This is a genomic window from Actinophytocola glycyrrhizae (genome assembly GCF_042653545.1).
Taxonomy (GTDB): domain Bacteria; phylum Actinomycetota; class Actinomycetes; order Mycobacteriales; family Pseudonocardiaceae; genus Actinophytocola; species Actinophytocola glycyrrhizae.
This window is the reverse complement of record NZ_JBHSIS010000006.1, coordinates 57,312-516,689: the sequence shown is the minus strand read 5'-3', so window position 1 is coordinate 516,689 and position 459,378 is coordinate 57,312. Positions and strand designations below refer to the sequence as shown.

At 70.3% G+C, this 459,378-nt stretch carries 422 protein-coding genes, 5 tRNA genes, 1 pseudogene and 2 riboswitches (2 of these 430 running past the window's edge); of the genes and pseudogenes, 234 read left to right on the top strand and 194 right to left on the bottom strand.

Features of this window, described 5'->3' with window-relative positions; translation table 11 throughout:
- The 5 genes from ACFPCV_RS13185 to ACFPCV_RS13165 all read left to right on the top strand — a co-directional run.
- Positions 1-152: the end of a type II secretion system F family protein gene (locus ACFPCV_RS13185; protein ID WP_378056404.1), read on the top strand. 553 nt of this gene lie to the left of the window's left edge; 152 of the gene's 705 nt are visible here — the last part of the coding sequence; its start codon lies beyond the left edge, outside the window; the stop codon is at positions 150-152.
- A gap of 27 nt (positions 153-179) precedes the next feature.
- Entirely contained in the window at positions 180-359 is a 180-nt protein-coding gene (locus ACFPCV_RS13180) for a DUF4244 domain-containing protein (protein ID WP_378056403.1), read from the top strand.
- The gene (locus ACFPCV_RS13175) at positions 359-721 is read left to right on the top strand and encodes a TadE family type IV pilus minor pilin (RefSeq protein ID WP_378056402.1); all 363 of its coding nucleotides are present in this window, start codon (positions 359-361) and stop codon (positions 719-721) included. Before ACFPCV_RS13180 ends, ACFPCV_RS13175 begins: the two co-directional genes overlap by 1 nt.
- Before the next feature lie 329 nt (positions 722-1,050).
- Complete coding sequence (locus tag ACFPCV_RS13170) at positions 1,051-1,386, top strand: Rv3654c family TadE-like protein (RefSeq protein WP_378056401.1); 336 nt, start codon at positions 1,051-1,053, stop codon at positions 1,384-1,386.
- Positions 1,387-1,627: 241 nt separating this feature from the next.
- Positions 1,628-2,257 (top strand): bifunctional DNA primase/polymerase, encoded by a 630-nt coding sequence (locus ACFPCV_RS13165; RefSeq protein ID WP_378056400.1) that lies wholly within the window; start codon positions 1,628-1,630, stop codon positions 2,255-2,257.
- Between the two features lie 487 nt (positions 2,258-2,744).
- Here the strand turns inward: ACFPCV_RS13165 and ACFPCV_RS13160 are convergent, their stop codons facing one another.
- Positions 2,745-5,063: a DEAD/DEAH box helicase gene (locus ACFPCV_RS13160; RefSeq protein WP_378056399.1), complete on the bottom strand. Its 2,319-nt coding sequence runs from the start codon at positions 5,061-5,063 to the stop codon at positions 2,745-2,747.
- A 256-nt stretch (positions 5,064-5,319) separates the two neighbouring features.
- Between ACFPCV_RS13160 and ACFPCV_RS13155 the strand changes: the two genes are divergently transcribed.
- From ACFPCV_RS13155 to ACFPCV_RS13125, 7 genes are all read left to right on the top strand, one after another.
- On the top strand, positions 5,320-7,617 hold the full coding sequence (locus ACFPCV_RS13155) for a sodium-translocating pyrophosphatase (protein WP_378056398.1): 2,298 nt from the start codon (positions 5,320-5,322) through the stop codon (positions 7,615-7,617).
- A gap of 161 nt (positions 7,618-7,778) precedes the next feature.
- A complete protein-coding gene (locus tag ACFPCV_RS13150) occupies positions 7,779-8,378 on the top strand; it encodes a hypothetical protein (RefSeq protein WP_378056397.1) in 600 nt (199 codons plus the stop codon).
- 164 nt (positions 8,379-8,542) lie between these two features.
- Complete coding sequence (gene topA, locus ACFPCV_RS13145) at positions 8,543-11,341, top strand: type I DNA topoisomerase (protein ID WP_378056396.1); 2,799 nt, start codon at positions 8,543-8,545, stop codon at positions 11,339-11,341.
- A 42-nt stretch (positions 11,342-11,383) separates the two neighbouring features.
- Positions 11,384-12,592 carry a hypothetical protein gene (locus ACFPCV_RS13140; protein WP_378056395.1) on the top strand — a complete coding sequence of 403 codons (1,209 nt, stop codon included), beginning with the start codon at positions 11,384-11,386 and terminating at the stop codon, positions 12,590-12,592.
- A gap of 52 nt (positions 12,593-12,644) precedes the next feature.
- The gene (locus ACFPCV_RS13135) at positions 12,645-13,181 is read left to right on the top strand and encodes a hypothetical protein (protein ID WP_378056394.1); all 537 of its coding nucleotides are present in this window, start codon (positions 12,645-12,647) and stop codon (positions 13,179-13,181) included.
- 106 nt (positions 13,182-13,287) lie between these two features.
- The gene (locus ACFPCV_RS13130; protein ID WP_378056393.1) at positions 13,288-15,414 is read left to right on the top strand and encodes a bifunctional MFS transporter/dTMP kinase; all 2,127 of its coding nucleotides are present in this window, start codon (positions 13,288-13,290) and stop codon (positions 15,412-15,414) included.
- A gap of 39 nt (positions 15,415-15,453) precedes the next feature.
- Positions 15,454-16,650 carry a DNA polymerase III subunit delta' gene (locus ACFPCV_RS13125; protein ID WP_378056392.1) on the top strand — a complete coding sequence of 399 codons (1,197 nt, stop codon included), beginning with the start codon at positions 15,454-15,456 and terminating at the stop codon, positions 16,648-16,650.
- Between the two features lie 277 nt (positions 16,651-16,927).
- Here ACFPCV_RS13125 and ACFPCV_RS13120 read toward each other — a convergent pair whose 3' ends face one another.
- A complete protein-coding gene (locus ACFPCV_RS13120; protein WP_378056391.1) occupies positions 16,928-18,859 on the bottom strand; it encodes a hypothetical protein in 1,932 nt (643 codons plus the stop codon).
- A 102-nt stretch (positions 18,860-18,961) separates the two neighbouring features.
- Here ACFPCV_RS13120 and ACFPCV_RS13115 point away from each other — a divergent pair.
- The 6 genes from ACFPCV_RS13115 (at position 18,962) to ACFPCV_RS13090 (ending at position 23,381) form a co-directional block, all read left to right on the top strand.
- Positions 18,962-19,038 (top strand) — tRNA-Thr (locus ACFPCV_RS13115).
- A gap of 257 nt (positions 19,039-19,295) precedes the next feature.
- Complete coding sequence (locus ACFPCV_RS13110) at positions 19,296-19,565, top strand: helix-turn-helix domain-containing protein (protein WP_378056390.1); 270 nt, start codon at positions 19,296-19,298, stop codon at positions 19,563-19,565.
- 58 nt (positions 19,566-19,623) lie between these two features.
- A complete protein-coding gene (locus tag ACFPCV_RS13105) occupies positions 19,624-20,727 on the top strand; it encodes a hypothetical protein (protein ID WP_378056389.1) in 1,104 nt (367 codons plus the stop codon).
- Positions 20,728-20,798: 71 nt separating this feature from the next.
- Positions 20,799-22,022, top strand: coding sequence for a hypothetical protein (locus ACFPCV_RS13100; protein WP_378056388.1), 1,224 nt, complete (start codon positions 20,799-20,801; stop codon positions 22,020-22,022).
- A 48-nt stretch (positions 22,023-22,070) separates the two neighbouring features.
- Positions 22,071-22,814 (top strand): hypothetical protein, encoded by a 744-nt coding sequence (locus ACFPCV_RS13095; protein ID WP_378056387.1) that lies wholly within the window; start codon positions 22,071-22,073, stop codon positions 22,812-22,814.
- Between the two features lie 48 nt (positions 22,815-22,862).
- Positions 22,863-23,381: a gamma carbonic anhydrase family protein gene (locus ACFPCV_RS13090; RefSeq protein WP_378056386.1), complete on the top strand. Its 519-nt coding sequence runs from the start codon at positions 22,863-22,865 to the stop codon at positions 23,379-23,381.
- On the opposite strand, the gene ACFPCV_RS13085 is transcribed toward ACFPCV_RS13090, so the two are convergent.
- Both ACFPCV_RS13085 and ACFPCV_RS13080 read right to left on the bottom strand, forming a co-directional pair.
- Entirely contained in the window at positions 23,378-24,145 is a 768-nt protein-coding gene (locus ACFPCV_RS13085; protein WP_378056385.1) for a GNAT family N-acetyltransferase, read from the bottom strand. The two genes, ACFPCV_RS13090 and ACFPCV_RS13085, sit on opposite strands and share 4 nt — an antisense overlap.
- 42 nt (positions 24,146-24,187) lie before the next feature.
- Positions 24,188-24,955, bottom strand: a complete 768-nt coding sequence (locus ACFPCV_RS13080; protein WP_378056384.1) for a class I SAM-dependent methyltransferase — start codon at positions 24,953-24,955, stop codon at positions 24,188-24,190.
- A gap of 74 nt (positions 24,956-25,029) precedes the next feature.
- Between ACFPCV_RS13080 and ACFPCV_RS13075 the strand changes: the two genes are divergently transcribed.
- The 4 genes from ACFPCV_RS13075 to ACFPCV_RS13060 all read left to right on the top strand — a co-directional run bounded on the left by ACFPCV_RS13075 (position 25,030) and on the right by ACFPCV_RS13060 (position 27,803).
- On the top strand, positions 25,030-25,455 hold the full coding sequence (locus tag ACFPCV_RS13075) for an uL11 family ribosomal protein (RefSeq protein ID WP_378056383.1): 426 nt from the start codon (positions 25,030-25,032) through the stop codon (positions 25,453-25,455).
- The gene (locus ACFPCV_RS13070; RefSeq protein ID WP_378056382.1) at positions 25,452-25,823 is read left to right on the top strand and encodes a CGNR zinc finger domain-containing protein; all 372 of its coding nucleotides are present in this window, start codon (positions 25,452-25,454) and stop codon (positions 25,821-25,823) included. Before ACFPCV_RS13075 ends, ACFPCV_RS13070 begins: the two co-directional genes overlap by 4 nt.
- 247 nt (positions 25,824-26,070) lie before the next feature.
- Entirely contained in the window at positions 26,071-26,505 is a 435-nt protein-coding gene (locus ACFPCV_RS13065; RefSeq protein WP_378056381.1) for an HIT family protein, read from the top strand.
- 35 nt (positions 26,506-26,540) lie between these two features.
- Entirely contained in the window at positions 26,541-27,803 is a 1,263-nt protein-coding gene (locus ACFPCV_RS13060; protein WP_378056380.1) for a serine hydroxymethyltransferase, read from the top strand.
- Between the two features lie 61 nt (positions 27,804-27,864).
- Here the strand turns inward: ACFPCV_RS13060 and ACFPCV_RS13055 are convergent, their stop codons facing one another.
- Positions 27,865-29,427 (bottom strand): glycoside hydrolase family 10-like protein, encoded by a 1,563-nt coding sequence (locus tag ACFPCV_RS13055; RefSeq protein ID WP_378056379.1) that lies wholly within the window; start codon positions 29,425-29,427, stop codon positions 27,865-27,867.
- A 243-nt stretch (positions 29,428-29,670) separates the two neighbouring features.
- Between ACFPCV_RS13055 and ACFPCV_RS13050 the strand changes: the two genes are divergently transcribed.
- Together ACFPCV_RS13050 and ACFPCV_RS13045 are read left to right on the top strand one after the other, a co-directional pair.
- Positions 29,671-30,201, top strand: a complete 531-nt coding sequence (locus ACFPCV_RS13050; protein ID WP_378056378.1) for a MarR family winged helix-turn-helix transcriptional regulator — start codon at positions 29,671-29,673, stop codon at positions 30,199-30,201.
- The gene (locus ACFPCV_RS13045) at positions 30,202-31,863 is read left to right on the top strand and encodes an MDR family MFS transporter (protein ID WP_378056377.1); all 1,662 of its coding nucleotides are present in this window, start codon (positions 30,202-30,204) and stop codon (positions 31,861-31,863) included. It begins immediately after the preceding gene.
- Positions 31,864-32,178: 315 nt separating this feature from the next.
- On the opposite strand, the gene ACFPCV_RS13040 is transcribed toward ACFPCV_RS13045, so the two are convergent.
- Positions 32,179-32,682, bottom strand: coding sequence for an inorganic diphosphatase (locus ACFPCV_RS13040; RefSeq protein ID WP_378056926.1), 504 nt, complete (start codon positions 32,680-32,682; stop codon positions 32,179-32,181).
- Positions 32,683-32,760: 78 nt separating this feature from the next.
- Here ACFPCV_RS13040 and dacB point away from each other — a divergent pair, with 78 nt between their 5' ends.
- The 14 genes from dacB to folK all read left to right on the top strand — a co-directional run bounded on the left by dacB (position 32,761) and on the right by folK (position 47,155).
- Positions 32,761-35,658: a D-alanyl-D-alanine carboxypeptidase/D-alanyl-D-alanine endopeptidase gene (gene dacB / locus ACFPCV_RS13035; protein WP_378056376.1), complete on the top strand. Its 2,898-nt coding sequence runs from the start codon at positions 32,761-32,763 to the stop codon at positions 35,656-35,658.
- Between the two features lie 47 nt (positions 35,659-35,705).
- On the top strand, positions 35,706-36,788 hold the full coding sequence (locus tag ACFPCV_RS13030) for a zinc-dependent metalloprotease (protein WP_378056375.1): 1,083 nt from the start codon (positions 35,706-35,708) through the stop codon (positions 36,786-36,788).
- Positions 36,785-37,783, top strand: a complete 999-nt coding sequence (gene tilS, locus ACFPCV_RS13025; protein WP_378056374.1) for a tRNA lysidine(34) synthetase TilS — start codon at positions 36,785-36,787, stop codon at positions 37,781-37,783. Before ACFPCV_RS13030 ends, tilS begins: the two co-directional genes overlap by 4 nt.
- The gene (hpt, locus tag ACFPCV_RS13020) at positions 37,753-38,307 is read left to right on the top strand and encodes a hypoxanthine phosphoribosyltransferase (protein ID WP_378056373.1); all 555 of its coding nucleotides are present in this window, start codon (positions 37,753-37,755) and stop codon (positions 38,305-38,307) included. The genes tilS and hpt overlap by 31 nt, the downstream gene beginning before the upstream one ends.
- Positions 38,304-39,032, top strand: a complete 729-nt coding sequence (locus ACFPCV_RS13015) for an ESX secretion-associated protein EspG (RefSeq protein WP_378056372.1) — start codon at positions 38,304-38,306, stop codon at positions 39,030-39,032. The genes hpt and ACFPCV_RS13015 overlap by 4 nt, the downstream gene beginning before the upstream one ends.
- Positions 39,033-39,251: 219 nt before the next feature.
- Positions 39,252-39,614, top strand: coding sequence for a hypothetical protein (locus ACFPCV_RS13010; protein ID WP_378056371.1), 363 nt, complete (start codon positions 39,252-39,254; stop codon positions 39,612-39,614).
- Between the two features lie 23 nt (positions 39,615-39,637).
- Positions 39,638-40,189, top strand: a complete 552-nt coding sequence (locus ACFPCV_RS13005; RefSeq protein ID WP_378056370.1) for a DUF3558 domain-containing protein — start codon at positions 39,638-39,640, stop codon at positions 40,187-40,189.
- Positions 40,190-40,202: 13 nt separating this feature from the next.
- Positions 40,203-41,552 (top strand): hypothetical protein, encoded by a 1,350-nt coding sequence (locus tag ACFPCV_RS13000; protein WP_378056369.1) that lies wholly within the window; start codon positions 40,203-40,205, stop codon positions 41,550-41,552.
- A 1-nt stretch (position 41,553) separates the two neighbouring features.
- A complete protein-coding gene (locus tag ACFPCV_RS12995; protein WP_378056368.1) occupies positions 41,554-42,294 on the top strand; it encodes an ESX secretion-associated protein EspG in 741 nt (246 codons plus the stop codon).
- Positions 42,295-42,478: 184 nt separating this feature from the next.
- A complete protein-coding gene (gene ftsH, locus ACFPCV_RS12990) occupies positions 42,479-44,806 on the top strand; it encodes an ATP-dependent zinc metalloprotease FtsH (protein WP_378056367.1) in 2,328 nt (775 codons plus the stop codon).
- A 43-nt stretch (positions 44,807-44,849) separates the two neighbouring features.
- Positions 44,850-45,470: a GTP cyclohydrolase I FolE gene (gene folE / locus ACFPCV_RS12985; protein WP_378056366.1), complete on the top strand. Its 621-nt coding sequence runs from the start codon at positions 44,850-44,852 to the stop codon at positions 45,468-45,470.
- Positions 45,470-46,294 (top strand): dihydropteroate synthase, encoded by an 825-nt coding sequence (gene folP / locus ACFPCV_RS12980; protein ID WP_465251560.1) that lies wholly within the window; start codon positions 45,470-45,472, stop codon positions 46,292-46,294. Before folE ends, folP begins: the two co-directional genes overlap by 1 nt.
- Positions 46,287-46,661: a dihydroneopterin aldolase gene (gene folB, locus ACFPCV_RS12975; RefSeq protein ID WP_378056365.1), complete on the top strand. Its 375-nt coding sequence runs from the start codon at positions 46,287-46,289 to the stop codon at positions 46,659-46,661. The genes folP and folB overlap by 8 nt, the downstream gene beginning before the upstream one ends.
- A complete protein-coding gene (folK, locus tag ACFPCV_RS12970) occupies positions 46,658-47,155 on the top strand; it encodes a 2-amino-4-hydroxy-6-hydroxymethyldihydropteridine diphosphokinase (RefSeq protein ID WP_378056364.1) in 498 nt (165 codons plus the stop codon). Before folB ends, folK begins: the two co-directional genes overlap by 4 nt.
- Positions 47,156-47,260: 105 nt before the next feature.
- Here the strand turns inward: folK and ACFPCV_RS12965 are convergent, their stop codons facing one another.
- Positions 47,261-48,172: a MerR family transcriptional regulator gene (locus ACFPCV_RS12965; RefSeq protein ID WP_378056363.1), complete on the bottom strand. Its 912-nt coding sequence runs from the start codon at positions 48,170-48,172 to the stop codon at positions 47,261-47,263.
- Positions 48,173-48,223: 51 nt separating this feature from the next.
- Here ACFPCV_RS12965 and ACFPCV_RS12960 point away from each other — a divergent pair, with 51 nt between their 5' ends.
- The 8 genes from ACFPCV_RS12960 to ACFPCV_RS12925 all read left to right on the top strand — a co-directional run bounded on the left by ACFPCV_RS12960 (position 48,224) and on the right by ACFPCV_RS12925 (position 55,760).
- The gene (locus ACFPCV_RS12960; RefSeq protein ID WP_378056362.1) at positions 48,224-48,703 is read left to right on the top strand and encodes a DUF3180 domain-containing protein; all 480 of its coding nucleotides are present in this window, start codon (positions 48,224-48,226) and stop codon (positions 48,701-48,703) included.
- Between the two features lie 57 nt (positions 48,704-48,760).
- Positions 48,761-50,284 (top strand): DUF6779 domain-containing protein, encoded by a 1,524-nt coding sequence (locus ACFPCV_RS12955; protein ID WP_378056361.1) that lies wholly within the window; start codon positions 48,761-48,763, stop codon positions 50,282-50,284.
- An 825-nt stretch (positions 50,285-51,109) separates the two neighbouring features.
- The gene (locus ACFPCV_RS12950; RefSeq protein ID WP_378056360.1) at positions 51,110-52,216 is read left to right on the top strand and encodes a PrsW family intramembrane metalloprotease; all 1,107 of its coding nucleotides are present in this window, start codon (positions 51,110-51,112) and stop codon (positions 52,214-52,216) included.
- Positions 52,217-52,253: 37 nt separating this feature from the next.
- Positions 52,254-53,147 (top strand): Rossmann-like and DUF2520 domain-containing protein, encoded by an 894-nt coding sequence (locus ACFPCV_RS12945; protein WP_378056359.1) that lies wholly within the window; start codon positions 52,254-52,256, stop codon positions 53,145-53,147.
- Positions 53,144-54,019 (top strand): pantoate--beta-alanine ligase, encoded by an 876-nt coding sequence (panC, locus tag ACFPCV_RS12940; RefSeq protein WP_378056358.1) that lies wholly within the window; start codon positions 53,144-53,146, stop codon positions 54,017-54,019. Before ACFPCV_RS12945 ends, panC begins: the two co-directional genes overlap by 4 nt.
- A gap of 1 nt (position 54,020) precedes the next feature.
- A complete protein-coding gene (gene panD / locus ACFPCV_RS12935; protein WP_378056357.1) occupies positions 54,021-54,494 on the top strand; it encodes an aspartate 1-decarboxylase in 474 nt (157 codons plus the stop codon).
- A 4-nt stretch (positions 54,495-54,498) separates the two neighbouring features.
- Positions 54,499-55,275 carry a type III pantothenate kinase gene (locus ACFPCV_RS12930; RefSeq protein ID WP_378056356.1) on the top strand — a complete coding sequence of 259 codons (777 nt, stop codon included), beginning with the start codon at positions 54,499-54,501 and terminating at the stop codon, positions 55,273-55,275.
- Positions 55,272-55,760, top strand: coding sequence for a GNAT family N-acetyltransferase (locus ACFPCV_RS12925; protein ID WP_378056355.1), 489 nt, complete (start codon positions 55,272-55,274; stop codon positions 55,758-55,760). The genes ACFPCV_RS12930 and ACFPCV_RS12925 overlap by 4 nt, the downstream gene beginning before the upstream one ends.
- Before the next feature lie 194 nt (positions 55,761-55,954).
- Here ACFPCV_RS12925 and ACFPCV_RS12920 read toward each other — a convergent pair whose 3' ends face one another.
- Positions 55,955-56,695 carry a class I SAM-dependent methyltransferase gene (locus ACFPCV_RS12920; RefSeq protein ID WP_378056354.1) on the bottom strand — a complete coding sequence of 247 codons (741 nt, stop codon included), beginning with the start codon at positions 56,693-56,695 and terminating at the stop codon, positions 55,955-55,957.
- A gap of 44 nt (positions 56,696-56,739) precedes the next feature.
- On the opposite strand from ACFPCV_RS12920, the gene lysS reads away from it, so the two are divergent.
- Complete coding sequence (gene lysS / locus ACFPCV_RS12915) at positions 56,740-58,242, top strand: lysine--tRNA ligase (RefSeq protein ID WP_378056924.1); 1,503 nt, start codon at positions 56,740-56,742, stop codon at positions 58,240-58,242.
- Positions 58,243-58,369: 127 nt separating this feature from the next.
- Entirely contained in the window at positions 58,370-58,720 is a 351-nt protein-coding gene (locus ACFPCV_RS12910; protein ID WP_378056353.1) for a histone-like nucleoid-structuring protein Lsr2, read from the top strand.
- A gap of 3 nt (positions 58,721-58,723) precedes the next feature.
- Here the strand turns inward: ACFPCV_RS12910 and ACFPCV_RS12905 are convergent, their stop codons facing one another.
- A complete protein-coding gene (locus ACFPCV_RS12905; protein ID WP_378056352.1) occupies positions 58,724-59,968 on the bottom strand; it encodes an MFS transporter in 1,245 nt (414 codons plus the stop codon).
- 67 nt (positions 59,969-60,035) lie between these two features.
- Here ACFPCV_RS12905 and ACFPCV_RS12900 point away from each other — a divergent pair, with 67 nt between their 5' ends.
- Positions 60,036-61,016, top strand: coding sequence for an ArsR/SmtB family transcription factor (locus ACFPCV_RS12900; RefSeq protein ID WP_378056351.1), 981 nt, complete (start codon positions 60,036-60,038; stop codon positions 61,014-61,016).
- 27 nt (positions 61,017-61,043) lie between these two features.
- Here the strand turns inward: ACFPCV_RS12900 and ACFPCV_RS12895 are convergent, their stop codons facing one another.
- Positions 61,044-61,622 carry a (2Fe-2S)-binding protein gene (locus ACFPCV_RS12895; protein ID WP_378056350.1) on the bottom strand — a complete coding sequence of 193 codons (579 nt, stop codon included), beginning with the start codon at positions 61,620-61,622 and terminating at the stop codon, positions 61,044-61,046.
- Between the two features lie 537 nt (positions 61,623-62,159).
- Between ACFPCV_RS12895 and ACFPCV_RS12890 the strand changes: the two genes are divergently transcribed.
- The 3 genes from ACFPCV_RS12890 to ACFPCV_RS12880 all read left to right on the top strand — a co-directional run bounded on the left by ACFPCV_RS12890 (position 62,160) and on the right by ACFPCV_RS12880 (position 66,428).
- Positions 62,160-64,712 (top strand): ATP-dependent Clp protease ATP-binding subunit, encoded by a 2,553-nt coding sequence (locus ACFPCV_RS12890; RefSeq protein ID WP_378056348.1) that lies wholly within the window; start codon positions 62,160-62,162, stop codon positions 64,710-64,712.
- A gap of 500 nt (positions 64,713-65,212) precedes the next feature.
- Positions 65,213-65,422, top strand: a complete 210-nt coding sequence (locus ACFPCV_RS12885) for a hypothetical protein (RefSeq protein WP_378056347.1) — start codon at positions 65,213-65,215, stop codon at positions 65,420-65,422.
- On the top strand, positions 65,415-66,428 hold the full coding sequence (locus ACFPCV_RS12880; RefSeq protein ID WP_378056346.1) for an endonuclease/exonuclease/phosphatase family protein: 1,014 nt from the start codon (positions 65,415-65,417) through the stop codon (positions 66,426-66,428). Before ACFPCV_RS12885 ends, ACFPCV_RS12880 begins: the two co-directional genes overlap by 8 nt.
- Here the strand turns inward: ACFPCV_RS12880 and ACFPCV_RS12875 are convergent.
- Positions 66,403-66,636 (bottom strand): hypothetical protein, encoded by a 234-nt coding sequence (locus tag ACFPCV_RS12875; RefSeq protein WP_378056345.1) that lies wholly within the window; start codon positions 66,634-66,636, stop codon positions 66,403-66,405. The genes ACFPCV_RS12880 and ACFPCV_RS12875 overlap by 26 nt on opposite strands.
- 188 nt (positions 66,637-66,824) lie before the next feature.
- Positions 66,825-68,276: a M1 family metallopeptidase gene (locus tag ACFPCV_RS12870; RefSeq protein ID WP_378056344.1), complete on the bottom strand. Its 1,452-nt coding sequence runs from the start codon at positions 68,274-68,276 to the stop codon at positions 66,825-66,827.
- A gap of 86 nt (positions 68,277-68,362) precedes the next feature.
- On the opposite strand from ACFPCV_RS12870, the gene ACFPCV_RS12865 reads away from it, so the two are divergent.
- On the top strand, positions 68,363-69,115 hold the full coding sequence (locus ACFPCV_RS12865) for an alpha/beta fold hydrolase (RefSeq protein ID WP_378056343.1): 753 nt from the start codon (positions 68,363-68,365) through the stop codon (positions 69,113-69,115).
- A 91-nt stretch (positions 69,116-69,206) separates the two neighbouring features.
- Here ACFPCV_RS12865 and ACFPCV_RS12860 read toward each other — a convergent pair whose 3' ends face one another.
- The 4 genes from ACFPCV_RS12860 to ACFPCV_RS12845 form a co-directional block, all read right to left on the bottom strand.
- A complete protein-coding gene (locus ACFPCV_RS12860; RefSeq protein ID WP_378056342.1) occupies positions 69,207-69,731 on the bottom strand; it encodes a 2'-5' RNA ligase family protein in 525 nt (174 codons plus the stop codon).
- A 19-nt stretch (positions 69,732-69,750) separates the two neighbouring features.
- The gene (locus ACFPCV_RS12855) at positions 69,751-70,743 is read right to left on the bottom strand and encodes a peptidoglycan recognition protein family protein (RefSeq protein ID WP_378056341.1); all 993 of its coding nucleotides are present in this window, start codon (positions 70,741-70,743) and stop codon (positions 69,751-69,753) included.
- Between the two features lie 223 nt (positions 70,744-70,966).
- Entirely contained in the window at positions 70,967-71,842 is an 876-nt protein-coding gene (locus tag ACFPCV_RS12850) for an HhH-GPD family protein (protein ID WP_378056340.1), read from the bottom strand.
- Positions 71,843-71,854: 12 nt separating this feature from the next.
- Entirely contained in the window at positions 71,855-72,346 is a 492-nt protein-coding gene (locus ACFPCV_RS12845; protein ID WP_378056339.1) for a beta-class carbonic anhydrase, read from the bottom strand.
- A 202-nt stretch (positions 72,347-72,548) separates the two neighbouring features.
- Between ACFPCV_RS12845 and ACFPCV_RS12840 the strand changes: the two genes are divergently transcribed.
- Positions 72,549-73,304: a hypothetical protein gene (locus ACFPCV_RS12840; protein ID WP_378056338.1), complete on the top strand. Its 756-nt coding sequence runs from the start codon at positions 72,549-72,551 to the stop codon at positions 73,302-73,304.
- Positions 73,305-73,766: 462 nt separating this feature from the next.
- Here the strand turns inward: ACFPCV_RS12840 and ACFPCV_RS12835 are convergent, their stop codons facing one another.
- A complete protein-coding gene (locus ACFPCV_RS12835) occupies positions 73,767-74,867 on the bottom strand; it encodes a LacI family DNA-binding transcriptional regulator (protein WP_378056337.1) in 1,101 nt (366 codons plus the stop codon).
- Positions 74,868-75,059: 192 nt separating this feature from the next.
- On the opposite strand from ACFPCV_RS12835, the gene ACFPCV_RS12830 reads away from it, so the two are divergent.
- The 4 genes from ACFPCV_RS12830 to ACFPCV_RS12815 all read left to right on the top strand — a co-directional run bounded on the left by ACFPCV_RS12830 (position 75,060) and on the right by ACFPCV_RS12815 (position 78,899).
- Positions 75,060-75,932, top strand: a complete 873-nt coding sequence (locus tag ACFPCV_RS12830; RefSeq protein ID WP_378056336.1) for a metal ABC transporter solute-binding protein, Zn/Mn family — start codon at positions 75,060-75,062, stop codon at positions 75,930-75,932.
- Positions 75,932-76,747 (top strand): metal ABC transporter ATP-binding protein, encoded by an 816-nt coding sequence (locus ACFPCV_RS12825; RefSeq protein ID WP_378056335.1) that lies wholly within the window; start codon positions 75,932-75,934, stop codon positions 76,745-76,747. Before ACFPCV_RS12830 ends, ACFPCV_RS12825 begins: the two co-directional genes overlap by 1 nt.
- Positions 76,747-77,622 (top strand): metal ABC transporter permease, encoded by an 876-nt coding sequence (locus ACFPCV_RS12820; RefSeq protein WP_378056334.1) that lies wholly within the window; start codon positions 76,747-76,749, stop codon positions 77,620-77,622. Before ACFPCV_RS12825 ends, ACFPCV_RS12820 begins: the two co-directional genes overlap by 1 nt.
- A 65-nt stretch (positions 77,623-77,687) precedes the next feature.
- Positions 77,688-78,899: a DUF445 domain-containing protein gene (locus tag ACFPCV_RS12815; protein ID WP_378056333.1), complete on the top strand. Its 1,212-nt coding sequence runs from the start codon at positions 77,688-77,690 to the stop codon at positions 78,897-78,899.
- 63 nt (positions 78,900-78,962) lie between these two features.
- On the opposite strand, the gene ACFPCV_RS12810 is transcribed toward ACFPCV_RS12815, so the two are convergent.
- The 10 genes from ACFPCV_RS12810 to ACFPCV_RS12765 all read right to left on the bottom strand — a co-directional run bounded on the left by ACFPCV_RS12810 (position 78,963) and on the right by ACFPCV_RS12765 (position 88,180).
- Positions 78,963-79,538 (bottom strand): dihydrofolate reductase family protein, encoded by a 576-nt coding sequence (locus tag ACFPCV_RS12810; protein ID WP_378056332.1) that lies wholly within the window; start codon positions 79,536-79,538, stop codon positions 78,963-78,965.
- Between the two features lie 123 nt (positions 79,539-79,661).
- Positions 79,662-79,928: a hypothetical protein gene (locus ACFPCV_RS12805; RefSeq protein ID WP_378056331.1), complete on the bottom strand. Its 267-nt coding sequence runs from the start codon at positions 79,926-79,928 to the stop codon at positions 79,662-79,664.
- Between the two features lie 71 nt (positions 79,929-79,999).
- Positions 80,000-81,097 carry a ParA family protein gene (locus tag ACFPCV_RS12800; protein ID WP_378056330.1) on the bottom strand — a complete coding sequence of 366 codons (1,098 nt, stop codon included), beginning with the start codon at positions 81,095-81,097 and terminating at the stop codon, positions 80,000-80,002.
- Positions 81,067-82,245 (bottom strand): ATP-binding protein, encoded by a 1,179-nt coding sequence (locus ACFPCV_RS12795; RefSeq protein ID WP_378056329.1) that lies wholly within the window; start codon positions 82,243-82,245, stop codon positions 81,067-81,069. Before ACFPCV_RS12795 ends, ACFPCV_RS12800 begins: the two co-directional genes overlap by 31 nt.
- A 387-nt stretch (positions 82,246-82,632) precedes the next feature.
- Complete coding sequence (locus tag ACFPCV_RS12790; RefSeq protein ID WP_378056328.1) at positions 82,633-84,066, bottom strand: MBOAT family O-acyltransferase; 1,434 nt, start codon at positions 84,064-84,066, stop codon at positions 82,633-82,635.
- A gap of 42 nt (positions 84,067-84,108) precedes the next feature.
- Positions 84,109-85,071 (bottom strand): 23S rRNA (guanosine(2251)-2'-O)-methyltransferase RlmB, encoded by a 963-nt coding sequence (gene rlmB / locus ACFPCV_RS12785; protein ID WP_378056327.1) that lies wholly within the window; start codon positions 85,069-85,071, stop codon positions 84,109-84,111.
- A gap of 4 nt (positions 85,072-85,075) precedes the next feature.
- Positions 85,076-86,458, bottom strand: coding sequence for a cysteine--tRNA ligase (cysS, locus tag ACFPCV_RS12780; protein ID WP_378056326.1), 1,383 nt, complete (start codon positions 86,456-86,458; stop codon positions 85,076-85,078).
- 45 nt (positions 86,459-86,503) lie between these two features.
- Positions 86,504-86,971 carry a 2-C-methyl-D-erythritol 2,4-cyclodiphosphate synthase gene (ispF, locus tag ACFPCV_RS12775; RefSeq protein ID WP_378056325.1) on the bottom strand — a complete coding sequence of 156 codons (468 nt, stop codon included), beginning with the start codon at positions 86,969-86,971 and terminating at the stop codon, positions 86,504-86,506.
- A complete protein-coding gene (ispD, locus tag ACFPCV_RS12770) occupies positions 86,968-87,648 on the bottom strand; it encodes a 2-C-methyl-D-erythritol 4-phosphate cytidylyltransferase (protein ID WP_378056323.1) in 681 nt (226 codons plus the stop codon). The genes ispF and ispD overlap by 4 nt, the downstream gene beginning before the upstream one ends.
- A 40-nt stretch (positions 87,649-87,688) precedes the next feature.
- Positions 87,689-88,180 (bottom strand): CarD family transcriptional regulator, encoded by a 492-nt coding sequence (locus tag ACFPCV_RS12765; RefSeq protein ID WP_075129788.1) that lies wholly within the window; start codon positions 88,178-88,180, stop codon positions 87,689-87,691.
- 289 nt (positions 88,181-88,469) lie between these two features.
- Here ACFPCV_RS12765 and ACFPCV_RS12760 point away from each other — a divergent pair, with 289 nt between their 5' ends.
- Positions 88,470-89,186, top strand: a complete 717-nt coding sequence (locus tag ACFPCV_RS12760) for a hypothetical protein (protein WP_378056322.1) — start codon at positions 88,470-88,472, stop codon at positions 89,184-89,186.
- Between the two features lie 45 nt (positions 89,187-89,231).
- Positions 89,232-90,617 carry a DNA repair protein RadA gene (radA, locus tag ACFPCV_RS12755; RefSeq protein WP_378056321.1) on the top strand — a complete coding sequence of 462 codons (1,386 nt, stop codon included), beginning with the start codon at positions 89,232-89,234 and terminating at the stop codon, positions 90,615-90,617.
- A 25-nt stretch (positions 90,618-90,642) separates the two neighbouring features.
- On the opposite strand, the gene ACFPCV_RS12750 is transcribed toward radA, so the two are convergent.
- From ACFPCV_RS12750 to ACFPCV_RS12730, 5 genes are all read right to left on the bottom strand, one after another.
- Positions 90,643-91,734: a CU044_5270 family protein gene (locus ACFPCV_RS12750; RefSeq protein WP_378056320.1), complete on the bottom strand. Its 1,092-nt coding sequence runs from the start codon at positions 91,732-91,734 to the stop codon at positions 90,643-90,645.
- Positions 91,727-92,347 (bottom strand): RNA polymerase sigma factor, encoded by a 621-nt coding sequence (locus ACFPCV_RS12745; protein ID WP_378056319.1) that lies wholly within the window; start codon positions 92,345-92,347, stop codon positions 91,727-91,729. The genes ACFPCV_RS12750 and ACFPCV_RS12745 overlap by 8 nt, the downstream gene beginning before the upstream one ends.
- 63 nt (positions 92,348-92,410) lie before the next feature.
- Complete coding sequence (otsB, locus tag ACFPCV_RS12740) at positions 92,411-94,939, bottom strand: trehalose-phosphatase (protein WP_378056318.1); 2,529 nt, start codon at positions 94,937-94,939, stop codon at positions 92,411-92,413.
- Positions 94,940-95,333: 394 nt separating this feature from the next.
- Complete coding sequence (locus tag ACFPCV_RS12735; RefSeq protein ID WP_378056317.1) at positions 95,334-96,791, bottom strand: alpha,alpha-trehalose-phosphate synthase (UDP-forming); 1,458 nt, start codon at positions 96,789-96,791, stop codon at positions 95,334-95,336.
- Positions 96,792-96,893: 102 nt separating this feature from the next.
- Entirely contained in the window at positions 96,894-97,307 is a 414-nt protein-coding gene (locus ACFPCV_RS12730; RefSeq protein ID WP_378056316.1) for an OsmC family protein, read from the bottom strand.
- 79 nt (positions 97,308-97,386) lie between these two features.
- Between ACFPCV_RS12730 and ACFPCV_RS12725 the strand changes: the two genes are divergently transcribed.
- The 5 genes from ACFPCV_RS12725 to ACFPCV_RS12705 all read left to right on the top strand — a co-directional run bounded on the left by ACFPCV_RS12725 (position 97,387) and on the right by ACFPCV_RS12705 (position 102,387).
- A complete protein-coding gene (locus ACFPCV_RS12725; protein WP_378056315.1) occupies positions 97,387-98,829 on the top strand; it encodes a threonine/serine exporter family protein in 1,443 nt (480 codons plus the stop codon).
- A gap of 37 nt (positions 98,830-98,866) precedes the next feature.
- Positions 98,867-98,939 (top strand) — tRNA-Thr (locus ACFPCV_RS12720).
- A 457-nt stretch (positions 98,940-99,396) separates the two neighbouring features.
- Positions 99,397-99,762, top strand: a complete 366-nt coding sequence (locus ACFPCV_RS12715; RefSeq protein ID WP_378056314.1) for a YciI family protein — start codon at positions 99,397-99,399, stop codon at positions 99,760-99,762.
- The gene (locus ACFPCV_RS12710; protein ID WP_378056313.1) at positions 99,759-100,943 is read left to right on the top strand and encodes an RNA polymerase sigma factor; all 1,185 of its coding nucleotides are present in this window, start codon (positions 99,759-99,761) and stop codon (positions 100,941-100,943) included. The genes ACFPCV_RS12715 and ACFPCV_RS12710 overlap by 4 nt, the downstream gene beginning before the upstream one ends.
- 193 nt (positions 100,944-101,136) lie before the next feature.
- Positions 101,137-102,387, top strand: a complete 1,251-nt coding sequence (locus ACFPCV_RS12705; RefSeq protein ID WP_378056312.1) for a cytochrome P450 — start codon at positions 101,137-101,139, stop codon at positions 102,385-102,387.
- Between the two features lie 68 nt (positions 102,388-102,455).
- Here ACFPCV_RS12705 and ACFPCV_RS12700 read toward each other — a convergent pair whose 3' ends face one another.
- Positions 102,456-102,842, bottom strand: coding sequence for an ArsR/SmtB family transcription factor (locus ACFPCV_RS12700; RefSeq protein ID WP_378056311.1), 387 nt, complete (start codon positions 102,840-102,842; stop codon positions 102,456-102,458).
- Positions 102,843-102,866: 24 nt separating this feature from the next.
- On the opposite strand from ACFPCV_RS12700, the gene ACFPCV_RS12695 reads away from it, so the two are divergent.
- Positions 102,867-103,364 carry a metallophosphoesterase family protein gene (locus tag ACFPCV_RS12695; RefSeq protein ID WP_378056310.1) on the top strand — a complete coding sequence of 166 codons (498 nt, stop codon included), beginning with the start codon at positions 102,867-102,869 and terminating at the stop codon, positions 103,362-103,364.
- Positions 103,365-103,376: 12 nt separating this feature from the next.
- On the opposite strand, the gene ACFPCV_RS12690 is transcribed toward ACFPCV_RS12695, so the two are convergent.
- Positions 103,377-103,760 carry an SSI family serine proteinase inhibitor gene (locus ACFPCV_RS12690; RefSeq protein ID WP_378056309.1) on the bottom strand — a complete coding sequence of 128 codons (384 nt, stop codon included), beginning with the start codon at positions 103,758-103,760 and terminating at the stop codon, positions 103,377-103,379.
- A gap of 100 nt (positions 103,761-103,860) precedes the next feature.
- Between ACFPCV_RS12690 and ACFPCV_RS12685 the strand changes: the two genes are divergently transcribed.
- Both ACFPCV_RS12685 and ACFPCV_RS12680 read left to right on the top strand, forming a co-directional pair.
- The gene (locus tag ACFPCV_RS12685) at positions 103,861-104,355 is read left to right on the top strand and encodes a GNAT family N-acetyltransferase (RefSeq protein ID WP_378056308.1); all 495 of its coding nucleotides are present in this window, start codon (positions 103,861-103,863) and stop codon (positions 104,353-104,355) included.
- Positions 104,352-104,789 carry an RpiB/LacA/LacB family sugar-phosphate isomerase gene (locus ACFPCV_RS12680; RefSeq protein ID WP_378056307.1) on the top strand — a complete coding sequence of 146 codons (438 nt, stop codon included), beginning with the start codon at positions 104,352-104,354 and terminating at the stop codon, positions 104,787-104,789. The genes ACFPCV_RS12685 and ACFPCV_RS12680 overlap by 4 nt, the downstream gene beginning before the upstream one ends.
- Positions 104,790-104,814: 25 nt before the next feature.
- Here ACFPCV_RS12680 and ACFPCV_RS12675 read toward each other — a convergent pair whose 3' ends face one another.
- Both ACFPCV_RS12675 and ACFPCV_RS12670 read right to left on the bottom strand, forming a co-directional pair.
- Positions 104,815-105,402: a DJ-1/PfpI family protein gene (locus ACFPCV_RS12675; protein ID WP_378056306.1), complete on the bottom strand. Its 588-nt coding sequence runs from the start codon at positions 105,400-105,402 to the stop codon at positions 104,815-104,817.
- 4 nt (positions 105,403-105,406) lie between these two features.
- Positions 105,407-105,967 carry a TetR/AcrR family transcriptional regulator gene (locus ACFPCV_RS12670; RefSeq protein WP_378056305.1) on the bottom strand — a complete coding sequence of 187 codons (561 nt, stop codon included), beginning with the start codon at positions 105,965-105,967 and terminating at the stop codon, positions 105,407-105,409.
- A 37-nt stretch (positions 105,968-106,004) separates the two neighbouring features.
- On the opposite strand from ACFPCV_RS12670, the gene ACFPCV_RS12665 reads away from it, so the two are divergent.
- Genes ACFPCV_RS12665 through ACFPCV_RS12655 form a run of 3 tightly spaced genes read left to right on the top strand, consistent with a single transcriptional unit; the run spans position 106,005 to position 108,048 of the window.
- Positions 106,005-106,946, top strand: coding sequence for a DMT family transporter (locus ACFPCV_RS12665; protein WP_378056304.1), 942 nt, complete (start codon positions 106,005-106,007; stop codon positions 106,944-106,946).
- A complete protein-coding gene (locus tag ACFPCV_RS12660; protein ID WP_378056303.1) occupies positions 106,865-107,632 on the top strand; it encodes a 2-keto-4-pentenoate hydratase in 768 nt (255 codons plus the stop codon). The genes ACFPCV_RS12665 and ACFPCV_RS12660 overlap by 82 nt, the downstream gene beginning before the upstream one ends.
- Complete coding sequence (locus ACFPCV_RS12655) at positions 107,629-108,048, top strand: hypothetical protein (RefSeq protein WP_378056302.1); 420 nt, start codon at positions 107,629-107,631, stop codon at positions 108,046-108,048. Before ACFPCV_RS12660 ends, ACFPCV_RS12655 begins: the two co-directional genes overlap by 4 nt.
- A gap of 339 nt (positions 108,049-108,387) precedes the next feature.
- Here ACFPCV_RS12655 and ACFPCV_RS12650 read toward each other — a convergent pair whose 3' ends face one another.
- A complete protein-coding gene (locus ACFPCV_RS12650) occupies positions 108,388-108,783 on the bottom strand; it encodes a pyridoxamine 5'-phosphate oxidase family protein (protein ID WP_378056301.1) in 396 nt (131 codons plus the stop codon).
- Positions 108,784-109,118: 335 nt separating this feature from the next.
- Between ACFPCV_RS12650 and ACFPCV_RS12645 the strand changes: the two genes are divergently transcribed.
- Positions 109,119-110,756, top strand: coding sequence for a sensor histidine kinase (locus tag ACFPCV_RS12645; RefSeq protein WP_378056300.1), 1,638 nt, complete (start codon positions 109,119-109,121; stop codon positions 110,754-110,756).
- A 21-nt stretch (positions 110,757-110,777) separates the two neighbouring features.
- Here ACFPCV_RS12645 and ACFPCV_RS12640 read toward each other — a convergent pair whose 3' ends face one another.
- A complete protein-coding gene (locus tag ACFPCV_RS12640; protein WP_378056299.1) occupies positions 110,778-111,425 on the bottom strand; it encodes a response regulator in 648 nt (215 codons plus the stop codon).
- Positions 111,426-111,570: 145 nt separating this feature from the next.
- Between ACFPCV_RS12640 and ectA the strand changes: the two genes are divergently transcribed.
- The 5 genes from ectA (at position 111,571) to ACFPCV_RS12615 (ending at position 116,934) form a co-directional block, all read left to right on the top strand.
- Positions 111,571-112,059 (top strand): diaminobutyrate acetyltransferase, encoded by a 489-nt coding sequence (ectA, locus tag ACFPCV_RS12635; protein ID WP_378056298.1) that lies wholly within the window; start codon positions 111,571-111,573, stop codon positions 112,057-112,059.
- Between the two features lie 48 nt (positions 112,060-112,107).
- On the top strand, positions 112,108-113,358 hold the full coding sequence (gene ectB / locus ACFPCV_RS12630; RefSeq protein WP_378056297.1) for a diaminobutyrate--2-oxoglutarate transaminase: 1,251 nt from the start codon (positions 112,108-112,110) through the stop codon (positions 113,356-113,358).
- 16 nt (positions 113,359-113,374) lie between these two features.
- A complete protein-coding gene (locus ACFPCV_RS12625; protein WP_378056296.1) occupies positions 113,375-113,773 on the top strand; it encodes an ectoine synthase in 399 nt (132 codons plus the stop codon).
- Positions 113,770-114,627: a phytanoyl-CoA dioxygenase family protein gene (locus tag ACFPCV_RS12620; RefSeq protein WP_378056295.1), complete on the top strand. Its 858-nt coding sequence runs from the start codon at positions 113,770-113,772 to the stop codon at positions 114,625-114,627. Before ACFPCV_RS12625 ends, ACFPCV_RS12620 begins: the two co-directional genes overlap by 4 nt.
- A gap of 186 nt (positions 114,628-114,813) precedes the next feature.
- A complete protein-coding gene (locus ACFPCV_RS12615; protein WP_378056294.1) occupies positions 114,814-116,934 on the top strand; it encodes an AfsR/SARP family transcriptional regulator in 2,121 nt (706 codons plus the stop codon).
- A gap of 185 nt (positions 116,935-117,119) precedes the next feature.
- Here the strand turns inward: ACFPCV_RS12615 and ACFPCV_RS12610 are convergent, their stop codons facing one another.
- The 3 genes from ACFPCV_RS12610 to ACFPCV_RS12600 all read right to left on the bottom strand — a co-directional run bounded on the left by ACFPCV_RS12610 (position 117,120) and on the right by ACFPCV_RS12600 (position 119,833).
- Positions 117,120-117,926 (bottom strand): SGNH/GDSL hydrolase family protein, encoded by an 807-nt coding sequence (locus tag ACFPCV_RS12610; RefSeq protein ID WP_378056923.1) that lies wholly within the window; start codon positions 117,924-117,926, stop codon positions 117,120-117,122.
- Between the two features lie 130 nt (positions 117,927-118,056).
- Positions 118,057-119,307: a serine hydrolase gene (locus tag ACFPCV_RS12605; RefSeq protein WP_378056293.1), complete on the bottom strand. Its 1,251-nt coding sequence runs from the start codon at positions 119,305-119,307 to the stop codon at positions 118,057-118,059.
- 22 nt (positions 119,308-119,329) lie between these two features.
- Positions 119,330-119,833, bottom strand: a complete 504-nt coding sequence (locus ACFPCV_RS12600; protein ID WP_378056292.1) for a DUF3887 domain-containing protein — start codon at positions 119,831-119,833, stop codon at positions 119,330-119,332.
- 288 nt (positions 119,834-120,121) lie between these two features.
- Here ACFPCV_RS12600 and ACFPCV_RS12595 point away from each other — a divergent pair, with 288 nt between their 5' ends.
- Entirely contained in the window at positions 120,122-120,769 is a 648-nt protein-coding gene (locus ACFPCV_RS12595) for a DUF3159 domain-containing protein (RefSeq protein WP_378056291.1), read from the top strand.
- A gap of 7 nt (positions 120,770-120,776) precedes the next feature.
- Here the strand turns inward: ACFPCV_RS12595 and ACFPCV_RS12590 are convergent, their stop codons facing one another.
- From ACFPCV_RS12590 to ACFPCV_RS12580, 3 genes are read right to left on the bottom strand one after another with little or no spacing between them, the layout of a single operon-like run.
- Positions 120,777-121,724 carry an N-acetylglucosamine kinase gene (locus ACFPCV_RS12590; protein WP_378056290.1) on the bottom strand — a complete coding sequence of 316 codons (948 nt, stop codon included), beginning with the start codon at positions 121,722-121,724 and terminating at the stop codon, positions 120,777-120,779.
- On the bottom strand, positions 121,721-122,170 hold the full coding sequence (locus tag ACFPCV_RS12585) for a winged helix-turn-helix transcriptional regulator (RefSeq protein WP_378056289.1): 450 nt from the start codon (positions 122,168-122,170) through the stop codon (positions 121,721-121,723). Before ACFPCV_RS12585 ends, ACFPCV_RS12590 begins: the two co-directional genes overlap by 4 nt.
- A 31-nt stretch (positions 122,171-122,201) precedes the next feature.
- The gene (locus ACFPCV_RS12580) at positions 122,202-123,209 is read right to left on the bottom strand and encodes an SIS domain-containing protein (RefSeq protein ID WP_378056288.1); all 1,008 of its coding nucleotides are present in this window, start codon (positions 123,207-123,209) and stop codon (positions 122,202-122,204) included.
- Between the two features lie 180 nt (positions 123,210-123,389).
- Here ACFPCV_RS12580 and ACFPCV_RS12575 point away from each other — a divergent pair, with 180 nt between their 5' ends.
- Together ACFPCV_RS12575 and ACFPCV_RS12570 are read left to right on the top strand one after the other, a co-directional pair.
- Positions 123,390-124,145 carry a GntR family transcriptional regulator gene (locus ACFPCV_RS12575; protein ID WP_378056287.1) on the top strand — a complete coding sequence of 252 codons (756 nt, stop codon included), beginning with the start codon at positions 123,390-123,392 and terminating at the stop codon, positions 124,143-124,145.
- Positions 124,142-125,665: an MFS transporter gene (locus ACFPCV_RS12570; RefSeq protein WP_378056286.1), complete on the top strand. Its 1,524-nt coding sequence runs from the start codon at positions 124,142-124,144 to the stop codon at positions 125,663-125,665. The genes ACFPCV_RS12575 and ACFPCV_RS12570 overlap by 4 nt, the downstream gene beginning before the upstream one ends.
- Before the next feature lie 61 nt (positions 125,666-125,726).
- On the opposite strand, the gene ACFPCV_RS12565 is transcribed toward ACFPCV_RS12570, so the two are convergent.
- Positions 125,727-126,722, bottom strand: coding sequence for a threonine ammonia-lyase (locus ACFPCV_RS12565; RefSeq protein ID WP_378056285.1), 996 nt, complete (start codon positions 126,720-126,722; stop codon positions 125,727-125,729).
- A gap of 96 nt (positions 126,723-126,818) precedes the next feature.
- Between ACFPCV_RS12565 and ACFPCV_RS12560 the strand changes: the two genes are divergently transcribed.
- Complete coding sequence (locus ACFPCV_RS12560; RefSeq protein ID WP_378056284.1) at positions 126,819-127,568, top strand: hypothetical protein; 750 nt, start codon at positions 126,819-126,821, stop codon at positions 127,566-127,568.
- 196 nt (positions 127,569-127,764) lie between these two features.
- Complete coding sequence (locus ACFPCV_RS12555; RefSeq protein ID WP_378056283.1) at positions 127,765-128,910, top strand: S1 family peptidase; 1,146 nt, start codon at positions 127,765-127,767, stop codon at positions 128,908-128,910.
- Between the two features lie 115 nt (positions 128,911-129,025).
- Here ACFPCV_RS12555 and thiE read toward each other — a convergent pair whose 3' ends face one another.
- Positions 129,026-129,685 carry a thiamine phosphate synthase gene (gene thiE, locus ACFPCV_RS12550; RefSeq protein ID WP_378056282.1) on the bottom strand — a complete coding sequence of 220 codons (660 nt, stop codon included), beginning with the start codon at positions 129,683-129,685 and terminating at the stop codon, positions 129,026-129,028.
- Positions 129,686-129,706: 21 nt separating this feature from the next.
- A riboswitch (TPP riboswitch) is annotated at positions 129,707-129,815 on the top strand.
- Between thiE and thiO the strand changes: the two genes are divergently transcribed.
- The 3 genes from thiO (at position 129,812) to thiG (ending at position 131,853) form a co-directional block, all read left to right on the top strand.
- Positions 129,812-130,891, top strand: coding sequence for a glycine oxidase ThiO (gene thiO, locus ACFPCV_RS12545; protein ID WP_378056281.1), 1,080 nt, complete (start codon positions 129,812-129,814; stop codon positions 130,889-130,891). Its footprint overlaps the riboswitch before it by 4 nt.
- Before the next feature lie 4 nt (positions 130,892-130,895).
- Positions 130,896-131,096: a sulfur carrier protein ThiS gene (gene thiS, locus ACFPCV_RS12540; RefSeq protein WP_378056280.1), complete on the top strand. Its 201-nt coding sequence runs from the start codon at positions 130,896-130,898 to the stop codon at positions 131,094-131,096.
- 1 nt (position 131,097) lies between these two features.
- Entirely contained in the window at positions 131,098-131,853 is a 756-nt protein-coding gene (thiG, locus tag ACFPCV_RS12535; protein ID WP_378056279.1) for a thiazole synthase, read from the top strand.
- Positions 131,854-131,859: 6 nt separating this feature from the next.
- On the opposite strand, the gene ACFPCV_RS12530 is transcribed toward thiG, so the two are convergent.
- The 5 genes from ACFPCV_RS12530 to thiC all read right to left on the bottom strand — a co-directional run bounded on the left by ACFPCV_RS12530 (position 131,860) and on the right by thiC (position 137,038).
- The gene (locus ACFPCV_RS12530) at positions 131,860-132,675 is read right to left on the bottom strand and encodes a phosphoribosyltransferase (protein WP_378056278.1); all 816 of its coding nucleotides are present in this window, start codon (positions 132,673-132,675) and stop codon (positions 131,860-131,862) included.
- The gene (locus ACFPCV_RS12525; RefSeq protein WP_378056277.1) at positions 132,672-133,673 is read right to left on the bottom strand and encodes a DNA-processing protein DprA; all 1,002 of its coding nucleotides are present in this window, start codon (positions 133,671-133,673) and stop codon (positions 132,672-132,674) included. Before ACFPCV_RS12525 ends, ACFPCV_RS12530 begins: the two co-directional genes overlap by 4 nt.
- Before the next feature lie 68 nt (positions 133,674-133,741).
- Positions 133,742-134,551 (bottom strand): ion transporter, encoded by an 810-nt coding sequence (locus ACFPCV_RS12520; RefSeq protein ID WP_378056276.1) that lies wholly within the window; start codon positions 134,549-134,551, stop codon positions 133,742-133,744.
- A gap of 1 nt (position 134,552) precedes the next feature.
- Positions 134,553-135,392 carry a bifunctional hydroxymethylpyrimidine kinase/phosphomethylpyrimidine kinase gene (gene thiD, locus ACFPCV_RS12515; RefSeq protein WP_378056275.1) on the bottom strand — a complete coding sequence of 280 codons (840 nt, stop codon included), beginning with the start codon at positions 135,390-135,392 and terminating at the stop codon, positions 134,553-134,555.
- Positions 135,389-137,038 (bottom strand): phosphomethylpyrimidine synthase ThiC, encoded by a 1,650-nt coding sequence (gene thiC / locus ACFPCV_RS12510; protein ID WP_378056274.1) that lies wholly within the window; start codon positions 137,036-137,038, stop codon positions 135,389-135,391. Before thiC ends, thiD begins: the two co-directional genes overlap by 4 nt.
- A 204-nt stretch (positions 137,039-137,242) precedes the next feature.
- Here thiC and ACFPCV_RS12505 point away from each other — a divergent pair, with 204 nt between their 5' ends.
- Positions 137,243-137,797, top strand: coding sequence for a hypothetical protein (locus ACFPCV_RS12505; protein WP_378056273.1), 555 nt, complete (start codon positions 137,243-137,245; stop codon positions 137,795-137,797).
- Between the two features lie 87 nt (positions 137,798-137,884).
- Here ACFPCV_RS12505 and ACFPCV_RS12500 read toward each other — a convergent pair whose 3' ends face one another.
- Both ACFPCV_RS12500 and ACFPCV_RS12495 read right to left on the bottom strand, forming a co-directional pair.
- On the bottom strand, positions 137,885-138,958 hold the full coding sequence (locus ACFPCV_RS12500) for a sensor histidine kinase (protein WP_378056272.1): 1,074 nt from the start codon (positions 138,956-138,958) through the stop codon (positions 137,885-137,887).
- Positions 138,959-138,962: 4 nt separating this feature from the next.
- Entirely contained in the window at positions 138,963-139,622 is a 660-nt protein-coding gene (locus ACFPCV_RS12495) for a response regulator transcription factor (RefSeq protein ID WP_378056271.1), read from the bottom strand.
- A gap of 108 nt (positions 139,623-139,730) precedes the next feature.
- Here ACFPCV_RS12495 and ACFPCV_RS12490 point away from each other — a divergent pair, with 108 nt between their 5' ends.
- Entirely contained in the window at positions 139,731-140,891 is a 1,161-nt protein-coding gene (locus ACFPCV_RS12490; RefSeq protein ID WP_378056270.1) for a glycosyltransferase 87 family protein, read from the top strand.
- Here the strand turns inward: ACFPCV_RS12490 and ACFPCV_RS12485 are convergent.
- Together ACFPCV_RS12485 and ACFPCV_RS12480 are read right to left on the bottom strand one after the other, a co-directional pair.
- Positions 140,832-141,743 (bottom strand): S1C family serine protease, encoded by a 912-nt coding sequence (locus ACFPCV_RS12485; RefSeq protein ID WP_378056269.1) that lies wholly within the window; start codon positions 141,741-141,743, stop codon positions 140,832-140,834. The genes ACFPCV_RS12490 and ACFPCV_RS12485 overlap by 60 nt on opposite strands.
- Before the next feature lie 169 nt (positions 141,744-141,912).
- Positions 141,913-142,482: a peptide deformylase gene (locus ACFPCV_RS12480; RefSeq protein ID WP_378056268.1), complete on the bottom strand. Its 570-nt coding sequence runs from the start codon at positions 142,480-142,482 to the stop codon at positions 141,913-141,915.
- Between the two features lie 126 nt (positions 142,483-142,608).
- Between ACFPCV_RS12480 and ACFPCV_RS12475 the strand changes: the two genes are divergently transcribed.
- Together ACFPCV_RS12475 and ACFPCV_RS12470 are read left to right on the top strand one after the other, a co-directional pair.
- On the top strand, positions 142,609-142,911 hold the full coding sequence (locus ACFPCV_RS12475) for a DUF3263 domain-containing protein (RefSeq protein WP_378056267.1): 303 nt from the start codon (positions 142,609-142,611) through the stop codon (positions 142,909-142,911).
- The gene (locus ACFPCV_RS12470) at positions 142,911-143,549 is read left to right on the top strand and encodes a LytR C-terminal domain-containing protein (RefSeq protein WP_378056266.1); all 639 of its coding nucleotides are present in this window, start codon (positions 142,911-142,913) and stop codon (positions 143,547-143,549) included. Before ACFPCV_RS12475 ends, ACFPCV_RS12470 begins: the two co-directional genes overlap by 1 nt.
- Before the next feature lie 305 nt (positions 143,550-143,854).
- On the opposite strand, the gene ACFPCV_RS12465 is transcribed toward ACFPCV_RS12470, so the two are convergent.
- The 5 genes from ACFPCV_RS12465 to moeA all read right to left on the bottom strand — a co-directional run bounded on the left by ACFPCV_RS12465 (position 143,855) and on the right by moeA (position 149,576).
- On the bottom strand, positions 143,855-146,071 hold the full coding sequence (locus ACFPCV_RS12465) for an AAA family ATPase (RefSeq protein WP_378056265.1): 2,217 nt from the start codon (positions 146,069-146,071) through the stop codon (positions 143,855-143,857).
- A 41-nt stretch (positions 146,072-146,112) separates the two neighbouring features.
- The gene (gene pssA / locus ACFPCV_RS12460; protein ID WP_378056264.1) at positions 146,113-147,054 is read right to left on the bottom strand and encodes a CDP-diacylglycerol--serine O-phosphatidyltransferase; all 942 of its coding nucleotides are present in this window, start codon (positions 147,052-147,054) and stop codon (positions 146,113-146,115) included.
- A 72-nt stretch (positions 147,055-147,126) separates the two neighbouring features.
- Positions 147,127-147,840: a phosphatidylserine decarboxylase gene (locus ACFPCV_RS12455; protein WP_378056263.1), complete on the bottom strand. Its 714-nt coding sequence runs from the start codon at positions 147,838-147,840 to the stop codon at positions 147,127-147,129.
- Between the two features lie 215 nt (positions 147,841-148,055).
- Positions 148,056-148,343 (bottom strand): GlsB/YeaQ/YmgE family stress response membrane protein, encoded by a 288-nt coding sequence (locus tag ACFPCV_RS12450; RefSeq protein WP_378056262.1) that lies wholly within the window; start codon positions 148,341-148,343, stop codon positions 148,056-148,058.
- A 9-nt stretch (positions 148,344-148,352) separates the two neighbouring features.
- Positions 148,353-149,576 carry a molybdopterin molybdotransferase MoeA gene (moeA, locus tag ACFPCV_RS12445; protein WP_378056261.1) on the bottom strand — a complete coding sequence of 408 codons (1,224 nt, stop codon included), beginning with the start codon at positions 149,574-149,576 and terminating at the stop codon, positions 148,353-148,355.
- Between the two features lie 73 nt (positions 149,577-149,649).
- On the opposite strand from moeA, the gene ACFPCV_RS12440 reads away from it, so the two are divergent.
- From ACFPCV_RS12440 to groL, 3 genes are all read left to right on the top strand, one after another.
- Positions 149,650-150,297, top strand: coding sequence for a TIGR00266 family protein (locus tag ACFPCV_RS12440; protein ID WP_378056260.1), 648 nt, complete (start codon positions 149,650-149,652; stop codon positions 150,295-150,297).
- A 76-nt stretch (positions 150,298-150,373) separates the two neighbouring features.
- Positions 150,374-151,612 (top strand): serine/threonine-protein kinase, encoded by a 1,239-nt coding sequence (locus ACFPCV_RS12435; RefSeq protein WP_378056259.1) that lies wholly within the window; start codon positions 150,374-150,376, stop codon positions 151,610-151,612.
- Between the two features lie 171 nt (positions 151,613-151,783).
- The gene (gene groL, locus ACFPCV_RS12430) at positions 151,784-153,409 is read left to right on the top strand and encodes a chaperonin GroEL (protein ID WP_378056258.1); all 1,626 of its coding nucleotides are present in this window, start codon (positions 151,784-151,786) and stop codon (positions 153,407-153,409) included.
- Between the two features lie 344 nt (positions 153,410-153,753).
- On the opposite strand, the gene ACFPCV_RS12425 is transcribed toward groL, so the two are convergent.
- The 8 genes from ACFPCV_RS12425 to ACFPCV_RS12390 all read right to left on the bottom strand — a co-directional run bounded on the left by ACFPCV_RS12425 (position 153,754) and on the right by ACFPCV_RS12390 (position 160,587).
- A complete protein-coding gene (locus ACFPCV_RS12425; RefSeq protein ID WP_378056257.1) occupies positions 153,754-154,458 on the bottom strand; it encodes a DUF4393 domain-containing protein in 705 nt (234 codons plus the stop codon).
- 1 nt (position 154,459) lies between these two features.
- Entirely contained in the window at positions 154,460-155,755 is a 1,296-nt protein-coding gene (locus ACFPCV_RS12420; protein ID WP_378056256.1) for a DUF445 domain-containing protein, read from the bottom strand.
- Between the two features lie 59 nt (positions 155,756-155,814).
- Positions 155,815-158,523, bottom strand: coding sequence for a CHAT domain-containing protein (locus tag ACFPCV_RS12415; RefSeq protein ID WP_378056255.1), 2,709 nt, complete (start codon positions 158,521-158,523; stop codon positions 155,815-155,817).
- 55 nt (positions 158,524-158,578) lie between these two features.
- Positions 158,579-158,734, bottom strand: a complete 156-nt coding sequence (locus ACFPCV_RS12410; RefSeq protein ID WP_378056254.1) for a hypothetical protein — start codon at positions 158,732-158,734, stop codon at positions 158,579-158,581.
- Between the two features lie 111 nt (positions 158,735-158,845).
- The gene (locus ACFPCV_RS12405; RefSeq protein WP_378056253.1) at positions 158,846-159,310 is read right to left on the bottom strand and encodes a carboxypeptidase regulatory-like domain-containing protein; all 465 of its coding nucleotides are present in this window, start codon (positions 159,308-159,310) and stop codon (positions 158,846-158,848) included.
- Positions 159,307-159,909 carry an RNA polymerase sigma factor gene (locus tag ACFPCV_RS12400; RefSeq protein ID WP_378056252.1) on the bottom strand — a complete coding sequence of 201 codons (603 nt, stop codon included), beginning with the start codon at positions 159,907-159,909 and terminating at the stop codon, positions 159,307-159,309. Before ACFPCV_RS12400 ends, ACFPCV_RS12405 begins: the two co-directional genes overlap by 4 nt.
- 141 nt (positions 159,910-160,050) lie before the next feature.
- Entirely contained in the window at positions 160,051-160,383 is a 333-nt protein-coding gene (locus ACFPCV_RS12395; RefSeq protein ID WP_378056251.1) for a hypothetical protein, read from the bottom strand.
- Between the two features lie 9 nt (positions 160,384-160,392).
- Positions 160,393-160,587 (bottom strand): PspC domain-containing protein, encoded by a 195-nt coding sequence (locus ACFPCV_RS12390; protein ID WP_378056250.1) that lies wholly within the window; start codon positions 160,585-160,587, stop codon positions 160,393-160,395.
- Between the two features lie 78 nt (positions 160,588-160,665).
- Here ACFPCV_RS12390 and ACFPCV_RS12385 point away from each other — a divergent pair, with 78 nt between their 5' ends.
- A complete protein-coding gene (locus tag ACFPCV_RS12385; protein ID WP_378056249.1) occupies positions 160,666-161,541 on the top strand; it encodes an AAA family ATPase in 876 nt (291 codons plus the stop codon).
- Positions 161,542-162,022: 481 nt separating this feature from the next.
- Here ACFPCV_RS12385 and ACFPCV_RS12380 read toward each other — a convergent pair whose 3' ends face one another.
- On the bottom strand, positions 162,023-162,508 hold the full coding sequence (locus ACFPCV_RS12380; protein WP_378056248.1) for a GNAT family N-acetyltransferase: 486 nt from the start codon (positions 162,506-162,508) through the stop codon (positions 162,023-162,025).
- On the opposite strand from ACFPCV_RS12380, the gene ACFPCV_RS12375 reads away from it, so the two are divergent.
- From ACFPCV_RS12375 to ACFPCV_RS12365, 3 genes are read left to right on the top strand one after another with little or no spacing between them, the layout of a single operon-like run.
- Positions 162,507-163,073, top strand: coding sequence for a helix-turn-helix domain-containing protein (locus ACFPCV_RS12375; RefSeq protein ID WP_378056247.1), 567 nt, complete (start codon positions 162,507-162,509; stop codon positions 163,071-163,073). The genes ACFPCV_RS12380 and ACFPCV_RS12375 overlap by 2 nt on opposite strands.
- 22 nt (positions 163,074-163,095) lie before the next feature.
- Positions 163,096-164,214: a vWA domain-containing protein gene (locus tag ACFPCV_RS12370; RefSeq protein WP_378056246.1), complete on the top strand. Its 1,119-nt coding sequence runs from the start codon at positions 163,096-163,098 to the stop codon at positions 164,212-164,214.
- Positions 164,198-165,316: an XdhC family protein gene (locus ACFPCV_RS12365; RefSeq protein WP_378056245.1), complete on the top strand. Its 1,119-nt coding sequence runs from the start codon at positions 164,198-164,200 to the stop codon at positions 165,314-165,316. The genes ACFPCV_RS12370 and ACFPCV_RS12365 overlap by 17 nt, the downstream gene beginning before the upstream one ends.
- Positions 165,317-165,376: 60 nt before the next feature.
- On the opposite strand, the gene rarD is transcribed toward ACFPCV_RS12365, so the two are convergent.
- Positions 165,377-166,318: an EamA family transporter RarD gene (rarD, locus tag ACFPCV_RS12360; RefSeq protein WP_378056244.1), complete on the bottom strand. Its 942-nt coding sequence runs from the start codon at positions 166,316-166,318 to the stop codon at positions 165,377-165,379.
- A gap of 186 nt (positions 166,319-166,504) precedes the next feature.
- Here rarD and ACFPCV_RS12355 point away from each other — a divergent pair, with 186 nt between their 5' ends.
- The 7 genes from ACFPCV_RS12355 to ACFPCV_RS12325 all read left to right on the top strand — a co-directional run bounded on the left by ACFPCV_RS12355 (position 166,505) and on the right by ACFPCV_RS12325 (position 173,861).
- On the top strand, positions 166,505-167,023 hold the full coding sequence (locus ACFPCV_RS12355) for a (2Fe-2S)-binding protein (RefSeq protein ID WP_378056243.1): 519 nt from the start codon (positions 166,505-166,507) through the stop codon (positions 167,021-167,023).
- Entirely contained in the window at positions 167,020-169,464 is a 2,445-nt protein-coding gene (locus ACFPCV_RS12350) for a xanthine dehydrogenase family protein molybdopterin-binding subunit (protein WP_378056242.1), read from the top strand. The genes ACFPCV_RS12355 and ACFPCV_RS12350 overlap by 4 nt, the downstream gene beginning before the upstream one ends.
- Positions 169,461-170,315, top strand: a complete 855-nt coding sequence (locus ACFPCV_RS12345; RefSeq protein WP_378056241.1) for an FAD binding domain-containing protein — start codon at positions 169,461-169,463, stop codon at positions 170,313-170,315. Before ACFPCV_RS12350 ends, ACFPCV_RS12345 begins: the two co-directional genes overlap by 4 nt.
- 68 nt (positions 170,316-170,383) lie before the next feature.
- Positions 170,384-171,205, top strand: coding sequence for an SRPBCC family protein (locus tag ACFPCV_RS12340; protein WP_378056240.1), 822 nt, complete (start codon positions 170,384-170,386; stop codon positions 171,203-171,205).
- 242 nt (positions 171,206-171,447) lie between these two features.
- On the top strand, positions 171,448-172,581 hold the full coding sequence (locus tag ACFPCV_RS12335; RefSeq protein WP_378056239.1) for a CapA family protein: 1,134 nt from the start codon (positions 171,448-171,450) through the stop codon (positions 172,579-172,581).
- Positions 172,582-172,600: 19 nt separating this feature from the next.
- On the top strand, positions 172,601-173,410 hold the full coding sequence (locus ACFPCV_RS12330) for a serine hydrolase domain-containing protein (protein ID WP_378056238.1): 810 nt from the start codon (positions 172,601-172,603) through the stop codon (positions 173,408-173,410).
- 13 nt (positions 173,411-173,423) lie between these two features.
- On the top strand, positions 173,424-173,861 hold the full coding sequence (locus ACFPCV_RS12325) for a PPOX class F420-dependent oxidoreductase (protein WP_378056237.1): 438 nt from the start codon (positions 173,424-173,426) through the stop codon (positions 173,859-173,861).
- A gap of 559 nt (positions 173,862-174,420) precedes the next feature.
- Here ACFPCV_RS12325 and ACFPCV_RS12320 read toward each other — a convergent pair.
- Positions 174,421-176,082: a DNA repair helicase XPB gene (locus ACFPCV_RS12320; protein ID WP_378056236.1), complete on the bottom strand. Its 1,662-nt coding sequence runs from the start codon at positions 176,080-176,082 to the stop codon at positions 174,421-174,423.
- A gap of 89 nt (positions 176,083-176,171) precedes the next feature.
- Here ACFPCV_RS12320 and ACFPCV_RS12315 point away from each other — a divergent pair, with 89 nt between their 5' ends.
- Together ACFPCV_RS12315 and ACFPCV_RS12310 are read left to right on the top strand one after the other, a co-directional pair.
- Positions 176,172-177,053 carry an LppU/SCO3897 family protein gene (locus ACFPCV_RS12315; protein WP_378056235.1) on the top strand — a complete coding sequence of 294 codons (882 nt, stop codon included), beginning with the start codon at positions 176,172-176,174 and terminating at the stop codon, positions 177,051-177,053.
- Positions 177,054-177,214: 161 nt separating this feature from the next.
- Positions 177,215-178,003, top strand: a complete 789-nt coding sequence (locus ACFPCV_RS12310; RefSeq protein WP_378056234.1) for an LppU/SCO3897 family protein — start codon at positions 177,215-177,217, stop codon at positions 178,001-178,003.
- Between the two features lie 57 nt (positions 178,004-178,060).
- On the opposite strand, the gene ACFPCV_RS12305 is transcribed toward ACFPCV_RS12310, so the two are convergent.
- Genes ACFPCV_RS12305 through ACFPCV_RS12280 form a run of 6 tightly spaced genes read right to left on the bottom strand, consistent with a single transcriptional unit; the run spans position 178,061 to position 183,639 of the window.
- Positions 178,061-179,545: a UbiD family decarboxylase gene (locus tag ACFPCV_RS12305; protein WP_378056233.1), complete on the bottom strand. Its 1,485-nt coding sequence runs from the start codon at positions 179,543-179,545 to the stop codon at positions 178,061-178,063.
- A 2-nt stretch (positions 179,546-179,547) separates the two neighbouring features.
- Positions 179,548-180,120, bottom strand: coding sequence for a UbiX family flavin prenyltransferase (locus tag ACFPCV_RS12300; RefSeq protein WP_378056232.1), 573 nt, complete (start codon positions 180,118-180,120; stop codon positions 179,548-179,550).
- A gap of 3 nt (positions 180,121-180,123) precedes the next feature.
- A complete protein-coding gene (locus ACFPCV_RS12295; protein ID WP_378056231.1) occupies positions 180,124-180,948 on the bottom strand; it encodes an ABC transporter ATP-binding protein in 825 nt (274 codons plus the stop codon).
- 9 nt (positions 180,949-180,957) lie between these two features.
- Positions 180,958-181,812 (bottom strand): ABC transporter permease, encoded by an 855-nt coding sequence (locus ACFPCV_RS12290; RefSeq protein ID WP_378056230.1) that lies wholly within the window; start codon positions 181,810-181,812, stop codon positions 180,958-180,960.
- A complete protein-coding gene (locus ACFPCV_RS12285) occupies positions 181,809-182,573 on the bottom strand; it encodes an ABC transporter permease (RefSeq protein ID WP_378056229.1) in 765 nt (254 codons plus the stop codon). Before ACFPCV_RS12285 ends, ACFPCV_RS12290 begins: the two co-directional genes overlap by 4 nt.
- A 10-nt stretch (positions 182,574-182,583) precedes the next feature.
- Positions 182,584-183,639, bottom strand: coding sequence for an ABC transporter substrate-binding protein (locus ACFPCV_RS12280; protein ID WP_378056228.1), 1,056 nt, complete (start codon positions 183,637-183,639; stop codon positions 182,584-182,586).
- 594 nt (positions 183,640-184,233) lie between these two features.
- Here ACFPCV_RS12280 and ACFPCV_RS12275 point away from each other — a divergent pair.
- The 4 genes from ACFPCV_RS12275 to ACFPCV_RS12260 are packed head-to-tail and all read left to right on the top strand — an operon-like array spanning position 184,234 to position 189,038.
- Complete coding sequence (locus tag ACFPCV_RS12275) at positions 184,234-187,230, top strand: nitrate- and nitrite sensing domain-containing protein (protein ID WP_378056227.1); 2,997 nt, start codon at positions 184,234-184,236, stop codon at positions 187,228-187,230.
- Positions 187,227-187,652, top strand: a complete 426-nt coding sequence (locus ACFPCV_RS12270) for a roadblock/LC7 domain-containing protein (protein ID WP_133907638.1) — start codon at positions 187,227-187,229, stop codon at positions 187,650-187,652. Before ACFPCV_RS12275 ends, ACFPCV_RS12270 begins: the two co-directional genes overlap by 4 nt.
- Positions 187,653-187,690: 38 nt before the next feature.
- Positions 187,691-188,446, top strand: coding sequence for a DUF742 domain-containing protein (locus ACFPCV_RS12265; RefSeq protein WP_378056226.1), 756 nt, complete (start codon positions 187,691-187,693; stop codon positions 188,444-188,446).
- On the top strand, positions 188,427-189,038 hold the full coding sequence (locus tag ACFPCV_RS12260) for a GTP-binding protein (RefSeq protein ID WP_378056225.1): 612 nt from the start codon (positions 188,427-188,429) through the stop codon (positions 189,036-189,038). The genes ACFPCV_RS12265 and ACFPCV_RS12260 overlap by 20 nt, the downstream gene beginning before the upstream one ends.
- A gap of 109 nt (positions 189,039-189,147) precedes the next feature.
- Here ACFPCV_RS12260 and ACFPCV_RS12255 read toward each other — a convergent pair whose 3' ends face one another.
- Entirely contained in the window at positions 189,148-191,424 is a 2,277-nt protein-coding gene (locus tag ACFPCV_RS12255; RefSeq protein WP_378056224.1) for a helicase-associated domain-containing protein, read from the bottom strand.
- A 75-nt stretch (positions 191,425-191,499) separates the two neighbouring features.
- Between ACFPCV_RS12255 and ACFPCV_RS12250 the strand changes: the two genes are divergently transcribed.
- From ACFPCV_RS12250 to ACFPCV_RS12235, 4 genes are read left to right on the top strand one after another with little or no spacing between them, the layout of a single operon-like run.
- Positions 191,500-191,685, top strand: a complete 186-nt coding sequence (locus tag ACFPCV_RS12250) for a hypothetical protein (RefSeq protein ID WP_378056223.1) — start codon at positions 191,500-191,502, stop codon at positions 191,683-191,685.
- Between the two features lie 9 nt (positions 191,686-191,694).
- Positions 191,695-193,077 carry an NAD-dependent malic enzyme gene (locus tag ACFPCV_RS12245; RefSeq protein WP_378056222.1) on the top strand — a complete coding sequence of 461 codons (1,383 nt, stop codon included), beginning with the start codon at positions 191,695-191,697 and terminating at the stop codon, positions 193,075-193,077.
- A 10-nt stretch (positions 193,078-193,087) separates the two neighbouring features.
- Complete coding sequence (gene moaC, locus ACFPCV_RS12240; RefSeq protein ID WP_378056221.1) at positions 193,088-193,567, top strand: cyclic pyranopterin monophosphate synthase MoaC; 480 nt, start codon at positions 193,088-193,090, stop codon at positions 193,565-193,567.
- Positions 193,564-194,472, top strand: coding sequence for a molybdenum cofactor biosynthesis protein MoaE (locus ACFPCV_RS12235; RefSeq protein WP_378056220.1), 909 nt, complete (start codon positions 193,564-193,566; stop codon positions 194,470-194,472). Before moaC ends, ACFPCV_RS12235 begins: the two co-directional genes overlap by 4 nt.
- A gap of 138 nt (positions 194,473-194,610) precedes the next feature.
- Here the strand turns inward: ACFPCV_RS12235 and ACFPCV_RS12230 are convergent, their stop codons facing one another.
- The 5 genes from ACFPCV_RS12230 to ACFPCV_RS12210 all read right to left on the bottom strand — a co-directional run bounded on the left by ACFPCV_RS12230 (position 194,611) and on the right by ACFPCV_RS12210 (position 198,081).
- Complete coding sequence (locus tag ACFPCV_RS12230; protein ID WP_378056219.1) at positions 194,611-194,967, bottom strand: VOC family protein; 357 nt, start codon at positions 194,965-194,967, stop codon at positions 194,611-194,613.
- Positions 194,968-195,034: 67 nt separating this feature from the next.
- Positions 195,035-195,727 (bottom strand): helix-turn-helix transcriptional regulator, encoded by a 693-nt coding sequence (locus tag ACFPCV_RS12225; RefSeq protein ID WP_378056218.1) that lies wholly within the window; start codon positions 195,725-195,727, stop codon positions 195,035-195,037.
- A gap of 89 nt (positions 195,728-195,816) precedes the next feature.
- Positions 195,817-196,470 carry a transglycosylase family protein gene (locus tag ACFPCV_RS12220; RefSeq protein ID WP_378056217.1) on the bottom strand — a complete coding sequence of 218 codons (654 nt, stop codon included), beginning with the start codon at positions 196,468-196,470 and terminating at the stop codon, positions 195,817-195,819.
- Positions 196,471-196,802: 332 nt separating this feature from the next.
- Positions 196,803-197,777, bottom strand: coding sequence for a helix-turn-helix transcriptional regulator (locus ACFPCV_RS12215; protein ID WP_378056216.1), 975 nt, complete (start codon positions 197,775-197,777; stop codon positions 196,803-196,805).
- A 49-nt stretch (positions 197,778-197,826) separates the two neighbouring features.
- Positions 197,827-198,081 carry a MoaD/ThiS family protein gene (locus ACFPCV_RS12210; RefSeq protein ID WP_378056215.1) on the bottom strand — a complete coding sequence of 85 codons (255 nt, stop codon included), beginning with the start codon at positions 198,079-198,081 and terminating at the stop codon, positions 197,827-197,829.
- A gap of 99 nt (positions 198,082-198,180) precedes the next feature.
- Here ACFPCV_RS12210 and ACFPCV_RS12205 point away from each other — a divergent pair, with 99 nt between their 5' ends.
- Both ACFPCV_RS12205 and ACFPCV_RS12200 read left to right on the top strand, forming a co-directional pair.
- Positions 198,181-198,975 carry an HAD-IIA family hydrolase gene (locus ACFPCV_RS12205; protein ID WP_378056214.1) on the top strand — a complete coding sequence of 265 codons (795 nt, stop codon included), beginning with the start codon at positions 198,181-198,183 and terminating at the stop codon, positions 198,973-198,975.
- Between the two features lie 60 nt (positions 198,976-199,035).
- Complete coding sequence (locus ACFPCV_RS12200; protein ID WP_378056213.1) at positions 199,036-199,863, top strand: metallophosphoesterase; 828 nt, start codon at positions 199,036-199,038, stop codon at positions 199,861-199,863.
- A gap of 95 nt (positions 199,864-199,958) precedes the next feature.
- Here the strand turns inward: ACFPCV_RS12200 and ACFPCV_RS12195 are convergent, their stop codons facing one another.
- The gene (locus tag ACFPCV_RS12195) at positions 199,959-200,261 is read right to left on the bottom strand and encodes a hypothetical protein (protein ID WP_378056212.1); all 303 of its coding nucleotides are present in this window, start codon (positions 200,259-200,261) and stop codon (positions 199,959-199,961) included.
- Between the two features lie 177 nt (positions 200,262-200,438).
- Positions 200,439-200,741, bottom strand: a complete 303-nt coding sequence (locus ACFPCV_RS12190; RefSeq protein WP_378056211.1) for an STAS domain-containing protein — start codon at positions 200,739-200,741, stop codon at positions 200,439-200,441.
- A gap of 107 nt (positions 200,742-200,848) precedes the next feature.
- Here ACFPCV_RS12190 and ACFPCV_RS12185 point away from each other — a divergent pair, with 107 nt between their 5' ends.
- A complete protein-coding gene (locus ACFPCV_RS12185) occupies positions 200,849-202,504 on the top strand; it encodes an AMP-binding protein (RefSeq protein WP_378056210.1) in 1,656 nt (551 codons plus the stop codon).
- On the opposite strand, the gene ACFPCV_RS12180 is transcribed toward ACFPCV_RS12185, so the two are convergent.
- Positions 202,491-202,688, bottom strand: coding sequence for a hypothetical protein (locus ACFPCV_RS12180; RefSeq protein WP_378056209.1), 198 nt, complete (start codon positions 202,686-202,688; stop codon positions 202,491-202,493). The two genes, ACFPCV_RS12185 and ACFPCV_RS12180, sit on opposite strands and share 14 nt — an antisense overlap.
- Before the next feature lie 118 nt (positions 202,689-202,806).
- On the opposite strand from ACFPCV_RS12180, the gene ACFPCV_RS12175 reads away from it, so the two are divergent.
- From ACFPCV_RS12175 to ACFPCV_RS12160, 4 genes are all read left to right on the top strand, one after another.
- Positions 202,807-203,640: a helix-turn-helix domain-containing protein gene (locus ACFPCV_RS12175; RefSeq protein WP_378056208.1), complete on the top strand. Its 834-nt coding sequence runs from the start codon at positions 202,807-202,809 to the stop codon at positions 203,638-203,640.
- A complete protein-coding gene (locus ACFPCV_RS12170; protein WP_378056207.1) occupies positions 203,637-203,798 on the top strand; it encodes a DUF397 domain-containing protein in 162 nt (53 codons plus the stop codon). Before ACFPCV_RS12175 ends, ACFPCV_RS12170 begins: the two co-directional genes overlap by 4 nt.
- 11 nt (positions 203,799-203,809) lie before the next feature.
- On the top strand, positions 203,810-204,352 hold the full coding sequence (locus ACFPCV_RS12165; RefSeq protein WP_378056206.1) for a 3'-5' exonuclease: 543 nt from the start codon (positions 203,810-203,812) through the stop codon (positions 204,350-204,352).
- A 100-nt stretch (positions 204,353-204,452) separates the two neighbouring features.
- The gene (locus ACFPCV_RS12160; protein WP_378056205.1) at positions 204,453-204,839 is read left to right on the top strand and encodes a cold-shock protein; all 387 of its coding nucleotides are present in this window, start codon (positions 204,453-204,455) and stop codon (positions 204,837-204,839) included.
- On the opposite strand, the gene ACFPCV_RS12155 is transcribed toward ACFPCV_RS12160, so the two are convergent.
- From ACFPCV_RS12155 to ACFPCV_RS12145, 3 genes are all read right to left on the bottom strand, one after another.
- Positions 204,836-205,321 (bottom strand): DUF2771 family protein, encoded by a 486-nt coding sequence (locus tag ACFPCV_RS12155; RefSeq protein ID WP_378056204.1) that lies wholly within the window; start codon positions 205,319-205,321, stop codon positions 204,836-204,838. The two genes, ACFPCV_RS12160 and ACFPCV_RS12155, sit on opposite strands and share 4 nt — an antisense overlap.
- 9 nt (positions 205,322-205,330) lie before the next feature.
- Positions 205,331-207,280, bottom strand: a complete 1,950-nt coding sequence (locus tag ACFPCV_RS12150; RefSeq protein WP_378056203.1) for an MFS transporter — start codon at positions 207,278-207,280, stop codon at positions 205,331-205,333.
- A gap of 67 nt (positions 207,281-207,347) precedes the next feature.
- A complete protein-coding gene (locus ACFPCV_RS12145; RefSeq protein WP_378056202.1) occupies positions 207,348-208,145 on the bottom strand; it encodes a glutaminyl-peptide cyclotransferase in 798 nt (265 codons plus the stop codon).
- Positions 208,146-208,199: 54 nt separating this feature from the next.
- On the opposite strand from ACFPCV_RS12145, the gene ACFPCV_RS12140 reads away from it, so the two are divergent.
- Together ACFPCV_RS12140 and ACFPCV_RS12135 are read left to right on the top strand one after the other, a co-directional pair.
- Positions 208,200-209,963 (top strand): DUF3027 domain-containing protein, encoded by a 1,764-nt coding sequence (locus ACFPCV_RS12140; RefSeq protein WP_378056201.1) that lies wholly within the window; start codon positions 208,200-208,202, stop codon positions 209,961-209,963.
- On the top strand, positions 209,960-212,734 hold the full coding sequence (locus tag ACFPCV_RS12135; protein ID WP_378056200.1) for a sacsin N-terminal ATP-binding-like domain-containing protein: 2,775 nt from the start codon (positions 209,960-209,962) through the stop codon (positions 212,732-212,734). Before ACFPCV_RS12140 ends, ACFPCV_RS12135 begins: the two co-directional genes overlap by 4 nt.
- 455 nt (positions 212,735-213,189) lie before the next feature.
- On the opposite strand, the gene ACFPCV_RS12130 is transcribed toward ACFPCV_RS12135, so the two are convergent.
- Positions 213,190-213,477, bottom strand: coding sequence for a DUF2530 domain-containing protein (locus ACFPCV_RS12130; protein ID WP_378056199.1), 288 nt, complete (start codon positions 213,475-213,477; stop codon positions 213,190-213,192).
- A gap of 20 nt (positions 213,478-213,497) precedes the next feature.
- On the opposite strand from ACFPCV_RS12130, the gene ACFPCV_RS12125 reads away from it, so the two are divergent.
- The 3 genes from ACFPCV_RS12125 (at position 213,498) to ACFPCV_RS12115 (ending at position 216,794) form a co-directional block, all read left to right on the top strand.
- Positions 213,498-214,943 carry an NCS2 family permease gene (locus ACFPCV_RS12125; RefSeq protein WP_378056198.1) on the top strand — a complete coding sequence of 482 codons (1,446 nt, stop codon included), beginning with the start codon at positions 213,498-213,500 and terminating at the stop codon, positions 214,941-214,943.
- Positions 214,944-214,983: 40 nt separating this feature from the next.
- A complete protein-coding gene (locus ACFPCV_RS12120) occupies positions 214,984-215,430 on the top strand; it encodes a MarR family winged helix-turn-helix transcriptional regulator (RefSeq protein WP_378056197.1) in 447 nt (148 codons plus the stop codon).
- Between the two features lie 89 nt (positions 215,431-215,519).
- Entirely contained in the window at positions 215,520-216,794 is a 1,275-nt protein-coding gene (locus ACFPCV_RS12115; RefSeq protein ID WP_378056196.1) for an MFS transporter, read from the top strand.
- Between the two features lie 280 nt (positions 216,795-217,074).
- On the opposite strand, the gene ACFPCV_RS12110 is transcribed toward ACFPCV_RS12115, so the two are convergent.
- Positions 217,075-218,571 (bottom strand): glutamate-cysteine ligase family protein, encoded by a 1,497-nt coding sequence (locus ACFPCV_RS12110; RefSeq protein WP_378056195.1) that lies wholly within the window; start codon positions 218,569-218,571, stop codon positions 217,075-217,077.
- Positions 218,572-218,728: 157 nt separating this feature from the next.
- Between ACFPCV_RS12110 and ACFPCV_RS12105 the strand changes: the two genes are divergently transcribed.
- Together ACFPCV_RS12105 and ACFPCV_RS12100 are read left to right on the top strand one after the other, a co-directional pair.
- Positions 218,729-219,508, top strand: coding sequence for a TrmH family RNA methyltransferase (locus ACFPCV_RS12105; RefSeq protein WP_378056194.1), 780 nt, complete (start codon positions 218,729-218,731; stop codon positions 219,506-219,508).
- Positions 219,509-219,532: 24 nt separating this feature from the next.
- On the top strand, positions 219,533-220,105 hold the full coding sequence (locus tag ACFPCV_RS12100) for a DUF2537 domain-containing protein (protein ID WP_378056922.1): 573 nt from the start codon (positions 219,533-219,535) through the stop codon (positions 220,103-220,105).
- A gap of 410 nt (positions 220,106-220,515) precedes the next feature.
- On the opposite strand, the gene ACFPCV_RS12095 is transcribed toward ACFPCV_RS12100, so the two are convergent.
- Genes ACFPCV_RS12095 through ACFPCV_RS12085 form a run of 3 tightly spaced genes read right to left on the bottom strand, consistent with a single transcriptional unit; the run spans position 220,516 to position 224,416 of the window.
- On the bottom strand, positions 220,516-220,821 hold the full coding sequence (locus ACFPCV_RS12095) for a hypothetical protein (protein WP_378056193.1): 306 nt from the start codon (positions 220,819-220,821) through the stop codon (positions 220,516-220,518).
- Complete coding sequence (locus ACFPCV_RS12090) at positions 220,800-222,635, bottom strand: ABC transporter ATP-binding protein (protein ID WP_378056192.1); 1,836 nt, start codon at positions 222,633-222,635, stop codon at positions 220,800-220,802. Before ACFPCV_RS12090 ends, ACFPCV_RS12095 begins: the two co-directional genes overlap by 22 nt.
- Entirely contained in the window at positions 222,632-224,416 is a 1,785-nt protein-coding gene (locus ACFPCV_RS12085) for an ABC transporter ATP-binding protein (protein ID WP_378056191.1), read from the bottom strand. The genes ACFPCV_RS12090 and ACFPCV_RS12085 overlap by 4 nt, the downstream gene beginning before the upstream one ends.
- Positions 224,417-224,536: 120 nt before the next feature.
- On the opposite strand from ACFPCV_RS12085, the gene ACFPCV_RS12080 reads away from it, so the two are divergent.
- A complete protein-coding gene (locus tag ACFPCV_RS12080) occupies positions 224,537-224,782 on the top strand; it encodes a hypothetical protein (protein WP_378056190.1) in 246 nt (81 codons plus the stop codon).
- An 82-nt stretch (positions 224,783-224,864) separates the two neighbouring features.
- Here ACFPCV_RS12080 and sepH read toward each other — a convergent pair whose 3' ends face one another.
- The 10 genes from sepH to ACFPCV_RS12030 form a co-directional block, all read right to left on the bottom strand.
- Positions 224,865-226,514, bottom strand: a complete 1,650-nt coding sequence (gene sepH, locus ACFPCV_RS12075) for a septation protein SepH (protein WP_378056189.1) — start codon at positions 226,512-226,514, stop codon at positions 224,865-224,867.
- 130 nt (positions 226,515-226,644) lie between these two features.
- Positions 226,645-227,481, bottom strand: coding sequence for a phosphoribosylaminoimidazolesuccinocarboxamide synthase (locus ACFPCV_RS12070; protein ID WP_378056188.1), 837 nt, complete (start codon positions 227,479-227,481; stop codon positions 226,645-226,647).
- Entirely contained in the window at positions 227,482-228,606 is a 1,125-nt protein-coding gene (gene serC, locus ACFPCV_RS12065) for a phosphoserine transaminase (RefSeq protein ID WP_378056187.1), read from the bottom strand.
- A gap of 224 nt (positions 228,607-228,830) precedes the next feature.
- On the bottom strand, positions 228,831-230,003 hold the full coding sequence (locus ACFPCV_RS12060; RefSeq protein ID WP_378056186.1) for a Cys-Gln thioester bond-forming surface protein: 1,173 nt from the start codon (positions 230,001-230,003) through the stop codon (positions 228,831-228,833).
- Between the two features lie 83 nt (positions 230,004-230,086).
- Positions 230,087-231,445, bottom strand: coding sequence for a serine hydrolase domain-containing protein (locus tag ACFPCV_RS12055; protein WP_378056185.1), 1,359 nt, complete (start codon positions 231,443-231,445; stop codon positions 230,087-230,089).
- An 81-nt stretch (positions 231,446-231,526) separates the two neighbouring features.
- Entirely contained in the window at positions 231,527-232,147 is a 621-nt protein-coding gene (locus ACFPCV_RS12050) for a response regulator (protein ID WP_378056184.1), read from the bottom strand.
- Entirely contained in the window at positions 232,144-233,307 is a 1,164-nt protein-coding gene (locus ACFPCV_RS12045) for a sensor histidine kinase (RefSeq protein ID WP_378056183.1), read from the bottom strand. The genes ACFPCV_RS12050 and ACFPCV_RS12045 overlap by 4 nt, the downstream gene beginning before the upstream one ends.
- Entirely contained in the window at positions 233,304-234,116 is an 813-nt protein-coding gene (locus ACFPCV_RS12040) for an ABC transporter permease (protein WP_378056182.1), read from the bottom strand. Before ACFPCV_RS12040 ends, ACFPCV_RS12045 begins: the two co-directional genes overlap by 4 nt.
- Positions 234,113-234,946 carry an ABC transporter ATP-binding protein gene (locus ACFPCV_RS12035; protein WP_378056181.1) on the bottom strand — a complete coding sequence of 278 codons (834 nt, stop codon included), beginning with the start codon at positions 234,944-234,946 and terminating at the stop codon, positions 234,113-234,115. The genes ACFPCV_RS12040 and ACFPCV_RS12035 overlap by 4 nt, the downstream gene beginning before the upstream one ends.
- Before the next feature lie 310 nt (positions 234,947-235,256).
- The gene (locus ACFPCV_RS12030; protein WP_378056180.1) at positions 235,257-236,411 is read right to left on the bottom strand and encodes a citrate synthase 2; all 1,155 of its coding nucleotides are present in this window, start codon (positions 236,409-236,411) and stop codon (positions 235,257-235,259) included.
- A 244-nt stretch (positions 236,412-236,655) separates the two neighbouring features.
- Between ACFPCV_RS12030 and ACFPCV_RS12025 the strand changes: the two genes are divergently transcribed.
- The 12 genes from ACFPCV_RS12025 to ACFPCV_RS11970 all read left to right on the top strand — a co-directional run bounded on the left by ACFPCV_RS12025 (position 236,656) and on the right by ACFPCV_RS11970 (position 247,887).
- On the top strand, positions 236,656-236,958 hold the full coding sequence (locus tag ACFPCV_RS12025) for an urease subunit gamma (protein WP_378056179.1): 303 nt from the start codon (positions 236,656-236,658) through the stop codon (positions 236,956-236,958).
- A 12-nt stretch (positions 236,959-236,970) separates the two neighbouring features.
- A complete protein-coding gene (locus tag ACFPCV_RS12020; protein WP_378056178.1) occupies positions 236,971-237,255 on the top strand; it encodes an urease subunit beta in 285 nt (94 codons plus the stop codon).
- Entirely contained in the window at positions 237,252-238,961 is a 1,710-nt protein-coding gene (locus ACFPCV_RS12015) for an urease subunit alpha (protein WP_378056177.1), read from the top strand. Before ACFPCV_RS12020 ends, ACFPCV_RS12015 begins: the two co-directional genes overlap by 4 nt.
- On the top strand, positions 238,961-239,614 hold the full coding sequence (locus ACFPCV_RS12010) for an urease accessory protein UreF (RefSeq protein WP_378056176.1): 654 nt from the start codon (positions 238,961-238,963) through the stop codon (positions 239,612-239,614). The genes ACFPCV_RS12015 and ACFPCV_RS12010 overlap by 1 nt, the downstream gene beginning before the upstream one ends.
- A complete protein-coding gene (gene ureG, locus ACFPCV_RS12005) occupies positions 239,604-240,296 on the top strand; it encodes an urease accessory protein UreG (protein WP_378056175.1) in 693 nt (230 codons plus the stop codon). The genes ACFPCV_RS12010 and ureG overlap by 11 nt, the downstream gene beginning before the upstream one ends.
- A complete protein-coding gene (locus ACFPCV_RS12000; protein WP_378056174.1) occupies positions 240,293-240,985 on the top strand; it encodes an urease accessory protein UreD in 693 nt (230 codons plus the stop codon). The genes ureG and ACFPCV_RS12000 overlap by 4 nt, the downstream gene beginning before the upstream one ends.
- A gap of 473 nt (positions 240,986-241,458) precedes the next feature.
- The gene (locus tag ACFPCV_RS11995; protein ID WP_378056173.1) at positions 241,459-242,058 is read left to right on the top strand and encodes a TetR/AcrR family transcriptional regulator; all 600 of its coding nucleotides are present in this window, start codon (positions 241,459-241,461) and stop codon (positions 242,056-242,058) included.
- A 163-nt stretch (positions 242,059-242,221) separates the two neighbouring features.
- Positions 242,222-242,896 carry a pyridoxamine 5'-phosphate oxidase gene (pdxH, locus tag ACFPCV_RS11990; RefSeq protein ID WP_378056172.1) on the top strand — a complete coding sequence of 225 codons (675 nt, stop codon included), beginning with the start codon at positions 242,222-242,224 and terminating at the stop codon, positions 242,894-242,896.
- A gap of 118 nt (positions 242,897-243,014) precedes the next feature.
- Complete coding sequence (locus ACFPCV_RS11985) at positions 243,015-244,283, top strand: MFS transporter (protein ID WP_378056171.1); 1,269 nt, start codon at positions 243,015-243,017, stop codon at positions 244,281-244,283.
- A gap of 102 nt (positions 244,284-244,385) precedes the next feature.
- Positions 244,386-245,738 carry an APC family permease gene (locus tag ACFPCV_RS11980; RefSeq protein WP_378056921.1) on the top strand — a complete coding sequence of 451 codons (1,353 nt, stop codon included), beginning with the start codon at positions 244,386-244,388 and terminating at the stop codon, positions 245,736-245,738.
- Between the two features lie 20 nt (positions 245,739-245,758).
- Complete coding sequence (locus ACFPCV_RS11975; protein ID WP_378056170.1) at positions 245,759-246,658, top strand: aldose 1-epimerase family protein; 900 nt, start codon at positions 245,759-245,761, stop codon at positions 246,656-246,658.
- A gap of 11 nt (positions 246,659-246,669) precedes the next feature.
- The gene (locus tag ACFPCV_RS11970; RefSeq protein ID WP_378056169.1) at positions 246,670-247,887 is read left to right on the top strand and encodes an amidohydrolase; all 1,218 of its coding nucleotides are present in this window, start codon (positions 246,670-246,672) and stop codon (positions 247,885-247,887) included.
- A 271-nt stretch (positions 247,888-248,158) separates the two neighbouring features.
- Here the strand turns inward: ACFPCV_RS11970 and ACFPCV_RS11965 are convergent, their stop codons facing one another.
- A complete protein-coding gene (locus tag ACFPCV_RS11965; RefSeq protein WP_378056168.1) occupies positions 248,159-249,304 on the bottom strand; it encodes an acyl-CoA dehydrogenase family protein in 1,146 nt (381 codons plus the stop codon).
- Positions 249,305-249,387: 83 nt separating this feature from the next.
- On the opposite strand from ACFPCV_RS11965, the gene ACFPCV_RS11960 reads away from it, so the two are divergent.
- Together ACFPCV_RS11960 and ACFPCV_RS11955 are read left to right on the top strand one after the other, a co-directional pair.
- Positions 249,388-250,326 carry a carbohydrate kinase family protein gene (locus ACFPCV_RS11960; protein WP_378056167.1) on the top strand — a complete coding sequence of 313 codons (939 nt, stop codon included), beginning with the start codon at positions 249,388-249,390 and terminating at the stop codon, positions 250,324-250,326.
- A gap of 91 nt (positions 250,327-250,417) precedes the next feature.
- Positions 250,418-251,731, top strand: a complete 1,314-nt coding sequence (locus tag ACFPCV_RS11955) for a citrate synthase (protein WP_378056166.1) — start codon at positions 250,418-250,420, stop codon at positions 251,729-251,731.
- A gap of 73 nt (positions 251,732-251,804) precedes the next feature.
- Here the strand turns inward: ACFPCV_RS11955 and ACFPCV_RS11950 are convergent, their stop codons facing one another.
- Both ACFPCV_RS11950 and ACFPCV_RS11945 read right to left on the bottom strand, forming a co-directional pair.
- The gene (locus ACFPCV_RS11950) at positions 251,805-253,004 is read right to left on the bottom strand and encodes an ABC transporter permease (protein WP_378056165.1); all 1,200 of its coding nucleotides are present in this window, start codon (positions 253,002-253,004) and stop codon (positions 251,805-251,807) included.
- Complete coding sequence (locus ACFPCV_RS11945; RefSeq protein ID WP_378056164.1) at positions 253,001-253,858, bottom strand: ABC transporter ATP-binding protein; 858 nt, start codon at positions 253,856-253,858, stop codon at positions 253,001-253,003. The genes ACFPCV_RS11950 and ACFPCV_RS11945 overlap by 4 nt, the downstream gene beginning before the upstream one ends.
- 188 nt (positions 253,859-254,046) lie before the next feature.
- Between ACFPCV_RS11945 and ACFPCV_RS11940 the strand changes: the two genes are divergently transcribed.
- From ACFPCV_RS11940 to ACFPCV_RS11930, 3 genes are read left to right on the top strand one after another with little or no spacing between them, the layout of a single operon-like run.
- Positions 254,047-254,484, top strand: a complete 438-nt coding sequence (locus ACFPCV_RS11940; protein ID WP_378056163.1) for a YbaB/EbfC family nucleoid-associated protein — start codon at positions 254,047-254,049, stop codon at positions 254,482-254,484.
- A gap of 29 nt (positions 254,485-254,513) precedes the next feature.
- Entirely contained in the window at positions 254,514-254,831 is a 318-nt protein-coding gene (locus ACFPCV_RS11935; RefSeq protein ID WP_378056162.1) for a type VII secretion target, read from the top strand.
- On the top strand, positions 254,828-256,252 hold the full coding sequence (locus ACFPCV_RS11930; RefSeq protein ID WP_378056161.1) for a M15 family metallopeptidase: 1,425 nt from the start codon (positions 254,828-254,830) through the stop codon (positions 256,250-256,252). The genes ACFPCV_RS11935 and ACFPCV_RS11930 overlap by 4 nt, the downstream gene beginning before the upstream one ends.
- A gap of 54 nt (positions 256,253-256,306) precedes the next feature.
- Here the strand turns inward: ACFPCV_RS11930 and ACFPCV_RS11925 are convergent, their stop codons facing one another.
- Complete coding sequence (locus ACFPCV_RS11925; RefSeq protein ID WP_378056160.1) at positions 256,307-257,818, bottom strand: glycerol-3-phosphate dehydrogenase/oxidase; 1,512 nt, start codon at positions 257,816-257,818, stop codon at positions 256,307-256,309.
- On the bottom strand, positions 257,815-258,414 hold the full coding sequence (locus ACFPCV_RS11920) for a TetR/AcrR family transcriptional regulator (protein WP_378056159.1): 600 nt from the start codon (positions 258,412-258,414) through the stop codon (positions 257,815-257,817). The genes ACFPCV_RS11925 and ACFPCV_RS11920 overlap by 4 nt, the downstream gene beginning before the upstream one ends.
- Positions 258,415-258,430: 16 nt before the next feature.
- Between ACFPCV_RS11920 and ACFPCV_RS11915 the strand changes: the two genes are divergently transcribed.
- The gene (locus tag ACFPCV_RS11915) at positions 258,431-260,071 is read left to right on the top strand and encodes an FAD-binding oxidoreductase (RefSeq protein WP_378056158.1); all 1,641 of its coding nucleotides are present in this window, start codon (positions 258,431-258,433) and stop codon (positions 260,069-260,071) included.
- Here the strand turns inward: ACFPCV_RS11915 and ACFPCV_RS11910 are convergent.
- The 6 genes from ACFPCV_RS11910 to ACFPCV_RS11885 form a co-directional block, all read right to left on the bottom strand.
- A complete protein-coding gene (locus ACFPCV_RS11910) occupies positions 260,046-260,489 on the bottom strand; it encodes a hypothetical protein (RefSeq protein WP_378056157.1) in 444 nt (147 codons plus the stop codon). The genes ACFPCV_RS11915 and ACFPCV_RS11910 overlap by 26 nt on opposite strands.
- 62 nt (positions 260,490-260,551) lie before the next feature.
- Positions 260,552-261,193: a DUF4232 domain-containing protein gene (locus ACFPCV_RS11905; protein ID WP_378056156.1), complete on the bottom strand. Its 642-nt coding sequence runs from the start codon at positions 261,191-261,193 to the stop codon at positions 260,552-260,554.
- Between the two features lie 4 nt (positions 261,194-261,197).
- The gene (locus ACFPCV_RS11900; RefSeq protein ID WP_378056155.1) at positions 261,198-262,274 is read right to left on the bottom strand and encodes a gamma-glutamylcyclotransferase; all 1,077 of its coding nucleotides are present in this window, start codon (positions 262,272-262,274) and stop codon (positions 261,198-261,200) included.
- Positions 262,275-262,286: 12 nt separating this feature from the next.
- Entirely contained in the window at positions 262,287-263,576 is a 1,290-nt protein-coding gene (locus ACFPCV_RS11895) for a C39 family peptidase (RefSeq protein ID WP_378056154.1), read from the bottom strand.
- 93 nt (positions 263,577-263,669) lie between these two features.
- On the bottom strand, positions 263,670-264,197 hold the full coding sequence (locus tag ACFPCV_RS11890; RefSeq protein ID WP_378056153.1) for a PadR family transcriptional regulator: 528 nt from the start codon (positions 264,195-264,197) through the stop codon (positions 263,670-263,672).
- A 187-nt stretch (positions 264,198-264,384) separates the two neighbouring features.
- A complete protein-coding gene (locus ACFPCV_RS11885) occupies positions 264,385-266,022 on the bottom strand; it encodes a long-chain fatty acid--CoA ligase (RefSeq protein ID WP_378056152.1) in 1,638 nt (545 codons plus the stop codon).
- A 269-nt stretch (positions 266,023-266,291) separates the two neighbouring features.
- On the opposite strand from ACFPCV_RS11885, the gene mihF reads away from it, so the two are divergent.
- Positions 266,292-266,603: an integration host factor, actinobacterial type gene (mihF, locus tag ACFPCV_RS11880; protein WP_184816564.1), complete on the top strand. Its 312-nt coding sequence runs from the start codon at positions 266,292-266,294 to the stop codon at positions 266,601-266,603.
- Between the two features lie 108 nt (positions 266,604-266,711).
- The gene (locus ACFPCV_RS11875) at positions 266,712-267,842 is read left to right on the top strand and encodes an isochorismate synthase (RefSeq protein ID WP_378056151.1); all 1,131 of its coding nucleotides are present in this window, start codon (positions 266,712-266,714) and stop codon (positions 267,840-267,842) included.
- Between the two features lie 30 nt (positions 267,843-267,872).
- Here ACFPCV_RS11875 and ACFPCV_RS11870 read toward each other — a convergent pair whose 3' ends face one another.
- The 7 genes from ACFPCV_RS11870 to ACFPCV_RS11840 form a co-directional block, all read right to left on the bottom strand.
- Entirely contained in the window at positions 267,873-268,571 is a 699-nt protein-coding gene (locus ACFPCV_RS11870) for a 4'-phosphopantetheinyl transferase family protein (protein WP_378056150.1), read from the bottom strand.
- A gap of 75 nt (positions 268,572-268,646) precedes the next feature.
- On the bottom strand, positions 268,647-270,287 hold the full coding sequence (locus ACFPCV_RS11865; protein ID WP_378056149.1) for a substrate-binding and VWA domain-containing protein: 1,641 nt from the start codon (positions 270,285-270,287) through the stop codon (positions 268,647-268,649).
- A 138-nt stretch (positions 270,288-270,425) separates the two neighbouring features.
- Positions 270,426-272,225 carry an AMP-dependent synthetase/ligase gene (locus ACFPCV_RS11860; protein WP_378056148.1) on the bottom strand — a complete coding sequence of 600 codons (1,800 nt, stop codon included), beginning with the start codon at positions 272,223-272,225 and terminating at the stop codon, positions 270,426-270,428.
- Positions 272,226-272,381: 156 nt separating this feature from the next.
- Entirely contained in the window at positions 272,382-274,028 is a 1,647-nt protein-coding gene (locus ACFPCV_RS11855; RefSeq protein ID WP_378056147.1) for a M14 family zinc carboxypeptidase, read from the bottom strand.
- A gap of 211 nt (positions 274,029-274,239) precedes the next feature.
- Complete coding sequence (locus ACFPCV_RS11850) at positions 274,240-275,793, bottom strand: succinic semialdehyde dehydrogenase (protein WP_378056146.1); 1,554 nt, start codon at positions 275,791-275,793, stop codon at positions 274,240-274,242.
- Positions 275,790-276,656, bottom strand: coding sequence for an SDR family oxidoreductase (locus ACFPCV_RS11845; RefSeq protein WP_378056145.1), 867 nt, complete (start codon positions 276,654-276,656; stop codon positions 275,790-275,792). Before ACFPCV_RS11845 ends, ACFPCV_RS11850 begins: the two co-directional genes overlap by 4 nt.
- Before the next feature lie 104 nt (positions 276,657-276,760).
- Entirely contained in the window at positions 276,761-276,919 is a 159-nt protein-coding gene (locus ACFPCV_RS11840) for a hypothetical protein (RefSeq protein ID WP_378056144.1), read from the bottom strand.
- Positions 276,920-277,005: 86 nt separating this feature from the next.
- Between ACFPCV_RS11840 and ACFPCV_RS11835 the strand changes: the two genes are divergently transcribed.
- Both ACFPCV_RS11835 and ACFPCV_RS11830 read left to right on the top strand, forming a co-directional pair.
- Positions 277,006-277,971 carry a helix-turn-helix domain-containing protein gene (locus ACFPCV_RS11835; RefSeq protein WP_378056143.1) on the top strand — a complete coding sequence of 322 codons (966 nt, stop codon included), beginning with the start codon at positions 277,006-277,008 and terminating at the stop codon, positions 277,969-277,971.
- Positions 277,972-278,128: 157 nt separating this feature from the next.
- Positions 278,129-278,782, top strand: coding sequence for a ScbR family autoregulator-binding transcription factor (locus ACFPCV_RS11830; RefSeq protein WP_378056142.1), 654 nt, complete (start codon positions 278,129-278,131; stop codon positions 278,780-278,782).
- A gap of 57 nt (positions 278,783-278,839) precedes the next feature.
- Here the strand turns inward: ACFPCV_RS11830 and ACFPCV_RS11825 are convergent, their stop codons facing one another.
- The 5 genes from ACFPCV_RS11825 to ACFPCV_RS11805 form a co-directional block, all read right to left on the bottom strand.
- Positions 278,840-279,502: an O-methyltransferase gene (locus tag ACFPCV_RS11825; protein ID WP_378056141.1), complete on the bottom strand. Its 663-nt coding sequence runs from the start codon at positions 279,500-279,502 to the stop codon at positions 278,840-278,842.
- Between the two features lie 108 nt (positions 279,503-279,610).
- Positions 279,611-280,048, bottom strand: a complete 438-nt coding sequence (locus ACFPCV_RS11820; RefSeq protein WP_378056140.1) for a nitroreductase family deazaflavin-dependent oxidoreductase — start codon at positions 280,046-280,048, stop codon at positions 279,611-279,613.
- A 39-nt stretch (positions 280,049-280,087) separates the two neighbouring features.
- A complete protein-coding gene (locus ACFPCV_RS11815; RefSeq protein WP_378056139.1) occupies positions 280,088-281,110 on the bottom strand; it encodes a glycoside hydrolase family 5 protein in 1,023 nt (340 codons plus the stop codon).
- A 375-nt stretch (positions 281,111-281,485) separates the two neighbouring features.
- Positions 281,486-282,595, bottom strand: a complete 1,110-nt coding sequence (locus ACFPCV_RS11810) for an ROK family transcriptional regulator (RefSeq protein WP_378056138.1) — start codon at positions 282,593-282,595, stop codon at positions 281,486-281,488.
- 113 nt (positions 282,596-282,708) lie between these two features.
- Positions 282,709-283,191, bottom strand: coding sequence for a MarR family winged helix-turn-helix transcriptional regulator (locus tag ACFPCV_RS11805; RefSeq protein ID WP_378056137.1), 483 nt, complete (start codon positions 283,189-283,191; stop codon positions 282,709-282,711).
- A 63-nt stretch (positions 283,192-283,254) separates the two neighbouring features.
- On the opposite strand from ACFPCV_RS11805, the gene ACFPCV_RS11800 reads away from it, so the two are divergent.
- The gene (locus ACFPCV_RS11800; RefSeq protein WP_378056136.1) at positions 283,255-284,802 is read left to right on the top strand and encodes an LLM class flavin-dependent oxidoreductase; all 1,548 of its coding nucleotides are present in this window, start codon (positions 283,255-283,257) and stop codon (positions 284,800-284,802) included.
- 347 nt (positions 284,803-285,149) lie between these two features.
- Complete coding sequence (locus ACFPCV_RS11795; protein ID WP_378056135.1) at positions 285,150-286,433, top strand: diguanylate cyclase; 1,284 nt, start codon at positions 285,150-285,152, stop codon at positions 286,431-286,433.
- A gap of 20 nt (positions 286,434-286,453) precedes the next feature.
- Here the strand turns inward: ACFPCV_RS11795 and ACFPCV_RS11790 are convergent, their stop codons facing one another.
- Positions 286,454-287,689 carry an MFS transporter gene (locus ACFPCV_RS11790; protein WP_378056134.1) on the bottom strand — a complete coding sequence of 412 codons (1,236 nt, stop codon included), beginning with the start codon at positions 287,687-287,689 and terminating at the stop codon, positions 286,454-286,456.
- Positions 287,690-287,813: 124 nt separating this feature from the next.
- On the opposite strand from ACFPCV_RS11790, the gene ACFPCV_RS11785 reads away from it, so the two are divergent.
- From ACFPCV_RS11785 to ACFPCV_RS11770, 4 genes are all read left to right on the top strand, one after another.
- Positions 287,814-288,152, top strand: coding sequence for a YciI family protein (locus tag ACFPCV_RS11785; protein ID WP_378056133.1), 339 nt, complete (start codon positions 287,814-287,816; stop codon positions 288,150-288,152).
- On the top strand, positions 288,149-289,369 hold the full coding sequence (locus tag ACFPCV_RS11780; RefSeq protein WP_378056132.1) for an RNA polymerase sigma factor: 1,221 nt from the start codon (positions 288,149-288,151) through the stop codon (positions 289,367-289,369). The genes ACFPCV_RS11785 and ACFPCV_RS11780 overlap by 4 nt, the downstream gene beginning before the upstream one ends.
- A gap of 64 nt (positions 289,370-289,433) precedes the next feature.
- Positions 289,434-289,937 carry a TIGR03086 family metal-binding protein gene (locus tag ACFPCV_RS11775; RefSeq protein WP_378056131.1) on the top strand — a complete coding sequence of 168 codons (504 nt, stop codon included), beginning with the start codon at positions 289,434-289,436 and terminating at the stop codon, positions 289,935-289,937.
- Positions 289,934-290,716, top strand: coding sequence for an alpha/beta fold hydrolase (locus tag ACFPCV_RS11770; protein ID WP_378056130.1), 783 nt, complete (start codon positions 289,934-289,936; stop codon positions 290,714-290,716). The genes ACFPCV_RS11775 and ACFPCV_RS11770 overlap by 4 nt, the downstream gene beginning before the upstream one ends.
- Positions 290,717-290,735: 19 nt before the next feature.
- Here the strand turns inward: ACFPCV_RS11770 and ACFPCV_RS11765 are convergent, their stop codons facing one another.
- From ACFPCV_RS11765 to ybaK, 4 genes are read right to left on the bottom strand one after another with little or no spacing between them, the layout of a single operon-like run.
- The gene (locus ACFPCV_RS11765; RefSeq protein ID WP_378056129.1) at positions 290,736-292,031 is read right to left on the bottom strand and encodes a cryptochrome/photolyase family protein; all 1,296 of its coding nucleotides are present in this window, start codon (positions 292,029-292,031) and stop codon (positions 290,736-290,738) included.
- Complete coding sequence (locus ACFPCV_RS11760) at positions 292,028-292,384, bottom strand: hypothetical protein (protein WP_378056128.1); 357 nt, start codon at positions 292,382-292,384, stop codon at positions 292,028-292,030. The genes ACFPCV_RS11765 and ACFPCV_RS11760 overlap by 4 nt, the downstream gene beginning before the upstream one ends.
- Positions 292,381-293,838, bottom strand: coding sequence for an SDR family oxidoreductase (locus ACFPCV_RS11755; protein WP_378056127.1), 1,458 nt, complete (start codon positions 293,836-293,838; stop codon positions 292,381-292,383). Before ACFPCV_RS11755 ends, ACFPCV_RS11760 begins: the two co-directional genes overlap by 4 nt.
- 37 nt (positions 293,839-293,875) lie before the next feature.
- Positions 293,876-294,352: a Cys-tRNA(Pro) deacylase gene (ybaK, locus tag ACFPCV_RS11750; RefSeq protein ID WP_378056126.1), complete on the bottom strand. Its 477-nt coding sequence runs from the start codon at positions 294,350-294,352 to the stop codon at positions 293,876-293,878.
- Positions 294,353-294,417: 65 nt separating this feature from the next.
- Between ybaK and ACFPCV_RS11745 the strand changes: the two genes are divergently transcribed.
- The 4 genes from ACFPCV_RS11745 to ACFPCV_RS11730 are packed head-to-tail and all read left to right on the top strand — an operon-like array spanning position 294,418 to position 296,895.
- Complete coding sequence (locus tag ACFPCV_RS11745) at positions 294,418-294,738, top strand: YciI family protein (protein ID WP_378056125.1); 321 nt, start codon at positions 294,418-294,420, stop codon at positions 294,736-294,738.
- 56 nt (positions 294,739-294,794) lie between these two features.
- Positions 294,795-295,382, top strand: coding sequence for an ArsR/SmtB family transcription factor (locus ACFPCV_RS11740; RefSeq protein ID WP_378056124.1), 588 nt, complete (start codon positions 294,795-294,797; stop codon positions 295,380-295,382).
- A complete protein-coding gene (locus ACFPCV_RS11735) occupies positions 295,382-296,107 on the top strand; it encodes an SRPBCC family protein (protein ID WP_378056123.1) in 726 nt (241 codons plus the stop codon). Before ACFPCV_RS11740 ends, ACFPCV_RS11735 begins: the two co-directional genes overlap by 1 nt.
- Positions 296,104-296,895, top strand: a complete 792-nt coding sequence (locus tag ACFPCV_RS11730; RefSeq protein ID WP_378056122.1) for an alpha/beta fold hydrolase — start codon at positions 296,104-296,106, stop codon at positions 296,893-296,895. Before ACFPCV_RS11735 ends, ACFPCV_RS11730 begins: the two co-directional genes overlap by 4 nt.
- A 337-nt stretch (positions 296,896-297,232) precedes the next feature.
- Here ACFPCV_RS11730 and ACFPCV_RS11725 read toward each other — a convergent pair whose 3' ends face one another.
- The gene (locus tag ACFPCV_RS11725; protein WP_378056121.1) at positions 297,233-299,986 is read right to left on the bottom strand and encodes an alpha-amylase family glycosyl hydrolase; all 2,754 of its coding nucleotides are present in this window, start codon (positions 299,984-299,986) and stop codon (positions 297,233-297,235) included.
- A 271-nt stretch (positions 299,987-300,257) separates the two neighbouring features.
- Between ACFPCV_RS11725 and ACFPCV_RS11720 the strand changes: the two genes are divergently transcribed.
- The 3 genes from ACFPCV_RS11720 (at position 300,258) to ACFPCV_RS11710 (ending at position 303,077) form a co-directional block, all read left to right on the top strand.
- Positions 300,258-301,238 carry an LLM class flavin-dependent oxidoreductase gene (locus ACFPCV_RS11720; RefSeq protein ID WP_378056120.1) on the top strand — a complete coding sequence of 327 codons (981 nt, stop codon included), beginning with the start codon at positions 300,258-300,260 and terminating at the stop codon, positions 301,236-301,238.
- Positions 301,239-301,457: 219 nt separating this feature from the next.
- Complete coding sequence (locus ACFPCV_RS11715; RefSeq protein WP_378056119.1) at positions 301,458-302,309, top strand: aldo/keto reductase; 852 nt, start codon at positions 301,458-301,460, stop codon at positions 302,307-302,309.
- A gap of 342 nt (positions 302,310-302,651) precedes the next feature.
- Positions 302,652-303,077, top strand: coding sequence for a winged helix-turn-helix transcriptional regulator (locus ACFPCV_RS11710; protein WP_378056118.1), 426 nt, complete (start codon positions 302,652-302,654; stop codon positions 303,075-303,077).
- A 30-nt stretch (positions 303,078-303,107) separates the two neighbouring features.
- Here the strand turns inward: ACFPCV_RS11710 and ACFPCV_RS11705 are convergent, their stop codons facing one another.
- A complete protein-coding gene (locus tag ACFPCV_RS11705; RefSeq protein ID WP_378056117.1) occupies positions 303,108-305,819 on the bottom strand; it encodes an MFS transporter in 2,712 nt (903 codons plus the stop codon).
- A gap of 242 nt (positions 305,820-306,061) precedes the next feature.
- On the bottom strand, positions 306,062-307,003 hold the full coding sequence (locus ACFPCV_RS11700; protein ID WP_378056116.1) for a helix-turn-helix domain-containing protein: 942 nt from the start codon (positions 307,001-307,003) through the stop codon (positions 306,062-306,064).
- Between the two features lie 70 nt (positions 307,004-307,073).
- Here ACFPCV_RS11700 and ACFPCV_RS11695 point away from each other — a divergent pair, with 70 nt between their 5' ends.
- Genes ACFPCV_RS11695 through ACFPCV_RS11685 form a run of 3 tightly spaced genes read left to right on the top strand, consistent with a single transcriptional unit; the run spans position 307,074 to position 309,671 of the window.
- A complete protein-coding gene (locus tag ACFPCV_RS11695; protein ID WP_378056115.1) occupies positions 307,074-308,012 on the top strand; it encodes a saccharopine dehydrogenase family protein in 939 nt (312 codons plus the stop codon).
- A gap of 5 nt (positions 308,013-308,017) precedes the next feature.
- Positions 308,018-308,932, top strand: coding sequence for an SDR family oxidoreductase (locus ACFPCV_RS11690; RefSeq protein ID WP_378056114.1), 915 nt, complete (start codon positions 308,018-308,020; stop codon positions 308,930-308,932).
- A 16-nt stretch (positions 308,933-308,948) separates the two neighbouring features.
- Positions 308,949-309,671, top strand: a complete 723-nt coding sequence (locus ACFPCV_RS11685) for a GTP pyrophosphokinase (RefSeq protein ID WP_378056113.1) — start codon at positions 308,949-308,951, stop codon at positions 309,669-309,671.
- Positions 309,672-309,719: 48 nt separating this feature from the next.
- On the opposite strand, the gene ACFPCV_RS11680 is transcribed toward ACFPCV_RS11685, so the two are convergent.
- The 14 genes from ACFPCV_RS11680 to ACFPCV_RS11615 form a co-directional block, all read right to left on the bottom strand.
- On the bottom strand, positions 309,720-310,724 hold the full coding sequence (locus tag ACFPCV_RS11680) for a helix-turn-helix transcriptional regulator (protein ID WP_378056112.1): 1,005 nt from the start codon (positions 310,722-310,724) through the stop codon (positions 309,720-309,722).
- Positions 310,714-311,724 carry a methyltransferase family protein gene (locus tag ACFPCV_RS11675; protein ID WP_378056111.1) on the bottom strand — a complete coding sequence of 337 codons (1,011 nt, stop codon included), beginning with the start codon at positions 311,722-311,724 and terminating at the stop codon, positions 310,714-310,716. The genes ACFPCV_RS11680 and ACFPCV_RS11675 overlap by 11 nt, the downstream gene beginning before the upstream one ends.
- Positions 311,705-316,042 (bottom strand): non-ribosomal peptide synthetase, encoded by a 4,338-nt coding sequence (locus tag ACFPCV_RS11670; RefSeq protein WP_378056110.1) that lies wholly within the window; start codon positions 316,040-316,042, stop codon positions 311,705-311,707. Before ACFPCV_RS11670 ends, ACFPCV_RS11675 begins: the two co-directional genes overlap by 20 nt.
- Positions 316,039-317,361 (bottom strand): MFS transporter, encoded by a 1,323-nt coding sequence (locus tag ACFPCV_RS11665; RefSeq protein WP_378056109.1) that lies wholly within the window; start codon positions 317,359-317,361, stop codon positions 316,039-316,041. Before ACFPCV_RS11665 ends, ACFPCV_RS11670 begins: the two co-directional genes overlap by 4 nt.
- Positions 317,362-317,387: 26 nt before the next feature.
- Entirely contained in the window at positions 317,388-320,552 is a 3,165-nt protein-coding gene (locus tag ACFPCV_RS11660) for an amino acid adenylation domain-containing protein (RefSeq protein ID WP_378056108.1), read from the bottom strand.
- Positions 320,549-321,226 (bottom strand): DUF6875 domain-containing protein, encoded by a 678-nt coding sequence (locus tag ACFPCV_RS11655; RefSeq protein ID WP_378056107.1) that lies wholly within the window; start codon positions 321,224-321,226, stop codon positions 320,549-320,551. The genes ACFPCV_RS11660 and ACFPCV_RS11655 overlap by 4 nt, the downstream gene beginning before the upstream one ends.
- A 2-nt stretch (positions 321,227-321,228) precedes the next feature.
- Positions 321,229-322,554 carry an FAD-dependent oxidoreductase gene (locus ACFPCV_RS11650; protein WP_378056106.1) on the bottom strand — a complete coding sequence of 442 codons (1,326 nt, stop codon included), beginning with the start codon at positions 322,552-322,554 and terminating at the stop codon, positions 321,229-321,231.
- Positions 322,551-325,628: an amino acid adenylation domain-containing protein gene (locus ACFPCV_RS11645; RefSeq protein ID WP_378056105.1), complete on the bottom strand. Its 3,078-nt coding sequence runs from the start codon at positions 325,626-325,628 to the stop codon at positions 322,551-322,553. Before ACFPCV_RS11645 ends, ACFPCV_RS11650 begins: the two co-directional genes overlap by 4 nt.
- A complete protein-coding gene (locus ACFPCV_RS11640) occupies positions 325,625-331,237 on the bottom strand; it encodes an amino acid adenylation domain-containing protein (RefSeq protein WP_378056104.1) in 5,613 nt (1,870 codons plus the stop codon). The genes ACFPCV_RS11645 and ACFPCV_RS11640 overlap by 4 nt, the downstream gene beginning before the upstream one ends.
- A gap of 213 nt (positions 331,238-331,450) precedes the next feature.
- Entirely contained in the window at positions 331,451-331,651 is a 201-nt protein-coding gene (locus ACFPCV_RS11635) for an MbtH family protein (protein WP_378056103.1), read from the bottom strand.
- A gap of 193 nt (positions 331,652-331,844) precedes the next feature.
- Positions 331,845-332,270, bottom strand: coding sequence for an ATP-binding protein (locus ACFPCV_RS11630; RefSeq protein ID WP_378056102.1), 426 nt, complete (start codon positions 332,268-332,270; stop codon positions 331,845-331,847).
- A gap of 72 nt (positions 332,271-332,342) precedes the next feature.
- A complete protein-coding gene (locus ACFPCV_RS11625) occupies positions 332,343-332,690 on the bottom strand; it encodes an STAS domain-containing protein (protein ID WP_378056101.1) in 348 nt (115 codons plus the stop codon).
- A gap of 380 nt (positions 332,691-333,070) precedes the next feature.
- Complete coding sequence (locus tag ACFPCV_RS11620) at positions 333,071-335,044, bottom strand: ABC1 kinase family protein (RefSeq protein ID WP_378056100.1); 1,974 nt, start codon at positions 335,042-335,044, stop codon at positions 333,071-333,073.
- 156 nt (positions 335,045-335,200) lie between these two features.
- Complete coding sequence (locus tag ACFPCV_RS11615; RefSeq protein ID WP_378056099.1) at positions 335,201-335,860, bottom strand: type 1 glutamine amidotransferase domain-containing protein; 660 nt, start codon at positions 335,858-335,860, stop codon at positions 335,201-335,203.
- Positions 335,861-335,929: 69 nt separating this feature from the next.
- On the opposite strand from ACFPCV_RS11615, the gene ACFPCV_RS11610 reads away from it, so the two are divergent.
- The 3 genes from ACFPCV_RS11610 to ACFPCV_RS11600 all read left to right on the top strand — a co-directional run bounded on the left by ACFPCV_RS11610 (position 335,930) and on the right by ACFPCV_RS11600 (position 338,643).
- Complete coding sequence (locus ACFPCV_RS11610; protein WP_378056098.1) at positions 335,930-336,793, top strand: LysR family transcriptional regulator; 864 nt, start codon at positions 335,930-335,932, stop codon at positions 336,791-336,793.
- Between the two features lie 34 nt (positions 336,794-336,827).
- On the top strand, positions 336,828-337,370 hold the full coding sequence (gene mug, locus ACFPCV_RS11605; protein ID WP_378056097.1) for a G/U mismatch-specific DNA glycosylase: 543 nt from the start codon (positions 336,828-336,830) through the stop codon (positions 337,368-337,370).
- A 100-nt stretch (positions 337,371-337,470) separates the two neighbouring features.
- The gene (locus tag ACFPCV_RS11600) at positions 337,471-338,643 is read left to right on the top strand and encodes an acyl-CoA dehydrogenase family protein (protein ID WP_378056096.1); all 1,173 of its coding nucleotides are present in this window, start codon (positions 337,471-337,473) and stop codon (positions 338,641-338,643) included.
- Between the two features lie 437 nt (positions 338,644-339,080).
- Here ACFPCV_RS11600 and ACFPCV_RS11595 read toward each other — a convergent pair whose 3' ends face one another.
- On the bottom strand, positions 339,081-339,221 hold the full coding sequence (locus tag ACFPCV_RS11595) for a hypothetical protein (protein WP_378056095.1): 141 nt from the start codon (positions 339,219-339,221) through the stop codon (positions 339,081-339,083).
- A gap of 32 nt (positions 339,222-339,253) precedes the next feature.
- On the opposite strand from ACFPCV_RS11595, the gene ACFPCV_RS11590 reads away from it, so the two are divergent.
- The 3 genes from ACFPCV_RS11590 (at position 339,254) to pglX (ending at position 344,075) form a co-directional block, all read left to right on the top strand.
- Positions 339,254-339,673 carry a DUF222 domain-containing protein gene (locus tag ACFPCV_RS11590; protein WP_378056920.1) on the top strand — a complete coding sequence of 140 codons (420 nt, stop codon included), beginning with the start codon at positions 339,254-339,256 and terminating at the stop codon, positions 339,671-339,673.
- Positions 339,673-340,395: an HNH endonuclease signature motif containing protein gene (locus ACFPCV_RS11585; RefSeq protein ID WP_378056919.1), complete on the top strand. Its 723-nt coding sequence runs from the start codon at positions 339,673-339,675 to the stop codon at positions 340,393-340,395. Before ACFPCV_RS11590 ends, ACFPCV_RS11585 begins: the two co-directional genes overlap by 1 nt.
- A gap of 101 nt (positions 340,396-340,496) precedes the next feature.
- Entirely contained in the window at positions 340,497-344,075 is a 3,579-nt protein-coding gene (pglX, locus tag ACFPCV_RS11580; protein WP_378056094.1) for a BREX-2 system adenine-specific DNA-methyltransferase PglX, read from the top strand.
- A 42-nt stretch (positions 344,076-344,117) separates the two neighbouring features.
- Here pglX and ACFPCV_RS11575 read toward each other — a convergent pair whose 3' ends face one another.
- Positions 344,118-344,696: a Uma2 family endonuclease gene (locus ACFPCV_RS11575; RefSeq protein ID WP_378056093.1), complete on the bottom strand. Its 579-nt coding sequence runs from the start codon at positions 344,694-344,696 to the stop codon at positions 344,118-344,120.
- Between the two features lie 108 nt (positions 344,697-344,804).
- On the bottom strand, positions 344,805-345,164 hold the full coding sequence (locus ACFPCV_RS11570; protein ID WP_378056092.1) for a hypothetical protein: 360 nt from the start codon (positions 345,162-345,164) through the stop codon (positions 344,805-344,807).
- Between the two features lie 225 nt (positions 345,165-345,389).
- On the opposite strand from ACFPCV_RS11570, the gene ACFPCV_RS11565 reads away from it, so the two are divergent.
- The 4 genes from ACFPCV_RS11565 to ACFPCV_RS11550 all read left to right on the top strand — a co-directional run bounded on the left by ACFPCV_RS11565 (position 345,390) and on the right by ACFPCV_RS11550 (position 348,128).
- Positions 345,390-346,268 carry a helix-turn-helix domain-containing protein gene (locus ACFPCV_RS11565; RefSeq protein ID WP_378056091.1) on the top strand — a complete coding sequence of 293 codons (879 nt, stop codon included), beginning with the start codon at positions 345,390-345,392 and terminating at the stop codon, positions 346,266-346,268.
- Positions 346,269-346,286: 18 nt separating this feature from the next.
- Positions 346,287-346,487 (top strand): DUF397 domain-containing protein, encoded by a 201-nt coding sequence (locus tag ACFPCV_RS11560; RefSeq protein ID WP_378056090.1) that lies wholly within the window; start codon positions 346,287-346,289, stop codon positions 346,485-346,487.
- Positions 346,488-346,549: 62 nt separating this feature from the next.
- Entirely contained in the window at positions 346,550-347,296 is a 747-nt protein-coding gene (locus ACFPCV_RS11555; RefSeq protein ID WP_378056089.1) for a nuclease-related domain-containing protein, read from the top strand.
- 58 nt (positions 347,297-347,354) lie between these two features.
- A complete protein-coding gene (locus ACFPCV_RS11550) occupies positions 347,355-348,128 on the top strand; it encodes a hypothetical protein (protein ID WP_378056088.1) in 774 nt (257 codons plus the stop codon).
- A gap of 194 nt (positions 348,129-348,322) precedes the next feature.
- Here ACFPCV_RS11550 and ACFPCV_RS11545 read toward each other — a convergent pair whose 3' ends face one another.
- The gene (locus tag ACFPCV_RS11545) at positions 348,323-348,613 is read right to left on the bottom strand and encodes a WhiB family transcriptional regulator (RefSeq protein ID WP_378056087.1); all 291 of its coding nucleotides are present in this window, start codon (positions 348,611-348,613) and stop codon (positions 348,323-348,325) included.
- A 152-nt stretch (positions 348,614-348,765) separates the two neighbouring features.
- Here ACFPCV_RS11545 and ACFPCV_RS11540 point away from each other — a divergent pair, with 152 nt between their 5' ends.
- Positions 348,766-349,074 carry a hypothetical protein gene (locus ACFPCV_RS11540; RefSeq protein WP_378056086.1) on the top strand — a complete coding sequence of 103 codons (309 nt, stop codon included), beginning with the start codon at positions 348,766-348,768 and terminating at the stop codon, positions 349,072-349,074.
- Positions 349,075-349,665: 591 nt separating this feature from the next.
- On the opposite strand, the gene ACFPCV_RS11535 is transcribed toward ACFPCV_RS11540, so the two are convergent.
- From ACFPCV_RS11535 to ACFPCV_RS11520, 4 genes are all read right to left on the bottom strand, one after another.
- Positions 349,666-352,899: a type I restriction endonuclease subunit R gene (locus ACFPCV_RS11535; protein WP_378056085.1), complete on the bottom strand. Its 3,234-nt coding sequence runs from the start codon at positions 352,897-352,899 to the stop codon at positions 349,666-349,668.
- A 5-nt stretch (positions 352,900-352,904) separates the two neighbouring features.
- Positions 352,905-354,110 (bottom strand): restriction endonuclease subunit S, encoded by a 1,206-nt coding sequence (locus ACFPCV_RS11530; protein ID WP_378056084.1) that lies wholly within the window; start codon positions 354,108-354,110, stop codon positions 352,905-352,907.
- Positions 354,107-356,113 (bottom strand): type I restriction-modification system subunit M, encoded by a 2,007-nt coding sequence (locus ACFPCV_RS11525; RefSeq protein WP_378056083.1) that lies wholly within the window; start codon positions 356,111-356,113, stop codon positions 354,107-354,109. Before ACFPCV_RS11525 ends, ACFPCV_RS11530 begins: the two co-directional genes overlap by 4 nt.
- A 787-nt stretch (positions 356,114-356,900) precedes the next feature.
- Positions 356,901-356,976 (bottom strand) — tRNA-Arg (locus ACFPCV_RS11520).
- A gap of 325 nt (positions 356,977-357,301) precedes the next feature.
- Between ACFPCV_RS11520 and ACFPCV_RS11515 the strand changes: the two genes are divergently transcribed.
- The 7 genes from ACFPCV_RS11515 to ACFPCV_RS11485 all read left to right on the top strand — a co-directional run bounded on the left by ACFPCV_RS11515 (position 357,302) and on the right by ACFPCV_RS11485 (position 362,938).
- Positions 357,302-357,634 carry an ArsR/SmtB family transcription factor gene (locus ACFPCV_RS11515; RefSeq protein WP_378056082.1) on the top strand — a complete coding sequence of 111 codons (333 nt, stop codon included), beginning with the start codon at positions 357,302-357,304 and terminating at the stop codon, positions 357,632-357,634.
- Positions 357,631-358,350 (top strand): DUF4440 domain-containing protein, encoded by a 720-nt coding sequence (locus ACFPCV_RS11510; RefSeq protein ID WP_378056081.1) that lies wholly within the window; start codon positions 357,631-357,633, stop codon positions 358,348-358,350. Before ACFPCV_RS11515 ends, ACFPCV_RS11510 begins: the two co-directional genes overlap by 4 nt.
- Positions 358,351-358,360: 10 nt before the next feature.
- Positions 358,361-359,008 (top strand): VOC family protein, encoded by a 648-nt coding sequence (locus tag ACFPCV_RS11505; protein WP_378056080.1) that lies wholly within the window; start codon positions 358,361-358,363, stop codon positions 359,006-359,008.
- A gap of 51 nt (positions 359,009-359,059) precedes the next feature.
- The gene (locus ACFPCV_RS11500) at positions 359,060-360,016 is read left to right on the top strand and encodes an ABC transporter ATP-binding protein (protein ID WP_378056079.1); all 957 of its coding nucleotides are present in this window, start codon (positions 359,060-359,062) and stop codon (positions 360,014-360,016) included.
- Positions 360,013-361,215, top strand: coding sequence for an ABC transporter permease (locus ACFPCV_RS11495; protein ID WP_378056078.1), 1,203 nt, complete (start codon positions 360,013-360,015; stop codon positions 361,213-361,215). The genes ACFPCV_RS11500 and ACFPCV_RS11495 overlap by 4 nt, the downstream gene beginning before the upstream one ends.
- Before the next feature lie 82 nt (positions 361,216-361,297).
- The gene (locus ACFPCV_RS11490) at positions 361,298-361,945 is read left to right on the top strand and encodes a response regulator (protein WP_378056077.1); all 648 of its coding nucleotides are present in this window, start codon (positions 361,298-361,300) and stop codon (positions 361,943-361,945) included.
- Between the two features lie 33 nt (positions 361,946-361,978).
- Complete coding sequence (locus ACFPCV_RS11485) at positions 361,979-362,938, top strand: zinc-binding dehydrogenase (protein WP_378056076.1); 960 nt, start codon at positions 361,979-361,981, stop codon at positions 362,936-362,938.
- 38 nt (positions 362,939-362,976) lie between these two features.
- Here the strand turns inward: ACFPCV_RS11485 and ACFPCV_RS11480 are convergent, their stop codons facing one another.
- Positions 362,977-363,633 (bottom strand): histidine phosphatase family protein, encoded by a 657-nt coding sequence (locus tag ACFPCV_RS11480; protein ID WP_378056075.1) that lies wholly within the window; start codon positions 363,631-363,633, stop codon positions 362,977-362,979.
- Between the two features lie 64 nt (positions 363,634-363,697).
- Here ACFPCV_RS11480 and ACFPCV_RS11475 point away from each other — a divergent pair, with 64 nt between their 5' ends.
- From ACFPCV_RS11475 to ACFPCV_RS11450, 6 genes are read left to right on the top strand one after another with little or no spacing between them, the layout of a single operon-like run.
- Positions 363,698-364,015: an EthD family reductase gene (locus ACFPCV_RS11475; RefSeq protein WP_378056074.1), complete on the top strand. Its 318-nt coding sequence runs from the start codon at positions 363,698-363,700 to the stop codon at positions 364,013-364,015.
- Entirely contained in the window at positions 364,012-364,836 is an 825-nt protein-coding gene (locus ACFPCV_RS11470) for a 3-hydroxyacyl-CoA dehydrogenase family protein (RefSeq protein ID WP_378056073.1), read from the top strand. The genes ACFPCV_RS11475 and ACFPCV_RS11470 overlap by 4 nt, the downstream gene beginning before the upstream one ends.
- Positions 364,837-364,848: 12 nt before the next feature.
- On the top strand, positions 364,849-366,033 hold the full coding sequence (locus ACFPCV_RS11465) for a GNAT family N-acetyltransferase (protein WP_378056072.1): 1,185 nt from the start codon (positions 364,849-364,851) through the stop codon (positions 366,031-366,033).
- 42 nt (positions 366,034-366,075) lie between these two features.
- Positions 366,076-366,765 carry a response regulator transcription factor gene (locus tag ACFPCV_RS11460; protein WP_378056071.1) on the top strand — a complete coding sequence of 230 codons (690 nt, stop codon included), beginning with the start codon at positions 366,076-366,078 and terminating at the stop codon, positions 366,763-366,765.
- Positions 366,762-368,156, top strand: a complete 1,395-nt coding sequence (locus ACFPCV_RS11455) for a HAMP domain-containing sensor histidine kinase (RefSeq protein ID WP_378056070.1) — start codon at positions 366,762-366,764, stop codon at positions 368,154-368,156. Before ACFPCV_RS11460 ends, ACFPCV_RS11455 begins: the two co-directional genes overlap by 4 nt.
- Positions 368,157-368,210: 54 nt before the next feature.
- Positions 368,211-369,734: a S1C family serine protease gene (locus tag ACFPCV_RS11450; RefSeq protein WP_378056069.1), complete on the top strand. Its 1,524-nt coding sequence runs from the start codon at positions 368,211-368,213 to the stop codon at positions 369,732-369,734.
- Between the two features lie 178 nt (positions 369,735-369,912).
- On the opposite strand, the gene ACFPCV_RS11445 is transcribed toward ACFPCV_RS11450, so the two are convergent.
- From ACFPCV_RS11445 to ACFPCV_RS11425, 5 genes are all read right to left on the bottom strand, one after another.
- Positions 369,913-370,356 (bottom strand): hypothetical protein, encoded by a 444-nt coding sequence (locus ACFPCV_RS11445; protein WP_378056068.1) that lies wholly within the window; start codon positions 370,354-370,356, stop codon positions 369,913-369,915.
- Positions 370,356-371,381, bottom strand: a complete 1,026-nt coding sequence (locus ACFPCV_RS11440) for a molybdopterin-dependent oxidoreductase (protein ID WP_378056918.1) — start codon at positions 371,379-371,381, stop codon at positions 370,356-370,358. Before ACFPCV_RS11440 ends, ACFPCV_RS11445 begins: the two co-directional genes overlap by 1 nt.
- Positions 371,382-371,701: 320 nt before the next feature.
- Positions 371,702-372,325, bottom strand: a complete 624-nt coding sequence (locus ACFPCV_RS11435) for a methyltransferase domain-containing protein (protein ID WP_378056067.1) — start codon at positions 372,323-372,325, stop codon at positions 371,702-371,704.
- Positions 372,325-372,981 (bottom strand): TIGR04282 family arsenosugar biosynthesis glycosyltransferase, encoded by a 657-nt coding sequence (locus tag ACFPCV_RS11430; protein WP_378056066.1) that lies wholly within the window; start codon positions 372,979-372,981, stop codon positions 372,325-372,327. Before ACFPCV_RS11430 ends, ACFPCV_RS11435 begins: the two co-directional genes overlap by 1 nt.
- Positions 372,978-373,640 (bottom strand): glycosyltransferase family 2 protein, encoded by a 663-nt coding sequence (locus ACFPCV_RS11425; RefSeq protein ID WP_378056065.1) that lies wholly within the window; start codon positions 373,638-373,640, stop codon positions 372,978-372,980. Before ACFPCV_RS11425 ends, ACFPCV_RS11430 begins: the two co-directional genes overlap by 4 nt.
- A gap of 142 nt (positions 373,641-373,782) precedes the next feature.
- Between ACFPCV_RS11425 and ACFPCV_RS11420 the strand changes: the two genes are divergently transcribed.
- The 5 genes from ACFPCV_RS11420 to ACFPCV_RS11400 all read left to right on the top strand — a co-directional run bounded on the left by ACFPCV_RS11420 (position 373,783) and on the right by ACFPCV_RS11400 (position 378,944).
- Positions 373,783-375,126, top strand: a complete 1,344-nt coding sequence (locus ACFPCV_RS11420) for a hypothetical protein (RefSeq protein ID WP_378056064.1) — start codon at positions 373,783-373,785, stop codon at positions 375,124-375,126.
- A gap of 7 nt (positions 375,127-375,133) precedes the next feature.
- Positions 375,134-375,832, top strand: a complete 699-nt coding sequence (locus ACFPCV_RS11415; protein ID WP_378056063.1) for a response regulator transcription factor — start codon at positions 375,134-375,136, stop codon at positions 375,830-375,832.
- Positions 375,833-375,845: 13 nt separating this feature from the next.
- Positions 375,846-376,898 (top strand): sensor histidine kinase, encoded by a 1,053-nt coding sequence (locus ACFPCV_RS11410; RefSeq protein ID WP_378056917.1) that lies wholly within the window; start codon positions 375,846-375,848, stop codon positions 376,896-376,898.
- 265 nt (positions 376,899-377,163) lie between these two features.
- A complete protein-coding gene (locus tag ACFPCV_RS11405; RefSeq protein WP_378056062.1) occupies positions 377,164-378,051 on the top strand; it encodes a recombinase family protein in 888 nt (295 codons plus the stop codon).
- Positions 378,052-378,206: 155 nt separating this feature from the next.
- Positions 378,207-378,944, top strand: a complete 738-nt coding sequence (locus ACFPCV_RS11400; protein ID WP_378056061.1) for a helix-turn-helix domain-containing protein — start codon at positions 378,207-378,209, stop codon at positions 378,942-378,944.
- 293 nt (positions 378,945-379,237) lie between these two features.
- On the opposite strand, the gene ACFPCV_RS11395 is transcribed toward ACFPCV_RS11400, so the two are convergent.
- From ACFPCV_RS11395 to ACFPCV_RS11375, 5 genes are all read right to left on the bottom strand, one after another.
- Positions 379,238-381,325 carry a P-loop NTPase family protein gene (locus ACFPCV_RS11395; protein ID WP_378056060.1) on the bottom strand — a complete coding sequence of 696 codons (2,088 nt, stop codon included), beginning with the start codon at positions 381,323-381,325 and terminating at the stop codon, positions 379,238-379,240.
- Positions 381,326-381,699: 374 nt separating this feature from the next.
- A complete protein-coding gene (locus ACFPCV_RS11390) occupies positions 381,700-382,560 on the bottom strand; it encodes a hypothetical protein (protein WP_378056059.1) in 861 nt (286 codons plus the stop codon).
- Positions 382,561-382,655: 95 nt separating this feature from the next.
- Positions 382,656-382,988, bottom strand: a complete 333-nt coding sequence (locus tag ACFPCV_RS11385; protein WP_378056058.1) for a hypothetical protein — start codon at positions 382,986-382,988, stop codon at positions 382,656-382,658.
- Positions 382,985-383,389: a WhiB family transcriptional regulator gene (locus tag ACFPCV_RS11380; RefSeq protein WP_378056057.1), complete on the bottom strand. Its 405-nt coding sequence runs from the start codon at positions 383,387-383,389 to the stop codon at positions 382,985-382,987. The genes ACFPCV_RS11385 and ACFPCV_RS11380 overlap by 4 nt, the downstream gene beginning before the upstream one ends.
- A 450-nt stretch (positions 383,390-383,839) precedes the next feature.
- Positions 383,840-385,339, bottom strand: a complete 1,500-nt coding sequence (locus ACFPCV_RS11375; protein ID WP_378056056.1) for a helix-turn-helix domain-containing protein — start codon at positions 385,337-385,339, stop codon at positions 383,840-383,842.
- Positions 385,340-385,613: 274 nt separating this feature from the next.
- On the opposite strand from ACFPCV_RS11375, the gene ACFPCV_RS11370 reads away from it, so the two are divergent.
- The 4 genes from ACFPCV_RS11370 to ACFPCV_RS11355 are packed head-to-tail and all read left to right on the top strand — an operon-like array spanning position 385,614 to position 387,176.
- A complete protein-coding gene (locus ACFPCV_RS11370; protein WP_378056055.1) occupies positions 385,614-386,069 on the top strand; it encodes an Imm1 family immunity protein in 456 nt (151 codons plus the stop codon).
- Between the two features lie 50 nt (positions 386,070-386,119).
- A complete protein-coding gene (locus tag ACFPCV_RS11365) occupies positions 386,120-386,413 on the top strand; it encodes a hypothetical protein (RefSeq protein ID WP_378056054.1) in 294 nt (97 codons plus the stop codon).
- 29 nt (positions 386,414-386,442) lie between these two features.
- Positions 386,443-386,661 (top strand): AMED_5909 family protein, encoded by a 219-nt coding sequence (locus ACFPCV_RS11360; protein WP_378056053.1) that lies wholly within the window; start codon positions 386,443-386,445, stop codon positions 386,659-386,661.
- Positions 386,658-387,176 carry a helix-turn-helix domain-containing protein gene (locus ACFPCV_RS11355; RefSeq protein ID WP_378056052.1) on the top strand — a complete coding sequence of 173 codons (519 nt, stop codon included), beginning with the start codon at positions 386,658-386,660 and terminating at the stop codon, positions 387,174-387,176. The genes ACFPCV_RS11360 and ACFPCV_RS11355 overlap by 4 nt, the downstream gene beginning before the upstream one ends.
- Before the next feature lie 57 nt (positions 387,177-387,233).
- Here ACFPCV_RS11355 and ACFPCV_RS11350 read toward each other — a convergent pair whose 3' ends face one another.
- Positions 387,234-388,139 (bottom strand): hypothetical protein, encoded by a 906-nt coding sequence (locus ACFPCV_RS11350; RefSeq protein WP_378056051.1) that lies wholly within the window; start codon positions 388,137-388,139, stop codon positions 387,234-387,236.
- 598 nt (positions 388,140-388,737) lie between these two features.
- Between ACFPCV_RS11350 and ACFPCV_RS11345 the strand changes: the two genes are divergently transcribed.
- Positions 388,738-389,448 carry a hypothetical protein gene (locus ACFPCV_RS11345; RefSeq protein ID WP_378056050.1) on the top strand — a complete coding sequence of 237 codons (711 nt, stop codon included), beginning with the start codon at positions 388,738-388,740 and terminating at the stop codon, positions 389,446-389,448.
- A gap of 16 nt (positions 389,449-389,464) precedes the next feature.
- On the opposite strand, the gene ACFPCV_RS11340 is transcribed toward ACFPCV_RS11345, so the two are convergent.
- A complete protein-coding gene (locus tag ACFPCV_RS11340) occupies positions 389,465-390,553 on the bottom strand; it encodes a hypothetical protein (RefSeq protein ID WP_378056049.1) in 1,089 nt (362 codons plus the stop codon).
- A gap of 380 nt (positions 390,554-390,933) precedes the next feature.
- Complete coding sequence (locus ACFPCV_RS11335; protein ID WP_378056048.1) at positions 390,934-391,989, bottom strand: NAD-dependent epimerase/dehydratase family protein; 1,056 nt, start codon at positions 391,987-391,989, stop codon at positions 390,934-390,936.
- Between the two features lie 164 nt (positions 391,990-392,153).
- On the opposite strand from ACFPCV_RS11335, the gene ACFPCV_RS11330 reads away from it, so the two are divergent.
- Positions 392,154-392,648: a MogA/MoaB family molybdenum cofactor biosynthesis protein gene (locus tag ACFPCV_RS11330; protein ID WP_378056047.1), complete on the top strand. Its 495-nt coding sequence runs from the start codon at positions 392,154-392,156 to the stop codon at positions 392,646-392,648.
- Positions 392,648-392,797 carry a hypothetical protein gene (locus tag ACFPCV_RS11325; RefSeq protein WP_378056046.1) on the top strand — a complete coding sequence of 50 codons (150 nt, stop codon included), beginning with the start codon at positions 392,648-392,650 and terminating at the stop codon, positions 392,795-392,797. The genes ACFPCV_RS11330 and ACFPCV_RS11325 overlap by 1 nt, the downstream gene beginning before the upstream one ends.
- Positions 392,798-392,901: 104 nt before the next feature.
- Here ACFPCV_RS11325 and mscL read toward each other — a convergent pair whose 3' ends face one another.
- From mscL to ACFPCV_RS11305, 4 genes are all read right to left on the bottom strand, one after another.
- Positions 392,902-393,378 carry a large-conductance mechanosensitive channel protein MscL gene (gene mscL / locus ACFPCV_RS11320; protein ID WP_378056045.1) on the bottom strand — a complete coding sequence of 159 codons (477 nt, stop codon included), beginning with the start codon at positions 393,376-393,378 and terminating at the stop codon, positions 392,902-392,904.
- 79 nt (positions 393,379-393,457) lie between these two features.
- Entirely contained in the window at positions 393,458-394,066 is a 609-nt protein-coding gene (locus ACFPCV_RS11315; RefSeq protein ID WP_378056044.1) for an SAF domain-containing protein, read from the bottom strand.
- An 85-nt stretch (positions 394,067-394,151) separates the two neighbouring features.
- Positions 394,152-394,505 (bottom strand): FmdB family zinc ribbon protein, encoded by a 354-nt coding sequence (locus tag ACFPCV_RS11310; RefSeq protein ID WP_378056043.1) that lies wholly within the window; start codon positions 394,503-394,505, stop codon positions 394,152-394,154.
- Positions 394,506-394,607: 102 nt separating this feature from the next.
- Positions 394,608-395,216, bottom strand: a complete 609-nt coding sequence (locus ACFPCV_RS11305) for a 5-formyltetrahydrofolate cyclo-ligase (protein ID WP_378056042.1) — start codon at positions 395,214-395,216, stop codon at positions 394,608-394,610.
- A 24-nt stretch (positions 395,217-395,240) separates the two neighbouring features.
- Here ACFPCV_RS11305 and ACFPCV_RS11300 point away from each other — a divergent pair, with 24 nt between their 5' ends.
- The 7 genes from ACFPCV_RS11300 (at position 395,241) to ACFPCV_RS11270 (ending at position 403,104) form a co-directional block, all read left to right on the top strand.
- Complete coding sequence (locus ACFPCV_RS11300) at positions 395,241-396,167, top strand: UTP--glucose-1-phosphate uridylyltransferase (RefSeq protein ID WP_378056041.1); 927 nt, start codon at positions 395,241-395,243, stop codon at positions 396,165-396,167.
- 23 nt (positions 396,168-396,190) lie between these two features.
- Entirely contained in the window at positions 396,191-397,414 is a 1,224-nt protein-coding gene (gene glp, locus ACFPCV_RS11295; protein ID WP_378056040.1) for a molybdotransferase-like divisome protein Glp, read from the top strand.
- A complete protein-coding gene (locus ACFPCV_RS11290) occupies positions 397,407-398,075 on the top strand; it encodes a GNAT family N-acetyltransferase (protein ID WP_378056039.1) in 669 nt (222 codons plus the stop codon). The genes glp and ACFPCV_RS11290 overlap by 8 nt, the downstream gene beginning before the upstream one ends.
- Positions 398,076-398,188: 113 nt before the next feature.
- Positions 398,189-399,043, top strand: a complete 855-nt coding sequence (sepX, locus tag ACFPCV_RS11285) for a divisome protein SepX/GlpR (RefSeq protein ID WP_378056038.1) — start codon at positions 398,189-398,191, stop codon at positions 399,041-399,043.
- A gap of 32 nt (positions 399,044-399,075) precedes the next feature.
- Positions 399,076-399,148 (top strand) — tRNA-Ala (locus tag ACFPCV_RS11280).
- 819 nt (positions 399,149-399,967) lie between these two features.
- The gene (gene pabB, locus ACFPCV_RS11275) at positions 399,968-402,070 is read left to right on the top strand and encodes an aminodeoxychorismate synthase component I (RefSeq protein WP_378056037.1); all 2,103 of its coding nucleotides are present in this window, start codon (positions 399,968-399,970) and stop codon (positions 402,068-402,070) included.
- Between the two features lie 2 nt (positions 402,071-402,072).
- Entirely contained in the window at positions 402,073-403,104 is a 1,032-nt protein-coding gene (locus ACFPCV_RS11270; RefSeq protein WP_378056916.1) for an NAD(P)H-dependent flavin oxidoreductase, read from the top strand.
- Positions 403,105-403,171: 67 nt separating this feature from the next.
- Here the strand turns inward: ACFPCV_RS11270 and ACFPCV_RS11265 are convergent.
- Positions 403,172-404,161, bottom strand: a pseudogene (locus tag ACFPCV_RS11265) (bifunctional lysylphosphatidylglycerol flippase/synthetase MprF); the annotation flags it as partial.
- A 627-nt stretch (positions 404,162-404,788) separates the two neighbouring features.
- Here ACFPCV_RS11265 and ACFPCV_RS11260 point away from each other — a divergent pair.
- From ACFPCV_RS11260 to ACFPCV_RS11240, 5 genes are all read left to right on the top strand, one after another.
- On the top strand, positions 404,789-405,508 hold the full coding sequence (locus ACFPCV_RS11260; protein ID WP_378056036.1) for an LPXTG cell wall anchor domain-containing protein: 720 nt from the start codon (positions 404,789-404,791) through the stop codon (positions 405,506-405,508).
- An 80-nt stretch (positions 405,509-405,588) separates the two neighbouring features.
- Complete coding sequence (locus ACFPCV_RS11255; protein ID WP_378056035.1) at positions 405,589-406,950, top strand: pyridoxal phosphate-dependent decarboxylase family protein; 1,362 nt, start codon at positions 405,589-405,591, stop codon at positions 406,948-406,950.
- Entirely contained in the window at positions 406,940-407,761 is an 822-nt protein-coding gene (locus ACFPCV_RS11250) for a putative RNA methyltransferase (protein WP_378056034.1), read from the top strand. The genes ACFPCV_RS11255 and ACFPCV_RS11250 overlap by 11 nt, the downstream gene beginning before the upstream one ends.
- Positions 407,761-409,023 (top strand): Gfo/Idh/MocA family protein, encoded by a 1,263-nt coding sequence (locus ACFPCV_RS11245; RefSeq protein WP_378056033.1) that lies wholly within the window; start codon positions 407,761-407,763, stop codon positions 409,021-409,023. The genes ACFPCV_RS11250 and ACFPCV_RS11245 overlap by 1 nt, the downstream gene beginning before the upstream one ends.
- Before the next feature lie 70 nt (positions 409,024-409,093).
- On the top strand, positions 409,094-409,474 hold the full coding sequence (locus ACFPCV_RS11240; protein WP_378056032.1) for a hypothetical protein: 381 nt from the start codon (positions 409,094-409,096) through the stop codon (positions 409,472-409,474).
- 18 nt (positions 409,475-409,492) lie between these two features.
- Here ACFPCV_RS11240 and ACFPCV_RS11235 read toward each other — a convergent pair whose 3' ends face one another.
- From ACFPCV_RS11235 to ACFPCV_RS11220, 4 genes are all read right to left on the bottom strand, one after another.
- Complete coding sequence (locus ACFPCV_RS11235) at positions 409,493-411,031, bottom strand: beta-N-acetylhexosaminidase (protein ID WP_378056915.1); 1,539 nt, start codon at positions 411,029-411,031, stop codon at positions 409,493-409,495.
- Positions 411,032-411,121: 90 nt separating this feature from the next.
- Positions 411,122-411,952 carry a carbohydrate ABC transporter permease gene (locus ACFPCV_RS11230; RefSeq protein WP_378056031.1) on the bottom strand — a complete coding sequence of 277 codons (831 nt, stop codon included), beginning with the start codon at positions 411,950-411,952 and terminating at the stop codon, positions 411,122-411,124.
- On the bottom strand, positions 411,949-412,938 hold the full coding sequence (locus ACFPCV_RS11225; protein WP_378056030.1) for a carbohydrate ABC transporter permease: 990 nt from the start codon (positions 412,936-412,938) through the stop codon (positions 411,949-411,951). The genes ACFPCV_RS11230 and ACFPCV_RS11225 overlap by 4 nt, the downstream gene beginning before the upstream one ends.
- Positions 412,938-414,227 (bottom strand): sugar ABC transporter substrate-binding protein, encoded by a 1,290-nt coding sequence (locus ACFPCV_RS11220; protein WP_378056029.1) that lies wholly within the window; start codon positions 414,225-414,227, stop codon positions 412,938-412,940. Before ACFPCV_RS11220 ends, ACFPCV_RS11225 begins: the two co-directional genes overlap by 1 nt.
- A gap of 336 nt (positions 414,228-414,563) precedes the next feature.
- Between ACFPCV_RS11220 and lpdA the strand changes: the two genes are divergently transcribed.
- Positions 414,564-415,949 carry a dihydrolipoyl dehydrogenase gene (lpdA, locus tag ACFPCV_RS11215; protein WP_378056028.1) on the top strand — a complete coding sequence of 462 codons (1,386 nt, stop codon included), beginning with the start codon at positions 414,564-414,566 and terminating at the stop codon, positions 415,947-415,949.
- 85 nt (positions 415,950-416,034) lie between these two features.
- Here the strand turns inward: lpdA and ACFPCV_RS11210 are convergent, their stop codons facing one another.
- Both ACFPCV_RS11210 and ACFPCV_RS11205 read right to left on the bottom strand, forming a co-directional pair.
- Positions 416,035-416,259 (bottom strand): protein-arginine deiminase family protein, encoded by a 225-nt coding sequence (locus tag ACFPCV_RS11210; RefSeq protein ID WP_378056027.1) that lies wholly within the window; start codon positions 416,257-416,259, stop codon positions 416,035-416,037.
- A gap of 83 nt (positions 416,260-416,342) precedes the next feature.
- Positions 416,343-418,235: a propionyl-CoA synthetase gene (locus ACFPCV_RS11205; protein ID WP_378056026.1), complete on the bottom strand. Its 1,893-nt coding sequence runs from the start codon at positions 418,233-418,235 to the stop codon at positions 416,343-416,345.
- A 126-nt stretch (positions 418,236-418,361) separates the two neighbouring features.
- Between ACFPCV_RS11205 and ACFPCV_RS11200 the strand changes: the two genes are divergently transcribed.
- Positions 418,362-420,239 carry a serine/threonine-protein kinase gene (locus tag ACFPCV_RS11200; RefSeq protein ID WP_378056025.1) on the top strand — a complete coding sequence of 626 codons (1,878 nt, stop codon included), beginning with the start codon at positions 418,362-418,364 and terminating at the stop codon, positions 420,237-420,239.
- 363 nt (positions 420,240-420,602) lie between these two features.
- On the opposite strand, the gene ACFPCV_RS11195 is transcribed toward ACFPCV_RS11200, so the two are convergent.
- Positions 420,603-422,174 (bottom strand): dolichyl-phosphate-mannose--protein mannosyltransferase, encoded by a 1,572-nt coding sequence (locus ACFPCV_RS11195; RefSeq protein ID WP_378056024.1) that lies wholly within the window; start codon positions 422,172-422,174, stop codon positions 420,603-420,605.
- Positions 422,175-422,248: 74 nt separating this feature from the next.
- Between ACFPCV_RS11195 and rsmI the strand changes: the two genes are divergently transcribed.
- Together rsmI and ACFPCV_RS11185 are read left to right on the top strand one after the other, a co-directional pair.
- The gene (gene rsmI / locus ACFPCV_RS11190; RefSeq protein WP_378056023.1) at positions 422,249-423,085 is read left to right on the top strand and encodes a 16S rRNA (cytidine(1402)-2'-O)-methyltransferase; all 837 of its coding nucleotides are present in this window, start codon (positions 422,249-422,251) and stop codon (positions 423,083-423,085) included.
- Between the two features lie 64 nt (positions 423,086-423,149).
- Positions 423,150-424,130: an aldo/keto reductase gene (locus tag ACFPCV_RS11185; RefSeq protein WP_378056022.1), complete on the top strand. Its 981-nt coding sequence runs from the start codon at positions 423,150-423,152 to the stop codon at positions 424,128-424,130.
- 84 nt (positions 424,131-424,214) lie between these two features.
- Here the strand turns inward: ACFPCV_RS11185 and ACFPCV_RS11180 are convergent, their stop codons facing one another.
- The 3 genes from ACFPCV_RS11180 to ACFPCV_RS11170 all read right to left on the bottom strand — a co-directional run bounded on the left by ACFPCV_RS11180 (position 424,215) and on the right by ACFPCV_RS11170 (position 426,616).
- Positions 424,215-424,982 carry an ABC transporter permease gene (locus tag ACFPCV_RS11180; RefSeq protein ID WP_378056021.1) on the bottom strand — a complete coding sequence of 256 codons (768 nt, stop codon included), beginning with the start codon at positions 424,980-424,982 and terminating at the stop codon, positions 424,215-424,217.
- On the bottom strand, positions 424,972-425,949 hold the full coding sequence (locus ACFPCV_RS11175; RefSeq protein WP_378056020.1) for an ATP-binding cassette domain-containing protein: 978 nt from the start codon (positions 425,947-425,949) through the stop codon (positions 424,972-424,974). Before ACFPCV_RS11175 ends, ACFPCV_RS11180 begins: the two co-directional genes overlap by 11 nt.
- A 64-nt stretch (positions 425,950-426,013) precedes the next feature.
- Positions 426,014-426,616: a PadR family transcriptional regulator gene (locus ACFPCV_RS11170; protein ID WP_378056019.1), complete on the bottom strand. Its 603-nt coding sequence runs from the start codon at positions 426,614-426,616 to the stop codon at positions 426,014-426,016.
- Positions 426,617-426,672: 56 nt separating this feature from the next.
- Here ACFPCV_RS11170 and metG point away from each other — a divergent pair, with 56 nt between their 5' ends.
- The 8 genes from metG to ACFPCV_RS11130 all read left to right on the top strand — a co-directional run bounded on the left by metG (position 426,673) and on the right by ACFPCV_RS11130 (position 438,230).
- Positions 426,673-428,466, top strand: coding sequence for a methionine--tRNA ligase (gene metG / locus ACFPCV_RS11165; protein WP_378056018.1), 1,794 nt, complete (start codon positions 426,673-426,675; stop codon positions 428,464-428,466).
- On the top strand, positions 428,466-429,323 hold the full coding sequence (locus ACFPCV_RS11160; RefSeq protein ID WP_378056017.1) for a TatD family hydrolase: 858 nt from the start codon (positions 428,466-428,468) through the stop codon (positions 429,321-429,323). Before metG ends, ACFPCV_RS11160 begins: the two co-directional genes overlap by 1 nt.
- Before the next feature lie 263 nt (positions 429,324-429,586).
- Positions 429,587-431,101 (top strand): transglycosylase family protein, encoded by a 1,515-nt coding sequence (locus ACFPCV_RS11155; RefSeq protein WP_378056016.1) that lies wholly within the window; start codon positions 429,587-429,589, stop codon positions 431,099-431,101.
- 336 nt (positions 431,102-431,437) lie between these two features.
- On the top strand, positions 431,438-432,301 hold the full coding sequence (gene rsmA, locus ACFPCV_RS11150) for a 16S rRNA (adenine(1518)-N(6)/adenine(1519)-N(6))-dimethyltransferase RsmA (RefSeq protein ID WP_378056015.1): 864 nt from the start codon (positions 431,438-431,440) through the stop codon (positions 432,299-432,301).
- 86 nt (positions 432,302-432,387) lie between these two features.
- A riboswitch (SAM riboswitch) is annotated at positions 432,388-432,477 on the top strand.
- Between the two features lie 194 nt (positions 432,478-432,671).
- Entirely contained in the window at positions 432,672-433,667 is a 996-nt protein-coding gene (locus ACFPCV_RS11145) for a methionine ABC transporter ATP-binding protein (protein WP_378056014.1), read from the top strand.
- 34 nt (positions 433,668-433,701) lie between these two features.
- Positions 433,702-434,667: a 4-(cytidine 5'-diphospho)-2-C-methyl-D-erythritol kinase gene (locus tag ACFPCV_RS11140; RefSeq protein WP_378056013.1), complete on the top strand. Its 966-nt coding sequence runs from the start codon at positions 433,702-433,704 to the stop codon at positions 434,665-434,667.
- 100 nt (positions 434,668-434,767) lie between these two features.
- Positions 434,768-436,534, top strand: coding sequence for an ABC-F family ATP-binding cassette domain-containing protein (locus ACFPCV_RS11135; RefSeq protein WP_378056012.1), 1,767 nt, complete (start codon positions 434,768-434,770; stop codon positions 436,532-436,534).
- Positions 436,535-436,553: 19 nt separating this feature from the next.
- Complete coding sequence (locus tag ACFPCV_RS11130) at positions 436,554-438,230, top strand: fatty acyl-AMP ligase (protein WP_378056011.1); 1,677 nt, start codon at positions 436,554-436,556, stop codon at positions 438,228-438,230.
- Here ACFPCV_RS11130 and ACFPCV_RS11125 read toward each other — a convergent pair.
- From ACFPCV_RS11125 to ACFPCV_RS11095, 7 genes are all read right to left on the bottom strand, one after another.
- Complete coding sequence (locus tag ACFPCV_RS11125) at positions 438,214-439,401, bottom strand: DivIVA domain-containing protein (RefSeq protein WP_378056010.1); 1,188 nt, start codon at positions 439,399-439,401, stop codon at positions 438,214-438,216. The genes ACFPCV_RS11130 and ACFPCV_RS11125 overlap by 17 nt on opposite strands.
- A 9-nt stretch (positions 439,402-439,410) precedes the next feature.
- Positions 439,411-439,998: an aminoacyl-tRNA hydrolase gene (gene pth / locus ACFPCV_RS11120; protein WP_378056009.1), complete on the bottom strand. Its 588-nt coding sequence runs from the start codon at positions 439,996-439,998 to the stop codon at positions 439,411-439,413.
- 55 nt (positions 439,999-440,053) lie between these two features.
- Positions 440,054-440,677, bottom strand: a complete 624-nt coding sequence (locus ACFPCV_RS11115; RefSeq protein ID WP_378056008.1) for a 50S ribosomal protein L25/general stress protein Ctc — start codon at positions 440,675-440,677, stop codon at positions 440,054-440,056.
- Between the two features lie 236 nt (positions 440,678-440,913).
- The gene (locus ACFPCV_RS11110) at positions 440,914-441,894 is read right to left on the bottom strand and encodes a ribose-phosphate diphosphokinase (protein ID WP_378056007.1); all 981 of its coding nucleotides are present in this window, start codon (positions 441,892-441,894) and stop codon (positions 440,914-440,916) included.
- Between the two features lie 100 nt (positions 441,895-441,994).
- Positions 441,995-443,476, bottom strand: coding sequence for a bifunctional UDP-N-acetylglucosamine diphosphorylase/glucosamine-1-phosphate N-acetyltransferase GlmU (gene glmU, locus ACFPCV_RS11105; RefSeq protein ID WP_378056914.1), 1,482 nt, complete (start codon positions 443,474-443,476; stop codon positions 441,995-441,997).
- A gap of 65 nt (positions 443,477-443,541) precedes the next feature.
- Positions 443,542-445,245: a GGDEF domain-containing protein gene (locus ACFPCV_RS11100; RefSeq protein ID WP_378056006.1), complete on the bottom strand. Its 1,704-nt coding sequence runs from the start codon at positions 445,243-445,245 to the stop codon at positions 443,542-443,544.
- A 103-nt stretch (positions 445,246-445,348) separates the two neighbouring features.
- A tRNA-Gln gene (locus ACFPCV_RS11095) sits at positions 445,349-445,419 on the bottom strand.
- Between the two features lie 216 nt (positions 445,420-445,635).
- Between ACFPCV_RS11095 and ACFPCV_RS11090 the strand changes: the two genes are divergently transcribed.
- Positions 445,636-446,601, top strand: coding sequence for an acyl-CoA desaturase (locus ACFPCV_RS11090; RefSeq protein WP_378056005.1), 966 nt, complete (start codon positions 445,636-445,638; stop codon positions 446,599-446,601).
- Positions 446,602-446,716: 115 nt separating this feature from the next.
- On the top strand, positions 446,717-447,319 hold the full coding sequence (locus ACFPCV_RS11085) for a TetR/AcrR family transcriptional regulator (RefSeq protein WP_378056913.1): 603 nt from the start codon (positions 446,717-446,719) through the stop codon (positions 447,317-447,319).
- A gap of 34 nt (positions 447,320-447,353) precedes the next feature.
- On the opposite strand, the gene ACFPCV_RS11080 is transcribed toward ACFPCV_RS11085, so the two are convergent.
- A complete protein-coding gene (locus ACFPCV_RS11080) occupies positions 447,354-448,577 on the bottom strand; it encodes a PQQ-dependent sugar dehydrogenase (RefSeq protein ID WP_378056004.1) in 1,224 nt (407 codons plus the stop codon).
- Positions 448,578-448,642: 65 nt separating this feature from the next.
- Here ACFPCV_RS11080 and ACFPCV_RS11075 point away from each other — a divergent pair, with 65 nt between their 5' ends.
- The 6 genes from ACFPCV_RS11075 to ACFPCV_RS11050 all read left to right on the top strand — a co-directional run.
- Positions 448,643-450,142: a hypothetical protein gene (locus ACFPCV_RS11075; protein ID WP_378056003.1), complete on the top strand. Its 1,500-nt coding sequence runs from the start codon at positions 448,643-448,645 to the stop codon at positions 450,140-450,142.
- Positions 450,143-450,154: 12 nt separating this feature from the next.
- Positions 450,155-450,907: an enoyl-CoA hydratase/isomerase family protein gene (locus tag ACFPCV_RS11070; protein WP_378056002.1), complete on the top strand. Its 753-nt coding sequence runs from the start codon at positions 450,155-450,157 to the stop codon at positions 450,905-450,907.
- A gap of 272 nt (positions 450,908-451,179) precedes the next feature.
- Entirely contained in the window at positions 451,180-454,743 is a 3,564-nt protein-coding gene (gene mfd, locus ACFPCV_RS11065) for a transcription-repair coupling factor (protein ID WP_378056912.1), read from the top strand.
- Between the two features lie 24 nt (positions 454,744-454,767).
- A complete protein-coding gene (locus ACFPCV_RS11060; RefSeq protein WP_378056001.1) occupies positions 454,768-455,733 on the top strand; it encodes a hypothetical protein in 966 nt (321 codons plus the stop codon).
- Entirely contained in the window at positions 455,730-456,665 is a 936-nt protein-coding gene (locus ACFPCV_RS11055) for a nucleoside triphosphate pyrophosphohydrolase (RefSeq protein ID WP_378056000.1), read from the top strand. The genes ACFPCV_RS11060 and ACFPCV_RS11055 overlap by 4 nt, the downstream gene beginning before the upstream one ends.
- A gap of 279 nt (positions 456,666-456,944) precedes the next feature.
- Positions 456,945-459,378, top strand: the 5' portion of a protein-coding gene (locus ACFPCV_RS11050) for a S41 family peptidase (RefSeq protein ID WP_378055999.1). The gene runs 764 nt beyond the window's last position; only the first 2,434 of its 3,198 coding nucleotides appear in the window; its start codon is at positions 456,945-456,947; the stop codon falls past the right edge of the window.

The window sequence follows — 459,378 nt, the reverse complement described above, 5'->3', positions numbered from 1 at the left end:
CACGGGCAGCCGTGGCCGACAACGCGGAGGCGACAGCCCAGCGGGCGGGTGTCCTGATCACCGCGCCGCTCGGGCTGTGCTTCCTGCCCGCCTTCGTCTGCCTCGGCGTGGCACCGGTGGTCGCCGGCCTCGCCGAACAGATCTCCCTGTGAACACCCACATAGAAAGAAGGAGAAACGATGTTCCCCCGACCCCGATACGTCTTCCTCGACGACCGCGGCATGTCGACGGTGGAGTACGCGCTCGGCCTGCTCTCCGCGGCGGTGCTGGCGATGATCCTTTTCGGCATCGTCAAGAGCGGCACCGTGGCGGAAGGTCTCACCGGCCTGATCGAGCGCGCCATCAACGTCGCGGGCTGATGCCCGCCCACCGCCTGGCCCGTCGGCGGCACCGGGACCGGGGCGGCGTCACCGTCGAGGCCGCGATCGCGATGTCGGCGTTCGCACTGGTCCTGGCCATGACACTGGGCGGCGCGATGGCGGTGGCCGACCAGGTGCGCTGCCTGGACGCGGCCAGAGAAGCCGCCCGCCTGACCGCGAGAGGGGAACAGGACCGGGCCCTCGCCGCGGCGAAACGCATAGCTCCCCAGAACGCGGAGGTGACGATCACCATGAACGGCGAACACATCGAGGTACACGTCAGCGCGGCCCCGGCAGGCGGACTACTGCCCGGCGTCCACCTGCACGCGGAAGCCTTCGCGGTCCGCGAGCCGGGCGGATGAGCCACCACCGCCCCCGGCCACCCCGCCGACGGCACCTGGTCCGCCTGCTGAGCAGAGCCGCGCAGCGGCTCCTGCCCGCAAGGCAGGCGAACCACCCCCGCCTGCCGCCTCCGGCCGCACAGCCGGGACAACCGGGACAAGCGGCAGCGCGGGTCCGCTCGCGACACCAGGCGACAGCGCTGCCGGTCGGGCCGCGACGGCGGCTGGCGGCGTGGCTTGGGCAGGTGTTGCCGCCAAAGCGAGCGGCGCCGATCCGGCCGCGACGCCGGATGACGGCGTCGTTCCGGCAGCCGGGCCGTCCGTCGTCGGTGGGGTGCGACGAACGGTCTGTGGATCGCGGAGCGGCGACTGTCTGGGTGGTCGGCGGCATCGCCGTCCTGATGGTGGTCATGACCGCGGTGCTGTGGTTCGGTGCCGCGGTGGTGGCCCGGCACCGGGGGGAAGCGGCCGCTGACCTGGCCGCACTGGCTGCAGCGAGTGTGGCTGTCGGCGGTGAGCTGCAGGCGTGCGAGGAAGCCCGGTGGGTGGTGGAGCGGATGGACGCCGTGCTGCGGTCGTGTCGTCTGTCCGGTTGGGACGCGCTGGTGGAGGTGGAGGTGGCGTTCCGACCGTTCGGTTCAGCGGCAGCCCGCGCTCGTGCCGGACCGGTCGTGCCGGACCGCTGACGCAAGTTCAACGGTCGTCCACGCACGGTAAGCGGCATTACCAGCCCGCGAAGAGTGGTCTGGACCGCCGATGAACGAGCCGACGGCGTTCAGCCGCTCGTCACACGCCGTTCGTTTCACCGTGCGTGGACGACCAGTTGTCGACTGCGAGTTCCTTTCGGTCGCCACCGTGCCGTTAAGTAATCCGTAGGGCACCTGCCGCACCAGGCGCCCAGAAACCAGGAGAGGCAAAGAGCGCGTCATGTTGGACATGGATACGTCAGATAGCTGGCGCAGGGCCTTCCGCGTCGAACTCCGTGCGCAGGCCATCGGCCTCGCATGGCGCGGTTGGCCGGTGCTGCCGGGCACCTATCTGGCGGGCTCGCAGTGGGCAGGCCGTGAAGGCGTCGAGAGCATCGGGCCCGTGCCGGTGCACGCTGACTGGCAGGAGCGCATCGGCACCAAGCCGGAGCAGGTCGCGACCTGGTGGACCGGTCGGCCCTACAGCGTGCTGCTGGCCACCGGCGTGACGCTCGACGCGATCGAGGTGCCCGGTCACCTCGGCCGTGGCGCGGCTCGGGTGCTGCGCGCGGTCGGGCTGCCTGCGCCGATCATCGCGACGCCGGACGACCGCTGGACCTTCCTGGTCCGCTCCGGGCAGAAGCTGGCCCGGCCACTGGTCGAGCAGGGCGACGTCGTTCTGCACGCGGCGGGCAGCTTCGTGCCGCTGCCGCCGACACCCGTGCAGCACGGTGTCGTGCACTGGCGTGTCCGTCCCGAGGTCTGTGGCTGGCAGATGCCTGCCGCGAGCCTGGTGCAGGACGCGCTCATGGACGCGATCGTCGACGCGGCGACCTACGCCCGCGGCGGTCGGCTCGTCGTCGCGGACTGAGTTCCGCGACCGGGGTCCGAACCCCCGAAAGGCCATGCCGGAGACGCACCCCTCCGGCATACCAGCGGTGGCATTGCGCATCCGCGCGGCACCACCGCACCCAACCCGCCCCGACTCGGCGCTGCTCCCGCACCTACAGCGGCCGAACGGGACGGGCAGCATGCCGGGCGCCCGCTGGAGGAGCTAGGTCTCCCGCGTCGCGACCGACACCGGGAAGGCGGTAACCCGCACCGCCGTCGGCAACACCTGGCCCGAAGGGTGACCGGCACTCGTGGAGGCAACTGCCTCCCCGTACCTCCACGAGGTGGCCGGAAACCCTGCCGACACCCCGAAAGTCGCGCGACGACCCGAGCGGTCGCAGACCGCTCCTCGCGCGCCCGGCTAACTCAGAGCGCCGGGGCTGGCATTGGCCGCCCCGGCGCTCTGTCATGTGTGGACCGTCCAATCGGGACGATCCGTCGGCGGGCGTCGGGAACCGGCTCGCCGGTCAGGACGCTTTCGACTTCGGGGCCGACGTCGCGATGGTGTCGAGGACCGTGGCCAGCACGCGGATCGCGCCGTCCTTGTGCAGGGGTTCGTTTCCGTTGCCGCACTTGGGAGATTGCACGCAGGACGGGCAGCCGGCCGGGCATTCGCAGGCCGCGATGGCGTCTCGGGTGGCGGTCAGCCACGGGATCAGGGCGGCGTGGGCCCGGTCGGCGAACCCGGCGCCGCCAGGATGTCCGTCGTGGACGAAGACCGTCGGTTCGCCGGTGTCCGGGTGCAGGGCTGTCGACACGCCGCCGATGTCCCAGCGGTCGCAGGTCGCGAACAGGGGGAGCAGGCCGATCGCCGCGTGTTCCGCCGCGTGCAGGGCGCCCGGGATCTCGTGTTTGGTCAGGCCCGCGTCCGCGAGCAGGTCGTCGGTCAGCGTGTACCAGACCGCTCTCGTGTGGAGGGTTTGTTCCGGCAGGTCCAGCGGGACCTGGTCCAGCACCTGCCCGGACGGCAGCTTTCTCAGGTAGGCCACCACGTGCGACGTCACGGCCACCTCGCCCAGGTTGACCGTCACACCGTTGTGCCGGGACTGCTCCTCGACCGACAGGACAGTGATGTCGACCTGTTCCCTCGGCGACGTGGACCACTCCGGGTCCTCCCGGTGCACCATCGCCAGCCCGGTCTCCAGGTCCAGGTCGTCCACCACATAGGACGTGCCCTGGTGCAGGTACACCGCGCCGGGGTGGACCGTCGTGAACGCGGCGCCCGGGTCGACGGTCCCCAGCATCCGGCCGGAGTCCGCCTCCACCACCGCCACCTGCTCGCCGCCCGAGCCGCGGATGTCGACCGACGCGTGCGGGCGTTCGCGGGACGTCCAGAACCAGCCGGTCGGGCGTTTCCGCAGTACGCCGTCCTTCGTCAGGTCCTCGACGACCCGCTTCGCCGTCTGGCCGCCGAACGCGGCAAGGCACTTCTCGGTGAGCGGCAGCTCCATCGCGGCGCACGCCAGCTGCGGGGCCAGCACATAGGGGTTGGCCGGGTCGATGACCGTCGCCTCGACCGGCTTGTCCAGCATCGCCGCCGGGTTGTGCACCAGATAGGTGTCCAGCGGGTTGTCCTGCGCCACGAACACCACCAGCGCGCCGTCCCCCGCGCGCCCGGCACGGCCGGCCTGCTGCCAGAACGACGCCAGCGTGCCCGGGTAACCCGCCACCACCACCGCGTCCAGGCCCGCGATGTCGACACCCAGCTCCAGCGCGTTCGTGCTCGCCACCCCGAGCAGCGTGCCGTCGGCCAGCGACTTCTCCAGGGCCCGCCGCTCCTCCGGCAGGAACCCCGCCCGGTAGGCGGCCACCCGCGCCGGCAGCGACGGGTCGACCTCGGACAACGCGTGCCGCGCGGACAGGGCCGTCAGCTCCGCGCCCCGCCGCGAACGCACGAACGCCAGCGTGCGGGCGCCCTCCACGACCAGGTCGGTCATGATCCGCGCGGTCTCCGCGCCTGCCGAGCGGCGGACGGGGGCGCCGTTCTCGCCGGACAGCTCCGGCAGCAGCGGCGGCTCCCACAGCGCGACCGTGCGCGCGCCCCGCGGTGACGCGTCCTCCGTGACCGCGACGCAGGGCACCCCGGACAGCCGCGAAGCGGACGCCGCCGGTTCGGACACGGTCGCCGACGCCAGCACGAACACCGGGTCGGCGCCGTACTTCGCCGCCACCCGCCGCAACCTGCGCAGCAGCAGCGCGACGTGCGAACCGAACACGCCCCGGTAGCCGTGGCACTCGTCGACCACCACGTGGGTCAGCCGCCGGAAGAACGACGCCCAGCGGGCGTGCGCTGGCAGGATCCCGCGGTGCAGCATGTCCGGGTTCGTGAACACCCACCGCGCGTGTGCCCGGACCCAGTCGCGTTCCGGCATCGGGGTGTCCCCGTCGTAGGACGCGGGCCGCACGTCCTCGACGTCCAGGTCCCGCACCGATCGCAGCTGGTCGGCGCCGAGCGCCTTGGTCGGCGACAGGTACAGCGCGGTCGCGCGGCGGTTCTCGGACAGTGCGCTCAGCACGGGCAGCTGGTAGGCGAGGGACTTGCCGGACGCGGTGCCGGTCGCGATCACCACGTGCCTGCCCTCCCTGGCGTGCGTCGCGGCGGCCACCTGGTGGGTCCACGGCCGTTCCACACCGCACCTCGCGAGGGCGGTGCGCAGGTCGGAGGGCACCCACGACGGCCAGTCGGCGAACGCGGCGGACCGTTCCGGCAGCTCACGGACGTGCCGCAGCGGGGTCTCGCCGTGCGGAACGCCCGCCAGGACGCGGTCGAGCAGGAGGCGACTCACGAAGCTAGGGAAGCACACGGCACCGACAACGAATCACGGAGATATTCGGCGGAATTCTGGATCGATGCTCTTGATCGATCATGGATCCGGAGAATCCGCAGTTGGGAGGCCGCCTCGCGGAGGCGGTGAGTACAACCAATAGACTCCGCCGGTCCCATCAAATACCCCTGGTGGCGCACCCGTCCCACATGGACGGATGCGGCGGTCCCAGTCGATCGCGGATACCGCGCCACATCGGGCAGACCCAGGAGGACAGATGTCCTGGCAGTACCTAGCGGCGGAAGGCGGTCCAACGCTGACCGGCGGTGATCGCGGCGTCGTCGTCGTGATCGCCGTGATCGCTCTCGCCGCCCTAGCCGTCGGTTACGTGCTGCTGAAGGAGGTGCTGGCCGCCGGCCAGGGCACCGCCAAGATGCAGGACATCGCCAAGGCGGTGCAGGAGGGCGCAGGCGCGTACCTGAAGCGGCAGCGCAACACGCTGATGATCTTCGGCGCGATCGTGTTCGTGCTCCTCTTCTTCCTCCCCGCGGAGGGTTGGGGAGAACGTATCGGCCGCTCGCTGTTCTTCATCATCGGCGCGGTGTTCTCGTTCTCCATCGGCTACCTCGGCATGTGGCTCGCCACGCAGGCGAACCTGCGCGTCGCCGCCGCGGCCCGCGAGAAGGGTGGTCGCGAGACCGCCATGCGCGTGGCGTTCCGCACCGGTGGCGTGGTCGGCATGTCGACCGTCGGCCTCGGCCTGTTCGGTGCCGCGATCGTGGTGCTGGTCTACGCGGGTGACGCACCGAAGGTGCTCGAGGGCTTCGGCTTCGGCGCCGCGCTGATCGCGATGTTCATGCGTGTCGGTGGCGGCATCTTCACCAAGGCCGCCGACGTGGGCGCGGACCTGGTCGGCAAGGTCGAGCAGGGCATCCCGGAGGACGACCCCCGCAACGCCGCCACCATCGCCGACAACGTCGGCGACAACGTGGGTGACTGCGCGGGCATGGCCGCCGACCTGTTCGAGTCCTACGCCGTGACCCTGGTCGCCGCCCTGATCCTCGGCTCCACCGCGTTCGGCGCGCAGGGCCTGCTGTTCCCGCTGATCGTCCCGGCGCTGGGCATCATCACCGCCGTCATCGGCGTGTACATCACCCGGGCCAAGGTGGGCGAGAACGGCCTGACCACGATCAACCGCTCGTTCTACATCTCGGCGCTGATCTCCGCGGTGCTGTGCACGGTCGCCGCGTTCGTCTTCCTGCCCGGCTCGTTCTCCGACCTCGACGGGGCGGCGAACCCCGACGAGGCGGGCAGCCCGGCCATGATCGCGGCCGTCGCGGTGCTCATCGGCATCGTGCTCGCCGGTGTCATCCTCTGGCTGACCGGCTACTTCACCGGCACCGAGTACAAGCCGGTCAAGGACGTCGGCAAGTCCTCGCTGACCGGTGCGGCCACGGTGATCCTGTCCGGCATCTCGGTCGGCTTCGAGTCGGCCGTGTACACGGCACTGGTCATCGGCGCCTCGGTGTACGGCGCGTTCCTGCTGTCCGGTTCGCTGTTCGTGGCCCTGTTCGCGGTGGCCCTGGCAGGCTGCGGTCTGCTCACCACCGTCGGCGTCATCGTCGCGATGGACACCTTCGGCCCGGTCTCGGACAACGCGCAGGGCATCGCCGAGATGTCCGGTGACGTCGACGCCGACGGCGCGGCGATCCTGACCGAGCTCGACGCGGTGGGCAACACCACCAAGGCGATCACCAAGGGCATCGCGATCGCGACCGCCGTGCTCGCGGCGACCGCGTTGTTCGGCTCCTACCTCACCGCGATCACCGACGCGCTGGTCGAGGCCGCGTCCGACCTGGACCTGAGCGACTTCATCGTGTTCAGCCCGGACGTCCTCGTCGGCATCCTGATCGGCGCGGCCGTCGTGTTCATGTTCTCGGGGCTCGCGGTCAACGCGGTGTCCCGTGCGGCGGGCGCGGTCGTGTTCGAGGTGCGCCGCCAGTTCCACGCCAACCCCGGCATCATGGACGGCACGGTCCGCCCGGAGTACGGCCGCGTGGTGGACATCTGCACCCGTGACTCGCTGCGTGAGCTGGCGACCCCGGGTCTGATGGCGGTGCTGGCCCCGATCGCGGTCGGTTTCGGTCTCGGTGTCGGCCCGCTGGCCGGCTACCTCGCCGGCGCCATCGCGACGGGCACCCTGATGGCGGTCTTCCTGGCCAACTCCGGTGGCGCGTGGGACAACGCCAAGAAGCTGGTCGAGGACGGCAACCACGGCGGCAAGGGTTCCGAGGCGCACGCGGCCACGGTCATCGGCGACACCGTCGGTGACCCGTTCAAGGACACCGCTGGCCCGGCGATCAACCCGCTGATCAAGGTGATGAACCTGGTCTCGCTGCTGATCGCGCCCGCCATCGTCGGCTTCACGGTCGGCCCGGACGAGAACGCCGGTGTGCGCATCGCCATCGCCGTCGTGGCGACGGTGCTGATCGCGGCGGCGATCTTCATCTCGAAGCGGCGCGGCACCGCGATCGCGGAGAACCCGGCGGAGAGCGTCACCAACGGCGCTTCCTGATCCGCCTCTGCGAGTGGCCCGCCTCCGGCACGATCCGGGGGCGGGCCATTTCGCGTTCCCGGGCACCCGCTGCGCTCGTCGCCGTGCGTGATGGCGCTGCGCACCGGCTCGGTCACCGTTCACCCTTCCCGAGATCGAACGGGTGTTCTATCCTTGGCCGGGTGGCGCAGCTCTCGTTCTACTCCGCGGAGGCCAACCGGCCGCATGCCGGTGACCTCGCCGGGCTGTTGTGCTGCCAGGCCCAGCTCGCCGAGTTCGCCAGGACGGCGGCGCGCCTGACCCTCCGGGTGGCCGAGCCGTGGCGGGCGCGGCTGGTGGTGCGCGCGCTGGGCGAACGGGGGATCGACGGCACGCACACGGTGACCGAGGACGGCGAGCACGGGGTGCGCACCGCCTTCCGGTCCGACCTGCTGCCGCTGGCCGAGGAGTGGACGAAGGAAGGCGAGAAGTTCGCGCCGAACGGGCTGACGCTCGACGGCGGCGCGTTACGCCTGTGGGTGCTCGCCGCGGGCACGTGGGTCGCGGGGAGCTACCTGCTCGGGCTGGACCCCCAAGCGCCACGCACGTATGACACTGTGAGAGGGGCGCTGAGCGCAGCCGGACTGCCCGCTACCCTGCATGGTGGCGGGGACGAGGGCCCGGGCCTGCGGATTTCCGGTCGGCGACGGCTGGGCAGGCTCGCCGAACTGGTCGGCAGGCCACCCTCCGCGACGGCCGGGAACCACTGGCCTGCGGTATCCAGGGTGCGTGAGAGCGCCTAGGCGTGCTACCCAGGTAACGGTTCGTGTCTCACGGCCGAAGGGGTCTGATGTTCGCTCCGCGATCTGCGCGAAGTGTGCTGCTAGGCACCTGGGGGTAGGTATCACCGTGTGCAACGTGCACACTAGCGAGCTGAGAACAAGCTCGGACTAGAGAGCGGGACGGCGTGGCAGGTTCTAACGGGACGAAGAAGAACGGGTCGGCGGGGGCCGAGCCGCGGCGGCTGGTGATCGTCGAGTCGCCGGCCAAGGCGCGGAAGATCGCTTCCTACCTCGGCCGGAACTTCGTCGTGGAGTCCTCTCGCGGGCACATCCGGGACCTGCCGCGCAAGGCGGCCGAGGTGCCCGCGAAGTACAAGGGCGAGTCGTGGTCGAACCTCGGCGTCAACGTCGACAACGGCTTCGAGCCGATCTACATCGTCACGCCGGACAAGAAGGCCACGGTCACCGAGCTGAAGGAAGCGCTGAAGACCGTCGACGAGCTCTACCTCGCGACAGACGGTGACCGCGAGGGCGAGGCCATCGCGTGGCACCTGCTGGAGGCGCTCAAGCCGAAGGTGCCGGTCAGCCGGATGGTCTTCCACGAGATCACCGAGTCGGCGATCCGTGCCGCGGCGCAGAACACCCGCCCGCTCGACCAGGACCTGGTCGACGCGCAGGAGACCCGCCGCATCCTCGACCGCCTGTACGGCTACGAGGTCAGCCCGGTCCTGTGGAAGAAGATCACGCGCGGGCTGTCCGCCGGCCGCGTGCAGTCGGTCGCGACCCGCATCGTCGTGGACCGCGAGCGGGAGCGGATGAAGTTCGTCACCGCCTCGTACTGGGACATCTCCGCGAAGCTCAGTGTCGACGAGCCGACGGGCGAGGAGGCCGAGCCGCGCAACTTCGGCGCGCGCCTGATCTCCGTCGACGGCGACAAGCTCGCCACCGGCCGCGACTTCGGCCCGGACGGCCGCCTCAAGAACAAGGTGCTGCGTCTCGACGAGGCCGACGCCAGGCGCATCGCCGACGCGCTGACCGGCTCGGAGATGCGGGTCTCCTCGGTCGAGGAGAAGCCGTACACGCGCCGCCCGTACCCGCCGTTCATGACGTCCACGCTGCAGCAGGAGGCGGGCCGCAAGCTGCGCTTCGGCTCCGACCGCACCATGCGGGTGGCGCAGCGCCTGTACGAGAACGGCTACATCACCTACATGCGTACCGACTCCACGACGCTGTCCGAGACGGCGATCGCGGCGGCCCGTGCGCAGGCCCGTGAGCTGTACGGCGAAGCGTACGTCTCGCCGCAGCCGCGCCAGTACACCCGCAAGGTGAAGAACGCGCAGGAGGCGCACGAGGCGATCCGCCCAGCGGGCGAGGTGTTCCGCACGCCGGGCCAGGTCGCCGGTGAGCTGGAGTCCGACGAGTTCCGCCTGTACGAGCTGATCTGGCAGCGCACGGTCGCCTCCCAGATGGCCGACGCCCGCGGCACCACCATGAGCGTGCGCATCACCGGCACCGCCGCGTCCGGCGAGGAGTGCACGTTCGCCGCGTCCGGCCGCACGATCACGTTCCCCGGATTCCTCCGCGCGTACGTCGAGACGGTGGACACCGAGGAGGGCGGCGAGGCCGACGACGCCGAGCGCAGGCTGCCGCGGCTGGTCAAGGACCAGGGCGTCACCGCGACCGAGCTGAACCCGGACGGCCACTCGACGAGCCCGCCGCCCCGCTACACCGAGCCGAGCCTGGTCAAGGCCCTCGAGGAGCTGGGCATCGGCCGCCCCTCGACGTACGCGTCGATCATCAACACCATCCAGGACCGCGGCTACGTGTGGAAGAAGGGTTCCGCGCTGGTGCCGTCCTGGATCGCGTTCTCCGTGGTCGGGTTGCTGGAGCGGCACTTCGGCCGGCTCGTGGACTACGACTTCACGGCCGCGATGGAGGACGAGCTGGACCGCATCGCCGCCGGTGAGCAGCAGCGCACCACGTGGCTCTCCGGGTTCTACTTCGGCGGCGACGTCGGCCCGGAGGGCTCGGTCGGGCGCGACGGCGGCCTCAAGAAGCTGGTCGGTTCCGGTGTCGACACCATCGACGCCCGCGAGATCAACTCGATCCCGCTGTTCGACGACGAGCAGAAGCGCCCGGTCGTCGTCCGTGTCGGCCGCTACGGCCCCTACCTGGAGCGGGACGGTGACGGCCCGGGCGGCGCGGAGAACCCGCAGCGCGCGAACCTGCCCGAGGACCTGCCGCCGGACGAGCTGACGCTGGAGATCGCCGAGAAGCTGTTCTCGACGCCGGTCGAGGGCCGCTCGCTTGGCACCGACCCGGTGACCGGGCACGAGATCGTCGCGAAGGAGGGCCGGTTCGGCCCGTACGTGACCGAGGTGCTGCCGGAGCCGGCGGAAGGCGCGTCGGCCAAGGCGAAGAAGGCCAAGCCGCGCACCGGTTCGCTGTTCAAGACGATGTCGATCGAGTCGATCACGATCGACGACGCGTTGAAGCTGCTGTCGCTGCCGCGGGTGGTCGGCAAGGACCCGGCGAGCGGTGAGGAGATCACCGCGCAGAACGGCCGCTACGGCCCGTACCTGAAGAAGGGCACGGACTCCAGGTCGCTCGCCCACGAGGACGACATCTTCACGGTGACGCTCGACGAGGCGCTGAAGCTGTACGCGGAACCGAAGCGCCGTGGCCGTCAGGCCGCCGCGTCCGCGCCGCCGCTGAAGGAGATGGGCAACGACCCGGTGTCGGGCAAGCCGATGGTGGTCAAGGACGGCCGGTTCGGCCCGTACGTCACCGACGGCGAGTACAACGCGTCGCTGCGCAAGTCCGACAGCGTCGAGACGCTCACCGACGAACGGGCGGCCGAATTGCTCGCGGAGAAGCGCGCGAAGGGCCCCGCGCCCAAGCGCACGACCCGCAAGACCGGCACGACCAAGTCGACCGCGAAGAAGGCACCGGCCAAGAAGGCACCCGCCAAGTCCAAGTCGTAGTTGGCTACCGTTCCCGAGCACCGAGAGGTGAGGGGGAACGGGATGGGTGAGGCGAGCGGCGTGGACGGGTTCGACCGCCGGGCCGTCGAGGCGTGGTTCCGGTGGCGCGGGCTGCCGCTGGTGGTGCGGCGCGACGAACGCGGTTCCCGGCTGCTGCAACGCGCCGTGCCCGCGCTCGTGTTCGTGATCGTCATCGACCCGCTGATCACGGTCGTCACCCGGCTGCTTGACGTGCCCGACGCCGAGCTGGAACGACGGATGGCCAACACCGCGTACGTGTTCCTGCTGCTCGCGGTCATCGCCACGGCGCTGGTCGTGCCGCTGCTCGCGGGCTGGGGCTCGTCGCGGTGGATGCGGGTGCTCTCGCCGCGCGGCCGGTGGGTGCTGGCCAGGATCGTGTTGCTGCTCAACGTGGTCGTGCTGCCGCTCACCGCGTGGTGGACCGGTCTGCGGTCGCCGCTGTGGCTGTCGCTCGCGATCAACATCGGCGTGACGTCGCTCATGTTGTTCGCCGTCTGGGTGGGCGCGGGCTCGATCCTCGCGTGGGGGCTCCGCAAGGCCGTCGCCGAGCTGGGCACGGTCGGCAGGATGGCGACGAAAGCGTTGCCGCTGCTGGTGTTGGTCGTCATCTTCGCGTTCTTCTCGGCCGAGATGTGGCAGGTCGCCGACGGTTTGCCGCGCTGGCGGCTGTGGCTCGTCGTGGCGTTGTTCGCGGTGCTCGCGGTCCTGTTCATGGCGGCCAGGCTCGACGAGGAGCTCCGCGCCATGATCGACAAGGTCGCGGGTGACAGGCTCGACGACCTCGCTGGTCTGCTGCGGAGCACGCCGCTCGCCGGTGCCGTCGACGGGCCCGCGATCGAGCCGCTTCCGTTGGGCCGCAGGGAACGGGCGAACATCACGCTGGTGCTGTTCGTCGCGCAGCTGCTGCAGATCCTCGTGCTCAGCGTGCTCGTGTTCTGCCTGCTCGTCGCGCTCGGCGCGCTCGCCATCAACGGGACGGTGATCGACTCCTGGCTCGGCGCGGGCTTCTCGAAGATCCAGGGCACGCTGTTCGGGGTCGCGCTGCCGCTGCCACGCGCGCTCGTGCACGTCTCGCTGTTCCTCGCCGCGTTCTCCGGCCTGTACTTCGCCGCGACCGCCGCCACCGACCAGCACTACCGCGACGCGTTCTTCGAGCCGCTCTTGGCCGACGTTCGTGTCTCCCTCGCGGCGCGACAGGTTTATCTCGCCCGGCGCGGTGCAGACTCCTAGTCTGGTAGTGGATGCGGTACGTCACCGACAGGTAGCTCAGGGAGTGGACGACATGGCGAGCTGGAATCACGACGGCACCCAGGACCCCGGGCCGCCGCCGCTGATGTCCGATCCGCTGTCCGGCCAGGTCACCGGCGGAAAGCACGAGGCGGAGGCGGTGCGGGTACGGGTGGTCGAGCCGTCGATGCCCGACATCGAGCAGGTCCGCGAGGCGATGGCGTCGGTGCTCGACGAGGATTCCGAGCTGATGATGGGGATGCCCGCGGCCGCGACCAGGCCGGCGCCCGCCGGGGACCGGGGTGCGAACGACCCGGACGCCGGGGACGGTGGTGAGGGCGTGGGTGCCGTGGCAGCAGCCCCCGCACCGGCACCGGCACCGCCGCCGCCGACGCCACCGGCGGGGATTCCCGCGGCCACCCTTTCCGCCGGGCGCATCCCCCTTCAGCGCGTGCGGCCCCCTCGCCCGATCAGGCGAGGGACGTTTTCACCCGGAATCGCAGCCATCGGGCTGCTACTCCTCGTGATCGGTGTGCTCGTGATCGTGATGCTGGCGAACCTGATCGACACGATCTCGTCCCTGTTCAGCTGAACCCTCAGCGCTCTCAGCTTGGCCGCGTTACCTTACGCGCGCGGCCGAGTGGGCGGCCGTTCGCGCGTCCCGGTTACTCTGGAGACGCGGGCGGGTTGGAGATGGGGTGGCTGGCATCATCGGGGGCGCGAGCACGGAACCGGACGGTGGCGCCAGGTCGTCGGCCGGGTCGAACGCTTCCATCACGCACCGTGCGCGGAGCGTGCTCGCCATCAGAGGCTTTCGCAGGCTCTGGGGCGTCACCTACCTGTGTAGTGTCGGTGACTGGCTGTCACTGCTTGCGCTGACCAGCCTGGTCACCAAGATGACCAACGGCTACTCGGCGCAGAGCTTCGCGTTCGCCGCCGTCGTCCTCACCCAGCTGCTGCCCGGCCTGCTGTTCGCCCCGCTCGGCGGCCTGCTCGCGGACCGGTTCGACCGCCGCAAGGTCATGATCGTCTGCGACGTGCTGCGCTGCGGGTTGTTCGTGTCGATCGCGGTCGTCGGCGCGCCGCTGTGGCTGTTCGTCGCGAACTTCCTCATCGGCTGCTGCTCGATGATGTGGATCCCGTCGAAGGACGCGGCGGTGCCGAACCTGCTGCGCCGCTCCGACCAGGTCGAGACCGCGGCACAGCTCGGCCTCGTGATGACCTACGGCATCGCCGCCATCACCGGCGCCGGCATGTACGCGATCATCACCGGCATCACCACGAACCTCAACCTCCAGCCGGATCCCGAGGGTCTCGGCATGGCGAAGATCATCGTGGTCGTCATCGGGCTGCTGTACCTGACCAGCGCGATCCTCATCGCGACCCGCATTCCCGAGCTGTCCACCCGCGACACCCCGCTCGCACAGGCACGCAAGGCGGAGAAGAAGGCCGCCCAGGAGTCGGGCGAGAAGCTGGGCTTCGGCGCGATGGTCCGCGACGCGGCCCGGTTCGTGCGCACCACCCCGCTCGTCCGCGGCCTGCTCATCGGCATGATCGGTGCGTTCGCCGCCGCCGGTGCGCTGATCGGGTCGGCGAACCTGTACGCGAGCAGCCTCCGAGGTGGTGCGTCGACGTTCGGCCTGCTGATCGTGGCCATGTTCATCGGCCTCGCCACCGGCATGGCCGGGTCGCCGAAGCTCGCGCGGCGGCTGCCGCACAACCGCCTGTTCGGCATCGCGATCGTGCTGGCGGGCGTCACCCTGACCCTCGTGGCCCTGTCGCCGCACCTGGTCGTCTCGCTGCTCACCGTGGTGATCGTCGGCGCGTGCGCCGGTGCCGCGTTCCTGACCGGCGTGACGATCATCGGCACGCAGGTCGAGGACGCGATCCGCGGTCGCATCAACGCCATCTACCAGTCACTGATGAAGGTCATCCTGGCCGGCACGCTGGCGCTGACGCCGCTGCTGGTCGGCCTTGTGCGGCCGCACCCCATCGAGGTGTGGGGCCGTCCGATGACGATCGACGGCACCCGGCCGGTGCTGCTGGGGGCCGGCCTGCTCGCCGCGCTGGTCGGCGTGATCGCCTACCGGCAGATGGACGACCGCCGCACCGAGCCGATCCTCGCCGACCTGCTGAACGTGATCCGCCGAAAGCCGCGCCGGTCGACCGGGCTGCTGATCGCGGTGGAGGGCGACATCGCGTCCGACACCTCGATGCAGGCCCGCCTGCTCGCCGACTGGCTGGAGCGGCCGGGCGCCAAGGAGGTGCTGCTCGCCACCGACCCCACGCTGGACGACGAGCGGCTGCGGTCGGTGCTGACGGGAGCGCAGCTGGCCGGGGCGCGGGCGCACGCGCTGGTCGCGGCCGCCGTGCGCGCGGACATCGTGGAACGGCAGATCCGGCCCGCGCTCGACCGCGGCGCGCTGGTCGTCATGGAGCGGTTCGTCGACAGCCCGCTCGCGCACCTGTCCGCGGCCGCCGACCTCGACCCGGCCGAGCTGGAGGGCCTCGCCGACTGGGCGACGGCCCGGCTGCGCCCGGACGTCACGATCCTGCTGGACCGCGACCCGAGCACGCTCGACCCGGCGCAGCGGCGGTCCTCGTCGACCGACCACTGGCAGGTGCAGCGGGTGCTGACCGAGATGGCGTCGGCCGACCCGGACCGGTATGTGGTGGTGGACGCCGACGGCAGCCCGGAGGAGGTGGCGGTGCGGGTGCGGATCGCGGTGCAGACCGCACTGACCGGGCGCAGGCTCGGGAGTCTCGTGCCGAGCGATAGCCTCGCTCCGGTGGAGGTCCGGACCACCGAGGTCCGGGCCACGTAATCGGTCGTTCTAGTCGGTCGTTCTAGTCGGAGGTCCGCTGTGGGCACCGTGTGGTCGCAGGTGGTCGGCCAGCCGGAGGCCGTCGAGGTGCTGACGGCGTCGGCGACCATGGCGGCGTCGATCGTGGACGGCACGTTCCAGGGCGGTTCGACGTCGGCGGTGGCCCACGCGTGGCTGTTCACCGGCCCGCCCGGCTCCGGCCGCTCGGTGGCGGCGAGAGCGTTCGCCGCCGCGTTGCAGTGTGAGACGGGCAAGGGCTGCGGCGAGTGCGCAGGCTGCCGGACGACGATGGCTGGCACCCACGCCGACGTGCACGTGGTCGTGCCGGAAGGCCTGTCGATCTCGGTGTCGGAGATGCGGTCGCTGGTCCAGATCGCGGCCCGCCGCCCCACCGGCGCCCGCTGGCAGGTCGTGATCATCACCGACGCCGACCGCCTCACCGAGGGCGCGGCGAACGCGCTGCTGAAGGCCGTGGAGGAGCCGCCGGAGCGCACGGTCTTCCTGCTGGCCGCGCCGTCGGACCACCCGGAGGACGTCCCGGTGACCATCCGGTCGCGGTGCCGCCACCTCGGCCTGCGCACCCCGGCGCCGAAGGCGATCGCGGACGTGCTGGAGTCCCGCGACGGCGTCCCGGCCGACATGGCGCGGTGGGCGGCGTCGGTGTGCGGGGGCCACGTGGGCCGCGCCCGCAGGCTGGCGAGGGACGAGGCGGCCCGCAGCAGGCGCGAGTCGGTGCTGCGGATCCCGCTGAACCTGCGCCGTCTCGCGGACGTCTTCGACTGCGCGGACGTCCTGGTGAAGGCGGCGGAAGCGGACGCGAACCAGGTCAGCGGCACCCGCGACGAGGCAGAGAAGGAAGCGCTGAAGACGGCCATGGGCCACGGCGGCACCGGCAAGGGCGCCGCCTCCGCGACCAGGGGCAGCGCGGGGGCCATCAAGGAGCTGGAGCGCCGCCAGAAGAGCCGGGCCACGAGAACCCAGCGCGACGCGATCGACCTGGCACTGGTCGACCTGGCCGCGTTCTACCGGGACGTGCTGGTCGTGTCGTCCGGCAGCGACGCGACCCTGAACCACCCGGACCGCGAACGCGACGCGCGGCAGGCAGCGGCTTCGTGGCCGCCGGAGTCGACGCTGAGGCGCCTGGAGGCGGTGCTCGCGTGCCGCGAGGCGATGGAGCTGAACGTGAAGCCGAGGATCGCGATAGAGGCGATGCTGACGGCGCTGCATCACGGCTGAGGGTGGCCTCCGGCCCCCGGTTTCCAGCGTACCGGCGACCCCCGACAATCCCGGGGAGTTGTCCACAGGCTGGGGTGCGGCCGACCGTGCAGCGGGTGAGCGGCACCTACTGATCAGCAGGTAAACCCGGGTAGGACGGTGTGGACGGGGCCTGTGGACAACCTCGCCGCCTGTGGACAACTCGCGATCAACCGGCCGCCGCTGTCGTACCCATGCCGTAGCGTGGTTCGAGGGGGCCGGAGGCCAAGCCGACCCCGGCGGGGCCGGCTCAGCCGGGTCACGTGTCGGTCTTGTCGGTCCAGTCCTCGGGTTCGGCGTCGCCCTCGTCAGCTTCCTCGTCAGCCGCCCCGGACGCCTCGGAGTTCGCCTGCGACGACTCACCATCGCCCGTCTCCGCGTCGACGTCCTCGGCCGCCACCGCGGGAGCCTCGCTGTCGTCGTCCGTACCAGCGGGCTCCGCCTGCCCGGTCTCGCCGTCGGCGGCTTCGGTCGACGCGGCGTCGGCAGGCTCCGTCTCGCCGGTCTCCTGGTCGGCGGCTTCGGTGTCCGGCGGCGTTGCCGCCTTCTCGTCAACGTCCGCCGGTCCGCCCGGGACCAGATCCGTCGTGCGTGGGCCACCGTGCACGAGCCGCAGCGAGCGCAGCGTAGGCAGCGCCGCCACCAGGACCACGCCGATCAGCAGCATGGCCGTCCCCGCCCAGAACATCGGGATCGTCTTGTACGCCATCGTCGTGTAGGCCAGCTCCACCGGAGCCCGGCCCTGCGGCTGCGGCGTCGGCGGCGGCGCGGGCTGCTCGGAGGTCCGGCACACCACCCCGCCCGTCGGCGCGTACGCGCGCGCGACCTGCTCACCCAGCGCGACCTGCGCCAGCGCCGAGGGCAGGTTCGGCAGCCCGAGCGCCTGCGTCGGCAGCACCTGCACGTCCAGCATCCGCGCCGTCGCACCGAGCTGGAAACCCTCGAACGGCGTCGTCATCGCCGTGCCGCGCTGGTCGAGCTGCGCGACGCCGAGCCGGATGACACCGAGGTCGAGGCGCTGCAGTGCCTGCGTCGCCTTCTGCCCGTTCGCGAGCAGGTCACCGATGATCGGCAGCGACGGCGCGTCCGGCGCGAGCGGGATGCCCACCGGGATGTCGAACTTCGGGTTGGCCGCGTCGAGCTGGCCCAGCACCTTGCCGCCCTGCTCGACCGCCAGCACCGGTGCGGTGTACTTCACCGTCGACGTCTTCTCGTCACCGGTCGACGTGACCTGCAGCGTCGGCTGGCTGACCACGCGGATCGTCACCTCGAACGGCGTGCCCGCGAGCAGCTTCAGCGCCGCGACCTGCATCGTCGACGTCGACTGCACCGCCTTGTTCGGCGAGCCGGGGATGTCGACCAGCCGCACCGTCGACCGCGCTGACAGCGTGTTCGGCAGGCTGACCAGCGACCCGGCGCCGTCCGCCGTCGGCTTCGCACCGCCGGACAGCGCGCCACCCAGCGTGGACAGCGGGCCGGCGAGCCTCTTGAGCCCGTCGATCACGGCCTGGTCGGCGTTCGCGTCGAGCTCGGGGGCGTCGAACACCCCGGTCAGGTCGGGTGTCGACGGCAGCGTGGGGATCGCGTTGAGCAGCGAGAGGCTGGCGATCTCGGTGGTGGCGTCGGCGATCGTCTCGACACACGGGCCCGTCGTGTCGCTCCACCTGGCGTGCACCTGCCCCTGGAGCGCGCCCGCGCGGACCAGGGTGTCGAGCGGCGTCGGCGGCAGCGTCAGCCCGTTGTGGATGGGCTTCGGGTTGTCCGGCGACGCGGTCTGCGACAGCGCGCCGGGGGCCTGCGGACTGCTGCCCTGGACCGCGAGCCCACCGGGCGCGGCCTGCGCGACCGACCGCTCGAACGACAGGTACGCCTCGGAGTTGACCTGCGCGGACGCGAGCCCGAACCCGAGCTCCGCGGCCGACTGCTTGGGCAGCTTGTCCTCCATGCCGGGCACGATCGCCTTGGTCGGCGTCGAGTTCGGCAGGATCCGCACGATCCCCAGCCCGGTCCCTGAGTCACCCACGACGTGCCACGGCGGCGCCGCCCCGACCTGCGACGACATCCCCGGCGACGCCGGGTTCGCCGGCGTGGGGATCGGCGTGGTGGGCTGAGCCGCGGCGGGCGCGGCGACCAGTCCAAGGACCAGCGCGGCAAGCCCAGCCGCCGTCGCGAGTTGCGCCCCTCCGCGCATCGCCATCCTCCTCGACTCCGACCAGGCCCCGACCAGCACCTACGTAACGACGGAGGTGGTGTGCAGGTGACGCTCCGGCGCCAGTTACACTATGAGCACCTCGCCGCCTTAGCTCAGTCGGCCAGAGCGGCTCACTCGTAATGAGCAGGTCAAGGGTTCGATTCCCTTAGGCGGCTCCAGGCGAACGCAGGTCAGGCCCCGGTCCACGTTGAGTGGACGGGGCCTGACTCGCGTCTGGGTGACCAACTGAGTGACCAGGACGCGTCGGTGCGGAAGATGCGGTTCATGGCCCGGCTCCATCCCCGACGGCCTGACAAAACCTGACCAGTTGTGGTGCTGCCATGTGGGCATGACACAAATCACCGTCACCGAGCGATTTCACTCGGGTACTCTGAGTATGGTTGCGCCATGGCGGTTGACTTGCTGGGGAGGATGCGTGGCCGACGACCACGACAGACCGGTACCGCTCACAAGCATTACTGGTCGGGAGCAGGATGTGCTCATGTTGGTCGCAGAAGGCGCGGCCAATGTCGAAATTGCGGATCGGCTGGTAATCTCGGTACGCACCGTCAAGTTTCACTTGAGTAATCTGCTCCACAAACTCGGTGCGCGCGACCGGGCGCATCTGATCGCCCTGTCTTTTCGAACAGGTTTGTTGACCGCAACTGTACCCAGGGACGGGTCGCTCCGTCGCCGGACCAACTAGCGTTTGACGCGTGTCACCTCGACACGCGAAGAGTTGGTTCCTGGAACGGGGGCAACAAATGCGAAGACTGAGACGGTCGGCCGCCATTGCTGTGGGTGTCGTTGCGGCGATCGGACTGGGGGGCTTTCCCGCGGCTGCTGATCCGGCCGTTCCCGAGCCGGGCGAGGTGCGCATAGCGCGCTTCGACGAGTCGGCACTGAAGAAGGCAGCCCAACCTTTCTCGGCGCTGAAGGCCACCGCTTCGGTGGCACGCGAGCGGGTACGGCAGCACCTCGACGAGGCGGCTCGTAACGGCAGGCTTGTCGATGAAAGTCGCATGATGGTCGCCGAACTTCCCGACCCGCACACGCCAGGTGAGGAGATCACCCTCGTCTGGGACAGCCCGAAGCCGCCAACCGAGGTGCTCTATTCCACCAAGGCGGGTTCGTCCGGCGGTGGCGACCACAGGGCCGCGATCGGTGTGCAGATGGGGGGCGGTGACACCACCGGAATGCCGACGGAGCGGGCCGGTCAGTCCCGCGCGGGTTCCGGCTATTCGGCCGTGTTCGAGATCGACAACATGTATCTCGAGGACAATGGCTGCTCGACAGGCTGGTTCGCGCCAACCTATTACGCCAGCGATTACGATCACAAAATCGTCTCGTGTTACGAGGTCTGGGGAGTGAACAACACCCCGATCTTCACCTACAACCGATGGGCGTTGTGGACGCCGGCTGAGGCGTATTTCCCTCTCATCTTCGTTGAGACCGAGGACATGGAGGTGTCCGCCCGCCCGTGGGCGGGGCACGAGTCGAAGATCCATCAGCTGGCTGACTGGGCGCCTCGGAGTGGTGACACGGTGGGCAGCTGCGACAGCAACCGGAACTTCACGATGGGCGGTTCGTGGGGTGGCTTCACCGGTTCCGTGACGATGCCGATCAACGTGTGCGAAGAGTACTGGCTGAACGTCACCGCGGGACCAGGCAGCCAGAACCGCATGACGATCGACTTCGACGGCGAGCGGGGCGGTCAGATGTACATGGACATCGCGGGCAAGTATGACGCGGTGGACCAGTATGTCCTTCCGTACTGGGCCGACCGCAACTACATGCAGCTCGAAGTGTGCGGTCCGGACTTCATCTGTGAGAACGAAGCCTGGGCGAAGGCGGACAGCGGGTGGTGACAGTTCCTCGGGCGAGGGCTGGGCACAAGGCGCGAGCGCTGCGGCTGGGCCGCAGCGCTCGCGCTGTCCTCGTGATCATCATGTCGTTGGTCGCTACCGGCGTTCTCGCGTGTACGGCGAAGCAGGAGGCGCCATCTCCTTCGCGCGGAGACGGTAACGCGAAAACAAGCGTGACCTGCGAGTCGCAGAAGACCAGAGAGCCGTGTAGTGACATCGTGATGGATGGGCGCACCTGGCGATACGCCTACTTTCCGGCGGCCGGGAACACGGCCGAGACGGTCGTGCTCGACTTCGGCGGCCCGGGGAGCTCTGTTCTTTCAGGTGAAGCAGGGCTCAGCGCTTTCCTGTCGGCGTTCCCGAGCATTGGTCGTCGATACAATGTCATCGCGATCGAGGAGCCGTGGGTCACCGAGCCGCAGTCGCCCGAATGCCGGCAGGCGCAGGCAACCTATTACGCGGCGGTGCGTGCGGTGTCCGCGACGCTCGTCGACGCGGCCACCGGGATGGTGGAGCGGTGCGGGTTGGCGGACAATTCGCAACGATGGGGCTTCGACGCGTCGACCTACCACTCTCTTGTGAAGGCGATCAGTGCTCGGCATCAACTCGCGGTCACCGGCTTCATCGGGCATTCCTGGGGGTCGGTGCGCCTCAGTTACCTTGATGCCGCAACACTGGATTGGGCGATTCTGGTGCGGCCGTTCCCGACCGGCACTGATCGCAACTCGCTGATTGCCGCACGAGCAGAAGCCATGGCTGGTTTGGTGGCGGACATGCAGCCCATCGACGCGGCCGGCGTGCCGGGCAGATCCTTGCCGGTGACGGCATTCGATCACTATTCTGCCGTGGTCGACCTCGGCTACCTGGGAAGCAAGTCCTTCGATGACACGTCGCAAGGCGTCCTCGACGGGACTGACCTGGCGCAGATCGGCCGCTTGTCGGACAGTCTGTGGAAGCGGTTCGGACGTGAATCGCTCTCGCCGGGTGCTCTGGCTCAACTTCAGGAGACGTGCGCCAATATCGGCGGGGTTCCGGGAGTGGTCGACGACATCGGTTCGGTTGCCGACGTGTTGACCGCTATGCAGGTGCCGTGCCAAGCGATTCCGGTTGCGCAGGCGGCGCCGGAGTTCGCCACCTCGACGTGTATAGTCGCGTCGCAGTTGGATACGGTGACTCCTGTCGACCTGGTCCGTTCAACATGGGGTTCCGCCGCTGCGGAACTCCATTTCGTTGAGTCAGCACAGCGCTCGCATTCGTCGTTCGATGGTTTGGAAAAGTGCTTAGCAAAATATGTTTGACCGCACCGGTATCTGAAATCGTACCGGCGATTCTCCCGCGGAGGTGCAGTGCCGTCTGACTACTCGGCCTTGGTTCCGTGGGGATTGGTCACGTTGATCCTGGCCGTGGGCACCGTCCTTTCGGTGCTTGCGACAAGGCGTCTCGAAAGACCTGTGGCATGGTTGTGTGCCGCAGGGTGTTTCCTTCTCCTCGGTGTGCATCTTGTGCGGTTTCTCAGTGCCGCTGATGTCGTCGCTCCGGCGCGGGGACGGGTGTTGGACCAGGTGTTCGGACTCGGGTTGCAGTTCTCGCCGTTCGTCGAAGCCGTGGGTTTGGTACTGGTGATCACCGCTGCTCTTCGGGGGTGGCGGACAGCCGAGAGCCCGATGCCGGTCGAACCTCGTCCCGGACGATCGCGCGGATCGTTTCTCCGGAGCCGTGTTTCCTGTCCGGTCTGGGTGTTCGGGACGGCTGTCGTCCTGGTCGTCGGTGCGCTGGTGACGGTGGCGGCCGTCGTGCCGACCGATGATGCCGTGCCTCGGCTTGTCAGGGGCGCGGTCGTCGAACATGTCGGTGCGGGGTTCAGGTTCGTGGCCGACGACGACCCGGACGATCCGGAGGTGTACTGGCCGAACAGCCGGTTCTGGGTCGATGACCGGGGTGCGCAACGAAACGGGGGCACGCCGACGTGCCTTCGGGCCGACGCCGTGCTGCCGACGCGGGTCGAACTCGCGTTCCTCGACGTCAAGGGTGGCAGGACGCACACCTTTGGCGACTTTCCGTATCTCCTGTCGGTTCGCTGCCTCGACTGAGGTGCCGGATGGACCTGGCGGTGGGGAGGCGCGCGTTACGGTAGCCGGGTGCCACTGTTCTCGTTCGAAGGCAAGTCACCCGTCGTGCACCCGGACGCGTGGATCGCGCCGACCGCCACCCTCGTCGGTGACGTGACGGTCGAGGCTGAGGCGTCCGTCTGGTACGGCGTGGTGATCCGCGCGGACTTCGGCGCGATCGTGATCCGCGCGGGCGCGAACGTGCAGGACAACTCGGTCATCCACGTCGGCACCGGCGTGTGCGAGGTGGGGCCCGGCGCCACCATCGGGCACCTGTGCCTGGTGCACGACTGCACCATCGGCGCGGAAGCGTTGGTCGGCAACGGTTCGACCGTGCTCGACGGTGCCGTGGTCGGCCCCCGCGCGCTGATCGCGGCCGGGTCGACCGTCACGCCCGGAACCGAGGTGCCCGGCGAGACGGTCGCCGTCGGGTCGCCCGCCAAGCGGTTCGTCCCGCTCACGGGCACGGCCAAGGCGTGGGTGGACCACAACCCGGAGATCTACCGCGAGCTGGCGCGCAGGCACCGGGACGGCGTCGAACCCGTTTAGGGCCGGGTGTACGGGACCGTGGTCGTGAGGCGCACGAAGCCGAGTCTCTCCAGGATCGGGCGGCTCGTCGGCAGCGCGTCCGTGCGCAGGTAGCGGTAGCCGCGTCCGGCCGCGAGCTTCGCCCGGTGACTCACCAGCGCGCGGTAGATGCCGCGGCCGCGCCACTCCGGGAGCGTGCCGCCACCCCACAGGCTCGCGAAGTCGGTGCCGACGTGGAAGTCCACCCTGGCCGCGCACACCGCTTCGGCACCGGCGAACGCGAGCACCGGCGCCACCGCACCCGAGGGCATCCGCTCCCGGATGCTGTCGACCACCGGGCCGTGGTCGCCGCCGAACACCCTGTCGTGCAACGCTTTCACCTGCCGTAGACCGTCCTCGTCGGACACCGTGACGACACGGATGCCTTCCGGCGCCGGGATGTCGGGCACGTCGGCGACGTCGGCGACCATCAGCGCCTCCTCCGCGCCCGCCACGAGCCCGGCTTCGAGCAGACGCTCCGGCAGGTCGTCGGGCCGGTCGTAGGCGTAGTACTTCCACTCGAAGGCGCGGTTCAGCTCGGTGAAGTACCGGACCTGCTCGGCGATCACGGTGTCCGCGGTCGACTCGTCCAGATCGGACCACTCGACACCGGACCAGCCGTCCGGTTCGGCGCTCACGCAACGGATGACGGGCCCGACGCGTTCGAACCGCCCGCCGTCCAGGGGCGGCCGGACGACGTTGCGCAGCTGGGCGTCGAAGGCCGCGAGCGCGGCCGCCTGTTCCATGGCGCGTAGTGGAACACCGGCGATCGCACGCGGGCAACCCGGTTACCGGCGGGCGATGACCAGCAGATGTGCCGTGGCACCGAGGAGCGCGGGTTCGCGTTCGGTGCGCTCGAGCAGTTCGAGGAGAAGTGCTCGCTTGTCCGGGTCGGCGAGGCGGCCGGGAAGGTCGGGGATCCACTCCGCCATGCCCTCGACGGGGAGGAGGTCGACGAGCGTGAGGCCTGCGTCCGCCACCTCGGTCTCGAGTTCCTCGGGGCGGTGGAAGTAGCAGGTCGTGAAGCCGAACGGGTGGTGCTGGGTGCCCCGGCGGGTGCCGGAGGCGAGGTCCTCGCGCAGCATCGGGGTGAAACCGGGGACGTCGACCAGGCCGCGCAGCATGCCCTCGAACATCGGCGACCAGCGGCTGATGGCGGCCGCGATGACCAGGTCCTTGCTGACCCGGCCTGCCTCGGTGAGCGCTCGCACGCGCTCCGCGCGGTCGAGGAGGTGGTAGAGCGGGCCGAGCAGCAGCACCGCGTCGCGGCTGGCGTCGGGTTCCGCCAGTGCACGGGCGTCACCCTCGACGGCGTCGATGCCCTTCGCCCTTGCGGTGGCCACGTGCCGCGGCACCGGATCGACCAGCCGGACGCGATGGCCTTCCTCGGCGAGCCAGGTGGCGTGGACCCCGGAGCCGCCGCCGACGTCGAGGACACTCGCGTGCTCCGGCAGGTGGCGCCGCAGCAGGACCCTGGTGCGCAACAGTTCAACGGAGTCGACGAGGCGAGTGTCCTCGCCGCCGCGTTCGTAGTACTCGAGAATGTCGGCGTCCATGCCGGGACGGTAGCCAGGCACGCGGGAAATCGCACTTGAGTTTCACGTAACGTCAATTCCTAGCGTTGCCTGTCATGGCACCGAAGAAGAAACAGACGTTCCAGGTGACGCTGGAGCTGCCCGCGGGCGACGCGCCGATGGTGGACCTCGGCAAGATGCTGGGGCAGACCGGCGTGAACCTGGTGGAGGTCAAGCGTTCCTACGACGCGAGCACGGCCGCGCAGCGCGGCGAGGTGGTGCCGGTCGTGGTCACGGTCTTCGAGGACCGGTCGTTCGAGCTGCGCACGAAGACCCCGCCGACGTCGTTCCTCATCAAGAAAGCGTTGAACGGCAAGGGATCCGCGCGGCCGGGGCACGACGGAGCCGGTGCGCTGACCCGCGACCAGCTGCGCGCGATCGCGGAACGCAAGCTGCCCGACCTGAACACGACCGACCTCGAAGCGGCGATGCGCACCATCGCCGGGACGGCCCGGTCGATGGGGGTGTCCGTAGTGGAATGAGAGTCGTGCCCCCGTTCCGCACGCTCGATCCGGCGCTGTCGGTGGCGGAACGGATGCTGCCGGACCCACGACTGTCCACTGTGGCCGACCTGCTGCCGGACGAGCACGCGGCGGCGGCCAGGTTGAACGAACTGCTGGCCGGGTCGCGGCCACGGTTGCGGGCCTGCGGCGGCGGGTGGCGCGTGGTGTACGTGGCCGCCACCCGCCGCGACACGGACCTGGTCGTCGCGGCGGGCGGCCTCGCGACCCTCGTCGCGGTCGCCGGGTGGCGACGGCTGAAGCACTGCGACACGTGCGGCACCCCGTTCGTCGACCGCACGAACGGCTGCACCCGCCGATGGTGCACCCCGCACCGACCACACGCGTAGTTGTCCACAGGTGCCCCGGTTATCCACAGTTCGGCCCGCGCGCCCGTTTTCGTCGGTGGGTACCGGTAAACTGGCATGGCGGGACGCCCCCGGGTTCGGGTGGGGGTTGCGTTCCGGCTGGTTCGCTGAATTTCGCAGGTCGACGCGGGTTTGCGTGGTCCGATCCCGACCCGTTGAGGTGGAGGCGTGGCTGCCGTAGGGCCATTGGTGCGCGATCCCGACCAGTGTTCACGCGGTACCGTTTCCGGTGGCCTGCTACATCTGCGACAAGCACCAGGCCGGTGACGGGGTCGTCGCCGGGGACGACCTCATGGTGCTCGCGCACGTGTTGCCGGATGCCTCCGGAGGCGGTCCCGTCTACCTCGGCCACCTCGTCGTCGAACCGCGTCGGCACGTCCCCGGTCTCGCCGACCTCACCCCAGCCGAAGCCGCCGCGCTCGGGAAGTGGGCCGCCCGTGGTGCCAGGGCGCTGCGGGCCGAACACGTCTACTCGTCGGTCGTCGGCCATCGGATCGACCACCTGCACCTGCATCTCTTCCCGCGCTACCCGGGGACGCCGCGCGACTACTGGTGGCCCCGGCTCGAAGAGTGGCCGGACGCGCCGCTCGGCGGGAACGTCGAGGTCACCCAGCTGGTGGGAGAGATACGGGCGCGCCTCGATGTGGCCGGTGCGGGCAGATAGTGTCTTTGCGGCACCGACATCATGGAGGCACGACCATGCACCAGCCGGCGATTCCGCACCTTGCCGCCGCCGATCCCGAACTCGCCCAGCTCGTCGAGGGCGAGGCTGCGCGACAGTTCGAGAAGGTGCGCCTCATCGCGTCGGAGAACTACGTCTCCACCGCCGTGCTCGAGGCCACCGGCTCGGTCCTGACCAACAAGTACTCCGAGGGTTACGCCGGCAAGCGTTACTACGAGGGCCAGCAGTTCATCGACCAGGTCGAGACGCTCGCCATCGAGCGGGCCAAGGCCGTCTTCGGCGTCGACCACGCCAACGTGCAGCCCTACTCCGGCTCACCGGCGAACCTCGCGGTCTACCTCGCGCTCGCCGCACCCGGCGACACCGTCATGGGCATGGCGCTTCCCGCGGGTGGGCACCTCACGCACGGCTGGTCGGTCTCGGCCACCGGCAAGTGGTTCCGTGCCGTGCAGTACGGCGTGCGCAAGGACACCGGCCGGGTCGACATGGACGAGGTACGTGACCTCGCGCGCGCGGAGCGGCCAAAGCTGATCTTCTGTGGTGGCACGGCGATCCCGCGCACCATCGACTTCCCGGCGTTCGCGGAGATCGCCAAGGAGGTCGGCGCGGTCCTGGTCGCCGACATCGCGCACATCGCGGGGCTCGTCGCCGGTGGCGCGCACCCGTCGCCGGTCGGGCACGCGCAGATCATCTCCACCACCACGCACAAGACGCTGCGTGGCCCGCGTGGCGCGATGCTGATGTCGGACGCCGAGTACGCCAAGGCACTCGACAAGGCCGTCTTCCCCGGCCTGCAGGGCGGCCCGCACAACCACACGACCGCGGGTATCGCGGTCGCGCTCGGCGAGGCCGCGCGGCCGGACTTCCGCGAGTACGCCGCCGCCGTCGTCGCCAACGCCAGGGCGCTCGCCGACGCGCTGCTGGCCCGCGGGTTCGAGCTGGTGTCCGGTGGCACCGACAACCACCTGATCCTGATGGACGTCACCGGCAAGGGCACCGCGGGCAAGCCGCTCGCGAAGGCGCTCGACCGGGCCGGGATCGAGCTGAACTACAACACCGTGCCGTTCGACCCGCGCAAGCCGTTCGACCCGTCGGGCCTGCGCCTGGGCACCGGCGCCGTCACCACCCGCGGTCTGGGCACCGAGCAGATGCCGCGCATCGCCGAGTGGATCGACCGGACGGTGACGGCCGCGAACGACAGCGACGAGGCCGCGCTCGCGGCCATCGCCGCCGAGGTCAAGGAACTGCTGGCCGCCTACCCGATGCCGGGCTGGTCCTAGCGGCAATGCCCTGAAAGGCGCTTTCGGGACGTGGAGCGTCCCGAAAGCGCCTTTCGGGGCGTCAGGCCTTCGCGAACCGTGGCCGGCTGGGCGTGCTCTCGTTGTGCGAGCGGTCCAGCGCTGTCACGACGTAGGTGTACCGCTTGCCCGGCACCGCCGTCGTGTCCGTGAACGACTGCAACGTGCCCCGCACCGCGCGGACCGACCCGACCAGGTGCGTGGCGTCCGCGACGTCACAGCGCCCGACGAAGTCGTACCCGTCGAGCCGGTAGACCGCGTACGACGTCGCCCCGTTCGCCACCCAGCGCACCCGCACCCCGGACGACGTCCGCGACGCGTCCGCGACCAGCGGCGCACCAGGACCGCGGGCCACCAGCCGGTCGGCGGTCGGCGGGAACGCGGGCCGCTGGTAGTGGTCGTCCCGCACGATCGTCATGTGCTGCAACCGGTTCGCGCGCACCTGCACGGCCGAGAAGTAGATGTCGCCTTCCACCTCGGGGTGGTCCTGGTTGAACGTGAGCTGGCGGCTCATCTCGTTCGGGTCCTGCCACGCGGCAGGCTGCGCCGGGTTCGCGACCTTGTAGTTGGCGTGCCCGATGTACAGGTTCACGTCCGTGCCCGCCACGATGTCCGACCACCACGGCACGAGCTTCGCGTAGTTGGCGACCTGGAAGTCGATGTTCCAGTACACCTGCGGCGTGATGTAGTCGATCCACTCCTCGCGCACCCACTTCACGGTGTCCGCGTACAGGTCGTCGTAGGTCTGCACGCCGCCCTGCGTGGGTGAGCCGGCCGGGTCCGTCGACGCGTTGCGCCAGATCGCGAACGGGCTGATGCCGAACTGGACCCACGGCTTCACCGACCGGATCTGGGCCGACAGCTCGGAGACGAGCAGGTCGACGTTGCGCCGCCGCCAGTCGGCGAGCGAGAGCCCGGCACCGTGCTCGGCGTAGGCCGCCGCGTCGTCGAAGACCTGGCCCGCGACCGGGTACGGGTAGAAGTAGTCGTCGAAGTGGACCGCGTCCATGTCGTACCTGCGGACCGCGTCCATGATCGCGTCGATGGTGAACTTCCGGACCTCGGGGATGCCCGGGTTGTAGTACAGCTTGCCGCCGTAGGGCAGCACCCACTCCGGGTGCACGCGGGCGGGGTGCGTCGGCACGAGCGCGTTGATGTCGGTGCCCATGGACACGCGGTACGGGTTGAACCAGCCGTGGAACTCGAGGTTGCGCTTGTGCGCCTCCTCGACGGCGAACGCGAGCGGGTCGTAGCCGGGGTCCTGGCCCTGTGTGCCGGTGAGCCAGTGCGACCACGGCTCGTAAGGCGACGGCCAGAACGCGTCGGCGGTCGGCCGGACCTGCACGACCACCGTGTTGAGGCCCAGTGCGACGGCCTCGTCGTACCAGCGGATCAGTTCGGCCTTCTGCTGGTCCGCGGGGAGCCCGCGGGCGGAGGGCCAGTCGATGTTGGCGACGCTGGCGATCCACTCGGCTCGCAGCTGCTGTTTGGGTGCCGCCGGGTTCGGCGCGCACTCGGTCGTGGGCTCGGCGGTCGCGGCAGGCGCCGCGGCGGCGAGCGAGAAGGCGGTGGCGGCGGCGAGGACCACGCTCATAAGTCGACGCATTGGAGCAGTGTGTCGGCTGCGCCACACCTCTGCCAATGGTGAGAAGGTAACGAGTCGTACTCGCTGGCCGCCGGATTCTTACCGCCGGATGTGTCCGACCTGTCCGTTTGTGGCAGTTCGTGCAGGTCAGGGCGTTGTTGTGGGATGGGCGTCACAACTTGTCGGCTTGCTCGAAGGGGCGATCCGAGTGCATGCTTGTATCGACCAACTAATTGGGTGATGCAAGCAACAGGAGGACGGGTCGTGGTCGCTCCGGGGATCGACTCCGAGCCGGACGAGCTGACGGAAGTGCAGGTCGAGGCAGGACGACGCCTCGCGAGCGCGATCTTCGGCATCGGCAAGCAGCAGGCGGCGCTCGGCCACCGGATGAGCAAGGCCGGGGTGGACCGGTCGACGATCGTGCTGCTGAAGACCCTCGTGCACCAGGGACCGAGCCGGTCGAGCGCGCTGGCGGCGGCGATCCACTCGGACCCGTCGACGGTCAGCAGGCAGATCGCCGCGATGGTGCGGGACGGTCTGGTGGAACGGATGGCCGACCCCGAGGACGGCAGGGCCAGCGTGCTCGCCGCGACCGAGGCCGGGAAGGCACTCCTCGAAGAGCAGCGCAGACGGCTGGGGCTGGCGCTGGCTCGCGTAGTACAGCAGTGGGCGCCCGAGGACGTGGACAGGTTCCTCGACCTCCTCGAACGGTTCGTCACCGACCACGAGCGCCACCTGCCCACGATGATCGACGAATGCGCGGCGTTCGCCGCGCGTTCCGAAGGGGAGAAGTAGATGTCCGAGTCGACCTCGCGCACTGTGCCCGAGGTGCAGGGGGAGCGGGGCGCGCTGTCGCACCGCCAGATCATGACGATTCTCGCCGGGCTGATGCTCGGCATGCTGCTGGCCGCGCTCGACATGACGATCATGGGCTCGGCGACGAAGACGATCGCGGACCAGCTCCACGGCCAGACCATCCAGGCGTGGGTGACCACCTCGTACCTGATCACGTCGACGATCTCGACGCCGCTGTACGGCAAGCTGTCCGACATCCTCGGCCGCAAGCCGATGTACCTGGCGGCGATCACGCTGTTCCTGGCCGGTTCGGTGCTGTCGTCGATGGCGGGCTCGATGTACGAGCTGGCCGCGTTCCGCGCGGTCCAGGGCCTCGGCGCCGGTGGTCTGATGTCGCTGGCGCTCGCGATCCTCGCCGACCTCGTGTCGCCGAGGAAACGCAGCAAGTACCAGGGCTACTTCATGGCCGTGTGGGGCACCTCCAGTGTGCTGGGCCCGGTGGTCGGGGGGTTCTTCGCGGGCGCGGGCACCATCTTCGGCGTCGACGGCTGGCGCTGGGTGTTCCTCGTGAACGTGCCGGTCGGCATCGTGGCGCTGGTCGTGGTCGCGCGGTTCCTGAACGTTCCGCACACCAAGGTGAAGCACCGCGTCGACTACTGGGGCGCGGCCGCGCTCACCGTCGCGCTGGTGCCGCTGCTGATCGTCGCCGAGCAGGGCCGCGTGTGGGGCTGGGACTCCGGCCTGGCGTTCACGATGTACGGCATCGGCGTCTTCGGCCTGGTCGCGTTCGTGTTCGTTGAGCGGCTGATGGGCGACGAGGCACTGCTGCCGCTGCGGTTGTTCCGCAGGCCGGTGTTCTCGCTGACCAACGTCATCAACTTCGTGATGGGCATCGGCATGTTCGGCATGATGATGTCGCTGCCGCTGTACCTGCAGATCGTGAAGGGCGCGACGCCGACCGAGTCCGGTCTGCAGACCCTGCCGATGACCGCGGGCATCCTCGTGGGGTCGATGGGTTCTGGCATCCTGATCTCGAAGACGGGACGGTACAAGCGGTTCCCGATCACCGGCCTGGGCATCGTGTCGTTGTCGATGTTCCTGTTCGCGCAGATCGGCGTGGACACCCCGCTCGTCTCGACGATGCTGATCATGGCCCTGGCCGGGTTCGGCCTCGGCCTGTGCATGCAGACGCTGATCCTGGCCATCCAGAACGACGTGCCCGCCAGGGACATGGGGGTCGCGACCTCGTCGGCGACGTTCTTCCGGTCCATCGGTGGCACGGTCGGCACCGCGGTGTTCCTGTCGATCCTGTTCGGCCTGGTCGGCGAGAAGATCGCGAACGCGTTCGCGGCGGTGCGGACCGATCAGGCGTTCCTCGCCGCGGCGGGCCAGAACCCGGAGTTCGCGAAGATGCTCCAGGACGGTGGCCTGGACCTGAACAACACGGAGTTCCTGGAAGGGCTCGACCCGACGCTGGCACGGCCGATCCTGACCGGTTTCGCCGAGTCCATCGACACGGTGTTCATGGTCGGCGGGTTCGTGACGCTGGTGGCCTTCGTGCTGATGTGGTTCCTCAAGGAGGTCCCGCTGTCCGACAAGTCGGGCATCCAGCGAGTCGCCGACGACGAGGCAACCGCGGCCGCACCCGCGATCGCGCACTGACCCGGGGAGGTGAGGGCCCCGCGCGCTCAGGGGGTGCGCGGGGCCTGCCTTTCGTGCAGCGAACGTCCAGGACGGCGACCGGCAGGCGAGACGCGTTCCCAAGGACCGCTGCCCTGCCCGCACAAACCGCCACGACCTGCGAAACTCGCGAACCGGCCGGAACGCAACCCCCACCCGATCCCGGGGGCGTCCCGCCATGCCAGTTTACCAGTACCCCCCGTCAGGCAGGGGTATGTCGATCTTGCTTGTGGACAACTGGTGCGGCTGTGGACAACTCGCCGAGCACACCCCGGTCTCGGGACGATCAAGCTGACGCTAGTGGTGCGGGTAGACGCCGCCCGCTTCCTTGAGCCGTTCGTAGGAGCGGACGATCTCCTTCTCCGCCTCGTCGCGGCCGACCCAGGTGGCGCCCTCGACGCTCTTGCCCGGCTCCAGGTCCTTGTAGACCTCGAAGAAGTGCTGGATCTCCAGCCGGTGGTACTCGGCAAGGTGGTGGATGTCGCGCAGGTGCTCGGTGCGCGGGTCCTCAGCGGGCACGCACAGGACCTTGTCGTCGCCGCCCTTCTCGTCGGTCATCCGGAACATGCCGATCGCACGGGCCTTGATCAGGCATCCCGGGAACGTCGGCTCCTGGACGAGCACCAGCGCGTCGAGCGGGTCGCCGTCCTCGCCGAGGGTGTTCTCCACGAAGCCGTAGTCGGCCGGGTACTGGGTGGCCGTGAACAGCGTCCGGTCCAGGCGGATCCGGCCGGTGGCGTGGTCCAGCTCGTACTTGTTGCGCACACCTTTGGGGATTTCGATCGTGACGTCGAACTCCACTGTTTCCTCGCTCAAATCGGCTCGTGTCGGGGTGCCATCTAGTGTGGACCACTGCTGGTTACCGATTGGGGAGGGCACGTGCCGAAGTCCGGGGATGGGGACCTCTGGCCGACAACCGACGACGACACCTCGTCGGCACCGGCCAAGGACTCGGCAACCCACGAGTTGCCCGTCCCTGACCAGCAGAAACAGCCCGAAAGGCCAGAGCGCCCCGCCGCCAGGGACGACGCCCCCGACAGCCCTCCCCACGAGGAGCCGTCGGCGCCGGTCACCGGGCAGCGTGATGAACCGCACGCCGAACCCGAGCGGCAGATCACCCGGCAGGTGTCGTCGTCGGCGGCCCAGGAGAGACAGATCAAGGCGGACGACCCGGCCAAGGCCGACTCCCGCCCCCACCCCGACCCCGCCTGGCCCGCCGCCGAGAACGAGCCCCGGCCGGGCAACACCCCCGACCAGGCGAACGGCGCGGCCAGACAGCCCGGCCGCCAGGAGCCTGGAACAGGCCAGCACTCGGACAGCGCCGACGGCGGTGCCCGTCCCGAGGGCACGCAGCCCACCAGCGCCGAGAGCACCAGCCGCCAGGAGGACTCCCGGCCCGGCGAGGTCCGGCAGCCCGCGAAGCCGCAGGGCAGCGCCCGCCAGGAGCCCGGCGACGCGCGGCAGTCCGCCGATCGCGAACACGGCGGCCAGCAGGAGGCCCCGCGGCGTGACCCGATCCGGCAGCCTGAGAGCCCTGGCCGCCAGGAGTCCGGCGCAGTGGCCAGGCCTGAGAACGGCGATTCCCAGCGTGGCCCGGCCCGGCGGCCAGGGAGCCTCGGTCGCCAGGAGCCCGGCGCAGCCGCCAGACCTGAGAACGGCGATTCGCAGCGTGGCCCGGCCCGGCAGCCGGGGAGCCTCGGTCGCCAGGAGCCGGGGGCAGCGGCGAGGCCCGAGAACGGCACCCGTCAGCAGGGCTCGCGGCCCGGCGCGGCGTGGCAGCCGGAGGACAGCGGCCGCCAGGAGCCCGGCCCGGCCCGGCAGCCCGCCGACCGCGACGACAACCGCCGTCAGGAGTCCTCGCAGCCGAGCCAGGCCCGGCGGCCCGAGAGCCCGGGCCGCCAGGAGCCCGGCGCACCGGGAAGGCCCGAGTACGGCACCCGGAAGGAGGGCGCGCGGCCCGGCACGGTCTGGCCCGAGCACGGCGCCCGCCAGGAAGACCCACGGTCCGGCGCACCCCGGCAGGGCCCCTTCACCCGCGGCGACCAGAACTCCGCACGCGCCCCCCAGACCCCGGAAAACGCCCCGACAAGCTTCATCCGCCCGGTCAAGGACCCCCGCGACGACGACGCGCCACCAAGCTTCACCAAGCCAGGACACGGCGCCGCCTTCCGCCGCCCCGGCGGTCCCGACAACGCCGCGACCACGTTCATCCGCCGCGACGACCCACCCGGCCGCACCCGCAACACCGACAGCGCGACGGTCGACCTCGCCCGCCCCGAACCGGACCGCGGCACCGACTGGCCACCGCCGGAACCGCCCCGCGCCGCCCCCGAGCGCATCGGCGGGCAACCGGGACCACCCGCCGAGCCGGACGAGGAGAAGAAACCCAGGAAACCACTGCTGATCGCGGCCATCGCGGTCGTGGCGGTCATCGCGCTGGCGGCGGGTGTCGTCTTCGGCGTTCCCGGCCTGTCCGACAAGCTCGGCCTCACCGGCGAGGACCCGGTCGCGATCGATCCGCCACCGGCGCCGGTCTCCTACAGCCCCGCGCTCCATGGCCCGGACACCGCGGCTCCCGGCCCCACCCGGCAGGGCGTCGAGCAGGCACTGACCGGCCCCATGGCCGACCCGGCACTTGGCAACGTCAACGGCATCGTCATCGACCCGACCACCGGCGAGACGCTGTACGAGAAGAACCCGGACGCCGCGATCACGCCCGCGTCCACCGGCAAGATCCTGACCGCCGCCGCGGCGCTGCTCAGCCTCGACCCGACAGAACAGCTGGTCACCAAGGTCGTCGAGGGCGAAGGGCCCGGCGAGGTGATCATCGTGGGCGGTGGTGATCCGACGATCTCGTCGCTCGAGGTCGGCGAGGAGTCGATCTACCCCGGTGCCGCGCACCTGTCCGAGCTCGTCGACCAGGTCAAGGCCGGCGGCACGCAGGTCCAGACCGTCTACATCGACCAGAGCCGGTACGCGCCGCCGGGCCTGGCGCCGAGCTGGCTGCCCGCCGACGTCGGCGCCGGCTACATCGCGCCGATCGTGCCCGCCATGCTCGACGGCGACCGGCAGGGGGACGCGACGGAGAACTACTCGCCCCGCACCACCGACCCCGGCCGCACGCTGGTCGAGGCGTTCGCCGACCGCGTCGGCGCGGCGCCTGCCGACTCGATCGAGAAGAAGGCGCCGGCGGACGCGAAGGTGCTCGGCGAGATCCGCTCCGCGCCGGTGACGCAGCTCGTCGACAACATGCTGAACCGCTCGGAGAACACGCTCGCCGACACGCTCGCCCACGAGGTCGCGATCAGGGCGGGTGCGGAGCCGTCGTTCGAGGGTGGAAGCAAGGCGATGCTGGATGTCCTGCGCCAGAACGGCTTCGACGTCGAGGGCACCGTGCTGCGGGACGGCAGCGGCATGTCCGAGGAGAACAAGATGACCGCCCGGCTGCTCGGCGAGGTGCTCGCGGTCGCGGCCGGCCCGGACGGCAAGGACCCGCGCACCGCGAAGCTGCGCCCGTTGCTCGGTGGCCTGCCCGTCGCGGGCGGCAGCGGCACCCTCGCCGACCGGTACACCGAGGCGGACGCGGTCGCAGGCAAGGGCTGGGTGCGGGCCAAGACCGGCTCGCTGACCGGCATCAACTCGCTGGCGGGCATCGTGCTGGACGAGGACGACCGGCCGCTGGTGTTCGCGTTCCTGACGAGCGGCACGGTGGCGACATCGGCGCGGCCCGCGCTGGACGGCGTGACCGCGGTGTTGCGTGGTTGTGGCTGTCGGTAGTGCCGTCGACACGGACGTTTCACACCCCGTCGGGTAGCGTCGGTGGCATGAGTGCGGCGGCCGCTGACCAGCAGGACGGGACCAGATCCCCGGTGGACTGGGGCATCGCCGTGGCCACCGCGCAGAAGCTGATCAAGCCGGGGCCCGCCGTGCCGATGGAGGACGCGGAACTGGCCGTCGCGCAGCTGCGTGGCGCCACCGACGCCGCCGAGACGCACGTGCGCGAGCTGACCGGTCTCGGCCTGGACCTGCCGCTGCACCCCGGTGACGTCGTCGACCGGCGCCGCTGGGTCGAGGCCGCCGCCGAGGGCCTGGCCGCGCTGACCGACGGCGCACTGCCCGCCGGGCAGAGCCGCTCGATGAGTGGCGTGCTCGCGGGCAGCGCAGGCGTGCAGGCAGGCATGGTGCTGGCGTTCCTCGGTGGCCGGGTGCTCGGCCAGTACGACCCGTTCGGCGGTGACCAGCAGGGCGGGCGGCTGCTGCTGGTGGCGCCGAACATCATGGCCGCGCAGCGGGCGCTCGACGTGCCTGCCGAGGACTTCCAGATGTGGGTGTGCCTGCACGAGTGCACGCACCGGCTGCAGTTCACGGCGGTGCCGTGGCTGCGTGACTACTTCTCCGGCGAGGTCGCGTCGTTCCTGTCCGGGCTGGACGAGACGGCGACCGGCGCGTTCACGCGGCTGCCCGAGATCATCAAGCAGATCCGCAGCCGTGCCGGCGACTCCGACGCGGGCAGCCCCGGCCCGATCGGCCTGATGGAGGTCCTGCAGTCGCCGCGGCAACGCGCGGTGTTCGACCGGCTGATCGCGCTGTCGACGCTGCTGGAGGGGCACGCCGACCACGTGATGGACGCGGTCGGCCCGTCCGTCGTGCCGAGCGTGTCGACGATCCGCGCCCGCTTCACCGCGCGGCGCCGGGGCGGCGGGGTGCTCGACCGGCTGCTGCGGTCGCTGCTCGGTGTGGACGCGAAGATCAAGCAGTACGCGGCGGGCGCGGCGTTCACCAGGTACGTCGTCGACGAGGTCGGCATGACCGGCTTCAACCGGGTGTGGGAGTCGCCCGAGACGGTGCCGCTGCGGGCGGAGATCGCCGACCCCGCGGCCTGGGTGCGGCGCGTCCACGGCCGGTGAGCCGGTTCGCGCCGGTCGCCCGCACGCGGCAGGCGGTGCGGCAGCTGCTCGACAAGGCAGGCCCGGTCCGGGACGTCGCCGTCGCGGTGTCGGGTGGCGCGGACTCGCTGGCGCTCGCGGCCGCCACGTCCTACGTCGCGTCCCGAAGTGACCGCACGGTCCACGGCCTGGTCGTCGACCACCAGCTGCAGGAGGGCTCCGCGGCGGTGGCGGCGGCCGCGGCGAAACAGCTGCTCGGCCTGGGGATCGAGGACGTGCAGGTGCTGACCGTGTCCGTGACCGGGCGCGGCGGTCAGGAGGCCGCGGCCCGCTCGGCGCGGTACCTGGCACTGCGTTCGGCCGGGTTTCCGTTGGTACTACTGGGACACACGCAGGACGACCAGGCCGAGACAGTCCTGCTCGGACTCGGCCGCGGCTCGGGCCCGCGCTCGATCGCGGGCATGCGTGACCTCGACCTCCCCTGGGGACGCCCGTTTCTGTCGGTGCCCCGTGCTACCACTGTCGCAGCGTGCGCGGAACTGGGTCTGACCGTGTGGGATGACCCCCACAACGTCGATCCGGCCTACACGAGGGTCCGGCTGAGGAGGGAGGTGCTGCCGCTGCTGGAGAACGTGCTGCAGGGTGGGGTGGCGCCCGCGCTGGCACGGACCGTGGCGCAGCTGCGTGACGACGCTGAGGCATTGGACACACTCGCGGCCCGGCTCCTGGAGTCGGCACGCACCGAAGGGGAGCTGGCGGTGCCGGTTCTGGCGGCGGAACCGGCGGCGCTGCGGCGCAGGGCGCTGCGCCGGTGGCTCCTCGACGTCGGCGTGCCCGAATTGACCGATGCGCACCTGCGGTCGGCGGACGCGCTGATCGGTGAGTGGCGGGGTCAGGGCGCCGTGTGGTTGCCGGGCAACTTTGCGGTGAGCCGAGCCCGTGGCAGGCTTCGGGTAACCGCGTGGGAGCCAGGAGAGGGGACCGGGTGTACGGCGACGACATCGCCTCCGTCTTGATCACCGAGCAGCAGATCCAGGACAAGATCAAAGAACTCGCGAAGCAGGTCGCCGACGAGTACCCGGAGCGCGGTGACCGGGGTGACCTGTTGCTGGTCGGCGTGCTCAAGGGTGCCGTCATGTTCATGACCGACTTCGCCCGCGCACTGCAGGTGCCGGTGCAGATGGAGTTCATGGCGGTCAGTTCCTACGGTTCGGCGACCTCGTCGTCCGGCGTGGTCCGCATCCTGAAGGACCTGGACCGCGACATCGCGAACCGGCACGTGCTGATCGTCGAGGACATCATCGACTCCGGCCTGACGCTGAGCTGGCTGCTGAAGAACCTGGCGTCCCGCAACCCGGCGTCGCTGGAGGTGTGCACACTGCTCCGCAAGCCGGACGCGGTGAAGGTCGAGGTGCCGGTCAAGTACGTGGGCTTCGAGATCCCGAACGAGTTCGTGGTCGGCTACGGCCTGGACTACGCGGAGCGCTACCGGGACCTGCCCTACATCGGCACGCTGGACCCCAAGGTCTATTCGTCGTGACGCGGTTCCTCACGCCGGTGGCCCTGGACTTCCTGTGGGAGTCCCTGTCCGCAGGCGAACTGCCGTACCCACTGGCAGCGAAGTCCCACGGCGAGACGATGGACCAGCGAAGCATGCTGCGCCACCGCGTCTTCGAAGACCTGCGCAACCAGCGGCTGATGGACGCCCATGGCCGCCCGTCACCGGACATAGAGGACTGGCTGACGCTGCTGGTGCACGGCACCCACAGCGTGGACGCCGTCTTCGAGGACAGGTCCGCCTTGTCCACAGGCGACGGCCACCAGGCCATACTGGCGACGCAGACCGAAGAAGGCCTGACCCTGCGGCGAATCGACCCGAGCTCGGTGGTGTCCTCCATAGTGGCGCTGCTGCCGCCGTGCCGCCGCGGCACGGAGCAGTCGATCACCATCCCGGCGGCCGACCTGACCGCGATGTCCCATGGCAAACCGGCGGGCCGCACGACCACCGACCGCCAGGTCCTGAAAGCACTGTCCGAACAACCCAAACTGCGCGTGGGCCAGTTGGCGGTCAACACCCGCAACCGGATGGGCGGCCGCAAACGCTCCCCGGTCCTGTCCTGGTTCGACACAGAGACCGGCCGCTACCTGACCTACACGAAGAAGGGCCAGGACGGCACGGACTGGGTGACGATCGCCCCGGCCGACCCCGCGACCCTCCGCCACCACCTCGGCGAACTACTGACCAAGGTCAACCAGACCAGGTGAAAGCCGCCAGAAGGGCAACGCCCTGAACGACGGCCACACCCCAGCTGTCCCGCCCGAGCCGACCGGTAGCCGTTCCAGTGACGGTGGGTGCTCGTCGCAGGTAGCGGGTGGCCCTTTGTGCTGATTGCGTCCCCGTGTGTGATCCCGTGCGTTAATCTCGACAACGGTCACGCGCCGCACAAGAGGGGTGTGCGCGCCGAGTAACCAGGGGAGCGCAGGGTGTACGAGGCAATCGGAGGCGCGGTAAGCGCCTTCAGCAACGCCGCGATGAGCGGCCAGGTCTCCATCGAAGCAGAAGCCGCCGCCGACGCGCTGACGAAGCTCGGCAAGGTCAAGGACCAACTCACTGAGCTGCTCCAGAGCGAGCACGGCAAGACGGACGTTGAGATCGGTGCGAACCCCGTCGGGGTGGCCATGGCTCGCAAGTCGGTGGGCCGGTACGACGGTGACGACTCCTTCATCGCCGCCCTGAAGATCCTCTTGGATCAGACGGCCAAGGCCGAGACCGCGTTGAACCAGTGCATCAACAACTACGTGGACACCGACGACCTCCACGCCGCCACGTACAACAGGACCCAGTAGTGGTTTCTGCCCGCGTGCGACCCGTGGCGGCTGTGCTCAGCGCCGCCATGCTCGTTGCCCTCGCCGCCTGCAACAGCGCGACAGCGGGGGAGCCGAAGCCGACCGGGAGTGAGTCGCAATCGTCCGAGGACGCCACGACGAACGCCAGTTCGGAGTCGGAGGAACCGGACTACTCACTGGCCCGGTTGTGCGAGTTGATCTCCCCAGAGGAGGCTCAACAGTTCGGCGGGTCGGCGGAAGGCGAGAAGGGCAACAGCCTCAACGACGGCCACGCCATCTGCAAGTGGTCGGATGCGATGAGTCTGATCGTCGGGTTCCAGGAGGGTGTCAGCGCGACCGATCCGGACACGGGCCCTGACATCACGAACACGCCGACGACGATCGACGGATTGCCCGCGATGCAGTCACTGAAGACGGACCCCGCGGTTATTTGCGAGGTCATGGTCGATCTGCCCAGCGGGAAGATGTTCACCTCAAGTGCCGCGGTGCTGTCCGCTGGCGAGGGTAAATACGACGCATGTCAGGTGGCGACCCAGCTCGCGAACCTGATCATTCCGCGGGTGAAGGACCAGTAAGGGGGAGCTCCGAATGGCACCGAACAACGAGCAGCAACCGCACTTCGACACTCACCGGTACTCGGGTGACCAGGCGGTCGACACGCGCCGGGTCATGAACCACATGCCGGACGAGGACAGGTCGACGACGCAGGAGATCGAGCAGTCGATCAACGAGCGCCGGACCGCCGAGCTGGCGCCCGAGGTGCGGATGGGGGACGACCGGGTCATCGGGGACACCCCGTTCTGGGACAGCTACGACAGCAACGCGCTGTACGCGATGGCGACCGAGAGCAACACGCCGTCGACGGCCGACAACCTCGGTCGCGCGTTCAACGACGGTGGCAACAGCCTCGCCGAGGCGGCCAACGCGCTCTTCGAGGCCGTCAACGCGCTCGACGGTGCCTGGTCCGGCGTCGCGGCCGACTCCGCCAAGAGTGCGCTCTCGCCGCTCGCGCAGGCGGCTGGTGTCGCCGGGCAGACCGCGCAGCTGATGGGTGTCCAGATGTCCCAGCAGTCGGTCGCGGCTACCGAGGTGAAGAAGCTGCCGCCGCCCAAGGAGTTCAACCAGCAGCAGTCCCTGGACGCCATGGTCGCGGGTGGGCCGCTCGCGATGCAGGCGGACCTGAAGGCGCAGAAGGACGCCGCCGACGCGGTCAAGCGTGAGCAGATCTCCTACCTGAACGCCTACACGCAGGCGCTGAGCGCGGTCGACGAGCAGACCCCGTCGTTCGTGCCGCCGAAGGAGCGGATCGGCGGTGGCGGCGGGGACGCGGGCGGCTACTCCGGCGGCACCGTCTCGATCCCGGGCACGAACGACCCGTCGCTGTACAACCGGGGCACGCACACCGGGGCGCCGACCGGGGCGTACGTGGGTGGGGCGGGCCCCAACGGGGAGCAGGGCGGCTTCTTCGGCAACGACGGCCAGACCGACCAGAGCGGCTACGCCCCGGTGCCCAGCGGCCTGGGCACCGGCTCCTCCGGCTACAACCCGGGCCCGACGGCACCACCGACGTCCTTCGGGCCGGGTGGTGGGCCGGGCGGCGTTCCGTCCAGCTCCGTGCCCGGTGCGGGTGCCGGTGGCTTCGGTGCCGGGTTCGGCAGCTTCGGCGGCGGTGCCGGTGGCGCCGGTGCGGGCGCGGGTGCCGGTGCCGGCAACACCGGTGCGACCGGGCCGAAGGGCGCGGGTCCCGGCGGCATGACGACCGCTCCTGGCGGGCGTGGCGGCGCGGGTGGCATGGCCGGTGCGCCGCGTGGCAAGGGCGAGCGCGAGGACGACCAGGAACACGACCGGCCCGCCTACCTCGTCGAGGGCGACCCGGAGAGCACCTTCGGCAACGACCAGCTGACCGCCCCGGCGGTCATCGGCGGGGACGACGAGTGACGTGCGGCAGGAACGGCTGATCAGCCCCATCGCACTGGACTTCGTCTGGGAAGCGCTCGGCGCGGGTGAACCGCCCTACCCGCTGGAGATCCACGCGCATGGCGCGACGGTGGACAGTCGCGCCATGCTGCGGCGGCGGATCAGGGAGGACCTGGTCGCGGACCGGCTGCTGGACAGCTCGGGCAGGCTGGCGCCGCAGCTGGAGGACTGGCTGCTGGCGCTCGCGAACCCGGAGCTGAGCGTCGACTCCGTCTTCCTGCCGGACACCGGCGCCGAGCCGGTGCTCGCGCTCGCCGCGAGTGGCCGTGGCTCCGCGGTGCTGGCGGTCCAGCAGAAGGACGGCCTGCGGCTGCGGCCCATCCCGAGGGACGGGCTGGTGTCGGCGATCGTCGGCATGCTGCCGCCCGCCAGGCGCGGCACCGAGACCTCCATCTCGCTGCCGTCGAACGAGCTGGCGACCGTCGGCGGGAAGGCGGCACCCGGTGGCCGGGCCAGCGACCAGGAGACCCGCAAGGCGCTCGCGAAGCTGACCGCCATGCCCAACCGGCGGGGCGGGCAGATCGCGGCGAACAGCCGCAGCGACATGCGTGGCCGCCGCCGCAGCCAGGTCCTGTCGTGGTTCGACAACGAGTCGGGCCGCTACCTGACCCAGACGAAGAACGACTGGGTCACGATCGCGCCGGCGGACGCGGCGAACCTGAGACACCGCATCGGGGAGATGGTCGCGTCCGTCACAGCCTGACCTGCGCTTTCGCCGCGGGAACCGATTCGGCCTCCGCACCGTTGGACCTAGGTGGGTATCTCTCACGCACTTCGCGGCGAGGGTGCCCAGCCATGGGCGGTACCCTGGGTGAACCGGAGTGCCTCGTCCGGCCAGGTATCACATGCTGTCAGGGAGGGTCGGGCCGCGCCGCGGCCGTAAGTTGATGGACCGCAAGCGTCTGCTTCGCAACCCGCTGGTGTGGATCCTGGTGGTGTTGCTGCTCTACTTCTTGATCAGCATGCTGTTCGACGACACCCGCGGTTACACCGAGGTGCCAACGTCGAAGGCGACGTCGCAGATCACCGGCGGCAACGTCGAGAAGGCGGAGCTCGAGGACAAGGAACAGCGTCTCAAGCTGACTCTGAAGGACCCGATCGACCAGGACGGTCAGAAGGTCACCCAGATCATCACGCAGTTCCCCGCCGCCGCGACGGGCGACATCTACCGGCAGCTCGAGGACCAGGTCGACAACAGGACCGAGTTCGACACGACTGTCACGCAGGAGTCGTTCCTCACCCAGATCCTGATCTTCCTGATCCCGCTCGGACTGTTGCTCCTCCTGCTGATGTGGATGATGAACAACGTCCAGGGCGGCGGGAACCGCGTCATGAACTTCGGCAAGTCCAAGGCCAAGCAGCTGCCGAAGGACATGCCGAAGACCACGTTCTCCGACGTCGCGGGTGTCGACGAGGCCGTCGAAGAGCTGTACGAGATCAAGGACTTCCTGCAGAGCCCCGGCCGCTACCAGGCGCTGGGCGCGAAGATCCCGAAGGGCGTGCTGCTGTACGGCCCGCCGGGCACCGGCAAGACGCTGCTGGCCCGCGCGGTCGCGGGTGAGGCAGGCGTGCCGTTCTACTCGATCTCCGGTTCGGACTTCGTCGAGATGTTCGTCGGTGTCGGCGCCTCGCGTGTCCGCGACCTGTTCGAACAGGCCAAGCAGAACGCGCCGTGCATCATCTTCGTCGACGAGATCGACGCGGTCGGCCGCCAGCGCGGCGCGGGCCTCGGCGGTGGGCACGACGAGCGTGAGCAGACGCTGAACCAGCTGCTCGTCGAGATGGACGGCTTCGACGCGCGTGGCGGAATCATCCTGATCGCCGCGACCAACCGGCCCGACATCCTCGACCCCGCGCTGCTGCGTCCCGGCCGCTTCGACCGGCAGATCCCGGTGTCCGCGCCGGACCTGATGGGCCGCAAGCAGATCCTCGAGGTGCACTCGAAGGGCAAGCCGTTCGACACCGACGTCGACTTCCACAGCCTGGCCAAGCGCACCGTCGGCATGTCCGGCGCCGACCTCGCCAACGTGATCAACGAGGCCGCGCTGCTCACGGCCCGCCAGAACGGCACCGCGATCAACGGTGCCGCGCTGGAGGAGTCGGTCGACCGCGTGATCGGCGGCCCGGCACGCAAGAGCCGGATCATCTCCGAGAAGGAGAAGAAGATCACGGCCTACCACGAGGGCGGGCACGCGCTCGCCGCGTGGGCCATGCCGGACCTGGAGCCGGTGTACAAGCTGACGATCCTGCCGCGCGGCAGAACGGGCGGGCACGCGCTCGTCGTCCCCGAGGACGACAAGCAGCTCATGACCCGCTCCGAGATGATCGCCCGGCTGGTGTTCGCGCTCGGCGGCCGCTCCGCGGAGGAGCTGGTGTTCCACGAGCCGACGACCGGCGCGTCGTCGGACATCGAGCAGGCCACCAAGATCGCGAAGGCGATGGTCACCGAGTACGGCATGTCGGCCCGGCTCGGCGCGGTCAAGTACGGCAAGGACGAGGGCGACCCGTTCCTCGGCCGCTCGATGGGCCACGCCCCGGACTACTCGCTCGAGGTCGCGCACGAGATCGACGAGGAGGTGCGCAAGCTCATCGAGGCCGCGCACACCGAGGCGTGGGACGTGCTCAACACCTACCGCGACATCCTCGACAGCCTCGTGATGGAGCTGCTGGAGAAGGAGACGCTGCAGCGCAGGGACCTGGAGCGGATCTTCGCCGGCGTCGAGAAGCGCCCGAGGATCACCGCGTTCAACGAGTTCGGCGGCCGCACGCCGTCGGACAAGCCGCCGATCAAGACCCCCGGCGAGCTGGCGAAGGAACGCGGCGAGCCGTGGCCGCCGGTGCAGGAGGAGGCACCGACGCCGGTGCGCACCGCACCGGGTGGCGGCGAGCTGCCGGGCGGTCCGCCGCGGCAGAACCCGGAGCCCCCTGGTGGCAGTGGCAACGGCGCGGGGCCGAACGGTCAGCCGCCGCGGCCCGGTGGCTACGGCCAGCCGTACCCGCCCGCCGGTGGCTACCCGCCGCCGAACGGTCCCGGTAACAACTCGGGCCCGCCGAACTACGGCGCCCCGCCCGGGTGGACGCCGGCCACGCAGCCTCCCGGCAACAACCAGCCGTGGCGTCCGTCGTGGGATCAGCCACAGCCAGGACCGTCCGACCAGGATCGACGCGACGGCTCCGACCGTCGTGACGGTCCCGAATGGGATAGTGGTCGCTGAGAACGGTCCTACCAGGACCTGAACGGCGACCGGAGGCGAAGCTGTGACGGCTAACGGGTCCCACCGGGGCCCGCTGTACACCGGCGGGTCGGTGTTCGACCAGGAGCGGGCCGAGAAGGCGGTCCGGGAACTGCTGCTCGCATGCGGCGAGGACCCGGACCGCGACGGGCTCCAGGACACCCCCGCGCGGGTGGCCAGGGCGTACCTCGAGATGTTCGCCGGCCTGTACACGAACCCGGACTCGGTGCTCGACAGGACGTTCGACGAGTGCCACGACGAGCTCGTGCTGGTCACCGACATCCCGATGTACTCGACGTGCGAGCACCACCTGGTGCCGTTCCACGGCGTCGCCCACGTCGGCTACATCCCCAACGAGCAGGGCAAGGTCACCGGCCTGTCGAAGCTGGCGCGGCTCGTCGACCTGTACGCGAAACGCCCGCAGGTGCAGGAGCGCCTCACCTCGCAGATCGCCGACGCGATCGAGGGCAAGCTCGACCCGCGCGGCGTGATCGTCGTCGTCGAGGCAGAGCACCTGTGCATGGCGATGCGCGGCATCCGCAAGCCCGGCGCCCGCACCACGACGTCCGCGGTGCGCGGCATGCTCCGGTCCTCGTCGACGTCCCGTTCCGAGGCGCTCGCACTGATCAACGGGCGCAGCCGGTGATCACCGCGCTGCCGCGTCCCGGCCGCTGCGCGGTGATGGGCGTCCTGAACGTCACGCCGGACTCGTTCTCCGACGGCGGGCGCTACCTGCACCTGGACGACGCGCTCGCCCACGGCGTCGAGCTGTGGACCGACGGCGCCGACCTGGTGGACGTGGGTGGCGAGTCGACCCGGCCCGGCGCGGACCGCGTGGCGCCGGACGTGGAGATCGCGCGGGTCGTGCCGGTGGTCCGGAGTCTGTCCTCGGCCGGTGTCGCGGTGTCGGTGGACACGACCCGCGCCCACGTCGCCGCCGCGGCGATCGAGGCGGGCGCCGCGATCGTGAACGACGTGTCCGGCGGCCTGGCCGACCCCGACATGGCCCGCGTGGTCGCGGAGGCGGGCGTGCCGTGGATCCTGATGCACTGGCGCGGCAGCTCCAGGGACATGGAGTTGCTCGCCAGCTACGACGACGTGGTCACCGACGTGCGTGACGAGCTGTCGGCCAGGGTCGACGCGGCGCTCGCGGCCGGGGTGTCCTCGGACGCGCTGGTGCTGGACCCCGGCCTGGGCTTCGCGAAGAAAGGCGACCACAACTGGGCGCTGCTGCGCAGGCTGGACGTGCTGCAGGCCCTGGGTTTCCCGGTGCTGGTGGGAGCGTCACGCAAACGTTTCCTCGGCACCCTGCTGGCGGACAAGGAAGGCGTGCCCCGCCCACCCGACGGCCGGGAGGACGCGACCGCGGCGATCTCGGCGCTGGTGGCGCGGGCCGGCGCGTGGGGCGTGCGGGTGCACGACGTGCGCCGGTCGCTGGACGCGGTGAAGGTGGTGGAGGCGTTTGGCTGACCGCATCACGCTGACGGGCCTGCGGGTGCGCGGGCACCACGGCGTCTTCGACCACGAGAAACGCGACGGCCAGGACTTCGTGGTCGACGTGACCGGGTGGCTGGAACTGACCAGGGCGGCGGCGACGGACGCGCTGGAGGACACCCTGGACTACGGCGCGCTGGCGTCGAGGGTCGCGAAGATCGTCGGCGGTCCGCCCCGCGACCTGATCGAGACGGTCGCGACGGAAACCGCGGAGGACATCATGCGCTGGGACGAGCGTCTGCACGCGGTGGAAGTCACCATCCACAAGCCGGACGCCCCGATCCCGCTGACGTTCGCCGACGTCGCGGTGACGGTCCGCCGGTCCAGGAAGCGCTTGGGATGACGACAGCGGTCCTGTCACTCGGCTCGAACCAGGGCGACCGGCTCGCGTTCCTGCGCCTGGCGGTCGACGGCTTCCGGGACGTGTTGGCGAAGGTGTCGCCGGTGTACGAGACCGCGCCGTGGGGCGTGACCGACCAGCCGGACTTCCTCAACGCGGTGCTGGTGGTGTCGTCCCAGGAGATCGACGAGTGGGGCTGGCTGCGGCGCGGCCAGGCACTGGAGGCGGCGGCCGGCCGGGTCCGCGAGCGGCGGTGGGGCCCCCGCACGCTGGACGTCGACGTGGTGACGGTGGCCGGGGTGACCAGCGACCACCCCGACCTCCTGCTGCCCCACCCCGGCACCCCGGCCCGCGCGACGGTGCTGATCCCGTGGTTGGCGGTGGACCCGGCCGCCGAGCTACCCGGCCACGGCCGGGTGACCGACCTGCTGGCAGCCCTCCCGGCCGAGGACCGCGAAGCGGTCCACGAACGCAGGGACCTGCTCCTGGTGCCGTAACGGCCCGCGGGATTGGCCGCGGCTGCCATGCCCTGAAAGGCGCGTTCAGGGCGTTGAGCGCCCTGAACGCGCCTTTCAGGGCATGCTCCTCCGAGCGGAGGTCGGTCAGCAGCGCAGTGCCGCCACCAGCCATTCCGCGTTCGGGACCTGCGTCGGCCACTGGGGCCACTCGTTGATCGTCGCCATCAGTTGCCAGTAGCGCTCGGCGCGGGTGTCGGTGCCCAGCTCGATCCGCTCCGCCGCCTCCGCGCGGGACATCCCGAACACCGCCACGATCTCCGCCGCCAGTGCCTGACCGGTCGCCGCCCCGGGGTCCTCGCCGGCCTCCCGCGCCGCCGCGGCCCTCGCAGTCCATTCCATGAACTGCTTCTTCGCCTCCTCGGACGGCTCCTCGATCGTCTCGCCCGCCGCCCGCGCCGCGGAGTGGCCTTCGCTCATCGCGCGGATCCTGGCGCGGAAGTCCTTGTCCCGCACCAGCTCCGCCAGCTCGATCCACGCCGCCAGCTGTTCGGGGCTCGGGTCGTCCGGCAGCACCGGCTTCGCGGAGCGCATGAAGGTGTCGAAGTCCGGGTTGATGTCGAGGCCCGCGTTCACCTCGTCCCAGAACTCGTCGATCAGCGCCGCCCGTTCCGCGTCGGTCATCGTCGCCAGGTTCTTCATCAGTCGCACCTCATCCAGTTCGGCCTCGGTTCTCGCGATCGCCCGCAGCACGGCCCGCCGCAGCCGCAGCACCCGGATCTGCTCGTCGAGCAGCTCCACGTGCCTGCGGGCCAGATCGGCGACGGACGACCGGCCAGCCAGCGCCGCCGACGCCTCCGGCAGGCCAAGCCCCAGCTCGCGCAGCGTGCGCAGCAGCTCGAGCCGCGCCAGCGACTCGCCGTCGTACAGCCGGTAGCCCGCGTGCGTGCGGTCGGCGGGTGGCAGCAGCCCCTCGTCCGAGTAGAAGCGGATCGTGCGCGTGGTCAGGCCGGTACGCCTGGCCAGCTCGCCGATCGTCAGGAACCCCATGGGCGACATGCTGGACCTTCCAGTAACTGGAGAGTCAATTCTCGCCGGTACCGTGGCGGCATGCACTTCACCCGGGCCCGCGATCTCGTCCTCGTCGGGCTCGTCACCGCGGCGCTGGTCCACCTGCTGGTGCGTGTCCTCTATGGACAGCTGCCGCCGCTGCCGACGTTCGCCGGTGTCACGCTGCTGGTGCTCGCCGTCGTGGAGACCGTGCTCGGGTTCTCGATCCGCACCCGCATCCGCAACCCGCGCGAGGGCAGGCCGCTGCAGCCGCTCACCGCGGCGCGGGCCGTGGCGCTCGCGAAGGCGTCGTCACTGCTCGGCGCGATCATGTCCGGCGCGTGGCTCGGGGTGCTCGCCTATGTGCTGCCGAGACGGTCGGAGATCACGGCAGCGGCCGACGATCTGCCCAGCGCACTGGTCGGTGTGATGTGTTCCGCGCTCCTGATCGCCGCCGCTCTGTGGCTGGAATGGTGCTGCCGGACACCGGATGACCAGGACAATCACCCGCCCGAGCCGCATTCCGGATCAGCGGCCTGACATCCTTTGCGAATCGTAATGGTCTCGTCCTTATAACGGACCGGTACGGTGTGTCCCATGAACGCCCGCCGCGACTCCTCCGACGAGCCTGAGGTCGGCTCGGCCGTCGGGCGCGTGCTCCTCGCGGGCGCTGTGCTCTTCGCTCTCGGGGCCACGGCTCTGCTGGTGCTGACCGATGAGCAGAAATGGCTGCGCATCGGCATCGTCGCCGCACTGTGGGCCGCACTCGGCGGCGCGTTCCTCGCCGCGAAGTACCGCAGGCAGGTGGCCGACCAGCGGGAGGCGGCCGCCGAGCGGCAGAAGGTCTACGAACTGGAGCTCGAACGCGAGGTCGCCGCCCGCCGCGAGTACGAGCTCGAGGTCGCCGCCGAGGCGAAACGGCAGGCGGAGGAGGACGCGCGCGACGACCTGGCGGTACTGCGCGACGAGCTGTCGAAGATGCGGCAGACGCTGGAAAGCCTGCTGGGCGGCGAGTTCCTCGTCGAGCGGTACGCGCTGCGCGCCGAGTCGACCCGCATGCGCTCGCTCGGTGACGACCGCTCGCTCGCGATGCCCGGCGACGTCAAGCGCCTGCCCGCCGCACGTTCCGAGCAGCCGGACATCGTCGTCCCGCCGGTCGTGCGCGAGGCGGAGACCGAGCTGATCGAGCGAATCCGCGAGGTGCACCACAAGCCGCGCCGCGAGCCCCACCGCGAGCAGCCGCAGCACCGCCCGGAGCCCAAGGCCGCGGGCGCCGGCCCGCCGCCTGCGCCCCGTCGCCCGGAGCGCCCGGCCCGCACCGATTGGCCGACCCCCGAACCGGTGAAGCCGGCGAAACAGCGTGAACCGGCGAAGCCGACGAAGCAGGCGAAGCCGACGAAGCCACGCGAGCCGGTGAAGCCCGCGAAGCGGCCGGAGCAGGCCCCGCCCGCCGCGGCGCGGCAGCAGGAGCAGCCGACGCGGTTCGTGGAGCACCCGGCTGAGATGTCCGACCGCTGGTTCGTGTCGGAGGGCCTCACCGACTCCGGCTCCACGCCGGTCCAGGCACCCGCGCCGCGCGGCCAGGAACCGAAGCGCCGTGCGGAGCAGCCGCGCAGGGCTGAGCAGCAGCGCCCCGCCGACCCGCCGCCGCAGCGCAGGCCCGCGCCGGGGTGGGACGACAACGACCCGGAGTGGGCCCCGTCGTGGCAGGCGCGGCGCGAGGAGAAGGACATGCATTTCGCGAGCCAGGCGGAGCGCACCAGCTGGCTCGCGCAGTACAACAAGCCACAGCCCAACGGGGAGCCGACGTACTCGAGCCGCGCGTACGTGCCACCGGTCCCGCCGGAGCCGGAGAGCACCCCGGACCCGGTGCTGAACGACCGGCCGAGCAGGCGCGGCGCGGAGCACCGGTCGGAGGAGGCCCCGGGCCGCAGGCACCGGGCCGAGCCGGTGGAGGAGTCCGGCGGCGGACGCAGGCGCCGAGCCGAGGGCCAGCCGTCGTGGCAGGAAGCGGTGGGCGAGTCGTCCGGTTCCCACTCGGCGGGCCGCTCGGTGAGCGAACTGCTCGCCAACCACGGCATCGACTCGAGCCCCCGCCGCAGACGCCGCCGCGAGGAATGACCACGAGCTGGACGGCACCGCACTCGCGTCGCCGACAGCCCGAAGCAACCCGTAGGCCATGGCGCCCGCGCGCCCGCACAGCGCGGCGGCGCCGGACGCGCAGCGCCCCTGCGGGGCCGCCCGCAGGAGGCGAACCGGTGCCGTGAAAGGCGCGTTCACGGCACAACCGGTGCCGTCAATGGGCCATTCACGGCGCTCAGCGCCGTCAATGCGCCTTTCACGGCACTGCCAACGCCGTCAACGCGCCTTTCACAGCACCAAACCCAGGGCGCTCCGCGCCCGGCCCGCGCAGCGGAAAGTAGCGGGAAACCTGCCCGCGCAGCGGGCCCGCAACCCCAACGGTGGCGCAAGCCCACCACAAAGGGGCTCCCTGCCATCCCGTCGACCTGGCAGCGCCCGATCACGCCGTGTCAAGGGGGGCCAAACACCCGAATCACAACACGCGGAAAGGCCCCCCTTGGCGCGGTGTGATAGCCCGTAGGGAGGTCGACGGGATGGCAGGCAGACCCGCTTAAACCGCCGCCGACATGCCCCTCCGCCACCCCCGAGACCTGCCGTCCGGCGAGGACAAACCACCCGCCAAACCGAACACCGACCTGCGAAACAAGCAAACCGCCCGGAACGCAACCCCCACCCGAACCCGGGGGCGTCCCGCCATGCCAGTCTACCGGCCCCCACCGACAAAACAAGGGGCAGGAGCCAACCTGTGGATAACCACGTCGGCTGTGGACAACGGCACCGCACTCGTGCAAAACGGGCAGGCCTTAGGGTGACCCCGTGCACCCTGCCCGGCCGCCGCATCGGCACACACCGCGTCGGCAGACCGTGTTGTTGCCCGTTGCAGGGCTCGTGCTTCTCGCCGGTTGCGGGCTCACCCTCCTCGCGATGTCGACCGCTCGGGTCGGGCTGGTCGCGGAGCTGGTCGGGATCGTCGCCGCGCTCGTTCCGGTCGGGTCGATCGTGGCCGCGTTGCTGTGGATCGACCGTTGGGAACCCGAGCCGGCGCGCATGCTGTGGCTCGCGTTCGGGTGGGGTGCGAGTGTCGCCGCGATCACCGCGCTGCTGGTCAACAACACCGCGGCGGCCGTCGGTGACGCGTTGCTCGGGTACGGCGGTGGCGACAAGGTCAGCGCGATCATCTCCGCGCCGCTGTTCGAGGAAGCGCTCAAGGGCGTGTTCGTCCTCGGCATCATGTACTTCCTGCGGGACGAGTTCGACGGTGTGGTCGACGGTGTGGTCTACGCGGGTTTCGTCGCAGCCGGGTTCGCGTTCACCGAGAACATCTACTACTTCGGCCGCGCGTTCGCCGACCACGGGTTCGGCGATCCCGGCACCGGCGGCGTGGTCACCGCGTTCATCCTGCGCGGTGTGCTCTCGCCGTTCACGCACCCGCTGTTCACCGCCATGATCGGCATCGGGGTCGGCATCGCCGTGCGCACGTCCAGCCGCTGGCTGCGCGTTGTCGCGCCGCTCGCGGGCTACCTCGTCGCGGTCCTGCTGCACGCGTTGTGGAACGCGGCCGCGACGCTCGGCACGCCGCAGACGTTCCTGAACGTGTACTTCCTCGTCATGGTCCCGATCTTCATCTCGGGTGTGTTCCTCGTCAGCTGGCACCGCCGCCGCGAGCAGCGGATCGTCGCGAGCGCGCTGCCCGCGATGGTCGACCGCGGCTGGGTCGACCCCGTGAACGTCAAGCGGCTCGTCACGCTCACCGCCCGCCGCAACTGGCGGGTCCGCGCCGGACGCAGGCAGGGCAGGGCCGCCTCCCGCGCGGTCGGCGCGTACCAGGCGGCGGTCACCGAGCTGGCCTTCCTGTGGCACGCCGTCCATCTCGGACTCGCGGGTTCGGACGCCGCCGACCGTGAGGCACGGCTCGTCATGGTCCTGCACGCCGCCAAGGCCGACCTGCCCGCCAGAACCCCGTCCAGGTGAAGTTACGCTTTCGTCGGGAGATGTTCAGGGAGGCGGAATGAACCGGCCCGCGCGCCTTGCCGTCGGTGTGGTCTCCACCGGACGCGTCGGGGCGGTGCTCGGAGCGGCCCTCGCACGCGCCGGGCACACGGTGGTCGCCGCCTCCGGCGTTTCCCGCGAGTCCGTCGAGCGCGCCGAGGAACTGCTGCCCGGCGTCCCGCTGATCGCCCCCGACGACGTCGTCCGCGCCGCCGACCTGGTGGTCCTCGCGCTGCCGGACGACGCGCTGCCCGGCATGGTCCGCGGGCTCGCCGCCGCGGACGCGCTGCGGCCGGGGCAGATCGTCGTCCACACCTGCGGCGCGCACGGCGTCGACGTCCTCGCACCGGCGCAGGAACAGGGTGCGCTGCCCCTCGCGCTGCACCCGGTGATGACGTTCACCGGCCGCGCCGAGGACCTCGAACGCCTCCCGACCTGCTGTTTCGGCATCACCGCAGGCGACTCCGACGAGGCGGCGTGGAGTGTCGGCGAGGCGCTCGTGGTGGAGATGGGCGCCGAGCCGGTCCGCATCCCGGACTCGGCCCGCCCGCTGTACCACACCGCGCTGGCCCACGGCGCGAACCACCTGGTCACGCTGGTCGCGGAGGCCGCGGACCTGCTGCGCGGCACCGGTGTGGACAACCCGGAGCGGATGCTCGGCCCGCTGCTGTCCGCCGCGCTCGACAACGCGCTGCGGCACGGCGACCGCGCGCTCACCGGTCCCGTCGCCCGCGGCGACGCCGGCACCGTGCGGGCCCACCTGCGGGTGCTTGGCGAGCACGCCCCGGACATGTTGCCCACCTACCGCGCGCTCGCCGCGCGGACCGCGGAACGGGCGCGGGAGAGCGGGCTGCTGCGCGCCGACCTGGCCCCCGACGTCTTCGCCGCGCTGGAGCGAGAGGATCGCCGATGACGCCGAGGTTCACCCCCGGCCAGCTACACGTCCACAGTGGACTGGACGACATGGTGGCCACCGCGCGCGCGTTGCGTGCCGTCGGGCGCAAGATCGCCCTGGTGCCCACGATGGGTGCGCTGCACGACGGGCACCGCAGGCTCATGAGCACCGCGCGCAGGCTGCCGGGCACGGTGCTCGCCGCGTCGATCTTCGTCAACCCGCTGCAGTTCGGGCCGGACGAGGACTACGACCGCTACCCGCGCCCGCTCGAGGACGACCTGAGGATCTGCGAGGAAGAACGCGTCGAGCTGGCGTTCACGCCCGCACGCGAGCAGATGTACCCGGGCGGTCCCGAGATCACGGTCGACCCCGGCCGGCTGGGCCGCGAGCTGGAGGGCGCGTCCCGGCCCGGTCACTTCGCGGGAGTGCTGACCGTGGTGACGAAGCTGTTCACGATCATCCAGCCGCACTACGCGGTGTTCGGTGAGAAGGACTACCAGCAGCTCACGCTCGTCAGGAAGCTGGTGCGCGACCTCAACCTCGACGTCAAGGTCATCGGGGTGCCGATCGTGCGGGACGCCGACGGGCTCGCCCGCTCCTCCCGCAACGCCTACCTGTCCGGCGACCAGCGCAGCGCCGCGGTCACGCTGTCCGCCGCGCTCGCCGCGGGTGCCAGGGTCAGCGCGGGCGGCGCCGAGGTCGTGCTGGAGTCCGCGCGGGCGGTGCTCGACAAGGAGCCGCTCGTGACCGTCGACTACCTGGAGCTGCGCGGCGCCGACCTCGGTCCGGCGCCTGCGCACGGGGAGGCCCGGCTGCTGGTCGCGGCGCGGGTCGGCGCGACGCGGCTCATCGACAACACCCAGGTGTTCCTTGGTCAGGGGGAGGACTGACATGTTCCGCACGATGCTGAAGTCCAAGATCCACCGGGCGACCGTGACGCGGGCCGACCTGCACTACGTCGGTTCGGTGACCGTCGACGAGGACCTCATGGAGGCCGCCGACCTGCTGGCGGGCGAGCAGGTGACGATCGTCGACGTCACCAACGGCGCCCGGCTCGAGACGTACGTGATCACCGGTGAGCGGGGCAGCGGCGTCATCGGCGTCAACGGCGCGGCCGCGCACCTGGTGCACCCCGGCGACATCGTCATCCTCATCGCGTACGGCGTGATGGACAACGCGGAGGCGGCCGCGTTCCGGCCGCGCGTGGTGTTCGTCGACGAGACGAACTCGATCGTCGACAAGGGCTCGGTGCCAGGGCACGTGCCGGACGGGCACGGCCTGGTCAGCGGCGCGGAGCCCGCGACGACACCGGCGGAGACCGCCGACGCCGCGATGCTCGACGCGCTGCTGCAGTCCGAGAGCTGACCCGGTGCTGCTCGCGATCGACGTCGGCAACACCAACATCGCGCTCGGCCTGTACGCGGACAAGGAGCTGGTCCGCGACTGGCGGATGCGCACCGACCCGCAGATGACGGCCGACGAGCTGGCGCTGACCATGCGCGGGCTGCTCGGTGAGCACGCGGACGGGATCACCGGTGTCTCGGCGCTGTCGACGGTGCCCGCGGTGCTGCGTGAGCTGCGGGTCATGCTGGGCCGCTACTACCGCGTGGTGCCGCGCGTGATCGTCGAGCCGGGCGTGAAGACCGGGGTGCCGCTGCTGGTCGACAACCCGAAGGAGGTCGGCGCCGACCGCGTGATCAACACGCTGGCCGCCCACCACCTGCACCAGACGACGTGCGTGGTCGTCGACTTCGGCACGTCGACCAACATCGATGTGATCTCCGCGCGCGGCGAGTTCCTCGGCGGCGTGTTCGCGCCCGGCATCGAGATCTCGGTGGACGCGCTCGCGTCCCGGGCCGCCGCGCTGCGCAAGGTGGAGCTGGTGCGGCCGAAGTCGGTGATCGGCAAGAACACCGTCGAGTGCCTGCAGTCGGGCATCATGTACGGCTTCACCGCCCAGGTCGACGGGCTCGTGCGGCGCATCGTCGACGAGCTGCACCGCACCGCCCATCCCGGCGAGGTCACGGTGATCGCGACCGGCGGCCTCGCCCCGCTGGTGGTCGACGACTCGGAGACGATCACCGACCACCGCCCCGACCTGACGCTGCTCGGGCTGCGCCTGGTCTTCGAACGGAACACGAGGTGACCGTGGACATCCGCAGGGCCCGCGAGGACGACGACGCCCGCCTGCTGGAGATCGACTTCGCGACGTGGACGACGTCGGTGTCGCCGGCGCCGCCACCGGCCCGCGAGGAACGCACGTCGTTCTTCGACGACCGCAGGAACGCCGGGGACTACCTGGTGGCCGAGGTCGACGGCAAGGTCAGCGGGTTCGTGCTGGTGCGCCAGGCCATCCCGATCGAGTCGCACGAGCACGTGCTGAGCATCAACGAGCTGGCCGTCGACCCGGCCGTGCAGGGCCGGGGGATCGGCGGGGCGCTGATCGAGGCCGCGGCGGCGGACGCGGCCCGGCGTGGGGCCAGGAAGCTGACGCTGCGGGTGCTCGGCGGGAACGCGGGTGCGCGGCGGCTGTACGAGCGCCGCGGGTTCGTCGTCGAGGGTGTGCTGCGCGGCGAGTTCCTGCTGAACGGCGAGCTGGTCGACGACGTGCTGATGGCGCGACACCTCTGAGGCGCGGTCACCCCGGGCGGCCTCCGGCCCCCGGATTCCACGCTACCGGCGACCACCGACGCCGGACGCCCCCGGAGCGGAGCACTGTGGACAACCGGCCCACCTGTGGACAACCACCGTCCTGACGAGCCGCAACGGCACGGAACTGTCGGTGCCATGCCGTAGCGTGGTTCGAGGGGGCCGGCGGCAACACCTCACCGCCGCTTCGCGCGCACCACCTTCGTCACCAGCGGCGCGTCGAACTCCCCGTGTGCCGTCTCCGGCCGCGTCGACAGGTACTCCCGGATCCGGCCCAGCACCAGCTCCCGCTCCCGCTCGGCGATCACGATCATCCGGGAGTGCGTCGCGAACGTCGCGGCCAGCGAGTCGGCGGTCCGCCGCTGCGTGTGCGGGAACCACGCCACCTCGGGCGGGCAGAACGACGGGTGCCCGGGCATGGTGGACCGCGCAGGCGCGGAGTTCCCCACGCTCGTCCCGGCCACCGCCAGCAGCCCGGCCATCCACTCGACGCTCGAGTCCTCCCCGTTCCACAACAGACCGACGGTCCCGCCCGGCCGCAGCACCCGCCCGATCTCGTCGAGCGCCGCCTCCTGGTCGAACCAGTGGAACGCCTGCCCGACCAGCACGGCGTCCACCGAACCGGCGGCGAGCGGAATCGCCTCCGCCGTCCCGGCGAGCGCCTCGACCGTCGGGAGGCGGCGCGTCAGTTCGGCACGCATCTCCTCGTCCGGCTCCACCGCCGTCACCTCGAGCCCCAGGGGCAGCAGCCCGTCGGTGAGCTTCCCCGTGCCGGCCGCGAGGTCCAGCACCGACCGGGCCGCGCCGCCAAGGGCCCAGCGGATTCCATCCGCCGGGTAGTCCGGCCGGTGCGCGGCGTAGTCGGCCGCACGCGAACCGAAGGAACGTGCCCTTGACAGGTACTCCTCGTCCGCCATGGCACCAAACTAACGCGAAGACGCAGGCCGTACCCTGTTCTACCGTGACCGACGAAACGCAGGAACCGCAGTCCGACGACCTTCCTGAGCAGCTTCGGGTCCGTCGCGAGAAGCGGGCCCGGCTGCTTGCCGAAGGCGTCGATCCATATCCCGTCGAACTGCCGCGCACGCACACGCTCGGGCAGATTCGTGAGACGTATTCGGACCTCGCTACCGACACCGCCACCGGCGATGTGGTGGGCGTCACGGGCCGGGTCATCTTTCTGCGCAATACCGGCAAGCTCTGTTTCGCGACCCTGCAGGAAGGTGACGGCACCGAACTGCAGGCGATGCTGAGCCTGAACAACGTCGGGGCGGACGCGCTTTCGGACTGGAAGAGCACCGTCGACATCGGTGATCACGTTTTCGTCCACGGCGAGGTAATCACCTCCCGCCGCGGCGAGCTGTCCGTTCTCGCCGACGAGTGGCGAATGGCCGCCAAGGCGCTGCGGCCGTTGCCGGTCGCGCACAAGGACCTGAACGAGGAAACCCGGATTCGGCAGCGGTATGTCGACCTGATCCTGCGCCCGCAGGCCAGGGAAACGGTGCGCACCCGCGCCGGCGTGGTCCGCGCATTGCGGGAGAGTTTCCACGGCCGTGGATTCACCGAGGTCGAGACCCCGATGCTGCAGACGCAGCACGGTGGTGCCACCGCGCGCCCGTTTGTCACACACTCGAACGCGATGAGCATGGACCTCTACCTGCGTATCGCGCCGGAGCTGTTCCTGAAGCGCTGCGTGGTCGGCGGTATCGACAAGGTCTTCGAGATCAACCGCAACTTCCGGAACGAGGGCAGCGATTCATCGCATTCCCCCGAGTTCGCGATGCTCGAGTTCTACGCGGCCTACGAGACCTACGACTCGATGGCCGTGCTGACCCGCGAACTCGTCCAGGAGTCCGCGCAGGCAGCGCTCGGTACGCAGGTCGTCACGCTCGCGAACGGCGAGGAGTACGACCTGTCCGGGGAGTGGGAGACGCTGTCGATGTACCCGTCGCTGTCCTCGGCGCTGGGCACCGAGGTCACCCCGGAAACCCCAGCGGAGCTGCTGCACAAGCACGCCGACGACCTCGGGCTCGAGGTGGACCCGAAACTCGGCCACGGCAAGATGGTCGAGGAACTGTGGGAGCACCTGGTCGGCGACAAGCTGTACGCGCCCACGTTCGTGCGTGATTTCCCGGTCGAGACCTCGCCGCTCACCCGGCAGCACCGGAGTATCGCCGGTGTCGCCGAGAAATGGGATCTCTACGTCCGGGGGTTCGAGCTCGCCACCGGATATTCCGAGCTTGTCGACCCCGTCGTCGAACGCGAGCGGCTCACCGAACAGGCCGGTCTGCGTGCGGGCGGTGACGACGAGGCGATGCGGCTCGACGAGGACTTCCTGCGTGCGCTCGAGTACGGAATGCCCCCCAGTGGCGGTGTCGGAATGGGTATCGACCGGTTGCTCATGGCGCTCACCGGTCTGGGCATACGGGAGACGATCCTGTTTCCGCTGGTGCGCCCAGAATGAGCAACTCGGGGCCCGGGAACCACTAACCTAATCACGGATTTGCGTTAAGCTGGTTAGTGGGAGTATTTGTTATGTGCTCACGCACGTTCGCTCGGTCCCCCGTGTCGCAAACCTGAGGAGGGCGCAGATGGCGCAGAAGGTCACGGTTAGCCTGGTCGATGACCTCGATGGTTCAGAGGCGGAGGAGACCGTCGAGTTCGGATTGGACGGCGCGTTCTACGAGATCGACCTCTCCGAGGACAATGCGGAGCGGTTGCGGGAAGCACTCGCCGAATACGTCGAGCACGCGCGCCGGTCCGGTGGCCGTAAGCGCGCCGGTGGCCGGGTGGCCGTCGCGGGTCGTGCGCCGCGCACCGCGTCCGCGGATCGGGAACAGAACCAGGCAATGCGTGAGTGGGCCCGTAAGCAGGGCATGACCATCTCCGATCGCGGCCGAATCCCGAAGGAAGTAGCCGAGGCGTACAACGCGCAGGCCTGAGAATCACACAATCGTGGGTCGCCGGTTCCTGGATCGGGCGGGAACCGGCGTATTCGCTCCGGCCGGGCGCACCGCCACCGCGATCCACGCGGCGGCACCGAGCGTCGCCACGCCGGAGAGCGCCATCGCGACACCGACCGGCACGACCTCGGTGAGCCCGCCGAACACCAGCGGGCCGACGCCCTGGAACGTCATCAGGCCGGTCGAGAGCAACCCGAACGCCTGTCCGCGCGCGTCGTCGGGCAAGGCGTCCCGGAACCGTCCCTGCAACCCGACCCCGAACGCGAACCCGCAGCCAAGAAGCACCATCAACAGGCCGGCGGTCACCGCGTCGACGTCGAACGCGAACGGGACCAGCGGCAACCCGAGCAGTGCCACCAGCAGCGGCACGGCCCGCTCCCGGTTCCTCGGCGTGAACACCCTTGTCACCAGCAGGTTGCCCGCGAACATGCCGACCGGAACGCACGCGAGCACCAATCCCGCCGCGCCGTCGGGGAAGCCCGTCAGCGCGGCGTAGGGGATCAGCAGGCTCTCCCCGCCGATCACCAGCGCGGGCGGCAGCCAGTTCGCGAACAGCAGCCGTCGCACCACCGGGTCGACGAGCAGCTCACGCGCGCCGTGGAAGCTCTGCCGCACCAGTGACCGCTCGCTCTGCCGCCCGGGTGCGGGCAGGTCGGGCAGCGCGAGCCAGGCCCACAGCGCCGCGACGGCGTGACACCCGGCGGTCATCAGCAACGCGGTCTCCGGTCCCATGAACGCGACCGCGAGCCCGCCACCGGCCATCCCGATGATCTGCGCCGCCGACGAGGCGAGCTGGAACAACCCGCGGCCGACGACGAACGCGTCGCCGGACAGCACGTCGGCCGTGAGCCTGCCCGCGGTCCCGTTGAACACCGGCGCGAGACACCCGATGCCGGCGACCAGCAGCAGGCCCGCCCACACGGGCATGCCGCCGACCGCCAGCAGCAGGGCGGCGGCCGCCTCCAGCGTGTAGCCGGTGACGATCAGCAGCCGCGGCCGGACCAGGTCGGGCAGCGCGCCGATGACGAGCCCGCCGACGACCTGGGGGAGGAACGACGCACCGAACGTCACCGCGCCGAGCAGCGCCGACCCGGTGGCCGTGAAGACCAGCACGGACAGGGCGACCGTGCGCAGGGTGTCGGCACCGATCGCGAGGGCCCTGGTGAGGAACACCGTGCGGAAGACCGGCACGGCGAGGACCTGACGGAAGGTTGCGCGTTCACTCACGGGCCACAGCCTCCGTCGCGGCCCGCGCCCGCCACCACTGTTTCGTGCAGCAGCGTAAGGTTGAGGCGTGCTGAGGTTCGTGGCCGACCGGGACGACCTGTTGAACAGCCGTTTCGCGCTGTCCCCGGTGACGGAGTTGGAGAACCTGCTGCGCAAGCTGACCGGCCGCAGGCGCGCGGCGCTGCCACCCGCGTGGTCGGCCCGCCTGACCCCCGCCTTCCAGCGGCTGCGCGCGGAGACGGCGCTGGACGCGGTGCTGGCGCTGCAGAGCGACCGCTACGGCGCGGCGTTCGTGGTGCAGCCGCCGGCGAGCATGGCGCAGACCATCGACGGCGACCTGGCCGCGCTGCGGGCGACACCGCTGGCGCAGGCACGCAAGGAGATCGCCGACTGCCTCGCCCGCAGCCCCACGACCGACCGGAAGGTGCTGGCGGTCCTGAACGACGAGCACGCGCCGAAGATCATGGCGGAGGCGATGGCCGCCGCGTGGCACGAACTGGTCGCCCCGGACTGGCCCGCGCTGCGCGCGGTGCTGGAACGCGACGTCGTGTACCGGGGCGGCCTGCTCAGCACCGGCGGCTGGCAGGCGGCGTTCGCGGGACTGCACAAACGCCTGGCCTGGCGCGACGGCGCACTGGAGCTGGCCAGGCTGGAGGACGGCACGCACCACCTGGAAGGGGCGGGCATGCTGCTGGTGCCCTCGGTGTTCGTGTGGCCGCACATCGGCGCGTACACGGATCCGCCGTGGCCGAGGACGCTGGTCTACCCGGCCCGCGGCACGGCGGCGCTGTGGGACCCGGGCCCGGCCACACCACCGGACGCGCTGGCGTCGCTGCTGGGCCGCTCACGGGCCCGCCTGCTGGTGTCACTGTCGGACCCGGCGAGCACCACCCAGCTGGCGACGTCACTGGGCATGGCCACGGGCGCGGTCGGCGACCACCTGGCGGTCCTGCGCAACGCGGGCCTGGTCACAAGAGCCCGCTCAGGCCGCTCTGTCCTGTACCGGAGAACCCCACTGGGTGACGCCCTGACCGGCGACACCCCCTGACCACCGGTTCCGCGCCGGGTGGTGCGGTCAGCTCCTGCCGCACGCTCGGGGGCAGGTCTCGCACACGCCCTGCCCGGCCTCCATCAGGTAGTGGAAGCAGCAGGCCTCCCGCCGCCGGGTCCACCCCGTCCTGCCTTCCTCGTCGATCACCGGCCGCAGCGTCGACGCCGAGGTCAGCGGTGTGAAGCGGTCCGGCAGCAGCAGGTTCGCGTCCAGCACCCCGGCCGTCTCGTTGCCCGCGTACCGGCCGACGAGCCACATCGAGTGGTCGAGCGCGTCGGTCGCGGCCGCCCACAGCGTGTGCCTGCCGAACCGCACGGTTCCGCTGAAAGCGGACACGAACCGGGCCGCGTGGGCGGTGAACCGGCCCCGCAGGACCGCCGCGAGCGCCTTCTCCGACGGGACGACGGTCGCGTTGGGGGTGCCCGCCGCCGGGTCGTCGGGCAGGCACACGAAACTCTCGTCAAGAATCGCGATCGAGTCCGGGTGGGGTCTCGGTCGAGCCTTGTGGAACGCGAGGTGCTCCGGGCGCAGCGACGGCACCCGCCGCTCGTGGTGGAACAGCAGTGCCGCGAGGTACCCGGGGACGCCCAGGTACCACGACATAACGTAACCGGCTGTAGTCCGTTCGGGGGCCTCGCTGTACCGGTCGTGCAGCCAACCTGCGAGTTCCTGCCGCCACAGGGTAAAACCGTCGGGTGCGGAGAGTAGTTCCGCACAGTTCACCCAGCCGGTGGAATCAGATGGCAGGCCGACCCGGACCCCGGTCCTGACCTGGCGTGCGGCGGCCCGTGTGACGGACTCGACAAGCGAGGGCACGCGCGCCTCAGTCACAAGCCGTAGGCTTGGACTGGTCCGCACGGGCGCCTCCCTGGGTCCTGTTAGGTGAGCCTGACCTAACTTTAGCTCATAGTGAAGATCATCGCGAACCGGTGCCGGCGTGTTCGCGTTCAGCGGACAGGGTGCCTCTGGCGGAATCCACCCCGGTTGTCGCACGTTGTTCCCTGTGAAGCTCACGGATAGCCGCAAGTGGTACTGAGAGCGACAGGCTGGACGACTACAGTGGTCTTCACGGTGCTGAACCCACCGCAACGGGTATGAGCGGTGGAGTAAGGGCCGCCGGCGCAGCAGTCAGGAGTGCAGATGTTTGAGAGGTTCACCGACCGCGCGAGGCGGGTGGTTGTCCTGGCCCAGGAAGAGGCCAGGATGCTCAACCACAACTACATCGGCACCGAGCACATCCTCCTGGGCTTGATCCACGAGGGTGAGGGTGTCGCCGCCAAGGCGCTCGAGTCGCTGGGAATCGCCCTCGAGGGCGTGCGGCAGCAGGTCGAGGAGATCATCGGCCAGGGCCAGCACGCGCCGAGCGGGCACATCCCCTTCACCCCACGGGCCAAGAAGGTCCTCGAGCTGTCGCTGCGGGAGGCGCTCCAGCTCGGTCACAACTACATCGGCACCGAGCACATCCTCCTCGGCCTGATCCGGGAGGGCGAGGGCGTCGCCGCACAGGTGCTCGTCAAGCTCGGCGCCGACCTCAACCGCGTACGCCAGCAGGTGCTGCAGCTGCTGTCGGGCTACCAGGGCAAGGAGCCCGCGGAGACCGGCGGCCGCGGCGAGGGGACCCCGTCCTCCTCGCTGGTGCTCGACCAGTTCGGTCGCAACCTGACCGCGTCCGCGCGGGAGGGCAAGCTCGACCCGGTGATCGGGCGGGCCAAGGAGATCGAGCGGGTCATGCAGGTGCTGTCCCGCCGCACCAAGAACAACCCCGTGCTCATCGGCGAGCCCGGCGTCGGCAAGACCGCCGTCGTCGAGGGCCTCGCGCAGATGGTCGTCAAGGGCGAGGTGCCGGAGACGCTGAAGGACAAGCAGCTCTACACGCTTGACCTCGGCTCCCTGGTCGCCGGTTCGCGTTACCGCGGCGACTTCGAGGAGCGCCTGAAGAAGGTGCTCAAGGAGATCCGCACGCGCGGCGACATCATCCTGTTCATCGACGAGATCCACACGCTCGTCGGTGCGGGTGCCGCCGAGGGCGCGATCGACGCCGCGTCGATCCTGAAGCCGATGCTCGCCCGTGGTGAGCTGCAGACGATCGGCGCGACCACGCTCGACGAGTACCGCAAGTACGTCGAGAAGGACCCCGCGCTGGAGCGCCGCTTCCAGCCGATCCAGGTCGGCGAGCCGACGCTCGAGCACACGATCGAGATCCTCAAGGGCCTGCGGGACCGGTACGAGGCGCATCACCGCGTCACGATCACCGACCCGGCGCTGGTGGCCGCGGCGACGCTCGCCGACCGGTACATCAACGACCGGTTCCTGCCGGACAAGGCGATCGACCTGATCGACGAGGCGGGCGCCCGCATGCGCATCCGCCGCATGACCGCGCCGCCGGACCTGCGTGAGTTCGACGAGAAGATCGCCGACGTGCGCCGTGAGAAGGAAAGCGCCATAGACGCGCAGGACTTCGAGCGTGCCGCGAAGCTGCGGGACTCGGAGAAGACGCTGCTCGGCCAGAAGGCGGAGCGGGAGAAGCAGTGGAAGGACGGTGACCTGGACGTCGTCGCAGAGGTCGACGACGAGCAGATCGCCGAGGTCCTCGCCAACTGGACCGGCATCCCGGTGTTCAAGCTCACCGAGGAGGAGACCACGCGTCTGCTCCGCATGGAGGACGAGCTGCACAAGCGGATCATCGGCCAGGAGGACGCGGTCAAGGCCGTGTCCCAGGCGATCCGCCGCACCCGTGCCGGCCTGAAGGACCCGAGGCGCCCGTCCGGCTCGTTCATCTTCGCCGGCCCGTCCGGTGTCGGTAAGACCGAGCTGTCCAAGGCGCTGGCGAACTTCCTGTTCGGCGAGGACGACGCGCTCATCCAGATCGACATGGGTGAGTTCCACGACCGGTACACCGCCTCGCGGCTCTTCGGTGCCCCTCCCGGGTACGTTGGCTACGAGGAGGGCGGCCAGCTGACCGAGAAGGTCCGCCGCAAGCCGTTCTCGGTGGTCCTGTTCGACGAGATCGAGAAGGCGCACCAGGAGATCTACAACACGCTCCTGCAGGTGCTGGAGGACGGTCGGCTGACCGACGGCCAGGGCCGCACGGTCGACTTCAAGAACACCGTCATCATCTTCACGTCGAACCTGGGCACCCAGGACATCTCGAAGGCCGTGAACCTCGGCTTCTCGAGCGGTGGCGAGGGCCAGACCTACGACCGGATGAAGCAGCGCGTCGACGACGAGCTGAAGAAGCACTTCCGGCCGGAGTTCCTCAACCGTATCGACGACATCATCGTGTTCCACCAGCTCACCGAAGAGCAGATCGTCAAGATGGTGGACCTGATGATCACCCGCGTCGAGACGCAGCTGAAGAACAAGGACATGGCCATCGAGCTCACGTCGATCGCCAAGAAGCTCCTGGCCACGCGTGGTTTCGACAAGGTGCTTGGGGCCCGCCCGCTGCGCCGCACGATTCAGCGCGAGATCGAGGACCAGCTGTCGGAGAAGATCCTGTTCGGCGAGATCCAGGCCGGCGAGATCATCATCGTCGACGTCGAGGGCTGGGACGGCGAGGAAGGCACGTCCACGGACAAGGCGAAGTTCACCTTCCGCGGTGAGCCCAAGCCGGCCAACGTGCCCGACGCCCCGCCGGTCGACATGGCCGCCTCGAGCGGCTCGGACAGCGGCGAGGACACCGAGTCAGCCTGATCCGACAACACGAACAGAAGGCCGCGCTCCCTCGGGGGCGCGGCCTTCTGCGTTGTCCCGGCCCACGGCGTGCCCCCGGTTGTCCACAGCCGAGGCAGTTGTCCACAGCTCTGCCCACAGCCCGTCGTGACCGTCGGTGCCCACCCGTAAGCTGGCAACCGGGGGCCGGAGGCCACCCCCGCCGCGGACGCACCCGCGTGCCGCGCCTCCCCGGAAACCCAAGCCACACAAGGCATCGAGTCCACCTGCCGACGTCCGGTCGCGGCGGGCGGTTGGCCTCCGGCCCCCTCGAACCACGCTACGGCATGGCACCGACACGACCGGTCGTGCCAACGCTCGGTGACCCGGGTTGTCCACAGGTGACACGGTTGTCCACAGGCGCCTTGGGGACAACCTGGAACCGTCACCCCACCCCGATACGCTGGATTCCGGGGGGCCGCGGCCGCGACACGGCCGCAAACCAGCGGCGCGTCCCGGCCCACCTCGGGCAAGCTGTACTCATGGGGCTTGAGGACGACCCGTTCGACTGGCGGGTCACCAAGGACGGGCAGCTGCTCGTCTCGCGTGGTGGGCGGGTCGTCACCACCATCCGCGGTGGCACCGCCGCCAAGCTCCTCGGCCGCCTCGAACGCGCCGCCGACGACGAGGCCCAGCACCTGCTCGCCCGCGCCACCGGCAACTACAAACGCGGCAACGAACGTCATGGGTAGGCGGAACCAGACCGCCGAGAAGGCCGGCTACGAACCCGCCGACGACGTCGCGCAACCCGGTCCGCGCCGCCGCCGCACGGTCACGTTCCTGCTCGCCGTCCTCGCGCTGGCGCTCATCGGGTACGGGGTCGTCCGCGTCCTCAGCCTCGAGAACAACGCGTTCCTCGTCGGCGCCATGGCACTCACGCCGTACGTGGTCGCCTTCGCCGTCCTCCTCACGTTCGTCACGCTCCTGCTGCGGCGCTGGGTGATCGGCCTCGCGGTCCTCGTCGTCACGCTGTCGATGTCGTCGTTGCTCGGCCCCCGGTACCTGGCGGAGGAACAGCCGCTCGCGGAGGGCCCGCACCTGCGGATCATGGCCGCCAACCTGTACCGCGGCCAGGCCGACGCCCGCGCGCTCGTCGACCTGGTCCGGCGCAACGAGGTCGACATCCTCACGATGCCCGAACTGACCCCCACCGCGGTGTCCGCTCTGGACGGTGCGGGGCTGGCGAACCTGTTGCCGTACCGCGTGTTCGACGAGCGACCAGGCGGCGACGGCTCCGGCATCGCGTCGAGGCTGCCGCTGCGCCAGATAGTCCTGGTCGAGGAGAGCACGCTGTCGCAGCCGTCGGCGGTCGTGGACCTGCCGGGCAACGACGACATCGAGGTGACCGCCGTGCACGTCCGGCCACCGCTGACCGACTCCACCACCCGGACGTGGCGCGCGGAACTGGCCGACCTCCCGGAGTCCACCCCGGACAAGCGCCCCCGGATCCTGGCGGGCGACTTCAACGCGACCTTCGACCACGTGGCGTTCCGCGACCTGGTCGACCGCGGCTACGCCGACGCGGGGGAGGAGACCGGCGAGGGCCTGCTCGCGACGTGGTCGTCTTGGCCGACCGGCCCGCCGCTGACGCTCGACCACATCGTCACCGACACCCGCTGCGCGATCAGCAGCTACGCCGTCTTCGACCTGCCCAACAGCGACCACCGGGCGGTCATGGCCGAGGTGATCCTCCCGTAGGGACGGTCAGCCCAAGCGCCTGAAGCCGGGGTACCACGTTCTTGAGGCACGCCGCCGCCGAGGCGGCGTCGGTTCGCACGAAGTCGTCGCCGAGCACCTTGCCGGAGGCCACGAACGTCCACCTGTCGTGCTGCCGCTCGCCGTCGGCCTTCAGAATCGCGACGACCCCCTGTTCGGCCAGTGCGTCGAGGATCTCGACGACGTCCATCGGCAGCCCTCCCTCGGCCTCCGGCCCCCGAATTCCAGCCTAGCCGGGAGGGGGGACGGTGCCGGGCCTTGGCGGCGTGGGCTGTGGACAGCTCCGGTCACTGTGGACAACCCGGGTGGGGACGATCTTCGGACGCCCGGAGTGTCGGTGCCTTGCCGTAGCGTGGTTCGAGGGGGCCGCGGGCCAGGTCACTTCCGCAGCGGGCCCGGGTACAGGAACTCGTCCGCGGGCTGTGTGTCGTCCCGGAACCAGGCCTCGAAGAAGCCCGACAGGTCGCGGCCCGCGATGTCGGACACGAACTTCTCGAAGTCCGGCCACGAGGCGTTGTCGTCGCGGTACTTCGTCGGCCAGTCCTTCAGCACCCGGTTGAACGCGTCCTCGCCGATCTCCCGACGCAGTGCGTGCAGGGCGAGCGGACCCTTCTCGTACACGGCGCCGAACTCGTTGCCCGCGCCCATGTCGTACAGCTTTCCCGACCACAGGCGGTCGGTGCTCCGCGCGACCTCGGTGCGGTACTGCTCGTCCAGGTCGGCGCCGTACTTCGCCTCGTCCCACAGCCACTGGGCGTAGCTCGCGAAGCACTCGTTCAGGCAGATGTCCTTCCACTCGGCCACCGACACCGAGTTGCCGTACCACTGGTGCGCCTGCTCGTGCACCACGACGCCTTCCTCCGCCCACGCCGCGTAGATGGGCCTGCCCTGCGTCTCCAGCGAGAAGCCGATGTTCTCGTTGATGTAGATCCCGCCCGCCGCGGACTGCGGGTACGGGCCGAACTTCGTCTCCAGGAACGTCAGGATCTCGGGAAGGCGCGCCTCGATCGACTTCTTGTCCTCCGCGCCGGGTGCGTACGCGCTCACCACCGGCGTCCCGTCGGCCAGTGTGGACCGTTCGAACGTCCACTTGTCGATGCCGACCGTCGTCAGGTACGTCGCGATGCGGGTGGGCTCGTTCCAGTGGAACGTGGTCCAGCCGTCGTTGCCGGGCGTGGCGGGGGACTCCACACCGTTCGAGACCACGCTCCACCCGTTCGGCACCCGCGCGTCCAGCTTGAACGTCGCCTTGTCCTTCGGGGTGTCGTTCGCCGGGTACCAGGACGTCGCCGAGTGGGGCTCGCCGGCCGCGAACGCGCCGCCGGACGACGACAGCTGCCAGCCGTTCTCGCCGAGCGAGCCCTGCTGGGCGGCCTCCGGGATGCCGCTGTACTGAACGCGCGTCGCGAACTCGTCGCCCGCCGCCACCGGTGCCGGCGGGGTGATCACCAGCTCGTGGTCACCCTCTCGGCTGAACTCGGCCTCGGCGCCACCGACGGTCACCGCCGTGACCTCCAGGCCCTGCAGGTCCAGGTTGAACTCCGGCAGCGTCGCGCTCGCCTTCGCCGTGACCAGCGTGTCGCCCTGCAGCGTCTTCTTGCCCGGGTCGTAGCTGATCCGCACGTGGTAGGCGGTCACGTCGTAGCCCGGGTTGCCGTCCTCCGGGTAGTACGGGTCGCCAGCGCCGTCACCGGTGGGGGCCTCGGCCGCGGGCGCCTCGTCGGGGGCGGAAGCCGGTTCCGGCTCGTTCGTCCGCGAGACCGAGCAGGACACGAGACCCGCCGCGGCCAGCGTGAGGCAGACAGCGCGCACGGCCGTGCGGTGGTGCATGGCGAACAGCTCCCGATCGTCGGTGACCCGGACATCATGACCGACCGGATGTGATGCGTGGGTTGGATCGGTGTATCACATCAGGGGTGCACATCGTCGAGTTCGGCGGACAAGGCCCCGGCATCCTGCTGCTCCACGGCCTCATGGGCCGCGCGACCACCTGGTGGCCGGTCGCGAAGTGGCTGACCACCTACGGCCGGGTCGTCGGCCTCGACGCGCGGGGCCACGGCCGCAGCCCGCACCGGGGCGGCGGCTGGCGCACCGAGGACTTCGTCGACGACGCCGCCGAGGTGCTTGCCGACCTCGGCCCGTCGGTCGTCGTCGGGCACTCGATGGGCGGGCTGCACGCGTGGTGCCTCGCCGCCACCCACCCGGACCTGGTCCGCGCGGTCGTCGTCGAGGACATCGCCCCCGACCAGCGCGGTAAGACCGTCGACCCGTGGAAGGCGTACTTCGAGTCGTGGCCGGTGCCGTTCCGATCACTGGCGCACGTGCGGGAGTTCTTCGGCGACCTCGGCGACTGGTTCACCGAATGCGTCGAGGAGCGCGCCGACGGCTACCACCTGATCGCCGACCTCGATGACCTGTACGAGATCGCGAACGAGTGGGGCCGCCGCGACTACTGGCCGTTCGTCGAGAAGGTCCGCTGCCCGATGCTGGCGATCGAGGCCGAGCACAGCGCCATGCCGCCAGGGCAGATGGCCGACCTTCCGCAGCGGGCAGGCGGCGAGGTGTGTCACCTGGTGGTCGACGGCGCCGGGCACGTCGTGCACCACGACCAGCCCGCCGTGTACCGGGGCGCGGTCGAGGCTTTCCTGTCCGGCGTGCTCGGGCGTTAGCGGCGGCGCAGGGAACGCGGCAGGTCGGGCGGGGTGTCGCGGTGGCCGGGGAGGTTCGGCTGCGTCGAGGTGGGCCGGACCAGTTCCTCGCTCACGACCTGTCCTCCAGATCGCGCAGGACGTCGGTCTCGCCCGTGTGGGTGTCGACGACCACGATCTCGGTGATCCTTGCCTTGATGGACCCTGTCGGGTGAAGCGCGGCGAAGGCCGCCGTCATCCGAGCCGGGTCGAGGTCGCGGGCGAGCACGCAGTGCGGCATCCACGAACCGGGCAGATACCGCGCGACCGGCTGTTTCACCCGTTTCGCCAGCACGTCGTGGACCGCGGAGTGGACGGCGAGCAGTTCGGTGTCGACGACCGCGGTCAGTGCCAGCTCGTCGTCGGCGGCGGTCAGGAACGACAGCCACAGCGACGGGATCGACAGCAGCCGCAGGTCCTCGCGCAGCGCGGCGCGGGTGGCGGCGGGGATCGTGCCCGCGGCCGCGAAGGTGACGTGCGGTGCCGTGGCGGGGCTGGGGACGGCGTCGGGAACGCCGTTGTCCGCCAGCCTCCGCCACAGTCCTCGGACGGCGGCGTCCGCGTCGCCGTCGAAGTGGAACTCCAGCGCCTGCGCCATGCACGCAGGGTGCCAGGTGTCAGGCCAGGAGCCGCTGCCAGGTCGGGGTGTCGACGGTGGCGAACCGCTGCCCGCGCGCGGACATCAGCACCCGCGCCGCCTTCGCGGCCTCACCGCTGTCCCCGGCCTGCACGGTGCGGACCAGCAGCGGCCACGTGGTGACGCCGAGGTAGCCGCTCTCGTCCGCGGTCCGGCTGGCGTAGCAGGGTTCGTACGCCACCCCGTTCTCGGTCGCGAGCCGCGCCACCGCGGCGAAGGTCGCGTCACCGAACACGCCGTCCGCCCTGAGGTCCACGCCACGGGCCCGCAGGAGGTGTTGCGCGGCAAGGACTTTGTCGCTCTGCTCGCCCGGCTTGAGCAGGGGCCAGGAAAGCCGGGCCCCTGCCGGCGACACGGGTGCGGTGCCGAGCATGGCCCGGACGGCGGAGATCAGCTCGGGCAGGCGCTGGTACAGCACCTGGCCGGGGCATTCGGTGGCGTTGAAGTCGCGGTGTCCCCGGATCATGTCCGGCGAGATCCCGTACGACTGCGCGATGTAGGCCACCAACCGCACCAGCGAGGTCCACAGCTGCGGCGTGACGTCCACAGTGGAGTACAGGCCCTCGTTCTCGATGCCGATGACCTCGCTGTTGTGGTTGCCCACGTTCGCGCCCTGCACGTGCCGGGTGCCGCCGTCGAGGATCTCGACGCTGCGGTGGCGGCCCTCGGTGACGTGGCCGCCCCGGCTGTTGGTCAGCTGCTGGCCGGAGTCCACCCAGCCACGGCCGTCCACGTGGAAGTTCTGGATGCTCCGCGAGATCTGGTAGGCGTGCGCCAGCGACAGGTCGGACGAGTTACCGCCCGCGGTGTGGTGGACGACGATGTAGGTCGGTTTGCGGTTCAGGACGGTGATGGTGCCGTTCGGTGGTCGCGCGCCCCACTCGGTGCAGGTGTGGATGCGCGGCCGCTCCACGGCTTTCGCGTCGACCGCACCGACGGCGATCGGTGCTGTCGACGCGCCGAGAACGCCCATGGCTGTGACGGTGAAGCCGCCCCTCAACAAGGCACGGCGGGATACGGCCATCTCGATCTCCCTCGACTAGGGGCCGTTCGGCCCAGATCGGTGACTGGCATTTCGAACGTAGCGCCGCCGTTACCTGAAGACAAGAGTTCCCCAATTGCCAGAGAATTTGGTTGGCGATTGTCGGCAGAGATGTCGGCTCCGCCAGTAGCGATGCTCGCTCCGCAAGCTCCGCTCAGTGCTCTCCGGGTAACGCGAACAAGCCGTCGGCGGTCTGTTCGACCAGGCCGTCCACCAGCAGCGAGTCGAGACATCGGTCCCGCTGCCCGGCGTCGGACCAGACGATGTCCAGTCGGGTCTTGGGGACCGGGGTCGAGGTGTCCCGCAGGACGTCCAGCAGCAGACCGCGCACCTGGCGGTCCGTGCCTGCGAACTTCTGCACGGGTTTGGCCGGCCCGTTGTACGCCGGTTTCCCGGCCAGCTGCCACGCGCACGTGTCGTACACCGGGCAGTCGGCGCAGCGCGGGTTGCGTGCCGTGCACACGATCGCGCCCAGCTCCATCAGCGCGGCGGACATCCGCGCCGCCTGCTCGTCGTCGGCGGGCAGCAGCTTCTCCGCGTCGGCCATGTCACGCGTGTTCGACGCGGGCCCCGCGTCGCCCGCGCCGTGCACGGCGCGGGCGATGACGCGCCGTACGTTGGTGTCCACGACCGGGCAGCGCCTGCGGTAGGCGAACGCGGCGACCGCACGCGCGGTGTACGCGCCGATGCCGGGCAGCGCCAGCAGGGTGTCCACGTCGGACGGCACGACGTCGCCGTGCTCCGCGGCGATCACCGTCGCCGCGTCCCGCAACCGCAGCGCGCGACGCGGGTAGCCGAGCTTGCCCCACGCGCGGAGCACGTCGGCCGGGGTGGCGGCGGCGAGCGCGGAGGGCAGCGGCCAGCGCGCCATCCACTCGTGCCACGACGGTTCGACACGCGCCACCGGGGTCTGCTGCAACATGATCTCGCTGACCAGCACACCCCACGCCGAGCAGTCCGGCTCGCGCCAGGGCAGGTCCCTTGCCTGCTCGGCGAACCAGTCGGTCAGCACACGCACGTCGAGGCTCATTGCCTCACGATGCTAAATGACCTCGGTCAGCTCCGCGTTCCGCACGTCGTAGACGAACCCGCGGACGTGCTCGCGGTACGGCACGAACGGGCTGCGCCGCACCCGCTCCACCGACTGCCGCACACTGTCCTTGACCTCGCGGAACGCCTCGATCGCCCACGGCGGCCGCAGCTTCGTGTCCTGCTCCAGCTCGTCCTTGAACTCGTCCTCGGTGATCATCGAAAGGCCGCACGAGGTGTGCTGCATGACGATGACCTCGCGGGTCTCGAGCTTGCGCTGGCTGATCGCGAGCGACCGGATCACGTCGTCGGTGACCACCCCGCCCGCGTTGCGCATGATGTGCACCTCGCCGTGGCGCAGCCCGAACACGTCGAACACCTTGATGCGCGCGTCCATGCAGGTCACGACGGCCAGGTGCAGCGAAGGTACCGGCGTGGGGACCTCGGGCGCACCGATGTCGGCGCCGGTCGCGTGCCGGTGCAGGAGATCGTCGATAGCGGTCATTCGTCAACTCCCGTGTCTCACCGTGCCACTTTGCGGTCACGCACTGGAACCCAACTCGATCACCAATTGGAGCAAGGGTCGCGGGCCGGGGCAAGGTGTCGTCGCCAACAACTCTCCGTGCGCACTACCTGCGAAAATATCCCACTATCGGGGCCATGGAAGATCCAAGCACCTACGGTAATGCGGGGTTACCGTCAGGGTCATGATCGAGCCGACCGGTCCGCTGCCCCAGTCCGTGTACTGGCGCCGCCGCGCGTTCGCGGCCGTCGTCTGCGCGCTCGCTGTGGTGCTGCTGGCCTGGCTCATCGGCGGCCTGGTCGAAGCCGACGACCAGAACCCGGTGCAGGGCACGGCGAACACGGCGGACCTGGGCGGCTCGGCGGCGACGAGCACCGTGGGAAGCACGTCGGACCGGCCGTCCGCGCCCCCGTCGAGCCCCGGCCAGGACGATCCACGCGGTTCGGTCACCGCGAGCCCCGGCAGCGAAGGACCGACGTCGGCCGCAGAGGCGCCGCAACCCACCACACCCCCGGTCGTCACCACCACCACGGCCCCACCCGCCCCGCCGACCGCGTGCCCCGATCCGGTGATGAAGGTGCTCGCGACACCGGCCGTGGCGTCGTACCCGGTCGGCACGCGTCCGCTGCTGAAGCTGCGGATCGTCAACACGGGCCCGGTCCCGTGCACCAGGGACGTGAGCCACAAACTGCGGGAGATTCTGGTCCTCGGCGCGGACGGCACCCGACTGTGGTCGAGCAACGACTGCTATGGCCCACCGGACCAGGACGTGCGGCTGCTGTCACCGAACAAGCCGGTGGAGTTCTCGGTCAACTGGGCGGGCCGGACCTCCGAGCCCGGCTGCCCGGTGGACCGCGAGACGGTGCCAGCGGGGACGTACCAGGTGGTCGGCAAGCTGGGCACGTTGACAGGCACACCGACACAGCTGGTGCTGACGTAAGACCCCCGCAGGGGTGATGCCTGGCCTCGCGAAGCGAGGCACCACGTCCACCCACCGGTGTCCCGAAAGGCGCGTGCACGGCACAAGTGCCGTCAATGGGCCGTTCAGGACGCCCAGCGCCCTGAACGCGCCTTTCAGGGCATTGCCACGCCGTCAACGCGCCTTCCACGGCACCAAAGCCAGGGCGCTCCGCGCCCGACCCCGCGAAGCGGGAACCTGTCCACGCAACCCCGACGGGATGGCAGGCAGACCCGAACCCAACCGCGCCAACCAGCCCCCCGCCACCCCCGAGACCTGCCGTCCGGCGAGGACAAACCCACAACGAAAGCCGCGAACCGCCCGGAACGCAACCCCCACCCGAACCCGGGGGCGTCCCGCCATGCCAGTCTACCGGGCCCCACCGACAAGACAAGGCCCGCAAGCCCAACTGTGGATAACCAGGACGGCTGTGGACAACTGCGGTTACGGGCCGAACCAGCGTTCTTCGGTGGTCCGGGGTGGCGCCGACGTGGTGCCGACGACCAGTTCCGTGTCCAGCGTGATGTGCCTCGGCTTGCTGTGTTCCGCTGCGGCGAGCAGCAGCTTCCCGGCCGCGCGGCCTTTCTCCAGCACCGGCTGCCGGATCGTCGTCAGGCCGACCCGTTCCGCCTCGACGATCCCGTCGAAACCGGTCACCGTGAGGTCCTGCGGCACGCGCAGACCGCGGCGCTTGGCTTCGTTCAGTGCGCCGAGCGCCAGGATGTCCGACGTGCAGATCAGTGCCGTGACCTCGGGGTTCGCGTCCAGTAGTTGTGCGGCCGCCGACTCGCCGCTGCCGATCGAGTGGTCGAAGCGTTCCACGACCGGGACCCGCGCCCAGTCCACGCCCACCGTCTCGAACGACTCGGCCAGTGCCGTCAGCCTGGCCCGCTGCACGTGGAAGTGCGCGGTCCGCTGCCGTGAGACGGCCGCGAAGCCGTCGTTGCGGTCGCGTGCCAGCCGCATGCACAGCACGCCGATGTTGCGGTGGCCGATGCTGATGAGCCGCCCGGCGAGTTGCGCGATGGCCGCGTGGTCGTCGATGCCGACGAGGTCGACGCCCTCGACCCTCGGCTGGTCGCACACCACCGTCGGCACCGGGCGGGACAGCACCGCGGCGAGGTGCGGGTCGTCGTCGGGCACGGAGTACACGACGAAACCGTCCACACCGGCACTGTGGACGGCGGTGACGTCCTCGCGTTCCGGGTTCACCGGCACCAGGTGCAGGCCCTGGCCGGCGCCTTCGCACGCCAGCGCGAGGCCCTCGAGGAAACCGAGTGCCGCCGGGTCGCGGAACGCGTAGGACAGGTTCTCGGTCAGCAGGAGTCCGACCGCGCCCGCCTTGCGCGTGCGCAACGACCGCGCGACCGGGTCCGGGCCGGGGTAACCCAGCCGGCGTGCGGTCTCCAGTACCCGTCTGCGCAGCTCCGGCGAGAGCTGGTCAGGCCGGTTGTAGGCGTTCGACACGGTGGTCCGCGAAACGCCGAGTTCCGCGGCCAGCGACGCCAGTGTCGCCGGCCGACGAACGTGCATAGGCCTCGCCATGTGCTGACCGTAACGGTTCAGAAGCACAAGCAGAAGTCCGGCGGCGCACGTCGCCTTCACCGCATCTGGTGGCACTTCTCACCCGGTCGGCTGACGCGCCCGGAATTTCCAGTCGTATAGTCGACTTGCAGTAGTCGAAAACGGTTTCCATTACCTATAGCGTGATGTGCATGAGTAGTTCGGAGGAACGCCATGAGAAGCGCCCTACCACTCGCGGTCACCGCGGTCGCCCTGGTGGCCGCGGGCTGCGGCGGCGGGACCAGCGACGCGACGGCGGACGGGAAGATCGCCGTCGTCGCGTCGACCAACGTGTGGGGCAGCGTGGCCGCGGCCGTCGGCGGTGACGACGTCAGCGTCCGCTCCCTCATCGACGACCCGTCCGCCGACCCGCATTCCTACGCGGACAAGCCCGAGGACGCGACGCTGCTCACCGACGCCGACGTCGTCGTCTACAACGGCGGCGGCTACGACGACTTCTTCACCAAGCTCGTCGACGCGGCGGGCGCGGACGCCAAGCAGGTCGTCGCCTACGACGAGTCCGGGCTGCCGGAGGGTGAGAACGAGCACGTCTGGTACGACCTCGACACCGTCAGGAAGGTCGCCGACAGGGTCGCGGCCGAACTGGGCGCGGTCGACCCGGACAACAAGGACACCTACGCCGCCAACGCCGACGCGTTCGACGCCAGGCTCGACGAGGTTGCCACGAAGGCCGACGCCATCACCGACGGCAAGGTCGTCGCGACCGAGCCCGTCGCGAAGTACCTGCTCGACGCCGCCGGCCTGACCGACGTGACCCCGCCGGAGTTCGCGGAGGCCATCGAGGAGGAGACCGACCCGCCGATCGCCGCCGTCGCCGACACCATGGACCTGGTGTCGGGCAAGCAGGTCGTGGCGCTGGTCAACAACGACCAGACCGAGACGAACGTGACCGGCCAGCTCAACGACGCGGCGAAGACCGCCGGGGTACCGATCGTGAACGTGAGTGAGACGCTGCCACCCGGCGTGACCGACTACGTTGAGTGGATGACCAACCAGGTGGACGCCCTGGCAACCGCGGTGGCCTGATGGACGGACACGCACCCGCGGTCTCGCTCCGCGACGCGACGCTCGGCTACGGCGACCGCGTCCTGTGGTCCGGCCTGAACCTCGACATCGAGCCGGGCGAGTTCGTCGCGGTGCTTGGCCCGAACGGGTCCGGCAAGACGAGCCTGCTCCGCGTCCTGCTCGGATTGCAGGCGCTGTCGTCGGGCACCGCGCGGATCGCGGGCGAGCCGCCGGGGCGTGGCAACAAGAGGATCGGGTACATCCCGCAGCAACGGGCCATCGACGCCCCGGTCCGCGGCCGCGACCTGGTCGGCCTCGGCCTGGACGGCCACCGTTGGGGCACCGGGGTCACCCGGATCCGGCAGCGGCGGGAGCGGGTCGACCAGGCAATCGCCGAGGTCGGCGCGGAGGCGTTCGCGAGGGCGCCGGTCGCCCAGCTGTCCGGTGGTGAGCAGCAGCGGCTGCGGGTGGCGCAGGCGCTGGTGAGCGACCCGGACGTGCTGCTGTGCGACGAGCCGCTGCTGTCGCTCGACCTCGCGAACCAGCAGGTGGTCAGCTCGCTGATCGACCAGCGCCGCCGCGCCGCCGACACCGCCGTCCTGTTCGTCACGCACGAGATCAACCCGGTGCTGCCGCTGGTCGACCGCGTCCTGTACCTCGTGGAGGGCCGCTTCCGGATCGGCGGGCCGGACGAGGTGATGAACTCGGCGACGCTGTCCGAGCTGTACCGCACGAAGATCGACGTGGTGCGGGTGCACGGACAGATCCACGTGGTCGGCGCGCAGAGCGGACTGTGCGAGGACCAGCCCCACCACCTGCACGAGGAACCGGCCTGATGGACAAGCTGTTCGACCTCGAGCTGATGGGCCGCCTGCTCGCGCTGCCGTACGTGCAGGCGGCGCTGGTGGCGGCGGCCATCCTGGGCCTGCTGGCCGGGGTCCTCGGGCCGCTGATCGTGAGCAGGAACATGGCGTTCGCGGTGCACGGGACGGCCGAGCTGTCGTTCACGGGCGGCGCGGCGGCCCTGCTGCTCGGCATCCACGTCGGCCACGGCGCGCTCGCGGGCGCGGTGGTCGCCGCGCTGGTGCTGGGCCTGCTGTCGCGCCGCAGTTCGGAACACGACTCGGTGATCGGCGCGGTGCTGTCGTTCGGCCTCGGTGTCGGGGTGCTGCTGCTGTGGTTCTACCCGGGCCGCGCGAGCAACAAGTTCGGCCTGCTGGTCGGCCAGATCGTCGGCGTGGACTTCGCGTCGGTGGCGCTGCTGTCGGCGTGCGGGATCGCGGTCATGCTGGTGCTGCTGGTGATCTACCGGCCGCTGCTGTTCGCGTCGGTGGACCCGGACGTGGCGAAGGCCCGCGGCGTGCCGGTCGGCGGGCTGTCGGTCGTGTTCGCGGTACTGGTCGGCGTCGCGACGGCGCTGGGCGTGCAGACGGTCGGCGCGCTGCTGGTGCTCGCGCTCATGATCACCCCGGCGGCCGCGGCGGCGAGGGTGACGGCGAGCCCGGTGCGCGCGACGGTGCTGGCGGTGGTGTTCGCGGAGACGGCGGCACTCGGCGGGTTCATCCTGTCGCTGGCGCCCGGCGCGCCGGTGAGCGCGTTCGTCACCGCCATCTCGTTCCTGATCTACCTGACGTGCTGGACGATCAGCCGGGTGCGGGGACGGTCGGCACGCGGGGTCGCGGTGGTCCCGGCGCCGGTGCCCGCGCGCTGACACCGGCGCGGCGCGCCGCGCTGAAGTCGCAGGTGGACGGCTGAGTCGGCGATACTGGCGGCGCTATGGCCAACCCCGTCGTCGACGACTTCCTCGCGCACTGGCAGATCTACCTGTCCATGCCCGTGATCGCGGCGGTCATCGGCTACCTCACCAAACGCGCGGCCATCGAGATGATGTTCCGGCCGCTCGACTTCGTCGGCATCCCGCCCTACCTGGGCTGGCAGGGCGTCGTGCCGCGCAACTCCGAACGCATGATCGCGGTCGCCGCCGACCTGCTGACCGCGAAGCTCGTCGACCCGAAGGAGATCTTCGGCCGCATCGACCCCGCGCGGCTCGCCAAGGAGCTGGAGCTGCCGCTGATGCTCGCGGCCGACGAGATCACCCGCGAGGTCATGGCGCGGCACGGCCTGTGGCAGAAGCTGCCGCCGATCGCGCAGGAGATGGCGATCAAGCGCGTGCAGGCCGGGATCCCCGACCTCGTCGCGAGGGTCATGGCGGTGCTGAGCGAGAACGTCGGCGAGTTCCTCGACATCAAGCAGGCCGCCGTGACCGCACTGCACCGCGACAAACGCCTGCTGCTCAAGCTGATCCGCGACATCTCCCGGCCGGAGATGGCGTTCATCGCGCGCTGCGGTATCTACTTCGGACTCGTTCTGGGGCTGGTGCAGACGGCCGTCTGGGCGTTGACGAAGGACCCGATCGTGATGCCGCTCTTCGGCGCCGCGATCGGCTGGTGCACCGACTGGCTGGCGATCAAGCTCGTGTTCTTCCCGCGTGAGCGCAGGAAGATCCTGGGCGTGTTGCCACTGCAGGGCGTGTTCCAGCGCAGGCGCGACGAGGTGGCGAAGCAGTACGCGGCGGTCATCGCCCGCGACGTGATGACCGTGCCGAACCTCGTGGCCGCCGTGCTGTCCGGCCCGAAGGCGGACCGGCTCCGCGAGATGGTGCGGGAAACCGTCGAGGAGGCGATCGACGAGCAGGCGGGCCTGGCCCGCCCGGTGGTCGGCGCGCACCGGTTCGCGGAGCTGAAGAAGTCGGCGGCGGACCGCGCGATCCGCTACCTCCCGACGACGATGCTGACCGCGGAACGCTACGCGACCGAGGCACTGGACATCCGCGACACCATCGCGACGAAGATGCGCAGACTGACCAGGGTCGAGTACGAGGCACTGCTGCGCCCGGCGTTCCGGCAGGACGAGTGGAAACTGATCGCGGTGGGCGCCGTGATCGGCGCGATCATCGGCGAGCTGCAGGTTTTCCTGTTCCTGCACTAGCGGTCCGACCGGCCCGCTCGTTCGCCGAGTGGGCCGGGCACAACGCGGGCCGCCTTCACGTGATCAGCGGACGACGTCGTAGACGAGCTTCTGGATGCCGTTGGAGTAGGTCTCGCTCTCGAGCACCGTGAGCATCCGCTTGTCGGCGTCGGCGGCGCTGAACAGGCGCTTGCCCGCGCCGAGCAGGACGGGGAACACCAGCAGGTGGTAGCGGTCGATCAGGCCGGCGTCGGAGAGGCCGCGGTTCAGCGCGGCGCTGCCGTGGACGATGATCGGGCCGCCCTCGGTCTCCTTCAGCGCCGCGACGTCGTCCGTCGAGCGCAGGATGGTGGTCTCGCCCCAGTTGTCGACGAGGTCCTCGTCACGCAGGGTCGTCGACACGACGTACTTGGGCATCACGTTGTACCCGGCGAAGTCCTCGGTCATCGTCGGCCACACCGGGCTGAACGCCTCGTAGCTGACCCGGCCCATCATCATCGCGGCGGCCTCGTCCTGCTCGCGGCTCTTGAGCTCGTAGGCCGCCGGCACGAACTCGACGTCCTTGAACGTCCACCCGGAACTACGGTGGCCCGGCTCCCCACCGGGCGCCTCGATGACCCCGTCGAGCGAGACGAAGGCGGTGGTGATCAGGGTGCGCATGGCTTCTCCTTCAGGTCGGTTGATCCGCGTCCTCGCCGTGCGTCGTAGACCACCCGCCCAGATCGACAACGCTCGGCAAAGAAATATCGATCACTGGCACACGGGTGCTCGTATCGCCGTCGGTCACTCGTCCTCGGCAGGTTCGCCGACGTCACCAACCTCGCGCAGCAGCCGCGTACGAGCGGTCCCCAGCCGCGCCGAGTAGTCCGGAGCGAAGATCTCCGGGAGGGTCTTCTCCAGCGTCCCGGAGATGCGGTGCAGAGGTGACCACACAGCCCTGTCCCGGTTCACGACCGAGTCGAACTCGCGCGTGCCCATGACCTCGTCGAGCCAGTGGGACAGGACCAGTGCCTGGTCCGGGGAGAGGTTGATCGTGATCTCGTCAGCCACCGGCGGACACTAACAGTGGTCACGTCCCGCACCGGAGGGAGCGGCCAGAGCGTCAGGACCGAAATTCGCCCTCACTGGATCGACAAGTGAGGAAACCGGCGATTGTCAAGTCGATTCAACCTGTCAGCAATCTTCTCGGCGAGAACCTTGAAGTCAGTGTAGCAACGCTGCACATAAGCCTGTGTGCTTCCGATCGCTCCATCGGCAGAACGCAAGTCGAACATAGGTTTCCGAGCGTCATGTGCCAGCGGCATCAAACTCTGGTAGTTCTTGAGCGTAGATATTTCATACTGATCTCCAGGAAAGGTCTGATTCTCTCGCCCTAGAACAGCCGTCTCGAAGACGCTCGGTATACGTTCGAGCCATCGACGATAGGCCTTGACCGGGCGGTCCAGGCGCATGGTGGGTTGCATAATCACATAGCCGAGGGGCGTCATCCTCCCCTCTGGGGCCAAAATTTCCAGGGGCACTTTCGGCAGAACTGTGTCTTGCCACGTAGATCGCCACTCGCGCAATGTTGGCCCCAGATTTCGGAGTCCTCGAAGTGAGAACAAATCGGCGGCGAGGGGCATTAGAACCGCATCCGCGGCGAGCAAGGCGGCTCGATTTATCGCACCAAGGTTGGGTCCGACGTCTATGAGAACCAAGTCAGCCCGAGTGTCTTTGGCAGCCTGATCTATGATGCGGAAGAAGGCTGTCGTGGTGCGTATCGCGGCCAGGTCCTTCCCCGGAAAGCTGCGCGGCCAAGCATCGGAGAGTTTCTCCTCGAAAGCGCTGAGTTCCAGGTCACCGGACAGCAGGGACAGTCCTTCTGTGATCCGAATAGGCGTAAAGTGCTCGATATCTCCGGTGCCATCCATAATCGGCTGGACCGACTGGGCAACTGTGCCGGCCCCTGGTGACACCCGAGAAGGAGAAACAGACAACTTCTGTTGTCGCTCCTTCCAGGCGGGTGACTCGACCTCGTTCCACAGGGCTGCCAGATCGTCTTCGGACAAGAAGGCGGCGGTGAGATTGGACTGCGGGTCGAGATCCACCGCGAGGACGTTGAGGCCAAGTCTTTGAAACATGTGGGCAAGGTGATATGTGAGTGTTGTTTTACCCACACCACCTTTATTGTTGAACAACGCAAGTGAAATCAAGACGCCCTCCGGATCGAAACCATCCATGACGACTCATCGACAAGGAATTCAGCGAGAGGGTTACCATTGCGTTTGAGGGCCGCTTGAATCCGGCCGATGCCGCGTCCAAACCGGTTTACGAAACCCAGTTCTTTCATGGCTCCAGCGAGTGACGGGTTTCTGTAGTCGTTTATTCGATCGAAGTTGTCAGCGCGCACTGACCCGTAAGGGCCACCTGGGTTGGTTATTTCGATCCGATCATCGAACCAGGCGATCCGGATCGGCGCGTTCGAAGACTCATAATTTCTATGAATGACAGCATTCAGGCAAGCTTCGCGTAGTGCTTCAATCGGGTACTCAGGGCGATCCTTCTCCGCAAAGGCGCTGGTTGCTTGAATTGAGGTGTGCAGGTGTCCCAGTAGCATTGACTGCAGTCGATCTACGGAATCGAGTATATTACCTCGTAGCTCCTGTGCATCGATTACTGGAGCATCTACATCGAGTCCGGAGTAGCGAATAAACTGAAGATACGCGCCCGGAATGAATCCGCTTGGATTGAGTCCGACCAGGAGTAATCCCATATTTGTCGGCGTTCGTTCCGCATCGGTTATCCGGATAGATGCGAGCTGCATTTCTACTGGACGACCGTTCTCCTCCAGTACCTCGGGTGAAACGAATGCTGGTAACACGTCGCTTCTGAAGCGCAGCATATCAATATCTTCGATGCTTGTGTCAAATGCCGGTCGAGAATCGAACGGACTATCGCGATATCTGCGTCGCTCAGACAATACGCGCTCATCGTCGCGTGTTGCGCGCCGAGTTGTGGGGCCTGGCCGGACCCATACAACTCCGTCAAGTCGCACTGGCGGTGTGCTCGATGCCTCGACGTGTATGTGAATAACATGCTTGCCTCGAAAGACCGCCTTACTGACGACCATGGAGGGCCGATCAATAATCTTGCCGCTGTCGCGAATATCTGACAGAGCCAGCTGCGTTCTATCTGAGGTGTCAACGTCGTCCAGAGCGATTCCCTTATCGGTTACGCCCACCAACAAGTCGCCGCCACCTAGGTTAGGCAGATCATTGGCAAAAGCGCAGATGGCTTGACGGATCGCCTTGGTGTCCTTCGCAGACTCCTTGAACTCAAGGCCAGGCGTCTCCTCTGTGCCCAGGGTGGCGACAAGGTCATCACTCATGGGCACATACTGACAGATGGAGACTGGCTTGGCGGACCGCCAAGCGCCACCTTTTGTCGCTGATCGATCACGTAACGTCATCTTGCCTTGGCTTCAGTGGTGTGGATGTCATTCGTAGCTCGACTTGTGGCCAGTCACATTCGCGCCGACCGACTCCTGCGGGTCTCCGGTTGGTACTGCAGAACCACTCTTGACGTCGACACCCTGTCGCTGCGTGATGGCCTGTACGGGAGAACGGGGGAGTGCAGGCAGCTCGGACCAAGATCAGGCCGTCTCCAGGCCGTCAGAGGTCGGGGAGCGGCGAGAGTCGACGAGAAACGTCGAGCAGTGTTCACGCAGGTCAGCGGCATGATCGAGCGCAGCTGCGAGGACGACTCGGCCCGGGCGTCAGAACTGGTAGTAGAGGAATGGGCTGAAGGTGCCGGTGGCGACCAGGATGGCGGCGTACAGGAGGCCGACGGTCATCACGGTGACGCGGAGGATGGTGGCGGGTTTGCTGCGTGAGGACTCCAGTAGTGGGCCCGTCACCGGGTGGGCGGGCAGGAACACGATCGCCATGGCGCACAGCAGGATCACCAGGCGCTGGTTGGTGAACGCCTCGCCGACCAGTTCGGTCAGGCCCGTGAAGTCGGGCAGCAGCATGTGGCCGATCATCGTCAGGGCCTGGGGCAGGTCGGTGGCGCGGAAGAAGACCCAGCCCACGACCACCAGGGCGATGGTCAGCGTGCGGCGGGCCAGCCTGCGGGCCCGGGCGGTGGGGGTGCTGTCGGTGTGGAAGCCGCGTTCGATGATCAGCAGGGCGCCGTGGTACAGGCCCCATACCAGGTAGGTCCAGTTCGCGCCGTGCCAGAAGCCGGTCAGTACGAACACGATGAACAGGTTGCGGTACGTCTTGGCCGCGCCGTGGCGGTTGCCGCCCAGCGGGATGTAGACGTAGTCGCGGAACCAGCGGGACAGTGACATGTGCCAGCGGCGCCAGAACTCCGTCACCGTCACCGACGAGTACGGGCGGGCGAAGTTCTCCGGGAGGCGGAAGCCCAGCATCCTGCCCAGGCCGATCGCCATGTCCGAGTAGCCGGAGAAGTCGAAGTACAGCTGCAACGTGTAGGTGATGGCGCCCAGCCACGCGATCGCGAACGTCATCTCGTCGCCCGGGGTGGAAAAACACGCCTCCACCAGTGGGCTCAGTGAGTCCGCGATGATGACTTTCTTGCACAGCCCCAGCGCGAACCTGGGGAAGCCCGCCGCGATGTCGTCCAGGCGGTGGGTGCGTTCCTGCGGGAGCTGGTCGGCGATCTCGCGGTACCGGACGATCGGGCCGGCCACCAGCTGCGGGAACATCGAGATGTAGGTGACGAACGCGACCGGTCTGCGCAGCGCCGGGCGTTCGCCCCGGTAGATGTCCACGACGTAGGAGATGTTGTGGAACGTGTAGAAGGAGATGCCGATCGGCAGCACCAGGTGCGTGATCGGGAAGTCGCCGCCGAACAGCTGCGCGAACCCGTCGAGCTGCTCGGTGAGGAAGCCTGCGTACTTCCACACCACCAGTGACGCCACGTTGAACGTGATCGCCGAGATCAGCACGACCCGTTTGCGTCGCGCGGCCAGTGCCCACTCGTCCGGCTCCAGGTTCTGGCCCGCGACGAAGTTCACGACCATCGTCAGCAGCAACAACAGGGTGGTCGGGCCCGCGCCGACGGCGTAGAAGACCAGCGAGAAGACGGCGACGATGCCGTTGCGCCAGTGTCTCGGCGCGAGCAGGAGCGCGCCGAGCACCAGCGGCAGGAAGATCCACAGGAACAACGGGCTGGCGAACGACACGCCTCGACCTCCCCCGAACCCGAACGAACCGCCGCGAGGGCGCTACGTGCGGCCCGCCGCCCGTCGTCGCCGGGACACCTCCGCCAGCACCACACCCGCCGCCACCGACGCGTTCAGCGACTCCACGCCTGCCGACATCGGGATGGACACCGTCTCGTCGCACGCCTCGCGGACCAGCCGCGAAAGCCCCCTGCCCTCCGAGCCGACCACCACGACCAGCGGGGACGTCGCCAGCGACAGCTCGTCCACCGAGATCGTCCCGTCGGCGTCCAGGCCCACCACCATCAGGCCCTCCGCCGCGTACTGGCGCAGCGTCCGCGTCAGGTTCGTCGCCACCGCGACCGGGATCTTCGCCGCCGTGCCCGCCGACGTCCGCCACGCCACGGCCGTGATGCCCGCGCTGCGGCGCTGGGGGAGCAGCACCCCGTCGGCACCGAACGCGGCCGCCGAACGGATCACCGCACCCAGGTTGCGTGGGTCCGTGACCCCGTCCAGCGCCACCAGCAGCGCAGGCTCCACCGACTCCCTCGCCACTTCCAGCAGCTCGTCGGGGTGGGCGTACTCGAACGGCGGCATCTGCAGCGACAGGCCCTGGTGCAGCGCGCCGCCCGTGAGCCGGTCCAGCTCCGGCTTGCTGACCTCCAGCACCGAGATCCCCCGGTCCGCGGCCAGCCGCACCGCCTCGGTCACCCGCTCGTCGGCGTCGACACCGATCTGCACGTACAGCGCAGTCGTCGGCACCATCGCGCGCAGGCACTCGACCACCGGGTTGCGGCCCGCGACCAGCTCGGCCGTCGGCTTGTCCTTCGCGGCCGCGCGGCGCTGCTGTGCCTTCTGCTGCGCGACGGCCTTCCGCTGCGCGGGGTGGCCGGGCCGCTTGGTCGCGCGCGGCGTCGGGCCCTTGCCCTCCAGGCCCTTCGACTTCTGGCCGCCGGAACCGGCGACCGCGCCCTTCTTCGTCCCAGGTTTGCGCATGGCGCCCTTGCGCCTCGAGTTCCCCGCCACCGGTTCAGCCGTCCTTCAAAGTCCACTGTGGACCGTCGGGGGTGTCCTCGACGGTGATGCCCGCGGCCAGCAGGCGGTCGCGCACCGAGTCGGCGGTCGCGAAGTCCCTGGCGGCGCGGGCCTGCTGCCGCTGGTCGAGCAGCTCGCCGACGAGCGCGGCCAGCGCACCGCCCGCCCTGTCGTCCACTGTGGACGACGTCAAGGCGAGCGGGTCGAGACCCAGCACGGCCAGCTGCCCGCGCACGGTCGCGGCGGCCGCCAGCGCGCCCTGCTCGTCGCCGCCGTCCAGCGCGGTGAAGCCCCGCCGCACGGTGTTGTGCACCACCGCGACCGCGGCGGGCGTGCCGAGGTCGTCGTCCATGGCGGCGGCGAACTCGGCGCCCGGCTCACCGAGCGGCACCGCGCCGACCCGGCCGCCGACCCGCTGCACGAACGACTCGACCCGCTGGTAGGCGCGCACCGACTCCTCGAGCGCCGCCTCGGAGAACTCGATCGTGGACCGGTAGTGCGGCGCGACCAGGTGGTAGCGCAGCTCCTGCGGCCGGTACCTCTCGGTCAGCGCCGGGATCGACACGACGTTGCCGAGCGACTTCGACATCTTCTCGCCCGCCATGCCGACGATCCCGTTGTGCATCCAGAACCGCGCGAACACGTCGCCCGCGGCACGGGACTGCGCCAGCTCGTTCTCGTGGTGCGGGAACACGAGGTCGTGCCCGCCGCCGTGCACGTCGAACTCCGCGCCGAGGTAGGTCAGCGCCATCGCCGAGCACTCCAGGTGCCAGCCGGGACGGCCGGGACCCCACGGCGTCGGCCACGACGGCTCATCCGGCCGCGCGCCCTTCCACAGCGTGAAGTCCCGCGGGTCCCGCTTGCCCTCGGCCGCGGACTCGCCCTGCTGCACCTCGTCGGGCCTCTGCCCGGACAGCCGGCCGTACTCGGGGTAGGAGCGCACGTCGAAGTACACGTCGCCCGCCGCCGCGTACGCGTGCCCCGAGTCGATGAGCCGCCGCATCAGCTCGACCATCTGCGTGACGTGCCCGGTCGCCCGCGGCGCGATCGACGCCGGCAGGCAGCCCAGCGTGTCGTACGCGGCCTCGAACTGGCGCTCGAACGTCGCCGACCACTCCCACCACGGCCGCTCGTGCTCGGCGGCCCTGCGCAGGATCTTGTCGTCGATGTCGGTGACGTTGCGCACCAGCGTGACGTCCAGGCCCTGGTGGGTGAGCCACCGGCGCAGCACGTCGTAGTTCAGGGCGCCCCGCATGTGGCCGATGTGCGGTGGTCCCTGCGGTGTCGGCCCGCACACGTAGATCGACGCCGTTCCGCTGCGCACGGGATGGAACTCCCGCACACTCCGGCTCGCGGTGTCGAACAGGTGGAGGCTCACGGCACAGCTCAGCTTTCGTGGAAGGGACCCGACCAGGGGTACAGGTTAGTCGCGGGCGATCAGGCAGGCGGTGGCAACTGCCGCAATGCCCTCGCCTCGGCCCGTCAGCCCGAGGCCGTCGGTCGTGGTGCCCGACACCGCGACCTCGCCGCCCGCGGCCTTCGACAGCACCTCCTGCGCCTCCGCGCGGCGCTTGCTGATCTTGGGGGCGTTGCCGATGACCTGCACGACCGCGTTCCCGAGCAGGTAACCGGCTGCCTCGACCCGCGTGCGGACCTCGGTGAGCAGGTCGACGCCGTGCGCACCGGACCACCTCGGGTCGCCGGTGCCGAACACCGCGCCGAGGTCGCCGAGCCCGGCAGCGGACAGGAGCGCGTCGCACAGGGCGTGCGCGGCCACGTCACCGTCGGAGTGCCCCGCGCAGCCGTCGACGCCGTCCCACCGCAGGCCCGCGATCCAGCACTCGCGGCCGGGGGCGACGGGGTGCACGTCGGTGCCGATGCCGACTCTCATCGCGCGAACACCGCCGCCGCGACCGCGAGGTCGAACGGCGTCGTGATCTTCATCGCGGCCACGTCGCCGGGCACCGTGTGCACCGGCACGCCGATCCGCTCGACGAGCCCGGCGTCGTCGGTCGCCGAGAGCACGGTGCTGTCCGCGGCCTCGTAGGCGCGGCGCAGCACGTCGATCGCGAAGCCCTGCGGTGTCTGCACCGCGCGCAGGTCGGCGCGGCTCGGGGTGTCGACCACCACGCCGTCGGTGTCGACGCGTTTGACGGTGTCCGTGACCGGCAGCACCGGGACCACGGCCTGCGCGCCGGCGGCGACGGCCTCGGTGACGGATCGCACAAGGGCGGGCGGGGTGAAGGCTCTGGCGGCGTCGTGCACGAGCACGATCCCCGCGTCCGGCACGTGTTCGATGGCCGCCAGCAACGCGAGGTGCACGGACGCGGTACGGTCCACGCCGCCGGGGACGACGGAGACCGGCCCGAAGGCGGAAAGAGCGGCGGTCATCTCCGCCTGGTGAGCCACCGGGGCCGCGACGACGACATGCCGCACGCAGCCCGCTGCGAGCAGGCCACGCACGGCATGTGCGACCAAAGGCAAGCCATGTAGGGAAACCATGGCCTTGGGTCCGGCTGAACCGAGGCGTTCTCCCCGCCCCGCAGCGGGGACGAGCGCGACTGTCACAGTGGACTCGTTATCTCGTTGTGTGCTGCTGTTCAGACGATCAGACCGAGGCCGTGGCGAGGACCTCGTCGAGGATGACCTCGGCCTTGCCCTCGTCGGTGCCCTCGGCCAATGCCAGCTCGCTGACCAGGATCTGCCGTGCCTTGGCCAACATGCGCTTCTCACCGGCGGACAAGCCGCGATCCTTCTCGCGCCGCCAGAGGTCGCGCACCACTTCGGCCACCTTGTTCACGTCGCCGGAGGCGAGCTTCTCGAGGTTGGCCTTGTACCTCCTGGACCAGTTGGTCGGCTCCTCTGTGTGAGGAGCACGCAGGACATCGAAGACCCGGTTGAGACCCTCCTGGCCGACGACGTCCCGGACACCCACGATCTCGGCGTTGTCCGCGGGGACGCGTACGGTGAGGTCACCCTGCGCGACCTTGAGCACGAGGTACTTCTTTTCCTCGCCCTTGATCACACGGGTCTCGATGGCTTCGATGAGTGCGGCACCGTGGTGCGGGTAGACGACGGTCTCTCCGACCTTGAAAACCATGTGTCCTCTGCCCCTTTCGCTGACTCCATCTTAACACGAGCCGCGCTGGACCCGTAACGGACCCGGAATCGGTTACCGCAGGTCAGCGGCCACGTGCGGGCCGGCTCCGGGGTTGACAAATCTCACTGGACCGTGCTCGGCGGAAGATGTCGAACAATGATCGCCGGCGATTTTCCCGTTGTCCGAATTGGACGGTGCGAACACGCGGGCCCGACCACTCCGACGTGGTCGCGACCGGTCCCGCTACCCTTCCGCGTGAGGTAGGCAAGCCCGAGGAAGGACCCGCGCGATGGTGAGCCGTCAGACCACCCGACCGCTGCGCAAGCTCGTGCCCGCGGTGGCGATCGGTGTCAGTGCGCTGCTCGGAATCGTCGGCTGCAGTGCGGGTCAGGTCGCCCAGACCGCCGAGATGCCGCCCGCGGTGAACGGCAACAGCGGCCAGCTCGGCTCGCTCGCGCTGCGCGACGTCCAGGTCGTCTTCCCGGAGAGCGGCGAGGCCTACGAGGAGGGCGACGACGCGCCGCTCCAGCTGACGATCATCAACTCCGGCAACGATGGCGACGAGCTGATCGGTGTGACCAGCCCGGCGGGCGAGGTCGAGATGACCGGCAACCCGGCCATCCCGGCGCGCACCGCGCTGGCGGTCGTGCCGCCGGAGGAGAACGAGTCGGCCACCACGACCACCACAACCACCACGACCGAGTCGTCGCCGTCCTCGGAGACCGCCGGTTCCGAGGCACCCGGCACCGAGACCGGGTCCGAGACGTCCGGTTCCGGGACGTCCTCGGTGACCACGACCGGGTCGCCCGCCGACACCGAGGCCGTCGCGCCGGTGGTCGGGACCATGAGCCTGGTGATCACCGGGCTGACCGCTGGCCTGCCGTTCGGCAAGAACGTGCCGGTGACGTTCGAGTTCGCGAACGCGGGCTCGATCACCATCCTGCTGCCCGTCGGCGCGCCGTCCACCCCGCGGCCCGAGGCAGAGGGCATCGAAGAAGAGCACTGAGCCACTCGCTCGGTCTTTGTCGGTGGTGCCCTCTAGGTTGGCCGCGTGGCGAAGAACGTGCGATCGAAACCCGGCTGGCGCTGTGCGGAGTGCGGCAACGAGTCGGCCAAGTGGTACGGCCGTTGTCCCGAGTGCCAGGCCTGGGGCACCCTGGAGGAGGTCGGGGTCCCCAAGGCCGCGCTGGCCAAGATCGTGGCCGGTGCGCCAAGCGCCCCCGCGCGGCCGATCGGCGAGGTGGACGTCGAGGCGGCCAGGGCCAGGCAGACCGGCGTGCCGGAACTGGACCGCGTGCTCGGCGGCGGGCTGGTGCCGGGCGCGGTGGTGCTGCTGGCCGGTGAGCCGGGGGTGGGCAAGTCCACACTCCTGCTGGAGGTCGCGTTCCGCTGGGCCGCGCGCGACGGGGCGTCCTCGCCCGCGCTGTACGTGACCGGTGAGGAGTCGGCTGGGCAGGTGCGGCTGCGGGCCGAGCGCACCGGCAACGTGCACGACGCCATGTACCTGGCGGCCGAGAGCGACGTCTCGGCGATCCTCGCGCACGTGGACCAGGTGGATCCCGGGCTGCTGGTGGTCGACTCGGTGCAGACGCTGTCCACGACCGCCGTCGAGGGCACGGCGGGCGGGGTGACCCAGGTCCGCACCGTGACCGCCGCGCTGGTGGCGCTGGCGAAGGAACGTGGGCTGCCGGTGGTGCTGGTCGGGCACGTCACCAAGGACGGCTCGATCGCCGGGCCCCGCGTGCTGGAACACCTGGTGGACGTGGTCCTGCACTTCGAGGGCGACCGGCACTCGACGCTGCGGCTGGTGCGCGGCGTGAAGAACCGGTTCGGGCCCGCCGACGAGGTCGGCTGTTTCGAGCTGGTCGACGACGGGATCCGCGGGGTCGCCGACCCGTCCGGACTGTTCCTGAACAAGCGCGAGACGGGGGTGCCGGGGACGGCCGTCACCGTTGCCGTCGAGGGGAAACGGCCACTGGTGGGCGAGGTCCAGGCGCTCGTGTCGCGGTCGGCGCTGCCCACGCCGCGGCGTGCGGTGTCGGGCCTGGACTCGGCGCGGGTGGCGATGGCGCTGGCGGTGCTGGAGCGGCGCGGCGGGATCCGCCTGTCGGACCAGGACGTGTTCGTCGCGACCGTGGGCGGGATGCGGATCAAGGAGCCGGCCGCCGACCTGGCGCTGACGCTGGCGGTCGCCTCGGCGGCCAACGGGCGGCCGTTGCCGCCGGACCTCGTGGTGCTGGGGGAGGTCGGGCTCGCCGGGGAGGTGCGGCGCGTGCACGGGGTCAAGTCACGACTGGCCGAGGCGGCCCGGCTGGGGTTCGTGAAGGCGTTGATCCCGCCGGACTGTGAGGTGCCGGACGGGGTCCGGGCCCGGGTCTGCCCCGATCTCGGGACCGCACTGGACATCATGGAGGCGGTCTCCCAGGGGAAGTCCTGAGACACCCGCCTTTCATGGCACGAAGTCAGCTCTGTGGACGGACGCCCATGGCAGGCACAACCGCGGTGGTGACCGACGTGTAGCTGGTGACCGTGCCCGCCGGGACGTTGTCGTAGCCCTCCTCCGTCACCTGGCGTTCGCCGATGAACTGGCCGGTTTCCCGGTCGACGATGATGTCGTGGCGGCTGCCGTCCGCGCTGATGCCGTACGCCGTGCCCGCGACGCCGTCGAGGTTCGCGACCTGTTCGGTGATCTCCAGCGTCGGCACCTTCGCCAGTGCCCGGTACAGCGCCGCCCGCAGGTCGGCAGGGACCCGGCCGGTGCGGAGCACGTCCGCGACGTACACCACCATCTCCAGGTCCGGGTCCCTGCCCCGGCCCGCGGTGTCGGCGCGCAGGCGGTCGTGCAGCGTGTCGGCGTCGCGGGGCAGCGCGGCCAGGAACTCGGCGTTCGGCACCTGCCAGCTGCCCTCCGCCGCACACGGTTCGCGGCCTTCGGCCACCGCGAACCAGTCGCCGCACGGGGCGCGCCACTCGCCTTCCGGCCAGCCCGACTCGTCGACCGGGAAGCCCGCGGCCCTGGCCTCCGCCTCGGTGCCCGACACCCACTTGCGGGCGCCGGTGACGTCGCGGCGCCACAGCCAGTCCTGCTTCTCGTCGGCGGGCACCCACGTCTCGAGGAGGTTCTCCGCCAGGTACGCGTACTCGTCCACGCTCGCCATCCACCACGCGTGGGTGGCGATGTAGCGGTACTGGCCGGGGGCGACCGGCTCGTCGACCGCGCTGATCTTCCCGGCCGCCGAGTTCAGCTGGTCGGCGGCCGCGTTCGGGATGGTGTCGCCCAACTGCACGGTCTGCACCACCAGGACGCTCGCCACCATCGCCGCGACCGTGCCTGCCGACGCGACCCACCACGCCCAGCGGCGGCGCCTGCCCGGCCGCCCGGGCTCGGGGGCCCGCACCGGTTCGCGGCCGCCCGCCGTCACCATCAGCTCGGCCTTCGTGCGGTGGAAAGCCCGGTCGTCGGCGTCCTCCTCGGGGCGGAGGGCCGCCAGCGCCCGGTCGAGTTCGTCCTCCGACCACATGTCGCGAACGTTGTCGTGGTCGTTCTCAGGCATTGCCGTCCTCCTCCCGTGTCTCCCCGGACGGCACCGTCCTCGGTGCGTTGGCCCGCAGCCATTTCCGGACCCGGTGCAGCCGGGACCGCACCGTGCCGACGGGTATGCCGAGCGCGTCGGCCACCTCGGTCGAGTCGAGTCCCGCCCACGAGGTGAGGAGCAGCACGTCGCGGTCGCCCTCCGACAGCTGCGCCAGCGCGCCCGCCAGGCGGGTGGCCATGGCGGCGGCGTCCAGGCGGTCGGCCACCCTGGACTCGTGGCTCGCCTCCTGGCCGGGTGCGTGCCCGGCCGAGCGTGCGGTCGCCTGCAGCGCACGCACCTCCTGGCGGACCTGCCTGCGCAGCAGGTTCGTGGCGATGCCGTACAGCCAGGACCGCACCGCGCCCCGTCTGGGGTCATAGCTGTGCCGCTGGTTCAGCGCGACGAGAAACGTCTCGCTGACCAGGTCGTGCGCGGTCTCCTGGCCGACGCGGCGCGCGAGGTAGCGGTGCAGCGGGCGGGCGTAGGCGTCGAAGAGCCTGCCGAACAGCGACGCGTCGACCTCCGGTCCGCCGAGGTACGGGCGGTCCTTGTCGGCGGGCAGTGGCTCGTCGGCCTGCTCGCGGCGGGTCATCGTCCTCACATCACATGTTGCCCGATGACCCGCCGGACGTTCAGCGCCGATCGTCCGCTTCGCTCATTCGGACAGCAGCTGCGCGCACCTGATCAGGCCGAGGTGCGAGTACGCCTGCGGGTGGTTGCCAAGCGAGCGCTCCGCGATCGGGTCGTACTCCTCGGGCAGCAGGCCGGTCGGGCCCGCGGCGTCGACGATCTGCGCGAACAGGTCCTCCGCCTCGGTGCGCCGCCCGGTCAGCAGGTACGCCTCGATCATCCACGCGGCGCACAGGTGGAAGCCGCCCTCGTCGCCGGGCAGGCCGTCGTCGCGGTGGTAGCGGTACACCGTGGAACCGCTGCGCAGCTCCGCCTCGATGGCCGTCACCGTCGCGTGGAACCGCTCGTCGGACGGGTCGAGCAGGCCGACCATGCCGATCAGGAGGGTCGCCGCGTCGAGGTCGGTGCCGTCGTAGGCGGTGGTGAAGGAGCGGACCTCGGCGTTCCAGCCCTTGGTCAGCACGTCGTTCGCGATCTCGTCCCGCAGGCCCGGCCACGTCGGGTCGACCTCCCGGCCGTACCGCTCCGCGAGCTGCACGGCCCGGTCGATCGTCAGCCAGCACATGACCTTCGAGTACACGTGGTGGCGCGGCCGGTGCCGCTCCTCCCAGATGCCGTGGTCCGGCTCGTGCCAGCGGCGGGCCACGGCCTCGGCCATCGCGCCGACCATGCGCCAGTCGTCGTCGGTGAGCTTGCCCCGCACCTCGGACAGCGCCGCGACCAGGTCCACGACCGGGCCGAACACGTCCAGCTGCACCTGCTGGTTCGCGAGGTTGCCGACGCGCACCGGCCGCGAACCCGCGTAGCCGGGCAGCGTGTCGATCACGGCCTCGGCGGGCAGCGTGGTCCCGGCGATCGTGTACAGCGGGTGCAGCAGCTCCGGGCCGGGCAGCGTGCCGAGCACGCCGTGCAGCCAGCTGAGGAAGTTCTCCGCCTCCGCCGTCGAGCCAACCGAGACCAGGGCCTTGGCGGTCATGGCGCCGTCGCGGAGCCAGCAGTAGCGGTAGTCCCAGTTGCGGATGCCGCCGATCTCCTCCGGCAGCGACGTGGTCGCCGCGGCCATGATCGCGCCGGTCTCGCTGTGGCACAGGCCACGCAGGGTAAGCGCGGACCTGGCCACCAGGTCCTTCTCGACGGGCGGCAGCGTCAGCCCGTCCAGCCACTCGGACCAGTACGCGGCAGCGCGCGCGGCCCGCTCCTGCTCCGGCACCCGGTGCGGGTCGAGGTCGTTGGTGCCGCAGCGCAGCTCGAGCACGATCGGCGCGTCGGCCGTCGGCGTGACGACCGCGCGGGCCGTGTCGTGCATCCCGTCGGAGGTGATCTCCCACGTGATGCCCGGCGCGCGCAGCGAAACCGGGTCGGAGGTGCCGAGCACCCGCAGGCCGTCGGCCGACGGGATCAGCCGCACCTGCACCTGCGCGAACTCCGGCCGCGGCGCGAACTCGACCACGGCGGCCGCGGTGCCGGAGACGACGCGCACCAGGTCGGTGCGGTGCGCGTCGACGTAGTGGTCGAGGTAGTCGGTGACCAGCAGGCCCGACCAGCGGGTCTCGACGGTCATCGTGCCCGGCAGGTAACGCTGGCCGAGCGGCAGGCCGCCGCGCTCCGGATTGATCGAGAAGTTGCCCGCGTTCGGGCCGCCGAGCAGGTCGGCGAACACCGCGGCCGAGTCCGGCTCCGGGTGGCACAGCCAGGTCAGGCGCGCGTCCGGGGTGACCAGCGCGACCGACCGCTCGCTCGCGAGCATGGTCAGCCGCTCGATCGGCGGGGCCTGCTCGCCGTACAGCCAGTTGCGGCGCTCCTCGAGCAGGAACGCGAGCACCATGCCGACCTGCACCGGGTCGCCGATGCGGAACCCGGCGAGGGTGTCGCCGTCGCCGACCTTGACGCCCAGGTCCGGCCCGGACAGGCGGGCGAACGCCTTCTCGTCGGTCACGTCGTCGCCGACGAACACCGCGGCGGTCGCACCGACCTGGTGGCGCAGCGTGTCGAGCGCGCCGCCCTTGTCGGTCTGCACGACGGCCAGCTCGATGACCGCCTTGCCCTCGGTGACCTGCACGCCCTCCCAGGTGCACGGGCCCTGACGGATCGCCTCGTTGACGCGCTCGGCGACGGCGGTCTCGGCGCGGCGGGTGTGCACGGCGATGCTGGCGGGTTTGATCTCCAGCTGGACCCCGGCGGTCTCGTCGGTGATCCGCTCCAGCTCGGTCTCCAGGCGGCGGTGCAGCGTCTTCGCCTGGTCGTCGAGCGCGTGCACGAACCCGATGTCGAACTCCGACCCGTGGCTGCCGACGAGGTGCACCTCGGCCGGCAGGCGGGACAGCGTCGCGAGGTCGCGCAGCGCGCGCCCCGAGATCACGGCGGTGGTGGTCTCGTGCAGCCCGGCGAGTGAGCGCAGCGCCCCGACCGACTCGGTCATGGGACGGGCTTCGTCCGGGTTCTCCACGATCGGCGCGAGCGTCCCGTCGTAGTCGCAGGCCACCAGGAGACGCGGGGTGCGCGCGATCTGCACGATGGCCCTGCGCAGCTCGGCAGGCAGAGCTTCAGCGGTCATGGTCACGGTCGTCTTCGACTCTCTGGCGAGGGGGTGGTGTGCGGCTGTGCGTGCGCTGTCGCGTCAGGGTGGCACACGGCGGCAGAGCCGAACTGTATCGCCCGGCGATCCAGCCGATCCCCTCGTGTCCTGAGGTTGCCCTTCCCGCTGGATGAGCCCCTTCGTGGTGGGCTTGCGCCACCGTCGGGGCTCCGCGCCCAAAGGCGCGTTGACGGCGTGGTAATGCCCTGAAAGGCGCGTTCAGGGCGCTCAGCGCCCTGAATGGCCCATTGACGGCACCGGTTGTGCCGTGAACGCGCCTTCAGCCTCGTCGGGCGACCGCAGGGGTGGGGGCGTGTCTGATGACAGGTTCGTACGCCAAGCCACTTCACATGATCTTCACGAGATCGGTCGGCTAGAGGGTCTGTTCCTGCCTCGGCTGCAGGGCGTCCAGGAAGGACCTGGCCCAGCGGTCGACGTCGTGGGTGAGCACCTGCCTGCGCAGCGCCCGCATCCGGCGCCTGCCCTCCGCCGGGTCGAGCTCCAGCGCGGAGACCATGGCGTTCTTCACGCCGTCCAGGTCGTGCGGGTTCACCAGGAACGCGCTGGTCAGCTCGGACGCCGCACCCGCGAACTCGCTCAGCACCAGCGCCCCGCCGAGGTCGTGGCGGCACGCCACGTACTCCTTGCAGACCAGGTTCATGCCGTCCCGGACCGGTGTGACGAGCATGACGTCGGCCGCGGAGAAGAACGCGGCCAGCTCCTTGCGGTCGATCGACTGGTGCAGGTAGTGCACCACCGGGTGGCCGACGCGGGCGAACTCGCCGTTGATGCGGCTGACCACCTGCTCGATCTCGCCACGCATCCGCTGGTAGTGCTCGACCCGCTCCCGGCTCGGAGTGGCGAGCTGCACCATCACGACCTCGGACGGGTCGATGCGGCCCTCGGAGAGCAGCTCCTGCAGCGCGTACAGGCGGACGTCGATGCCCTTGGTGTAGTCGAGCCGGTCCACGCCCAGGATGATCTTGCGCGGGTTGCCGAGGTCGGCGCGGAGCTGGCGGGCGCGCTGGATCACGTCGCGGCTGCGGGCCGTCGCGTCCAGCCCGGACGCGTCGATGGAGATCGGGAACGCGCCGACCCGGACCGACCGGTCACCGACCTGCACCACACCGGGCCTGGTGCGGACCCCGACCGCGCCGCGGCTGGGTTCGAGACCGATGAGGCGCCGCGCGAGCCACAGGTAGTTCTGTGCGCCGCCGGGCCGGTGGAAGCCGACGAGGTCCGCGCCGAGCAGCCCGCGGATGATCTCCGCGCGCCACGGCAGCTGCATGAACAGCTCGGTCGGCGGGAACGGGATGTGCAGGAAGAACCCGATGCGCAGGTCGGGGCGCTGTTCGCGGAGCATCGCGGGCACCAGCTGCAGCTGGTAGTCCTGCACCCACACGATCGCGCCGTCGGCGGCGATCTTGGCGCACTCGTCGGCGAACCTCCGGTTCACCTTGACGTAGCTGTCCCACCACCCGCGGTCGAACACCGGCGTGGCGACCACGTCGTGGTACAGCGGCCACAGCGTCGCGTTCGAGAAGCCCTCGTAGTAGTCGCGCACCTCCTGTGCCGTCAGCGTCACGGGATGCAGCCAGATGCCGTCGTCGGAGAACTTGTCGACCTCGACGTCGGGCACGCCCGGCCAGCCGACCCACGCGCCGCTGTTGCGCTGGAGGAAGGGGGCGAGCGCGCTCACCAACCCGCCAGGGCTGTGTTTCCACCGCTCGGTGCCGTCGGGCAGCCGCTCAAGGTCGACCGGCAACCGGTTGGCGACCACGATGAAATCGGCCCCGCCGCTGTTGGTGATCTCAGTGCTGTCACTGCTCACGCCGAGCGTGCCTCCCTCGAAACGCGTCGGCTTTCGAGATTAGTCGGCGAAACGGTCGCGTGGGTGATGGGAGGTGTGCGGTCACACAGGGATTGCCCCCGTTCAGGCGATCGTGGCGCGCACCTCGGTGCCCAGTTCGACCGTGCGGCTGACCGTGCACAGCTTGTCGTGCGACAGCTTCACCGTGCGCGGCAGCAGCTTCCTGGCCTCGTCGCCCTCCGGCCCGGCCGGGAAACTCACGTCGAACGTCACCGAAAGGTTCGTCATCCGGTTGCCCTGTTCGGGATCGGCGACCTTGTCGCCACTGACGGTGATCGTGAACCCGTCCGGTTCCGCCCGCCTGCTCGTCACCGTGTCCGTGTCGATCGCCGTGCAGGTGCCGATCGCGGCGAGCAGCAGCTCCACCGGAGTGAACGCGTCGCCGCCGACGGGCAGCGTGCCGCCCCGCGCGTTGTGCACCACGTACTCACCCGTCGAGACGCGCTCGATCCGCACTGACCTGAAGGTGTCCGCCATGACCGCAACCGTAGTGGTGCACGCCACGTGAGGTTCGCCTAACAGCGATCATGAGCAGGTCGATACGCCCCAGGATAGCGTGGAATCGACGAGGGAGGTGAGACCGGTGGTGTGGCGGAACAGGTCCGCGCGGACGCGAGAGCTCAGCAGGTGGGAACGTCTGGAAAGCCCGGCGGGCGGAGTGCAGGGGCCCGCGCTTCCCTCGGAATCGACCGTCCACTTCGTACTGGATCTCGCACTGCGGATCGGCGAGGTGCAGATGTCGTCCGGGGCGGGCGCGTCCGACGCGACGGCCACGATCATCGCGGTCGCCAACTCCTACGGCATGCCGCACTGCGAGGTCGACGTGATCTTCACCTCGATCACCGTCGCGTGCCACCGCGGCGTCGACCTGCCACCCGTCACGTCACTGCGCGTCGTCCGCTCCCGCAGCCTCGACTACACGCGGCTCGCACTGGTCGAGCAACTGGTCCGCGACATCACCCGCGGCCGCATCTCCTCCCGGGACGCACACACCGAACTGGACCGGATCACCAGCGCACCCCACCCCTACCCGCGCTGGCTCGCGACCGCCGCCTACGCCGGCATGGCGGCCGCGATCTCCGTGCTCATCGGCGGCGGCGTGGTCGTCGCCCTGTTCGCGGCGATCATCACCGCGCTCGTCGACCGGATCGGCAGACTGCTGAACAAGAGGGCGCTGCCGTTCTTCTTCCAGCAGATGGTCGGCGGCGCGCTGGCCACCGGCTCCGCCATCGCCATCGTCGCCTCCGGCGTGCTGCCGGCAACCGTGCGGCCGACACTCATGGTCGCCGCCGCCCTCACCGTGCTGCTGTCGGGCCTGTCGTTCGTGTCGACCGTGCAGGACGCCATCACCGGCTACAACGTCACCGCGGCAGGCCGTACGGTCGAGGTGTCGCTGATGACCGCCGGCCTGATCGCGGGTGTCGTGATGGCACTGAACATCGCCGTGCAACTGGGCCTGCCGTCGGTGCCGCTCGCCGACCCCCTGCCACCCTCACTGCCCCGGCTGCCGCTGCAGACCCTGTCCGGCGGCGCCGCCGCCGCGTGCTTCGCACTGGCCAGCTACGCGACCCCCCGCGCCGTGATCGTGGCCGGGGTGGCGGGCGCGGCGGGCGCCATCGGCTACGGCGTGCTCGGGCTGCTCGGCGTCGGCGTCGTCGCATCCTCCGCCGTCGCCGCCACCGTCATCGGATTCTCCGGCGGCGTCCTGTCACGACGGCTGCGCATCCCGCCGCTGGTGATCGCGGTGGCCGGGATGGTGCCCCTGCTGCCCGGCCTCACCGTGTACCGCGCACTGTTCGAACTGGCCGTCGAGCGCAGCTACGCCGGGTTGTCGACGCTGATGATCGCCACCTCCATCGCACTCGCACTCGCCGCGGGCGTCGTGCTGGGCGAATACCTGGCACAGCCCGTCCGGTACGGGCTCGGCAGACTGGAACGGCGCCTGTCCGGCCCACGCCTGTCCGGCCCACTCCGGCCCACGAAGCGCCGCCTCGAATGACCGTGTCCTAGGATTGCGGTGGCCGTCCGCGGCCACCGCCGGTGTAGCTCAATTGGCAGAGCACTCGCCTTGTAAGCGAAAGGTTCCGGGTTCGAGTCCCGCCACCGGCTCAACGCTGGGCACCCCGTGCTCGCGGAGCGCGCTCGCCATGGCGTTTCGCGTCATGTTGGGGGGCCGAGCCCCCCAAGCCCCCCACGGTGCGGTTGGTTCCTGACCCGGCGTGGTCGCCTTCTCCGTATCGTCGGGTGCTGGGCTGGTGCCCTGAACGCGCCTTTCAGGGCATTACCACGCCGTCAACGCGCCTTCACAGCACTACCAGGGCGCTCCGCGCCCGGCCCCCGCGAAGCGGGGCCCGCACCGACGCAACCCCGACGGTGGCGCAAGCCCACCACCAAGGGGCTCCCTGCCATCCCCGAGACCTGCCCGTCCGGCGAGGACAAACCACCACAACGGCAACGCCGACCTCGGTTAGATTCCCCCGCGGGGGGATGTCGAGGACCCGGTGGCGGCTCCGACTTCCTGTCGAACCGCACCTGGACGGGTGCCTGGCACACGAGGAGCAACACCATGAAGTACTTGCTGATCATGCAGGTCAACCCCGCTGTTCTCGAGGCGCTGACCGACGAGGAGCGGTCGGCGATCGGGGACGGGCACGGGGAGTTCATGAAGACCGTTCAGGAGTCCGGTGAGTTCATCCTCACCCAGGCCCTCGCCGACCCGGCCAACACGAAGGTCGTGCGCGGCGGAGACGTGCCCGCCGTGACCGACGGGCCGTTCCTCGAGGCCAAGGAGTTCATGGGCGGCTTCTACCTGATCGACTGCGAGAGCGAGGAACGGGCCGTCGAGCTTGCGAAGCTCATTCCCGACACCCGGCACAAGGGGCTGGCCATCGAGATCCGGCCCGTCATGTTCTCCTCGGGCGCCGATCTGTGAGTGGTGCTGTCGAGGACCTGCTGCGCGGCCTCGCGCCGCGGGTCCTCGGCACGCTCGTCCGCAGGCACGGGCAGTTCGACGCGTGTGAGGACGCCGTCCAGGAGGCGCTCCTCGCCGCGTCGGTCCAGTGGCCCGAGCAGGGGACACCCCGGGAACCTGCCGGGTGGCTGGTCACCGTCGCCGGGCGGCGGCTCACCGACCAGTGGCGCAGCGAGGCGGCGCGGCGGCAGCGTGAACTGGCCGTCTCCGTCGAGCCCGCGCAGGAAGACGACCTGAACCGGCACGTCGATGACACCCTGAAGCTGCTGTTCCTGTGCTGCCACCCGGAGCTGTCGGCGCCCTCACAGGTCGCGCTCACGCTCCGCGCCGTCGGCGGCCTCACGACCGCGGAGATCGCGAGCGCGTTCCTCGTGCCGGAGGCCACCATGGCGCAGCGCATCAGCCGCGCCAAGCAGAAGATCAAGGACAGGGGCTTCCCCGAGGGCCCCGAGCGGCTGCCCGCCGTGCTGCACGTGCTGTACCTCACCTTCAACGAGGGCTACAACGCCACGTCCGGTCCCGACCTGCAGCGGGTCGAGCTGACGGCGGAGGCGATCCGGCTGACCCGCGAGGTGCGCCGGCTCGTCCCCGACGACGGCGAGGTGACCGGGCTGCTCGCGCTGATGCTGCTCACCGACGCCCGCCGCGCCACCCGCACCGCCGAGGACGGCGCGCTCGTGCCGCTGGCGGAACAGGACCGCACCCGCTGGGACCAGGACCGGATCAAGGAGGGCGTCGCGCTGGTCACCGAGACACTCGCCACAGCCGCGCCGGGGCCCTACCAGCTGCAGGCCGCGATCGCCGCCATCCACGACGAGGCACCCAGCACCGAGGACACCGACTGGCCCCAGATCCTGGTGCTCTACCAGATCCTCGACCGGATGGCGCCGAACCCGATGGTCACGCTGAACCGCGCGATCGCGACCGCGATGGTGCACGGGCCCGTGGCCGGGCTCGACCTGCTGAAGTCGCTGGACGAGGACAAACGGGTCGCCGGCCACCACCGGCTCGACGCCGTGCGCGCGCACCTGCTCGACCTCGCGGGCCAGCACGAACAGGCCCGCGAGTACTACCGGAAGGCCGCGAAACGCACCTTCAGCATCCCCGAGCGCGAGTACCTGCTGCGGAAAACCTCAGGGTAAGTCGGGGGTCTCCCTCATTACGCGCACCCGGAGATCTCTCTACCGTCGGTGGTGTGGACATCAGAAGGGGTACCGGCGGGTGACGGTTCGTTTACCAGTCGGGCCGTCCCGTCCGGCCGCTCACCAGGGCGGCTACTCTCGCGGGCGTACTGAGTTAGGGGGTTTCGCCTTGGTGAGCATGCGCTCGAGGATCATGGCTTGGGCGACGCGCTGGTACCTGGCGCGGCAGTCCAAGAAGGGCTTCGACCTTTCGAAGATGGCGCTGCTGCCGGACAGCGCGTTGATGCCGCTGAAGCGGAACGGCCTCGATCCGGTGCCCGCGCTCGGGGAGACGCGCGAGGCGGCACCGGTGAGCAAGCTGCCGATCCCCTTCAGCGTGAACGTGTGGCTCGTCACGGGGTACGAGGAGGCCAAGACCGTCCTCGGCGACACGAAGAGCTACAGCAACGACTTCGCGAACCTGGTCGGTGAGCACGGCGCGTCGGCGAGCCACAGCCCAGGCGGCCTCGGTTTCGCGGACCCGCCGGAGCACACGCGGCTGCGCAAGCTGCTGACCCCGGAGTTCACGATGCGCCGCCTGTCCCGGCTGACCCCGGGCATCCAGGCGATCATCGACCAGCAGCTGGACCGGATCGGTGAGGCGGACGGCCCGGTCGACCTGGTGTCGTACTTCGCGCTGCCGATCCCGAGCCTGGTGATCTGCGAGCTGCTCGGGGTCCCCTACGACGACCGCGACGACTTCCAGCGCCTGTCGATGGCCCGGTTCGACCTGTTCGGCGGCGCGACCGCGTCGCTCGGCGCGATCTCGGAGTCGCTCGCGTACCTGACCGAGGTCGTGAAGAAGCAGCGCGCCGAACCGGGCGACGGCCTGCTGGGCATGCTCATCAAGGAGCACGGCGACGAGATCAGCGACCAGGAGCTCGCCGGTCTCGCCGACGGTGTGCTGACCGGCGGCTTCGAGACGACGGCGAGCATGCTGGCGCTCGGCGCGCTGGTGCTGCTGCAGGACAGGGAAACGTTCAAGCTGGTCCACGACGACGACACGGCGGTGCACGGGTTCGTCGAGGAGGTGCTGCGTCACCTGACCGTGGTGCAGGTCGCCTTCCCGAGGTTCGCCCGCGCGGACGTCGAGGTCGGCGGCGAACAGATCAGCAAGGGCGACGTCGTGATCGTCTCCCTGTCCGGCGCCGACCGCGACCCGGTCCTCGGGGACAACCTGGACCAGGTGGACCCCCACCGCGCCCCGACGAGCCACCTCGCGTTCGGCTACGGCGTGCACCGCTGCATCGGCGCGGAGCTGGCGCGGATGGAACTGCGCGCGGCCTACCCGGCACTGGTCCGCCGCTTCCCGAACCTCCGTCTGGCCACCGAATCGGAAGACCTCAACTACCGCAAGGTCTCCATCGTCTACGGCGTGGAAACCCTCCCGGTACTGACGAACTGACCGCGCCGGGGGCGGGTGCCATGCCCTGAAAGGCGCGTTCGAGACGCTCGACGTCCCGAACGCGCCTTTCAGGACGTCGGCGGGGGGCTATGGCTGGGGGCGGGTTCGCTGGGGTCGGTTTCGGCGGCGAGGCGGCGTTCCCGTTTGCCGCGGGCCAGCTCGGTGGCCAGGGCGTCGAGGTGCGGTGTCCAGAACCGCCGGAAGGTGGACAGCCACTGGTCGGCCTCACGCAGGGGGCCCGGCGCGACCGCGTACAGCCGCCGGTTCCCCTCCGCGCGCACGTTGGCGAAGCCGTTGTCCCGGAGCACCTTCAGGTGTTGGGACACCGCGGGCTGGGTAATGCCGAACTCGTCCTGGACGACCGACGACACCTCACCGGCAGCGCGCTCGCCGTCAGCGAGCAGCTCCAGGATCCGCCGCCGGACCGGGTCGCCGAGAACGTCGAAGGCATGCACCCCGACATCGTATATAAGGATGCGGTGAAATTGAGAGTCGTCGTGCTGGCCGACACCCACGCCCCGCGCCGCTGGAAGTCCTGCCCGCCCAGGGTCGCGGAACACCTGGCCCGGGCGGACGTGATCCTCCACGCGGGCGACGTGTGCACCCCGGACGTGCTGGACGAGCTGGCGGCGTTCGCCCCGGTCCACGTCGTGGCGGGCAACAACGACGGCCAGGACGTGGTCGCGTGGGGCGCTCCGGAGACCCTGGAGGTGACCCTGGCCGGGCTGCGCGTGGCCATGATCCACGACAGCGGTCAGGCCGACGGCCGCCCGGCCCGCATGCGCCGCCGCTTCCCGGACGCCGACCTGGTCGTCTTCGGCCACTCCCACATCCCGATGGACGTCACCGGCGCGGGCATCCGCATCTTCAACCCCGGCTCGCCGACCGACCGCCGCCGTCAGCCCCACGGCACCGTGGGCCTACTGGACATCGAGGACGGTCACCTGCTGGACGCCCGCATAGTCCCCGTCACCTGACCGGGGGCACCGTCAGAACCGGAAGACGGCACCGGTTTCGCTGCTCAGCATGCACGGGTTGCTGTACTCCCGGGTCCACTCCACTGGCTCGCCGTGCCACGTGCCGGTCGCCGCGGCGACCACCGGGCGGTACTCCAGGGTGCAGCTCATCGGGAACTGGTGGTCGGCCAGCGCGTCGAAGTCCCCGTCGGACCGGAGGAGTTCCACGCAGGCGAACATGGCCTTCGGGTGCGTGCCGCCGGGCGGGTCACACTCCAGCACCACCTCTTGGGTCTCGCCTTCCGGGACCGAGACCGAGAGCGTCAGCGACGTGTCGTCGCTCGCGTGCGCGACGCCGGTCACCATGAACGGCAGGGCGATGGCCAGCAGTGCGCCACCGATCCGGGTGAGGTTCATGGCTACACAGTGGACGGCCCGATCGGCGATGGGAAAGCTGACTCGTCGGTAACCCCCAATCGTGTGGACCGTGCCTGCGGAACGTCCTTAACCTGGCGCCATGGAGATCAGGGAGGCGGTACCGGAGGACTGGCAGCAGATCTGGCCGTTCCTGCGGGACATCGTGCGCGCGGGGGAGACCTACACCTGGCCGACCGACGTCACCGAGGACGTGGCGCGCGGCATGTGGATGGCCGCCGCGCCGCCCAACCGGACGATCGTCGCGGTGGCCGGGGACACGGTCATGGGCACCGCGAAGATGGGGCCGAACCACCTCGGACCCGGCTCGCACATCGGGACCGCGAGCTTCATGGTGTCGCCGGACCACGGCGGCAAGGGGGTCGGCCGGGCACTCGGGCAGCACGTGCTGGACCAGGCCCGCGCCGACGGGTTCCGCGCGATGCAGTTCAACGCGGTCGTGTCGACCAACGAGGTCGCGGTGCGGCTGTGGCGGTCACTGGGTTTCGAGATCGTCGCGACGCTGCCCGCGGGTTACCGGCACGCGACGAAGGGCTATGTCGGGCTGCACATCATGTTCCGTAGCCTCGTGCCATGAGGATCGCTGTCGCCGCGGACGAGCTGGTCGGGGTCGCCGAGGCAGTCGTCGACGAGCTGCGCGCCAGGGGGCACGAGCCGGTGCCGCACGGCGCGCTGGCCCCGGCCGCGCGCGCCGACTGGGCGTGGGCGAGCGAGGCGGCCGCCCGTGCGGTCGCCGACGGCCGGGCCGACCAGGCGATCGTCTGCTGCTGGACCGGCACGGGCGCGTCGATCGCCGCGAACAAGGTGCCGGGGGTGCGGGCCGCGTTGTGCGTGGACGCGGAGACCGCCCGCGGCGCCCGCAAGTGGAACGACGCGAACGTGCTCGCACTGTCGCTGCGCCTGACCAGCGCGCCGCTGCTCACCGAGATCCTCGACGGCTGGTTCGCCGGCGAGGCCAGCGAGGACCCGGGGGACCGGGCGAACATCGCGCACGTCGACGACATCGGCTGACCGCCACGTCGGCGGTACCGCCTGCTCACACCGGCGGTCGCGGGTCGTACTGGATGCCGCGCCGCACCGCACGTGCCCGGTCGGCACCCGCGAAACGGGCCACGAGGTGCAGTGCCATGTCGATGCCCGCCGAGATCCCGGCTGCGGTGACGACGTCGCCGTCGTCGATGTACCGGTCGTCGCGGCGCACCTCGATCGTCGGGTCGATGGCGGCGAGCCGGTCGAGCGCCGCCCAGTGCGTGGTCGCGGGCCTGCCCGTGAGCAGCCCGGCCTTCGCGTACACGAGCGCGCCCGTGCACACGCTCGCCAGCAGCGGCACCCGCTCCCGCTGCGCGCGCACCCACGCGACCTCGGCCTCGTCGTCGACCCGTTGCCTGGCGCCGCGCCCGCCCGGGTACAGCAGCACGTCGAGCGCGGGCACGTCGTCGTCGGAGTGGTCGGGCAGGACCCGCAACCCCTTGGCACAGCGGACGACCCCGCCGTCGTGGGAGAACGTGGTGACCGCCCAGCCGTCGTCGGGGAAGCGTGCGCACCACCAGGCGAGCACCTCCCACGGACCGATCGCGTCCAGTTCCTCGACGTCGTCGAACAGGAGGATGCCGATGGTGCCCACGGGTTCATCCTGCCGTGGCGAGCAACTCCCGCGCCGCTGACCTCGCGACCGCCACCGCGTCCTCCTGCGCGCCGGAGGTCAGCGCCACGATCGCGCCCTCGTGCAGCAGGTGCAGGTAAGCGCCGAGCGCCGCGGGCAGGCCGGCGTCGCGGACCAACTGCTCGTAGCGCCCGCGCATCCACTGCTTCTCGGCGTGGATCACCGCGACGCCGGGGTGGCCGGTGCGGCCGATCTCCGCGTTGGCGTTGACGAACGCGCATCCGCACGTGTTGACGGTGAGCCATTCCGCGAGCACGTCGAACGCGGCCAGCACCTGGTCCGGCCCGGGTTCGACGGCCGCGAGCCGCTCGTCGACGAACGCCTGCCACCGCTCGAACCGCGTCCGCAGGTACAGCGCGACCAGGTTGTCCTTGGAGCCGAACCGGTCGTACAGCGTCTTCTTCGTGGTGCCGGCGCGCTCCGCGATGAGGTCGACGCCCACCGCGTGGATGCCGCGGTCGTAGAACAGCTCGCTCGCGGTGGCGAGGAGGCGTTCGCCTGCTGGTGTCATCGGTCGGGAAAGCACACTGACAGTATACCGACCTGTATGTTTACCTGTCGGCATGAGACACACCGCGGCCGCAGCGGTCGGCCTTGTCGTCATGTGGAGCAGTGGGTTCGTCGGCGCGCGGCTCGGCACCGCCCACGCGGCCGCCGACACCCTGCTGGCCTGGCGGTATGTCGTGGTCGCGGTGCTGGTCGCGCTGGCCATGGCGGTCCGCCGGCCCCGGCTGACCGGGTTCGAGGTGCGGCGGCAGGCGCTGCTCGGGCTGCTGTGCCAGGCGCTCTACCTCGCGGGGGTGGTGACCGGCGTCGGGCTCGGTGTGCCTGCCGGGATCGCCGCGCTGGTCGCGGTCATGCAGCCGCTGGTCGTCGGCGCCCTGGCGGGGCCGGTGCTCGGGCAGCAGGTGCGGCCCCGGCAGTGGCTCGGCCTGGTCACCGGGCTCGCCGCGGTCGCCGTGGTGGTGGCCGGTGACCTCGACGGCGGCGGGCACGTCCTCGGCTACCTGCTGGTGGCGGGCGGCATGCTCGCGTTGTCGGTGGGCACGCTGCTCGAGCGGCGGTGGGCGCTGGAGACCGCGCCGTTCGACCAGCTCACCATCCACTGCCTCACCTCGTGCGGGGTGTTCGTGGCCGCCGCCGCGGTCACCGGCAGGCTCGCGCCGCCGATGACGCCGGGGTTCTGGTGGGCGGTGGTGTGGGTGGTCGTGCTGTCGACGTTCGGCGGCTACGGCTGCTACCTGCTCGCACTCCGCGCGCTCGGCGCGACCGGCGCCAGCACGTTGCTCTTCCTGACGCCACCCACCACGATGGTGTGGGCGCTGTTGATGTTCGGTGACCCGATCGAGTGGACCACGCTGGTCGGGCTGACTGGCTGTGCGGCGGCTGTGTGGCTGGTACTCGCCCGATCGGGGAAGGTGAGATGGACCCGCTCGTCACGGCACGACAGCTCTACGAGGCACGGAGAAGCCGGGTCCCCATCCCGCCCTTCGGCGACGGTCTGACCGCCGCCGACGGGTACGCGGTCCAGCAGGAGCTGGTGCGGCTGCTGCTCGCCGACGGCGACCGGATCGTCGGGCACAAGGTGGGCCTCACGTCCAGGCCCATGCAGCGGCTGATCGGCATGGACTCGCCCGACTACGGCCCGGTGCTGGCGTCGACGGTGTACGCCTCCGGCGCAGCGGTGCCGATGAGCCGGTACATCCAGCCCAAGATCGAGGCGGAGATCGTGTTCGTGCTCGGCGCGCCGCTGCGCGGGCCGGGTGTGAGCGTCCTCGACGCGGCACGGGCCGTGGCCGGGGTGGCGGCGGCCGTGGAGATCGTCGACTCGCGCATCGAGGACTGGCGGATCGGGCTCGCCGACACCATCGGCGACCTCGCGTCCAACGGTGCGGTCGCCACGTCGGGCAGGCTCGTCCCGCTGTCCGAGGTGGACCCGCGGATGGTCGGGATGGTGTTGTCCCGCAACGGTTCCGTCGTCGACACCGGCGCCGGGGCGGCCGCGCTGGGTGACCCGCTGCTGGTGGTGGCGTGGCTCGCCAACACGCTCGGCGAGGTCGGTGCCGGGCTGGAACCGGGACACCTGATCATGACCGGCGCGCTGCACGCCGCGGTGCCGATGGCCGCGGGCGACGTGTTCCGGGCGGAGTTCGACGAACTGGGTGCGGTGACGGTGCGGGTGGTCTCGTGAAGGCGACACGGTTCTCCCCCGGCACGCTCACGGAAGGCCCGGCGGCCGCGGCGATCGCGTTCGTCCTCGGGGCCGATGTGGACGGCGGGACGGTGCACGACGTCCTCGCCGCGACCAGGGCGCTGTGCCCGGCGCTGGTGGCCGGGGGCGCGCACGTGCTCGGCAGCCCGGTGCCGGTCCCGCCCGTCGACCTCCGGCTGCTCGGGGTGGTGCTGGAGCGCGGCGGTGAGGTGGCCGCGACCGCGGCTGCCGCGGCGCAGGGGCACCCGGCCGGGGCGGTCGCCGCGCTCGGCCCGCTGCGGGCCGGCGAGATCGTGCTGACCGCACCACTCGCGTCGATCGGCGACGCCAGGTCCGGTGACGTGCTGGTCGCGAGCGTCGGGCGGCTCGGCAGCGTCGAGGCCGTGGTGGACTAGATGATCGATTCCGTGAAGTCGGTGTGAGTGGGCGGTCGGTCGTCGTGTGCTGGTCGCGTCGGATCGGGTGCGTTGCCTGGTTCCGGTTCGCGTTGGTGGTTGTCCTCGCCGGACAGGCAGGCTGTGAAGGCGCGTTGACGGCGTGGTAATGCCCTGAAAGGCGCGTTCAGGGCGCTGGGCGTCCTGAATGGCCCATTGACGGCACTTGTTGTGCCGTGAACGCACCTTCACAGCATCGGCCCAGCCCGTCTCGGGCGACCGCAGGGGGTGTGGGGGTTGTGCCTGATGACGGGTTCGTACGCCAAAGCCACTTCACATGATCTTCACGGAATCAACCGTCTAGTCGCCCGACGTGAGCCGGTAGCCGGTGACGATCTCCGGGAAGATCCGGATGACCTCGACGTTCCCCATGTCGACGAGCGGGGTGATCAGCGTCTCGAAGTGCGCGATCTCCTCGGTGTCCACGATCCGCCGGGCGACCCCGGTCACCGTGATGCTCCACCCCGGCGCGTGGTCGTCGGCGCCGTCGGCCTGGAACGCGACGACCGAGCCCGCGCAGTCGCCGCCGACGTGGCTGCGCACGATGACCATGCCGTCCTCGACCCGGTGCCGGACGGGCACGATCGCGGGCAGTGCCCGGACCGTGTAGACGATCCGGCCGAAGGGTGCCTCGCTCAGCAGCCGCAACGACTCCGCGCGGCTCAGCTCGGCAAGGTGTGGCGGACAGTCACCCACGCGACACACCTCCCAGCGCCCGTCCCAATGCGTGAGCATTGGCGCGGGCGGCGTCCGGCGCAAGAGCCCAAGCACCTGAACCCGGCAGAGTCTTTTGCCTCTGTCCGCCTGCGCCCGTTTGCCGTCCCGCGATCGGGGCCCAGCGCCACGCATCGTCCCTGGTGGACACGGTGAGTGTCGGTCCGGTGGCCGAACCCGGCCCGCCAGGGCAGTCCTGGGTAGGTTGCCCCAGGTGGCCTACCCCGTGCGGAGGAGGCGAGAAATACAGTGAGTAACAAACGGTCGGATACGACCGATAGCCCGTTTGCCGAACCAACGGACCAGCCGGGGGTGCCATGCCAGGTGAGCAGGCGCGCTCATCCGCCCGCGCGCACCAGCCTGACCGGACGTCTCCGGACGGGTCCCGGATCGACGGCCTGTTCGGCCTCCAGTCGCGGCTGAGCGAGACCGCGAAGTCGCGGGACCGGCTCCAGGGCCTGCTCGACGCGGTGGTCGCGGTCGGGGCCGGACTGGAGCTCGAGGGCACGCTGAACCGTATCGTGCGCACCGCGGTCGAACTGGTGGATGCCCGGTACGGCGCGCTCGGTGTCGTCGGGCCGGACCAGCAGGAGCTGTTGTCGGAGTTCGTGTACGTCGGCGCCGACGACGAGCGCCGCCACGCGTTCGTGATCGAGAACCCGCACCCCACCGGCCAGCCGCCGCGCCGGGTGCTCGGCGAGCCGATCCGGGTGCGCGGCGAGGTGTTCGGCAACCTGTACCTGACCGAGAAGCGCGGCGACCGCGGCGAGTTCACACAGGACGACGAGATCGTGCTCAAGGGCCTCGCCGCCGCGGCGGGCGTCGCGGTGGAGAACGCCAGGCTGTTCGAGGAGTCCCTGCTGCGCGAGCGGTTCATGGCGGCGTCGCGGGAGGTCAACACGCACCTGCTCGGCGGCGGGTCCAGCCAGGACGCGCTCGATCTGATCGCGTCCCGTGCCCGCGAGCTGTCGGCGGCGGACTGCGCGCTGCTGCTGTTGTCCGACGGCGCCAGGGTCGTGGTGCGCGCCGCGGCGGGCGGGGTCGGGCCCGACCTGATCGGCACCGCGCTGCCGGCGAAGGATCCGCTGGTCGCGAGCATGTTCGTCATGTACGGCCCGGAGATGATCGCCGACCTGTCGGCCATCGTGCCGCCGACGTGGGAGCTGCCGTTCGGGCCCGCGGTGGCGGTGCCGCTGCGCGCGGGGAACGTCGTGACCGGCGTGCTGCTGGCGATGCGCGCGTCCGGCGGCGTCCGGTTCCCGCGCGAGTACGTGCCGCTGCTGGCGTCGTTCGCCGACCAGGCCGCGTTCGCGCTGGAGCTGGCGGAGAAGCACCGCGCGCAGCGGCAGCTCGACGTGCTCGCCGACCGCGACCGCATCGCGGGCGACCTGCACGACCACGTGATCCAGCGCCTGTTCGCGACGGGCATGAGCCTGCAGGGCACCGTCCGCCGCATCACCGACCCGTCCGTGCGCAGGCGCGTGAGCCGTGCCGTGGAGCAGCTGGACGAGACGGTCCGCGAGATCCGCACGTCGATCTTCGACCTCCACACGACGGGCACGGACGGTTCCGCCAGCCTGCGCCGCCGGATGCTCGACATCGTCGAGGAACTGTCGGCGGGCTCGGAGCTGACCCCGTCGGTCCGCATCTCCGGCGCGGTCGACACCCTGGTCCAGGAGACCCTCGCGGTCCACGCGACCGCGGTGCTCCGCGAGGCCGTGAGCAACGCCATCCGCCATTCGCACGCGGCCTCGATCGTGGTGACGGTCGAGGCCGGGACCGATCTCATCATCGACGTCGTCGACGACGGGGTCGGCGTGCCACCCGGGGTCGCGCGGAGCGGGCTGCTCGGGGTGGAGCGCCGGGCGGGAAAGTGCGGCGGGATGGCCGTGATCGTGCCCGGCCCGGAGGGCGGGACCCGGCTGACGTGGCGCGCGCCACTGGCCGGTGCGTGAGGGCGGCGGTCGCCCCAGCACTCACAGGTCGGGTTTGCGGGACTTGAGTTCCGCCGCCAGGACGGCTGCCTGCGTGCGGCGTTGCATGCCGAGCTTCGCGAGGATGTGGGACACGTAGTTCTTGACCGTCTTCTCCGCGAGGAACAGGCGCGCGGCGATCTGCCGGTTGGTCAGGCCCTCGCCGACCAGGTCGAACACCGCCCGTTCCTGGTCGGTCAGCCCGGCCAGGGGCCCGTCGGTCTCGCCCTGGCGGATGCGCTTCATCAGCGTCTCGGTGGTCCTCGCGTCCAGAAGGGACTCGCCGGCGCCCACCTTGCGCACGGCGCTGATCAGGTCGTTGCCCAGCACCTGCTTCAGCACGAAACCCGACGCGCCCGCCATGATCGCGTTCAGCAGTGCCTCGTCGTCCGAGTAGGATGTCAGGATCAGGCAGTGCAGGTCCGGTAACTGTGAGCGAAGGTCCCGGCACAGCTCGACACCGTTGCCGTCCGGCATGCGTACGTCGAGCACCGCAACGTCCACGTCGTGGTCCGGGATGCGGCGCAGTGCATCGGCCACCGTGGCCGCCTCACCGACGATCTCCAGGTCCGGTTCGTCCTCGAACAGGTCGGCTACGCCGCGGCGGACGATCTCGTGGTCGTCGACCAAGAAGATCCTGATGCTGCTCACCAGGGCCTATATATCAGATTAAACATCAAGATCGCAATGTTACCGTGTAGCTTCTCACAGTAAAAATCGTGATTCCCCAGGTGAGGTACCAGTATTGCATTCGTGCATCTGAAGCGAAGAAAATTCTCTGTTACGTTCCATGAGTATGTCGGAACGAGTCATCGACAGTCCGTCCAAAAAGGACGGAGCGGCAATCTGGCGAATCGCACGTGATTCCGGAAAGCTCGATCTGAACTCATCCTACGCGTATCTGTTGTGGTGCCACGATTTCGCGGACACCTCGGCGGTGGCCCGGGTCGGCGACGACGTGGTGGGCTTCGTCATCGGCTACCTGCGTCCACGGGCCCAGGACACCGTTGTGGTCTGGCAGATCGCGGTCGACGCCGGTCAACGGGGCAAGGGCACTGCTGCCGCCCTGCTCGACGCGCTTGTACGCAAGACAGGGGCGCGTCGTATGGAGACCACGATCACACCTGACAACGCCGCGTCGAACGCGTTGTTCCGCTCACTCGCCGACCGGTGGGGTGCCGAGATGAGCGTGGCCGGTGAGTTCGCGGCGGGCGAGTTCCCGGACGACCATGAAACCGAAGTGTTGTACCGAATCGGGCCGTTCCGGGACGCGCGTGCCGCATAAGAAATGTCACGAAAAGATAAAAATCCGGGGAAGCAGGTTTGGAGCACAGTGAACGTTTTCGAGACCGTTGAATCCGAGGTGCGGAGCTACAGCCGCGGCTGGCCGGTCGTGTTCGACCGCGCCACCGGTGCGTACCTGCACGACGAGGACGGCAACGCGTACCTCGACTTCTTCGCGGGCGCGGGCGCACTGAACTACGGGCACAACAACCCGATCCTCAAGAGGGCCGTGATCGACTACCTCGAGCGCGACGGCGTGATCCACGCGCTGGACATGCAGACCGTCGCCAAGCGGGAGTTCCTCGAGACCTTCACCGACGTGGTGATGAAGCCGAGGGAGCTCGACTACAAGATCATGTTCCCCGGCCCGGCCGGTGCGAACGCCGTCGAGGCCGCGCTCAAGCTGGCCCGCAAGGTGACCGGCCGCGAGTCGATCATCAACTTCACCAACGCGTTCCACGGCATGACGCTCGGTGCCCTCTCGGTCACCGGCAACTCCATGAAGCGCGGCGGCGCGGGCATCCCGCTTGTCCACGCCACACCGATGCCGTACGACAACTACCTCGACGGCCAGGTCGAGGACTTCCTGTGGTTCGAGCGGCTGCTCGACGACCCGGGCTCGGGCCTCAACCAGCCCGCCGCGGTGATCGTGGAGACCGTGCAGGGCGAGGGCGGCATCAACGCGGCCCGCGACGAGTGGCTGCGTGGCCTCGCCGACCTGTGCAAGCGCCACGACATGCTGCTGATCGTCGACGACGTCCAGATGGGCTGCGGCCGCACCGGCCCGTTCTTCAGCTTCGAGTCGGCGGGCATCACCCCGGACATCGTGTGCCTCTCGAAGTCGATCGGCGCGTTCGGGCTGCCGCTCGCGCTGACGCTCATGCGGCCCGACCTCGACGTGTGGGAGCCCGGCGAGCACAACGGCACGTTCCGCGGCATCAGCCCCGCGTTCATCGCCGCGTCGGAGGCACTGCGCACCTACTGGACCGACGACAAGCTGGAGAAGAGCACCCTCGCGAAGGGCGAGCAGATCGGCCGCACCATGACCGAGCTGGCCGAGCAGTTCCCCGGCACGCCGATGCACGCGAAGGGCCGCGGCCTCGCCCGCGGGCTGGCGTTCGAGTCCGGTGACGTGGCGGGCAAGGTCTGCCGCGCGGCGTTCGAGCGCGGGCTGCTGATGGAGACCTCCGGCCCCGACGGCGAGGTGGCCAAGGCCATGCCGCCGCTCACGATCACCGACGACGAGCTCGCCAAGGGCCTCGACCTGTTGTCCGACGCCGTGCACGCGGTGTGCGCGTAAGGGGGAGAGAACGAAGATGATCGTCAAGAACGTCGGTGACCTGGACGACACCGACCGGGACATCAGGACTCCGAACTGGAGAAGCAAACGGATCGTGCTCGCGAAGGAGGGCGTCGGCTTCTCCGTGCACGAGACCACGCTGTACGCGGGCACGGTCAACGACTTCTGGTACGCCAACCACATCGAGGCGGTGTTCGTCGTCGAGGGCGAGGGCGAGCTGCTGGACAAGGGCACCGGTGAGATCCACCAGCTGCGGCCCGGCAGCCTCTACCTGCTCGACAAGCACGACCACCACCAGTTGCGCCCGAAGACCGAGATGCGCACCGTCTGCGTGTTCAACCCGCCGGTGACCGGGCGTGAGGTGCACGACGAGAACGGTGTCTACCCACTGATCGTGGAGGAGAAGAGCGCATGACGCTCACAGCCACCGCGGTCGTCGACAGGTATCCCACGAGGATCGACGGCGACCCGGATCTGATCGACCGCACAGACCCCAGCGTATGGGACTTCACCGGCGCTGGTCCGATCGACCGCGCCACCGTGGCAGCCCACCACGCCAAGGGCTTCTCGATCCACCACGACCTCCTGAGCGAGGCCGAGGTGGCCGCCTGCCGCGACGAGCTGGCCAGGCTGGCGACCGACCCCGGGCTTGCCGACGACTCGCGGACGCTCCGCACCGAGTCGGGCGAGGTCAGCGCGATCTACGACGTGCACACCCTGTCCGAGCTGGTCGCCGAGCTGGTCTGCGACCCGCGCGTGCTGGACCGGGCCCGTCAGGTGCTCGGCTCCGACGTGTGCGTGCACCAGTCCCGCATCGAGTACCTGCCGGGGTTCCACGGCAAGGGCGCCTACTGGCACTCGCCGTTCGAGACCTGGCACGCCGAGGACGGCATGCCCGCGCCGCGCGCGGTGTCGGTCTCCATCCCGCTGTCCGGGCAGGAGATGACCGGTGAGCTGATGGCCATGCCGGGCAGCCACCGCACGTTCGTCCCCACCTCGCGCGGCTCCGGCGGCGTGCCCGGCAAGGAACACCTGACCAGGCTGGCCGACGCGTACGGCATCGAGCGGTTCACCGACGCGGAGGGCTCGCTGCTGATGTTCGACGCGAACCTCATGCAGGGCAGTGCCGACAACATCACCCCGTTCCCCAGGACCAACATCCACGTGGTGTTCTCCAGCGTGGAGAACCGGCTGTGCGAGCCGTTCGCGGGCGGCGAGCCCCGCCCCGCGTTCATCGCCAACCGGGACGGCACGCCGCTGCACCGCTGACCCACCGGACCGCCGCCCGTTCGCTGGTTCGTGGCCGGCACTTTCGTTCGTCGGGACGGTGGACCGGTTAGGCCGCCCGGGTGACGGGTGAGACGGGGAGATCCCACTCGTCACCCAGGCGTCGTACCTTGTGCGGGTGCTGTGCCCCCAGGCATCCTGCGCCGGGGGACAACTGGGGGTGGTCCGATGGCAGCGGAGCATCCGCCGGCCGCGCGGTTCTGTCTGCTCGGGCCCGTGCAGCTGGTGGTCGGTGAGAAGTCGGTGCCGCTGGGCGGTGCCGGCATGCGCGGTGTCCTCGCCATGCTGCTGCTCGAACCCAACCAGGTCGTGCCACTGGACCGGATCGTGGACGTCCTGTGGGCCCACGAACCACCGGCGAGCGCGCGGACCATGGTGCAGGGCTACGTGTCGCGCCTGCGGCAGCGGATCGCGGAAGCCGGTGTCAACGCGCTGATCGTGACCACGTCGCCGGGCTACCGGATCGTCGTCGACGAGTCTCTGATCGACGTCACCCAGGCGCGGTCGCTGCTCGCGATGGCCCGCGAACAGCCCGCCGCCAGGCGGGCCGAGCTGCTGCGCGCCGCGAACGCGCTGTGGCGCGGGCCCGCGCTCGCCGACCTCGGCGGCAGGCTCACCGCCCCCGAGCTGACCGAGCTGCGGCTCGCGATCCTCGAAGCGCTGTACGACGCGCAGCTGGAGCTCGGCCGCCACCGCGAGCTGATCGGCGAGCTGACGCGGCTGATCGACGCACAGCCGTTCCGCGAACGGCTGGTCGCGCAGCTCATGCTGGCCCTGTACCGGGCGAACCGGCGGGCCACCGCTCTCGACGTGTACCAGCGGTTCGCGCACCGTGCCGCCGAGGAGCTGGGCATGGACCCCGGCCCGCAGCTGCGTGAGCTGCACGCCCGCGTGCTGCGGGACGACTCGCGCCTGCTGGAACCGTCGCCGGAACCGGTGATCACCCCCAGGGTCGGCGTGCTCGTGCCTGCGCAGCTGCCGAGGGCGCCGTCCGGGTTCGCGGGCCGCGAGGAGGAACTCGCCTGGCTGACCGCGCTCCTGCCGCCCGGCGAGACCGCGGCCATCGGGGTGCTGGCCGGGCAGGCGGGCGTCGGCAAGACCGCGCTCGCCGTGCTGTGGGCGCACCGGGTCGCGCAGGCGTTCCCGGACGGTCAGCTGTTCGCGAGCATGCGTGGCTTCGACCCGCAGCACGCGCCCGTGCGCGCGGCGGACGTGCTCACCCAGTTCCTGCTCGCGCTCGGTGTCGGCATCGACGACGTGCCGTTCGAGCTGGCCGACCGGGCCGCGCTGTACCGGTCGATCCTCGCGGACCGGCGGGTGCTGGTGGTGCTCGACGACGCCCGCGACGCCGAGCAGATCCACCCGCTCCTGCCCGCGGCGTCGTCGTCGTTCGTGCTGGTGACGTCCCGGATCCGGCTCGACGGGCTGGTCGCGCGGACCGGCGCGCGGATGCTCCCGCTCGGCACGCTCGCGACCGACGCGGCGGAGCGGCTCATCGAGCACATGGCGGGCACCCCGGCGCACAGCAGGGACCGGGAGCAGCGCCGCAAGCTCGCGCGGCTGTGCGGGCACCTGCCACTCGCGCTGCGCATCGCGGCGGCCCGGCTCGCTGGAAATCCACAGTGGACAGTGGCGGACCTGGTGGCCGAGCTGGCCGACGAGCGGTCCCGGCTCGGTGCGCTGGACACCGAGGACGCGGACACGAGCGTGCGGGCCGCGCTCGACGTCACCTACCGCAGCCTGCGCCCGGAGCTGGCCGAGACCGTCCGGCACCTCGGGCTGTTCCCCGGCACGCGGATCGGCCCGCGCCCGGTCGCCGCGCTGTGCGGCGGCGACGTCGACGAGTGCAGGCGCAGGCTGCGTGCGCTCGCCGCGTCGTTCGTGGTCACCGAGACCAGCCGCGACGTGTTCCTCATGCACGACCTGGTGCGGCTGCACGCCTGGGCGCTCGCCGAGGCCGAGATGTCCGAAGTGGACAGAGCGGTGGCGGGCAGGCGGCTGCTGCGGTACTACCTGGCGGGCGCACGGACCGCGCGTGAGCTGCTGCGGCCCGACGGCGTGGTGCTCACCGACGCCGACGGCCCGCCGATGACCACCCCGGAGGAGGCCGTCGACTGGATCGACCAGGAGTGGGCCAACCTGCTCGCGGTGGTCGAGTCCGGGGCGGACGGTGACAAGGACGGTGACGAGGACGTCGTCGCGCTCGCCCGGCTGGCGGCCGAGTTCTCCGAGGGTACGCGGGCCCTCGGACCCGCGGCGCTGAGCAGACTGGTCCGTCTGGTCGTGTAGGTTCCGCCCGCGTTTAGCGAACAGTTAGTCGTATCGGGTGATCAAGTGGCAGGCTCCGCGCCGAGTGCTCGACGTCCCGGAGCCTGACATGAGCACTCGGGCGGCGCTACCAACGTGGGGGTGTGCTGCCCAAGCGATCCGGCCGGCGCTGTTGGGGGACAGTGCCGGCCGGTCAGCTCGGGTTCTCACACGTGTGCCGCGTGACCGTTCTCGCTCGCCTTGGCCGCCGTCGCCAGCGGCGACAGCTCCGGGCGCTTGGGCATGACCCCGTCCCCCATGGACTCGCCGCGCAGGTGCCTGCGCACCCACGGCAGCAGGTGTGTGCGGGTCCACGCGAGGTCGGCCTGCCGCGACCGCAGCCACGGCGTCGGCTCGACCGGTGGCCACGGCTCACGCCAGTCCTCGGTCACGGGCACGTCGAGCACCTCGGCCGCACGCAGCGCGATCCGCCGGTGGCCCTCCGGCGAGAAGTGCAGCCGGTCGTCGCTCCACGCGCGGACGTCCACGAGCGGGGGCATGGCCCACAGGTCGACGATCCGGGCGCCGTGCCGGTCGGCGATGGCGCGCAGGTTCGCGTTGTAGATCGCGACCTTGGGGCGCACCCGCCGCACCACCGGCTGGTCGCGCGGGTCGGGTCCGGTGAACATGACGACCTCGCAGCCCGCGGCCCGCAGATCCACGACGGCCTGCTCGAACTGGTCGGCGATCGTGTCGGCGTCGCTGCCGGGCACGATCAGGTCGTTGCCGCCCGCGCAGAGCGTGACCAGGTCCGGTTTCACCTCGACGGCGATCGGCACCTGCTCCTCGACGATCTCGCGGAGCATCTTCCCGCGCACCGCCAGGTTCGCGTAGCGGAATCCGGGCGTGCGTTCGGCGAGGGTGGCGGCCAGGCGGTCGGCCCAGCCCCGGTAGCTCCCGTCCGGCGCCTCGTCGCTCAAACCCTCGGTAAAGCTGTCCCCCAGCGCAACCCAGCTGCCCCATCCCCGCCGCACGGCGACCACCCCTCCCTAGTGCGCGCCTACGTTATATCTTCAAACCGACAGGATGCCGCCTGATTCCCAACCTTCGCCACCGTTGGTTTGCGGTGTTCACGACCGGCTGCGCAGCGTGACGTGCAGGTGATCAGGATGTTGCCAACTCGATGCCGCCGCGTACCAGCGCGAGCGCCTCGACCGCGGTCCCGGGGGCGAGCGCGCCGTCCTGGTCGGACAGCATGACGGTCGCGACGACCGTGCGTCCCTCCGCCGTGCGCGCCAGGTGGTTCAGCACCAGCAGGCCCGGCTCGGAACCGCCCTTGAACCAGACCTCCGGGTACTCCGCCCGGTCGAGGCCGATGCCGCCGTCCTCGATCGACATCGCGTGCTCGACCCTCGGGCTCGCCATGGCGTCGAGGTCCGCGAGCGCGCGGCACATGTCGCCGGCGGAGCCGAACCACTCGATGTCGTCGAGGTTCCTCGGTTCGGTCCACGGCCGGATCGCGGTGCGCGGCACGGCGGCGAGCGCGGGCCGCAGCGCCGGGCGCAGCACGCGGGGGAGCGACAGGTACGTCCCGGCGAGGCCCGGGTACCGGAAACCCTTGAGCACGAACAGTTCCCGGGTGGTGAGGACCGGGAAGTTCCTCGGGTCCCGGTTGCCGGTCGCGGCCATCCGGTCCAGCACGGCGGCGCGGCCGACGTGGTGGACCAGGTGGTCGGTGGCGGTGTTGTCGCTGATGGAGATCATCAGGTCGGCGTGCTCCCGCAGGGTGACGGCCGTGCCTGCCGGACGGTCCTGCAGCACGCCGGAGGGCAGGCTCTTCCACTCCTCGCGGATCGGCAGGTTCGCGCTCCAGTCGGTGGTCCTCTGCTCGAGCGCCCCGAGAACGTAGAGCTTGAACGCGGACCCGAGCGGGTGGCTCCGGTTCGCGTCCACCTCGTGCACCGGCCTGCATCCGTTGTCCACCAACGAAGCCGCGTACGACACCCGGGGCGCGAGCGCGCGGAGCCGGCTGTCCAGTTCGGACCACGTGACCGGTGACGGCGCGTACGGGCGTAACCACAGCCCGTCGACGAGGCCGGCCGTGTCGGTGTGCACCTCGACGATGAGCCGTTCGTCGACGACCGCGGTCACCGCGGCCGCCGTGCGCTCGATCGTGCGGGACGCGGTCAGCGGGGCGACGCTCGCGACGGTCTCGTTGAACCCGTCGGCGCCGCCGATGGCGTCGAGCATCGGTGCGGCGACGTGCTCGCGCAGTTCGGCCTCGGTCGCCGGCAGGCGCTGTGAGATCGCCAACAGCCACGCGAGCCGCCGTTGCGCCGACGTCGTGTCGGCGGCCGCCGGTGCCGTCGGCGCGACGAGTGCGAGCAGCACGAAAACAATCAGTAGCCTGCGCACGGTTTCCTCCCCGTTCTGTCGGTCAGGCCGGGAGGAGGAACAGACCGCTGACCGTGCCGTCGTCGTTGAACGACACGCGGCCGGTCAGCTGACCGGCCTCGCAGTGCAGCGGCACGTTGACCACGGTGTGGTTGCCCAGCCGCAGCGCGACCGGCTCACCCATCCGCTCGTAGGCGCCGATCAGCCCGACGACCTGCGCCCACACGTCGACGATCTTCTCCGTGGTCAGCTCCGCCGCCATCCGTGCGTCGAAGTCGCGGCGGACCGCTGCCCACCGGCCCGCCGCCAGGTCGGCGAGCAGGGCGACCGCCTTCTCCGCCGCGCCGGGCAGCAGGTCGGCGTCCCGTGCCATGTCCTCTCCCGTCCGCGGGTCGACCGGACGGCCGAAACGCTGGAAGGCCGCCTGCCGGGAGGTGCCGAGCACGTCGCCGATCTCCTGCCAGGTGTGGCCTCGCGCCCGTGCCGCGTCGACCGCGCGCCGCAACGCGTCCTCCGCGTCGCGGGCCTTTGCCAGGGCTCCGGCCACCGCCGCGAGCCCGCCGTCAACGTATCCTTGACGATCGTCGTCCGTCAAGCCTGGTTTGACGCGGTGTCGGCGCGCGGCACTGCGGCAGGTGGCGTCGCAGTACCGCTTGATGCGGCCCCTTCCTTGCTGTTTCGGCAGTTCCCGGCCGCACTGGCGGCAGGTGTGCGATCTGTCGACGTTGGCCATAAGTATTTCCGTGCTCCCGCTGGATGTCACGTAATTCTAAAACGTGCTGTCAACTGAGGCTAGGGTGGCCTTGCCGGATGGCGATGAGGCAGTCTTGACGTCGTGACCGACCAGCCGACCGGGACCCGCGAGCCGCCGCTGCGGGAACTGCTGGGCGGCCGAGGGGGCGCGCTGGACGCGAGCATCCCGCCCGCGGTGTTCGTCGTCGGCTGGCTGGTGAGCGGCCGGTCCATCGGCTGGGGCGCGGCGGCCGCGATCGCCGCCGGTGTGGCCGTCGGCATCTGGCGCCTCGTCAGAGGCCGACGGGTCACGGCGTCGGTGGCGAGCGTGGCGGCGGTGTCGCTGGCGGCGTTCGTCGCGTTGCAGACCGGGCGCGCGGAGGACTTCTTCCTCATCCAGTTGCTGTCGAACGTGGCGAGCGCGCTGGCGTGGGCACTGAGCATCCTGGTCCGGTGGCCCCTGCTCGGCGTGGTGGTCGGGCTCGTGCTGGGGCAGAAGACCCGGTGGCGGCGGGACCCCGACCTGGTGCGCGCGTACGGCAACGCGAGCTGGGTGTGGGTGCTTGGCCAGTACACGGTGCGGGTCGTGGTGTTCGGCCTGCTGTGGTGGTCGGGCTGGGTGGTGGCACTCGGCGTGGCGCGGGTGGTGCTCAGCTGGCCCCTGGTCGCGGCGACACTCGCCGCGAGCGCCGTGGTCCTGCGCAGGTCACTCCCGGAAGGCCACCCGGGCCTGCGTCACCCGCGCGGCTGAGGCCGCCTCACACCACCGGTCGCGGCGCTTGCGGTCCCCACGCCGCCAACGCGGCCAGCCAGGCCGCGCCCGTCGCGCCGTCCGGGGCGAACAGCACCTCCGTCTCGCCGGACAGGCGTTCCCGCAGCGCCACCCCCACCGGGCTCGCCGGGCCGATCACGCTGCCCGCCAGCACCACCGGCGTCGTCTCGTCCGGGGTGCGCGTCAGCCGTGCCTGGTCGGCGAGCAACCCGGCGGCGTCCGTCACTATCTCCGCCGCCGCCCGGTCGGTCGCCGCGAGGCCGCTCACCAGCGACGCGAACCGGGCCAGCCGGATCGGGGCGTCGGCGTTCACGGCCGTGATCAGTCTGCTCAGCGCGAGCCTGCGCCCGGCCGGATCGTCGGCGAAGGGCGTCTCGACCGCCTCCGCCAGCACCGCCAGCGCCAGCGGACCGAGTGCCCCGGTGCTCTGCAGCGCGGCGAGCGTCGAGCGCACCGCCTGCCTGCCGATCCAGTACGCCGACCCCTCGTCGCCCAGCAGCCAGCCCCACCCGCCGCGCCAGGACTCCTTGCGCCGCCGGACGATCCGGGCCGCCACCGAGCCGGTGCCGCCGATCAGCACGGTGCCCTCCGGGGACGACGTGGCCGACGCGAACGCCACCTCCGCGTCCGACACGACGTCGATCCGGCACCCGACGCCCGCCTGCCGCAGCGCGGTCTCGAACACCGACACCACGGCCGGGTCGGTGAACTTGCTCTCCCCGGCCAGCCCCAGCATGCACCCCGCCACGACCGCGCCGGAGGGCACCGCGTCCGCCACCGCCGCCGCGACCCGCCCGGCCGCCAGCGCGGGCGGGTGCGAGTTCGGGTTGCCGCCGCCGGACGAACCACGCCCGGCCACCCGCCCGTCGGCCGACACCGCGAGCGCCCGGCTCGACGTGCCGCCGATGTCCACACCCACCGCCACGTCCGTCATGTCGCAGGCCCCGGTTCCATCGTCACCTTGTCCGCGGACATGGCGCCGCCGCACTCCGCGCAGCTCACCGCCGCGCTCGTCGCCGCGCCGCAGTCGTGGTGGCGCAGCAGCGTCGGCGGGCCGCCGGGGTCGGCGAGCCAGTGGTCGCCCCAGCGGATGATCGCCGCCAGCACGGGGAAGAAGTCCTGGCCCATCTCGGTCAGCGGGTACTCGTACCTGGCGGGCCGCTCCTGGTACCGGACGCGGTCGAGCAGCCCGGCGCCGGTCAGCCGGTCCAGCCGCTCGGTCAGCGTGTTCCTCGCGATGCCCAGCTCGGCCTGGAACCGGTCGAACCTGCGGACGCCGTTGAACGCCTCACGCAGCACGAGCAGCGTCCACTGATCCCCCAACAGATCCATGGTTCTCGCGATGGAACACGGCCACCGGGCGAACGAGGTCCTCCGCACGGGAGAAGTCTAGGGGGCACAGCGGCGAGGACTACAGAGTGCGAGTGACCTTGTTCAGTCCGCGAGGGTTGTCGGGGTCGCCGCCGCGGGCCAGGGCCAGTGCGAGGGCCAGGCGCTGCAGGGGCAGGATCTCCAGGATCGGCGCGACCTCCTCGGCCGTCGCCGGGACCTGGATGCGCAGATCCGCCGACACGTCCGCGGCCGACGAGCCCACCGCGAGCACCGAAGCGCCCCGCGAACGCACCGTCTCCACCACGTCGCGCATCGCGGTGCCGCCGTGGCCCGCGCTGGTCACGGCGACCACGCCGGTGCGGTCGTCGATCGCGGCGACCGGGCCGTGCAGCAGGTCGGCGCCGCTGTAGGAGCGGGCGCCGAGGTAGCTGGTCTCCGCGAGTTTCAGCGCGGCCTCCGCCGCCGTGGCCGACGAGTAGCCGCGGCCGGTCGTGACCACCCGGTCGATGTCGCGGAACCTGGCGACCGCGTCCTCGACCGGGGCGGCGAGTGCGGCCGCGGACAGCTCCCCGATGTCCGCGACCGCTTCGCCCGATCCCCCTCGGACCGCGTCGACCAGCAGGTACAGCGACAGCAGGGTCGCCGTGTAGGTCTTGGTGGCCGCGACGGCCAGTTCCTCGCCCGCTCCGATGTCGACCGAGAGTTCCGCCGCGTCGGACAGCGGGGACGACGGGGTGTTGGTCACGGCGACGGTCAGTGCGCCCTGTGCGCGCGCCACCTCGGTGGCCGCCACCAGATCGGGTGACCCGCCGCTCTGGCTCACCGAGAGGTACAACACGTCGGTGAAGTCCGGGCGCGCGCCGTACAGGGTGGTGGTCGACGGGGACACCAGGCCGGCGGGCAGTTGCAGCAGCACCTCGATCAGGTACTTCGCGTACAGCGCCGCGTGGTCGCTGGACCCGCGTGCCGCGAGCAGCGCGAACCGGGGCCTGCGCGCGGCGATGAGCCGTGCCACCGCCGTGAGGTCCGCCCGCCGTGCCACCAGCGCGTCGAAGACCGCGGGCTGCTCGGCGACCTCCTCGGACATCCGGGCACCTGGTGCCGCCATCGTCCCTCCCGGGTCGTTAAGGTCTAGACCAATGATGGTAGCGCTGTAGGGTGTGCCTCCACCACGGGTGTCACGGTATTCCCAAAAACGGTACGGCGTGATCGCGTCGGCGGCCTGGGGAAGGCATGCTGTAGCAGGGAAGTCGTTGGAGGAGGAGCCATGCTCGAAACGTCGGCCGCGCAGGAGCCCGACGCCGGTACCCGCGCCATGCGCGAACCCAAGTACTGGGGTCTGAAAAGGCACCTGCTCGACCTGCTCGCCTCCCTGCCGCCGGGGTCGCCGATCCCCACCGAACGTTCACTCGCCGCCGAGTTCGACGTGTCACGCACCACCGTGCGCCAGGCTCTTGCCGACCTGACGGTGGAAGGCCGGCTACTGCGCGTGCAGGGCAAGGGCACGTTCGCGGCGGAACCCAAGGTGGCACAGCGGTTGCAGCTGTCTTCGTACACAGAGGACATGCGGGCGCAGGGTCGTGAGCCGTCGTCGCAGCTCATCGACATCTCGGAGATCCCGGCGGAGAACGAGCTGACCACACTGCTCGGCATCCGTTCCGGCGCGAAGGTGCTGCGCATGCAGCGCCTCCGCCTCGCCGACGGCGAGCCGATGGCGATCGAGACCACCCACCTGCCGCTCGGCCGGTTCCGCGGCCTGCGCAAGTACCTGGCCCCCGGCGGCTCGCTGTACCAGGTGCTGCGGGACCGCTTCGACGTCGAGATGGGGCACGCGGAGGAGACGATAGAGACCGCGCTCGCCGGGCCGCACGAGGCCGAGCTGCTCGGCGCGGACGTCGGGATGCCGATGCTGCTGCTGTCCCGGCACTCGTTCGACACCACCGAACGGCCGGTGGAGTGGGTGCGGTCGGTGTACCGCGGCGACCGGTACAAGTTCGTCGCGGAGCTCAACCGGCCCTCATGACCACCAGCCAGAGCCGGGGAGAGGTCCGCTGGGGCAGTCCGGTCGCCCGCGGCGTGCTCGCCGCGACCATCCTCGGCTCCGGCATGGCGTTCCTCGACGGCACGGTCGTCAACATCGCGCTGCCGCACATCGGTGCGGAGTTCGGCGCCGACGTCGCCGGCCTGCAGTGGATCGTCAACGGCTACCTGCTGACACTCGCCGCGCTGATCCTGGTGGCCGGCTCGCTCGGCGACCGGTACGGCCGCCGCCGCGTCTACCTCGTCGGCGTCGGCTGGTTCGCGGTGTCCTCGCTGCTCTGCGGCGTGGCGGTGAACACGGAGATGCTGGTCGGCGCGCGGATCCTGCAGGGCATCGGTGGCGCGCTGCTCACCCCGGGCGCGCTCGCGATCATCCAGTCGTCGTTCCACCGGGAGGACCGGGCGCGGGCGATCGGCGCGTGGTCGGGTCTCGGCGGCATCGCGGGCGCGGTCGGCCCGCTGGTGGGCGGCCTGCTCGTGCAGGCGTGGTCGTGGCGGCTCGCGTTCCTGATCAACCTGCCGATCGGGCTGGCCGTGGTGTGGCTGACCAGGAGGTACGTGCCCGAGTCGTGCGACGACTCGATGGGCGGGCGTCCGGACGTGTGGGGCTCGGTGCTCGGCGCGCTGGGGCTCGCCGGGGTCACCACCGCGTTGGTGGAGGGGCCCGGCCGCGGCGCAGGCGACCCGCTGGTGGTCGGCGGGGCCGCGCTCGGGGTGGTGTGCCTGGTCGGGTTCGTGGTGCTGCAGATGCGGCAGCGCGACCCGCTGGTGCCGCCGGACATCTTCGCGAACCGGACGTTCGTGGTGGCGAACCTGCTGACGTTCGTGGTCTACGCGGCGCTCGGCGGGGTGATGATGTTGTTCGTCCTGCAGTTGCAGGTGTCGCTCGGCTACTCGCCCTTGTTCGCGGGCCTTGCCAGCGTGCCGATCTCGGTGCTCATGCTGTTGCTGTCCGCGCGGTCCGGGAAGCTCGCGCAGCGGTTCGGGCCGCGGCCGTTCCTGGTGGCCGGGCCGCTCGTGATCGCGCTGGCGATGGTGCTGTACACCCGGGTCACGCCCGGTGCGTCGTACCTGTTCACCGTGCTGCCCGCGGTGGTCGTGTTCGGGCTCGGGCTGACCGCGGTGGTCGCGCCGGTGACCGCGACGGTGCTGGCCGCCGCGCAGGACCGGCACGCCGGGGTGGCGTCCGGGGTGAACAACGCGATCGCGCGGACCGGCGGCCTGCTCGCGGTGGCGATCCTGCCCGCCGCGGCCGGGCTGTCCGGCGAGTCCTACGCCGACCCGGCCGCGATGACCTCGGGCTGGCAGACGGCGATGTGGCTGTGCGCCGGGTTGTGCGTGGTCGGTGGCGTGCTGGCGCTGTGGGTGCGCAACGACGTGCTCGCCCCGGCTGTGGAATCGGCGGCGGCCCCGCCCGAGCTGCCGGCGCCGGGGGACTGCGTGAGCTGCGGGGTGACGAGCCCGCCGACACACATGCGGGCCGGCCCGCCTCCCCGCATGTGAAAAGTGCTGGTCCCGACCCAGCGAGCGTCGCGGTTCGCCGGTGGATGGTGGTTGCGTGCCGTCACGTTCCCCTGAGGCTCCGTTGGCTGTGTGAGGGCTTTGTCCAGACCTGGGTCGTGAGGATCTCCGCGAACAGTGCCGGGTCGATGTTGCCGCCCGAGTTGACCGCGACCGTCCTGCCCTTCGGCAGGTTCGCGTGCAGGTAGGCGGCCGTGGTGACCGCGCCGCTGGGTTCCGCGACCACCTGTGACCTGGTGGCGAGCAGGCCGATCGCGTCCTTGATCTGGTCCTCGGTGACGGTGACCATGTCGTCGACGAACTTGCGGACGTGCGCGAACGTCAGTTCCGACGGCGTGGACCGCAGCCCGTCGGCGATGGTGCGTGCGCGGTCGTCGGTCGACCAGTCCGGGCGCAGCCCGGTGCGGAAGCCTTCCGCGGTGTCGCCCGCGAGCTCCGGCTCGACGCCGATGACCCGCGCGTGCGGTGCCATCGCCTTGATCGCGGTCGCGACCCCGGAGATCAGCCCGGCGCCGCTCACCGGCACGAGCACCACCTCGACGTCCGGCAGGTCGGCCGCGATCTCCAGCCCGATGGTGCCCTGGCCCGCGATGACGTCCGGGTGGTCGAAAGGCGGGATCAGCGTGCCGCCGTTCGCGGCGACGACCTCCGCCGCGGCCGACTCGCGGTCGGCGGGCGGCACGATCAGCACCTCCGCGCCGTGCCCGCGGGTGGCGTCGACCTTGACCCGCGGGGTGTTCGTGGTCACCACGATGGTCGCCGGGACGCCGTAGGTCTTCGCGACGTACGCGACGGCCTGCGCGTGGTTCCCGCTCGAGTAGGCGACCACCCCGCGGGCACGCACCTCGGCGGGCAGCCGCCCGATCGCGTTGGCGGCGCCGCGGATCTTGAACGCGCCGATGGGTTGCAGCTGCTCGGGTTTGAGCCACAGGGGACGGTCGGGGGCCGCCCAAAGGCAGGGCAGCAAAGGAGTTCGCACGACGCGGTCGCCGATGCGCGCGGCGGCCGCGTCGATGTCTTCGATGGTGGTCAGTTGCACAACTCCGAGTATGCACTGTCCACAATGGACTGTGTCGGTGCTCACCATCGGCCGACCGGGGGAGCGATCTGCCCGTCCTTGCCGTTGGAGAAGTGGATGAGCCGCGAAGCAGACGAAGGGATCATGAGCGACAAGGACGAGGACGCGGACAGAATGCGGATCAGCCAGGTGCTGGCCGGCGCGCTCGCGGCGGTCACCGCGGCACTGATCGGCTCGACCATGGGGGTGGCGGGCACCATCGCGGGTGCCGGGGTGGCCAGCGTCGTCTCGACCGTCGGCGGTGCCCTCTACCTGCGGTCGATCGAGCGGACCAGCAACAGCGTGCGCACGGTGCGTGCCAAGGTCGTCGGCAGGTCCGGCGGCTCGACCGTGCTGGTCGCCGATCCCGGGACGGCGCCGCCGGTGGCGGGCGAGGAGGTCGAGGCCACGCCGGACGAGGAGCCCGGCGACCGCCCGCAAGGGGAACGCGGGAAGCGCCGGTGGCCGATGCTGGTCGTCGGCAGCCTGGCGGTGTTCGCGCTGGGCATGCTGGCCGTGACCGGCATCGAGTGGCTGCGCGGCGAGCCGCTTTCCGGTGGCACCGGCACCACGTTCGGCAGCGTCGTCCTGCCGCACCGCGACGACGACACCCAGCGGCAGGAACAGCCCGCGGACCCGGCGACGTCCACCACCGCGCCGACCGCGCCTGCCCCCGGCTCGGCCCCGCCTGGGCCCACCACCACGGGCCCTGCCACCACGACGACCACGCCGCCGAGCGAGCCGAGCACCACGACGACCACGACACCGCCGGTCACCACGACGACCGAGGTGGAGGCGCCCGGCGGCAGCGCCATCCCGCCGAACTGACTCTCCGTAACGAACCGCTCGGGCACTATGGCAACTGTTGTCCCCGAACGGGCGATGCCTCAACGCTGCGTATGCAAATACTTTCAGGAGGCCATCCATCCCGGATGGTGAGACCCCTCTGTTGAACACCCGGGAGCCGCTCCACCCCCCTGCTCGCTCCTGGGTCCCCCTGCAAGAAAACGAGGGAGCAACCCTGATGAAACGCACAACCCTTGTGCGCATGGGCAGTACCGCACTGCTCACACTGGGCCTGGCGCTGACGTTCGCCACGCCCGCCAACAGCGTGCCGGTCACGTCGGACCTGGGTGAGATCCAGGCGGCGATGCAACGGGACCTCGGCCTGACCCCGCAGCAGGCGCAAGCCCGGTCCCAGCAGGAGAAGGTGGCCTGGTCGAAGGACAAGACCCTGCGAATCGCCCTGGGCAGCGACTTCGCGGGCAGCCGGTTCGACGCGAAGTCGGGCAAGCTGGTGGTGGACGTCGCCGACGCGAGCCGCGTCGGCGAGGTCAAGGCCTCCGGTGCGCTGGCCCGCGTGGTCGAGCACAGCGAGGCCGAACTGAACGCCGTCGCCTCGAAGCTGGCACAGGGCAGTGCCAGTGTGCCGAAGTCGGTCACCGGCTGGCGGGTCGACGCGGAGTCCAACGCCGTGGTCGTCTCCGTCCACGGCACCGACGCCGCGGCCACGAGCTGGGCCAAGGGCCTGGGCGCGGAGGTCCGTTTCGAGCACGTCGCCGAGCGGCCGCAGACCTTCTGGAACCTGATCGGCGGACAGGCGATCACCAGGAGCGGTTCCCGCTGCTCGCTGGGCTTCAACGCCCGCAGCGGCAGCGCGCGGTACGTCATCACCGCCGGTCACTGCACCAACGGCGGCGGCACGTGGTCCGGCACCGGCGGCACCATCGGCGGCGTCTCCGGTTCGTCGTTCCCCACCAACGACTACGGCCGCATCACCGTGAGCTCCAGCTCCGCGGTGCAGACGGGCCTGGTCGACCGCTACAGCTCGGGCAGTGACGTGCGCGTCACCGGTTCGAGCGCGGTGGGCAACGGCGCGGCGGTGTGCCGTTCCGGCTCCACCACCGGCTGGCACTGCGGCACCGTCTCCTCCACCAACGCGACGGTGTGCTACTCGCAGGGCTGCGTCTACCAGACGTTCCGCACCAGCGTGTGTGCTGAGCCCGGTGACTCCGGCGGTTCGCTGGTGAGCAGCCCGTCCGGCTCGACCGTCCAGGCCCAGGGCCTGACCTCGGGTGGTTCGGGCAACTGCCGCACCGGCGGAACGACGTACTACCAGAAGATCAACGAAGCACTGAGCGCCTACGGCCTGTCACTCGTCACAGGCTGACCGTGCTTGCCAGCGGACGGGCCGAACCCTGCCGGCCCGTCCGCTGGTTTCTGTTCCGAGTCGTGCCCTGCCCTGAAAGACGCTTTCGGGACGCTCAACGTCCCCAAAGCGTCTTTCAGGGCATCGGTGTGGTGCGCAGGGCCGCTGCCAGCCGCGCCGCCGCTGCCCCCGGGTCCGCCGCCTCGGTGATCGCGCGGACCACCACCACCCTGGACGCACCCGCCGCCAGTACCTCCGGCAGCCGTTCCTCGTCGATGCCGCCGATCGCGAACCACGGCCGGGTCGTGCCCGTCGCGGCCGTCGCGCGGACCAGGTCCAGCCCCGGCGCGGGGCGACCCGGTTTCGTCGGGGTCGGCCAGCACGGGCCCGTGCAGAAGTAGTCGACGCCCGGTTCGCCCGCCGCGGCGCTCGCCTGTGGCCCGTCGTGGGTCGAGCGGCCGATCACCACGTCCTCGCCGAGGATCCTGCGGGCCAACGGGACCGGCAGGTCGTCCTGGCCGAGGTGCAGCACGTCCGCGCCGGCCGCGAGCGCGACGTCCGCGCGGTCGTTCACCGACAGCAGCGCACCGTGCCGGGCGCACGCCTCCGCCAGCACCTCGAGTGCGGCGAGCTCCTCCCGCGCCTCGAGGCCCTTCTCCCGCAGCTGGATCACGTCCACGCCACCGGCCAGCGCGGCGTCCGCGAACCCAGCCAGGTCCGGGCGGTTCCCGGTGCACAGGTACAGCCGCGCGTCCGTCAGCCGCGCACGAATCCGGTCTCCGTCTGGTCGAGGCACCCGTTCACGCTATACGGTGGAGGTGGTCCGCACGGGAGTCCAGAGGACTGGGCTGAGAGGGGATCTGCCGATCCCGACCGTCGAACCTGATCCGGATCATGCCGGCGCAGGGAGCGTGAATGTGCTGTGAGTCACAACGTGGTCGTCGTGGGCGGCGGGGTCATCGGGTTGTCCGTCGCGTGGCGGCTCGCGGCCGAACACGACGTGACGCTCGTCGACCCCACCCCGGCCCTCGGCGCGTCGTGGGCCGCGGGCGGGATGCTCGCGCCGGTCACCGAGGCGTGGCCGGGTGAGGAGGAGCTGCTCGACGTCGGCGCCGCGTCGCTCGCTGCGTGGCCGGGGTTCGCGGCGAACCTGGGCGTCGACCTGTTCACCGAGGGCACGGTCGTCGCCGGGTTCGACGCGGCCGACACCGCGCAGCTCGACGTCGTCGCCGACTTCCTCGCGCGGCGGGGCAGGACGGTCGACCGGCTCACCGGCCGCGAGCTGCGCAGGGTCGAGCCGACCATCGGGCCCGCCGTGCGAGGTGGGCTGCACGTGCCCGGCGACCTGGCTGTCGACAACCGGGAACTGTTGCGGCGCCTGACCGCCGCCGCGTACGAGGCGGGGGTGGCCTTCCTCCGTGAGCGGGTGCGGGCGGTGCGGGCCGGTGCGGTCGAACTCGCGGGTTCGGCACTGCCCTGCGAGGTGGCCGTCATCGCCGCGGGCGCGTGGAGCAGCGGGCTGCACCCGGCGCTCGCGTCGGCGGTGCGGCCGGTGAAGGGCGAGATCCTGCGGTTGCGTGCCAGGGACGGCACGTTGCCGCCGCCCCGGCACACCGTGCGTGCGTTGGTCGAGTCCCGGCCGGTCTACCTGGTGCCGAGGGCCGACGGCGAGCTGGTGCTCGGCGCGACGCAGTACGAGGCGGGCTTCGACACCGCGGTCACCGCGGGTGGCGTGCGTGACCTGCTCGTCCACGCGGAACGCGTGGTGCCCGCGATCGCCGAGTACGAGCTGACGGAGACCGCGGCGGGGCTGCGCGCGGGCAGCAGGGACAACCTCCCGCTGGTCGGCTGGCTGGAACCGGGGGTGCTGGTTGCGGCGGGACACCACCGCAACGGCCTGCTGCTGGCCCCGATCACGGCGGAGGCGATCCGCGCCATGGCAGCGGGCGTCGAACCGCCGGCGGAGATCAAGGCCGCCGACCCCGCCCGACTGGAGAGGTGACGTGATGCAGGTACGGGTCAACGGCACGGAACGCGAGGTGCCCGACGGCGCGACGGTGACCGAACTCCTTGCCGCACTGGGGGTTCCGGCCAAGGGTGTGGCCGTCGCGGTGGACGGTCATGTCGTCGCGCGGACCGAGCACGACACGAAGGTGGTGCCCGACGACGCCGACGTCGAGGTGCTGACCGCGGTGCAGGGAGGCTGACATGGACGACCCATTCGTCATCGGGGACCGGCAGTACTCGTCGAGGCTGATCACGGGCACCGGTGGTGCCGCGAACCTGGCGGTGCTGGAACGCGCGCTGAAGGCGTCGGGCACCGAGCTGACGACGGTGTCGATCCGGCGCGTGGACACCCAGGGTGGCACCGGTGTGCTGGAACTGCTGGAGCGGCTGGGCATCGACCCGCTGCCGAACACGGCGGGCTGCCGGACCGCGGCGGAGGCGGTGCTCACGGCGCGGATGGCCCGCGAGGCGCTTGGCACGTCGTGGGTGAAGCTGGAGGTCGTCGCCGACGACCGCACGCTGCTGCCGGACCCCGTCGAACTGCTGGAAGCCGCGGCGACGCTGGTCGACGACGGTTTCACGGTCCTGCCGTACACCAACGACGACCCGGTGCTGGCGCTGCGGCTGGAGGAGACCGGCTGTGTCGCGGTGATGCCGCTCGGGTCGCCGATCGGCACCGGCCTGGGGATCCGCAACCCGCACAACATCGAACTGATCGTGAAAAGGGCCGGCGTGCCGGTGATCCTGGACGCGGGCATCGGCACGGCGTCGGACGCGGCGCTCGCGATGGAACTCGGCTGCTCCGCGGTACTGCTGGCGACCGCGGTCACCAGGGCAACGGACCCGGAGGCGATGGCGACGGCGATGCGGCACGCCGTGCTGGCAGGCCGCCTGGCGCACGGCGCGGGCCGGGTACCGCAACGGTTCTGGGCCCAGGCATCGAGCCCACCGCGCTGACGTCCATCACGGACAGTCGCCGCCGGTCACCGGACAACGCATCGCGTTGTACGGCTCGTCGAGTGTCTCGATGAGCTGGCGGTGGTCATCCCAGTCGTATCGGAGCCACCGGGTCACGCAGAGGACGGTCACGTGTGCCGCTCCCACGTTCTTCAGGGCGATCGCCGCGGACTGTGACTTGGCGCCGGAGACCCAGGTGTCGTCGACGACGAGGACGTGCCGGCCCGAGATGAAGGGCTGGTAGGTGGCAGGGACGACGAAGCGGTCCGGGCGAGGCGCGCGTGCAGGCGACTCGCACAGACCTGGCCCCACGCTCAGGGCGACCTTCGCTGCTTCGTCGTGGACGCCGTGCACGGCCCTGGCGATGTCGGCCACAGGATGTTCGCCTCCCGGCCGCGCGGCGGAGGGAACGAACGTCACCGCATGCCACTGGCCAGTGGTCGCGGCGATGCACCTTCCGTGCACAAAGGTCGCTGCCGCTGCCATGAATCGCAGGTCCTGAGCACATTTCGGAGCAGGAGGCGATGCCTTGTACGCACGTACGTGGTGGGCGGACTGGTGCATCGAGGGCATGCGTGCCTTGGCATACGCCAGTGGAACGACGAGATCGGCGAGACTGCTGCCGTAGGTCTCCTTCGCTCCGTGGCATGGCCCGCACAGGCTGCGCATGGCAGCAGGACCTGTGCAGACAGGGCAGATGTTCTGCGCACCCCGTCGGGTGTTGCAGAAGAACGCGCCCACAGCGGTGTAGAGCTGTTGGGTCAGAGCGTCGGCGACCAAGTGGCGGGAGGCGTCGTCTCCATGGTGGCCCTGGCCGGTCATCGCCTGGTGGCCGCCGCGAGCAGGCTGTCCACGGTCGCCGGACCCGCTGCGATCTTCTCGACAACGGACATGATTTCGGCGGTGCTGGCCGCTACGTGCACACCTGGCCGGCCAAGTAGCTCGGACGGCCACTTGTTCGTGTCCACCACGAGGTCGGTGAAGATCACCGGACGACCATGGCTGACTGCTTTCCGCGCCTGAATGCGGGCACCGCTGTGCTCGCCTGCCTCCACCACGACCGTCGCGCGACCGAAGCCGGACATCACGGCGTTGCGCATGGGGAAGGAGTGCTTCGTGGGCGGTGCGTCCGGCCAGAACTGTGAGAGCACGAGCCCTTCACGCGCGATGCGGTCCTGCAGGCCCCTGTTCTCCGCGGGGTAGACCTTGGTGATCCCCGTTCCTACCACCGCAACCGTGCGGCCTCCTGCTTCCAGCGTTGCTGTGTGCGCGGCCGTGTCGATGCCCCTGGCCAGCCCGGCGATCACCGTGATCCCGCGGGCCGCGAGACCGGCCGCGACCGACCTGGCGATGTCGAGTCCCCTGGTCGTCGCCTGGCGAGAGCCGACCACGGAGACACCCACCTCGTTCGGCACAAGGGTTCCCCGGTGGAACAGGACCGGCGGCATCTCGTGGATCTCGCGGAGCTGAACCGGGTAGTCGTCGTCGCCGAAGGTCAGGAAACCGAAGTCCGCGGCGCGCCACCGGCTCACGTCGTGCGCGGCCTCGGCGAGAGCCGCCGCGGGTCCGTCAGGGGCATCGGTGTGGTCGAACAGGCCGGCCGGGTTCAGCTCGTCCCACAGCGCCAGAGCGCTCCCGCGGGTGGCGATCTCGGCCGTGATCTCCGACCAGGTCAGTTTGGCCGGACGGGTACGAAGGAGCGCGACGAGCGCTGCTCGCTCGTCCTCATTCCACGGCCGATCCATGCGCGCAAGCCTAAACTGCCCGGACTGGATGGGCTGCCGGCGCCACGGGTCGGCCAGGCGACGAATATCGAGCATGTGTTCGATATTACGGCATGATCGCCTGCTCGTCCCGTCGCGCGTTCGTCCTCGAAGCGGAGGCGCTCTCACGCCCGTTCCCGTTGCTCCTTCAGTTCGGCGATCTCCCGGCGCAACGCCCTGACCTCCGCCAGGATCAACGCGTCCGACCGTGCCTGGTCGGCGGCGTGCTGCTCCTCGGCCTCGGCCAGGTCGTCGGTCACGGTCTTCTCCATCCCGCTCACGATCACCGCGATGAACAGGTTCAGCACGGCGAAGCTGGAGATCAGGATGTAGATCACGAAGAAGATCCACGCGAACGGCGCCTGCGCCATCACCTCGCGGGCGATGTCCGGCCACGCCTCGCCGGTCATCGTCTGGAACAGGGTGAACAGCGTGGTGCCGAGGTCGCCGAAGTACTGCGGCGAGATCCCGCTGAACAGCTTCGTGGCCATCACCGCCGCCACGTAGATGATCAACCCGAGCAACGCGCCGATCGACGCCATGCCCGGCACCGCCGCGAGCAGACCCGACACCACGCGCCGCATGGCGGGCACCGCCGAGATGAGCCGCAGCGCCCGCAGGATCCGCAGCGCGCGCAGCACCGAGAACGGTCCGGACGCCGGGACCAGCGAGATCCCGACGATCAGGAAGTCGAACACGTTCCACGGGTCGCGGAAGAACCGCGGGCCGTACGCGTACAGCCGCAGCGCCACCTCCGCGGTGAAGATGTAGAGCATGACGCGGTCGGCGGCGTGCAGCAGGCCGCCGACCTCGCGTAGCACCACCGGGGACGTCTCGAGCCCGAGTGTGACCGCGTTCACGACGATCACCCAGATGATGAAGTGCTGGAAGCGTTTGTGCTCGACAAGAGCGCGTACGCGGTCCCGGGTTGTCACGTCACGAGAGACTAAACGTCCCGTCGTCGGGCAGTCGCCAGAACGCCGAGACCGGTCCCACACCGCTGCCAAGCGGATACGCGTGCGCCACGGCGTTGGTGACGAACCACTTGCCGAACCGCACCGCGTCCGGCACCGAGGCGCCACGGGCGAGCGCCGAGGTGATCGACGAGGCCATGGTGTCGCCGCCGCCGTGCGTGTGGACCGTGTCGATCCTGGGCGCGGGCAGCTCGATGAACGTCTCGCCGTCGTACAGCACGTCGACGCACTGCGGGTCGTCGTGCAGGTGGCCGCCCTTGACCAGTGTCCACTGTGGACCGAGTGCGTGCAGTGCCTTCGCCGCCTCGCGGGCGTCGGCGTGGGTGCGGACGTCGTGGCCGACCAGCAGCCGCACCTCGTCGAGGTTGGGCGTCACGAGCGTCGCGCGCGGGAACAACTCGGTGCGCAGCGCCGACATCGCGTCGTCGCGCAGCAGCTGGTCGCCGTGCATCGACGCCGCCACCGGGTCCACGACGAACGGGATGGTGCCCTGCCGTCCGATGTGGACCCTGTCGCACGCCTTCGCCACCGCCGCGATGATCTCGGCGGTGGCGAGCATGCCGGTCTTCGCGGCCAGCACGCCGATGTCCTCGGCGACCGTCTCGATCTGGGCGGCGACGACATCGGGCGGGATCACCGAGACACCGGTGACCCCGAGCGAGTTCTGCACGGTGACCGCGGTGACCGCGGTCATGCCGTGCACCCCGCACGCGAAGAACGTGCGGAGGTCGGCCTGCAGGCCCGCACCACCGCCGGAGTCGGACCCGGCGATGGTGAGGACCCGTGGTGGCGTCGCCGTCACCTTTCGACCACCGGCAGGTAGACGTTGCGGCCGTGCTCGTGGAAGCGGTCGGACATCTCCTCCATGCCCGCGTCGATCGCGGCCACGTCGGTGAGCCCGTGCTCCTCCGCGTACCTGCGGACGTCCTGGGTGATGCGCATCGAGCAGAACTTGGGGCCGCACATGGAACAGAAGTGCGCGGTCTTCGCCGGTTCCGCCGGCAGCGTCTCGTCGTGGAACGACCGCGCGGTGTCCGGGTCGAGCGACAGGTTGAACTGGTCGGTCCACCGGAACTCGAAGCGGGCCTTGGAAAGCGCGTCGTCCCGCTCCTGCGCGCGCGGGTGTCCCTTGGCGAGGTCGGCGGAGTGCGCGGCGATCTTGTAGGTGATCACACCGGTCTTCACGTCGTCGCGGTTGGGCAGGCCGAGGTGCTCCTTGGGCGTGACGTAGCAGAGCATCGCGGTGCCCAGCCAGCCGATCTGCGCCGCGCCGATCGCCGAGGTGATGTGGTCGTAGGCCGGTGCGATGTCCGTCGCGAGTGGACCGAGCGTGTAGAACGGCGCCTCGCCGCAGAGCTCCTCCTCGAGGCGCACGTTCTCGGCGATCTTGTGCATCGGCACGTGGCCGGGGCCCTCGATCATCACCTGCACGTCGTGTTCGCGGGCGATGTGCGTCAGTTCGCCAAGGGTGCGCAGCTCGGCGAACTGCGCGTCGTCGTTGGCGTCGGCGATGGAACCGGGCCGCAGCCCGTCGCCGAGCGAGAACGTCACGTCGTAGGACCGCAGGATCTCGCACAGCTCGACGAAGTTCGTGTACAGGAACGACTCCCGGTGGTGCGCGAGGCACCAGGCCGCCATGATCGACCCGCCGCGCGACACGATCCCGGTGACCCGCCGCGCGGTCAGCGGGACGTAGCGCAGCAGCACCCCGGCGTGGACGGTCATGTAGTCCACACCCTGCTCGCACTGCTCGATCACGGTGTCGCGGTAGACCTCCCACGACAGCTGCGTCGGGTCGCCGCCGACCTTCTCCAGGGCCTGGTAGATCGGCACCGTGCCGATGGGCACGGGGGAGTTGCGGACGATCCACTCGCGGGTCTCGTGGATTCGTTTCCCTGTCGACAAATCCATGACCGTGTCGGCGCCCCAGCGGGTCGCCCACACCATCTTGTCCACCTCGTCCTCGATCGACGACGACACGGCCGAGTTGCCGATGTTCGCGTTGATCTTGACGAGGAACTTCTTGCCGATGATCGCGGGCTCGACCTCGGGATGCCTGCGGTTCACCGGGATCACGGCCCGCCCGATGGCGACCTCGTTCCGCACGAACTCCGGGTCGACGCCCTCGCGGGCGGCGACGAACCGCATCTCCTCGGTGATGATCCCCGCTTTCGCGTACGCCAGCTGGGAAACCGCGCCGTTCACGGGTTCCCGCTCGGCGATCCAGTCCGCGCGCACGGGGTGCAGTCCACTGTGGACGTCGATGGCGGCGTTGTCGTCGGTGTACGGACCGGAGGTGTCGTACAGCTCGACGTGCTCGCCGTTGGTTAGGTCGACCCGGCGGAACGGCACCCGGATGCCGTCGATGTCGCGGTAGACCTTGCGGGACCCGGTGATGGGTCCGGTGGTCACGCTGGGGCGCACGGAACGGTCGTCAAGTGCGGTCATGGTGGATCTCCCTACGCCGGCATTACCCGGTCAGGTTCAGGCGGTCGGCAGAACCGGGTCCGTGACTGGACACCATCTGCCCTCTCAGCCCGCCAAGGCGCGAGCTCCCGCGGTGATTGAGTTGTGGTCACCCACCCTGACCATAACCAGCCGTTCGGGGCACTGCCAAGGGCGAGAACCACGCGGCGGCGATACGTTACCCGTGTGCACGCGCACCCTGCGGCGGCAAAACCCTGCGCGACCTGCGGAGACCTGGCGGGCCGCGGCTACCCGGCGTGCCCGGGATGCGCGCGTACGGTCGACCGTCCGTGGGAGTCGGCGTGGGCGCTGTTGCCGGACCCGGACCCCGAAGTGGTGGCCGACGCACCGCGGGGTGACTACCCGTGGGCGTGTGTCGACTGGGCGCTGCGGCAGCTGCCCTGCGCGGGCTGTGGCGGTGAGCTGGCGGCGGGCGCCCCGGACTGCGTCGGCTGCGCGGCGGCGGACGCGGCCCGCTGGGAGCTGGCGCCGCCGACACCCCACGAACGCGTCCTGCGCACGGCGGTCGTGGTGCTGCGCGCGCCGACGTGGCGCAGGCGGGCGGTGGCGTCGACGTGGCGGCTGCTGCTGCCGTTCGTGGTGGCCGGTTGCGTACCGTCCAGTACGACGTTGAGCGAGGTCAGGACCCAGGTCGTGGCGGGGAGGTACGACGAGCTGGCCGAGCTGGAGGCGCTGCCGCTCGCGCTGCCGCTGCTGCCGTGGCGCCGCTCAACGGCCTAGCGCGAGCTTCACCCCGAGCCCGATCAGCACGGCCCGGCGACGGTCGTGCGCGCATCCTGACCGGCATCGCGCGTGCCGCCAAGCGGTTCACGGCAGGTCGACCGTCACCGCCAGGCCGCCGTCGTCGCCGGGTCTCGCCGACACCGAGCCGTGGTGGGCGGCGGCCACCGACCGCACGATCGACAGTCCGAGTCCCGCGCCGTCGCGCTGGTTGGTGCGTTCCGAGGTCAGGCGGCGGAACGGCTCGAACAGCGCGGGTACGGTCTCGGCAGGCACCCGCTGCCCGGTGTTCCGCACCGACAGCGCGGGTTCGCGCGCGACCACCACGTCCACGACGCCACCCGGCTCGTTGTACTTGATCGCGTTGTCGACCAGGTTGCTGACCAGCCGTTCGAGCAGCACGGGATCACCGGGCACGGTCCGTTCGATCACGCCGCGCCGGATGGTCACGTGGTGCTTGGTGGCCTGCTCGGCGAACCGGTCGAGGATCTCGCAGACCAGAACGTCCAGCCGCACCTGCTCGGTGCCCGGCAGCCCCCGGTCGCTCTCCGCGAGCACCAGCAGGCCCTCGATCAGTTTCTCGTTGCGCTCGTTGACGGTCAGCAGCTGCGCGGCCAGCCGGGACAGGTCCCGCTCGCCGGTCACCATCGCCACCTCGACCAGCGTCCGCTGCACCGCGAGCGGGGTCCGCAGCTCGTGGGAGGCGTTGGAGGCGAACCGGCGCTGGCCCTCGTAGCCGGTGGCGACCCGGTCGAGCATCTCGTCCAGCGCGTCGGCCAGTACCCGCAGGTCGTCGCGGCGACCGGCGTGGTTGACGCGCTGCCCCAGGTTCTGCGGGCCCAGCTGCCGGACCGTCTCCGTCATGGCCCGCACCGGGTGCGTCAACCGGCCCGCCACCAGGCGCGTCAGCACGACCAGCACCGCGACGCCGACCACCGCGACCACCCCCGCGACGATCCTGCTGCCGCCGCTCCACGCCGCGCAGTAGTTCGGGGCGGGCAGGAAGGGCGGACCGATGTCCACCGTGCACACCGTGTAGCCCTCGGTCACCGACAACCAGAAGTCCCGCAGGTAGGGCCGGACGAACTTGAACACCACCGCACCCGCCGCGAAGCTCAGCAGGCACGCGAGCGTGATCCGCGCACGCAGCGTCAGGCGCACCGGCTCACCCGCCGAACCGGTAGCCCGCGCCCGGCACCGTGTGGATCACCGGTGGATCGCCCAGTTTGCGCCGCAACGTCATCACCGCCATCCGCACCGCGTTCGTGAACGGGTCCGCGTGCTCGTCCCACGCCTTCTCCAGCAGCTGTTCCGGGCTGACCACCGTGCCCGCGTTGCGCATGAGCACCTCGAGCACCGCGAACTCCTTGGGGGACAACGACAGTGGTTGCCCGTCCCTGGTCACGTGCCTGCGCGGGCCGTCCAGCGTGACACCGGCGTGGTCGAGCACCGGCGGCAGCGTGGGCAGCGCGCGACGGGACAGCGCGTGCACCCGCGCTACCAGCTCGGCGAACGCGAACGGCTTGGTCAGGTAGTCGTCCGCGCCAAGGCCCAGCCCGTCGACGCGGTCGCGGATGCTCGCCGCCGCGGTCAGCATGATCACCCTGGTCTCGCGGCCGGTCGCGACGATCTGCCTGCACACCTCGTCGCCGTGCAGCCTGGGAAGGTCGCGGTCGAGGACCACCACGTCGTAGGCGTTCGTCACCGCGTGTTCCGCGGCCGCGTCGCCGTCGTAGCAGACGTCGACCGCGAAACCCAGGTGCCGCAGGCCGTTCACGAGTGTGTCGGCGAGCAGCCGCTCGTCCTCCGCGACGAGTATGCGCATGTGAAACCCCCAGGGAAGTGCGCGCGCGATGCTACCCGCGGCCGGATACGGGCGGGATAAACGTCGTGCTTACCGCGCCGGGAACGCCCGGCTCGTACCCCTTGTCGCATGCCGTTGCTCCTGATCGGACTCCTCGTCGTGAACGCGGGTGTGCTGAGCTGGTTCCTGTCGCCGCCCTCGCCCGCGATGCTGCGCATCGACCTGGACGTGTACCGGCTCGGCGCGCAGGTGTGGCTCGCGGGCGGTGACCTCTACGGGCGGCTGCCCGCCACGCTCATCGGCAACCACCTGCCGTTCACGTACCCGCCGGTGTCGGCCGTGCTGTTCACGCCGTTCACGCTGCTTTCCCACCAGGCGGGGAGCTTCGTGCTCACGCTGGCTTCGATCGTGGTGCTCGCGTTCGTGCTGGTGGTGATGGCGCGGTCGCAGGCCGTGCGACCGGTGTTCGTGCTCGTCGGCGCGTTCCTGCCGCTCGCGCTGGCACTGGAGCCGGTGCGCGTGACCCTCTACTTCGGACAGATCAACGTGCTGCTGATGGGCCTGGTCGCCGCGGACTGCCTGGTGCGCGGGCCGAAGTGGCCGCGTGGTGTGCTGGTCGGGCTCGCCGCCGCGGTCAAGCTGACCCCGGCCGCGTTCGTGCTGTTCTTCCTGCTGCGTGGCGACCGCAGGGCGGCGCTGACGGCCGTCGTGTCGTTCGCGTGCGTCACCGCGGCCGGGTTCGTCCTGAACTGGCGGGGCTCCGTGCGGTACTGGACGAGCACGTTGTTCGACCCGGGCCGCATCGGCAAGGTGTCGCACGAGTCGAACCTGTCGCTCGCCGGTGTCCTCGCCCGGCTGGGGGGCGAGCGGGGCGTGCTGTGGCTGGCGCTGGTCTGTGCGGTGGTGGCCGTCGGCGTGCTCGCCGTGCGCAGGGCACTCGACCCGGTGGTCGCCCTGGGGCTCAACGGTTTCGTGGTGCTTCTGGTGTCACCGGTGTCGTGGTCGCACCACTGGGTGTGGGCCGTGCCGCTGCTGTTCGCGACCGGCGTGGCGGCGTGGCGGCACCGTTCCCGGGTGCCGGCCGCGTTCACGGCGGGCGGGGTGGTGCTGTTCCTCGTGTCCCCGCACTGGTGGTACGAAGCCGACGACGGCACGACCGTCGCCGGGTTCGTGGTCGGCAACGCGTACGCGTGGTGCGCGCTGGGTGTGCTCGCGTGGTGGGCGTTCCGGTCAGCCGACCGTCAGCTCGGTCGGGCGGGCGTACACGTCGACCATCGCGCCGTTGCGTAGCACCGTGATCGCCAGGTCGGTGTCGATGACCTCGGCGAACAGCTTGCGCTGGATGCCCTGCGCGTCGTGGACCTGCTCGCGGGCGACGGTCAGCACGAGGTCGCCCTTGCGCAGCCCGGCCCGGTCGGCCGGTCCGTTGCGCACCACCTCGATCACCCGCAGCCCGGCCCGCTGCCCGGTCCGCTCCGCGACGTCGTCCGGCAGTGGCGCCGGCATGCCGACCACCCCGAGGTAGGCCCGCCGCACCCGGCCCTCGACCATCAGCGTGTCGATGATCCGCCGTGTCGTCTCGTTGACCGGGACCGCGAGGCCGAGACCGAAACCCGCCACCGCGGTGTTGATCCCGACGAGCCTGCCGTGCGAGTCGGCCAGCGCGCCACCGGAGTTGCCGGGGTTCAGCGCCGCGTCGGTCTGGATCACGTCCTCGATCACGCGCGCCGCCTGTCCCTGCCGCACCGGCAGCGCACGGCCGAGCGCGCTCACCACGCCCGCGGTCACCGAGCCCGCGAGCCCCAGCGGGGAGCCGACCGCCACCACCAGCTGACCGACGACCAGGTCGTCGGCGCTGCCCAGCTCGGCCGGGTCCGGTGCCGTGTCCGCGCGCAGCACCGCGAGGTCCGACAGCGGGTCGACGCCGATCACGTCGAACCGGGACTCCTCGCCGTCGGCGTACGTCGCCTCGCCGCTGCCCGAACCACCCACGACGTGTGCGTTCGTCAGCAGATGCCCCTCGCCAGTGAACACGACCGCCGAACCGCCGCCTCCGCGCAGCGACACGCTCGCCACGTGCGGCGTCATGGTCCTGGCCACCTCGCTCACCGTGCGCGAGTAGGCGTCCATCTCGTCGGACATCGCACTCACCGCCACAGACACTGTCCTACCCCGTACAAGGGTGCGGCGGTGCGTGTTTGTTCCTGGTTCGCCCTGCGCTCAGCTGGTCGTCGACGTACTGGGGCGTGTTCCGGAAGACCGGATCGATCTCCGTTGCCGCGCGGGCGATCCGAGGTCGAGGTCCGTCCCCTCAGAGCTCCGGCTCCTCCTCGGTCGCCGGGTTCCACGACAGGCCGGGCCTGCCCCAGCCGTTGCGCTTGAGCATGCGCTTCGATTCCTTGGTGTAGCGGCCGACCAGGCGGCTCAGGTACAGGAACCCGTCGAGGTGGTCGGTCTCGTGCTGCAGGCACCGCGCGAAGTAGCCGGTGCCCTCGACCTCGACCGGCTCGCCGTCGACGTCCTGCCCGGTGACCTTCGCCCACTGCGCGCGGCCGGTCGGGAACGACTCGCCCGGCACGGACAGGCAGCCTTCGAGGTCGTGTTCGGGGTCGGGCATGGTCTCCGGCCGCTCGGAGGTCTCGAGCACCGGGTTCACCACGACGCCGCGGTGCCGCACGCCCTCGTCGTCCGGGCAGTCGTACACGAACACCCTCAGGTCGACACCGATCTGGTTGGCCGCGAGGCCCACCCCGTTCGCGGCCGCCATGGTCTCGAACATGTCGTCGACCAGGGTGCGTAGCTCGTCGTCGAACGAGTCGATCTTGCGTACGGGGTTGTGCAACACCGGGTCGCCCGCGATCCGGATCGGGTGAACTGCCATGTGGCGAACTGTAGCCAAACCGGGTGCGTTGTCCCGGCGGGGACAGCGGTAGCGTGATGTAATGGCACCCGGAAATCACACGTGTGTGATTCCGGTTCAGTACCGACCTGGTTGGCGAGGAGCCAGATGGACGCCGCGGAGTTGCCGGCAGAGCCCGCTGGCGGCCTGCCCGCAGCCGGTGAGCTGACCCAGCGCGAACGCGAGATCCTGGCGTTCGAGCGCCAGTGGTGGAAGTACGCGGGCGCCAAGGAACAGGCGATCCGTGAGCTGTTCGACATGTCGCCGACGCGGTACTACCAGCTCGTCAACCGGCTGATCGACAAGAATGGCGCGCTGGAGGCCGACCCGATGCTGGTCAAGCGACTGCGCAGGCTGCGGTCCGGCAGGCAACGCGCGCGGACCGCGCCGAGGCTGGGTGCGCAGCGGTAATGACCTCGCCAGACTCCGGATCCACGCGCCCACTGCGGGTCGCCGGCCTCGCCCTGCTCGGGGTGGCGGCGGTGGCCCTGGTCATCGGACTGGTCACCATGTTCGGCGGCAACGGCGACGGTCGTGCCGACGGCGGCAACGGCACCGGGGAACGCCCCCCGGAGTCGACCACGTCGTCCTCGTCCCGCCCCGGCGGCAACCCACCGTCCTCGGCGATCACGTCGAAGTCGGTCCCGCCGACGACGACCACGACCACCGGCTCGTCGCCGACCACCGGCACCACGACGACCACCACCCCGGCCCGTCCGCCGGGCGACGGCAACGGCGAGCCGGAGAAGTCGGTTCCCGTGCGGGTGCTGAACAACAGCACGGTCAGTGGCCTCGCCGCGACGGCCGCCGACGACCTGCGCGAGGACGGCTGGCAGGTCACGGAGATCGGCAACTACTCGGCGTCGAACCTCCCGGAGACGACGGTGTTCTTCCGCCCGGGCACGACCGAGGAAGCCGCGGCCCGCGCACTGGCCACCACGTTCGGCCTGGCGGTGAAACCCCGCATCGACACCCTGGCCAACCAGCCCGCGGGCATCATCATCGTAGTAACAAGCGACTACACCGAAACCGACAAAAACGAACGCTGACCCGCCCCCGCGAGTCCCCCAAACCCGCGAGTCCCCGGTTCGGAACCCGCGAGTCCCGCGTTCGGAACCCGCGAGTCCCGCGTTCAGAACCGGTGAGTTCCCGGTTCGGGACCCGCGAGTCGACGTTTCGTGACGACCCGCGAACCCGCGGAGCGCGCACCCTCGCCGCGGATCGGCAACCTCGTGCGACCGGAACGGGTAACTCGCCGGTCCCGAACCGGGGACTCGCGGGTTCTGAACCGGGGACTCGCGGGTTCTGAACCGGGGACTCGCGGGTTTTGAGCGCGGGACTCGCGGGGGTTTGGTTAGCGGGAGTTTGCGTAGGTTTCCAGGGTTGCCAGTTGTGCTGGGTCCAGGCTTGCTCGTACCGCTTCGCGGGCCCTGGTGACGTGGGTGGAGGTCACCTCCGCCGCCTCCAGCGACTCGCGCATCGCCGTCAGTGCCGCCTCCCGGACCAGCGCCGCGCAGTCCGCCGCCGAGTAGCCCTCCAGGCTCGCCGCCAGTTCCGCCAGGTCCACGTCGGGCGCCAGCGGTGTGTTCCGTGCGGCGGCCTTGAGGATCTCCGTGCGCGCCTCGGCGTCCGGCGGCGGGACGTACACCAGCCGCTCCAGCCGCCCCGGCCGCAGCAGCGCCGGGTCGATCAGCTCCGGGCGGTTCGTCGCACCGACCACCACCACGTCGCGCATCGGTTCCACGCCGTCCAGCTCCGTCAGCAGCGCGGCCACCACCCGGTCGGCCACCCCGGAGTCCGACGACTGGCCCCGCCTCGGCGCGAGCGCGTCCACCTCGTCGAGGAACACCATCGCGGGCGCCGCCTCCGCCGCGCGGCGGAACAGCTCCCGCACCGCGCGCTCGGACTCGCCGACCCACTTGTCCATCAGCTCGGCGCCCTTGACCGCGATCACGTTCAGGCGACCGGTGCCGGCCAGCGCCCGCACCAGGAACGTCTTGCCGCACCCCGGCGGCCCGTACAGCAGCACACCACGCGGCGGGTCGACCCCCAGCCGGGCGAACGAGTCCGGGTACCGCAGCGGCCACAGCACCGTCTCCGTCAGCGACTGCTTGACCTCTTTCATGTCGCCGACCTGGTCCAACGTCAGACCACCGGTCTGCAGGTTGTCCGAAGTGGACAAAGAGGTGGGCCGGACCGTCGACAGGGCGTCGGTCAGGTCGGCGAACGTGATCGCCGGCGCCGCGCGGACGGCCGCACGGACCGCGGCCTCCCTGCGCAGCGCGATCAGGTCCGCCGCCACGAACCCGGGGGTGCGTTCCGCAAGCGCCCCGAAGTCCACATCGGACTCCACCGGCACGTCGCGCAGCAGCACCCGCAGCAGCTCGACCCTGGTCCGCTCGTCGGGCAGCGGCACCGACACCGACCGGTCGAGCAGGTCGACGCCGCGCACGCGCTGGTCGACGGCCTCCGGGTGCGCGGACGTCGCCACCACCGCGAAGCCGGGGTTGCGCACCGCGGCGCGCAGCGTCTCGATCACCACCGTCGCGATCGGCGGGGGACTGGTCGCGGGCAGCAGCGCGTCGATGTCGGTGATCAGCAGCACCGCCGGGGTCTTCCCCGTCGCGGTCTCGATCGCGGCCGACAGCTTCGCCGCGCCCGCGTTCGGCTCCAGCGCGGCCAGCGTCGGCGCGGCCAGTTCCACGACCTCGGCCTCGGCCGCGTGCGCCACCGACCGCACGACCGTCGCCTTGCCGACGCCCTCCGGACCGGTCAGCAGCACCCCCAGCTGCGCGGTCGCGCCGAGCGCGGTCAGCAGCTCGGGCCGCTTGAACGCCAGGTCGAACCACTCGGTCAGCCGGTCCGTCGCGTCCTTCGCGCCGATCAGGTCCGACACCGGCGGTGGCGGCGCGGAGGGCACCACGACGGGCTCCACGTCCACCTGCCGGGGGGCCGACGACTCGACCGCACCACCGGGCCCGGCCAGTGCGGCCGCCGCGGCCGGTTCACCGGTGCGCGCGCCGTCCCGCCAGCCGACCACGGTGGAGGGATGGACGGCGACCGCACCCGATGGCTCGGTCGCGGTGACGGTCAGCAGCTCGTTCGTCCACGTCGTGCCGATCGCGCGGGACAGCTTGCCGCGCACCGCCGACACGTCGGAGCCCGGTGCGGGCGCGAGGTCCTGCGGCAGCAGCGACACCGCGTCGCCGACGGTCAGGATCTTGCCGGTCAGCGCGAGCCGCACGGTCTCCGGTGTCAGCGACGCCGCCGCGAGCCGGGACCCGGCGAGCGTCAGCGTCCGCGCGGGCGCCACCTCGGCCGGGGACACGACGACCTCGCCGCCCTCGGTCACGCCGATGTTCGACATGGTGATGTCGTCGAGCAGCGCGACCCCGGGCGGACCGTCGCCCTCCGCGGCCAGCGCGGCGCTCACCCTGGCGCCGGTCAGCCGCACCCCGGCCCACGGTTCGAGCCCGAGCGCGTCGAGCACCTCCGGGTGCAGTCGCACCAGCCCGCGCCGCGAGTCGAGCGCCGACGGGGCGAGCCGGACGGTCAGCGTGATCTCTGGCATGGCACGACCCTACTGAGCGGGGCTTGCGGAGCGAACAACGGTTACTGGTCGTCGCCTCGACTGGTGGTGGGCCTGGCCTGGTTGCGCCGCAGGCCGATCCGCCGCCAGTTGCGGCCGCGCACCGCGCCGCGGCGCATGCGGGTCGCGTCGGTCGGCAGTGCCACCGGGCGCACGTGCTCACCGCGGCGCGGCCACACCGCGCGGGCGGCGCCCGCGACCTTGCGCATCGGCGGCCGCAGCCCCAGCCGCCGCCCGACGCCGTGGGCGCGGCGGATGGCCCGGCGCTCCTTCGGCGGCACGTCCCACGCCTCGGGGTGGTCGGCGAGCCAGTGGTTGCGGCGCACCGCGTACGGGATGTGCAGCAGGTACACCACCAGCGCGGTCGCCAGCGCGAACATCGGGTAGGTGATCACGGCCGCCGCGAGCAGACCGGTGAGCACCAGCAGCGGCGCGACCGCGCGCGCGGGCACCTTGATCGTCTTGAGCGACAGCGTCGGGATGCGGCTGATCAGCAGCGCGGCGATCGCGACCGTCCACACCATCACCACGCCGTCGGTGTTCCACCAGCCGTCGCGGCCGATCTGCAGCGTCAGGATCAGCGGCAGCAGCGCGGCGAGGCCACCGGCGGGCGCGGGCACGCCGACGAAGAACTCCTTGGTGTACGGGGGTTGCTCGGTGTCGTCGAGCAGCGTGTTGAACCGCGCGAGCCGCAGGATGATGCACACGGCGAACACCAGCGTGACGACCCAGCCGACCCTGTTGCCCTGGAACTGCCACACGTACAGCACGAGCGCGGGCGCGACGCCGAACGAGATCGCGTCGGCGAGCGAGTCCAGCTCGGCGCCCATCTTGCTGGTGGCGTCGAGCAGGCGCGCGATGCGGCCGTCGAGGCTGTCGAGCACCGCGGCGACCGCGATCGCCGCGATCGCCGCCTGGAACTGCTTGGCCAGGGCGAACTGGACCGCGGACAGGCCTGCGCACATGGCAAGGACGGTGATGGCGTTCGGCAGCACCCGAACGCCCGCGGACGCGCGGCCCACGACGCGGCCCGCCACTCAGTCCGCCGGCAGTTCGGCGAGGACGGTCTCGCCGCCGATGGTGCGCTGACCCGGCTCGACCAGCACCTTCGAATCGACCGGCGCGTAGACGTCCACCCGCGAGCCGAAGCGGATCAGCCCGTAGGTGTCACCGACGGTGACCTTGTCACCCTCCGCGACCTGGCACACGATCCGCCGCGCGATCAGCCCGGCGATCTGCACGACCACCACGTCGGTGCCGTTCTCGGTGGTGAGCAGCAGGGAGTTGCGCTCGTTGTCCTCGCTGGCCTTGTCGAGGTCGGCGGAGAGGAACTTGCCCGGCTTGTACACCGCACGGGTGACGACACCGGACACCGGCGAGCGCTGGACGTGCACGTCGAACACGGACAGGAACACCGAGATCCGCAGGCGTTCACCGGCGGGCAGGCCGAGCTCGGCCGGTGGTTCGGCCAGCACGACGTGCGAGACGGCGCCGTCGGCGGCGGACACGACGAGTCCGGTGCGGCTGGGTGCGACGCGTTTGGGCTCACGGAAGAACCAGGCGACCGCGCCGGCCAGCACGAAGCCGACCACGCCGAGTCGTCGGGACAGGCGGCGCAGCAGCAGTGCCACCGCGGCGGCGCCGAGTGCGAACGGGCGCCCTGCCGGGTGCATCGGCGGCACGACGCTCCTGGTCAGCGCGATGAGGTGGGCGAGACGGCCCGAATCGGGGCCTTCTTTGGATTCGGTCATCAACCGGGACATTCCTCGCAAACGGGTGCGGATCTCTTACGCACCACGCTACGCCGGTCGCGGAAAGTGACCTCAGGGGAGACCCGCACCGGCCGACCGTGCACCCCCCGACGACGTGCACGAGCCGGCCGGTGTGGGCCAGGCAAACTGTTTGGCGGCACACGCAGTGTATGCCCGCACACGTGCCGTGAGCAATGGTCTGAATGCGCTTCCGGTTACCGACGGTTGCGGGGCGGCTTGCGTGCGACGGCCTGGATCAGCTGCAGCACGGCCAGCAGCACGATGGCGCCGAGTGCCGCGACACCCATGCTCGGGAGGTCGAAGTCCCACGTCTTCTCCTCGCCGGTGAAGGCGCGGTAGAGCAGTCCGCCCAGCGCCGCCCCGACCACGCCGACGAGGATGCTGACCAGGCAACCCTGCTGCCGCCGGTACTTGCCGCCGACGACGAGGTTGGCCACCCAGCCGACGATGGCCCCGAACACGATCCACGCGATGAACCCCACGTGCCGAGCCTACGTGGCCCCGCCGAGGAGCAGCACGTCCACGAGGTCACCCTCCGCGACGACCTCGATGTTCTCCGGCACCTCGATGAGGCAGTTCGCCGCCGCGAACGACGCGAGCAGATGAGAGCCGGGTCCGCCGACCGGAGTAACGAGATCCCCCTCGACGTGGCCGCGCCGGTATTGGCGGCGCGCCGAAGGGGACCGCAGCTCGGCGGCCGACCGCACCCGCGCCCTCGGCCGGCCGACCACGCCGTGGCCCATCGCGGCGAGCAGCGCGGGCCGCAGGAACAGCTCGAACGACAGCGCGGAGCTCACCGGGTTGCCGGGCAGCGTCACGACCGGCAGGCCCTTGAACACCCCCGACCCCTGCGGCCCGCCCGGCTGGACGGCGACCCGCGTGAACTCCACGCCCTGGCCGGTCAGCGCGTCCTTGACCACCTCGTACGCGCCCGCGCTCACCCCGCCGGAGGTGACCAGCAGGTCCACCCTGTCGAGGTGCTCCGCGATGGTCGCGTGGAACGCGCCGACGTCGTCGGGCACGAACCGCAGCACGGTCGCCTCGCCGCCGGCCTCCCGCACGGCCGCGGCCAGCATGACGCTGTTCGACTCGTAGATCTGCCCGTGTAGCAAGGGGTTTCCCGGCGCGACCAGCTCGGAGCCGGTCGACAGGACCAGCACGCGCACCGGCCGGTGCACCGGCAGCTCGGCCAGCCCGATCGCGGCCGCGAGGCCGACCTGCGGCGAGCCGAGGACGATCCCTGCGCGCAGGACGGTGTCACCCTCGGTGACGTCCTCGCCCGCCAGCCGGATGTGCGTGCCGGGCGCGACCGGCGCGTGCACTGCCACCCGCTGCTCGCCGCCGTCGGTGTCCTCGACCTTGACGACCGCGTCCGCGCCGGGCGGGACCGGCGCGCCGGTCATGATCCGGTGCGCGGTGCCCGGCAGCAGCGGCACGATGTCGGTTCTGCCTGCCGGGATGTCGACCGGCACAGGCAGGGTGACCGCGGCGTGCCGCTCCGCGCCGGCCACGTCGGCGGCGCGGACCGCGTAGCCGTCCATGGCGGAGTTGTCGAACGGCGGCAGCGACACCGGCGACACCAGGTCCCCGGCAAGCACCAGCCCGGCACAGTCCAGTAATGGCCGCAGTGTCACCGGGGTGGGCGGGATCAGCGCGGCGACCCGTGCGCGGTAGTCGGCCACGGAGATCGGAGCGGAGAGCGGAGTGTTGGCCACGCCCGCATCCTGCCCGCTGGCAGAACGTGCGTGCCAGACTGCACCCGTTCCGAACACGATCACGGAGGGCACGGTGCAGGTCCGCACGCGGCACACCCCGGCGTTCGGCGTCGCGAGGCTGAAGCTGGCGCCCGGCGAGGCGGTCCAGGCCGACTACGCCTCGATGATCGCGACGAGCTACGGCGTCGTCGTGGACGTGCGGGCCAGGGGCGGGTCGCGCAGCAGGTCGGTCAGGGCCGTGTTCACCGCGCCGGCCGAGGGCGGCTGGGTGGACGTCGCGCCCGCGCTGCCCGGCGACGTGTACCCGCTGGAGCTGGACGGCGTGAACGGCTGGTGCGTGACCCGCGGCTGCTGGCTCGCCGCCCCCGCAACGGTGCGCACCGACCCGCAGTGGGCCGGGTTCCGCAACCTGTTCGGCGCGGAGCCGGGGTTCGTCGAGCACGTGTCCGGCGTGGGCACACTGGTGCTGTCCGCGTGCGGCACGCTCGACGTGGTGACCCTCGAACAGGGCGAGCTGATCACCGTCGACCCGGCCTACCTGCTGGCCTACTCGGAGATGACGCAGTCGCGGCTGCGTGCGGTGAGCCAGTCGATCGCGCAGTCCGTGCGCACCGGGGAGGGACTGCTGCTGGACTTCGCCGGACCTGGTCAGTTGTTGATTCAGACCCGCAACGCGCGGGCGATGCTCGCGCAGCTCGGCGGCCCGGGTAACGGTCGATGACGGATCGGCGCAACCCTGCGCGGGCCGCAGGAGCCGGACGTTAGGCTTTGCCCGACGACGAGTGAATGGATGAGTGGTGTCGGAGGACCTCACCGGGCGTCGCCTGGGGCATTACCGGATCGACGGTGTGCTCGGCAAGGGCGGCATGAGCGTGATGTACCGCGCCACGGACATCCGCCTCGGCCGCAAGGTGGCGCTGAAGGTCATCGCGGAACACCTCACCGAGGACCCGGAGTTCCGGGAACGCTTCGTCGACGAGGCACGCAACACCTCGGCCATCGACCACGCGAACGTGGTGCCGCTGTACGACTTCGGTGAGGTCGACGGCCTGCTCTACATCGCGATGCGGCTCGTCGACGGGTCCGACCTCGCGTCGCTGATCAAGGACGGCCCGCTCAAGCCGGAGCGCGCGGTCGCGCTGCTGACGCAGGTCGCCGAGGCGCTGGACAACCTGCACGAGCGCGGTCTCGTGCACCTGGACGTCAAGCCGGCGAACGTGCTGGTGACCAGCCGCGAGTCGACGGCTGAACACATCTACGTCGCGGACTTCGGGCTGACCCGCCGCGGCGCGACCGGCCACCGCACGCGCGGCGGCGACTTTCTCGGCTCGCCGACCTACGCCGCGCCGGAACACCTGCGGGGCGAGCCGGTTGACGCGCGCACGGACGCGTACTCGCTGGCCTGTGTGCTGTTCGCGTGCCTGTCCGGGCGGCCACCGTTCCCCGGTGCGGTGCCCGAGGTCATCCAGGGGCACCTGAACCGCGAGCCACCGTCGCTCACCGAGGTGGCGCCCTCGCTGCCCGCCGGGATCGACGAGGTGATCCGCCGCGGCATGGCCAAGAGCCAGGCGAACAGGTACGCGACCTGCCGTGACCTGCTCGCCGCGGCACGGCAGGCGCTTGCCCAGCCGGTGCGCCGCCCGCCCGCGGTGCCGGTGGGACAGCGCCCGCCCGCGCCGTCCCGGCCGCAGCAGACCACGCCCTACCGGCCGCAGCAGCAGCCGACCCCGGCAGGCGGGTACCAGCGGCCGCCCATGTCGTCGGCGGACCCGGTGCGGCTGCGGCCGCCCGTGCCGGCCGGGGCGAGCACGGCGTTCACGTCGTCGGACTCCTCCGGGGGCAACCGCTGGCTCGCGCCCGTGCTCGTCGGTGTCGTGGCGATCGGACTGATCGTCGCGGCGATCCTGTTCTTCAACAACTCCGGTGAACAGCCGTCCGGTCCCGGTGGTGGCGAGCAGACCACCACGACCACGACGAAGAGCGTGCCGTCCATCAAGGTGGGCGACGACGAACCGTCCGAGACGTCCGGCCGCTGACCTGGTTTTCTTGCACTCTCGCGGGGAGAGTGCTAAAACCGGAGTTGGCACTCGGTAGGTCAGAGTGCCAAAACGAGGTCGGGACGGTGAGGCCGGGATTCCCCGGTCGTCCGTCGCGGGCACCGAGCCTGGCCACGGACGTGAACTTCCAAACGGAGGACTTACACCGCAATGGCCAAGTTGATCGCTTTCGACGAGGAGGCGCGCCGCGGTCTCGAGCGGGGCCTGAACATCCTCGCCGACGCCGTCAAGGTGACGCTCGGCCCCCGTGGCCGCAACGTCGTGCTCGAGAAGAAGTGGGGCGCCCCCACCATCACCAACGATGGTGTCTCCATCGCCAAGGAGATCGAGCTCGAGGACCCGTGGGAGAAGATCGGGGCCGAGCTCGTCAAGGAGGTCGCCAAGAAGACCGACGACGTCGCGGGTGACGGCACCACGACCGCGACCGTGCTGGCCCAGGCGCTTGTGCGCGAGGGTCTGCGCAACGTCGCGGCCGGCGCCGACCCGCTGTCGCTGAAGCGCGGCATCGAGCAGGCCGTCGAGGCCATCACCGAGCAGCTGCACAAGATGTCGCGCGAGGTGGAGACCAAGGAGCAGATCGCGGCGACCGCGTCGATCTCCGCCGCCGACACCACGATCGGCGAGCTCATCGCCGAGGCGCTGGACAAGGTCGGCAAGGAAGGCGTCGTCACCGTCGAGGAGAGCAACGCGCTCGGTATGGAGCTTGAGCTCACCGAGGGCATGCGCTTCGACAAGGGCTACCTGGCCGGTTACTTCGTGACCGACCCGGAGCGCCAGGAGGCGGTCCTCGAGGACCCGTACATCCTGCTGTTCGGCTCGAAGATCTCCGCCGTCAAGGACCTGCTCCCGGTGCTGGAGAAGGTCATGCAGGCGTCGAAGCCGCTGCTGATCATCGCCGAGGACGTCGAGGGCGAGGCCCTGGCGACCCTGGTGGTCAACAAGATCCGCGGCACCTTCAAGTCCGTCGCCGTCAAGGCCCCTGGCTTCGGTGACCGCCGCAAGGCGATCCTGCAGGACATCGCCACCCTGACCGGTGGCCAGGTCATCTCCGAGGACGTGGGCCTCAAGCTGGACAACGCCGACATCTCGCTGCTGGGCCGTGCCCGCAAGGTCGTCGTGACCAAGGACGAGACCACGATCGTCGAGGGTGCGGGTGACGCCGAGCAGATCCAGGGCCGCGTCAACCAGATCCGCAACGACATCGCGAACTCCGACTCGGACTACGACCGCGAGAAGCTGCAGGAGCGCCTGGCCAAGCTGGCCGGCGGTGTCGCGGTGATCAAGGCCGGTGCCGCGACCGAGGTCGAGCTGAAGGAGCGCAAGCACCGCATCGAGGACGCGGTGCGCAACGCCAAGGCCGCCGTCGAGGAGGGCATCGTCGCCGGTGGTGGCGTCGCGCTGCTCCAGGCCGCCGAGGAGGCCTTCGCGGGCCTGAAGCTGGTCGGCGACGAGGCGACCGGTGCCAACATCGTGAAGGTCGCGGTCGAGGCTCCGCTCAAGCAGATCGCCGTCAACGCGGGCCACGAGGGTGGCGTCGTGGTGGAGAAGGTCAAGAGCCTGCCGACGGGCCACGGCCTGAACGCCGCCACGGGCGAGTACGAGGACCTGCTCGCGGCCGGCGTGCCGGACCCGACCAAGGTCACCCGCTCGGCGCTGCAGAACGCCGCGTCGATCGCCGCGCTGTTCCTGACCACGGAAGCCGTGGTCGCGGACAAGCCGGAGAAGAACGCCGCCCCGGCAGGCGGCGGCGACCCGACCGGCGGCATGGACTTCTGACCCAGCCAAAGGCAAAAGGAACGGCCCCGGAAGCCCAGCTCCCGGGGCCGTCCCCTTCCCCAACCCCCAAACCCCACGAGCCCCCACCCAAACCCGCGAGTCCCGCGTTCGGAACCTGCGAGTCCCCGTTTCGGGACCCGCGAGTCCCGCGTTCGGAACCTGCGAGTCCCCGTTTCGGGACCCGCGAGTCTCCGGTTCGGGACCGCCGAGTTGGCGGTTCGCGTTTCCGACCCGTCGCGAACCGCCAACTCAGCGGTCCCGAACCCGGAACTCACCGGTTCTGAACGCGGGACTCGCGGGTTCCGAAACGGGGACTCGCGGGTTCTGAATGGGGGACTCGCGGGTTAGGGGGTTGGGGGGAGGCAGGTTTGGCAGAAGTCTTCGCCGAAGGGGGTCAGGTGGACGCTGCGGCGGATGGTTTTCGCGGCTCGGCCCGCGCGGGCCATCGCTTCCTGGACCTCCGGTTGGACCTCCACCACCTGGTAGCGCGACGGTTCGACCTCCTCGTGGGAGTACCACACGAGGCCAAGCCGGAACAGGTTGTTCAGGTAGGCGTTGGTGCGGTCCATGTTCCGCACCCCCGCCTGCCGCCCGATCATCGACAGCCCGGCCTCGATCAGCTCCGATCCGATCCCGAGTGGCCGGTTGGTGCGCACGTCCACCGTCGGCTGCGGGCCCTCGTGGAACAGGAACCGCAGGATCCGGGCCTCGTCCGGGGTCAGTTCGCCCAGGATCCGTTCGTACGCCGGGTGTGTGTCCTCCACGAAACGCACGTCCGACGACCGGCGTAGCAGCTCGGCCCCCCGTGCCCGCAGCTCCTCGATCGACGCGTGGCGCTCCGCGGGCGCGGGCGGCACCCCCAGCACCGACTGCGCGGCACTCCGCAGCTCGGCACCCAGCCCCTGCGCGATCTTCACCGGTGGCTCACCGGCGGCGAGCCCGCGCACGACCCGCTGCCCGGTCTGGACGGTCGTGTGCACCACCCACTGCGCGGTCGACAGTCCCGCGTTCGCCGCGATCCTCAGCAGTCCCCACGAATTCGACGCCATCTCACACCCCGAAGATCGCCAGATGGATGAGCCCGGCACCGACACCGAGCACCCCGCCGTGCACGAACAACAGCCACTCGTCCTGCTTGATGGCCGACCGCAGCAGCTCGTTGAACTCGTCCGACCGCAGCTGCCGCATCTGCCGCGCCACGAACGTCCTGATCTTCCCCGCCTGCTGCCTGCCGAACTCCGTGTCCCCGAACACCGACGCGAACTCGACCGCCTCGTGCGCCACCGCGTCCCGGATCCGGTCGTACCGCTCGGTGCCGATGCCGACCCGCACCGCCGACCGCGCGAACCCGACCGCGTCGTCCACCGCGGGCCGCAGCGACGTCTCCAGCATCTGCCGCGTGCGGTCCGACCGCGGCCCGAACAGCAGCTCGTCGCCGATGTTCTTCATGTTGATGATGTCCTCGGAGATGATCGTCGCCATCACGTCGCTCACCTCCGGCTGCCGCTTCAGGAACAGCCCGTGGAACGTGAACGGCCCGACCCGCCTCGGGAACACCGGCTCGAAGATCAGCTTGATGCCGATCCAGTTCGCGACCCAGCCGATCACCGCGCCACCGAGCGGCAGCACCCACCAGTACGGCATGGCCTCCAGCAGGAACACCAGCCCGATGCCGGCCGGGATCCCGAAGTAGAGACCGAAGTTCTGCATGAACCGCAGTTCCTTGCGGCCCACCTCGCGGAGCATGTCGTTCATCAGCTCCGGGTGCTCCTCGAAGTGCCGGATCACCAGCAGCTTCGCGTCGATCAGCTGCTCGATGTACTCGCCGAGCTGGTCGGTCAGCTCGCGCACGATCACCGGCAGCCGCCGCTGGATCCGCGCGTGCACCGCCGACCTGAGCACCGGCGGCAGGTCCTGCCACAGCCGAGGGTGCTCGCGCTCCATGATCCGTTCGACCACGTCGCGGATCTCGCCGCGCGCGCTGGCCGCGATGTGGTCGGCGATCTTGTCCGGTTCGAACTCGCGGTAGAAGTCGCCGATGCTGCCGACCTTGAGCAGCGCCTTGTCGACGGAGATCGACGCCATCTTGGACACCCGCGACGGGATGATGCCCTGCCAGCCGAACCGGCCGTCGTGCGTGATCGCGGGGATCACCTGCACGCGCCTGGGCAGGTAGGAGTACAGGAACCGCAGCCCCGGCAGCCGCACGCCGTGGAACCGCATCGGCTGGAACAGCATGATCACGCCGGTCCAGTTGGTGACGTACCCGATGACGCCGGTGAACAGCGGCACGGAGAGCAGGTGCGTGAGGAAGCGCGAGTCCGACCAGTCGATCGCCAGAACCACCGTCGCCCCCTCGCTCGCCGCTGCCCCATGGTCAACTCTTGCCGGCCGCCACGCAATGCCTAGCCCGCGCCGAGCAGGATGAACGGCCGCCGCAGGGGGTCGGCGGCGGTCGCCTCCGCGAGCGCGCGGGCGGGGCTGACACCGGACGCGACGCGCCGGTGGTAGTCGGTCATGGTGTCCGCGAGGTCGGCGGCGGAGTCTTCGGTGGGGTCTTCGGCGGGCTTGCTGGCGAGGCGGCGGTGGTAGTCGGTCATCGTCAGCGCGGCCGACCGGTGCCCGACCCGGTTCACGGCCGCGACCACGGTCCGCGACCCGCTCGCGAGCATGGCGCCCGCGAACCCGAGCGGCTCGTCGCCCGGCCGGATGTGCGACAGCGCCAGCTCGCACGCGCCGAGCACGATGTGCGCGGGCGGTCGCCGCAGCCGCGCCACCTCGTGTGCGAGCAGCCCGCCGTCGTGCAGCTCGAGGCGGGAGAACATCGCGTTGGCCGCCTCGTGCGTGCCGTGCGCGGCGATGTGGACGAGCTTCGCCCCGTCCATCGCGGACAGCACCGCCGCGGTCGTGGCCTCCGCACCGTCCAGCACGATCGCCTCCGGGTACACCTCCCGCAGCTGGTCGAGCTCGGTCGCGGACGTCGGCAGGTCGGGCCCGCGCACCAGCACCACGGGCCCGTCGGCCGGCCTGACCTCGTCGGCGCTGACCCACGCGGTCGCCGACGGCGCCACCGACACCGCCCGCCCCCGCAGCGACGGCAGCGACTCCCACGGCACCGAGTACAGCCCGCCGAAGGGCACCACGACCAGCTCGCGGTCGTCGAGCAGCGACCTCGGGATGCCGTTCTCGCCGAACAGCAGGTCGTCGAGCGCGTTGATGCGCCGCAGCGCGGACTGCGACACGGCCTGCCGGAGCGGCTCGATCAGCTCGTCCGGCGCCAGCGCGTCGAGGTCGGCGTGGAGCTGGCGGGCGGTCTCCAGCACGCCGTCCTTGGGCCCGAGGCGGACGAGGTTGGTCCGCCCACCGGCGACGATCACGGCGGCCAGGTCGCGGTCGGGGCCCGCGAAGCTGATCAGCACCCGGTCCGCCAGGCGCTCGATGATCTCGGCAGGGGAGGCGACCGGCCGCGGCCGCCCCCAGTGGGACGTGTGCCAGCCAAGGCGGCTGACCTCGCGTTGCAGTGCGGCGGAGCGGCGTTCGAGGTGCGCGACGGCACGGCGTTCCAGGCGGGCCTGCTGCACGGTCCGCAGCACGGTCCTCAGCTCGCTGACCCGGCTGGCCAGCTCGGGGTCGTCGATCGCGGGCAGCGGCTCGTAGCGGTACACCTGCGCGCGGGTGCGTTCCTGCCAGGCGAGGACGCGGCGGGCGTCCGCCTCCGTGCGGGCGTCGTCGAGCACCAGGCCGACCGCGAGCCTGCCGAGCTCGATGCCGTGCACGGCGGTGCCGCACACCAGGTCGAGCCCGCCCATCCGGTCGCGGACCGCGCCTAGCTCGTCGAACCCGGCCTTGGCCTGGGCGAGCGCGGTCCGCTTCTGCCCGTGTGCGAGCGCGACCTCGGCACGGCAGAGCCTGCGCATCACCTTGTAGTCGATCGGCTCGATCCGGCTCGGCGGCGGCACCTCGTCGAGCAGTTGCGCGGCGGCGTCGACCCGGCCGCGGCGCAGCATCAGCCGCACGGCGAGCATCCTGGCCAGCGCGGCCTCGTCGGTGAGCCCCACCGAGGCCAACCGCTCCGCGAGCCGGGCCGGGGCCGCGGCCGACGGCCTGGTCGAGTCGTCCGACAGCGCGGCGGTGACCTCGGCACGCACTTTGGTGAGCGCGGCGACCTCCGCCCACGGCTCGCTGCCGCGTTTGACGAACCGGCGGCGCGCGGACTCCGCGAGCTTCTTCGCCAGCGTCAGGTCGCCCTCCAGCAGCGCGGCGGCCGCCCGCGCGATCTCCGCCTCCGCGAGGTCCTGGCTGACCTTCTGCTCCCGCAGGTTCGGCAGCGCCTCGTCGAGGTACCGGGCCGCGTCCTCGGCGAGCCCGGCGGCGAGCAGCGCCCTGGCCAGGTCGATCTGGGTGCGTGGCAGCAGGCCGGGGGCCAGCATGCGAAACGCCCGTTCCGCGTTCTGGTAGTGGTCGAGCGCCATCGGGATGTCGCCGGTGAGCTGTGCGATGTCACCGAGGTTGCCCTGTGCCTTCGCGCGGAGGCGGGACAGGTCGTGTTCGTCGGCCAGGGCGAGCGCGCGCTGCATGTCGGCCTCGGCGGGGCCGGGCTTGCCGTCGGCGATGTAGGTGAGGCCGCGGTTCATGATCACGCGGGCCAGGACCTCCGGGTCGAGGTCGGAGTCGGTGAGCGCGCCCTCGAGCAGCGGGATCGCGCGGTCGAACAGTTCCAGTGCCTCCGCGGTGCGGCCGGTGCGGTGCAGGACGAGTGCGCGCTGGCTGTCGACGAGCCCCAGCATGCCTGCGCGCCGTGCCCTGTCCGGCAGGCCGCTCGCGAGGGCGTTGGCGGTGCCGAGGTGCGCGAGGCCGCCCGGCACCGAACCGGCTTCGGCTTCCGTGTAGCCGAGGCTGACGAGCACCCGGATGCGCATCGTGACCGCGCCGATGTCGGTGTTGTCCACCGGAAGGGCCTGCAGCGCGAGCTGTAGCAGTTTCACCGCCTCGGCCGGTCGTCCCGCCGCAGCGACCTCGACGGCTTTCCCCCGGAGGTCGGCTGCGGCGGCGACGCCGTTGCCGGATGTGGTGCTGTCAGCGGCGGTCCCGCCCTTGCTCAGGCGTTGTGACACATCGTCAATGGCACCACACGTGCCACCCCGCGCGCGATGTCGGGGCGGGTGATCGTCAGGCGGGCGTTCCGGTCGGGATGCTGTTTCCCTCGTGGTGGCCCATCGGTTCGGCGTTGCCCTCGTGGTGGCCGGTGGTGTGGGCCGTCGACCCGCACTCGCCGCACGGTGCCTGCGGGTTGATCGGCTCCTTGGTGGCCTTGGTCTCCGTCATTCCTGATCTCCCCTCGTCGGAATGCTGCGTGTTCACCTACAAAAGAGGCAAGCATTCACAGTGAGATACAGCAGGATATCTGCCGTTCGGGGGAGATGGGGGCCATTCGGGTTACAAATCAACCGTTGGCGTGACCACGGTGCGTGACTGCTCCGCGTTCATGCGTACAAGTAGCTGGGTGGTGCCCCTGGGGACCTCGGTGAGCACGAAGCGGCCGCCCTCGTCGGCGGTGGTGACCGCGGAGTCGTGGTCGGCGACGCGGACCTCGACGCCGTGGGCTCCGGCGGGCACGAGCCAGCCGTCGATGCGCTGCCGTTCGCCGGTGCGGGTCACGTTGACCATGACGGTCAGGTCGCCGACGAAGAACGTGATGGTGCCGGGCAGGCCACCGCGCACGCCGGCAAGCGGCCGGTCGTGGGCCCACTGTGCGACTTCCAGTTCGACGTGGCGGTCGATGTCGTCGAGGGCCACGGCGAACTGGGTTCTCTCGACCAGGCCGGCGGGTGGCGGGTCCAGCTCGTTCACGAGCCGCGCCACCTCGGCCATCAGGTCGTCGTCAGTGTGGTTCGTTCTCATGATCCACTGTCCCCGTCGTACAGCGAGCGCAGGTTGTTCAGGCAGCGCCCTCGTGTCGGTCCGATACTCCCGTGCGGCATGTGCAGGGCCTCCGCGACCGCGCGGTACTCCGCCCGGCCCGCGATCACGGTCAGCCGCAGCAACTCCTGGCAGCGCTGCGAAAGCTTGTGGAACGCGGACCACAGCTGGCGGTCCCGCTCCGTGCGGAGCACCTCGTGTTCTGGGGACAGATCGGTGGTGGGCGTGCGCTCGGCCATCTCCTGTGACAGCTCCACGGTCCCGTTCGAGCGGTGTTGTACCCGGTACGCCTCGCGGCGGGTGGTGGTGATCAGCCAGCCGGCGAGCGCGCGTGGCTCGGTCAGCCGGTGCAGGTGCTTCAGCAGCGCCAGCCACACCGTCTGCACCACGTCCTCCGCGGTCGTGCGGTCGAGGCCGCTGCCGCGGGCGACGTGCCACACCAACGGCGCGAGGTCGGTGACCAGGGCGTCGAACGCCTCCTTGTCACCGTCCCGCGCGGCCAGCATGCATGCCGCGTGCCGGTCCCGCCCCTCGAGCTCAGCCCAAGGTTTGACCATGCTTGCGGTCTGCAGTTCCGTCACCGCTTCCCACCCCGCTCCGAGGGTCGTCCTGCTCGTGGCACCCGCTCATGGTGCCAATCCGTTCCTGTCCACGTCACCCCGTGGGGGCTCTTACGTTCAAGAGCGTCGGTAGGTGACGTAGATACCGGCCATTCGGGTGGTTCAGCCCGCTCTGGCGATCACCAACAGCAACACTCCGATGCCGATGACCACACCGGCCAGCAAAGTGCCGCAGCCGACGCCGACAATACCCCGGGTCGACCTGACGCGGAGCGCGAGCAGGTTCGCGACCACCGCGCTGACCAGCACCAACCCGCTGAACATGGCGGTCGCGGCCAGCACGGTGCCGGTCAGGCCCTGCCGGTCGAGCAGCGCGGGCCCGAAAACGAGCGCGAGCAGGAACGTGAGCGCGGCCCCCGCCATGGCGAGCGCGGAGGCGAGCAGGACGAGCGCCCTGGCGGTGCCGGGCTGGGAGAACGTCCGCTTCGTGGCCACGGCCGCCGATTATTCCTCCGGCACGGCCGCCCAGGCGACCAGGTACAGGATCGCGCCGGTGCCGAACCCGAGCAGCGTCGCGGCGACCAGCAGGATCCGGACCAGCGCCGCGTCCATGCCGAACATCTTGGCGATGCCACCGCACACCCCGGCGACCATGCGGTCGTCACGGCTGCGGCGGAGCTTCACAGTGGTGGTGTTCATGACTCCACAGTGGCGGCTCCGGGGGCCGCCGCCATCAGGGATCGACCCTGGTCGCACCCTGGCGTTTACGCTCGGGGAGTGGTGACTTCCCCTGATGAGCTGTCGGCGGCACTCGAGTCGGTCGGCTACCTGCCGGACGAGGGCATCGCGACCGCGGCCTTCCTCGCCCACCGGCTCGGGCGGCCGCTGTTCTGCGAGGGTGAGCCGGGCACCGGCAAGACCTCGCTCGCGGTCGCCCTGTCGCAGGCGCTGTCGGTGCCGTTGATCAAGCTGCAGTGCCACGAGGGGATCGACTTCACCCAGGCGCTGTACGACTGGGACTTCCCCCGGCAGCTGCTGCACCTGCGGGCGCTGGAGGCGGCGTCGGGTGGCGCCCTCGATTCCGACCTCGCCGAGAAGTCGCTCTACTCGCGACGGTTCCTGCTGGCCCGGCCGTTGTTGCGGGCGCTGGAGGAGTCGCCCTGCGTGCTGCTCGTCGACGAGGTCGACCGGGCCGACGACGAGTTCGAGGCGTTCCTGCTCGAGATCCTCGGGGAGAACGCGGTGACCGTGCCCGAGCTGGGGGAGGTGCGGGCCGCCGTGCCGCCGTTGGTGATCCTCACGTCCAACCGGACCAGGGAGGTGCACGACGCCTTGAAGCGGCGGTGCCTCTACCACTGGCTGGAACATCCCGCTCTGGGGCGGGAGGTCGCCATTCTGCGGCGGCGGCTGCCCGCGGTGTCGGAGCGGCTGGCCACGCAGGTGGCCGCCGCGGTGCGGCGGTTGCGGGAGCTGGAGTTGTTGAAGCCGCCAGGGGTCGCGGAGTCGTTGGACTGGGCATCTGCCCTGACCGCGCTGGGCCGTACCGAGCTGGACGCTGCTTCCGCTGCCGCCACTTTGGGGGCGGTGTTGAAGTACCGGGAGGATTCGCAGCGCGTGGTCGCTGTCGGGCTGGACGCGATCCTGGCCGGGTGAGGAGCCCGTGGCTGGTTTCCCCGGGTTCGTCGGCAGGCTGGATTCCGGGGGCCGGAGGTCATCCCCTGCCGGTGCCTCCTTGGCGGAATATTCGGTCGCTTTTCCTGCCGGGATGGGCGATAGTCGTTCCCGGCATGCCACACCGGAGGAGGGCAGATGAGTACCGAACGCAGGGGGAGCGAGCGGTAGCGTCGCCCTGATCCGAACAGTCGCCTGCGCGGTGGACCGGTCGCGGTGTTCGCCTGGCGCGGTGGCTGTGGCGGCCGTCCCTTCCGTCTTCACGGTCCGGTGTGGACGGCCGCCCTCGAACCACTCACGGGTTCCTCGCGCCCGGCCCGCTACCTGGCCATGGTCGCGGCGGGGGACCAGCCCTGGCGTCGGCCGTGCATCGCGGCCGGCGTCAGGTTGTCCGCGTGGTGGCCGTGTCCCGGCCGTCGTGCCCTACGCCAGCACCGCCGCCGTGCGCGGCCGCCGCGTGGACTCACAGTTCTCGTTGCAGCAGCAGGGTGTCCAGCCAGCGGCCTTGCTTGTGGCCCACCTTGGTCAGGCGGCCTGCCTGTTCGTAACCCAGCTTCTCGTGCAGGCGCAGTGACGACCCGTCATCGGCCGCCACCACCACCGCGATGGCCTGGCGGTAGCCGTCTTCCTTGCAGCGCTTCAACAACTCCGTCATCAGGTGGCGGCCGTGGCCCCGGCCGGTCGCGGTCCCGGACAGGTACACCGTGGTCTCGACCGTGTGCCGGTACGCCGGTTTCTGGCGCCACGGGGTGGCCAGCGCGTAGCCGCTGACCTCCCCCGCGATCGTCAGCACCACGAACGGGTGCGGTGCTTCGATGCGGGAGCGCCACATCGCGGGTGTCGGCGGGTCGGTTTCGAAGGTGACCACCGACTCGCGCACGTACGGCGCGAACACCGCAGCCACCCCGGGGGCGTCCTCCGGGACCGCGTCGCGCACTATAGGGGACATGGCACGTATTATAGAGGAACAGCTCGGGCGGCTCGTGCACGCCAAGCGGACCGACCTCGGGCTGAGTCTCCACGAGTTGTCCCAGACCACCGGGGTCAGCGTGAGCATGCTGTCGGCCGTCGAGCGGGGGGAGAAGACGCCGACCGTCGTCGTTCTCGACCGGATCGCCGACGGGCTCAACCTGCGGCTCTCGCAGCTGGTGGCCGAACTGGAGACCGACCGGGTCGTCCTGCGGCGGGCCGGGCAGCAGGACACCGTCGACGAAGGGGGCTGGCGGCGCACGATCCTCACGCCCGTCGTGCCGGGGGTGAACTTCGAGTGGATCCGGACCACTCTGCCGCCGCACACCGACGCCGGGGACTTCCCCGCCTACGCGCCGGGGTCGCACGAGTTCGTCGTCGTCACCAGCGGGACGCTGCACCTGGGGGTCGGGGGCCGCGAGTACGTCCTGGACGTCGGGGACTCGCTCTACTTCCCCGCCGACGCGGTCCACTCCTACGCCAACCGCGGCGACCTGACCTGCGAGTACCACGTGGCGGCGCTCATCATGCGGCCTCGTCGCTGACGCGCGGGTACACAATGGCTGTGTGGACACCGCGGACCCCCTCACCGGACTGGCCGGCTTCGCCGCCGCCCTCCGGGTCGCCGGGTTGCCCGCGGACGCCCAGCGCGTGCAGGCCTACCTCGGGGCCGTCGGCGCACTCGACATCGCCGATCCCGGTCAGCTGTACTGGGCCGGCCGGTTGACGCTCTGTGCCGAGCCGGACGACCTTCCGCTGTACGACGAGGCGTTCGCTGCCTGGTTCACCGCCGAGGAACCCCGGCGGCGGCGGTCGGCGCCGGTCAGGCCGAGGGTCGTCACCATGGCCGCGCTCACCGACTCGACGTCCGGCGACGGGCGGGGTGAGCAGGAGACCGACGAGCTGAAGGTCGCCGCCAGCGACACGGAAGTGTTGCGGCACCGGGACATCGCCGAACTCACCGCCGTGGAGCGGGAGCACCTGCGGGAGCTGATGGCCACGCTGCACCTCGCCCCGCCGCTGCGGCGGTCGATGCGGTCGCGGCCCCGGCGGCGGGGGCGGCTCGACGCCGCGCGGGTGCTCCGCGCCATGCGGGCCACCGGTGGGGAGACCATCCGGCTGGCCTACAAGGACCGGATCCGGCGGCCACGCCGCGTGGTCCTACTGCTCGACATTTCCGGGTCCATGGCGCCCTACGCCGACGCGCTGCTGCGGTTCGCGCACGCCGTCGTCCGGGCCGCGCCCACGTCGACCGAGGTTTTCACCGTGGGAACGCGGCTGACCAGGCTGTCGCGTCAGTTGCGCAAGCGGGATCCGCGGGAGGCGCTGTCCGCGGCGTCACGGGCGGTGCCGGACTTCGCCGGGGGCACCCGGCTGGGGGAGACCATCCGGGTGTTCCTCGATCGCTGGGGGCAGCGGGGGTTCGCGCGGCGGGCGGTGGTCGTGGTGTTCTCCGACGGCTGGGAGCGTGGCGACGCGGCCCTGCTCGGCGAGCAGGTCGCGCGACTGCGGCGGCTCGCGCACAAGGTGCTGTGGGTCAACCCGCACGCGGGCCGCGACGGGTACGCGCCCGTCCAGTCCGGCATCGCCGCCGCCATGCCGCACCTCGACCGGCTGCTCGCCGGCCACAGCCTTGCCACGCTCGAGGAGTTACTTGTGGAGGTACGCCGTGCGGGACGTGCTTGACGAACTGCTGCGCCGCTACTCGGCGGGGGAGAAGGTCGCGCTCGGCACCGTGGTCGCCACGTTCTCGTCGGCGCCGCGCGCGCCGGGCGCGGCGATGCTCGTCGCGCAGGACGGCACCGTGTCGGGCAGCGTGTCCGGCGGGTGCGTCGAGGGCGCCGTGTACGAGGCCGGCACGCAGGTGCTCGAGGACGGCACCCCCGTGCTGACGCGCTACGGCGTGAGCGACGACGACGCGTTCGCGGTCGGCCTGACCTGCGGCGGGATCATCGACATCTACGTCGAGCCGATCTCGGCGGCGAGCTTCCCGGAGTTCGCCGAGCTGGCCAAGTCGATCCGGTCCGAGGAGCCGGTGGCGCTCGCGACGATCGTGGCGCACCCGGACCCGTCCCGGATCGGGCGTCACCTGGTCGTGTGGCCGAACCGGACCGCGGGCGATCTCGGGTCGGCGCGTGCGGAGGCGGCGGTCGCGGACGACGCCCGCGGCATGCTCGCCACCGGCCGGACCGGCACGCTGCACTACGGCGCCGAAGGCCAGCGCAGGGGCGAGGGCATGTCGGTGTTCGTCAGCTCGTTCGAGCCACCGCCGCGCATGCTGGTGTTCGGCGCGATCGACTTCGCGACCGCGATGGCCCGGCTCGGTTCCTACCTCGGCTACCGGGTGACCGTGTGCGACGCCCGGCCCGTCTTCGCGACGAGGAGCCGGTTCCCGGACGCCGACGAGGTGATCGTGAACTGGCCGCACCGGTACCTGGCAGCGGAGGTCGAGGCCGGGCGGATCGACCAGCGCACGGTGGTCGCGGTGCTGACCCACGACCCGAAGTTCGACGTGCCGGTACTGGAGGTCGCGTTGCGCTGCGCGGCCGGGTACGTCGGCGCGATGGGGTCGCGCCGCACCCACGACGACCGGATGTCGCGGCTGCGCGACGCGGGCCTGACGGAGGAGGAGCTGTCGCGGCTCGCGTCGCCGATCGGCCTCGACCTCGGCGCGCGCACCCCGGAGGAGACCGCGGTGTCGATCGCGGCGGAGATCATCTCGCTGCGCTGGGGCGGCGCGGGCAAGCGGCTGACCGAGGCCACCGGCCGCATCCACCGCGAGCCGTGAGGGGCGGATGCCATGCCCTGAAAGACGCTTTCGGGGCGGTGAGCGTCCCGAAAGCGCCTTTCAGGGCAGCGGCTCCGGTTCGATGGCGGGCGGGGTGCGGCGGCGCAGACCGTCGAACGTGAGGACGATCAGTGCGAGCCACACGAACGCGAAACCGAGCCACCGCTCCGGCGGCATGTGCTCGCGGAACACCAGCACGCCGAACGTGAACTGCAGGCTTGGCGTCAGGTACTGCAGCAGGCCGATCACCGACAGCGGGATCCGCACGGCCGCCGCGCCGAACGCCAGCAGCGGCACCATCGTCACGAACCCGCCGCCGACCAGCAGCAGCGCGTGGCCCACGCCACCGGTGGTGAACGTGCCGTTCCCGGACGCCTCCAGGAACACCACGAACGCCAGCGCGGGCAGCAGCGTCACGCTCGTCTCGACGGCCATCGACTCGACCGCGCCCACGTTCGCGAGCTTCTTGACCAGGCCGTACGTGGCGAAGCTGCACGCGAGCACCAGCGCGATCCACGGCAGCTCGCCGTAGCCGACGGCCAGCACGACCACCGCCACCACACCGAGCGCGACCGCGGTCCACTGCGCCTTCCGCAGCCGTTCGCCGAGCAGCACCACGCCGAGCAGCACCGAGACGAGCGGGCCGATGAAGTAGCCGAGCGCGGTCTCCACGACGTGCCCGCTGTTGACACCCCAGATGTAGACGCCCCAGTTGGTGGCGATCAGCACGGCCGCGGCGGTGAGCAGCAGCAACTGCCGCCGGTTGCGCAGCACCGCGCGGAACGTCCCGAACCGCCGGGTCCACAGCAGCACGCCCGCGACGACCACCAGCGACCAGATCATCCGGTGCGCGAGGGTCTCCAGCGCGCCAGAGGCCGACAGCAGGGCCCAGTACAGCGGGAAGAGCCCCCAGATCCCGTACGCGGTGACGCCGAAGAGCACACCACGCCGGTGCTCGGCGTCGTGTTCGGTGCGCTGACCAGCGACGGAAGGGGAGGACACCACAAAATCCTAAGCTATGCGAACGATCGTCCTCGAACGACTAAACGAGGATCACACCGTTCCTTTTCGCCGTCAGGTCCACTTTGGCGCCGCCGGACTTGTCCCCGGGGCCTCGCAGGGGCAGGCTCTGAGGGTGTGAGCCCGCTCACGTGACCCGAGCTGACCACCACCCGGCAGGGAGGCCGTATGCGCATCACCGTGACCGTTGACGGAACGAAGTTCACCGACGATGTCGAACCTCGCCAACTGCTCGTCCACTACCTGCGAGAGCGGCTCGGCAAGGTCGGCACGGTGGTCGGGTGCGACACGAGCAACTGCGGCGCGTGCACCGTCCATCTCGACGGGCACAGCGTGAAGTCCTGTTCCGTGCTCGCGGTACAGGCCGACGGCTGCGAGGTCACCACCATCGAGGGCCTCGCCCGCGACGGCGGGCTGCACCCGGTGCAGAAGGCGTTCCACGACAACCACGCGCTCCAGTGCGGGTTCTGCACCCCCGGCATGATCATGCAGTCGCTCGACCTCCTCGCCGACAACCCCGACCCGGACGAGAAGGCCGTACGGGAAGGTCTCGAGGGCAACCTGTGCCGCTGCACGGGCTACCAGAACATCGTGCGCGCCGTGCGGGACGCGGCGTCCAACATGCGGGGCGGTGCCGGGCCCGAGGCCGAGCAGGTCAGCCAGGTCACCACGGGAGGCACGCAGTGACCGCCACGATCGAACCGGAGGTCGGCAGGTCCCGCCGCCGGAAGGAGGACGCGCGCCTGATCACCGGGCGCACCCGCTGGACGGACAACCTGACGCTGCCCGGCCTGCTGCACATGGCGGCTCTGCGCAGCCCCATGGCGCACGCGCGGATCACGAACATCGACACCTCCCTGGCCAGGGAGCTGCCTGGCGTGATCGGCGTGTTCACCGGCGCCGACTTCGCCGACGAGCAGGGCAGCCTGCCGTGCGCCTGGCCGATCACCGAGGACATGAAGGCGCCCAACGCGCCGTCGATCGCGGTCGACGAGGTCAACTTCGCGGGTGAGGTCGTCGCCGTCGTGATCGCGCGCAGCGCCTACGAGGCGGCCGACGCGCTCGAGGCGATCGACGTCGACTACGAGGACCTGCCGGTGGTGCTCGACATGGCGGCCGCCGTCGAGGACGGCGCCGACCTGGTCCACGAGGACCTCGGCACCAACAAGAGCGCCACGTGGGTCTTCGACTCGGACGAGGCGGGCACCGGCGAGGACGTCGAGGCCGCGATCGCAGGCAGCGAGGTCGTCATCGAACGCACCTACCGGCAGCAGCGGCTGATCCCGGCGTTCATGGAACCGCGGTCGGTGATGTGCGACCCGACCGGCGAGCAGTTCACGCTCTGGTCATCGACACAGGTCCCGCACATCCTGCGGCTCATGCTCGCCATGACGCTGTCCGTGCCGGAGCACAAGGTCCGCGTGATCGCACCGGACGTCGGCGGCGGCTTCGGCGGCAAGCTGCAGGTCACGCCGGAGGAGATCCTCACGTTCCTGGTGGCGCGGCGGCTCGGCAAGCCCGTCAAGTGGACCGAGTCCCGCAGCGAGAGCCTGCTGTCCGCGCACCACGGCCGCGACCAGATCCAGAAGCTGACCCTGTCGGCCCGCCGCGACGGCACGGTCACCGGGCTCAAGGTGGAGCTGCTCGCCGACATGGGCGCCTACCTGCGCCTGGTCACCCCGGGCGTGCCGATCCTCGGCGCGTTCATGTTCAACGCCATCTACAAGTTCCCGGCCTACCGGTTCGTGTGCACCAACGTGTTCACGAACAAGACCCCGACCGACGCCTACCGCGGCGCGGGCCGGCCGGAGGCGACCTACGCCATCGAGCGGCTCATGGACGAGCTGGCCACCGAGGTCGGCATGGACCCCGTGGCGGTCCGGGAGAAGAACTGGATCAGACACGAGGAGTTCCCGTTCACCACGGTGTGCGGGCTGACCTACGACTCCGGCAACTACGAGGCCGCGACCGCCAAGGCCATGGAGCTGTTCGGGTACGACGCGCTGCGTGCCGAGCAGGCGCAGCGCCGCGACCGGGGCGACACCGTCCAGCTCGGCATCGGCGTCTCCACGTTCACCGAGATGTGCGGCCTCGCGCCGTCCCGAGTGCTGGGCTCACTGTCCTACGGCGCGGGCGGCTGGGAGCACGCGGCGATCCGCATGCTGCCGACCGGCAAGGTCGAGGTCGTCACCGGATCCTCGCCGCACGGCCAGGGCCACGAGACGGCGTGGAGCCAGATCGTCGCCGACCAGCTCGGGGTGCCCTTCGAGGACGTGGAGGTGCTGCACGGCGACACGCAGTCCTCGCACAAGGGCATGGACACCTACGGGTCGCGGTCGCTGACCGTCGGCGCCATGGCGGTCGTGCAGGCGGCGGACAAGGTGAAGGCCAAGGCCGCGAAGATCGCCGCGCACATGCTGGAGGCGGGTGAGGACGACGTCGAGTTCGACGCCGGCTCGTTCCGGGTGCGCGGGACCGGCGCGGAAGCGAAGGGCGTGTCCATCCAGGACGTGGCGCTCGCGGTGTTCGCCGCGCACGACCTGCCCGACGGCGTGGAACCCAACCTGGACTCGGAGGCCACGTTCGACCCGGAGAACTTCTCCTTCCCGCACGGCACGCACCTGTGCGCGATCGAGGTGGACACCGAGACCGGCGGGACCAAGATCCGCGAGTACGTGTGCGTCGACGACATCGGCAGGGTGGTCAACCCGCTGATCGTCGAGGGCCAGGTGCACGGCGGGCTCGCGCAGGGCATCGCGCAGGCGCTGTTCGAGGAGGCCGTGCACGACGAGTCGGGCACGCTCACCACCGGCACGCTCGCCGACTACCTCGTGCCCTCCGCCGCCGACCTGCCGTCGTTCACGACCGACCGCACCGAGACCCCGGCGACGTCGAACGTGCTGGGGGTCAAGGGGGTCGGCGAGGCGGGCACGATCGCGTCCACCCCGGCCGTGGTGAACGCGGTGGTCGACGCCGTGCGGCACCTCGGGGTGCGCGACATCCAGATGCCGTGCACGCCGATGCGGGTCTGGCAGGCGATCAACACCGGGCAGACCGACGCGGGCGGCCTGGGCGACGAGGCCGGCGGCGGCCTCGGCTCCATCGACACCACGGGAGGCGCGCAGTGATTCCGGCCGCGTTCGACTACGTCGCACCGACCACAGTGGACGAGGCGGTGCGCGCGTTGTCCGAGGCAGGCGAGGACGCGAAGGTCATCGCGGGCGGGCAGAGCCTGCTGCCCGTGCTGCGGATGCGTCTCGCGGCCCCGTCGAAGCTGATCGACCTCGGGAAGATCGCGGAGCTGCGCGGTGTGCGCGAGGACGGCGACCTGCTGGTGATCGGCGCGATGACCACGCACTACGACGTGCAGCACGACGCGCTCATCGCCGAACACGCCCCGCTGCTGGCACTCACCACGAACACGGTCGCGGACCCGCAGGTGCGGCACCGGGGCACGTTCGGCGGCTCCCTCGCACACGCGGACCCGGCCGGTGACCTGCCCGCACCCGTGCTCGCGCTGGACGCCGAGATGGTGGTGCGCGGCATGGACGGCACCAGGACCGTGCCAGCCGCCGAGTTCTTCACCGACTTCTTCACCACCGCGCTGCGGCCGGGTGAGCTGCTGGTCGAGGTGCGGGTGCCGAAGACGACGGGGTGGAGCGCCCACTACGAGAAGTTCAACCGGGTCGCGCAGGCGTGGTCGATCGTCGCGGTTGCGGCGGCCGTGCGGGTCGACGGCGGCACGATCGCGCAGGCCCGCGTCGCACTGACCAACATGGGCGCGACCCCGGTGCGGGCCACGTCGGTCGAGCAGGCGCTGGTCGGCAGGCCGGCCACGGCGGCGTCGATCCGCGACGCGGCCGCACACGCGGCGGAGGGCACCGCACCGCCGTCCAACGCCGACGCTGACGCCGACTACCGCAGGCACCTCGCCAGGGTGCTGACCTCTCGGGCGGTGAGCGCCGCGGTTGGCGCATAGGGTTGGGACAACAGGGCGGCGCTTCCGTCCCGGAGGCGCCGCCCGTCAACGTCGCCTGAGGAGTAACAGTGAAGCTGGAGCACTCGTTCACCGTGCCCGCCGACCTCGACACCGTGTGGCAGGCGGTGCTCGACCCCGAGCGGGTGGCACCGTGCATGCCGGGCGCGACGCTCGTGGAGGTGGACGGGGACACGTTCAAGGGCTCGGTGAAGGTCAAGCTGGGCCCGATCTCGCTGCTGTACAAGGGTAGCGGCGAGTTCCTGTCGAAGGACGAGTCGGCACGCACGGTCGTGATCAAGGCGGCGGGCAAGGACGCGAGAGGCAACGGCACCGCGTCGGCCACCGTCAACGTGTCCCTGGAGGCGGACGGCGCCGCGACGATCGGCAAGGTCGTCACCGACCTGTCGATCACGGGCAAGCCCGCCCAGTTCGGCCGGGGGCTCATCGCGGAGGTGGGTGGCAAGATCCTGGACACGTTCGCGACCTGCCTCGCGTCGAAGCTGGCCCCTTCGACGACCCCGGCGGAAGCGGCGGAGACCCCGAAGCTGTCGGTCGTGGAGAAGGAACGCCCGGACGCCCCGTCCGCGGCGGAGTCGGCGCCGACAGCCCAGCTCCCGGCGGCGGAACGCGGCGCCGCCGCACCCGCCCCGCACCCGGCGTCCCCCGCCCGCGCCGAGGCGGTGGCCACCGGAAGGGAGGCGGGCGAGGCGGCAGCCGAACACGCCCCGCCGGCCGCCCGCCCGAAGCTGTCCGCGGTCCCGGAACCGGAGAACGAACCGATCGACCTGCTCGCGTTCGCGGGCCCCTCGGTGCTGAAGCGGGTGGCCCCGCTGGCGGCGGTGGCCGTCGCGGTGCTGGTGTTCCTGGGGCTGCGCCGCCGTCACCGTTAGGCCGGTTCGTCCCGTGCCGTACGCCGGGGATGGCCTCCGGCCCCCTCGAACCACGCTACGGCACGGCACCGACAGAAAGCGGTGGGAACGGCGGTCCTGGCCGCGGTCTTCCACCGGTGGCCCGGTTGTCCACAGCCACGCCCCCGACCAGCCAGGACTGTCGGTCCCTGCCCGTAGACTGGTGAACGGGGGCCGGAGGCCACACCAGTCCAGGGTTGAGCCGCGCTCCCAAGCCCGGCACTATGGCCCTGGTGCGGCGGATGCTGGGGCTCTGCGGGGTGGCTCTCCTCGTTTCCGGCTGCGCGGGAACAGCCGTCCAGCCAGGCGAACCGGTGCCGCCCTTCCATCCGGCGACCGTCACCCCGCAGGAGAACCCCGCCGCCAGGCCCCCCGGCTCGTTCACCGTCGTCGCCACCGGAGACGTGCTCATCCACCCGGCGCTGACCGAGCAGGCCGAGGAGGACGGCGGCGGCGCCCGCGACTTCACACCCCTCTTCGCGGGCATCAAACCGGTGATCGAGGCCGCTGACCTGGCGATCTGCCACATGGAGGTTCCGCTCGCCACCGAGGACGGGCCCTTCGAGGGCTATCCGCTGTTCCACGCCCCGCCCGAGGTCGCGCAGGCCGTCGCCGCCACCGGGTACGACACCTGCACCACCGCCTCCAACCACACCTTCGACCACGGTGCGGAAGGCGCGGCCACCACGCTCGACGTGCTCGACTCCGTCGACATCGGGCACACCGGCTCCGCGCGGACGGAGCAGGAGGCGGACACGCCGCTGATCACCGAGGTCAACGGCGTCAAGGTCGGCCAGCTGTCGTTCACGTTCGCCTACAACCAGGGCACCGAGGAGCCGGAGCCGTGGATGGGCAACGAGATCAGCGTCGACGGTGTGCTCGACGCCGCATGGGACGCCAGGTCGGCGGGCGCCGAGGTGGTGATCGCGAGCCTGCACTGGGGCATCGAGGACCAGCACGAACCGACCGCCGACCAGCGCGAGACGGCGGCGGCGATCCTCGCCGACCCGGCCGTCGACCTGATCATCGGGCACCACGCGCACGTGGTGCAGCCGTTCGAGAAGTTCGGTGACAAGTGGGTGGCCTACGGCCTCGGCAACTCCGTCGCCAAGCACGCGGAGCCGCGCGGCACCACCGAGGAGGGCCTGATCGCGCGCTTCCGGTTCACGAAGTCCGACGTCGGCTGGCGGGTCGACAAGGCAGAGTACGTCCCGACGCTGGTCGACCTCGGCCCGCCGATCCGGCTGAAGGACCTGACCACCGACGACAGCGTCGACGCGGGCCGCAGGCAGGAGGCACTCGACCGCACCGACGGGGTTGTGATGTCCCTCGACCCGCCGGGACTCACGCGGCCATGAGGTCGTAACGTCGGTTCCCATGGAGAGTGTGCGTGCGGTCGCCGAGTGGCCGGTGGACAACGCGGCGGTCGCGGTCGTGTCCGCGGCGGGTGCCGTGGTCGGGTCCGCGGGCCCGCAGCAACGCGAGTTCAAGCTGGCTTCGGTGACGAAGCTGCTGACGGCGTACGCCACGCTGGTCGCGGTCGAGGAGGGCGCGGTCGAGTGGGACCAGCCCGCCGGGCCGGAGGGCGCCACGGTGCGGCACCTGATCGCGCACGTGTCGGGCCTCGCGTTCGACGAGCACAAGGTGATGGCCAAGCCCGGCACCAGGCGGATGTACTCCAACGCGGGCTTCGAGGTGCTGGCCGACACCGTGCACGAGGCGTCGGGCATCCCGTTCGCCGAGTACCTGACGGAGGCGGTGCTGGCGCCGCTCGGCATGGAGTCCTCCCGCCTGGCAGGCACGGCAGGTGCGGGCGCGGTGTCGACGTGCGCCGACCTGGCCCGCTTCGCGGCGGAACTCCAGTCGCCAACGCTGGTCTCACGGTCCACAGTGGACGAGGCGACGTCGGTGGCGTTCCCCGGCATGTCGGGGGTGCTGCCCGGCTACGGCTACCAGAAGGACAACGACTGGGGTCTCGGCTTCGAGATCCGCGACCACAAGGGTCCACATTGGACCGGTGAGAACAGCTCGCCCGCCACGTTCGGCCACTTCGGGCAGTCCGGCACGTTCCTGTGGGTCGACCCGGACGCCGGTGCCGCGTGCGTGGCCCTCGCGGACCGCGCCTTCGGCCAGTGGGCCATCGACACGTGGCCGGATTTCACGGACGCGGTACTCGCCGAGCTGTAGCAGGATCGGGTCCATGCATCACATGGACCGCGACGAATGGCTGGCGTTCGTCTCACACGGCACCCGCACCGGCAAGCTCGCGACGGTACGCAAGGACGGTGCGCCGCACGTCGCCCCGATCTGGTTCCTGATCGACACCGACGACGACGGCGACCACATCGTCTTCACGACCGGCGCCGACACGGCCAAGGGCCACGCGCTCAGGCGCGACCCCCGGCTGTCGATGGTCGTGGACGTCGAGGAGCCACCGTTCTCCTTCGTGCAACTCCAGGCGGAGGCGACCGTCTCCGAGGACCTGGACGAGATGCTCACCTGGGCCATCCGCCTCGCCGGCCGCTACATGGGCGCCGGTCAGGCCGAATCGTTCGGCAAGCGCAACGCGGTGGCGGGTGAACTGCTGATCCGTGCGCGCATCACCAAGGTCGTGGCCTTGGCGGAAATCGCCGACTGACGGTCGAGTTGTCCACAGCCGTCGTGGTTATCCACAGGTTGGCTTGTGGCCCTTGTTTTGTCGGTGGGGGCCGGTAGACTGGCATGGCGGGACGCCCCCGGGTTCGGGTGGGGGTTGCGCAGGCAGAGACCCGCTTCGCGGGGCCCTGATTTAGTGCTGTGAAAGGCGCGTTGACGGCGTGGCAATGCCCTGAAAGGCGCGTTCAGGGCGCTGAGCGCCCTGAATGGCCCATTCACGGCACTCGATATGCCGTGAACGCGCCCTTTCGCGGCACCGGCCCGCCCTGCGGGGCCCGCTGCGCGGGCTCGGCGCGTAGCGCCCGGGGGTTTGGTGCTGTGAAAGGCGCGTTGACGGCGTTGGTAGTGCTGTGAAAGGCGCATTGACGGCGTTCAGCGCCGTGAATGGCCCATTGACGGCACTCGTTGTGCCGTGCACGCGCCTTTCACGGCACTGGCCCGCCCTGCGGGCGGCCCCGCCGGGCGCTGCCCGCAGGGCGCTGCGTGCCCGGCGCCGCTGCGCGGGCGCCGGTGTCATGGTCCTGAACGACGCTTTCGGGGCGTTAGCCCACCGACGGCAGTTCTGGGCCCAGGAAGTCGTCCGCGTCGCGGATTGTGTAGGCGTAGCCCTGTTCGGCCAGGAAGCGTTGGCGGTGTGCCGCGTAGTCGGTGTCCAGCGTGTCGCGGGAGACCACCGAGTAGAAGTGGGCCTGCCTGCCGTCTTCCTTGGGGCGCAACAACCTTCCCAGCCGTTGCGCTTCCTCCTGCCTTGATCCGAACGTGCCCGACACCTGTACCGCGACCGTGGCCTCCGGTAGGTCGATGGAGAAGTTCGCGACCTTCGACACCACCAGGGTCCGCAGCTCGCCGCGCCGGAACTGTTCGAACAGGCGCTCCCGTTCCGCGTTGCGGGTGGAGCCCTGGATCACCGGTGCGTCCAGCTCGGCGCCGAGGGCCTCCAGCTGGTCCAGGTAGGCGCCGATGACCAGCGTCGGTTCGTCCGGGTGCCTGGCGAGGATCTTCTTCACCACCGGGACCTTCGTGTCCACAGTGGAGCAGAGCTTGTACCTTTCCTCCGGCTCGGCGGTCGCGTACGACAGGCGTTCGGCATCGGTGAGGGTCACGCGGACCTCGATGCACTCCGCGGGCGCGATCCAGCCCTGTGCCTCGATGTCGCGCCACGGCACGTCGTAGCGTTTGGGGCCGATCAGCGAGAAGACGTCGCCTTCGCGGCCGTCCTCGCGGACCAGTGTGGCCGTCAGGCCCAGGCGCCTGCGCGACTGCAGGTCCGCGGTCATGCGGAACACCGGTGCGGGCAGCAGGTGCACCTCGTCGTACACGACCAGGCCCCAGTCGCGGGAGTCGAACAGGTCGAGGTGGCGGTACTCGCCCTTCGACTTTCGGGTCATCACCTGGTAGGTGGCGATGGTGACCGGGCGGATCTCCTTGCGCTCACCGGAGTACTCGCCGATCTCGTCCTCGGTCAGCGACGTCCGCGCCACCAGCTCGCGCTTCCACTGCCTGCCAGCGACCGTGTTGGTCACCAGGATCAGCGTGGTCGCCTTCGCGTGCGCCATGGCCGCGGCGCCGACCAGTGTCTTGCCCGCACCGCAGGGCAGCACGACGACGCCGGAACCGCCCGCCCAGAACGCTTCCGCCGCCTGTCGCTGGTAGTCGCGCAGCGACCAGCCGTCCTCCGCCAGCTCTATCGGGTGTGCCTCGCCGTCGACGTACCCGGCGTAGTCCTCCGCGGGCCAGCCGACCTTCAGCAGCACCTGCTTGAGACGGCCGCGTTCCGACGGGTGCACGACCACCGTGTCGTCGTCGATGCGCGCGCCGATCATCGGGGCGATCTTCTTGTGCCGCAGCACTTCCTCGAGCACGGCGCGGTCGATCGTGGTCATCACGAGACCGTGCGCCGGGTGGTTGGACAGCTGGAGCCTGCCGAACCGGCCCATCGTGTCGACGATGTCGATCAGCAGTGGTTGCGGCACCGGATAACGCGAGTACACGGTGAGCGCGTCGACCACCTGCTCGGCGTCGTGGCCTGCCGCGCGGGCGTTCCACAGCGCGAGCGGGGTGACACGGTACGTGTGCACGTGCTCCGGTGCGCGTTCCAGCTCGGCGAACGGCGCGATGGCGATCCGCGCGTCGTTCGACCTCGGGTGGTCGACCTCGAGCAGCAGTGTCTTGTCGGACTGGACGATCAGTGGGCCGTCGGTCACTTTTGGCAATATCCCCTCGGCTTTGACATCGCAAATGTCACAACAACCGGCTCGTCGATTTCAATCCCGCAAACGCTAGATTGCGGTGCATGACGACGCCTCCCTACCCGCCGGGGCCCCATGGGCAGCAGCCCAACGATCCATACGGGCAGGGAGGCTACGGCCAGCAGAGACCGCCGCAGCAACCGCAGTACGGCCAGCCACAATACGGCGGTCCGCTCGGCGGCGCCAACGATCAGACCCAGCGCCTGGGCGGCGCGCCGCAGAACCCGTACGGCGGGCAGTACGGCGCCACCCAGCAGTGGCCGGGCGCCGGGTACGGCGGGCCGACACCGCCACCGCCGCCGGAGAAGAAGAAAACCGGGATGGTCGTCGCCATCGTCGTGATCGCGTTGCTGGTGCTCGGCGGCGCCGGTGCCGGGCTCTATTTCGTCAACAAGGACGGCGACGACTCGGCAGGCGGCGGGACGGCCACGTCGGCCTCGGACAAGGCCGACTCGTCGGCGGGGGAGTCGACCGGCGAGGACGCCGCCGAGGAGACCGCGAACGAGACGGCGGAGCCCGGCGAGGCGATCGAGGCGCAGCCCGGCGACTGCATCAAGGTCAACGTCGCCAGCGCGACCAACGCGGACGTGGAGACCGTCGACTGCTCGGCCCAGGAGGCGATCTACCGGGTCGCGACGCGGGAGGAGACCGACACCGGCTCCTGCCCGAACGACCAGTACGTCTCGTACACAGAGGAGGGCAAGCTGCTGCTGTGCCTTCAGCTGAACGTGTCCGAGGGCGACTGCATCGAGGTGAGCGGTTCCGCGGACAAGAGGGCGGACTGCGCGGCGCCGGGCGTCACGCACGAGGTGCTCGACGTGCTCGACGGTGTCGACGACGAGACGCAGTGCACGGAAGCCACCAGCGAGGTCATCACCTACCCGCGGCCACCGCTCACGATCTGTCTCGGATCGCCTACGGCATAAGCGGTTCGGCCTCCTTCCGCGACCGTCCGATGACGCACCGTGGTTCTTCGCGTTTCCAATGAGGACTTTCCCGGGGCGGCACACGACGGTCGGTGTGGTCGCGTAGATTGCTGCTCTCGAACAAAGTCTTCCGATTTTGGCATGTTGTGCGAGGGGTGCACATGAACTCTCCGAACTACCCGCCTCCCGGTGGGCCGCAGGGTCCGCAGGGGCCGTACGGGCCTCCTCAGGACCAGCCGTACGGCCAGCGGCCGCCCGGCGGGCAGCCCTTCGGCGCGCCGCCGCCACCGCAGGGTCAGCCCTACGGTGGTCCACCGCCGCAGGGCCAGCCGTTCGGCGGTCCCGCACCCCAGGGCCTGGCGGGCCCCGGCGGTCCCGGTGGCCCGGGCACGCCCCCTGGGGGCTACGGGACACCGCCCCCGCCGCCGCCCGCGAAGAAGAACACCGGCACGAGCATCAAGATCGTCCTCGGCGTGGTCGTCCTCGCCGCCGTCGGGGTCTTCGCGTTCATCAGGTGGGGCACGTCGCCGGCCAGCTCCGAGGTCGGTGACTGCATCAAGGTCAACAACGCGAGCTCGGTGAACGCCGACGTCGAGAAGATCGACTGCAACGACCCGGCCGCGGCGTACAAGGTGGCCGCCACGTTCGACGACAGCTCGGCGTCCTGCCCGGACGAGGCCAACAGCAACTACGTCTCCTACACCGAGGCCGGCCGGGGCGGCCTGAAGCTGTGCCTCACCCTCAACGCCAAGGAAGGCGAGTGCTTCGTCCGGGGCGATTCGGACGAGCGGGTCGACTGCGGCGACCCCAAGGCCACGTTCAAGGTCATCAAGATCCTCACCGGCACCACCGACCCGAGCGGTTGTCCCGAGGAGACCACGGACGGCCACATCTACGCGGAACCCGCGACCGTGCAGTGCTTCGGTGAACCCACGGCCGACCAGGCCTGAGTGACCACGACGAAAGCGGGGCTCCCGAATCCGGGAGCCCCGCTTTCGTCGTCCTGACTACATGATCGCGCCGCTGCTCTTCTTCCCCTGCGCCGGGGTGCCGCGTTCGGCGCGTTCCGCCGCGGTCCACTTGTCGACAGCGGAGGGCCGCGCCGTGTTCGGCTCCGGCACGTCGATGTCGAGGCCCTCGACGGAGAACTGCTTCAGCCGCACCCGCTCGTAGGCGTAGGTCTTCGGGAACGGGTGGGTGGCGTTGAACCCGATCTTCGCGCCGAAGTAGTCGGGGAAGGTCGGGTTCAGGCCGTGGCCGAACACCTCCGGCACGGTGATCACGCCGGTGGTCGGGTCGAGCCGGGTGGTGAGTGCCCACTCGACGTCGGAGGCGTCGCGGATGTTCACGTCCTCGTCGACCACGGTCACCATCTTCAGCGGCGGGAACGCGGCGAACGCCGACATCACCGCGAGCTGTGCCCAGCCGGCCCGCTTCTGCTGGATCTGCACGACCGCGTGGTAGAAACCGCAGCCGCCGTGCGGGAAGTACACGTCGAGGATGCCAGGGACCTGCCTGCGCACCGACGACAGCACCGAAGCCTCGCCGAGCACACCGGCCGAGTTCCACACCTCCTTGCCGCACAGGATGGTCTGGAACACCGGGCTCGCGCGGTGGTGGACGGCACGCACGTGCACGACCGGCCGCGGCGCGACCTTCGCGTAGTAGCCGGTGACCTCCGCGAACGGGCCCTCGTCGGCCACCTCGCCAGGAACGATCTCGCATTCGAGCGCGTACATGGCGTGCGCGATCAGCTCGATCTCCGGCTGGTCACCGCGGACCAGCTCCACCGGGTCGCCGTGGAAGACCGACGCGATGCCGAGCTCGTCGGTGTCCGGCGGCGCCGCCTCGGCCGGGGTGACGGCCGCGAAGTGCACGCCGGGCCCGACCCCGATGTTCAGCGAGAACTTCAGCGTCTCGCCGCGGTTCCTGGCGTTCTCCAGCGCGAGCTGCAGGTGCCGTCCCGCGTCGATGTTGATGTGCAGCCGGTCCCGGTCGACCAGCTGGAACCGCTGGATCGACGCGTTACGCACCCCCGTCTCCGGGTCGGTCACCACGACCACGCCCGCGTCGATGTACGGGCCGCCGTCGCGCTCGGCGTGAGTGGGGATCGGCAGCCTGAACAGGTCGACGACCGGCTGCGTGACCTCCTTCACCGGCCCCGTCTCGACGACCAGCGGTTCGACCGCCTTGTCGAACGGGTCGTCCTGCCACTGCTGCACCTTGCCGGAGATGTGGGAGGCGAGTTTCTTCTCCTCGGCGCCGATCAGCTCCGCCAGCAGCTCACGGGACCAGTACAGGCCCGTGAACACCGGGTGCTCCTGCCCGCGCACGTTCTCGAACAGCACGGCCTGCGCACGTCCCTCGAAGTGGGCCGCGACGCTGGCCAGCTGGTGCACCGGGTCGATCTCGGAACGCACCCTGATCAGCTGCCCGGCCTTGTCGAGGGTCTCGATGATGACCCCGAGGTCGTGCAGAGGGCTAACCGGCATGTTCAGTCTTCTCCCCATCTACGGACGAGGTCCGTCTCAATGTCGAAGTAGTCCAGCACCCGGCCGACGGTGTGGTCGATGATCTCGTCCAGCGACTCGGGGCGGGTGTAGAACGCGGGCACCGGCGGCATGATCAGCGCGCCGTCCTCGGCCGCGGCCTGCATGGCCTTGAGGTGCGCGATCCGCAGCGGCGTCTCGCGGCACATCAGGACCACCTTGCGCCGCTCCTTCAGCGCGACGTCCACGGCACGGGTGAGCAGGCTCGTCGTGTTGCCGTACGCGATCTCCGACAGCGACCGGACCGAGCACGGCGCGACGACCATGCCCATGGTCCGGAACGAGCCGGACGAGATGGCGGCACCGATGTCGTCGCTCGGGTAGTAGACGTCCGCGAGCGAGCGGACGTCCTCGAGCTTGAGGTTCGTCTCCTCGAAGATGGTCCGCTTGCCGCTGCGGCTGATCACCAGGTGGGTCTCGACGTCGACCTTCCGCAGGGCCTCCAGCAGCCGGATCCCGTACACCGACCCGGACGCGCCGGAAATCCCGACGACCATGCGTCTCGCGGATATGGACATGGCTTACTCCGCTGCAGCTTCAACCGGAACCGCTTGTTTGACCTCTTCGGCCTCGTCGTGCTCGACCGCCGTGCCGTAACGCAGCAGCCGGGCCACCTCCCCGCGCAGGTGGACGAAGTCGTCGGTCTCCTTGGTCGTGATCTGGTCACGCTCCGTGCCCAGGGACACGGGCAGCGTGGACACGACCGTGCTGGGGGCCTTGGACAGGACCAGCACCCGGTCGGACAGGTACACACTCTCGTCGATGTCGTGGGTGACGAGAAGGACCGTCGTGTCGTACTCGCGGCGGACCCGCAGCAGCAGGTCCTCCAGTTCCGCCCTGGTCTGGGCGTCGACGGACGCGAACGGCTCGTCCATCATCAGCAGCGCGGGCTGGCAGACCAGCGCACGCGCGATCGCGACCCGCTGCTGCATGCCGCCGGAGAGCTGCCACGGGTACTTCTCGACCGCGTCGGCGAGGCCGACCCAGCCCAGCGCCTCGTCGACGACCTCGTGCCGCTTCCTGCGCGACATGCCCCTGGCCTTCAGCGGGAACGCCACGTTGGCGCGCACCGTGAGCCACGGGAACAGTGACTTGCTGTACTCCTGGAACACGAACGCCAGGTCATGCGGCACTCCGTTGATGACCTGGCCCATGAACCGCGACTCACCCCCGGTGGGCGGCAGCAGGCCGGACACGGCCCGTAGGAGAGTCGACTTGCCGCAGCCCGAGGGTCCCACGATGCAGACGATCTCGCCCTTCTCCACGGAGAAGGTGATGTCGCCGAGCGCGGTGTGGGACTTCGCGCCCGACCCGTAGGTGTGGCTGATTCCGGTCACGTCCAGCATGGGGACGGTCTACCTCCCGGTGAGACTCTTCGACCTGGTGTGCCAGCCGATCACCCGGTTCTGCACGGCGAGCAGCAGTACATTCAGGACATAGCCGAGTATGCCAAGCAGAACGATCCCGGCCCACATCTCGGGCAAAGAGAAGTTGCGTTGCGCGAGGAGCATCTGGTATCCGATGCCGTTGGTCGATCCTACGAGCTCGGAGATGACCATCAGGATCAGGGCGAGCGACAGGCTCACCCGCAGGCCGGCGAAAATTTTCGGCAACGCTGCCGGGAGCACCACGGTGGCGAGGAACCGGGGCTTGGACAACCGCATGCTCCTGGTCGTCTCGACGACCGTTTCGTCCAGCGTATGCGCCCCGTCAATGGTGTTGAGCAGCACCGGCCAGACCACCCCGAAGATGATCGTGGCGAGCTGCATCGGGGTGCCGAGGGGGAACAGCACCAGGAACACCGGCAGCAGTGCCGGTGGTGGGATCGACCGCAGGAACGAGATGGTCGGCGAGAAGTAGTCGTGCAGCGTCTCCGAGCGGCCGAGCATCAGACCGAGCAGGACGCCGACGACACCGGCCGCCGCCCAGCCGCCGAGCAGCCGCAACACGCTGGGCACGACGTCTCCGAACACCGAGTCGGACAGCCACAGCTGCGACGCGGGACCCGAAAGCCACAGGTCGACCATGCTTTTGCCGATGGTCACCGGCGTCGGGAAGTACGGCTCCTCCACCAGCGCGGTGATGACCTGCCACACCGCGACGAAGGAGGCGAACACGACCCACTTGCCGAGGATCTCGACCGCACGCCTGCGCCTGCCGGTGCGCGGTGGTGTGACCTTCTTCTCTGTCGTTGCCACTGTGACGGTCATCGTGCCCGGTCTCCGTCCGACCAGTTGACCCAGCGGCGCTGGACCCATTCGAAGACGATGTTGATCACGAAGCCGATCACGCCCGCGACGAACGTGCCCGCGATCGCGAGGTCCATCTGCGCACCCCCGGTGCCGGTCTCGGTGATGAAGCTGCCGAGGCCGCCCGCACTGCCTGCGAGGACCTCGGTGCTCACCACCAGGATGAGCGCGATCCCTGCCGAGATGCGCACGCCGGTGAGCACGAACGGTGCGATGGCGGGCAGCTTCACCTGCGTCAGCATCTGCCGCCGCGTCAGGTTGAACGCCTTCGCCGTGTTGAGCTGCACCGGGTCGATGTCGCTGATCGCGTGCACGGTGTTGAACAGGATCGGCCAGACCGCGCCGAACACCGCCAGTGCGATCTTCGCGTCCTCCGAGTTGCCGAACGCGATCAGCGCGAGCGGGATCAGCGCCACCGACGGGATCGGGCGGAGGAACTCCACGACCGCGCTGGTCACGGAGCCGACGATCGGCACGGAGCCGAACAGGATGCCGAGCGGAACCGCGATGAGCGCCGCGATGACGATCGAGATCGCCCAGCTGGACACCGTTTCGACGACGTCGAGCGAGAACTCGTAGTCGTTGAACATCTCGACCAGCCGCGCGCCGATCACCGATGGTGGCGGCAGCTGGTCGGGGTTCACCAAGCCGGAACGGCCGACGAGCTCGCAGATCGCGAGCACGCCGACCGTCCCGAGGATGTTGCGTGTCAGTCGGGACATCCCGTCGGTGCTAACCGTTCTCGGACGGGATCGGCACGACCAGCGGCTCGATCTCGAGCTTCTTCGGCAGCATCTCGTACGTCACCAGCAGGTCGGCGACGCGCTGGATGCGCTTCGGGTCGATCGTGGTCGGGAACTGCCCGATCTTGACGATGGCCGCGGTCTGCGGGTCCATCTTCGCGAACTTCGGCAGCGCCTCCTCGACCTTGCTGCGGTCGGCCGCCAGCTGCTGGCCCTTGAGCAGCGCGCGCTGGAACGCCGCGATCGTGTTCGGGTTCTGGTCGGCGAACTCCTTCTTCGTGGCGAAGCCGGAGAGCGGGAAGTTCTCGGTCGGGCCCGCGCCGGTCATGTCGAACACGATCTTCGCGCCGATCTCCTTCTGCGCGGCGGTCACGAACGGGTCGATCGTCGCCGCGGCGTCGATCCGGCCGTTCTTGATGGCGGCCGCCATGTTCGGGAACGGCATCTCGACCAGGCCGTCCTTGATCTTGTTGAAGTCCACGTCGTTGGCGTCGAGCACAGCGCGGAGCAGCAGCTCGTTGATGTTGCCCTTGGCGTTGACGGCGATCCGCTTGCCCTCGAGGTCCTTCGGGCTGTTGATCGGAGAGTCCTTGGCCGCGATGACCGAGAAGTTGCTGTTCGGTGTCGACAGGTAGGACTCGCTGATGAACTTCATGTCGACGATGCCCGCTTGCTGGGCCTTGATGAAGGAGACCCAGTTGCCGAAGGTGATGTCGAACTCGCCACCGGCCAGCGAAGGAATCGCCAGCGCACCACTCTGGATGGTGGTGGCCTCAATGGTGAGGCCTTCCTCCTTGAAGGTGTCGTTGAGCAGTGCGAGCTGGGCGCCCGAGCAGTCGATGCCGATCATGACACCGACCTTGAGGGTCGTCTTCTCCAGTGGCCCGGAGGCCGCGGTCGTGTTGTCGCCGGAACCCTCTGCCTCGTCGGATCCGCCGAAGAGGCCGCAGCCTGCTGTGAGGGACGCCGCGAGGAGGGTGGCCAGCAGTCCGACCGCGCGGACGGACCCGCGCCTGGCCCGACCGACTCTGCCTGGACGATTCATTGTCTTGCCGTCTCCTGCCTGGGAAATGTGCAGTGATCAGAGCGTTGGGAGATGTCGCTCAGACACGGGCTGCCCCTGCTCCGTGTTAAGAGACGACCGATGTTTACCCGCCCGGAGGTATAGCCACCCGATCGGGTACTGTCAACAACTTGCAATCACAAAGCGTGACTATCTGGTCGCTGGCGTGAGTTACGGCCCGGTAGTCTAGGAGTAGCGGCGAACATCCGGCGCGAGTGTGTCGTCCGCCACTTTTCAACCGTCAAGGGTTTTGGGTGGTCCAGTCCACCTCGGACGTTGGAAAGATCTTGGGCGGACCGGCCGTTGCGGCACTACCGGAGCTGTCACCAGCAGTTCTTCTTGGCGGCCGGTGGCAGGGCAAGGCGGCGGGTGGTCGGGGGCCACCACACCGGACTGAATGGACTCCCGTGGTCCGTTTCGTGTGTCGGTGGTGGTGCTCGTCCCCTTGACCGGGGGTGCCTATACGGGAAAGCTGTGCGCCGCAGTGTCAGCCACACGGGTGAGATTGCTGCAGATGTGTGTGCCTTTGACTGACGGCGTCTTGGGAGTGTGTCCGGAGTGGCCAGGGACAGTGCGTTGGACGGTGACAGTGCGACCGACAGCGCCGTGCGGCGTGCCAACGCCGCTATTCGCGCCGAACAGGCGTCAGGTCGGCCGGGCAAGCGCAGGCGCTTCCGCCTGAGCGAGTGGCGGCTGCCCACCAAACTGATGGTCGTGCTGCTGGTGCCGACCCTCGCGGCGCTCGCGTTCGCCGGTCTGCGCGTGTACACGCAGATCAAGCAGGCGAACGACCTCGACTACCTGCTTCAGCAGGTCGAGCTGCACTCGAAGGTCTACGAGGCGGCCGACCAGATCCAGAAGGAAGGCCAGATCGTCGCCCGCTTCGCGGCGGCGGGGCAGTCGGGTGACCGCGCCCCCATCGACGCGCAGCTGCAGGCCACCGACGACGCGGTCGACGAGGTGCGCACCGCGGCGGAGGCCTTCTACGACGAGTCCGAAGAGGGCGTCCGCTCCGAGTACGAGCAGATCTTCTTCCGCCTCCAGAGCCTCGACGCCCTGCGCGACGTGGCGAGCTCGTCGCAGTTCGACGGTTTCGCCGTCGCCTCGATCTACGCGGACATCGTGTCCAGCATCCTGCAGGTCGGCCAGATCGCCCGCTCCGACGTCGGTGGTGGCCAGCTCACCCCGCGCCTGACCGCGCTGAACGCGATCGCGACCGCGAAGGCGCAGATCGCCCAGCAGTTCTCCTACATCACGGTCGCCGCGCAGCAGGGCACGATCCGCGCCAACGACCTCAACGAGATCCAGGCGGCCGTCGCAAGGCACGACTCGGCCATCGCGACGTTCAACGCCGTCGCGACGCCGGAGGAACTGCAGCGGCTCAACGACACCCTGGTGGGTCCCGCGGTCGACCTGCTGAAGCAGAACCGCCAGCTGCTGCTCGTCCGCGGTGAGTCCGGTCAGAACCTCGGCATCGTCCCCAACGACGTCGTGCAGGCCGGCACGAGCACGCTCGGCCTGTACCGCTCGATCGAGCTCGGTGAGCTCGGCGACCTGCGCGACTCGATCTCAACCCTGCGCAACGACCAGCAGGAGGCCACCCTCCGCGACGCGGCGATCGTCCTCGCGGTCCTGCTGCTCGCGGTCCTCCTGGCGCTGCTGGTGGCGCGCTCGCTGCTCAAGCCGCTGCGCGTGCTGCGGTCCAACGCGCTCGACGTCGCGTACTCCCGCCTGCCGCAGACGGTCCGCCGAATCCTGGCCGACCCGGACCCCGTCGCCGCGTCCAAGAACGCGGTCGAGCCGGTGCCCGTGTTCACCAGGGAGGAGACCGGCCAGCTGGCCCGCTCGTTCGACGCGGTGCAGGAGCAGGCGGTCCTGATGGCGACCGAGCAGGCGCTCCTGCGCGACAACATCAACTCGATCTTCGTCAACCTGTCCCGCCGGTCGCAGGCGCTGGTCGAACGCCAGCTGTCCCTGATCGACCGCCTGGAGCAGGACGAGCAGGACCCCGACCAGCTCGCCTCGCTGTTCGAGCTGGACCACCTCGCCACCCGGATGCGGCGCAACTCGGAGTCCCTCCTGGTGCTCTCCGGCACCGGCCTGTCACGGCAGCTGTCGCGGCCGGTGCCCGCCTCCGACGTGGTCGGCGCGGCCGTGTCCGAGGTCGAGCACTACGCCCGCATCGAGGTGGCCTCCGCACCGGACGTCGCGGTCCAGGGCCGCGCGGTCTCCGACCTCGTGCACGTCATCGCCGAGCTGCTGGACAACGCGACCTTCTTCTCCCCGGCGGACAAGAAGGTCATCGTCCGGATGGCTATGACCCGCAAGAAGGAACTCGCCATCCAGATCACCGACCAGGGTGTCGGTATGTCGGAGGACGAGATCGCGGCCACCAACGCCCGGCTCGCCGACCCGCCGGACCTCGACGTCGCGGTGACCAGGCGAATGGGTCTGTACGTGGTCGCGCGCCTCGCCAAGCGGCACAACATCAACGTGCGGCTGCGCGACAACGAGGACATCGAGGGCGGCCTGATCGCCCGCATCAACGTGCCTGCCGAGCTGGTCCAGCCGGTCGGCTCGTCGCCGAGGTCGATGGCGGCGCCGTCGACCACCGGCTCGCTCGCCATCGCGGAACACACCAACACCGAGGCGCTGCTCAACCCGCCTGCCAACCCGCCGACGAACGCACCGACCCGCAACAGCGGTATCGCGGGCGCGTTCACCAGCAACATGCCGAGGATCCGGCAGGAGCCCGCGCAGACCGGCGCCGAAACGGCGCAGGACCGCACGCCTGCCGAGCTGTCGAGCTACCCGCCGTTCAACCCAGGGCAGGACGGCAGCGAGGTCACCACGACGAACGGCGTCCCAGCGGAGCCGCCCGCCCCGCAGAACGGCCGCCAGGACCCGGCCGACACCGGAACGGCGCTGTTCGGCGCGCCGCTGCCGGAAGCCCCGGTCGAGGACACCACGTACCAGCCGTTCGCGGGCGGCGGCAACACGCCTTCGGGGGAGGCAGAGCTGAACGTGGATGCGCCGACCGAGCGCCTGCCCATCTACGAGGCCGTGCTGTCGCAGTGGTTCGAGGCAGCGGACACCGGGTCCGCCCCGCCCAGGGGCGCCATCGGTGCCGACCCGGCCGCCGACGTCGCGAACGGCAACGGGCACAATGGGAACGGCCACGCCAACGGCACGGGTACCGCCAACGGGCGCGCGCCGAGGGAGGCCGAGCCGGTCGAGCCCACCCCGTGGACCTCACCGGGTGACGACGGCTGGCTCGCGGCACAGGCTCTGCTCGAGGACAAGGCGCCGGACACCACCACGAACGCGGGCCTGCCCAAGCGGGTCCCGAAACAGCACCTGGTGCCGGGGTCGGCCGCACCAAGGCACGAAGCCAAGGAGCAGACCGGGGAAATGCCCGGTCAACCGCTTCCACCACGGACGGCAGACGCGGTCAGGGGTCGCATGTCAAGCTTCCAGCAGGGCGTACGGCGGGGGCGCCACGCGCTCATCGAGGCATACGCTGGTGACCAATCCGGTTCGGAGCAGAGCCGTCAAGACGAGGAGCAGGAGTGACGACCGCGTCCGCACAGCAGCCCGGCAGTTTCGGGTGGCTTATCACTGATTTCGTCCGTCAGGTTCCTGGCGTGGCGCACGCCGTGGTCGTGTCGGCGGACGGCCTTCTTCTGGCCGGTTCGCAGGGACTGCCCCGGGACCGCGCGGAACAGCTCTCCGCTGTCTCGTCCGGGCTCGTCAGCCTCACCCAGGGCGCCGCGCGGTGCTTCGAGGCGGGCGGCGTCAACCAGACCGTGGTCGAGATGGACCGGGGCTACCTGTTCCTGATGTCGATCTCCGACGGTTCGTGCCTCGCCGTGCTGGCGGCGCCGAACTGCGACATCGGTCTGGTCGCCTACGAGATGACGTTGCTGGTCGAGAGGGTCGGCCAGCAGATGACTCCGGAGCTGCGAGCTCAGCTTCAGGGCGCACAGCGCAGGTAGCGGGGCATGCTGACTGCGCGGAGCGGAGGTCTGGGGTCATGCGTCCCAGCCGGGCACATCTCGGTAGGCGACTTCCGCGCGCCGTCGAGCCAGAGCGGAGGCGAGTAGAACAGATGCCGGAGAAAGGTTGGGAGGACCTCCCCGAGCACGACGTGGGCGAAGCACCGAACAGGTTCGACGTCGACGGATTCCGGGCCAGGCTTTTCGGTGGCCCGGGTGCGACGCTGTACGGGGACTCCGGGATACCGGCACAGTCGACGTGGGACAGCAAGGAGATCCCCACGGTCGGCAGGGACGGGATCTCTGACAGCGGGGTGCGCCACAGTGGGGTGCACAACAGCGGCGCCTACAACAGTGGCGTCTACAACAGCGGTGTGCACAACAGCGGGGCGTGGGGTGCGGAGGAGTTCCTGGGCTCCGCCGCAGGTCGCGGTGGTGGCGCCGCGCCGCACGAGACCGGGTCGCTGGTCCGTCCGTACACCAGGACGGGCGGCCGTACGCGGTCCGATTATGATCTTGCGATCGAGGCGCTGGTGTCCACCAGCGAGCGGGGGAAGGCGCCGGACGCGGCGGTGCTGCCGGAGCACCGGTCCATCTGTGGACTGTGCCTGGACACCAGGTCCGTCGCGGAGGTGGCCGCCCACCTGCGGCTCCCGCTCGGCGTCGCCAGGGTGCTGATTGGAGACATGGCCGGTATGGGACTGGTCCTGATCCATCAGAGCGGCATGGTCGTCGGCGACCGGCCGTCGATCGAATTCATGGAAAGGGTGCTCAGTGGTCTCCGCAGGCTCTAGTCCCCTCGGCCCGCGCGGCGCGTCCGCACCACAGCCGACCACCTCGGCGAAGATCGTGGTCGCCGGCGGTTTCGGGGTCGGCAAGACGACTCTGGTCGGCTCGGTGTCGGAAATCGTTCCGCTCACCACCGAGGCCGTGATGACCGAGGCCAGCGTGGACGTGGACGACCTGTCGAACACCCCGAACAAGGTCACCACCACGGTCGCGATGGACTTCGGTCGAGTGTCGCTGGACAGCGATCTGATCCTGTACCTGTTCGGTACACCGGGTCAGCACCGGTTCTGGTTCATGTGGGACGACCTCGTCCGCGGCGCCATCGGCGCGGTGGTCCTGGTCGACACCCGCCGCCTGGCCGACGCGTTCGCGTCCATCGACTTCTTCGAGGACCGTGGACTCCCGTACATCGTGGCGCTCAACTGCTTCGACCGGGTGCTCCACCACCGTATCGACGATGTCCGCGACGCGCTCACGGTCGAGCAGTCGGTCCCGATCGTCACGTGTGACGCCCGCGACCGCGAGTCGACCAAGGAAACGCTCATCACGCTGGTCGAGCACGCCATGCACCAGCGCATGAGCGCACGCGCAGGCTGACACAGACGCGTAGACGCCCCGCGGACCACGGGTTCGCGGGGCTCGCTGTTCGTCGAGTCGGCCCTGCGCCATCCTCGGGTCACCCCTGGTACGGCACGCGGTCGGTGGCTCAGCTCTCGACGAGCGACGCGGACGTGATGCGGTGCAGTGGGTACTGGCGCACGGCTCCGTGTGAGACGTCCCTGCCTTCGAGCACGCCGCCGCCGACGCGAAACGGGTCCACCACCCGCTGGCTGGCCACGCCGCGCGAGTCGACGAAGCCGATCCACACCTGGCTGTTCTGCTCGATGGCCTCCCGCAGCAGGGCCAGCGTCGCGGCCGTGTCCGCCGCGCCGGTACCCGCGGTGAGCGACACCGTGCGTCCCCGTTTGGTGCCCGCCGCCGTGTCACCGGCCCGCAGCTGCTCGACCATCGCGGCCAGGCGCTCCGGTGACGCGGGAGCGGGTGTCCCCACCCGCCGCGACCGGGCGGGAGCTGGCAGCCGCAGCCCGGAGGGCCGCAGGTCGAGCACCTGCCCGTAGGCGTCCTCGGCGGCCGGTGCGAACCCCGCGCCACGCAGCTCCTCCAGCACGTCCGCGAGCGCGACCGGGCTGACCAGCACGGTCGGCGCGATCTTCCGCAGCTCCAGCCGGGCGGCGGCCGGGTGCGCGGCCACCTCGGCGAGCAGCACCGGGTCGTCGCACCGCAGGAACGACGTGGCCGCGCCGCCGCGCAGCCTGCCGTGCCGCCTGGCGACGTCGTCGATGAGGTAGGTCAGCGACTGCGGCACCGGTGTCCGCGACCGGGTGCGGAACAGGTCGTGCAGCTCCTCCGCGGTGCGCCCGACGTCGAGCGCCCGCCGCACCGACGACTCGGTCACCCGGTACACGGTCGCGCTGCCCGCCGACTCGACGTCCGCGACCTGCCCGATGTCGACGGCGAGCGCGGGTTCGAGGGGCCCCGGCGCGACCACGGTCAGGTCGGCCTGCACCAGCACGTGGTCCAGTGGTTCGGGCAGTGAGTCGGCCATGCGCTTGGCGGCCGCGGCCGGTCCGTCCGCGTCGCTGCCGATCAGCGCGCGCCCGGCGCTGGTCAGCGCGCCGAGTGCCACCACGCCCAGCGAGGTCGCCTCGGCGAGCGTCCACCGCACGATCTCGTCCCGCAGCCGCCCGCCGCGCCGCGGCGCCCGCCACGCGAGCACGGCGGCCAGGTCGTCGGGTGACGGAACCCCGGTGCCTGCCCGCAGCTCGGCCAGCGCCGACAGGATCCGCCGCCGCTCGGCCGGGGCGGGCGGGCGGCGCAGGTCGTCGGACAGCGGCGCGAGCACCTTGTCCTTGGCGTCGCGCATGCCCGCGAGGCCGGGCAGCCGGGGCATGTCGAGCCACGCGGCGGCGACCGTGGCCCACTGGTTCGCCGGCGTCGAGGCCAGCCACGGGTCGACGGCGGTCGTCGGCAGCCACTCCGGGGTGGTGGCGGCCGCGCTGTCGCCGATCATCCCGGCCGCGAACAGCACCTCGACGATCAGGCTCGCGCCGCGTTCGTCGGTGTCCAGCTCGCGGGCGAGCTTGCGCAGGTCCCGGACGCCAAGGCCGCCCGACTTCAGCACCGCGGCGGGTTCGGCCGACCACAGCCGCACGAGCGTTTCGGCGCGGCGCAGGAACTCCAGCGCCTCCCCGGCAGCGGTCGCGTCCACAGTGGACACCTTCAGCTGCTTGGTCTCCACCGCCGGCTCGTCCAGCTTGACCGTCCCCAGTGGACTGTCGCCGCGAATGACGAGCGCGACCTGCCTCGGCAGCTCGACGGTCTCGGCGTCCCTGCGCAGCAGCAGCCCCATGGCGAGCAGCCGCTGCACCGGCGTGGTGGCCTCGGTCAGCGGCACGTCCGCCCCGGCGTCCTTGGTGCGGCCCAGCGGCGAGCCGTGTGCGAGCGTGGTCAGCAGCCGCCGTTCGGCCTCGGGCAGGTCCGCGAGCAGGCCCGCGATGTCCGCCCCGTCGAGCGTGCTCGACGGGCGGCCGAGCCCGGCGGGGAACAGCCCGCTCGCCTCCCGCGCCGCCGGTGTCACCGACAGCTCGTCGGTGCCCCACGCGAGCGCGAGCCGCACCAGTGTGTCCAGTGACTCCCGCACCCGCTCCGGGGCCACGGCGGGCCCGACGATCTCCAGCACCCGCGCCTCGGGCACCGGCGCCTTGTCGGCGTCCGCGACGACCAGCGCGTCAAGGACGGCGAGCGTGAACGTGTCGAGACCCTCCGCGGCCCTGGTCACGGAGGCCCTGGTGGCCGCCCGCGCCGCCAGCACCGCCGAGTCCGGCGGCGGGGGAGTGGCCAGATCCGGGCGGGCGGCGAGGAGGGCGGCCAGCGTGTGGTCGTCCTGGGCACGCAGCCAGTCGATGAGCGTGGGGCCGGGCACCCGACCACGGTATACGCGACATCCGCTACAGCGCGCTCCGGTAATCTCTGGACACCCCGAGCTGAAGGAGGACGCGTGGCCAAGAAGGGCGCCAACGACGGCCGCATCGACCCGCACTGGCCTGCGGACGACGACCACGGCAACCACCCCGTCAGTGAGCTCGTGGCGGACCGCCAGGGTGCGCTGGCACCGTGGGGTGACCTGGACTTCCCGCTCGATGCGGTGCCGTACACGCATCCCCAGACCGAGATCAACAAGTAGGTCCGTGACATGCCGGTTCCTGGCCCTGGCTACTCCATCACCGTCCGTGTGGAGGCGCCCCCGTCGGCGAGCGCCGCAGGTGACCTGACCGGCGCCGCCGGCCGGGCCGGCGCGGTGATCACCGCGTTCGACGTCGTCGAGTCCCATGCGGACCGGATCGTCGTCGACATCACCGCGAACGCCCACTCCGTCGGCCACGCGGAGGAGATCACCGCGGCGCTGGAGGAGCTGCCCGGCGTCAATGTCCGCAAGGTCTCGGACCGGACGTTCCTCATCCACCTCGGCGGCAAGATCGAGGTCGCCTCCAAGGTCCAGCTCCGCAACCGTGACGACCTGTCCCGCGCGTACACCCCGGGTGTCGCGCGCATCAGCCAGGCCATCGCGAAGAACCCGGCCGACGCGCGCCGCCTGACGATCAAGCGCAACACGGTCGCGGTGGTCACCGACGGTTCGGCCGTGCTGGGGCTCGGCAACATCGGCCCGTCGGCGGCGCTGCCGGTCATGGAGGGCAAGGCGGCGCTGTTCAAGAAGTTCGCCGGGGTCGACGCGTGGCCGATCTGCCTGGACACGCAGGACACCGAGGAGATCATCCGCACGGTGCAGCTGATCGCGCCCGTGTACGGCGGCATCAACCTGGAGGACATCGCCGCGCCGCGCTGCTTCGAGATCGAGGCCCGCCTGCGCGAGATGCTGGACATCCCGGTGTTCCACGACGACCAGCACGGCACCGCGATCGTGGTGGTCGGCGCGCTGCGCAACGCGCTGCGGGTGGTCGGCAAGAACCTGGCGGACTGCAAGATCGTGGTGTGCGGCGCGGGTGCCGCTGGCTCGGCGATCATCCGCCTGCTGCTGCAGAAGGGCCCTGGCGACATCCTCGCGGTCGACGTGAACGGCATCGTCCACCCGGACCGCGGCGACCTGGACGCGAACCTGACGTGGCTCGCGCAGAACACGAACCGCCACCTGGTGAGCGGTTCGGTGACCGACGCGATGGTGGACGCGGACGTGTTCATCGGGGTGTCCGCGCCGAACCTGTTCGGTGCGGACGCGGTCGCCGCCATGGCCAAGGACGCGATCGTGTTCGCGCTGGCCAACCCGGACCCGGAGATCGATCCGCTGGAGGCGCAGCAGCACGCCGCGGTGGTCGCGACCGGCCGCAGCGACTACCCGAACCAGATCAACAACGTGCTGGCGTTCCCCGGTGTGTTCCGCGGTCTGCTCGACGCGCAGGCCAGGGGCATCACCGACACGATGCTGCTGGCCGCGGCCGACGCGATCGCGGACGTCGTGGACGGTGACCGGCTGAACGCGTCGTTCATCGTGCCGAGCGTGTTCGACTCGGCGGTGGCGCCCGCGGTGGCCGAGGCCGTCGCCCGCGCCGCGCAGCCGTAGCATCGGTTTCGTGAGCGACCTGACGCACGTCGACGAGTCGGGCGCCGCGCGGATGGTGGACGTGACCGGCAAGGCCGTCACGTCCCGCGTCGCGGTGGCGTCCGGCCGGGTGCACACGACCGCCGAGGTGGTCGGCCTGCTGGCGTCGAACGGCCTGAAGAAGGGCGACGCGCTGGCGGTGGCCCGCGTCGCCGGGATCATGGGCGCCAAGCGGACACCGGACCTGGTGCCGCTGTGCCACCCGCTGGCCATTACCGGCGTGACCGTCGACTTCGACCTGGCCACCGACTCGGTGGCCATCACCGCGACGGTCCGCACGAGCGGCCAGACCGGTGTCGAGATGGAGGCACTGACCGCGGTGACGGTCGCGGGCCTCACGCTGCACGACATGATCAAGGCCGTGGACCCGGCGGCCGTGTTGTCCGAGGTGCGTGTCGAGCGCAAGGAGGGCGGCAAGACCGGGGTCTGGACCCGACCGGAGGGCAGATGAGCAACACCGCTGTCGTCATCGCCGCCTCGAACCGCGCGGCCGCCGGAGTGTACGAGGACCGGACCGGCCCGGTGATCGTGTCCTGGCTGCGTGCCAAGGGTTTCGAGGTGCCCGACCCGGTCGTCGTCCCGGACGGCGAGCCGGTGCTGGCGGCCCTGCGCGACGCGGTCGGCGCCGACGTGGTCGTCACCACCGGTGGGACGGGCATCAGCCCCACGGACCGCACCCCCGAGATGACGGCACGCCTGCTGGACTACGAGATCCCCGGCCTGGCCGACGCGGTGCGCTCGGCGGGCCTGCCCAAGGTCCCGACCGCGGTGCTGTCCCGCGGCGTGGCCGGCGTGGTGGGCAGGACCCTCGTGATCAACCTGCCCGGCTCGACAGGCGGCGTACGGGACGGCCTCGGCGTGCTGGACGGCGTGCTGGCACACGCACTGGACCAGTTGCGCGGCGGCGACCACGTGCCCAGTGCCCAGGTGCCCGCGCGGGTCCTGCGCGCGGACATCAGCGAGTCCCCCATCACCGTCGAGGAACAAGCGGCCCTGGTGTCCGACGACGCCGCGGGTGCCGTCGTGACGTTCTCCGGCGTGGTCCGCGACCACGACGGCGGCAAGGGCGTCCGCGACCTGGAGTACGAGGGCCACCCGTCCGCGAAGGCCGTGATCGAGGAGGTCGCGACCGAGGTCGCGGCCCGCCACAAGGGCGTCCGTGCGCTGGCGGTGAGCCACCGCATCGGCCCACTCGCGATCGGTGACGTGGCCCTGGCCTGCGCGGTGGCGGCCGAACACCGCGCGGAGGCCTTCGCGGCCTGCGCCGACCTGGTCGACGACGTGAAGGCTCGCCTGCCGATCTGGAAACACCAGAACTTCACCGACGGCACGGACGAGTGGGTCAACTGCCCGTAGGGAGCTGAGCCTCGCCCAGCCGACGTCCCGAAGGACGCCTTCGGGTCAGTTTTCCGGAAGCGTCCTTCGGGACAAGGCGCCCGCGCCCGCCTGTCTCCTGGTGGTTCGCGCGGCGGGGCACGGTTCTGGTGTCGGTGGTCAGCCGGCGGCCGGGGAGTACACGCCGATGTGGTTGCCCGACGGGTCGAGCAGGTGGGCGAACGTCAGGCCGTTCGGGGTGGTCGTCGGTAAGCCGATCACCTTGCCGCCCAGCTGTTCGGCCTGTGCCGCGGTGGCGGCGACGTCCGACACGACCACGAAGAACGTCGCCCGGTTCTGTGTTCCGCCGGAGATGCCACCTTGCGGGGCGCCCGTGTCCTTCGCCGTGACCAGGCGGTAGGTGGGGGTCCCCGGGTCCGACGCGAACGTCCAGTCGAACAGTGCGCCGTAGAACTGCTCGGTGCTCTTCGTGTCGTCGGTGTCGATCTGGAACCAGTCGACGGTGCCGTGCGCCATGTGGTGCCTCCTCATCGTGTGTGACACCACGATCCGGCTCCTCGGCGACAGCACCCTGTCGGTGTTTCTATGCGAACGCGGTGGCCTGGGTCACATGGCACGGTAGGGCGACATGTTCCGCCGGACGTGTGGGTGCTGGTTCGCCGGTGTCGTGGCACGCGACCACGCGGTCCAGCCGGAACGCCCGCAGCTCGTCTCGGAGGCGGCACCAGCCCGTCAGGTACCAGCGCTCGTCCCTGACCAGGAACATGATGGGTTCGACATCGCGTTCGGTTGGGGTGCCGTGCTTGTCGACGTACTCCAGTCGCAGGACTCGCCGGGCGGACAGTGCGTCCTGGATGACCACCGGGATGTTCGGTGACTCGGGTGCCGGGCCCAGGAAACCCACCCGGCCTGCCAGCTCCTTGGCGGCCGACGCGTCGGTGGCGGGCATGGCGGCCATGATCTTTCGCAGTGCCATGGCCGCGGCCATGGCGAACGGGGAGCCGGTCATCTGCCGTAGTCCCACCGACATGGCCACGGCCTCGGCCGGGGTGAAGTTGAGCGGTGGCAGGGTGCGTGCGGGGTCGATGGCGTAGCCACCGCGGCGGCCCGTGTCCGCCCAGATGGGCACACCGACCTGCTGCAGTGCGCTGATGTCACGTTCGATGGTCCGCACACTGACCTCGTAGCGCGCCGCGAGCTGGCGGGCGCTGCGCCTCTGCGGTGCCGCCGCCCGCAGGTCCTCGACGATGCCGTACAGCCGGTCCGTTCGGTTCACGGCGCGGACCGTAGCCCGCACCACCGACAAAGAAGGACTCCACCGCCGGGGGATCGCGGTGGAGTCCTTCTTGCCGTGAACCAGCTAGTTCACTTGGTGGCGATCTTCTGACCGGGGACGATCAGGTTGGGGTCGCCGATGAACTGCTTGTTCTTCTCGTACAGCGCCTGCCAGCCGCCGGCCACCTTCTGCGCCGTGGCGATCTTCGACAGGGAGTCGCCTGCGACGACGGTGTAGTCGCCCTGGGGGTTGGAGGCGACCAGCGCCGGGGCCACGGGCGCGGAGCGAGCAGGCTGCTTGTTCGTGCCGTTGCTCGCGGAGTTGTTCGTCGGCGCGCTCTGCTGCCGCTGCGGCTCGGCGCTGCCGCCGCCACCGCCGCTGCTCGCCGCGCCTGCCCGCTTGCCACACACCGGCCATGCGCCGATGCCCTGCGTCTGCAGCACGTTGTTCGCCACCCGGATCTGCTCGGCCTTGGAGGCGTTCGCGGGGTTGCCGGAGCCGCCGTTGGCCTCCCAGGTGCTCTGCTTGAACTGCAGACCACCGTAGTAGCCATTGCCGGTGTTGATGCTCCAGTTACCGCCGCTCTCGCACTCGGCGATCGCGTCCCAGTTGACGGACTGCTCGGCCGACGCGAATGCGGGGGCCGCCGCCAGCGGGGCACCGACCGCGACGCCGGCAACGACGACGCGAGCAATGGTGCGGCGAACGGTGGACGGCTTGCGGTGAATGCCTCGATAAGCCATTTCTGTCTCTGCCCCAGCGTCTGGCAAAGGGCCGTTAAGGCTCTCTGTCCCGGTCCGGAGGCCTTCTTTCAGTCGGGGGATATCTCCTCTGTGCCCGCCGGATCGGGACGACGCTCCGGGCACTCGGGTTCTGCCAGTTGGTCGGGGCCAACCAAAGAGCGACGCTACGTATCCAAATCGGGGTGTGCAAAACTAAGTGCTACGTGACCGTCGTCACAGTAACAGTATTAGGAGTGCTGCGATGGAGCGTATATCCGCAGGTCAGAGCGGCGATATCGGCCGTTATACCCTCGTGATCGCGTCGAGATAATTCACGCTGGCTGAGGGTTGGATCACGTTCCGGATGCAGGTGGGAACGCCGCGGTGGCTGCACGCTGGAATCGCTCCGCTACATGCTGCAAAGCCTGAGCCAATTCAGGGGAGGACTCGACCTTGAAATCGATCTCCAAGAAGGAGAGCAGGAAGGCAAGCGACTGCGGCGTGTCCGCGCCAATGATCAGTCGGCAACTGCTCTTGTCGATCTCCTCGATCGTGCCCCAGGTCACCATCCGTCGCATCTTTTCGTGATCAGCGGGCAGCGGCAGCCGTACCGACGCCTGGAACGGCCACATCTCCGCCACGCGGGCGGCCAGGAACGCGGCCGGGTCGCCGCCGGGGATCTCGCGGGGGGCGAACCGCCTGCCAAGCGGCACCCGTGGCCGCATCCGGTCGACCCGGAAGGTGCGCCAGTCGTCCCGTTCGACGTCCCAGGCCACCAGGTACCAGCGCTTTCCCCAGGTCACGAGCCGGTGTGGCTCGGCCTCCCGCACCTGCTCGGCCGCGCCGTACGCCGCCGCGTAGTCGAACCGGATGCGTTGCCGGTCCCGGCACGCCGCCGCCACTGCGGTCAGCACCTCCAGCGGCACGACCTCGTCGTTCGGCGTGTCGACCGTCGCCACCTGCACCGAGTTCACCCGGTGGCGGAGCCTCGAGGGGAGTACCTGTTCCAGCTTGACGAGCGCCTGAAGCGCGGTTTGCCCGATCGCGACGCCGCCGCCGGCCGCGGTGCGCAGGCTGATCGCGACCGCGACGGCCTCGTCGTCGTCCAGCAGCAACGGTGGCAGGGCGGCGCCGTGGCCCAGTCGGTAACCGCCCGCGGTGCCGGCGGCGGCGTGCACGGGGTAGCCGAGGCCGCGCAGCTTGTCGACGTCCCGCCGCACGGTCCTGGTGCTCACCCCGAGCCGCTCGGCCAGGTCGGCGCCCGGCCACTCGCGGCGGGTCTGCAGGAGGGTGAGGAGCCGGAGCAGCCGCGCGGAGGTCTCCTTCATGCCCCGAGTCTGACAACGCCCGCGGACAGGATCTGTCCGCAGGCCGCGGTCAGCCGCCCGCGAACGGGGGCAGGACGTCCAGGTCGGCGCCGTCGGGCACGGCGACCGACAGGTCCCGGACGGCGACCCCGTCCAGCAGGAAGCTGCAGGCCGTGAGCACGCGGGTGAGTTTCTCGCCGTGCTTGACGCCCAGTTCGGTCACCAGGTCGCGCACGGTGGTGCCCTCCGGCATCGACAGGGTCTCCTCGGAGAGGCCGACCGCGCCGCGGGCACCCGCGAAGTAGCGCACTTGGACGTTCGTCACGCCCCCAGGTTAGCTGGCGACCACATGTCGACATGTCGATGTTCGTGCTGTGTTCGTGCTGTCGTTCGCGCCGTGGCCCGCAGCCGGGACAATGGACCCATGGCCGAACCGCGCAAGTGGACGTACCTGATGGACATGGACGGGGTGCTGGTGCACGAGGAGCACCTCGTCCCGGGAGCGGACAAGCTGCTCGAGGAGCTGCGGGCCAAGGGCAACCAGTTCCTCGTGCTCACCAACAACTCCATCTACACCCAGCGTGACCTGCGGGCACGCCTGCGCCGCACCGGGCTGGAGGTGCCGGAGTCGGCGATCTGGACCTCCGCGCTCGCGACCGCGAAGTTCCTCGACTCCCAGCGCCCGGAGGGCTCGGCGTTCGTGATCGGCGAGGCGGGCCTGACCACGGCCCTGCACGAGATCGGTTACGTGCTGACCGACCGCGATCCCGACTACGTGGTGCTCGGCGAGACCCGCACGTACAGCTTCACCTCGATCACGACGGCGATCCGCCTGATCGAGCAGGGCTCGCGGTTCATCGCGACGAACCCGGACTCGACGGGCCCGTCCCGCGAGGGCTCGCTGCCCGCCACCGGCTCGGTCGCCGCGCTGATCGAGAAGGCCACCGGGCACGCGCCGTACTTCGTCGGCAAGCCGAACCCGCTGATGATGCGGTCCGCGCTGAACAGCCTCGGCGCGCACTCCGAAACCACGCTCATGATCGGTGACCGCATGGACACAGACGTCCGTTCCGGTCTGGAAGCCGGTTTGCAAACGATTCTCGTGCTGACCGGCATTTCGACACCGGAAACGGCGGAGCGGTTTCCGTACCGCCCGAGCCGGGTCATCGACTCGGTCGCTGACCTGGTCGGGAATGTGGACGACCCGTTCCCGGGTTGAGCGCGGCCAGTTCTTGCCGACTGCGAAGCGAACCAATTCAGCCTGGCATATTGTCGCGGTGTGCAGGAAGACGGACCGTCGACCTACGTGGTCGGTGACGTGCACGGGCACCTCGACGAGTTGCTCGCCGCGCTCGCCGACGCCGGGCTGGTCGACGACGAGACGAACTGGTCCGGCGGCGAGGACCACCTGTGGTTCCTCGGCGACTTCGTGGACCGAGGGCCCGACGGCATCGGCGTGATCGACCTGGTCATGCGCCTCGCCGACGAGGCCGCTGCCGCGGGTGGCCAGGTGCAGGCGCTGCTGGGCAACCACGAGATCCTGCTGCTCGGCATGCACCGCTTCGGTGACACGGAGGTCCCGTCGGACTTCGGCCCGCGCAGCTTCGCCCGCAGCTGGGAGATGAACGGCGGCCAGCCGACCGACCAGGAAGCGGTCACCGACGAGCACATCGACTGGCTGGTCACCCGGCCCGCGGTCGAGCTGGTCGGCCGCCACCTGCTCATGCACTCCGACACCCTGGAGTACCTGGTGTGGGGCGGCGACATCGACGAGATCAACGAGAACATCCAGGACGTCCTGGACTCCGACGACCTCGTCGAGTGGTGGGAGGTCTGGCGCAGGCTGACCACCCGCCACGCCTTCCGCGGGCCGAACGGCGCCGACGTGGCGACCCAGTTGTTGACCGTGCTGGGCGGCGAGCAGGTCGTGCACGGCCACTCGGTGATCGCCGACCAGCTCGGCATCGCCCCGTCGATGGTCGACAGCCCGTACGAGTACGCGGCCGGCAAGGCACTGGGCGTCGACGGCGGCGTGTTCGTCGGCGGCCCCTGCCTGGTCGTCAAGCTCCCGTGGTCACCGCACGAGCCAGGCGACGAGACCCCGTAGCCGCTCTCCTTGAGCACAGGAGATGGTTTCGCGTCTCCACTATGTAGTTGTCAAGCAGCGACAAGAGGTGGTTCGGGCCCCCGGACCACCGCGTTTCAGTCCTCGCCGCGGTACGCGCGCAGCTCGCGGTGTGCCTGGTGCCGGTCGCGGCGGCGCTCTTCACGCCGGAACCGGCTCCACTCGCGGCCGCAGCCCGCACTGCCGCACCCGGTCTGGTGGTAACCGGCGCCGTGCCAGTGACAGCCGCTCGTGCGGTGGCTTGCCGAAGTGCTGTCGGCGGTGATCTCGTCGGGCAGGGTGCAGTCCCCGAACCGGTGGTCGTGGACCGCCACCCCGGTCACCCCAGGCGTGTCGGCGATCCGCACCCACCGGGGCCGGGTCTTGTCCGTCTTGCTCATCCGGTCGCCTTTCGGCTCCGTGACGCCCCGGGACGGGGCCGTCGCTAGACCGGGTGCACCGTGCTCACCTCCTGTGGTTGCTGGGCTTTCGAAGCTGAATCCGAATGTACGTGTGCAGCGTCGAAAGCGCCGCTGACCAGCGGAGCGAGCTCGAGCGAAAGTCCCATTCGCTCGAAATCAGGCCAGGTACAGCAGTTCGTCCAGGCCGGTGATGTTCAGCATCCGCGCCACGTGGCGGGGGAGGTCGGTCAGCAGCAGCCGCGTGTCCTTCGCCTCGGCCAGGCGGTGCGCGCCGACCAGCGCGGACAGGCCGCTGGAGTCCACGAGCGACACCGCGCCCAGGTCGACCCGCAGTTCGGTGCCCTGAATCGCCGCGTTGATCAGTTCGGTCAGCTCGGCACGCAGTGCGGGCGCGGTCTGCACGTCCACCGTGCCCGCCAGGCGCACATTGGACCCGTGCACGGTGATGGCGAGGCTCATTGACCCTCATCATCGCCGACAGGAGCCAACCTGTGTTGACGAACGTTGAACGCGACGGGGGCCACCGGTAGACATACCTTGGTGTCAGTCGTCCCCGGGAGGCTCACATGACCACGCCAGCGGTGCGCAGCCACGTCTCCGGCATCTCCGAGAAACCGCTGCTCGGCGACACCATCGGGGACAACCTCGACCGGACCGTCGCCGCGTTCGGCGACCGGGAGGCGCTGGTCGAGCACGCGACGGGCCGCCGCTGGACGTACCGGCAGCTCGCCGACGAGGTCAACGCCGTCGCGCTGGGCCTGGTCGACCTCGGCGTCGGCAAGGGCGACCGGGTCGGCATCTGGGCGCCGAACTGTGCGGAGTGGACGTTCACGCAGTACGCGACGGCCAAGATCGGCGCGATCCTCGTCAACATCAACCCGGCCTACCGGGTGCACGAGCTGAAGTACGTGCTCAACCAGGCCGGGATCCGCACGCTCGTCGCCGCGCCGAGCTTCAAGACCTCCGACTACGCCGCCATGATCGACGAGGTCCGCGGCGAGTGCCCCGACCTGGCCGACGTGCTGCTCATCGGCCTCGAGGACTGGACGTCGACGGTCGCGATCGGCCGCGGCGGCTCGGCAGCGCACCTCGCCGAGCTGCAGGCCGAGCTGAGCGCCGACGACCCGATCAACATCCAGTACACGTCGGGCACCACCGGCTTCCCCAAGGGCGCGACCCTGTCGCACCACAACATCCTCAACAACGGCTACTTCGTCGGCGAGATGTGCGGCTACACCGAAGAGGACCGCATCTGCATCCCCGTGCCCTTCTACCACTGCTTCGGCATGGTCATGGGCAACCTGGCGGCGACCTCGCACGGCGCCTGCATGGTCATCCCGGCGTCCGGGTTCGACCCGAAGGCCACCCTCGAAACGGTCGCCGCCGAACGCTGCACGTCGCTCTACGGCGTCCCCACCATGTTCATCGCCGAGCTGTCCGAGCCGGGCTTCGAGGCCTACGACCTGTCGTCGCTGCGCACGGGCATCATGGCCGGCTCACCGTGCCCGGTGGAGGTGATGAAGCAGGTCATCGATCGCATGGGCATGGCGGAGGTGACCATCGCCTACGGCATGACCGAGACGTCCCCGGTCTCCACCCAGACCCGCAAGGACGACTCGCTCGACCGCCGGGTGTCCACCGTGGGCCGGGTGCTGCCGCACCTCGAGGTGAAGGTGGTCGACCCGGCGACCGGCCTGACGGTGCCGCGCGGCACGCCGGGTGAGCTGTGCACCCGCGGCTACTCGGTGATGCTCGGCTACTGGGAGCAGCCGGACAAGACGGCCGAGGCCATCGACAGGGCGCGCTGGATGCACACCGGCGACCTCGCCGTGATGGACGACGAGGGCTACCTCAACATCACCGGCCGCATCAAGGACATGGTCATCCGCGGCGGCGAGAACGTGTACCCGCGGGAGATCGAGGAGTTCCTCTACACGCACCCGGACATCCTCGACGCCCAGGTGATCGGCGTGCCCGACGAACGCTACGGCGAGGAGCTGATGGCGTGGATCCGCATGCGGGAAGGCGCGGAGCCGCTGACCGTCGAGGCCGTCCGCGAATTCTGCACGGGAAAACTCGCCCACTACAAGATCCCCCGTTACGTGCGGATCGTCGACGAATTCCCCATGACCGTCACGGGGAAGATCCGCAAGGTGGAAATGCGCGAGGTTTCGGTGGAGTTCCTCGGTCTGCGTAAGGCGGCCGACGCTAGGCACGCGTGAGTTCGGCGAGCACCTCCTGCGACGTCTCCACGAACGCCGCCAGCGCGGCCACCTCGAACACGAAGTCGACCCCGTCCTGCCGGGAACCGAGCCGGAACTCGACCTCCTCGCCGTTGAAGCAGTAGGCGATCGGGCACCCGTGCCGGACGATCACCCACGAACCCACGTTCAGATCCTGGCCCATTTACACTCCCGCGTCACAATAGTGTTCTGTCGGTGTAATTCTGCGGTTTTCCTTTCTGCACGGTAGCTTTACCGCGGGCAAGACGGCGGTGCTTGCGAAGGCGGAAAGAAACAGGAACATGAGTGGGGCACGAAAAGGTCCCCGGGCACGGGACCGGATCATCGGCGCCCGTTTGCGGGCGATCAGGAAAGAACGGACGACGCTTTCCCTCGAGGACGCGGCCGCGCTGGCGCAGTGGTCGCCGAGCACGATGTCGCGCATCGAGACGGGGAAGCGGCACATCTCACCGGAGGACGTCGCGACCATTTCGACCATCTACCGGCTGCCACCCGCGCAACGGCAGGAGCTGATCGAGTCCGCGCGGGCGGGCAACGCCAGCGGCTGGTGGGACCTGCCGCTGCCAGGCGTGCCCATGGACATGGGTGCCATCGCCAGCTACGAGGCGGACGCGTTCCGCCTGACCGACTGGTCGGTGAACCTGATCCCGGGGCTGCTCCAGACCTATCACTACGCGGTCGGCCTCATGCGATCGTTCGGGGCCGCCTCGGGGGAAATCGAGGCGCGATGGATGGCTCGTCTACGCCGACAGCAGATCCTCGGGAACCTCGACTACGAGGCATTCCTAGGCGAGGCGGCGCTGCGGACGCCGTTCGGCGGGCGCGAAGCCATGCGTAACCAGCTACAGGCCCTTCTCGCCGCGCGGATCAGGGGTATCCGGGTGCGGGTGCTCGCCGAACACTTCCCTTCGTGTCTGGTGACTCATTCCTGGTTGCTGATGGAGTTCCCGAACACCAGCCCGGTGGTGAACGTGGAAGCCATTGACGGCAGCGTCTTCCTGCACGACGAGACTGCGGAAAGCTATGTCCGCCTGGCGGCGGAGCTGGATAAGCTGGCTCTGTCCGCATCTGCAAGCCAAGCTTTGATTGACGAGATCCACAAGGAGCTGTTGTGAGCTGGCGGAAGTCCTCCCGGTCCGGCCCGACCGGCAACTGTGTTGAGCTGCGTGGCGATCTCGCCGCGATCAGGGACAGCAAATCCCCGCAGGCGATCCTCCCGGTGCCCGAGGTGGCGACCCGAAAACTGCTCGGGTTCCTGCGCGTGCGTCCCTAGACTTCCGCGATGTGAGCTCGATCAACGTCGTCGACGTGGAGGCGACCTGCTGGGACGGGCCGCCTCCGCCCGGCGAGGTGAGCGAGATCATCGAGATCGGCCTGACCGTCGTCGATCTCGCGGCGGGCACGCGCCTGGGCAAACACCGCGTCCTGGTGCGTCCGCAGCGGTCCCGCGTGAGCGCGTTCTGCACGGAATTGACCTCGCTGACGCAGGAGGAGGTCGACGAGGGCGTCCCGTTCGCCGAGGCGTGCCGCACGCTGGCCCGTGACCACGACACGGCCACGCTCCCGTGGGCGAGCTGGGGCGACTACGACCGCAAGCAGTTCACGCGCCAGTGCGAGCACACCGGCACCGGGTACCCCTTCAGCGCGGACCACACCAACGCCAAGCTCCGCTTCACCGAGGCGCACCACCTCCGCAGACGGCCGGGCATGGCGCAGGCCCTCGGCATCGCGGGGCTGCCGCTCGAAGGCCGGCACCACCGCGGCGACGACGACTCGTGGAACATCGCCGCGCTGGTCCTTCATCTGCTGGCGAACAACGCCTGGTGACGTAACCGGCTACCCCCGTCGCCGCGAAGTGGCATAGGCTGGAACGACGCGTCCTGGGTACGCCCTGGGGCGCGTTCATTTGTGTGTGGAGGTGACCGTTGTGCCGACCGGAAAGGTCAAGTGGTACGACTCGGAGAAGGGCTTCGGGTTCGTCACACAGGACGGGGGCGAAGACGTCTACGTCCGTTCTTCCGCCCTGCCGGCCGGGGTGCCCGGCCTGAAACCCGGTCAACGCATCGAGTTCGGAGTCGCCGACGGTCGTCGGGGGCCGCAGGCGCTGTCCGTGCGGCTGCTCGACCCACCGCCGTCGGTCGCCGAGGCACGGCGCCGCCCGGCCGAGGAGCTGCACGGCCTGATCGAGGACATGATCAAGCTGCTGGAGGCGAAGGTCCAGCCGGACCTGCGTCGCGGCCGCTACCCCGACCGCAAGAACATCAAGCGGGTCGCTGACGTGGTCCGTGCTGTCGCCCGCGAGCTGGACCCCTAACCCGCCGTCACCTGCAGCGACCACGCCGCCCTGGTCACGGCTTCCGGGCCGGCTTCGCCCCGGACCAGCACGCCACCCGCCTGCTTGACCTCCACGGTCTGCAGCTGGTCGCCCTCGCCCGGCGGGAGCGCCTCGAACGAGGTCTCCTTGCCGGGCGAGAAGGTGGCGACGGTGACCGGGGCCATCTGCTCACCGGCCGCGGTCGTGTACTGGATCACGACCGACCACGGGGTGTCGGCGACGTCCTTCGGCACGGTCACCCGCACCGGCGTGCCCGGTGGCACCGGCAGCTCCAGCATGGCGGTGTTGTCACGCTTGCAGTTCTCGACCTTGATGTCGCAGTACAGGAACGGCTTCGCGGTCGTCTTCTTGCCGGCGATGAGGAAGTCGATGTTCGGCGGCGGCGCCTCCGGCTCGGGAGCGGACGAGCAGCCCGCGAGCACCGACAGCACCAGCGGCACCAGGACCAGCAGCTTGCGCACGGCCTGAGCCTACGTGCGGTCCTGCGGCGGTGGCGGCGGCCCCTCCTGGAACACGGCCTGCGGTGGTGCCTGCTGCGGTCCGGTCGCGGTCCGCCACGGCCGCACCGGCCGCTCACCGCCGAACCACGGCAGCAGCGATTGACCCTTGCGCGTCAGCATGGTCTGGACCAGGCCGAACGCCAGCAGCACCGACACGACCAGGAAACCGAGCCAGAACGTCGGCGGCAGCAGCACACCCAGCGCGCCACCGAACACCCACGCCAGCTGCAGCACCGTCTCCGACCGCCCGAACGCGGACGCGCGGGACTCCTCCGGCAGGTCGTCCTGGATGACCGCGTCGAGGCTGTTCTTCGCCAGCGCGCTGGCGGTCGCGCCGACCAGGCCGACGATCGCGGCCGTCGCGATGCCCTCCATGACCATCGCGATCACCGTCGACGCGAGGCTGCCGCTGATGCAGCTGAGCACGATCTGGTCGGGGTGCCCGAGGTGCAGGCGCGCGCCGACGGCGTTGCCGAGGAAGCTGCCCGCACCCGCCGCGCCCGCGATGATGCCGAGCAGCAGCAACTGCTTGAACGGCTCGCCCTCGGTCTGCGCACGCACCGCGAACGCCGCGAACATCATGAGGAAGCCGGTGAGCACGCGGATCGTCGCGTTGCCGGACAGGGCCACGACCACGTTGCGGCCCATCGGTTGTCGTCTCGGTTTCTCCGGGCGCGCCGACAGGGACGCGGGCACCTCGCCTTCCGTGACCTCGACCCAGGCGGGGATCCGCATGGCCTGTGCCGCGCCGAAGGCGCAGATGACCGCGGTGAACCACAGCGCGCCCGACGAGCCGAAGAACTGCAGGAACAACGTGGCGACCGCGCCGAACGCGGCCCCGCCGACCAGGCCGAACGTGGTGAGGCGCGCGTTCGTCTTGGCGAGCGTGATGTCCGGCGGCACCACTCTCGGGGTGACCGCCGCCTTGAGCACCGTGAACGACTTGGACAGCACCATCTTCGCGAGCGCGGCCGGGTAGAGCAGCCAGCCGTCGAAGTTGGTGGCCATCACGACGCACGCGAGCGCCTGGCCGACCGACGTCGCGCACATGGCGAGCCTTCTGCCGCGCTGGATGCGGTCCAGCATCGGCCCGATGACCGGCGCGAGCAGCGCGAACGGCGCGATCGTGATCAGCAGGTAGAGCGCGACCTTGCCCTTGGACGAGTCGGCGCTCGCCGCGGAGAAGAACAGCGTGTTGGCGAGCGCGACGGCCATCGCCGCGTCGCTCGCGTAGTTGAGCATCGTCGCGTAGGTGAGGGCGGTGAGCCCGGACTTGTCGGCGCCGTCGGCGTTCACGGCCCGCTTGAACGCGGCGGCCGCGTTGCTCGTGAGCTGCTTGCTCCGCAGCGCGGCGACCCGCGTGACCGTCAGCTTCTTCGGAAACCCCGGCGCGGCCGCGGACGGCGGTTCCGGCGGTCCGGGTGCGATGGCCGTCGGCTGGGGCCCGGCGGGTGGCCGGGGCGGTTGTTGCTGGTCACGGGGGCCCTGGTGGTCGGGCGCGTAGCCGTCTGGGCCGTAGGTCTCCGGCGGCCTGCCGTCGTAGTCGTAGTCCATCGGCCGCGTCGGCGGCACGGGCGGCAGCGAGCGGCGCGGTGGTGGCACGTCCCGCCAGTCCCGGCGCGCGGGCGGCTGCTCCGGTGGTGGTGGCTGGCGGCGGACCGGCCGCGTCTTGCGCAGGTCCTCCGGCGGCGGGTAGTGACTCGCCGCCGGGATCGCGCTGGTCAGTGGCTCCTGGCGGGGTTCGTCACGCGGCGGTTCGTACGCGCGCGTCGGCTGCGGGGGCGGCGGTGGCTGCTGCTGGGGCCGCCAGTTCGGCGCCTGCTGCTTGGTCCAGCTGCGGCGACGCTTCCTGCCGGAGCCACGACCGCGGCCGTCGTGCTCCTGCGCGTCTCCCGAACCGGAACGAATCACGCCGTCCATCCTGCCGTACCCAGCGCCTTGCGATGCCCTTGACGTTCCCACCCCTTCAGGGGATCCCACCACCAGGTTACGGATCAGGGGTGACGAACCTCACCCGGAACATCGTCGGCCACAACTTGCCCGTGACCAGGAACTCGTCGGTGCCGTCGATGGCGGCGATCCCGTTGAGCACGTCGGTGCCCGCCCGGTCCTCCCGGGGCAGCAGCCCGGCGAGGTCGACGGTGGCGGTGACCCGTCCGTCGGCGGGGTCGATCCGGACGATCCGGTCGGTCTGCCAGATGTTCGCGTAGACCTGCCCGGCCACGCACTCCAGCTCGTTGATGTTGGTGACCGGCTCGCCGTCGGCGGACCTGACCCGGACTTCTCCGGTGGTGTCGAACGTCGTGGCGTCACGGAAGGTCAGCCGGTCACTGCCGTCGCTCATGATCAGCCGGTCACCGTCGTGGCAGAGTCCCCAGCCCTCACCGTCGTAGCTCACCCGCTCCGCTTCGGCGAGCGTGTCCCGGTCCCGGCGGATCGCGACCTCGTCCTGCCAGGTGATCTGCCAGATCGAGTCACCGGCGACCGTGATGCCCTCCCCGAACAGGTCGTCCGGCAGATCGACCTGCTTGGTGACCTCCCCGGTCTCCGGGTCGACCGCACGGATGCTCGACCGCCCCGCCAGCCCGGTGCCCTCGTAGAGCACGCCGTCGACCAGTTCGAGCCCCTGTGTGAAGGCCCGCGGATCATGCGGGACAGTGCCGACCACGTCGACGGTCAGAGCGGTGGGAGCGGTGGGAGAGGCAGGCGCGGAATCCGGCGCGGCGGAACAGCCGGCCAGGAGAAGAACGCCCGCGAAGGCGAGTTGTGCCCGCACGGTTCCCAAGCCTTGCACGACCGCCGTCGGGCCGCGCGGAGCGGTGGGGCACAATCGGGGGCGATGAGCGTGCAGCAGTCTGACCTGAACGACCCCGCCCTGGTGGCCGAGGTCGACCTCGCGCGTGCCGCCGCGCAGGAGGAGGCGGGCGACGAACTCGTCGGCGACTACGTCGAACACCACATCGAGGACGAGGCGGCGGTAACGCACTTCTTCGAGGCCGACAAGCCCGGCTACCAGGGCTGGCGCTGGGCGGTCACGATCACCTCGGCCGGCCCGGACACGGACGTCACGGTGAGTGAGGTGGTCCTCCTTCCAGGGGCCACCGCACTGGTGGCGCCGGAGTGGGTTCCGTGGCAGAACCGGGTTCAGGCAGGCGACCTCGGTGTCGGTGACCTGCTGCCCACCGCGCCCGACGACCCCCGCCTCGTCCCGGCCTACCTGGAGTCGGACGACCCAGCGGTCGAAGAGGTGGCGACGGAGACGGGCCTGGGGCGGGTTCGCGTGATGTCGCGACCGGCCAGGCTGGACGTGGCCGACCGCTGGCAGCAGAGCGAGTTCGGGCCCCGGTCCGACATGGCGAGGAGCGCCCCGGCCCACTGCGGCACGTGCGGCTTCTACCTTCCGCTGGCCGGGTCGCTCCGGGCGGCTTTCGGCACGTGCGGCAACGAGATCTCGCCCGCGGACGGGCACGTGGTCCACACCGAGTACGGCTGCGGCGCGCACTCGGAAGCCGAGGTGGAGCAGGTGAGCCCGGTGCTGGTGGCGGACCTGATCTACGACGACGCCCTGTTGGACGTGGAGCCGTTGGCGGTCGTGGACGAAGTCCCGGTCGCCGAGCCGGAAGCCGCGGCCGCCGATGCGCAGAGCGCGGCCGCCGAGTCCGTGGCGGAGCCGAGTGCTGCGGTTGTGGAGCAGGCGGATGTTCCGGTCGCCGAGTCGGCGACCACTCCCGATGCTGCGGCGAGTGCGCCTGCCGAGCCGGTGGCCGAGCCGAGCGGTTCGGTCGTCGGGCAGGCTGAAGCTCCTGCCGTCGACGCGGCGTCTCCCGAGGCTGAGGCGAGTGCGCCCGCGGAGTCGGCGCCGGTGGCTGAGACCGTTCCGGTTGCCGAGTCGGCTGGGCCCGAAGCTCCTGTCGCCGATCTCGAAGCGGCGTCTTCGGAGGCCGAGCCAAGTGCTGCTTCTGTGGAGCCGACCGTTCCGGTGGCTGGGCAGGCTGAGGCTCCTGCTGCCGGACCGGAAGAGGCGTCTCCCGAGGTGAGTGCGCTCGCCGATGTCGAACCCGAAGCGCAGGAAGCCGACCTGACTGCCGAGTCGGCGGAGTCGACCGTTCCGGTGGCCGCATCTGCTGCTGCCGGGCCGGATGCGGTGTCTTCCGACGCCGAGGTGAGCGCGCCCGCGGATGCCGAGCCCGAAACGGCGTCTTCCGAAGCCGAGCCGGGTGCTGCTTCCGTGGAGCCGACCGCGTCAGTGGCTGGGCAGATCGAAGCTCCTGCCGTCGAGTCGGAAGCAGACGTGGCTCCCGAGCCAGCGGCGGACGAGCAGACCGCGACGGAAGCTTCCGTCGCCGAGGTGGATCCGGCCTCCTCCGAAGCGGCGCCGAACGCTGCGCCGGTGGCACCGGAGTCGGAGCCGGGCACCTCGGTCGTCGAGCCCGCCGCGGCGGAAGCTCCTGTCGCCGAGCCGGAAGCCGTGTCGAGCGCCTCGTCCGCGGAACCGTCTCCTGTGGCAGGTTCGCCTGCTCCCACCAGTGAAGATGCGGCGCCCGCCGACATCGAACCGGTGGTCACCGCCGAGACGGCCGACGAGTCCACCCGCCGCGAGTGACCGATCCGTTCGGCACCGCCGCGTTGCGGGAATCGGTGCTCGGCTCATGGCGGTCCTCGCCGACCCGCCTCCGTGAGGACACCAACGCCGAGGAAGACCTCGTCCTCGGCGGGTACCGGGACCGGCTCCTCATCGAGCTTGCCCAGAACGCCGCCGACGCCGCGGGCACCGGCGGTGTGCTCCGCGTGTCGCTTGTCGATGGTGAGCTGCGAGTCGCCAACACCGGTGAACCTCTCACCCGCCAAGGGGTCGAGGCGCTGGCCTCCCTCCGCGCGTCCGCGAAGCAACACGGCGTCGGCCGGTTCGGCGTCGGTTTCGCCGCCGTGCTCACGGTCACCGACGCGCCCCGCATCGTCTCCACCTCCGGTGGCGTCGCCTTCGATGCCGAACGCACCCGCCGGGAAGCGGCCAGCGACCGGGTTCCCGTGCTCCGCCTTCCCTGGCCCACCGACGAAACCCCGCCGGACGGCTTCGCCACCGAGGTCCGCCTGCCGCTGCGGGACACCGTCGACCTCGACGTGTTCCGCGGGCAGGCCGTCGACATCCTCCTGTCCCTCGACGCGCTCACCCGCATCGAGATCGACGGTGACGTCTGGTGGCGGGACGGTGCCGGCATCCACGGCCCGGACGGCGTCACCCAGTGGGTCGTCGTCCGAGATCACGGGGAGTTGCCGCCGGACCCGGGTCTCGGTGCCGAAGCACGTCTGCAGTGGACGGTCTGCTGGGCGCTGCGGATGGACGGCGGTCCGCTGCTGCGTGACACCGACGTCCTCCACGCGCCCACGCCGACGGACGAGCGGCTTTCCCTGCCCGCCAGGCTGATCGCCAGCCTTCCCGTCGAGCCGTCCCGCCGGCGGGTCCGCCCCGGTGTCGCGACCGATCAGGTGCTCGCCGCGGCCGCGCGCGCCTACCCCCGGCTGCTCGACCAGCTCGAACCCGGCGACCGGCCGAAAGTGGTGCCGCTGCCACGGTTTCCATTGTCCGAAGTGGACGAGAAGCTTCGCGACGGTGTGCTGAAGCAGCTTCGGGTGACACCGTGGCTGCCGTCCGCGCTCGACGACAAGCCGCTGACCCCGGCCGAGGCGCGGCTGCTTCCCGTGCCCAGTGCGGAGCTGGCCGAGTCCGTCGCTCCGTATGTCCCAGGGCTGGTGCGAGCGGAGTTCGTCGACCACGTCGCCGCGCTCGCCGCGCTCGACGTGGTCCAGTTGCGACTGTCCGATGTGATCGACGCGCTCACCGGGATCACCCGTCCGCCAGCGGAATGGCGAGTCCTGTACGAGGCACTGGGCAAGATCGTCGACAACGATCCGTCAGCAGCGGACGATCTCGGCGCGCTGCCGGTTCCGCTCGCCGACGGGCGCACGGTGCCCGGTCCGCGTGGCGTGCTCATCGCCGACCTCGATCTGTCCAGTATGGACAACGTGCACGTCGTGCATCCCGATGCCGTGCACCCGCTGCTGGAACGGCTCGGCGCGCAACACGGTGGCGCGGAAGAGCTTCTCGCCGGCATGGCCAGCGAGGTGGAACACAGCATCGAGGACGCCGAGTCCGGTTTGGACACCAGTGCCCTCGCGAACACGGTGCTGCGGCTGGTGACCGAGGCGGGCATCCGTCCCGGCGACGAACCGTGGCTCGGTGCGCTGGCACTCCGTGACACCGACGGCGACCCGCGCCGAGCCGACGAACTCGCTCTCCCCGGTACGAAGTTCCTCACCGTCCTGGCCGAGGATTCACCCGTCGGTGTGCTCGCCGAGGACATCGCTGCCCAGTGGTCACCGCACGTGCTGGCCGCGGTCGGGGTCCTGGACAGGTTCACGGTCGTCGTCGACGAGGCGCCGACGGGTCCCGACCACGACCTCGCCGACGAAACCGACTGGTGGGACGACCAGCCGGAACCACCGGCGCGGCTGGAGGCGGTCCGCGACCTCGACCTGGTCGCCGATGACGCGTGGCCGGCCGCGATCCGCCTGCTGGCAAGCGAACCCGACACCTGGCGGGTGATGCGCAGCGGTTACACCGCGTGGTGGATCGCCCATCACGCGCTCCTGGCGGGTGAGCCGCCCGCGCACTGGCGCCTGCCCGATGCCCGCGAGCTGACCGGCCTGTACGACGTGGCCCCGGCCGACCTGGAACCACACCTCCAGGAACTGATGGGTGTCCGCGCCGAGCTGTCCGTCGAGTCCACGGAGGACGCCGAGGACCTGCTGGACCGGCTGAGCGACCCGGCGCGCACGCTGACCCGCGGCATGATCCGGCGCGCGTACACCGCGCTGGCCGACGCGGTTCGCGACGACGTGGTCGACCCGGCCGACCTCGACCCGCCGCCCGAGGTTCGCACCACGGAGGGTGAGGTCACCGACAACGCGGCCGTGCTCGACGTCCCGTGGCTGGCGCCGGTGACCGACGGCTATGTGGCGATCGACGCCGACCTCGCGGTGCCGCTGGCCGAGCTGCTGGACATCCCCGTCGCGTCGGAGGCCGCTCCGACGGGGCCGGACAGCACGGGCGAGCCGGTGCGGTGGGCAGATCTGGGCGCGGTCGTCGACGTGTGTGACCTGATCGGCATCCCGGTGCCGCCCGGGGGATCGGTCGTCCACGACGGACTGACGGTCGGCGGCAGGCGAGTGCCGTGGTGGGTGGCCGGCGAGACCGTTCACTGCGAGGACTCGTCGCCGGGACTGGGCCGGGCGCTGGCGTGGGTGACCGACCGCTGGGCGGACCGCCATCTGCTGACCGCGCTGCTGGAAGACCCGGAAAACCACGACGCGTGAGCCTCCGGCCCCCGAATCCAGCCTAACGGGCAGGACCGACAGCCGACGGCGCCGGAGTCGCAGTTGTCCACAGCCGTACTGGTTGTCCACAGTTGGGCTTGCTGGGCTTGTTTTGTCGGCGGGGGCCGGTAGACTGGCATGGCGGGACGCCCCCGGGTTCGGGTGGGGGTTGCGTCGGTCCGGGCCCCGCTTCGCGGGGGCTTTGGTGCTGGTTGACGGCGTGGCAATGCCCTGAAAGGCGCGTTCAGGGCGCTGAGCGCCCTGAATGGCCCATTCACGGCACTCGATATGCCGTGAACGCGCCCTTACGGCACCGGGCCGCGCGCTGCGCGCTCGGCACCCGCTGCGCGGGAGCGGATGCCGTGCCCTGAACGACGCTTTCGGGGCATCGGCGCGCGTCTCGCGTTCGCGGCGCCTCAGGACTACGGCGAATCGTCGTGGGCGTCGGGCGGTGGCTACTGGACGTGTTGTGCGCCTCGGTGGCCTCGGCGGGAGGCGCGGCGTTGCCAGGCCATCACCGGGAGGCCGATCAGCCCCAGGGCCGTTCCCCACAGCGCGGTCCACAGCCAGATCGGCGGGAACACGTCGAACGCGTACCGCCCCACGAGCAGCACGCCCAGCGCCACCACCCACAGTCCCGTTCCCACGTACACCAGCGGCGACAGCGCCAGCAGCCGGTCGGGCAGCGGTGGAGGTGACTTCTGTGTTTCGAATCCCGGGTCGGGTTTCCCTACGTCGGACACATGCGCGAGGCTACCGGGCCATGGCAAACAGGACAGCCGCCCTCGATCGGTTCTTCAAGATCTCCGAGCGTGAGTCCACCGTCGGCCGTGAGGTCCGCGGTGGGCTCGTCACGTTCGTGACCATGGCGTACATCGTCGTGCTGAACCCGTTGATCATCGGTTCGTTCGCCGACGACCCGGCGCACACCGACAAGTTCGGCGGCTTCCTGCCCACCGACCAGGTCGCGGCCGTCACCGCGCTGGTCGCCGGGGTCATGACGATCCTCTTCGGACTCGTCGCCAACTACCCGTTCGCGATGGCCACCGGACTGGGCATCAACGCGTTCGTCGCCGTGTCGATCGCGCCGCAGATGTCCTGGCCCGCCGCCATGGGGCTCGTCCTCGTCAACGGTGTCATCGTGCTGATCCTCGTCGTGACCGGGGTGCGGACGGCCGTGTTCAACGCGGTCCCGCCATCGCTCAAGGCCGCCATCGCGGTCGGCATCGGCCTGTTCATCACGCTCATCGGGCTCGTGGACGCCGGGTTCGTGCGCCGCCTGCCCGACGCCGCCGACACCACCGTCCCGGTTGGACTCGGCATCAACGGCTCGATCGCGTCCTGGCCCACGCTCGTGTTCGTGGTCGGGCTGATCCTCACCGGCATCCTCGTCGCGCGGCGGGTCAAGGGCGCCATCCTCATCGGCGTGGTCGCCACGACCGTCTTCGCGATCATCCTCGAGGCCATCGTCGACGCCGGGCCGTCGATGGGCACCGACCCCAAGGGCTGGAACCTCGGCTACCCGGGAGTGCCGGACCAGGTCGTCGACACCCCGAACCTGTCGCTGCTCGGAGACGTGAACTTCGACGCGTGGGTGCAGGTGCCGATCATCACCGCCTGCCTGCTGGTCTTCACGCTGGTCCTCACCGACTTCTTCGACACCATCGGCACCATGACCGGTCTCGGCAAGGAGGCGAAGCTCGTCGACAAGGACGGCAAACTGCCCAACACCGGCAAGGCGCTGTTCGTCGACGGTCTCGGTGCGGTCGCGGGTGGCGCGGCGTCGTCGTCATCCAACACGGTCTACATCGAGTCGGCGTCGGGCATCGCGGAGGGCGCGCGGACCGGGCTGGCCAACGTGGTCACCGGCCTGTTGTTCATCGCCGCGATGTTCTTCACGCCGCTGTACAGTTCGGTGCCGGTCGAGGCCGCTGCGCCCGCGCTGGTGATCGTCGGCGTGCTGATGATGGCGCAGATCAAGGAGATCGACTTCGCCGACTTCACGATCGCGCTGCCCGCGTTCCTGACGATCGTGGTCATGCCGTTCACGTACTCGATCGCCAACGGCATCGGCGCCGGGTTCGTGAGCTACGTGCTGATCCGCGCGGCCACCGGCAGGATCCGGGGGATCCACCCGCTCGTGTGGGTGGTGGCCGCAGCGTTCGTGGTTTACTTCGCGATCGGCCCGATCCGGGCAGCGTTCGGTTGAGTCGAGTGACTGGGGTCAACTCGTGAGGTATGCTAACTATGTGTCGACCAAGGGGCAGGACGTAGCCGAGAGCTCCCTGACCAGCCGCCTGCGGCTGGCGGTGGTGCGGCTCAACCGCAGGCTTCGCGCACAGCGGACCAGCTCCTCGATCACGCTCACCCAGCTTTCCGCACTGTTCTGCCTTTACAAGTGTGGCCCCCTCACCCCTGGTGAGCTCGCGGCCAAGGAGGTCGTCCAGCCACCGTCGATGACAAGGGTGATCGCTGCTCTCGAGGAGCTCGGCTACGTCAGCCGTCGACCGCATCCCAGTGACGGCCGGCAGGCCATCGTAGAAATCACCGAGGAGGGGAGCGCGCACATCCGAGCGGACATCTCCGCGCGCGAGGCCTGGCTGGACAAGCGGCTCGCGGAACTCACCGATGCGGAACGGGATCTGCTCTCCCGCGCGGCGGAGATCATCGACAGGATGGCGAGCCAACAGGATTAGTGGCGGAAAAGAGAGAACTGACAACCGATTCGACAACTTCTCGAGCCGGCCTCGCCGAGGACCCGAAGAAGCCCAAGGACCACCGGGGCATGTTCGGGGCCCTGCGAGTACGTAACTACCGGCTCTTCGCGTCCGGGCAGGTCGTCTCCAACGTCGGCACCTGGATGCAACGCATCGCACAGGACTGGCTCGTGCTCGAGCTGTCCGGCTACGACCCCGTCGCGCTGGGAATCGCGGCCTCGCTGCAGTTCCTGCCGACGCTGTTCCTGACGCTGTGGGCCGGGGTGCTGGCCGACCGCGTCGACAAGCGCAAGCTGCTGATACTGATCCAGGCAGGCATGGCGCTGTCCGCGCTGGCGCTGGGGCTGCTCGACGTCACCGGCATCGTGCAGCTGTGGCACGTCTACCTGTTGTGCCTGGTGTTCGGCGTTTTCACCGCGTTCGACCCACCGGTGCGGCAGAGCTTCGTCGGGGAGATGGTCGGCCGTGAGCACCTGGCCAACGCCGTCGCCCTGAACTCGTCGACGTTCAACTTCGCCCGGATCCTCGGGCCCGCGATCGCCGGTGTGATGATCATCTGGACCGGCACGGGCTGGGTGTTCCTGGTCAACGCGATCACCACGCTCGCGGTGATCTACGGGCTGTTCCGCATGAATCCCGCGGAGCTGCACCGGGCGCCTGCGGCGACGTCGCGGCGCGGTCAGCTGGTGGCCGGGCTGCGGTACGTGCGGGGGCGGCCGGACATCATGGTCGTGCTGGTGCTGGTGTTCTGCGTGAGCACGTTCGCGTTCACGTTCTTCACGACACTCGCGATCGCGGCGGCGAACGTCTTCCACCGGGAGGCGGACGGCTACGGGCTGCTGTCCACCCTGCTGGCGGTCGGCAGCTTCGCGGGCGCGCTGCTGGCGGTGCGGCGGAGCACACGGCGCAAGCCGAGCCTGACGCTGCTCGTCGGCGCCGGGTTCGCCTTCGGGGTGTGCGAGGTCGTGGTCGGCGTGATGCCGACGTACCTGGCGTTCGGGCTGGCGCTGATCCCGTGCGGCCTGGCGATGATGACCTTCATGAACACGGCGAACAGCACCATCCAGCTGTCGACCGCGCCGGAGATGCGGGGCCGGGTGATGGCGCTGTACATGCTGGTGTTCATCGGCGGCAACCCGATCGGAGCACCGATGACCGGCTGGATGGCCGCGGAGTTCGGCGGCCGGTCACCGTTCGTCATCGGCGGCGCGGTCGCCATGCTGTCGACGGTGGTGTGCGGCTTGGTCCTGGCGCGCCGGGGCGGCCTCCGGGTCCGGTCCCGCCTGCCGTGGGTCCGGCGCCCGTTGGTCACCCGCGCACCCGAACTTGCGCGAGTGGATTAAGTTAGGCTAACCTTAGCTCGTCGCTTCGTGGTGGGAGCGGCAGTCAGTTCGGGAACAGCGAGACCCCCGCTCCGGTTCGGCAGACGGCACTGCTCGGAGTGGGGGTCTCGTCTATGAACGGCCAGGTCGGCACGCTGTTCGTGCCATCACCTGAACCCAGGACTGTTGCGTGAGCAGCCCCCACCCGAACCCGGGGGGCCGCCCCGAGGCCAGTCTACCGGCGAACACCGACGATCACGCCGAATCGATCTTGCCTGTGGACAACCGGTGTGGTTGTGGATCAGCTGACCGGCCACGTGTGGACCGGTTCGTTGGTGGCCGACAGCTCCACGTACCGGTGCAGCATGCCGACAAGTGCGGCGTCGCGGTCCAGGCCCCCGGACTCCAGGCAAGCCACCGTCTCCCGTTGCCAGGTCGAGCCGGTTCGTCGTGCGAGGCAGCGTTGCTCGATCACGTCGAGGTAGCGTTCCCGCACCGCGTCCGAGACGCCGCACTCGCGCAGGCCGTCGTGGGCCATCGGCAGCAGGCGGCGCAGCACCAGCTCGTCCGGCGGGACCCAGCCGACGCCCGGCCAGTACAGCTGCGCGCCGAACGCGTGCCGGGCGCCCGCGTACAGGTTCTCCTCCGCCGCCTGGAACGACATCTGTGTCCACACCGGACGCTCCGCTGTCGCGAGTGCACGCTGCGCACCGTAGAAGAACGCGGCGTTCGCGATCAGGTCGACGACCGTCGGGCCCGCGGGCAGCACGCGGTTCTCCACGCGCAGGTGCGGGATGCCGTCCAGCACGTCGTACACCGGGCGGTTCCAGCGCCAGATCGTGCCGTTGTGCAACCTGAGTTCCGCGAGCTTCGGCGCCCGGCCGGCGTCGAGCGCCTCGATCGGGTCCTCGTCGTCCACTTCCGGCAGCAGGCCGGGGAAGTACCGCACGTTCTCCTCGAACAGGTCGAAGATGGACGTGATCCACCGCTCCCCGAACCACACGCGCGGGCGAACGCCCTGATTCTTCAGCTCCTGCGGGCGGGTGTCAGTTGCCTGCTGGAACAGGGGAATCCTGGTCTCGTGCCAGAGCGCCTTGCGTAGCAGGAAAGGCGAGTTGGCGGCAATTGCCACCTGCACGCCCGCGAGGCACTGTGCCGCGTTCCAGTGGGACGCGAACTCCTCCGGCGGCACCTGGAGGTGCAGCTGCGCGGACGTGCACGCCGACTCCGGCAGGATCGAGTCCGCCGAGCTGCGCAACCGCTCACCGCGCTGACCGGGGATCGCCGGGCCTTCCATCGACAGCACCATGTCCTCGCCGCGCGCGGCGAAGATCTGGTCGTTCAGCCGGGAGTACCTGGCGTTCGTGGACAGCCAGCGCGCCTTGAAGTGCTCCTCCCGCAACGTCGGCAGCATGCCGATCATCACGAGCGCCGCGCCGGCGTCCTGCGCCTTGAGGTTCGCGTCGGTGAGCGACGTGCGCAGCTCGCTCTCCAGCTCGCTCGCCTGGTCGCCGGACAGCAGCCGCGGCCGCACGTTCAGCTCCAGGTTGTGCTGGCCGAGTTCCGTCGTGAACGACGGGTCGTCGAGCTTCTCCAGCACGACGGTGTTCGCCATCGCCGGCTGCAGCAGGTCGTCGACCAGGTTCAGCTCGACCTCGAGCCCGATCTTCGGTGGTGAAGTGGAGAAACCGCCCTCCGTGAGCATTCTCGCGAGGGCGTCCAGACAGCGCTGGACCTTCATGCGGTAACTCTGGCGAGCCGACCGATCGGACGTGTCGGTCGCGACATCCTGTCCCATACCGCCCCTCCCAGCCGATCCGAGCAGTCGGCGTGTGCGCGGGAAGTACAACCGTTACACACGGCGGAAGCTGTTACTAGGGGCCAAAAAGGTGCATCGTTCCAGTGTGGTTGTTACGCAGAGCAAGGCACGTGTGTGGCTCACGTAACATGTGCGCGTGATCGAGGTGACCGACCCGGACGACCCGCGGCTCGACGAGTACCGCTTCCTCCGCACCGCCGACCGCCGGCCAGACCGGCCCGGCGGGCTGGGGCTGGTGATCGCCGAGGGGACCATCGCGGTCAGCCGCATGCTCGCCTCACGGTACCCGGTGCGGTCGATGCTCGGGGTGCGGCGCAAGCTCAAGACCCTGCCGCCGGTCGACGCACCCGTGTACGTGACGACCGCCGAGGTGATGGCCGAGGTGATCGGCTTCCACCTGAACCGGGGCGTGCTCGCGATGGCCGACCGACCGGAGCCGCTGCCCGTTTCATCCGTGATAGACGGTGCGCGCAGGCTCGCGGTGCTGGAGGGCGTCGGCGACCACGAGAACCTCGGTGCGCTGTTCCGCAACGCCGCCGGGCTCGGCGTCGACGGCGTGCTGCTCGGCGCGGGCTGCAGCGACCCGCTGTACCGGCGCAGCGTCCGTGTCTCGATGGGACACGTGCTCGCGGTCCCGTTCACGACGCTGTCGCCGTGGCCGGACGGGCTGAAGCTGTTGCAGGACAACGGCTTCACTGTGATGGCGCTCACGCCGGCCGGGGCGGCCGACCTGTCCGCGGTCACGCCGCCGGAGAAGGCGGCGGTGATGCTCGGCTCCGAGGGGCCCGGCCTGACCCCGGAGGCGGTCGCGGCGGCCGACATGGCGGTGAAGATCCCCATGGTGGGTGGCGTCGACTCGCTCAACGTGGCGACTGCGGGGGCGGTCGCCTTCTACGCGCTCGGCGCGAGTCGGTAGTTTCGGAAGGTGTCGATGTCGGGAATACAGCTGCGCGCCAACGGTGAGCGTGCGGTGCTGATCGGTGACGACGGTGTCGCGGTCACCGAGCCGGACCGCCTGCCGCTGGGCACCGAGCTGACCGACGCGCTGCACGAGTGGGCGAAGGTCGCGGCCGCGGTCGGCCGCGCCGAGCCGGGCACCGCGGCGGGCGCGGTCGTGTCGCGGCGCGGGCTGCAGCTGGCCGGGCGGGTGGCGACGTCGCTCGGCGTGGTGGTCCGGTACGTGGATCCGTTGTCGGGCACGGAGTCCGTCGTCGAGCCGGTCCGGGCATCGGCGTCCCCGCCGCGGCGGCCACCGGAACCCGTGCCGTGGCTGACCGGCCTGACGGTGTCCGCCACGAGTGTGGTCGTGGTGGTCGTGACGGTGGTGACGCTGGCGGTCACGCTGGCGGAGACGTACTCGCTGCTGGCGCTGGCGTCGAACGTGGTGGTGACCGCGGGGCTGCTGCCGTCGGTGTGGCTCATCCACCGGCAGCCGGTCTGGCGGTGGGTCGCGTACGGGGTGGCGGTCGGCATCGGCCTCGCGTGGCTGGCGCTGCCGTTCGTGCTCTTCTGAGGGCGGCCTTGGCCTCCGGCCCCCGGTGTCCAGCCTGCCAGAGGGGACCGACAGTCAGCCCTGGCGCGAGGAGCGTTCCGGGTGGTTGTCCACAGGTGCGCTGGTTGTCCACAGTTGGGCTTGCTGGTCTTGTTTTGTCGGTGGGGGCCGGTAGACTGGCATGGCGGGACGCCCCCGGGTTCGGGTGGGGGTTGCGTTCCGGCCGGTTCGCGGATTTCCGCAGGTCAATGCGGGGTTTGTGCGCGCGGTCCGGCTTGGGCGGGTGGTGCGCGTGGGCCTGGGTCTGCCCTGGTTGGCGCGGCTGTGGTGCCGCGATGGCGCGGCTGGATCCGCCGATGTCCGGAAAGACGCTTTCGGGGCAGGGCATGCCGGTGTCGCCGGGGGAGCCCCCGGGGTTCGGCGGGTGCGGGTTACGTGAGGGTGTGCGGTGGCAGTGTGAACGTGCCGCCCCGGGTTTCTGGGTGCCAGCCTCGTGCCAGGGCTGTTCGGATCAGGGTGCGGACGTTCGCCGGTTCCGGGTACATCCACTCGTCGGCCGGGGTTGCCGGGTGCACGTCGACCTGTAGGGCCTGTCCGTTCTTGCCCGCGCCCCACGCCCGCACGCGCACCTCGCGGCGGCCGGACACGTAGCGGATCTCCGCCCGCCACGTGTGCTCCCGGCCGTCCGCGTGCAGCCGGCGCAACCGCTCCCGCATCAGGCCAGCGACTCCAGCCACGTGCGGTGCAGCGCCGCGAACCGGCCGCCTCTGCCCTCGATCAGGTCCGCCGGGGAGCCGTCCTCCACCACGCGGCCGCCCTCCACCACGAGCACGCGGTCCGCGATCAGGACCGTCGACAGCCGGTGCGCGATGATCAGCGCCGTGCGGTCCGCCAGCACCGACTCCAGTGCCCGCTGCACCGCCCGTTCCGTCGGGACGTCCAGGCTCGACGTCGCCTCGTCCAGCACCAGCACCGCCGGGTCCGCCAGGAACGCTCGCGCGAACGCCACCATCTGCCGTTGGCCCGCCGACAGCCTGCCGCCGCGTTTGCGGACGTCGGTGTCGTAGCCCTCGGGGAGGGCCGTGACGAACTCGTGTGCGCCCACCGCCACCGCGGCCGACTCCACCTCGGCGCGGGACGCCGTCGGCCTGCCAAGCGCGATGTTGTCCGCCACCGAGCCCGCGAACAGGAAGTTCTCCTGCGTCACCGTGACGACCTCGGTGCGCAGCTCGGTGTCCGCCACCTCGCGCAGCGACACCCCGTCGAGCCGCACCGCGCCCGCCGACGGGTCGTAGAAGCGGCCGACCAGCTTCGCCAACGTCGACTTGCCCGCGCCGGTCGCGCCCACCAGTGCGACCGTCTGACCGGCGGGGATGTGCAGGTCGAACGTCGGCAGCACCACCGGGGTGGTCGGGGAGTAGCGGAACTCCACGTCGGCGAAGTCGATCGCGCGGCCGGTGTCGCGGGTCGGCAGCGGCTTGGGCTCCTTCGGTTCGACGACCGTCGGCTCCTCCTCGAGGACGCCCGAGATCTTCTCCAGTGCCGCGATCGCCGAGGTGTACGAGTTCGCGAACATCGCCAGCTCGTCCAGCGGGTCGTAGAAGCGGCGCAGGTAGAGGGTGAACGCGGTCAGCACACCCAGCTCCAGGCTGCCGTCCACGACCCGCACCGCGCCGATCGCCAGCACGATCGCGAGCGTCAGGTTGCCGACCAGGCGCACCGTCATCGTGAAGCGGGCCACCACGATCAGCGCTTCCTTGTTGGCGGCGCGGAAGCGGTCGTTGAGGGCCGCCATGATCGTCTCGTTGCGGTCCTGGCGGCGGAACGCCTGCACCGCGCGCATGCCGTTCATGGTCTCCACGAACTGCACGATGATCTTCGCGATGGCGCCCCTGGTGTCGCGGTAGGCGTGCCGCGACCGGAGGTAGAACCAGCGCGTCACCCAGATCAGCGGCACCAGCCCGGCCAGCACGACCAGTGCCAGCGGCACGTCCATCACCAGCAGCATGATCGCGATGCCGACCACCGACAGCACCGCCGTCAGCAGGCCGTCGAGGCCGTCCTCCAGCAGGTCGTGCAGGGAGTCGATGTCGCTGGTCATGCGCGAGATGGTCTTGCCGGACGTGTACTTCTCGTGGAACGAGACCGACAGCCGCTGCGCGTGGGAGAAGACCCGTTGTCGCAGGTCGAGCAGCACGTCCTGGCCGAACCGGCCCGCGACCTTCAGGAACGCGAACCGGGTGCCCGCCGCGCCGAGGCCCGACGCCAGGTACCCGCCGACGCACCACGCGAGGGCGGTCGTGTCGCCGTCGATCGCGTCCGGGATGCCGGTGTCGATGGCGACCGCGATCACCAGCGGACCGGCCAGCGTCAGCACGTTCTCCAGCACCACCAGGGCGAACGCGCCCAGCGCGATGCCCAGCCTCGGGCGCACCAGCGACATCAGCAGCCGTCGCGACCTGGTCTGCAGGCGGCTGCCGACCAGCGCGTCGATCTCGTCGTTGTCCTCGGCGGCCACCCCGCGCCACTCTTCTTCCGTCGGGGCGCTCACGCGACCACCTCGCTGCGTTCGTCGTCCATCGTGGACAGAAGGGCGCGGTACTCCCGGTTGGTGGCGAGGAGTTCCGAATGCCCGCCGACCGCGGTGATGCGGCCGTCGGCGAGCATCGCGACCCGGTCGGCGAGCTGAACGGTGCTCGGCCGGTGCGCGACCACGAGCGCGGTGACGTCGGCGAGCACGTTGCGCAGCGCGTGTTCCACCTCGGCCTCCGTGTGCACGTCCAAAGCGGACAGCGGGTCGTCCATCACCAGCACCGAGGGCCTGCCGACGACCGCGCGGGCCAGCGCGAGCCGCTGCCGCTGCCCGCCGGACAACGAAAGGCCCTGCTCGCCGATCCGGGTGTCCAGCCCCCACGGCAGGTCGTAGACGAAGTCCGCCGACGCGACCTGAAGTGCCTGGCGCACATCGGCTTCCGTCGCGCCGGTGGTGCCCAGCGCCACGTTCTCCCGCACGCTCGCGGAGAACAGCACCGGCTCCTCGAACGCGGTCGCGACCACCGAACGCAGGTCCGCGAGCGTCAGGTCACGCACGTCGACGCCGTCGATCGTGACCTTCCCGCCGGTCACGTCGGCGAGCCTGCCGACCAGTGCGGTCAGCGTGGTCTTGCCGGTGCCGGTGGCGCCGACCAGCGCGATCGTCTCGCCGGGCCGCAGGTCCAGCGTGACACCGCGCAGCACCTCCTCGTCGCTGCCCGGGTAGGCGAAGCGGACGTCGTCGAACCGCACGTGGCCGCTGGCACGCTCGAGCAGCCCGCGCGGGTTCGGCGGGTCGGTGATCGTCACCTCCGCGTCACGCACCTCCCAGTAGCGGGCCGAAGCGGTCGCGGCCTGGTTGGTCTCGGCGAGCAGCCAGCCGATCGAGTCGGTCGGCCAGCGCAGGTAGGTGGCGACCGCGATGCCCGCGACCAGGGTGCCGACGGTCATCGTGCCGTCGACGATCGCGAACGTGCCGAACAGCAGCTGCCCGCCGATCGCGATCTCCGGCAGCACGATGATCGCCGCCCACAGCAGGCCGACCGTGTGCACCTTGCGCAGCTCGGTGCTCCGGAGCCCCTTGGCCTCACGGGTGAACCGGTCGGCGAGGTGACGGCCGCGGCCGAACGCCTTCAGCACGCGGATGCCCAGCACGGACTCCTCGACCGTGGTGGCGAGGTCGCCGTTCTGGTCCTGCGCGCGGCGGGCGAGGACCGCGTACTTCGACTCGTACAGCGTCGAGATCAGGACCAGCGGCGCCGCGCACGCGAGCGAGATGATCCCGAGCACCGGCGACAGCACGAAGAGGACGACGAGGCCGACCACCAGCGTCATCGTGTTGACGATCAGGAAGATGAACGCGAACGCGATGAAACGGCGCAACGTCGACAGGTCCGACACGGCGCGCGACAGCAGCTGACCGGACTGCCAACGGTCATGGAACGCGATCGGCAGGTGCTGTAGGTGGTGGTACAGGTCGTCGCGGAGCCGCGCCTCCACGGAGGTACTGGGACCGGCGATGAGGCGCCGCCGCGTGTAGAACAGAACGGCCTCGCCGGCGCCCAGCGCGGCGACGATGGCGATCAGCCAGGTGAGCCGGCTCGTGTCCCGGTCGGCGACCGGACCGTCCAGGATCCGCTGGATGAGCAGCGGGATGCTGAGTCCGCAGAGCATCGAACCGAAGACAGCCGCGCCCGAGCCGATCATGCGGCCGCGGACCGGTCGGAGGTAGGCGCCGAGACGCCGCAGAGCCGCGATGTTCGTGCTGCGGGCAGGTTGATGTGACCGAGTTGTGCTCATGATCTCCCCACGGTGCCGCTCTCGACCGTATGCGAGCCGCCCCTGCACGGCATCCGGTTTTCTGCCGCCAGCGTGCGACCTCCAGTGCGGTCGAGGTCAAGGCTGCGGGATCATTCGGGCATGACGAGACCGGACGAGGTGCGGTTCCTGCGCACCCAGTCGACGATGGCGTACCCGGATGGTCGGCTGCTCGCGCTGCGGGAGGGGGCGCTGCACGTTCTCGCTCCCGACGGCTGGACCCGCCTGCGCACCGAACGCCCCCGCGGCACGACGTGGCTCACGCGGGAGGAGGCGGAGGACTGGTGCGAACGTGAGGGGTGGCCGTTGCACCTGCTGAACCAGGTCCCCCGCGCGGGCCGGGTCTGACCCGCCCTGGTCCATGCCCGCGAAAGCGTCCTTCGGGACAGGTCGGCACGCGGGCCCGGTGGTGGGCCCGCGTGCCGGTGGATCAGCGGTTGCTGCGGGTGCCCAGCAGGACGTCTTCCCAGCTGGGGACGCTCGGGCGTGCTTTGCGGCCCTTCTTGCGGGGCGGCGCGGCAGGCGGGGGCGGTGGGGCGGGTTCGGTCTTCGCGGCTGGGGTTTCTTCTGTGGTTTCTTCGGTCGCGGGCATGGCTGAGCGCGAGGGTTCCTCTTCTGCTGGGACGGCCGGGCGCACTGCTGGCGAGGCGGTGCTTGCCGCGGCCGGGGCAGGCGTGTCCGCCGCCGGGCGCGAGGAGGTGCGCTCGGCGGGAGCAGCCTGCTCCTCGGGGATGGCGGGCATGGTCGGGCGCGCTGAGCGCGGCTGGGCGGGTTCCTTCACTGGTGGGGACGGCGGGGAAGCAGGGGTGGCGGCCGCTGCCGCGGCCGGTTTCGGCTGGTCGGCGGGCTCCGGCTGGTCGGTCGGCTCCGCCGCGGGCTCGGGCTGGCGCTCCGGCTGGCTGGACGGCTCCGCCGCGCGTTCGGCGTGGCTTTCCACCGGACGCTCGGCCTGACGGGGCGGCTCCGCCGGGCGTTCCTCCTGGCGGGACGGCTCTGCGGCGCGCTCTGCCGTGGGTTCCTCCTGGCTCGGCGGCTCCGCGGCGCGCTCCACCAGGTGTTCCGGCTGGCGGAGCGGATCCGCTGCGCGTTCGGTCTGGTGCTCCGCCTGGGGGGCCGGTTCCTCCGCGCGTTCGGTGGGGCGCTCCGCCTGGCGAGGCGGTTCGGGCTCGCGTTCGGTCTGGCGGGTCGGCTCCGGTGTGCGGCGTTCGCGGGGTGGCTCCGCCGGGCGGTAGTCGGGGGTGGCGCGGTACCGGTCGGGCTCGCGGTACTGCTCCGGGCGGTACTCGCGGGGGCGGTCGTACGGGTCCTCGACCGGCAGTTCCGGCTGCTCGACCAGGCCCACCGGGGCCTGGTCGTCGGTCAGTTCGAAGTCCTGGACGTAGTCCTGTTCCTCGACGCGGCGGGGTGGCTCACCGCCGTTGACCGCCTGGCGGCGCGGCTCGGCCACCTGCAGGGCCTGCGCGGCCAGTTCGGTGACCGGGCGGACCGTGCGCAGGCCACGGTTCGGGTTCGGGTCCAGCAGGTCCAGGGCGTGGTCGTCCAGCGGGGTGACCGTGCCGCCGTGGGCGCCCGGGTGGAACGACCAGTGGGCGTGGTTGTTCGAGCGGCCCGCGGTCCACGTGAGCTGGACGACCCACTTGCCGTCCTCGCCCTTCCACGAGTCCCAGACCGCAGCCGTGTAGTCCTGGCCCCGCGCGGCGAACGCCTGGGCCACGACCTCGCCGAGTTCCTGGACATCCGGCCCGTCCTCACGCACCGGATGCGCCCGCTGGGCCAGCTCGGCGGTGCGGGAACGCTCGAGCAGCACCGGGTACGCGAACCGCTCGACCCGCTCGGGTGGCACGCCGGCCGCTGCCGCGACCTGCTCGACTGACTCTCCCGCACGGATGCGGGACTGGATCTCACGAGGACGCATCTGGCTCTCCAGCTCGATGGCGATCTGGCCGAGTCGGGTGATGTCTCCCCTGGCCGCCGCGCGTAGACGTTCGTCCGCGGGGATCTGGAAGCGCTCGCCGCGGTCGGACTCGAGAATGACGATCTTGCCATCCTCTCCGAGTCCGACGACCCGCAGCGCACGCATCGCGGCCTCCTCGAGCGCCAGAAAAAGACTTCACCTCGCCAGCTGCCCACGTTAGATCGGCGGGTCGCCTTGACGGGCTAGGCGCGCCGAGTAACGTGCCTCTGTTCCCACCGATCTTGCCCGTTCGGGTTCACGCCCGCCAGATCAAGCCCGTGATCTTCTGGTACGCGTCGACGTACCGCGCGTGCGTGGCGGTCACCACATCGGCGGGGATCTCCGGGGCGGGCGGGGTCTTGTCCCAGCCGGTGCCCGCCGCCCAGTCACGCACGAACTGCTTGTCGTAGGCGTGCTGCGGCCTGCCCGGCTCCCACTCGGCGGCGGGCCAGAAGCGGGACGAGTCCGGGGTCAGGACCTCGTCGGCCAGCGTCAGCTCGCCTTCGGTGTCCGTGCCGAACTCGAGCTTCGTGTCCGCCACGATGATCCCGTTCGCCGCCGCCCGCGCCGCGCCGCGCTCGTAGACCTCCAGCGTCAGGTCCCGCAGGCGGGTCGCCGTGGACAGGCCGGCGACCGCGGCCACCTCGTCGAACGTGGCCGGGACGTCGTGGCCGCCGTCGGACACCTTCGTCGTCGGCGTGAAGACCGGTTCGGGCAGGCGGGAGCCCTCGACCAGGCCGCGTGGCAGCGGCACCCCCGAGATCGCGCCCGTGGCCTGGTACTCCTTCAGGCCCGAACCCGCGAGGTAGCCGCGGGCGATGCACTCGAACGGCACCATCTCCAGGCGGCGGCAGCGGATGGCCCGGCCCGCGAACTCGGCAGGCACGTCCGTCGCCGACACGAGGTGGTTCGGCACGACGTCGCTGAGCCGGCCGAACCACCACACGGACAGCTGCGTGAGCAGCGCGCCCTTGTCCGGGATCGGGGTCGGCAGCACGACGTCGTACACCGACACCCGGTCCGAGGCCACCAGCAGCAGGTCGTCGCCGTCCGCGTAGATCTCCCGGACCTTCCCGCTGTAGACGTGCTGCACCTAGATCCGCTCCACCAGCCAGTCGATGCACCTGGTCAGCGCCGTGATGTCGGCAGGCTCGACCGCCGGGTACATCGCGACGCGCAGCTGGTTGCGGCCCAGCTTGCGGTACGGCTCGACGTCCACGACGCCGTTCGCGCGCAGTGCCCTGGCGATGGCCGCCGCGTCCGTGCCGTCGGCGAAGTCGATCGTGCCGACCACGTTGGACCGGTGCGCGGGGTCGGCCACGTACGGCGACGCGAACTCCGACTTCTCCGCCCACCCGTACAGCCGGGCCGCCGAGTCGGCCGACCGGCCGGTCGTCCACTCCAGACCACCGTTCGCGAGCATCCAGTCGATCTGCTCGGCCATCAGGTACAGGGTGGCGATGGCGGGCGTGTTGTACGTCTGGTCCTTGAGCGAGTTGTCCAGCGCGGTCGGCAGCGACAGGAACTCCGGCACCCAGCGGCCGCTGCCGCCGATCTCACCGATCCGCTCCAGCGCGGCCGGGCTCATCAGCGCGAACCACAGGCCACCGTCGGAGGCGAAGCCCTTCTGCGGGGCGAAGTAGTAGACGTCGTAGTCCTCGGCCCTGGCCGGGAGCCCGGCCGCCGCTGACGTCGCATCGATCGCGACCAGCGCGTCACCGGCACCGTCGGGCCTGGCCACCGGCACGGAGACACCGGTCGAGGTCTCGTTGTGCGCCCAGCCGACCAGGTCGGCACCGGCGGCGTACTCGATGGCGGGCGCGGTGCCCGGCTCGGCCTTCACGACCACCGGGGCCTTGAGGTAGGGCGTGGTGACGGCCTTGGCGAACTTCGAGGAGAACTCGCCGAACGTGAACGCCTGGGCCTGCTCGCGGACCAGGCCGAACGCGAGCGCGTCCCAGAACGCCGTGGTGCCGCCGTTGCCGAGCACGACCTCGTAGTCGGCCGGCAGCGAGAACAGGTCCCGCAGCCCGGAACGGACCCGCGCGACCAGGGACTTCACCGGCTTCTGGCGGTGGGAGGTGCCCATGATCGCGGCACCGTCGGCGACGAGCCGGGCCAGCTGCTCGGGGCGCACCCTGGAGGGGCCGGAGCCGAAGCGGCCGTCGGCGGGCTTGAGGTCGGCGGGAAGCACGAGATCGGTCGAGGTCTGCGTCATCGGGACGGCTTCTCTCCACGTGGTGAGGGTTGTCAGCAGGCGCCGTTGCCGCCTCCAGTCTCCTCCATGCGCGCCGGGCACCGCCCAGGGGTCTGCCACTCCCAGCTGCTGGAACGGCTGTCTGATGCCGATGCGCGGGCCGTCCGCGGGAACCCCGCACCGCCCTCGGCGTGCACGATCGGCCGGTGGCCGGGCTTTTTGGGCCCGGCCACCGGCGTGTCCCGCTATGCCTTCTTGCGGCGGCGGACCACGAACATGGCGCCGATGCCCGCGCCGACCAGCACCAGGCCGATCAGGATCGGGGCGAGGACCGAAGCGCCCGTCTCGGCCAGGTCCTCGTTCTTCGGCTGTGGCACCGGGGTGGCCTCGGTGGTCGTGGTGACCGGCGGGGCGGTCGTCGTCGTGGTGGTGCTCGTCGTGCTCGTCGGCGGGGTCGTCGGGGCAGCGGCCCACTCGGCGCTCGCGCCCGCGGTGAGGGTGGTCCTCTCCGCCTTCGCGACGATCAGTGACTGCGTCGGGTGGTTGTCGTAGTCCTGGCCGACGAACAGGCGGCCCGTGTCGACGGTTGCGGACGCGGTCAGCTCGAACGAACCGTCGCCGTCCGCCGCGTCCGCGGGCACGTCCAGGTACAGCTCGGTGCCGTCGGCGATGGTGGCGGCGGTCAGCTCGGTGCCGGCCGCGTCGGTGAGCTTCACGCCGTCCGGCAGGTTCGCGGTCAGCTCCTCGACCGAGCCGGACGTGGTGACGGTGAACGGGCCGATCCGCTCGCCCGCGGCGCCGGACAGCTCCTCCGGGCTCACCGCGAGGGCCGGGGCGGGCTGCTCGCCGATGCCCTTGTTGTCCCCGCCGGTCAGGTAGTCGTAGAGCGCCAGCGCGTCGGCGGCGTCCTGCGCGTCTGAGCCGTCACCGGAGAGCGGGTCGTCCCGGTCGAGGTCGGTGCCGTCGCTGTAGTGCCAGACCGCGGCCTGCGTGGCGGCGATCGCCTCCAGCGCGTCGATGCCGTCGTGCGCGTCCGGGAACTGCGCGGTCAGCGCATCGAGCCCCTTCGCTGGATAGCCGTGGTGCAGCACCCAGTTGATCTTCGCGCGGTTCACGTGGAACGGGGATTCCTCGTCGGGGTAGGCGTCCCACGGGCGCTCGACCATGTCGCGCTCTTCGTCGATGTCCGTGTGGATCTCGACGCAGTACGTGCCGAGCTGGGTACCGTCGGACAGCGTGAAGCCGAGCAGGTTCGTCGGGATCGTGGCGAGCCAGCCGTCGCCGACGTTCACCTGGTAGCCGATGACGTTCCCGGCCGAGTCGGCCTTGCCGGTCACCGGTTCCGCCGAGGCAGGCGCCGCGGTGGCGAGGAGAAGGGCGGCGGCGCCGACGACGGCCGCGCCGATTCTGTTGGGCATGACGCTCCTATGAGTCCATCCCCGACAGACGATCAGCGGCACACTACCTCGCGCGACAACGATCTTGTGCGCGGGTCGGCCGGTCAGTCGCCAGGACGCCAGCCGCGGTGGTCCACACCGCCGGGGATGGGGGCCTTCGGGTCGTACGGGGTGCGGGTGAAGATGAACGTGGCCAGGTCCAGGTGGCTGACCGTGCCGTCGGCGTGGTGGTGGCGCCGCAGCGTTTCGCCCGCGTAGTAGCCGTCGAGCCCGAGCCACGTGCCATCGCCCGTCGGCCGGAAGCGGGAGCCGCGGCCGGTGCCGGACACCGGGCGCAGGTCCACCCAGCCGCCCGCCATGAGCCGCAGCACGAACGTCATCGGGCCCCAGTACCAGGAACCGGTCAGCGCGAGCAGTTCCGGCGACGCGTCCGGCAGCGGCCGCCACTGCGCGGGCAGCGCGGGCTCGTAGTCGTCGACGAGTTTGAGCATGTCCATGGTCAGCGACGACACCCCGACTCCCGAGGTCGCGTTCGTCATGGCCAGCGCGCCGGTCGTCGTCGCGGTGTCGACCAGCACGCTCGCCAGGAAGCCCGGCATCGACCCGCCGTGGCCGGCCAGCCTGCGGCCGTTGTCGCGCCACGTCTGGAAACCGAGGCCGTAGCCGGTGGTCCACGCGGCTCCGTCCTCCACGGTCGCCGGGGCGCGCATCTCCTCCACGGTGTCCGGGTGCAGCACGGTGCCCGAGTCGCCCGCGATGAAACGCAGCCAGCGGCACAGGTCCGTCACCGTCGACCAGAGCTGGCCCGCGGGGGCCATCGCACCGGCGTCCGGGGTCGGTTCCGGCAGCAGCACGTCCGCGTACGGGTGCACCGCCCAGCCCAGCGCGTGCGGCGCCACCGGCATGGGCGTCGTGCGGTTCATCTCCAGCGGCGCGAGGATCTCCGTGTTCAGCGCGTCCAACCAGGACGAACCGCGTACCTCCGCGACCAGCTGGCCGAGCACGCCGTAACCCACGTTCGAGTAGTGGAACCTTTCCCCTGCGCGATGTTTGACCACGTTCTCGTCGAGATGGTCCAGCAGCGCGGGCCAGTCGCCGCCTTCGCTGCGCTCCCACCACGACCCCGGCGACTCGGACGTGAGACCGCCCGTGTGCGACAGGAGCTGCGCGATGGTCAGGTGCCCGAACGACGTCCCTGCCAGGTGCTTGTCCAGCGAGTCGTTCAGGTCGAGCCTGCCCTCGTCCCGCAACCGCATCACCAGCACCGCGATGAACGACTTCGTGATCGACCCGATGCGGTACTGGGTGTCGGTGGTCGGCGCGGCCCCGTCGACCTCACCCCGCGCCCCGCTCCACAGCACCTCGCCGCCCCGCACGACCGCGGTGACGAGCGACGGCGCCCGGTTCTCCGCCTGCTCGGCGGCGACCCGTCGGAGCAGTGCGAACTCGGTGGTTTGCAGCATGGCTCGCATTCTTACCGAAACATCCGCGCGCACGCGCGCCTGTCCGCGCATTACCAGTTGCCGCTGCGAGCCTGCGGCAGGTCATGGCAGCAGGCCCAATGACATGGCGGTCGTCACGGCGGCGGTCCGGTCGGACACGCCCAGCTTGCCGAAGCTGCGCAGCAGATGGGTCTTCACGGTGGCCTCGGAGATGTGCAACGCCCGGCCGATGTCCGCGTTCGTCAGACCTTTCGCGACCAGCCCGAGCACCTCGACCTCCCGTGCCGACAACGTTTGCCGCTCGGGCCTGCGCACCTGGTCGACCAGCCGCCCGGCTACCGACGGTGCCAGCACGGTCTCGCCGCGTGCCGCCGCCCGGATCGCGTTCGCCAGGTCCGCGCGGGACGCGTCCTTCAGCAGGTAGCCGACCGCGCCGGCCTCCACCGCGCGCAGGATGTCGGCGTCGGTCTCGTACGTGGTGAGCACGACGACCTTGCGCGCCGGGTGCTCGGCGAGGATCCGCGCGGTCGCGCCGACCCCGTCGAGGTCGCGCATCCGCAGGTCCATCAGGATCACGTCCGCCTCGACCGTGCGGGCCAGCGCGACGGCCTCCTCGCCGGACCCGGCCTCGCCGACGACCGTCAGGTCCGGCTCCGCCTCCAGCATGCCCCGCAGTCCCTCCCGGACCACCGGGTGATCGTCGACCAGCACCACCCGGATCATCGGGGCACCTCCAGCTCCACGGTCGTCCCGTTCTCTCCACTGTGGACGGACAGCGTACCGCCGACCTGGGTGGCGCGGTTGCGCATGCCGCGCAGGCCGAAACCGTCGACCGCCGCGGCCGGGTCGAAACCGGTCCCGTCGTCGCACACCCGCAGCGCCGCGCGGTTCTCGTCGACGTGCAGGGAAACCGTCACCGTGGTCGCCTTGGCGTGCTTGCGCACGTTGGTCAGCGACTCCTGCACCATCCGCAGCAGCACCACCTCGAGCGCCGTCGGCAGCCCGACGGTGTCGCCCTCCGCCCGGTAGGTCACCGCGACCGGTGTCTCCTCGGCGAACCGTTCCAGCTGCCTGCGGATCGCCTGGTCGACCGAGCCCGTGCCGAGCGCGGTCGGCATCAGGCCCGCCACCAGCGCCCGCGCCTCGGTCAGGTTCTCCCGCGCGGTGCGGGCGGCCAGCGTGAGGTGCCTGCGCACCTTCGCCGTGTCCCTGTCCAGTTCGGACTCGGCGGCCTGCACGAGCGTGACCAGGCTGGTGAAGCCCTGCGCGAGCGTGTCGTGGATCTCGGCGGCGAGCCGGGCCCGTTCCGCGGCGGCCCCGGTCTCGCGGGAGAGCCGTCCGATCTCCTCGCGGCTCTCCTCCAGCTCCCGGATGAGCACGGCCCGCTCCTGGCTCTGCGCCACGATCCGCGTGATCCACGTACCCAGCAGCACCGAGAAGAGGATGAGGAACAGCGTGCTGGGCATCAGCTGCCGCACCATCGCCGAGGCCCCCTCCTCCGCGAGCGCCGACACGACCGGCACGAGGTTCGCCCCGACGACGTAGACGACGGCCTCCCGCAGGCACAGTGACATGAACGCCAGCGTGCACACCGCGAACAGCGTGAACGACATCGCGGGCTCGAACGCCACCCCGACCAGCAGCAGCGCCAGGTTGCCCGCCACGAAGACCCGGCCCCGCACGGGCGACTGCTCCGCCGCGGTCACGTGCGCCCTGCCGTACAGCACGTACCAGGCGGCCATGGCGGTGAGCGCGCTCACCGCGACGACCTTGTCGGTGGCAGTGGCGCCGTCCTGGTCCACCAGCACCACGACCATCGTCACGTAGCCGAGCGCGAAGAACAGGTCCCACAACCAGAACCAGTGCGCCCAGGCGTCGGTCACCAACCCGCGCGTCGGTGTGTCCACCGGAACGTCAGCAGGCACAGAGCCAGCCCCGCCACGCACCAGGCGCCCAGCACCAGCGCCGTCTTCCCGAGTTCCCATGATCCAGCAGCCTCCTGCGCCATCATGCTCTCCGGCAGGAACACCGAACGGAAGCCCTGCGCAGCCCACTTGACCGGGAACAGCGAGCCGACCGTGATCATCCAGTCCGGCAGCTGGCTGACCGGGATGTACACCCCGGACATGAACTGCAGACCGACGTAGGGCAGGTTGGTGACCGCCGCCGCGCTCTGCGCGGACTTCGCCATCGAGCTGATCGCGATGCCCAGCAGGGAGCAGCTGACGATGCTCAGTGTGAACACCCACGCGAACGTGCCCCAGCGCGCCACGTCGGCAGGCAGCGACACGTCGAACATGAGCACGCCGACCACCAGCAGCAGCACCACCTCGGCGACGCTCGCGACCGCGACCAGCACCATCTTGCCGACGAAGTACGCCGAGGCGGGCATCGGCGTGCCACGCAGCCGTTTCAGCGTGCCGTCGTCGCGGTCCAGCGCCACCCCGATACCGAGGTTGAGGAACGAGGTCGCCACGATCCCGGCGCCGACCATGCTGGCGGCGAACACCTGCCCCGTGGTGACCCCGCCGGGGTAGACGTCGTCGAAGATCGACCCGAGCAGGACGAGGATGAACGCCGGGAAGGTGAAGGTGAAGACCACCTGCTCCTTCTGCCGGAAGAACTGCCTGAGCTCGGCCACACCCCTCGAGAGGCCGAGCCCGGCAGCGGACGGTAGGGCGAGAGTGGTCACAGGGACTCTCCGATCAGGCTCAGGTAGGCGTCCTCCAGGCTCGGGCGGGTCACGGTCAGCTCCGGGAGCTCGCCATCGCGGGCCAGTTCCCGGATCAACGCGGTTGGCGTGTCCGTCGTCCGCGTCTCGGGGCCGTTTCGCCCCAGCCAGCTCACGGTCGCCTTCGCGGTGGAGCGGCCGCCGAGCGTGGCCGGTGTGCCCTCGGCGACGATCCGCCCGCCCGCGATCACCGCGACCCGGTGCGCCAGCGCCTCGGCCTCGTCCAGGTAGTGGGTGGTGAGCAGGATCGTCGTGCCGCTCTTCGCCAGGTTCTGGATCAGCTCCCAGAACTGCCGCCGCGCCTCCGGGTCGAACCCGGTCGTCGGCTCGTCGAGGAACACCAGCTCCGGCCGCCCGACCACACCGAGCGCCACGTCGAGCCTGCGCCGCTGCCCTCCCGACAGCGACTTCACCCGCGCGTCCGCCTTGCCTGCCAGCCCGACCTGCTCGATCACGTCGTCGACCGGGGCCGGGTCCGGGTAGTACCCGGCGAAGTGGCGCACACTCTCGCGGACCGTCAGCTCGGCGGTGTCGTTCGCCGACTGCAGCACGATCCCGATCCGCGACCGCCACGCCCGGCCCGCCGTGGCCGGATCCTCGCCGAGCACGGCCACCTCGCCCGCGTCCCGCCTGCGGTGTCCTTCGAGGATCTCCACGGTCGTGGTCTTGCCCGCCCCGTTGGGACCGAGCAGGGCGAACACCTCACCGTGCCGGATGTCGAGATCGACACCGTCCACCGCGGCGTTCTCCCGATAGGACCTGCGCAGTCCCCGAACCTGTATGGCGGTCATGGGGAAATGGTGTCGTCCCGGCCCGGGGGTCCGGGACGACCGCGCGACTGAATCCGTCTGTCAACCGATCGACGGACAGCGCGTCAGCCAGTTGTCCACAGGTTGGCTTGTGGGCCGTGTTTTGTGGGCCCCGCTGCGCGGGGGCCGGGCGCGGAGCGCCCTGGTTTGGTGCTGCGAACGGCGCGTTGACGGCGTGAAAGTGCCCTGAAAGGCGCGTTCAGGGCGCTCAGCGCCCTGAACGCGCCTTTCAGGGCACCGGTCCGCCGTGAATGCCTCACGGCGGACCCTGAAGGTGTTGCCGGGCAGCGGGTCAGTACTGGGTGACCGTGTCCCAGCCCTCGACCTCTTCCGGGCCGCGGGGTGCGGGGCCGATGTACTTCGCGGACGGGCGGACCAGGCGGCCGGTCTGCTTCTGTTCCAGGATGTGTGCGCACCAGCCCGCGGTCCTGGCGCATGTGAACATCGCGGGCATCATGTGCGGGGGCACCTGCGCGAAGTCCAGGATCACCGCGGCCCAGAACTCGACGTTCGTCTCGATCGCGCGGTCCGGGCGGCGTTCGCGGAGTTCCGCGAGTGCGGCCTGCTCCAGTTCGGCGGCCACCTCGTAGCGTTCGGCGCCCAGTTCCCGGCAGGTGCGGCGGAGCACCCGGGCACGGGGGTCCTCCGCGCGGTACACGCGGTGGCCGAAGCCCATCAGCCGGTCGCCCCGGTCGAGGATGGACGCGACCACCTTGCGGGCGTCGCCTGCCTTCTCGACCTCCTCGATCATCGGGAGCACGCGGGCCGGGGCGCCGCCGTGCAGTGGGCCGGACATCGCGCCGATGGCGCCGGACATGGCGGCCGCGACGTCGGCGCCGGTGGACGCGATCACGCGGGCGGTGAAGGTCGACGCGTTCAGGCCGTGTTCCGCGGCCGACACCCAGTACGCGTCGACCGCGCGTACGTGCGCCGGGTCGGGTTCGCCGCGCCAGCGGGTCATGAAGCGTTCGGTGATGGTGGCGCACTCGTCGATCCGCCTCTGCGGCACCGCCGGCCTGCCGATGCCGCGCGCCGACTGCGCCACGTACGACAGCGCCATCACCGACGCCCTCGCGAGGTGTTCGCGGGCCTCGGCGTCGCTGATGTCCAGCAGCGGCTGGTAGTCCCAGATCGGGGCGAGCATCGCCAGCGCGGCCTGCACGTCCACCCGCACGTCACCGGTGTGCACCGGGATGGGGAACGGCTCGGCGGGCGGAAGGCCCTGGCCGAAGCGGCCGTCGACGAGCAGAGCCCACACGTCGCCGAAGGTGACCCTGCCCGCCAGATCCTCGATGTTCACGCCCCGGTAGCGCAGCGCGCCGCCGTCCCGGTCGGGTTCGGCGATCTCCGTGCGGAAGGCGACGACGCCCTCCAGGCCAGGGCGGAAACCGTCGTCCGGTTCGGTCTTCACGGACGTGTTCTCGACCTGCCGCACCGCGCTGTGCATCGTTTATCCAGCCTCTCCGCCAGTCCCCGACAAACCGCAAACCGCGCGCGACTGTGCGCTCGCTCGCGTCCCCCATGCCGCGCGGTTCATCCACCTTCCTCCTCTTTCCACCGTCGTGGCAATTGCCCGGACCGGTGGTTTCGGTCACGATTAAGGAGAACGATTCAGAACCGGGACGTCTCCAGCACGTAACGCGTTCGTTTCCGGCACGGAACACGGCGGCGGACGGTGGTAGACACCTGGCATGCACCTGACCCCGCGGGAACGCGACAAGCTGCTGGTTCTCTTCGCGGCCGACGTCGCGCGCCGCAGGCTCGAGCGTGGCGTGCTACTGAACCACCCGGAGTCGGTCGCGCTGATCACCGAACACGTGATCGAGGGCGCGCGGGACGGGCGGTCGGTCGGCGAGCTGATGGAAAGCGGTCGTTCGGTGCTTTCTCGAGCGCAGGTCATGCCGGGCGTGCCCGAAATGATCGACTCCGTCCAGGTGGAGGCCACGTTCCCGGACGGCACGAAGCTCGTCACCGTCCACAGTCCGATCGTGTAGAGGAGCCGGTCCGTGATTCCAGGTGAGATCCTCCCGGCCGCCGAGCCGGTCGAGCTGAACCCGGGGCGGCCGCGGGTGACGCTGGTCGTCCGCAACACCGGCGACCGGCCGGTGCAGGTCGGTTCGCACTACCACTTCGCCGCCACCAACCCGGGGCTCTCGTTCGACCGGGCCGCGGCCGATGGGCACCGGCTCGACATCCCCGCAGGCACGTCCGTGCGGTTCGAGCCGGGCGTGGAACGCGAGGTGTCGCTGGTGCCGTTGGCCGGGCGCCGTGTCGTGCCGGGGCTGCGATGACGAACATCGACCGCGCGCGTTACGTGTCGCTGCTGGGCCCGACCGTCGGCGACCGGATCCGGTTGGCGGACACCGATCTCCTGATCGAGGTCACCGAGGACCGCGCGATGGGCCCGGCGGGCTCGGGCGACGAGGTGATCTTCGGTGGTGGCAAGGTCATCCGCGAGTCCATGGGCCAGTCGCTCGCCACCCGCGCCGACGGGGCGCCGGACCTGGTCATCACCGGTGTCGTCATCCTGGACCACTGGGGTGTGGTGAAGGCGGACGTCGGCGTGCGCGACGGCCGGATCGTCGGCATCGGCAAGGCAGGCAACCCCGACACCATGGACGGTGTCGACCCCGCGCTGGTGATCGGCCCGTCGACGGAGGTCATCGGCGGCAACGGCAAGATCCTGACCGCGGGCGGTGTCGACTGCCACGTCCACTTCATCTGTCCACAGTTGACGGAAACCGCGCTGGCGTCCGGACTGACCACTCTGGTCGGCGGCGGCACCGGTCCCGCGGAGGGCAGCAAGGCGACCACGGTCACGCCCGGCGCGTGGAACCTGGCCCGCATGCTGGCCGCGATGGACGGCCAGCCCGTCAACGTCCTGTTGCTCGGCAAGGGGAACACCGTCTCCCTCGAAGGGCTGCGCGAACAGGTCGCCGCGGGTGCGGGCGGGTTCAAGCTGCACGAGGACTGGGGCACCACGCCCGCCGCGATCGACGCGTGCCTGCGGATCGCCGACGAGACCGGTGTGCAGGTGGCGATCCACACCGACACCCTCAACGAGAGCGGGTTCGTTGAGTCCACAGTGGACGCCATCGCGGGCCGGTCGGTCAACGCCTACCACACCGAGGGCGCGGGTGGCGGGCACGCGCCGGACATCGTCACCGTGGTCGGGCTGCCGAACATCCTGCCGTCGTCGACCAACCCGACCCGGCCGCACACCGTGAACACCATCGACGAGCACCTCGACATGCTGATGGTCTGCCACCACCTCAACCCGTCGGTGCCAGAGGACCTGGCGTTCGCGGAGAGCCGCATCCGCCCGACCACGATCGCGGCGGAGGACGTGCTGCACGACCTGGGCGCGATCTCGATGATCGGGTCGGACTCGCAGGCCATGGGCCGTATCGGCGAGGTGATCATCCGGACGTGGCAGACCGCGCACGTGATGAAGCGCCGCCGCGGCGCGCTGCCCGGTGACGGCGCCGCCGACAACCTGCGCGCACGTCGCTATGTCGCCAAGTACACGATCAACCCGGCGATCGCGCACGGCATGGCGCACGAGATCGGCTCGGTCGAGGTCGGCAAACTCGCGGACGTCGTGCTGTGGGAGCCGAAGTTCTTCGGGGTCAAGCCGTCACTGGTGCTGAAGGGCGGGTTCATCGCGTCGGCGGCGATGGGGGACGCGAACGCGTCGATCCCCACCCCGCAGCCGGTGCTGGCACGCCCCATGTACGGCGCGGCGCCGAGGGTGGCCGCGGCGGCCAGCCTGCACTTCGTCGCCCCGTCGGCGACCGGTCTCGACCTCGGCACTTCGACACCGCTGGCCGCGCTGTCGAACCCGCGTGCGATCACCAAGGCCGACATGGTGAACAACTCGGCCCTGCCGACGGTGACGGTCGACCCGGACAGCTTCGCGGTGCACGTCGACGGTGAGCTGATCGAACCGGCGCCGGTCGAGGAGTTGCCGATGGCACAACGGTACTTCCTGGTCTGATGAACGTCACCGCGCTGCTGCTGGCCGACTCCCGCTTCCCCGGCGGCGGCCACGTGCACTCGGGTGGCCTGGAGGAGGCCGCGTCGCGGGGGCTGGTCCGCACCGAGGACGACCTGCCCGGGTTCCTGCTCGGTCGGCTGCGCACGGCGGGTGCGCTGGCCGCGGTGTTCGCGGCGGCGGCGGCACGCCCGGCGCCGGGCTGGCCGCTGCTGGACGAGGAACTGGACGCCCGCACCCCCTCGGCCGCCCAGCGCGCGGCGTCCCGGGCGCAGGGGCGGGCGACCGCGCGAGCGGCGAAGGCGATGGCGTCCGCGCCGGTCACCGAACTGCTTTCCGCCGTTCCCCGGCCGCACCACCCCGTCATCCTCGGCGCGCTCGTCGGCACCCCCGAGGACGCCGGCCTGGCCGCCGCGTACCTCGCGGTCTCCGGGCCCGCGAGCGCGAGTGTCCGCCTGCTCGGCCTGGATCCCCTGCGGGTCAACGCGATCGTGGCCGGGCTCGGGGCCGAGATCACCGCCGTCGCCGAGGACGCCGCCGCGGCCGCGCACCGGCACCCGGCCGACCTGCCCGCGCCCGGTTCCCCCGGCCTGGACGTCCTGGCGGAGGAACACGACCGCCACCACCGAGAAGAGGTGCGTCTCTTTGCGAGCTGACAGCGACCACAAGCACGAGCACCCGGTCAACTTCGACCCGACGGTCCCGGAGCCGGACCCGCACCCCGAGCTGGCGCCCGGCGGCGGCCGCCCGCTGCGCATCGGCATCGGCGGGCCGGTCGGCAGCGGCAAGACCGCGCTGGTCGCCGCGCTGTGCCGGGCGCTCGGCCAGGAGCTGGAGCTGGCCGTCGTCACCAACGACATCTACACCACGGAGGACGCGGACTTCCTGCGCAGGGCCGGGGTGCTGGACCCGGCCCGCATCGAGGCCGTGCAGACCGGCTGCTGCCCGCACACCGCGATCCGCGACGACATCACCGCGAACCTCGACGCCGTCGACAACCTCACCGAACGGTTCCCCGGGCTGGCGCTGGTGATCATCGAGAGCGGCGGCGACAACCTGACGGCCGTGTTCAGCCGCGGTCTCGTCGACCGGCAGATCTTCGTCGTCGACGTCGCGGGCGGGGACAAGGTGCCACGCAAGGGCGGCCCCGGGGTCACCACCGCCGACCTGCTGGTCATCAACAAGACCGACCTGGCCCCGCTCGTCGGCGCCGACCTCGACGTCATGTCCGGCGACGCGCACCGCGTCCGCGGCGGGCTCCCGGTCATCCGGCAGTCCCTCGTGGACACGCCGGAGGCACCGGAGGTCGCGGACTGGGTGCGGAAACAACTGGGGTGAAAGCGGAAGCGCTGCTGGCGGTCGAGCGTGCCGGGGTGGTCCGCACACTCCGCTCCGCGCCGCCGCTGACCCTGATCCCGGTGCGGGGCAGGCCGGTGGTGCACCTGGTCAACTCGGCGGCGAGCCCGCTCGGCGGCGACGACCTCACGCTCACCGTCCTGGCCGGTCCGCACGCGAACCTCACCCTCACCGGCATCGCCGCCTCGGTCGCGCTGCCCGGCCCGCACGGGGAGCGGAGCCGCTTCACCGTCCGCCTGGAACTGTCCGAGGGGGCCGTGGTCGAGTACCTGCCGGAGCCCACGGTGATCACCAGCAGGGCCCGGCACGAGTCGGTCCTCGTCGCCGGTCTCGCGGCGGGCGCGCACCTGCGCACGAGGGAGACGATCGTCCTCGGCCGCGACGGCGAACGGCCCGGCGAGCTGACCAGCACACTGCACGTGACCCGCGACCGGCACCCGGTGTTGCGTCAGACGCTGACCGTCACGCCGGAAGTGCTGCTGGGCAAACGGGTTCTGGCCACCGAGCTGTCCACGGTGGCGGACGGGGAGACGGTGAGCGGCGAGTGGTGGTCCAGGACGCGGCTGGCCGCGGGCGGCACCCTGACCACGGCACTGGCCGACGACGCCGTGACCGCGGCTCGCCTGCTCACCGCCCCACCCGCCACGCGAGGGACCGGTTACGGTAGGTGATGGCTCGCTCCCTCGGAGCGTGCGCATGAAGTAGTCCGCCGGGTGAGTCGGCTGACATCGACGGCGATGGTCGCCGGCTCGGTCAGGGTGATCGCTCCTTCGGCCAGTTCGTAATGACGTGAGGGGTCCTCGGGTAACGCGTCCCACTCCGCCGACGTCAGGAGGTGGTCGGGCCACGGCGGCACGCTCATGGGGTGATGCTACTTCATCGTCCCTGCTCAGGGGTGGTGTGCGAAGTCGTCCACGGAATCCGGTCCGGTGTATTTATCGAACGTGGCCGGGATCGCGTCACCGGCACCCCTCGCGACCGTTGAACCGGATGGGTGTAAAACGGGTCGTCTCGGAGAACCACGCCGAGAGGAAACGCCATACTGGTAATTACCAATTTCAGAAACGTGGACCTGTTTGGACAAGGGCCGAGGAGAGGTTCGATGGCTCAGGGCGCGGGAGCGCACGGCCGGATGTACCGCGGAGTGGACACCGAGCAGCGACGCGCGGAGCGACGGGAGCGGCTCCTCGAAGCGGCACTCGACGAGTTCACCACTCGCGGCTATCACAAGACGAAGATCGCCGACCTGTGCGCCAAGGCCGGGGTTTCCACCAGGAATTTCTACGAGAAGTTCGCGAGCAAGGAAGCGTTGCTGCTGGAACTTCACGCACACATCAACACGGTCGCCATGAAGCGCATGGTTCCGGTACTGGAATCGCTCGCCGACGCGGACGCGCTCACCCGAATCACGACATTGGTCGACGCATTCGTCTCGGCCGTCACATCGGATCCCCGTTATCCGCGACTGAACTACGTCGAAGCGCCGGGGATAAGTCAGGCGATGGAGCGTCAGCACCAGGACTGGTTCAAACGCTACGTCGACTTCATCACCGCGGAGTGTGACCGCGCCGCGTCGGCCGGGCTCGCTCCGGAGCGTGACTACCGGCTGACGGCCATCGCACTGGTCGGTGCCGTGACCGGGCTCGTCCGCGAGTGGCAGACGCACGAGCCGCCCCTGGCCGCCAACGCCGTGGCGAACGAGATCCGAGAGATCTTCATCGCCGCCATCACCCGGCCGACGTAGCCGCGCCGACGGTCCGGAGCGGAGCTAAGGGGCGGGAACGACCCGGCCGGCGCTTCCAGATCGATTCAAGTGCGCGCCGTCACCCGGCGCGCGGTTTCGCCGCCGCCTGCGAACCCGTACCGTCGAAACGTGAGGTGACCCCTACGTGTCGAGGAGTTCAAGGATGGCGGACGCCGACATTGCCACGCCCGACATCGCTGTCGCACTGCCGACGATGCGCGTGTCGTACGAAGTGGGCACCCTGAGCGAGGCCGAGCTGCTCGACACCTGGCATCAGCAGCTCCAGGCCTGGCTGGACGACGCCATCCGGGCTGGTGCGCCAGAACCGAACGCGATGGTCCTGGCCACGGCGAACGCCGACGGCATGCCGTCGTCACGGACCGTGCTCATGAAGGGCCTCGACGAGCGCGGGGTCGTGTTCTTCACCAACTACACCTCCGCCAAGAGTCACGACCTGATGGCGACCCGCTTCGCCGCGGCGACGTTCCCCTGGTACTCGCTGCACCGCCAGGCCACCGTCCGCGGCACGGTCGAGAAGGTCAGCCAGGCGGAGACCAAGGTCTACTGGGCGTCGCGGCCACGCGGCTCCCAGCTCGGCGCGTGGGCGTCGCCGCAGTCGATCGTGGTCCGCGACCGCCACACGCTGGAGAACGCGCTGGCCAACGTGGAACGCCGCTTCGCCGACGCCGAGGAGGTGCCGGTCCCGCCGCACTGGGGCGGCTGGCGCATCCGCCCGGAGGTCGTCGAGTTCTGGCAGGGCCGCCGTGACCGCATGCACGACCGCCTCCGCTTCAAGCAGACCCGCGACGGCTGGGTCGTGGAGCGCGTCGGCCCGTAACGACCTGCCCTGAACGACGCTTTTGGAACGCTCGTCGTCCCGAAGGCGTCGTTCAGGGCTTCGTTCGTCCCGAAAATTCACGCGCGCCGAGGTCGTTAGCGGGCCTAAGCTTCGGCGCGTGGGGGTAGCAACCGGCAAACGGTCCAGGGTCGCCATCGACACGAGGCCGTTGCGCATACCGGCCTACCGGCGCCTGTGGGGCTCGACGGCGATCGTGGCGGTCGGGTCGCAGTTCACGGTCGTCGCGGTGCCCAAGCAGATCTACGACATGACCGGGTCGTCGGCGTACGTGGGGCTCGCCGGGGCGTTCGCGCTGGTCCCGCTGCTGATCTTCGGGTTGTGGGGCGGCGCGCTGGCGGACGCGTTCGACCGGCGCACGGTCATCCTCGTCACGAACGTCGGGGTGGCGGTCACCTCGGTCGCGTTCTGGGTGCAGGCGGTCGTCGGCGCGAACGTGTGGTTCGTGCTGAGCCTGCTCGCGGTGCAGCAGGCGTTCGTCGCGATCAACATGCCCACCCGCACCGCGGCCGTGGCGCGCCTGGTGCCACCGGACCTCATCGCCGCCGCCACCGCGCTGAGCGCCACCGTCGGGTCCTTCGGCATGGTGTTCGGGCCGCTGCTCGCCGGTGCCATGATGCCGCTGGCCGGGCTGCCGGTCCTGTACCTGGTCGACGCGATCGTCCTGGTCCTCGCGACCCTGATCGTGTCCGGGCTGCCGAGGATGGCGCCGCTCGACGGGGTCAGGCGCAGGGCCGGGCTCAAGGACATCGTGGCCGGCTTCCGCTACGTCGCGGCGAAGCACGTCCTGCTGGCGAGCTTCCTGCTCGACATCATCGCCATGGTCGCGGGCATGCCGAGGGCACTGTTCCCGGAGATGGCCGAGCGCACCTTCGGCGACCCGCCCGGCGGCGGCATCGCGCTCGGCCTCCTGTACGCGGCCATCCCGATCGGCGCGCTGCTCTTCGGCCTGTTCTCCGGCTGGCTGTCCAGAATCTCCCGGCACGGCGTCGGTGTCACGGCCGCGGTCGTCGTGTGGGGCCTCGCGATCATCGGGTTCGGCCTCGCGGGCCAACTGTGGCTCGCGGTCGTGTTCATGGTCGTCGCGGGCGCCGCCGACATGGTCAGCATGGTCTACCGCAGCGCGATACTGCAGACCGCCGCGACCGACGAGATGCGCGGCCGCATGCAGGGTGTGTTCACCGTCGTCGTCGCGGGCGGGCCGCGCATCGCGGACGTCACGCACGGCTGGGCGGCCGCCGGGGTGGGCACCGCCGCGGCGGCCACGGGCGGTGGCGTGCTGGTGATCGTCCTGACCGTGGTCGCGGTGGCGTGCCTGCCCACGTTCTGGCGTTACCGCGCGAACACCGGACAGTCCGTGGATCGGTGACTGCCCCTGTCTGGTCACGCCGGTGAAGTTCGGGCAAGCTCAGGACTCATGGTGACCGAGAACACAGCAGCTCCCGAGGAGCCGTCGACGCTCAAGCGGGTCATGGGCTCGAAACTCCTGTACTTCTTCGTGATCGGCGACATCCTCGGCACGGGCATCTACGCCCTGACCGGCTCGGTCGCGGGCAAGGTCGGCGGCGCGCTGTGGCTTCCGTTCCTGCTGGCGTTCGTCGTGGCCTTCCTGACCGCGTTCGCCTACCTGGAACTCGTCGGCAAGTACCCGAAGGCCGCGGGCGCCGCGCTGTACACCAACCGCGCCTTCAAGAAACCGTTCGTGACGTTCCTGGTCGCGTTCGCGGTGATGTGCTCCGGCATCACCTCCGCGTCGGCGGCCGCCATGGCGTTCGGCGGCACCTACCTGCCTGCCGCGTTCGGCTTCGAGGTCGGCGACACGACGACGATCCTCGTCGCGGTCGTGTTCATCGCGCTGCTCGCGACCGTCAACTTCATCGGCGTCGCGCACTCGGTGAAGGCCAACGTGGTCCTCACCGTCATCGAACTGTCCGGGCTCGCGATCATCATCTGCATCGGCCTGTTCGCGGTCGGCGGCGGTGACGGCGAACCGGGCAGGCTGCTGGAGATCAACACCGCGGACCAGAGCTGGCTGCTCGCGCTCACCGCCGCCACCTCGCTCGCGTTCTTCGCCATGGTCGGCTTCGAGGACTCGGTCAACATGGCCGAGGAGTGCCAGGACCCGCCCCGGATCTTCCCGAAGGCGCTGCTCGGCGGGCTCGCCACCGCCGCGGTGATCTACGTGCTCGTCGCGATCACGTCCTCGCTGCTGGTCACCGCCAGCGACCTGGCCGCAGCCGAGTCCGGGGCGCTGCTCAAGGTGATCGACGTCGGCGCACCGGGCTTCCCGCGCTGGCTCTTCGAGTGGATCGGGGTCTTCGCGGTGATCAACTCCGCGCTGATCAACATGCTGATGGCGAGCAGGCTGCTCTACGGCATGGCCAACGAGCGGATCCTGCCGCGCGTGTTCGGCACCGTGCACCCGTTCCGCCGCACGCCGTGGGTGTCGATCGTGGTCACGAGCGGCATCGCGGTCCTGCTGCTGAGCCTCGCGGGGTCCGGTGGGGTCAGCGCGCTCGGCGGCACCACCGCGCTGCTGCTGCTGTGCGTGTTCACCGTGGTCAACGTCGCGGTGCTGGTGCTGCGCAAGGACGAGGTGGCGCACGACCACTTCCGTGCGCCGACGTGGGCGCCGGTCGTGGGCGCGGTGCTGTGCCTGTACCTGGTGCTGCCCGGCCTGTCCGGCAAGACCGCCCGCGACTACTACATCGGCGCCGGGCTGATCGGCCTCGGCGTCGTGTTGTGGGGGGTCAACTGGCTGGTGCTGCGCTCGCGGGGCGAGCAGGAAGCGGTGAAGGAGTTCGACCCGAAGGCGCTGAAGTAGTGACCGTAGGCTCTCCTGGCATGACTGGAGAGCAGCTGGAGATCACGCACGGCCCGGCGCGGGCGGTCGTCACGACCGCGGGCGCCGGGCTGCGCGCGTTCGAGGTGGCCGGGGTGCCATACGTCGAGACCTACGACGACGAGCCGCCGATGGGCGCGGGTGCCGTGCTGGTGCCGTGGCCCAACCGGGTGGCGGCCGCGACGTGGACCATGGGCGGCGAGACGCACCACCTCGAGGCGACGGAAGCCGCGCGGGGCAACGCGATCCACGGCCTGGTGCGCCGGGTGCCGTGGACCGTGGCGTCGGCCGACGCGTCGGCCGTGACGCTGACCGTCACCGTCGACAAGGCACCCGGCTGGCCGTTCCCCTTTCGCACCAGCATCTCCTACGAGGTTGGCGACGCGGGGCTCACGATCACGCACGTGGTGGCCAACCTCGGCGAGCGGGACATGCCCTTCGGCGTCGGCACGCACCCGTACCCGCGGCCGGGCAACGTGGACGTCGACGACTGCGTGCTCACGCTGGCCGCGCGCACGGTCCTGCCCATCGACCTGGACACGATGATCCCCAACGGCGCCACGATCGAGGTCGCGGGCACCGACTACGACTTCAGCGCGGGCAAGCCGCTGCGGGAGGTCGAGCTGGACACCGCGTTCGGCGGCTGCCGGCCGGGCGACGACGGGCTGGTGCACCACACGGTGACCCACCGGGGCGGCGGCGTCGAGGTGTGGGCGGATCCCGCGTTCGGGTGGGTGCAGGTGTTCACGCCCGGCGAGTACCCGGGCAAGGGCGCGCGGGCGGTCGCGATCGAGCCGATGACGTGCCCGCCGGACGCGCTCAACTCGGGCGTCGACCTGCGGTGGTTGTCGGCGGACGAGTCGTGGTCGGGTCGCTGGGGCATCCGCCCCCTTAGCGCGTAGGTTTGGCGATCGTGAGCATCGCGATAACAGGTGGATACGTCGTTCCGGTCGACGGTGAGCCCATCGAGGGCGGCACGGTGCTGGTGGACGACGGCGTGATCGTCGCGGTCGGCGCGGAGGCCGATGTCGACGTGCCGGACGACGCGGAGCTCGTCGACGCGTCCGGCACCTGGGTGCTGCCCGGCTTCGTCGAGGCGCACGGCCACCTCGGTGTCTACGAGGAGGGCGACGGCTGGGCGGGCCTCGACGTCAACGAGATGACCGACCCCAACGGCGCGCGGCTGCGTGCGCTGGACGGCATCAACCCCGACGACGAGGGCTTCCGCGACGCGCTGGCGGGCGGGGTCACGACGGTGGTCGTGAAGCCGGGGTCGGGCAACCCGATCGGCGGCCAGACCGTGGCCGTCAAGTCGTGGGGCCGCACGGTGGACGACATGCTCGTGCGCCAGCCGGTGAGCGTGAAGAGCGCGCTGGGGGAGAACCCCAAGCGGGTGTACGGCGAGAAGGACAAGCTGCCCTCCACCCGGCTCGGTGTGGCCGCGGTGATCCGCGACGCGTTCACCAAGGCGCAGGACTACCGCGCGGCGCGGGAGTGGGCGGCCAGGGAGAACACGCCGTTCGAGCGCGACAACACCTCGGAGATCCTGGTCCAGGTGCTCGACGGCGACCTGCCGTGGTGCCAGCACAGCCACCGCGCCGACGACATCGCGACCGCCATCCGGCTGTCCGAGGAGTTCGGCTACCGCCTGATCGTCAACCACGGCACCGAGGGTCACCTGATCGCGGACCTGCTGGCGGACAAGGGGATTCCGGTGATCATCGGCCCGCTGATCGTGGGGCGGTCGAAGGTGGAGGTCAGGAGGCGGTCGCTGCGCAACCCCGGCATCCTCGCGCGGGCCGGGGTGGAGATCGCGCTGACCACCGACCACCCGGTGGTGCCGATCGACTTCCTCGTGCACCAGGCCACCTTCGCGGTGAAGGAGGGCCTGGACACGGAGACCGCGCTGCGGTCGATCACGGTGAACCCGGCACGGATCATGGGGCTCGACGACCGGGTGGGCGCGCTCAGGCCGGGCCTGGACGCCGACATCGTGCTGTGGTCGGGCGACCCGCTGGACGTGATGAGCCGCGCGGTACGCGTCTTCGTCAACGGCCGCGACGTCTACCACTTCGACGAGACCACCAACCAGGGCACAACCACCACCCCGTTCTACGAAGACCCCCACTAACCCTCAAACCCCACCCAACCCCGCGAGTCCCCCATTCGGAACCCGCGAGTCCCCGGTTCGGAACCCGCGAGTCCCCGGTTCGGAACCCGCGAGTCCCGCGTTCGGAACCCGCGAGTCCCGCGTTCGGAACCCGCGAGTCCCGCGTTCGGAACCCGCGAGTTCCCCGTTCGGAACCCGGACGTGCCCGTCCTGAACGGGGAACTCGGGGGTCCTGAACGGGGGACTCGCGGGTCCTGAACGGGGGACTCGCGGGTGGGTTGGGGGGGGTGGGTCAGGATTTGCGTAGTTCGCGGGCTATTACCATGCGTTGGATCTGGTTGGTGCCTTCGAAGATCTGTGGGACCTTTGCCTCGCGCAGGTAGCGTTCCACCGGGAAGTCGCGGGTGTAGCCCGCGCCGCCGAGGACCTGCACCGCGTCCGTGGTCACCTTCATCGCGGCGTCCGTGGCCACCAGCTTCGCCACCGACGCCTGCCGGGTGAACGGGAGGCCCCGGTCGCGGCGCCTGGCCGCCTCCAGGTACGTCGCCCGCGCGGACTCGACCGCCGCCGCCATGTCGGCCAGCAGGAACTCGACGCCCTGGAACTCGATGACCGGCCTGCCGAACTGCGAGCGGCCCTTCGCGTACGTCACCGCCTCGTCCAGCGCCGCCTGCGCGAGGCCGACAGCGCACGCCGCGATGCCCAGCCTGCCCGAGTTCAGCGAGGCCAGCGCGATCCGCAGGCCCGCCCCCTGCGCCCCGAGCAGCCGGGCCGCGGCCACCCCGGCGTCGGAGAAGATCATCTGCGTGGTCGGCGAGCCGGTCAGGCCCATCTTCCGCTCCGGCGGGGCCGCGGTCAGGCCGGGCGTGTCGGCGGGGACCAGCAGGCACGAGATGCCGCGCCCACCATCGGGGGATGTGCGGACCATCGTCGTGTAGAAGTCGGCATGACCGCCGTGTGTTGTCCACGCCTTCACGCCGTTCACCACATACTTGTCACCCGTGAGCACCGCGCGACACGACAGCGCCGCCGCGTCCGAGCCGGCATGGGGCTCCGACAGCGCGTACGCACCGAGCAGTTCGCCGCCCAGCATGGCCGGCAGCCACTCGGCGCGCTGCTCCTCGGTGCCGTACTCGGCCAGCGCGAAGCACGACATGACGTGCACGGACAGGCCGACGCCGACCGACATCCACGCGGTCGCGACCTCCTCGAGCACCTGCAGGTACACCTCGTACGGCAGGCCGCCGCCGCCCCACTGCTCGGGGTACGGCAGCCCGAGCAGGCCGCTGCGGCCGAGCAGCCGGAACTGTTCGCGCGGGAACCTGGCCTCCTCCTCGTACGACGAGGCCAGGGGGGCCAGTTCGTCCCTGGCGATCTCCCTGGTGAGCTTGATGAGGTCCTCTGCGTCCCGGTTGGGTAGCAGTCGCTCGGCCGGCATGCCATCTCCTCCGCAGGTCCATGCGTGGTCAGAGGCCATCAAACAGTATGACTTCCTACTGTCGGGTAAGTGAGGAAAATCTGATGATCCTTGTCGGCGGCGAGGCACTCGTCGATCTGGTGCCGGCGCCGGGCACGGTCCCCGGCGAACTGGGGCCGCTCCTGCCGCTGCCCGGCGGCGGTCCGTACAACGTCGCGATCACCGCAGGGCGGCTCGGCGCGCCGGTGCGGTTCCTGTCGCGACTGTCGACGGATTCCTTCGGTGACGCGCTACTCCGGCGACTTGAACTGTCCGGTGTGGACACGGCGATGGTCCAACGTGGACCGGAGCCGACCACGCTCGCGGTCGCGGGCATCGCGGCCGACGGGTCGGCGCGCTACTCGTTCCACGTCGAGGGCACGGCCGACCGTGAGGTGGAACACCCCGGCCGGCTGCCCGACGAGATCAAGATCGTGTCCTTGGGCACACTCTCGCTGCTTCTCGAACCGGGCGCGAGCCGCTACGAGCGGCTGCTGAGGGAGCACACCGGGCTCACGGTCCTGGACCCCAACATCCGGCCCGCGATGGTGACGGACGCCACTGCCTACCGTGCGCGGTTCGCGTCGTGGCTGCCGGACATCGGCCTGCTGAAACTGTCCATCGAGGACGCGGAGTGGCTGGCGGGCGACACGGGTGGCGACGCGGGCAGGGCGGTCGCCGACTGGCTCGGCCGCGGCCCGGCGGCGGTGGTCCTGACCAGGGGCGGCGACGGGCTCGTGGTGTGCACGGCCGACGGTACCGAGGTCGAGGTGCCGACGGTGCCGACCGCGGTGGTCGACACCATCGGGGCGGGTGACACCGTGCACGGAGCGTTGTTGCACTGGCTGCACGAGAACGGGACGACGACAGCGGAAGGACTGCGGGCGGTGGGCGCGGACGCGTGGCGTGCCGCGCTGACGTTCGCGGCGCGGGCCGCATCGGTGACGGTTTCGAGGGCAGGGGCGGAACCGCCTTACGCTGCTGAGCTGGCCCTGCGGTCGTAAAGTGCGGTGTCCCACACCGTCCGGCCTTACCCACCGGCGCTGGGCGCACTAGCGTAAAGAACACAAGACGATTTTGTTGAGAGGGACACGCATGCCTGACGGGCAGAAAGACAACGGCGCGGCCGAACCCGTCGCCCTGCGCTATCCGGGCGGCGAGTACGAGATGACACTCGCGCGCGCCGCAGAGGGTTCCGACGGGATCAACGTCAGCAAACTGCTGTCGACGACCGGGCTCGTCACGCTCGATCCGGGGTTCGTCAACACCGCCGCCTGCTCGTCGGAGATCTGCTACATCGACGGTGACGCGGGCATCCTGCGCTACCGCGGCTACCCGATCGAGCAGCTCGCGGAGAAGTCGACCTTCATCGAGGTCAGCTACCTGTTGATCTACGGTGAGCTGCCGACGCGGACGCAGCTCGACGAGTTCAGCTCGAAGATCAGCCGCCACACGCTGCTGCACGAGGACCTGAAGCGGTTCTTCGACGGCTTCCCGCGCGACGCGCACCCGATGCCGGTGCTGTCGTCCGCGGTCTCCGCGCTGTCCACCTTCTACCAGGACAGCCTGTGGCCGTTCGACCAGGAGCAGGTGGAGATCTCCACGATCCGCCTCCTGGCGAAGCTGCCCACGATCGCCGCCTACGCGTACAAGAAGTCGGTTGGCCAGCCGTTCCTGTACCCGGACAACTCGCTGGGCCTGGTGGACAACTTCCTGCGGATGACGTTCGGCTTCCCCGCCGAGCCCTACGAGGTCGACCCGGATCTCGTGCGTGCGCTCGACCTGCTGTTCATCCTGCACGCCGACCACGAGCAGAACTGCTCCACGTCGACCGTGCGGCTGGTCGGCTCGTCGGAGGCGAACCTGTTCGCGAGCATCTCCGCGGGCATCAACGCCCTGTTCGGCCCGCTGCACGGCGGTGCCAACAGCGCGGTGCTGGAGATGCTGGAGGGCATCCGCAACGACGGCGGCGACGTGAACGACTTCGTCAAGCGCGTCAAGAACAAGGAGCAGGGCGTCAAGCTGATGGGCTTCGGCCACCGGGTCTACAAGAACTACGACCCGCGCGCCGCGATCATCAAGAAGACGGCCGACGACATCCTGACCCGCCTCGGCGGCGACGACAGCCTGCTGGACCTCGCGAAGCAGCTCGAAGAGCACGCGCTGGCCGACGACTACTTCGTGGAGCGCAAGCTCTACCCGAACGTCGACTTCTACACGGGCCTGATCTACCGCGCGATGGGCTTCCCGACGAAGTTCTTCACGGTGCTGTTCGCGCTCGGCCGCCTGCCCGGCTGGATCGCGCACTGGCGCGAGATGATGAACGACCCGGCCACGAAGATCGGCCGCCCCCGCCAGGTCTACATCGGACAGACGGAGCGCGACTACGTGCCGATGTCCGGCCGCTGACCGGCTTACCTGCCCTGAAAGGCGCTTTCGGGACGCTCAGCGTCCCGAAAGCGCCTTTCAGCGCATGAGGGGTTCACGGCACCCGGCGCAGAGCGGTTCGCAGGGTCACCCGGGAACCGGGCCGCAGCAGCGAGTTCCGGTACATGCGCCCGCACACCCGCGCGAGCACGGCGATGGCGGCCACGGTCAGCCCGAGCGCCAGCAACGTCTGCCAGACCGGTACGGCGGCCAGCGCGAGCCGCCCGGGCATGAGCAACGGCGACAGCGGCGGCACCAGGGACAACACGGTGATCAACGTCCCCGACGAGTCCCGCGACAACACGGCGAACCCCAGCACGAACGCCACCAGCAACACGACGGTCACCGGCATCAGCACCGACTGGACGTCCTCCTGTCGCGACACGAGCGTGCCGACCGCGGCGAACACCGTGGCGTACAGCAGAAACCCGAGCACGTACCACACGAGGCCCCATGACAGCGCGGTCACGGCGGACCCGGCGGACGTGAGCACCTTCGTCGCCAGCGCGACCACGAGCCCGACCAGCCCGACGGCCACGAGCTGGAGCAACCCGACGAGCCCCAGCCCGACGACCTTGCCGCCGAGCAACTGCCCCGGCCGCACCACGGGCAGCAGGAACTCCGCCACCCCGCTGGACTTCTCCGCAACGACCCCCTGCGCCACCAGCGACCCGTAGAGCAACAGCGCCAGGTACAGCAGCGCGACCACGACCAGCGCGACCGCGAGCCGCTCCCCGTGCGCCGGGTCCGGTGACGAGAGGGTCCGCACGGTCACGTGTGCCTCGGCGACCGTGCGCAGCACGGCGTCGGCGTCCAGGTTCGTCGGGTCCGCCAGCGCCGCGAGCTGCCCGCGCAGCACCTGCTGACGCACCAGTCCATTGAGGACACCGCGCAGCTCGTCGTCGAGGCCGCTGTCCACCAGTACGGTCAGTGCGGCCGGGGCGCCGCTCACCAGCGCGTCGAGTCTGCCGTCGGCCACCTGCGCGCGCCCGTCTGCGAGGTCGGTGACCTCCACGGTCGCCACGTCCCTGCCGACCTGCCGCGCCTCCTCCGCGAGCTGCTCGGTGACGGCGATGGCCTGCCCGTTGAGCCCGATGGTGTCGCGGTGGCGGTCGTCGAACAGCGTGCTCTGCGTGAGCACGAACCCGGCGAGCACCAGCGCCGAGAGCACGGTGCCGAGCACGAACGACCTGGTACGCAGCCGCGCGGCGAGCTCACGGCGCGCCACGAGCGACACGGTCCTGCCGGTACTCATTCGCCGGTCACCGCGTCGCCGAACAGCTCCGCGAGCCGCGGCCGGATCCGGGTGAACCCGCGCACCGGCCCGGTCGCGAGCGCGGCGGCGAGCACCGCCTGGTCGTCGGTGCCCGCGTCGAGCGCGAGCCGGACCAGTCCGTTGTGGACCGCGAGCACCGTGACTCCCGGCAGGTTGTCGGCCCAGCCAGGCCACGCGTGCGGTGCGTCCACCACCAGCTCCTGCCGTGCCGAGGCCAGGAGCCCGCCGACCGCGTCCACTGCCACCACCCGTCCATTGTGGAGCACGCAGGCACGGTCGCACAGCCGCTCGACCACCTCGAGGTCGTCACAGGCGACCAGCACGCTCGCGCCGGCGGCGGCCCGTTCCCCGAGCACCGTGATGAGCAGGTGCACCGTGGCCTCGTCGAGCCCGGCGAACGGCTCGTCGAGCACCAGCAGGTCCGGGCTCGGCGTGAGCACGGCCGCGAGCCGCAGCCGGGCCCGGTCGGCGCCGGACAGCTGCCGCACCCGGTCGGCGCGGTGGTCGCGCAGCCCGAACCTGGCCACCCAGATCTCGGCGGCGCGCAGCGCGTCGTTGACGTCGGCGCCGTGCAGCCTGGCGACGTAGACGAGCTGGTCGAGCACCCGCATCCGCGGGTACAGGCCACCCGAGGCGGGCAGGTAGCCCACGTGTTCACCCGATCTGCGTACCTCGCCCGTGTCGGGCGGGAGCAGCCCCGCCGCCAGCCGCAGCACGGTCGTCGACCCGGCGCCGGCCAGACCGACGACCTCGCCGTGGCGAACCGTGAGGGTGACGTCCTGGCATGCCACCGCCTCGCCGAAGCGCTTGGCGACCCGGTCCAGTTCCAGCACGCCGCGCCCTCCCTCGACTGGTGTCCGATACCAGTATCCAGGGCCCCGGACCACGGAAGATTACGGGCCGTCCCCTACTGATTACCTTTGAAAATTGTTCGTGGAACTACAACCTTCGGCGGAGTCGAAAAGCGTAGGTTCTGGCGAGGATGCAGATGATCCACGAAGGACCATTGGAGTAACGACGCATGGACCCGGACAAGTGGTTCGCGCAGTATGACGAGAAGTTGCAGGCGGCTGCGGCCAGCGCGGACAAGGCGGAGAAGGCTCTGCGCACGGTTGGCGGGTCCGCCACCTCGCAGGATGGCGAGGTGACGGTCAGGGTGACCGCCAGCGGTGCGCTCTCCGACCTGGTGCTGCGTCCTGGTGCGCGTGACTTCGAGCCGGAGCACCTCGCCAGGGTGATTCTCGAGACCAGCAAAGCGGCGCAGCGGGACGTCGGTCAGCAGGTCGTGGACGTGATGACCAAGTTCGTCGGCGAGGGCGCGGCACTGGAGGCGGTCAAGGAGTACCTGCCGGAGGGCTACACGGGCGACGGCAAGGACAAGCCGTTGGACCTGGTCGCGAACCGCGACACGCGGCCGGACGACGAGTACTTCGAGAACCCGCCTGAAGTGATCAAGTGAAGCAGTCCACAGAGTGATCGGCGGATCCCATGGGTGATTTCAACGTAAGTGTCGGCGAGGTGCGAACACACGCGGAGACGGTCGGCTCGATCGCGTCCAACGTGCGTTCGGTCGCCGGTGCCGCGCAGGACAACGTGTCCGGCGGCGCCTTCGGCCAGATCGCGGAGTTCTTCGCGTCGGCCATCACGAGCGCGGCGGGCGAGGTGCGGCAGGCCATGAACGGCGCGAGCCAGACGGTCGACCAGGTGCAGACGGGCCTCGTGCAGGTCGCTGACGACTACCAGGTGACAGAGGACCACCACACGCACGTGTTCACCGTGCAGGAGGCCGGGGAGGAAGTCAGGTGACCGAGACGCTCACGCAGCCTCGCACCACGTCCGGCGGGGGATCCACCAACCAGGTGGAGAGCCTGTTCACGAACATCAGGTCGACGGCGGACGCCATGGAGAAGGGCGACGTCCTCGGCTCGGCCATGGGTGTCACCAACGTGGCGATGAACGTGCTCGACATCGCCGGCGACCCGCTCGGCGCGATCAGCTCGGCAGGGCTTGGCTGGGTGCTTGGCGCCGTGTCGTTCCTGCGGGAGCCGTTCGAGATCCTCAAGGGCGACTCGGGCGCGGTCTCCGGCTCCGCCCAGTCGTGGGGCTCGGCGTCGTCGAACCTGTGCTCGGTGGCGGGCCAGTACCGGTCCGCGTCGAGCACGCAGACCCGGTCCTGGAGCGGCTCCGCGGGTGATGGCTACCGCAGGACCAGCGGCAACCAGGCCAGCGGGCTGGACGCGCTCTCGCAGGCCAGCAGGGCCGTGTCGGGCGCCATCACGCAGGCGGGGCAGGCCGTCGCGCAGGCTCGCCAGGCCGTGATGGACCTGATCGGCGAGGCCGTGCAGAAGATCATCCAGATCTGCATCGAGGCGCTGTCGAAGTCGTGGCTGTCGTTCGGCGCGTCGGTGGCGATGGGCATCGCCCAGTCGACGCAGAAGGCGGTGCAGACCGGGGCGAAGCTGATCCAGCAGATCCAGAAGGTCGTCCAGACGCTGCAGAAGATCATCAAGACCGTGCAGCAGATCATGCAGGTCGTCCAGCAGGTCAAGCAGCTGCTGGAGACGATCGGCGGCAGGGCGAGCGGTCAGCAGCAGGTCACGCCGAGCGCGCAGCAGATCCAGTACAACCCGAACAGCACGTACTACCAGCCCAACGACGTCGGCCAGCTGCAGCTGGCGCAGGCGCAGACGCTGCCGCAGAACGTGCCGATCCCGCAGGTCCGCCCGGCGGTCGAGACCCAGCGCCAGTACGACGGGCCGACCTCGCAGAACGGGTGGCCGGTGAACACGCCGCTCGTGACGCGGGACGTCCCCGGCACGAACGTGCGGCTGCGGGTGGCCGAAGGGCCGGCGGGTGAGGTGCTGATCCACGTGGCCAGCCAGGTCAGTGCGCGGGTCGAGAACGTCTCGATGGACTCCGAGGCCGGCGAGCGCGACGACTGGGGCCACGCGCACCGCAACGTCCGCGGCGGCGAGGCGGTCTCCAACCACGCGAGCGGCACCGCGATCGACCTGAACGCGACGCGGCACCCGCTCGGTGTGCGGGACACGTTCACCCCCGAGCAGCAGCAGGAGATCCGCACCATCCTGCACGAGGTCGACAACGTGGTCCGCTGGGGCGGTGACTACCGCAACCGTGCCGACGACATGCACTTCGAGATCATCGGCAGCCAGGAGGAGGTCGCCGCGGTGGCGGCCCGCCTCCGCAACGCGCAGCAGCAGCAGTAAGTCCAGGAAAGGGCCGGTCCCCCGGGACCGGCCCTTTCGCGTGTCCCGGGCCCGTCAGCCCGTTGGACAGCCGAGTTCGGCGACCAGGGCGGTCACCCTGGCGCGGGCCGCGGCCAGGTTCGCGGTGACCAGGCCGATGCGGGTGCGGCGGTGCAGCACGTCCTCGGCGTCCATGGCGCCTTCCCTGCGCACCGCCCACTCGACCTCGCCCGCCGTGATCGGCAGGTTCGGTGCGATCGGGGTGGGGTCCAGTGCCGCCACCGCCTCGGCCTCGGTGCCGTACTTCGACACCAGCCGCGCCGGCGCGTCCAGTGTGGACAGGACGGGCCGCGGTGCCGCGCCGACCAGGGGGAGCCGCCGCGTCGTCGACGGGCCCGCGGTCAGGTTGCCGTGTGCCACCGCGGCGTCCACGGCGTCCTGCGCCATGCGGCGGTAGGTGGTCAGCTTGCCGCCCACGATCGTGAGCACGCCGTCGGCCGAGGTCAGCACCGCGTGCCTGCGGGAAAGGTCCGCGCTGCGGCCGGGCGCGTCCAGCAGCGGCCGCAGGCCCGCGTAGCTGCCGAGCACGTCGGCGCCCGTCAGCGGCCGCGCCAGCACCGACGACGCCACGTCCAGCAGAAAGGCCACGTCGGCGGCGGGCGCCACCGGCTCGTCCGGGATCTCGCCGTCGAACGGCTCGTCGGTCAGCCCCAGGTACACCAGGCCGTCCGCCTGCGGCAGCAGCAGCACGAACCGCGAGCGCGACCCCGGGAGCGGCACCGTCAGCGCCGCGCCGCCGAGCCCGGCCGAGGCCGCCGACACCACCAGGTGCGTGCCGAGCGATGGCCGCAGCCGCACCGAGGGCACCAGCTTGCCCGCCCACACGCCCGCCGCGTTGACCACCGTGCGCGCACGCACCTCGACCTGCCGCGACCCGTCCCGCACCTGCGCGGAGGTCCCGGTCAGCGCGGTCACCGGCGCCCGCGTGATGATCTTCGCGCCGAGCCCGGCCGCGGTCCGCGCCAGCGCGACCACGAGCCGCGCGTCGTCGGTCAGCTGACCGTCGAACGACAGCAGGCCACCGCGCAGGTCACCGGACCGCAACCCGGGCGCCAGTGCGAGCGCCTCCGGCGCGGACACCCGGCGCGGCGGCGGCAGCAGCGCCGAGGGCGTCCGCGCCGCGCGCCGCAACGCGTCACCCGCGCGCAGCCCGGCCGCCATGAACGCGGCGTCGCCACGGGAAACCGTGCCCTGCAGGGGGATCAGCTGCGGCAGCGGCCGCGAGAGGTGCGGTGCGGTGGAGGTCATGAGGATGCCGCGTTCGACCGCGCTCTCGTGCGCGAGGCCGACCTCGCCCTTCGCGAGGTACCGCAGGCCACCGTGCACGAGTTTGCTCGACCACCGCGAGGTGCCGAACGCGAGGTCGTGTGCCTCCAGCAGCGCCACCGACAACCCGCGTGAGGCCGCGTCCAGCGCGATCCCGGCGCCGGTCACGCCGCCGCCGACCACGAGCACGTCGACCACCTCGCCCGCCGCCAGCGCGGCGAGCTCCTCGTCCCGCCGCGGGGCGTTCAGCGCGGTGTTCACGGCCGCAGTGCCACGTCGAGCAGCCTGCCGAGCTCGGCGAGCAGGTCGGCCTGCTCCAGATCGGAGGTCGAGGGCCGGATCGCGAACACGTACGGCTGCAGCAGCAGGAAGATCGTGCGGGCCTGGACCACGGGGTCGGCCGCGCGGATCGACCCGTCGGCCTGCCCGGCGGCGAGCTGCGCGCGCAGGTACTCCTCGGCCATGCGCTGGCTCGTGCCGATGCGCTCCACGATGTAGGGCAGCAGCAGCTCGGCGTCCCGTTCGAGCACCGCGTGCATCAGCGGGTTCGCGGCCAGCTCGCGGATCGTGTGCACGGCCGCGGCGACGAGCTGCCCGCGCGCGTCCGGCTCGTCGCGCGCCGCCTCGTTCGCGGCGGCCAGGATCTTGCCGAACTCCCTGGTGATCAGCGCCGACAGCATGCCGCGCACGTCGGGAAACCTGCGGTACAACGTCATCCGGCTCACACCGGCGGTCCGCGCGATGTCGCTGAGCGTGGTCCTGCGTACGCCGACCGCGAGCACGCATTCCATGGCCGCGTCGAGCAACAGGTCGTCGGCGACCCGGTTGGGTGACGGTGTGTGACGGATGGACGTCATGTGTCACACTATACTCGTGACCAACAACAGTGACCACCTCGTTCGCCGTGGGTGGACGCCGCACGGCGGGCAGGACGCCATCCTGCCCCCTCACGCCACCCGCTGGCTAGCGTCGCGCACCGGTCTCGGCGCTCGGTCGACGCCGGTCGCGCCGGACTCCACCCTCACCGTGCCGGAGTCCGCGCTGCCGGAACCGGCGTACAAGGCGCTGGCCGACGTGGTCGGGGAGCGGCACGTGCTCACCGGCAGGGCCGAGCGGCTCGGCCGCGCAGGTGGACTGTCCTATCTGGACCTGTTGCGGCACAGGGGAACCGGTGCGATCGCGGTGCCGGACGCGGTCGTCGTGCCTGCGGACCCCGCGCAGGTGCAACAGGTTGTCGAGGTCTGCGCGGCAGCCGGCATCGGGCTCGTGCCGTTCGGCGGCGGCACGTCGGTCGTCGGCGGCGTCACCGCGCTGCGCGGTGACAAGGCCGCGGTCGTGGTGCTGGACCTGATGCGGCTGGACAGGCTCGTGTCGGTCGACCCGGTGTCGCGGCTCGCCGTGTTCCAGGCCGGGGTGGTCGCGCCCGAGGCGGAACGGCTGCTCGCCGCGCACGGGCTGACGCTGGGACACGTGCCGCAGTCGTTCGAACGCGCCACGATCGGCGGGTTCGCCGCCACCCGCTCGTCTGGTCAGGCGTCGGCGGGCTACGGGCGGTTCGAGGACATGGTCGAGGGCGTGCGGGTCGCGACACCACGCGGTGAGTGGCGGGCCGGGGTCGCGCCCGCGTCCGCGGCCGGGCCCGACCTGCGGCAGCTCGTCGTCGGCAGCGAGGGCGCGTTCGGCGTGCTCACCGAGGTGACCGTGCGGGTGCGGGAGCTGCCGACCGTCCGCCGCTACGAGGGTTTCGTGCTCGACGGCTGGGAAGCGGGCGCCACCGCCGTGCGCGAGCTGGCGCAGGCGCGGGTGCTCGCGGACGTCACCCGCCTGTCCGACCCGCACGAGACCGAGGTCGCGTTCGCGATGTCGGGCGGCTGGAAGACCGCGCTCGTGCGGAAGTACCTGCGGGCACGGGGGATTCTCGAGCCCTGCCTGCTGGTGCTCGGCTGGGAGTGCACGTCGACGGAGGAGCTCGCGCTGCGCCGCCGTGCCACGATGCGGGTGCTGCGCGGGCTGCGCCCGGTGTCGCTCGGCACGGCGGCGGGGGAGAAGTGGCGGCACGGCCGGTTCTCCGGGCCCCGGCAGCGGGACGCGTTGATGGACAGCGGAGTCTGCGTCGAGACGCTCGAGACCGCGACCTACTGGTCCACTTTGTCCAGTCTGCGCACCGAGGTCCGCGCAGCGCTGATCGGGTCGCTGTCCGCGCCCGGCCGCACCCCGGTCGTCGCCTGCCACATCTCCCACGCGTACGAGACCGGCGCCTCGCTGTACTTCACCACGATCGTGCCGCGCGACCACGACGACCCGGAAGGCCAGTGGCAGCGCGCGAAAGCGGCCGCGTGCGCGGCCATTTCGGACGGTCCACTCGGGACCATCTCCCACCACCACGCGGTCGGCACCGACCACGCGCCCTACCTGGCGAAGGAGATCGGCGACCTGGGCACCGACGTGCTCGCCGGGGTCAAGCGCACGCTCGACCCCGACGGTGTGCTCAACCCGGGGAAACTGGTGCGGTAGGCCTGCGCACCACGCCGGACCACACGATCGCGAGCGCGCCGACGAGGAACATCGGCCACGAGAACACCAGGCGCGTCGCGATCGCGCTCTCGCACGTGTTCACGTACGTCGCGAGCACCTCGTCCCCAGGCCGGCCCAGCCGCGCCGCCAGCGGTCCGGTCTCCACCCCGCCGATCGTGTTGCCGCACGAGACATGACCGGGGTCACGGGCGTCCACGTTCGCCACCCGCACCGGCAGCAACGCGAGCAGCAGGCCGAGCAGCAGCGCCGTGACGGCGAGGATCGTCAGGAACGTGCGTGGCGACATCATGATCTTCGCGAGCGGATCGGCGGGTGGCCGGCCGGTTCCCGGCTCCGGGAGGGTGGGCACCGGCTGCCGCACCGTCTGCGCTGACGCGAGGTCGGGCTCGGTGTTCATGGGCCAAGCCTGCCTGTTCGAGGTGGGCCTGAACAGGGATACGGAAGAATTTCTCGCCGCGCTCAGCGCGGGAAGTACGCACTGGTCTCGATCCGGCCCTGGTCGCACACCGGGCCGAACTCGAAGTCCACCTCGAACGGCGCGGTCTCGTCCGGCGGGATCACGTTGATGCTGGAGGCGGCGGGCTGACACGGGCCGTCCGTCGGCTCGTCACCGGTCGCGACCACGCCCCAGTGCAGGATCTTGCCCGCCGCGGCGCCAGGACGCAGCCGCACCAGCGTCGGCACCGGCCCCAGCGTGCGTTCCGCCTGTGTCGGCAGGACTTCCTTGCCCGCGTCGAGCAGATCCAGTCCGCCGTAACCCCACAACGTGCACAGCCGCTGACTCTTGTTGCGTACCACCAGTACCGCGTACCGGTTGCCCGCGCTCGCGTTCTGCGGCTCGACCAGGCCGGTCAGCATCCCGGCGGTGCAACGGTTCTCCTGTGCCGGCGGGGACGACTCGCCGCCGGTCACCGTGGTCGGCGACGCAGGCGAGGCCGGGGCAGACGACGGGGCGGACGGCGAGGCGGGCGTCGACGCCTCCGTGGTCGTGACGGTCAACCGGGTCGAGGTGTCCCCCGCGGCGTTCTGCCGGGCACCGCACCCGCTCGACACGACGATCGCCAGCGCGGCGACCGCGCATAATCGGCCATGTCGGGCCACGCTCTCACCTCCGAGACGGATCCGCGGTCCCCCACGCGCCCGTCAGCTTAGACAATCCGCCGACCGGTCCATTCCACACATACGTCCAGCACGGCTCGCCGCCCGGTGACGCAACGCGCACACGCAGGTATTCCGCGCCCTCGTACTCATCCAGTGTGGACAGTGCGACGGCGGGTTCCGCCAGGTCGACCACCCAGCCGGGCACGCCGGGTCCGTCTCCCGGTTGTAGCGCGGGGTAACCGAGACCGGTGTCGTACAGCGTGCCGCGAACTACCGCGGCACGCGGGTTCCCGGCCGCGTGCGGTTCGAGCCGCCACCAGTCCGACGCGCCCGGCTGGAGCGTGCCGTAGACGAAGACACGACCGGGAAAGTCCGCGGGTTCCGGCGTGCCGGTGATCTCACGCACGGTGAGACCGTCGGTACTCGCTGGTGTTCCGGTGAGCGCGGCCGCGCCGGACTGCGGAACGTCGAGGCAGCGCACGGGTTTCCCGTCGTTCTCGCTGTTCTCGCCGACCAGCAGCGGCATGCGGCGCGGCGCGGCGGCGACGTAGGCGAGCGGGCCGTCGACCACGGTCCCGTCGGCGAGGCGGACCTCGCCGGTGTCCACACGGGCCAGCCGGTAGCGCTCGCCCCTGCCCTCGCAGCGGTCCAGCACCGCGACCTGTTCGGCCGTGGCGAACCAGACCGCGTGGTGCTCGGTGTTGCCGGGCAGCGCGGCGAGCGTCGCGGGCCGCTGGTCGTCGACGACCCGCGGCCCGCAGGCCCACACCGCGGCGATGTCCGTGCAGCGCGCGCGGAACAACACGGCCGGGCCGCGCAGGCCGAGCGCGTCCCGCAGCCAGGTGAGCTTCGACGGGCACGCGTTGGAGCCGTAGCAGAGCAGCGGCACCCGGTCCCTGAGCGGGCTCGCGCCGCGGGCGGCGAGCCAGTCGTCGAGGTCCCGTCCTTCGGCACACCAGCCGGACGACGCCGCCGGGCCGGGGGTCAGTTCCCACCCGGTGGCGTCGTCGTGCACGTAGGAGACCGGTGGGCGGCGGCCCGGGTAGGGCACCGCCGGGTAGTCCTCGTCGGCGAAGCTCACACCCCCACCGTGTCAGAGACGCGGCAGCTTCTTCCACGGCGGCGCGATGATGTAGGCCACGCCACCCGGGCCGCCGGAGACGCCGCCGGAGGCGTTGTAGCGCTTGGTGCGCAGCCAGATGTTCGCGAACTGGTCGCGCTTGTAGACGTTGCGGACCGCTTCGTTGCTGCTCGACGCCGGGTCGTTCGCGATGACGTCGCCGTCCTCGGTGAAGCCGACGACCACCATGATGTGGCCCGCCGTGCCGTAGCCCGCGCCGTCCAGCTCGCTCGCGAGGAACGACTGCGACGTGATCACCGGGATGCCGGCCCTGACGTACTTCTCCAGGTCGGTGATCGACGACAGGCGCGTGATGTGCCCGTTCAGGCCGAACGACGCGGCGTAGGCGGTGTTGAACGGCCAGTTTCCGGTGCCGTCGTAGTCGTGGTCGTAGGTGAAGCGGGCGGCGTGCGGGACCGCCGGGTCGGCGATGTCCGGGTCGACCCACTCGAGGTCGGAGTCACTGGGCTTCTTGCCCCAGTACTCGACCACCATCTCCGTCGAGGTCGGGCTGCACCAGGCCTCGCCGCCACCGCCGTACTCGGGGTACTCGCCGGTGTGGGTGTTCTGCGAGTAGCGCGGCACCGGCAGCTCGACCCCCCACGCGCCGGCCGACGGGCCCGCCGGGACGGTGAAGCGGTCGGGGATGTCCGAGGTCATCGCGCCGACCATGCTCAGCCGCGGCGTGCTGTGCGTGCCGCGCTCGCGGTAGAGGGTCACGCGGAGCTGGTAGCTCGCGATGGGCTGCTGCGCGACGAACGTGTCGACGTCCACGAAGCCGACCGCGTCCTCCTGGCCGGGCACGGTCGTGCGGATGATGTCGCTGTCACCCAGCGCCCAGCGGGCCATCGTGTACCAGCTGCTCCTGGTCCCGGAGCTGGTCGAGCCCTGCATCTCGATCTTCAGCCAGGTGTTCTTCTGCGTCCTGGCGTTCCACGAGGCGACCAGCTGGGTGGCGTCGAAGCCCTGCCGGTAGACCGGCGAGGTCCACCGGCCGAACTCGTAGGTGCGGGTCGTGCCGAGGTCCGGCTCGGTGTGCTCGACCCGGCCGACGGGCCGGGCGATGACCAGGCCGGCCGGTGTGGGCAGCAGACCTTCGGAACGACCCTTGAGGAAGTCGGACGTGGACCGCCACTGGTGGAAGTCGACGGGCGCGTCGCCGGTGGCCGGCGCGGCCACCACGGGCGCGGGGGACAGCGACATGACGAGAGCGACTCCAAGCCCGGCGGTGATCGTGCCAAGACGTAGCGGGTGTGCGCGCATGAGAATGATTTTCCAGCCCAGGCTAGATCATGTAAACAGCTCCCAGTTGCCTGTCGTCGTGGTGCACGGGCCGGGCTGCGGGAGTGGGGCGGGTCAGCTCAGGTCTTCTTCTTCCAGTTCCTTCAGGAAGTCGGACCAGAACTGTTCCACGCACCGTTCGTAACGGATGCCCAGTTCGATGGTCCTGACCTGCCAGCGGTCGGCGTGGTCGGCGATCTCCGCGCGCTGTTCCTCGTACGCGTCCGCTCGGCCGCGGTGGGACTCGTGGCGGTCGCGTGCCAGTTGGAGCAGGTCCTTGCGGGTGCCGAAGTTCAGGAAGAACAGCTTCAGCAGGCCCAGGTCGCGTACCTCGGTCTGCTCGTCGGTCGGGGAGGCCAGCCACTCGCGCAGCGCCTCGCGGCCCGCGGGGAGGATGGAGTACGTGCGCCTGCGGCGGCCGCCCTCCTCGACCTCCTCCGTCACGTAGCCGTCGGCCACCAGGCGGGCGGGCTCGTCGTAGAGCTGGGAGTGGGCGAAGGCCCAGAAGTTGCCGATCGTGTTGGCGACCCACTGCTTCAGGTCGTAGCTCGTCGCCGGCGAGTAGCTCAGCATGCCGAGCACGACGTACGACGTCGGGGTCAACTTCCGAGTACGGGATTCCGGCACGCGGCCGACGATACCCACCTCCTACCGTCGGTGCCGACCATTTGGCCTACCCCATACGGGGTAGCACAGGGCCAGTCGGCTCCGCGCGACCTGCGTGAAGGGCCACCGCCCCCGGTGCACCTCCAAGCCGGGGTGCGCCGGGGACGGGACCGGTATCAGCAGGTCACGACAGGTGTGTGATGTCGAGCGAGCCGTCCGATGCCGACGCGCGCAGTCGCTTCTTGTCGAACTTGCCGACGCTCGTCTTCGGCACCTCGCCGATGAAGGTCCAGTTCTCCGGGACCTGCCACTTCGCGACCTTGTCCGCCAGGAACGACCGCAGCTCCTCCGGTGTCACCGACTGGCCTTCGCGGAGGACCACCGCCACCAGGGGCCGCTCGGACCACTTCTCGTCCGGCACGCCGATCACGGCGGCCTCGGCCACCGCGGGGTGGGCCATCACCGCGTTCTCCAGGTCCACCGACGAGATCCACTCGCCGCCGGACTTGATGATGTCCTTGGACCGGTCCGTCAGGCGCAGGAAGCCGTCCCGCGTGATCGCGCCGACGTCGCCGGTGCGCAGCCAGCCGTCCGGCGAGAACTTCTCCGAACCCTCCTCACCAGGGGAAACGCGGTAGTACGACGCCGCGACCCAGGGGCCGGCGACCTCCAGCTCACCGACGGCCTCGTTGTCCCACGGCAGCTCGTTGCCGTCGTCGTCGATGAGCCGCGCGCGCACCGACGCCGGGAACCGGCCCTGCAGGACCCGGTACTCCCACGCGTCGTCCGGCGACAGCCCGGCGGGCGGGCGGGACACCGACCCGAGCGGTGAGGTCTCGGTCATGCCCCACGCGTGGATGATCGTGACGCCGAGCTTGTCGAACGCCGCCATCAGCGACGGCGGGCACGCCGACCCGCCGACCACCGCGCGCTCCAGCGGCGCCAGGTCCTGCGGTTTCTGGTCCAGCAGCGCGAGCAGGCCCTGCCAGATCGTCGGCACGGCACCCGCCATCGTCGGCTGTTCCGCGGCGATCATCGCGGCCAGCGGCTCCGGCTGCAGGAAGCGGTCGGGCATGATCAGCGACGAACCCACCATGAACGCCGCGTACGGCAGGCCCCACGACATCGCGTGGAACTGCGGGACGATCACCAGGGCCCGGTCTGCCTGCGCCAACGCCATCGAGTCGGTCATGCAGACCTGCATCGAGTGCAGCCAGATCGACCGGTGCGTGTAGACGACGCCCTTCGGGTCGCCGGTCGTGCCGGAGGTGTAGCACATGGCGGCCGCGGCGTTCTCGTCGACGACCGGCCAGTCGAACTCGTCTGGCTGGCCGTCGAGCAGCTCGGCGTACGAGTGCACGGTCACCCCCTCCGGCGCCCGCAGCGACGCCGGGTCGCCGTTGACGACCACGACGTGCCGGACCGTCTCGAAGGTCGGCAGGACCTTCGCGAGCAGCGGCACCAGCGTGCCGTCGACCAGCACCACGTGGTCCTCGGCGTGGTTCGCGACGTAGGTCAGCTGCTCGGGGAACAGGCGGATGTTGAGCGTGTGCAGCACCGCCCCCATCGCGGGCACCGCGAGGTAGGCGACCAGGTGCTCGGTGTTGTTCCACATGAAGGTGCCGACCCGCTGGTCGGATGTGACGCCGAGGCCGCGCAGCGCGTGCGCCAGCTGCGCGGACTCCTTCCCGACCTGGGCGAACGTGGTCCGGCGGGCCTGTCCCCCGGTCCAGGTGACGACCTCGGCGTTCGCGTGGACGCGGCTGCCGTGGCGGAGAAGGTTCGCGATGGACAGTTGCCCGTCCTGCATGGTGCCCAACATCGCTGTTCAGCTCCCGGGTTACTGGTGGGTTCGTTGGTGCGACATTAGTGCCGGATCGGCGCCCGTGAATACGGGTAACGCTGCGTGTCAGACCCCCAGAAGGTGTGTTACCTGCGCTTTCGGCGCGAACTCTTCGCGTGTCGCGCGTATGTTGCAGGTCGTAGATGTGTTTACTGGCAGCGGCGCCGCGGGGGAGCGGTCCAGGGCTTTGACCTGGTCGTCGGCCATCGCGGGACCCGCCAGCAGTCGGATTAGGAAGGAACACCACGGTGGCTCTGCCCACGTTGACTCCAGAGCAGCGCGCGGACGCGCTGGCCAAGGCGGCGGAGGCGCGCAAGGCGCGCTCCGAGCTGTTGGCGTCGATCAAGTCCGGCGAGCGGACCATCGCGTCGGTGCTCGGCAAGGCGAAGGAAGACAAGACCATCGGCAAGACCAAGGTGGCCGCGCTCCTGAAGGCGGTGCCGGGCCTCGGTGCCGTCAAGGTGGCCGCGCTGCTCGAGCAGACCGGCATCGACCCGGACCGGCGCGCCGCCGGCCTCGGCGACCGCCAGCGCTCCGCGCTGATCGACGCGCTCAACTGACACAGGTCTCACCGGGGCCCGCGGGTGCAGCACCCGCGGGCCCTGAACGTGTTCAAAATCCTACCCGTGCTGGGGTTTGCCCGCCGGTTCGGTGGGCATGATGGTGGGGTGATCCAGGACTATCGCCCCGGCTCGTTCCTGCTCGCGTCCCCCCGGCGGGCCCTGCTGGCGACCGGCGAACGGCAGGTCGTCACCGAGCCGGACCCGGACGAGCTGGCCAAGCGGGTCACGAAGCTCCTGGTCGACTCGGACACCCCGGTCGCGGTCGGCGCGCTCCCGTTCGACACCGAAGCCGCACCGCACATCGTGCTGCCGGACACCGCGCGGTGGTCCGGCCCGCTGCCCGCACAGCCCCGCAGGCCCGTCGGCGCCGCCGTCTCGGTCGAGCCGGTGCCCTCCAGGGCGGGTTACGCACACGCGGTGGCCGCCGCCGTCGACTCCCTGCAAGCCGGTGACCTGCGCAAAGTGGTGCTGGCGCGGGCGCTGCGGCTGACCATGCCCGCCCCGGTCGACGTGCGCACGCTGCTCGCGAACCTCGTCTCCGACAACGCCGCCGGCTTCACCTACGCCGTGGACCTGCCGTGCGCGGCGGGCCGCAGGACGCTCGTCGGCGCGACCCCCGAGATGCTGGTGTCCCGCACCGGCACGACCGTCGTCGCGAACCCCCTGGCCGGGTCGATCGCACGCGAGCGGGACCCGGAAGCCGACCGCGCGGCGGGCGAGTCGCTCCTCGCGTCGGCGAAGGACCGCGACGAGCACCGCGTGGTGGTGGAGGCCGTGGCCGAGGGGCTGGCGCCGTTCTGCCGCACCCTCGACGTGCCGGCCGAGCCGTCGCTGATCAGGACCACCGCCGTGTGGCACCTGTCGACCCGCATCGAGGGCGAGCTGCGCGACCCGGGCATCACGTCGCTGCGGCTCGCGAGCGCACTGCACCCGACCCCGGCCGTCTGCGGCACCCCCTACGCCGCCGCCCGCTCGACGATCACCGCGCTGGAGCCGTTCGACCGCGGCTTCTACGCGGGCGCCATCGGCTGGTGTGACGCCGAGGGCGACGGGGAGTGGGTGGTCGGCATCCGCTGCGGCGAGCTGACCGAGCCGGTCACCGGGCCCTCGGCCATGACCCTGTACTCGGGTGCGGGCGTCATGCCGGCCTCGGTGCCGGAGCTGGAGGTCGCCGAGACCTCCGCGAAGTTCCAGACGCTGCTGCGGGCGATGGGCGTGCACCTCGACGTGACCTGAGGGGAACCGCCCACGGTGCTGGCGCGGTCCCTAGCCGAGTGACGCGATGAGGTCGGCCGCGTCCCGCTCGGTGACCTTGGGTTCCTCGGTCCCGAAAACGGCCAGCCCGGCCCGGTACCCCTCTCTCGGGTCGAGGTCGGCCATGAACACGGCACCGCTCTCGACCTCGGGAGCTTCGGACGAGACGACGCGCGGTGGCTCGTCGTGCGCGGTGAGCGTCAGCTTGCTCATCGGCACGGACATGCCCTTCCCGGTGGCCTTGACGACGGCTTCCTTGCGGGACCAGTAGGTGAAGAAGGCGCCCTTCTTGTCACCGGGCGGCACGGTGCGGAAGACGGCCAGCTCGGCGGGGGAGAGCGCGATGCGGGCGAGGTCGTCCACCTCGGCGTCCCGGACCTCCTCGACGTCCACCCCGACCGGCGCGGCCTCGGTGAGGGCGAGCGCGACCCAGTCCCCGGAATGCGAGATCGACACCTCGAGCCCGTCGACCTTCGGCTTGCCGTGCGGCTTCCCGCAGCCGAAGCAGGAACTGTCGATGACGACGTCCCTGGCGGACACGCCCAGTTCGAGCGCGGCGACCCCGCGGATGAGCGTGCGCCCGGTGAGGAACCGGAACTTGTCGATCTCCCGGCGGTAGCCGTCGTAGCGGGACCGCTCGACGTCGTCGAGGAGTTCGAGGAGGGCCGGCGTCCCAGCGGCCGGGCGCGCCCACCACACGTCGCATCGCATGCCCCCGATCATGCCGCAACCCCACTGGCGACGGCCTGGACCATCGGTCGCAAAACGGCCGACCCCGCTGTGGGGTCAGCCACCCGGTTCGGGTTCGCAGGACGGTGGCTGGCACAGGACCCGGGACAGCGCCGCGTAGAAGATGTCGTTGATCTTCGTGGGGTCCGGGGTGGTGAAGGCCTGGCCGCCCGTCGCGCCCGCGATCGCCTGCAGCTCACCGACGTCGATGTCCGGTCCGATGCCGATCCCGACGATCCGGATGGGCCGCTGCGGGTCCTGCAGTTTCGCCAGCTCGGCCAGCAGCTGGTCCCGGCTGATGCTGTTCGGGTCCTCGTTGCGCCCGTCGGTCATCACGATCAGCGTGTTGATCCGGCCGGGCTCGAAGTTCTGCCGCGACGCCTGGTAAGCGGCCAGCGTGCTGTCGTACAGCCCGGTCGCCCCGTTCTCCCGTGCCCGCACCTGGCGCAGTTTCGCGAACGCGTCGGAGCCGACGTGTTCGGCGATCGGCTTGACGGGCAGCAGCTCCTGGTAGTCCTTGTCGCCGTCGAGGTTGGTCGAGAACAGCCAGACGCCGATCTTCGTGGTCGGCTTCATGAGGCCGATGCCCAGTTCCGCGGCCTGCAAAGTCACCGCCATGCGGTTGCGGCCCGTGCCGGGTACCGGTTCGGCCATCGAGCCCGACACGTCCAGCAGCACCTGCACCCGGCCGCTGAGGTTGACGCCGGACCACTCGTTCAGCAGCCGGTCCACCTCCCCGGGCGGCGGCAGCTCGGCCGGGGTCATCCGCGCCGACGAGGTGCGTTGCTCCGTGCCGCGTTTGCGCAGCATCTCGCCGTCCGGGGTACGGAAACCGGCGTCGGACAGCGAGTCCGCGGTCGACTGGGTCATGAGCACGGTCAGGAACTTCTCGGCCGCGGCCCGCTTCTGCTCCGGCGTGTCCGGCAGCACGACGTACGGGAAGTCCAGCGCGGGCACCGCGGGCTGCGCGTACACCGCGACCACCGGCACCGCGTTCGGTTTCGCGTTCTGGCGCAGCACCGCCGCCTCCGACACGAAGAACCCGTCGAGCGGCGTCTCCTCCGACGTCGAGCCGGGCAGCCGGTCGAACAGGTCGGCCGCCGAGGGCAGCGTGTTCGGCGACAGGCTCCGCAGCTGGGTGGTGATCGCCGCGGCCGGGTCGGGCTCCGCCTTCAGCAGTTCGTGCACGCCGTAGAGGACCGAGACGCCGACCGGTTCGAGGGCCGGGTCGGGCATACCGAGTCGCAGCGACCCCACCCGCAGTGCGTCCGCCCACGTCAGCGGCTTCTCCGGCCAGCCGAGCCGCTGCGCGACGTCCTCGGTCAGGCCAAGCGTCACCGGCGAGCTCGCGATCGAGGTGCCGCTGACCGGGCCGGAGAACGCGCCGCGGGCGTCGGCGCGCTGCAGCCACACCGTCGAGTCCGGGATCCACACGTCCGGCTGTTCGGTGCCGTCCGACACCACCAGCGCCTCGGCCGTGGCCGCCGAGTCCCGGTTGGACACCTGCACCGAGTAACACGTGTCCTCAGAGGACAGCTCGCGGGCGGTGCCTGCGATCACCGGCGCGATGTCCGGTGACGCGGTCACGTTGAGCCGCGTGGTGGTGTCGCAGCTCGCCGAGCGCAGCCGGTCGGACAGGAAGTCGTACGTGAACCAGCCGAGCAGACCGAGAACCAGCAGCGCGCACAGCACGATCACGGGCGATTTTCCGCGCCAGCCACGGGATTTCGCGGAGGAGTGCCGCCCCATGTCCGTCGACCTCCAAGCTGGCATGCCGGTCTGCCGGGTGGGAGCACTTTACCGGTTCCCACCCGGTGTTCAAGCGATCACGAGAAGTCAGGTGTAGAGCGCGTCGACCTCGTTTGAAAAGTCTTTCATGATGACGTTTCGCTTGAGCTTCAGCGACGGGGTCAGATAACCGTTCTCCGGGTTGAACTCGGTGTCGAGAATCCGGAACTTCCGGACCGACTCCGCTGTCGACACGGCGAGATTCCCGTCGTCGACGGCCTTCTGGATCTCCGCGTTCAGGTCGGCGTCGTCGGCCAGTTCCGCGACCGTCGCGTTCTCCGCCTTGCCGGTCGTGGTTTTCCAGTAGGCGAAGTAGTCCAGGTCGATCGTGATCAGCGCGGCGATGTACTTCTGCCCGTCGCCGACGACGAGTGCCTGACCAACGAGCGGGTGCGCCGCGATCCGGTCCTCGATCACCGACGGCGCCACGTTCTTGCCGCCGCTGGTCACCAGGATTTCCTTCTTGCGGCCGGTGATCTTCAGGAATCCGTCGTCGTCCAGCTCGCCGAGGTCACCGGTCGAGAACCAGCCTTCCTCGTCGATGCACTCGCGCGTCGCGGTCTCGTTCTGCCAGTACCCGGTGAGCAGGCCCGCGCCGCGCAGCTGGATCTCGCCGTCCTCGGTGATCCGCACGGCCGTGCCGGGCAGCGGCCTGCCGACCGTGCCGGGCTTCGCCGCGAACGGCGAGTTCACGAACGACGCCGCGGTCGACTCGGTGAGCCCGTAGCCCTCGTACACGGTGATGCCGACGCCGCGGAAGAAGTGCGTGAGCCGCAGCCCGAGCGCCGCGCCGCCGGAGATGGCGTACTTGACCTGCCCGCCGAGCGCGGCCCGCAGCTTGGCGTACACGAGCTTGTCGAACACCGCGTGCTTGATCCGCAGCCCGAGCCCTGGCTTGCCGTCCGCCTCGCTCCACGCGATCGCGGTGGCCGCGGCCGCGTCGAAGATCTTGCCCTTGCCGCCGGCGTGCGCCTTCTGCCGCGCGCCGTTGTACACCTTCTCCAGCACGTAGGGCACGGACAGGATGAACGTCGGCTTGAACGCGGCCAGGTTGTCGGTCAGCGTCTTCACGTCCGCCCAGTGCCCGAGCGTCGCGCGTGCGATCACGGCGCCGACCTCGACCATGCGCCCGAACACGTGCGCGAGCGGCAGGAACAGCAGCGTGGACGGGCTCTCCGGGCCGCCGTCGCCCTTGAACAGCGCGGCGAGGTACTCCACCGCGTTGTTGCAGGCGGCGAACAGGTTGCGGTGGGTGAGCACGACACCCTTGGGCTTGCCGGTGGTGCCGGAGGTGTAGATCAGGGTCGCGAGGTCGTCGACCGCGACCGCCTTGCGACGCTCCTCGACGGCCGAGTCGTCGAGTGCCTTGCCCGCCTCGACCAGCGACTCGACCGCCTTGTCGTCGATCCGCCACACGTGCTCGAGCGCGCCGAGCCGCTCGCGGACCTGGTCGACCCGCTGTGCGAGCGCCGCGTTCTCCGCGACCACGCCCACCGCACCCGAGTCGGACATGATCCACTCGATCTGCTCGGCCGAGGAGGTCACGTAGATCGGCACCGACGCCGCGCCCGCCGCCCAGATGGCGAAGTCGAACAGCGTCCACTCGTAGCAGTTCGCGGACAGGATCGCGACCCGGTCGCCCGGCTCGACACCGGCCGCGATCAGGCCTTTCGCGACCTCGACGACCTCGGTGCGGAACTGCGCGGCGGTGACATCCCGCCACGAGCCGCCGACCTTGCGCCGGAACGTCACGCTGTTGGGGGCCTCGTCGGCGTTGGTGAACACGACGTCCGCCAGGCCGCCGCTGTCCGGTACGCCGGCCAGCGGGGGGACAGCGAGTTCGCGCATGGTCTGCTCCTAGGTACGAACAAGTGCGCCGCCCCGTCACCAGCGACGCTACCTCACAGTAACTTGGAGTATCTTGCACGCGCACGCGGCGCGGGGCCACCCCCTGGCGATCATCGGAGGTGGCCCCGCGTCAATTGGGCCGAACGGGCTAGCGGGTCAGAACGTGAGCCGCCACAGGTCGATGTAGCCGGTGTCGGCCCGGTAGGTGTCCCGGACCTGCAGCCGCCACGTGCCGTTCGCGACCTCGCTGGACGCGTTCACCGTGTAGGTGGCGAGCACGTTGTCGGCGGAGTCGCTGGTGGACGAGTTCTTCAGCCGGTAGGCCGTGCCGTCCGGCGCCAGCAGGTCGATCACCAGGTCACCGCGGAAGGTGTGCTTGATGTCGACGTGCACCTGCAGGTCCGACGGCGCGTTGCCCGCGACGCCGGTGACCGCGACCGAGCTGGTCACCGCCGACCCGGCGTCCGGGATGTTGACGTTGGCCGCGTTCTCGAACGACGGGCCGGCCGGCGGCGGCTCGGTGCCGTCACACGTCGCCCCGATGACCCGCGGCGGGCAGTCGGCGTAGTCGAGCATCGTGAGCAGGGCGTTCCGGTTGCGCGAGGTCTCCCGGCCGATCACCTCGTCGGGCGGGTAGAAGCCGTTGATCCCGCCGCTCGACGGGTACATCTCGAACGTGTACCCGTAGATCTTGTGGGCGCCCCACAGCCAGTCGTCGATGGAGCCGTCGGTGATGTAGAGGTCGGAGGCCTGTTCCGGCGTGTAGCCGTTGGTCGCCGCCATCTGCCTGCCCAGAGTGGAGAACACCTGGTAGTCCTGGGCGGTCATGCCCGGCGCGGTGTCGTTGTAGGTGTAGCCGAACGGCCACAGCACCAGCTCGCTGAACGTGTGGAAGTCGATGCCGGTCCTGATCTGCTGGACCCCGCCGACCACGCGGCTGTTCACGAAGTTGATGACGTTGCGCACCTCGGGCGCGGACCCGGCCGAGGGTCCCCGGTAGGTGTCGCTGGAGGTGCTGCCGGACGAGCCGCCGCAGCAGCCCCACTGGTAGGGCCAGTTGCGGTTCAGGTCGGTGCCGACGTAGGAGCTGCCGGAGTTCGGCTGCCGGTTCTTCCGCCAGCCCGCGTACGAGCCGGAGCGGATGTCCCACTCGCCGCCGTCCGGGTTCAGGTCGGGGATGATCCAGATCTCGCGCGAGTTCACGAGGTTCGTGATTCGGCTGTCGGAGCCGTACTTGTCGGTGAACTCGGCGAGGATGTACAGCGCCATCTCGACGGTCAGGTGCTCACGGGCGTGCTGGTGGGCGGTGAAGAGGACCTCGGGCTCGTTCTCGTCGGTCGCCGCGTTGTCGGAGATCTTCAACGCCACCATCTGCCGGCCCTCGTACGAGTTGCCGATGGCGACCTTCCTGAGGATGGCCGGGTGGTCGGCGACGGCCTGGTCGATGACCGCCGTCATCTCCGCGTAGTTGTGGTAGTTCGCGTCGGCGGGCGGGAAGTCCAGCGGCGTCGCGTCATGGCTGTGTGCCAGTCCGGCCTGCTTCTCGGGCTTGAGCCCGAGCGCCTCGATGGCCCGCACCTCCTGCGCCGTGGCGGTGATGTTCAACGCCCCGTGCTCGAAGGAGTTGATGACAGCGCCGGTGGCGGCGATCTGGCTGCGTTCCTTGACGGTCTCGATGCCGTCGATGAAGTACTCGGCGGTGTCGGGCCCCTGGGGGTCGGACACCGCGCTACCGGTCGTGGACAGAACGAGGGTCAGGGCGGCAAGCGCCCCGACCACGATGGACGGGCGTGTGTGTCGCACGCGTTTCCTCCCGCAGGGGACGCCGGTGTGATGGCCGGCGCTGGAGGTTGATCTTCAGTTGTTGGCCGCACACCGCCGAACCCCGTCACCGAGGTGCCCTCACGGTCGGCATACGCCCGCTAGCTGATAGTTCCCTCGCCGAGCCCGCCTTCACAAGAGGGCGGTCTTCCCAGTTCACAGACAGCGCGGGGCGGCCGGCGGCCCGGCCCGGCTACCGCAGCCGCGTCTTCTTCATCACCCGCAGCGTCGCCGCCATGAGCCGCGAATACACCCCGTGCGGCAGCCACCGAGGCGGGTTCACCAGGTCGACCCGTTGCGCCGCGACGGACTGCACCTCCGTGTACCGCAGCAACCCGGCCGCGCCGTGGCGTCGTCCCAACCCCGAGGCGCCCATTCCGCCCATCGGCGCGTCCGTCGAACCGAACGCCGCCGCGTACCCGTCGTTCACGTTGACGGTCCCGGTCCGCAGCCGCGCCGCCACCCGCCGCGCCCGCACCGGATCCCGCCCGTACACACTCGCGTTCAACCCGTAGTCCGTGTCGTTCGCCAGTGCCACCGCCTCGTCCTCCGTCGCGTACGGGTACAGCGTCACCACCGGCCCGAACGTCTCCGACGCGTGGCACAGCATGTCCGGCGTGACGTCCGTCAGCACCGTCGGCTCATAGAAGAACGGTCCCAGGTCCGTTCGCGGCCGCCCGCCCGCGAGCACCGTCGCGCCCTTCGCCCGCGCATCGTCCACATGCTCCGACACCGTCTTCAGCGCGCGCCGCGACGTCAGCGACCCCACGTCGGCGCCGTAGGAGTACCCCGCGGCCTGCCGCAGCCGCCCCACCTCCGCGACGAACGCCGCCGCGAACCGGTCGAAGATCGCGTCCGGGACGTAGATCCGTTCCAGTGCAAGGCAAAGCTGTCCCGCGTTCGCGAAACACCCGCGCACCGCCGACCGCGCCGTCGCCGCGATGTCCGCGTCGTCCAGCACGATCATCGGGTTCTTGCCGCCCAGCTCCAGCGAGCACCCGATGAGCCGCTCGCCTGCCCGCGCCGCGATCAGCGCACCGGTGCGCGTCGAACCGGTGAACCCCACGTAGTCACAGGTGTCCACCACCGCGCCACCGATCGTGGGGCCGTCGCCAAGCACCATCTGCAGCAGATCCTCCGGCAGACCCGCGCGGTACAGCAGGTCGGCGCCGAACAGCGGGCTCAGCGCGGTCTGGCTGTCGGGCTTGCACACCACCCCGTTGCCCGCGATCAGCGCCGGGATCAGGTCGCCGAGCGCCAGCGCGAACGGGTAGTTCCACGGCGAGATGATCCCGACGACACCCTTGGGCTGCCGCAGCTCGGTGACCCCGATGGCGCCCGGCATCAGGCCGGCCCTGCGCTTGGGGCGCAACAGTTTCCGCGCGGTGCGCAGGTAGTAGCTCGTCACCAGCGCGGGCTCGCACAGCTCCTCGAACGCGTCCCTGCGTGCCTTGCCGGTCTCGGCCTGCAACAGGTCGACGAGGATCTCGCGGTCCCGGAGCAGCAGTTCGTGGAACCGGTGGAACACCGCGAGCCGGTCCTCGACCGGTCGCGCCGCCCATTCCCGCTGCGCACGGCTCGCCCGCTCGTACGCGGTGCGCACGTCGGTGACGCTCGACGCGGGCAGCACGGCCAGTTCGCCGCCGGTGAACACCTCCGTCGACGTGTGGGTGTCCGAAGTGGACGCGCAGACGCGGCCGCGCAGCGTGTCGAGCAGCGGGTCGGTCAGCGCGGGCGGGCGACTCATCCGGTGATCTCCCGGTCGGTCGTCGGTGCGCTCGCGGCGGCACGCTCCTCGTAGGCCCGACGAGCCTCCGGTGACGCTCCGAGCAGGATCTGGTCACCCTTGAGTGTCCGCGACACCCATTCGGCTGCCGCGCGGGGAAGTAGGCGCGTGAACCGGAACGTGGCGTCGAGCGACCGGGGCACGAACACCTCGAACCGGGGGTACCGCAACGTCCGCACGATCGCCTCGGCGACGTCCGACGCCTCGATCGACTTGATGAACCGCGCGTCGGTGAGCCCGGAGGCGAGCTCGGTGCGCACGATGGCCGGCATCACGACGGAGATCTCGACACCCGAGCCGCGCAGCTCGGCGCGGACGGCCTCGGACAGCCCGACGACACCGTGCTTGGTCGCGCAGTAGGTCGCACCACCGGGAAAACCGGCCTTGCCCGCGGCCGACGCGATGTTGACGATGTGCCCGGTCCGCCTCGGCCGCATGCGCCGCACGCCCTCGCGGGTGCCGTGGATGACGGCGTGCAGGTTGATGGCGAGCTGGTGGGCGGTGGTGCGGTCGTCCTCGTCCTCGAACGGGCCGAGCGGCATGATCCCCGCGTTGTTGACGAGCACGTCGACGGGCCCGAGCTGCTTCTCGACGTCGTCGAGGAACCGCGAGAACCCACCGCGGTCGGTCACGTCGAGCGGCAGGGCGACGGCGTCGCCACCGATCTCGTCGGCGGTCCCCTTGGCGAGGTCCAGGTCGAGGTCACCGATCGCGACGGTGGCCCCGGCTCTGACCAGCACGGTGGCGGTGGCGGCGCCGATCCCCCGGCCGCCTCCGGTGATCACGACGACTTTCCCGGCCAATGAACGAGGACGCCGCGCCATCGAAGCTCCCGACATACAATCCAGCAGGAATGTTTCCCTGAGCATCCCAGTCCCCCGAACGCGGCGCAAGGCCACCGCGCTTGGTGGTCACGTTCCGGGGCCGGTCACGCGTGGGCGTGCAGGTCGGTGCCGGCGCGTTCGTTGTCCCGGTTCTGGATGTCGGTGCTGCCGTGCAGGTGTGGGCGTTCCGGGGTGTGGTGGTTGTTGCGTTCGAGGCCGTAGACGACGAGGGCGACGATGACGGTGAAGACCAGAAGTTCCATGGCACTAAGTTTGCGCTCGTCACTTTACTGCCAACAGTGGCAGAACGGACCTTGTGCGACAAAATCCTGCCATCTACGCTGGCGGCATGCTGAAGACCGTCGCCGCGATCGTGATCGATCGGGTCGCGCCCTTCGAGTTCGGTGTCATCTGCGAGGTGTTCGGGATCGACCGGACCGAGGAAGGGGTGCCGCCGTTCGAGTTCCTCGTCTGCGGGGAGCGGCCAGGTGAACCGCTCGCGACCAGCGTCGGTGCGCAGCTCGTCCCCGCGCACGGGCTGGACGTCGTCGAACGGGCCGACCTCGTCGCGGTGCCCGCCGCGGCCATGCGGGACGACTACCCGCCCGCCGTGCTCGACACGCTGCGCAGGGCCGCGCAGCGGGGCGCCACCCTGCTGTCGGTGTGCAGCGGCGCGTTCGTCCTCGGCGCCGCCGGGCTGCTCGACGGCCGCCACTGCACCACCCACTGGAGCCACGGCCAGGACCTGCTCGAGCGCTTCCCGTCGATCAGGCTCGATCCCGACGTCCTGTTCGTCGACGACGGCAACATCATCACCAGCGCTGGTACGGCCGCGGGCATCGACGCGTGCCTGCACCTCGTCCGCCGGGAGCTGGGCGCCGGGGTCGCCAACGTTATCGCGCGCCGCATGGTCGTGCCGCCGCAGCGGGACGGGGGGCAGCGCCAGTACGTCGAGCTGCCGATCCCCGAGTGCACCGCCGACAGCCTCTCGCCGGTCCTCACCTGGATGCTCGGCAACCTGGCGACCGAGCACACGGTCGCCGAGCTGGCCAGGCGCGCGCAGATGTCCGACCGCACGTTCGCGCGCCGCTTCGTCGCGGAAACCGGTACCACGCCGAACAAGTGGCTCACCATGCAGCGCGTGCTGCGGGCACGGCAACTGCTCGAGGAGACCGGCCTGACCGTCGAGGAGGTCGCCGACGAGTGCGGGTTCGGCTCCGCCGCGCTGATGCGCCACCACTTCAACAAGGTCGTCGGCGTCTCGCCGAAGGACTACCGGCGCACGTTCGGTGCCGCGAAAGAGATTCCGGCCTGAACGGGGCGGCGCGCATGGCGATAACAATACCTACCAAGCGGTATTTTTCCGCACCTGTTCGGGTGGAATCTGGGCTAAGCTGACGATCGTTTGGCGCGCGCGTCTCCGAGGCCCTGCTGGTCCCGCTTCGGTGACGCCCTTGCGGCTGGAGGTCGGAGTGGCACGGCAGGAACGAGCGGAACGAACGCGCAACGCGATCCTCGACGCGGCGGCGGCGGTGTTCGACGAGTACGGCTTCAACGGAGCCAGCCTGTCCGACATCCTCGCGAAGGCAGGGGTGACGAAGGGTGCGCTGTACTTCCACTTCTCGTCGAAGGAGGACCTGGCGCACGCCCTGGTGAGCGAACAGCTCATCGTGGGCCAGTCCCTGCCAAGCGATGCCCCGGCCGGCATCCAGTCGGCCATCGACCTGTGCCACCACATGGCCAACGCGTTGCGCACCAGCGTTCGCGCACGGGCGAGCAGCCGCCTGGTCATCGAGACCGGCACGTTCGCCGAACCCGCACCGGACGCCTACGCGGGCTGGATCGAGACCGTGCGCGAGTACCTGGTCGCGGCCCGGGAACGCGGCGACCTGAAAGCGGACCTGAAGCCGGACGTCATCGCCCGATGGGTGATCGCCTCGTTCACGGGGGTGCAGATCTCCTCGCAGGTCCTGTCCGGCCGCGAGGACATCCACGAGCGGGTCACCGAGATGTGGCGCATCGCCCTGCCCGGTCTCGTGCCGCCCCGCCGCGTGGCCCGCTTCGTCCCGTCCGGCACCGTCGCCTACGGCGCCGGGGACGCCAGGGACGTCAGGGACATCGCCTGACGACGGTGGCCCGGCCACCGGGTGGCCGAGCCGCTGCCGCCACCGCCCGCACCCGGATCAGCTCTCCACGAGTGCGATCGCGAAGCCGTCGTACCCCTTCCCGCCGACCGTCTGGACCATCGTGGCCGACACCCTCGGCTCGTTCGCGAGCAGCCTGCCCAGTTCGCGGGTGCCGACGACCGACGGGTCGGTGCTGGTCGCGTCGATCACCAGGCCGCTGCGCACCACGTTGTCGATGACGATCACGCTGCCCGGCCGGGAGTGGTCCAGCGCCCACCGGAAGTACTTCGGGTTGTTGACCTTGTCGGCGTCGATGAAGAACAGGTCGAACGGTGCCTCGTCGGCGATCGTGGGCAGCGTGTCGAGCGCGGCGCCCACCTTCACCTCGACGCGGTCCGCCAGGCCGGCGTCCGCGATGTTCGCCAGGGCCACCTCGGCGTGCAGCGGGTCGTACTCGAGCGTGATCAGCTTGCCCTCCGGCGGCAGCGCCCTGGCCAGCCAGATGGTGCTGTAGCCGGCGAGCGTGCCGATCTCGAGGATCTTGCCCGCGCCGTGGATGCGGGCGAGCAGGTGCAGCAGCTTGCCCTGGTTGGGCGCGACGGCTATCTGCGGCAGCCCGGCCCGGTCGCTCGCCGCGAGCGCGTCGTCCAGCGCGGGGTCGGAGCCGATGAGCAGGCCGGAGATGTAGTCGTCTACCTCTGTCCACACGCGTTGCGTCATGCCGCCATTATTCGCGGTGCGGCGCCCGTGGACGCTCTGAAGGACGCTTTCGGGGCGTCGAGCGTCCCGAAAGCGTCCTTCAGAGCAGTGCGTCTGCGGCCGACCTGCTCAGCTCTTCGCGGAGAGGACGAAGACCGGGATCTCCCGGTCGGTCTTCTTCTGGTACTCCGCGTAGTTGGGGAACGCCTCGACGGCGCGGTCCCACCACCTGGCCCTCTCCTCGCCGGTCACCTCGCGGGCCACCATGTCCCGGGGCGTGGGGCCGTCCTGCAGCTCCACCTCGGGGTTGGCCTTGATGTTGTGGTACCAGACGGGGTGCTTGGGCGCGCCGCCCAGCGACGCGACGACCGCGTACTCGCCGTCGTGTTCGACCCGCATCAGCGGCGTCTTGCGTAGCTTGCCGGTCTTGGCGCCCTTGGTCGTCAGGATCACCACCGGCAGGCCGATCATCGTGTTGCCGCGCGTGCCGCCGGACCTCTCGTACTCTTCGACCTGTTCGCGGGCCTGGTCGGACGGGCTCGGCTCGTACTCACCGTGCAGAGGCATGCCTCCAGTGAACACGAAGCCGGGCCCGTCCGCAGGGGCTCACCCGATCCGGTCACGCACCCACTGACCGGCGGGCTTCAGGCGGGACGTCCCGGCGAACGGCCCGCCGGGGCAGGTGCCCTGGGTGAACACGGCACCGCTGCGGTGGTCGTCGGAGAAGTTCCAGTTCGTCCAGCTGATCCCCTTCTGTGCGGCCAGGTCCAGGTACCGCTGGGCCATCGCGAAGTCGTTCGGGCCGTCACCGGTGTACTCCTGGGTACCGAACTCCGTGATGAACATGGGAATCCGGTCGGCGGCACGGGACAGCGCGTTCAGGTACTCCTCGCCGTGGGAGGCCGCGTAGAAGTGGAACGTGTACATGATGTTCGAGGCGTTCACCGGGTTGGCGATCACCTCGGACTCGTCGGCGCCGTCGGAGACGCCGAGCGAGGACCACGCGCGGGTGCCGACGAGGATCGGCGTCTCCGGGTCGATCGCACGGATCACCGGGATCAGCTCCTCGGCGTAGCCCTTGATCCGCGACCACGGCACGTAGCTCGGCTCGTTCGCGATCTCGTACAGCAGGTTGGTGTTGTCGTTGTGCCGCCGCGCGATCTCGGAGAAGAACGTCTTCGCGCGTTCGAGGTTGTGGTACGGGTCGCCCGGGCTGAGCATGTGCCAGTCGACGATCGCGTACATGCCGCGCGCGGTCACCTCGTCGATGATCGACGACACCAGGTTCGTGTAGCCGGCCGGGTCGGTCTCGTAGCCGCCTTCCTGGATGTACATGGAGATGCGCATGACCGAGGCACCCCAGTCGTGCGCGAGCGCGTCGAGCGAGGCGTCGTTGACGCACTGGCGGTACCACTGGAGGCCGTGGGTGCTCATGCCGCGCAGCTGCACGGCCTGGCGTTGTTCGTCGCACAGCCGCACGCCGCACACCCGGAGCTGACCGCCCTCGGCGGCAGGCGTGACGGCGCCCGGGGCGACGGCCGCAGGCGTGTCGGCGGCCGGGGTGACGGCGCCCGGGGTGCCGGCGGCAGTGGGCGCGGGCGTGGCGGGCGCGGTGCCCGTCGGGACCACAAAGGACAGTGCGAGCAGAGGTACTAGCAGTGCGGACAGTTTCTTCCCCGACACAGGGGTCTCCCTTCTTGGCAGGGGTCAAGCGGTGGACCAAACAGTGCCGCGATCGCGAACAGCACCACCTCCCCTCCTCCCACCGAAACCCGCGAGTCCCCCATTCAGAACCCGCGAGTCCCGCGTTCGGAACCCGCGAGTCCCCGGTTCAGAACCGGCGAGTTCCCCATTCGGAACCGCTGAGTTGGCGTTTCGCGACGGAGACCGGAAACGCGAACCGCCAACTCGGCGGTCGTGAACGGGGGACTCGCGGGTCGCGAACGGGGGACTCGCGGGTTCTGAACCGGGGACTCGCGGGTTCCGAATGGGGGACTCGCGGGGTCATGGGGTCTCCTGGCGGCGGGTGAGTAGTGCGGTGCGGATCGTGGTGAGGGTGGTGTCCAGTGCGCCGAGCAGGACGGCGTCCTCGGTGAGAGTGGTGGCGGCGATCTCGGTGTCCAGTACGGAAAGCTCGCGCAGCGCGGTGCCGACGGCGTCGGCGAGCGCGGCGCCGCCCGCCTGGCCGACCTCGCCGGCGAGGACGACCAGCTCGGGGTCGAGCACGGCGACGACGGCGGCGATGCCGTAGGCGATGCGGGAAGCGAGCGGGCGCAGCAGCCGCTCGTCGGTCGCGGCGGTCGCGGCGCGGTCGGCGCCGATGCCGTGCTTCCGCGCCAGCGCCAGGATCGCCGGGCCGCCGACGAGTTCCTGGAAGTCGCCGTCCGGCCCGGCGGGCATGTAGCCGATCTCGCCCGCACCACCGCGGGCGCCGCGGATGATCCGGCCGCCGAGGTCGATGCCGAGGCCGAGACCCTCCTCGCCCAGCCACAGCAGGGCGAAGCTCTCCGCGTCCTTCGCGACGCCGCGCGCCCGCTCGGCCGCGGCGGCCAGGTTCACGTCGTTGTCCACGCTGACCAGCGTCGCGAGCCGCGCGCGGATGTCGTCGATCAGGCCGGGCCGGGACCAGCCCGGCACGTCGACGTACCGGATCGTGCCGTCGTGGTGCGCGCCGGGGACGCCGAGCTGCACGTGGTCGAGACGGTCCACCTTCGCCGCCCGGCACGCACCGCGCACGGCGTCGGCGACCGAGCGGACCGGGTCCTGCGCCAGCGGCGTGGTGACGCGGGCACGGACCTCGCCGGACAGGTCGCATACCGCGGTGACCAGACTGGAGTCCTTCTCCCGCAACGACACCGCGGCCGCGTAGGCGGCGTCGGGGTTCACGTCGTAGATGTCGGCGTTGGGGCCGGGCCCACCGCTGGTGCGGCCGATGACCCGTGCGAGACCCGCGTCCTGCAGGCGGCGCATCACGTCCGAGGTGGTCGGCTTGGCCAGGCCGGTCAGCTCACGCAGGTCGCCACGGGTGAGCGGGCCGCGGTCGAGCAGCAGGCGCAGCGCAGCGGACTCGTTGATCCCGCGGAGCAGACGAGAGGAACCGGCCTGTTGAGCCAACGCGCTGACCTCCGGCACAATGGTTAGACAACCTGTCTAACTATCACTTCGCAAGGTACGACCGCGAGCCGGACCGCGTCAAGGTCCACCCGGGCGGACGGGCGGCCCCGGGGTCAGGGGTGGTGGGTGGCCAGGTCCTCGACGATCGTGCACGCGTCGGTCACCGGGTCCAGCGAGTTCGCGTGCCCGGCGAGCTTGCCGAGCAGCGCCTTCAGTTGCCTGCGGTCGCTCGCGTCCAGGCTGGACAGCACGTGGGTCTCGGCGTGCGCGAGGCGCCGGTCGAGGTCCGCGAGCCGGTCGCGGCCGGTGTCCGTCGCGACGACGAGCCGGGTGCGCCGGTCGGCCGGCGCGGGTCTGCGGGCGACCAGGCCGGCGCGTTCGAGGTCGTCCAGCAGGTAGGTCATGACCGTGCGGTCGATGCCGAGCCGCTGGCAGAGGGCGGACTGGCTCTCGGGCCGCTCCTCGGTGGCGGCCTTCAGGATCTGGTAGCCGCGGTGGTTGCCCGGCAGGTCGCCGACCGCCGCGTCGGTCGCCCTGACATAGGCGCGGAAGACCACGCCGAGGGTCCAGCCGAGGTCGCCGTCGAGTGCTGCCACCCCATGATGATAGCCGACACAGAACGTCTGTCAGGCAGAACATCTGCATGTAATATCGTCGGCATGTCAGACTACGGCCACGAACTCGAGTTCGGTGTCTTCCTGCCGCCCGCCGCCGACCAGTTCGGCGCGGCGCTCCAGCTCGCGCGTCTCGCCGACGCGAGCGGGCTGGAACTCGTCAGCCTCCAGGACCACCCGTACCAGGCGCAGTTCCTGGACACGTGGACGTCCCTGTCGGTCATCGCCGCGGCGACCGAGAACGTGCGGGTGTTCCCCAACGTCGCCAACCTGCCGCTGCGCCCGCCGTCGGTCCTCGCCCGCAGCGCGGCGAGCCTCGACATCATCACCGGTGGACGCGTCGAGCTCGGGCTCGGCGCCGGCGCGTTCTGGGACGCCATCGTCGCGATGGGCGGCGAACGCCGCACGCCTGGCGAGTCCATCGCCGCGCTCGCCGAGGCCATCGAGGTCATCAGGGCCCTGTGGACTCCCGGCCGTGGCGCGAAGTTCGAGGGCAGGCACTACTCGCTCAAGGGCGCGCACCCCGGGCCGTTCCCCGTGCACCCCATCGGGATCTGGCTCGGCGCGTACAAACCACGCATGCTGGCGCTCACCGGCCGGACCGCCGACGGCTGGCTGCCGTCGAGCCCGTACGCACCGCCCGAGCAGCTGGCGGAGATGAACCGGATCATCGACGAGGCGGCCGAGGAGGCCGGGCGCTCGCCTGCGCAGGTCCGCAGGCTCTACAACATCACCGGCTCGTTCGCGGGCGGTGGCACGGAGTTCCTGCGCGGGCCGGTGGCGGTGTGGGTCGAACAGCTCGCCGAGCTCGCGCTCACGGAAGGGGTGAGCGGGTTCGTGCTGATGGTCGAACCCGATGGCGACGACGACCTGCGGCGGTTCGCCGAGGAGGTCGCACCGGGGGTGCGTGAGCTGGTCGACCGGGAGCGCAACCCCGGCACCGCAACGGTTTCCGCGCCGCCCGTACCGCCGGTGGTGCCGGTCGTGCCGGACGGGCTGGGTGTCACCCCGACACCGGACGACGGGCGCAGGCTGTCGCGGGAACGGCTGTGGGACGAGGCGGTCCGCCCGAGCGGTCCGGCGCCGTCACCCGACGCCGTGTACACCCCCGCTGGGCGTGCGGGCAGCCAGCGGCTCGTCGACATCCACGACCACCTGCGTGCCGAGCTGGCCCGGGTGCGGTCGCTGGTCAAGGAGGTCGCCGACGGTGCGCTCGACGTCGGCGCCGCGCGGTCGGAGATCAACACGATGACCATGCGGCAGAACAACTGGACGCTCGGCGCGTTCTGCGAGAGCTACTGCAGGCTCGTCACCGTGCACCACACCCTCGAGGACCGGCAGCTCTATCCGCAGCTGCGCGGCGGCGACGCCCGCCTCGGCCCGGTGCTCGACCGGCTGACCGAGGAACACCACGTCATCCACGACGTGCTGGAACGCGTGGACGCCGCCCTCGTCGCCACGGTCAGCGACCCCGGCGGCATCACCGAGCTGTCGGCCGCCGTCGACCTGCTCACCGACACGCTGCTGTCCCACCTGTCGTACGAGGAACGCGAGCTGGTCGAACCGATGGCACGCATCCCGATGCGCCACTGACCGGGAAACGCGCAAGAAGGCGTTCGTCCGGCCCCCCAGCGGACGAACGCCTCTTTGTGTGTGCCGTGTTACCGGCCGACCAGTCGGCCGGTCCGCCAGTCATTCGGGCGGCTCGTGTTGTTGTTCGTCGCGGACATGACATCTCCTCGGGAAGAAAGGGCGTCCGGTCACTCTTTTGGAGTCAGGACACTGGGTGGCCGAGCCGTTACAGTTGGGACCTCCGTTGAAGGGACACGGTGGTGCACGGCGTGGATCATCCGGACCCCGTGCGGGGGTGGAAGCGGCTCTCACCGCGCCGCTGGGTTCTATGGTCTCTGGCAAGACCGGTACTGGTATACATCCTCTTGGTGGAACTCGCAGCCGCGGCCACCGTACTGAGCACCATACCGCTGTTTCACGTCACTCCTCGTGACTGGCTGTGGTTCGGTCTCCTCGCACTGGCCGCCGTCTTCCACCTGGAGGCCGCGCGTGGGCTGGAGCGGGTCCGCGAGGTCACCGCGGAGGGTTCGCCGCACACGCACCTGCAGAGCGTGTGGTTCTTCGCGGCCCTGTTGCTGGTGCCGCCGCCGCTGGTCGTCGGCATCCTGCTGATCAGCTACGCGCACTCGTGGCTGCGGGTGTACCGGCGGCGTGCGCTCGTGCACCGCAAGGTGTTCTCCGCCTCGACCGTGGTGCTCGGGCTCGCCGGGGCGTACGTGGTGCTGGCCGCGATCTACCCGGCGCACACCGAGCCGTTCGCGGTGACGCTGAGCGGGCCGATCGCGCTCGTCGCGGTCGTGGCCGCCGGGTTCGTCTACTGGTTCGCGAACTACGCGCTCGTGGTCGGCGTCATCCTGCTCACCAACCCCGACCAGCCGGCCCGCAAGGCCCTCGGCAGGGCCAGCGACCAGCTGATGATCGCGGGCGCCATCGGGCTGGGCACCGGCATGACGGTCGTGATGATGTCCCAGCCGTGGTGGACACCGCTGCTGATCGTCACCGTGCTCGCGCTGCACATGGGGTTGCTGCTGCCGCAGTTCCGGGACGCCAGCCGGACCGACGCCAAGACCGGCTTGTTCGAGCCGACGTTCTGGGCCGAACTGACCAACGACGAGCTGGACCGGGCGCGGCGGCTCAACGGCACGCTCGGGTTGCTGCTGCTCGACCTCGACCACTTCAAGCGCGTCAACGACGGCTACGGGCACCTCGCGGGCGACATGGTGCTGCGTGCCGTCGCCGACGCGATCAGGCATTCCGTGCGCGGGCACGACATGGTGGGCCGCTACGGCGGTGAGGAGTTCGCCATCGTGCTGCCGGGCCTCGGGGTCGAGGACGTGCGGGCGGCGGCCGAGCGGGTGCGGGCCGCGATCAACGAGCTGGCCGTGACCGTGCCGGACCTCGACGGCGACACGCGCGTGATCCGCGGGCTGACCGCCTCGGTCGGCGCCTCGGTGTTCCCGCTGCACGGCACCGAACGGACGACGCTGCTGCTGGCCGCGGACGCCGCGCTGTACGAAGCCAAGACCGCGGGGCGGGACCGCACGAGGCTCGCGGACGAGACGCCCAGGATCGTGCCCGCCGCGCGGCGGTCGCAGGAATGGCACGGCCAGGCGCCCGGTCCCGTTCGCGACGACGCGGGTCAGGCCTACTGACGACGGTCCGATGTGGACGGCTAGGCGTTGGCGGCGGCCAGTGTGAGGTTGCGGCCGTCGGCGCTGCGCCACAGCCAGCCCACCGCGAGCACCGCGAGCACGCCGAGTGCTCCGGCGAGCCCGACCACCTGGTGTGGTGCCGCGAACTCGGCGGCCAGGCCCGCGAGCATCACGCCAAGGCCCTGCGCCACCCGCAGCGCGGTGACCGCGAGCCCGAACGCCTGCCCGCGCCGCTCGTCCGGCACCGCCAGCACGAACGACGTCGACGCGATCATGTGGTAGGAGCTGCCCGCCCCCGACGCCACGAACAGGATCACCACCACGACGAGGTGGGGATCGGTGAAGCACACCACGAGCGGCACGCACGCCGCCGCCGCCAGCGGGGCCAGCAGGCGCAGCCGGGTGGACAGCGGCAGCCGGGCGACGATCAGCATCCCGGCCGCCGCGCCCGCCGCGTACGCGGCGAACATGAGACCGACCGCGACCGGCCCGCCACCCAGTGCCGTCGCGTACGGCACCGCGAGCGCCTCCCCGACGATGTAGAACCCGGACACGCACGCGAACAGCACCAGCGCCCGCAACCGCAGGTTGGTCCACACGAGCCCGGCGCCCGCGGTCAGGTCGGACCACCACGTCCGCTCCACCACCGGCCCGTCGCCGGCAGGCACCGGCCGGGGCCGGACCAGCCACCACACGAGTGCAGCCGACAGCAGGAACGTGCCAGCGTCGGCCAGGAGCACCCCGCTGGTGCCGATGCCCGCGACGAGCGCGCCGCCGCCCGCGAACCCGATCACCTGCGCGGCCTGCGTGACCGTCTGCATCACGGCCTGACCGGCCGGGTAGAGCTCCTCGCCGAGCACCGCGGGCAGCAGCGCGCCGCGGGCCGCCGTCGCGGGTGCGCCGACCAGCTGCACCGCGACCAGCAGCACGCACACCACCCACAGCGGCGCGAACGGCAGCGCCATCAACGCGATCAGAGCGGCCCTGGCGAGGTCGGTGGTCACCATCAGACCGCGGCGCGGGTGCCGGTCGGCGAGCCCGGACAGCAGCGGACCGCCGACGAGGTCGGGCAGGAACGTGAGCCCGTAGGTGACCGCGGTCCACGCCGGTGACCCGGTCCTGGCGAACACCAGCACCGACAGTGCGACGCGTGCGAACTGGTCGCCGACGACCGACATCGAATGGGCGAAGAAGAGCGCGCGAAACTCGGGATTACCGAACAGCACGCGATATCTGACCGGCGAGTCGGTAGCCACAAGTCCTCCCCAGAAAGTGCTACTTTCCGCCACCGTCGAAACACGAACGGTACTACGGGGCCGACCTCGCCGGACAGATCTGAACGCAACGGATGCGGGCTTCGTTACATGAGACCATTGCGGTATGCGGTACCTCTTGCTCATCGGTGGCGAGGACGACGGCTCCGGCCGGTCGTCACAGGACGTGTGCGACGAGAACGAGTCGGTCGCGTGGGTGGAGGAGATGACGCGGCGCGGGGTGCTGCTGTCCGGCGAGCTGTTGCGGCCGCCGTCGGACGCCACGACCGTGCGGGTGCGCGACGGTGAGGTGCTGCTGTCGGACGGGCCGTTCGCCGAGACCAAGGAACAGATGGGCGGGTTCGGCGTGATCGAGTGCGCGAACCTGGACGAGGCCCTCGAGATCGCCGCGGCCCACCCGGTGGCGCGGCAGGGCATGATCGAGGTGCGGCCGATCTGGGAGTGAGCGACGACGTCGCGGCCGCGGTCTCGGTCGCCTTCCGCGACGAGTGGGGGCAGGTCGTCGCCACGCTGATCGGGGTGACGGGCGACTTCGACCTCGCAGAGGAGTGCGCCCAGGACGCGTTCGCGCGGGCCCTCGACCGGTGGCCGCGTGACGGGATCCCGCGCAAGCCGGGCGCCTGGCTCACCACGACCGCCCGCAACCGCGCGCTGGACCGGTTGCGGCGCGAGAAGGTCGGCGCCGAGAAGCTGCGTGAGCTGGCCGTGCTGCCTCTTCCCTGTGACGAGCCGCCGCCGGAGATCCACGACGACCGGCTACGGCTGATCTTCACGTGCTGCCACCCGGCGCTGGCGTTCGAGGCCAGGGTCGCGCTGACGCTGCGCACCCTCGCCGGCCTGACGACGGGGGAGATCGCGCGGGCGTTCATGGTGCCAGAGGCGACGATGGCGCAGCGGCTGGTCCGTGCGAAACGCAAGATCCGCAACGCGGGCATCCCGTACCGGGTGCCGCCCGCCGAACTGCTGCCCGCGCGGCTGACCGCCGTGCTCGGCGTGGTGTACCTGCTGTTCAACGAGGGCTACGCCGCGTCGGCGGGCGAGAACCTGGTGCGGCGCAACCTGTCGGCCGAGGCGATCCGGCTCGGCAGGGTCCTCGTGTCGCAGCTGCCCGACGAACCGGAGGCCATGGGGCTGCTCGCGTTGATGCTGCTGCACGACGCCCGCACCCCCGCCCGGGTGTCACCGTCGGGCGAGCTGGTGACACTGGAGGACCAGGACCGCGGGCTGTGGAACGCGGCGGCCATCGAGGCGGGCACGGTGCTGCTGGAAACCGCGCTGCGCATGGGAAAGCCGGGCTCGTACCAGGTGCAGGCGGCGATCGCGGCGTGCCATTCGACGGCGAAGACCGCGGCGGACACCGACTGGGCGCAGATCGCGTCGCTGTACGCGGAGCTGGGGAAGTACGTGCCTTCGCCGGTGGTCGCGCTGAACCACGCGGTGGCCGTCGCGATGGCCGAAGGCCCCTCGGCCGGGCTCGCGCTGGTGGACTCGCTGACCGGTCTCGACGGCTACCACCTGCTGCCCGCGACCCGCGCGGACCTGCTGCGGCGCCTCGGCCGCAGGGCCGAGGCGGCGTCGGAGTACCGCGCCGCGCTGGCGCTCGCCACCTCTGACGTGGAGAAACGCTACCTGGCGGGCAGGCTCGCCGAAGTCTCCGGGTAGGGGTGTCGATCCCGGCGGTTCCCGTTCGTCGGTGGACCGAAACCGGATCGAAGGAGGACACGCGGTGTTGACGAAGGCGTACGACGCGACGGCGGCCGTGCTCGCGGAAGTGACCGACTGGTCCGCACCCAGCCCGTGCGCGGGCTGGACGGTGCGGGACGTGGCGAACCACCTGGTGGACGCCATGTGCACGTTCGCGGCGGCGGTCGACGGCGGCCAGGGGGAGTACCGGGGCGAGGACCTGCCCGGCGCGTACCGGGAGGCGGCCGACCGGTGCCTCGCGGTGTTCGAGGACCCGGCGGTACTGGCGGCGTCGCACCCGTTCCCGCCCGGGCCGACGCCGGGTTCGGTGATCGCGCGGATCAGCCTGTCCGAGTCGCTGGTGCACGGGTGGGACGTGGCGCGTGGTGCCGGGGTGGCGTACCGGCCTGCACCGGAGGTGGTCGACGCGGTACGGGAGTTCACGGCCGGTCCGCCGCCAGAGGAGGGCATGTTCGCGCCGCCGGTGGTCCCGTCGTCCGACGACCCGATGACCGTGCTGCTGGCACACCTGGGGAGGAAGGCATGAGCGTGTCGACGTTCGGTTCCGCCGACGACCCGGCGGTGCTGCTGATCGGCGGTGCGGGCGCGTCGATGGACTGGTGGCCACCGGCGTTCTGCCGCATGCTGACCGGCCGGTACGTCATCCGCTACGACCACCGCGACACCGGCGACGCGCCGAGCTACCCGCCGGGGGCGCCCGGCTACACCGGGACCGACCTGGTGACCGACGCGCTCGCCGTGCTGGACGGCCTGGGGGTGGCGGCCGCGCACGTGGTCGGCATCTCGATGGGCGGCGGCATCGCGCAGGAGCTGGTGCTGGACCACCCGGACCGGGTGCTGTCCCTGACCGCGATGTCCACCACGGCGGGCGCCGGTGACCCGGACCTGCCGGGCATGGTTCCGTTGGAGTTCCCGCCGGACCCGGACTGGGCCGACCAGGCCGCGGTCGTGTCGCACCTGGTGGCGGGGCAGCGGGTCATGTCGGCGGAACCCTTCGACGAGCGGGAGATCCGCGAGATCGCCGAGATCGCGGTCGCGCGCACGACGAACCTGGAGTCCAGTCAGAAGAACCACTACGCGACCACCGACGACTCCGGACCGTGGCGGCACCGGCTGCCCGGGATCGGCGTCCCCGTCCTGGTGCTGCACGGCGACTCCGATCCGCTTTTTCCGCTGCCCCACGGAGAAGCGCTGGCCCGGGAGATCCCGGGCGCGCGGCTGGTGGTACTGGAGAACACCGGCCACGAGTTCCCGGGTCGCAACTGGCCCGTGGTGGCCAAGGAGATCCTCGGTATCTCCCGGTGACCCGGCGCTTCCGGGGCGGTCAGCCGCGCGCGGCCAGGAAGCGGGCTCTTCCTTCGGCCAGGTCCACAATGGGCGACGGGTAGCCGGTCACCGGTTTCTCCCACGGGCGGTGCACGTGTCTTCCGTCCACACCGGACAGTTCCGGGACGTGCCTGCGCACGTACTCGCCGTCCGGGTCGAAGCGCTCGGCCTGTCGCAGCGGGTTGAGGACGCGGTTGGGGCGGGTGTCGGTGCCGGTGCCCGCCACCCACTGCCAGTTCATGCAGTTGTTGGCCACGTCGCCGTCGAGCAGGTGCCGGAAGAAGTGCGCGGCGCCCGCCCGCCAGTCGAGGTACAGCGTCTTCGTCAGGAACGAGCCGACGATCAGCCTGGCGCGGTTGTGCATCCAGCCCTCGGCGAGCAGTTGGCGCATGCCCGCGTCCACGATCGGGATTCCCGTCTCGCCGGCCTGCCACGCCGACAGCGCGTCCTCGTCGTCGAGCCAGCGGTCGCCGCGTGGGCGGTAGTCGGTGTGCGCGGCGGCTGGGCGGGCCGCGAGGACCTGGTGGTGGAAGTCGCGCCACGCGAGCTGGCGGACGAACTCCGCCGACTTCTCCGCGCGCCGCGCCACCTCCAGTGCCGAGACGCAGCCGAGGTGCAGGTACGGGGACAGCCGTGACGTGCCGTCCTTCGGCAGCGCGTCGTGGTTGTCCGCATAGGACTCCGCCGACGAGCGCACCCACTCCGTCACCCGGTGGCGTGCCGCCGTCTCCCCGCCGGGGAAATCGTTGCGCTTGGCCGAAAGCACGGCAGCCGCCCGGATCGCCGGCAGCGTGACGCGCCGTGGCTTCGGTGCCTCGGCACGCCATGACGTGGCCGCCCACCGGCGGTGGTAGGGGCTGAACACCGAGAAGTGGTCCGACCCGGACGGGGTGACCGCGCCCGGCGGCACGACCGTGTGCACGTCGTCGTGCACCACGAACTCGCACGTCAGCGCCGACCGCAGCGCCTCCTCCCGCGCCATGGCGAACGCCGACACGTCACCGGCGATGTGGACCCGGTCGGCGCAGACCTCCCGCGCGACCCGGCAGACCTCCCGCACCGGGTCGCCGTCGCGCACGACCAGCCTGCCGCCGAGGTCGCGCAGTGACGCGTCCAGGTCGGTGAGGGACTCGTTCAGGAACTTCCTGCGGCCCGCCGCGAAGTCGGTGCCGCTGATCCGGGAGTCGCGGACGAACAGCGGCACCACCGCGTCCGCGCCGAGGACCGCCGCGGCGAGCATCGGGTTGTCGTGCACCCGCAGGTCACGCGTGAAGACGGCGACCGTCGTCGTCATTTACGGGTCGCCAGCGCCGACAGCGCGCACAGCAGGCCCCAGCCGCCCGCGATCGCGATGATCTTCTTCTGTTCCGGTTTCCCCGCCATGGCCTTGCCGAGCACCACCAGGTCACCGGCGTCGGACGCGACCCGCACGCCGATCGCGACCCGCATCGCCCTTCGCGATGGCGCGACCGCCATCGCCACCCCGGACGCGAGGTCGCGGATGCCGAGCGTGCGGGTGAACGTGTGCAGGTCGGGGTCGTCCTGGGACATCCCGGAGGGCTTCAGCAGCAGCGCGGGCCGCACCGTGATCGCGGCACCGTAGGCGGCGGTCGCGAGGCCGAGCAGCCGGGGCAGCAGAAATCTCATGGTGTCGTCTCCTCGTGTTCGGCGGCGCCGGTGATGTTGCGTGCCATGCCACCGAAGATGATGTCGTGGAAGGGCGCGATCGACTTCCAGTACACGTGCCCGGCGAGCCCGTGGGGTTCGAAGATCGCCCGTTGGCGGTACACCGACCCTCCGTTCTCGCCACGTTCGGCGCACAGTTCGAGCCACGCCCGGCCCGGTACCCGCATTTCGGCGCGGAGGCGCAGGAGGTTGGGTCGGTCGAGCCGTTCGACCCGCCACCAGTCGAGCGCCTCACCGGTGTGCAGGCGGCGCGGGTCGCGGCGGCCCCTGCGCAGGCCGACGCCACCGGCCAGGCGGTCGATCCAGCCCCGCACCGACCACGCGAGCGGGAACGAGTACCAGCCGTGCTCGCCGCCGATGGCCTCGATGACCTGCCACAACGTGTCCGGGTCCGCGCTGGTGGCCAGCTCGCGCACGTCGGTGTACACGCTGCCGCCGGACCAGGTGGGGTCGGTCGGCAGCGGGTCGGAGGGCGCACCGGCGTCGGACCAGCGCGTCGGCACGTCGGACCGGCGGATGCGGGTGAGCGCCAGCTCGATGGCCTGCTCGACGTGGACGAGGCCCGCGTCCGGGTCGGGGATGTGCGCGGCGATGTCGCGGTCACCGGCGACGACCTCGTGCACCAGCGACTCGATCAGCGGGACCGCGATGCCGCGCGGCACCGGCGTGACCAGGTTGATCCACTGCGCGGACAGCCACGGCGTCAGCACCGGCACGGGCACCACCACGCGTCTGGGCAGCTTCGCGACCACCGCGTACTTGCGCATCATGTCGAGGTAGGTCAGCACGTCCGGGCCGCCGATGTCGAACGCGCGGTCCACGTCGGGCGGCAGCGCGGCCGCGTGCACGAGGTAGTGCAGGACGTCCCGCACCGCGATCGGCTGGATGCGGTTGTGCACCCACTTCGGCGTGATCATCGCGGGCAGCCGTTCGGTGAGGTAGCGCAGCATCTCGAAGCTCGCCGAGCCAGAGCCGATGATCACCGCGGCGTTGAGCACGACCGTCGGCACACCGGAGCCGAGCAGGACCTGCCCGACCTCGCGGCGCGACGCCAGGTGCGGCGAGAGCTCCTCGCCGTCGGGTGCGATGCCGCCGAGGTAGACGATCCGTTTCAGGCCCGCGTCGTGCGCCGCGTGCGCGAGCGTGGCCGCCAGGTCGCGGTCCCGGTCGACGAAGTCCTTCCGCTGCAGCGAGTGGACGAGGTAGTAGACGACGTCCTGGCCCGCCAGCGTGTCCTGGACGGAACGGGCGTCGGACAGGTCGGCACGCACCACCTCGGCCTGGTCCCGCCACGGCGTCTCGGCGAGCTTGCCGGGGTCCCGGGCGATCGCGCGCACCGTGTGGCCCGCGTCGAGCAGTGCGGGCACGAGCCGCCCGCCGATGTACCCCGTCGCTCCGAACACCACGCACCGCATGGAGCCGATCCTTGCCGACCGGGCGCGTTCTCGCAGATCAGGCGCTGATGGCGGCGACCGTGGCCTGGGCGAGCGCGACCAGGTCGCCCGGCGCGACCTCGATCTCCAGCCCTCGTCTGCCGCCGCTGCAGAAGATGGTGCCGAACCGCTCCGCCGAGCTGTCGACCACGACGGGCAAACGTTTGCGGTGCCCGAGTGGCGCGATGCCGCCCGCCACGTACCCGGTGGCCCGCTCGGCGGCCGCGACGTCGGCCATCTTCGCCTTCTTGCCGCCCGCGGCCGCGGCGAGCGCCTTGAGGTCCAGCTGCCCGGACACCGGCACGACCCCGATCGTGAGGTGCCCGTCGACCTCGGCCACGAGCGTCTTGAACACCCGCTCGGCGGGCAGCCCGAGCAGCTCGGCCGCCTCCAGCCCGAAGGACGCCGACCTCGGGTCGTGGTCGTACTCGTGCACCTGGTGCGCCACCTTCTTCTTCGCCAGCAGCGCGATAGCCGGAGTTCCTTTGCCCGCCATGCCGGGGAATCTAGCCGCGGCTGTCTTCCTCGCGTCCGGGGCGTCACCGGTGCAGAATCGCGGGCATGAGGTTCCTGCTCCTGCTCTGTGCCGACGAGACGACGCCCGTCCCGGACGTGCTGCCCGGCTGTACCGAGTGGTCGGCCGCGCTGACGGCGCGGAACGCGCTGGTCACGACCATGGGGCTGCACCCGCCCGAGACCGCGAGCACGCTGCGGGTCCGCGGCGGTGAGGTGCTGATGACCGACGGCCCGTTCGCCGAGACGAAGGAGCAGATGGGCGGGCTCGCGTTGATCGAGGCGGAGTCGGCGGGGGAGGCGCGGCGGATCGCGGCGACGCACCCGTGGGCGCGGTTCGGGGCCATCGAGGTGCGCCAGGTCTTCTGAGCGCCGACAACAACTATCGTCTTGACAAATATTATTGTCGGTGCGATGGTTCACGCATGTTCGAAGTCGCCGTCATCGAGGACCCGGCCGCCGCCGAGGTCTCCCTGGACCCCATCCGGGTACGCCTGCTCGCGGCGCTGGCCGAACCCGGGTCGGCGACCACGCTCGCCGGGCGGGTCGGCCTGCCCCGCCAGAAGGTCAACTACCACCTGCGCGCGCTGGAGAAGCACGGGCTCGTCGAACTGGTCGAGGAGCGCCGCAAGGGCAACGTGACCGAGCGCGTGCTGCGGGCCACCGCTGCCTCCTACGTGATCTCGCCCGCCGCGCTCGCGGCCGTCGCACCCGACCCGGGCCGGTCCGCCGACCGGCTGTCGGCCCGCTGGCTGCTCGCGCTCGCGGCGCGGCTGGTCAGGGACGTCGGCTCGCTGATCACCGGGGCCGACAAGGCGAAGAAGCGGATCGCGACGTTCGCCGTCGACGGTGAGATCCGGTTCGCCAGCGCACAGGACCGGGCCGCGTTCGCCGAGGAGCTGGCGACCGCGGTCACCGGCCTCATCGGCAAGTACCACGACGAGTCGGCCGAGGGCGGGCGCAGGCACCGCCTCGTCGTCGCCGTCCACCCGAGCGCGGACGGGGCCGCGTGATGGGGCGCGAGTTCGCCTCGGAAGAGGAGCTGCGGGTCGACGCCACCCCCGACGAGGTGTGGGCGGCGATCGCGACCGGCCCCGGCATCGACTCCTGGTTCATGGGCCGCAACGAGGTCGACGCGGGCCGGGCCGTGCGGCAGGCGTTCGCCGGCTACACGCCCCAGCACGAGGTCACCGCGTGGGAGCCGGGCAAGTGGCTCGCCTACGGTTCGAGGCCCGCGCCGGACGGCCGGTTCGTGGCGTTCGAGTTCCTCATCGAGGGCCGTGACCGCGGCAGCACGGTCCTGCGCGTCGCCAACAGCGGCTTCGTGCCCGGCGACGACTGGGCGGACGAGTTCGAGGCGATGGCCAAGGGAAACGCGCTGTTCCTGGCCACGCTCGCCACGTACCTCGACCACTTCGCGGGCCGCTTCGCGACCCCGGTCACCGCGTTCGGGCCGATGGTCACCGACTGGCCGCGCACCCGCGCGAAGCTCGTCGCCGCGATCGGCCGCGACGGTGACCGGGTGCGGTTCACGCCCGGCGGACTGCCGCCGGTCGACGGCGTCGTCTACTTCGAGAACGAGGACGTCATCGGAATTCGCGCCGACGACGCGATCTACCGTTTCCTGCGTGGTTTCCGCGGGCCCGTGATGGCCTGCCACCACATTTTCACCGACATTTCCCCGGACGCCACCGAGCAGGCCTGGGTGGACTGGCTGAACACGAAGGACCTGACATGAGCACGACGACTTCAGCGGACGGCACGACAATCGCGTACGAGGTTTCCGGCGACGGCCCGCCGCTGGTGATCGTGGACGGCGCCATGTGCTACCGCGACTCCGGCCCGTCCCGGCCGCTCGCCGCCGAGCTGGCCGCGGACTTCACGGTGTACACCTACGACCGGCGCGGCCGCGGCGAGTCCCCGGACGCGGAGTTCACGACGCAACGCGAGATCGAGGACCTCGAGTCGGTCGTGAAGGAGGCGGGCGGCACCGCGTACGTGTTCGGCGCGTCCTCGGGTGCGATGCTGGCCCTGGAGGCCGCGAACGCCGGTGTCGGCGTCACGAAACTCGCGATGTACGAGCCGCCGCTGATCGTCGACGGCACCCACGCGCCGGCCCCGGAGTCGGCGCTGCCGGAAATGCGTGCGCTGGTGGCGGAAAACCGTCGCGGCGACGCGGTGACCGCGTTCATGAAATCGGTGGACGTGCCCGGTTTCGGCATTCTGATGATGCGGCTGCTGCCGGTGTGGAAGAAGCTGAAGGGCGTCGCGCACACGCTGCCGAACGACCTGGTGCTGCTGGAGGGCCTGCGGCAGGGCCGTCCGCTGCCCGCCGACCGCTGGACGAGCGCGACGATGCCCGCGCTGGTGGCCGACGGCGGCAAGAGCCCGGAGTACATGCGCAACAGCGCGGCGGCACTCGCGGCGGTGCTGCCGAACGCCCGGCACGAAACCGTGCCAGGACAGACCCACCTGGTAAAGGCAAAAGCCCTGGCCCCAACACTGAAAACCTTCTTCCACAACTAAGCAACACCCCCACCAAAACCCGCGAGTCCCCGTTTCGGAACCCGCGAGTCCCCCGTTCAGGACCCGCGAGTTCCCCGTTCGCGACTCGCGAGTCCCCCGTTCAGAACTCGCGAGTCCCGCGTTCGGGACCCGCGAGTTCCCCGTTCAGAACTCGCGAGTCCCGCGTTCGGGACCCGCGAGTTCCCCGTTCGCGACCGCCGAGTTGGCGGTTGGTGACAGGGGCCGGAACGCGAACCGCCAACTCACCGGTTCTGAACGGGGGACTCGCCGGTTCCGAAACGGGGACTCGCGAGTCCTGGACGGGGGACTCGCGAGTCCTGGGCGGGGGACTCGCGGGTTAGGCTGGGGGTTTGGTTGTGTGGACGGTTGGGTCGCCCTGTTTGAGCCACACCTCCGGGGTGTCGATCGGGCGGAAGGAGCGGTCGCCGCCGGGTTCCCGGGTGTTCGGGACGGTGTCGCCGTTGGGCAGGTGCATGATGAAGTTCACCGGTTCGGTGTCGTCGGCGAGCGGGATCTCGTACACCGCCCACCCGTTCTCGACCCTCGTCACCGGCCACGGCCGGTCCCACGCGATCTGCGCCAGCACCGCCGGGTCGACCGCGTCGCCCCACATGTGCAGGCCCCACTGCCCTGCGTCGGTGTCGTAGTCACCGGCCGGCCGCAGGTACCGCAGCGTCGCCGTCTCCAGCGGCGGGCCCGCGTACCGCACGGTCCGCACCTCCGACCGCGCCTTGCCCAGCGTCGCCCGGTACGCCACCGGCGTGCCCGGCGCCAGGTCCAGCGCACCGAGGTCGTCGAACACCGTGTACGCGGGCGACGTGCTGTCGCTGCCGATCGCGGTCCACTCACCGCCGTCGACGCTGCGCTCGAACGACACCACGTGCGTCGCCTTCTCCGGGTCCGCCGACGCCCGCACCTCGACCGTGCCGCGCACGCCGCCACCGTCGGCGGGTGCCTCGATGGTCAACTTCGGCTCGGGCACGCGACCGCGGACCGTGCCGCTGGCCCGCGTGTGCCTGCCGTTGTCCAGCACCACGGCGCGGTACTCGACGGGTGTGCCGGGGGCGTACGCCGTCGTGTCGTGGAAGACGCGGTACGGGGCGTTGTCGTCGGTGCCGATCGGCTGCCAGCGGCCACCGGCCACCCGCGCCTCGAACGACACCTCGTACAGCGACGATCCGCGCACGTCGGCGGCGATCTCCACCCGGCCCTGCGCGGCCGGTGCCGGTGCCGCGAGCGAGATCGCGGGCGCGCGGTGCGAGCGCGGGATCCGGCCGTCCAGCGCGTAGACCACAGTGGACAGTGCGGGCACGGTGACGGTCAGCTTGCCGTCCCGGCCGGTCTTGGCGCGGGCCGGACCGGTGCCGTACACCTTGCGGTAGTTCGACTTCGTCGTGTACGTCGGGACCGCCGCCGTCACCGGCGACTCGCTGTTGTTCAGCGCCACCACGTACTCGCGCTGCTGGCGCCGGTCGATCCGGGAGAACGCGTAGACGCCCGCGGACGCCGACGACAGCCTGCTCTGGTGCACACCGTCGCGCAGCGCCGGGTGCCGCTCGGTGACCGACGCGAGACCGGCGATCGTGCGGTAGAGCGGGTGCGAGGTGGTGAAGTTGTCGACCGCGTGGGTCGCGTCCGTGCCGAGCAGGTCGTCGTCGAGGTACTCGGGCACCTGCGAGGCGAACAGCGTCTGCCGCGCGTCCTGGTCACCGCCCGGCCCGGTGAAGCCCTGCTCGTCGCCGTAGTAGATCACCGGGTTGCCGCGCGAGAAGTACATGAGCTCATGGCCGAGCCGGTCGCGCGCCACCCACTCGGCGTCACCGGCGCCCGGGTTGTCGGCGACGACGAACCCGCCGAAGCGGCCCATGTCGTGGTTGCCGAGGAACGTGGGCAGGTCGTAGACGTTGGAGTCGGCGTCGGTGTACCAGTCGTCGTCGGCGAAGAACGTGGCGAGGTCGTCGGTCGGCGCGCTGCTCGCCGCGAACTCGCGTGCCGCGTCCTGGAACGGGAAGTCCAGCACGGACTGCATCGTGCCGGTCGTCGTGAAGTGCGAGGTGTAGCTCTTCGTGGTGTCGAAGACCTCGCCGAACATGAAGAACTCGCGCTTGCCGTGCTCGTGGGCGAACTTGAGCACCCTTGGCCCGAACTCCTGCCAGAACGCGTCGTCGACGTGCTTCATCGTGTCGATGCGGAACCCGTCGATCCCGAAGTCCTCGATCCACTTCTGGTAGATCTCGACCATGCCGTCGACCACGCGCGGGTTCTCGGTGAACAGGTCGTCGAGGCCGAAGAAGTCGCCGTACTGGGAGTCCTCACCGACGAACGTGGTGTCGCCCCGGTTGTGGTAGAGCGTGACGTCGTTCAGCCAGGCCGGGACCTTGAGGTTCTGTTCGGCCGGGTCGAGCACCGGGGTGTACGGGAAGGACGTCGCCGGGTCGAGCGCGGGGAAGTCGTCCCCGCCCGCGTGGTCGCGGTCGTCGAACACGGCGCCGTCGGCGGTCGTGTACGGCGCGACGTCCTTGGACGTGTATGCCTTGCGCGCGCCTTCCTCGTAGCCGATGACGTCGGCGGTGTGGTTGGTGATGATGTCGAAGTAGACCTTCATGCCGCGGTCGTGCGCGTCGTCGACGAGCGCGGCGAGGTCGGCGTTGGTGCCCAGGTGCGGGTCGATCTGGGTGAAGTCGGTGATCCAGTAGCCGTGGTAGCCGGCGGACGGGCCGTCCTCCAGCTGCACGGCCTTGTTCTTGAAGCTGGGGGTGAGCCAGATCGACGTGGTGCCCAGACCCTGGATGTAGTCGAGTTCGCTCCGCAGCCCGGCGAGGTCACCGCCGTTGTAGAAGCCCTTCCTGGTGGGGTCGAAACCGGACACGAGCGGGTCTTCTGGCAGCCCGCCGCGGTCGTTGCCGGTGTCGCCGTTGGCGAACCGGTCGGCCATGACGAAGTAGAAGTTCTCGTCGGTGACCGGCCCGCGCAGCGAGTGACGTGCCTGCGGCCCGCCGTCGCGGGCGTCACGGTCCGCGGCGGCCGGGGTCGTCAACCCGGCCATGAGCAACGGAACCAGAAGCGCCACCGCGGCGCGACGGACAGACATGGTGGCCCTCCATTGGGTTCGTCCCGGCGGGGAACGATAACCGTGTGCAGGGCCTCCCAGCGAGCGCCAACCAGACCAATTCCAGCGCCCTGTGGACAACCGGCCCGCACCCTCCCGAAACTGTCGGTCCCCAGGGGTAGCGTTGAAACCGGGGGACCCCCTGGCCGTGCGAGTGGGACTCTCGTCCGGTGCGGGGCTTGACACCCGGCCGCCGGGAAGAAACGGGCGCCGGCGCGGGTTGTGCTGGGACGTGACTCCGGTACCGCTCTCCGTGCTAGAACTCGCCCCCGCAGCCCGCGACGCCACCGCGACCGAAGCGCTGCACAACACCGCTGAGCTGGCCAAACGGGTCGAAGCGCTCGGCTACCGGCGGATCTGGGTCGCCGAGCACCACAACATGCCCTCGATCGCCAGCTCGTCGCCCGCGGTGCTGATCGCACACCTCGCCGCCGTGACGTCGACCATCCGCGTCGGTTCCGGCGGGGTGATGCTGCCCAACCACGCGCCACTGGTGGTCGCCGAGCAGTTCGGGACGCTGGAGGCACTGCACCCCGGCCGCGTCGACCTGGGCATCGGCCGTGCGCCGGGCACCGACCAGCGGACCGCGCTCGCACTGCGCAGGACCATGGCCGGGCTGTCCGCGGAGGGCTTCCCGCAGGAGCTGTCCGACCTGATCGGTTACTTCCAGGGCGACAACGACCTCATCCAGGCGGTGCCGGGCCGGGGCAACGAGCCCGCGATCTGGCTGCTCGGGTCCAGCGGGTTCTCGGCGCAGCTGGCGGGGATGCTGGGGTTGCCGTTCTCGTTCGCGCACCACTTCAGCTCTGCCAACACCGTGCCTGCGCTCGAGCTGTACCGGGAACACTTCCGCCCGTCGCGCTGGCTGTCCGAGCCGTACGCGAAGGTCGCGGTGAACGTGGTCTGCGCCGACACGGACGAGAAGGCTCGCTGGCTGGCGGGCCCGTCGGCCCTGGCGTTCCTGAAGCTGCGCACCGGCAGACCGGAGGCACTGGTCCCGCCGGAGGAGGCGGCCGAGTACCCGTACAACGAGGTGGAACGGGCCTTCGTCGAGGACCGCTGGCGCGACCAGGCGGTCGGTTCCCCGGAGACCGTGCAACGACAGCTGCAGAACCTGCTCACCCGCACGGGCGCGAACGAACTGATGCTGACGACGATGGTCTACGACCTCGCGGCCCGCACCCACTCGTTCGAACTGGTGGCGGAGAAGGTGGCCCCGACGCTGACCCGCTAGTCGCCCACTTCCGCGAAGACCGCGCTGACCTGCGAAAACCGCGAACCCGGCCGGAACGCAACCCCCACCCGAACCCGGGGGCGTCCCGCCATGCCAGTTTACCGGTGTCCACCGACCGGGTGAGGGATGTCGATCTTGCCTGTGGACAACCGGGGCGGCTGTGGACAACTCGGGTTCGCGGGCGGGCGGTGGTCGGGGTGGCGACCTAGGGTTGCTGCCATGACGAACGCGGCGGCTTCTGGCACTTTCCGGCTCGGTGGTGATCTTCCGGTCGTGCGGCTCGGGTATGGGTCCATGCAGCTCACCGGGTATGGCGTGTGGGGGGAGCCGGACGATCCGGCCGCCGCGGTGCGGGTGTTGCGGCGCGCGGTGGAGCTGGGGGTCGACTTCATCGACACGGCGGACTCCTACGGGCCGTTCGTCGCCGAGTCGTTGATCCGGGAGGCGTTGCACCCGTACGACGGGGTGTGCGTCGCGACCAAGGCGGGGTTCACGCGGCAGGGGCCGCACCAGTGGACGGCGCTCGGGCGGCCGGAGTACCTGCGGCAGCAGGTGGAGCTGTCGTTGCGGCATCTCGGGGTGGAGCGCATCGACCTGCTGCAGCTGCACCGGATCGATCCGACGGTGCCGGTCGCGGACCAGGTCGGTGCGCTGGCCGAACTGCGGTCGGAGGGCAAGATCCGGCACATCGGGTTGTCGGAGGTGTCCGTCGCCGACATCGAGGAGGCGACCCGGACGGCGCCGATCGTGTCGGTGCAGAACCTGTACAACGTCGCCGACCGGCGGGCTGAGGACGTGCTGGAGTTCTGCGAGGCGGCGGACATCGGGTTCATCCCGTGGTTCCCGCTGGCCACCGGGGAGCTGGCGAAGGAACGCGGGCCGCTCGCGTCGATGGCCGGGCGGCACTCGGCGTCGCCCTCGCAGCTGGCGCTGGCGTGGTTGTTGCGCCGGTCGCCGGTGATGTTGCCGATTCCGGGGACGTCGAGCGTGGCGCACCTGGAGGAGAACGTCGCGGCCGCCGGGATCGAGCTGTCGGACGACGAGTTCGAGGCGATCGCCAAGGCGGCCTGACGGTGCTGGTGGCCGCCTGAGGGGCGGCTCAGGCGGCCGGAGCAGGACAACGGTGACGCCGACAAACGTGGGCGAGGATGGTCACCCACGGCTCGGATTGTCCGGCGTCACCGTCGTCCCGGCTCCCCGACCGCAACCGAAGTTGGCGCGGTCCCCCATTTCGTACACGGTTCGCCTCGGCGCACTGCAAGGTGCGTAACACCCCGACTCGTGGGTGCGCCGACGTGACCAGCGGATACGGTGAACCCACGTCACTCGTTTGGCGTAGCGCCGTCAGGGGAACACGGAGAGTCCCCGTCGGGCACACTGGGATCGGGACCATGTTCTGGAGGGGGTCCAGCGATGCATCAGGAGAGCCTGCCGTACCGGCACGGCATCCATGAGGCGATGGGCGTGCTGTCCGGGCAGTGGGTCACCGCCGTCCTCGCGTCGTTGACCGCCCGCCCGATGACCTACTCAAAGTTGCTCGAACACATCAACCACTCCGAAGAGCGACACGGATGGGTCACGCACGAGCGGCCACTGCGACAGAAGGTGCTCACCGACACGTTGCACCGCATGCAACGGGACGGGCTCGTGGTCAAGATCAGCAGACCGAGCCGGTTCGGCTCCACCTGGTACCAGCTGACGCCGATGGGCCGGTCCCTGCTGCGGTCGCTGCTGCCGCTCGCCAAGTGGGCCGAGGACCACCGCGGCGACCTGTCGCAGGCCCGCGCCGCGTACCTGGCGGCACAGGAAGCCGCGGGCCCGCCCACCCGGCGCGGCTAGTGTCCCGTGCCGGATTCCCGGCACGGGACACTAGGTCAGGTCGCCGATCACGGCCACGATGCTCTGCACCTGGTTGCGCCCGGAGTCCTTCGCGACGAACAACGCGTCGTCCGCGGCGAGCAGGACGTCCTGCAGCTCCGGCCCGAACTCCGGGTACAGGGCGATGCCGATGGACACCGACAGCTCGTCGATCACCGTGCCACCGGCCGTGCCACCGACCGGAACCCGCAGCTCACGGATCCGCTCGCGCATCCGCTCCGCGATCCCGCGCAGCGTCTCCTGCGTGACCTCCGGGCACAGCACCACGAACTCCTCGCCGCCCCAGCGGCCCACCACGTCGTACCTGCGGGCGGACGCCGCCAGCACGTCGGCGACCGCCTGCAGCACCTGGTCGCCGACCAGGTGGCCGTGGGCGTCGTTCACCGCCTTGAAGTGGTCGAGGTCGATCATCAGCACACCGACCTGTGACTCGTCGCGGGCGGCGCGCTGGATCTCGGCCGTCGCCAGGTTCGTCCACGACGTCGCGTTGGCGAGGCCGGTCTTCTGGTCGGTCGACGCGGCCTCCTCCAGCTGCCGCATCAGCACGCTGCGGTGCAGCACCAGCAGCGCGGGCACGATCATCACCGCCCACAGCGGGTTGAAGGTGATCAGCAGGCCGGTGATGGCGCCGAGGCCGAGGGTGCCGTACTCGAGCGCGTTCTCCTTGCCGGTGCCCAGGGCGCGGCGCAGGTCAAGGCGCTTCTCGTGCAGTGTGATCGCGCAGGCGACCAGGCCCGAGTTCACGCACGAGTAGGCCACCACGGCCAGCGCGATCGCCACGACCACCAGCGGCTGGTCCCATCCGCCGAGGCTCTCGGGCGCGAACAGGTGCCGGATGGTCCACGCGGTGTGCGCGGCCAGCACGACCGTCGACGCCGTGAACACCAGCCGGTACGGGCGCACGCCACGCACCCGGTACCAGCTGCGCCAGAACAGGTGGAGGTACAGCAGGCACACGACGGCCGGGGTGAGCACGGGCGGCAGGACCAGCGCGGCGGAGAACGTCCACACCGAGGTCAGGTTCACGTGCGGGGTGTCGTTGAAGCGCCGCCGCACCCGTTCGACATGCCGGGACAGCTCACCCATCGTCACGCCGAGGAAGACGATGATGCCGAGGGTGACCACCGCGTTCCGGTCGACGACGGAATGTCCGGCGAGGAAAGCGGTGACCCCGATCGCCGCCGCCTCCACCAGCAGGATGAGCGCCAGCACCCTCGTGGGCTCGTCCCACAGCGCCCACCGCCACGGCGCCCTGGACCGGTCACCGGTCGAAAGGGATGCTGGTTGGGCCGATCGGGCGAAAACCACCTGATCAGCGGCCCCGTTGCCGTGCTCGGCGGCAGTCCCCTCGGGAGGAGGTGCGCACGATGACGAACAAGGACTGGTGATCTCCGTGCTCTGTGCCATGGCCCGGTCAGCGGCCTTGACGTCAGCTTCGTCATCCCCATCCGCAGGAGGAGGTGCCTTCGATGATGAACAAGGACTGGTGAGCTCCCCGTGCTTCTCGGCGTCGTCGGGTTCGCGCCCACCCGCCTGCTCGGGTGACTGCCCCTGGCGGGAGCGGGCGCGAAGCCACGACGCGCCACTGAGTCCGGTCAACGCCACGCCGGCAACACCTCCGGTTGCGACCGCGAGGACGGGGTCGGTCGCGTCGGCGAGGACGCCGGCGGCGAGCACCGCGACGCCCTGTGACGACAACACCCCCGCGCCGGCGAGCCCGGCAGCGGCGCCCCGGCGGTGGTCGGGGACGCTGACGACGAAGGCCGCCTGCGCGAGGATCAGATAGGCGGTGGCGCACGCTCCGGAGATCCCCCAGAGCAGCACCACCACGAACAGCGGTGGCTGGAAGAGGCACAACACGAGTGGCACGCCCGCCGCGACGGCGAGCCACGTGGTCATCGCGGGCCGCCGGTCCTGCGGCAGTCTCGGTACGAGCCACGCGCCGACGATGCTGCCAGCGGGATCGGCGGCCATCAGCAGCCCCACGCCGATGGCGGCCGCGCCGAGCGTGTCGGCGTAGGGCGCGGCGAGGCCCTCGGGGACGGTGAAGATCCCGACCGTCCACGACAGCGCGACCAGCGCCCGGAGGCGGCGGTCCTGCCAGAGCATGCGGGCGATGCCGGTGTCCCGGCCCTGCGACTCCGGCGCGTCCGGCACCGGCCGGTGCCGGACCCGGGCGGCGACCACGGCCGCGGCGACGACGAACGTGACGGCGTTGAGCCCGAGCGCGACGTGCGGGTCGAGCACGACGAGCAGCGCGCCGCCGCCGAGGAAACCACCGACCTGGGCGAACTGGTTGGTGACGGTCCGCAGCGACAGGCCGGTGACGTACCGGCTGCCTTCGAGGATCGTGGGGAGCAGCGCCTGCTGGGCCGCCTTGAACGGCGCGCCACCGAGCGTGAGCAGGAAGACCAGCGTGAGCAGCACCGGCAACGGCAGCCCCGGCACGGCCATGAGCCCGGCGACGACCGCCCGCGCCAGGTCGGCGCCGATCATCAGCTCGCGGCGCGGGAACCGGTCGGCGAGCGGGGCCAGCACAACCCCGCCGAGCAGGGCGGGGAGGAAGGTGAGCGCGTAGGTGAGGGCGGTCCAGCCAGCCGAGTTGGTGTGCCGGTAGACGAGCACGGCGAGACCGACCCGCGCGAGCTGGTCACCCGCGACCGACAGCAGTTCCGCGGCCCACAGTGCGCGGAACTCACGCACCGCGAGAACATCGCGAAACCCCGCCTGACGCCCCATTCCGCCGTCCTCGTTCCGCCACCGACGGGTCGTCCGCCGCCTCGAACAACCCGCCGTTCCGACCCTAGATCCAAGCCTGACCGAGAACGCGGTCACGCCCGTTGTCCACCCGAATGGCCCATCGGGGTGACCGAGAGTGATCTCAGTGGGGATGCTCCGTTTCCCGCCACGCTACCGGCACCCACCGACAGTCCCCGGCCGCCGAGCTACCGGTCCCGGCGGAACGTGCGGCGGTACTGGTCCGGGGCGACGCCGACCGTGCGGTGGAAGTGGCGGCGCAGGGTGGCGGCCGTGCCCATGCCGGTGCGGTCCGCGATCAGGTCTACGGCCAGGTCGGTCGTCTCCAGCAGTTCCTGCGCGCGGTGCAGGCGCTGGTTGTGCAGCCACCGCAACGGTGTCGTGCCCGTGGTGGCGACGAAGTGCCGCGCCAGGTTGCGCGAGCTCATGCCCGCCCGCGACGCGAGCTGCTCGACGGTCAACGGCTCGTGCAACCGCTCGACCGACCACCGCATGACGGCCTCGAGCGGACTGCCCGTGGCAGGTGAGGGCGCGGCGATGAACTGGGCCTGGCCGCCGGACCGGTGCGGCGGCACGACCAGCCGCCGCGCGAGCGTGTTGGCGGCCGCCGCGCCGTGGTCCTTGCGCACCACGTGCAGGCACAGGTCCATGCACGCCGCCTTGCCCGCGGAGGTGAGGACCGGGTCATCGTCCACGTACAGCACGTCCGCGTCGACCTCGACCTCCGGGTAGCGGCGGGCCAGGTCCGCGGCGTGCGCCCAGTGGGTGGTGACCCGCCTGCCGTCGAGCAGCCCGGCGGCGGCGAGCACGAACGCGCCGGTGCACAGCGACATGATCCGGGCGCCGCGGGCGTGCGCGGCCCGCAACGCGGCGACCACGTCGGCGGGTGGCTCGGCGTCGACGTCGTGACACGAGGGGACGACCACCGTGTCCGCGCCCGCCACCGGGCCGAAGCCGCTGGCCGTCGCCACCCTGGCCAGCTCGCCCAGCCACGCCGACCTCGGCCCGTAGACCGTGAGGTCGTACCACGGGTCCGCGATGTCGTCGCGGACCACGCCGAACACCTCGACCGCCGTCGCCGCCTCGAACAGCATCGCGCCCTCGTACAGCACCAGTGCCACCGACCGCATGTCCGAAAGTGTACCGATGCGGTCTGATCAGACACTCGTGCCGGCGGCGCGGCCACGTGACCATGAGCCGGTGAACAGCACAGTCGCCGTCGTCGGCGCCCACGGGCACACCGCCCGCTTCGTCCTCACCCAGCTCCGCGCGCTCGGGCTCACACCGGTCCCGTTCGGCCGCGGCACCGCGCTCGCCTTCGACGGCGTCGCCGCGGTCGTCAACTGCGCGGGCCCGTTCGCGGACACCGCGGTGCCGGTCGCCGAGGCCGCGGTGCGGGCAGGCGCGCACTACTTCGACATCTCCGCCGAACAGGCCGTGACCATGGAGCTGCTGGCGCGGTTCCGCGACGCCGACGTCGTGGTAGCGCCGTCGGTCGCGTTCTACGGCGGCCTCGGCGACCTGCTGGCGACCGCGGCGATGGGGGACTGGCCGGCCGCCGACGAGATCCGCATCGGCACCGTGCTCGACAGCTGGCTGCCCACCGCGGGCACCCGCCGCACGATCACCCGCAACGCGGGCCGCCACGTCACCTACACCGGCGGCCAGTTCGTGCCGCCCGCCGAGCCGAGCACGGTCGAGTGGGACTTCGCGGCGCCGATCGGCGAACGGAAGCTGGTCGAGCTGTCCACGGCCGACCAGGTGACGATCGCCCACCACCTGCGCACCCCGAGGATCACCGTCCACATCAACACCGAACCCCTCGCCGACCTCGGCGACCCGGACACCCCGCCGCCCGCCCCGGCCGACGACCTCGGCCGGTCCGCGCAGACCTTCCACGTCGAGGTCGAGGTCCGCCGCGGCGGTGAACGCCGAGGGGCGAGCGCGTCGGGCCGGGACATCTACGCGGTCACCGGCCCGATCGTGGCGACCGCGGTCACCCGCGTGCTCGACGGCGGGCACACCGGCGCGCGCACGGCCGGGCAGCTCGGCGACCCGGCCGGGTTCCTGCGTGCGCTGACGCCCGCACACCTGACCGTAAACCTTGCCAGCAGGTGTCAGGTTTATCCGGCATCGTGACCGCCATGGACGAACTCAAGGGGAAGGTCGTGCTGGTCGCGGGTGCTTCGCGGGCCGCAGGCCGGGCCATCGCGGTGGAGCTGGGACGGCGGGGCGCGACCGTGTACGCGACGGGCAGGACGACCCGCGCGCAGCGGTCGGAGATGAACCGGCCGGAGACGATCGAGGAGACCGCAGAGCTGGTCACCGCCGCGGGCGGCGTCGGCATCGCGGTCCAGGTCGACCACCTCGAGAAGGACCAGGTCAAGGCGCTGGTGGAGCGGATCGACCGGGACCACGGGCGCCTGGACGTGCTGGTCAACGACATCTGGGGCGGGGACGTCTACCTCAGGTTCGGGCGCAAGCTGTGGGAGCACGACCTCGACGGCGGCCTGCGCATGCTCCGGCTCGGCATCGACACGCACGCCATCACCAGCCACCACGCGCTGCCGCTGCTGATCCGGCGGCCGGGTGGGCTGGTGATCGAGATGACCGACGGCACCACCGAGTCCAACGCCGCCTACCGCGCGGACGCGGGGTTCTTCTACGACCTCGTGAAGACCTCGGTGCAGCGGATGGCGCTCGCGCAGTCGGTGGAGCTGGCACCGCACGGCGCCACGGCCGTCGCGCTCACCCCCGGGTGGCTGCGGTCGGAGGCGATGCTGGAGGCGTTCGGGGTGACCGAGGACAACTGGCGGGACGCGACCAGGGACCAGCCGCACTTCGTGATCTCCGAGTCACCGGCGTTCGTCGGCAGGGCCGCGGCCGCGCTCGCCACCGATCCCGAGGTCGCGCGGTGGAACGGGCAGTCGCTCTCGTCGGGCCGGCTGGCGGCGGTGTACGGCTTCGACGACACCGACGGCAGCAGGCCCGACGCGTGGCGCTACATCGCGGAGGTGGAGAGCCAGGGCAAGCCTGCCGACGCGACCGGCTACCGCTGAGGCACTATGGGAGGTGATGAGATCTTGGCAGCCGTCCCTGGACATCGAGGACTTCCGCGCACTGCGCGAGCAGTTCACGGACTTCATGCTGGGGTACAAGTTCGCGATCGACGAGATCACCACGAAGATCAACATCCTTCGTGAGGACTTCAACAACGCGCACGAGTACAACCCGATCGAGCACATCAACTCGCGGCTGAAGGCGCCGGAGAGCGTGCTGGAGAAGGTGCGGCGCAAGAACTACGCGATGAACCTCGCGAGCATCAGGGAGAACGTGCTCGACATCGCGGGTGTCCGGGTGATCTGCAGCTTCATCTCGGACATCAACAAGATCCGCGACATGCTGGTCGGCCAGGAGGACATCACGGTCCTCGACGAGCGGGACTACATCAGCCGCCGCAAGCCCAACGGGTACCGCAGCCTGCACCTGATCGTGTCGATCCCGGTGTTCCGTTCGGACCGGGTGGACCGCATCCCGGTGGAGATCCAGATCCGCACGATCGCGATGGACTTCTGGGCGAGCCTGGAACACAAGATCTACTACAAGTACCGCGGTGAGGTCCCGCCCAACCTGCAGGGTGAGCTGGCCGAGGCGGCGGAGGCGGCCGCGGCGCTCGACGAGAAGATGGAGTCGCTGCACCGCCTGGTGGACCACAACAGCAGGCCGCGGCCCACCCCGGCCGCGGAGGAACTGGACCTCACCGCGCTGTACCTGGGTTTCCTCGGCAGCGCGGGCTGAGACGGCGACGCGGCGAAAGCGGGTGAGCGGGTTCACCGCGCGACGACGTCATGACGGTCCCGGCGGACGGTCTCTTTCCTGCCGGTCCTCGACCGGTGTGTTGCGGGCCGCGATGGCCAACCCCAGCTCGGCCAGAGCGGCCCGCAACTCCACCGGGGCCACCACCTCGACGCCGGCCCCCAGCGAGAGCAGCTGGGTGGTGGCCACCGGCAGGCTCTCGACCTCCAGTTCCACCTCTCGCCAGCCGTCCGCGTCCGGTGGGCCTGCCGTCGCCGTGGCCGCCGCGGCCGCGTCCTCGTCGGTCACGTTCCGCAGCGCGCGCAGTCCCTGGTGGTTCAGCCGCAGGCGCACCGTCTCCCGCAGCAGCGACCGTTCGAACCGGGCCGACGACCGCGCCCACCACGTCGCCAGCGAGAAGTCCGGGCGGGTGAACTCCGCCAGGAGCGACGCCGACTCGATCCTGGACACCCGGTACGTGCGGACGTCCGTGCCGACCCGCGCGACCAGGTACCAGACCCCGGCCTTCACGACCAGGCCCAGCGGGTCCACCTCGCGTGTCACCACCGCCGCGCCGCGCCGGTAGTCCATCCGCAGCGCTCGCGTGGAGGCCACCGCGTCCGCCACCACCGTCAGCTTCGTCGCCGTCTCGCTCTGCTGGAACCAGCCGGGCGCGTCGAGGTGGAACCGGTCCGCGATCGCCGACGCGTACTCCCGCAGCGGCGCGGGCAGACCGGCGAGCACCTTGGCCCGCGCGGCCGTCAGCGACGCGCCGAGTCCCAGCTCCGCCAGCAGTTCCGGCACGCCGACCGCGAAGATCGCCGCGGCCTCGCGGCTCGTGAGCCCGTCGAGCCTGGTGCGCCAGCCCGCCATCAGCCGGATGCCACCCGTGCGGCCCTGTTCGGTCCACAGTGGAACACCGGCGGCGAGCAGCGCCTCGACGTCGCGGTACACGGTGCGTTCCGACACCTCGAGTGCCGCCGCCAGCTCGGCGGCGGTCGACCGTCCGCGCTGCTGCAACAGGAACAGCAGCGTCACCAACCGCTCAGCCCGCACCCCGCGATTGTGCCACCGCCGTGATCAGGTACTGGGTCGGCGAGTTCCGCAGCCGTGTCGTGCTCACCTCCCCGAACCCGGCCAGCCAGCCCGCGATCCGGTCCAGCGCGTACACCTCGCCGTTCTGCCCGTGGAACAGGTTGAGGCTGAACGTCCGCAGGAACGACACGTCCGCTGGGCCCGGCGCGTCGCGGCCGTGTTCCAGGATCGCCACCACGCCACCGGGGTTCAGCGCGGCCTCGACCCGCGCCAGCAGCGCGCGGTTCCCGGCCTCCGGGTGCCCGTGCAGCACGTTGAACAACAGCACCACGTCGTACCCGGTCCCGAGGTCGGCCTCCAGGTAGTTCGCGGGCACCATCGTCACCCGGTCACCGCCGGGGCCGAGCGCGGACGCGTAGTCCAGCACCGTGGCCGTGAGCGACGGGTGCCGTTCGCACAGCGCGGTCGAGTACCGGCCGTGGCCGCCGCCGAGGTCCAGCAGTCGCGCCGGGCCCGGCGGCACCGGGATCAGCGGCGCCAGCTCCGCCGCGAGCAGCCGCGCGTGCTCGTCCAGCATGGACTGGAACTGCCGTGAGGTCTCCGGGCGGTCCGCCAGCCACGCGTAGAAGTCGACCGCGGGCTTGCCGGTCCGCACCGAGTCCTCCAGGCCGTCCCACAGCTCGAACATCACCCGCTGCCAGAACAGCTCGACCGTCGTGTACGGCGAGTCCACCAGCCACCTGTCCGACAACGGGGTCAGCTCGTACCCGGCCGCCGACCCCGTCAGGTACCCGAAGCTCACCAGCGCGTCCGCGAGGATCGTGACACCCCGCTCGTCCACGCCCGCCGCCGAGGCCAGCGCGGCGGCGGGCAGCGGCCCGTCGCGCAGCGCACCGAACACGCCCAGCCGCATGGCGGCCGCGGCGCACCGGTACGCCGCCGTGCCCAGCATGTCCGCGAACGACGCGGGTGCCTCGTTCGACGTGTACGCCCGCTCGTCGTCACCCAACTCGATCGGCATCGACCGCCACCTCCTCGGGCAGCACGCCGCTCTCGGCGAGGAACCTGATGTGCCGCCGCATCATCGCCGCGTCCGCGGGCGGGAACTCGACCCCGGCCTCCCGTGCCGCCGCCCACGTCTTCGAGCAGTCGAACACCGGGTGCGGGCGCCGCCAGGTCGGCAGGCCGAACGCGAGCGGGCCGAACGAGCTGCTCGGCGCCGCCAGCATCCGCTGCCGCCATTCCTCGTACGGCAGCGTCTCCACCGGGTAGCCCATCTCGTTCAACGTCACCCCGAGGTCGGGGTAGGTGTAGCCGTCCGCGCGGTAGAAGTGGAAGTCACGGCCGGTGTGCCGTTGCGAGATGCCGACGATCGCCGCCGCGATCCGGTCCACCGGCAGCATGTCGATCACGTCGTGGCTGACCGGCACCGAACCCTGGTGCGCACAGGTGGCGACCTGTCTGCTCAGGTAGGAGTCGGTCTTCGCGGTGCCGGTGGCCACGTCGCCGACGATCGCGGCGATGCGGTAGATCGAGATCGGCAGCCCCCGGTCCCGCGCGTTGACACCCATCGTGTCGGCCACCCACTTGGTCGTGTGGTAGCCGGTGTCCAGCCCGGACGGGTCGAGCGCGCGGTCGTCCTCGGTGACCAGCTGCCTGTCGTAGTTCCTGCCGAGGAACACACCGAGCGTGGACATGAGGTGCAGCGGTTTGGTGCGGCCCCGGATCGCGAGGCGCAGGATCTCGATGGTGCTCTCCACGTGCGGCGGCATCAGCCACTGGTAGGTGAGCACGAAGTTCATCACCACACCGTTGTGGTAGATGGCGTCCATGGTGTCGCACAGCATCCGGTAGTCCGGTATGGACAGTCCGAGGCGTGGTTCCGCCATGTCGCCGACGACCGGCACGATCCGGTCGAGGTCCGCGTCCGGCACGGTCAGCCTGGCGCGCCGCAGGTTCGCCAGCAGCCGCGCCCGTGCCACGGCGGGGGACTCGGCCCGCACCAGGCAGTACACGTCGGCCTCGGTGCGGCCCAGCAGCTCGGCCAGCAGGTGCGCGCCGAGGAACCCGGTCGCACCGGTCAGCAGCACCCGTTTCACCGGGCCCTCGGCCGGTGGCGCCGTCGGCCGGATGTCCGCGGGTGGTTCCGCGTCCAGCCGGAGCTGCTCGACCGACGGGATGCCCTGCGTGTAGTTCCTCGCGAACTCGCCGTCGCTCACCCGCGCCTGCTCGACCACCTCGGCCAGCTCCGACAGGTCGCCCGTGGCGAAGACCGACCGCAGCGGCAGGGTGACCCCGAGCAGCGACCGCACCTTCGCGAGGATCGCGGGCGCGAGCAGCGAATGCCCGCCCAGCGTGAGGAAGTTGTCGCGCCTGCCGACGGCCGGGTTCGCCAGCACCTCCCCCCACACCTCGGCGAGCACCTTCTCGACCGGTGTGCGGGGCGCCTCGTGGGGCGCGGCCGACGACGCGGGCGCCGGTAGGGCGCCCGCGTCGACCTTTCCGTTGCGGGTCAACGGAAGCTCATCCAGCACCACGAACGCGGCAGGCAGCATGTAGTCCGGCAGCCGGTCCGCGCAGAACGCACGCAGCTCGACCGGGCCGGGCAGCGTGGCGCCCGTGCGTGGCACGAGGTAGCCGACCAGCACGTCGTCGCGCACCGCGACCGCGACCTCCGCGGCCTGCGGGTGCGCGGCAAGCGCGGTCCGCACCTCGGCCAGCTCGATCCGGTTGCCGCGCAGCTTGACCTGCTCGTCCGCGCGGCCGAGGAACTCCAGCGTGCCGTCGGGCCGCAGCCGCGCCAGGTCCCCGGTCCGGTACATGCGGCCCGGTGTGAACGGGTCGGGCAGGAACGCGGCGGCGGTCCCGCCCGGCGACGAAAGGTAGCCCCGCGCGGGGGCCGCCCCGCCGACGAACAGCTCACCGGGCACCCCGACCGGCGCCGGACGCAGGTCGGCGTCCAGCACGTAGGTCCGCACGTTCGGCAGTGGCCGCCCGATCGGCAGCGCCCCATCGGTTCCCGGACCGTCGACCGTCGAGAACGTGGTCGCGCACACCGTGCCCTCGGTCGGGCCGTAGTGGTTGTGCAGGGTCACCCGGCCACCCGTCAGTACGGCCCACTCGCGCACGGCCGACGCGGGCACCGCCTCGCCGCCGACCATCATCACCCGCAGCGGGCTGTCCTGCGCGGCCTCGTCGAGACCCGTCAGGTCGCCGACCCACCGCCGCCACAGGGCGGCGGCCGTGTCGACGGCCGTGATGTCGTGTTCCGCGCACAGCCGCAGCAGCTCGGCACCGCCCAGCGCGGCGGGTTCGGGGTGCAGCACGAGCGTCATGCCGACCGCCAGCGCGGGGAACACGTCGCCCACCGACGCGTCGAACGACAGCGGCGGCACCATCAGCAGCTTCTGCCCGGCGGCGAACCCGTGCCGCTCGACGAACGCGCACGTCAGGTTCAGCAGCGAGTCGTGTTGCACGCCAACGCCCTTGGGCGCCCCCGTCGAACCGGAGGTGTACACGGCGTACGCCAGCCCGCTCGGGTGCCGGGGCAGCTCCGGTGGCGCGGCGGCGGTCGCGGTGAACGGCAGGTCCTCCTCGGACAGTACGACGGTCGCGCCGCAGTCGTCGAGGATGGTCCGCAGGCGCAGCGCGGGCCAGCCGGGGTCGAGCGGCACGTAGTAGCCGCCCGCCTTGAGGATGGCGAGCAGCCCGACGATCGCGTGCGGGCTCGCCCTGAGCCGCAGCCCCACCGGGGTCTCCTGGCCCACCCCCTGTCCGCGCAGTGACGCGGCGAGTGCGTTGGCCCGCTCGTCCAGCTCACGGTAGGACAGGGCCGCGCCGGACACCGTCATCACGGCCGTCGCGTCCGGGGTCCGCCTGGCCTGCGCCTCGATCAGGTCCACGACGCTGTCGACAAACGGATAAGTCGCCGTCGCCTCGTTGAGCCGCGCCAGCAGCGCCCGATCGTCCACTGTGGACAGATCCAGCGTGGTCACCGGCGCGTCCGGGTGCTCGACCATCGCGGTGAGCATCGCGACGAAGTGCGTGCCGAACCGTGTCATCGTGCCGTGGTCGAACAGCTCGGCGCTGTAGTCGAGGTTCACCGGCCAGGAACCGGCCCGCTCCCGCACGTGCAGCGTCAGGTCGAACCGGCTCGTCGCCCGGCCCACCTCCACCCCCTCGGCCGTCAGCTCCGGCCACGCCACGGGGTCGCCGCCGCGGTTCTGCACCAGCATCACCTGGAACAACGGGTGGTAGGACAGGTCCCGCCGCGGCGCGAGCGCCGCCGCGACCTGGTCGAACGACACGTCCGCGTTGCCGAGCGCCGCGGCGGCCACGTCCCTGGCCCTGGTGAGCAGCTCCGGCACGGTCGGCGCACCCGACAGGTCCACCCGCAGCGCCGTCGGGTTGACGAACAGGCCGACCACACCGTCCATCTGGGACGGACGACGGGTCGTGGGGGAGCCGATCACCACGTCGGTCGTGCTCGCGTACCGGCCCAGCAGCAACCCGAACGCGGCCAGCAGCCCGGCGAACGTCGTGCAGCCGTGCGCACGGCACAGCTCACCGAACCGCGTCGCGAGATCCGCCGGGACGGCGAACGTGTGACTCGCACCCGCGACCCCGCGCGCCGCGGTGCGCGGCCGGTCGGTCGGCAGGTCCAGCACCGGCGGCGCGTCGGCGAGGGTGCCCTTCCAGTACGCCAGCTGCCGGTCGCGCGCACCCGCGTCGAGGTGGTTCTCCTGCCAGCGCACGTAGTCCGGGAAGTGCAGGTCCAGCGGCGGCAGCTCACCGCCCGCGTAGAGCGTGACCAGCTCCGCGTACAGCTGGTGGATCGAGGTGTCGTCGCACACGATGTGGTGCGCGGCGAGCAGCATCGTGTGCTCGACCGGGGAGTGGCGGATCAGCAGCAGCCGCACGAACGGCGCCCGCTCCAGGTCGAACGGCCGGTCCACCGCCTCGGCGAGCACCGCGTCCGGCTCGCCTGGTTCCTCGACGAGGGTGAACCAGTCCTCGTCGGCCACGCTCGGTGCGACCCGCTGCTCCGGCACACCGTCCCTGTCGACGACATACGTGCGCAGTGCCTCGTGCCTGGCCAGCACCGCGCGCATCGCGTCGCGCAGCGCGGGCACGTCCAGGTCACCGGTCAGGCGCGCGACCATGGGCATCACGTACGCGCCCTGGTCCAGCCCCATGCGTTCGGTGAACCAGAGCCCACGCTGCGCACCGGACAGCGGCACGGTGTCGCCGGGGTCGCGGCGGGGAATCTGCGGCTGCCCTGCCAGCTCGATCCCCCGCTGGGCGAGCAGTCGGGCCAGTAGGCGGTCCCGGTCAGTCACGAGCTGGTTCCTTTCGGCGAATCCGACGCGACCGGCTCCGCTGTGTCGTCGCGCAGCGCGTCGGGAATCTCGACATCGATGTCGCGCAGCCGCGGCCGCGTCCACGCGTAGGCGGCGACGGCGAGCATGAGCACGCCGACCACCATGAAGATCAGGGCGATGCCGCGGCCGTCGCCGGTGCCGATGACCGCGCCGACCGACCCGGCGAGCGGCCCGTCGTCGGCCATCAGCGGCTCGAAGACGCCGTCGGACAACGGTCCGATCAGCAGGAACGCCACCGGGGTCGCGGCGGAGGCGAGCATGCGGACCGAGCCGAGGACCCGGCCGAGCACCGCGGGGTCCACTTTGGTCTGGAAGAGGGTCATGCACGTTGTGTTCATCAGCGGCAGCGTGAACAGGAAGCACGGCGCGACGATCGCGATCAGCCACGGCGACGGGTGGAGGCTGTGCAGCACCAGGAAGATCCCGCCGAGCACGAGCCCCAGGTACACGCCGTCGATCCGCCGCTTCGGCCCACCCCACGCGGCCATCACCAGCGAACCGACGAACAACCCGCTGCCACCCGCGGCCATCAGCACCCCGAGCGTCGCCGGGCCGGTGAACGACAGGATCAGCGGCTGCACCAGCCCGCCTGCGATCGCGAACAGGAAGTTGAACGCGCAGAACACCACCACGAGGTCGACCAGCCCGGGTTTGCCGCCCAGGTAACGCAGTCCCGCGGTGAACCCCGACGGTGTCCGGTCGCCGGGCACCGGGCGGACCGCGGCCGCGGGCAGCCGGGTCACGGCGAGCGTGGTGACGGCGACGGCCATCGACACCAGGTCGATCACCAGCACGCCACGCAACCCGACGAGCCCGAGCAACGCGCCGGCCACCAGCGGCGCCGCGATCTGCACGCCCTGGGTGATCTGCATGAGCCCGTTGACCCGGCCGAGGTGTCGCTTCGGCACGAGCGACGGGACGAGCGCGCTGTAGGCGACCAGGTGGAAGGAGTTGCACGCCGAGGACAGCGCGGTCGTCAGGTAGATCGGCCACACCGTCAACGCGTCGGCGCTGACCAGGGTCAGCAGGATGACGGTGGCGAGCCCGGCACCGAGGTCGGCGGCGAGCATGATCCGCTTGCGGTCCCACCGGTCCGTGAGCACGCCGGCGACCGGCGACACGAGGATCCCCGGCACCGCGGCGCAGAACTGGATGAGCGCGAACTGCGTGACCGACCCGGTGTCCAGGTACACCCACACGCCGATGACGAACGCCGACAGCGCCGAGCCGATGACCGAGACGAGCTGCCCCGCCCAGATCACGCCGAACCTGTTCATGACGTCGTGCGCTCCGCCCGCGCCGCTCATTCGCCCAGCAACTTTCTGACCTCGTCGTCGGACAGGGCCGCGACCTCGACCCGCAACGCCGCGATCGCCGCGATCTGGCCGGGTTCGGACTGCAGGCCGGCCAGCACGTCCGCGAGCCCGGCCACGGTCGGCGCGGCGAACATCCGGTGGATCGGCACGTCGATCGCGAACGCCTCCCGCACCCTGGCCAGCACCTTCGCGGCGAGCAGCGAGTGCCCGCCGATGCGGAAGAAGTCGTCGTGCACGCCGATCCGCTGCCGCGCCAGCACCTGCGACCAGATCCCGGCGAGGACCTCCTCGACCGGGTGGCGTGGCGCCACGAAGTCCGCTGTGGACGTGAACTCCGGCGCGGGCAGCGCCGCGCGGTCCACCTTCCCGTTCGGCGTCAGCGGGAACGCGTCGAGCGGCACGACCACCGCGGGCACCATGTACTCCGGCAGCCGCCGCCGCAGCAGGGCGTCGACCTCGGCCGGGTCGGCGGTCCCGACGACGTACGCGACGAGCCGCACGTCCTGCCCGGTGCCGAACGTCGTCACCACCGCGGCCCGCACGTCCTGGCACGCCAGCAGCGCCGCCTCGATCTCACCCGGCTCGATCCGGAACCCGCGCACCTTCACCTGGTGGTCGGTGCGCCCGAGGAACTCCAGCGTCCCGTCCGCCCGGTACCGCGCGAGGTCGCCGGTGGCGTACAGCCGCGCGCCCGGGGTGTCGCCGAACGGGTCCGGCACGAACCTCTCCGCCGTCAGCGCTGGCCTGCCGTGGTAGCCGCGGGCGACGCCGAGCCCGCCGATGTGCAGCTCGCCGACCACCCCGATCGGCACCGGCGCACCCAGCGGGTCCAGCACATACAGCCTGGTGTTGCCGATCGGCGGTCCGATGCGGACGTTCTCCGTCGTCACCGGCCCGGCCGCCGACCACACGGTCGTCTCGGTCGGCCCGTACGCGTTCCACACCGCCGCGTCGTCGGTGAGCAGCGTCGCCGCGAGGTCGCGCGGGAACGCCTCCCCACCGCAGATCCGCACCCGCACCGACGGCGGCACCCCACCCGCGGTCGCCAGCAACCGCCAGGTGGCCGGGGTGGCCTGCATGACCGTGGCACCCGACTCGGCCAGCCGCTGCCGCAGTCGTGGACCGTCGGCCACCTCGTCCGCACCGACCACGACCACCCGCGCACCGGCCACCAGCGGCACCAGGAGCTCCAGCACCGAGATGTCGAACGACAGCGTGGTCACCGCCGCCAGCCGGTCGTCGCGGCCGATGCCGAGGCGGTCCACGAAGGACGTCAGCAGGTTCACCACCGCCCGGTGCGGCACCCCGACGCCCTTGGGCCTGCCCGTCGAACCCGACGTGTAGATCAGGTAGGCGAGGTCGGACACCGGTGTCGCGGCCGGGAGCGGGCCGTGCTCACCGGTGCGGACGACGGTCCCGCCGAACCCGAGCGTGTCGGCGCGGTCGGTCACCAGCACCCGCGCGCCGGAGTCCGCGAGCATCGACGTGCGGCGTTCGGCGGGCCACGACGGGTCGAGCGGCACGTAGGCGCCACCGGCCCGCCACACCGCGAGCAGCGCGACGACCATCTCCGTGGACCGGTCCAGGTGCAGCCCGACCGGGGTCTCCGGCCCGACCCCGCACGCCAGCAGCCGGCCGGCGAGCCGGTCCGCCGCCGCACCCAGTTCCGCGTACGTCAGCGTGCTCTCCGGCCCGGTCACGGCGACCTCGGTCGAGGTGAAGTCGATCAGGTCGAGCGCGGTCGGCGCGGCGGGCAGTGCCGTGCCGGTGCCGGTGTCGTTGAACCCGTGCACGACCTGCCAGCGCTCGACCCCGGTCACCGCCGTCAGCGCCGACAACCGGCGGTGCGGGTCCCGCGCGGCCGAGGTGAGGAACGCGACGAGGTTGCCGGTGAACCGGTCGATCGTGGCCTCGTCGAACAGGTCGGTGTTGTACTCGACCGACACCAGCATGCCGTCGCGGACGTACTCGACGATCAGCGTGAGGTCCGTCTTGGCCACCCCGGGGTCCGGCAGCAGCCCGTCGCACGTCACGCCGGGCAGGTCGAACACCAGCCTCGGGGTGTTCTGCAGGATCAGCTGTGCCTGCGACAGCGGCGCGTGCCCGAGGTGCCGCCGCGGCCGCAACGTCTCGACCAGCCGCTCGAACGGCACCTCCGCGTTGGACAGCCCGCCGAGCGTGACGTCCTTGGCCCGCGCGACCAGCTCCGCGAACGTCGGGTCACCGGCCACGGACAGCCGCAGCGGCAGCGTGTTCACGAAGAACCCGATCATCGCCTCCACGGCGGTGTCCGACCGCCCGGCCACCGGGGTGGCGACCACGACGTCGTCCTGTCCGGCGAGCCTGCCGAGCTGCGCGCCGAACGCGGCGAGCAGCACCATGAACAACGTGCCGCCGCACTCGCGCGCCAGCGTCGCCATGGCGGCGGCGACCTCGTCGGTCAACCGTGTCGCCCGCAGCGCGCCCCGGTGGGTCTGGACGGCGGGCCGTGGCCGGTCGGTCGGCAGCGTCAGCAGTTCCGGTGCGCCGTCCAGGTGCGTTCGCCAGTACGCCAGCTGTTCGCGGGCCGCGTCCGTGCGCTGCCGTTCCCGTTGCCACGTCGTGAAGTCCGGGTACTGCAGCGCCAGGCCGGGCAGCGTGCCGCCCCGGTACAGCGTGGTGAGCTCGTCGAGCAGCACGGACAGCGACCACGCGTCGGAGACGATGTGGTGCAGGTTCAGCACCAGCACGTGGTCGTCGGCGCCGAGCACCCCGGCCACGACCCGGAACAGCGGGCCCCGCGCGAGGTCGAACCCGCGTCTGGCCTCCGCGAGCGCGAACGCGTCCGCGTCGGTGCACGCCGAGACCTCGAACGCGGCCGTGCCCGCCGGCGCGACGACCTGCACGGGTTCGCCGCCCTGGTCGGGGAACGTGGTGCGCAGCGACGCGTGCCGTGCCACCACTCCGTCGGCCGCCGCCCGCAACGCGTCGAGGTCCAGCGGGCCACGCAACCGGAACGCCAGCGGGATGCTGTACACCGGTTCGCCCGGCGCGAACTTGTCCAGGAACCACAGCCGCTGCTGGCCGAACGACAGCGGGTAGGCGCGTGGCGCGGTCGACCGGCGGCGCAGGGCAGCCGCCAGCAGCCTGCGCTTGTCGGCGGCTTCGGTCACGGCACTGCCTTTCCGAGTCGCGCGGTGGCCGCGGCCACCTGCGGTCGCAGGTGGGTGGGCACCCGGTCGCCGAACAACCGCAGGTAGGCGGTGACGTGGTCGTCGTCGAGCGACAGGAACGGGAAGTCGGTCGGCACCATGTGCCGGATCGCGAGCAGCGGCACCGGGCTGCGCAGCGGCCGGAACGACGAGTTCCACAGGCCCGCCTTGTCCGGTGGCCCGTCGTGGAACTCGCCGACCATCAGCCCGTGCGACACGTACGACTGCTTCAGCACGCGCTGCGCCTCGTCGATCACCGGGTGCAGGTCCGGGCCGGTCAGCTCGGGGAAGAGGATCAGGATGGTCTTGAACTGGGCGGCGGACCCGCTCGTCGGCGGCAGGTCGAGGAACCAGTCGCGGTAGTGCGCGACGGTCCCGGCGACCTCGTCGGCGCTGACCGGCAGGCCGCCGCACACCGCCATGTAGAACGTGTGCCGCGCCAGCGCGCCCTCGGTGAACGGGCACACGTCACCCTTGCGGCCCAGCTCGGGGTGCGGTCGGCACAGGTAGCGCAGCGCCCAGCCCAGTATGGCCCGCAACGGTTCGTCCCATGTTCGGACCGCCGCGGGCAGGTCCCCGTCGAGGTCGGCCGGCTCGACCAGCGGCGGCAGGTCGAGAGTCGGGTGGGTGAGCACGGCTAGCGAACCTGCCTTCTCGATCGGGCCGCCACGAGCGCTGTCATCGCGGCGGCGGCCACTGTGACGGCCACTGTGGAGAGTCCGGCGACCAGCGCGCGGTCCTGCCTGCGTGCCCTGGCAAGAGCGTCGCCGTAGGGGGTGGTGGTGTGGGCGACCATCGTGTAGAGCGGGGTCCACCGGTTCGGGAAAAGCCTGTGCAGCAACAGATCGGCCTTCCTGCGGGCCAGGAACAGTGGCGAGCGCATGCCATCGCGCAGTTCCAGGAAGTTCTGTTTGGACAGTTCGGCGAGCACGTCGGTGTGTGCCCGGCGGCGTGCCTCGAACTCCCTTAGTCCACCGGGCAGATCGCCGTCGCCCAGGCACCGCGCGAGAACCGAACAGTCCTCGAACGCGGCGTTCATTCCCTGCCCGTAGAACGGGTACACGGCGTGAGCGGCGTCGCCGATCAGCACCACCTTGCCGTCGTGCTGCCACGGCGCGGTGCGGACGGTGACGAGGCTGCCGGTCGGGTGGGACAGGAACTGCGCGACCAGGTCGGGAACCAGGCCGGGCAGATCGGCGAACTCGGTGTCGCAGTGTGCTTTCACGCGTTCCGGTGTGGTCAGCTCGGCGAACGAGCCCGGCCCGTCGAACGGCAGGAACACGGTGGCGGTCAGCGTGCCGTCGTGGTTGGGGTGCGCGACGACCAGGCCGGTGCGCCCCGGCCACAGGTGCAGCGCCTCGAGCCGTGTGCGGTCGTCGGCGGGGATGGTGATCTCCTTGTAGCCCCAGTCCATGAACTCCTGGTGGAACTCGGCGCGCTCACCCCGCATGAGCTGCGCGCGGACCGCCGAGAACGCGCCGTCCGCACCGATCACCAGGTCGGCCTTCAGCTCGTGCGACTCCCCGGCCGGATCGGTGACGGTCAGCACCGGCAGCGTCCGGTCGAGCGCGACCACCCTGTGCCCGAAGTCGAACCGGACCCCGTACGACTCGGCCCGGTCGACGAGCGCGCTGTTGAGGTCGTCCCGCAGGATCGAGTGCAGGATCTGGTGGTCCTCGGTGCCGTACGGGTGGAACGACTGCCCGTCGGCCGTGTGCACCATGCGGCCGCGCATGGGTGTCGTCTTCGGCCACAGCTCGTCGAGCAGCCCGACCTCCCGCAGCGCCTGGATGCCGCGCTGGGAGAGCCCGAGGTTGATCGACCGTCCCTCCGCTGTGGACAGCCGGGGGTCGGTGCGCCGTTCGACGACCCGGACGGTGTGGCCCTGGCGGGACAGGTAGATCGCGGCGAGCGAACCGGACAGGCCGGCACCCGCGACGAGGACCTCGTGGCGGCCGGTCACTCGCCCTCCTCGATCAGGGTGGCGAGCAGCCTGTCGACCTCGGCGTCGGACAGGTCGTCGAGCTGGTCCAGCAGTGTGCGCGGCCGGTCGGCGACCCCGCCCGCCTGCGTCCTCGCGACGGACGCGGCGAGCCCGGCGATCGTCGGCGCGCCGAACAGGGTGGCGAGCGGCAGGTCCACCGTCAGCTGCGTCCGGACCCGGGCCAGCAACTGGGTGGCGGTCAGCGAATGGCCGCCGAGCGCGAAGAAGTCGTCGTGCACACTCAGGTCCACCGCGGGACCGAGGCTCAGCACGTCCCGCCAGATCATGGCGAGCCGACGCTCCACGTCGTCGCGCGGCGCCACCACCCGGCTCCTGGTCGGTGCCCACACCGGCGCGGGCAGCGCGGACCGGTCGACCTTGCCGGTCGGTGTCCTCGGCACCGCGTCGAGCGTCATCACCAGGTTCGGCACCAGGTAGTCCGGCAGCCGCGCGGACAGCCACGGCCGCAGCTCGTTCGGGTCCAGCCGGGGGCCGGGCAACACGTACGCGACGAGCCGCACATCGGTCTCGCTGCCGCGCCACACGGTCACGACCGCGTCCCGCACCAGGTTGTGCTCCCGCAGCACCGACTCGATCTCGCCGAGCTCGACGCGGAACCCGCGGACCTTCACCTGGTGGTCGGCGCGGCCGAGGAACTCGATCCGCCCGCGACGCACGCGCACCAGGTCACCGGTGGCGTACAGGCGCGCGCCGGGGGTCGTGCTGAACGGGTCGGGCACGAACTTCGCCGCGGTGAGACCCGGCTGGTTGCGGTAGCCGCGCGCGACCCCGGCACCACCGACGAACAGCTCACCCAGCACGCCGTCGGGCACCGGCCGCAGCGACGGGTCGAGGACGTGCAGGGTGGTGGCGCCGACCGGGCCGCCGAGCCGGATCGGCGCAGGCCCGGCGGGAACGGTCCCGGCCGCCGAGTACACCGTGGTCTCGGTCGGGCCGTACCCGTCGACGAGCCGTGCCCCGTCGGCCCGCAGCGCGTCGGCGAGGTCGCGGGTCAGCGCCTCACCGCCGGTGATCCGCAGCCGCACGGTCGCGGGCACCCCGCCCGCGGCGACGAGCAGCCGCCACGCCGACGGCGTGCCCTGCACGACCGTGGCACCCGTCTCGACCAGGCGTTGCCGCAGCCGCAGGCCGTCGGACACCTCGTGGGCCGGGAGCACCGTGACCCGCGCGCCACGCAGCAGCGGCGCCAGCAGCTCGACGGTCGACACGTCGAACGACGGGGTGGTGATCGACGCGACGTGGTCGTCGGCCGTGAGGTCGAGCAGCTCGTCCATGGCGGACAACAGGTTCTGGATGCCGCCGTGGGTGAGCGTGACGCCCTTGGGCCTGCCCGTGGAACCGGACGTGTACAGCAGGTAGGAGGTGGTGCCGGGTGCGGCGGTCGGCTCCGGCGGCGTGGTCGGCTGTGCCGCGAGGTCGGCGGTGTCGAGGTTGATCACCGTGCGCTCACCCGGCAGCGCGACCTTCGCCGCGTCGTGGGTGACCAGCACCGGGCAGCCCGCGTCGGTGAGCATCGCGGCGAGCCGGTCGGCGGGCCAGGTCGGGTCGAGCGGCAGGTAACCGCCGCCCGCCCGCCAGGTCGCGAGGATCGCGGTGACGACCGGGACGCCCCGCCGCAGGCACAGCGCGACCGGCACGTCCGGGCCGACCCCGTTGGCACGCAACAGGTGCGCGAGCCGGTTCGCGGTCTCGTCCAGCTCCCGGTAGGTGCACAGGCGGTGCGCGTCGGCGACCGCGGGCGCGTCACCGTACCGGGCGAGGTCGAACGTGACCGTCCCCGATGGCGGGGTGTCGACCAGTGTGCGGGTGCCGTCGCGCAGCGGCAGCTCGGCGATCGGCCGGTCCGGGTCGGCGGCCACGGCCCCGCACAGCACCGCGTACAGGTCCGCGAGCCCCTCGACGGTCGCCTGGTCGAACAGGTCGGTGTCGTAGTTCCACTTGGCGCTCCACCGGTCCGGGCCGGGCTCGACGGTGAGGAACAGGTCGAACTTGGAGCCGCCGTTGGGCAGCAGCCGCGGCGTGATGGCCAGACCGTCCACGACGGTCGGCTCCGGCACCGGTTCGACCGCGAACATGACCTGCGCGACCGGCGCGTGCGTGAGCGACCGCTCGGCGGCCAGCAGGTCGACGAGGTCCTCGAACGGCAGGTCCTGGTGCGCGAGCGCGCCGACGACGGCCTCGCCGGTGTGCTTCGCGAGCTCCGCGAACGTGGTGCCGGGCGGGATGCGCGCGGGCAGCGCGACCGTGTTCGCGAGGAACCCGACGAGGTGTTCGGTCTCCGGCCGGGTGCGGCCGGAGACCGGGGTGGCGACGAGGAACTCCTCTTGCCCGGTCAGCCGGTGCAGCATGGCCTGGTAGACGGCGAGGAGCGTGCCGAACGACGCGTCCGGCATCGGCTCCAGGTCCCGTACCAGGTCAGCGCCCCGGCCTGCCGCCGCCGACCGAGGGCGGTCGGTCGGCAGCGGCAGGACTGTGGGGATGCCGGCCAGCTCGGCCTGCCAGTACCGGGCGGCGTCGGCGAACGCGTTGGCGTCGGCCTGTTCCCGCTGCCAGACCGCGTAGTCCGGGTACTGGATGGCCGGCTCGGCCATTTCTTCGCCCGCGTAGGCGCGGGCCAGTTCGTCGAACAGGATCGCGCACGACCAGCCGTCGACGACCGCGTGGTGCACGACCAGCACGAGCGCGTCCCGCGTGAGCCCGGCACGCAGCAGCGGCCCGGCGGCGAGGTCGAACGGGTGCCGCACGAACGCGTCCACTTCGGACTCGACGAGGTCGGTCACCCGCACGTCGGCCCGCGCGGCCACGACCTGGCTCGGCACCCCGTCGGTGGCGGTGAACGTGGTGCGCAGCGCCTCGTGCCGGTCGACCACGGTCGCGAGCGCGTGCTCCAGCCGCGACCGGTCGAACGGTTCGGACAGCGCGACCCGCCAGCCGACGTGGTAGGCGGGGCTGCCCGGGATGAGCTGGTCGAGGAGCCACAGCCGGCGCTGGCCGGAGGAGGTGGGGAATACGAACGTGTCGTCGATGCTCACGACTGACCTTCCGGGGCAGGGCCGCGGCGGTCCACCGCGACGAAACGGAACTCCGCGGTGTACCTGGCACCCGCCGCGTCGGTGAGCCACAGCTCGTCCGGGCCGGGCAGCATCTCGCCGACGCTCATCAGCCCGGCGGGCTCCGCCCGGTCGAGCGCGCGGACCGCGTGCGCGAAGTGCTCGACCGAAGGCAGGCTCTCCAGGTCGACGTAGAACGGCTTGAACTCCACGGGGCTCTTCACGAAGACGAACCGGGGCACACCGGCACGCCGCCGCCACTGCTGCGCACGCAGGAAGCGGGTCGCGTCGTCGGCGGCGAACGCGAACGCGAGGTCGGCGGTGGGCAGCCGCCAGTTCTCCCGGCCGACCACCAGCCGGTCGATCGTCACCCGGGGCGTGTGCGGTGCGACCGGCAACGGCCGGAAATGCTGCACGAGCTGACCCATCAGCTGCTCGTTCAGCAGCTCGACGATATCCATCCGGCTGCCGCCCGCCCGGTCGTGCGCCACGAGCCGTCCGTCCACCTCGGACAGGAGAAGGTCGGCGACGAGCAACGCCCCGTCCACGTCCGGCCCGCACGCGTCGTGGGCGGACACCACCCGGACGTCGGCGGGCTGCACGAGCGCGTCGGCGAGCCGCTGCGGTGTGCCACCCTCCTCCCGGGTGGCGGCCAGCACGACGCGTGGCCCGGCGAGGTCGGCGGCCATGGCGGTGTGCAGCTCGGTGGCATCGGGGTGCTGCGAGACGAAGAGCGCGGAACGCATCGTGTTGACCCCCGCGTGCAGCTCACCGAGCACCCACTGGAAGTCACCACGCCGGATCGCGTCCGCGTCCCGCGCGGCGATCATGACGTCCGGGCTGTGCTGCACCGCACCGCGCCACCCCGGGCGGGGCGCGGCGAACGCCGCGCTCACCTTGTCCCGCAACGATGCCGCGTTCAGCGACACCCGTGACCGGTTCTCGACCGGCAGCAGGATGTTCGCCCAGCGCTCCTGCAGGGCCGCGGTCAGCCTGCCGACCACCCGCCGGTCGAGCCGGAAGATGATGTCGTTGGCCCACAACCAGAAGTCGGCGAACCGCATGACCCCGGACCCGTCGACACGAGCGCGGAAGGTGTCCCGCAGGGCCCGCCGGTAGAGCGCCGCACCGGCGGAGGTGAACCAGCGCGCGCTCTCCAGCAGCAGCGACAACGGCGGCATGAGCGTCGCGACGAGGTCTCGCCCAAGGGTGACGTCGAGATCGCGGCGGCACTCCTCGTGGACAAGCGTCCGCCCCGCATAGAACATGCCGGGCCTGCGCACACCCGGGCTGCCGGTGTGCCGGGTGAACGACTCCGCCAGGGCGGACATGGCCCCGGTCAACCGGTCGGGATCACCGGCCGCCGCCGCGACCGCGGCCCGTCCGCGCTCCAGCTCACGGAGCGCGGACAGGACACGATCCCGAACCCCCGGGTGGTCGATGCGCTCGAACCGCGCCCGCAACGCCCGTTCGGGCACCAGTTCGGCGGGCGAGACCTCGAAACTCCACGCGATCCGCTTGTCGTCCCGCAGCTTGCCGAGCACCCGGTACACGTCGCTCGTGCCCGGCAGCGCCTCGGCGATCTCCTTCGCGGTTCGCACGCCGTCGACCGCGCGCAGCACCGCCGCCTCCTCGGCAGGCAACGTCACCGGCGGCTGGAGCGGCACGTGCAGCTCGTCGCCGACGATCCCCACGAACGGCATCCGGCGCGGCGTCGCCCACGGCAGCGTGTCCGGAGTGGACAGCACCTGAGCCAGCTCGTGCACCGCCCAGTTCTCCAGGTACACCGTCCGCTTCGCGAGCAGCTCCGTCCCCGGCCGCAGCGCGATCGAGTCCGCCGCGTCCGCGATCCGCGCCCAGCCGACCGGCCCGAAGAACCCGATCGTGTCGTTCTTGGTCGTGTACCGCTGCAGGTAGCTCGTCACCAGCGCCGCCCACTGCCGGTACCGCGAGTTCCGCTTCGGCGTCTCCGTCCGCGCGAGCGAGTCCACCGCCGTGTGCAGCGCGCGCGGGTTCTGCCACGCCACCGCCTCGCGGAACCTCCTGTCCCCGGCGACCGCGCGCAACCCGTCCGCGGCCCGGCCGGCCGCCTCGGCGAACGCAGCCGCGTACGCCGCGTGCGCCTCCTCGACCGCGGCCGAGGCCGCCAGCAGCTCCCGCGCGTGGGGCCGTGCGCGGACCTCGGCGTCCAGTTCGGACAGCCGCCCCTTGCAGATCAGCTTCGACCCCTTGCGCAGCGCGGGTTTCGCCTCGGCCGGTCCGGTCGTCAGCGCCGCCCTGATCCCGTCGAGCACCGCGCCCCGGTGCACCGCGAACTCCTGCTCCGCCGCCACGACCCGCGCCGCCGCTGCCGCACACGCCGGGCTGGCGAGGTCGAGCAGTGGCTCGATGCCGAAGCCCGTGCCGCGCAGCTCCACCCACCGCCACAGCGCCCAGTGCCGGTCGGGCGAGTCGGTCGCGCCCGTGGCCACCAGGTGTGCGGGCACCTGGTTCGGCGCCCGGTAGCCGCGCCGGTCCCGGCGCACGATCCCCGCCGCCACCGGCTTCTTCGCGGCGGTGACCACGTCGGTGAGCCCCGCGAGCGTCGGTGCCCGGTAGACGTCGCGGATCGGCAGCTCGACGCCGAACGCCTCCCGGACGCGGAAGGTCAGCCGCATGGCCAGCAGGGAGTTGCCGCCGACGTCGAAGAAGTCGTCACCGGCGCCGATCTCCCCGGCACCCAGCAGCGCGCGCCAGATCTCCGCCATCCGGTGCTGCGCCGCACCGGCGGGCGGCACCCGCACGGCCGTGCCGTCGGCGACGGGTGCCGGCAGCGCGGCCCGGTCGATCTTGCCGCTCGCGTTCAGCGGGAACCTCGGCAGCACCTGGTAGCTCGACGGGCGCAGGAACTCCGGCAGCGCGGCCGCCACGTGCGCACGCACACTCGCGAGGTCCAGGTCCGCGGGCGTCACGTACGCGACGAGCCGCCGCGTGTCGTCGGTGCCGTGCACCACCACCGCCGCGTCCACGACCCGCGGGTGCGTGCGCAGCACCGACTCGGTCTCACCCGGTTCCACGAGGTAGCCGCGCACCTTGACCTGGTTGTCGACCCGGCCGAGGAACTCGAGCGTGCCGTCGGGCCGCCACCGCGCGCGGTCACCGGTCCGGTAGAGGCGCGCGCCGGGCGGGCCGAACGGGTCCGGCACGAACTTCGTCGCGGTGAGGGCGGGCTGGTTCAGGTAGCCGCGCGCCACCCCGTCGCCGCCGGAGTACAGCTCGCCGACCGCACCGAGCGGAACCGGCCGCAGGTTCTCGTCCAGCACGTACACCGTGCTGTGCTGCACCGGCCTGCCGATCGGCGTTATCACGCCGACGTCGGCGGCGTCGTGCATGACGTGGCAGCTCGTGAACGTCGTGTTCTCGGTCGGCCCGTAGCCGTTGGTGACCGGCTTCCCGCCGCGCGCCGCGAGCGCCGCGCGGACCGCGTCCGGCGCCAGCACGTCGCCGCCCGCCAGCAGCTGGTCCACCCCGGACAGCGTGGTCACGTCGTGCTCGACGAACTGGTGGAACAGGCCCGCGGTCAACCACAGGAACGTCACGCGGTGCGCGTCGATCACCTTCGCGAGCTCCGGCGCGCCGATCGGGCCAGGCGGCGTGGGCACCACCCGGGCGCCGGTCAGCAGCGCGCCCCACAGTTCGAGCGTCGTGACGTCGAACGACGGCGACGACGCGTGCAGGAACGTCTGACCGGGGCCGACGGTCGCGAAGTTCGGTTCGTGCACCAGCCGCGCGACACCGCGGTGCGGCACCGCGACACCCTTGGGCCTGCCGGTCGAACCGGACGTGTAGTTGAGGTAGGCCAGCGTGTCCGCCCGCGCCGGGCACGGGAACGGTGCCGCGGCGGGCAGGTCGTCGATCGAGAGCACGTCGGCGGGCCAGTCGCCGCCGTCCGCGATGACCACCCGCGCGCCGCTGTCGGCGAGCATCATCGCGTTGCGGGCGCGGGGATGGGCGGCGTCGACCGGCAGGTAGGCGGCACCGGCCTTGAGCACCCCGAGCAGCGCGGCCACCAGCGTGGCGCCGCGGGGGAGCGCGACGGCGACCGGCTCCTCGATCCCGGTGCCGCGGTCCCGCAGCGCCGCGGCGATCCGCGTGGCCCGGTCGGCCAGCTCCGCGTAGGTGAGCCAGCGATCGCCGTCGAACACCGCGTCCGCGTCCGGCGTGCGGCGGACCTGCTCGTCGAACAGGTCCGGGATGGTCTTCTCCCGCGGGTAGGCGAGCGGGTCGGTGTGCCCGCCCGAGTTCCCGCCCGAGGTCAGCAGCGCGTGCTCGGCGGGTGACAGGAGCGAAAGGGCACCGACCTTTCCGTGCGGACTGTCCACGAGCCGCAGCAGCGCGGTGCGCAGGTGCCCGGCCAGGACGTCGGCCTCCGCGGCGGTGAACCGGTCGTGGATGAGCGCGACGTTCAGCGCGGGCTCGGCGAACGCGTACACCGTCAGCGGGTAGCTCAGCCGCCGGTGGAACTCGACCTCGCGCTCGTCCCAGACCGGGTTCTGCCTGCGCAGCAGGGTGTGCAGGTCCTGCCGTTCGAACAGCACGAGGCTGGACAGCAGCTTCTGCGCCCCCGCGTACCGCTGGATGTCGCCGAGTGGCGTCAGCTGGTGGTCGCGGACGGCCACCGCGGTGCGCCGGATCTCCCGCAGCCATTCGCCGACCGACAGCGACCGGTCGAGGTCGACGCGCAGGGGGATCGTCGCGAGCAGCATGCCGACGATGCCGTCCGCACCGGGCACGGAGCCGTGCCGTGCCGACCGGGTGACACCGAGGACGACGTCGTCGGTGCCCGCGTGCGTACCGAGCACCAGCGCCCATGCCGCGAGCACGACGGTGTTCGGCGTGACGCTCTCCCGTTCCGCGAGTCGTCGCAGCGAAACGGTTTCCTCAGTCGTGAGGGTGAACTCGACGACCTGGCTCGGCTGGTCCGCGGCCGTGTCGGCGACCTTGCCGAACGGCAGTGGTGTCGCACCGGACACACCTGCGAGGTGCTGGGTCCAGAACACACGGTCCTGCTCGGCCGCGTGCCCACCCGCGGCGTTGCGGGCCGTGTACCACTCGACGAAGTCGCGGTAGGGGGCCCGCTCCGGGAAGTCCGGGCGGCCCTCGTAGTCGCTGTCGAGCTCGGCCATCAGCATCGCGAGCGACCGGCCGTCGAGGACGGTGTGGTGCAACGTGATCACCACGACCGGTGTCGCGTGCGCCAGCACGGTGACCCGCACGAGCGGCGGCGCGTCGAACGCGAACCCGCGCGCCCGGTCCCCGGCCAGGAAGTCGGTCACGGCGTCGGCACGCACGGTGAAGTCGAGGGTGGCGTCGGCGTGTTCCACCTGGACCGGCGCGGAGTCGCTCGCGAGCACGAACCCGGTGCGCAGGACGGGATGCCGCGCCACGGCACGTTCCCACGCCGCCCGGTAGGCGGGCACGTCGAGGCCCGGCCAGCGGATGACGCACTGCACGACGTCGATGCCGGCGTCCGGGACCCGCAGCCCGTTGAAGATCATCCCCTGCTGCAGCGGCAGCGCGGGACAGCCCACCTCGGCTGTTTTCGGGTGCACGAGGACCTCCAACGCACTCCCCGCGGAATGCGAAGTCGTCAAAGCCGGGGCAATGCCGATCGGCATTTGCCCATGATTGTTTTCCGGCACGCGTGCGCCGGCACCCGAAATATGTGCGAACCCGGTTCAGGGCATGCCAGGCCCAGCCGGATGACAAAGAACCCCAGAGTCGAACAGGGTGATCAGCGGGCGCCGACCGTCACGGCGACCCGGCTACGCGGACAGGTACTCCCGCACGCTGCGCGGCCGCATGTCCGTCCAGACCCGCTCGATGTGCTCAAGGCAGACCGTCCGGTCGCCCTCAGTGCCCTCCGCGCGCCATCCCGCGGGTAGCTCCTGGTCGGCGGCCCAGATGGAGTACTGCTCCTCGTCGTTGACCACCACCCGGTACCGGCGGCCGTCGACATCACTCATGTCCCACGCCTTTCCTGCATGCCCACTCGTCGCATGACGCTACCGGCGTGGTGACAAGGGCGAATCGCCCGAACGGCCCCAACCGACCGTCCGAGACGGACTATCGAGCGTAATATGACTACGCACGGGAATCAACCGGACACGGGGCGGCGGAAAGCTTTATTTTGCGAAGGATTCGCGATTTGAATTCGTGCTACTTCGTGAGCGGCCAGAACATCGTCACGGTGGTGCCCGCGGAGGTCGGTGTGATCGTCGACGTGGACGTGAGGCCCTGGATCAACGGAAGGCCGCGGCCGCGCAACCCACCACTGGGTTGCGGCGGCCGCCACTGGCCGTAGTCGGTGACCGTGATGACGATCCGGCCCTGCTCGTCGTCCACCTCGCCGCGGAGGTCGAGCAGCCCCTGGGTCTGGTCGCGGTAGGCGTGCTCGACGGTGTTGGCCATGGCCTCGTAGCTGGCGAGCACGAGTGCCTCGCTGTCCTCGTCGGGCAGCCCGACACGCTTCGCCCACACGGCGAGCGCGTGGCGCAGGCCGGCGAGGCGGCTGGCCACCGCGGGCACCCGGAAGTGCAGGGTCCCTTGCGGGACGTCATCCAGGTCCTGTTGCCCCAGGTTCACGGCCGAAGCCTCCAACGTTCATCCCTCCGGTCCCCAACCCGCCAGGGCAGGTTCGACCGGAGTCATGCGCACTCATTCGGCAGTGAGCGCCTCATCGCGGGTGGGGTAGATCGAGATCTCGTCGGTCATTCCTGTCAGTTCCATGGGACGGAACGTGGCGCTGCCGGTCGCGACGATCCGGAAGCGGAGGTTGCCCTTGGCCTGCTGGTGACAGCCGATGAGCACCGCCATACCGGCCGACGCGAGGAAGTCCACCTGGCTCAGGTCGACCACCAGCGTCTCCGGTCGCTGCTCCATGGCAGCCTTGATCGAATCGCCCAGCTGCGGGGCAGTGGCCAGGTCGATCTCTCCGGCCACGTTCAGTACCACCGCCTCGCCGTGGGGTTCCACCAGGACGGACAGTCCGGGTGCGGCGGGCATGGTCGTGTCAGCGTCTCGGAACGGCTCTGAACTCACCGGCCCATCATCCAATACCCCTCAAGGTTGCCTGTGACCACCGCTCTTACCGAGCCCACTCGGGCCTCCCAATCGGCTCATGACGCACTCGCCCCGGGGTTCCACCGGTGCATTGCCCCTGGATAGCCGCGTGTACGGACCTTCAAACCTCCCGAAACCAAGGAGTTGTGAAGACGAGTCGAGCGTGCCCCGTCCACCGGTAGTCCACGGCGCGGAAGCACCCAGCACCCACAGAGTGGTACTGATCACAGGCCGGTGTCCGCCCAGCTCCAGCCGCTGATCAGGTGAGGAAGTGACAGATAACACAGGACACTCTCCGTCCAGGTGGTCCCTCCCAATGGCTGTCAGTTGGGGTCATGGGTTTTGCCGTTGATGCCGCGTTGTGTTCGGAAGACCACGAACAGCAGTCGCAGACCCAGTAGCGCGCTGACCACGAGCAGGTTGTAGCCGAACAGCTGGTTCAGCGTCAGCTCCGGGCTGACGCGTGGCCCGCCTGGGCTCGCCAGCAGCAGGACGGCCATGACCCCGGTGGCCGTGCCCGTGAACGCGAGCAGCAGCTCGTGCAGCATGCCGGTGACGACCGCGCGGTCGCGTTCGTCGGCGAACAGGCGGATGTTCACCGACAGGCGCCCCTGTTCGAGGGCTGAGGTCACCCTGTCGACGCGGCGCGGCAGCCTGCGCAGCACCGGGAGCAGCGACATCAGTTCCTCGGTCGCGGTGCGGCGCAACGAGTCCGGCTGCATCTGCTCGCCGATCAGTTTGTTCGCGAACGCCCTCGACTCCCCGAGGACGTTGAAGCCGGGGGACAGCAGGCCGAGGGTGCCCTCGACCGTCGCCAGCGCGCGGAACACCGCGGCGACCGCGGGCGGGATCGACAGACGGAAGTCGGCGACGACGCGGAACAGGTCGGTGAACATGTCGATGTCCGGTGCCTGGCCGTGCGACAGGTGCTTGGCCATCAACGCACCCAGCGCACGTTCGAGCCGTTGCTCGTCGATCTCGTCCGGACGGTCGACGATCTCCAGGAGCCCGTCGCGCAGACCCGCCGCGTCGCCTCGGTCGACGGCCGCGAGCAGGTTGCGCAGACCGCCGCGCAGTGTCGCGTCCAGCCGCCCCACCGAGCCGAAGTCGAGCAGGCCCAGCTTGCCGTCGGCCAGCAGCAACACGTTCCCCGGGTGTGGGTCCGCGTGGAACACGCCGTGCAGCAGCACTTGCCGCAACACGCAGTCGAGCAGCGCCCGTGCCAGGTCGTCGCGGCGCTCCCCGGCCACGTCGCCGATCGCGGTGCGCACCGGCGTGCCGTCAAGGCGGCGCATCACCAGGATGCGTTCGCTCGACAGGTCACCGTGGACGGTCGGCAACGAGATGTCGGCACCACTGTCGACGGCACTGACCGCGGCGATGTTGCGTGCCTCGACCCGGAAGTCGAGCTCCTCAGTGAGCGCGGCGGCGAACCCGTCGGCCAGATCGACCACCCCGAGCGACCGGGCCCACGCCGCCCGCAGCTCAAGCGACCGCGCGACCCGGTAGACGATGTCGAGATCCCGGTCCACCACCCGGTCGATGTCCGGCCGCCGGACCTTGACCACGACGTCTTCCCCGCTGTGCAGCCGCGCCCGGTACACCTGCGCGATGGACGCCGAGGCGAGCGGTTCCGGGTCGAACTCCGCGAACACCTCCGCCACCGGCCGGCCCAGCTCGTCCTCCAGGTCCCGCGCCACGCGCTCGAACGGGACCGGGGCGACCTGGTCCTGCAGCTTGCTCAGCTCGTCGATGAACGCGGGCGGCAACACGTCAGGCCGTGTCGACAGCACCTGCCCGAGCTTCACGAACGTGACCCCGGCGTCCTCCAGCGCCTCGCGCAGGGACCGCGCCAGCACCGCGTGCCGGGTACCGCCCGCAGCGCGCCTGCCTGCGAGGTACTGCCCGATCCCGTGCTTCACCGCGATCCGGCTGACCTGCGAGTACCGGCGTGCACGAGCCATCCGGCGCCGGATCGACCGCAGCCGTCCGACGATCCCCAGCCCACCACCGCTGGGGAAGGCCATCTCGGCGAGGAACAGGAACGTCAGCGTCGCCAGGAACGCACACCCCGCGATCGGGATGAGCAGACCCGCGAACAGCCCCGGTGACTGGTGGACGTTCGGGAACAGCCAGGTGAGCATCCGTCCCGCCGCGAGCCACCCGACCGCGGCACCGATCAACGCCCGCACGGTTCTGATCCGCACCCCGAGCACCCGCCGCGACGCCACCACCAGCGGCCACAGCATCAGCACATAGAAGGGGAGGGAGAGCAAACCGAGGAGCAAGGCGGACATGCGGTTCCGAACGTCGGTGGGGCTGGCTGGTCGCCGACGATCGAAACACAGCGGACGTCCCGCCTGACCGGCGAACCCGTCACTCCGTGTCGCTTCGGCCCGTGGGGCATCACCTCTCTTCCGGGGTTGCTGAGGATGGAGGTCCGGCACGCGGGATCAGTGCGTCCTCAGCAGGCGCACCACCTCCTCCGCGACCCTGGTGGCCGACGCGGGGTTCTGGCCCGTCACCAGGCGTTCGGACACGGAGACCTGGCTTTCGAAGTCCGGGGCCGCGACGTGCTTGGCTCCTCGTTCCTCCAACGTGGACTGCAGGAGGAACGGCACCACGGCTGCCAGGCCCACCGCTTCTTCCTCCGCGTTCGTGAAGGCGGAGACTTCCTTGCCTTCGACCAGGTACGTGCCGTCGGACAGGGTCAGGTTCACCAGGGCTGCCGGGCCGTGGCAGACGGCCGCCACCACGCCGCCGCCTTCGTAGATGTCGCGGCCAAGGCGTGCGAGGCCCTCGTCGTCCGGGAAGTCCCACATCGTGCCGTGACCGCCCACGTACAGGATTCCGTCGTAGCCGACGGCGTCGACCTCCGCCGCTCGCCGCGTGGTGGCCAGGTCGGGCAGGTCGACGAAGTCGCGTTGGGCCGGGTCGTTCGTGTCGTAGCCGTCCATGGGTGGCCGGCCGCCTGCGACGCTCACCAGGTCGACCGCGAAGCCCGCTTCGCGGAACACCCGCCACGGGTGTGCTGCCTCGGGCACGTAGAAGCCGGTCTCGCGCAGACCGCCAAGGGTGTCGTGACTGGTCAGAGCCAGGAGGATTGCGTTCATGATTCGAGGATGACAGGCCCGGGGCATCGATGGCCAATAGAACTTGTGGGCAGTAGTATCAGATTTCTGATGAGTTCACTCGACCTGCTCAGGACCTTCCTCGCGGTGCATCGCGCGGGGTCGGTCACCGCTGCCGCACAGCTCCTCGACCTGTCCCAGCCCGCTGTCACCGCCCAGCTCAAGACGTTGGAGAAGAACGTCGGCAAGCCGCTCTTCCACCGGCACGCCCGCGGGGTCACGACCACCGCGGCCGGTGAGGACCTCGCTCGCCGGCTTGCCGGGCCGCTCGACGAGCTGACCGCCGCGTTGGGCGACTTCGTCGGCGGCAAGGTGTCGTTGCACGTCGGCGGGCCCGCCGAGTTCATGACCCTCAAGGCGCTGCCCGCGCTCGTCGAGCTGCCCGACACGGCGTTGCGCGTCACCTTCGGCACGCAGGACGACCTGCTCGACCAGCTGGCCAAGGGCGGCCTCGACCTGGTGATCGCCGGAGCCCGGCCGCGGCTGCGCGGCATCATGACCGCGCCGCTCTACGACGAGGAGCTCACCGTCGTCGCGGCGCCGCGCTGGTACTACCCGGACACGTCCGGCGTGCTCGGCGACGCGCCGTGGGTGGCGTACGCCGAGGACCTGCCGCTCATCCGCCGGTACTGGAAGACCGTCTACAAGGCCCTCCCGCCCGGCCGCGCGGTCGTCGTGGTGCCGGACCTGCGTGCCGTGCTCGCGGCGACCGTCGCGGGTGCCGGAGCGACCGTTCTGCCCCGCTACCTGTGCGAGAACGAGCTGGCGACCGGTGCGCTGCGCGAGCTGATCGTGCGCGGGCACGGTGAGCTGCCGACCAACACCATCCACCTCGCGGTGCGCGCCGGTGCCTTCGCCGAACCGCACATCGCGCGGGCCAGGGACCTGCTCATGTCCCGTGCGAAGGAGTGGTGAGCAGGCAGGTCGGGTGATCCGTACGCTGACGGGCATGAGGCCGACCGCGGCCGAGATGGCCGCCGCACGTGCCAGGACCCTTCCCGACGTGGTCGGACCGGGGCTGTCGGTGCTGTTCTGCGGCATCAACCCGGGGCTCTACTCGGCCGCGACCGGGCACCACTTCGCCAGGCCGGGCAACAGGTTCTGGCCCGCGTTGCACCGGTCCGGGTTCACCCCGCGCCAGTTGCACCCGTCCGAACAGGACGAGCTGCCCGCCTACGGGCTCGGCGTCACCAACATCGTCGCCAGGGCCACCGCGCGGGCCGACGAGCTGACGCGTGCGGAACTGCGTGCCGGCGGCCAGGAACTGACGCGGCTGGCCGCCCGGTGCGCGCCCACGTTCGTCGCCGTGGTGGGTATCACCGCCTACCGCACCGCGTTCGACCGGCCCAAGGCGACGATGGGGCCGCAGGAGGAACGGATCGCCGGTTCCCGGTTGTGGGTGTTGCCCAACCCGAGCGGCCTCAACGCCCACTACCAGGCGGACGCGCTGGCCGCCGCGTTCCGCGAGCTGCGCGAGGCGACGAACCGCTGAGCCCACGCTCGAACGGTGCGCTCCAGATCGTCGGTGGGTACGGCTACGTTGGCGAGTACCCGGTGCAGAAGCGTCAGCGCGTTCGTGTGAGAGGACGGTCATGGGCAACCAGCAGACCCCGCTCGGCCTGTTCGATGTCGAGGACCTGATCGGCGAGGAGGAGCGCGCGATCCGCGACACGGTCCGCGACTTCACCGCCGCGCGGATCCGCCCGCACCTGGCGGAGTGGTTCGAGACCGCGGCCATCCCGGCCCGGGAACTGGCCGGTGAGCTGGGCAAACTCGGTGTGCTCGGCATGCACCTGACCGGGTACGGCTGCGCGGGCACCAGCGCGACGGCGTACGGGCTCGCCTGCATGGAGCTGGAGGCGGCGGACTCCGGGCTGCGCAGCCTCGTGTCCGTGCAGGGTTCGCTGGCCATGTACGCGATCTGGCGGTGGGGGTCGGAGGAGCAGAAGCAGGAGTGGCTGCCGCGCATGGCCGCTGGCGAGGCCATCGGCTGCTTCGGCCTGACCGAACCGGACTTCGGGTCGAACCCGGCCGACATGCGCACCCACGCCCGCCGCGACGGCGACGACTGGGTGCTGAACGGCACGAAGATGTGGATCACCAACGGCTCCGTCGCCGACGTCGCCGTCGTGTGGGCGCAGACGGACGACAAGATCCGCGGCTTCCTCGTACCCGCGGGCACGCCCGGCTTCCGGGCGCCGGAGATCACCAGGAAGCTGTCGCTGCGGGCGTCTGTCACCAGCGAGCTGGTGCTCGACGACGTCCGTCTGCCCGCGTCGGCGATCCTGCCGGAGGCACGGGGCCTTTCCGGTCCGCTGGCGTGCCTGAACGAGGCCCGCTACGGCATCGTGTTCGGCGCGCTGGGCGCGGCCCGCGACTGCCTGGAGACCACCCTCGCGTACGTGGGGGAGCGCGACATCTTCGGCAAGCCGCTCGCCGCCTACCAGGCCACCCAGCTCAAGCTGGCGGACATGACGGTCGAACTGGGCAAGGGCATGCTGCTGGCCCTGCACCTCGGACGGCGCAAGGACGCGGGCACGCTGCGGTCCGAGCAGGTCAGCGTCGGCAAGCTGAACAACGTCCGCACCGCACTCGCCATCGCCAGGGAATGCCGGACACTGCTCGGCGCCAACGGGATCAGCCTCGAGTACCCGGTGCTGCGGCACGCGAACAACCTCGAGTCGGTACTCACCTACGAGGGCACCTCGGAGGTCCACCAGCTCGTCATCGGCCAGACGCTGACGGGGCACTCCGCCTTCCGCTAGCCGTTGGCGCCGCGCAGGTCCGCCTGGTCTCGGCCAGAGCCGCGCACAGAACCCCAGGCTTGACAGCGAATGGGCACGACTCTATACGTCACAGCAGCGACTCTTCTGGACACGCCGTCCCGCGAACCTGGTGTTGGTGAGCCGAACCAAGAACTGCCAGGTGAAGAACTACGACTTCGCCACGCCGCCGGAGTGACTGGAGCGTGCCGCGCTGGCCGGCTGGGTCGTGGTGCTCATCAGCGACCACGGGCATGTACTCGAACATGACAGTATCCATCGGCCGGACTCCACGGACGGTACCCGATGGCGCATGCCGGGCGATCATCCGCCTGTCGAGGAAGAGGTCCTCCTGCGCGGTTCTCGGGTACTGGTGCCCGGAAACGAGGCGGTGCTCGCGGTCACGAGGATCTCCGTTACGGCAGGCGCGCCCGCGGCTATCACGGCGGCGCCAGCTTCGCCGAGGTGACGCTCACGAGGAACAGCTGGGGGTCGTGCGTCGCACCCTGCGAGAGCTGCCCGATGACGTGGCTCTGTCGGCCCGCATCGAGATCGAGCAGCAGTTGGTGGGCGAGGCGCAACGGTTCGATCCGAGCAGCTCGGCAAGTTGGCCATGCGCATTCGCGCCCACCTCGATCCGGATGGAGTGCTGCGTTCCGAGCAGGAGTCGACGGACCGGATGGAGCTGTCGCTCACCCAGGGCGTCGACGGCGTGATCCGAATACGGGGCCGGTTGTCAGCTGAGGGAGCCGCGCTGGTGCGATCGGCGTTGTCACCGTTGGCGAAACCGCTGCCGGAGGACGCCCGTTCTGCGGCCAAGCGACGCGCGGACGCGCTGGTCGAACTTGCCCGGCGCGTACTGAACGTTGGCACGCTGCCGGTCGAGGGATATGTGCGACCCCACATCGGGCTTACCGTCGACATCACCGAACTACGCTGCCATGCCGGCGTGGTGGATTTGGACTGGGCGGCACGGTGTCGATCCAGACCGCTCGCCGCATCTGCTGCGACGCCGAGATCATCCCGATCGTGATGCGAGGTGGTTCCCAGCCCCTGGACGTCGGACGACGTCAGCGACTCGTCACCGGCCCGCTACGCCGCGCACTGATCGCGCGTGACCGCGGATGCGTTGCCCCGGGCTGCGACCGTCCACCCGAGTGGTACGAGGCCCATCATCTCGTGCACTGGGCGAACGGTGGCGCGACGTCGCTCGACAACACCGCCCTGCTGTGCGGCTACCACCACACGCTGGTCCACCAGGGCAAGTGGACCGCGCGCATGATCGACGGTGTTCCCCACTTCGTGCCGCCCCATGGATCGATCCCGCAGGGACTCCCCGGCGGAACACGCTTCACCACACCAACATCCGGAAGGTCGGGTGAGGATGGTGTTGCCGACCGATGCAGCGTCGCGCTCACTACCAACATGGAACGGCCAGCCGCCCATGCGGAACGCGCTACGTGTCGTCGAATGCGGCCACCACATCCGCAACTGGTGAACTCCCCGTGTTCTGCAACGCGATCGTCCGCTCCCGGTGCCGGAACCACTCACGGGTCACATACACGAGAAGAGTCATTATTGACACGACGAGCCACGCTGGCCACGGCACAACGCCAACGGCTGCCCCGACACCCCCACCTGCTGGGACGCCCACAAGAGCCAGCTCAGGCCGCCCTTTTCGTCCACGGGGCGGAGCTGGGTGTTCGACCAACACGCCTCCAGGGGCTCATGGCAGGAGCGTCGCTCCTTGGCTGACCGCGCACCAGCGTTGCCGTACCTCGACGATGCTAGAGTAGCCACGCTTACTAACACGAGTCAAAATTATTCACGACGAGTGACGATTGATTGGACACAGTGTGATTGACCGCGCCTCGTTGTCGCGTGATCTCAAGCGGGTCGTCCACCTGGTCGAGGACGATGTGCGCGAACGCGCGAGCCGACACGAGGCGAGGAGCGCCCGCCTGAAGGATGAGTACGACCGCGCGGTCAGTAGCGGGCGGACTAGCGCTACGTGGGAGACGTGGCGAGACGGGCAGGTAACCCAGATCGCTGTCGCGTGGGTACTGGGTACGGTGTTCGTGCGGTTCGCTGAGGACAATGATCTCATCGATCGGCCGTTCATCACCGGACGGGGCGAACGTCTTGATGAGGCAGAAGACCGGCGCAGCGAGTTCTTCCGGCGGCATCCTCAACTCAATGATCGCGACTGGTTGCTCCAGGCGTTCGATCATCTGTCCGCCTCACATCCGGCCTTGGCCAGTCTGTTCGATAGGCGACACAATCCGTTGTGGATGCTGCAGCCGTCGCATGGGGCTGTCAGGACGCTGCTGTCCTTATGGCGAGGACGTAATCACGACGGTCGGCCCATCTACGACTTCACCGACCCTGAGTTGAACACGAGATTTCTGGGTGATCTCTACCAGGATCTGTCGGAAACCGCACGAAAGACATACGCACTGCTGCAGACTCCCACTTTCGTCGTGGACTTCATCCTCGACCTTGCGCTGGAACCGGCGGTCGAGGAGTTTGGATATGACGCGGTCCGCGTTGTCGACCCGGTCTGCGGATCTGGTGAGTTCGCTGTGCGCGCCTTCGAACGACTGCTACGCAAATGGTCAGTGGCGGCATCCGGGCTCTCCCCGGAACGCCGGGTGCGCCGTGCTCTGGAAGCAGTGCACGGCGTCGACCTCAACCCGTTCGCTGTCGCTATCAGCAGGTTTCGGCTCCTGATGGTCGCAATGCAGGCTTGCGGTCACACCACGTTCGAGGCGGCGAGAGGCCATGGCTGGAAATTCACCATCGCCGTCGGCGATGCCCTACTAGGCCCTGTCATGGGTGATGTGCCACCTGGGCCGTCGGACAGCCAACCGTATGCAGAGGATCTCGTCGACTACGCGGGTATACTCGAATTAGGGAGTTATCACGCAGTCGTCGGTAACCCGCCATATACCACGGTGAAAGATCGCGAGCTCAACCAACGATATCGAGAACGATATGAAGCTTGCGTCGGCGCCTACACCTTGTCCGTACCGTTCGCGCAACAGTTCTTCCGGTTGGCGCGGCCTGCCGACGATGAAGGTGGCGGTGCCGGTTATGTCGGTCAGCTGACGGCAAACTCGTTCATGAAGCGCCAGTTCGGGCGAAGTTTGATCGAAGAATTCTACGCGAAGAAGGTCACGCTGACCCATGTCATCGACACCTCTGGCGCGTTCATTCCCGGTCATGGCACGCCCACGGTGGTCCTCGTTGGTCGTAACCGTCCTGCTCCTGACACGGAACCGATTTTTACCGTGCTCGGATTACGGGGAGAGCCGGCAGTCCCTTCAAACTCAGAACAGGGGATCGTGTGGCAGTCGATCGTCCAGAACTCTCGCGAGCCGAACAGAGTAGACAGTTGGACTCAGTCGATTCTGTTGGATCGCGGGCGCTTTCGGAAGCACCCCTGGAGCCTTGCCAGCACCGCCGCGGCTGAGCTGGTGGAGAAGATGTCAGGTGGAGCAAGAAAGCTCGGCGAGTATGTCAGCCGTATCGGCTACTACGCGAACACAGGGTCGGATGAGGCTTTCACGGCGCCACTGGGTTCTTTCTATCGGTCTCAGGTCGAGGCCGATGGTCCGGTGATCAAAGTAATCACTGGGTCCGAGGTGCGCGACTGGACAGCCACACCTCAGAGTGAGGCATTTTTTCCACGCGATCACCATTTGAAACCAGTTGACCTTCGGCAGTATCCGGGCCATCTTCGTCGACTGTGGCCCTTTCGAACCATGCTGTCCAAACGTCCGAACTACTCGAAGAGACTTTATTTCGAGGACGGTCGCCTGTGGTACGACTGGCATCAGGTGACCGATGTGAAGGAAGCCCACCCGTGGTCGATTGCCTTCTCCTGGGTTGCTACACATAACCACTTCGCCTTGCTGCGCGAAAGACTTGCGCCACTTAACTCGGCTCCGGTAGTCAAGCTTTCAGTAGAAGCAGAGCAACGGGAATACGTCGAGCTGACAGCCTTGCTTAACACGTCGGCCGCTTGTTTCTGGCTGAAACAGCATGGTTTCGGCAAGGGGCAGCCAACGGTCGACCATACCGGCAGTGGTGAGCCCTGGACGGAGATGTACGAGTTCACGGCCACCCAGCTCCAGGAGCTTCCGCTACCTGCAAAGCTGCCGACCAAGCGAGCGGAAGAACTCGATCGCCTGGCGCAAGAACTCGTTATGATCAAACCTGCGGCGGGAGTACCCACCCGTCGGAGTCTCGCTGCAGACCGCCAGCGATGGAACGACGTGCGGTCCACGATGATGACTCTTCAAGAGGAGTTGGACTGGGAGGTCTACGGCTATTACGGGCTACTGCCCAACGGCGAACTTCTCGCTCCCCCCGAGTGTGTCCCCCCACTGAACCTGGGCGAGCGTGCCTTCGAGATCGTCCTGGCCAGGAGAATTGCGGCGGGGGAAGTTGCGACAACATGGTTCGAACGACACGGATCGACGCCCATTACCGGGTTGCCCGAGCACTGGCCGGAAACGTACAGGGATGTCGTCGAGCGCCGCATCGCAGCTATCCAGCATGATGCCAGCCTCGGCATTCTCGAGCAGCCCGGGTTCAAACGTCGCTGGGCGACTGAAGGCTGGGACAAGCTCCAACAGGTGGCGCTCCACGACTGGCTGCTCAGGCGCTGTGAGGCTCCTGAGCTGTGGTTCGCTCATCGCGACGGCGTTAAGTGTCCGCATCCGCTCACCATTGATCAACTGGCCGATCAGCTACAACTCGACCAGGCGGTAGTCGACGTGGCTGGAATCTATGCACCAGGCCAGGATCTGGTTGAGGTGCTTTCCGACCTCATCGCTGAGGAGCAGGTGCCCTACCTGGCCGCATTACGCTATCGGGAATCTGGGCTGCTCAAACGTGCCCAGTGGGAAGAGGTCTGGGCATTGCAGCGTCAGGAGGACGAAGCTCGATCCAATGGGCAGGAAGCCTTGGCAGTTGAAATCCACGGCAGGACACCCGTCCCACCGAAGTACTCGGCAACCGACTTTCTCAAGATCGGGTACTGGAGGCATCGTGGCAAGCTTGACGTGCCGAGGGAACGTTTCACCTGTTACCCGGACGCTCAGTCAAGAATTGATCGCAAAACACCGATCGGCTGGGCGGGCTGGAACCACGAGCAACAAGCCGAAGTCCTGACAAGCCTCATTACCTCGCGTCTCAAACGCAGCGACCTTGATGCGGACGTTCTGGTACCTCTGCTGGCAGGATTGGGAGAGGTCATGCCGTGGCTAGCTCAATGGCACCCTGACACCGCGCGCGATCACGCCGCGTTCCTTCGCGAGTGCATGCGGCGCTTGGATGTGACTGAGGTTGATCTCGCCGCTTGGCGGCCGCCCAAACTTCAGCGAGGGCGCCCCCGGAAGGCCGACAGTACCTCTCCCATCGATGGGTGAGCAGTAGTTTCCCGTAGTCCGGGCCGGAGCCGCTCGGCAGAGTCAGAGCTTGTCAAGCCCGGTCAGGTCGATGTCGATGTCGAACGGCACGGTGAGCGCGAGCCGGTCGTGGTGGATGCCGGTCAGCGCGTAGGCGCGGGTGGCCGGGTCGAGTTCGTAGACGTACACGGCAGGGCGTCCGGTGACGTTCTCGACCCGCCAGAAGTGTCGGATTCCGGCCTGTGCGTAGAGCTGGGGCTTGCGTTCGCGGTCGCGGCGCTCGGAATCCGGGGACACCACCTCGACGGCCAGCACGACGTCGCTGGCCTGGTAGGTCGTTTGGTCCAGATCGCCGGCCGCCGCGGCGTCGATGACGAGGACATCCGGCTCGGGACGCTGCCGGTTGTCGAGAGTTACGGTCATCTGCCGGCGTACCCGCATGGTATCCGGAGCGCAACGACTCAAACCGGTCTTCAGAAGGTCCACCGTGAGCGCGTGGAACGCGGTCTGCGGGCTCACGAAGACGAGGCTCCCGTCGATCAGTTCGGTGTGTGGCGGCAGATCCGGCAGCCGGTCGAGGTCATCGGCGGTGAAGCCGCCCGATGGCGGACGAAGCCAGCTGGGCATCGGTTCCGCGGTCATGACATCCTCTGTCCGGTCGTTGTCCGTAGTGACACTCAGTATGCCCCAGTCGTCATCGATGTGGACGAAACGGCTGTCAAGACGCGTGAGGCAGCGTGACATCGGCATTCATGTCTCGAAGTCGTACCCGGTCGGAGTGGCGGCGTCCGGGTTGAACCACACCAGCCGGGCCCGGATGTGGCGTCCGACGGTGAACATGCGCAGCGCGCTCTCCGGCTCTCGGACGCTCATCCGCAGTTGGTGCGACACGAGTTCGGCGTGGTCGGGGAAGGCCATGCCCCATGCGGCGATCACCGCGTCGACGCGTTCGCCGTACTCCTGGACCACGGCGAACAGGCGGGGTGCCTCGTCGGCGACCAGGGTTTCCATGATCGCGGCGAACTCGTGTTCGTCGCATACGGGTGCCATCTCGCCGGGCTCGAACGCGTGCAGTGCGTGTCGCCCCTCGTAGGGGAGAGCTGTCGTCATCGGGTCGCCTCCATCTGTCACGCATCCTTCACTTTTATGCTCTTTGTGTAGCACTGAGTAATCAGGCTTCGGATAGTTGTTACGATATGCACCTGCTTACTCCGGCACCCAAGTCGTCTCACCTGCGGTATCAGAATATTCCGGAACTACACTTTGTATAGTCGTCAATATGGGTGAACGGCTCGCGAGTTACACAACGTGACGAACTGTGGGAGGATGCGCGGCATGACGAGCCCATCGAGGTCGATCAGCATGCAGCGGAGGTTGCTCGGCGCCGAGCTGCTGCGGCTGCGCGAGGCCACCGGCCTGACGCAGGACGAGGCGGCCGAGCGCATCGGCAAGGCGGGCAACAAGATCAGCCGCGTCGAGTCGGGCAAGATCGGCGTCGACAAGACCGACCTGGACGCCTTGCTGGACCTGTACAAGGCGTCGGAGAAGGACCAGCTGTGGTGCCGGGAGCTGGCCCGTCTGGCCAAACCGAAGCGCGGCAGGCCGAGCGGTGAGACCACGCTCTACCTCGGACCGCGCTGGTTCCGCGCATTCCGCGACCTGGAGACCGACGCCAACGAGATCATGAAGGTCGACTCGGAGATCGTCACCGGCATTCTGCAGACCGACGACTACATCCGCGCCATGTTCGACGCGCAGGGCGCCGACCCGATCGACAAGATCATTGACGACACGCTGCGCATCCGCGCCGAACGTCGCCAACTGTTGACGAAGGAGAACGCGGCCCGGTTCGCGTTCGTGCTGAGCGAGTCCGCGCTACGTCGCCGGATCGGTGGTGCGGAGGTGATGGCTGAGCAGATGCGCCACCTGGCTGAGGTGGCCATGTTGCCCAACGTCACCTTCCAGGTCATCCCGTTCGACAGCCGGTCCTACGAACACCTGAGCACGAACTTCACGCTGTTCCGGTTCGGCCATGAGATGGCCAACGACATCGTCTACCTGGAGATGTACTCCGATGCTGCCTACCTGGACAAGCCGCCGGAGACGGTCCGCAGGTACGCCGAGCTGTTCGGACGACTCCAGGGGGTGGCACTCGGGCCGGTGGAGTCGAGACACTTGGTGCAGGCCGTGGCGGACGAGTACGCCGCGGGGTGACTGCGAGGAGTTGACGCCATGACCGCACCCAGGGTTGGCGACTGGGCCACGGTCCCGTTCCGCAAGTCGAGCTTCAGCAGCACGAACGGCGGCGATTGCGTCGAGGTAGGCACCCAGCCTGGGGTGGTTGCTGTACGTGACTCCAAGGTTCATGCCGCCGGACTGGTCGAACTCCCGGCCACGGCATGGGCTGAGTTCCTGTCGGTTCTGCGGGCCTGACATCTCGTCGGCTCCTGTAACACCCGACGATCACCGACGATGCCCTGGTGAGGTGCGTCGAGATGGTCGGCTGGGTCGCGCTGAGTAACATCCCGAGGCTGGGAGGTCTCGTCAGCGAGTTGCATGGAGTAGATGGTCTTGCCACCTGGGGGAGCGCTCAAGCCTCGCCCGCCGCAGCGGCAACGTTGGTTCCAGGAACGACCGTCGCCCTACCCGTGGGAGCAGGACGGACTGGATCACGTCCGGAAGCTGATGCCCAACGCGGAGCCGTACCGGGCGTGGCCACCTTCTCGTTCACCGGGCCGATGAGGATCAACGAGTGTGACCTCTTCATCGCCGTCCCGGCCGGCCTGTTCCTGGTCGAGTTGAAGGGCCACCCGGGCCGGGTGGTCAACACCAACGACACGTGGATCTTCCGGCAGGACAGCACACCGGGGGTACGCACCCTGCGCAACCCGCTGCACCCGATCGACCAGAAGAGCAAGGAACTGAAAGGCCGTTTGGAGTGGGCGGCCAGGCAACTCGGCATCAACGAGCGGATCCCGCGGGTCGAACCGGCAGTGTTCCTGTCCGACTCCGGCCTGGTGGCCGAACTGGACGAGGTGCGCGCCACCCGGTCGAAGCGGGGCAAGGTCAACGACCCGGCGTTCTGGTTGTGGTCGGCCGAACCGGTGCACAAGCCGTTGATCCCAAATGGATGTACGACGAACTCACTGCCCGCCGCCAAGCCGAACGCGGCTCCCGCGACGGCAACGAACCCAACACCCACCCCAAGACGAAGCGGACCTATGTGCTGCGCGGCATGGTGATCCACGGGTGTGGGCGGCGGATGTACGGCAGCCACCGCCACGGCAGTGAGTTCTACCTGTGCCGCCCCGCCTCCAACAACCGGGGACGCCGGACAAGTACGCCGGGCACGAGAAGGCCGCCTACATCCGAGAGGACTCCATTCTCGACGCCGTCTCGAAGCACGACACCGACCGAGTGTTCGGCCCGCACCGGCGAGAGCTGCTCGCGGCGGATCTTGCCAGTACCGATGACCGCGAGACGAGACAGCGAGAGGCAGAACGAGGGCGGCTCCAGCGCACTCTCGCCGACCTCGCCCGTCGGCAGGACAACGTCATGCGCCAGGCCCAGGACTGCGCACCCGACGACCCGTTCGACCAAGGGCTGCGGCAGACCTACAACGACCTGGAAACCGCTGGAAACCGAACGCCGGACCACCCTCGCCGCCGTCGCCGAACTGGACGCCGCCGAGCAAGCCGTCCGCCCCGGCCCACTGCCGAGGACGTCGACCTGCTGGACACGCTGCCGTACCTGACGCTCAACCTCACCGAGGCACCCGTCCGGCTCCATCGCGAGTTGTTCGAGACCACCCACCCTGACCGTGCGCTTCACCCGGACAGCGACGACGTCACGATCAGTATCAGGCTCCCAGCAGAGGGGCTCCCCACCATCACCGATGGGGCAGAAAGGATCATCAACACCATGGACACCGCACAAGAACGCCTGCTCATACGGCAGGCGCGGCTTGTGTGGATGCAGGTTGTGCCCCCGGTGGGAGCACCAAAGGATGGGAACAGGGCTGACCAGCGGTTTCGGAGCGGATGCTTGGTGGTGCAGGCCAGTTTCGTCATGTAGTAGTGACGCTCGTGTCCGGTGACGCGCTGGTGCCGTTTCGTCGGTACCACTGCACTACGTCGCGGATGACCGCCGCCTGCTGTAGACCAAGGCGCTCAGCTTCGGCGCCGTCGACGAGAGTGATCTCGAAGACAACGTCCGGGGCTTCACCTTGCTGCTGGCGGCGGGTCCGCTGCCGGGAGTGGCTGTCGAGTTCATGCCGCGATCTGGGCATCAGAGTGTTTCAGTGCTTCGCGGTCGACTCGGTCCATACCGCCCCACACGCCGTAGCTCTCGTCAGTGATGAGTGCCGTGATGGCGCAGGTGAGGCGGACCGGGCACAGGGAACAGGTCTCTTTGCAGTCCGCCGCTGCCTTGCTTCCTGGCTCGGCGTCGGTCCACTTTGTCTTCTCGGTCTGCGTTTCGGCATGCTGCGTGCAAGTTATTCGCCCGCTGCGACCGTGACGACGACTTCCGCGCTCACATGACCGCCGTGCGCGACACACACCGCACGAAGTGGGCCCTGCGTCAGGAACTTGATCGGGCTCGGTTGCCCTGATCAGCCGGGAGCAGGACCCGGAACTCAGACGATTCACCACAACGGGTGATGTGTCGCTGTTGTCCTCGGCTCGGCATCTCACGTTCGTACTCTGGGCGCGTGATCGACCACGACGAGATATCGGAGACGGAGGCACCCGCTGATCCGTGGTCAGCGCTCCTTCCGCGACAGGAACTCGTCCCGGCCTACCCGATCTCGCGGTTCGCGGGGCAGTACCGGGTGATCGTCGACGTCCTGCTGGCCGAGCAGGACATAAGCCTGACCGGGTTGTCCCACGACGAGGTCGCCGCCGGGATCGTGCTCGCCTCGCCGGGCAGGTGCCAGCGGACATGGTCGACCGTCTGCTCGCTCCCACGGTCCTGCACCTTGACGCACGGCTGGAGCGATTGGCGCAGTGGCGGGTTCTGACCCGTTGGCAGGAAGCCGACCGCTGGCAGCGGACCTACTGCGCCGACGTGACCGGGGCCAGCTCACCCTCGGAACGGCCGGCTACACGGCCCTTGGTCGTCGGTCGGCAACACCGAGGGAGCCGCAAATGATATCGCAATGGTGCCGGACCCCTCAACAGGGAGCGAACAAGATGCTCGCGCTGCGGTTGACAAGCGGACCAAGATCCCGACGACTCGACCAGCAAGAGTACCGCCCGACGGGCCAGGATAGCCGCCCGAGCGGCGCTGCCTTCGCGTTCCACAATCCACCTGGTGGGGTGAAGAAGTGTCAACGAGGCAACGGAGCGGACCGCCTGATACGCGACGGTAGTAGACCGCCACCAGCGACACCCGATCCGCCAGCGACAACCCCCACCGCCGACCGGTACCGGTCTGCTCACCGCCCCGACGAGCCACGATCCGGACGAGCGTGCGAACACATGCACCGACAAGCCGGTGAACACCGGCACCCAGTCCGGCCGGTCGCACTATAATCACCTGTTCCACACCAATGATCATCGATCTGTCCGAGACAGCGTTGCGGGACAACCTTTAGGAGGGTGAGACTCACTTATGGCAGCTCAGGTGATGAGTCGGCGGCCTCGGGCTCCGTGTCGTCGATCGTGCGCAGTCTGCGCGACTGGTACAGATACGCGCCGATGAGGCGGATGAACTCGTCGGCGCGCTCATTCTCCCCGGTGAGCGCTCCCGTGAGCTTGCCGAAGGCTCCCTCGTTCAGGACTGCTGCGTCGGTGAGCGTTTCTCGCAGATCGGGAGACGCCAGGAACTGGTCGACAGCGTTGTGGTCGATCTGTTCGGCGATGCGGGGATCCTCTTCGGCAAGGCCAGCGGCGGCTATGACGAACCCCTCGATCTGTGGGTCGGCGAACTCGGCACCGAACAAGGCGTTGATCCGGGCGACCACCTCCGAGAGCAGCTCCTGCTGAGGGTCCTGGCGCGAGAGTCTGGACCCGACTCCGGTGATGCTGGTCAGGCTCGGCGTGTCCTGATCACCGGACAGGGCGATGTCGGCCTTCCCTTGATCGATCTGACGAACCCGTCGCAGCTCGAGCCCAGACACGTCGACGTCGCCCCCTGCCTCCTCTGAGGGAAGCAGACGCGTCAGCTGGCGCAGGAACTCCGAGAGCTTCTCCAGATCGCTGGTGCCGTAGTCAACGACCTGGGACATGAAGTCGTACAGGCGCACGTAGGAGCCACAGTCCTTCCGAAAGGTGCGCAGCTCGTCGAGCGCCTGGCTGTCCTGCTGCGAATTCGCGTCCGTCCATCGGTTCACGAACTCATCACGCGCCGGAGTGACGGCCGCTGCGAGAGCGGCATGAGACTGGGTGGGAGTCCACCACGCCTCGGCGTAGCGTTCGACGTCCGCCGGGGTGTAGATCCTCGCCTGGGCCAGCTTGGTCGCGAGCCGGTGAACGAGGTTCGGGTCCGTCGCCGTCTCGACGTGCGCCTCGAGGTAGTAGGTCAGGAACGCCTCGCGGATTTCTTCTGGGTCGTTGACGAAGTCGAGCACGAACGTGCGGCCTTTCATCTCACCCGAAGGCGCTCGATAGGTCCGGTTGAGCCGGGACAGCGTCTGCACCGCGTGCACGTCGGGCAACCGCTTGTCCACGTACATGGCGCACAACAGCGGCTGATCGAAGCCGGTCTGGAACTTGTCGGCGACCAGCATGAGCCGGTACTCCGGCCGACGGAACTCCCTGGCCAGATCCGAGCCGAGGCCCGGGTTCATCGAGGCCTCGGTGACATCGGTGAGCCCGTACTCGTCGTCGCTGATCTTATCGCTGAACGCCACGATGGACTGGTACCCGTACCGCTTCTGGGCAAGGTACTTGTCCGTCTCGATCTTGTATCGGACAGCGGCCTGCCGCGAGTTGGTCACAACCATGGCCTTGGCATGCCCGTCGAGGAGTTGGGCGACGTTGGCGCGGAAGTGCTCGACGATGATCGCGACCTTCTGCCCCACATTCGCCGGGTGCAGGTTCGCGAACCGCATGATCTTGCGCGAGGCGATTTTCGGATCGACGAGACGGTCCGCATCATCGTCGGGTCCGTCTCGCTCGGTGATGCCGGTGACGACGCCATTCTCGCCGCGCTGTTCGATCTCGAACGCCGTCTTGTACGTCTGGTAGCCGCGCAGCACATCGAGGATGAATCCCTCCTCGATCGCCTGCCGCATCGGATAGACGTCGAACGAGACCGGCTTTCCCTCATCGTTTTCCCGCCCGAACAGCGTCTTCGTCTTCGCCTTGGGCGTGGCAGTGAACGCCAACAAGGACACGTTCTGTGCCCCGGCGCGCGCCGCGGTCTCGGCAGCGATCTTCCGTTCGCGAGCAGCATCGGCCTCCACGACCTGGTTGACGACGTCCTGACTGTCGACCTCGTCCTCGTCGGTGACCTGGCCGCCCTCGGTGAGCACCTTCTTCAGATCGGCAGCAGTCTTACCCGACTGGGACGTATGCGCTTCGTCGACGAGTACCGCGAAGTTCCGATCACCCAGCGTCGTCTCCAAGAGACCCTTAACATAGGGGAACGTCTGGATAGTGACGACCACGATCAGAGCCGAGCCGGTCAGCGCGTCCAGCAGCGCACGAGACTTCGAACCACCAGAGCGGCGCACGGCGGCGGAGTCGATGACCGCAACGGTGCCGACTGTGTCATCGACCTGCTCGACCGCCTGCTGCAACTGAGCATCGAGGACCCTGCGGTCAGAGACGATCAAGACCTTGTCGAATACCTTCTCGTTCGCCTGATCATGGAGCCGAGCAAGACGGTGCGCCGTCCAGGCGATCGTGTTCGTCTTGCCCGATCCTGCCGAGTGCTCGATCAAGTACCGGTGACCGGTGCCCTCCTCGGTGATCGAGTCCATGAGCTTCGTCACCGCGCGCCACTGGTGGTAGCGCGGGAACATCAGCATCGTCGACCGCTTGATCTTGCCGGTGGCGGGATCTTCGTCGGCCTCGGTCTTGAGGAACATCTGCGACCCGAGGATGGCCAGCCAGTTATCGCGCTGCAGGACCTGCTCCCACAGGTACGAGGTCGCAGCACCATCCGGGTTCGGCGGATTCCCGGCCGCGCCGGTGTCTTCGTGGCCGCGGTTGAAGGGCAGGAAATAGGTCTTCTCGCCGGCCAGCTTGGTGGTCATGTGGACCTGGTCGTCGTCAACGGCGAAGTGGACCAGAGCACGAGTGCCGAAGCCGAGCAGAGGCTGCCCTGCCGGGTTCCGGTCGTTGCGGTACTGGCTGATTGCGGTGTGCCACTTCTGTTTGAAGAACGACTTCAGCTCGCAGGTGGCCACCGGCAGGCCATTGACGAAGAACACCAAGTCGATCGACCGTGAGTCCCCGCGCTTCGGAGAGAAATGCACCTGCCGGACCACCCGCAGCCGCACCTTCCGGTACTGCTCGGTGACCTCCCGGTTCAGCGTCGTGGCTGGCTTGAACTGGCACATCCGCAGGTGCGCAGTCGCGCCCCTGGTGTGGGAGAACTTCCTGCGCAGCACATTCAGCGTGCCTCCGCCCGAGCTTATCGGCGTGTCCAGGCGAGATACGAGAGAGGCCAGCAACGCCTCACGGTCCGCAGCTTCAGCACCCGTTCCGACGCGGACTACCTTGGCGTACTCCTCCGGCTGTGTCTCGGACAGCCACCAGTGCACGTCCTCAGGCCAGATCGCCCGCCCGACGTCATAGCCCGCGTCGCTCTCGCTGTACTCCCAACCGTGCGCGGCAAGGTACTCGGCGATCTCGGTCTCGAACGCCTCCTCACGGGTACCGTCAGGTGCCAACATTGCGCTCAGCCCGCCTTCCGTGCAGTGCGTACGTCGAACTGTCCCGTCACCGCCGCCGTGATGAGCGCCGATCGACGCTCCTTGGCGAGGGCAATGTGTTCCTCGGCCTTAGCGATCAGAGCGCCGATCTGGGCTGTTTGCTCGCGATACTCAGCAATAAACGCCTTTTGATGATCAATCGACGGAAGCACGAGCGGGACGCGCGCGAACGTGCCCCAGTTTCTGAAGTCGACACTGCGTTGACGGGTGCTGGGTGCCTGAGTGCTGAGGAAGCCAGACGTCCCCAAATACCGGATCAAAAGCGAAATGTACTCAGCGTCGTCCGCATACCTTGGCCGACATACGTGGTAGACGGGCGAACATTGCCCCGCGCTGTCCGAGATGCCAACAGCGCCGGCGAATCCGTCAAGGGCATGGAACACGATATCCCCGGGAAGAACACCTTGATAACCCGCCTCAGCTGCCGACATCGTGTATCCGTCCGCGCGACGGTTGGCCCTAAGGGTCACCACGCCATCGCGATAGGCAGTCACTACGCCCGATCCGGATAGCGGTGACCGTTCGAGACGGACTAAAGCCTGGCGAACGGTGGCGCTACGTTTGCCGTCGCGCTGTTGGAACTCAGCGTCAGCGAAGGCTCCCCGCCGTTCCCGCAGCAGCCCAATGAACTCTTCCTGCTTCGCTACAAGTGCGTCGATCTGGACCGTCTCATGGTCCAGGTAGTCAGCGATGGCGCGCTGCTCGTCGAGCGGAGGGAGCACGAACGGCATATCCGTCAGCATCCACCGGCGCACCGAATCCACTGTCGTTCGCGCGGAACCATCTTGAGCCATGAGCCGGAAGAAGGATGAGAAGTAGTAGTAGAAGTACCGCGGGAATACGTCGCGGAAGTTCGATAGAACGTAAACACGCTGATGGGCGTGAAACTTTCCGTTGACGTGATGGAATACCTCGCCCACCGCGCCGTCACCTGCCGTCAGTACCGCTTCAGTATCGAACGAGAAACCTGTACTTCGAAGGGCGATCGGCGATCTGACGTAGAAGTCGTACTCACCGTCAGGCACGGAGTCTTGAGTGTCGCCTGACCCGGTTGCGATGTCACAGATGAACCGGAGCCTGGTGACGGACCAATCAGCGGGAACTTCTGTGAGCCAGCGCTGCGTGACCTTCTGAGTCGCACGAGGAACGCGGACGGCAAGCTGCGCTGTCATCCCTCCACCTCGCGAAGCAGCTCCATGATCTCGCCAACGACACGTTCAAGGTCGGCGTCGATCTCCTCGAGCGGTCGGGGAGGCTCGTAAGTGTAGAAGTGCCGGGTGAAGGGGATCTCGTAGCCGGTCTTGGTCTTGTCCCAGTCGATCCAGGCATTGTCGACGTGTGGCTTCACCTCGGCATCGAAGTAGGCCTGCACCGTCTCTTCGAGCGCCTCGTGAGTTTTGGGGTGTTCGCCCCAGCCGAACGGGACGTTCTCGGTGTCTCGCAGCGCGGGGTCGGGTTCCGGCTCGCCCTTGCGTACACCCGAGGTGTACAGGCAGATGTCGGCTGTCTCGTCGTGGACTCCGATGGTCTGCCACAGCGTCTTGCGCTGCGCCGTAGTCAGCTGCACGCCGTGATCACCAAGATGCTTCCCGAGTTCGCGGTTGAACTTCTCCCGGTTCAGGTACGGCTCGTCCCCGAACGACTCCAAAGCCTCGGTCAGGCCAGCGATCTGGCCGAGCGTCTTGTGCTCAGCAACCGCCACGATGGTCTGTGGTGTGCACTCGAAGCGGAGCTGAAGCGGGCGTTCGACCGTGACGGTCCAGTACGCGAAGTCCCGGTTCTCGAAAATCTTGGCCAGCACCGTAACGTCGTCGCCATCGTTCTGTGCCCCAGCGAAGGCGCGCACGATCGCCTCACGGTCCTTGTCGGCGACCTCGACACGCTTGGAACCGATCGACTTGCGTAGCTTCGAGCCCAGCCCCGTCGCGTCGATCAGCTGCACACGGCCCTTGCGCTCGGCCGGCTTGGCATTCGACAGGACCCACAAGTAGGTGGCGATGCCGGTGTTGTAGAACATGTCATTGGGCAGAGCAACGATGGCCTCGACCAGATCGTTCTCCAGCATGTGGCCGCGAATGCCCGAGGGGCCAGAGCCCGCACCGCCGTTGAAGAGCGGCGAACCGTTCAGGACGATGCCAGCCTTGCCGCCCCGGCCAGACTCGTCGACATCCCGCATCTTTGATGCCACATGCAGCAGGAACAGCATCGCTGCGTCACCGACCGCAGGAAGCCCTGGCGCGAACCGCCCCTGGCCACCACGGGCATGCTCGTTCTTTACCTCGGCCTCGACGGCTTTCCAGTCGGTCCCGAATGGCGGGTTGGAAAGGACGTAGTCGAAGCGACGGTCTTCGAAGCGATCGACGACGAGCGTGTCTCCCTGGCGGACGTTTGACGCGTCTTGCCCGGTGATGAGGAGGTCCGCTTTGCAGATGGCGTATGTGCGTGGGTTGATCTCCTGGCCGAACAAGGCAGTGGAGGCATCGGGGTTGAGCCCGCGCAGGTGCTCATCGGCGACCGTGAGCATGCCGCCGGTGCCAACGGTGGGGTCGTAGATCGACCGCACCGTGCCGCGGCCGCGCAGGGCTTCGGTGTCCTCCGCATAGACCAGGTCGACGAGGAGCCGGACGACGTCGCGTGGCGTGTAGAACTGGCCGGCACCGTCGTTAGCGGACTCCGCGAACCGGTAGATGAGGTTCTCGAACAGGTCGCCCATGTCGGCGTTGGACACCGTGTCCGGCGACAGATCGAGCTTCTCGAAGTGACGGGTGACCTGGGCGAGGCGTTCACGAGCGTCGAGCGTGCGGATCACGTTCTCGAAGTCGAAGGACTTAAACACGTCAAGGTTCGCCGAGAACCCACCGACGTAGTCGATGAGGTTCTCGGACAGATTGTTCGGGTCCTGCAGCGCCTTCTTCAGCGTGTAGTCGCTCGTCGTCCAGAACGACAGTCCTGCGCTGTCCGCGGTACGGGTCTTGAGCTTCAAGTGCGTGCGCCGCTGCTGCTCTCCCGGGTACTGCGCCACGATCTCGGCCATCACGTCGCGGTGCGGGGCCATGACGCACTCGAGGCGACGCAGCACCGTGAACGGGAGGATGACCGAGCCGTACTCGGCCTCGGCGTAGGGGCCTCGCAGAGTGTCGGCGACGCTCCATACGAAGCTGGACAGGACTGACACGACGGATAGTTCTCCTGGTCGGGGGAAGTAGGGTGAGAAGACTTGGTCCATCCTATCGGCGGCGTCCGACCTACCAGAGAGCACGGCCCGGACATGGTACGGAGGGCATCGACCGCCCTCTCTCAGCCTCTGCTAGTCACCCACCTTGGCCGAAGGCCAGGGCTTTCACCCGGGGGCCCATAGCCTCCAAGGCCGCGTCCTCGGCTACTCCAAAAATGTGACCTGCGCGGAGCGCCGAAGCGAAGTTGTCGTAGGCGGAAGTCGCTCCGGCCGATCTTGACAGGCACGTGAAGACCGTAGTGATCCGCCGGTACGGGCCGATGTGGCGCCGCCACCGGAGGTATGTCGGATTCGCCGAATGGAGGTGCAATGCGGCTGAACTGGAAGCGACACGCAGTCAGCGCTCAGTTCATTCGATCGAGTGTGCGCGGTGATACCTCGCGGAGTGTCGAAGCGTTGGCGTCGCCTGAACAGGTCGGTGTGACTGCCCCTCCGCATGCAATGAGAGAGCCACACCGATCAGAACGGCGGGCAGGCGCAGTGCCGGGCGCCTGGACCGGAGTATGGCCACACCACTGACCCTGCGCCAATTCTCTAGGCAGTCGCAGAGCGAGCGTTTGAACCCCTCGGGTGCTCGTGTAGTGAGAGCTGGCCGCATGGGCGGCCAGAGCGTCTTCACCCCCATAGGAGACCAACGGGAACGGGGCTGACCTGGGGATGGACGTTTGGATCTTTAGGCCGTCTGTGTGAGGGAACAGGGCTGAACTGCGGAAACGTTTGATCATGTTGGTGCCCCCGGTAGGATTCGAACCTACGACACCCGCTTTAGGAGAGCGGTGCTCTATCCCCTGAGCTACGAGGGCGTTGCCCCGACAGCCTAGCGGCAGCCGGGGGCGGGGTGTCACCGGATTGCGTCGAACATCGCTCGAGGGGTTTCTCGACCGCTGTTCGAACGTGCCTCCTGGGCGGTTGAGGAGGCGGCTGACGTGCTCGGTTCCGTACTTCGCGCCGTCGTCGCGGCTCGGTAGTACTTGTCGTGACCTGGGCTGTTGCCCTGGTCGGCATGTCCGTGGCTGCCGGTTCCGCCACCTCATGGGGGCGCCCGGCGCTGCGGCTGACAGAGGCGGTTGCCCGCAACTTCGTCCGGACCGCTTGACATACTTAACGCTCGCGTTAATAGTTGTCGTTGTGCGTACTGAAGTGGACGAGGTGCTCATCGCCCTCGCCGACCCTGTCCGGCGGCAGGTGGTCGACGAGCTGCGGCGGGGTCCCCGGCGGGCTGGGGAACTGGCCGACTCGGCGGGGATGAGCTTCCCGGCGATCAGCCGCCATCTGCGGGTGTTGCGTGCCTCCCGGCTGGTGGAGGTCCGCGCGCTCGACGAGGACGCGCGGGTGCGCGTTTACCACCTGCGGGCGGAGCCGTTCGTCGCGCTGCGTGCCTGGCTCGACCAGGTCGAGGCGTTCTGGACCGAACAGCTCGGCGCATTCTCCGACTACGCGAAGAAGAGGAAAGAGGAATGACCGAGGCAGGCGTGGCGGTCGAGGTGGAGGTCGACCCGGCCACCGCGTTCGACCTGTTCACCAGGGACATCGCCGCATGGTGGCGGGCGGACCGCTCACTGTGGGGCGAGACAGCGGACGAGTTGCGCTTCGAGAACGGCGCGCTGATGCAGGGCGACGCCGAGATCGGCCGGGTCTCGGCCTGGGAGCCTGGACCGCGGCTGGCTTTCAGCTACGGCCCGCCCGGTGTCGATCCCGCGGAGCGGACCGACGTCGAGGTCCGTTTCGAAGCGGTCCGGGGCGGCACCCGGGTCGTCGTGCGGCACGGCGGCTGGGAGAAAGCGAACTGGGCTGGGCTTTTAGCCGGGTTCGCCCGGCACTCACTGGAACGGATGCTGCTCGCCCGGCTGGGGGACTTCCTCGACGCGATAGCGGAGGGGAACGTCGAGTTCTTCGAACGGAACCTGACCGACGAGGCGATGCTGATCTTTCCGGGTGAGGGCAACACGTACACGAAGGCCCAGTGCGTCGCCTCGATGGTCGACCACCCCGTCTACCACAAGTATGAACTGACCGATCCGCATATTGTCCACATAGGAGAGTCGACGGCGGTGCTCACGCATCGCGCCACGGTCATGCACGAGCAGCACGAACGGCCGATGTCGGTCTCGGTGTCGACCGTGCTCGTGCACCGGGACGGCGAGTGGCGCATGGCGCTCCACCAGTGGACCCAGTGATGGGAGGACGATGTACTACGTGATTCGCGCGCCGGAACTCGCGCGCGCCAAGGACTTCTACACGGCTGTGTTCGGCTGGGCCTACGCCGAGGACAACCACATCCAGGGCAGTTCGCCTGCCGGCGGGCTGGCCGAGGGCGAACCGGGCACCGACCTGTACTTCGAGGTGCCGGACGCGGCGGCGGCCGCGGCGCGGCTGCGTGCGCTCGGTGGCGAGGCACCCGATCCGGTGCTGTCGGAGTCGGGATGGAGCGGCCAGGCCGAAGGTGGTCTGCTCGCGCTGTGGCAGCCCGCCGAGGGATATGCGCAGGACAACCCCAAGTGCGCGGAAGGCGACCTCTTCTACTTCGTCGTCCCGGTCGCGGACGACGCGGTGAAGGAGCGTTACCAGGCGGCGCTCGGCTGGGAGTTGTCGACCGGTTCGCACCCGGGCGGGTGGAACATCGAGAACTCCCAGCCGCCGGGTGGTCTGTTCGTGGACCACGCCGGACGGCCGGACCTGTACTTCCGCGTGGCCGATGTCGACGAGGCCGCGCAACGCGTCCGTGCCGCCGGTGGAACGGCGGGGGACACACAACCGAACTCGGCGGGCCGGCATGCCGCGTGCCGCGACGATCAGGGGGTGGCCTTCAGCATCGGCTCACTGCGTCAGAGCTGACGTCGCGTACTAGGGTGCCCCCGACGGCAGTGCGCGTGGGGAGGGGTCCAGGTGGGTGACGGACGGTTGGAGATCGACCGTGTCTCCAAGCGGTACGGCGACGTGATCGCTCTGCGGGACACGACGTTCGACGTCCGGGCCGGAGAGCTGTTCGGTTTCGTCGGCAGCAACGGTGCGGGCAAGACCACGACGATGCGCATCACGCTCGGTGTGCTCGCCGCGGACTCCGGTGAGGTGCGCTGGGACGGCAGCCGGATCACGCTCGAGACCCGGCGGCACATCGGGTACATGCCCGAGGAGCGCGGGCTCTACCCGAAGATGAAGGTCGGGGAGCAGCTCGTGTACCTCGCGCGGATGCACGGCCTCTCCGCCACCGACGCCCGGCGTTCGATGGAGGAATGGACCGAGCGGCTCGGTGTGGCGCACCGGCAGGGCGACGACGTCCAGAACCTGAGCCTGGGCAACCAGCAGCGCGTGCAGCTCGCGGCCGCGCTGGTGCACAACCCGAGCATCCTCGTGCTGGACGAGCCGTTCTCCGGGCTCGACCCCATCGCCGTCGACGTGATGAGCAAGGTGCTGCTGGACAAGGCGGCCGAAGGCATCCCCGTGGTGTTCTCCAGCCACCAGCTGGAACTCGTGGAACGGCTCTGCCACCGCGTCGGGATCATCCGAAGTGGACAGATGGTCGCGATCGGCGAGGTCGACGAGCTGCGCTCGGGTGGGGCGGCCGAACTCGTGGTCGTCGCGCCGAACGCCACCTCGGGCTGGGCCGCCGGCCTCGCCGGGGTGGCGGTGCGCGAGCAGGACGGCGCTCGCACCGTGCTGGAGCTCCAGGACGGGGCCGACGACCAGGCCGTGCTGCACGCGGCGCTGGCGACCGGGCCGGTGACCGAGTTCAGCAGGCGGCGGCCATCGCTCACCGAGCTGTACCGCGAAGTGGTGACGCAGGAGACCGACGAGGACGCTGCGCCGGGCGCCCAGCGCAGCGAGGCAGGTGTCACGGCATGAGCACTCCGGATGTCCGGCTGGGGTCGTGGGAGGCGGTGCGGCTCGTCGCGGGCCGCGAGGTCACCACGAAGATGCGGTCGAAGGCGTTCATCATCACGACCGTCGCGACGCTCGTGCTGCTCATCGGGTTCGCGCTGGTGATGAAGCTGTCCGACGGGTCGGACGAGACGGTCGGTGTCACACAGGAGACGCAGGCGCTCGCCGAGCCGCTGAAGGCGACCGGGGAGCAGATCGGGCAGAGCATCGGCACCACGGTGGTCACCGAGGAGGAGGGCCGAGGGCAGGTCGCCGACGGGACGCTCGACGCCCTGATCGTCGGCGGCGCCGACGGGGCACTGCGGGTCGTGGTCGAGAAGGACCTCGACGGCGATCTCAAGAACGCCCTCAACGTGCTCGCCGGGCAGCTCGCGCTCAACCGGGAGATCGCCGACCTCGGCGGTGACCCGGCGCAGGTGCAGACGTCGGTCGCGAACGCGGTGGTGGACGTCGAACCGCTGGAGGAGCCCTACCCGTACCAGCCGGATCAGCTCGTCCTCGGCATCATCGCGGGCATCCTGATCTACATGTCGCTGCTGCTCAACGGCCAGATGGTGGCGCAGGGCGTGGTCGAGGAGAAGTCCAGCCGCGTGGTCGAACTGCTGCTGTCGACCATCCGGCCCTGGCAGCTGATGGCGGGCAAGGTGCTGGGCATCGGGTTCGTCGGGTTCGTCCAGATGGTCGTGATCGGCGGTGGTGGTCTCATCGCGGCGCTGGCGCTCGACGTCCTGTCGATACCGGTGTCGGCGGCCATCGGCACCGTGGTGTGGCTGATCGTCTGGTACGTGCTCGGGTTCGTCATGTACTCGCTGGTGTTCGCCGCGCTCGGGGCTCTGGTGTCCCGCCAGGAGGACGTCGGTGGCGTGATCACGCCCGCGTTGATGTTCGTCATCGTCGGCTACGTCATCGGGATCTCGGTGCTGCCCTCGGAGCCGGACAACACGCTGGCCGGGGTGCTGTCGATGATCCCGGTGTTCGCACCGACGTTGATGCCGATGCGGCTCGCGATGGGTGGTGTTCCAGCGTGGGAGGCGATCGTCTCGGTAGGACTCGTCGTGGCGTTGATCCCGCTGCTGGTGTGGCTGGCGGGGCGGATCTACGCGAACGCGGTGATGCGCAGCGGGGCCAAGGTCAAGCTGCGTGACGCGCTGCGAACCGCATAACCGCTGGTCACTCACGGCAACGGGGTACGATCATTACCGTTAAGTAGACCCGCCATGACCGCCCACTGTCGGGGAGGCGTTCGTGATCAAGGTGCTGCTCGCGGATGACGAAGATCTCGTCCGCTCAGGACTCCGCACAATACTGACCAGCGCCGGCGACATCGAGGTGGTCGCCGAGTGTGACGACGGCGTCCACGTCGCCGATCTCGCGCGGCAGCATCGGCCACACGTCGTGCTGCTCGACATCCGGATGCGTTCGGCCGACGGCATCGTCGCGCTGCGTAAGCTCCGGGCTCTGCCGGAGCCGCCGGTGGTGTCGATGCTGACCACGTTCGATGTCGACGAGTACGTCCAGGAGGCGTTGCGCATCGGCGCGAGCGGCTTCCTGTTGAAGGACACCGAGCCCGCCGTCCTGATCAAAGCCGTGCGTGATCTCGCCCGCGGCGGCGCTGTGCTCGACCCGAAGGTGGCGGCACGCGTGCTGTCCGCGGTCGCGGACGGTGAGCGCGCGGCCGAGCCCGCGCGTCGCCTGCTGGCGTCGTTGTCGGACCGGGAGCGAGAGGTCGTCGCGCTCATCGGGCAGGGGCTGTCCAACGCGGAGATCGGCAGCGCGTTGCACCTGTCGGAGGCGACGGTCAAGGGTTACGTGTCCGCGGTGCTCGGCAAGATCGGCGCGGTCAACCGGGTGCAGGCGGCGCTCGTGGCCTACCGGGGCGGCCTCATCGCTTGACCTCGACCATGCTTGAGGTTCGAGACTGGTCGCATGCGAATCGTAGAGGTGACAGAGCACGGCGGACCTGAGGTGCTGGCCGTGCGCGCGGTGCCCGACCCGGTGGCGGGCGCGGACCAGGTCGTGGTCGGCGTCGCGGCGGTCGACGTGTTGTTCGTCGACACGCGGATCCGTGCCGGCTGGGGCAAGGAGTGGTTCCGCGTCGAGGCGCCGTACGTGCCGGGCAACGGGGTCGCCGGTGTCGTGCGCGAGGTCGGCGCGGGCGTGGACGAGTCGTGGACCGGCCGCCGCGTGCTCGCGTACACCGGTGAGAACAACGGCATGACGCCGACCGGTGGATACGCGGAGCGCGCCGTGGTGCACGTGTCCGCGCTCGTGCCGGTACCGGACCGGTTGGGTCTGCCGGAGGCGCTCACGCTGCTGCACGACGGCCCGATGGCGATGGGCACGTTGCGGACCGCGGCCGTGCGGCCGGGTGAGCGGGTGCTGATCACCGGTGCGGGCGGCAGCCTTGGCACGCTGCTGGTGCCGATGCTGAAGGCGGCGGGTGCGGTGGTCGTCGGGGCGGCCAAGGGCGCGCGCAAGCTCGACTTCATCCGCGAGTGGGGTGCGGACGAGGCGGTCGACTACGCCGTCCCGGGGTGGACCGAGCGGGTCGGTCCGGTGGACGTGGTTCTCGACGGGACGGGTGGCGAGATCGGCACGGCGGCCTACCAGCTGGTGCGCCCGGGTGGCCGGTTCCTCGCGTACGGCTCGTCGGCGGGTGATTTCGCGACGACGGAGCCCGCGCGGGAGGGTGTGACGGTGGTGTCGATCCTCGACATCGGCAAGGACGTCGACCGGTTGGGGGGCGTCGCGGAGATGCTCGAGAAGGCGGTCGCGGGGACGATCACGCCGCTGGTGGGGCAGACGTTCCCGCTCGACAAGGCGGTGGCCGCGCATGAGGCGATCGAGGCGCGGCAGACGGTGGGGAAGACGCTGCTGCTGCCGTGAGGGGGCCCTGCCGAGTGAGACCGTCCTGGAAGGACACGTCAGCCTGGGCCGGTGTCGGCCAGTTGTTTTGTGCCGTCCGGGGAGTCTCGCCACTGGGTGAAGGGGTCGTTCAGGTGCCAGCGGGTGCCGTCGTGGTCGAGGACGTGGATCGCGCAGTGTTCGGGGTTGGACAGGGACTCGAACAGGTCGATGCTCCACGAGAACACGCGGCGGCACAGCAGGCGCATGGTGAGGCCGTGCGAGACGACCACGACGGTGTCCGGGTGGGTGGGGTCCTTCGCGATCCGCGACTCCAGTTCGGCGAGGAACGACGCGACGCGGTCGTCGACGTCGGCGCCGGACTCGCCGTGGGGCAGGCGGTAGAAGAAGTGGCCGAACTCGTTGCGGCGGCGCTTCTGCAGTTCCTGATCGACCGGGTCCTGCAGGTTGCCCCAGTCCTGTTCGCGCAGGCGGGGTTCCGGGACCACCCGTTCGGCGGGGACGTCCAGGAACGCGAAAGTGCGTTGCGTGCGAACGTACGGGCTCACATACGCGGCTGCCGGGCCGGTCAGCAGGGCCCTGACCGCGGGGCCCGCTGCCCTTGCCTGGGCTTCGCCGCGGGCGGTCAGTGGCAGGGCGTGGTCCGGGGTTCTCGTGTAGGCGAGCTCGTCGACGTTCCCGAGGCTTTCCGCGTGCCGCAGCAGGATGATCCGCACGGCGCTATCGTGCCTCGTCCGTAGCTATTACAGTTCGACCGCCGACCACCGGGAGGAGTGTCACATGATCAAGTACGTCGCGTTGTACAAGCAGCCCGCCGATCCTGAGGCGTTCGAGAAGGCCTACTTCGAGTCGCACAAACCGCTGATCGACAAGGTGCCAGGACTGGTCCGCCAGGAGATCGGCAAGGTCACGCGCACGTTCGTGCCCGGGTTCCTCGAGGGCAGCGAGCCCTACCTGATCGCCGAGCTGTACTTCGAGTCCAAGGACGCCATGAAGGCCGCTTTCGCCTCGCCCGAGTGGCAGGTGTCCGGCGCGAACCTCACCGAGATCGGGGGGATGGAGCTGGTCGCGATGTTCTCCGCCGAGGTGGTCGAGTGACTCGCTCCGCCGCGGTCGTCGGTGGCGGGACCATGGGCGCGGGCATCGCGCACGTGCTGCTCGCCGCCGGGGACCGGGTCACCGTCGTCGAGGCCGGGGACGAGCGGGCGGCCGCGGCGAAGGAAGCCGTGGCGCGGTCGCTGCGCAAGGCGCAGGAGCGCGGGAAGCTCGACGGGACCGCGGCCGAACTGCTCGGCAGGCTGGCTGTCGTGGGGGACGTCAGGAACCTGCCGGACGACGTCGCGCTGGTGATCGAGGCCGTGCCCGAGGACGTGCCGCTCAAGCAGCGGGTGCTCGCCGACGTGCGCGCGGCCTGCCCGGACGCGTTGCTCGCCTCCAACACGTCGTCGCTGTCGGTGCGGCAGCTCGGCGACGACGTGATCGGCATGCACTTCTTCAACCCCGTGCCCGTGCAGGCCCTGCTGGAGCTGGTCGTGCACGACGGGCTCGGCGCCGACCAGGTCCGCACCGCCCGCGAGTGGGGCGAGTCGCTCGGCAAGACCGTCATCGAGGTCCGGGACTCGCCCGGGTTCGCCACCTCGCGGCTGGGGGTGGTCGTCGGGCTCGAGGCGATCCGCATGCTCGAGGAGGGCGTCGCGTCGGCGGAGGACATCGACACCGGCATGCGGCTGGGCTACGGCTGGCCCATGGGACCGTTGCGGCTCACCGACCTCGTGGGCCTCGACGTGCGCCTCTCCATCGCCGAGCACCTGACCAGGGAACTGGGCCCGCGGTTCACGCCGCCGGAGCTGCTGCGAAACAAGGTGGCGCGCGGCGAACTGGGTCGCAAGACTGGGCGGGGATTCTTCGAGTGGACCTGAGGGAGAGAACACGTGATCGTCCGGCCGCCCCGGAAAGAGGATGACCAGCAGATCTACGAGGTTTCCCGGCTGGCGTTCGGCGGTTCGCGGGAACCCGCGCCCGGGGAGCTGTGGTCCGACCAGCAGGGCTGGCACGGGCTGGTCGCCGAGCTGGACGGCCGGGTCGCCGGCACCCTGAAGGTCCGCGACTACCGCCAGTACTTCGGTGGTGTCGCGGTGCCGATGGGCGGTGTCGCGAACGTGGCCGTCCTGCCGGCCGCGCGCGGGCACGGGGTCGCGAACGCGCTGATCGACGCGATCCTCCCGGAGATGCGCGACCGGGGGCAGTGCGTGTCGGCGCTGTACCCGTCGGTGCCGCCGCTCTACCGCGGCCGCGGCTGGGAGCAGACCGGCAACTACGAGCGCGTCACGCTGCGCCCGGAGTACTTCACGATGCTGCCCAGGCCGTCGCAACGGCTGCCCATGCGCCGTGCCACCGACGACGACCTGCCCGCGCTGCACGACTGCTACCGGCGTTTCGCCAGGACCGTCGACGGCATGCTCGACCGGGCCACCGACGCGTTCCGGCCGGAGAAGGTCCTCGACCTGGACATCGTGGACGTCGTGCCGGGGCGCGACGGCACGGTCCTCGGCTTCCTCACCGGCGAGCGGCCCGACGGCGATCAGCTGATCGTCCACGACCTCGTCGCGGCCGACCGTGAGACCGTGCTCAGCCTGTTCGCCAACCTCGCGCGCTGGGCGGGGATCATCACGGACATCTCGCTGCGGATCGACGACCCGGCGTGGTGGCAGCTGATCGCGCCGCAGCCGGTGCTGCACGACGTGCGCAACCACCCGTGGATGCTGCGGGTCGTCGACCTGCCCGCCGCGGTCGGCGCCCGTGGCTGGCCGGTCGCCACGCACCTCGCGGACACGGCCGTGGACATCGAGGTCGCCGACGAGCACGCGCCGTGGCAGTCGGGCAGCCACCGGCTCGTCGTCGAGGGCGGCAAGGTGCGGTGTGAGCCGGGTGGCGGCGGCAACGGCACCGGCACGGTGCGGCTGCACGCCCGCGCGCTCGGCCCGTGGTTCGCGGGCTCGGCCGACACGGCGATGCTGCGCCGCACGGGCCTCCTGGAGGGTGACCCGACCGCGGCACGTGTCCTGGATGTCCTGACGGGTGCGCCCCGGCTGCCCCGAATGGCCGATTCGTTCTGACCTTCTCAGGCAGGTCTCAGCACGGCGCGTAACACTGGCCGCATGCGCATCCTCGTTGTCGACGACGACCGGGCCGTTCGCGAGTCGCTTCGGCGGTCGCTGCAGTTCAACGGCTACCAGGTCGACCTGGCCAGTGACGGCCAGCAGGCACTGGACTCGGTGACGAACGCGCGGCCGGACGCCATGGTGCTCGACGTGATGATGCCGCGCCTTGACGGGCTGGAGGTGTGCCGCAGGCTCCGCGGCACCGGCGACGACCTGCCGATCCTCGTGCTGACCGCACGGGACACGGTGTCGGACCGGGTGTCGGGGCTCGACGCCGGCGCCGACGACTACCTGCCGAAGCCGTTCGCGCTGGAGGAGCTGCTGGCCCGGCTGCGTGCGCTGCTGCGCCGCCGCACCTTCGACACGACCGGGCCCGCGCCGCAGGCGCTGAGCTTCGCCGGGCTCGAACTGGACCCCGGCACGCGGGACGTCAAGCGCGGCGACCGGCCGATCAGCCTGACCCGCACCGAGTTCTCCCTGCTCGAACTGCTGCTCGCGCACCCCAAGCAGGTGCTGACCCGCAGCCGGATCCTGGAGGAGGTCTGGGGCTACGACTTCCCGACCTCCGGCAACGCGCTCGAGGTGTACATCGGCTACCTGCGCCGCAAGACCGAGGCCGAGGGTGAGCCGAGGCTGATCCACACGGTGCGCGGCATCGGTTACGTGCTGCGGGAGACGCCTCCGTGACCTTGACGTCCGCGACACCCGCCGCGAAGCAGCGGGTGTCGCTCCGGTCGCGGGTGACACTGCTCGCGGCCAGCTGTGTGGCGGGTGCGGTGGCGCTGGTGTCGCTCGGCGCCTACTGGACGGTCCGGGAGAACCTGTACACCCAGCTCGACGAGACCCTGTGGCAGAAGGCGCAGGCCACGGTGCAGAACAAGTGGATCGTGGAGACCTCCTCCGGTGAGCGGCTGCCCGTCGGCCTGCTCGGGCTCTCCGGGGTCGAGGTGGCGCTGGTCGACGACACCGGTGACGTGGTCATCGGCACCATGGAGAGCCTGCCGCCGATCGGGCCGGCCGAGGTGGCCGTCGCGAGGGGCGGCGCGCCGAACATCCGCACGGACGCCAAGTCCGACTCGCGGGTGGTCGCCGTGCCGTACCAGCGTGACGCGCTGGTGCTGGCGCAGTCGTGGGGGCCGACGAGGAAACAGCTCGCGGACCTGTCGCTGGTGCTGCTGCTGATCGGCGGCGCGGGTGTCCTGGTCGCGGCGGCCGCGGGCACGGCCGTGGCCAGGACCGGGTTGCGACCGGTGCAGCGGCTGACCCGCGCGACCGAGCGCGTCGCCACCACCGGTGACCTGCGGCCGATCCAGGTCGACGGCGACGACGAGCTGGCCAGGTTGTCGCACAGCTTCAACCTCATGCTGGCCGCGGTCGCGGACGCGCAGAACCGGCAGCGGCAGCTCGTCGCGGACGCCGGGCACGAGCTGCGCACCCCGCTGACCTCGCTGCGGACGAACCTGGAGCTGCTGCTGTCCGCGGAGAAACCGAACGCGCCGCGGCTGTCCGAGTCCGATCGTGAGGAGATCCACGAGGACCTGCGCGCACAGCTCGACGAGCTGACCCAGCTCATCGGCGACCTCGTCGAGCTGGCGCGGGAGGACGCGCCACCGCTCACCCAGGAGCGGGTGGACATGGTGGAGGTCGTCGAACAGGCGCTCGCGCGGGCGCGGCGGCGGGCCGCCGACGTGCACTTCGAGGTGGACCTGCAGCCGTGGTTCCTGGTCGGCGAACCGCACGCGCTGGAGCGGGCGGTGCTGAACCTCCTCGACAACGCGGTGAAGTTCTCGCCGCCGGACGGGACCGTGCGGGTCGACCTGCGGCCCGCCGCGCACGGGTACGCGTTCCTGCAGGTCGCCGACGCCGGGCCGGGCATCAAGGACTCGGACCTGCCGCACGTGTTCGACCGCTTCTACCGGTCCGACGAGGCACGCACGCTGCCCGGGTCGGGGCTGGGCCTCGCGATCGTGAAAAGCGCGGCGCAGCGGCACGGCGGTGCGGTGTTCGCGGGTAGATCGGCCGACGGCGGGGCACTCATCGCGATGAGGCTGCCCGGGAGTTCAGAGCCGATTCTGTAGTTCCGCATAGGTTGGTCTCAGGCCGTTCTCAGGACCGAGGCGGAAGGTGGTCACATGACGGACGACAACCGGCCAGGTGGCGAGCAGCCAGGTGGCGAGCAGGGTGCCGCTTCGCAGGGCGAGTGGGCGCCCGCCGCACAGGGTGAACCGGCGGTGAGCGACGCGCAGGCACCGCCCGCCGACGCGACGCCTGCGGCGGACGTCGCGCCTGCCGCGCAGCACGTGCCGGAACACCCGCAGGGAACGAACGTCCAGGATGACCGGTCTTCCGGGGGAGCCGCGCAGGGCGGGTGGGCCGCGCAGCAGAGCGGATGGGCCCGGCCCGCCGAGGGCGCCGCGTACCCGCAGCGGAACCAGTGGACGGCCGCGCCCACCGGCCGGCAACCCGCCGATCCGGTGCTGTTCGGGTCCGCGGTCGCGGGCCCGACACCGCCGACCGGGAACTACCTTCCCAACCCGAACCCGCCGAGCAGGCCGCGGCGGGACGTGCCGGAGCAGCGGCGCGGCAGTGGCGCGCTCGTCGCCGGGGTCGCGGTGCTCGCGCTCCTCGTCGGTGGCGGTGCCGGTGCGCTCGGCGGCTACCTCGTCGCCGACAGCACCGCGAGCGCGCCGGTCACCAACGCCCTCGACCAGAAACCGCCCGCCCAGGAGACGTCCGCCGCGCCTGCGGGGTCGGTCGAGGCGGTGGCGGCGAAGGTGTCCCCCAGCGTGGTGCAGTTGCAGGTCCAGGGCCGGTCCGCCGCAGGGGAGGGGTCCGGCTTCGTCATCAGCTCCGACGGGCTGATCGTGACCAACAACCACGTGGTCGAGGCCGCCGCGGAGGACGGCCGGATCCAGGCCGTGTTCCAGGACGGCAGCTCCGCCGCCGCCACCATCGTCGGCCGCGACCCGACCTCGGACGTCGCCGTGGTCAAGGCCCAGGGCAGGACCGGTCTGCCGGTCGCGGAGCTGGGCAGCTCCGAGGCGCTCAGGGTCGGGCAGGGCGTGGTCGCGATCGGGTCGCCGTTCGAGCTGTCCGGCACCGTCACCTCCGGCATCGTCTCCTCGCTGCACCGGCCGACCCGCGCGGGCGGCGAGGACGGTTCGCAGGCGACCGTGCTGGACGCGATCCAGACCGACGCCGCGATCAACCCCGGCAACTCCGGTGGCCCGCTGGTCAACATGCAGGGCCAGATCGTCGGCATCAACTCGGCCATCTACTCGCCGCAGGCGGGCACCGGGCAGGGCGGTTCGGTCGGCATCGGTTTCGCGATCCCGATCGACCAGGCCAAACGCACGGCGAAGGAGATCGTCGAGACCGGTAAGGCCACCCAGACCGTGCTCGGGGTGAGCGTGCGCGACAACCCGGACGGTGGTGCGCTGATCGTGGACGTCGTCGCCGGTGGCGCCGGGGAGAAGGCCGGCCTGAAGAACGGCGACGTGGTCACCAAGCTCGACGAACGGCGGATCCCCACGTCCGACGCGCTCGTGGCCGCGGTCCGCTCCCACGCGCCGGGGGACAAGGTTCGGCTTGAGTTGGACAACGGTTCGCGCACAGTTGACGCGACGCTTGCCGGTCAGACGGTCGAACCACAATGATTGACTCGGGAACCATTTGAGTCCCGTCGAACGCTCGGCCGCAGGACGCGGCCGAGACCAACTCCGGCTCGATGCCCCCGAGCCGGGAAGGGCTCCATGCGGGGCTCTGCGCGACGCCGCACGCGGACGGTCAACCCCTCGCTCGCCCGCGTGCGGCGCTCGCCGTCCAGGGGCCACCTCAGTGGTGCCGGCAACGGGATTGGTCCCGTCTTGCGGCCAGTCGGGACCGGTGCTGCCGGGCCACTCCGACGACGACCACCACGGCCCACACGAACCCGACCGCGATGGCGAGCCCGGTCCCGTAGTCGCGGTCGTGCAGGCCGGGGTTGGTGACGACACCGAACGGGCGCCACAGCAACGGCAGGCTCAGCAGTGCCAGCACCCCGGTGAGCACGAGCCCGGCCACGACCGGCGCACGCCACGGCCGGGGCAGGACCCGCCCGATCCCGAGCCCGACGAGCCCGACGACCGGCGCGACGAGCCCGTCGTGGACGAGCGGCCCGCCGAGGAACCAGGCGGCGCCCTGGACGGCGTTGACGGTGCGGGAGGTGGCGAACTCCCACGTGAGGACGGCACCGTAGGCGAGCAGTGCCAGCCCGGCGATGGCGAGTGGCCAGCGCATCAGAGCACCTCCAGGCGGTGGACCCACTTGGTCTGCAGCACCCCGGGCCTGCTCGGCGCGATGATCCGGGCCGGGAACCCGTGGTCGAGCGCGAGGACCTCCCCGTTCAGCCGCAACGCGAGGAGCGTGTCCGGGTCACGCGTATGGGAACCGGGAAGCGTGCTGGCCCGGTAGGCACCGCGACGTTCCAGTGAGGTCACCCGGACCTCGCTGCCGCCGGGCGCGCCGACGAGTTCGATGAGGTCGGCGACGGGCACCCCGGTCCAGACGGCGCTTTGGCTCCAGCCCTCGACACACGCGATGGGCAACTCGGCGGTCCGCTGCGGCAGGCCGGTCAGCTGGGCGAGGGACAACCGCGTGACGCCGGTCCTGGTGACGATCTCCAGCCGCCAACCAGGGTCGACGGTCACCCGCGCGGCCGCGGCGGTGCGGTTCACGGGCAGCCCCTGCGGACCGCGATCCGACCGCCACGACAACGGGGAGACGTTGCGCAGCAGGGGGACCGTGGCCCCGGCGGTGGCGACGACCGCGACGGCGGTGGCGAGGTAACCGGTGCGGAGGAACGATCGCCGCGCGGTGTCGACGGGCGTCAGCCGGGTGAGCCCACGCCGGATCACGGGCAGCTTCACCGCGACGTGCAGCAACACGGACCCGGCGGCGACCCAGCCGACCGCGTAGTGGGCGGCGAGGAAGTAGAAGGACCACGGATAGTTCTGGGCGACGTTGAACAGGCCGGTGGCCAGTTCGAAGAACGCGGCCCCGGAGAGGACGAGGATGGAGAGCCGTTCGAGCGCGTGGGGCAGCGAACGGACGACCGGGCGGCTGAACAGCTTGGGGTAGACCGACCAGAGCTTGGCGAGCAGCAGCGGAACCGCGGCGATCCCGGCGATGACGTGGATGCCCTGCGTGACCTGGTACAGCCCGGCGGGCCGGGCGGGCCAGCCGAACCACGCGGGCGGGTGCTGGACGAGGTGGCTGAGCAGCCCGGTGAGGAAGCAGAGCAGGAACGCGACCCCCAGCCACATCCCGAGGCGGGCGGTGACCTTCTCGTGGTGGGCGGGTCCGCGAAAACTCTCCTCGTGGGGCTGGACCCGCTGGATGAACCGCCCGAGCCCGCTGCCGGGCGAAGGCAGCAACCTGTGGACAACCCCACGACGCCGCCCGTCGTCGTCGGTGCCCGCCGCTACGCTGGATTCCGGGGGGCCGGAGGCCGCGGCCTCGGCGGTTTCGGCTCGGTCGCTGTGCGGCTTGTGGACAACCGCTTCGCGGACGCCGTCGTTGTCGGTGCCCGGCGTTACGCTGGATTCCGGGGGGCCGGCGGCCGCCCCGCGAGCAGGTGGCTCGGTCATGGCTTGATCAACTCCGTGAACCAGCGGCCGCCCGCCGCCCGTAGCCAGCCGGGGGTCAGCCCGGCGCTGGCGGCGGTCGTCGCGACCGCGTCCGCGCCCAGCCACGCCCAGTCGAACCACCGGCCGCCCGGGCTGTCGCTTGTGGACAACCGGACCTGGCCCCTGCGCAGGCCCGTGCCCGGCGGGTCCACCTCCACCAGCGCGCTCCCGCCCGTACCGAGCAGCTCCCGCACCCGCCCCAGCAGCCGCACGGGATCGCCGCCGATCCCGATGTTGCCGTCCGCCAGCAGCGCGTGCCGCCACCGGCCCTCGCCCGGCTGCGGGGCGAACACGTCCCGCCGGATCGCCGGTGCGCCCGCCTCCCTCGTCAGCCGCACCGCCACCGCCGACACGTCCGTGCCCAGCGCCAGCACCCCGCGTTCCGCCAGTGCCGCGGTCAGCCTGCCGGGGCCGCAGCCGATGTCGAGGGTCGGCCCAGAACAACTGCGCAGCAACAACTCGTCACCCGGGTCCGGTGCCGCCCGCCAGCGTTCGGTCCGCAGGCTGATCCGCTCGCCCGTCGCCAGCTCCAGCCAGCACCGCGCACCGAGCAGACCCGGCTCGAAATGCGTGTCGATCATCAGACCGCCTCCCGGAACGCGTGCGCGAACCGGGACGCCGGGATCTGCGCGGCCACGCCCGCCGCGTCGGCCACCGTGTCCACATCGGACAACACGGGCAGGTGCGACACCCGCAAACCAAGACCGCGCAGGGCGAACAGCGTCAGCTCGCCGGTGTCCGCCCGCGACATCGGCACCGTGCGCAGAACGTGCGCGTCCGCGGGGCGCCGCAGTCCCAGCGCCCACCAGCCGCCGTCCGCCGCCGGGCCCAGCACCGCGTCGACCTCGGTCAGCTGCGTCAGCGCACCGGTCAGCAGCGCGGGACGCAGCTGTGGCGTATCCGTTCCCACCTGGAGCACCGGCGTGCCGGGGAAGCGTGCCGCGACGTCGGCGTGCGCGTTGGCCAGCCGGTCCGCGAAGCCCGTGCCGCGCTGCGGGATCACCACGCGGTCCGCGAGCGCCGCCACCAGCTCCGCCGACCGCTCCGCCGCGGCGAGGTCGCCGGTCAGCGCGTACACCGGCACCACGTCCGGCATCGCACGCACGCAGTCCACCGTGTCCAGCAGCGCGGCCGCCGCCAGCCGGGCCGCGTGCCGGGCGCCGACCGCGGGCGCGAGCCGCGTCTTCGCGAACCCGGCCACCGGCGCCTTCGCCACGACCAGCAGCACGGCACTCATCGCAGCACCGCGGCCATGTCCCGCACCGCGCGCGCCGTGCCACGCACCGAACCCGACACCTTCGACCGCGTGCCTGCCGCCCTCGGCCGGTACGCGACGTCGCGTTCCACGACCGACCAGCCGGCGTCCGCGGCCCGCAGCAGCAGTTCGAGCGGATACCCGAACGCGCGGTCCGCCACCCCGAGCGCCAGCAGGTCGGTGCGCCGCACCGCCCGCGCGGGCGCGATGTCCGACACCGCCAGCCCGCGCCGCCGCAGAATCGCCGCCAGCACCCGGTTCCCGGCCCGCGCGTGCCACGGCCACACACCCCGCGACACCGGCACCCGCCTGCCCACCGCGAGGTGCGCGCCCGCCACCACCTCGGCCACTAGCCCCGCCAGTTCGGCCGGGTCCAGCGAGCCGTCCGCGTCGAGGAAGCACACGATCCCGGCGCTGGCCTGCGTCAGCCCGGTGTGCACGGCCGCGCCGTAGCCCCTGCGCGGTTCGTGCACGACGGTCGCGCCGTGCGCCGCGGCGATCTCCGGTGAGCCGTCGGTGGAACCGTTGTCCACCACGATCGCGCGGTAGCCCGCGGGTAGCGCGGTGAGCACCCCGGGCAGCGCGGCAGCCTCGTCGAGACAGGGGAGCACCACGTCGACGGGTGCGGTCCAGGTCGTCATGTCATCGAAGCTAGGTCCACGCGGGAGGGACGAAAACCCTTGCGGTGCTTACCGAATTGTGACGGCGGGCCAATCATTACGGAGTTCTGACGGATCCGGGAACCACCGCGCGCCAAGCACTTCGGCGACCTACGGTCCACCCGTGGTCCTCGCCCCTCCCGCGCAGAAGAAGACCGTCCGCGGCGACCTCGTCGCCGGTGGTGCCGCCATCGGCTTCGTCCTCGTCACCACCGCCGTCGGCTTCCTGACCGGCGCCCGCAACTACGGCGCCGACCTGCACCCGAGGGCCGCGCCGCGGTTCGGCGAGTACCCGGTGCTCGCCGACCTCTACCCGAGGGTGGCGCCCGCGTCGCTGGCCGCCGTGGTGATCGCCGTCGCCACCGTGGTGTGGGGACCGGTGCTGGCCGAGCGCCTGCGGTGGGGTGCGCTGCTCGGCGCCGGGTACGCACTCGCCGTCGCGTGGATCTTCGCGCTGGCGCTGGTGGACGGCTGGCACCGCGGCGTCGCCCACAAGCTCGCGGCGGGCGGGGAGTACCTCGGCGTGGTCGACGAGATCACCGACATCCCGGCGTTCCTGTCCGGGTTCGCGTCCCGGATCGTCGACTTCCAGCCGGACTCGTGGCCGACGCACGTGTCCGGGCACCCGCCGGTCGCGACGCTGGTGTTCGTGTGGCTCGACCGCGTCGGCCTGTCCGGCGGCGGCGCGGCGGGGGTGGTGTGCGTGCTCGCGGGCGCGGCCGTCGCGGTCGCGGTGCCGGTGACCGTCGCGGCGCTCGGGCGGACCGACCTCGCGCGGGCGGCGGTGCCGTTCGTCGCGCTGATGCCGGGCGCGATCTGGCTCGGTGTCTCCGCCGACGCCATGTTCGCCGGGGTCACGGCCTGCGGGATCGCGTTGTTCGCACTCGGTGCCGGCCGGGGCGGGCGGGCGCTGTGCGCCGCGGGCGGGATCGTGCTCGGGTTCGGGATCTTCCTGTCCTACGGGCTGCTGCTGATGGGGCCGATCGCGCTGGCCGTCGTGCTGGTGACGAAGAACTGGCGTGCGCTGCTGTACGCGGTGCCCGGTGCGCTGGCCGTGGTGGCGGTGTTCGCGTTCGCCGGGTTCTGGTGGCTCGACGGGTACCAGCTGGTCGTCGAGCGCTACTACCAGGGCATCGCGTCGGACCGGCCGTACTGGTACTGGGTGTGGGCGAACCTGGCGTGCCTCACGCTCGCCGTCGGGCCCGCCGCGGTCGCCGGGCTGCGCCGCACCGACTTCCTAGGCTTCCGGGAACCGGTCGACGTGCTGGTCCGCGGCGCCGCGCTCGCGGTGCTCACCGCCACCGTCTCGGGGCTCTCGAAAGCGGAGGTCGAACGCATTTGGCTACCGTTCGCGGTGTGGTTGGTGCTGGCGGCGGTGCGGTTGCCACCGGAAACGCGGCGCTGGTGGCTCGCGGCGCAGGCCGGGGTGGCGCTGGTGGTCAACCATGTCCTGCTGACGACCTGGTGAGGTGGCCGTGACTCATTCGACCCAGTCGACCGTGCTCGTGGTGGACGACGACCTGACGGTGCGCGACGTCGTCCGGCGGTACCTCGAGCTGGCCGGGCACCGGGTCGCGCTCGCCGACAACGGCGAGGACGCGCTCGCGTGGATCGCCGACCACGACCCGGACCTGGTGGTGCTCGACCTGATGCTGCCGGGCATCGACGGGCTCGAGGTGTGCCGCAGGCTGCGGCAGACCAGCGCGGTGCCGGTGGTGATGCTGACCGCGCTCGGCGAGGAGGAGAACCGCATCGCCGGGCTGCAGCTGGGTGCCGACGACTACGTGACGAAACCGTTCAGCCCCCGGGAGCTGGCGCTGCGGGTGTCGTCGGTGCTGCGGCGCTCCGGTGGTTCGGCGCCAGCGGCGTCCTCGGCGGACGTGGTCGACGGCGACCTGCGGCTCGACGCCGGTGCGCGCCGGGCGACGCTCGCGGGCACCGAGCTGCCGCTGACGACCCGCGAGTTCGACCTGCTCGCGTTCCTGATGACCCACCCCGGCGAGGCGTTCACCCGTGAGCAGCTGCTGGAGAAGGTGTGGGGCTGGGACTTCGGCGACCAGTCCACGGTGACCGTCCACGTGCGACGGTTGCGCGAGAAGATCGAGAGGACCCCAGCGAAGCCGGCGCGCATCGCGACCGTGTGGGGGGTGGGGTATCGCTATGACCGGGCGTGACCAGGCGCAGGGCATGATCGAGCCGAGCGAGTCGTTCAGCGCGATGATCACCCACGCGCTGCACATCCTGCCGTACGCGCTCGCGCTGGTGCTGCCGGTCGTCGCGGCCGGGACGGCGCTGCTGTACTGGGTGCGCCGCGGCTCGCTGACGACGACGATGACCGTGCTGGTGCTGGTGCCGGTGGTCGCGATGCTGACCGGGGTGCTCGGCATCAGCGGGTTCATGTTCAACGCGACGCTGACCACGATGTCGCTGGTGTGCGTGCTGGTGCTGCTGGTGACGGTGCCGGTGGCGCTGCTGCTCGGCAGGGCGATCGCGCGGCGCAGCGTGTGGGAGCGGGAGGCGCGGGAACGGGAACGCGCCGCCGAGGCGTCGCGGCGTGAGCTGGTGGCGTGGATCAGCCACGACCTGCGCACCCCGCTGGCCGGGATCCGCGCGATGGCGGAGGCGCTGGCCGACGGTGTGGTGTCGTCGCCCTCGGAGGTGGCCGGGTACGCGAGCCGCATCGGCGGCGAGACGCGGCGGCTGTCGGGGATGGTCGACGACCTCTTCGAGCTGTCGAGGATCACGGCGGGCGCGTTGCGGCTGACCATGTCGCAGGTGGCGTTGCGCGAGGTGGTCTCGGACGTGCTGGCGGCGCAGGTGCCGGTGGCGCAGCGGAAACGGGTGCGGGTGCTGGCGAACGCGGCCACCGCGCCGGTGGTGCTGGGGTCGGACCCGGAGCTCGCGCGGGTGGTCCGCAACCTCGTGTCCAACGCGATCCGGCACACCCCGCCGGACGGGACGGTGGCGGTGCAGGTGGGGGTGGACGGCGGGGACGCGGTGCTCGCGGTCGACGACGGGTGCGGCGGGATCCCGGACGGCGAGCTTTCCCGGGTGTTCGACGTCGCGTTCCGGGGCAGCGCCGCGCGGACGCCGTCACGGTCGGCGGAGGAACAGGTCGGCGGCGGGCTCGGGCTGGCGATCGCGAAGGGGCTCGTGGAGGCGCACAGGGGGCGGATCAACGCGCGGAACCACGGGCCGGGGTGCCGGTTCGAGGTGCGGTTGCCGCTGGCGACCGGGTGATGGTGGCCTCCGGCCCCCGGAATCCAGCGTAGCGGCCTGCACCGACAGTTCTTGTCGGCTTGTCCACAGGGAGCGGACGGGTGTGGCCTCCGGCCCCCCTCGAACCACGTTACGGCAGGGCACCGACATTTCTCGTGGTCCGGCGCGAGGGCTGTGGACAGTGCCCTGACTGTGCCCCTGGCTGTGGACAACCGCGGTGCGCGGCGGCTTCTGTGTCGGTGGTCCGCCCTAGGCGAACTCCCATTTGCCGACATACAGTCCGTGCATGGGGACACGGAAGAACGTTAGCGCAGGTCAGGCCGCGGGTGTGCCGGTGTTCGACTCGTATGCGCGGTTGTCGAAGAACCCGAACACGGGTGAGTTCGAGAAGATCGAGACGCAGTGGGCGGACAACCGGAGGGTGATCGAGCGGTTGGGCGGCACGCTGGGTCAGGAGTTGGACGACGGGTTGTCGGCGTGGAAGAAGAACGTGCGCCGTCCGGGGTGGGCGAAGCTGCTGGAGCGGGTGGCTTCGGGTGCGTCGGACGGGATCGTGGTGTGGCACACCGACCGCCTGTTTCGGCAGCCGCGAGACCTGGAAAAGTTGATCGATCTCGCGGACAAGGGGTTCGTGGTCGTCAGTGCCCACGGTTCGCGTGACCTGGCGGACCCGGATGACCGGTTCATTCTGCGGATCGAGGTCGCGCACGCGGCGCGGTCGTCGGATGACACGTCGCGTCGGATCAAGCGTCGGTTCCGCACGTTCCGGGAAAACGGCATCGGGCACATTGGCGGACCGCGCCGGTTCGGGTGGCCTGGTCGGGACCTGACGTGGACGCCAGGCGAGGGTGAGACGGACGATGACCGGCCGATGGTGCCGGACGCGCTGGTGGCCCGGGAACGTCGCACGTTGGCTGAGGCGACGGACGCGGCGTTGTCCGGCGTCTCCGAAGCGGTGATCGCTCGGGAGTGGAACGACCAGGGCTTGTTCACGGCGGAGGGCCGTAGGTGGGTGCGGCTGACGGTCAAGTCCGTGCTGTCCCGTCCCACGAACGCCGGGCTGGTCGAGTCCGATGGTGAACTGGTCGCGACGATGCCGGGAGACCCCATCGTGGACCCGCGCAAGTTCGACCTGTTGCGCTCCAAGTACGCCGCTCGCCGTAAGGACGGGTAGCGGGCGAGGTCGGTCCAGGCTATGTCGGCACCGGGATTATCCGGTGCGGTGAGCCCGGTTGCGGCGCGAGGCTCACGGCCCGCAACGGTGACGGTTTCTACCGCAACCTCGCGTGGACGCCGCAGCTTGCCCGCGCACTTCAAGCCGCATTGGAGATGACCGACGCCGCGTTCGCGGAGCACCTGGGCACCACGGTGCGCACGGTCACCTCATGGGACCAGTTCGACACCACAATCGATGACACCGCGATCCGCGCGATCCTGGAGACGGCAGCACAGCAGGCATCGATCAGTGTGAAGAAGCGGTTCGCGCAGTCGGCGAACACTCCGGTGCGGAAGAAGTACTACACGTGCGAGAAGGAACGCCGGGGATGCGGCAAGGTCAACGCCGACCTCCGCTCGGTGGACCAGGAACTACGGACCTACGTGATCCTGCGCCTGTCGGATGACCGGTACGCGGCAGCGGTGGAGGCGGCACGCGCCCAGGTCGCGGACCGGTTGTCGGCGATCAACGCCGAGATCGCCGAGTACGAACAGCTCCAAGAAGCGGTCTCCGAGCGGTTGGGGCGTCGAGAGTTCAAGACCATGGCCGCGTTCGACAAGGCCAACAAACCCATCGTTGACGCCCTGGACAGGCTCTACGCCGAACGCGAAGCGTTGTCCGAAGGATCACCGGAAGGCCCGACGAAGGCTCAACCCGCTGCCGCGATCGCGGCCCAGTGGGACGCCGCCGACAACTCCGAACGCCGGGTCATGCTCACCAAAGCACTGGGCGGCTCCATCCTGTACCTGGACAAGTACGTCCAGCGGCCCGGCCCGCGCGTGTTCGACCGGAACCGTCTGCGCCTGGTTGCCCACGACGGGACCACAGTGACCTTCGGCGACCTCACCTAACGGGTCGGGCACCGTCCCCAGACAGCGAACGGCGCACCCCTCGGATTTGAGAGGTGCGCCGTTCGCGTTGGTCGGAGGGTCACCGCTGCCTCTGGCCGCGTCGAGCACGGCGGGCGTCGATACGGCGGAGCACGGCCCCCACGGCGGCGATCTCCTCCGGGGTCATTGGAGGCAGGGCGGTGACCGCCCGTTTCCAGTATCGGTATGACTTCGGGTCGATACCCGCGTCCCGCGCTTCCTGATCATCATCGCTTCCTGGCTTCTGTGTCGCGTTGGCTGGAGTGGGCAGTGGGTTAGTGGCCGTGGTGACCACCTCCCCCGGTGTCAGGGAGGGAGGTTCCGCGTTGGGGCCCGGGCCGCCGTTTCCGGGGGGTTTTTGGTGTGGCCGGAGATAAGCTCCCTGCCCTCCCTGACGCGCGTTTGCGCTGTTCAGGGCGGGGAGTTGGGGTCAGAGAGGGGGTAGGGAGAACTCCCTGACTCCCTGGCTCCTCCCTGGTGGCCTCCCTGATGTGGTTGGCGGTGCGGTTGTGGAGCGCGGCCGTGACGTCCTCCGCGCGGATGACCATGCGGCCGTCGGACTTCTGTGGCGTGATCCCGAGGTCGGCGAGTGCGTCTCGCAGGTCGGTCAGGGTCCACTCTTGGTAGGTCGGGTGTTGTGCGGCGAGCCTGCCGAGAACGACTTGGGTGCGGACTCGGCGCTCTCCCTGCATGGCCGCCGCGATGTCGGTCAGGTGGTCCGGTCCGGCGTCGGGCGCTGGCTCCAGTTCGGCCCGTCGTGGTGCGGGCAGCGCGCGGCCGTCTTCCTCGATCAGTGCCATGGCGCGCGCGATGATGGGGGTTACGTCGTCGGCCCCATCCTCGAAGGGCACGTAGTAGGTGCGGATCAGTTCGAACGTCTCGGCTGTCACGCCGACCGCTACGCAGGTGCCCCTATCGGTGTGGGTGCGTAGTTCGGTGGCGCGGATGCCTGCCGCGTAGCGGCCCGACCCCAACAGTCCGTCGTTGGCGATGTGGTCGGCGACAGAGAACGCGACCCCGCACACCACGTTCCGGGTCAGTTCCCGGGGGATGCTGTCCTTAGTGGGCGACTGCGTGGCGAACAGCGGGACGATGCCGTACTTGCGGCCTCGCTTGACCAGGCGTACGGCCAGCTCTGCGGCGCGCTTGCCGAACTTGGGGTGTTGGAACAGTTCGTGGCATTCATCGATCCCGATCACGAGCGGATGCAGGCCAAGTCCCCGCTGGTCGGCCAACCTGCGGGACACCTTGGGTGGCTGCCCTGTCTGTGCACCAAGGGTTTTCCCGCGCCGTTCCATCTCCTCGGCGAGATCGGCCAGCGCCTGGCACGCGGCCTCGGCTACCGCGTCATCCATGCCCATCCGGTAGCGGGTCAGCCGTGGCGCGAACGGCTCGAAGTCGGGGGACTCGCCGAGTACGAACACCCACAGCTCCGCTGTCGGGTCCAGCGCGGCACCCAACATCAGCGTGCGCAACGCGCTCGTTTTGCCCTGTCCGGGCCGCCCGCCGATCAGCCAGGACGCGCCGATCAACGGGGCGTTGACGACAAGGCCGCGTTGGGACAGTCCGAACGGGACACCGGCGAACACGTCCGCCCGGCCCCCGTCGGCTGCCGACTCGTCGAGCAGCGGCCACGGTCCAGCACCGCCGGACAAGGTGCCCTTGTCGGCCACCCACAGATCCAGGATTCCGGCTTCCTCGCCTTGGGTCGGCCAGGTCTCCAGAGCGGACCGCCCGAGGTTCGCGGCCAGCTTCGGGCGCTGCCCGGCAACCATGTCCGCGGTGACCCCTAACGGCAGTCTGACCTGTGTAAACGTGCCATCTCCGTCCTTTCTGGCCGGTACCGTGTAGACCAGTTCGCCGCCGTCTTTGAAGAACCTGTTCAGCGGCGAGATACCGAGGTGTGCGAGCGCGCGGGAGATCATCCGTTCGTCCACCCATGAACCTGCGTCGTCGCGTTCGGGCTGGATCAGCCAGCTCGCGCCGGGTTCCCGGTCGCGTCCCTCGAACGCTGCCGCGATGGCCCACACCACGGGCAGGCACACCAACAGCACGGGCACGGCGGTAGTCAGCACCGTCCACACCCCACCGATAGCCGCGTAGGTCCCGGCCAGCCACGGCCACATGTCCGCCCGGTCTAGGAACGCGTCGACCAGCCACAGCGCTACGGCCACCGGCCCGACCACCCGCACAGTGATCACGGCCCGCCGTAGCACGATCCCGACACGCGCCCACCGTGCTTTCGCGTCCGCGCGGATCAGCTCCTGTGCGGTACGCCGCGCGTCCACGTCACCAGCCAGCCGCGCCGCGCGGACATCGGCCCGCAGATCGGCGTAGGTAGCCCAGCACCACGCCTTGCCCAACCATCGCCAATGCCCGCGAACCACGAACCACACCAGCCGCAACAGGTCGGCCGGAGCCTTCCGCACTCGGTAGGCCGTCACCGACCGCGCCCGCCGCATCCGGTCCGACCGCCACATCCGGCCTGCCAGCCCGCGCACGCGCGCCCAGCAGGCCCGACCAGCGGCACGCACCACCGACCAGAGCACCGACCACACCGGACCGTCCACACCAGGACCGGCACCTGCCCGGCCGTAGGTGGAAGCGTCGCCGATGACCTCCGCGTCGAACACCTTCCGTTCCAAGCTGGTGCCCGCATCGTTCACAAGGCTGTTCACGTCGGACCCGTTCACAGCACCGTTCACGCCGTTCACCCGGGCGTTCTCGGAAGAGTCGGTCATGGCTGGCTCTCCCGGTCCCACTCGGCCACCAGGTCGGCCCGCAACGAGGCGGCCAACCGGGAGGACAGGCCACGTGAGCAACCGGTGACCTCACGCACCCACGCCGGAGTGATCACCACGCCCGGGTGCCACGCACGCCGCGCGGCCTCCCGGTACTCGCCGAACGTCCCCCGCCGCCGACCAGCCGGATGCGCGCTAGCAGCATCGGTGATGACCTCTCTGCTGTCGGACTCCTCACCGGCCGCCGACGGAGCCGACGGTGCGTCTGCGGCCGTCTCAGCTACCGCGCCCGTGCTGGTGTCCGTTGGCGCGTGCATTGGACTGGTGCCGCGCCCGTTCACACGGGCGTTCATGGCAACGGTTACGGCGTCGGCCAGCTTGTCGCGGAGGTCGGTCACGGCCTCCGCCGCGACGAACACGAGCAGCGGCGGGACGGAGTGCAGGACCACTCCGGCCGCGCTGCCGTGCGCCCAGGACTGCCAGGTGTTCATCACGTACGTGGCCGCGAGCGTGAACCACTTCGCGGCCCGCACCCACCGCCCGGTCCGTACTTGGTAGCGGGAGGTGATCTGTTCGGCTCGCAACACCGCGATGAGCACCAGCGACACCGTGGGATCGAGCACCCACGCGGCCAGCCACGGCAGCGACCACGCTCCGGCACCGGACGCGGCGAACACCTGAACGTTGGTCATGGTGAACGCCAGCCCGAGCACGATCCCGGCCCAGCACAACCGGTCCACCTGAGACCGGACCCGTTCGATCCGCAACGCCACCACGTCCGGGTGCGTCTGCCACGCTCGCACCTCCGCCGCTTCCGCCGCGTTCTGCGCCAGCCGCTGACCCCGCGTGAGCGGCACGTGCCGGGCGTCCTGCGGGCCATTCCGTGGTGCACGTTCCCGCAGGTCAGATAGGGTGCCAGTTCCCGCCGGCGCGAACCCTGAACGATCTTGGTTCATCGGCGACCACCCCGCCTACGCGGCAGGTCCACGGTGGTCACCGTCAACGCCCGGGTGAGCGTGTAGGACGCGAACAGTGCGGGCAGCCCCAACGCCGCAACCACCGCCCACCCGTTCACCGACGGGTGGGTGAGCACCAGCCACTGAACACCCACGATCACCCCGGCCGTGAACAACACCCGGCCGGTCAGCGACAGCAACCGCGCACCCGACCGCGCCGCGTCCGCCGCAGCCCGGGCACGGCGCGCACCCGCACGCCACACCCACGCCAGCACCACCAAGCACGCGACACCAGTCGCCACCTGTTCCACCGTCAGGCCCGTGGTCATCGCTGACCACCACCCGTGCCAGGCTCCGCACCTGGTTCGACGCCGACCTGCCCGCCCAGCCACCGACGACGCGACCGCCACACCGGATACAGCGCCCGCACATCGTCAGCGGGCAGCGCACCCCACACCCCAAGCGTCCGATCACCCGAGGTCCGCAACTCCAGTTCCAGGCACTCACGTCGCACCGGGCAGTCCGCGCACACCCGCGCGGCCAGTTCCCGATCCGTCAGGTCGTCCCCGGTCCACTCCGGCTCCAACTCCAACCGGAACAGGACCATGCACGCCCCGTCCCGGGTCACCACCTCGAACAACGCACCGTCCGGCACGTCCGCCAACCCGTCCAGGTCGGCCGCCACCTGCGTGAAGTACTCCTCGGGGTCCACCGGAATGCGCCCGTCCATCAGGCACCACCCCGCACGGAAGCTTCGGCGGGCGGCTCCGTGCACCGCTCACCGTCCGGTAGATCACTGGCTGCGAGATGCGCCAGCACATGCGCCGGAATCAGCACCCGACGCCGCCGACGCACCACCGGCAGCAAGCCCATCCGGATAGCACGGCATACCCGCGAGTTATCGACACCCAGCAACCACGCAACTTCCGCGATCGAAAGCAGACGTGGAGCCTGAGGATTAGCGTTCTTCATGACTGTTTGGGTCCTTACTCTTGGCAGGCGACCTGCAGGTTTGCAGGGCCGCTGCCTCAAGTAAGCCGCGAACAGCAGAATACGACTATGACAACTTTGGAATATGACATGCCACCAGAGAATATCCGCATGTCGAGCGCGTTATTCTCCGATGGAATATTCAGAAGAGGAATACATTCCGTGCCAGATTCTGGCTTGGAATGTTGATCTACGCTTGTGCGTCGGGGGCCTGCTTGAGGTCCGCGAGAAGGTCACTGAAGTCCGTGCGCGCACCCCCGGCACCCTTCCGGATCTCGTGGTCCAGCTCGCTTGCGACCATCAGGAGGGAGGGGCGGCTACGACGCCCGTCCCCCAGCGCAGCTATGCCCAGTGTCGACGCCTCATCGATGTCGCCACGGCGGGCCGCTATGACCGCCAACGTCAACTCGGCCTCGGTCTTGCGCATCGGCGACGAGACGAAGCCGTCCGCGTTCGTACTGCGTCGGATCACTTCTCTGGCGTTGCGCTCAGCCAGTGCGTCCTCGCCGACGATCCGGTAGGTGTCCATAGCGTAGAAGTCCCACTTATCGGGATCGACCACGAAGTGATTGTCGGGCCGCTCCGGATACGGCAGCTTGTCCAGCAGCGCGCTACCGCGCTCCAGCGCCTCATGCACCTGTTCACGCATTCCCATGCGCGCGTACGCCTTGGCTTGCTGACCATAGAGCTGCACCGCCACAGAATGAGACGGCGATGAAATTATCCCTGCCTCAGCGACCGGAACAACGGCGCGAGGATTTCCAGCCGTCAAGTGAAACCATGCCAGCATCTCGTGCGACCAGCCAACGATGCCCGGCACCCCGGACTCCTCGCCGAGTTTCGACGCCATACGTCGGGTTGCTTCCGCTGGGGCAGACTGACCAAGATCGTATTCCAGGCAGCCAACTAGCAGGGCAAGCATTCCCGCATTGTGCAGAATGTCTCGATGCTGGGGTAGTGTCAGTCTATTATTGAGCAGATTGGTTGCCCTGTTGAGCCACTCTTTGCTGGTTGCAATCAACCTGCGGGCGTCAGCATGCGCGTAGTCGCAGCACAGCTGGTCGACCGTAATGTTCAGCGCGTCGACTGTCGCAGAGTTGATCGATGAGGACCGCATACGTTGAATCAGCTCAACTGTGTCCATACCGGTCACGGAGATCAACTCATCGTCGGGAGTCGAACTCAAGGAATCGGGTACCGCCGAGTTGGCGGGTGCAGGTCGAGATTCCGCGTCGCTACGTGAAACGATGATCAATTCCTGCCGTGGATCGAGTTTGAACCACAACAAACGTTGCGGAAAGTGAAGCTTCTTGGCGTACTGCCGCAGCGTTGGAATGTACTCTTCTTTTTTCATGCCACTCTCAAGCTTGCTCACAAGCCCTTGGCTGATGCCCAACCAGCGAGCGAGCAATTCTTGATTGATGGGTTTGCCGTACCTCTTGAGATGGTACGGATGATTTCGATACGCCTTAAATATCTTCCCGATGTCTTCGCTTTCGAAAGCAGCGTGGAACTCGTCGGTGTCAAAGAAGTCGTCCCGGAGCTGCGCAGGTGGCGTTCGGAGCTGGTCCCGCAGGTCCCGAGTGCACGCGCCGCACAGGTGGGCGTTGTTGTCAGCCGCGAGCAGTGATCCGCAACTGTCGCATCGACGACCGTCACCAGCCCCGGCCTGCATAGCCCCCGTACCCATAGGACACCCTCCCAAGTCCTGCCGTACGCCTGTGACCAGCGTACATCGGGGCGGCTGGTACTGCGAACGAGTGAACGCGTGCCCCATGCGCGGCGTCCGACCTCCTCATATTCCGGACCGGAATATGAGTATTCCGGATCATGTGTGGACCACCGTGGCAAACGTCGACACGGTTGGAGCAAGGCGAGGCCGTAGCCCCGTCTACAGCACGTAGGCGTAGTCCCGCCATCACCACCCCGTCAGTTCGCAATATCGGATTCGAGGTGCCTCCCCGATGTCCTCGTCTACTCCAGAAGAGGTGATAGTGACAGCGTCGCTGACCAGCGATGTCGCACGCGTTGCGCGTGGAATGCGTGAAGCGCTGGCTTTGGTCGACGAGGTATTGGACCTCGACCATGAGACCTGGGAAAGCACCCTTCATGTCGGAGACATCGAATTCTATACCTCCAAAAACGGTCCATACCCCAACAATCAGATGCGAATCAGCGTGCGCCCTTCAATGGGAGTCGCTGCACTGCACTACGCCGACCATGATGACCCAGAAGTATCTGACGCGTACTCGTATACGCCGAACCCGTCGATCGAGAGAGTACATCTGATCTTCAGCGGTGAAACCGGTCGACTCTTCCCGCGGTCCGCGGTTATTTCGATATCACACGCACGCGCTGCTCTCGTCGAATGGCTTCGTACACGGGCGCGACCGAAGTGCATCGAATGGAGGTCCGAGTGAATCTTTCTCAGTCGTCGCACGGTCTACCGTCAAGCAAGGAGTTGTGACAAGTGGCGTTCAATGTGTCGTGTTCGCCCGGCAAAGTGGCGGCGGCGGCGTTCATGCGGGTCACGCCGCAGTTACCGGCACTGGTCCTCTACCTGGACCCGGTGAACCTGGCGATCCAGTTGCCGTCATTCCCTGGCGGGACTCTCGTGTTGGCGAAGTTCTGTCGGGAGCTGGCACGGGAAGCCGCCAAGCTGGCCGCCGAGATCGACCCGGACGGCGAACCTGCCCCGCCGGAGCGCGGCCCACGGCATCGGCTGGTGACTGGTGATTACGGCGATTCGGGGGCGAGCTACTGATGGGTGGATGTCAGCTCGTTCCGTCGTCGGTGGCTGAGGCACACGAAGCGCTGTGGCGACGCAGGCCAGCCCATGACGCGGCCCCTGAGGAGTGGGCGGCGTTCCACCGGCACAGCGCGGAGGTGTACGCGGCGGCGGCGAAGGCCGACGAGCCGAATCGGCATGAGGCGTCGCAGTACGCGGTGTTCGCGATCAGGCGGGCCCGGGAGATCGAGCACCGGCTCAACCCCGACGGTGATGACGAGTGACTGAAGCAACCGAAGCGCTGGCCGAGTCGCTGGAAACCGCCGTCACTCGCGCGGTGGGCGAAGAGTTGCGGCGCGTGCGTGAAGCTCGCGGGTGGTCGCGTGCGTACTTCGTGAAGCGGTTGCCGTCAGGTATCGGTGACAGGACGCTACTGGCGTATGAGCACGGCGTCCGTCAGCTGACCCTGTCCCGCTTGACCGAGCTGGCCGAGGCTCTGGAGGTCGACCCGGCGACAGTCGTCGCACGCGGGCTCCAGCGAGCACGTCGGCGCCTGGACCACCTGACCTTGCACGTCGACCTCCCCGCGCTGCTCAACCACGACGGCGCAGGCCGGGGGAAGTTCCGGCCGATGATCCAGTGGGCCCGCAACGCCCTCATCGACAACCCGCACGGCGTCGCGGAGATCGACACCCGGGTCGTACGCAACCTCGCGCTGTTCACGGGCTGCTCACACCACGAGTTGGCTGAGTACCTGGCCCAATTCACCCCACCACCGGGGGACGTCGAGACCGAGTAGAACCCGATATGAGCAGCCAACCTGCTGGGCACATCGCGAATGGACTTAGCGTGCCGTTTACAATTGCTCAATGCCAATGATGCGACTAAAGCGCTTGACGGGCGCTCCGGACGCGAGCTCGCCAGTCGTGGCAAGTCTTACAGCGTCCTTTGTTATGACGTGAACGCCCTTCGCTGGCTTGCCGACATAGCGAGCTGAAGCAATGATCCACAACGCCTCCATTTGCCGCAGAGCTAGATCAATGAGCCATAGCGTTCGTGGAACACTGCACCATTTCGTAGTCTCCCGCCAGGTTCGCTCCTTCCCTACCTTGGTTGACTCAAGAAAGGCAACACTAAGCCCTCGGTGACCGAGCACAGCTTGGCCAGAGTCATCACTCAATCCGATGTATGCCTCACCAGGTATAACCGTCATGCCATGCTTGACAGCGTTATACATATTGGCGTCTTCGTTCAGGTTCTTACTGAGGAGTCGGAGTAGCATGATCACAGCATCGACGGCGTCATTCCATTCTTCTCCAGGTTCATCCGGAGCTGCCCCCAAGAACACATGTCCGATTTCCCGGCGACGCTCCGGAGCCCATGTATTTGCCGCGAGCCGGTCGACCTCTTCGCGGAACCGGCGTGGCTCGCGAAGAGCCGAACATTCGATCCAGGGGCAAGCTGGCCTGCCTTCGTGGCCAAGAAACAGGCGAATAAGAGCCTCGCTTGCGTGATGCAGGAGGATCTCTGACTCGGCAACAAGAAACGCCTGGTGCAGCCTGGTTTCGTTGTCGATGTCGCTGGATGGCTCTAGCTTGAGCTCTATACCTTCGAACGAGATACCCTGCTCAAGGAATTCGTCGAGCTCGCGCATTCGCGTCGCAGCCAAGACAAGCAGGAATTGACGGCGTCGAAAGTAAGCAGCTGGATTCCCCGTGTAGAATCCTTCATTGAGCTTCTCCCACGGCTGTTCTGAGTGCATCTGCTGGACCTATACCAGTCGCCCAGCTAGGTCGTCGAGTTGAGCGAGGTCGTCTTCGAATGCAGACGGATCGACGTCTAGTTGATCACAAATATTGCGGAGGGATCTGCTCACAACTTGAAGCGCCTGAGATGCATTCTCAAGGCCATGTTTGATGAGCTCAACTTCACCGATACTTAGTTCCAAATCTGTGATCTGGCTACGCAGCTCGTCAAGGTCGTGGCTGCCAGATTCTGTCATTAGTGAGCCTCCCGGTTTCGGCGCGCTGGGGTCGTACCTCGCTTAGATCGCGCATGGCATGGCCGTTGTTACTCGGAGAAGGGACGCTCTAGCAACTGTTGATTCACTGATGCCGGTTGCAGGCCGCGCCGAACGCGACGGCATCGATCCGATGCGGCAGGGCGCAATAGCTGCGATCTCCTCTGGGTCATTGCCGTGCGCGGGTGGGGTGTGGGCAAGTGCGTCGGTTCGTCACCGGCTCTCGGCTTCAGCAGGCTTCGGGCACAGGGTCCCGTGCAGGCTTCAAGGCCAGGTTGTCAGTGCCCGCCTGTACGGTCGCACCGTGACCAGTAGAAGTGCCCATCAGAGGTCCGCCGACTTGATCGCCGACGAGTGGTCGAGAAGCGACGATGGCCGAGAAAGACTGTTCAAAGCATATTGGATGATGCGAGATAGTGACATTTCGAATGAACTCAGAGGGTATCTCGATGTTTGGGGGCAACCCTATGGCGGCTGGACAATGGGTCAACTATCGGCACTCTATTGTATTTGGTATCTGATGACGAACGAGCACGTGGCCTACGCCCAGTTCGACGTAGGGTCGCCTCCGCTCAAGGATAGTGAGCGCGATGGTAACCAAGCCCTGCTGAATGGCTTGAGTGACAATCTCGAGATTGAAGTCCATTCAACACAACGAGGTGGCGATCAGGACGGCGTAGTATGGTGCTCTGAGTTTGATATGTTCTTTATTGGATCAACACGACCTATTGAAATAGAAGGCTTGCGAACTGTTCCGCTCGAAATCGGATACACTGACGCCAGTAGTATTCTACTTCATCTCACTGGATCGGGATTCGGGGTTGCCCGGTGGCCTTACGGTAGCCGTTTCGTTACTGTTCTTTCTCCCGTTCCTGTCACCAAGTTTCAGAATTGGCGTTCTCTCGACGATAGACCGAGTTGGGAGCATCAAATCCAGCGTGACATAGCGGAATTTGTGAACCGCGTGGTTATCGGCAGAATGTTTGGCCAGCGTGCTGCGGGACTCGCAGGTTTAAGAGGACGCGAATTTTTCGTGTTGCCATCCGAGTGAAGTTAACAAGTGAAGATCATCCAGTAAAATTCTCGTTGTCTGGCGTGAGTGCTCCAAGCATCGCTTCTGCCGACGTTCCCAGAGCTTGTGATGCGACCATTAGTAGTACTCGCGCCATGTCGCTGAGTCCGCTGACCAGCGGTATCGCGCTACCGTCTTTCTCCACGATGCTGTGAACTATCCGTTCGTATTCGGTATGATCGGGCAGAAGCAACGCGCCGATAGCTGCGCTAGACCGCCGCGCTGCGCCGCGCTGATGCGTCGTGAGGTGTTGCATTACCGGCGATTGACGCCGAGGGCGTGCGGGCGGTTCAGTGAGCGTGGCGACAGCGTTCAGGGATTCCGTAGTTGGAATCGTCTTCCACGTTACCTGACCGGCGTTGTCAGGTAATGAAAAGCATGCCGGGTACCCGTCGGTGTCGCCTACGCGCGTGCGCGCGCCGGTAAGCGTGGGCAAGACTTCTCTAACTCGGTCCAAACGCATCACAAATGCGACTCGTTCGATGGAATCTAAACCCTCGGCTGCCTCATCGACGAAGGGCAATACGGGAATAATCTCGTCAGATTCGGTAAGCATCCGCCGTACAATGCCGCCCCAGTTGAAGCTCGAAGACAGAAGCGTCTGCCGAGCCAGATATGGAACTAGTTCCATATCTCCGCTCAGAGAAGACTGAATAGTAAGGCCGGACAGAGGTACGCCACCGTGTTGAGCAAAGTCGCGTAGTTTGTACATTAGCCGGTAGCCGGGGAATCGATCGAAAGCTTCGTTAGTTGCGCGAGTGTGGTCTTGTAGTTGTTTGCTTGCCTCGCCGAAGGCCGTGAGGGCGAAGTCTCTGTTTGTCTCGAGGTAGAACCGTGTCGAAACCAGCCAATTGAGCAGCTCGTTCATGAACGTCACGGTCAAGTGTCGCTGGTCGACATCACGGAAGGCGCCATTGAAATCATCGAGATTAGTGAACAAGTCGCGAAGATCGAGAATGCGATGGTAATTCCTGACCATGACACTATACGCAGTCCGCGTTGCAAGTTCTTCATAACGGCCGCAAGCATCGACAATCGATGCGTAGTCGGCCTCCGAGATATCCGCCTTGATCCGTATTTCCATGCCTCGCTGACCAGGCCGCTGATGCCAAGATCCTAGGCAGTACCGCGTCAATTTCATCTCCTGATTTTTGCCTGTCCTGACATCCGGAGAGCTTTGGGTACTTTAGAGAAACAGGTGCCCTCTACTTGGCGCTCCAGGTCGTGACTCAGATTCAACTTGGACCATCGACCCCGCGCCGCGCGGATGCGGCGGGGTCCACACCATTGTGCACAGCACACACTATGGGCTCGCAACCTTAACTGGCTGGGGGTATGTAGATCGAGAACTGAGCAGGACCTGATACCACAACCCTGCGGAACCAATGCCGACGTATGCGGCACTGAAGTCCGGCGACGTGTCGATCCTGCAGGTCACAGTTATGTCACCAAATGAGCCTTCGCCTACGCTGGTGATCGGGGGGCCGCGGCCCCCCTCAGCGTGGCCGTCGCGAACTCGGCTATCCCCTGTTCGAACGTCGTCTTCGCCATGAAGCCCAGCTTCTCCCGTGCCGCCCTCGGGTCCGCCACCACGTGCCGCACGTCGCCGGGTCGGGCGCCACCGACCACCTTCGGGGCCGGGCCGTGGCACGCCTTGGCCAGCTCCGTGGCCAGCTCGCCCACCGTGTGCGGGGTGCCCGAGCAGACGTTGACCGGGACGAGCGCGCCGTCCGGGGTGGTGGCTTCGACCGCCAGGACGTTCGCGCGGGCCACGTCCGTCACGTGTACGAAGTCGCGTCGCTGGTTGCCGTCTTCGAGCACCGTGGGCGCCTCGCCGCGTTCCAGCGCCGAGCGGAACAGCGACGCCACGCCCGCGTACGGCGTGTCTCTCGGCATCCTCGGCCCGTACACGTTGTGGTACCTCAGCGCCCACACCCCGCCACCCGTCTGGCGAGCCCACGCCGACGCCAGGAACTCCTGCGCCGCCTTCGTCGCCGCGTACGTGCTGCGCGGGTCCATCGGGGCGTCCTCGGGCACCAGGCCGGGGGACAGCGCCGCGCCGCAGGCAGGGCACGGCGGGTCGTAGCGTCCGTTGTCCACATCGGACACCCGGCGTGGCGCGGGCTGGACGACGCCGTGGTCGGCGCACTCGTAGCGGCCCTCGCCGTACACGACCATCGACGAGGCCAGCACCAGGTGCGAGACGCCCGCCCCGTGCATGGCGCTCAGCAGCTCGGCGGTGCCGAGATCGTTGTGCGCCACGTACTCCGGTGCGTCGGCGGGGGACACGCCGTGGCCCACCATCGCCGCCTGGTGGCACACCACGTCGACACCACTCAGGAGGTCCGCCAGCAGCGCCGGGTCGCGGATGTCGCCGACCACGCCGTCGAAGTCCGCGGTGCTGCCGTGGGCCTTCGGCAGCAGGTTGTCCACCAGCAGAGTGTCGTGGCCGTGCGCGGACAGCGCCTCCGCCACGTGGGATCCGATGAAACCGGCGCCGCCGGTGACCAGCACTCGCATGCCGGCGACGGTAGGCCCGCCACCGGCACGTGGGCGAGCGCAGGCGGCCGCACGTCACCGAACCGTCAGATTCTCGACGGCGGTTCGAGTTCGGGTCGTGCCACCGGCTCGCCGGGCCGGCGGGCTGCCGGTGGCGAAACGGCAGGCCCGGCTACGGTGAGCGCATGGAACGGAGCGCGCAGCGGCTCGGCAGAGCCCTCATCGTGATCGTGGACGACCGGGTGGCGAACGGGGAGCACGAGGACACCGTGGGGCCGCTGGTCACCGAGTTGTTGGAGGAGAACGGGTTCATCGTCGACGGGACCGTCGCGGTGGCCGGGGAGAACGTGGTCATCCGCAACGCGCTGAACACCGCGGTGATCGGCGGCGTCGACGTGGTCATCACCGTCGGCGGCACCGGTGTGTCGCCCCGCGACGTGACCCCCGACGCCACCCTGGGGGTGCTGGACCGGCCGATCCCGGGCATCGCCGAGGCGATCCGGTCCTCCGGGCTCGCCGCCGGCGCCGTGGACGCCGGCATCTCGCGGGGGCTTGTCGGGATCTCCGGCAGCACGCTGGTGGTCAACCTCGCCGGGTCGCGGTCGGCGGTGCGCGACGGGATGGCGACGTTGTCCGCGCTCGTGCCGCACGTGATCGACCAGCTTTCGGCACTGGACTGATGCCCGGCCGGCCGCGTCGGGACGCCGAGCCCGACCTCGACGAGATCTTCGGCGACGTGCTCCCGTCGACGACGTCCGACGAGCGTGACCCGACCCCGCCCGACGACCGCGACGACTGGTACGAGCGAGAGCGCCCACCCCACCACTAGGCCGGTCCGCCTCCCCGGAATCCGTGTGTTGGTCGCGAGCGGTGTCTTCTGCCGGGACCCACAGGAGTGCTGGAGGACTGCTTCCCAGCACTCCTGTGTGGCTGTCAGTACGGGCGTTGCGGTGGCCTCCCGCCCTGCGGGGGCATGCCGCCCTGGGGCGGCTGCTGCGGGCCCTGCCCCATGGGCACCCGCTGTTGCTGCTGGCGGAGGAGGTCGCGGATCTCGGCAAGCAGCTCGATGTCGGTCGGTTCTGACGGGCCCGCCTCGTCGCCACGCCTGCGGCGGTCCTGGAGCTTCTTCATCGGCAGCACGATCAGGAAGTAGACGACCGCGGCGATGATCAGGAAGTTGATGGCCGCCGTGATGATCGCCGCGAAGTCCATCCTCGACTCTTCGTTGCCCGCGACGATGGTCCACGACAGGCCGGACACGTTCGCGCCGCCTATGGCCGCGATGAGCGGCTTGATGAAGTTGTTGGCGATGGCGGTCACGATCGCGGTGAACGCCGTGCCGATGATCACCGCGACGGCCAGGTCCACGACGTTCCCGCGCATCAGGAAGTCCTTGAAACCCTTGAACATCGGCGGGCTCCTTTCACTCGGTGTGCCGACGCAGCGTAGTGACCTGCACACGGTGCCGACCGCCGGGCAGGCCGCCGGGTCAGCGCAGGGTGACCGCCACCGGTCGACCAAGGGACGCCGCGGCCACCTTCGTGGCCTCCGCCCTCGGCAGAGCCAGGACCACCAGGTGACCCTCCGCCGCCTCGTCCGCGGGCCGGACCGTCAGCACGGTGGCGTTCGCGGCCAGGACCACCGCGTCCGACGGTGTCGTCGCCGACACCGTCACCACGTCCACGCGTAAGCCAGGGGTCAGCAGGGCCGCCACCGCCGGGTCGGCCAGGCGGAACGGCACCGCCGCCGCGGCCGGATCGCCCGCCGTGAGGCGCGTGTTCTCGGTGCCGAGCAGGCGCGCGCTCGTGAGCGGTTCACCCGCCGTGGCCGCGCCTGCCAGCACCCGGCCCCGCACCTGGGCCGGGTCGGTCAGTGCGGAGCGCGGGCGTAAGGACGGCGCCAGCCGCGACACCGTCACGTCACCGTCGCGCAGGGTCGTGCCGGGAGGCAGGTCCCTGGCGGCCACCAGCATCGGCACCGTGCCCGGTTCGCGGGGACGCGGGCTGACCGCCAGCACGGCCGCGGCCAGCACCAGCAGCGCGGCCACCACACGGCGGACGGCGAGCCTGCGTGGCCAGCCGCGGAGGGGGAGCTTCATGGGACCGACGGTACGGCGGGGACACGACAAAAACGCCAGGTTACCGGCCGGTTGTGGACAACTCAGGCGGCTGTGGACAACCTCGTCAGGAGGCGACCTTGGTCGCCGAGGACGACGAGGTCGACGGTGCGGACGAGGACTTGTCCGACGACGTGGTGGTGGACGTCGAGGACTTGTCGGACGAGGACTTGTCCGCCGACTTGTCCGAGGACGGCTTGTCGGACGAGGACGACTTGTCCGCCGTCGCCGCGGCCTTGCTCTCCGAACGGCTGTCGGTCCGGTAGAAGCCGCTGCCCTTGAACACCACGCCCACCGAGCCGTACAGCTTGCGCAGCTTGCCCGCGCACTCCGGGCACTCGGTCAGCGAGGCGTCGCTGAAGGACTGCACCGCGTCGAAACGGTGGTCGCACGCCGTACACGCGTACTGATAGGTGGGCACGGGTGACTCCCTCTTCCCCAAGTCGCTGGCACTCGTAACGATGGAGTGCTAAGAACAATGATGCGCCAACGCGGGCCCGGAGCGCAAACGTCCTCGAGCGATTCACACGAAGCGCAACAGTCCCCGGTTCGGGGTGAGGACCGCCGTCATCCTGATGTCGTGCCGCTCGGCCGGCAGCGCCTCGAAAATCTCCTGGTCACGCACCACGGCCACCAGGTGTGTCCCGGTGGCCGTGTCCGCGAGCGAGCGGTCGTAGTGACCAGCACCACGTCCGAGGCGAACCCCGTTCCGGTCCACCGCGAGCGCGGGCACGAGCACCAGATCGGCGATCCGCAGCGCGAACGACCCCAGCAGCTCGCCGATCGGCTCCCGCAGCCCGTACGGACCGGGCCGCAGCGAGTCCCTGCCCTGGTACCAGCCCCAGTCCAGCGGCCCGTCACCGGTCACCACCGGCAGCAGGACCCGCGCACCGAACTCGGCGAGGTCCTCCAGCATCTGCGCGGACCCCGGCTCGGAACCGATCGGCACGTACGCGCAGACCGTCTGCCCAGGGCGCACGATCCGGCCGCTGGTCAGGTGCGTCGACAGGGAGATGGCCTCGGAGAACCGGACCGCTCCCGGCACCCGTCTGCGTTCGGCGAGCAGCTCTTTGCGCCACCGCCACTTGGTGTGTGCGGCTGACTGACTTGGATCACTCCCAGGCCGGGCCACCACATGAGGTTAGAGTCGTTGTCCATGGCGCAATCCACCGCAGTCACTTCCGGCCACGGCGCCGCCCAGGCCGCAGGCATCCGAACCGCCATCGTTCCGGCCGCCGGCCTGGGCACGAGGTTCCTGCCGACCACCAAGTCCGTACCGAAAGAGCTGCTCCCGGTCGTCGACACACCCGGCATCGAGCACGTCGCCACCGAGGCCGCCGAAGCCGGGCTCGAACGGCTCGTGATCGTCACCTCGCCGGGCAAGGACGCCGTCGCACAGTACTTCCAGCCGCAGCCCGAACTGGAGGAGGAGCTGCGCAGCCGGGGCAAGGAGAAGCTCGTCGAGAAGATCCGGCGCGCCCCCGGCCTGCTGAAGAAGGTCGAGACCGCCATCCAGGAGAAGGCGCTGGGGCTCGGCCACGCGATCGGCTGTGCCGAGGGCAACCTCGACGACGACGAGCAGGCCGTCGCCGTCCTCCTCCCCGACGACCTCGTGCTGCCCCGCGGCGTGCTCGGCCGCATGCTGGCCGCCCGCGCCAAGCACGGCGGCACCGTGCTGTGCGCCTTCGACATCCCCAGGGACCAGATCTCCGCCTACGGCGTCTTCGACGTCGAGGACACCGACGACCCCGACGTCAAGAAGGTCAACGGCATGGTGGAGAAGCCGCCCGCCGACCAGGCGCCCTCGACGTTCGCGGCGGCGGGCCGCTACCTGCTGGACCGGGCCGTCTTCGACGCGATCAAGCGCATCGAGCCGGGTGCGGGCGGCGAGCTGCAGGTCACCGACGCGATCGCGCTCATGATCAGCGAAGGGCATCCCGTGCACGTCGTCGTCCACCGGGGCGGACGTCACGACCTGGGCAATCCTGGGGGGTTCCTGCGTGCCGCCGTGGACTTTGCGCTCTCCGACCCCGAGTATGGGCCTGATCTGCGCGAGTGGTTGCGCGGGCGTATCGAGGAGTAGCCGAGCACGGTGAGGTCACCGCGATGAGGTCAGTCGACGAGCAGCTCGGGCGGGCGCTCGCCGCCGCAGTACGGCCTGCGCCGGTACGGGTGGCCATCTCCGAGGCGCAGGGACTCCTGTGCGCGGAGGAGGTCGTCGCAGAGCGCGCCCTGCCCGGCTTCGACCAGGCGGCGGTGGACGGCTACGCGGTCCGCAGCGTCGACGTCCAGGCCGCTGGCACCGAACCGGTGCTGCTGCCGGTCGTCGGCGAGATCGTGGCGGGGTCCCGGCAGCCGCGCAGGCTGCAGCCGGGCCAGGCCGTGCGGGTCGTCACCGGCGCGCCGCTGCCCACGCTCGCCGACGCCGTCGTGCCGGTCGGCTACACCGACGGTCACCAGGCACGCGTGACCGTCAACCAGCCGGTGCCCTCGGCCGCCTTCGTCCGGCGCACCGGCGAGGACGTGCAGACCGGTGACGTCGCCGTACGCCGTGGCGCCGCGATCGGCTCGGCACAGGTCGGGCTGCTCGCCGCCGTCGGCAGGGCCAAGGTGCTCGTGTACCCGCGGCCGAGGGTGTCGGTGATCTCGCTCGGCGACGAGCTCGTCGACATCGACCGCACCCCCGGCCAGGGCCAGGTCTACGACGTCAACTCGTACTCGCTCGCCGCCGCCGCGCGCGACGCGGGCGCCGAGGTCAACCGCGTCGGCGTCGTGGCGACCGACTCGCGGCGGCTGCGGGAGACCATCGAGGGCAGGCTGCTGCTGAGCGAGATCGTGGTCATCTCCGGCGGCGTCGGTGGCGAGCTGGCGCAGGAGATCCGCTCCGCGCTGTCCGACCTCGGCGACATCGACATGACCCGGGTCGCCATGCACCCCGGCTCCGTGCAGGGCTTCGGCAGGCTCGGGCCCGACGCGGTGCCGACGTTCTTCCTGCCGAGCAACCCGATGAGCGCGCTCGTCGTGTTCGAGGTGATGGTGCGGCCGCTGATCCGTGCGGCACAGGGGAAGCGCAACCCGCACCGGCGCCAGATCACCGCCCGGCTACTGTCCCCGATCGTGTCGGTCAAGGGACGCCGCGGTTACCTGCGCGCACAGCTGCTCCGGGACGAGAGCAACGGCGAGTACCTCGCCCAGCCGCTCGGCCAGTCCGGGTCGCACCTGCTCGCCTCGCTCGCCGAGGCCAACTGCCTGATCCTCGTGGACGAGGAGACCACCGAGGTCGTAGTGGGTGAAGAGGTCCAGGTCAGTTTCCTGGCCCAACGTGGCTGAGCAGTTGAGCCACCGCCACGAACCCGCCGGCAGCCACCCGGGCTGGCCTGCCCGCCTCGGACCACTGCGCGTCGGCGCGGGAGTGCTCGAGGTGCGCAAACCCAAACTGTCCGACGCGGCGGCGTGGAGCCGGGTCCGCCGTCGCGACCGGCGCCACCTCGAGGCGTGGGAACCGACCGCGCCAGGCGAATGGGACAACAACAACGCCGCGTTCGCCTGGGCCGGCCAGTGGTCCACGCTCCGCGGCCTCGCGCGGCGCGGCATGTCGCTGCCGTTCGTGATCACCGTCGACGGCGAGCTCGCCGGTCAGGTGACCGTCGGCAACGTCGTGCGCGGCTCGCTCTGCTCGGCGTGGATCGGGTACTGGGTCGGCACGCACGCCGTCGGCGGCGGGGTCGCGACCGCGGCCGCCGCGCTCGTCGTGGACCACTGCTTCGCCGATGCCGGGCTGCACCGGCTCGAGGCCACCGTGCGGCCGGAGAACACGGCGAGCATCCGGGTCCTGAGGAAGCTCGGCTTCCGCCAGGAGGGGCTCTTCCGGCGGTATCTCGACGTCGCGGGCGGCTGGCGCGACCACCTCTGCTTCGCACTGACCACAGAGGACATTCCGAGTGGACTGGTGCCCCGGCTGGTCGCCGAGGGGCGCGCTGAGCACGGGTGATCACCCGAAAGCGCGTCGGCGCGCCTCCGACACACCTGTGACTGTTGTGACTAACGTGGCACCCGGGTCATCGCACAAAATGACACATGTCTGCGCGGGGGAGGTGCCGAGGCATGCCGAGCTCACTTGTCGTGGTCGCACTCGTGATCGCGTGGCTCGTCGTCCTCGTGCCCATGATCGTGCGCAAAAGACAGGAGGTCGCCAAGACCGGCGACTCCGAACTGGGCGCGCGGGTACTGCGCACCGGAGAGGTGGACGAAGAGGGGGCGGAGTTCGGCACCGAGCACGACAGGTTCGACACGGAGGAGGCCGCCGTGCACGGAAGCGACGATGTCCGGGAAGATTTCGAGGGAGAATTGGTGGCGCAGGTCACCGAAGCCTCGGAGGATGTGCCGGATGACGACGCGGACCAGGCCGACATGAGCTACTACGAGGACTACCCCGCGCGCCGGTACCGCCCCGGCAGAGGCGGCTTCGACCCGGAAGCCGCCGCCGTCATCGCACGTGCCAGATACGCCTTCCGCCAGCGCGTCGTCCTCGCCATGATCATCGGCGCCATCCTCACCGCCATCGGCGCCGCCGTGATCTACCCGCAGCTGTGGTGGGCCCACGGCGCCATCGACCTCACCCTCGTCACCTACCTCGGCTACCTCCGCAGGCAGGTCCGCATCGAGGACGAGATCCGCGAACGCCGCCTCGCCCGCATGCAGCGGGTACGCCGCGCCCAGGCACTCGCCCGCCCCCGGTACCAGGAAGAGGAACCGAGGACCGTCGAGGAGTACGTCGAGGAGATCTACCACGAGGAAGAAGAGCCGGTCGGACGCCGCGAACGCGTCCTCGACGGACCACCCGCGCCACCCACCCACCACGGCGCCGCCGCCGTCGTCGACCTCGACGACGAGGACCCCGCCTTCGAAGACCTCGACGAACCCGGCAACCTGCCCTACCGCCGTGCGGTGGGTGAATAGGGGTCTGATACGCTTCCCCGGCACACAGACCAGGGGCTGTAGCGCAGTTGGTAGCGCGTCTCGTTCGCATCGAGAAGGTCCGGGGTTCGATTCCCCGCAGCTCCACACTGGGAGGCGAGTGCTCGCGTAGAGCGCTCGCCTTTGTGTTTCGCTCATCATGTTGGGGGGCCGAGCCCCCCAAGCCCCCCACGGTGCGGGTTGTTCCTGACCCAGCTTGGTTGCTTTCGCCATGGTGCCCCCCTTGCCGCTTCCCCCTTGCGGCTTTTCCCCCTTGCGGCTTTCCCTCTTGCGGCTTCCCCCTTGGTGCTCCCGCTTGGTGCTTGTCGCGACGTGGGAGCGCGGCGGGCGGTCCCAGAGCGGATCGGTGCCGTGAAAGGTGCGTTCACGGCATATCGAGTGCCGTCAATGGGCCGTTCAGGGCGCTCAGCGCCCTGAACGCGCCTTTCAGGGCATTGCCATGCCGTCAACGCGCCTTTCACAGCACCAAGCCAGGGCGCTGCGCGCCCGGCCCGCGCGCCCCGGGCCCGCGAAGCGGGCGCCTGCCTGCGCAACCCCGGTGGTGGCGTAAGCCACCCAGAGGGGCTCCCTGCCATCCCGTCGACCTGGCAGGCAGACCCGAACCCAACCGCCGCCAATCTCCCTCCGCCACCCCCGAGACCTGCCCGTCCGGCGAGGACAAACCCACCAGACAGACAACCCCCAACAGCAGGTCGCCGCGGGGCGGCCGGAATTTCTGTCGGACAGCGGGTTCACCGATGAGCTGGCGCTGCTGATGCTGGCCGGGATGACCGACGGGCCGTGGCAGGTCGAGCGGGCCGCCCGGGACAGGCTCTTCGTCGCCATTCCTGTGTTCCTCGTCGCCGGGAACCGTGGGGGCTGATGCCTTGCGCGCGGGCCCGTCCATCGGCTTAGCTGCCGGGTGGCATGCGCACGCTGATCATCGACAACTACGACTCGTTCACGTACAACCTGTGCCACCAGGTTGGTGCGGTGACCGGCGTGGCCCCGACCGTCGTGCGCAACGACGAGCACGTCGACCTCGGTGGGTTCACCCACGTGATCGTCTCGCCGGGGCCGGGGCGGCCGGAAAGGGCCGCTGACTTCGGCATCTGTGGCGATGTCATCGCCACCACGCACCTGCCGCTGCTCGGGGTGTGCCTCGGTCACCAGGGCATCTGCCACGTCCACGGTGGTGCGGTCGGTCCCGCTCCGCGGGTGCGCCACGGCGAGACCTCCGCCGTGCACCACGACGGGACCGGCCTGTTCGCCGGGCTGCCCACACCGTTCACCGCGGTCCGCTACCACTCGCTGGCCGTGACGCGGCTGCCCGACGTGCTCGAGCCCGTCGCCACCAGCGACGACGGGGTGCTCATGGCGGTGCGGCACCGTGAGCGGCCGCAGTGGGGTGTCCAGTTCCACCCCGAGTCGATCCGCACCGAGCACGGGCACCGGCTGATCGCGAACTTCCTGGCACAGCAGGGGAAACGGCCCTCGGTCACGGTGCGCACACGAAGACCCGGGTCCGTGATCCGGCACCGTCGCGTGCACACCGCGGCGAGCGCGGAGACCGTGTTCGACACCCTGTACTCCGGCGCCGACCACGCGTTCTGGCTCGACAGCGCCGACAGCGCCGACGGCGGCGCCTCCGGTGGCCGGTTCTCCGTACTCGGCGACGCGAGCGGGCCGCTCGCGCGGGTCGCCACCGCGGACGTCACCACCGGCACCGTCACGATCCGCCGCGCTGACCAGCCGGACGAGGTCACCCACAGCGGCTTTCTCGACTGGCTGGCCGCCGACCTCGCGCGCAGGCCCGTCACCCCGCCCGACGTCCCGTTCGACTTCGCGCTCGGCTGGGTCGGCTATCTCGGCTACGAGCTGAAAGCCGAATGCGGCGCCGAGTCCGCGCACCGCTCGCCGCACCCCGACGCGGCCATGATCTTCGCTGACCGCGCGGTCGTGTTCGACCACCGCCAAGGCGAGGTCCACCTGCTGACCCTGAACGACGACAGCTGGCTCGACGACACGGAGAAAATCCTCGCCGCGCTGCCCCAGGACAGTAGCGAAACCCCCACCCAGTCCCGGGGGCGTCCCGCCGTGCCAGTCTACCGGCAGGGGGTGACGGAAGCGGGGGTTCACGGGTCGGCTGTGGACAACTCACCCTGCTGTGGACAACTCGAGCTGAGTCCGCTGCGAGCGCGGCACGACCGGGCCCACTACCTCGACCTGATCGCCGCCTGCCAGCGGGAGATCGTCGCAGGGGAGACCTACGAGGTCTGTCTCACCAACCAGCTCACCGCCGACGGCAAGCTCGACCCGTGGCCCGCCTACCGGCGCCTGCGCCGCGCGAACCCCGAGCCGTTCAGCGCGTTGCTGCGGTTCGGTGAGCTGAGCGTGCTGTCCGTCTCGCCGGAACGCTTCCTGCGGATCACCCCGGACGGCGTCGCGCTGTCCGAGCCGATCAAGGGCACCCGGCCGCGCGGCGCCACCCCGGAGCAGGACGCGGCGCTGCGGCTGGAGCTCGGCGCCGCGGCCAAGGACCGCGCGGAGAACCTGATGATCGTCGACCTCGTGCGCAACGACCTCGGCAGCGTCGCCGCCCTCGACGGGGTGACCGTCGAGCGGCTGTTCGCCGTCGAGACGCACCCGACCGTGCACCAGCTGGTCAGCACGGTCCGCGCCACACTCGCGCCCGGCCGCGGCGCCGTCGACGCGGTCCGGGCCGTGTTCCCCGGCGGCTCCATGACCGGCGCGCCGAAGCTGCGCACCATGGCGATCATCGACCGGCTCGAAGGCGGTCCCCGTGGCGTGTACTCCGGCGCGCTCGGTTACTTCTCGCTGTCCGGCGCCGCCGACCTCGGCATGGTCATCCGCACCATCGTGGCCGGCGCCGACCACGTGTCCTACGGTGTCGGCGGGGCCGTGATCGCCTTGTCCACACCGGAGGACGAGGTGGCCGAGACCGTCGTGAAGGCCGCGCCGCTGCTGCGCCTGCTCGACCAGGACTTCCCAGGGGAAGGGGACCCATGACGATCCTCGACGAGCTGGCGCACCCGGTCGTGCAGGCGCCGATGGCGGGTGGCGGGTCGACGCCGGAGCTGGTGGCCGCCGTGTCGAACGCCGGTGGCCTCGGCTTCCTCGCCGCGGGCTACCTGTCCGCGGCCGCCGTGCGGGACCAGATCACCAGGACGCGGGAGCTGACGGACCAGCCGTTCGGGCTCAACGTGTTCGTGCCCGAGCGGTCCACAGTGGACACCGACGGGGTGGACGCCTACGCCGCCGAGCTGGCGGAGGAGGCCGAACGGTACGGCGTCGCGCTCGGCGACCCGTCCGGTGGCGACGACGACTGGGCCGCCAAGCTGGCGCTGCTGTCGACGGCGCACGTGCCGGTCGTCAGCTTCACGTTCGGCTGCCCGGCGCCCGACGTCGTCGCCGAGGTGAAGCGGCACGGGTCCGAGGTGTACGTGACCGTCACCGCCGCGGACGAGGCCCGCGAGGCGGTCGCCGCGGGCGCCGACGGGCTGGTCGTGCAGGGCCAGGAGGCCGGTGCCCACCGGGGGAGCTTCAAAAACGAGGGCATCGACCACACCGGGCTGATCCCGTTGCTGCGCAAGGTGTCCGCCGCCGTCGACGTGCCGCTCGTGGCCACCGGCGGGCTCGCGACCGGCGCGGACGTCGCGGCCGTGCTCGCCGCCGGTGCGAGCGCCGCGCAGCTTGGCACGATGTTCCTGCCCTGCCAGGAGAGCGGGGCGAACCCGCTGCACCTCGCGGCGCTCGCGGCCGGTGACACCCCGACGGCCATCACGCGTGCCTTCACCGGCCGGCCCGCGCGGGGGCTGGTGAACCGCTTCCTGTCCGCGCACTCGGCCGCGGCGCCACCGGCGTACCCGCACGTCCACCAGCTGACCAGGGACCTGCGGAAAGCCGGCGATCCGCAGGCCATGTCACTGTGGGCCGGGCAGTCCTACGAGTTCGCCCGGCGACTGCCCGCCGCGGAGCTGGTGCGGGAACTGGGTGCCGGAGCACGGAGCGCTCTGGCCGCCGCGGCACGGCGGTGGGCTTAGCCAGGTAGGCACGCAGCACCGCGGCACCGATCCTCGGCAGGTCACCTGTACCGCGGTAGGTCAGGTACAGCGGCTCGCGGCGTGGCTGGAACTTCGCCTTGAACGCGTGCAGCGAGCCGAACCCGTACAGGGGCTCCATGAGCCTGCCCATGCCGTCGAGCACACGCTGCACCAGCGACGCCCTGTGGTGGCCGGTACGGACCAGCGGCGCACCCGACAGTGACACCAGCTCAGCGCCCTCCGCCTGGAACGTCACGCAGGCCTCGGCGATCAGGAACTCGATCACCGGCCGGAAACCGCCGGGCCTGCGGCGCATCATGTCGAGTGTCCACCCGCGGGGTTCGCCGTCCGGGCCCATGACCGGCAGCCAGGACGTGACGCCGTGGACCGTGCCGTCGGCGTCGACCGCGATGCCGGCCCGGACGCGCGGGTCCATGGCCTCGGTGACGCCGCCGAGCGTGAAACCCAGCTCCGGGGTGCGTTTTCCGCGCAGCCAGCCGGCCGACACCGCACGCACCTGCCGGATGATCGCCGGGCTCTCGTCGGCGAGGGTGACCATGCGGAACGTGATGCCGTCCTTGCCGGCCCGGTTGCGGGCGGTGCGGATGTCCTGCCACTTCCTGCCGCGGAACGCGAGGCCCGGCAGGTCGACGATGGTGTCCTCGGCGACCTGGACCCGCTTGGCGCCGACCGCGTCGGCGGTGGCCGCGCTGACCGAGAACCACACCGGGACCAGTCCTTCGCGCGCGCAGTGGGCGGCGAACGCGGCCGGTGCCCCGCGCTGCCAGGCGGTCGAGCCGACCGGGTCGCCGACGGCGATCGCGACGCCCGCGTGGCGGCGGTAGGCCACGTACCCGCCGTCGCCGTACAGGTACTCGGTGCCCGGCCACGTCGTCATCCACGACAGGGTGCCACCGCCGTGGGTCTCGAGGAGGTCCACGGCGCGGTCGGCACCGGTCACCTTCCCGGTGCGGCGGACGAACAGCGGGCCAAGCGGCAGCGCGACCGCGACGGCGACGAGGTGCACGAGGTCCGCGAGGTTGCCGACGACCAGCATCGACCCGGCGACGTAGCCGACCAGGCCGGTGCGGGTCCAGAACCGCCACCTCGGTGCGAGCGTCGCGGTGGCGACCGCGGCGGCGGCCATGGCGCCGCCGGACGGGCCGACGTCCGACGCGGACCCGAGCGCGCCGCCCGTCAGGTCGGCCAGCGCGACGGCCCCGAACACCCCGGTGAGGTGCCCGGCCGCCCAGGCGGTGACGGCTCGTGCGGTGCCGAGCCGGTGTTCGAGGAAGCCGACGAACGCGGCGAAGCTCGCCAGCACCGCGACGTAGCAGAGCGGGGTGATCGCGAACGGCGCTCCGGTGAGGACGGTCCACCATCGGCCGTCCTCGAACGCGGGCACACCGTAAGCAACACGATCACCCAGAGGGTGGTCCGCCACTGCGGTGACAAATGTGTCGGAGAGGACGCCAAAGGTAACGATGACGACGAGTCCGATCGCGGTGAACGCCTGTCGGCGCAACAGCTGGACCGGCATGGTGACCTCCTTCTTCGGCACGAGAACAACCCTCGTCGCAACCGTGCGCGGAAGCACTGGCGCCAACACCCGAAACGGGGGTGGGGCTACCCCCCGCCCCACGGCCTCGTCGTCCCGACCTATCAGGACACTGAAAGACAGGACATGAGTCGCTACTTACGGGCCTCCGTGGCCCTCGCCTCGGCGTTCGCCGGGGCCGTGCTGTGCACCGCACCCGCCATCGCCGCGCCCTCCGGCGATCCCGTCGCCGGTGACGACCGTGCCACCGCGCACGCGGACAACGTGGTCGCCGCCGACTGCGCCGAGCTGTACCCCGGCAGCCACGACGTCACCGGCGACCTGACGAAGACCGACGACGGCACCTACCTCGACATCACGGCGGTCGCCGACGGCGTCGAGGTCGTCGGCGTGATCGTGAAGGGCGGGCCCGCCTACAACCGTTACGACGCAACGGACCTCGGCGCGCTGCCGTGGCTCGATCTGCACTCGCCGAACGTGTCCAGCGGCAAGGCCGCGGCCATCAGCCACTGGTTCGCCTGCGGTACCGGCGAGCCGACGACGACCACCCCGTCGATGCCGCCGTCTACCCCGCCGTCGTCCTCGTCGTCCACCCCGTCGTCCTCGGTGACCACCACCACGCCGACCGACAGCTCGGCACCGGCGTCGACGACGACCACCGGCCCGGAGTCCAGCAGCGCCGCGGTCACCACCACCACGTCGGCCGACGACATCGCGCCCGTCGCGCAGGACGACGACCTCGCGTCGACCGGCTTCGACGGCGGCTGGCTGGTCATGCTCGCCGCGGGCCTGCTGCTCGCCGGTGGCGCCGTGCTCTTGCTCATGCGGAGCCGCGCACGTAGCTGACGCTCCTCCCGACCCACACGGGACGCCCCCAGACCCCGGGCGTCCCGTTCTTGTCGGTGGGTCGTGACATCGTGGGTGTCATGACAGAGCTTCCGGCGTGGCTGCGGCAGGGGGTCGACGCGATCGCCTCCTGGCAGGACTCGTTCGTCCCCTACGACGCGCACCCCAGCGGGCACGTCGACCCCGAGGCGTTCAAGGCCGGTTTCGAGGAGTTGGTCGACCGGCTGGGCGCGGCCAACTACCCGTACTTCCACCCGGACTACGCCGGGCAGATGCTCAAGCCGCCGCACCCGGTGGCGGTGGCCGGGTACCTGACGGCGATGCTGGTCAACCCGAACAACCACGCCGACGACGGTGGCGCGGCGACCTCCAGGATGGAGCGCGAGGTGGTCGCCGACCTCGCGGCGATGTTCGGCTTACCGCAGCACCTCGGGCATCTCACCGGCGGCGGCACGGTCGCGAACCTGGAGGCGTTGTTCATCGCGCGGGAGTCCCACCCCGGGCGTGGGGTCGCCTACAGCGCGGACGCGCACTACACGCATTCCCGCATGTGCCACCTTCTCGGCATCGAGGGGCACGCCGTGCCGGTCGACGCGGCAGGCCGGATGTCCATGCCCGCGCTGGCCGGGCTGCTGGCGACCGGTGCGGTCGGCACCGTCGTCCTGACCGCGGGGACCACCGGCCTCGGCGCCGTCGACCCGATCGACGAGGCGCTGGCGCTGCGCGCGGAGTACGGGGTCCGGTTGCATGTGGACGCCGCGTACGGCGGGTTCTACACGCTGCTGCCGGACCTGGCGGACGCGGCGGCGTTCCGCGCGATCGCGCGGTGCGACTCGGTGGTCATCGATCCGCACAAGCACGGGCTGCAGCCCTACGGGTGCGGGGCGGTGCTGTTCGCCGACCCGTCGGTCGCGCGGTTCTACCACCACGACTCGCCGTACACCTACTTCACCGAGTCCGACCTGCACCTCGGCGAGATCAGCCTGGAGTGCTCGCGGCCGGGCGCCGCGGCGGCCGCGCTGTGGCTGACGCTGCGGGTGCTCGGCACCGAAGGGCTGCGCGGGATCCTGGCCGCGAACCGGCGGGCCGCGCAGCGGTGGGCGTCCTTGCTGGCCGCGTCGGACGAGCTGGCGCTGTACCAGGAGCCGGCGCTCGACATCGTCACGTACTTCCCGGCGCGCGACACGCTGTCGGCGGTCGACGCGGCGACCGCGCGGGTGCTGACCGAGGGCATGAACGCGGCGCGAGACCCGGTGTTCCTGAGCGTGCTGAGGATGTCCTCGGCCGCGTTCGCCGAACGCGGCCACGACGTCACCGCGGACACCGACGGCGCGCGGGTGCTGCGGAGCGTGCTGATGAAACCCGAGTCCGAGCAGCGGGTGCCGCGACTGCACCGGCTGGTCACGGAGCTGGCTGCGCAGGGGTCGGCCGGTGCTCGCTGACGTCCTGCCCTACCTGTCCTGTCCGCACTGTTCGTCCGGGGTGGACCTGGCGGGCGGCGCCGTGCGGTGCGCGTCCGGGCACACCTTCGACGTGGCGCGGCAGGGGTACGTGACCCTGTTGCCCGGCAGGGTGGCCGTGACCGGGGACAGCGCGGAGATGGTCGCCGCGCGGCAGGAGTTCCTGTCCGCCGGGCACTACGCGCCGGTCGTCGCCGCCGTGGTCGCCGCCTGCGCGGGGGAGGGGTGCGTGCTGGATCTCGGCGCGGGCACGGGCCACTACCTGGCCGCGGTGCTCGACGCGTCGCCGGACCGGGTCGGCATCGCGCTGGAGATCGCCAGACCGGCGCTGCGGCGCGCGGCCCGCGCGCACCCGCGCCTGGGGGCGGTCGGCGCCGACACCTGGCGGCGGCTGCCCGTGCGGGACGGTGTGGTGCCGGTGGCGCTCAACGTGTTCGCGCCCCGCAACGCCGCCGAGATCGCGCGTGTGCTGACCCGGGACGGGCGGCTCGTGGTGGTCGCGCCGACGGCCGCGCACCTGCGTGAGCTGGTGGCCGGGCTGGACCTGCTGACCGTCGGCGAGGACAAGGCGTCGCGGGTGACGGCGTCGCTGCCGGGGTTCGCGGTGTCCGCGCAGGACACGTGCGAGTTCGCGATGTCGCTGGACCACGACGAGGTGCTCGCGCTGGCGGGGATGGGGCCGAGCGCCTGGCACGTGGCCCCGGCCGCGCTGCGGGAGAAGGTGGCGGCCCTGCCCTCGCCGGTGCGGGTGACCGCGTCGGTGACGGTGACGACGTATGTGAAGGGAGCGTGATGGTCCGGTACGCGATCGTCGGCGCCGGGCAGCGGGGTGCCGGGTACGCGGAGTGGATCGGAGCACAGCCGGGCGCGGAGGTGGTCGCGGTGGCCGAGCCCCGTGCGCACCAGCGGGAGCGGCTCGCCCGCGAGCATGGGGTGACGCGGGTGTTCTCGTCGTGGGAGGAGCTGGCGGCGGCCCCGAAGCTCGCCGACGCGGCCGTGGTGGCCACACAGGACAGCGAACACGTCGGGCCCGTGGTCGCGCTGGCCCGCAAGGGATACCACCTGCTGGTGGAGAAGCCGCTCGCGCCGACACCGGAGGAGTGCACCGCGCTGGTCGACGCGGTCACCGAGGCCGGGGTGCTGTTCGCGGTGTGCCACGTGCTGCGGTACCGGCCGTACACCCGGCTGGTGAAGCGGCTGGTCGACGAGGGCAGGCTCGGTGAGATCGTGAGCGTGCAGCACCTGGAACCGGTGGGGCACTGGCACTACGCGCACTCGTACGTGCGGGGCAACTGGCGCCGCACGGACCAGGCGTCGTTCATGCTGCTCGCGAAGTCGGGCCACGACATCGACTGGCTGCGGCACATCGTGGGCAGGCCGGTCGAACGGGTGTCGAGCTTCGGCTCGCTGCGCCACTTCACGGCGGAGCACGCGCCGCCCGGGGCCGCGGACCGCTGCCTGGACTGCGCGGTGGAGCAGACCTGCCCGTACTCGGCGCGGCGGCTGTACCTGGGCATGGTGCGCGAGGGCGCCACGGGCTGGCCGGTGAGCGTGCTGACCGACGAGGTGAGCGAGGCGTCGGTGACGGCCGCGCTGCGGGAGGGCCCGTACGGCCGTTGCGTGTACCGCTGCGACAACGACGTGGTGGACCACCAGGTGGTGGCGATGGAGTTCGCGGGCGGTGCGACGGCGACGTTCACGATGACCGCGTTCACCCCGCACGTCGACCGCCGCACCCAGATCTTCGGCACGCGGGGCTTCCTCGACGGCGACGGCGGCCAGGTGCGCCTGCACGACTTCGTCACGGAGCGGACCGAGGTGCTGACGGTCCCGAGTGACGGCCAGGACGCGGAAGCGGGCCATGGCGGCGGCGACGCCGGTCTGATGGCCGCGTTCACGACCGCGGTGGAGACCGGCGACGCGTCCCACATCCTGTCCGGCCCGGCCGAGTCCCTGGAGTCGCACCTGGCGGTGTTCGCCGCCGAGCGCGCCCGGCTCTCCGGCACGGTGGAACGGGTCCACTGGCCGCGCGGCCAGAACGGTCCGGTGACGTGAGGAACCTTCCTGTCCGTCGCCGGGGACGCCGCATCTACAGTGGCGGCACCACCCTTGAGAGGACCCCGGCATGAGCGTGCGCTACAACCCCGTCATCCCCATCGCGTTCATCGTGCTCGGCGTGGGCAACTTCGTCCTCGCGCTGGTGCTGGTCCAGTCCGGTGGTTCGGCCGGGTTCTCGCTCTTCCTCGGGCCGCTGCTCGCGCTGCTCGGCGTCCTGCAGCTCACCCGCTCCTACTTCGAGTTCGATCCGCACTCGCGCACGATCGCCGTCAAGGCGCTGATCGGGCCCATGTCGCGGGAGTTCGGTGGCGCCAAGGGCGGCAGGCTGCACGTCAACGGCAACCGCATCATGTGGACGCGGGCCGACGGGCAGGTCAAGAAGGTGCCCGTCAGCAAGTTCATGGCGCGGGGCGACCAGTGGCGTGCGGTCCTGGCCCAGGTGGGCTGACCGCACGCCACCGCGACGTCACCAGTCGATCTTCGGGGAGCGGTGGAAGTCCACTCCCATGGCCTCCCAGCGCGGGGCCTCCGCCGCCAGGCGGGTGCGCATCGACTGCCAGTCGTGCGTCGACCACGGGGACCAGGCGAGTTCGGCGATCGCGGGCAGCCTCGGGAACGCCATGAACTCGATGTGGTCGCTGTTCTCCAGCGTCTCCGACCACAGCGGCGCCTCGACACCCAGCACGGCCGACTCCGGCACGCCCTGCACGAACGTGCCAGGGTTCCAGTCGTACGCGTCGTCCACCTCGGTGTAGCCCGCCCACGACAGGCCGAGCGGGGTGTTCTCGTCGTACTTCATGTCGAGGTACGCCTTGCTCGCGGGCGACATCAGGACCTTGTGGCCGCGCGCGGCCCCGTCGGACACCAGGTCGTTGGTGTTGGTGGTGCCCCAGTACTGGGCGACGGCCGAGAGCGGTGGGGTGGCCTTCAGGTACTCGTGCCAGCCCAGCAGCCGCTTGCCGGTCGCCTCGACCATCGGGAACACGCGGTCGAAGAACTTCACGAAGTCCGGGTCGGTCGTCGAGTGGGCCTCGTCGCCGCCCAGGTGCAGGTACGGGCCGGGGGTCAGCTCCACCAGCTCGGTGATCACGTCCTGCACGAACTGGTAGGTGATCTCCTTGTCGATGCACAGGGAGCTGAAACCGACCTCGATACCGGTGTACAGCGGCGGCGCCACCCCGTCGCAGTTCAGCTCCGCGTACGACGCGAGCGCGGCGTTCGTGTGCCCCGGCAGGTCGATCTCCGGGACGATCGTGATGTTGCGGGCCGCCGCGTACGACACGAGGTCGCGGAACTGCGCCTTCGTGTAGTACCCGCCGGGGCCGCCGCCGACCTCGGTGGAGCCGCCGTAGGTCGCGAGACGCGGCCAGCTCTCGATCTCGATCCGCCACCCCTGGTCGTCCGCGAGGTGCAGGTGCAGGTGGTTGATCTTGTACAGCGCGATCTGGTCGATGTAGGTCTTCACCTCGGCCGGTGTGAAGAAGTGCCTGGCCACGTCGAGCATCGCGCCGCGGTAGGCGAAGCGCGGGTGGTCGACGATCCGGCCCGCGGGCACCGTCCACGGGCCGCGCTGCCTCGTGCGCGACTCGACGGCGGCGGGCAGCAGCTGACGCAGTGTCTGCACACCCGTGAAGAGACCGGCCGTGGTCCGTGCCTTCAGCGACACGCCCCGCCGGTTCACCGTCAGCTCGTAACCCTCGGTGCCCAGCCGCGCCGGGACGTACCCGAGCGACAGGTCGATGGCGCCGCCGCGGCGACGGTCCGTCACCACCGGCAGCCGGTACCCGGTCGACGGCCGCAGCACGCCTGCCAGGAAGTTCCCCACGCCCTTCGCGGCGCGGTCGACCGTGATCGCGGTACCGGGGGTGATGGTGAAGCCGCCGCCGTGGCGGTCAGGTGTGACCGACACAGGAGCCGGTATCACCTGGGTCATGCGGGACTCCTCCGGTGTGCTGGCCGTGGCGGGCGCGGCGAGGCCGAGAACGGCCACCGCGCCCGCGGCCATGGCGGTCAGTAGACGGGACGCAGGGAACCTGGACACGAGATCCTCCCGAAGGGTTCGGACCTCCAGGTATAAGTGGTCCAGACCACCAGGTCAACCCTTGAGCGCACCGGCGGTCGCGCCGGACACCAGCTTGCGCTGCACGATCAGGAAGAACACCAGCGCGGGCAGCGCGTACATCACCGAGGCCGCCATGATGCCGCCCCAGTCGGTGCCGAACACCGTCTTGAACGTCGACAGCCACACCGGCAGTGTCTGCTTGTCCTTGTCGCGCATGAACACCAGCGCGTACAGGAACTCGTTCCACGCCGTGATGAACGCGAACACCGACGTCGCCACGAGCCCCGGCCCCAGCAGCGGCAGGACGACCCGGCGGAACGCGCCGAACCGGCCGCACCCGTCGACCATCGCGGCCTCCTCCAGCTCGTACGGGATGCCCTGCACGAACCCGCGCAGCGTCCACACGGTGAACGGCAGCGTGATCGCGAAGTACACGAGCAGCAGCGACGGCAGCTTGTTGAGCAGCCCGGCGTCCTGCATGAGCAGGAACATCGGGATGAACAACGCCTCCATCGGCGCCATCTGCGCGACCAGCACCAGCAGCAGGAAACCCTTGCGGCCACGGAAGCGCAGCCGGGCCAGCGGGAACGCGGCCAGCACGCCAGCGACGAGCGAGCACAGCACGGCCCCGACCGTCACGATGAGGCTGTTCGTCAGGTGCGTGAGGAATCCCGGCTTCACCCACGCGCTCACGAAGTTGTCGAACGTGACCGACAGCGGGATCAGGTCGTAGTCGGGCGTCAGCATCGCGGTCGACGGCTTGAACGCGCTGGTCAGCAGCCAGTACGTGGGGAAGCCGAACAGGAGCGCGACGACGACGCCCGCCGAGTTGAGCGCGGCACGCTGCCCGGTGGTCTTGTTCACGACACCTCACCTTCCCGGGTGCGCAGCAGGAGCTGCAGGTAGCGCGCGGTGAGCACGACGAGCACGAGGATCATCAGCACCGCGACCGCCGACGCGACGCCGAAGTGCCGTCCCGCGATGCCACGCAGGTACAGCAGCACCGGCAGCGTGGTGCTCTCGCCGTCCGGCCCGCCGCCGCGGATCGCCCACACCTGCGCGAACACCTTGAAGTCCCAGATCACCGACAGGAACGCGGCGAGCGTGACCAGGGGCCGGATCGCGGGCCAGGACACGGTCGTGAACGACTGCCACGAGGTCGCGCCGTCCATGGCGGCCGCCTCGTACAGCTCGCGGGGCGCCTGCAGCAGGCCCGCGTAGATCGTGAAGCACACGAACGGCACGGCCTGCCACAGGATCAGGATGCCGATCACGGTGAGGGTGCTCGCGCCGGAGGAGAACCAGGAGTAGCCCTGGAACGAGCCGAACCCCAGCTTCACCAGCGTCTTGTTGAGGATCCCGTACTGCTGGTCGAAGATCCACTGGAAGACGGTCGTGGTGGCGAGGATCGGCGTCGCCCACGCGAGGACCAGCGTGACCTGCACGAACACCCGGACCGGGCCCGCGACGTGCCGCATCAGCAACGCGATCAGCAGCCCCGCGACGACGGTGCCCGCCACGACCGCGCCCGTGAACACGACCGTCCGCAGCGTGACGGTCCAGAACTCCGGGTCGGACAGCACGGCCGAGTAGTTGGCGAACCCGACCCAGACCAGCTCGCCGCGCACCAGCTCACCGAGGTCGAGCTTGCGGAAGCTGATGCCGACGACCTGGATGGCCGGCCAGGCGAGCAGCACCAGCATCACGACCACGGCCGGTGCGAGCAGCAGGTAGGGGATCGTCCTCTCACCGAGACCGGCGCGCCTGCGCCCCGACGCGCGCGCCGGTGCCGGCGGGGTGGTTCCCGCCGGCACCGTGTCGGTGCGGATGGTCTTGTGAATCGTTTTCATCAGCCGGTGAAGGCAGCGTCCAGCGCGGTGTCCGCGTCCTTGGTCGCGGTGTCGATGTCCTTCGCGCCCGTGAGGTAGGCGGTGAGCATGTCCTTCAGCGGGTTCTGGCCCGCCTCGATGGTCGCCCACGTCGGGGTCGCCGGGACCGCCCTGCCGTTCTTCGACGCGGCCGCCATCGCCTTGCTGACCGGGTTCGCGTCCAGCGGGGACAGGTCGGTCGAGGCGCCGGGCACCATGCCCGCCTCGGCGAACTGCTTCTGGTACTCGTCGGAGAGCATCAGGCGCAGGTAGTCCTTCGCGAGGTCGGTGTTCTTGCTGTTGACCGGGATCGCGAGGTTGCTGCCGCCCTGGAACACCGGCGCGGTCTCCCCGGCGTTCTTCGACGGGATCGGGAACGCGGAGGAGTTCTTCTCGATGTCCGGGTTGTCCTTCGCGGCGGTGCCCAGCTCCCACGGCAGCGCGATCATCATCGCGACCTTGCCCTGGCCGTAGATGCCGGCCTGCTCGGGGTTCTGCTCGTCGTTGTCCTTCGGCGCGGTGGTGCCCGACGCCTCGACGAGCTCCTTGTAGAACTCGAGACCGGCCTTGGCCTCCGGGGTGTTCATGGTCGCCTTGAACTCGGTGCCGTTGGCCTTGGCGATGTCGCCGCCCTCGTCGTAGATGAAGGACAGCAGCGTGTACCAGTTCTGGCCGGGCAGGTAGAGCGCCTGGAACTGCGGGTCGCTGCCGAACTTGGCGCGCAGCTTGGCGATCGCGTCGAGCCACTCCTGCCGCGACGTCGGCGCCGCGGTGATCCCGGCCTGCTCGAACATGTCGGTGCGGTAGATGACCGACCGGTTCGCGGCGTAGAACGGCGCCGAGAACTGCTTGCCGTCCCACTCACCGGAGGACTTCAGCGAGTTCAGCCACTGGTCGCCGTTCATGCTGTCGACGTCGGCGGTCAGGTCGGTCAGCACGCCGTCGGCCGCGAACGACGGCGCCTGGGTGTTGCCCAGCTCGATGACGTCCGGCGGGTCCTGGCTGGCCAGGGCCGTGGTGAGCTTGTCCTGGATGCCACCCCACTCCTGGACCTCGTACTTGACGGTGACGCCTTCGTGCGCCGCCTCGAACTCCTCGTTGAGTGCGTCGGTCAGGGGCTCGGGGGCCGAACCGTTCATCAGCCAGACCGTCAGCGTGCGCGGACCGCCGCTGTTTTCCTCGCCGCCGCCGCCGCTGCCCGAACCGGCACAGCCGGCCGCGGCCAACGCGATGGCCGCGGCACCGGCCATCACCTTCGTCAAGCGCTTCACGATCTCGTCCTTCCGTGCGCCCGTCGCGCGATCACCCAGTGGTCCACACCCAGTGGTATAGACCTAGTGGTTTAGACCAATGGGTGAACTTTGGGCGCGCGCGGGCGCTGTGTCAAGACATCCGGGAAAGACGTTGCCCGTCTGTTTTTGTTACGAGCAAACGAGATGTGTGATTGGTGCGGGAAGATCCCACGTCCACTGGCGGGAAGGCCGCGGTTCTTCTCGTTCGCATGTGCGAACAGCGGGGTGTGTCGGTCACCGGTGTGGTGAGGGGTGGTCCCGGTGCTTGCCGACCGTGGGCGGCGGGAAGGGGCCCGGTTCGCCTAGGGTTGGGTCGTGAGCACACATTTCAACGTCGTGGTTCTCGGCGCCGGACCCGGTGGGTACGTGGCCGCGGTGCGGGCTTCGCAACTCGGGCTCTCGACCGCGGTCATCGAGGAGAAGTACTGGGGCGGCGTCTGCCTGAACGTCGGCTGCATCCCGTCCAAGGCGCTCCTGCGCAACGCCGAGCTGGCGCACGTCTTCGCCACCGAACAGAAGACGTTCGGCATCGAGGTCGACGGCACCGTCCGGTTCGACTTCGGGGCTGCGCACGCCCGCAGCCGGACCGTCGCCGACGGCCGGGTCAAGGGTGTGCACTACCTGATGAAGAAGAACGGCATCACGGAGTTCACCGGCCGCGGCACGTTCACCGGGCCGAACGAGATCGAGGTGAACGGGGAGACCGTCACCTTCGACCACTGCGTCATCGCGGCGGGCGCGTCCGCGAAGCTGCTGCCCGGCACGTCGCTGTCCGAACGGGTCGTGACCTACGAGGAGCAGATCCTCACCGACGAGCTGCCCGGCAGCATCATCATCGCCGGTGCGGGCGCGATCGGCGTCGAGTTCGCCTACGTGCTCGCCAACTACGGCGTCGACGTGACGATCGTAGAGTTCCTCGACCGGATGGTGCCGCTCGAGGACGCCGAGGTGTCCAAGGAGCTGGCGCGCCACTACCGCAAGCTGGGCGTCACCGTCATGACCTCGACGCGCGTCGAGTCCATCGACGACTCCGGTGACCAGGTCACCGTCGAGGTGTCCGCGAACGGCGAGCGCAAGACGCTGACGGCCGACAAGGTCCTGCAGGCGATCGGCTTCCAGCCGAACATCGAGGGCTACGGCCTGGAGCACACCGGTGTCGCCACCACCGACCGCGGCGCCATCGAGATCGACGGCCTCTGCCGCACCAACGTGCCGCACATCTTCGCCATCGGCGACGTCACCGCGAAGCTCATGCTCGCGCACAACGCCGAGGCCATGGGCATCGTCGCGGCCGAGACCATCGGCGGTGCGGAGACCATGGAGATCGACTACCGCATGGTCCCGCGTGCCACCTACTGCCAGCCGCAGATCGCGAGCTTCGGCTACACCGAGGAGCAGGCCCGCGAGGCCGGCTACGACGTGCAGGTCGCGAAGTTCCCGTTCACCGCGAACGGCAAGTCGCACGGTCTCGGCGACGCCCGCGGGTTCGTCAAGCTGCTGTCGGACAAGAAGTACGGCGAACTGCTCGGCGGGCACCTGATCGGCCCGGACGTCACCGAACTGCTGCCCGAGCTGACGCTGGCCCAGCAGTGGGACCTGACCGTCCACGAGGTTGCCCGCAACATCCACGCCCACCCGACCCTCGGCGAGGCCGTCAAGGAGGCCGTCCACGGCCTCGCGGGCCACATGATCAACCTGTGACGTGCGCGGGCCGGGCCACTCCCGCGTGTTCATGCCATGGGAGTGGCCCGGCCGCGTCGCGTTCCCGCGCGTGACGACCCGGTGATCAGCCGACCGCGCGCCAGGCGTTGGTCGTGCAGTGGACCTCGCCGCCGCCAAGGTGCGCCCAGCCGATGTCCTCGACCCAGTGGACCGTCACACCACGCAGGGCGCGTTCGGTCACCGTCCTGAAGATGTCCTTCCCGTCGACCACCGGGGCGTGCGGGTCGGGCGCGGCGTACGTGCGCGCGTCGATCGACAGGCCGTTCGGGATGCCGGGGGTGGCCGCCACGAACAGGCCGGCCTCGGCCGGAGCACCTGCGCCACCTTGGCGAGATGGCGAAACGGGAGGACACGGCGGTCCGTCGTCCGCCTTTATGTGGAGGCCGGGTCAGCTCCTCGGAGGATGGGGCGCAGCGCGTCGAGCACGCCGGGGTCCTCGATGGTCGACGGGACCGGCTCGTCGCGGCCGTTGGCGATGCCGCGCATGGTCTTGCGGAGGATCTTGCCGGAGCGGGTCTTCGGCAGGCCGTCGACCACCGACACGTCGCGGAACGCGGCCACCGGGCCGATCTGTGCCCGGACCGCCGCCACCAGCTCGTCCCGCAGTGTCTGCTCGTCGATGTCCACGCCCGCCTTCAGCACGACGAACCCGCGTGGCAGCTGGCCCTTCAGCGCGTCCGCCACCCCGATCACCGCGCACTCCGCCACCGCCGGGTGCGACGCCAGCACCGCCTCCATCGAGCCGGTCGACAGCCGGTGCCCGGCGACGTTGATCACGTCGTCGGTGCGGCCCATGACGAACACGTACCCGTCCTCGTCGACGTAGCCGCCGTCGCCGGTCAGGTAGTGGCCCTCGTACCGCGACAGGTACGCCTCGACGTACCGGTCGTCGTCGCCCCACAGCGTCGGCAGCGTGCCGGGTGGCAGCGGCAGTCTGAGCGCGATCGCGCCTTCCTCGCCGCGGGGCATCTCCTGGCCCGTCCCGTCGAGGACCTGCACGTCGTAGCCCGGCACCGGCACCGAAGGGGAGCCCGGCTTGATCGGCATGTCCTCCAGGCCACGCGGGTTCGCGCAGATCGGCCAGCCCGTCTCCGTCTGCCACCAGTGGTCGACCACCGGCACGCCCAGCTTCTCGCTCGCCCAGTGGTAGGTCTCCGGGTCCAGCCGCTCGCCCGCCAGGAACAGGGTCGCGAAGCCGGACAGGTCGTAGTTCGCCAGTTCGGCCGCGGCCGGGTCGACCCGTTTGATCGCGCGGAACGCCGTCGGCGCGGTGAACAGCGCCTTCACCCGGTGCTCCGCGATGACCCGCCAGAACGCGCCCGCGTCCGGGGTGCCGACCGGTTTGCCCTCGTAGAGCACGGTGGTCGCGCCGATCAGCAGCGGCGCGTACACGATGTAGGAGTGGCCGACGACCCAGCCGACGTCCGATGCGGTCCACCACACCTCGCCGGGGTGCAGGTCGTAGATGTTCGGCAGCGACCACGCCAGGGCCACCGCGTGCCCGCCGTTGTCGCGGACCACGCCCTTGGGCCTGCCGGTCGTGCCGGACGTGTACAGGATGTAGAGCGGGTCGGTCGCCGCCACCGGCACGCAGTCCGCGGGCGCGGCCTTCGCGACGATGTCGTCCCAGTCCACGTCCCGGTCGCCGAGCGCAGCGCGGGCCTGCTCGCGCTGCAGCACCACCACCGCGTCGGGCTGGTGGGCCGTGGTCGCGAGCGCCTCGTCGATGATGGGCTTGTACTCGACGACCCTGGCCGGCTCGATGCCGCAGGACGCCGCCACGATCACCTTCGGCGTCGCGTCCTCGATGCGGCTGGCCAGCTCCTTGGGCGCGAACCCGCCGAACACCACCGAGTGCACCGCGCCGAGCCGGGCGCAGGCGAGCATCGCGACCACCGCGCGCGGCACCATCGGCATGTAGATGATCACCCGGTCGCCCTTGCCGACGCCGAGGTCGCGCAGGGCGCCCGCGAACACGGCCACCTCGTCACGCAGCTCGCGGTAGGTGAACGTGGCCTTGCTGCCCGTGACCGGTGAGTCGTGGACGAGGGCGGTCTGGTCGGCGCGGCCGGCGTCGACGTGCCGGTCGAGCGCGTTGTGGCAGGTGTTGAGGATCCCGTCGGGGAACCAGCGGTACAGGGGAGCCGTCTTCTCGTCGAGGGCCCGGCTCGGTGGCCGGTCCCAGTCGATCGACCCGGCGGCGGCCAGCCAGAAGGCTTCCGGGTCCGCGAGGCTCCGTCGGTACGCGTCCTGGTAGCTACCCATGGAAAGTGAACTTAGCCCTCTGCGGCAACCTGGTCACTGTCGTGAACGTCGACATAACGGCTCGACATAGGGTGGATCCACGAACGTGTGCGTCTGGTCTCATGGACTACAGGGAGGGGAGGGACTGTGAACCTGCTCGTTGAGATGGGTAGTTCGCTGGTCTCCCTCGCCCATGATCTCTTCCAGCCCAAGTTCTGCCCCGGTGAGTGGGTGTGGGCGACGGTCATGGCCGGGTTCCTCGTCGGGCTGCTGCCCGCGCTGGGGGCCGTGCTGATCGCGCTCGTCCGCAAGGGCACGGGCAACACCTACAACATCGCGACGCTGTCGGTCTTCGGCCTGCTCGGTGGCGTGTTCGCGTTCCTGCTGCCGTGGCTGTACACGATGGGCACGTCCGAGACGTTCCTCACCGTGTTCGGCAACCGCCAGGCGAAGGTCGTGCGCAACGCCGGGACCGGGCTCACGATCCCCGAGGCCGACTCGATGGCGCTGGGCGCCTGCGGGTGGGTGGACCAGCAGGACTACTTCCTCGGCGGCAGGCCGACGGTGTACGAGGTGCTGTTCCACCCGTTCGAGAGCGGCTCGATGGTGCTGCTGCGGTACGCGATGCTGACCGTGGTGCCGGGCATCGCGCTGCTGTTCGTGTGGCTGCAGTCGCGGCTCGCGTTCCGGCGCGGGCCGAAGTGGCCCGGGCGGCTGTTCTGGCTGCCGTTCCTCGCCATGCTGCTGCTCAGCGTCGGCGTGAAGGTCAACGTCGCCACCTACATGTGGATCGGCCTGCTGCTGGCGAGCGTGCTCGGGATGCTGCCGCTGCTGGTGGTGGGGCCACCGAGCTGGTCGGTGATCGAACGCAGGCAGAAGGCCGCGGGCGCGGCCGAGCAGCGTCGTGCCGATCAGCAGCAGCGTGCCGATCAGCAGCGTGCCGCCGCACAACCGCAGTCCCAGCAGCTGCGGCAGCCGCCGCCGTACGTGCCGCCGCCGCAGCCGCCGCCGTACGTGCCGCCGTCGAACCCGCAGCCCGCGCGGACCCCGCCGCCGACGAGGGTGGCGCCGCAGGTGCGGGAACCGGAGCCGGACCGCCAGGCTCTCGCCGCTCTGGCCGCCGACCCCGGGCCGCTGCCGTTCGCCTCGGAGAAGCCGACGTCGGTGCTCAATCCGGCGAACGGGCGGTTCCAGCGGTTGCGCCAGCTCGGCACCGGCGGTTTCGGCACGGTGTGGCTCGCGAAGGACACGCAGCTCAACCGGACCGTCGCGATCAAGCTGGCGCACGCACCGGACGCCGAGACCGAGGAACGCATGCTGCGGGAGGCGCGGGCGCTCGCCGCGGTGCACCACCCGAACTGCGTGCGCGTGTACGACATCGTGTCCGAGGCCGACGGGCTCGGGCTGATCATGGAGTACATCGAGGGCGACCAGCTCGCGGAGGTCGTGCACGGCAAGGGCACGCTGTCGGACCTGCAGGCGGCGCGGTTGTGGCTGACGATGGCGGGCGCGCTGTCGGCGGCGCACGCGAAGAACGTGCTGCACCGGGACGTGAAACCGGCGAACGTGATCGTCGACCCGGCGGGCAACCCGCACCTGATCGACTTCGGCATCGCGCGGTCCAAGGGCGACCAGACCCTGACCGCCGCCGGGATGATGGTGGGCACCCCGGACTTCCTGGCCCCGGAGACGGCCACGGGCGCGACGGCCACCCCGGCGTCCGACGCGTGGCAGCTGGCCGCGACGGTGAGCTTCGCGCTGGCGGGTCACCCACCACGCGGTGTCCGCGAGAACGCGATGGCGGCGTTGATGGCGGCGGCGAAGGCCGAACCGCTGTCACACCTACCACAGCGGAGCACACACCTGCGCCTGCTGATCGCGTCCCTGGACAAGGACCCCACCCGCCGCCCGACACTGGCCGCCGTCCAGCGGGAGATGACCGCGTGGATCGCCCGAGCGGGCCAGGAAACCGCAGGCCCGGTAACCCAGGTAGTCCCCCGAGCCAACATCAACCCAACCCCATAACCCGCGAGTCCCCCGCTCAGAACCCGCGAGTCTCCCGTTCGGAACCCGCGAGTCTCCCGTTCGGAACCCGCGAGTCTCCCGTTCGGGACTCGCGAGTCTCCCGTTCGGGACTCGCGAGTCTCCCGTTCGGGACTCGCGAGTCTCCCGTTCGGGACTCGCGAGTCTCCCGTTCGGGACTCGCGAGTCTCCCGTTCGGGACCTCCGAGTTGGCGTTTCACGACGGCGAAAGTGAAACGCCACAGACAGCTCAATGGTCGCGAACGGTGAACTCGCGGGTTCTGAACCGGGGACTCGCGGGTTCTGAACCGGGGACTCGCGGGTTCTGGATGGGGGACTCGCGGGGGTGGCTGGGAGGAGGTGGGGTCAGCGCCAGCTTGGGAGCCATAGTTCGGATTGCCAGCGGCCTTCGGTGATCGAGTCGCCGTTCAGGATGGGCCACAACCACACGAAGTTCGCCACCACCAGGCCCACGTACAGGGCGACCACGAGCATGCCGGTACCACGGCGTTCGTAGCCGTCTCTGACCGTGCCCATGATCTGCCCCAGCACCAGCGTTATGCCGAGCACCAGGAACGCGGCCATCGGGGTGGCGTAGAAGAAGTACATCTGCCGGTCGAGGTTGGTGAACCACGGCAGCAGGCACGTCAGGTACGCGACCACGAACGCGGCGTATCGCCAGTCCAGCCTGCCGATCATGCGCCACAGCCCCCAGCCGAGCACCGGCAGGGACACCCACCACAGCGCGGGCGTGCCGATCAGCATGGTGGCGCTGACGCACCGCTCCTCACCGCAGGAAACGGTGCCGCCGTCGTAGTAGTACAGCATCGGGCGCAGCCCCATCGGCCACGTCCACGGCTTCGACTCCCACGGGTGCTGGTCCGTCGACGGGGTACTGAGGTTCTCGTGGAAGTCCAGCACGTTGCCCGAGTACTGCCACAGCGACCGCAACGCCGTCGGCAGGAAGTCGTACCAGCCTTGGTGGCCGGCCTGGTCCGCAAGGTGGCGGTCGACACCGGTCTCGGAGGCGAACCAGCCCCACCACGTCGCCAGGTACACCATCAGGGCCACCCCGACCAGCGCCCACAGGCCGGGCAGCACGTCCCGCAGGAGCGAACCCTGCCACGGCCGTGCCACCCCCGCCGAGCGGCGGGCCGTCGCGTCCCAGAAGACCGTCATCAGGCCGAACGCCATGACGAAGAAGACACCGGACCACTTCGAGCCGCACGCCAGGCCCAGCGACACCCCCGCGAGGAACCGCCACCAGCGGAACCCCAGCCACGGCCCGTACGCCGTCTCGGTCGCCCAGCCCTCGCGGACCGCCACCGCGAGCCGTTGCCGCACCTGGTCGCGGTCGAGCAGCAGGCACCCGAACGCCAGCAGCACGAAGAACGCCAGGTAGATGTCGAGCATGCCCATGCGGCTCTGCACGTGGGACACGCCGTCGCAGATCAGCAGCACCCCCGCGATGCCGCCCAGCAGCGTCGACCGGGTGAGCCGGCGCGCGATGCGGATGACCAGGAGGATCATCAGCGTGCCCGCGATCGCCGCGGTGAACCGCCAGCCCCAGCCGTTGTAGCCGAACAGCCACTCGCCGACCGCGATCAGCTGCTTGCCGAACGGCGGGTGCACGGTCAGCTCGTAGCCGGGGTTGTCCTCGTACCCGCCGTTGCGCAGCATCTCCCACGCCTGCGGCACGTAGTGCTTCTCGTCGAAGACCGGCGTGCCGTTGTCGGTGGGGAAGCCGAGGTTCTGGAGCCGCACGAACCCGCCGAAGATCGCGAGGAAGCCCGCGACCAGCCAGCCACGCAGGCGGTCGGTCGGCATGGGCTTGCCGATCAGGTGCAGTTCGGCGAGGTCGCCCTCGGACAGCGGTCTCCCACCAGGACCAGCCGCACTGGGTGATACCGCTGCCTGACGGGTGACGGTGAGGCTCACGGGCAGAGATCGTAGGCGGCCGCATGTGGCATCCGCGTCGGGATCGCCGAGACGGGCCGTGTTGACTGTCGGTGATGGCTGAACAGAACGGCAGGCTGGTGCTCGCGGCGACCCCGCTCGGTGACTCGCGGGACGCGTCGCCGCGCCTCGCGGAGGCCCTGGCGAGCGCGGACGTGATCGCGGCGGAGGACACCCGCAGGACGCGCGCGCTCGCCGCTGCCCTCGGCGCGGCCCCGACGGGCAGGGTCGTGAGCTTCTACGACGCCGTGGAGACCAGCCGCATCGGCGGGCTGGTGGCGGCCGTCGAGCAGGGGCAGACCGTCCTGCTCGTCACCGACGCCGGCATGCCGAGCGTGTCCGACCCCGGGTTCCGCCTGGTCGCGGCGTGCGTGGCGAAGGAGCTGCCGGTCACGTGCCTGCCGGGGCCGTCGGCGGTCACGACCGCGCTCGCGCTGTCGGGCCTGCCGTGCGAGCGGTTCTGCTTCGAGGGGTTCGCGCCGCGCAAGGACGGCGAGCGGCGGCGGTTCTTCGCGGGGCTGGCCGACGAGCCGCGCACGGCCGTGTTCTTCGAGTCGCCGCACCGGATCGCGGCGACCCTCGCCACGGCGGCCGAGGTGCTCGGCGCCGACCGGCGGGCGGCGGTGTGCCGGGAGCTGACCAAGACCTACGAGGAGATCCGCCGAGGCGGTCTCGGTGAGCTGGCCGCGTGGGCACAGGACGGTGTGCGCGGCGAGATCACGGTCGTCGTCGCGGGCGCCGAGCCGCGCGGGGTGACCGACATCGGCGACCTGGCCGAGGAGGTCCGCCGCCTCGCCGACGACGGCATGCGGCTCAAGGACGCCGCCGCGAAGGTGGCCGCCGAGCACGGGGTGAGCAAGAAGGCGCTCTACGACGCCGCGGTGTCGATTTGACCTGAAGTGCGCTCCAGGGTGTTGGCTTGGCCGGGAGATCCGCACCCGTTCAAGGAGCACACACGTGGACAAGCGCACGCTCGGCGACCTGGAGGTTTCGGCGCTCGGGCTCGGCTGCATGGGGATGTCGCAGGTCTACGGGCCGGCCGACGACACCGAGTCGATCGGGGTCGTCCACCGCGCGATCGAGCTGGGGGTGACCTTCCTCGACACCGCCGACGTCTACGGCCAGGGCCACAACGAGGAGCTGGTCGGCCGCGCCATCGCGGACCGCCGCGACCGGGTGGTGCTGGCGACCAAGTTCGGCATCCGCCGCGTCGTCGGCGGCGGGGTGGTCGAGGTCGACGGCAGCCCGGAGTACGTCCGCGAGGCCCTCGACCGGTCCCTGGCCAGGCTCGGCGTGGACACCATCGACCTGTACTACCTGCACCGCCGCGACCCGGAGGTGCCGATCGAGGACACCGTCGGCGCGATGGCGGAGCTGGTGACCGCGGGCAAGATCCGGCACCTGGGCCTGTCCGAGGTGAACGCGGAGACGCTGCGTGCCGCGCACGCGGTGCACCCGATCGCCGCACTGCAGTCGGAGTACTCGCTGTTCAACCGCGACTTCGCGGACACCGTGCTGCCGACCGCCCTGGAGCTTGGCGTCGGGGTGGTGCCGTACTCCCCGGTCGGCCGCGGCATGCTGACCGGCGACCTGGACACGATGCGCAACCTGCCCGACGACGACTTCCGCCGCGGGCTGCCGCAGTTCCAGGGTGAGAACCTGGGTCGCAACATCGCGCTGGCGGAACGCGTCCACGGCCTCGCGAAGACCCTCGGGGTGACACCGGTGCAGGTGGCGCTCGCGTGGCTGCTCGCGCAGGACGAGCACATCGCACCGATCCCCGGCACGAAGCGGGTGGCGTACCTGGAGGAGAACGCGGCCGCGGCCGGCGTGACCCTGAACCCGGACCAGCTGGCGGAGATCACCTCGGCCGTTCCGGCAGGTGCGGTGTCCGGCGCCCGCTACACCCCGGAGGGCCTGCGGGCCGTCAACCGCTGACGACCACCGCGCGGTGTGTTTCGGTTCCCGTCGCCCCGCCATGAAGGACGCTTTCGCCAACGGCCGAAAGCGTCCTTCATGGCGTCAGGCGTTCTCCTTCTGGAAGGTGCGCGCGCCCCACCACACGGCGAGCACGGTGATCACGAACAGCACCACGCTGCCGGTCAGCAGCCCGTCCATGGAGAAGTCGCCTCGGAACGAGGCGCGTTCGGCGTCCATCACGTGTGCGAACGGGTTGATCCGCGACAGCACGTACAGCCACCTCGGCGCCAGCTCCGTCGTGATCGGGATCAGGATCCCCGTCAACAGCAGCAGCGGCACCGAGATGGTGGTCAGCAGCGCGGGGAACGCCTCCTCGCTGCGCACCAGCAACGCCATCGCGTACGACGCAGACGACAGGGTGACCGCCAGCAGCATCACCATGATCAGGCACAGCAGCACCCCGGCGACCGGCGCGCGCATGCCGAACACGAGGTAGGCCACCAGCAACAGCAGCAGCGCCTGCACCAGCAGCTGGACCGTGTCGTGCATGACCCGGCCCAGCAGCAGCGCCAGCCGCGACACCGGCGTGACCCGCAGCCGTTCGACGACGCCGTTGCGCAGGTCGCCGAGCAGTGCGAAGCCCGCGAACATGCTGCCGAACAGCCCCAGCTGCACCAGCAGCGCCGGCGCGAGGATCTGCCAGCTGTCGCCGGGTGGGAAGCCCGGCGTCGACGACACGATCTTCTCCATCAGCGGGCCGAAGAGCAGCAGGTACAGCAGCGGCTGCATGATCCCGATCAGCACCCACGCCGGGTTGCGCAGCGAGATCGCCATGTGCCTGCGGAACACCAGCCAGATGTCACGCAACATCGGAACCCTCCCCGGGAGTCTCGGCGTCGCGCAGGGTGCGCCCTGTCATCGACAGGAACACGTCGTCCAGCGACGGGCGGTGCACCCGCAGCGACGTCATCGGGATGCCCTTGCCGTCGAGTGCGCGCAGCAGCTCCGGCAGGGCGGTGTCGCCGCGCGGCACGCGGAACCGCACCGTGTTCTCCACGGTCGTCACCTCGGTGGCGCCGGGCAGCCGGGCGGCGACCTCGGCCGCGTCGGTGACCGACTCGGCGGGCACGTCGACCGCGACGCCGTCGCCGGACACGCGGGCCTTCAGCTCGTCGGGGGTGCCCGCCGCGACGATCCTGCCGTTGTCGATGACGAGGATCCGGTCGCAGAGCGAGTCGGCTTCCTCCAGGTAGTGGGTGGTCAGGAAGACGGTCACGCCGTGCTCGGCGCGCAGCGACCGGATGTGTTCCCACAGGTTCGCGCGGCTCTGCGGGTCGAGGCCGGTGGTGGGCTCGTCGAGGAACACCAGGCCGGGGGAGTGGATGAGCCCGAGCGCGATGTCCAGGCGCCGTTTCTGCCCGCCGGACAGCGTGCGCACGAGCCGCTGGTCGAGGCCCGCGATGTCGAGCTGCGCGGACAGCTCGGCGCCGCGCCGCACGGCGTCGGCCTTGGCCAGCCCGTAGAACCGGCCCTGGATCTCGATCTCCTCGATGACCCGGCACTCGGGCGCGGTGCCGCCGCCCTGGGCGACGTAGCCGATCTTCTTGCGCACCCCGACAGGGTCGGCGAGCAGGTCGACGCCGCCGACCGTCGCGGTCCCCGCGGTGGGGCGCAGGAGGGTGGTGAGCATGCGCAGTGTGGTGGTCTTGCCCGCCCCGTTCGGGCCGAGGAAGCCGACCAGTTCACCGGCGTGGACGTCGAGGTCGACCCCTCTTACCGCCTCGACGGTACGGCCTCGGGACTTGAAGGTCCGCGCGAGACCGCGTGCTTCGATCATGCCTGTCCTTTCGTAGTCAAGTTTGACTAGCGCGCGGACAGCATGGCCCCGCTTCGGCGAATAGTCAAACTTGTTTAGTTGGTGTGCCGAAGGCGGTCTCGCCGTCGTCCGCCATCACGTAGCCGCCGGACTCCAGCCGCGCCACCAGCTCGCGCAGCCACCCGTCCGTCGCGTCCATCGACGCGAGCCACAGCCGGTACAGCTCCCCGACGTGCTCCGGCTGACCCCACCCCGACCCGTTCTCCAGCAGGTCCCGCGCGCTCGCCCGCTGCCCGTCGAGCTGGGTGATCCGGTGCCGCAACAGGCTCAGCGCCTTCGCCCTCGGCAGCGCGGGCAGGAACGTCACGGCCGCCGCCAGCCGGTACGCGCCGGGTGCCGAGTCGTCGCTCTCCGCCAGGTACCTGGCGAGCAGCAGCCCGAACTCGGTCTCGCCGTCCGGCGTGAGCCGGTAGGCGGTGCGGTCCGGGCCGCCGGGGTGCGCGTCGGTCGAGACCACCTCCAGCAGGCGCTCGGTCGCCATCTTCTTCAGCGCGTGGTAGATCGAGCCGGGCGCGACGTTCGCCCACTTGTCCGCCGACCAGGTCAGCAGCTCGCGCCGCACCTGGTACCCGTGCGCGCTGCCGTACATGCGCACGACCCCGAGTACCAAGAGCCGCGTGGCCGACACCTTGCCTCCATAACCCGTTCGAGTTCGATCGACGCTGCTCCGTAGGCTATTCCGACATGAGCAACCCCGTGCTGACAGCGGTGGCCTGGCCCTACGCCAACGGCCCCCGCCACATCGGTCATGTTTCCGGTTTCGGAGTCCCGTCCGACGTCTTCTCCCGGTACATGCGGATGGCCGGGCACAAGGTGCTCATGGTGTCGGGCACCGACGAGCACGGCACGCCGATCCAGGTCCAGGCGGACAAGGAGAACGCGAGCCCGCAGGAGACCGTCGACAAGTACGCCCGCCAGATCGGCGGTGACCTGCAGGGACTCGGGCTGTCCTACGACCTGTTCACCCGTACCACGACGGGCAACCACTACAAGGTCGTGCAGGACCTGTTCTCGGCGCTGTGGCGCAACGGGTACGTCGTCCCGAAGACGCAGCTCGGCGCCATCAGCCCGTCGACTGGCCGCACGCTGCCGGACCGCTACATCGAGGGCACCTGCCCGATCTGCGGCTACGAGTCGGCCCGCGGCGACCAGTGCGACAACTGCGGCAACCAGCTCGACCCCGCCGACCTGAAGAACCCGCGGTCGAAGATCAACGGCGAGGTGCCGGAGTTCATCGAGACCGAGCACCTGTTCCTCGACCTGCCCTCGTTCGCGGGTGCGCTGGGGACCTTCCTGTCCAGCAGGCAGGACTGGCGGCCCAACGTGCTGAAGTTCAGCCAGAACCTGCTCGACGACCTCAAGCCGCGCGCCATCACCCGCGACCTCGACTGGGGTGTGCCGATCCCGCTCGACGGCTGGCGGGACAAGCCGTTGAAGCGGTTCTACGTGTGGTTCGACGCGGTCATCGGCTACCTGTCGGCGTCGGTCGAGTGGGCCCGCCGGTCCGGGAACGACGACGCGTGGCAGGAGTTCTGGACCAACCCGGACGCCCAGGGCTACTACTTCATGGGCAAGGACAACATCGTCTTCCACTCGCTGATCTGGCCGTCGCTGCTCCTCGGCCAGAACGGCCAGGGCGACAAGGGCGGCGAGCCCGGCGCGTTCGGCACGCTGAACCTGCCGACCGAGGTCGTGTCGAGCGAGTTCCTCAAGATGAGCGGCGCCAAGTTCTCCACCTCGCGCGGCACCGTCATCTACGTGCACGACTTCCTGCGCGAGTTCGGGCCGGACAGCCTGCGCTACTTCATCTCCGTGGCCGGCCCGGAGAACCAGGACGTCGACTTCACGTGGGAGGAGTTCGTCCGCCGCACCAACTTCGAGCTGGCCAACGAGTGGGGCAACCTGGTCAACCGGTCCATCTCGATGGCGCACAAGAACGTCGGCGCGATCCCGAACCCGACCGCGCTGACCGACGACGACGAGGCGCTGAAGTCGTTGTCGCGTGGTGCCTTCGAGGTCGTCGGCGGGCACCTGCGCCAGTCGCGGTTCAAGCAGGCCGCCTCCGAGGCCATGCGCGTGGTCAGCGCGGCGAACAAGTACATCTCCGACCAGGAGCCGTGGAAGCGCAAGGACGACGTGGCGCGGCGCGACACGATCCTGCACACCGCGCTGCAGGTCGTGCAGGACGCCAACACGATGCTCACGCCGTTCCTGCCGCACGCGTCGCAGAAGATCCACGAGGCGCTCGGCGGCTCGGGGGTGTGGGCGGCGCAGCCGGAGTGCCAGGACGTCGAGGACCTCGACGTGCCAGGGCGGATCAACCCGATCCTGACCGGTGACTACGCCGGTGAGCAGGCGAGGTGGGAGTCGACGCCGATCGAGGTCGGCCGCCCGCTCGACAAGCCCTCGCCGCTGTTCGCCAAGCTCGACCCGAAGCTCGGCGAGACCGGCCCGGAGTGGGCGCCGGTCGTCGACTGATGGGCAAGCGTTCGGGGGAGCGTCCTCCGATCCCGGAGGCGCTTCCCGTTCCCATCGTCGACGCGCACACCCACCTCGACGCCTGTGGCGCCAAGGACGCCGCCGACGTGGCCGAGATGGTCGACCGGGCCGCCGCCGCGGGGGTCGACCGGGTCGTGACGGTCGCCGACGACCTCGCCGCGGCGCGGTGGGCCGCGCGGGCCGCCACGTGGGACGAGCGGGTCTGGGCGGCCGTGGCGGTGCACCCGACGCGCACCGCGTCGTTCACCGACGCCGACCGCGCCGAGATCGAGGCCTTGTCCCGGCAGCCGCGGGTGGTGGCCGTGGGCGAGACCGGTCTCGACTACTACTGGGACTACTCGCCGCCGGAGGCGCAGCAGGAGGCGTTCCGCTGGCACATCGACCTCGCCAAGCGCGTCGGCAAGCCGCTGATGATCCACGACCGGGACGCGCACGAGGACATCTACCGCGTGCTGGAGGAGGAAGGCGCGCCGCCGAGCGTCGTCTTCCACTGCTTCTCCGGGGACGCGGAGTTCGCCCGCCGGTGCGCCGACAAGGGGTACGTGCTGTCGTTCGCCGGAACCGTGACATTTCGCAACGCGCAGGCCCAACGTGACGCAGCCGCACGGATTCCCAGTTGCCAGATCCTGGTGGAGACCGACGCGCCTTTCCTGACCCCGCACCCGTTTCGCGGCAGGCCGAACGAGCCGTACTGCGCGGCGTACACGTTGCGGGCCCTTGCGCAGCTCAGGAAGGTCGACCCGGGGGAGTTCGCCGCCGAGGTCGCCGCGAACGCGGAACGTGTGTTCGACCTCCCCCGGACTACCCGCCGTGAGGGCGTCGGTAGCGAGCGGTGAGGACTGCGATGATCGGGCGACGTCAGCTGCTCCATCCGTGGCGTGACCAGGATCACGACGGTCGTCGAAGTGTTTGCGCAACCTGCCCGGCACCGTTACTGTCCCGTGACCGTACCCCGGGACGGAATTGCTCGGGGCACATCCGCGGTGAGGCCGGCTCAGGTCGGGGACCGGTGGCCAGCCGCGGGAAGTCGTAACAAACGAAAGCGCGTATGCCGCGCAGCACATGGGCACGGCTACGGCCTTCTGGAGGTATCGACCCAGTGACTGGTTCCGGAAACAGACCGGTCGGTGACAGCTTCGCCGACACTGACTGGTTCACCCCGGTCGAAGCGGGCGCACCGACCCGCACCGCGGTCCTCGACGAGGACTTCCGTGCGTGGCGCTCCGAGTTCCCCGACTTCCACGACCTGCCGGACGTGGACGAGAACTCCTACTCCGGCACCCTCGCGATCACGGACCACGATGTCCGGCTCGCCCTCGGCCCGCAGGCCGACGAGCTCATGGCGGCGGCGGACGTCGACGTCGACGAGCTCATCCGGCTGATCAACGCCGAGACCACCGTCCTCCCCGTCATTCCGGACGAGCTGTCGTCCGGCGGACGTGCGTACGCGCTCCCGCTGACCGAGACCGACGAGGCCCCGCCCGAGGTCGTCACCGGCATCAAGCGCTGGAAGAAGACGGTCCTCAAGGCCACCATCGCCTCGATCCTGGTGTCGCTGATCGGCGGCGGCGCCGCCGCGATCGCGATGAACAAGTCCGTCACGGTCGACATCGACGGTGAGGCCCACCAGGTCAGCACCTACGCCGACACCGTTGGCGAGGTGCTCGAGGACGAGGGCATCACCGTCGGCAGCCACGACGCCCTCTCCCCGTCCCCCTCCGCCGCGATCAACGACGACGGCAAGATCGTCCTGCAGCGCGGCCGCCAGCTCCACCTGACCGTCGACGGTGAGAAGCGGGACCTGTGGGTCCGCTCCACCACGGTCGGCGAGGCGCTCCAGCAGCTGAACCTGTCGACCGAGGGCGCGAAGCTCTCGCACGACAAGGACCACGAGATCCCCCTCAACGGGATGGCGATCGAGGTCAAGACCCTCAAGAACATCACGCTCTTCGACGGCGGCAACGCCCCGAAGGCGATGAAGACCACCGCGGTCACCGCGGCCGAGCTCCTGAAGGACCTGAAGCTCTCCCTCGGCCCCGAGGACACGATCACCCCGGCGTCGGACCTGAAGATCACCGACGGTGCCGAGGTCCGGATCACCCGCAACGGCGTCACGGTCGTCAACCAGACCGAGAAGATCGAGCCGCCGGTCGAGGAGGTCGAGGACCCGAACGCCGACCAGGGCACCGAGGTCGTCGTCGAACCGGGCGCAGCGGGCGAGCGCATCGCGACCTACCGCGTCACCGTGAAGAACGGCAAAGAGGTCGGCCGCGAGGAGATCGGCTCCAAGGTCACCAAGGAAGCCAAGCCGAAGGTCATCCGCGTCGGCACCAAGAAGCCCCCGGTCCCGGTCATCCCGGACGGCGAGGTGTGGGACCGGCTCGCGCAGTGCGAGTCCACCGGCAACTGGGCCATCAACACCGGCAACGGCTACTACGGCGGCCTCCAGTTCAACAAGGGCACGTGGGACGCCTACGGCGGCGACCAGTACGCCGAGTACCCGCACCAGGCCACCCGCGAACAGCAGATCGCGATCGCGACCAAGCTCCGCGACGCTCGCGGCGGCTACGGCGCCTGGCCCCACTGCTCCAGCCAACTGGGCCTGCCAAAGTAACCCGTACCCAGCACCTGTGGGCCGGCTCCCCCAGGGGGACCCGGCCCACAGCCATACCCACCCCCACCCCCACCAAACCTCGCGAGTCCCCGCTTCAGAACCCGCGAGTCCCCCTTTCAGAACTCGCGAGTCCCCGTTTCGGAACCTGCGAGTTGCGGGTTCGGGAGTCGGATCAAAACCGCGAACCGGTGACTCACCGGTCCTGAACGGGGGACTCGCGGGTTCTGAACGGGGGACTCGCGGGTCTTGAACGGGGGACTCGCGGGTTCTGAAGCGGGGACTCGCGGGGTTTGCGGGGGGTGGGTGGGGGTTCTTGGGGGTGGTTAGGCTCTGTGGGTGACTGAGGCTGACGTGAGTGCCCTTCTTGGGCCCGGCGACATCCGGCGGCTCGCCGCGGAGTTGGACGTCCGCCCCACGAAGAAGCTCGGGCAGAACTTCGTGCACGACCCCAACACCGTGCGCCGCATCGTGGCCGCCGCCGGGGTGCGGGCCGACGACACCGTCCTCGAGGTCGGGCCCGGGCTCGGGTCGCTCACCCTGGCCCTCCTGCCGGTCGTCCGGAAGGTGGTGGCCGTCGAGATCGACCCGGTGCTCGCCGGGCGGCTCCCCGCGACCGTCGCGGAGCGGGCGCCCGTTGTCGCGGACCGGCTCACCGTCGTCAACGCCGACGCGCTCAGGGCCACCAGCGAACAGCTCCACGCCCCGACGGCGCTCGTCGCGAACCTGCCCTACAACGTCTCCGTGCCCGTCGTGCTGCACCTGCTCGCCGAGCTGCCGACCATGACCCGTGCGCTGGTCATGGTCCAGGCCGAGGTCGCCGACCGCATGGTGGCGGGCCCCGGCTCCAAGGTCTACGGCGTGCCCAGCGTCAAGATCGCCTGGTACGCCCACGCGCGGCGGGTCGCCACGGTGCCGAGGACCGTCTTCTGGCCCGTGCCCAACGTCGACTCCGCGCTCGTCCTCCTCACCCGCCGCGAACCGCCGCCAGGGGACCGGAAAACGGTGTTCCCGCTCGTCGACGCGGCCTTCGCGCAGCGGCGCAAGACGCTCCGGGCAGCCCTCGCGACCTGGGCGGGAACAGCCGACCGGGCCGCCGGCATCCTCACCCGCGCCGGGGTCGATCCGGCCGCCCGCGGGGAGACCATCACGGTCGGCGACTACGCCTCGATAGCCCGAACGGCGGGCAAGGGACTGGAGTAACGATGTGATCCTCCGAATAGCAGGACTCAATTCGGGGGTTCGCGGGTTGCCAACCAGTGGACCCGTCAGGTGTACTTGTCAGCGGTAATCCATCCCGAGCGGCCGAGAGACCTGGCTCTGAGACGCCGCAGCAACCACCCGTCGCGGGCAGGTGCTACCGCCAGGAACGATGGAGGAGTGAGAACGGTGCAGATCCTCACCACCAGGCGGGTCATCGACCAGTGCAGGCGCACGGTCACGGGCTGTCGTCGCATGTGCTCATCGAACTGAAGCTGATTCGAGCCATCCGACTTCCCTGAGCCCTGGCCGACGGGGCCACTCACCACACGCGGGTACGCACCCGCGTGCGCCTGGACTGGAGTACCCGAACGTGATCACCGTCGAGAACCTGACCAAGTCGTTCCGAAGTACTACCGGCGCCGTGGTCGCGCTGGACGACGTCACCCTGAACGTGGAAGCCGGTGTGATCGCCGGTGTCGTGGGCCCGGCCGGGGCCGGCAAGTCCACCCTCGCCAGGGTGCTCGCCCTCCGCGAACGTCCCGACAGCGGCGTCTTCCGCCTCGACGGGCTCAACACCGCGGCGCTCGACCAGCGCAGCCTGCGCGCCGCGCGTGCCCGCATCGGCGTCGTCCCGGCAGGTGAGTCGCTCCTCGCGCAGCGCACCGCGGCCGGCAACATCGCGCTCCCGCTGGAGCAGGCCGGGGTGGACGGCCCGCGCCGCCGCGACCGGGTCGGCAAGCTGCTGGACCTGATCGGGCTCACCGACAAGGCCGCCACCTACCCCGACCAGCTCACTCCCGGCCAGCGGCAGCGGATCGCGATCGCGCGTGCGCTCGTCGGCGAGCCGACCGTGGTGCTGGCCGACGACCCGACCGGCGGCCTGGACGCGACCGGCGCCGCCGGTGTGCTCGCGGTCCTCGACCGCGCCAGGGGAGAGTTGGGCGCGACCGTCCTCATCGCCACGCAGGACGCGGGTGTCGTCCGCAAGATCGCCGACGACGTCGCGGTGCTGGAGGACGGGCGCATCCTCGAACACGGCAGGCTGCTGGACCTCGTGCAGGACCCGGACAGCCGGGTCGCGCGCACGGTCCTTCCCGCGATCGAGAAGACCGCGCCCGGTGTCGCGGACGTCGTCCTGGTCGGGTTCGCGTCGATCGGGGCGTTGCTGCCGGAGGCCGCGAGCCGGTTCGGCAACGAGATCACCGTGTCGGGCGGTGGCGTGACCAAGATCGGCGAGACGCCGGTGGCGCGGTTCCGGCTCGGCATCACCGGCGAGCGGGCCGACGCGGCGCTGGGCTGGCTGGAGGAGCGGGGCGCGTACGTGCAGCGTGCGCTGACCGGACCGCGCGCCGTGGCAGCCGCGTAGCGACCGGTCCCGGCGGTGGCCGTAGGCTTGCACGGTGCTTGCGGTAGTGCCCCGCCCGGTGACCGTCCGGGTGCCGTCGAAGGTGAACCTGCACCTCGCGGTCGGCGACCTGCGGCGGGACGGTTTCCACGAGTTGACGACCGTCTTCCAGTCGCTGTCGCTGACCGACGAGGTGACGGTCGCCGTCGCCGACGATCCCGGTGTCGAGGTCCAGGGTGAAGGCGCCTCAGCGGTGCCGACGAACGGTGCGAACCTGGCGTGGCGGGCCGTCGAGGAGCTGGCCCGGCACGTCGGCCGTGACGTCGGCGAGCTGAAGGTGCGCGTGCTGATCCGCAAGGGCATCCCGGTGTCCGGCGGCATGGCGGGCGGCAGCGCCGACGCGGCGGCCACGCTGGTCGGTCTCGCGAACCTGTGGAAGCTGGAGATCGGCCGCGACGAGCTGGCCGGGGTCGCGGCGAACCTGGGCAGCGACGTGCCGTTCATGCTGCACGGCGGCACCGCGCTCGGCACGGGCAGGGGCGAGGCGATCGTGCCCGTGCTGGCCCGCCACACCTTCCACTGGGTGCTGGCCTTCGCCCGCGGCGGCCTGGCCACCCCGAAGGTCTACGGCGAGCTGGACCGGCTCCGGGCCGAGGGCGACCCGCCTCGCGTCGGCGAGGTCGAGCCGGTGCTGGAGGCGCTCGCGTCCGGCGACCCGCACCGGCTGGCCCTGTTGCTCGGCAACGACCTCCAGGCGGCGGCGGTCTCGCTGCGCCCCGGCCTGCGGCGCACGCTGCGCGCGGGGGTGGCGGCCGGTGCTCTCGCGGGCACCGTCTCGGGTTCCGGTCCGACCTGCGCGTTCCTGTGCGCGGACGGCGACGACGCCCTGCGGGTGGCAACCGAGCTGTCCGGCGCGGGGGTGTGCCGCACGGTCCGCGTCGTCCACGGCCCGGTCCCCGGCGCCCGCGTGGTCGGTGGCGACGACGAACCGAGTTCCGCACCGCCACAGGTGCACGCGTGATCACCCGCGGGTGATCGTCGGCCCTCGGCGGACGTGCGATACCGCGCCAGGTCGCGGGCGCATGACGGCCGGGCGGCCGGGATGGGTAACGTTGCCGATCGTGGTCAACCTGGTCAACCTCGAGGCGGTCGCCAAGAGCTACGGCGTGAAGCCGCTGCTCGACGGCGTCTCGCTCGGTGTCGGTGCTGGTGACCGCATCGGTGTCGTCGGGCTCAACGGTGGCGGGAAGACCACGCTGCTCGAGGTGCTCGCCGGTCTCGAACCGCCGGACGCCGGGCGTGTCAGCCGGGGCAGGAGCCTGCGGCAGGCCGTCGTCACGCAGCGCACCGAGCTGCCGGCGGGGTCGACGGTCCGCAACGCGGTGCTCGACCCGCTCGGCATCACCGCGGAGCACGAGTGGGCAGCCGACCCGAGGGCCCGCTCGATCCTCGGCGGTCTCGGCATCACCGGGTACGGGCTCGACGCGCCCGTCACCGACATGTCCGGCGGGGAGCGGCGCCGCGTCGCGCTCGCCGCCGCGCTGGTCCAGGAGCTGGACCTGCTGATCCTCGACGAGCCGACCAACCACCTCGACGTCGAGGGCGTGCGCTGGCTCGCCGACCACCTGCTCGCCCGCGGCACCGCGCTCGTCGTCGTCACCCACGACCGCTGGTTCCTCGACACCGTCTGCACCCGCACCTGGGAGGTCGTCGGCGGCAGGGTCGAGCAGTACGAGGGCGGGTACGCCGACTGGGTCTTCGCCCGCGCGGAACGTGCCCGGCTCGCCGCCACCCTGGAGGAGAAGCGGCGCAACCTGGCCGCCAAGGAGCTCGCGTGGCTGCGGCGCGGCCCGCCGGCCCGCACGTCCAAGCCGAAGTACCGCATCGAGGCCGCCGAGACGCTGATCGCCGACGTGCCGCCGCCGAGGGACTCCGTCGAGCTGCTCGCGTTCGCGAAGCGGCGGCTCGGCCGCACCGTGCTGGAGCTGGAGGACGTCACGCTCCGCGCGGGCGACAAACTGCTCGTCGAGAACCAGACGTGGCGGATCGGGCCCGGTGACCGCATCGGTCTCGTCGGCGTCAACGGGTCCGGCAAGACGACGCTGCTGCGGCTTCTGGCCGGGGAGACCGAACCGGAGACCGGCAAGCGGATCCAGGGCCAGACCGTGCGGATGGCGTACCTGTCGCAGGAACTGCACGACCTGCCGGGCACGCTGCGCGTGCTGGAGGCCGTCGAGGAGGTCGCGCGCCGCGTGACCCTTGGCAAGCAGGAGATGTCGGCCTCGCAGCTCGCGGAACGGTTCGGCTTCCCAGCGGCCCGCCAGTGGACGCCGGTGTCGGACCTGTCCGGCGGCGAGCGGCGGCGGCTGCAGATCGCGCGGCTGCTCATGGCGGAGCCGAACGTGCTGCTGCTCGACGAACCCACCAACGACCTCGACATCGACACGTTGCAGCAGCTGGAGGACCTGCTCGACTCGTGGCCGGGCACGCTGGTCGTGGTGTCCCACGACCGGTACCTGGTGGAGCGCGTGTGCGACACGGTCGTCGCGCTGCTCGGCGACGGGCGGATCACCGACCTGCCGGGCGGCATCGACGAGTACCTGACCCGCAGGGACGCGGCGATCGCGGCGCCGGCACCGAAGGCGCCGCAGGCGGACCGGCCGAAGTCCGGTGCCGCCGAGCGCCGCGCCGCGCAGAAGGAGCTGGCCCGGCTGGAACGGCAGCTGGACAAGCTGTCCGGCCGGGAGGCCGAGCTGCACGAGGCGCTCGCGGCTGCCGCGACGGACGCGGAGCGGCTGCTGGCTCTGGACGCGGAGCTGCGCACCGTGCTCGCGGAGAAGTCATCGGTCGAGCAACGTTGGCTGGACGTGGCGGACGTCGCGGAATAGCCCCATCTAGGCTTGGGACATGAGTCGTTTCGTCGACAAGCTGCTCGCCACCGCCGGTGATGGCGGGCAGCGGCGCGGAGTCACCACGGGAGAGCCGGGCGAGCCGGTGCACACCACGTGGGCCCAGGTGCACGAGCAGGCCACTGCGATGGCGGGCGGGCTCGTCGCCCACGGCCTCGCCAAGGGGGACGCGGTCGCGGTGCTGGCCGCGGCACCCGCCGCGATCGGCCCCGCCGTGCAGGCCGTGTGGCTGGCCGGTGGCAGCGTCACGATGCTGCACCAGCCGACCCCGAGGTCGGACCTCGCGATGTGGGCCGAGGACACCGTGCGGGTCCTCAACATGATCGGGTCGAAGCTGGTGCTGCTCGGTGACCCGTTCGACCAGCTCGCGCCGGTGCTCGACCAGCACGGCATCGGCTACCTGCTGATCAGCGACCTGGCGGACGGCACACCGCTGGAGACGTTCGTCGAGGTCGACGAGGAAGCCCCGGCGCTGCTGCAGCTGACGAGCGGCTCGACCGCCGAACCGAAGGCCGTGCGGATCACTCACGGCAACCTGCTGGCGAACATCACCGCGATGGCCGACCGCGCCGAGCTCGACCCCGAGCACGACGTGATGGTGTCGTGGCTGCCGATGTTCCACGACATGGGCATGGTCGGCTTCTACACCACCCCCATGGCGTGGGGGATCGAGCTGGTGAAGGTCACGCCGGTCGACTTCCTGACCGCGCCGCTGCTGTGGGCCAAGCTGATCACCAAGTACGGCGGCACCATCACCGCGGCCCCGAACTTCGCCTACGCCCTGCTCGGCCGCCGCCTCGGCGGCGAGGACGACGACGCGGACTACGACCTGTCGAAGCTGCGGATCGCGTTGAACGGCGCCGAGCCCATCGACGAGAAGGCGGTGGCGGCGTTCGTGCACGCGGGCGCCCGCTTCAAGATGCCCGCGGAGTGCGTGTTCCCCGCGTACGGCATGGCGGAGGGCACGCTCGCGATCTCCTTCGCCAGCCCCATGATCGGCCTGCGGCTGGACCACCTGGACGCGGTGGCGCTGGAGGAGGAGGACCGCGCGGTCCCCGTCCCCGCGGACACCGAGGAGTCGTCGCGCAGGACGTTCGCGATCCTCGGCCCGCCACTGGACGGCTTCGACGCGCGCATCGTCTCCGTCGCGGACGGCACCGTCCGCAACGAGCGGGAAGTGGGCGAGATCCAGGTCCGCGGCCCGTCGGTCACCCCCGGCTACCTCACCGTCGACGGTCCACTCGCGACGATGAACGAGGACGGCTGGCTCCCGACCGGCGACCTCGGGTACACAGTGGACGGTGAGATCGTCATCTGCGGCCGCGCGAAGGACGTGATCATCCTGGCCGGCCGCAACATCTACCCCACCGACATCGAACGCGCGGCGACCTCGGTGGACGGTGTCCGGGCAGGCAACGCGGTGGCGGTCCGCCTCGACGCGGGCACCCGCCGCGAACGGTTCGCGGTGGTGGTGGAATCCCGCTTCGCGGGCGACGCGGAGAAGGCGAAGGCGCTCCGCAAGAACGTCGGCGCCCGGGTTTTCGAGGCGGTGAACGCCCGGCCGTCCGCCGTGCTCGTGCTGCCCGCCGGGACGCTGCCGAAGACCCCGTCCGGCAAGCTCCGCCGTGCCGCCGCCGGTGAGCAGCTGGCGGAGTCGATCAAGGCCGCTTCGTAGGCAGGGCGTCGAGCCACGCCTGCCGGAGCGCGTCGACGGTGCCGGCGTGGAAGCCGCCGTTGTCGGTGCGCGTGAGGGTGAAGGCGAGGAGCTGCTCGCGGTCCGGGGAGGTCGCGAGCAGCTTCAGCAGGGCGGCCACGTCGGAAGGGGCGTAGCCGGGTTCGCCCTGTGGTGCCGGGGGGAGCGGGAAGGTGGGGGCGGGCTTGGGCGCGTAGTCGGCCAGGGTCCGGCCGGTGGCTTCCGGTTGCGGCGCTGGTTGTCCTGGTGCGTCCGGCTCGTCTTCCGGCACCGGGTTCCGCGCCGTGTCCTCGGGGACTGGCCTCGCGGTGTCCGGCTCTTGTGCCGGGACGGCGCGAGCGGCGTCGGTCGGCGCGCCCAGCTCCGGCATGGCCCCCGCCCGGAAAGCCGAAGCCGCCTGCCCAGCCGCCACCGACTGCGAACGACCGGCGCTCTCGTCCGGCTCCGCCTCGGCAGGGACGCCGGTTTTGTCGGTGCCCGCGGCTACGCTGGATTCCGGGGGGCCGGAGGCCGCGCCAAGCGCACGTTTCAACGGTTGCGTACTCGGTGACGGCAACGACGGCGGCTGTGTGAACAGCATCGGGTTCGTCTGTTCAGCAGGCGTCGGCGGCGGCACCGGCCGGGGCTGATGGCCGGGGAACGGCACCCATGCGACCGGCGCCCCCGAGGCGAACGCACCACCCGCGATGGGCAACCCACCCGCGTGCGGAACCCCGTTGCCGGGTCCGCCGACGGGACCGGGGTGACCGTTGGCCGGGGCCGGGTTGGGGGTGTGGGCGCCGGGGGAGGAAGCGGCGCTGGGGGCGCCTGCGTCAGGGCGGCCGGGCACGGCGTTGGCGGGACCGGGTAAACCCGGTGGCACACCGCCGGGAGACGCACCCTGGGCACCGGCCGCACGGCGGTCCAGTTCCTCCACCACCAGGTCGAGGAACTCGTCCACCTGGTCCTCGTGGTAGCCGCGGCGGATGAACGGCGCCGGGTCGAACTCGACCTCCCGTACCTGCGTCGCGGTGAGGTCGTCCTCGCCCGCGAGGGTGGCCTGTACGCGGTCGAGGAAGTCGTCGACCTGGTCCTCGTGGTAGCCGCGGCGACCGAGTGGGGCCCGGTCGAACGTCACGACGTCGACGACGATCGGGGTCAGTGGCACGTCCATCGGCACTCCCTAGCGGGCGTGGAAGAGGTTCTGTGCCGCCTCCAGGCCCTTGCCTACCAGCGCTTCCGTCGCGTCGGCGCAGTGGTCGACGGACAGCGCCAGCTCCTTGCGTTCGGTCGCCGAGAAGTCCCGCAGCACGAAGTCGGCGGGGTCCATGCGGCCCGGCGGTCGTCCGATGCCGAACCGTACCCGCAGGTAGTCGCGGGTGCCGAGGCTTTTGGAAATCGAGCGGAGGCCGTTGTGGCCGTTCTCGCCGCCGCCCAGCTTCAGGCGGACCGTCGGGAACGGCAGGTCCAGCTCGTCGTGCACGACGACCACGTCGGCGGGATCGACCTTGTAGAACCGGGCCGTGCCCACCACGGGGCCGCCCGAGACGTTCATGAACGACCTGGGTTTCGCCAGCACCGCCCGGCGCCCGCCGAGGCGGCACTCCAGGACCTCGGCGCCACCCTTGTGCGCCTTGAACCTGCCGCCGACACGGGCCGCCAGCTCGTCCACCACGAGGAAACCGACGTTGTGCCGGTTGGCGACGTAGCGCGGCCCGGGGTTGCCGAGTCCCACGACCAGGACCGGCTCGTCAGCGGAAGCGGAAGTCATGCCTGAAACGCTAACCGGGCGGCCCCTGGCAGGGACCGCCCGGTCAGCTGAACTCTCAGTCCTCGGAGGAGGAGGACTCGACGGGCGTCTCGGTCTCGGTGTCGGCCTCGGGCTCGCCGCCGTCCATGTCACCGGCGGTCGGGGACACGTTCACGGCGACGATCAGCGTCTCCGGGTCGGTCACCAGCTCGGAGCCGGCCGGCAGCGGGACGTCCTTCGCGAGGATCTGCGAGCCTGCCTGGACACCGTCGACGGACACCTCGAACTGCTCCGGGATGTGCAGCGCCTCGACGGAAACCTCGACGGTGGTCGCGTCCTGGGTGACGAGCGTGCCGGGGGAGGCCTCACCGACGATGATCACCGGCACCTCGACGTTGACCTTCTCGCCGCGCTGGACGAGCAGCAGGTCGACGTGCTCGATGTAGTTCTTGATGGGGTGAATGGTGACGGTCTTCGTGAGCGCCAGCTCGCTGGAGCTGTCGATCTCCAGCGTCAGCACGGCGTTCTGACCGTGCTCACGGACGGCGCGGGCGAACTCGAGCGCCGGCAGGGCCAGGTGCTTCGGGTCGGAGCCGTGGCCGTAGAGCACCGCGGGGATCTTGCCGGCGCGACGGGTGCGGCGCGCGGCGCCCTTGCCGAACTCGGTACGGGCTTCGGCGGCGAGACGGACCTCGGACACGGTGGTGCACTCCTTGCTAAACATGAACCTTGGGGGCGGCGGCGACCTGCGGCGACGGGACATGAGCGCGCGGCAGTCAAGCCGCCGCGTCGATCACGCCAGGCGTGACGCCCGCCCTCGCCGAGGCAACCCAGATAGTCTACGCGGCCGGATTTCGCAAGACCACAGGGGGCCCCGCCGCGAAAACACGTGTGCGGGCCGCGGCGAGGACCGCGGCCCGCACACGTGGCAAAACCTCAGGCGTTCCCGTCGAACAGGCTGGTCACCGAGCCGTCCTCGAAGACCTCCTGGATGGCGCGCGCCAGCAGCGGTGCGATCGACAGGACCGTCATGTTCGGGAAACGCTTCGTGTCGGGGATCGGGAGCGTGTTGGTGAACACGACCTCCTTCGCGCCGCACGCGGACAGCCGCTCCGGCGCCGGGCCGGACAGCACGCCGTGCGACGCGGCGACGACCACGTCCGCCGCGCCCTCGTCCAGCAGTTGCCCGACGGCCTTCGCGATGGTGCCGCCGGTGTCGACCATGTCGTCGATGACAACGCACAGCCGGTCGCGGACCTCACCGACCACGCGGTTGGCGACGACCTCGTTGGGCCGCAGCGGGTCGCGGGTCTTGTGGATGAACGCGATCGGCACGCCGCCGAGGTCGTCGGCCCACTTCTCGGCGAGCTTGGTGCGGCCCGCGTCCGGCGACACGACCGTCACGTTCTCCGCGCCGTACCGTTCCTTCACGTACCGCGACAGCAGCGTCTGCGCGAACAGGTGGTCGACCGGGCCGTCGAAGAAACCCTGGATCTGCGCGGTGTGCAGGTCCACGGTCATGATCCGGTCCGCGCCGGCCGTCTTGAACAGGTCGGCGATCAGGCGCGCGGAGATGGGCTCGCGGCCCTTGTGCTTCTTGTCCTGCCGCGCGTACGGGTAGAACGGCATGATCACGGTGATCCGCTTGGCCGACGCCCGCTTCAGCGCGTCCACCATGAGCAGCTGCTCCATGATCCACTGGTTGATGGGCTCGCAGTGGCTCTGGATGACGAACGCGTCGCAGCCGCGCACCGACTCCTCGAACCGGACGAAGATCTCGCCGTTCGCGAAGTCGTAGGCCGACTGCGGCGTGATCGACACGTTGAGGTGCTTCGAGACCTCTTCTGCGAGGTCGGGGTGCGCCCGCCCGGAGAAGAACATCAGGTTCTTCTTCGGCGTCCCGGACTTGGCGTTCATGAGTGCCCGCCCGCCTGTCCGGAGCTCACGGTGTGGGTCACGCGCCGGTGGTCGGCCTGCGTCACGTTCCCCTGGGACGGGGTTGGGAAGACCGCGGCTGTCATGACTGTTCCTCCGATGTCTCGGACGTGATGCCCAGTGCGCGCCTGGCGGCCTCGGCCGCCGGCGTGCCCGGCCGCTTGCGCAGCACCCAGCCCTCGATGTTGCGCTGCGAGCCGGCCGAAACGGCCAGCGCGCCGGGCGGCACGTCGTCCCTCAGCACGGCCCCCGCCCCGGTGTACACGCCGTCCCCGACCTCGACCGGCGCGACGAACATGTTGTCGCAGCCGGTGCGCGCGTGCGACCCGACGGTCGACCGGCGCTTGGACACCCCGTCGTAGTTCACGAACACGCTGGCGGCGCCGATGTTGGTGTACTCGCCGATCGTCGCGTCGCCGACGTAGGACAGGTGCGGCACCTTCGTGCCCTTGCCGATCTCGGAGTTCTTGACCTCGACGAACGTGCCGATCTTGCCCGTCTCGTGCAGCACGGTGCCCGGCCGCAGGTAGGCGTACGGGCCCACACTCGCGCCGTCGCCGACCACGGAGTCGCTGCCGTGCGCGCGCACCACCTTCGCCGCCGCGCCCACGCGCACGTCGGTCAGCGTGGTGTCCGGGCCGATGGTCGCGCCCTCGCCGACGGTGGTGGTGCCGCGGAGTTGCACGTTCGGCTCCAGCAGCACGTCCCTGGCCAGTTCGACGCCGGCGTCCAGCCACACCGTGGCCGGGTCGACCATGGTGACCCCGGCACGCAGCCACTGCTCGGTGACGCGCCGGTTCATCTCCCTGCCCAGTGCCGCGAGCTGCACGCGGTCGTTGACGCCCTCGACGAGCCACGGGTCGTCGCAGGTCCACGAGCCGCAGCGGTGCCCGTCGCCGCGGGCGATGGCGAGCACGTCGGTGAGGTACTGCTCGCCCTGCGCGTTGTCGGTGGACAGCCGCCCCAGCGCGTCGGCGAGCACGGCGGCGTCGAACGCGTACACCCCCGAGTTGATCTCGGTGATGGCCGCCTGCTCCGGCGTGGCGTCCTTCTGCTCGACGATCGCGGCGACCGTGCCGTCCGCGTCGCGGACGATGCGGCCGTAGCCCTGCGGGTTGGCGACCCGCGCCGTCAGCACGGTGACCGCGTTGCCCTTCTCGCCGTGCTCGGCGAGCAGCGCGGACAGGGTGGTGGTGTCGAGCAGCGGCACGTCGCCGTAGGTCACGAGGACGGTGCCGGTCAGGTCCGCCGGCAGCACGTCGAGCGCGCAGCGGACCGCGTGCCCGGTGCCGTGCTGCTCCTCCTGGACGGCGACGGTGACGGGCGAGACGATGCTCTTCTCGACCTCGGTGAGGTGCTCGGTGACGGCGTCGCGGCCGTGGCCGACGACCACCGCGACACGCGCGGGCCGCACCCCGGCGGCGGCGCGGACGGCGTGCTCGACGAGCGAGCGGCCCGCGAGCCGGTGCAGCACCTTCGGGGTGCGCGACCGCATCCTGGTGCCCTCGCCGGCGGCGAGGATGATCGTGCTGACTTCTCCGAGCCCGGTCGAGCTCTCCGGCATATCAGCCGTCTCCCTTGGCGCGAGATCGATTCCGAGGTCGGTCATCCGACCTCCGGAGGTCGATCCTACGTTGCTTCCGGGAGCACCCACGCAGGGTCGGTCGCGGGTTCCCGGACGCTTTCCGGCGTGTCCGGTTCGTCCTCGGGGACGGCGACCACGTCGTTGCCGCCACCGCGTTTCGCCTGGTACATGGCGGCGTCGGCGCGGGAGAGGGCACGGGCGGCGGTTTCGCCGGGACGGAGGGACACCACACCAACGGAAAGTGTGACGCCGTGCGAGAGGTCGTGCGGGAGGCCGGCCACCGCGTCGGCCGCGCGGCGCAGCGCGGCGGCCGCAGGCTGCAGCGGCGCGCCGGGCAGCAGCACGATGAACTCGTCGCCGCCGTAGCGGGCCACCATGTCCGACCCGCGCAGCGTGTCGCGGACCGTGCTGGCGATCACCCGCAGCACGTCGTCGCCGTCGGCGTGGGACATGCGGTCGTTGACGCCCTTGAACCCGTCGAGGTCCACCAGCGCGATGGCCAGTGGCTTCTCGCCGACCTGGGTGGACAGCTCCTCGAGTCGTTCGTCCAGCGCGCGCCGGTTCGGCAGGCCGGTCAGCGGGTCCTGCAGTGCCTGACGGGCGATCGTGCCGTGCTTGCGGGACAGCCGCTCGTGCTCGCGGCGGGTGTCGAGCGCGGTCTTGCGCGACAGCCGCTGGGCCGACAGCTGCGCCTCCAGCTCCGCGACGTACAGCTGCAGCGCGCTCGTGGTTCGCTCCCCGCCGTCTGCGGCGCCCGCGAGGCTCGACAGCCGGGCGAACTCGCGGATCAGGCACAGGTACAGGCCCTGCTCGGACTGTGTGCTGTGGAGCCGTTTCTGCACGTCCCCGAGGGTCTCGACGGCTTCCTCGAGGTGCCCGGTGTGCGCGAGGCAGCGGGCGAGCGCGATGCCCACGAAGATCACCTCGCGCTGCGGGGCCAGCTCCAGCAGCCCATGGAGCCGTTCGAGGTGCTCGCCCGACGGGTTCGCGAGCGCGTGCGCGGCGCCGATCACCGGGAGCTGGTCGGCGGCCGAGCGGCCGGGCATGCGGCGGAACAGCGACTCGCGGAACGGCAGCTCGATGCCGCCCGCCATGGCCGCGGCCTCGGCGAAGTGGAGCGCGGCCTCGCCGTCCTCACCCGCTCGTTCCAGGCGCAGGCCCCAGCCGAGCTGCAGGCGGGTGCGGGTGAGCAGGTGCACGGAGATGTCGTGCGAACCGGCGCCGCCCCGGATGTGCCGGTTCGCCTTCTTCATCACCTGGTCGGCGACCTCGTACACGCCGAGCTGGGCGAGCACGGTGCCGAGGTCCATGAGTGTGGCGGTCATCAGCACGTGCCACACGCGGCTGCCGAACATCGGGTCGGGCGTGATCTTCTCGTCGAGCATCGCGAGGCCGACGGCGACCTCGGACAGCGCGTCGTCCTCCTCGCCGACCATCAGCAGCCGGGTGCCGCGCAGCGCGTGCGCGTCGGCCTCCAGCACGAGGAGCTTGTTGCAGCGGGCGTGGTCCAGGAACTCCTCGACCATGTCGCCCGCCGAGAGGGCGGACCGGCTGTCGACGACGCGGATCGCGGTCGCGGCCCGCAGCAGCTGGCCGACGAGCCTCGGCTCGTCCCGGCGGCGGGCCTGTTCGAGGAGGCGGTCCATCTCGTCGACGTGGCGGGCGAGGTCGGTCCGTTCGCCCGCCTGCGTGATCGCGAGCAGCTCACGGGCGCGACCGACCAGCCACGCGTCGGAGCGTTCGTCCAACGCGGGTCGGTCAGCGTCGAGTCGCGTCTCGGCTCGCTCGCCGCCATCCACGTGGCTGTCCACCTTCACCGGAACCAGAACCTGCCCGCGGGGCGCGGGGCAGCTCCGCCGCCAGGGATCGAACCTGGACCATCAGAACCAAAATCTGAGGTGCTGCCTTTACACCACGGCGGATCGCAGACGGAGTAACCGTCCACGGTTGGACATCGTGGCATGCATGTCCTCACGGTGGCAGTGGTACCCGGCCGAACAACACGAAGCGCGTCCAAATGGGTGTGACGCGGCTCACGGTCCTGGTGGTGCGGCGGCTTCGCCTGGTTCATTGGGACGCGTAGGTTACGGTTGCGTAGGCGAGGCTCGCCTAACTTCTGGAAGACGGGGTAGCTGGGTATGACGAGGACCCTCGACGAGACGTCCGGTGGTGACACGACCGCCAGGAAAGGGCCCAAGCCCATCACGGTGGGCCACCGCAAGAACTTCGTCCAGCTGGGGGTGTACATCTTCATCCTCGTGCCGTTCGCCGCGCTGATCGCGGCGGTGCCGCTGGCCTGGGGATGGGGTCTGACCTGGGTGGACGTGATCCTCGCGTTCGTGTTCTTCTACTTCACCGGGCACGGCGTCACCATCGGCTACCACCGGTACTTCACCCACGGCTCGTTCAAGGCCAAGCGGCCGCTGAAGATCTTCCTCGCGATCGCGGGCTCCATGGCCATGCAGGGCCCGCCGATCATCTGGGTGGCCGACCACCGGCGCCACCACGCGTTCTCCGACAAGGAGGGCGACCCGCACTCGCCGTGGCTGTACGGCACCGGGCCGGTCGCGCTCACCAAGGGCTTCTGGCACGCGCACATGGGCTGGGTGTTCGACCGCAGCCTCACCAACAAGGAGCGGTTCGCGCCGGACCTGCTCGCCGACAAGGACATCGTGCGGGTCAACAACACCTTCGCGATCTGGACCGCGCTGTCGCTGGGGCTGCCCGCGCTGCTCGGCGGGCTCATCACCTGGTCGTGGTGGGGCGCGCTGACCGCGTTCTTCTGGGCCGGCCTCGTGCGGATCGCGATCCTGCACCACGTGACCTGGTCGACCAACTCGATCTGCCACATGATCGGCGACCGGCCGTTCGTGTCCAGGGACAAGGCGGCCAACGTGTGGCCGCTCGCGATCCTGTCGTTCGGCGAGTCGTGGCACAACCTGCACCACGCCGACCCGACCTGCGCCCGCCACGGCGTCAGGAAGGGGCAGATCGACACCTCGGCGCGCATCATCTGGTTCTTCGAGAAGTTCGGCTGGGTGCACAGCGTGCGCTGGCCGACGCCCGCCCGCCTCGCCAAGATCTCGGCTGGCGCGGAAGCGTAATTGCCGCGGACCGTCGGTGGTTGCCTCTAGGGTGACTGAAATGGCGGTCAGGCGACGGGAACGTGCCCGTGCGGCGCCTCCTCGACGAGGGGAGGCGCCGGTGGCCCGGGTACGCATGACAGGCGAGGAGCGGCGGCAGCAGCTGCTGGACGTGGCGCGGTCGCTCTTCGCCGAAAAGGGGTTCGACGGTGCGTCGGTCGAGGAGATCGCGCACCGGGCGAAGGTGTCCAAACCGGTGGTCTACGAGCACTTCGGTGGCAAGGAGGGCGTGTACGCGGTCGTCGTCGACCGGGAGATGCACAACCTCCTGACACAGATGACCACCGCGCTGACCGAGGAGGACGCGCATCCCCGGCTGCTGCTCGAACGCGCGGCCGCGGCGCTGCTCGACTACGTCGAGGGGTCGGCCGACGGGTTCCGCATCCTCGTCCGCGCGTCGCCGGTCGCGTCGTCGACGGGCACGTTCTCCTCGCTGCTGAACGACATCGCCTCGCAGGTGGAGAGCATCCTCGGGGTGCAGTTCAGCTTGCGCGGCTACGACCCGAAGCTGGCGGCCCTGTACAGCCAGGCGTTGGTGGGGATGGTCGCGCTGACCGGGCAGTGGTGGCTCGACTCGCGCAAGCCGAGCAAGGACGAGGTGGCCGCGCACCTGGTCAACCTCTCCTGGAACGGGCTGTCCCACCTGGAGGAGGCGCCCGACCTGCGCGAGAAGCACTGACCACCGGGCCGCCGGCAGGTTGGCGGGGGCCTGCTCAGGCCGGGGTGACGCGCAACAGCTTGTCGTCCGTGCCGTTGCTCGTCGTCAGGTACAGCGCGCCGTCCGGGCCGCTGCGTGCCGCGCGCAACCGGCCGAACGTGTCCGTGAACTCCTTCGGCACCGACACAGACGCCACGTCACCCTGTTCTGTCAGGGACAGCAGGACGACCTTCTCGCCCTTCAGTGCGGTGATGACCAGCGCGCCGTTCAACGCACCCCACTGGTCGCCCTCCAGGAACGCCGCCGCGCACACCGCCTCCGTCATGTCCCCGGTCTGCCACTTCGCGGGCACCGCGTCCGGGAACCGCTCCAGGTCGGTCATCTCGACGCTCTCGTCGTAGCCGTCGACGGTGCCGCCCTGTGCCGGGTCCCAGCCGTAGTTCTCGCCCGCCCGCAACAGGTTGACCTCGTCGTTCTTGCTGGGACCGTGCTCGGCGGTGAACACCTGGTCCGAGTCCGGCCGCAGCGCGACGCCCTGGATGTTGCGGTGGCCGTAGGTGTAGACGTAGCGCTCGCGCTCGTTCGCGGAACCGATGAACGGGTTGTCCTCCTTGGGCTCCCCCGTCTCGAGGTCGAGCCGCAGCACCTTGCCGCCCAGGTTCGTGCGGTCCTGCGGGTAGTCGCCCCGCGCGGTGTCGCCGGTGCCGACGAGCAGCGCGCCGTCGCGGGCGAGTGTCGGCCGGCAGCCCGAGTGCCGCCCGGACGGGTTCAGCGGGAGACCGGTCAGCAGCTCCTTCTCGCGGGTCGCGATCCGGCCGTCCTCGGCCAGGCGCCACGTGACGAGCCGGATGTCGTTCGGCTCACCGTTCTCCGTGTGGGTCTGGCAGGTGGTGAACCGGCGCGTCTCCGCGAAGTCCGGGTGCACGACCATGCCCATCAGGCCACCCTCGCCCTGGACGAGCACATCGGACAGGTCCGCCTTGACCTGCGTGACCGTCGCGCCCGGCGCGCTGCCCGACAGGAGCGCGATCCTCGCGGGCCGCTGCGACACGAGCACCTTGCCATCCGGCAGGAAGCCGATGTCCCAGCCGTGCGACAGGCCGCCGGCGACCGTCTCCACCTTGAGCTGCGGGGTTTCGGTGCTGCTCGGCGTGGTCGGTTCGCTCGAACCGCTCCTGGGCACCTGCCCGGTGCCGTCACGCTCCGTCGGAGCGTCGGTGCAGGCGGTGAGCACGGCGAGTGTCGCTGCGACAACGAGCAAACTCGTCCTGGTTCGCATGGGTCCAGAATGCCCGGCCGCGCGTCGCACCGCTGTGTGGTGACGCCGGTGTGGAGGTGGGGCGGATGAGCGACGACTGGTGGGTGGAACGCCAGCAGAACAAGCGGCTGCAGGGGCTCGAGGAGGACCTGAGCCACGTCAGCTCGGCGTTGTCGTCGGCCCGTGCGTCCCAGAACCGGTTGAAGGCCGAGCTGTCGAAGGTCAGCGGCTCGATGGAACAGCGCCTGAACCGGCTCTCCGCCGCGTTCGACGCGTTCGTGGAGATCAGCGACCTGCGGGTGACGCTCGGGCTGTTCGACTCGCACGGCCGGGTGCGGCACCAGGCCAGGCAACTGCTCGCCGGAGCCGGGCTGCCCGAGGTGTCCGACGTGGACGGCTACTGGCTCGCGCCGGCACTGGTCGCGCTGCGCGGTGCGGCCGACGGCGCCGTGGACGCCGAGGCGCTCGCGTTGGCGTCGGCCAGGGACCCCTTGCGCACCGCGGCCTTCCACGTGCTGCTCACGTCCGTTCTCGGCGGCCGGTCGACGGTGCCATCGCTCGCGCCCGCGCTGCCGCCGCTGCCCGGCGAGGTGCCCGCGTACCAGCGTGCCGTGTGGCTGCTCGCGGCCGACGGGTTCTTCGGCGAGCAGGGGTGGGAGCTGGCGCGTGAGCGGTGCGCCGAGCTCGTGGCCGGGCCGACCGGCGATTCGCTGACGACCGCACTGCGCGACGTCGCGGCGCCAAGGGCGGTCGTCGCGGTGCCCAAGGAGCTGGACGGCGCCGGTTCCCTCGCAGGCTCGCTGCACGCGTGCGAGAAGCTCGCGGTGCTGCGGACCTGGGTCACCGAGGCACTCGATGGCTACACGAACGAGCCGGAGGCCGAGCCGGACGAGCTGTCCCGCGCGACACTGGAACTCCTGATCGACGAGGGCAGCGCGGAGGAGCTGCCGCTGCTGGCGCGGGAACGGGAGCTGCGCGCGGTCATCGAGGGCGCGGCCACCGCAAAGGCCACGTGGGACAGTCCGGCCGGGACCGCGGTGGACCTGTTGCGCGCGGACGTCTCGTCGGAACGCCCCAACCGCAGGGCACTCGCGGTGCGGGCGAGCGGGCCGGTGCTGCTCACGCTCGCCGAGGAGTTCGCGACGACGGCACGTGCCGAGCCGCCATCGTCGCTGGAGGTGCGCACCAGGCACGGCCGCGTGACGATCACGCCGACCGGCCCGGACGCCACGTCGATGCGGCGGGCGCTGGAGACGGTGGCGCGCACGGCGAACGTGGAGTCCAGCCGCAAGGCGGTGGCGATCGGCGCCGGTGTCGCCGGTGTGCTGCTGGTGGTGCTCGCGGTGTTCGCGGGCTGGGGCTGGGCCGTCCCCGCGGCGGTGGCCCTCGCCGTGGCCGGCTACCAGTGGCACGCGGACGGCAGGGAACGCGCGAACGCGGCGGCGGAGGCCGAGCAGGCGAAGAACACGCTCGTCGCCGACGTCGGCCAGCGCGTCGAGGCGTTCGCCAAGACCTGCCGTGAGCTGCGCGACCGGCGGCCCGCGGTGGACGACGACCTGGCGGCGTTGCGGACGGCGCTGTCATGAGATCGTGAGCGGGTGACGCTGAGGCTGGAGATCGAGGACGCGGTCGCGACGCTCACCATCGACCGGCCGGCGAAGCGCAACGCGATGAGCTTCGAGATGTGGTCGGCCATCCCCGGCCTGCTCGACGAGGTCGCAGCGGACGAGGCCGTCGCTGCCCTGGTCATCCGGGGCACGGATCACTTCTCCGCGGGTGCCGACATCAGCGAGTTCGCGACGCTGCGCGCCGACGCGGCCGGCGCGCAGCGGTACGGCGCGGCCGTCGCCGCGGGCGAACGCGCCATCGCCGGCCTGCCGAAACCGACGATCGCCGCGATCACGGGCGTGTGCGTCGGCGGCGGCTGCGAGATCGCGCTGGCATGCGACCTGCGGGTGGCGGCGCGGGACGCCCGGTTCGGCATCACCCCCGCCAAGCTCGGCATCGTCTACAACTTCACGTCCACGAAGCAGCTGGTCGACGTCGTCGGCCCGGCATGGGCCAGGCAGATCCTGTTCACGGCGGAGATCCTCGACGCCGGCACCGCGCTGCGGATCGGCCTGGTCAACGAGCTGACCGAGGACCCGGTGGCCCGCGCGCGGGAGCTGGCGGCAACCATGGCCACCCGAGCGCAGGTCAGTGTCCGCGGCGCCAAGACGATCATCACCAGGATCACCGAAGGCGGACACGAGGACGACGAGGTCCGCGCGCTCTACGCGAGGTCGGTGCGGAGCGCCGACTACGCCGAGGGCGTTGCCGCGTTCCTGGAGAAGCGCCCCCCGCGGTTCTAGACCCGTTCCAGACCCTGGCGGGTGGGCGCCCGCGGGTGACGACGCGGCTGCCGCCCAGCCGCGGGATCATGCCGTGCACGGGGAACCCCGCCGCCCACGACGCACTGGTCGACGTGGCCACCCTGACCCGGCACGGGGCAACGGCCCCGCCGGGCGGCGTGCGTGAACTCGGTGGCGCGGGGCACGTAGTGTGGACGTCGAGAACCCCTCCGCCGGGCTCGTCCGGGGCAGGGGTGTGTCCGCGCGTGCTCCGAGGGGTATCTCCAGTGTCGTTGTCCGGTCTGCTGCAAGCAGTGCTGCCCGACCCCGCCCTGACCAAGATCACCGAATCCGCCGGGGCGACCAGCCTCGAGCTGGAAGGCCCCACCGCCGTCCGGCCGCTGGTCACCGCCGCACTGGCGGCCCGAAAGCCCGTCCTCGCGATCACCGCGACCGGCCACGAGGCCGACGACCTCACCGCCGCGCTCCGCGACCTGCTCGGCCGCGACGCCGTCGCCGACTTCCCGTCGTGGGAGACGTTGCCGCACGAGCGCCTCTCACCGCGCGCCGACACGGTCGGCCGCCGCCTCGAGGTGCTGCACCGGCTCCGCCGCGACGACCCGCCGCGGGTCGTGGTCGCCACCGTGCGCAGCCTCATCCAGCCGATGGCGCCCGGCCTCGGCGAGCTCGACCCGGTCCACCTCGTCGTCGGCGCGGAGCACGACTTCGACGGCGTCGTCGAACGCCTCGTCGAGCTCGCCTACACCCGCGTCGACATGGTCGAGAAGCGCGGCGAGTTCGCCGTCCGGGGCGGCATCCTCGACATCTTCCCGCCAACCGCCGAGCACCCGGCCCGCGTCGAGTTCTGGGGCGACGAGGTGTCGGAGATCCGCTGCTTCGCCGTCGCCGACCAGCGCTCGCTGCCGGCCGAGATCGTCGAGGTCAACGCCCCGCCCTGCCGCGAGCTGCTGCTCACCGAGGACATCCGGCACCGGGCGATGGCGCTCGCCGAGGAGCAGAGCTCGGGCGGCGGCGCCAGCGACATGGCCGACGCCCACCTCGCCGAGATGCTCGTCAAGCTCGCCGACGGCATCCCCACCGAGGGCATGGAGGCCCTGATCCCGGTCCTCTGCGAGGGCGAGCTGGACCTGCTCACCGACGTCCTGCCCGACGGCGCGCACGTCCTCGTCATCGACCCCGAGAAGGTCCGCACCCGCGCGCACGACCTCGTCCGCACCGGCCAGGAGTTCCTCGAGGCCGCGTGGATGGCCGCGGCCGGCGGCGGCAAGGCCCCGCTCGACCTCGGCGCCTCGGCCTACCGCGGCCTTGGCGAGGTCGCCCAGCACGCCCGCGACACCGGCCACCCGTGGTGGACGCTCTCGCAGCTCACCACCCCCGGCGAGAAGGTCGTCCAGCTCGACATCGCGGGCGTCGACGGCTACCGGGGCGACATCGCCCGCGCCTTCGCCGACCTCCGTGCCCACACCGCCACCGGCGGCGCGGCCGTGCTCGTCGTCCCCGGCGCCGGCACCGCCCGCCGCGCGGTCGAGCAGCTGTCCGAGGCCGAGGTCCCCGCCACGTTCGCCGAGGACGGCCTCACCGAGCCGCCGGCGAGCGGCATCGTCACCGTCGTCCGCGGCACCCTCGAGGAGGGCTTCCTCGCGCCGGAGCGCGCCCTGGTGGTGCTCACCGAGACCGACCTGACCGGCGGCAGGCACGGCACGTCCACCAGGGACCTCTCCGCGAGGATGCCGTCCCGGCGGCGCAACGCGGTCGACCCGCTCGCGCTCAAGGCAGGCGACTTCGTCGTCCACGAACAGCACGGCATCGGCCGCTACGTCGAGATGGTCCAGCGCACCGTCGGCGGTGCGACCCGCGAGTACCTACTGCTCGAATACGCCTCCTCCAAACGCGGCCAGCCAGGCGACCGCCTGTTCGTGCCCACCGACCAGCTCGACCAGGTGTCCCGCTACGTCGGTGGTGAGCTGCCCACCCTCAACAAGCTCGGTGGCTCCGACTGGAAGAACACCAAGGCCAAGGCGAAGAAGGCCGTCAAGCAGATCGCGGCCGAGCTGGTGCAGCTCTACGCGGCCCGCCAGTCCGCACCCGGTCACGCGTTCGGTCCCGACACCCCGTGGCAGCGCGAGCTCGAGGACGCGTTCCCGTTCACCGAGACCGCCGACCAGATGGCCGCGATCGACGAGGTCAAGGCCGACATGATGCGCAGCGTCCCGATGGACCGGGTGGTCTGCGGCGACGTCGGCTACGGCAAGACCGAGATCGCGGTGCGCGCCGCGTTCAAGGCCGTGCAGGACGGCAAGCAGGTCGTGGTCCTGGTGCCCACCACGCTGCTCGCCCAGCAGCACCTCAACACCTTCACCGAGCGCATGTCCGCCTTCCCGATCACCGTGAAGGGCCTGTCCCGGTTCACGCACGGCCAGGACGCCGACGCGGTCATCGAGGGCCTCGCCGCAGGCGAGGTCGACGTGGTGATCGGGACGCACCGCCTGCTGCAGACCGGCATCCGCTACAAGGACCTCGGTCTCGTGATCGTCGACGAGGAGCAGCGGTTCGGCGTCGAGCACAAGGAGCACATCAAGTCGCTCCGCACCCACGTCGACGTGCTCACCATGTCCGCGACCCCGATCCCGCGCACGCTCGAGATGTCGCTCGCCGGCATCCGCGAGATGTCGACCATCCTCACCCCGCCGGAGGACCGGCACCCGATCCTCACCTACGTCGGCGGCTACGACGACAAGCAGGTCGGTGCCGCCATCCGCCGCGAGCTGCTGCGCGACGGCCAGGTGTTCTTCGTGCACAACCGGGTCTCGTCGATCGAGAAGGCCGCGCGCCGCCTCCGCGAGCTGGTGCCGGAGGCCAGGGTCGTCACCGCGCACGGCCAGATGAACGAGGACCGCCTCGAGAAGATCATCGAAGGGTTCTGGACCCGCGAGTTCGACGTGCTGGTGTGCACCACGATCGTCGAGACCGGTCTCGACATCGCGAACGCCAACACGCTGATCGTCGAGCGCGGTGACCTGCTCGGCCTCGCCCAGCTGCACCAGCTGCGTGGTCGCGTCGGCCGCGGCCGCGAGCGGGGCTACGCCTACTTCCTGTACCCGCCGGACGCGCCGCTGACCGAGACCGCCCACGACCGGCTCGCCACGATCGCGCAGAACACCGAGCTGGGTGCGGGCATGGCGGTGGCGATGAAGGACCTGGAGATCCGCGGCGCCGGCAACATCCTCGGCGCCGAGCAGTCCGGTCACATCGCGGGCGTCGGCTTCGACCTCTACATCCGGCTCGTCGGCGAGGCGGTCGAGGCGTTCCGCAAGCACGCGGGCGCCGAACCTGGTGAGGAGGAGGACGAGCTCGCCGAGGTGCGGGTCGACCTGCCGGTGGACGCACACATCCCGCACGACTACGTGCCGGGCGAGCGGCTGCGGCTCGAGGCCTACCGCAAGCTCGCCGCCGCGGCCGACGCGAACGCGCTCGCCGCCGTCGAGGAGGAGCTGAAGGACCGCTACGGCAACCCGCCGCTGCCGGTGCAGCGCCTGTTCGCGGTGGCCGCGTTCCGCCAGAAGTGCCGCCAGCACGGCGTCACCGAGGTGACGTTGCAGGGCAGCTCGATCCGGATCGCGCCGCTCGCGCTGCGCGACTCGCAGATCGTGCGGCTGAAACGCTTGCACCCCAAGGCGAACTACAAGCCGGTGAGCGAGCTGGTCACCGTGCCGAGGCCGACGGAGGGCGCCGCGGGCGGGCGGATCGGCGCGCCGCCGCTGCGTGACGTGGAGCTGCTGGACTGGTGCGGGAAGCTTCTTGACTCCCTGGTGATTGCCCCCGCTCCGGTTGGCTAGGAGGTTGTGAGAGGCTTGGCGACCGTGACGAGTGTCCTCCGCCGTGCCGTAGCGCCGATCGCCGCCGTGACCGCGCTGGTCGCGACGTTGTCCGCGTGCGGTACCGGGCCAAGCCAGGTCAACTCCGCCGTCATCATCGACGACCACGTCATCTCGGTCGACGAGGTGCAGTCCCTGATCGACGAGGTGGTCAAGGAGCCGGCCGCCCGGCCGCTCGCCGAGCAGCACAAGCTCGACCTCGTCGCACGCGAGGTCGTTTCGCAGCTGATCACCCACGAGCTGCTCACCGAGGTCGCCAGGGAGGAGAACCTCCGGGTCGACCAGTCGCAGCTGTCGCTGCTCCGTGAGCAGGACCCGTTCGGCCAGGAACTGCCCACCGACGGCAGCGTGCCCGCCGACCAGCTGGTGCCCGCGCTCGTCAACCGGGCGCGCGGGTTCGACGCGTACGCGAACGACAACCTGCTGCTGATGGAGCTGGCGAACCGGTACCTCGGCCGCGCCGACGTGAAGTACAACGTCGCCGGGGTCACCGACTACGACGACGCCAAGACGCTCGCGCAGAAGATCGTCGCCAACCCGGACAACGGCCCGTCGCTCATGCGGGCCGCCTCGGCCGAGGACCTGCCGCCGCAGCTGAACTCCGCCACCGGGCCTGGCCCGCTGGCCCTCCAGCTGATGGTGCCGGACGACTCGGTGCTCCTGATCAACCAGCCTGCCACCGCCCAGAGCGCGGGCAGCTTCTTCGTCGTGCAGGTCCTGTCGAAGGACATCGCGTCGAGCGCGTCGCCCGAGTTCGACCCGAGCCAGGTCGACCCGAGCCAGCTGCCGCAGTACGGCAAGTACCTGCTCCGTGAGCAGGCGATCGACAAGAACATCCGGGTGAGCCCTCGCTACGGCGAGTGGAACCTCGCGGAGATGAAGGTCCTGCCCAAGGCCGAGGCCGATGTCGCAGGGCTCCTGCTGCTGCCAGAAGAGGCCGACAAGCCGTGACGGCCGCGGCCGAGCCCACACTGTCCGGGACGGCCGTCGTGCTGCTCGGTCCCGGTGGTTCGGTCCCGGCGGCCGCCCTGCCGCTGGTGCGTGCCGCGGCGGCCGTGTACACGACGGAGGACGCGCCGCCGCCCGCCGTGCTCGCCGAGGAGGCGTTGTCCGGTCAGGTGGTGCTGTTGACCGCCGACCTCGACGATCCGGCGGCCGCCGCGCTGCTGGCGCGTGGTGCGGCGATCGTCCGGCCGGAACCGGTGTACGGCACGCGGCTGCTCGAAGCGGTCGCGGTGATGGACCGGCTGCGCTCGCCGGGCGGCTGCCCGTGGGATGCGGAGCAGACACACGACTCGCTGAAGCAGTACCTCGTCGAGGAGTGCTTCGAGCTGCTGGAAGCCATCGAGGACGGCGACCGGGCGGCGTTGCGCGAGGAACTCGGCGACGTGCTGCTGCAGGTGCTGTTCCACGCCCGGGTCGCGCAGGAGTCGGCGGACGCCCCGTTCTCCATCGACGACGTGGCGGCCGAGCTGGTGACCAAGCTGGTCGGCCGCCACCCCCATGTGTTCGCGGGCGGTGACCCCGCCGTGCGGGACGCGCGCACGCAGGAACACCGCTGGGAACAGCTGAAGCAGCAGGAGAAGAAGCGCGAGTCGAGCATCGACGGTGTCGCGATGGGGCAGCCGGCGGCGGCGCTGGCCGCGAAGCTGGTGCAGCGCACGAAACGGGCCGGGCTGCCCGCCGATCTGCTTCCGGACTCGCCCCTGTTCGCCACGGTGGCCCGGTCGAAGCTCGCGGGTGAGGATCCGGAGGGTGCGCTGCGCGCGGACGCCAGGAAGTTCGCCGCGGACGTGCGCACCGCGGAACAGGCGGCCCGCTCCGAGGGTGTGGACCCGGCCACCATGGACGCCGCGGAGTGGCGCCGGTACTGGCCGTCCTGACTGTCCCGGCTTCCGGGGTGCTGGTTCGTGTCATGCCTCCACAATGCGCGTGCTCGATGCCGTTGTCTCCAACAAGCCCGAGCGAATGGGACATTCGTACTGACTCGGCTGTGGACAGGTACTGTCCACACAGGATGCCGGCCCTGGCTGCGTGGTCCGGGATGACGAACGCTGGTAAACCCCAACATTCCGTGCGAATGGTCCTTTCGCTCGCATTGGTTCCGCTTGCTGCCCCTTCAGGCCGTCAATTTGTCGGCGATCGCGGCTAACGTGGCGGCCGTGAACGACGCCTATCTCCGATTCCCACACCTCCACGGCGAACTGGTCACCTTCGTGGCCGAGGACGACGTGTGGCTCGCACCGCTCGGCGGCGGCCGGGCCTGGCGAGTCTCCGCCGACCAGGTCACGGTCAGCTCCCCGCGCTTCTCCGCCGACGGCACGCGGCTGGCGTGGACCAGCGGGCGCGACGTCGAGCCGGAGGTGCACGTCGCCCCGGCCGACGGCGGCCCCAGCCGCCGCCTCACCCACTGGGCCGACGTCAACACCGAGGTGATCGGCTGGACCGGGGACGGCGAGGTGCTGGCCGTCAGCACCGTCGGCCAGCCGAGCATCCGCCGCACGTGGGCCTACGCGGTCGACCAGGAAGGCCGGACGCGGCAGCTGCCCTACGGGCCCGTCGCGGGCATCGCGACCGGTCAGGGCGGCGCCGTCCTCCTGCTGGGCGCCACCTCGCGGGAACCGGCGTGGTGGAAGCGTTATCGCGGCGGCACGGTGGGGAAGCTGTGGCTCGACGCGGACGGGTCCGGCGAGTTCACCCGTTTCCTGCCCGACCTCGCGGGCAACCTGGCGGCACCGATGTGGGTCGGCGACCGGGTCGCGTTCCTGTCCGACCACGAAGGGGTCGGCGAGCTGTACTCGTGCCTGCCGGACGGCTCCGACCTGCGCAGGCACGCGGTGGCCGCCCCCGGCGAGTTCTACGCGCGCAACGCGACCACCGACGGCAGGCGCGTGGTGTTCCACCGCGCAGGGCGGCTGTGGCTGGTCGACGGGCTCGACGGTGAGCCGAGGGAACTGGACATCCGGCTCGGTGGTCCTCGGCTCGCGCGGGTCCCGTACCCGGTGCGGGCGGGCGACGAGCTCGGCGACGTCGGGCCCGACCACACCGGCCGGGGCAGCGCGATCGAGGTGCGCGGCACCGTGCACTGGCTCACGCACCGGGACGGTCCGGTGCGTGCGTTGTCGGCCGAGCCCGGGGTGCGGGCCAGGCATCCGCGCACACTCGGCGCCGAGGTCGTGTGGGTGACCGACGCGGAGGGCGAGGAGGCGCTGGAGATCGCGCCGGTCGACGGGGTGGCGGGTGCGGCCCCGCGCCGGATCGGCGGCGGCAGGCTGGGCAGGGTGCTCGAACTGGCGGCGTCGCCGGATGGCAGGCGGGTCGCCGTCGCGACGCACGACGGTCGTGTGCTGCTCGTCGAGGTGGCGACCGGAGAGCTGCGGGAACTCGTCCACACCACCGATGGCGACCCGTGCGACCTGGCGTTCTCCCCGGACTCGGCGTGGCTCGCCTGGTCACACCCTGGGCCGAACCCGTTGCGCCACATCAGGATGGCCAACACCACCGATCTGTCCACAGTGGATGTGACGCCGTTGCGGTTCGTGGACTCCGATCCGCAGTTCACGGTCGACGGCAAGCACCTCGCGTTCCTGTCGATGCGCAGCTTCGACCCGGTCTACGACACGCACGTGTTCGACATGTCCTTCCCGTACGGCACCCGTCCGCACCTGGTGCCACTCGCGGCGACGACGCCGTCCCCGTTCTCGCCGCACCTGCGGGGCAGGCCGGTGGACGACGAGCCGGACGGCAAGGACAAGGACAAGGACGGCGACGACGACGTGCCGCCGCGCACCGCGGTCGACCTGGAGGGCCTCGGCGAGCGGGTGGTCGCGCTGCCGGTGCAAGCCGCAAGGTACGGCCACCTCCGCGCGGTGAAGAACGGCCTGGTGTGGCTGCGCTACACGCTGTCCGGTGTGCTCGGCCACGACGGGGACGGCGAGGACGACGACAGCGACAAGACCGCCCTCGAGCGCTACGACTTCGTCAAGCGCAAGCACGAGACCCTGGCCGACGGCGTCGACGACGTGTGGGTGACCGGCGACGGCGAACGGCTCGTGGTGCGCGACGGCGCGCGGCTGCGGGTGCAGTCGGCCGACGCCAAGGTGGACTCGTCCGACGACGGCGGGGACGACGTGCGGGTGGACCTGTCCCGGGTGCGGGTGGTGGTCGACCCGGCCGCGGAGTGGCGCCAGGCCTTCGACGAGGCGGGCAGGCTGATGCGCGACCACTTCTGGCGCGCGGACATGAACGGCGTCGACTGGCCCGGTGTGCTGGCCCGCTACCGGCCGCTGGTCGAGACCGTCAACTCGCACGACGAGCTGGTCGACCTGCTGTGGGAGGTGCAGGGCGAGCTGGGCACGTCGCACGCGTACGTGACGCCACCTGGCGACGGGGTGGAGCCCGCGCGGCGGCTGGGGCTGCTCGGTGCGGACCTGGTGCGCGACGGTGACGTGTGGCGGATCGAGCGGATCCTGCCCGGCGAGTCGTCCGACCCGAGTGCGCGCTCGCCGTTGCGTGCGCCGGGGGTCGCGGTCCGTGCCGGGGACGCGATCGTCGCCGTGGACGGGCGTCCGGTCGACCAGGTGGCAGGGCCGTTCC

Excerpts from the sequence above, each read along its gene's own strand:
- pdxH (WP_378056172.1), top strand. The coding sequence starts at position 242,222 with ATGGCGGACGCCGACATTGCCACGCCCGACATCGCTGTCGCACTGCCG.
- ACFPCV_RS12010 (WP_378056176.1), top strand. The coding sequence starts at position 238,961 with ATGAACGTCACCGCGCTGCTGCTGGCCGACTCCCGCTTCCCCGGCGGC.
- metG (WP_378056018.1), top strand. The coding sequence starts at position 426,673 with ATGAGCAACCCCGTGCTGACAGCGGTGGCCTGGCCCTACGCCAACGGC.
- ACFPCV_RS12625 (WP_378056296.1), top strand. The coding sequence starts at position 113,375 with ATGATCGTCAAGAACGTCGGTGACCTGGACGACACCGACCGGGACATC.
- ACFPCV_RS12525 (WP_378056277.1), bottom strand. The coding sequence starts at position 133,673 with ATGCTCGATATTCGTCGCCTGGCCGACCCGTGGCGCCGGCAGCCCATC.
- ACFPCV_RS12335 (WP_378056239.1), top strand. The coding sequence starts at position 171,448 with ATGGCCCTGGTGCGGCGGATGCTGGGGCTCTGCGGGGTGGCTCTCCTC.
- ACFPCV_RS11445 (WP_378056068.1), bottom strand. The coding sequence starts at position 370,356 with ATGCGCTGGCCACTCGCCATCGCCGGGCTGGCACTGCTCGCCTACGGT.
- ACFPCV_RS13055 (WP_378056379.1), bottom strand. The coding sequence starts at position 29,427 with ATGCGTCGACTTATGAGCGTGGTCCTCGCCGCCGCCACCGCCTTCTCG.
- ACFPCV_RS12615 (WP_378056294.1), top strand. The coding sequence starts at position 114,814 with ATGGCAGCGGAGCATCCGCCGGCCGCGCGGTTCTGTCTGCTCGGGCCC.
- ACFPCV_RS12845 (WP_378056339.1), bottom strand. The coding sequence starts at position 72,346 with ATGACCGCTATCGACGATCTCCTGCACCGGCACGCGACCGGCGCCGAC.
- ACFPCV_RS12830 (WP_378056336.1), top strand. The coding sequence starts at position 75,060 with ATGAGAAGCGCCCTACCACTCGCGGTCACCGCGGTCGCCCTGGTGGCC.
- ACFPCV_RS11870 (WP_378056150.1), bottom strand. The coding sequence starts at position 268,571 with ATGCGATGCGACGTGTGGTGGGCGCGCCCGGCCGCTGGGACGCCGGCC.
- ACFPCV_RS12060 (WP_378056186.1), bottom strand. The coding sequence starts at position 230,003 with ATGCCCAACAGAATCGGCGCGGCCGTCGTCGGCGCCGCCGCCCTTCTC.
- thiC (WP_378056274.1), bottom strand. The coding sequence starts at position 137,038 with ATGACCGCACTTGACGACCGTTCCGTGCGCCCCAGCGTGACCACCGGA.
- ACFPCV_RS11255 (WP_378056035.1), top strand. The coding sequence starts at position 405,589 with ATGACAGAGCTTCCGGCGTGGCTGCGGCAGGGGGTCGACGCGATCGCC.
- panC (WP_378056358.1), top strand. The coding sequence starts at position 53,144 with ATGACGCCGAGGTTCACCCCCGGCCAGCTACACGTCCACAGTGGACTG.
- pth (WP_378056009.1), bottom strand. The coding sequence starts at position 439,998 with ATGACTTCCGCTTCCGCTGACGAGCCGGTCCTGGTCGTGGGACTCGGC.
- ACFPCV_RS11620 (WP_378056100.1), bottom strand. The coding sequence starts at position 335,044 with ATGTCCGCCTTGCTCCTCGGTTTGCTCTCCCTCCCCTTCTATGTGCTG.
- ACFPCV_RS11825 (WP_378056141.1), bottom strand. The coding sequence starts at position 279,502 with ATGACGCAACGCGTGTGGACAGAGGTAGACGACTACATCTCCGGCCTG.
- ACFPCV_RS11085 (WP_378056913.1), top strand. The coding sequence starts at position 446,717 with ATGACAGGCGAGGAGCGGCGGCAGCAGCTGCTGGACGTGGCGCGGTCG.
- ACFPCV_RS12325 (WP_378056237.1), top strand. The coding sequence starts at position 173,424 with ATGCATCACATGGACCGCGACGAATGGCTGGCGTTCGTCTCACACGGC.
- ACFPCV_RS12490 (WP_378056270.1), top strand. The coding sequence starts at position 139,731 with ATGCCGTTGCTCCTGATCGGACTCCTCGTCGTGAACGCGGGTGTGCTG.
- ACFPCV_RS13045 (WP_378056377.1), top strand. The coding sequence starts at position 30,202 with ATGTCCGAGTCGACCTCGCGCACTGTGCCCGAGGTGCAGGGGGAGCGG.
- ACFPCV_RS12180 (WP_378056209.1), bottom strand. The coding sequence starts at position 202,688 with ATGGGCCAGGATCTGAACGTGGGTTCGTGGGTGATCGTCCGGCACGGG.
- ACFPCV_RS12310 (WP_378056234.1), top strand. The coding sequence starts at position 177,215 with ATGAACTCTCCGAACTACCCGCCTCCCGGTGGGCCGCAGGGTCCGCAG.
- ACFPCV_RS12560 (WP_378056284.1), top strand. The coding sequence starts at position 126,819 with ATGAGCCGCGAAGCAGACGAAGGGATCATGAGCGACAAGGACGAGGAC.
- ACFPCV_RS13000 (WP_378056369.1), top strand. The coding sequence starts at position 40,203 with ATGGCACCGAACAACGAGCAGCAACCGCACTTCGACACTCACCGGTAC.
- ACFPCV_RS13070 (WP_378056382.1), top strand. The coding sequence starts at position 25,452 with ATGAGAGTCGTGCCCCCGTTCCGCACGCTCGATCCGGCGCTGTCGGTG.
- ACFPCV_RS12745 (WP_378056319.1), bottom strand. The coding sequence starts at position 92,347 with ATGACCCGCCGCGAGCAGGCCGACGAGCCACTGCCCGCCGACAAGGAC.
- ACFPCV_RS12665 (WP_378056304.1), top strand. The coding sequence starts at position 106,005 with ATGAGACACACCGCGGCCGCAGCGGTCGGCCTTGTCGTCATGTGGAGC.
- ACFPCV_RS12855 (WP_378056341.1), bottom strand. The coding sequence starts at position 70,743 with ATGGGCGTTCTCGGCGCGTCGACAGCACCGATCGCCGTCGGTGCGGTC.
- ACFPCV_RS11240 (WP_378056032.1), top strand. The coding sequence starts at position 409,094 with ATGAGCGTGCGCTACAACCCCGTCATCCCCATCGCGTTCATCGTGCTC.
- ACFPCV_RS12235 (WP_378056220.1), top strand. The coding sequence starts at position 193,564 with ATGAGCAACACCGCTGTCGTCATCGCCGCCTCGAACCGCGCGGCCGCC.
- ybaK (WP_378056126.1), bottom strand. The coding sequence starts at position 294,352 with ATGGCGGGCAAAGGAACTCCGGCTATCGCGCTGCTGGCGAAGAAGAAG.
- ACFPCV_RS11885 (WP_378056152.1), bottom strand. The coding sequence starts at position 266,022 with ATGTTGGGCACCATGCAGGACGGGCAACTGTCCATCGCGAACCTTCTC.
- ACFPCV_RS11325 (WP_378056046.1), top strand. The coding sequence starts at position 392,648 with ATGCCCGGCCGGCCGCGTCGGGACGCCGAGCCCGACCTCGACGAGATC.
- ACFPCV_RS12820 (WP_378056334.1), top strand. The coding sequence starts at position 76,747 with ATGGACAAGCTGTTCGACCTCGAGCTGATGGGCCGCCTGCTCGCGCTG.
- ACFPCV_RS12835 (WP_378056337.1), bottom strand. The coding sequence starts at position 74,867 with ATGGCGAGGCCTATGCACGTTCGTCGGCCGGCGACACTGGCGTCGCTG.
- ispF (WP_378056325.1), bottom strand. The coding sequence starts at position 86,971 with ATGAGAGTCGGCATCGGCACCGACGTGCACCCCGTCGCCCCCGGCCGC.
- ACFPCV_RS12580 (WP_378056288.1), bottom strand. The coding sequence starts at position 123,209 with ATGTCCGAGGAGGTCGCCGAGCAGCCCGCGGTCTTCGACGCGCTGGTG.
- ACFPCV_RS11710 (WP_378056118.1), top strand. The coding sequence starts at position 302,652 with ATGCATCAGGAGAGCCTGCCGTACCGGCACGGCATCCATGAGGCGATG.
- ACFPCV_RS11460 (WP_378056071.1), top strand. The coding sequence starts at position 366,076 with ATGCGCATCCTCGTTGTCGACGACGACCGGGCCGTTCGCGAGTCGCTT.
- sepX (WP_378056038.1), top strand. The coding sequence starts at position 398,189 with ATGCCGAGCTCACTTGTCGTGGTCGCACTCGTGATCGCGTGGCTCGTC.
- ACFPCV_RS12765 (WP_075129788.1), bottom strand. The coding sequence starts at position 88,180 with ATGGTTTTCAAGGTCGGAGAGACCGTCGTCTACCCGCACCACGGTGCC.
- ACFPCV_RS12860 (WP_378056342.1), bottom strand. The coding sequence starts at position 69,731 with ATGGCGCAGGCGCTGGAGTTCCACTTCGACGGCGACGCGGACGCCGCC.
- pssA (WP_378056264.1), bottom strand. The coding sequence starts at position 147,054 with ATGTGCGCAGGCCTGTCCGCGGTCCAGTTCGCCCTGGCCAAGCAGTTC.
- ACFPCV_RS11425 (WP_378056065.1), bottom strand. The coding sequence starts at position 373,640 with ATGACGACCTGGACCGCACCCGTCGACGTGGTGCTCCCCTGTCTCGAC.
- ACFPCV_RS12405 (WP_378056253.1), bottom strand. The coding sequence starts at position 159,310 with ATGAGAACGAACCACACTGACGACGACCTGATGGCCGAGGTGGCGCGG.
- ACFPCV_RS11335 (WP_378056048.1), bottom strand. The coding sequence starts at position 391,989 with ATGCGAGTGCTGGTCACCGGCGGCGCCGGTTTCATCGGATCCCACGTG.
- rsmI (WP_378056023.1), top strand. The coding sequence starts at position 422,249 with ATGGCTGAACAGAACGGCAGGCTGGTGCTCGCGGCGACCCCGCTCGGT.
- ACFPCV_RS12425 (WP_378056257.1), bottom strand. The coding sequence starts at position 154,458 with ATGGCGTCGAATTCGTGGGGACTGCTGAGGATCGCGGCGAACGCGGGA.
- ACFPCV_RS11375 (WP_378056056.1), bottom strand. The coding sequence starts at position 385,339 with ATGGGTACGGGGGCTATGCAGGCCGGGGCTGGTGACGGTCGTCGATGC.
- ACFPCV_RS12945 (WP_378056359.1), top strand. The coding sequence starts at position 52,254 with ATGAACCGGCCCGCGCGCCTTGCCGTCGGTGTGGTCTCCACCGGACGC.
- ACFPCV_RS12955 (WP_378056361.1), top strand. The coding sequence starts at position 48,761 with ATGAACGCCCGCCGCGACTCCTCCGACGAGCCTGAGGTCGGCTCGGCC.
- ACFPCV_RS13135 (WP_378056394.1), top strand. The coding sequence starts at position 12,645 with ATGGCGAGCTGGAATCACGACGGCACCCAGGACCCCGGGCCGCCGCCG.
- ACFPCV_RS12245 (WP_378056222.1), top strand. The coding sequence starts at position 191,695 with ATGCCGGTTCCTGGCCCTGGCTACTCCATCACCGTCCGTGTGGAGGCG.
- ACFPCV_RS11950 (WP_378056165.1), bottom strand. The coding sequence starts at position 253,004 with ATGAGTACCGGCAGGACCGTGTCGCTCGTGGCGCGCCGTGAGCTCGCC.
- ACFPCV_RS11740 (WP_378056124.1), top strand. The coding sequence starts at position 294,795 with ATGTTCGAAGTCGCCGTCATCGAGGACCCGGCCGCCGCCGAGGTCTCC.
- ACFPCV_RS11585 (WP_378056919.1), top strand. The coding sequence starts at position 339,673 with ATGCGAGGTGGTTCCCAGCCCCTGGACGTCGGACGACGTCAGCGACTC.
- ACFPCV_RS12685 (WP_378056308.1), top strand. The coding sequence starts at position 103,861 with ATGGAGATCAGGGAGGCGGTACCGGAGGACTGGCAGCAGATCTGGCCG.
- ACFPCV_RS13105 (WP_378056389.1), top strand. The coding sequence starts at position 19,624 with ATGCGAAGACTGAGACGGTCGGCCGCCATTGCTGTGGGTGTCGTTGCG.
- ACFPCV_RS11435 (WP_378056067.1), bottom strand. The coding sequence starts at position 372,325 with ATGATCGACACGCATTTCGAGCCGGGTCTGCTCGGTGCGCGGTGCTGG.
- ACFPCV_RS12850 (WP_378056340.1), bottom strand. The coding sequence starts at position 71,842 with ATGAGCCTCGACGTGCGTGTGCTGACCGACTGGTTCGCCGAGCAGGCA.
- ACFPCV_RS12475 (WP_378056267.1), top strand. The coding sequence starts at position 142,609 with ATGGACGCCGCGGAGTTGCCGGCAGAGCCCGCTGGCGGCCTGCCCGCA.
- ACFPCV_RS12895 (WP_378056350.1), bottom strand. The coding sequence starts at position 61,622 with ATGTCGTGGTACCTGGGCGTCCCCGGGTACCTCGCGGCACTGCTGTTC.
- ACFPCV_RS12285 (WP_378056229.1), bottom strand. The coding sequence starts at position 182,573 with ATGTCCCGACTGACACGCAACATCCTCGGGACGGTCGGCGTGCTCGCG.
- ACFPCV_RS11380 (WP_378056057.1), bottom strand. The coding sequence starts at position 383,389 with ATGGACGGGCGCATTCCGGTGGACCCCGAGGAGTACTTCACGCAGGTG.
- ACFPCV_RS11910 (WP_378056157.1), bottom strand. The coding sequence starts at position 260,489 with ATGAACACCGAGCCCGACCTCGCGTCAGCGCAGACGGTGCGGCAGCCG.
- ACFPCV_RS12570 (WP_378056286.1), top strand. The coding sequence starts at position 124,142 with ATGACCACCAGCCAGAGCCGGGGAGAGGTCCGCTGGGGCAGTCCGGTC.
- ACFPCV_RS13140 (WP_378056395.1), top strand. The coding sequence starts at position 11,384 with ATGGGTGAGGCGAGCGGCGTGGACGGGTTCGACCGCCGGGCCGTCGAG.
- ACFPCV_RS12195 (WP_378056212.1), bottom strand. The coding sequence starts at position 200,261 with ATGAGCAAGACGGACAAGACCCGGCCCCGGTGGGTGCGGATCGCCGAC.
- ACFPCV_RS12175 (WP_378056208.1), top strand. The coding sequence starts at position 202,807 with ATGAGTGGGGCACGAAAAGGTCCCCGGGCACGGGACCGGATCATCGGC.
- ACFPCV_RS12795 (WP_378056329.1), bottom strand. The coding sequence starts at position 82,245 with ATGAGTGATGACCTTGTCGCCACCCTGGGCACAGAGGAGACGCCTGGC.
- glp (WP_378056040.1), top strand. The coding sequence starts at position 396,191 with ATGAGGTCAGTCGACGAGCAGCTCGGGCGGGCGCTCGCCGCCGCAGTA.
- ACFPCV_RS12870 (WP_378056344.1), bottom strand. The coding sequence starts at position 68,276 with ATGCACCACCGCACGGCCGTGCGCGCTGTCTGCCTCACGCTGGCCGCG.
- ACFPCV_RS12125 (WP_378056198.1), top strand. The coding sequence starts at position 213,498 with ATGGCAAACAGGACAGCCGCCCTCGATCGGTTCTTCAAGATCTCCGAG.
- ACFPCV_RS12495 (WP_378056271.1), bottom strand. The coding sequence starts at position 139,622 with ATGCGCATACTCGTCGCGGAGGACGAGCGGCTGCTCGCCGACACACTC.
- ACFPCV_RS11850 (WP_378056146.1), bottom strand. The coding sequence starts at position 275,793 with ATGAGTCGCCCGCCCGCGCTGACCGACCCGCTGCTCGACACGCTGCGC.
- ACFPCV_RS11440 (WP_378056918.1), bottom strand. The coding sequence starts at position 371,381 with ATGTGGCTGGGGGTCGCGTTCCTGCTCTGCTTCCTCACCGGGCTGCTC.
- ACFPCV_RS12290 (WP_378056230.1), bottom strand. The coding sequence starts at position 181,812 with ATGACCGTCACAGTGGCAACGACAGAGAAGAAGGTCACACCACCGCGC.
- ACFPCV_RS11340 (WP_378056049.1), bottom strand. The coding sequence starts at position 390,553 with ATGGAAATACGGATCAAGGCGGATATCTCGGAGGCCGACTACGCATCG.
- ACFPCV_RS11450 (WP_378056069.1), top strand. The coding sequence starts at position 368,211 with ATGACGGACGACAACCGGCCAGGTGGCGAGCAGCCAGGTGGCGAGCAG.
- ACFPCV_RS11845 (WP_378056145.1), bottom strand. The coding sequence starts at position 276,656 with ATGGCGCGGCGTCCTCGTTCATTGGCCGGGAAAGTCGTCGTGATCACC.
- ACFPCV_RS12085 (WP_378056191.1), bottom strand. The coding sequence starts at position 224,416 with ATGAGCACAACTCGGTCACATCAACCTGCCCGCAGCACGAACATCGCG.
- ACFPCV_RS12030 (WP_378056180.1), bottom strand. The coding sequence starts at position 236,411 with ATGCACAGCGCGGTGCGGCAGGTCGAGAACACGTCCGTGAAGACCGAA.
- ACFPCV_RS12305 (WP_378056233.1), bottom strand. The coding sequence starts at position 179,545 with ATGCCGGTTAGCCCTCTGCACGACCTCGGGGTCATCATCGAGACCCTC.
- panD (WP_378056357.1), top strand. The coding sequence starts at position 54,021 with ATGTTCCGCACGATGCTGAAGTCCAAGATCCACCGGGCGACCGTGACG.
- ACFPCV_RS11110 (WP_378056007.1), bottom strand. The coding sequence starts at position 441,894 with ATGAACGCCAAGTCCGGGACGCCGAAGAAGAACCTGATGTTCTTCTCC.
- ACFPCV_RS11530 (WP_378056084.1), bottom strand. The coding sequence starts at position 354,110 with ATGACAGCGCAGCTTGCCGTCCGCGTTCCTCGTGCGACTCAGAAGGTC.
- ACFPCV_RS13165 (WP_378056400.1), top strand. The coding sequence starts at position 1,628 with ATGTTGGACATGGATACGTCAGATAGCTGGCGCAGGGCCTTCCGCGTC.
- ACFPCV_RS11755 (WP_378056127.1), bottom strand. The coding sequence starts at position 293,838 with ATGCGGTGCGTGGTGTTCGGAGCGACGGGGTACATCGGCGGGCGGCTC.
- ACFPCV_RS12730 (WP_378056316.1), bottom strand. The coding sequence starts at position 97,307 with ATGGCGGACACCTTCAGGTCAGTGCGGATCGAGCGCGTCTCGACGGGT.
- ACFPCV_RS11385 (WP_378056058.1), bottom strand. The coding sequence starts at position 382,988 with ATGACCACGGGCCTGACGGTGGAACAGGTGGCGACTGGTGTCGCGTGC.
- ectA (WP_378056298.1), top strand. The coding sequence starts at position 111,571 with ATGTCGGAACGAGTCATCGACAGTCCGTCCAAAAAGGACGGAGCGGCA.
- ACFPCV_RS11405 (WP_378056062.1), top strand. The coding sequence starts at position 377,164 with ATGGGGACACGGAAGAACGTTAGCGCAGGTCAGGCCGCGGGTGTGCCG.
- folK (WP_378056364.1), top strand. The coding sequence starts at position 46,658 with ATGACGACAGCGGTCCTGTCACTCGGCTCGAACCAGGGCGACCGGCTC.
- ACFPCV_RS12205 (WP_378056214.1), top strand. The coding sequence starts at position 198,181 with ATGGCCGAACCGCGCAAGTGGACGTACCTGATGGACATGGACGGGGTG.
- groL (WP_378056258.1), top strand. The coding sequence starts at position 151,784 with ATGGCCAAGTTGATCGCTTTCGACGAGGAGGCGCGCCGCGGTCTCGAG.
- ACFPCV_RS11920 (WP_378056159.1), bottom strand. The coding sequence starts at position 258,414 with ATGACGTCCATCCGTCACACACCGTCACCCAACCGGGTCGCCGACGAC.
- ACFPCV_RS12315 (WP_378056235.1), top strand. The coding sequence starts at position 176,172 with ATGACGACGCCTCCCTACCCGCCGGGGCCCCATGGGCAGCAGCCCAAC.
- ACFPCV_RS11370 (WP_378056055.1), top strand. The coding sequence starts at position 385,614 with ATGTCCTCGTCTACTCCAGAAGAGGTGATAGTGACAGCGTCGCTGACC.
- ACFPCV_RS12300 (WP_378056232.1), bottom strand. The coding sequence starts at position 180,120 with ATGTCCATATCCGCGAGACGCATGGTCGTCGGGATTTCCGGCGCGTCC.
- ACFPCV_RS11160 (WP_378056017.1), top strand. The coding sequence starts at position 428,466 with ATGGGCAAGCGTTCGGGGGAGCGTCCTCCGATCCCGGAGGCGCTTCCC.
- ACFPCV_RS11350 (WP_378056051.1), bottom strand. The coding sequence starts at position 388,139 with ATGCACTCAGAACAGCCGTGGGAGAAGCTCAATGAAGGATTCTACACG.
- ACFPCV_RS12690 (WP_378056309.1), bottom strand. The coding sequence starts at position 103,760 with ATGAACCTCACCCGGATCGGTGGCGCACTGCTGGCCATCGCCCTGCCG.
- ACFPCV_RS12015 (WP_378056177.1), top strand. The coding sequence starts at position 237,252 with ATGACGAACATCGACCGCGCGCGTTACGTGTCGCTGCTGGGCCCGACC.
- ACFPCV_RS13060 (WP_378056380.1), top strand. The coding sequence starts at position 26,541 with ATGCACCAGCCGGCGATTCCGCACCTTGCCGCCGCCGATCCCGAACTC.
- ACFPCV_RS12190 (WP_378056211.1), bottom strand. The coding sequence starts at position 200,741 with ATGAGCCTCGCCATCACCGTGCACGGGTCCAATGTGCGCCTGGCGGGC.
- ACFPCV_RS12185 (WP_378056210.1), top strand. The coding sequence starts at position 200,849 with ATGACCACGCCAGCGGTGCGCAGCCACGTCTCCGGCATCTCCGAGAAA.
- ACFPCV_RS12555 (WP_378056283.1), top strand. The coding sequence starts at position 127,765 with ATGAAACGCACAACCCTTGTGCGCATGGGCAGTACCGCACTGCTCACA.
- ACFPCV_RS12230 (WP_378056219.1), bottom strand. The coding sequence starts at position 194,967 with ATGGCGCACGGCACCGTCGACTGGTTCCAGATCGACACCGACGACACG.
- ACFPCV_RS13085 (WP_378056385.1), bottom strand. The coding sequence starts at position 24,145 with ATGGAACAGGCGGCCGCGCTCGCGGCCTTCGACGCCCAGCTGCGCAAC.
- ACFPCV_RS13075 (WP_378056383.1), top strand. The coding sequence starts at position 25,030 with ATGGCACCGAAGAAGAAACAGACGTTCCAGGTGACGCTGGAGCTGCCC.
- thiS (WP_378056280.1), top strand. The coding sequence starts at position 130,896 with ATGCAGGTACGGGTCAACGGCACGGAACGCGAGGTGCCCGACGGCGCG.
- ACFPCV_RS11225 (WP_378056030.1), bottom strand. The coding sequence starts at position 412,938 with ATGAAAACGATTCACAAGACCATCCGCACCGACACGGTGCCGGCGGGA.
- ACFPCV_RS12645 (WP_378056300.1), top strand. The coding sequence starts at position 109,119 with ATGCCAGGTGAGCAGGCGCGCTCATCCGCCCGCGCGCACCAGCCTGAC.
- ACFPCV_RS12375 (WP_378056247.1), top strand. The coding sequence starts at position 162,507 with ATGGCACGTATTATAGAGGAACAGCTCGGGCGGCTCGTGCACGCCAAG.
- ACFPCV_RS11400 (WP_378056061.1), top strand. The coding sequence starts at position 378,207 with ATGACCGACGCCGCGTTCGCGGAGCACCTGGGCACCACGGTGCGCACG.
- ACFPCV_RS11625 (WP_378056101.1), bottom strand. The coding sequence starts at position 332,690 with ATGCCCGCCGCACCCGGACTGTCCGTCCTGGTGGAACCCCACGGCGAG.
- ACFPCV_RS11600 (WP_378056096.1), top strand. The coding sequence starts at position 337,471 with ATGGGCAACCAGCAGACCCCGCTCGGCCTGTTCGATGTCGAGGACCTG.
- ACFPCV_RS11760 (WP_378056128.1), bottom strand. The coding sequence starts at position 292,384 with ATGAGATTTCTGCTGCCCCGGCTGCTCGGCCTCGCGACCGCCGCCTAC.
- ACFPCV_RS13120 (WP_378056391.1), bottom strand. The coding sequence starts at position 18,859 with ATGCGCGGAGGGGCGCAACTCGCGACGGCGGCTGGGCTTGCCGCGCTG.
- ACFPCV_RS12140 (WP_378056201.1), top strand. The coding sequence starts at position 208,200 with ATGAGCGTGCAGCAGTCTGACCTGAACGACCCCGCCCTGGTGGCCGAG.
- ACFPCV_RS11205 (WP_378056026.1), bottom strand. The coding sequence starts at position 418,235 with ATGGGTAGCTACCAGGACGCGTACCGACGGAGCCTCGCGGACCCGGAA.
- ACFPCV_RS11685 (WP_378056113.1), top strand. The coding sequence starts at position 308,949 with ATGAGATCTTGGCAGCCGTCCCTGGACATCGAGGACTTCCGCGCACTG.
- ACFPCV_RS12455 (WP_378056263.1), bottom strand. The coding sequence starts at position 147,840 with ATGACCGAATCCAAAGAAGGCCCCGATTCGGGCCGTCTCGCCCACCTC.
- ACFPCV_RS12680 (WP_378056307.1), top strand. The coding sequence starts at position 104,352 with ATGAGGATCGCTGTCGCCGCGGACGAGCTGGTCGGGGTCGCCGAGGCA.
- ACFPCV_RS12825 (WP_378056335.1), top strand. The coding sequence starts at position 75,932 with ATGGACGGACACGCACCCGCGGTCTCGCTCCGCGACGCGACGCTCGGC.
- ACFPCV_RS11935 (WP_378056162.1), top strand. The coding sequence starts at position 254,514 with ATGGGTGATTTCAACGTAAGTGTCGGCGAGGTGCGAACACACGCGGAG.
- ACFPCV_RS11555 (WP_378056089.1), top strand. The coding sequence starts at position 346,550 with ATGGTCGGCTGGGTCGCGCTGAGTAACATCCCGAGGCTGGGAGGTCTC.
- ACFPCV_RS12715 (WP_378056314.1), top strand. The coding sequence starts at position 99,397 with ATGAAGTACTTGCTGATCATGCAGGTCAACCCCGCTGTTCTCGAGGCG.
- ACFPCV_RS11430 (WP_378056066.1), bottom strand. The coding sequence starts at position 372,981 with ATGAGTGCCGTGCTGCTGGTCGTGGCGAAGGCGCCGGTGGCCGGGTTC.
- ACFPCV_RS12750 (WP_378056320.1), bottom strand. The coding sequence starts at position 91,734 with ATGCCTGAGAACGACCACGACAACGTTCGCGACATGTGGTCGGAGGAC.
- ACFPCV_RS11675 (WP_378056111.1), bottom strand. The coding sequence starts at position 311,724 with ATGCCGATCGAGTTGGGTGACGACGAGCGGGCGTACACGTCGAACGAG.
- ACFPCV_RS11940 (WP_378056163.1), top strand. The coding sequence starts at position 254,047 with ATGGACCCGGACAAGTGGTTCGCGCAGTATGACGAGAAGTTGCAGGCG.
- ACFPCV_RS11965 (WP_378056168.1), bottom strand. The coding sequence starts at position 249,304 with ATGCCGGCCGAGCGACTGCTACCCAACCGGGACGCAGAGGACCTCATC.
- ACFPCV_RS12485 (WP_378056269.1), bottom strand. The coding sequence starts at position 141,743 with ATGTCCGACGAGATGGACGCCTACTCGCGCACGGTGAGCGAGGTGGCC.
- ACFPCV_RS11175 (WP_378056020.1), bottom strand. The coding sequence starts at position 425,949 with ATGATCGAAGCACGCGGTCTCGCGCGGACCTTCAAGTCCCGAGGCCGT.
- ACFPCV_RS12220 (WP_378056217.1), bottom strand. The coding sequence starts at position 196,470 with ATGGCTTATCGAGGCATTCACCGCAAGCCGTCCACCGTTCGCCGCACC.
- ACFPCV_RS11840 (WP_378056144.1), bottom strand. The coding sequence starts at position 276,919 with ATGGAACTTCTGGTCTTCACCGTCATCGTCGCCCTCGTCGTCTACGGC.
- otsB (WP_378056318.1), bottom strand. The coding sequence starts at position 94,939 with ATGACCGCTGAAGCTCTGCCTGCCGAGCTGCGCAGGGCCATCGTGCAG.
- ACFPCV_RS11245 (WP_378056033.1), top strand. The coding sequence starts at position 407,761 with ATGGTCCGGTACGCGATCGTCGGCGCCGGGCAGCGGGGTGCCGGGTAC.
- ACFPCV_RS11635 (WP_378056103.1), bottom strand. The coding sequence starts at position 331,651 with ATGAGTGATGTCGACGGCCGCCGGTACCGGGTGGTGGTCAACGACGAG.
- ACFPCV_RS12265 (WP_378056226.1), top strand. The coding sequence starts at position 187,691 with ATGCGTCCCAGCCGGGCACATCTCGGTAGGCGACTTCCGCGCGCCGTC.
- ACFPCV_RS11565 (WP_378056091.1), top strand. The coding sequence starts at position 345,390 with ATGACGAGCCCATCGAGGTCGATCAGCATGCAGCGGAGGTTGCTCGGC.
- ACFPCV_RS13080 (WP_378056384.1), bottom strand. The coding sequence starts at position 24,955 with ATGGACGCCGACATTCTCGAGTACTACGAACGCGGCGGCGAGGACACT.
- ACFPCV_RS11860 (WP_378056148.1), bottom strand. The coding sequence starts at position 272,225 with ATGCGCGAACTCGCTGTCCCCCCGCTGGCCGGCGTACCGGACAGCGGC.
- ACFPCV_RS11330 (WP_378056047.1), top strand. The coding sequence starts at position 392,154 with ATGGAACGGAGCGCGCAGCGGCTCGGCAGAGCCCTCATCGTGATCGTG.
- ACFPCV_RS11410 (WP_378056917.1), top strand. The coding sequence starts at position 375,846 with ATGATCGAGCCGAGCGAGTCGTTCAGCGCGATGATCACCCACGCGCTG.
- ACFPCV_RS11590 (WP_378056920.1), top strand. The coding sequence starts at position 339,254 with ATGCGCATTCGCGCCCACCTCGATCCGGATGGAGTGCTGCGTTCCGAG.
- ACFPCV_RS12810 (WP_378056332.1), bottom strand. The coding sequence starts at position 79,538 with ATGCGCACCCTGATCACCACCGCCTTCGTCTCGCTCGACGGGGTCATC.
- ACFPCV_RS11785 (WP_378056133.1), top strand. The coding sequence starts at position 287,814 with ATGCGGTACCTCTTGCTCATCGGTGGCGAGGACGACGGCTCCGGCCGG.
- ACFPCV_RS11475 (WP_378056074.1), top strand. The coding sequence starts at position 363,698 with ATGATCAAGTACGTCGCGTTGTACAAGCAGCCCGCCGATCCTGAGGCG.
- ACFPCV_RS13155 (WP_378056398.1), top strand. The coding sequence starts at position 5,320 with ATGTCCTGGCAGTACCTAGCGGCGGAAGGCGGTCCAACGCTGACCGGC.
- ACFPCV_RS11505 (WP_378056080.1), top strand. The coding sequence starts at position 358,361 with ATGTACTACGTGATTCGCGCGCCGGAACTCGCGCGCGCCAAGGACTTC.
- ACFPCV_RS11765 (WP_378056129.1), bottom strand. The coding sequence starts at position 292,031 with ATGACGACGACGGTCGCCGTCTTCACGCGTGACCTGCGGGTGCACGAC.
- ACFPCV_RS12470 (WP_378056266.1), top strand. The coding sequence starts at position 142,911 with ATGACCTCGCCAGACTCCGGATCCACGCGCCCACTGCGGGTCGCCGGC.
- ACFPCV_RS12150 (WP_378056203.1), bottom strand. The coding sequence starts at position 207,280 with ATGGACGGCGTGATTCGTTCCGGTTCGGGAGACGCGCAGGAGCACGAC.
- ACFPCV_RS11975 (WP_378056170.1), top strand. The coding sequence starts at position 245,759 with ATGACTGGAGAGCAGCTGGAGATCACGCACGGCCCGGCGCGGGCGGTC.
- ACFPCV_RS11575 (WP_378056093.1), bottom strand. The coding sequence starts at position 344,696 with ATGACCGCGGAACCGATGCCCAGCTGGCTTCGTCCGCCATCGGGCGGC.
- ACFPCV_RS12055 (WP_378056185.1), bottom strand. The coding sequence starts at position 231,445 with ATGCTGCAAACCACCGAGTTCGCACTGCTCCGACGGGTCGCCGCCGAG.
- ACFPCV_RS12530 (WP_378056278.1), bottom strand. The coding sequence starts at position 132,675 with ATGACCGGCCAGGGCCACCATGGAGACGACGCCTCCCGCCACTTGGTC.
- ACFPCV_RS11745 (WP_378056125.1), top strand. The coding sequence starts at position 294,418 with ATGAGGTTCCTGCTCCTGCTCTGTGCCGACGAGACGACGCCCGTCCCG.
- glmU (WP_378056914.1), bottom strand. The coding sequence starts at position 443,476 with ATGCCGGAGAGCTCGACCGGGCTCGGAGAAGTCAGCACGATCATCCTC.
- ACFPCV_RS12920 (WP_378056354.1), bottom strand. The coding sequence starts at position 56,695 with ATGGCGGACGAGGAGTACCTGTCAAGGGCACGTTCCTTCGGTTCGCGT.
- ACFPCV_RS11665 (WP_378056109.1), bottom strand. The coding sequence starts at position 317,361 with ATGAACAGGTTCGGCGTGATCTGGGCGGGGCAGCTCGTCTCGGTCATC.
- ACFPCV_RS11895 (WP_378056154.1), bottom strand. The coding sequence starts at position 263,576 with ATGCGCGCACACCCGCTACGTCTTGGCACGATCACCGCCGGGCTTGGA.
- ACFPCV_RS11955 (WP_378056166.1), top strand. The coding sequence starts at position 250,418 with ATGCCTGACGGGCAGAAAGACAACGGCGCGGCCGAACCCGTCGCCCTG.
- ACFPCV_RS11090 (WP_378056005.1), top strand. The coding sequence starts at position 445,636 with ATGACGAGGACCCTCGACGAGACGTCCGGTGGTGACACGACCGCCAGG.
- ACFPCV_RS11300 (WP_378056041.1), top strand. The coding sequence starts at position 395,241 with ATGGCGCAATCCACCGCAGTCACTTCCGGCCACGGCGCCGCCCAGGCC.
- ACFPCV_RS11080 (WP_378056004.1), bottom strand. The coding sequence starts at position 448,577 with ATGCGAACCAGGACGAGTTTGCTCGTTGTCGCAGCGACACTCGCCGTG.
- ACFPCV_RS12080 (WP_378056190.1), top strand. The coding sequence starts at position 224,537 with ATGACGAGACCGGACGAGGTGCGGTTCCTGCGCACCCAGTCGACGATG.
- ACFPCV_RS13030 (WP_378056375.1), top strand. The coding sequence starts at position 35,706 with ATGAGTGCGGCGGCCGCTGACCAGCAGGACGGGACCAGATCCCCGGTG.
- ACFPCV_RS12575 (WP_378056287.1), top strand. The coding sequence starts at position 123,390 with ATGCTCGAAACGTCGGCCGCGCAGGAGCCCGACGCCGGTACCCGCGCC.
- ACFPCV_RS11510 (WP_378056081.1), top strand. The coding sequence starts at position 357,631 with ATGACCGAGGCAGGCGTGGCGGTCGAGGTGGAGGTCGACCCGGCCACC.
- ACFPCV_RS11560 (WP_378056090.1), top strand. The coding sequence starts at position 346,287 with ATGACCGCACCCAGGGTTGGCGACTGGGCCACGGTCCCGTTCCGCAAG.
- ACFPCV_RS12815 (WP_378056333.1), top strand. The coding sequence starts at position 77,688 with ATGGCCAACCCCGTCGTCGACGACTTCCTCGCGCACTGGCAGATCTAC.
- ACFPCV_RS12800 (WP_378056330.1), bottom strand. The coding sequence starts at position 81,097 with ATGGATGGTTTCGATCCGGAGGGCGTCTTGATTTCACTTGCGTTGTTC.
- ACFPCV_RS12115 (WP_378056196.1), top strand. The coding sequence starts at position 215,520 with ATGTTCGGGGCCCTGCGAGTACGTAACTACCGGCTCTTCGCGTCCGGG.
- serC (WP_378056187.1), bottom strand. The coding sequence starts at position 228,606 with ATGACGCAGACCTCGACCGATCTCGTGCTTCCCGCCGACCTCAAGCCC.
- ACFPCV_RS12480 (WP_378056268.1), bottom strand. The coding sequence starts at position 142,482 with ATGGCAGTTCACCCGATCCGGATCGCGGGCGACCCGGTGTTGCACAAC.
- ACFPCV_RS12760 (WP_378056322.1), top strand. The coding sequence starts at position 88,470 with ATGGTGAGCCGTCAGACCACCCGACCGCTGCGCAAGCTCGTGCCCGCG.
- ACFPCV_RS11260 (WP_378056036.1), top strand. The coding sequence starts at position 404,789 with ATGAGTCGCTACTTACGGGCCTCCGTGGCCCTCGCCTCGGCGTTCGCC.
- ftsH (WP_378056367.1), top strand. The coding sequence starts at position 42,479 with ATGGACCGCAAGCGTCTGCTTCGCAACCCGCTGGTGTGGATCCTGGTG.
- ACFPCV_RS12410 (WP_378056254.1), bottom strand. The coding sequence starts at position 158,734 with ATGACGGAGACCAAGGCCACCAAGGAGCCGATCAACCCGCAGGCACCG.
- ACFPCV_RS11800 (WP_378056136.1), top strand. The coding sequence starts at position 283,255 with ATGTCAGACTACGGCCACGAACTCGAGTTCGGTGTCTTCCTGCCGCCC.
- ACFPCV_RS12380 (WP_378056248.1), bottom strand. The coding sequence starts at position 162,508 with ATGTCCCCTATAGTGCGCGACGCGGTCCCGGAGGACGCCCCCGGGGTG.
- ACFPCV_RS11700 (WP_378056116.1), bottom strand. The coding sequence starts at position 307,003 with ATGCGGTCGGTGGCACTGGTGCTGTACGAGGGCGCGATGCTGTTCGAG.
- ACFPCV_RS12465 (WP_378056265.1), bottom strand. The coding sequence starts at position 146,071 with ATGCCAGAGATCACGCTGACCGTCCGGCTCGCCCCGTCGGCGCTCGAC.
- ACFPCV_RS11715 (WP_378056119.1), top strand. The coding sequence starts at position 301,458 with ATGACGAACGCGGCGGCTTCTGGCACTTTCCGGCTCGGTGGTGATCTT.
- ACFPCV_RS11125 (WP_378056010.1), bottom strand. The coding sequence starts at position 439,401 with ATGGACGTGCCACTGACCCCGATCGTCGTCGACGTCGTGACGTTCGAC.
- ACFPCV_RS12590 (WP_378056290.1), bottom strand. The coding sequence starts at position 121,724 with ATGACGGACGTGGCGGTGGGTGTGGACATCGGCGGCACGTCGAGCCGG.
- ACFPCV_RS11535 (WP_378056085.1), bottom strand. The coding sequence starts at position 352,899 with ATGTTGGCACCTGACGGTACCCGTGAGGAGGCGTTCGAGACCGAGATC.
- ACFPCV_RS11570 (WP_378056092.1), bottom strand. The coding sequence starts at position 345,164 with ATGACGACAGCTCTCCCCTACGAGGGGCGACACGCACTGCACGCGTTC.
- ACFPCV_RS11495 (WP_378056078.1), top strand. The coding sequence starts at position 360,013 with ATGAGCACTCCGGATGTCCGGCTGGGGTCGTGGGAGGCGGTGCGGCTC.
- ACFPCV_RS11835 (WP_378056143.1), top strand. The coding sequence starts at position 277,006 with ATGCTGAAGACCGTCGCCGCGATCGTGATCGATCGGGTCGCGCCCTTC.
- ACFPCV_RS11980 (WP_378056921.1), top strand. The coding sequence starts at position 244,386 with ATGGGCTCGAAACTCCTGTACTTCTTCGTGATCGGCGACATCCTCGGC.
- ACFPCV_RS12890 (WP_378056348.1), top strand. The coding sequence starts at position 62,160 with ATGTTTGAGAGGTTCACCGACCGCGCGAGGCGGGTGGTTGTCCTGGCC.
- ACFPCV_RS11730 (WP_378056122.1), top strand. The coding sequence starts at position 296,104 with ATGAGCACGACGACTTCAGCGGACGGCACGACAATCGCGTACGAGGTT.
- ACFPCV_RS11180 (WP_378056021.1), bottom strand. The coding sequence starts at position 424,982 with ATGTTGCGTGACATCTGGCTGGTGTTCCGCAGGCACATGGCGATCTCG.
- ACFPCV_RS12295 (WP_378056231.1), bottom strand. The coding sequence starts at position 180,948 with ATGCTGGACGTGACCGGAATCAGCCACACCTACGGGTCGGGCGCGAAG.
- ACFPCV_RS13180 (WP_378056403.1), top strand. The coding sequence starts at position 180 with ATGTTCCCCCGACCCCGATACGTCTTCCTCGACGACCGCGGCATGTCG.
- ACFPCV_RS12110 (WP_378056195.1), bottom strand. The coding sequence starts at position 218,571 with ATGGGACAGGATGTCGCGACCGACACGTCCGATCGGTCGGCTCGCCAG.
- ACFPCV_RS11615 (WP_378056099.1), bottom strand. The coding sequence starts at position 335,860 with ATGAACGCAATCCTCCTGGCTCTGACCAGTCACGACACCCTTGGCGGT.
- ACFPCV_RS11075 (WP_378056003.1), top strand. The coding sequence starts at position 448,643 with ATGAGCGACGACTGGTGGGTGGAACGCCAGCAGAACAAGCGGCTGCAG.
- ACFPCV_RS11735 (WP_378056123.1), top strand. The coding sequence starts at position 295,382 with ATGGGGCGCGAGTTCGCCTCGGAAGAGGAGCTGCGGGTCGACGCCACC.
- ACFPCV_RS12910 (WP_378056353.1), top strand. The coding sequence starts at position 58,370 with ATGGCGCAGAAGGTCACGGTTAGCCTGGTCGATGACCTCGATGGTTCA.
- pabB (WP_378056037.1), top strand. The coding sequence starts at position 399,968 with ATGCGCACGCTGATCATCGACAACTACGACTCGTTCACGTACAACCTG.
- ACFPCV_RS12035 (WP_378056181.1), bottom strand. The coding sequence starts at position 234,946 with ATGACCGCCATACAGGTTCGGGGACTGCGCAGGTCCTATCGGGAGAAC.
- mug (WP_378056097.1), top strand. The coding sequence starts at position 336,828 with ATGAGGCCGACCGCGGCCGAGATGGCCGCCGCACGTGCCAGGACCCTT.
- ACFPCV_RS12330 (WP_378056238.1), top strand. The coding sequence starts at position 172,601 with ATGGAGAGTGTGCGTGCGGTCGCCGAGTGGCCGGTGGACAACGCGGCG.
- ACFPCV_RS11130 (WP_378056011.1), top strand. The coding sequence starts at position 436,554 with ATGAGTCGTTTCGTCGACAAGCTGCTCGCCACCGCCGGTGATGGCGGG.
- ACFPCV_RS12660 (WP_378056303.1), top strand. The coding sequence starts at position 106,865 with ATGGACCCGCTCGTCACGGCACGACAGCTCTACGAGGCACGGAGAAGC.
- ACFPCV_RS11610 (WP_378056098.1), top strand. The coding sequence starts at position 335,930 with ATGAGTTCACTCGACCTGCTCAGGACCTTCCTCGCGGTGCATCGCGCG.
- ACFPCV_RS11315 (WP_378056044.1), bottom strand. The coding sequence starts at position 394,066 with ATGAAGCTCCCCCTCCGCGGCTGGCCACGCAGGCTCGCCGTCCGCCGT.
- ACFPCV_RS12880 (WP_378056346.1), top strand. The coding sequence starts at position 65,415 with ATGGGTAGGCGGAACCAGACCGCCGAGAAGGCCGGCTACGAACCCGCC.
- ACFPCV_RS11485 (WP_378056076.1), top strand. The coding sequence starts at position 361,979 with ATGCGAATCGTAGAGGTGACAGAGCACGGCGGACCTGAGGTGCTGGCC.
- ACFPCV_RS12875 (WP_378056345.1), bottom strand. The coding sequence starts at position 66,636 with ATGGACGTCGTCGAGATCCTCGACGCACTGGCCGAACAGGGGGTCGTC.
- mscL (WP_378056045.1), bottom strand. The coding sequence starts at position 393,378 with ATGTTCAAGGGTTTCAAGGACTTCCTGATGCGCGGGAACGTCGTGGAC.
- ACFPCV_RS12355 (WP_378056243.1), top strand. The coding sequence starts at position 166,505 with ATGCGCATCACCGTGACCGTTGACGGAACGAAGTTCACCGACGATGTC.
- ACFPCV_RS13175 (WP_378056402.1), top strand. The coding sequence starts at position 359 with ATGCCCGCCCACCGCCTGGCCCGTCGGCGGCACCGGGACCGGGGCGGC.
- ACFPCV_RS11770 (WP_378056130.1), top strand. The coding sequence starts at position 289,934 with ATGAGCGTGTCGACGTTCGGTTCCGCCGACGACCCGGCGGTGCTGCTG.
- ACFPCV_RS12215 (WP_378056216.1), bottom strand. The coding sequence starts at position 197,777 with ATGAAGGAGACCTCCGCGCGGCTGCTCCGGCTCCTCACCCTCCTGCAG.
- ACFPCV_RS12025 (WP_378056179.1), top strand. The coding sequence starts at position 236,656 with ATGCACCTGACCCCGCGGGAACGCGACAAGCTGCTGGTTCTCTTCGCG.
- ACFPCV_RS12620 (WP_378056295.1), top strand. The coding sequence starts at position 113,770 with ATGACGCTCACAGCCACCGCGGTCGTCGACAGGTATCCCACGAGGATC.
- ACFPCV_RS12960 (WP_378056362.1), top strand. The coding sequence starts at position 48,224 with ATGCACTTCACCCGGGCCCGCGATCTCGTCCTCGTCGGGCTCGTCACC.
- ACFPCV_RS12390 (WP_378056250.1), bottom strand. The coding sequence starts at position 160,587 with ATGAACACCACCACTGTGAAGCTCCGCCGCAGCCGTGACGACCGCATG.
- ACFPCV_RS12280 (WP_378056228.1), bottom strand. The coding sequence starts at position 183,639 with ATGAATCGTCCAGGCAGAGTCGGTCGGGCCAGGCGCGGGTCCGTCCGC.
- ACFPCV_RS12965 (WP_378056363.1), bottom strand. The coding sequence starts at position 48,172 with ATGTCGCCCATGGGGTTCCTGACGATCGGCGAGCTGGCCAGGCGTACC.
- ACFPCV_RS12705 (WP_378056312.1), top strand. The coding sequence starts at position 101,137 with ATGGCTTGGGCGACGCGCTGGTACCTGGCGCGGCAGTCCAAGAAGGGC.
- ACFPCV_RS12840 (WP_378056338.1), top strand. The coding sequence starts at position 72,549 with ATGATCGAGCCGACCGGTCCGCTGCCCCAGTCCGTGTACTGGCGCCGC.
- ACFPCV_RS11690 (WP_378056114.1), top strand. The coding sequence starts at position 308,018 with ATGGACGAACTCAAGGGGAAGGTCGTGCTGGTCGCGGGTGCTTCGCGG.
- ACFPCV_RS12885 (WP_378056347.1), top strand. The coding sequence starts at position 65,213 with ATGGGGCTTGAGGACGACCCGTTCGACTGGCGGGTCACCAAGGACGGG.
- ACFPCV_RS12050 (WP_378056184.1), bottom strand. The coding sequence starts at position 232,147 with ATGATCCGGGTGGTGCTGGTCGACGATCACCCGGTGGTCCGGGAGGGA.
- sepH (WP_378056189.1), bottom strand. The coding sequence starts at position 226,514 with ATGCGTGCGCTGCGGGTCGTCGGACTCGGAGAGGATGGCAAGATCGTC.
- ACFPCV_RS11235 (WP_378056915.1), bottom strand. The coding sequence starts at position 411,031 with ATGGCCGCGGGCGCGGTGGCCGTTCTCGGCCTCGCCGCGCCCGCCACG.
- ACFPCV_RS11820 (WP_378056140.1), bottom strand. The coding sequence starts at position 280,048 with ATGCCTCTGCACGGTGAGTACGAGCCGAGCCCGTCCGACCAGGCCCGC.
- ACFPCV_RS11960 (WP_378056167.1), top strand. The coding sequence starts at position 249,388 with ATGATCCTTGTCGGCGGCGAGGCACTCGTCGATCTGGTGCCGGCGCCG.
- thiG (WP_378056279.1), top strand. The coding sequence starts at position 131,098 with ATGGACGACCCATTCGTCATCGGGGACCGGCAGTACTCGTCGAGGCTG.
- ACFPCV_RS11725 (WP_378056121.1), bottom strand. The coding sequence starts at position 299,986 with ATGTCTGTCCGTCGCGCCGCGGTGGCGCTTCTGGTTCCGTTGCTCATG.